The sequence below is a fragment of the Paenibacillus sp. 453mf genome (genome assembly GCF_900116105.1).
Lineage (GTDB): Bacteria > Bacillota > Bacilli > Paenibacillales > Paenibacillaceae > Paenibacillus > Paenibacillus provencensis.
Genome location: NZ_FPAC01000001.1, coordinates 463,440 through 924,812 on the forward strand (window position 1 = coordinate 463,440; position 461,373 = coordinate 924,812).

Below are 461,373 nucleotides of genomic sequence, written 5' to 3' on the forward strand. Positions count from 1 at the left end.
TCTTAATCACAGGCCAATTTGCTGTAAGATAATATATAACAATAAGAACCAAGGCACAGAACAGCTTTGGTTCTTTATAGAATATTAAAAGTGATATCTACTACTTCCAATTTTCCGCGATAAACTCATCGCGTCCTGATTTCTCACGGTCTTCCTTGTAATGCTTTTGATTCTTCTTATGGTAGTCCTGATGATATTCTTCAGCAGGATAGAAAGTTGCGGCTGGCAGGATCTCGGTGACAATCGGTTTATCAAAACGTCCGCTTTCTACCACCTCTTTTTTGGAAGCCAGAGCAAGCTCCTTCTGATGCTCATTATGATAAAAAACAGCTGTCTTATACTGACTGCCGCGATCATGGAATTGCCCGCCTTCGTCAGTCGGATCAATTTGTGGCCAATATAACTCCAATAGCTTCTCGTATGGAAATAGCTCTGGATCGAACGTAATTTCAACGACTTCATAGTGACCTGTCGTTCCGGTTTTGACCTGTTCATATGTAGGATTCTCTACAGAGCCCCCTGTGTAACCTGATACGATACCGTGGATGCCGGGCAGCTCCTCAAATGGAGTCACCATGCACCAGAAGCATCCGCCTGCAAATGTTGCTTTTTCCATGTGTCCAACCTCTTTCAGTAAGTCTAATAATGTATAGTTGTCATTCAGTATACCAAACTTCATCCCTCTAAGGACAGATGGAATTGATATACCGTGCTATTACTCCTGGGATTTCTTGAATAGAAAATATTTAAATATTGAACTAAAGGGGATGTTTGTTTCATGAAACCCGTTGTTGGAATTCTGGGAACGATTCATAATGAGAGCTTAAGAGAGCAGTATCATTGTTCGCTTGATCTGTACCGAGAAGTGATCCATCGCTTTAAGCCTGACTTGATATGTGGTGAAGTTCATCCTAACGGCTGGCAGAAGTACTTGAATAACAAGCAGGATAGGGGCTATTGGGGCGAGCCTGCGAGCGAATACTGGGAGCTGATCTTTCCATATTGTGAGGAGCAGGGCGTCGAGTTCGTCCCCATCGACTGGTTTGAGCTGGATGTATGGAATGATTTCGATCCTTTTATGCCTTTTCCGGAAGATAATCGGCGAGAGCTGGAGAAGCAGGATGATGAATGGTTTAAGAGGCAAATGGATACTTGGTCATACGGCCATATTCCATTTAACTCCGCTGAATTTGATCAAATAACGAAGCAGAAATATGAATGGATGTATGAAATTAATCCGACAGCAATGAATTTTAGATGGATCGTAAGGAATCAGATTATGATTCAGCGAGCTAAGAATGCGATCAAGGCGAACCCACACCAAAAAATACTATGTGTCATTGGCGCAGACCATAATTATCTTTTTCATGAAGAGCTGAAGAGCGAGCAAATCCTTCTTCAATATCCACTATAGGAGAAATGGTCGATCCCTGGCTGAATACATACGTACGATGAAAGGAACAGGAACCACTCATGGAACAAGTCATTATTACTCCATACAACGCGGAGTGGAAGCAGGATTACGAGCATGAACAGAAGGAAATACTAGATAGCTTTGGAGGTCTTCCAGTCTTTATTGAACATATTGGCAGCACCGCTGTTCCTGGTCTGGATTCAAAACCCACCATTGATATGATGGCCGGAGTGGAGGAGCTTTGTCTGGTGAACGAGGCGGTTATTGAGCATTTGGCTGAGATCGGATATGAATATGTGCATAAGCCCGAATTTCCAGAGAGGCTCTTTTTTCGAAAAGGGAAATGGAGAGCTGGGACCCATCATTTGCACGTGTACAAGTTCAAGGGTCCGCATTGGAGCAACCAGCTGCTGTTTCGCGAGTATCTGAAATCCCATGAAGAAGTCAAGCAGGAATATGATCGGCTCAAGAAGAAGCTGCAAGCAGTGCATACATATAACCGTGTGGCCTATACCGAAGGGAAATCGGATTTTATTACTCATACGATCCAGCAGGCGAGAGAAGATAAGGGATTAACCACAAGGCTTCATAGCAAGGGCTTGATGTAGTGATCTAGTCCATATTAAAAGGGGATGCGTAAATGGAACAGCTTAAGTGGCTCGCATGGGCACAGCAGATTCAGGCCATTAGTCAAACGGGTCTTGCCTATTCGAAGGACGTATATGATTTGGAACGTTTTGAGCAGCTCAGAGCACTCAGCATTGAAATCATGAGAGAATATGTGGATGTGGAAGTCGATCAAATCCGGGATCTATTCGCGAGCGAGACAGGATATGCAACTCCGAAGGTGGACATTCGAGCGGTTGTTTTTCAGGACAACAAGATTCTAATGGTGAAAGAAAAGATCGATGGTGCATGGGCGCTCCCTGGCGGCTGGGCGGATATCGGTCTGTCTCCCAAAGAGGTCGTTGTTAAGGAAGTACGAGAAGAATCCGGATATGAAGTAAAGGCTGTCCGCCTGCTTGGCGTATATGATAAGAAGTTTCACGATCATCCGCCGTCCCCTTTTTATATCTACAAGTTCTTTATTCTATGTGAGCTCATTGGCGGCAAACCGCAGGAAGGTGTGGAAACGTCGGAGGTTGGATTCTTTGATGAGGATCATTTGCCGGGGCTCTCGATCGACAGAAACACCGAGAAGCAGATTAAGGAATTGTTCAATTTCTTGAGGGATCCTTCAAGGGACGTATTTTGTGATTAGGGTGGAAATGTAGCATAAGCTAGAAGGGTAAATCAACAATGAAGAAATTAATTATTATTAACGGAACGATGGGTGTCGGCAAAACAACGATAAGCAAAGAGGTCCATAAATCGCTGGACAAATCCGTCTGGCTCGATGGAGACTGGTGCTGGATGATGAATCCTTGGGTGTTCAGTGAGGAGAACATTCGAATGGTCATGGACAACGTTACCTATCTGCTTCGTAATTATCTTACGAATTCCACATTTGACTACGTCATTTTGAGCTGGGTACTGCATAACGATGGAGCAGGTCGTAGAGCAGGTACGACATATCATCACTTCATGTTGAGACAAGAAGGACCGCGTTTAGCCTGAAGAATGTACTATGTAAAATAGCTATAGAAGTTTACTACCAAGACGAAATAACCCTGATGAAGTATAGTAAATTACATGGATTGAAAATGAATGGGGGATACAATTTGAAGATTGCTTTACTTATCGTGGATATGCAGGAGTTATTACTGAAGAACCAGGTTAAACCGCAGGATAAGGACAATGCCTGCGAATATATCAATTACGTAGCCGATCGGCTTCGCGTGAATGATCAGGTTGTCGTACATATCAAGGATATAGAAGGTGCAGATCATCCAGACGATGCAGCTTATGATTTTATATCAGACATACATATAGAAGCTGGAGATATCACCGTTAACAAGGTCAATTCCAACGCCTTTTGGCAGACAGAGCTTGAATCGATCCTTAAAGAGAAAGGTGTAGAGCTTGTCATCGTTTCCGGTTTTGCGGCGGAGCACTGTGTCCTCTTCACATATAACGGAGCAATTGAAAGAGGCTTCAACACCGCGATGCTGCAAGGAGGTATTCTAAGCTCGAGAGAAGATGCGGTTTTAACTACATATCGTGACAGGCAGATTATATCTTATTCTGTCATTGAGCTATTTGCAGCCAGCCTGACCCACCCGAAGAGTTAACACACGGTGGGCTTTTTTATGCGGATGAAAATGAGATTGGGGGAAAACGATGAGCTATATCATTCGTAAAATCAGGACTCCAGACGATTATGCTTCGATCGCGGAGATTCTGGGCTATGTCTTCTCTGAACCAACAACTGCAGAGAATCTGGCTGATGAGGATGCTAAGATTCCTGATACCGGATCACTATGGATCAATGAGGACGGGCTGCTTGCCGGATTCGACCGGTATCGCCTGGTAGCAGTGAATGAGAAGGGCGAGATTGTAGGCTATGGTATATCCTGGAGAGCACCTTGGACCGAGGCAGGAGAGCTGAATCATCTTCTGGCCGTTCATCCGGATTACCGCAAGCAAGGCATTGGCCGAGCACTGTACAAAGAGCTTGAGAATTGGGCTGTCCTGAATGGAGCAAGCAAGCTGAATTATGAAGTGAACGATAATGATGCTTCCTCCATTGTATTTGCCGAACATCGTGGATTTGAACAAGAAAGACATCTGTTTGAATCTGTCTTGGAGCTGCCGAATGATAGCTTGGGATCGATGTATTCACCACCCCAGTCCTCTATTGTTATCAAACCTTTATCCGAGATGGAAGAGTCCGATGCGGAACGGAAGCTGTATGAGCTGTATAAAGTAACGAGCAGAGATATTCCGGGAATTAGCGGAGATTATTTTGATTTTAGTGAATGGAAGAAGTGGACTTTGGAGCTGCCCGGCGCAAGGCCCGAGTATGTTCTGATCGCCCTGGATGAAGATCGATTCGTTGGAGTAGCGCATATACTGCATCAGTCTTCCACGCAGAGCATGTACCACGAATATACAGGAGTAGATAAAGCGTACCGAGGCAGAGGGATTGGATTCGCATTAAAAATGAGTGCTGTAAAGCTTGCGGAGCAGTTGAACATCAAGTACTTGCGAACGAATAATGACTCTCTGAACCATCCCATGCTTCACATCAATCGAGACCTGCTGGGATATAAGCCGGTGCCTGGAAGATATAAGATGGTAAAGGCACTGCCTAAACAGATTGATAATCTATTGAACAAAGCAGCTAGACCCGAAACAAATGTGAAAGTAGAAGTATTACAGGCACTGACGGCAGATAAACCAGTAATAAAGAATTTAGTGCAGTTCTATATATATGATTTTACTGAGTTTACAAACGAGCAAATTAGTGAACAAGGTACTTATCCCATATTATCGGATCTCAATAAATATTGGGAGAATCATGAGGACTATAATGCTTATCTGATCAAGGCCAATGGAGAGATTGCAGGCTTTGTACTTGTAAAGCAATTGGAGGATGATCGGAGCTATAAACTTGCTCACTTTTTTATCCTTCGTAAATTTAGAAGATCCGGAATCGGAACTCAGGCAGCCAGAGCTGTCCTCTTTTCAGCTAAAGGGAAATGGGAATTGAATCAATTACAAAATAACTTTCCAGCTATACTGTTCTGGAATCGGGTACTACTCTCTGAGGCAGTAAGCGAGAGTATTACGGTCAGATACGAACAAGGCAAGAGAATTCAGAGCTTTATTATTAACTAATGCAGAAAGTGAGGATAGGGCAAATGCTTGAAGTGTTCCCTGCAAGATTATCGGACAATTCAGAAATATTGGATCTGTGGAAAGGAGCTGCCAGCTGGATCCAGGCCAAAGGAATCAACCAGTGGCATCCTGATGAATTTAACCTCGCGATGACCGAACAATTGATTATGGATCGTGAATTAGAACTATTTGTGGCAAAAAGGGAAGGTATCATCGTAGGAACACTGTACATTTGCTGGTCTGACCCAGTTGTCTGGGGAGAGCTAGATGATTCAGAATCGTCTGGATACATCCACAAGTTTGCTGTCAGCAGATCACATGCGGGTCAAGGAATAGGCAGAGAGCTGCTGTTGTGGGCCGAGGATTACATACGGAGTAAAGGAATGAAACAGATTAGGCTGGACTGCATGGCAGAGAATGACAGGCTGAATCAGTACTATGCAGCGGCCGGATATTCACATAAGAAGCTGCTCCACTGGGACAATGGCTGGAAGATTAACTTGTATGAGAAGGAGTAACTCCTCTTTCGCTAAAGTGAAATAAGCGGACAATCTATATGCATGAGTATGATTGTAAATAGCAATCTATTAATCAGGACCCCATCCGTTTAACTAAACATGATTCGACAATCATTTATAATTTTTATCGAGATTTCAAGTGAAATATAGTCTTATAGTATTAAAAAAACAGTGAAAAAAACCGATTAGAAAAAGTGAACACTAGTTTACTTTTAGTTGTGGTAAGCTTAGGTAGTTCTTAAGTACTATCTGTAAATTGAATACGTGGCAAAGCTGTTGAAAAGCAGTGACGCAAAGCTAGAGGGACTACTTCCGTAAGGAAATGTCAGCCAGTTGCTTGAATGAGCCATGGCCTTATTTTGTCCATAGGTTCATTTTTTTGTTTACTAAGCGATCCGTGCAAGAAAGGAGGAAGAATGAGCCAAGAATCAAGGATGGAAGGTTTAACATGCGATTCAAGATGAAGTAGAAACTACATATGGATGAGTAGGGAGAGAGATGTCAGACATGAGTAAGTTAAAAAAGTGGAGCTTCAAAAACCTGAGCATTGTTACTAGAAATATGATATTAACAAGCTTCTATATCATTATTACAGGTGCTGTCGTCATTGGCTGTAGTCAATTTATTCAAGGCAATGTATTAACCAAACAGCTTCAATCGGATTCCGGAAAATTAATGGAGGCTCTGGGAAGCCAGATATCTGTGGAAGATGCGGAAGCAGCGAAAAATAATCCGGATCCGAATTCTCCAATCCAACAGCAAATCACAAGTGTATTCGATGAGTTATCCAAGACACATCCAAACGTAGCACAAGGATATATCTTTGGACCGGAGCTGGAAGGCGGCACGCAAACATCAATTATCGCCTTGCCAACCGCTGTTCTGGAGATTTTTGCTGCAGAAGATATGAACCTGGGTGATATGTATGCTCAGCCTCAAATTCATGCAGACGGCGTGAAGGAGATGCTCGAAACCAAGGAAATAGCCTACACCGCAGCTTACAACGATGATTACGGTACATGGATTACGGTACTGTATCCATTTGTGAATGGAGCTGGCGAAGTGTTTGCATATATGGGAATTGATGTGGACGCAAGTCTGATTGCAACGGGCAAGCAGGAGCTGCTGACTTATACACTTCTTGCACTGCTTATTACCTTAGTTGTCGTTCTGGCACTGCAATACATCACAATTAGACAGACCTTCAAGCCAATCAAAGAGCTGATGGGAGCACTAGATAAGCTGAGTAAGGGCGACTTTACCGTACAGCTGAGAACTAGTGATGATGAGCTTGGACAAGTCAACGAGAAATTCAACACTACGGCTAGTAACATCAATAGTCTGGTTACTACAATTAAGAAAGTATCTGAGCAATCAGCGGAGCAATCCAAATTCTTGTTCAATGCCGTTGAAGTTAACAATGAAAATACCGTAGATATTACGAAAAATATTGAAGAAATGTCCGATAGTGTCGCGAAGCAAAGTGTGTCGATATCGGAGAGTGTCATTTCGCTCGAAGAGATCTCATCGGGTGTAACTACAATTGCAGGGAATACTTCCGAGCTGTCCGAGATCTCCTTGCAGATGAAGGAGCAATCCGAGGTTGGACATCAGAATGTGGATCAGGTCATTGAGCAGATGAACTCAATTAATCGTTCGGTTAAGAACTCGGTCGATATTATTGAGAAGCTGCAGATGCGTTCCGGCGAAATTGGCCAGATCGTTCAAGTGATTACAGAGCTTGCTTCTCAGACGAACCTGTTGTCTCTGAATGCAAGTATTGAAGCGGCAAGAGCCGGTGAAGAGGGACGTGGATTTGCAGTTGTAGCGGATGAAGTGAAGAAGCTGTCCGAAGCATCCAAGAAATCAGCAGATCAGATTGCCGAATTGATTGGATACATTCAGGATGAGACGGCACTCGCTGTAGAGGCGATTGGTGATGGAGAACAAAATGTAGCCAGAGGAATTGAAATCGTCAAAGAAACAGGCTCGATCTTCAAAGGCATCCTGGTTTCAACCGATTCGGTCACAAGCCAAATTCAAGAAGTGTCTGCAGCTACACAGCAGATGGTAGCGGAGACCGAGCAAATTACGGCTGCGATTAAATCACTTGCAGATATGGCTGAGAAAAATTCGGCAGTCTCCGGTCAAATTGAGCGAAGTGCTCAAGAGCAGCAGGCTGCTTTTGCCAAGATTTTTGATTCTGCGGAACAAATGAACGAGGTCGCAAGCGAATTAGAAACACTAGTAGACAAACTTAGAGTGCAATAAATAAAGGGAGCTGATATCTGTTGAATACCACCATGTTGTTAGAACAAAGCAAGCAGTATTGGTCTGACGAGCTGCAGCTGCCTTTGCCCGGATTTCATTTGTATACAGATGGGTCATTGAACTATGCAAAGCAGGCAGCAGCTCAGACAGAGCATGTACTGAACCTCGAGCCCGTAATGCTGAAGCGTTACAGTGAACTATATGATATGAAGGCATGGATGCTTGCCGGATACGCGGTATTCCTGCACCGAATGACTCAGGACAATGATATGCTGATTGGTGTGCAAAACAGAAGAGAACAGCTTCTTCCCCTGCGTATCTCCATAAGTGGAGCAGATTCGTTTAGACGTGTTTACGAGCTGGTGCGGGATAAGCTTGAACATATGGAGTCGACAGAGCTGAGCCATGCGGACATGGAGCATATAGCAGGATATACGGTTAATTATCAAACGACATACGGTATCAATCCACGTCATGGAGCCAGCAGACTAGATTGGGATGTGCAGGAGGGACCAGATTCCTGGCTCCTTCATGTATCGTATGATTCGCGGCTGTTCAAGCAAGATACAATTCATCGATACATTCAGCACTTTGAGCGGCTAATGAGCGGAGTGCTTGAAGATATGGATACTTCCATTTCCAGTCTGCCTATTCTGACTGATGATGACTGGAATGCCTACGATGATTTGAATGACACGAAGATGGATCTCCCTGAGCAAGCGACGATCGTGTCCATGTTTTCTTCAATAGCAGCGCAGTTTCCAGACCGGACAGCCTTGTCCGCGAATGCAGATCAGCTTACGTATCAAGAGCTTGATCTGTTGTCTAGCAAAATTTCAAACATGCTCTTGGAGAAGGGAATACGTAAAGGAGAATTTGTATCCCTCTTTATGGAGCGAAGCTTAGAGACCATTATAAGCCTGCTAGGTGTAATGAAAGCTGGAGGAGCTTATATTCCGCTTGATCCGACCCATCCGGAGGAGCGAAATGCATATATCATTGAAGATACGAAATCGAAGGTGATTCTAACAGAGAGCAGCTATATTCAGAAGCTGGACTCACTGCTTGCCGGATTTGAGCATAGACCAGAGATCGTCTGCCTGGATCAGCTTGACGAGTCATACTCTGAGAAAGCTCCAGCGATCCGCATCGAAGAGGATGATCTGGCCTATGTCATTTACACTTCGGGATCAACAGGCAAGCCGAAGGGAGCACTTATTGCACATAAAGGTGTTGTCAATTTGGCGATGGCTACCAAGCAGGATCTTGGCTTGACGGAAGAGGACGTAATACTGCAATACTCTACCTTCAGCTTCGATGCCTCCGTGTATGATATATTCGGTTCAATCGGGAGCGGTGCCAGGCTGCATTTGTTATCCGATGAAGAGCGATTCTCTATCGATGCTTTTACAGAAGCCGTCGAGCAGTTAGAAGCGACCCGTATTGCCATTTTGCCAACCGTATTCTTTAACCGGCTTGCCGCTTATCTGCCCGAAGATGCGGGAATGAAGTTTCAGAAGATTAAGAGTATTACCGTCGGTGGAGAAGCACTGACGGGTGAAACGGTAAGAATGTTCCAGAAGAAGCTGCAGATCCCTGTAACGAATCTATATGGTCCAACTGAAATTACTGTGGTTGCTACAGGACATAAGGTGGACTACCAAGTGTCTGAGGATGTCTCTACCATTGTGATCGGAACTCCGCTTGCCAACTACGAGCTGTATATTGTGGACGGCAATAATGAACTATGTCCGATTGGAGTTACAGGAGAGCTGCTCATCAGCTCGGTTGGTGTAGCTAAAGGTTACTTGAACCAGCCGGAGAAGACGAAGGAAGCATTCATCTCAGATCCGATCAGACCGGGTTCAGGGAAGAAATTTTATCGCTCCGGAGATTTGGTGAGGCTGCTGCCGAATGGACAGGTTGAATATAGAGGAAGACGAGATTCGCAGATTAAGATCAGAGGATTCCGAATCGAGATTGGCGAGATTGAAGATAGTTTTGCCAAGCACGAGAATATAAAGGACATTGCTGTGATTCCTGTTACGGAGGACGGTTCGAAGATATTAGCTGCATTTTATACAACGAACGATGGTGCTGTCATACCTAAAAAGGATCTTGTTCAATATCTTAGCAAGAAGGTTCCAGGGTATATGGTTCCTACGTATATGCAGCATGTAGTGGACATGCCGTTGTCTCCTACAGGCAAGATCGACCGTAAACAACTCGCAGCCTATGAACTCATGGCAGATGAGGATGCTGCAGTATATGTGGCACCGGAGAATGAGACTCAGCAAGCCGTTGCGGCGGCCTGGGAACAGGTGCTGGATCAGCAGAGAATCAGCATTCATGATGATTTCTTTGAAATTGGCGGGTATTCCCTCAAGATTCTTGAGATTTTGGTTCTGCTGAAGCCAAGCTATCCATTGCTCAAGATCAATGACTTCTTCCAGTATCCAACCATTGCGAAAATGGCCGAGCGGATTGAGGAGCTTGGCAAGGTGATTGAGAAGGAAGACAAGGATGCGGCTATCGTCAATCGCCCGGTTGAGGATTTAGCGGAACATCCGGCGGTCATTGGTACTGCAGATCACTTCAGTACGAAGAGCTATGCACAGAAAAACATTCTGCTGACAGGAGCAACCGGATATTTGGGTTCTCATTTACTGGCAGAGCTGCTTCATCGTTCAGATGCCATCGTGTATTGTCTGGTTCGTTCTTCTTCGGGGGTGGATCCATATTCACGTTTGGTTCAAATCATGCAGGGCTACTTTGGCAGTGAATCTGCGGAATGGATCGAGAACCGGGTTGTCGTATTGGAAGGTGATCTGGAGAAGGAGAACCTGGGAATGAATGAGGCAGACCAAATGCTTGTGGCTAAGCAGATTGATTCTATCATCCACTGCGGTGCCGATGTGAGACACTTTGGAGATGCCGAGCATTTCGCCAATGTGAATGTAGAGAGCACCAATCGTCTGCTGTCTCTGGCAAGAGAAGGAAGCGGCATCCGGTTCCACTTTATTTCTACACTTGGTATTCCGGAAGAGCTCGCTGAGAATGGACAATGGGCTGACATTGTTCAAGGCACAGGCTACATGACTTCATCTGTCGAGAATGTATATACGAACAGCAAGCTTGAAGCGGAGAAGCTGGTCATTCAGGCGGGCGAAGAAGGGATACCGGTGAATGTTTATCGGGTAGGCAATTTATCCTGTCGATCGGATAATGGAGTATTCCAGAACAATATTGATAACAACGCTTTTTACCGAATGCTGAAGGCGATGCTTCTGCTCAGAAGAGCACCTCGGGTCAGATGGGAAGTGGATATGACTCCGATCGACTACGCAGGACAAGCCGTTACGGCGCTTGCGCTTCAGGATGGGACCGTAGGAAGAGTCTTTCACATATGTAATCCGGTTACGATTCCATACGAGCGCATGGTTGAGTACTTTACGGACGCTGGCTATGACATCACGCTAATGGACTTGAAAGAGTTTGAAGGCTGGCTGCTTAATCCAAACGAACCGAAGGATTCGGCAGGAGTTGAACTCGCGATAGCTCAGCTGGAAGGGGATGGGGCGAAGAATTCCATGTTCCGGTACACTTGTCCGCAGACGATGGAGTTCCTTGAAGGCACCGGGGTGCAGTGTGCAGAGCCAGACGCGGCGTACTTTAATAAGCTGATAGATCATGCGGTTGAGATTGGATATTTTATTAAACCTACCATTTGATAAGTTGTGAAATTGATTGAACTCAAAGAAATAATAGGGATATCCTGACGAGTTTAGGTTTCCAAGCCGTATTCAATAATTGTATAATAATGGAACGATGGGCTTTCAGTGAGCTCGTAATGACTTCCGAGGCCCGGCCCAAGATAGAAGCTATCTGAAGGCCGGGTCTTTTTTTACCCATTGGAATAAAGAAGGTGAGGGATCTATGTGCCGGTAAGAGCACTGAATTTTGACCTGGACGATACATTATCCGATCGACAAGCTTCCATTGAGGACTATATCTCGAAGTTCCTTACGATGTATTTTCCCGAGGCCGATGCTAACATATCGAACATAAGCCTTACAAATCTATCAGGAACCTACTAGAGTTAGTGCAGATATACGAGAACGCATTAGGACTAAATGAAACAGCGAACGATGAATATGAACGATGAATATATAGTATAGAAGTGAGGTTATCATCACGGAGAACTATTCGAAAATTATGGGCATTCCGGTTCCAAAGATCACGATGACAGAAACGGTTCAAATCTTGAGCGAAGTCATAGAGAAGCAGAAAGAAGAGCTTTTTCACGTCGTTACCTTGAATCCGGAGATCGCAATGTCCTGTCAGCATCAGGCTGGGCTTCGTCAAATTGTAGATCGGGCAGGGCTGCTAACTGCGGATGGTGCAGGAATCGTTATGGTATCCCGGGTAAAAAGAGATCCGCTACCTGAGCGGGTAACGGGCTGTGATCTTCTCTATCATCTTCTTGCTGCGGGGGATCAGAAGAAGTGGTCCTTCTATCTCCTAGGTGCGGATGAAGAGACCAGCCGAGCAGCGGAAACGAACATACGAACAGCCTATCCCGGTGCCATTATCAAAGGGAGACATCATGGTTTCTTCCATCCTTCTGAGGAAGGCCGTATCTTAGAGGAGATCAGCAGCGCAAGCCCTGATGTGCTTGTTGTCGCTCTCGGAGCGCCCTATGCCGAAGAGTGGATCGATAAGCACAGAGATCAACTGAATGCACGGATCGCGATCGGCGTTGGAGGCACGCTTGATATTATTGCCGGAAAAGTAAAAAGAGCGCCGCGCATCTGGCAGAAGCTGAATCTGGAGTGGATGTACAGACTCATGAACCAGCCTTCAAGATGGAAACGGCAGCTGATCTTGCCAAGATTTGCAGTGAAGGCTATTCTTTACAAAGATTCGAATTAAGACATGTGATCAGACAACAAGATAACGAATAGGAGAACAACAATGTCCGAACCTGAATATCAAACGATCGACAGAATGCCGAGCGTGAAGGAGTATATAGAGCTATGCAGTTCAGTGGGCTGGGAAGAGGTGATGAATTTTGATGCAGCTGAACAATCATTGGAACATTCCTGCTATGGCGTTGTTATTGAATATAGAGGAGAGGCCGTAGGCATGGGGAGAATCGTGGGCGATGGTATTATGTATTTCTACATACAGGATATTGTCGTGAAGCCTGAGCATCAGAGCAAGGGGCTGGGCCAGCTGATCATGAGGGCGATTCAGCAATATTTAAGTGCCCATGCGGCTGAGAAGGCATTTGTAGGTCTATTTTCAGCTCAGGGCAAAGAAAGCTTTTATCAGAAATATGGATTAAATGTGCATCAAGGCATGACCGGCATGTTCGGCGTCATTCATGACCGAGAGATAAAGTAATGTAGGAGGCAGGCGGATATGGAAAAGCTAGTACATTCCAGCAGTGAGAAGCTAAGGGGAAACGGGGACTTGCTCACCGTACTTTATGTGCTGCTTCAGTGTATTCATTTCGTTAGCTTTCGCCGGATTCAAGTGCTGGATTCGTACATTAATCAAATCAAATTAAAGCTGGAGGAACAGCGAAGAATTCACATGCAAGTGAAGAGCAAGGGGGATAAATGAGACAGAGAGGAATAATATTTGCTCTAATTTTGTTACTACTTGGTTCAATCATTACCGGCTGTTCCTTTGCAAGTGAACAAGAGAAGGAAGGTCTTGAAGTCAGATCCTTCCTTCTTATGTTCGGCGGAGGAGCTGACGAAACCGTCGTATCCTATAATTTTCATTTATGGAACTGGAGCGAGGAGCCCGTCAATGTTTCATCTATTGAACCGGTACTGTCGAAAGCGGCAATGGATTTATTAGAAGGTCAAGGCATCCGTGTTGAGCTGAATGAAACGATAGAGTCGGAAGCTTCCGTGTATATTGAAGGTCAGTTTAATGTAAACACGGAAGGGATGAACAAGCATCAAATCATTGATGCGGACCTCGACTTTGAAAATTTTAAAATTACAACCGAGCAGGTATTACCAGTTCATTGGAAAGATGTCCCTTGAAAAGTAATTTCTGTGAAGGATGGTGAGATCTCACGATGTATATCCATTTCCGATTATTGAATCGATCTGCCTGGCTGACCGTGTTATTGGTATTATTCATTCCGGGAAGACAGGCATTTGACGGTAACCAAAGAATAGAAATTGCTGCAATTTATAGCTTACTGCTAGTAATAAAGTCGATTAGGCAAAAATATAAATCCAAGATTCAGAACCGGATCAATTCATAAACTTAAAGAGTAAAGATGATCTTGAGTTCGATAACCGATTTTGTTGAATGGTGAGATCGCTGTTATTTCAAATGCTTCAAACATATGATTATTGACTTGTCTGCTCCATGCTTCGACTACAATACCTTCTTGTATTACATTAAAATCGGATTCTGTTCGTTTGACATCACTTATTTGTTCAAAGAACATAGTATTTTTGGTTACTGTTAGCACATCTCCGGTGTCGAGCTTTATAGAATGAAGTACTTTATCACCATCAATTATAGAATTTTCCTTAACTATTTCAACAATAGTACCTGTGTAATATTCCTGTTGCTTAGATGGAGATGACCATCCTAGCAAAATATGAGAACTTAACACGTACCAAATACCAAGCGCCAGCACCAGAACAAGACTACTCGACAGTACAAACCACTTCTTGTTTGTCTTCAACTTATATTTCATCCTTTCCTAAAGGTACTTACAGTATATAGACACATGACTTCGAAGAAAAGTTAGGAAAAGGAGTACAGGGAGGATGCAGTAATGGACTCTATTCTTGAGAAGCTTACCTTAAACATGACAATGACAGGAGATTTAAGATCAGATGTATATCAATTCCTGCTCTCCAATCATTGCCCGAAGACAGCGGAGCATTGTATGGAAGTTGGAGCAGAGTCACACCGAGTAGCCGGAATAGTTGGCGCTAACCAAGACCAGGCGGAGATTGCAGGCTGGCTGCATGACATCAGTGCGGTTTTTCCAAATAACCAAAGAATAAATGCAGCTAGAGAGCTAGATATTAAGATTTTGTCCGAGGAAGAAGCTTTCCCGATGATTATTCATCAGAAGCTCTCTAGGTTGATGGCGGAACGTATTTTTCAAATTAATGATTTAGAAATACTGGAGGCAGTGGGTTGTCATACGACCTTGAGATCCCATTCTACACAGCTGGATCAGGTATTGTTTGTAGCAGATAAAATAGTCTGGGATCAGGTGGGCGAACCTCCATCCCTGAAGCAATTGAAGGAGGCATTGGAGATTTCTCTGCCTCAAGCGGCATTTTGCTATATTCAATATTTGTGGGAAAGAAAAGACTCACTTAAGGTCATTCATCCTTGGCTTCGGGAAGCCTACGAGGAACTGAATGCCTGGAATATAGCGATTCTCAGTTTTTAGAAGTTGTTTTACTTAAAGAGAAGCACGTAGAAACAAGTCATACAAATCTATGAGCTAGCTTTCATTTTCAAATGAGTATTCTCCTGTTACATTAGATACAAGGTACATATGAAAAAATTGTCGGTGGACGATCATTCAGAAGAAACAAAAGACCAAGACATAAGGGTTGTCGGAATAAGAGGTGGTAGATTGTATTCTCAAACGAAAGAGCCGCAGCAGCGATTAGCAGACAATGCGGTCAAAATATGGTGGATTAGTGCAGTGATCAGTAATGTTATAGGCTTTGTTATATTCGGGGTGTTGTTATTTCTGAATTTTTATTTCTCCTGGTATGCCTGGATCGGCTGGGTTCTCATTGGACTCACAATAATCTTAGTATTGTTCGCCGTCTGGGATATCTTGATCCGTCCGAAGCTGCTATACGCCCACTGGCGCTATGATGTGTCGGAGCAGTTTCTACAGATGAAGTTTGGTACACTGACCGAGGTGCATCAGCTGATTCCCATGACCAAGATTCAATCGGTTGCTACCCGACAGGGACCGCTGCTTCGCAAATACAAGTTGTATGCATTATCGGTGGATACGATGGGATCTTCACACAGCATTCCCATACTACCTGAGCAGGTTGCACTGGACCTGAGAGATCAAATCGCTTATTACGCCAAAATAAAAGAGGTGGATGAATGACCGAAGATCAACGCTATCATCCACTGTTAATTTTGTTTGAAGTATGGAAGCTGATCAAAAATACGTTCTCGGTCATTATCCTGTTATTCGTTATCCAAATGGGTTCCGAAGCCAAGTGGGTAATCTACGGAAGATGGATATTTTATCTTGTTATCGTTGTCTCGCTTATTACCATCGTGTGGCGATGGATCACGGAGCGTTATCGCCTCGATGATACCTCCTTTTATCTTGAACAAGGGGTATTCGTTAAATCCAAGCGAACGATTCCATTTAGAAAGATCCAGAATGTGAATCGGCATGCAACTTTGTTTCATCGGATCTTTAAGGTGACCTCCATCAGGTTCGAGACAGGGATGACGGGTGACGAAGCGGCTGTAGAGTTTCATGTGATTTCTCGTGCTGAAGCAGATCGCTTGGAGAAGTACATCGCTGACCAAGTAAATAAAGAACGTGTTGCTTCTGCTATGAACTCCAAGAACACGATGAACGAAACGGAGACTGTCCCAAGCGATGCAAGCGAGATAGATTTGGAAGCAGATCAGGCAGCAGAAGCCTCATTTGATAAGGTCGAAGACACTGCCTTTAATGGTACCTCTGAACAAACTCCTGAAGTACAGCAGCGCACGCTTCATTTCAAGCCGACCAAGAAGGAGGTATTAAAAGCTTCCTTTACCTCACTTAGCTTCCTGGTGCTTATTCCCATTGTGGGGACGCTGTATTCTAATGTGCAGGAATTTATCGATATCGAGGAGCAGGCCGAGGGTATACTGTCTACGGTGTTGTCCTCTTGGTGGATGACCACATTAGTGATCGCCGGAATCATCGTGCTGGCTGTCATGCTTGGGATCGTGACTACATTCCTCAAGTATGGAAATTTTGAGATTTCTTCAGATGAAGAGCGGATATATATTGCCAAAGGGATTATGGAGCAAACGGCGTTTTCCATCGCAAAAGAAAAGGTACAGGCGATTGAAATCACGCAGTCCTTTATCAAGAGGCTGCTCGGACTTGCAGAGGTCAAGCTGGTCACGGCAGGCAGTGTCGGGGAAGCGGAGCATGAAGTAAACAGCCTGTATCCTTTTTTACCGGTAAGTAAAGTTCACTCCATTATCCCAGAGATGCTGCCGGCCTACGAAGTAACGCTCGAAATGCAGCGTTTGCCTCGTACATCATTAGGGCTGCGTCTTGTGAGGCCAAGCTGGATCTGGATCATTGCTACGGCGCTGCTTGTTTATTTTAGGCCGAATCTATTTGGCTGGAATGAAGCTTGGTGGGTACTATCCGCTAGCTTGCTTGTCTGTGTAGTGGTATGGAGAGTGCTGGATTATCTCAACTGCAGATACAGCATTGGAGAGCATTTCGTTCAATTCAAGAGCGGAGGATTTTCTACAAGTTTGTTTATCTCCAAAAGAGCCAAGATCATAGAAGTAAAAGTAACACAAGGCATTCTCCAGCGGCGTCTCGATCTGGCTTCGATCCAAACAACCAATCGAGCTAAGCCTGTCCTTCATCACAAAGCTCAAGATGTGCCTGTGGAAGCCGCAGATCACTTTTACATGTGGTATATGGAACGGACCCAGGATATTTCAACACTTCATGAGCGTTGAATAACAAGTACAATAACAATAGCGGATATTTTTAAAAAATAGCTCAGCCTATATTCCACGTGGTTTACGGCTGGGTTATTTTTATTTATTGAAGGGAGCTGGTGCTTTCATGGATTCACTATGTTATCCTATAGGTCAATTTGTACCCACTGGGCCTGAATGCCTATATTCGTTTTAAACGCGCACTTACCGAGGATGTGCCGATCGCAAGCTCTTACAAGGAAGACCGATGGGCGGATCTTGAAGATTATAGGGGAATTGCGGTTGATGAGTCCATAACTTTGCTTGCCATCTTACACAAGCGATTCTATGTTCTCGTAAGCAGCCTGTCAGATGAAGATTTTTGCCGGAAGCTCCGAACCGAAGTGCTGGGAACGATCACACTATACACGGCACTGCAAAGATTCATTTGGCATAATAAACATCACTCCGCTCAAATTGAAGCATTATTATCTCGCAAAGGGTGGCTGTGATTGTTAACTGGCTTAATACTGGGTAAACACTTGCTATGAGGACAATTCAATCTCGATCAATTCAACGCCTGCAGGAAAGGTAGACTTGATCTTCGATATATTAGAGAAGCATGGATCATTAGATAGGACAGAGAGAAAATCACCGTCGTATCCCGGCCAGAAGATCGTTTTGGCTTTCGCCATATCAATGACAATCGTATCCTGGCTCAGATTACCCCTCCGATTTGCCACAGATTTTGCCTCAATGGTAAAGGGAAACTCGTTCGTGCCAATCGACCAGACTACCAGTTCATTGCAGCTTGCCATATGTAGAAGTAGCGGCAGTGCGCTGGCAAGCTGTCCCTTGTTTGTAATATGCAATAAAGAAAACCTTGTATTAAGCACCACGTGTTCTAACGAATGCTGCGTACACAGCTGTGTGAGATCCTCCTGCCAGATAGATGAGACATTCAGACAGAAGCAGATCGGATAAGTATTCAGGTTGTTCATCCATTCCAATAATAGCGGAGCACTGGATTCATAGAAGTAGACAGAGTCCGTACTTATGAAATCCATAATATACGGAGCATGCTCCTGATTAAATGTAAACGGGAAATAACCGTCCGGATTAGGCAGATCAGCATAATATGTTGGGGGTAAATAAGCAAATTCAAGCTGCATGGAGACACCTTCTTCTATATCGTGAGTTCTAAATGTACAAGTGTAGCAAAGATGGCTGAGAAAAGAACTTTTTTTCTTACTAAACTTGAGGTGAAATGTTATACTTATTCAGTCGATGAACCAATGCAAGTATGCAATCATGAAGATTCATGCAAGCCAAGCTAAATGAGCAGACTGTGTAAGCTCTTAACTTGTTAATACAATAAACTTCAATGAGTTGAACAGCCATTTCCTTGTGGGACCTGGCTGTTTTTTTATCCTGCCATTTGCAATGTGCAGGATGTTGGACGAGTGATGTTCATGTTTATTTTTTGAAGGAGGCTTCTACGATGATTAAGGATGAATGGTTTACGGTACAGGGAATCGACAATCGCACCTACGCAATCAGTGAATATGGACATTGGGAGAAGGTGCATTCATTCCTATTGCTGGGGGATGAGCGGGCTGCACTAATTGATACAGGTCTCGGCATTGATAATATAAGAAGAGTGACAGACCAACTTACAGCCTTGCCTGTGGATGTCATCACGACACATGTCCATACAGATCATATTGGAAGTCATGGGGAATTTGAACGGATCTACGTCCATCCCGCAGATGAAGATTGGTTAGTCAACGGAATTCAAGGCTTAACCATCGAGCAGATCAGAAAGGATATGAGCAGAGATATTACATTGCCTACACCACAAACCTTTAGTCCGGATACATATAAACCATTTCAGGGGCGGCCGACAGGTCTGATAGAGGATGGTGATCTCATCGAACTAGGTAACAGAAGGATTGTCATATATCATACGCCTGGGCATTCGCCAGGTCACATCTCTATATTTGACGAAAATAGCGGTTATTTGTTTACTGGTGATCTGCTCTATGATGAAACCCCGGTATATGCTTTTTATCCTTCTACGAGCCCGGTTGATCTAGTTCATTCCTTAGAGAGAATTGCGGAGATCCCTGGCGTCAAGATGGTGTATGGTTCTCATAATACATTAGGACTTGACCCTAGTATTTTAGAGGAAGTAAAAAAAGCAGCAACGTATATGAAAGAGAATGATCTCGTTAAATTCGGAACCGGAGTACATCAGTTTGGCAGGTTTAGTGTGCAATTTTAAAAAAAGGAGGTGAAACCATTTCTATTGTAAATAAAGTCAAGCAATATAAAAAATATTTTATCTCTGCCTGCCTTGCCTTCGTTATCCTTGGTCTTGTTTGGTATCATCTCGGTACTCCGTTCGAACGAACATTTAATAGCGTAATTTATTCCACAGAAGATTCATATGAGCAGAAGACGACGATACATATAGTAGGTGAGAGGTATAAACGGCTCTCGGGCAAACATCGAATTGTAGGCAATGTAACGGTAGATCAGGAGTTGACTTATCGCATTGCGGCTGACTTAAATGCTCGGGAATATGTTCATCATATTGTTCGATGGGGCGAAGATAAAGTGCAACAGACGGCAGGTTCTATTCACATTTCAAAGGATTTCAGTTCAATATGGATAAAATCCGATGATTTTGATACCAGATACAGTATAATGGATGGATATGCATTGGGGCCAACTGAAGCGTGGAAGAGGTTCGAAAGTACAATACTAAGTGATTAAGAATAACAACAGGCACCATGAGTAGGGGGATAGACATGAATATTATAATTACAATAATTGGGCTCTTGATTATGTACTTTATGATTAAGCTCGCAATTGATGATTCCAAGAACACCCGATATAATAAGCTGATCTTAAGAGAACTAAGAGAGATGAATGAATATCTGAGAAAAAGGGATGAAGAACTGCGTACACCGCGCCAAGACTCAATAGATCAATGATAACAAATGCCGGGCAGATTTGTTTCGCGGCAGCTTTCTATTAAAAGCTGGTGCAAATCAGAGATAATGGAGTATCATAATAGGGATTGCCGAAGACAAGCTGTCATCGGACCGAATACTGAATAGGCAAGAGGAGTATTAGATGAAAATTAATATAGACTTTACAAAAGACGATTATTGGAAGCTCAACAAATATGTGATGTTTCATATGCCTCAGTTCAAGAATATGATCCTTCTGGTTATGATCCTATTGCCAATCCTGATGTGTACTGCACTAAAGGTGCTCGGCAGGTCTTGGGAGGTATCAATTATACTTGGACTGCTAATTGGCATACTTGCAGATTTATATCTCGTCTTTTCTGTGAAGTTTAAAGTACAGCGACATGTAAAGACAAACAAAGGCCTTATCGGTGAGCATACGATTGAAATAAATGAGCAGGGCTTTACGGAGACAACATCAATTAACCAAACGAATTACCCATGGAGCAAGGTAGCGCATCTTCGTGAAGATACTCAATACTTTTATGTTTTTGTGAATGACACACAGGGCATTGGTGTTCCGAAACGGGGATTTGCTAACACTGCGCAGCAAACTGAATTTAGACAATTCGTGGAGAAGTACGCCAATCGTCGTTGGGGATAACGGCTATGGGTTTATAATTTGAGAAAAGCTCCTCTGAATTCGGATGAAGCTTTTTTAATTCCAACGAAACTTATTCCCCTTCGTTTCGTTATATAAATATTAATCATTCTGAATACAATCTAGAAGATACACACGAAATGGAGTGAATGTCATGGTAAATGAACCGGCTGGGTTTTGGATTCGTTTTGGTGCTACTTTGCTGGATGCGATTATAATCGGTATCCCTTTGGCAATTGTGACCTCTTTCATAGTTGGGAACGTAGAGGAGAATTGGCTGAATAATACGCTTAGCTTTTTGTACACCTTGCTTATGCCTGTATTCTGGGGCGGACGTACAGTAGGCAAATACATTTGCGGTATTAAAATTCGTAAGGTATCTAACGAAGGGCCTCCCGGAATTGGCACCATGCTGCTGCGCGACGTCGTTGCCGGTCTGGTTTATGCGATCACGTTTGGAATTGGAATAATTATCAGTGCACTAATGATAGCGATCAGGGAGGATAAACGCTCAATCCATGATTTTATCGCAGGTACGGAAGTCGTACGAACATAAAAAAATGGTATGGCTGCTCAATACGCTAAGAGTATCGTATTAAGAACTCTACAGGCGGGTTGGGCTTTTTTTTCACAACTCTTTGTATATAACAAGCGTCCATCTTTATATCATCATTTGGAGGACAGAATACTGCTTACGAAATTCCGGAAGATATTTATGCAGAATTAATAGCTTCATGCTGGAGCACTATCTCACCTGTCCTTCCACTCAGCACATCATGGTTGGGACGATCACCCTAAATATGCTGGGAAAACCGTTGATGCAATGGTCAGAGCTGAAGGACCCGGTCATTTTTTAGGCTAAGCGAGGAAGGAGGAAACAGCTGTGAGTTCTGTAATTCCGATTCTGATCAATGATTTGATTCAAGCTCATGAGGTGCCTGATTTACGGCAGTCTGTCGGATGGGACAGGAGAGAGCAGGACTATCCGATCTTATTTGAGAGATGTTTGTTATGGGGAAGCGCACGAGATAAGAATGGTAGACTTATCGCATTTGGTTATATTGCCGGCACAGGACTTGAGCATGGCTATATGGAGGATATTATAATCCATCCGGATTTCCAGAGACAGGGCCTGGGTAAGCAGTTAGTTCGGGCGTTGCTGAATGCGGCAGATACTGCACGAATACCCATTGTTACTGTCACTTTTGCGGATCAGCATGAATCGTTTTACATAGAGAGCGGATTTAATAGATGTAGAGGAGGCGTATGGAGATCAAGGGGAGAGGAGCATTAACTTGATGAAAAACAGAGCGATATTAGATGGAAGGAAGAAAAAATATAAAATTGTATTGATCATAGGTTTACTGATTTTTCTAGGATATGTGCTTGCTGTCCTTGCGGGGATCTTCTCATTTCAGTCACAGACCCATGAAAGTATGGGTGAAACGACACCGAATGAAGACGTAAAAATGTATATTCTAAGCGGCAGCGGAGATCTGTGGGATGTTAAGGACTATACAATTCTGATTGGAGCAGGCCAGATTATGAGAGGGAAAGCACAGCTGTCCTACATGGGGGATTCCGAGGATCTTCAAAAAATTCGCCACTTTGATGTGAGCTTCTACGAACAGCTGGACACGGGCAGCAGAGAAAATGTATTTGGCTGGTCAGCGAAGGCTGTAGATGAGGCTTCAATGGAAAGTATTGATATCGAAGATAATGTGAAGCAGCTTGGCACCAATACCGGGAGTTATGCGTATGATGAGCTGAAGAAGAATGCAGATACCTATGAGTCTACAGCTGTATTAATTACATGGGAAGATATTGAAGGCCGATCATATTCAGATACAGTGGAGCTATCGATTTCCCATTCTGCTGAATTATTGGACAAGCCATAGACATTAAATGAATGAGGGGTTGAAGGTTTGAAATATGTAATTTCAACATCGCATCCACATGGGGAAGCCCTATCTGCTGGTGGATATTGGTCATTAGAAGGGAAAACTCTAGAAGAGGTTCAAGCTGTATCTTATGTAGAGTGGTCAAAGGACTGGATTCACAAATATAAAAATATGAAAAGATGAGCGTAGAAGTTTACGATCATCTTTTCATATTTTTCAATAACCGTATTGGTTGTAATGAAAAATGAATTCTCTATACCGCCTTCACATTGATCATGACTATACGACTGTGCGGCAGAGAGGGCATCTTATGGAAGCTGAAGCTCAGATCCTGCTGTGGGATGTCATACTCCATTTTGTTCGCGAGATAATCGAGACTTTCCTTCATGATTTCGATTGTGATCCATTCTCCGGCACAGCGGTGTCCGGTGTAGTGATCTCCGCCGCCTTGCGGAATGAAATTGAACGGACTTCCGTTCCAATCCCGGAAGCGATCCGGTCTGAACTTCTCAGGATAATCCCACAGATCCGGGTGATGGTTCGTACCGTACAGATCAAGCAGAGTTAGAACACCCTTCTCAAATCTATATCCTTGCCAAGTAAAATCCTTGGTCGGACGTGCAGGCAGGAACGGGAAAAAGGGATAGAATCGGCGTACCTCCTGCACAAAATTCTGGAGAGCGCCTTCCTCGGCCTTCGTGAGCTTTTTGCGTTCCTCAGGCTGCTGAATAACCGCGAGTGCCGTGAAGCAGATATAAATGGCTATCGCGACGATCGGGCGCAGGATGTTAATGATTTCTACGGCAGCAGTTTGTGAATCGAGAAGTTCTCCCTGCAGATCACGGTGCATGGCGAACGTGTGCAGTGTGCTCTGTTCGGGTGCTTCTATTTCACCTGCGCGAACTTGCTCAACCAAGCCGCTGATCCATTTTTCCGCCTTAGTGCGGGTGTTCTTGCCCTTCATGTGCTTCATACCTATCGCAGCGGTTGCTTCAATCATAGCACCAAACCAAGCTGCCTTTTCCTGTGCTTCATCTTCTCGCAAAGGCACACCTGCCCACTCGCAGGCAGCCCGGCACAGAAGCTCCTGTGCCTCTTCGTAGAGCTGCACCTTCGGCATGGACTCCCACCGCTGAGCTGCGAGAGCCCAGTGCTTGCGAGTGATTGTCCGCATTTGGGCAAGGGCTTCCTTTGACATGACGGACATGAACATGTTTTTGCGATGATGATGTTCTTCTCCGTCCAAGGTTTGAACGCCGCCTTTACCAAATAGAGTGTTGATGACCCGCTTCGGCGCTGCGCCAATTCTTTCAAATTTATCGTTGTCATAGAACAGCTTGGCGGCTTCCTCTCCCCGCAGACAAATCGCGCGTTCACCAAGAAGCCTTGTTTCAAAAATATCTGACTGAAAACCAATCGTCCGATTTGTTATGTATAGATAGCCTTCACGCAGTACACTTAGACTGTGGTCCAGGCCTTCTTCTTTAGGTATGAGCTTCTCTTCAGCCAATGTTTACGCCTCCTTAGTAAGGGGAATGACAAGATACATCAATAAGTACCCTTCTCCAGTAGAATTAAACAAGACAGAGAGCTTTATGTATTATGTATACAAAATAGTTATATATAGCTACGAACTTAGAGCTTAGAGAGAACGAATCTATTATGTGCAGCGAAGCGGCTATTGAGGCAGCTTAGCCCCTTTGAACACTGAATAGGTCTGATATGTGCCATCCTCCGCAATTTCGAGACAGTTCAGCTGTTTACCATAAGCACATGCACCGTCAATCCCAATCTTATCTTCCTGAAACCAAATGCTGGCCGTTTCGTGCAGATGCACAGTCGGTGTATGACCAAAAATGACCGGTTTATCCAGATTCGTTGGATGATGATGAAAAAGCTCACGTATCCATATAAAATCCTCCTCCGGCTGTTCTTTGAAATCCGCATAGAATGGATTAATGCCTGCGTGGACGAACAGATGGGTGTCGGTTTCATAGTAGTAAGGCAAGCTTTGAAGAAATTCCAGATGTTGAGGATAATGCTCCATAATATAGGCTTTGGCTTCTTTATAGGCATTTTTATTAAAATGGTGATCCTCGAAGTAGGAAACTCCCATATAGCTCTCGATCGTTTGGTAGCCGCCGTTTTTTAGCCAGCGATCATCCTCCTGCAGCAGCATCGCATCCAGGAACAGCTGATCGTGATTTCCCTTTAGTGTAACGACACCATATTCCTGATGAAGCTGTATAATTTGGTTGAGTACTTCCTTACTGTTCGGTCCGCGATCTACATAATCACCGAGGAGTATGAGCTTGTCCTGCTCTGATATGTAATTTGCTGTATGCAGCAATGCGTTAAATTCATCGTAGCAGCCATGAATATCACTGATGACCAAGGTTCGAATAGCAAGCTCTCCTTTCCAGATATATCTTGTTACAGCAGCCTACATTATAGCTAAAAGAAATTATATATCAAATAGTGGAAAATGACGTTGTTTTCTGTAATTTAAGATAAATATACTCGGATGGCAACAGGGAGAGGAAGCTATTATCGCTGGACAGATGCTGTACCTCGCCAAAATGCTCAAGGATCAGGATTTCATTACGGCATCCATACCAAAAAGAAAGTAGTAAGGAATGAATTCTGCCTTGCCTGTCGTTTATAACTCTCTTTAAACGTTTATATAAGTATCAAGATAACAATTAAGGGAGAGACTTCATATGGCAGGAAATAGAGAACATCTTACCAAACGCAAGAAGAAGATCACTGTCGGAATTATTGTTGCTGTTCTATTGTTAGCTGCATTTATGCTATATTACTTTGGTAATTTTACAGCTGTAGATGTTTAGGATCGTAAATAGGATATAAGATTCAGCTTGAATCCCCTCGCATGTGAATGCGGGGGTTTTTGAGTTGAATACATTAGTGTAGAATAATAGAAAAACCAATATTTTCAACATAATCTAAAGGTTAGAAATTATCGAGTTCGCGTCGAAAGTATAGTCCGCAGATTCAAACAAGAGCTCAGGGAGTCGTTATGGTCTGGTCGTGTTTCGGAAGCGGAATTCTACGTGTGGGTAAGAAGGCAGAGCAAACAATTAAACCAAAGTGATGAGTTAATGAGGAGGATAGTACAAGCGCATTTGAGGCTTTTGCCTGCTGCGGAATGGGTAGCGAAATGGTCTGAAAAAGCTAACATACATATATTAAGTAATCACAGACATGAATGGTTAACTCCAGTATTGGCACCGCTTATGCCCTATATTACATCCTGTACCATTTCGAGCGAGGTTGGCATGTGCAAACCGGATGCTTCTATATACAACAATTTGCACGACAGGCTGGAACAATTTGTAGAGATCTATTTTGTTGATGATCAAGAGCGTAATTTGATTCCTGCAAGAGAGAAGGGATGGGAGACTATATTGGCAGATTCGGACGGACAGTGGATTGAGACAATTAATGAGCTATTAAAGTGCTGAGCCAGGAATCTTCCGCCTTCGATATGAATACGGTAGTATGTGTACTTGATCAGATCATGATGTTGATTGCCTCGCTGGTGACGCTTCTGTCCGGCATTCATTATATCGTGAATAATCTGAAGTTATTGAACCGGGATTAAAGTTACTATTCTCGATACTTGAGGAAATAAGAAAACTAAAGGGGGCACTTTATTTGGATATTCAAGTAAGCGAGCTGCACGAACGATTTAAGGCATCCAATTTACCATCCAGATACACCATTCATGAAGCGGACACACGATTGAAAACCAAATTTGGTGTTGTTGTAGTGAATCCACTAGAAAAGACGGATTTAAAAAATGACCCTCTAATCCAGTACGATCATATCGTAAAAATCTATCATGTGAATAACAGTCAGATGCTTTCATCCATATTTACTTCTCAGGAGCAAGAGATGATAAAGGAAATGCAGATCGCACATAAAATGGATTCATCCGATGAGGATTCCCTAACAGGTGCAGAACGGCTGTGGAGAAAGATAAGGCAGGGCAGACTGCTACGGATCATTATAGAAAGTGAAGATAGACAGTACATTTCTGGGTTTACACTTCAGGGGATGAGCCAGCAGCTGCAGCAGGAATTATACATACTAAGAGGTGTCCATAAAGCAGAATGCCATTTAGGTAACGACAATTACGAAGCCTATCTTAAGCTCCTTCATCAACGTGACTATATCTAGCGAGAGTCCATGGATGAAGGACGGCTTTTGACGAAGTCAAAGGAGAGTGCTGATATTGAAAAGGTTTATATTCATTCCGGTGTTAATGGTGATTTTATCCACCTTAGCAGGTTGTAATTTGATTTCATCTAATGAAAAAACATCGCTCGAAATGGTGGCATACAGCAGCCTTACAGATGAAGAGCAAGATTTAATACCTGTCAGTCCAAAGGATTCCATTGTAGAGAAAGTAAGCGTTAACGAGGAGAACGAGTCCTATATGTATAGTAACGCAGGCCATGACCACGTGTATGCTGTAACTTTTAATCATACCGGCACGGATACTATGGGAGATCTCGTAGTTTATGTTGACTTGGATAATGAAACCGTTGTTGGCAAAGGATTTACACGCAGATAGCTTCATCAGATCTGTGTAGAATTCCTCACTAAATAAGGTAAGCGCGGATAAGTTTGAGATACATAAGCTTCTTTTTTCATATATAATCCTTCCTTACTATGCAACATATGCAACTCTAGCAAATAAGGAATGTGTAATATCATTAGAATGCATAGATTGATAGAATTAACATATAGAAGGGGCAGTTCCATCCACGATTAGTAGCTGAAATGAATAGATAGCCATAAAAAAGAAGCACTCTATTACCCCGAAAGGTAATTGTGTGCTTCTCTTCAAATTAATTACTCGCTTTGAAATTGTACAGCGGCTTAATAATCTCTACAATCTCCAATGCATCTGCTGTATTCTCTAGAATCTCTTCCATAGGCTTGTAGGCCATGGGCGCTTCATCGAGAGTTGCGGTGCTTACGGATGAGGTCCATACCCCGCGCATGGTGTCCTTGAAATCGTTCATATGCAAAATATCCTTGGCTCTGGAACGGCTCATCAGTCGTCCTGCTCCATGCGGGGCTGAATGATTCCAGTCTGGATTGCCTTTGCCAATAGCGATAATGGAGCCGTCACGCATATTAATAGGGATGATGACCTTCTCACCTGCTTTGGCAGAGATAGCCCCTTTGCGAATAATTTTGTCCTCTGGATTAATATAGTTATGGATAGTCGTAAATTTCTCTAGTTTACTATAGTTCAAATTCAAGAACTCCGAGATGGCTCTGGACATCCCTTGCCGGTTTAAGAGGGCGAATTCCTGCGCTGCATACATGTCTGCTAAATACTCATCGGCCCCGGCTCCTTCTAGAAACATGAGCGGTTTGGGAACCTGGTACACTTCCATCAGCGCTTTATATTGATCAATAACGGCAGGGATCGCCTCGAGATTGCCTGATTTTCTGAGTAGACCGATCTCCTCGTTTTGCAGATGTGTCAGGTCCTTGATGCGGTCTGTGCAGTAGAGCTCGGCTTTTTTCTGATGATATTTGGCTACCTGAAGTCCAAGATTGCGGCTTCCGGAATGGATTACCAAGATTTTGTTGCCTGCCGAATCCTCATTAATTTCGATAAAATGATTCCCCCCACCAAGACTTCCCACACTTCGCAGATGCTTCTCGTAAATCGTACCTGTTTTACTTGCGATGTTCTCGATTTTTTGCTCCAGCACGGGCTTATGAATAGGGTGGGCGACTTTTTGGTGAATGGAATGGCCATGCGGCACTTGATGACGTATAAAGTGATCCAGCTCTTCAAAATGAATATCGATCGGTCCGAGATATGTCACTTCCATTCCGCAGCCGATATCCACACCGATGAGGTTGGGGACGACGCGGCCCGCAAGCTCTGCGGTATATCCGATCACGCAGCCTTTTCCTGCATGGGTATCGGGCATGATGCGGATCTGGACACCTTCAAATGCCTTCTGATTGCACAGCTCAAGCACTTGAGCATATGCCGTTTCATCGATCGTATCCGTAAAAATTTTGGCCGTGTTGTATTTTCCAATTGCTTCAATCATATTGATAACTCCTTTTACTTTGCAAACGCGAAAAACCATGATTGTAATAATATAACATTGATCTATTTCTGACAGGAATAAAAAACCGTTTAAATTATTTTTTCTGTGTGATGAATTACTCCTTGATGACCAGACCAAATATTTTGGAGAACAGAAGTGCCTGTGCCGGTGCAATAATGCAGCCCTGCAAATCCTCCATCGTCACACCGAGGTTGAAAAATTCAGTTTGGCTAAGATCGATGCCTTTTAGCTTCGCACCGGTGAACTGTGTACCGTCAATCATGCAGCCGATCAGCTCAATGCTGGCAAATTCCGAATGATAAAAATCCGACTTGATGAGCGAGCATTCCTGAAAAGAGATATTTTTCATGTTGGCAAAACGAAACGTTGCATAATCTCCGGCACACGCTTGAAAAGACACATTCCGCATCGTTGCAGCGGTAAGGTCGATCCCGATAATTTTGCAATGCGTAAACTGAACCCGATGCAGGACGGAATCACTGAAGTTGACATTGGATAAATCACAGTTCTTGAAGACGACATCTGTTAATTCTGCATGCAGAAGAGAGGTACTGCTGAAGGTGATGTTCTCAAATACCATCTGATCAAAGGTTACTTTCTCGGCTATGACATCCATGATCTCTTCATCCTGACACAAGGCCTGGCCATATTCAGCGCGGTCCAGAATCGTCGAATTAGCCAGTTTAACGGATGAGAGCTGCTTGGGAAGCTTGGGTTTGGCGATTTTGACAGGTTTAGTTTCGGAATGGGACATGATACTCCTCCGTTCATTTCAAATAACTCACATACACATTGATTTTCATTGTATCAGAAATAGCAGCTTTAGCTGACGGTTGACTGGCATATAAGCTGAGATATGGGGTGAAGATTTAATTCAATCAAGTTATAATATGGGAATCCAATCGAACGAAAGAAGCAGTCTAAGAAGCATCTATCTTATCGAGGGCTGGTTGTCTATATGTCAAAACAACAAACTACGGAGGAGCGTTTGCGAGAACTCGGGATAAAGCTTCCTGCGGCGAGCAATCCGGCATAAGAAAAAGTTCGAAATTCCTCGTTAATTGTGATGGTTTTTTGTCTAATAGATATACAAGCTTCATCTTCATGCCCAAACATTCGAAGATTAGGTATGAGCTTGTTATAATAGAGGATAATATCACCCAAGCATATAAATGAGGGAGTTATGAACGATGAAACAACAATTACTGACAGAATCATGGAAAACAGCATATAAGATGGCGGCTTCCTTCTTTAAGTCAAATTGGTCTCTTCGTGACTATCCGATTGAAATTATAAATCAAGAAATTCAACCTGAGTCAGACTCCTATTCTAAAAAGTATCCTTGGGAGGCCAGAGTACTCAATTGGTACTGGATGCGAGGCGAAGGAGACACGAGGGAGGAGGCCTGCTCAAATCTGCAGAGAAATTTTGAAGCCTATTTGGAGCGGGGCGGAGAGCTTCCTCGGCCGGGAAGCAAGGCGGGCATCGTATATGCAAGCGTAGATCAGATTAATGAGCTGGAGCCCGAAGGGATTATCTTTTTCAAAGAAATCTTTGGGCTGGAGTATTACGGCATGTTCATTTCAGACGATGCATCCCTGTTTGATTTTTGTGACTCAAAATTTTCGCTTCTCAAAAAGATTACCCGGATTCAGGAGAAGTATGGAATTACGGTCAGTGATGTGGAAGGACTTCGCATTGTTGGAATTCTCCAGCGGATGAAGGAAGCGGGTATCTAAACCTTATTTAGGCAGATTGCCATCCATTACGTTAACATTCACATAAACCTTCCTAACATCTAATTAGACACAGTAAACAGTGACCCTCGAACATTAGCCCTACAGAAATACATCTTTCTTTAAACAGTTCCTTCGGAACTGAGGGAGAGGTGCTTTGCCTTCTGAAAATATATCACTTTGGTCCTGAGCAGGGTGAGATGCATGAAACAAGAAGTCAAACAGGTCTAACCGCATTCGTATTAGAAGGAGATCTATCAGACCTCAAAATGAAGGAAGTTGAATGGAATAATACCTAGACCGCAGAACTAAGGAATACATAGAGAAAGAGATCTACAGGGAAGAAAACTGGTTGACTGGTACTGATAAGAATATACTCATAGGAGAATGATCAAAGCGGAGCGCAGAGCTCCGTTTTTCTTTTGTAATTAAAACGAAGTAGTATTGTGCAAATGCACAATAAAAATCGTCCGTTTATCAATATCTCTTAACTTAAATTCATCTTATACTGAAAGCGTATTCAAAAAGAAAGCGAATTCATAAATAAACATAAGGGGGCATACAAAGATGGACGGATTAACCATCAGTTGGATCGGGGCGCTCGTCGGGCTTGCCATTGCGATCATCCTCATCTTGAGAAAGCTGAATCCGGTGTATGCATTATTTCTAGGCGCGATAATCGGGGCGTTGATTGGCGGAGCCAATCTGCAGGAGACCATAGATGTACTGGTCAGTGGAACACAAAGTGTCATGGGTACGGTTCTGAGAGTGCTCGCCGCAGGGGTTCTGGCCGGCGTAATGATGGAGTCAGGTGCAGCCGAAACAATTGCTCAGGCGATTGTGAAGAAATTTGGCGGCGGCAAAGCGATTCTCGCCCTTGCCCTTGCCACGATGATTATTACTGCCGTAGGTGTATTTATTCCCGTCGCAGTACTGATCGTCGCACCGATTGCTTTGTCCGTGGGTAACAAAATGGGCATTTCGAAGATTGCTCTATTGCTTGCCCTCTCGGGCGGGGGTAAGGCAGGGAATATTATTTCACCTAACCCGAATACGATTGCAGCGGCAAACGGATTTAATCTCGATTTGAGTCAAGTAATGATCGCAGGCTTCATTCCTGCTCTGTTCGGACTCGCTGTAACGGTAATTGTAGCATCCATGCTCAAAAATAAAGGTGTGATGGTATCGGCTGAAGAAGCGGTAAATGATGAGGAAGTCGATACTTCCAAATACCCGCCGCTCAAAACAGCCATTGTGGCACCGCTCGTCGCTGTCGTGTTGCTCATGATCAACCCAATTGGTTCTATCCTGGGCATCGATTTGCTTGCCAGCTTTAAAGTAGACGCAATGTATATCCTGCCGATCGCAGGGATTATCGGGATGCTGGCGATGGGAAAAGCAAACAAAATCCTGGACTACTCCGCTTCCGGACTTAATAAAATGACCGCAACGGTTCTCATCCTGCTCGGTGCAGGTGGAATTGCAGGACTTATCTCAAATTCGGATCTATCCACACAGGTCGTAGGTATTATCGAAGCTTCCGGTATTTCAGGTACTTTCCTTGCACCGATCGCAGGTATTTTGATGGCCGCAGCAACCGCTTCAACTTCAACAGGTGTTATCCTGGCAACCGGATCATTTGGTGAAGCCATCCTGAATATGGGTACTGCACCTCTTGCAGCGGCGGCAATGGTTCACACAGGTGCGACTGTTATTGACTCCTTGCCGCAAGGTAACTATTTCCACGTGACCGCAGGAAGTATGAACATGACGATTAAGCAGCGTATGGGACTTGTGCCATATGAAGCGATTGTCGGCGGTACGATGGCAATTGTAGCTACATTGCTCTACGGATTTTTATTATAAGAGCAGCTAAGAAATTAAATTCACTTTTATGAGAATAAAAAATATGAACTTATGAGGTGAGAGAATGCAACAACCGACATTTTTGCTGGCACCCGATTCTTTCAAAGAAAGCATGACGGCAAAGGAAGTCTGTGTAGCAATGGAGGCAGGCTTGCGCAAAGCATTTCCAGAAGCGAATTATGTACATGTTCCTATGGCAGATGGCGGAGAAGGAACCGTTCAATCTCTCGTTGACGCAACAGGCGGTAGAATGGTGGAAAAAAAGGTCGCAGGACCGTTAGGTGAGACCGTTACCGCAAAGTACGGAATTATGGGAGATGGCGTGACGGCTGCGATTGAGATGGCCTCCGCAAGCGGGATTCATCTGGTAACGAAGGAAACGAAAAATCCTCTGATTACAACTACCTATGGCACAGGTGAACTGATTAAGGAATGTCTTGATCAAGGTATCAAGAAGATCATTATTGGTATTGGCGGCAGTGCAACAAACGATGGCGGTGCGGGTATGGCAGAAGCGCTTGGTGTGAAGTTTCTGGATGAGGAAGGACACACGCTGCCGCGCGGCGGCGGGAGTCTCGGTAAACTTGCCACGATCGATACAAGTGAACTGGATGCACGCCTTGCAGATGTAGAAATCATCGTTGCTTGTGATGTTACGAATCCACTGTGTGGAGAAACGGGAGCCTCGCATGTCTTTGGACCGCAAAAAGGAGCAACTCCAGAGATGGTGCTCACGCTGGATGCTAATCTTGCAAATTATGCAGCGGTAGTTAAGGAACAGCTTGGCAAAGAAGTGCGTGACATTCCTGGAGCAGGTGCTGCAGGAGGACTTGGCGCAGGCTTGCTTATCTTTACACAGGCGACGCTGCAGCGTGGAATCGACATCGTCATTGAGTACACCGGACTTCGCAGCAAGCTGGCATCTGCGGATTATTGTCTCACCGGGGAAGGCGGTATGGACTTCCAGACCCAATTTGGCAAGACGCCTTATGGTGTTGCGAAAGCAGCCAAGCTGGAGGGCAAGAAAGTTATTGCACTGGCTGGATATATTGGTGAAGGTGTTGAAGTGTTATACGAAGAAGGAATTGATGCGATCTTTGGCATCGTGCCAGGTGCTTCAGATATCGAGAAGCTGTTAGCTGATGGACCCAAGAACGTGGAGAGAACCTGTGAGAACATTGGCCGGATCTTGAAGCTGGCTTAGCACCAAGCCAGAGTGATATGCAGAGTAAGGATAGGATAGATAAACAGAGTAAAGTAGAGAGAGATTAATTAGGAGCAGTTAGAGAGTACGAGAAGGAAAATAGAGAATAAAGAGAAGCACACACAGTGTAAAAAAACGCGGTGTGTGCTTTTTTTGATATGTTAGCTGGGGGAATGCCTTGTTTATTTATACAGCGCGAGCAGTCCATGAGTCAGCTCAAACAAATCAAGCGTATTTCTCGGGTCCTTGCCCGTAAGATCGTGGATTCTCTTCAGTCGGTATTGCAGCGTGTTTCGGTGAATCGTAAGCTCTGCGGAAGTGTCGGATACACTGCAGTTGTTATTGATATATACTCTTAGGGTATCGAGCAGATCTACGGATTCCTTGTCCTCCAATTTGGTTATGAGATGCTCGGAGCCGTTAAGCTCAGTCTCGCTTAATTTCACCAAGAACTCGATCTGATCATATAGAATGATCCGTTCGGGAAGATGCAGGGCATGGGCTGCCTTCATTGCGGATTTGGCTTGATGATAACTGTCTGCTATATGGGCTTCATGCCGTGAGACACTGATCTTAAGCATAGGCTGGCTTTGCAGCAGCTGCTTGATTACTTTCTTAATCTCTTTCACATCCTGAACAAGAATGATGCATATATCTTCCTCAATGATAAAGGAAGGATACATAAGAAGAATATTGGAAATATCAGCATTCATCCCCGCATGATCAATATATAGGATGGTTGTCGGCAGCAGCAGGTCAATGTTGTAGGCGAGCGCTTTTTTCTGCAGCTTCTGCGAGTAGATTCCTTGATGGTGCAGCAGTACCTCTAGAAATGCCTTTTTTCGATTAGCTTCATTTTGCATCGATTCTAGTGCCATCCCTTGCTCAATCAGCAGCACGACGGTTGTTCTTACAATGCTGCAGAAGGGGCGTACTTCCTCCGGGCTGCCCGAGATGCCGATAACGCCTACGCGGACTTGATTAATAACGATGGGCTCATTCGTTCCCTTTTTTTCATAACGCTGATCCTCCCATACCTCCACCATTTCCCCGCTTTCAAGCGCTTTGATGGCTCCGCGATGCTCTGTGCCAATTCGGCTGGGATGGCCGCTGCCAATAATAATGCCTTTGTCATTCATAATATTGATATTATACGGAATGTCCTTCATCATGCGGTCTACAATATCTTGTGCTAATGCCTCGGATAATTGATACATTTTCTTCCCTTTCTAGTGTATAGCTTCTCAGCTTCATGCCTATCTAGTCTATCTAATCAGAAGTATAGCTTATTTTGTGCAGTTGAACGAAGGGTTGTGAGAAGAACATGTGAATAGAGAGTGGAGGGAGCCTATCCTTTTTTGAATAAAATATGGTAATCATATCTTGGTCGATGTTAACATATTGGAAGCTGCTGAAACTTTATCATGTAAAGGAGCTGTTCCTAATGCTGAAATCTTCCTCAGAGGACTTATGTGCAGACTCGCTTCATCACATCATGAAACAGCTTCATCCGATGATAGAACAAGCCCATCAAGGTGGCATACGTGTGACGGTCAGTGTGGTTGATCTAAGCGTTAATGCAGGAAATGTAGGCTTCTTGATCGGATCAGAAGAGCAGTACAAATCAGCAAGCACGATCAAGCTGGCAATTGCCTGTGCGCTATTGCAAATGGTTGATCGGGGTGAGATATGTCTTGAAGATCAGACTGTCGTGAGAAATGAGGATGTAGTGGGAGGCTCGGGCTCGCTTCAGCAGGAAGTTATGCCTTTGAGAGCTACCATAGGAAGGCTGGCAAGACTCATGATCGCACAGTCAGATAATACGGCAACGAATGTCCTAATTGATGTCGTTGGTTTTGAGCGGGTAAGAGCTTTGCTAGAAGGACTTGGGATACACCGGACGCAGCTGGGACGCAAAATGTTTGCACCTGTTCATTCTCCTGAATTGGACAATTATGCAGATGCTCAAGAGCTCACGCGTCTTCTTAAACTTGTATATCAAGGGGAGCTTCTCTCGGAATATTCTCGCCGGCTGCTGCTTATATGGATGTCCAAACAAGAGGTGAATACGAAATTTGGTGCTGTGCTTGGTGACATGCTGATCGCACATAAGACAGGAGAAGCGGGCAATGTTACACATGATACAGGGTACTTCTTGATACCAGGCAGAGAGCTTGCCGTGGCGGTGATGACAGAGGTTATGACAACGGAAATATATGAGGAAGCTCAGCGTATCGGTAATCCCGTGGTTCAAAGAATCGGCAAGGTCATTTATGATCAGCTGCTGAGCGACCGTCAAGAATTGGATGATTGAGATAGATTCCGTGAACAGGAGTGATCTCACATGGAGCTCGTGTTTATTAGGCATGCTGAAGGGGAACATACCTCGGATTGGCCCAACCAGCTGCATATGATGCAGCCTGCTTTGACAGAGAGCGGGATTCAGCAGGCAGAACAAATGGGCACTCTGTACCCGCTTAGTTCCGAAGATGTCGTCGTAGCAAGTCCTACAAGAAGAACCATAGAAACGGTAAATATATGGAGTAAGGACATCTCTATACAGAAATATGTTACGCCGCTTCTCGGGCCAAGAATGTTTCCGCAAAATCCAGAGTGGGAGCCCCTTGGCTGCGATAAGATATACACTTTGGATGAGCTATCCACTTACTATCCTGAGTTTACAGTTTTGTCGTCCGAGCAGGCGCTCTGGAAGGAAGGAATTAATACCATCTCCACTGAGCAATTTGAATATCAGGCAGACAAGTTTATAAGGTGGATCAGCAGCTTTAAGAGAACAGTATATTGTGTCAGCCATGATGGGACCATTAATAGCTATCGGCAATTTATTGGGGAGCCAGACGTCACGAGAAATGATTTTTTAAGGGAAATCGGCATCTTCAGAATTAGGATCTGAGCACCCATAGACAAACAAAATGAATGAAAGTGAGATGATATCGAATGCAAACAGCAGCCTCAGCGTTTGGATTTTTTGGTTTGTTAATATACTTAGGTACACTTGCACTTGGAATATACTGTCTCATATTATTTATCAAGCTTGCTCGCCGTGGAATCAAAGCATTAGATATCTATCTGAATAAACACAATGATCGTGGGGATTATGGAGACAGAAGTAATAATTAAATTCTAATGAAATCAAACTCTTGTTTACTCAAAAAAAAGCGATCCTGATCAGTTAGCCTGAAAGGATCGCTTTTCATATAAGCTTTAGCTTATTTCTTCTTCACAGTGATGGTCCAAGAGGCATCGTCCAGCTGCTCGTAGTTGGAGATGGTGTGTCCATCTTCAGCAGCCCAGCGCGGAATGCTCTCTGTCGCTTGTGTACAATCAAAATCAATGACGAGCTCGTCGCCGCTATTTAATGTTTTGATCGCTTCTTTTGCTTCAATTAGTGGAAATGGGCATACCATTCCGAGAACTTGTAGTTTCTGTTGCATGTTAAATTCCTCCTAAGCAGTTGCAGTTGTTGAAGCGGCGGCACCAGCGCTCGCTTTTTTGCGTGGACGTATGAATACAAAATAAGATGCAGTCCATGTACCCAGAATCATAAAGACCAGAGAAATCCAGCCCTGCCATGTCATCATTGCCGTCATCACGAGACCGTTACCGATGGAACAGCCTCCGGCCCAGCTTGCGCCAAAGCCCATAAGCAGTCCGCCGCCGAAGCTGGTTACGGCTGTCTTCGCATCCGGAGCGCGGAAGCGGAATTCCTTGCTTGCCTTCGCAGCAGCAAAGGATCCAAGGAAAATACCAAGAACGAGGAAGACTCCCCAGTTGATAAACCCGTCATCGCCGGTTACGAGATACTGCAAGATATTTGCGGAAGGTGTAGTTACACCCAAGCCGAAGTTTCTTCCTGTATCTGCGCTGAGCGGCCATGCAAGCAGGGCAATAAGTCCGATCAGAATAGCAGTGACAAACGGATGCCAGCGTTTCTCGAACAAGAGGTGGGCAATACCCTTGCGTTTAGGCTTCAGTGTTGGAATGAACACTTTCGGCTTGCGCAAATGTCTCACTACCAAGAATACCGTAACGGCTACCAGTAATACAATAAACGGCCATACCGACAGACCAAACGTTGCGGGAATGGAGTTCGTGGTCGTGGCAACCTCATTTAAGCTGGAGTTAACCGGAGACAGGGGACCGGACTTCATAATCGCGGCCATAGCCATGTAACCGAAGAGCGCAATCCAGCTGCCGATCAGACCTTCACCTGCACGGTACCAAGTGCCTGTCGCACAACCTCCTGCAAGAATAATGCCGATACCAAAAATAAACGAGCCAAGAATGGTGGCTACCCATGAAAATTCCCCAGCATCATATTGAAGGACACCTGTCTGAATTAATGCGAATACCCCGATACTTTGTACAGAAATTGCAATAAGCAGCGCATAGAACATGCGATTGTCTTTGGCAATGTACATATCTCTGAATCCGCCTGTCAGACAGAACCGGCCGCGCTGCATGACGAACCCCAGCAGGGCGCCGCACAAAAGTCCTGTAATGACCATTTGTAACAACTTGCTCACTCTCCTTATTCTCATAGCATTCATTATTAAATACTAGTAAACTACTATGCTTTCTTTGTATTCTGATTCTAACATATAAAAGTGCAACGTCAACAGTGTATCTTCAACCATAAAATCCATAGATTAGAAGATATTCCACATATAAGTATGATATATTTTGAATAGGTCCGATTTCCGTAAGGAGAGTGCTATTTTGATCTAATGTAAAGTGTATTTAGTAAAACCCAGAGTACGGATCGAACATGACAATGGGAATGGCGATAAGATCGAAGTGTTATTAAAAGAACCATCCAAAGGTTACAAGACCTTGATAATGATAAGGATATGAAGCGATTGATCGAAAGCGGCAGGTTTGATCCATCTTCGATGCAAATGACATTTACAATTACTGATGATGAGAAAACGATTATCCGGTTGATTTTCGAAGTGGATATAATATTTTGGAAGAGTTATTTAGCAGCAATAGAACAAGTAGGAAGGAAACAAATGCTTAACCAAAGACGTCTAACAAGTAAGAGTTATCACATGCAGCGTATTATTGCTTGGCGGAGGAGAGAGTCCCTGGATGTACGCTTACGGCAAGATTATAGTTTTGTTGTTATACAATTTCATCCTCTCATTACTTACGTATTATTGGCTCCGTTTGCTTTATTGGTTAAGTGAAGGAAATGTCCCGCTATTTCTCGTGATTGCTTCCCTGGTTCTTATGCTGCTGGCGTGGATACCAGGCAATCTGTTGTTCATCAAAAGGATGAAGATCCGTGTATCCCACGCTCTTCTGTGGATCGGATTGGTTATCCTTATTGTCCTGTATGAACCGATTGTTATGCCTCTGTACAAACATGCGGTTAATCATCAAGCGATGCTTCAGTCATTTGATATTTTGTTATATTTCAGGAAATGAAGGAGCTGAATCGGTATGGTTTCACTGGAAACGAGCATCATCATCCAGGCACCAATAGAACATTGTTTTGATGCTGCCAGAAATATCAGTCTTCATCCCAGAACGGTATGGAAGCATACCAGAGAGCAGGCTGTGGCAGGAGTGACTAATGGCTTCATTGAATCTGGACAGACAGTAACCTTTGAGGCCACTCATTTTGGCGTCAGACAAAGATTGACCTCCGAAGTGACAGCTTACAAGCGTCCGCTATATTTTACTGACGAGATGCAATCAGGTGCTTTCCGCAGCATGACACATCAGCATTATTTCTCATCCATAGATCACGAGTATACCCAAATGAAGGATGTACTTATATTTGAAGCCCCTTTTGGCGTGTTGGGAAAAATGGCGGAACGATGGGTACTTGAGTCGTATATGAAGCGATTCCTAGAGCATCGGAATGAACAGTTAAAACAATGGCTTGAGAGTGGAGAGTTCAGCAAAATTCGAAGTATGGATAATAATTACATTGACACAGGACTGATTATCTAAAATAATAGAACGTAATTAAATACTGGTACCTTTAAATCAGTCCAGAGAGGCTGGCAAGGACAGCGGATTTTCGTAATCGGCGTGAAGTAGGGCATATTCTATCTAGAGATGCTCTGTATATTCGCGCGGATTATGATGTATAAATGAGGCTAATTGTCAGTGAAACGACGGCAATTAGCCTCTTTTTTCTGCTCTTTTTGGTATCAGGAAACTTTTATTTGGGGGTATTCTGATGAGTAAGAACGATCAAGAGTTTTCGTTGCAGGCGGTACCGAGAACGCAGAGAAATCATTTTTGGAAGACACTATCTGTTATGCTGGGCTTTACTTTCTTCTCAGCAAGCATGCTGGCGGGCGGAGAGCTGGGCATTGGCCTCAGCTTCACGGAGTTCATGCTGATCGTGCTGGCAGGAAATCTGGTGCTCGGTATTTACACGGGCGCACTCGCACATATCGCAGCCAAGACAGGGCTCTCAACCCACTTGCTGGCTAAATATTCTTTTGGTGAAAAAGGCTCCTATCTGCCTTCCTTCCTGCTTGGCTTTACACAGGTCGGCTGGTTCGGCGTAGGCGTGGCAATGTTTGCTGTTCCTGTAGCGAAGGCAATGAACTGGGATGTAAATTTACTCATCTTCATCTTCGGTCTGGCGATGACGGCGACGGCGATCTTTGGTATGAAATCTTTAGTTATTCTGGGCTACATTGCAGTTCCGGCTATTGCTATCCTCGGCAGTTACTCGATGTTAAAGGGCGTTGATACACTTGGCGGGCTGCAAGGCTTGCTTGAGTACACACCAACACAAACCTTGTCCGTGGCCGCGGCTATGACGATCTGTATCGGATCATTTATAAGCGGGGGGACACTGACTCCGGACTTTACCAGATTTGCCAAAACGTCTAAGCAAGCCGTCATTGCAACGGTGATTGCATTTTTTCTAGGGAATTCATTGATGTTCCTGTTCGGCGCTGTGGGAGCGATGGCATATAACCTGGCCGATATTTCAGAAGTCATGTTCCTGCAGGGTCTGCTCATTCCGGCGATTATCGTACTGGGCTTGAATATTTGGACGACCAATGACAATGCTTTGTATGCATCGGGTTTAGGCTTTGCGAACATTACGAAGATTTCCAAGAAGTTCTTTGTTATTATAAACGGGATTGTCGGCACGGTGTTTGCAATGTGGATGTACAACAATTTCGTCGGCTTTCTAAATGTACTGGGTGCGGCTGTTCCATCCATCGGTGCCATCATTATTGCAGATTATTTCTTCGTCAAACGCAGAACGTACAAGGAATATGCCACCATGAACTTTAAAAAGGTAAACTGGCTGGCGATGCTCGCTTGGGCAATCGGGGTTGCTTTTGCACAGCTCGCTCCAGGTATTACACCGCTTAATGCGCTGATTGGTACAGCAGTCGTGTACATTGTACTCATGTCCGTATTCTCTACAAAAGTATCTAAAGAAAAGGTGATGACAAATGATCATACAGAACGCGAAATTGCGGGGTAAAGAGGGCCTGTGGCATATCCTTGTGAAAGACGGTAAGTTTGAACAAATTACACAGGAGCCGGTAACTGGCACTAACGATGAGGTGCTGGACGTCAGCGGTTCACTTGTACTGCCTCCATTCATCGAGCCGCATATTCACCTCGACACGACCTTGACAGCAGGTGAGCCGGAGTGGAACCTGAGCGGAACGCTCTTTGAAGGAATTCAGCGCTGGTCGGAGCGCAAGGCATCGTTGACGCATGAGGATGTGAAGACACGCTCCAAGACAGCGCTCAAATGGCAGATCGCTCAAGGCATTCAGCATGTCCGTACTCATGTCGATGTAACTGATCCAAGCCTGACCGCAGTCAAAGCGATGCTGGAAGTGAAGGAAGAGATGGCACCTTATGTGGATATCCAGCTGGTGGCTTTCCCTCAGGAAGGGATTCTCTCGTATCCGAATGGGGCCGAGCTGATGGAGGAAGCACTGAAGATGGGCGTTGATGTGGTCGGCGGAATTCCGCATTTCGAATTTACGAGAGAATATGGCGTAGAGTCGATGAAGATTGCGTTTGATCTTGCCGAGAAATACGACCGGCTCGTAGATATCCACTGTGATGAGATCGATGATGAGCAGTCCCGGTTCGTAGAGGTTGTGGCAAAGGAAGCCTATGAGCGCGGATACGGTGCACGCACGACTGCAAGTCATACGACAGCAATGGGTTCCTACAATGATGCCTATACGTATAAGCTGTTCAGATTGTTAAAAATGGCCGGACTGAACTTTGTCTCCAATCCACTGGTGAACATCCATCTTCAGGGACGTTTTGATACGTATCCGAAGAGAAGAGGACTGACGCGTGTCAAAGAGCTTCAGGAGGCGGGTCTTAATATTTGCTTTGGGCATGATGATATTTTTGATCCATGGTATCCACTCGGAACAGGCAATATGCTGCAAGTGCTGCACATGGGAATCCATGCATCACAGCTCCTTGGCTACGATCAGATCGTCAATTCGATCGACCTTATTACTACAAACAGTGCAAAAACACTGCACATCGAAGATAAATACGGAATCGAAGCCGGGAAGCCGGCAAGCTTCATCGTTTTATCTGCAGAGAATGAATACGAGGCTGTCCGCAAACAGGCTGCAGTTCTGTATTCCTTCAAAGAAGGCCGTAAAATTGCGGAAACGAAACCGCAGGAAACTTCAATTGTATTAAATGAAGGTCCAGAGAAAGTAAACTTTAATCGATAAATGATTTTGAATCATATACATTAACCTGTTAGAAAACCTGTATGGAGCGCTCCATGCAGGTTTTTTCCTTATTCCTGAGCTCCGCACACAGGGCCACTCCATGATTGATCTTAATGGAAAAGAAAGGCATTGAATTGTATACTCTAAATATACAACGATAACTTACCTCATATGCTGCTGGCTTTGCTGTGTAGATCGTGTGGTACGGTTTGTGTACAGATAAATTGAAGGGGTTAACCACCATGGAAAACAAACATTTATATAAAGACATACGTTATTTAATAGATGGGAATGAGGCGCAGCAGGATGCATTCCGAGTTCTTAAACAATTCAAAGTCATGGAAATATTGCAAGTCTACAACCCCATTCTTACAGGAACTGTCCCCATTGCACTCAACATTGAGGGAAGCGATTTGGATATCATTTGCGAGGTTTACGATTTTGCTGAGTTTAGAGAGCGGCTGACAGATCAGTTTGGAGAATGCGAAGGCTTTGAAATATCCGAGAAAATCGTAAGCGGTATTAGACGGATGAAAGCCGGTTTTAGATTAGAGGGCTGGGATATTGAAGTTTTTGGTCAGCCGATTCCTACCTCTGAACAGAATGCTTACAGGCATATGCTCATTGAAGACCGGGTATTGAAGCTTGCTGGCGAAGACTTTCGAAGCTTAGTTGTATCCATGAAGAGAGGAGGAACGAAGACAGAACCGGCATTTTCGAGTCTTCTTGGACTTGAAGAGAAAGGAGATGCTTACGAGGCCATTTTAGAATTGGAGAACTGGACAGACGAGGAGATCAAGCAGGCATGTGGTGTATATGAAAGCAGTTCTAATCATATCAGAAGTATAAGTGAGCTTGTGAAAAAGAGTAAGTATTCTTATAAACCATCAACGGCTGACATTGACCCTGATTTTGGACCTAATCGAGAGTACAGTTTTCAGCGTTACATAGAGAATCATGCCATTCATGTCTCTCAAGGAGTTAATGAGAACTATGCACATCTGACCATTTATGGGAAAGATGAATTTACCTTCAAATGTACCTTGGTCGATGTAAAAAAAGAAACCCCCTCGCTCATTCCAGCCTTGGAAGCAAGTGTGATCGAGGATGATCATGAAGATTATGAATTCTATGATGCTATGCCTCACATTGGTGCTGTTGAAGTTCGAGATGTGGAATGGATATGCCTTCTACCCGAAGAACCTAAGGAGCTGGGAGAGAAATTTTTCACTTTTGTCAGCTCTTTTCTAAATCATCATTTTTATAATCGATCATCTGATATCAAAGAATTGGAACCTGTGAAGGAATATATCGAGAAGGATCATTGGTTTATGATGAAGTTCCCATTTGAAGGGAAGACCTATATCCGAACAAGACAGCTATGGTAAGACACATTTAGGCAGAAGATTACGGGATATCCTGTTAAGGAATAAGGAGGGGAGCAGCTTGAAGCATATACTTGGCATTTCCATTTGGGTCACCGGTGTACTGATTCTTGTTGTTTATTTGATATACCCTCTATTCCCTAAGAAGATTCATGTGGATGTACAAGGAGTGAAGTATCGTCTAGGCAGCCCTTCCATTGAGAAGCCAGTACAGGTTCAGGTAAATGGAGAGATCGATACGACCTTCCTTGGTAAAAGAACCTTTGAAGGAGAGATTGAGATTGAGGGCGAGGTCAACCCGATTTCAAAAGAATCAAAGTATACGCTGCAATTATCAGAATTGGATTACTCCGGGATGATTATGTATCACTATCCGTATAGGGATGAGGCTGGCGATCAACACGCGGGATCATTCATGTACGGCTTGCTAAATCAGCAAAATGATTTCCAGCAGGGGGCGATCCAGGTATTTCAACAGAAGGAAGAAGGGGCTAGTGCATGGAGCGGTGAGAATGGATACGTTATTGCTTATCCCGCGAATGACAGGGCTGAGGCGCTTGCACTTACGAATGAGATTTTACTTCCCCAATATCGGGAATACGATAGTTCGTTTCCTGCATTGCAATGATTCGATGGAATATGAGGAGGAAATATGAAGATGAATGCACCGAAGCAGATTCTTGAAGTATGGCATAAATTCGATGCTTTCCCCATGGAAACGCTGACCAAGGCATGGTATTATGATCAGTCCTCCGACCGTCAACGCAGTGTAGCACTTATGAAGGAGCATCGTGAGAGATACGGCACCTCGGGTAATTGCTTTGACCTGGCGATCTGGCTCATTGATGAGTTCAAACAGGCAGGGATTGAGGCTTATGCCATAGGAGAAGGCTTCGGTACAGAGGAGGCTCATGCAGCGGTATGTGCGCTGGACGAGCAAGGCCGGAGGTATTTTTGTGATTTGGGGGATCAATGGATTGAACCGATTCTTATGGACTTTATGCCTGACGAGTACAGAGGAGAGGCGCTCAGCGGATTTATTACAGGTGGCAGAATAAAGCTTAATAATCAGGGAAGCAATCACTTATCCTTCACCTGGGTCAGACCGAATGGCAAGACGAGCAGCCAGGTCTTTGATCTCACGCCGGTTGTGCTTCAGGATTTGATTGCTGCAGGAGAGCATTCCCAGTCCTTGCTGCGTAATGCACTTGTAGAGATGAGAGTCCCGATGGAGAATGCGGTCCATTGGGAGTACGACGGGGGAAGGAGCTTTATTAGCAGCAACCAAGAGCTCATCACGGAATCTCCCCTTCATCACATAGAGGATTGGGCTCAGCGAATATATAAAATGACCGGAATTCAGCCCGATGTGTCTGTAGCCGCTCTTAAGAAGTATAGACAAATTGCAACAGCTAAACCATGAAAAGAGCCGCTCCTATTAATGAAGTGCTTCCTGTCGAGTAAACAGGGAGCACTTCACTAAGGAAGCGGCTCTTATTACATATCAATGTTAAACTTTATTCGTATGACTGGACTTCAGTAAATCCAATGAAAGCTCTGATGTGGAGGATACTATGAGGTCAGCCTTCTGCATCTGAGCAGGTGTACCCACACCAACGGCATACATACCAGCGGAGAGAATAGACTCGATGCCAGCTTCTGCATCCTCAACGCCTACACAATCGGAAGGCAGGACGCCCAGCTCGGCTGCGCCAGTCAAGAAAATTTCTGGGTCAGGCTTGCCATTCTTAATCTGTGTTACGTCCACGACATGATCGAAGTAATGCGTCACTTCAAGCCGATCCAGAATAAACGGAGCGTTCTTGCTCGCAGATGCGAGTGCTATAAGGATACCTGCTTCTTTTAATTCCTTGAGCAGGCTCTCAATGCCGGGGAGAAGATCTGCCGGTGTTACTTTCTTGATCATTTCCTTGTACAGCTCATTCTTCTGATCGGCAAGCTGATATTTCTGCTCATCTGTGTACTCAGCATCTCCAAGTGCAAGGATCAGCTCAAGAGACTCCATCCGGCTTACGCCTTTGAGCTTCTCGTTATATTCTTTATCGAAAGGAAGTCCAAGCTCATCCGCAAGGCTCTTCCAGGCAAGGTAGTGGTACTCCGCTGTATCGGTTATCACGCCATCTAGATCAAAAATAACTGCTTTCACGTTAACATTCACCCGTTTCTTCGCTTAAGATGCGATTGTTGTTACTAACGCAGACTCATTCGTAATCTCGACTTCTTCTCCATACAATTCCATCGTGAGTGGTTCACCGGATACCAGTGTAATCTTCACTTCATCCTGTTCTACACTGATATTCAGCAGACGATCCCGGTAGTTAATATGGAACTTGTATTTCGTCCAGCCTTTAGGCAGGAACGGAGAGAAGCTGAGTGTTTCGTTATAGGTGCGCATCCCGGCAAATCCTTGGACGATCGCAAGCCAGCTGCCTGTCATGGATGTAATATGCAGACCGTCTTCAGTATCGTTATTGTAGTTATCCAGATCAAGACGCGCTGTGCGTTTGTACATTTCCACTGCTTTTTCTTCCATCTTCAGTTCGGCAGCAAGCACAGCATGAATGGAAGGAGACAGAGAAGATTCGTGTACCGTCATCGGCTCATAGAAGCTGAAGTTGCGTTCTTTTTCCTCGATCGTGAACTGATCCCCGAAGAAGTAAATGCCTTGGAGTACATCTGCCTGCTTAATGAACGGTGAACGCAGGATTTTATCCCAAGACCATTTCTGGTTTAGCGGCAGCTCTTCCTTCGCAAGCGACGATACCGGACGCAGATCCTTATCCAGGAAAGTGTCATGCTGTACAAATACACCCAGCTCTTCATCATACGGGAAGTACATATGCTCTACGATATCCGACCATTTCGCCAGTTCGCTCTCGGTTAAGCCAAGCTCTTGTGTTCTTGCTTCGGCTACTTTAGACAAGCTGTCCATTGTATATTTCAAGACCCAAGCTGCGATCTTGTTCGTGTACCAGTTATTGTTTACGTTGTTCTCATATTCATTAGGTCCGGTTACACCGTGAATCATATATTTGCCAGCACGCTTGGAGTAGTGAACCCGATCTGCCCAGAAACGGCTGATTTCAACGAGGACTTCGATGCCTTCATTCACAAGATAGCTGGTGTCTCCGGTATAGTTCGTATAATTATAGATTGCATAAGCAATAGCTCCGTTACGATGAATTTCTTCAAACGTAATTTCCCACTCGTTATGACACTCTACCCCTGTGAAAGTGACCATTGGATACAGCGCGCCCTTCAGTCCTTGCTGACGTGCATTATGATGAGCACCTGCAAGCTGATTATGACGATAACGAAGCAGGTTCTCGGTTACGCGCTTATCTGCAAGCGCCAAGTACATAGGTACTGCATAAGCTTCTGTATCCCAGTACGTTGCACCGCCGTATTTCTCACCCGTGAAGCCTTTAGGACCGATATTCAGACGCTCATCATGACCATAATAGGTGGAGAAGAGCTGGAAGATGTTGAAGCGAATTCCTTGCTGAGCTTCGATATCACCAGAGATTTCGATGTCCGCTTTGTCCCAGCGCTCAGCCCAAGCATTGATATGCTCCTCTTTCAACATGTCATATCCTTTATTCATGGCTTCCATCATCATGCTCTCAGCATTAGGAATCAGCTGGTCTGTAGCCATATCACGGGAAGTAGTGACAACGACAAATTTCTGAACCGCTGCTGCTGCCTTTGGAGCAACGTCATAGACATAATGAACTGCGGCGAATAGGCCGGCTTCTTCTGTCTTCTTGGAAGTTACGTTCTCTGTGACAACGCCCATTGTTGAATTGACGGTGAAGCGTTCCACACCAAATGGATTTTCTTTCGTTGTGGCTGCAAGGCTAACATAAGGCTCGCCGACTTTGCGGTCCGCTTCAACCCAGAACGTTTCCTCGTAGTTCGCGTCCTCATTCTTTGTATCTGCATCCAGATAAGGGATCAGCTCAACATTCATGTTTTGATCCGTCAGGTTGGTCACACGATAATCGATCAGGCACAGCTCCAGCTTCGATATGCTGAGGAAGCGCTCCGTTTCAATTCGAACCTGTCCATTGACCGTAAATGAACGACGAAGAATGCCTTCCTTCATGTCGAGCTCTTGATAGAAATCAGTCACTGTATCTTTATACAGATCGACTTCAGCACCGTTGATAAGGACACGGATTCCGATAAAATTCATGGCATTGATTACTTTGCCGAAATAATGCGGATAGCCATTTTTCCACCAGCCGACCTTCGTCTTATCCGGAAACCATACGCCGGAAATATAAGTACCTTGATGATGATCACCAGAATATGTTTCTTCAAAATTCCCTCGCATTCCCATATAGCCGTTACCTATGGAGGTCATGCTCTCCTGCAAGCGCAGGTCCTCTTTATGAAGCTCCGTTGTGGAAATCTTCCAGGCATCGATATCAAAAATACGTTTATATGACATTTGAATCCTCCTTGGGCAGCGTATAAGCACGCCATACCTATTTGGTTGGTTTTTAGCAGTGAAGTGGGCGAATCTTAAGTAGTGGTTATGAACATTGAACTCTTCTCTGTCAGCATATGTCATAAGTCTGCATTTTACTTCAGAGTTCGTGAGCTTAAACCCAAAATGTAAGTGTTATCATTTGATTGCGATTACAGTATATAGTGCAACCGGTTGCCCTGTCAATTAAAAAAACAGCCTGCATGAAAAAAAGCTGTCTGCATTCATGAATGCAAACAGCTTGCTCGGGTATCTTCAGACTATGATGGATCTTCATTTATCCTCGTACATGAGGCACGTTCCACGATTCGGTGGGGCACAATAATGTGCTTGGTCATTTCTTTCGGATCCTGAATTTTCTCAATCAGGCTCTTGGCAGCCTGGTAACCCAGCTTGAAAATATCGATATCGACAGATGTGAGTGGCGGGTTCATCATATCAGCAAGTGTTAAGTTGTTGTAGCTGATCAGCGAGCATTGTTCCGGAAGTCGAATCCCGATTTGCTGCAGCGCTCTTTGCAAAGGCAGCGCAATAATGTCGTCACCGACGATCATGGCCGTAGGGGGCGTGTCCAATTGGAACAGGGCGGCAATATCTTCATTGGTGTACGATGTCCCGAGCAAGTAACGGGAATCCCACTCCAGATTCAGTTCGGCAAGTGCAGCTTGATATCCACGTACCCGTTCCTTGTGCACCGTTCTTGCTGTATCTGCTCCAACATAAGCAATTCGGCGATGACCGAGCTCATAGAGGTATGTAACAACATCTTTCCCTGCCTGGAAATTGTCATTGTCTACATGGGTTGTTTCACTAACATATTGCTGAGGCTTACCAATAACGGTATAGGGGATTTTTTCATTGTGAAAAAAATCAACAACCGGGTCTTCGGGCTTGGAGTACAGGACGATAAAACCGTCTACACGGTTGGCCCTCGTCATCATTCTTACACGAGACAAGAGCTCTGTATCATCTCTGCCGGTCACAATGGCCATTGTAAAGTTTTTTTCATTGGATAGTTCACTGATGCCCCGAATGCTCTCCAGAAAAAACGGATTCTGGAATATAGTTACATCCGCTTCAGGCATAATAATGCCAAGGGACTGAGTCATCCGGTTAGCCAAACTTTGCGCCGAATAATTGGGTTCATATCCAAGCGCTTTCATCTCTTTGCGAACCCGTGCCTTGGTGGCTTCACTAATCTTGGGGCTGTCCTGAATGACACGGGATACGGTGGAAGTAGCAACATTGGCTCGTTTAGCAATATCTTTAATTGTTACTGCCATCGCTGAATCTCCTTTAATTTGCGTTATTCTGATGTATTTATCATACACACACATAGACATATAAAACAATGCAGGACAAATAAAAAAATTAGGAACTTTAAAAAATGGGTTGCAAAATGAAAGCGAATAATTTTATAATAGCACTGCAACCGATTGCACTAAAGTTGCACGATCTTGCAATAACTCCTTTTCTTAAGCCATGGCACATTTTTAAGGAAGATGAAATCGCTTTTTTATCAATCTCAGTGTCACCGGCTTTATAAACATAGGATTTTGTAAGGGATTTCTGAATGCGATATCAACAGGGCATTCAGACCAAGCTGCACAATAAAAAACACAAGAGGTAACGCATATGAAAAAACTTCTGTCTTTTGAGTTTTGGCAAAAATTCGGTAAAGCCTTGCTAGTCGTCGTTGCCGTTATGCCGGCTGCAGGAATCATGATCTCTCTTGGTAAAGTGATCGCGATGTTTGCAGAGAATATTGCCTTCCTTGTCACCGTAGGTAGTGTCATGGAAAACCTGGGTTGGGGTATTATTAACAACCTTCATATCTTGTTTGCCGTCGCGATTGGTGGATCGTGGGCTAAAGAAAGAGCAGGAGGGGCATTTGCAGCACTCATCGCCTTCATTCTGATTAATATTACAACAGGTACCATTCTGGGTGTATCAAATGATATGCTTAACCAGGAAGGTGCAACCACAACGACGCTGTTTGGGCAAATGATCACCGTAGATGGTTACTTCACCTCCGTACTTGGTGCTCCTGCACTGAATATGGGTGTGTTCGTCGGTATTATTTCTGGTTTCCTTGGAGCCGTTGTATTCAATAAATACTACAACTATCGTAAGCTTCCAGAAGCTCTGGCATTTTTCAACGGTAAGCGATTCGTTCCGTTCGTTGTTATTCTGTGGTCTGTTATTGTTGCGGTAATCATGTCCGCTTTCTGGCCGTTTATCCAAACGGGAATTAACAGCTTCGGTAAATGGCTTGCGACTTCAGGTGAATCTGCACCATTCATTGCACCATTTCTGTACGGAACGCTGGAGCGTGTGCTGCTGCCATTCGGGCTTCACCACATGCTGACCATTCCAATTAACTACACAGAGCTTGGCGGTATTTATACAGTACTGACTGGCGGTAATGCTGGCGGCACGGTTGCTGGACAAGATCCGCTCTGGCTTGCTTGGGCAAGTGACCTTGCCAATCTGCATGGTACGGATCCAATGGCGTATCAGCAGCTTATGGACTCCGTAACTCCAGCACGTTTCAAAGTAGGGCAAATGATTGCAGGCGCTGGTATTCTGATGGGTATTGCACTTGCGATGTATCGCAGAGTGGATAAGGACAAGCGTTCTAAATACAAATCCATGTTCTTGTCAGCTGGTCTTGCGGTATTCCTGACAGGAGTTACTGAGCCGCTTGAGTTTATGTTTATGTTTGCTGCTCCTGTACTTTACGGTGTATATGCGGTCATTACTGGCCTTGCCTTCGGTATCGCTGATATTATTGATCTGAGACTTCATTCGTTCGGTATGATCGAGCTGCTGACTAGAATTCCGCTGTCGATCAATGCAGGCCTTGTTGCCGATATTATTAACTTTGTCATTACTACCGTTGTATTCTTTGCAGGCTCCTACTTTATCGCTTACTTCATGATTGGGAAATTTAAGATGGCTACACCAGGACGTCTTGGGAATTATACGGATGAAGAGTCCGATAAGACAGCGTCTACTGCAGAAGCTGCGGGAGAGAACATTCCTGCTGCTGCAACCGCTGGAGATGATCTCCCTGCCCAAATCATTGCCACGCTCGGCGGCCCATCCAATATTGTCGATGTGGATGCCTGCATGACTCGCTTGCGGATTACTGTGAATGATGTGAATGCGGTGGGTAATGAAGAGGAATGGAAGAAGCTCGGAGCTCTTGGACTGATCAAGAAAGATAACGGAATTCAAGCCATCTATGGTCCAAAAGCCGACGTTCTGAAGTCCGACATTCAAGACAGACTAGGGTGATTACAATTTGAAGATTCTAACATTGAACACGCATGCCTGGATGGAGGAGGATCAGCTGACCAAGATTGATCAGCTGGCCGAGTTCATTCGCACACAGGATTTTGATATCATTGCGCTGCAGGAAGTGAATCAGTCACAGCGTGAGGTACCATTGTCCGATGACGATCTGAAACACTTCTACGTTACAGATGATCAAGCGGTAGTGAAGGCAGATAATTATGCTCATGTATTGCGCGCTCAAATCGGTATGGATTATTACTGGACTTATATCCCGATCCATGTGGGATTTGAGAAGTATGATGAAGGACTTGCTTTCTTATCGAAAACTCCGATCCTTGATGCCTTTGAAGCCTATGTTTCCGAAATGAGGGACTATGACAATTACCGTACCCGCAAAATATTAGGGATCAAAACGGTCATCTCAGGAGAAGAAACCTGGTTTGTGAATGGTCATTATGGCTGGTGGCATGATGAGGAATCCTTCAGAGGACAATGGGATAACTCACTGGCTGTACTAGAGAAGGTGAAGGGTCAGCCGGCCTTCATTATGGGTGATTTTAATAATGCAGCTCATCTTGAAGGTGAAGGCTACGACTATGTTACACAGAGCGGATGGTATGACTGTTACGAGATGGCAGAAGAGAAGGATGAGGGTTATACCGTCGTGAAAGCCATCGCCGGCTGGGAGAATAATAAGCAGAAGCTGCGGATTGATTATGTATTCAGTAACCGTAAGCTTGCTGTTAAGTCCTCCAAGGTCGTACTGGATGGCAAACTCAGCCCGATTGTCTCTGATCACTCCGGTGTGGCTGTAACGATATAAGTGTATTCGCAATAAAATAGACCGGATCAATAAAAAGCACACGTTTCTGCAGGAAAGTTCTGCAGAGCGTGTGCTTTTTATTTTCGCAGGATTTTGCATAATTCGAATTTATTCTTTTTCGGACTATGCAAGTTCCGCTCAGATTGCTTGATGAAATTGACTGGTAAACAGCTTGTAATATCGGCCTTCCGGTCCGATGGCAAGCAGCTCCTCATGCGTCCCTTGCTCAACAAGGCACCCCTGCTCCATATACAGAATGCGGTCCGCATCTTGAATAGTACTGAGCCGATGGGCAATTACAAAGCTGGTTCTGCCATGCATCAACGTCTTCATCGCTTCTTGAATATACATCTCGGTTCGGGTATCTACACTGCTGGTAGCTTCATCTAATATGAGGATGGCTGGATCTGCAAGTATTGCCCTTGCAATCGTGAGCAGCTGACGCTGACCATGGCTTAGATTGCTGCCTTCTGCACTGAGCTTCGTATCGTAGCCGTCCGGTAATCTACGAATAAATCGATCGGCATTGGCCATTTCAGCAGCCTGTTTAATCTCTTCATCTGTTGCATCCAATCTTCCAAAGGCGATGTTGTCTCTGATGGTTCCAGAAAAAACATGTGCATCCTGCAGCACCATACCGAGCTGCTTGCGTAAACTCTTCTTATCCAGTGTACGAATGGATTCGCCATCCACTAAGATATCCCCGCTCGCTGTATCGTAAAAGCGGGTAAGCAAATTGACGATTGTCGTCTTGCCTGCTCCAGTCGGCCCAACAAGGGCGATCTTCTCACCGGGATGAGCTTCAAAGCTAATATCCGTCAGAATCGGATTCTCCGGCTTATAATGAAAGCAGACCTGATCAAACTGAACAGAACCTTTGATATTCATAATCGTCTTGCCGCTATTGTGATCTTCCTTATCGTCCTCATACTCCGACTTCATATCCATAATCTCAAATACTCGCTCAGCACCGGCTACAGCAGATTGTATCAGATTGTACTGATTGGCAAGCTCCGAGATAGGACGACCGAACTGCTTGGAGTAGTTCAGGAAGCTGACGACAATCCCGACAGATACCATCTCATTCTGAAACACCATCCATCCGCCTACAGCAGCAATAAGCGCAAAGCTTAAGTTGTTGATGACGTTCATGAAGGGACCCATCATACCCGATACGATTTGAGCCTTGATTCCGACCTTGTTAAGCTGTTCGCTAATGTCCTTGAATCTTACGATTTCCTGCTCCTCCCGCCGGTACAGCTTGACGACCTTTTGGCCGCTGATTGTTTCTTCGATCATGCCATTCAATTGGCCGAGCTGCTGCTGTTGTCCTTTAAAATAAATACGTGTGAGCTTGACAATCTGACGGGTCGAGATCAGGACGAGCGGAATGCTGATCAGTGCGACCAGTGTAAGCGGCACATTCAGGCTGAGCATGATCAGGAAGGATCCGACAAGGGTAACAAGACTATTCAGCAGCTGGGTAACGCTTTGGTTGAGTGTATTTGATACGTTCTCAATATCATTCGTCGCCCGGCTCATCAGCTCACCATTGTTCCGCGTGTCAAAAAATTGAACCGGGAGGTCCTGATATTTGGCGAATAAATCGCTTCTGAGATGGAGTACCGTTTTTTGTGAGACACTGGTCATTACATAAGATTGAATCCAGGTAACGATACTGCCTAACAGATATATTGCAAGCATGATTAAGCATAAACGAATCAGTCCTGTGTAATCTCCAGGAACAATATAATCATCGATTGCTACCCCGATTAGATAAGGTCCAGCCAAAGCGATCACTGCGCTTAGTATGGTGAACAGGTAGACGATAAGCAGGGCAGAACGCTGCTTGTTCAGATAATTCCATATTCGCTTGATGGTCGCCGCTGTATTCCTGGGTCTTACTTTAATTGAACCGGCGGGCTGTCCGCCAGCAGGTCCTCGCGGCCCAGGCCCTGGCATTGCAAAAGCGGGTTTGTTCATCTCCTGCTTATCAGACATAAGATGATTCCTCCTTACGCTGAGAGCGATAAATATCCTGATAGACCTGGCTCGTCAGCATCAGCTCGTCATGGGTGCCCATGGCAGCGATTGATCCTTGCTCCAGCACAATAATCTGATCCGCCCGCATGACTGACGAAATCCGCTGAGCGATAATCAGCCTTGTCGTATCTTTCATTTTCATCTCCAGAGCCTGCTGAATTCGAGATTCTGTCTTCAAATCGACCGCGCTGGTGCTGTCATCCAGAATTAATATGGATGGTTTCGTGAGTAGTGCTCTGGCTATAGATATCCGCTGCTTCTGTCCGCCGGACAAATTGATGCCTCTTTGTCCAAGCAGCGTATCATATCCATGCTCCAGCTGTCGGATAAATGGGTCAGCTTCTGCGGCCGCTGCTGCACGAAGGATCTCTTCATCGGTTGCATCCGGGTTCCCATAGCGGATATTATCTCGAATGGTACCGCTGAACAGAAGAGCCTGCTGCATGACCATGGCCACTTCCTGTCTGAGGTAGTTAAGATCGAGATGCTGGACATTCACACCGTTCACGACAATTTCTCCACTGCTTGCTTCATATAATCGCGGAATCAGACTAACGAGCGAGGACTTGCCTGACCCTGTAGCACCGAGTATGGCCAAAGTCTCCCCTGGCTGAACAGTGAAGCTGATATCTCTTAATGTAAGGTCACCGCCATTAGAGCTGTACGCAAAAGATACATTTTTAAATTCAACACTGCCGCGCTTATCACCATCCGGATAAACAGGAGAGGAAGGATTAGCGATTTCGGATTTGGTCTCCAGCACTTCATTTACGCGATCAGCCGATACCTTGGCACGCGATACAAAAGCCAGCATGTTGCTCAGCATCAGCATGGACATGAGCAGCTGGGTCACGTAGTTGATAAACGCGATCAGCTTACCGATCTCAAGCCCCCCGCCCCAGTGCTGCAAGCCCCCAAACCATAACACGGCGACAATACTGAAGTTAAGAATCAGCGTCATCAGCGGCATGTTCAGAGCCATCAGTCGATTGGCGCGAATTGCAGCGTCGGTATATTCCTCGTTTGCTGTACCAAATCTTTGCTGCTCATGACCTTTCCGAACGAAAGCCTTAATCACGCGAATGCCGGATAGATTCTCTTGAAGCACTGTATTGACGCTGTCCAGTTTGGACTGCATTTTGGTAAAGAGCGGAAATGAACGCTTCATTAATATAAAGAGGATAAGGAAGAGTGCAGGTACGGATACGAACAAGATGGTGGTCAAGCTTGGGCTGAGCAGTATTGCCATTACAAGGCTGCCAATTAGCAGCAAAGGCGTCCGGACAAAGGTTCGAAGGATCATCTGCACAAAAGTCTGGAGCTGGACAACATCGTTGGTGAGACGGGTAATGAGTGAGCCTGTCTTCATCACATCCAGATTAAGAAACGAGAAGGATTGGATACGTTCAAACAGTTTAATTCGCAGATCCTTGCCAAAGCTTTGGGAAGCGATACTGGAAAATATGCTGCACCCTGCACCGCCGATCAGTCCGATGAGTGCTACTCCAATCATCAGCAGTCCCGTATCCCTGATATGGGCAAGATCATTTTTCATGATGCCTTCATCTACGATGCTCGCCATAAGTCTCGGCTGGAGAAGATCCATGTACACTTCTAGCAGCATAAGCAGCGGAGCGAGGATGCTGGCCGCAAGATAAGGCTTCAAAAATGGAAGCAGTCTGGACATAAAGTTCACCTTTCAATATGGTTTAATAGTTATTTTTTTCTACTACAACGATATGCTGTTAACTTATACGATATATCGTTTAATGTCAATTGACTCATTCCTGTTTTTTATATAGCCAGGTCATATAGTTTGGATTCAGATTTGAGACAGGGATATGCCACATTGAATTAACAAAAATATAATTTCTGCAAATATATAAATAAGCGTTTACACAGTAGTTATATTAGGTTTATTATGGATACATAGTTGGATGAATTACTTTAATGGATTTATTATTTTATTAATTCAATTGGAGGTAATATCATGGTTAAAGTTGTTGTACATACGGATGTTCGAAAAAGTCAGATTAACAAAAATATCTATGGTCAATTCTCAGAGCATTTGGGACGCTGTGTATATGAGGGCATCTGGGTCGGTTACGATTCACCGATACCGAATACGGATGGGATTCGTAATGATGTAATTGGAGCACTGAAGGAATTGCAGGTTCCTGTACTTCGCTGGCCGGGCGGCTGCTTTGCTGACGAATATCACTGGCAGGATGGAATCGGTCCATATGAGAATCGTCCGCGTATGCTGAATACACACTGGGGCGGTGTAGAAGAGAACAATCACTTTGGTACACATGAGTTCATGCGTTTGTGCGAGCTGATCGGAGCCGAGCCTTATATTTGCGGTAATGTGGGCAGCGGGACCGTCTATGAAATGCAGCAATGGGTTGAATATATGAACAACGGCGGTCAATCTCCAATGGCGAGTCTGCGGGCACAGAACGGAAGAGAAGAGCCTTGGAATGTTAAATATTTTGGTGTCGGTAATGAAAGCTGGGGCTGCGGCGGTAATATGAGACCTGAATATTACGCGGATCTGTATCGTCGTTATGCAACATACGTACGTAACTACACTTCCGAGTCTGTCTACAAAATCGCTTGCGGGCCGAATACAGCCGATTATCATTGGACAGAAGTGCTCATGCGTGAAGCGGGTAAATTTATGAATGGGCTGAGCCTTCATTATTACACAACAGGCACAGGCATCTGGGAGAAGAAGGGTAGTGCGACCGGCTTTACTGCGGAGGATTGGTTTACGACATTAAAAGCTACATTATATATGGAAGAATTAATTGTTAAGCACTCTGCCATCATGGATAAATATGATCCTGAGAAAAAGGTAGGTCTCATCATCGATGAGTGGGGCACATGGTTTGAGGTTGAACCGGGGACGAACCCGGGCTTCCTGTATCAGCAAAACACACTGCGCGATGCGCTCGTTGCAGGTATTAATCTTAACCTGTTCCATGAGTATTCAGATCGTGTCCAAATGTCGAACATCGCTCAGATCGTTAACGTGCTTCAGGCAATGATCCTGACAGAAGGTGCAAATATGGTTCTTACACCGACGTATCATGTATTTAACATGTTTAAGGTGCATCAGGATGCACATCTGCTGCAAACGCATTATGTGAGCCCTTCCTATTCCAATGGAACAGATGAGATACCGCAGCTGAGCATCTCTTCTTCGGTGGATGCGAACGGACATATTCATGTCTCTGCTTGTAATCTCAGCCATCAGGATTCCCTTACCGTAGATTTGGATTTGGTAGGCTTAAGCGGAGCCGAGATTAGTGGTCAAGTGCTTACGGCTAGCGAGCTTGATGCTCACAACTCCCTTGGCAACCCAGAGCAAGTGGCGCCAAAAGCATTGGAAGGAATCACTGTAGAACAGAACGCTGTACGGTTCTCACTTCCAGCGGCTTCCGTTGCGGTGATCAAAATCGTCTCTTAAGAAAGGGTGACTTCCAAGATGACGACAAGATCTGAAACAGAGCTCTGCAAGGGCTGTACCGCAAGCGTCCATGTCAGTGAATCTGAGTTGGAGCAGCTGGAGGAAGCTTATACAGAGAGCAATACAGGCAAGGAGGAAGCCAGCCGTGAGCTATACAGAGAGCGCCTTGCCGCATGCAGAAGCTGTGATGGATTCATATATGGGACGACCTGCCGATATTGTGGCTGTCTCATTCCGCTGAAGGCTAAGGTGCTGGAGGCGACATGTCCTTATCCTTTTGAGCCTAAGTGGGAGAGGTAAAAACAGACCAAAGGAAGCGTCAAGGGCCGGCTCTTGGGTGCTTCGTCAACGAATGCTCAAGTACGATCGTTCTTGGCCTGGAATGATAGGATTGAATTTTAAGTTGTAATCATTTCAGGCCAAATACGAACGCTGGCGCTTCTCCCTCTGAGCATTTCGTTTCCTTCGCATATGAGCCGGCAAAGAAGGAAGCCCCCACCTATCCTAGGTAGTGGGGAGGGTAAATAGGTCCGACACTGCACTTCTTGGTAGAAGCAGAGGTCGGACCTTTTTATTTTGTGGGAGCCGGCTTGTGGGGTGCTGCGTCAACGAATGCTCGGGTCCAATCGTTCTTGGCCTTGGTGATTCTTGCTCCTCATCATTGGTGAATGTACATTGATGAGGTATAAAATGTATGGTGAAAAGCAATTTCATAATATTAATGAGTTATGAAATTGATGCAAATAATACAAATTAACCTATAATAAGGGTGTAGTGCCTTTTCAAGATCATTTTTCGAGAGAGGTGTTCGATGTGAAGATAGCTATGGTAGTATTCAACGGCATGACTTTTTTGGATTTTATCGGTTTTTATGATGTAATTGCCAGATTGAAATCTTGTACAGAAACAAATAACACCACATGGGACATATGCGGGATTCAGGAGGAAGTTAGTGACGAGCATGGGATGACGGTGAAGGTCACGAAAGTAAAGCCCGATTTAAAGGATTATGATATGGTATTTGTCCCCGGAGGATCAGGAACACGAACCCTTCAATCCGATGATGAGTTTATGAGCTGGTTTAAAGGAGCGGCTGATACGAAATTCAAGGTGTCCGCATGTACAGGCTCTTTGCTGCTCGGCGCCGCTGGGTTTCTGACGGATAAGAGAGCGACAACGCATCCATTTCAATATGATCTGCTTGCTCCTCATTGCAAGGAAGTCGTTAAATGCCGGCTGGTACGGGATGGGCATGTTATTACCGGCGGAGGTGTAGCCGCTTCGATTGATCTCGGACTGTATGTGCTCGGTCTATTTGTTCCAGATGAACAAGTTCAACAGATTAGAAAGCAAATGGATTACCCATATAGACAACGCGATATTGTAACTGCTTAGCATTTCAATAGATGGAGTTGATTGATTTTGAAAATGCTGTTTGAATATAATTGGCAGGTTCGTGAAGAGTGGTTCGACTGGTGCAGCCAAGTCCCTGAAGAGGAGCTGGTTAGGGAGCGTGAAGGAGGCTTGGGCAGCATTTTAAGAACCCTATTTCATATCGTAGATATTGAACAAGCGTGGATAAATGGACTCCAAGGGGTTCCGGAGTTTCATTATACTTACGAGGATTATTCTTCGTTAGAGGAGATAAAAGCGTTATCACAGCGCTGCCGTCCTCAGGTTGAAACGATCATAAGACAGTGGTCTGATGAGATGGATCGTAAGATGTTCTATTCATTCTCATATGCCGAAGTCATTCGCCATGTGGCAGTTCATGAAATTCATCATGTAGGGCAATTGTCGGTATGGTCTCGCCAGATTGGCCTTCCTCCGATAACTGCAAATTTAATACTGAGAGGCCTAAGCTTGGATGGTTCATACAACGAGAAACTACTTTGACAGCCTGCCATCTGGGAATGATCTGAAAATTGGAGAAGCTCAGGAAACATAAGGTATGTAATAAATGCTCAGGCTCATATGCTCGGATGTTACACCTCTTTTGTACAAGCAAAAGAGGTGTTTTCTATTCAAAAGTTAGCTGGAACCACACTGGAAAATCCAGTAAAATAGTGAGAGCACATTAGAGAAAGAAGGAATATCCATGTCATTTGAACAAGTGCTCGACAAAGGCTATGTCAGGCTGGTGAATCATATGGGCTCTGACCTGACCATTGTCAACGCGGCTAGAGTATCCTATGCGAAGGAGTCCACGTCATTATCGGATCGAGATGTCCGTCTTATTCAGTTTCTGGCAAGAGAGGGACATACCTCTCCATTTCGGCACGTGATGCTTCAGTTTGAGGTTTATGCCCCGCTCATGGTAGCCAGACAGTGGTGGAAGTATGTCATCGGGTCTGGTCATATGGAGGGAACAGGGGATAGTATGGAGGCCTGGAATGAATCCAGCCGCAGATACATAACGGAAGAGCCGGAATTCTACATTCCACATCATCATGAATGGAGAAGTACTCCGGAGAATTCAAAGCAAGGCAGCGGGGATCCACTATCCATAGAAGAGGGAACGAAGCTGACTCAGGAGTTACTGGAATACATAGAGCTGGGTGTACAAAAGTATGAGGAGGCTCTTAAGAGAGGGGCATGTGCCGAGCAGGCCAGATTGTTCCTGCCTTCTTACGGCATGTATATCCGCTGGTATTGGACGGCATCTCTTCAGTCCGTGTGTCATTTCCTGAACCAGCGTCTTATGCATGATGCTCAGAAAGAAATACAGTTGTATGCCAAAGCCATATTAAACTTATGTGAACCGCTTTTTCCGCATGCCCTTAGAGAGATGGTCGACCTAGATAGCATAACAGTGGAGGAAGCCTAACATGGTTGAATTTCGTGAGATGAGAATAGAAGACTATGAGGACAGCATTGCTCTCTGGAAAAGGACAGAAGGGATGGGGCTCAGCAGTGCAGATTCCAGAGAGTCCATACAGCTGTATCTGGAGCGGAATCAAGGGTTCAGCCAGGTAGCGGTGAACAATGGAGGCGTAATAGGAACACTGCTCTCAGGTCATGACGGAAGAAGAGGATATTTGTATCATTTAGCAGTGGAGCCTGAATTTCGGGGACAGTCCATTGCCAGCAAATTAGTCAACCAAGCTTTAGCATCACTGCGGGATGCAGGCATACAGCGTGCACACATAATGGTGCTTGACACGAATGATACGGGGAAGGCTTTCTGGTCTCGTATGGGCTGGACTAGTCGTAACGATGTTCTCCTTCGTTCATCTGACACGGATGTAGAATGATGATATCCGATATAACAAGCGCTCGTAATGAATACCAGAGGTTCTGGTAATAGAAACATCATGCTAAAATGAATGTAACGCCTTGGTTGTTATCAGCTGAGCGGACGGGAACGACAGCAAAGAGCTCCTCTAACTTAAGCTGTGAAAGGGAGGGTGCCTATGGATATGGAGAATCTTGTGGTGTTCAGCTTTGTTGGGGTTGTTTTTATCATTCTAGGACTATTCATGAGAATTAAACCCCCAAAACGAGTGAACCACATTTATGGTTATCGGACGAATCGTTCCATGAAGAGTGAACGCATGTGGAAGGAAGCCAATCGTTATAGTGCAGCCTGGATGATTGGAATAGGTATCTTCTATATTATTATCGGTTTGTTCGTATCGAGGTTTGTCAGCGGAATGGAGGGCTTTGGCATTCTGGTCGGACTTATGCTGATGTTCAATCTGCTCCTGTTTGTGGTCGTCGAGCGCAGACTGAAGGAACTCGAAGACAGAAGCTTTTAATGGGAGGAACTCAATTGACACATTTGACGACGATTTACATCGTGAGGCACGGACAGACGGAATGGAACGTGCTTGGCAAAATGCAGGGGCATCAAGACTCACCGCTAACAGAGCTGGGAACTTGTCAAGCGCGCTGGCTCGGTGAAGCGCTCGCTGAGGAGCCTATTGATGTGATCTATTCAAGCTCAAGCGGCAGAGCAGTTCTTACTGCAGAGGTAATCCGTGGCAGCCGCGAGATACCTGTGACTCTAACGGATAACTTAAGGGAAATGAATCTGGGTCTATGGGAGGGCCGGACCGGAGACGAGCTGAAATTGGAGGAACCGGTGAAGTACCAGCAATTTTGGGAGGAACCTGAATTGTTCGCTGCAGACGGTGGAGAAACTTACATCGAAACGATGGACAGGGCGCAGCAGGAACTGAAACATATCCTCAAAGTAAACCAGGGAAAGACGGTTCTTATCGTAACTCATACGGTAGTGGTTAAACTGCTGATGACGTGGATAGAACAGCGCTCACTTGAAACCTTATGGGATTTGCCTTATATCCATCCCGCTTCCTTGTGCAAGATTGTATTTAATGAAGAGAACAAGCCTAAAGTTGTGCTTCATGCGGATATTTCACATTATCCTGAGACAGCCGGAATGAATGGAACTTAAATAAAGGAGCAGATGCAATGGTGCACTGCTTCTTTTTAGCTTTACCAAACTGGAACAGGTGAGACAAAGCATATTAATATGCATACCTTATGTTTGACCCAGCTTGTTAAGATGATTGAGGACGAATTAGTTGCGACACACCAAACAGGAATGATCATTCCTGATGAGGGTAAGGATCAAGAGGCTGAATTGCTGCTGAGAACAGTAAAACAAGCCTCGACGAGCGGCCGTATCTTTTACGATACATTTATCAAACAGTCCCACTGTTGCAACCTAATTCAGCTTGCAGACATATGTGTATTTCTAACAACGATATTCCATAGAGATAAATACGGATCAGTCCGTAAAAACTTTAATACAGAACTAGTACAACTTTATAAAGATCATCTTTCCCCTATCGCAACTGTTTGGGAATACACCATACCATAACAAGAAGAGGAGCGTACCAATGTACGCTCCTCTTCTTTGTGGTCGAACCAATGTGCGACCCACTCATATTTACCCGTATCGTAACGTAGTAACACTCACTAGAAAGGACGCAAGAAGGTAAAGCAATAGCGCGTCAAAAAGAGGGGTATTCCGAAGGACGTCCAAGGTCTTACACAAAAAAGCAGATCGATCATGCAATATCCTTGCTGGATGGAAACACATACAGTGAAGTAGTTGCAATGACTGGAATCAGCAAGTCTACACTCATCAGAGAGAAGAGACGCCGGAAAGAAATGTTTTGAGCTACTGCAACAAATCAAGACCGAAAAAGAGATGGTTATATTGTCTTCTATAACGCCGATAAATCGAGCCGTAACGATTTCAGTTCCCTAAAAATAAGGTGAAGCCCCTAGGAAAGCTCTTAGGGGCGTTTTTGTCCGCCTGATTTTCTACAATGGCTCCTTCTTGCCTTCTTGTTTTACTTAATTATTGATTGATCCATATCCACTAGCAGTTGTAGTAGTTCTGTAGTTCCAATATTGTTTATTTGCAAAGCATAAGTACCCGCTTGAACACCGGAAAATGTTATTGTTTTAGTAGCACTTGAATAGTTACCAGCGACTGGTATGCTATCTATTTCAGAAGCTCTCAAAATATACTCAACAGATACAGTCCCGCTACCATTAGTGAGATACTGGGCAAGCTTTAAGTAATGGTTGAACCATTCTTTAGTTGTATAGTCATCAGATGAAAGAGACGTAGGCTTACATAGATGAATACAAACAAAAAGAACCGCGTTACATCGGTTCTTTTTGTTTGTTTAAGAGCGCTTATCAAATTTTCAAGAAACATTATTCGCCCTTTTTAGAAACCAAATAAAAACTAGTTGATAGATGAAAAAAATGATGGCTAATAAAACACCGTAAAAGATCGGTCCGAGAGGTGTAGTGCTCGGAATAAATAGAGAGTATATTACTCCACTAAATATACCTATTGAAATGTGAGAAATAACATTAACTAAATTTGGATTTTGTTTTCTGACAATTGATCCTTCTACCCAAATAGACAAGGGGAGAATAATGAAACAAACAAGTGTTAGGTTGATAATCATTGTTATAGTAAATTCATATCCAAAATTAGATAAGAAAGTACTTTTCTCACTCAAAGAGATATACTCAAATATTCCAGAAAATATAGGTAAGGTAAAAGCTGTCGCAAATGCTGAAATAAACTTTACAGCTGGTTTATGAAACGACAACTCGGTTTTTTTATTCATTTTGTATACCCCGTTTCATATGTAAGTTTAAATCTGAGATGGAATATTTACCAACAATTTCATTGTAGCATACTATATCATAGGCGGGAATTGGTAACTTATAGGATCTTCAGGAAATATATGGTTTGTCATGAAAGATTATGATATAAATAATTCGGTAATGGATTTGAGGAATAACATCTAAAGGAGACTAACTATGAAAAAAAGATCAATCATTACTCTTATTTTATCTGTAGTAGTATTACTAAGCTGTACGAATTATTCCGAGGTAAAAGCAGCAGAAGAGACAGTTTCACCAATCATAGTAAAGCGAAATTTGACTTCTCTAGAATTAAATTGGAATGTAGATGGTGATATATTTGAAATTATTGACAGTGAAGGAAATACTTTATATCACGGAGATCAAAAGAACTATACGATAAATAATTTAGAGCCAAACAGTATAATAAGTTTTGATTTAGTTGTTTACGATGAAGGAAATATCGTTAGTAGTCAACAAATTATCACATCGACACTTGAAAATAGTGTAAATCTAAGATCTATGCAATCTTCTACAGACATTGATACCTCTCTTACAAGTATATCGTCAAATTCAGGTGTTAATTTAACGTGGAATGAAATTCCTGGTGTTGAAGAATATCGTGTGTACAGAGATCAAAAATTATTAGCAACCACAAACGAAAACTTCTACACTGATGAAACAATATCCAGTAATTCTTTATACACATATGAAATTGAATTCTCTGCACCCCTTTCTGAAATTGAGAAACAGGAAGTAGAGAAATTTTTCTCGGAAAATGAGGATCTAAATCTAAGCGAGGCAGAAATAGATCAGATGAGTTCAAGTCGCCCAGTAAGCATTATTAGGGTTGTGGATACAACTACTTCAAATCCGATTCAATCCCGAGCTGCATCAACGACTAGTTTTTCCTGGATCTACAAAACTTTTCTTCCAATGGACTATATTGAAGACCCTATACCTGGGAATGGCATAGCTTTCTTTGGTGGGGATAACAGAACTTTCAGTTTTGACTCTGAAAAATACCGTACAAAAATGTGGGGTAAAACGATTTTTGAACCGTATAATTCTGAACATAACTTTTCTAAAAACGTCCATGCAACAACTGCTTACGATGATAATAAAAATTACATTTCCTCAAAGACCGCATCGGATGAACTTATGTATGGGGTAAAGAACACACATACTTATACAAAAGCCGACTATACTTATTACCATAAGGTAGGAAATCCTTATATCCCTGTTTCCGGTCAAGAGATAGATATCCAGATGAGAGTTATTACAAATAGTAATGGTACTTATAGTTTCGAAGGAGTACATGACAGGGCTCCATCTCATGAGCTTTATCTAACCCTAAATAACGGAGCAAGTAATCGAATGATTTTTGCTCACCCTAACGAGGGACTTAGTTATTTAGGTGCACCGAGTACTTTAGCTAGATGGTTTACAATCACTGGGAGCTTGTAGGATCCAGTCAATGAATAATAAATCGACTCTTCAAGCAGGATAAATTTTTCTTATGTTTTACCAATGATTCTCATCCATTACTTTAGGTCGGTAAGAGGGTGTCCCAAAAGTCATCATAGATGACTGAGGGGCACCCTCTATTCTAGTGAATCTATTCCTTTATCGCCGACACATGTACGTTCTGATCTGTTCACGAATCGTATTCATGTTTTCGTTCACTACATCACGATTCTTTTCCCGATAGATCTCACTTCGAGATCTACTTTTTTAGTCTCTAGCTCTAACTAAACAGCTTTTTTTGTCGGAGTAGCCTTTTTTCTTTCATTCATCTGCAGAATGAGCTCAATCAGCTTCTCCCGATTAATTAAACGAACCTGATTTGAATTAGCAAGTGTATAGGCGGCTTCAGTAAAATCACTGTTGGTGACGACCCAAGCTTAGTTTGCTTTATAGTGTGCAATCGAAGCCTGAGCTTCTTGAACTGCTTTAATACCGACATTTTTACTATAACGTTTAGCTTGAACAACAATTCTTTGATCAGCTTTCTTCAGAATCAGATCCGCGCCGAAATCTCCGGAACCTTGAGTTACCTTCGCTTCATATCCAAGGTTTCTGAAAAGCTCACCTAAATAGCTCTCGAACTTAAAGCCATCCATCTTATCGATGTCAGCAATGCCCGATTTCCTCAGTTTCTCCCGTTGTGCCATTCCTCGAGCAATGAGAACAGCGATAAAGGCTCCTAGTGCTAATGCTGCAATAAAGACGGCAGTTTCAAAAGAACCAGTGAGCTGAAGAGCTACAAAAAAGGATCCAAAGGTAATTAATCCGGTAAGTGCTTTTAAAGCTTCTTCTTTCTGCTTTTTCTTGCTTTTACGTCGTGCCATTTTGAAGTGTACCCCTTTTTATTTTATTTACGGCTTTCTATGTATCTAACTTGAAATTGCGATAGATGCACTAATCAACAAGCCAAAAATTCGACCTCGAATTCGAAGGGAAAATAAAATGCATGCGATGACTTTTCTATAAAGAAAATCAGGCATTATACATTTGATTCTGTCTTAGAAAAAAATAAAAATAAATTATGAAAAAATCAAACTATTCCCTTACCAGGCTTGTTATTATATTTACGAATGTCTTTATAACTAGGCATGGATAGGACGGATTTGAGAGAAGCTATGTATATTGTGGGACGAATAGACTACCGATCTTCATTCAGTCGCTTTGTATCTAAGGAGGAATAGTGATGATGATATCCTATGAACATGAATCAATTCAATATCACACAACAACAGGAGGAATAATCATTCACGAAGGCAAAGTATTGCTGCAAAGAGAACGAAACCAGCCTTATTGGTTTTTGCCTGGAGGCAGTGTAGAGGCTGAGGATTCTCCGGAGTACACTATTGGAAAGATGATTTATGAGTGGCTTGGTGTGCCTGTAATCAGCGAACAGCAGGTATGGCTGATCGAGAATGTGATTGATTTGCCAATTTCACCGACAACACAGATACATGAGTCAGGAATGTTTTTCCTTCTTGAGCTTCCCTTTCAGCATCCGATCTTTAAGAAGACATGCGAGTTTGAAGGAACAAATAAAGATTACGTGTATAAATGGATTCCGCTAGATGAATTAGAGCGGCATATGGTTGTACCTGCATTTGTCATTTCTGAGTTGAAGGACATTGATACCGCCAAAGGCATCAAGCATATCGTGAGTTGATCACCATCTGCTCTCTTTCAAGTAACGCCCCTAGCCCTTTCTGTGTATAGAAAGGGTTGTTTGATTATATAACGAGGTGTGGAATAAATATTATTTCCTGATAGAGGAGGATATATGGTAATAAGTTAGAACACATAATATGAACTCATCCATATTATTCATAGAAAGAGGAGAGCTGAGGAGTTACTTCAAAATGAGAAGAGAGTGAGCTGAGCGAAGTATGCAAAGTGGCAGTAGAATGGACTTGGATCGCATCGTTTTTATTGGGCGTTCCTATGAAGAGTATGAGTATATGTTTCACCTTTCTAAAGAAGACATCGTAACAAAGAGCATTTTGGATTGTCCTGGTGGAGCTTGCTCCTTTACGGCTGTTGCTAATAAGCATGGGGGTCATGTGAAATCTGCGGATATTGCCTATGTTTATCCATGGGATACACTGTATGAGAAAGGCAAAGAGGACATTAAGCATGCGATGGAGCAAATGTCTAAGGCTAAGGATCAATATGAATGGACGTACTTCTCCGAAATGAAGGAACTCCTGGACCATCGTACTCAAGCTCTTGAAACCAGTATAATAGATATGAAAGCCAATCCAGAGAATTATATCGAGACGGAACTTCCGCAGCTGCCATTTCAAGATAAGCAGTTTGATCTGATCTTATCCGCACATTTTTTGTTCATGTACGGTGAGCGTTTATCTATGCAATTTCATCTCGATACCCTGCAGGAGATGATGAGAGTTGCCGGAGAAGAAATTCGGGTGTATCCCATTGTTCAGTTGGATGGTAGGAGGTACCCGTTTCTAGAAGACATCCATTCATATGTGAGAAGAGAGGGCTGGACAAGCGAATTGGTAAATGTAAATTACGAATTTCAGCGCGGGGCGAACCAAATGTTGAGATTACGTAAAATGTAATACATTAAGGACACCTGAGTTCTATGAACCCTGAACTTAGGCGTTCTTTTGTTTTTTTGCATCTTAGGCTGTGAGAAGGTATTGTAGATATTAGCGCGTTAGGGATTCATATGGAGGGAAATATGGCGAAGCAAAAGTACTATGTGGTATGGGAAGGAAAAACACCGGGCGTCTATACTAGCTGGACAGCGTGCCAGCAGCAGGTGAAGGGAGTGACTGGGGCAAAATATAAAGCTTTTGAATCCAAAGCAGAGGCTGAAAAAGCTTATGCAAGTGGATGGAAAGGCATATGGGGAAACAGCGCGGGCAAATCTCAAGGCAGTGGCAGCAGCAAGGGAGCATCAGCTGCAGCATCTGTCTCTGAAGTAGACTACAATAGTATTTCTGTGGACGTAGGAACAAGAGGCAATCCTGGACCGATGGAGTATAAGGGTGTGGATACCCGAACGGGAGATGTCTTGTTTAGTGTGGGTCCCATTCCGAATGGAACGAATAACATTGGAGAGTTCCTTGCCATTGTACATGCTCTGGCCTATTTGCAGCAGCAGGGCAGTGGCAAGACCATTTACAGTGATTCAGTTAATGCAATGAAGTGGGTTAGACAGAAGAAGGCGGCTACGACATTGAAGCGGGATGCTTCAACCCAGCAGGTTTGGGATATGATTGATCGGGCAGAGAAATGGCTTGCAAACCATACTTACAACAATAAAATACTAAAATGGGAAACCAAAGTATGGGGAGAAATCAAGGCAGATTACGGTAGAAAATAAGTGCGCCATGCGCCTGCAATAAACAAGCGAAATTGTACTTAGTACAGCGACTGGAGGATTTTACAACATGACATATAAAGCCGTATTCTTTGATATCGATGGAACACTAGTCAATGATGAGAAGGTGATCCCTCAAGATACGATCGAAGCGATCAACGAATTGAAGGCCAATGGGACGGACGTCTTTATTGCTACTGGAAGAGCACCCTATTATTTTACGAAATACATGTCCCAGCTGGGTATTGATTCTTTCATTAGTCTTAACGGTTCTTATGTTGTCTATAAAGGCGAGATGATTTATTCGCATCCAATTCATACGAATACACTTGAGAAGCTGGAGAACAGCGCCCTGTCTTACAATCATCCCATTGTCATGCAGGGAGCAGAGGCAGGATTCTCCAATATGGAGCTCCACGAGTTCATAGCCGCTTCCTTCCAAACGCTTCAAGTTGAAGTACCGGGGTATAAGACAGGTTACTGGAAGGAGGCTCCAATCTACCAAGCACTCCTGTACTGTCAGGAGCATGAAGAGCATCATTATACGGCAAAGGAAGCAGGTTATGACGATCTTCATTTTGTCAGATGGCACAAATATGCAATGGATGTCATTCCAGCGGGCGGTTCAAAGGCTAAGGGAATTGAGGCAGTTCTTAAGCATATCGGACTATCCAAGGATGAGGTTGTTGCTTTTGGTGATGGCTTGAATGATGTAGAAATGCTGTCTTATGTTGGACTGGGGATTGCCATGGGGAATGCAAATGATGAGGTTAAATCCTATGCCAGCCATGTGACAAGCTCGGTGGACGAGCATGGAATTCGCAAAGGCCTGGAGCATGCAGGCTTGCTGTAATCTAATCTATATATGTTGAAGTGAGCAGAAGATGGATCCATATAAGGATCCATCTTTTTTCTGTCCCGTGAAAACCATTAATGCTATTTATTTCACTTTAAGAAAGTCTTATGAGTAACCCATTTCATATTTCATATCACAATAGGACAAAAGGGGTTACTTCGCTTTTTTACTAAAAAATTTACATATAAGGGGTGAACCATTGCATGAAAAAGTGGATATATATGTTATTATTATTGGTAGCCTTATTTATGCTCCTATGGGATTGGATTGATCGTCCACGCCCATACGACGACGCTGAAATGGTGAGCAGGCTTACAGAAGCTCAAGCAGGAGAGCGCATCAAATTTGCTGAACTGACCCCATTTGCATGGGAAGAGCTGTACATATTCGGTCCTTATCTTGATCCTTCGTCTATCGACGTTCGAAATATGGATGAAGTACCTGACTCTATTCGACATCTGGACTCCATCACGTTACTTGTCTTTGTCCAGAATAACACAGCAATACGTTATATCGAGCTGTCACGTTCAGCCTGGGACTTTGAGATGGGCTTGTACGAGCGAGCAATCAAGCAGAAGAACGCTGTATTTATACAAAATAAAGATTCTAAGTTGTGGAAGCTGGATGATTAGAGTATATCTCGAGAAGGAGGATGATTATGTTCTACGTTAACGCAAGAGCCTTTGTTGAGCGGGACAGCAAGCAAGGGACCGAGCTTGTTATCCAGAGCCGGAACAAAACCGGGCAGGAATGTCTTGAACTCCCTGGAGGCAGAATTGAGCTGTATGAACCGATTCATCAAGCGTTAATCAGAGAAGTGGAAGAGGAGACAGGGCTTAAGGTGACTCGCATTGAGGGCGCTTCCAAGAGAGTCGATACAACTGGCATTAATCCAAACTTTGAAGTCGAGGTCGTTGAGCCCTTCTGTGCACATCAAACAACGAAGGGCCCCATTGACTCGATAGGGATGTATTTTATATGCAAAGCAGAAGGAAAGCTCCTCGAAGCAGGAGATGAATCGCTGAACCCGGCCTGGGTAAACGTGAAGACTATAGCCTCCATGATGGAACAGAATCCACTTCAATTTTCAGATATCGACCGGGCAGCATTGATGTTCTATCTGAAGCATAGAGTCGTTCGCGATTAGTAGATCAAGGTTTCGCTTTTCTGACACGAGAATGGAAGCGATGACGATCTTTCTTTAGCTGTTCAATGAGATGTTTATCGGTCTTGTGTTTTTGATCTTTTTTTCCTTTTTTACTCCAGATCTTGCTGTGCATAAACCAGGTTATCACTCCAATACAGGCGATGAACAAGAAGCTGATCCAGAAACCTGGCCGACTCGTGCTATGGAACAGTGTTCCTGTTATCGCTAGCAGGATGAGAAGGATGCCCCCGTATCTTTTGATCTGTCCAAAAGTGGTCAGCTTCAGGAGTTTGCCTGCGGTGATTAGGATAAAAGTCCAGTTGAATAGAAGCATCAGGCCAGCAGCCGTAGTGACATATTCGTACAGGGTACCTGGGAGCAGTAGTGCCAGAATGATGGATGCACACAGTGCTGCTGCAGTCATTCCAAAAGAAAAAACCGGAAAACGCTTCTTCACCTTTTTGGCAAAAAGAGGAGGGGCGTCTTTATCTTGTGCAAGTGTGATTAGCATTGTCGTTACCGCATACAAGGATGCAACCATCGTAGAGAACCCAGCAACGATAAGGACACCATTCATAATATGCGGTATAAAAGGGAGATTATAGGTGTCCAAAGCCTGGATAAAAGGACTTTCCTTCGTACCAAATCCACGCCAAGGCGCGATGGAAACGACCAGAAACAACGAGATAACGTATATGACCGCCAGCAGAAGTATCATCGTTCTGCCGGCTTTTGGCGCTTCCTTGGGCTCCTTTAATCTGAGTGCCATGAGCCCCATGACCTCAATTCCCCCAAAAGCATAAAAAGAAAATAGAAGTGCTGCCCATGCTCCCGTCAATCCATTAGGGAATAATGAGCCGGGAGATAACGGCATTTGGGGTTGGATGCCCCCCGAGAGCCACCCGAATAACGCTGCTGATCCGAGTACGATGAACATGAGAATTGCTGCGATCTTAATAACTGCTGCTACACTTTCCAGTGGATCAAACAGCTTGTTTCCGATGATAACGACAATGAGTCCCAATATTGCAAATCCAGTGGCAAACACCCACACAGGAATTTGGGGAAACCAGAAACGAGAGAACAGTGAAAGTGCTGTCAGCTGACTTCCCATAATAAGCAGCTCGGAGCACCAATAAACCCATCCACTGCTGAATCCAGCCCAGCGCCCATAAGCCTTTTTGGCATAAGATCGGAAAGAGCCCTGTTCTGGTGACTTGGCTGTCATTTGTGCGAGAACATCAAATACACAATATGTACCTGCAGCGGCCAGCAGAAAAGTTAGGAGAACGGAAGGACCACCTATTTCAATGGCTAGAGCAGAACCGAGAAAATACCCTGTACCAATTGTACAAGCCACTCCAAGCAGAGACAGCTGCCACCATTTTAAGCTTTGTCCACTCTTGGCTTGATCGTTTGCACTTTCTTTGCAGCTGCTCATCTAAGAAGCTTCCTCCTCTCGTGACATATCTCTTTTGCAATCGTGTCTTAATATGGAGCTGATGACGACAAATGATACATGTATTTGTTTCATGTCTAATTTTCTCGAAAATGCATAAAAAAATAGTCTGAACCAATTGGCAAAATATTGTAATTCGTCTATGATAGATCATATGCAGGAAAATTCAGTCGTTTCGGGAAAGTTGTCAGATTGTGTTCCAGATCATACTCCAATCTATTATTGCTAGAGGTGTAGCACAGTAATGCAACGGACAACAATGATACGCATTCTTCTTATAACATACAGTTTGCTGCTCCTATACTTCATGTTTGCAGGCTTTAATCGCTCGGTCCAGCTTGATTACCGCTATAATACGGTTCCTTTTCACACCATATCTAAATATTTAACGAATGTTTCAGCCAGTAATCTGATAGAAACGAATCAATTTCATATTTAATGAGTTATTAATTTAATCGGCAATGTCGCAGTGTATCTTGCTGGAGACCACCCAAATGCTGTTTAGAGTGGAACGGGGGACATTGATGATCTGTTCTTGAACGTCATAGGCCGATCGATCGGATACGGAATCTACCGTTTCTTCACAAATAACGATAACTAACCGATAAATGTAGTATTTACTTCGTCTTCCTAAACTTCGAAAAATAAAGAACGGATCATGCAACAATTCATGCTAAATCGCGTTTTTAATAGTAGATGATGTAAAAGGATGCAGGATGCTGGTGATTTTACAAGACGACCAAAAGGATGTGTTAGAGTTTGAAGAGGATTTTGCTGTTTATGTTGTTTTTTGTAGGGTTGTGGGTGCTTCCTGGTATGAGTCATGCGGAGGATGGACAAGCGAGTATATATCTGAATGACAATAAGCTCGGCGGTTCAGACAGTTCCAAGGTTGAGATCATCAATAAATCAGTAATGATTCCAATCCGTATGGTCGCTGAAGAAATGGGATACACTGTCGGTTGGGAGCAGAAGACAGGAACGGTCACAATACAGCAAAATGGCACCGTCATCAAGATGGTCATTAATGACAATAACGCACTAGTGGACAACCAGTCGGTTGTTCTTGATAATGCACCTGTCATCAAGAGTAAGACAACACTTGTACCGCTGCGCTTCGTTGGTGAACAGTTTGGCCTACAGGTAAGCTGGGATAACAAAACGAAGACAGCAAGCTTGAAGCAGCTAAGCGGATCAGGGGGAGAGAGTCAGCCTCCAACAGGATCGGGCAATGCGGGACAAGGCGAAGAAGGGACGATTGATCAGGGGCTTGCTCAGATATCTGGTATTAGTTTTAGCGAGAACAGGCTGCTCGTAGCAACTAGCAGCAGCGTCACCCCGCGTGTATTTACCATGAGTGGACCGGATCGCATTGTCGTCGATCTTCCGAATACGGAATTCGCTGCAAACTTTGGTAAAGACCTTAATGTACAAGCCTCGGGTTCACTGCAAGTCACAGATTATCCGCTGGTATCACAGATTCGATATGCTCTATTCAGCACAGATCCTTCAACCGTTCGAATCGTCATTGATATGAACGAGGTTACCGGATACAAGGTGACACAAGAGGGGACAAGCCTTCTGATCGTAGATTTGAATCACGACACAAATGATCTTGATCCTGAAATACCGGAGGCACCATTGCCTGAAACACCAGATGCGGGAACAGGTACAGGCTCTGGCTCTGGCAAGAAAATCGTCGTTCTGGATGCGGGACATGGAGCTCATGATGGAGGAGCTGTGGGAGTAACGGGGAAACTCGAAAAAGATTTTACCTTGTCACTCACCTTAAAAATTGAAGCTCTGCTCCAAAATAATTCGAATATCGAAGTGATTATGACTAGAGACGGTGATACGTACCCGGAGCTTGTGGAGCGTGCAAAGATTGCAAATAATGCGAATGCAGATATTTTCATTTCCGTTCATGCGAATTCCGTAGCTGGAGCCCCATCAGCAAGCGGCACCGAGACTTATTATAAGAAAAGTGAAGATAAAGCACTCGCCGATATTATTCATAAGCATATGGTCAAAGCAACAGGGCTAAAGGATCGAAAAGTGAAATCAGCCAATTTGTCGGTACTGCGAAATACGGATATGCCTGCAGCTCTTCTCGAGGTCGGCTTCTTATCCAATAAAGCAGAGGAAGCCATCTTGTTCGATCAGGATTTTCAGGACAGAGTTGCTCAAAGCATTGCTGACGGAATTAAAGAGTATTTGAAATTATAAATAATAACTCTCTACGTAATAGAAGGTATCTGCTCACGAAGCAGATGCCTCTTTGCTTTTCATTTGTATTTAAAAAGCCATTAGCTGATTTGTTCATAAAATGGATTCTTTTATTTTCCATATTACGATATAATGGGTTGTAATATTGCGGAAAGCGAGGTGTAGTTCGTGGAACATCATACTTTTTATGAAGAATCATATTGGGGTACAGATGTACGAATCAGACAAACAACACAAGGCTCAGACACACTTGTTATATTTCTCCCTGGACAGAACTACTCCTGTGAACTGCCCGTTCTGCATTATGCTGCTCAGAGCGCGATTGAGCAAGGTTTGGACGTATTGCTAATGGAATACGGATTTCAAAGCGCGCGTGTTGCTCTGGAGCGTGAACAGCGATCTATTCTTGAGGAAGAAATATTAGAGACAGTACAGGACTACAGTGAAGGCTACGATCAGCTGGTATTTGTAAGTAAGAGCTTGGGAACACTTCTGGCTGGCTATGCCTCACAGCATATTGAAGCTCGGCGCATTTCGCATCTATATCTTACCCCGCTTGACGGTACACTGGACTACATTCTGCGTTCTTCCGGACTCGTTATTTATGGAACGAAAGATTCGTTGTTCAGTGAGGAGAGTAGAGGGAAGCTGGAAGCACACGCTGCCGATAAATTGGAAATTATTAAGATTCCAGATGCTGGCCATGGCTTGGAGGTAATGGACGTCAGAAAATCTGTAGAACATTTAAGTCAGCTGGTCGGAGCATATACGAATTTTTTTGACATGATTAAGAAGGAAGCTTATTTATAAATAGAAGGTAACAACAAAAGAGCGAGTGCAGGGGTTTCCCGCTACTCGCTCTTTCTAATTAAGTCATTTCCTTCTTAACGTGCTTGATAGCGTTCATATGCATCCTGGTTGATCTTGATTACTTCCTCAATTCCCATGCCCTTAATCGTTTCCACATACTGATCAAAGTTCGTAAGCGGTTCGTCGCCCAAGATGAACTTGGTCATCATTTCATCCAAATAAGTGGTTATCTGTCCCATAATCTGTGCCTCTTTTCGAGCCTCCTCCTCCGTTTTGCGCAAAGTTGGCAGTGCCAGGGAATAATCGGCTTCCATCCAGACCTTATTCGCTTCCTGCTGCTGCACAAATGCCATCAGACCATCCAAATAGCGTGTGTCTTGGTTCATCGGTCCATCCATAATGGACAACGCGTATCCGGCCAGTGCTTGGTCATAAGTCAATCCATCCGGATTTTTAAGGATCGTGTCAGTAAATTTAATGCTGTCTCCTTCGACAGTGTAGCTTTCACCTTCAATACCGAAGTTAAACAGATCGTGACCTTCAGGACTATAATTGTAATCCATCCACTGAACGATGGCTTTAATCTTGTCTTCATCGGCTGAAGTGGTAATGGCTTCTCCATACGTGAGGACTTTGGTATCGAAACGGAAGGTGCTGCGAGAGATTCCTTCTGAATCCTTCGGCCAAGGAGCTCCAACGAGATCAAATTCCGGATCATCTGCCATTAGGTTGAGATACTTGGCCATACCGCTGAATACCCCACCGTAATATGCGCCTGCTTGATGGTTGGTTATTTTATAGTCAAATGCTTTACCGTCATTCGTCATAATTTCAGGATCAATTAATCCTTCGGCATACCATTTCTGCATGGTCTCAAGGAAATCTTTGAACCCTGGCTGAATTGGACCGTATTCTACTGTATCTCCATTGAGCTGAAATCCGCCTATGACTCCGAAGGAAGGTGCAAAATCATACAATTTGCTCATATTACCGGGACCCCAGTTCGCAGTGAAGGGAAGCTCATCCTTCTTGCCGTTACCATTTGGATCTTCTTCCCGGAAAGCTTTGAGCACCGTATACCATTCATCAATGGTTGTAGGCGTATTTAAATTCAGCTTCTCAAGCCAGTCCTTACGAAGTACAATACCTGTCGTGGCATTCAGCTTCACTGCATCCGTGCGAAGATAGGGGAACATGAAGATTGTTCCATCATCCAGTGAGATTTGTTTACGGACAACCTCATCTTCTTCAATAATCTTCTTCAAGTTAGGAGCATAGAGATCAATGTATTCATTCAGTTTAATAATTCTGCCGTCTGCGAGAAGCTTCTCAGGTCCTCCTGATACGTCAGCCCAGTTGTAATAGATTACATCAGGCAGCTCATTCCCTGTAACGAGCAGGTTGAACTGGTCCTTCTGCTGTCCGAGGGGAGGATGCGTGAAGTTGACTTTGATGCCGGTTCTTTTTTCTTTTTCCTGATAAGCCTTCACATCCGAGAATCCGTTGCCAGAAGCAATCTTGGCATCATTTGCACGCCAATAGTTAATAGTCATCGGCTCATCTACAATCGGAAGCGGTATTTCCGTAATCGCCTGCTCGCCTTCTTCTGGCGCTGGACCGTCTGCACTCTCGGACCCTCCGCAGCCGGCTAACAGTCCCGTAGTCATCACTGCAATTAACATTAAGGACAAGAACTTTTTCATATGAACCCTCCTTGATTATCTATAGATTAAAGCGGGCGGCAACAAGTCTACATGTTATGCTCCAGCTTTATTCTTTAATGGCTCCGATGAGTGCTCCTTGAACAAAATATTTCTGGATGAAAGGATAGATCATCAGAATAGGAAGCGTAGAAATAATAATTGTGGCATATTTAATATTCTCGCCGATTGCAAATCCGGTATCGTTCGCAGAACCCATCGCTTCCGTACTGTTACTGAGCAAAATATCCCTCAGCACAATTTGAATCGGATACAGTTCCTGTGATCTCAGATAGAGAAGCGGACCCATAAAATCATTCCAGTGGTCTACCGCATAGTATAGTGTCATTACAGCAAGTATCGGTTTAGATAGTGGAACGACAATCCGCAGCAGAATTTTGAAATCATTGGCCCCGTCAATTTTGGCGGATTCAATAAGTCCAAGCGGGATATTCATAAAATTCGTACGCATGATGATAAAGTTGAACGTATTAATGGCTGCGGGAAGGATCATCGCCCATCTTGTATCCAGCAGACCTAAATTTTGAACGAGCAGGAAGGTAGGAATCATACCGCCGCTGAAGAACATGGTGAATGTAATGAGCTTCATGAAAAAGCTGCGTCCGTATAAGTCAGGCCTCGACAGTGCATAAGCTGCGAGAGTTGTCATCACCAGGTTAAGGGCAGTACCGACAATCACATAGAACAATGTATTTAAGTAACCGCTGTAGATCTTTGGATTCTGAAATACCTTTGAGTAGGCTTCAAAAGATAGACCTTCAGGAATCAGCATAAGTGAGCGGCTGGCCAGCAGCTGTTCTGGATCACTAATAGAAGAATTGAAGATATAGAGCATCGGATAAGCGCACAGTACCATAATCAGAATGAGCAAGATATAGTTGATGCTGTCAAAGATATGTTCTCCAAATGATTTTTTCATCGTATACACACCTCTCTACCACAGACTGGTTTCATTAGCTTTGCGGCTGATATAGTTCGCGCCGAGTAAGAGGGCAAAGTTAATGACCGAATTAAACAAACCTATAGCAGTGGAGTAGGCTTGATCCCCTAGCAGCATCCCTTGTCTGTAAACAAAAGTCGAAATGACATCAGAGGTTTCATAAGTGGCTGCAGTCTGCATTAATAGGATCTTCTGAAAATCAGCATTCATAATGCTGCCCATACGCAGGATGAGGAGCACGATAATCGTTGGCATAATACCTGGCAACGTGATGTGCAGGAGCTGTCTCCAGCGGTTGGCACCGTCCATCTTGGCTGCTTCATACAGCTGAGAATTGATTCCGGCTAGTGCTGCAAGGAAGAGTATTGATGCCCATCCTGCGCCCTGCCATACATTGGACAGAATGTACAATGGCCGGAACATATCTTTATCTGTGAAGAACATAATAGGCTCAAAACCAAAGAAGCCGCGAATGATATTAAACAAGCCGCCGTCCAAAGAAGAGAAGGTCTTAAGCATACCAACGACAACAACAACGGATATGAAGTGAGGTAAATAACTGACGGTTTGGACTGCACTCTTGAAGTAGCGATTACGTACCTCATTGAGTAATAGTGCAAGAATTATCGGAGCAGGGAAACCAATCACCAGACTAAGCAAGCTAAGGATCAAGGTATTGCCCATGAGCCTCCAGAAGTTATAGCTCTCAAAAAACATCGTGAAATTCTCAAATCCAATCCAATTACCGCCCATAATCCCTTTAGCAGGACTGTAGCTGCTCTGGAAGGACAGCAGTATTCCGTACATCGGTCCATAACAGAAAATAATATAGAACAAGAGAACGGGAACTAGCATCAGATACACATATTTGTTACGTATGATCTCTCTTTTTAGAAAGTGAAACTTGCTCTTGGTTTGTACGGTTTGTTTCACCGCCAAGGGATTGTTCATTCCCATGGTTCAATTCCTCCCCCAGTAATGTACGACATCAAACTCAAATGAACCTTAATGAACAGACTCGATGTAAATAAATACTAATTTCAAGCGCTTACATTGTCAATATTTTGTTTTAAATATACTTAATGTAAATATTTGCGAAGATGCTTAAGAAGAGCGTAATATTCTACTGTTCTGAGCATAGAGGTGTTTTTTAGAAGGATATAGGCTGCAAAAAAGTGATATAAGAGCAAAATTGTGTTATTCATGAATCAATTTTCATAACTCATAAATGATGAATTTGATTCGATTTATGCTTGTTTAAAATAAATGCTTCCGTGAAGCGCAATAACAACTGATCTTGTGGTTCTGAAGAGGAGGTGTAGTGAGTTTATGTATAAAACAAAAGAGCGTCGATGACCCGTGTCGGTCATGACGCTCTCTATTGCTTGACTAGCTGATTATCGGTTAATCATCGCCTCGTGCAGCTGCTGCATAGCCTCTTCCAGCATACTTCGAGGACAAGCCACATTCATTCGCATAAAGCCTTCGCCTTCCTTGCCAAAATCTGTCCCGCTGCTGAACACGAGCCCCGCCTTGGTCACGAGAAAATCAAACAATTCCTTATGCTCCATTCCTAAATTGCGGAAGTCAATCCAGAGCAGATAAGTCGCTTCAGGCATGGTCACCTGGCATTCTGGAATGTAGGTCTTGAAGTAGTTAACCACGTACTCGAGGTTTCCATGAATATATTCGAGTGTGCTCTCAAGCCAAGGCTCGCCTTCCCGGTAAGCTGCCTCTGTAGCGGCAAGTCCGAAGAGATTCATTGAACCCATTGAACGCTTATCGATCATATTTTTGAATTTCAAACGCAGTTCTTTATTGGCGATAACGACACTGGACGTATGCAGTCCTGCAATATTGAAGGTCTTGCTGGCAGCCGTGCAGATGATGGAGTGCATCTTGGCTTCTTCAGAGAGTACAGCATAAGGGATATGCTTCCCTGATTCAAATACGAGATCGGAATGGATCTCATCCGAGATCACGATAATATCGTGCTTCACAGCAATCTCCATCACGGCATTCAATTCTTCACGACTCCATACGCGGCCTACGGGGTTATGCGGGCTGCACAGAACGATCAGCTTCACTCCATCCTGTGAGGCGGCCTGTTCTAGATGCGTAAGATCCATTCTATATTCACCCTGCTCGTGAATAAGCGGATTCTCTACCAGCACTCTGCCATGTGTTTTGGCAAGTTTGTGGAAAGGACCGTATACTGGAGGCTGGATAATAATTTTGTCACCTGGTTCAGTGAAGGCTTCAACGGCTATATTCAGGGCTGGGACGATACCGGGGGTATATACAAGCCATTCCGGCTCTACTTTCCAGCCGTGACGCTTGGCCATCCAGGCAGCGATAGCCTCATTAAATGATGGAGCAGGCATAGCATATCCAAGAATGCCATGATCTACGATATCACGAAGCGCCTTGAGCACGGGTTCAGGTGCAGTAAAGTCCATATCGGCAACCCATAGCGGGATTGCATCAGGTGCACTAAATAAAGGCTGAAGTCCGTTCCATTTGACAGAGCTTGAATTCTTGCGATCTATTCTTTGATCGAGCGGATGATTCGTATCCTTGTTTTGCATGTTGATGTACCTGCTTTCTCCAAAACGGTTTGATTGTATATGTAACGATGAAGGATATGGGTGTCCGGTTGTGAATATTATCTAATAAACAGCGGGCTAACGCAATGTGACAGGAGTGTTGTGCATGAAGTCTAGAAAAATTGTATTTACCGGCGGGGGTTCTGCGGGTCATGTCACGGTAAATCTGGCGCTGATTCCTTATTACCAGGAACTAGGCTACAGTGTTCATTATATTGGGTCAAGACAAGGGATTGAAGCCGAACTGATTAGTAAGATTGAAGGTGTGAAGTACAAGGGAATTGCGACGGGGAAGCTTCGCCGATATTTCAGCATCGAGAATGCAAAAGATTCCTTGCGTGTACTCAAGGGTGTAAGAGAAGCCTATCAGTATTTGAAAAAAATCAAGCCTGGCGTCGTATTCTCCAAAGGGGGATTCGTATCCGTACCTGTGGTACTTGCAGCTAGAATACTGCGCATTCCGATTGTCATTCACGAATCGGATCTTACTCCGGGGCTGGCCAACCGAATTGCACTTCCCTGGGCGGATTATGTATGCACTACTTTTCAAGAAGCAGCAGCACAGCTGAGAAGACCAAATGTGGTTCATGTAGGGGCAATGGTGCGGCAGGAGCTGAGAGAAGGCGATCGTCAGCGTGGCAGAAGCCGGCTCGGTTTATGCGATGATAAGCCGGTACTGTTCTTTATGGGGGGAAGCCTAGGCGCCAAGAACTTGAATGATGCACTGTATCGAATTATTCCTGACCTGATTCATGATTATCAAATTATTCATATTTGTGGTAAAGGACAGCACAGGGAAGCTCCTGTAGCAGATGGTTATCATGTATTCGAATATGTACATGATGAGCTGCCTGATCTAATGGCCGCATCCGATTTGGTCATCTCCAGAGCCGGTTCAAATTCCATCTTTGAATTCCTGGCACTTCATAAGCCGATGCTGCTTATCCCACTTTCGGATAAAGTCAGCCGTGGTGATCAGATTATTAACGCCCGGTCATTTGAGGCCTCAGGTTATGCCAGTGTCTTACTTGCTGAGGATTTGAATGCGCCCAATCTGCTGAATGCCATACATGAACTTGATAGAAATAAAGAGAAATACATTCAGAATATGCTTACTTACCAGCAACCAGATGCGATGAAGAATATCATTAAAGTGATTAAGCAGGCAGAAGTGAAATAAAAGCAGGAACCCCACTTTTTTTGACGAATATCCACTCTAACATGATTAATTTTTGACTGATTTCTCTAGAAGAGGGGATGAAAGCCGTGAATAGAGTGCAGAAGAATTCTTTGATTGCTTCATTTCATGAATGGCATGACTGGATTCGCAGATGGAGTATGCAGCAGAATGCGCCTTGGGATCAGCCTATTGCAGAAGGCAAGTGGACTGCGCGTGAAATGGTGTGCCACATGATGAGATGGGACCGGTATTTTTGGGAAGGTGCTATATCGCTGATTGCGTCGGGGGAGAAAGAACAGATTCAGATTCAGCATCTGGACTATGATTTATTTAATGAAGCTGCTCGAGAGTATGCCCGTAAGATATCAATTGAAGAGCTTATGCAGGAAACGCTGAAATATAGAGAGCTGATCATTAGAAACTTATACGGTCTTGTTGATGAGGATTGGGCTTATCAATATCAAGGGCTGGACGGCAACCCTTTTACAATTCAGAGTTATGTTGAAGATTTTATATGGCATGATAGGCATCATATGAAGCAGCTTGAAGCTATTGCAGCGGCTTGAGGCATAACATGGTTTGACCACATCGGAGGGATATAAGATTATGATTCTCGAAAGCGCCATGCTATATATTAAAGCAGGATTAGAGAGTGATTTTGAACAGGACTTTGCCAAGGCGTCTACTATTATTTCCAGTATGCCGGGTTATCTCGGTCACGAATTATATAAGTGTATGGAGTCAGATCATCAATATCTCTTGCATGTCAGATGGAACACTTTGGAGGATCATACGATCGGATTCAGGGGGTCGGCTGAATATTTAGATTGGAAGCAGCTGCTTCATCATTATTACGAGCCGTTTCCAGTGGTTGAGCACTTTCAGAGAGTTAATCTTAGCCCAGCATAATATAGTGGATAGGGATAGAGTTGTGTAGATATGATCCGGCTGGCGATGGAACTGTAGTCAGGTAGCCGTCCAGTAGCTGCTGATCGTGAATAATGGACAACGAGCCATTCCAGCATAAGGGATGGCTCGTTTTTTTGTGGAAATAATAAGGATTAATTAAATCCTACTGCAAGAATGTCCTCAGTCTTGATCAATTGAACAAAACGTCCGCCCAGCATTTGATTATGGTGCTTGATTATATCTGCTGCTGGAAGTACTTTACTATCAAATGTACTATGAGCATCGGAGACCAGCACATTATGATGATAGCCAAGACTATATGCGCACCGTGATGTGGTATCTAGACAGAATTCGGTCTGCATACCGCAAATAACCAGCTTTTGAATATTCAGCTTTTGGAGCTTGGCTAACAACTCCGTTTGATAGAAGGCATCCCAGCTCGATTTTCTGACCACCCATTCATTCGGCTGAGGGGCAATGCTTGGATGGATGTACCAGGTTGGTGTGCCTTCGCTATATTCGTCGTCAGTTTGGCTGGTATGCTGGATGTAGATGACAGGCAGGCCGTCCTCACGGGCTTTCTGTAGAAGACGCTGGATATTGCTCAGTACTTGTTCTCCATTATGCAGTGATAGATCGGGATAGGAGAACATGGCATTTTGGACATCAATGATCATTAAAGCAGTAGACGAAGTCATGTTTTACTCGCTCCTTTGTTATCAATGGATAATCATCCTCCAAGAATATAACAAAGCGAATGGTATGGGAAGAAAAAAAGCCTTCTTCTCTTAATGAGAACAAGGCTCTGTGCACTAGAAATCCGGAATGATGATTTCAACTTCTTTTTTGGCAGCTGAAGAACGCAGCACTCCGTCAATAATCGCCTGATTATATAAGATTTGCTCACCTGGAATGGGGGCGGGCAGCCGTTTCTGGATGGCCTCAGCATAATCAAATACTTTGGCATGGAATAGATTGATCTGGTGATGCTGTATTGGAATCGGGCTCTCTGTGTGATGACCGGCGATATCGTGGTACAAGGTCATGCTGCCTACCCGTCCTTCCCAGCCTCCGCTCCAAGGTCCGCTTCCAGCAGGAGTCACTTTAAGCCCGGCGTCCGTCCCGAGGAACATCGTGGGACCTAGTGTGTCCATGTGCATGGCCCAGGAAATTTTGTAGCTGAGAAGAATATCGCCTTCAAGTCTGACCATTGCTGCTCCAAAATCTTCAACGTTAAAGATGTGGGATTCCGGATGATATTTTGGGTTCGTGCCAAAATAATTGGAGGTATAAGCAGAAACGGTCAGCGGTTTGGGATACCCGAGCGCATGAAGGACCATATCAAGCGAATAGCAGCCAATATCAGCCATAGCTCCTGCTCCGGCCAGATCCTTACGAATGAAGGTACCGCCGGGCATTCCGCGTCTTCTGCCGCCGCCTGCTTCTGCATAATACACTTTACCGAGCTGGCCGTCCTGAATCAGGCTGCGGATGGCTTGCATATTAGGATCATAACGAGGCTGGAACCCTACGGATAGCATTTTTCCAGTACGCTGTGCGGTCTCTACCATTTCAATGCCTTGATCTAGTGTGACTGACATTGGTTTCTCTACCATCACATGCTTGCCTGCATTCAAAGCATCAATGGTGATGCTATGATGCGAGAAATTAGGTGTGCATATGCTGACTCCGTCAAGATCCAGCTCCAACAGATGCTGATGATTGTCGAAAGCCTTTGCCGTCGGAAGGTTGGTCTGTTCAATGAACAGTGCGGCTTTTCCTGGGATAATGTCTGCCACGGCTACAACTTCAACATAATCAAGCTGTTTATAGGCCTCTGCGTGAGCTCTGGCAATTCCGCCGCTCCCGATAATGCCTATTTTAATTGTACGATTCAAGCATCATTCCTCCTTTAGGCTCCGTGATACGTATATAGGGGCAAAGAATCTGTTGTTAACGTCTAAATGACAATCAATATAGGTTACCACCACGAAACGAATTGAAACCTAATCCTGGATGTTTACGGTAAATTGGTTTTATTATTCTCTGCTTACCTATTTAAAATATTCAGTCAGAACCAAACCTGTATAGCAATTTTTACATATTCTCTTTAATCAAACGGATAGCTATAGTAAAATTTGAACTATTCTTTACAAAAAAATACCGAAAAGAGTGATGGGTTTGCTTCGCAGATTTTTCTCCTACTACAGGCCGTACCGACTTCTGTTTACGATTGATTTTATGTGCGCAGTCATCGCTGGACTAATGGAGCTTGGATTTCCTCTCGCCGTGAATTATGTAGTGGACGAGCTGCTTCCTTCAGGTGATTTTGAGAGTATTATTATTGCCTGTACAGGCTTGCTTGCAATCTATGTGATTACTGCATTTCTTCATTTTGTAGTTACCTATTGGGGTCACATGCTGGGCATTAATATCGAGACAGATATGAGAAGCCGGATGTTTGATCATCTTCAGAAGCTTGGTTTCAGGTTCTTCGACAACAACAAGACAGGGCACCTTATGTCACGCATAACCAATGATTTGATGGATATCGGAGAGATGGCTCATCATGGACCAGAGGATTTATTTATCGCGGTCATGACCTTAATTGGAGCATTTCTGCTCATGCTCGGCATCAATTGGAAGCTTGCAGTGCTCACCTTTATTATAGTACCGATCGTCATTTTGCTTGCACTGTACTTTAATACCAAGATGACTAAGGCGTTCCGTAAACTGTATGGCAACATTGCCAATTTCAATTCCCGTGTAGAGAATACGATTGGCGGAATTCGTGTTGTACAAGCATTTGCCAATGAAGGATTTGAGAAGCAGCGGTTTGAACTGGATAATCGTGAGTTCAGGCTGACCAAGCTGTTCAGCTACAAGATTATGGCCCAGAATATTACGATCAGTTACATGCTGACTAGAAGCATCAATTTGTTTGTACTGATCTGTGGAACGTGGTTTATTTTACAAGGGGAATTAACTTATGGACAGTTTGCGGCCTTCTTATTGCTGACGAATGTGTTCTTCCGTCCAATCGACAAGATTAATGCGATTATTGAGAGCTATCCTAAAGGCATCGCCGGATTCCAGAGATACATTGAACTGCTGGACACAGAGCCGGATGTTAAGGACAGCAAGGATGCGAGAGAAGCACCGAATTTTGAAGGCAATATCCACTATGAGCAGGTTTCATTTGGCTACGATGACGGCTCCAAGGTGCTCAATAAGATCAATCTTAATATTAAAGCAGGAGAGACCGTGGCTTTTGTAGGTCCATCCGGTGCGGGCAAGACAACAATCTGCAGTCTGCTTCCGAGATTCTATGAGGCAACTGAAGGCAGGATCACCATTGATGGTGTGGATACTTCGAAGGTCACTCTCACTTCTCTGCGCAGACAGATTGGTATCGTTCAACAGGATGTGTTTCTGTTCGCAGGTACGGTCCGGGAGAATATCGCCTATGGCAAGCTCGATGCAAGTGATGAGGAAATATGGAGAGCGGCGAGACTTGCTCAGCTTGCACCAACAATTGAAGTGATGCCGGAAGGAATGGACACCGTGATCGGTGAGAGAGGTGTGAAGTTATCCGGAGGACAGAAACAGCGGATTGCGATTGCACGAATGTTCTTGAAAAATCCGAAGATCCTCATTCTCGACGAAGCAACCTCTGCACTTGATACGGAAACAGAAGCGGCGATACAGCAGTCCCTTGCTGAGCTGTCACAGGGAAGAACAACACTTGTCATTGCCCATCGACTGGCTACGATTAAGAATGCAGACCGAATTATCGTGGTTACGTCGAATGGAATTGAAGAGGAAGGTAGTCACGAGGAGCTGGTAGCGAGAAGAGGTGTATACAGCCGGCTGCACACGGCACAATTCAGTGAGCTTAGCTAGTCAGGATTTTGCATAATTCGGTTTTAGTTAGATGAAGAGGTATAAATCTAGTTGAATCAAACCCTTTCATCTAGCTATTATCGATGGTTTGTTGTTTGGGATTTCTGCAACATGCACAAGTATAAAACGAATTGAGTTAGTTAAAATTGAAGAGAAGACGAACAATTTTATAAAAACAAATCAGTTACATAACTCATTAAGAAGGTGAATTTGAAACTGTATACTCTTGATCAAAGCAGCTAAAGGTATTATGAAATTGACTCAATAAAGCCCACTTTTCAAAACAAATGTCTTTATTAATTGAAAGGGCTTTATTTTTTTGTCATCTTCATCACATTTTGATAGAATCAATATTTGCTGATATAGCAGGGGTTTGCAGTGATTCATCTAAAAAATGCATTAATTACCTTTAAAATTGGAAATGCTCTCAGCAGCAATAGTTTATAAAATAAGAGTAGAAAATTACAGCTTAGAAGCATTATTCACAAATTCATCCAGCTGCCTTTCTTGCGGTGGGATCTCTGGAGGAAACAGCGATAGATGTTTTCTTCGGAAAATTGATTTATAATTAGAGATTGAGTTTATTTTTATGAAATTTAAGAAATGATTTTCCGTCCTGGCACAAACCAAATATTTTGACGGAGGGAACGTTAAATGGCTAACGAAGATGGCAATATGCAAAGCCCATGGAAAACATACTACGGACCAAACTTCGGTTACGTACAAGAACAGTTTGAGATTTATAGTGCTGACCCAGGAGCAGTTGATGCTGAGTTCCGCACGCTTTTTAAAGAATGGGGACCGCCCCCGGTGGATATTGGCCCCGTTAACAATCACGGACTTGCTTCACCAGGTACAGGGAGTAGTGCAAGTTCGGGAGTTGCAGATCTACAGCTGTTACAGAAAGCGGTTACAGCGGGCAAATTAGTTCAAAATATCCGAAGATTCGGACATTTGGTTGCTGATATTGATCCGCTCCAGCTGGATGCCAAGACAGAAGAGAGCCTACTTACTCCATCCAAACTGGGGCTTAGCGAGCAAGATCTACGAGCTATTCCTGCTTCAATCATTTGGGAGAATGCAGATTCACAGACCATGACTGGATTAGACGCAATCCAGCGGTTGCGTGATATATATACAGGGCCTCTGGCTTATGAGTTCAACCATATTCAGGATGAAGAAGAGCGTAATTGGCTGTATCAGAGTATTGAGTCAGGTACATCGGTTGCTAAGCTGACTTCGGATGAGCGTAAGTCACTCCTAGCCAGACTTGTGGAAGTAGAGCAGTTTGAACAGTTCCTCCACAAGAACTTTGTAGGGCAGAAGTGGTTCTCCATTGAAGGGAACGATATGCTCGTTCCTATGCTTGATGAGATAATAGAGATTATGGCCGAAGCAGGATCAAGTCATATTCTCATGGGTATGGCCCACCGGGGACGTCTGAATGTACTTGCACACGTACTTGGTAAACCATATAGCAAGATCTTCTCGAAATTCCACCAGGCAAACAATAAAGATCTGGTTCCTTCCGAGAGCTCATCTGGCGTTAATTACGGCTGGACGGGAGACGTGAAGTACCATCTTGGTGCCACACGTTATGTGAAGAAGGGTGAGGTCGTTCAAGCCAAGATTACGATGGCTAATAACCCGAGCCATCTTGAATATGTGAATCCTGTGGTGCAAGGCTTTGCGCGTGCAGCTCAGGATGACCGAGGACAGGCGGGTTATCCGAAGCAGGATGTTACTAAGGCAGCTACGATTCTAATGCACGGGGATGCTGCATTCCCGGGAGAAGGGATCGTTGCCGAATCCCTGAACTTGAAATCTCTGAAGGGTTACCAGAATGGCGGTACGATTCATATTATCGTAAATAATCGAATCGGCTTCACGACAAACAGTGATGCATCACGGTCAACGATGTACTCCAGTGACTTGGCCAAAGGATATGAAATTCCGATCATTCATGTAAATGCCGATAACCCTGATGCTTGTATGGCAGCTATACGCCTAGCGAGCGAATATCGCAACAAGTTTAACAAAGACTTCCTAATCGACTTAATCGGATATCGCCGTTATGGGCATAACGAGACAGACGATCCAGAAACAACTCAACCACTCGTGTACAGCAAAGTAAAGAACCATCCAACGGTATGTGAGTTATATGCAGATGTTCTGATTCAGTCGGGAGCTGGGGAGAAGGAGCTTCTGACGAATCTGAGAAATGCGGCTCAGAACCAGTTGAAGCAGGCGTACGATGAAGTGAAGCAAGGAACTGTGAGCCATGAGGAAGTGCATGACAAGGTCGATGCCGGCAGCACTGAGCTGCAAAGACCGGAACGGCTGACGAATGCGCAAACAGCGGTCCCGATCGAGAAGCTGCGCGAGATTAATGCAGAGCTGCTCAAATGGCCGGAAGGCTTCAAGGTATATCCTAAGCTCCAGCGTATTCTGCAGCGACGCCAGAATGCCCTGAACGAAGGTGAGAAAGTGGATTGGAGCTTGGCGGAAACACTCGCTTTTGCTACGATCCTGGCTGATGGCAAGCCAATTCGTATGACGGGGCAGGATTCCCAGCGAGCTACGTTTGCTCATCGAAACCTGGTGCTGCATGATTCCGAGACTGGAGATTCCTATAATGTGCTTCATCGTTTGCCGCAAGCCAAGGCCTCCTTTGCTCTATATAACAGTCCTCTGTCAGAGGAATCTGTAGTAGGCTTTGAGTATGGCTACAACGTTTATGCACCAGAGACGCTGGTGATATGGGAAGCACAATTCGGTGATTTTGCTAACTGTGCCCAAGTATTGTTCGACCAATTCGTATCGTCAGGACGTGCAAAATGGTCTCAGAACTCAAGCCTGGTGATGCTCTTGCCTCACGCAAGTGAAGGCCAGGGACCTGAGCATACGAGCGCAAGACTGGAACGCTTCCTGCAAATGTGCGCAGATGATAACTGGATCGTAGCAAATCTGTCCAGCAGCGCGCAGTACTTCCACCTGCTTCGCCGTCAGGCTGCACTGACGGAGACAGATGATGCGAGACCACTTGTACTTATGTCGCCGAAGAGTTTGATCCGTAACCCGCGCGTAGCTTCTCCAGCTAAAGAGTTTAGCGAAGGCAGCTTCCAAACGGTGCTCCAAGAGCCGATTCTTGGAGCAGCTCCTGACAAGGTAGAGCGTATCATTCTTTGCAGCGGCAAGATCGCGATCGATCTTGAAGAGGCGATTGACAAGGAAAAAGGTGAGGATTGGTCCTGGCTGCATATCTTGCGTGTGGAACAATTATATCCTTTCCCTGAGCAAGAAATCCGTCGCTTCCTCGCCAGATTCCGTAATGTGAGGGAAATCGTGTGGACGCAGGAAGAACCTAAGAATATGGGAGCTTGGACGTATATGGAACCAAGACTCCGTGAGCTATTGCCTGCAGGTGTTAAGCTTGATTATGCAGGCCGGCCTGAGCGTTCCAGTCCAGCAACCGGCTTCCAACATGTACATGTCGTGGAGCAACAGCAGATTTTGTCCAAAGTATTGAAGCAAAGTTCAAAGAAAAACATTCCACTGGGGAGGTAGCTTGCTGTGAGTGAAATTAAAGTACCGGCTATGGGAGAATCCATCACGGAGGGGACAATATCCAGATGGATCGTTAAAGAAGGGGATACCGTCAATCAAGGAGATGTACTGCTAGAAGTGGAGACGGATAAAGTCAACATTGAAATCAGTGCGGAAGAGAGCGGAGTAATTACAAGCATCCTTCATCAAGAAGGGGATACGGTTCAGATTGGTGAGACAATTGCACAGTTAGAAGCAGGAGCAGGAGCCAAAGAATCAGCTGCGGCTTCTGCACCACCGGCACCAGCACCACAAGCTTCAGAAGCAGCGCCGGCTTCGGCACCAGTGAAGAATGAGCCGGCTCCCAAAGCGGAAGATGAAGGTGCGAATGGCTATACAGCTACACCTTCTGCTCGTAAATTAGCTCGTGAACGCGGAATTGATCTTGACCAAGTGCAAGCTCGCGATCCGATCGGACGCATTCATTCCGATGACGTGAAATCTCATGGTTCTGTACCTGCAGCTCCTGCAGCTCCAAGCAAGCCTGCTATTGCTCCTGCTCCAGCAGCAGAAGCAAGCCCTGGGAAACCGGTTGAACGTTCCAAGATGTCCCGTCGACGTGCAACGATCGCCAAACGCCTGGTTGCAGCTCAACAAACAGCGGCGATGCTTACTACATTTAACGAAGTGGATATGACAGCTATCTTGGATGTTCGTAAACGCCGTAAAGACAAATTTAAAGAAAAGCATGATGTCGGCCTCGGCTTTATGTCTTTCTTTACCAAAGCGGTTGTAGGTGCACTCAAACAATTCCCGCTAGTTAATGCTGAGATAGACGGCGATGACATTGTAGTGAAGAAGTTCTATGATATCGGTATTGCAGTATCCGCGAAGGAAGGGCTTGTCGTTCCGGTGGTACGTGATGCAGATCGTCTCAGCTTTGCTGAGATTGAACGGAATATCGGAGAACTGGCTTCCAAAGCACGTAATAACTCGTTGTCTCTCAATGAGCTGCAGGGTGGAACATTTACGATTACGAATGGTGGAATCTTCGGATCATTACTCTCTACACCGATATTGAATTCACCACAGGTTGGTATTCTCGGTATGCACAAAATCCAAGTACGCCCGGTAGCGATTGATGATGAGCGTATGGAAAACAGACCTATGATGTATATCGCGCTGTCTTATGATCATCGAATCATTGATGGAAGTGATGCGGTTCGATTCCTGGTTACGGTCAAAGAATTGCTTGAGGATCCAGAATCCCTTCTGCTAGAAGGATAATGCTAAGTATCTCTTGAATAATTAAGGACAGGCTGCAACATTTGCTGCGCCTGTCTTTTTTATTCTGTGTCGTAATCTAATGAAGTACATATAAGGGGAGGATGGAAATGAACAATGATCTGAGGTATCCTATCGGTTTGGAAGTTGAAGATACACCTAATAACGATAACCGCAAGATTTGGATGGACAATATTAAGAAGCTTCCAGCGAGACTTCAAGATGCGGTTGCAGATTTATCTAATGAACAGCTCGCTACCCCATATCGACCTGAAGGTTGGACGATTAACCAAGTTGTTCATCATGTTGCTGACAGTCATATGAACAGCTTTATTCGTTTCAAGCTTGCGCTTACCGAGAATGAGCCCGCTATTAGACCCTATGAAGAGACCTTATGGGCAGAGACAACAGATGTGTCGGATGTGCCTATAAGCGCTTCATTATCGATTATAGAGGGTCTCCATTCGCGTTGGACCGCTCTGCTTGAGTCCATGAGTCCGGAACAATACGATCGCACCTTCTATCATCCTGGATTACAGAAGTCGCTGACCCTTGGGGAATGTTTGAGACTGTACTCATGGCACAGCCTTCATCATACGGCACATATTACATCGCTGCGAGAACGTATGAATTGGTAACGAAGAATAGCCTTTCTTGTCCAATGCAACAGTTCGATGGCATTGAACAAGAAAGGCTTTTTTAATACACGAGATTACTCGGGCTTTTAGTTCCATAGATGAATCGGCTTCAGTTGTGGTATATCTTCAGCCAGGATGATTATCCGTTTCCAAGGATACAGGAGTTCTGACTCACTGCTACACATGCTGTTCCAACCAATCCACAATATGATGCTCCACTTCCTTACGATTCACTTCGTGGAGCATCTCGTGTCTTCCGTCAGGATAGAGCCGATATTGTAGATCGGCAAATTGCAATTTCCGATAAGTCTTAACCAGACTCATGACCCCTTTACCATACATGCCCACCGGATCCCGCTGACCCGAGAAGATATAGACAGGCTTATCCTTGGGGATCTTGCTCATATGTTTGGGCAGATGGATCTCCATTAACAGATCAAAGAAGCACCGGAAAAAACGGGTGGTGCATATGGCCCCGCACATCGGATCCTCAACGAACTTTCTAACTTCGTCTTTATCATTAGACAACCAGTCAAAGGGGGTGGCGGCAGGGCGAAAGGCACGATTGTATCCGCCGAAGATAATTGCATTCAAGAGGAGGCTGCGATGCTCTTGTCCCTGTAAGCCTGCTTGCAGTGCAGCCAGCCTTTGACCGAATTTGAGAAGTCTTCTTTTGCCATTCGTTCCGGAGAGGATATAGCCATCAAACAGATCAGGATGTGCATACATCAACTTCTGAGTAATAAAGGAACCCATGCTGTGTCCTAACAGAAATAACGGTAATTCAGAATGTTCTTTGCGTATATGTTCTCCGAGCTCGGCTACATCCTTCACCATCCAATTGCACACATCCGGACCACCGTCGCCCAGCATGCCTTGTGCCATGCCGGTTAGACCGTGGCCGCGATGATCGTTACCATAAACGATAAATCCATGGTCCGTCAATGTACTGGCCAGCTCTTCATAACGCTTCGCTGTTTCACACATACCGTGAGCAATTTGTACGATCCCTTTGACCGGTATATGATCTTCCGGAGTCCAGCGATATACAAAGATATTGACTTCGTCACTATCCTGTAATTGAAACATGTACTCCTGCATGACCGAGTCGCCCTCCTTGATGTCTGGCTTGTGCTAGCCATAATTTACGGGAGATAAGAGCGAAGCACCGTAGCTTCACCAGACAATTGGTAGCTCCCAAGGCTGGATGGAATCAGGTAACATTGACCCGCTGTAAGGGCAAGGCTTGCTCCACCATCCCATGCAAGACGGCCTGTTCCGTCACATACGACGAGTATAGTAAAGCTGTCCTCGGTCGTATTCAGCTCCCATGTACCGGAGACAATGCCTTTCTCAACCACAAAATAAGGACATGTTGCTAGAGTGAGCCACTCTCCTGGAACGGCGTGATCCGTCTTCATGGATGTTGCACCTGTAGATTCAAACTTCGTTACATTCAGTGAATCTTCAATATGTAGTTCCCGTGCTTTGCCGTCGAGTCCTGGTCGATTGTAATCAAATATACGGTACGTTGTGTCCGAATTCTGCTGAATTTCTGCGACAACAACTCCAGCGCATAGAGCATGGACTGTACCTGCAGGTATAAAGAAGGAATCTCCCGCCTCGACAGATACTTCTTGCAAGGTATCCATTACCGTACCGTTATTCAGGGCAGTGCGTAGCTGCTCGTAGGTTACTTGTTCTTTGAGCCCGTAAATGATCTTGGCACCAGGTTTAGCATCAAGTACGTACCACATTTCCGTCTTTCCAAGCTCTCCCTCCGGCAGTCCTTTATAATCATCAGTTGGATGCACTTGTACGGACAGATCATCATTACAGTCGAGCAGTTTAATGAGCAGCGGGAATCGGCCGCCTTTTTCGGAAACACCTTTTGTACCTAACCATGATTCACCATATTGCACTCGAATCTCATCAAGTCCTGTTCCAGCAAGCTCGCCATTCATGACTTTGGTTGTTCCATTCGGATGGTCGGCGATCATCCAGCCTTCGCCAATATGACCCTCGGGAAGAGACAAACCGAATTGCTCAAGAGCGCGTCCTCCCCAGACTCTCTCTTTAAATTCAGGTTCAAATTGCAATGGATATGGTGCTGTCATACTGTCCTCTCCTTAACATATGAAGTTTATAGTGATTTTACCCGGCAACCTTGAGATTACTTTTTCTCAATGGCAATAAGATAAGGAGATGTTTCTCGCTGCAGCTGTCTATAAATGACCGCCTGTCCAACGTCTGTAGGCAATTGAGCAGCCCACTTAGAGACACTGGACGCTTCTTCATCTCCACCTTTGTGTCCTGGGTAAAGAACTACTGTGAGTATACCTTTGGGTCTGAGAAGTTCCAGAGCAGCTGTCAAAGCCGTGATTGTGCTTGATGTTTCAGTTATTACGCTATGATCGGCATGTTCTACAGGAAGATAGCCCAAATTGAACATCACGGCACCAATCTGACCATGCTTATCTGTCGGGATCATCTCTTTCATATCGGCATGGCTGCGACAGAAGAGGGAGACGGCAGCGAGTTTATCCTTGTTCGCTGCACTGTTCAGCTTGCTAGAAGACAAGCGGATTGCCTCATCTTGAATATCGAATCCATAGACATGGCCTTTTGCGCCCACTGTCTGAGCCAGGAACAGCGTATCTGATCCTGTCCCTAATGTTGCATCTATTGCATAATCCCCGGAACGCAGTCTTGCAGCGATCCACTGATGGGCACAGCTTAGTACCGAAATAAAACCCATATTAAGCTTTCCTCCAATATTTACCCTGCCATGTATCACGTGCGCGGAGCTCGGCATCGATTCCGTTTAATACTTCCCATTTCTTCATCGACCACTGGGGTCCAATCAGCAGATTTCTAGGGGCATCACCGGTTAACCGGTGTACAATCATTTCCGGCGGTAAAATCTCTAGGGAATCCACGATCAGCTTAATGTACTCATCCTGTCCCAGGAACCGAAGCAGACCCGCCTCGTACTGCTTAACCATAGGTGTCTTCTTCATGAGATGAAGCAGATGGATCTTGATGCCCTGAACGTCCATACGGGCCACAGCGCGTGTCGTCTCAAGCATCATTTCATGTGTCTCTTGAGGGAGTCCGTGAATGATATGGGTGCATACCCGAATGTTTCGTTTTCTCAGCTTCTCCACCGCATCCTCATAACACTTCGTATCATGAGCACGGTTAATGAGCCGAGATGTGGATTCATGAATGGTTTGAAGTCCCATCTCAACCCACAAATAAGTGCGCTCATTAAGCTCAGCCAGATAGTCCACAACATCGTCCGGCAGACAATCCGGTCGTGTCGCAATGGATAACCCAACGACTCCGGGCTGCTGGAGAATCACTTCATAATATTCGCGAAGCTGCTCAACCGGCGCATAAGTATTGGTATAAGCTTGGAAATATCCGATATACTGGGCGTTTGGCCATTTTTGATGCTGACGGTCTCTAATCGTATTGAATTGGGTAATTAAATCATCGCGTCTCGCACCGGCAAAGTCACCTGAACCGCGCGCGCTGCAGAAGGTACAACCGCCTTTGGCAATGGAGCCGTCCCGATTGGGACAGGTAAATCCAGCATCCAGCATGACTTTAAATACTTTATTATCAAACTGCTTATGCATCTCATGATTCCAAGTGTGAAATCGCTTCTCTCCCCATAGCAGCGGAGGAGTTGAAACAGGCATATTCATAAGGAAACTCCTTTGTTGATTCATTAAACTAAATAAAGGTGAATGAAAAGAAAGGGATATTCAAATCCCTTTTTTCACATTTTCTATTGTAACAAAAAGCGCCGATAAATGGGAATTCTCCTTTAGAGAAACCAGAAATACTTCAATAAAAAGGGCATAAAAAGATAGCGCTTACCTCTTGCAAAACATTACACAGTTATGTTATATTTTAGCTGAGGTCAGACCTTGAAAAACACACTATTTTTTCGCAGAATTCATACATTTTTTTCGTCTCGGCCATACTATTCGTGAGGTGATTAACATGAATTCAAGTCTAAAATCAGGTGGGCATAAAATCTCTGTTGAGCTTACTGCAGATGAAGCATTGGCACTAACTGGCGTTAAATTTAATGGAAATCCTCAGGTAGAAGCTATTGCTAAGAAAAAAATAAGAAAGGCTTTTGAAAAGACATTTGATTTTTCCACCCAAGATAAGGTAGACTATGAACTGTTAAAGTAGTTGGACCCCAATTCCAAATATATTTGAAGAAGGGATCGTGCTGTACACTCTAAGTGCAGCGAACGATTCCTTTTTCTTTTGAATTGGTCCTCATTTCGATCGTATTTAAAGACTTTACATTTGAACGATAATTAGGCACAATTAATGCCGGAACATTTTACTGAAAAATCGGAGGAGAGACATGCGTTTACGCGGCAGAAAAGGGATTCGCGAAAATCTGGAAAGTCAAACGGATCTGGTTATATTAAATCCAGAAGAATATAAAGGCAAATGGGCTGACTTGTTTGGTAACGGGAAGCCGATTCATGTAGAGTTCGGCATGGGAAAAGGTCAGTTCATCAGCCAGATGAGTTACCGCAATCAAGATGTAAATTATATCGGTATTGATATGTATGATGAGCTCGTTCGTCGTGCCAGCGATAAGGCAAGAATAGCTTGGGCAGAGGAAGAGCTTGAGACGCCGCCTAATTTGAAGCTGGCTCTTGCCAACATTGAGAACATCCTGGATGTGTTTGAGCAGGGGGAAGTGGAGAGAATCTATCTTAACTTCAGCGACCCATGGCCAAAATCCAAGCATGCTCGGAGACGTCTGACGCATCCTCGCTTCTTGGACAAGTATAAGGAAGTACTGAACAGCCGGGGTCAAATCCATTTCAAAACAGACTCAGAGACCTTGTTCGAGTTCTCGATCAATTCGTTTGCGGATTATGGTCTGCAAATGACGAACATCTCTTTGAACTTGCATCGGGATGGTCTAAATGAGGAGCATGTAATGACGGAGTATGAGCAGAAGTTCATGGGTAAAGGCATGAATATTCACCGTGTCGAGGTCTTGATTGGTGAGGATGCTCTTAAGAAATATAATGAGATTCGTCTTAAAAAATATCGTTATCAGGAATCCACTTCATAAATTATGAAGTTGAACCACTCCTTAACACCTTTTCTTCAATTAAGAGAAGGTGTTTTTTGTATCAGCTGAGGTATACGGACTGGAAAATGAAAGCCTGACGGTATGATTTCCGGCTTGTCCTCATAAATATAAAAAAGGGTGCCTCATGTAGGCACCCTTTCTGATTCAACCAGTTCAATAATGCTTCTAGCACTCTGCATGGGATGGAACTTTTCGATCTCTCGGATATGTTTTCTTCGCTTTTGAACGATATCAGCATAATTATTCAGAAGCTTGTTCATCCATTTTTCAACCACGTTAAGCGAACTTATGGGTTCTCCAAGTCCTAGACCCGTGAAATATTGACAATTTTCTTGTTCTTGGCCTGGAAGGGGATTATGAAACAGCATCGGGATACCTTTGGCCAGACCCTCTGAGCAGGTCATACCTCCCGGTTTGGTCACAAGAAGGTCCGATACTTCCATTAGTTTGTCAACCTCTCGTGTGAAGCCCATCACGTGAATATTTGGCTGCTGATAAATGGGGTTGCGTTCCATGGCAATTCGGGATTTTTCATTGTTTCCCAGAACATAAATAAATTGAATATCTTTATGCCACTTGGCTAAGTATTCGTTGACAATTTCATCCGTCATCAGCCCCCAGCCCCCGCCCATAACGAGGACGGTTGGCATGGGTTTCAGATTGAACTTCATTCTAATCTCATCATGGCTAGGATGTTCCCAGAAATTAGGGTGAACCGGAATCCCAGTTACTTGAATCTTCTCGATGGCAACACCCCGCTGGGTTAGCTTATCCAACACATCAGAAGTTGAGACCAAATAACGATTCACCTCGGGACTGATCCAGGTTCCGTGAACATCATAATCTGTAATGACCGTACATAATGGAACCTGTAATCCCAGTCTCTTCAATCTGGCAATGACCGCACTCGGAATGGGATGAGTACAAACGATGATATCCGGTTTTAACTGTCTTATGATGCTTCGAGTATGTGTATAGAACAGCCTGTGCAGAGCAAGAGTCGTGAAGCGGTTGATCGGTTTCTTGTACTGACTCTTATACATTAGTGCTACTAGTCTGGGTTGATTGGTTACGGTTTTTTTGTATGCATTTATGATCAGTGGAGCAACATGGGGATTAAGAAAACTCCCAAGTTCAAGCACTTTCGTCTGCACATCAGATGAGAGTTTCCTTAAACTGCTCGAGAGTGCGTATGCGGCTTGAGTATGTCCAGCTCCGAATCCTTCAGATAATAACAACACTCTTTTTTTGCTCACTCTCTGTTCACCTGTTCCTTGCTCTGATTTCTGTCATTCAAAGATACTCTAGGTTAGGGCCACAATGCAACCGTGCCGAATGCGACTGAAGTACCAATAAGTGCCCCGGCTAGGACATCAGAAGGATAATGGAGCCCCAAGTAAATTCGGGAAAAACCGACGATGCAAGCGACAGGAAGCAACAATATGGTCACTTCAGGAAACGTAAACATAAAAGGCATCGTTACTGAAAAAATTGCGGTAGTATGACCTGATGGAAATGAATGATCGGATAACGGATTGCGGAACGTATTGGTTTCTGGTATGGCTAAATAGGGTCTGATTCTCGGATACAGCTTCTTCGCTGCTGCAACTGGAATATGACTTATAGCCAGTGCGGTGAAGGCCATGTAACCGGCTTGTCCCAAGGGTTCCGGTGCGATAAAGCCAACCAATAGAGAAGCAGTGATCGTAAAGGTGGCTCCACCGAGATGAGTTAGATAATAAAGCCAGAAATTGAGAAATCGATTATGAAGGCGTCCGTTAATCCATATGAAAATTTTTTGCTCCATCGCCTGAAGTCGTACGAAAAGACGGTCCATTATAAGTCCCCCTGCTTGATGTACTGTCCACATAGGAGTCAGCAGGTTGTTGGTGATTTACCGACATGCCCCGTGTAAACCTAAGTTTATCATATTTTTTAATCATGTCCTTATCAAGAATAACCCATGTGTATTATACAAAAAAACGGGAGTTTTGACTTTGAGGTTCAAAAAAATATAAAATGATTCAAGCTGCTTGAGATGGTTTAAAAAAAATTGAGTTATAAAAACTCAAACTTTTTTGTTCTTTGATCCGTTTAAGATTTAGAAGATTGTCCTCTTTATGGAATTTCAATGTGTGCTTCATAAAAACAGAAGAAATAAAGAGAGCATCCAAATAAAAAACGTGAAAATGGATGAAAATAAGAACAAACCGCTGTGAAAGAAAGACCTACCGTAGTTTCTGTCAGGTTTCAGTCCAAAAGAACGTTTTCTTCGCTCGAAGATGACTTATGGCGATTTTGACAAAATCAAAGAAAGCATACAAAATCGAGTAGGCAGTAAAGAATAAGTGGCAAAGATAAAAAACGAAACAAAAAAGGGTCATGAAATTAAAAAAAGATGTGTGTTAAAAAAAGAGATGCTCACATTTAAAGAGGGGGTAGCAGAGAACAAATGTTTAATGCGATATTTGTAACGTTTCAAGTGATCTTGGCGTTCCTAGCTGTGTATCAGTTTGGTTTTTCTCTGTTCGGCTTGATTAAAAAGAAAAAGAAACAACAGTTTCCGCCGAACAAGTCTTTTGCTGTATTGGTTGCTGCTCACAATGAGGCAGAAGTCATTGGAGCATTGCTGGAAAATTTGAAGAAACTGGATTATCCCAAAGAACTGTACGACGTGTTCGTTATTTGTGATAATTGTACAGATAATACGGCCGAGATCGTTCGGGCACACGGTATGAATGCATGTATCAGAACGAATGCCGATCAGCGCGGTAAAGGTTATGCTATTGAATGGATGCTTAAAGAGCTCTGGAGCATGCCTAAGCAGTATGATGCGGTGGTCATGTTTGATGCCGACAATTTGGCTGCGAAGAACTTCCTTCAGGAAATGAACAATGACCTGAACAGAGGAGCTAGGGTTATTCAAGGCTATATCGATACTAAGAATCCTGAAGATTCCTGGATCACAGCAGCTTACGGAATTTCCTATTGGTATATTAACCGTTTGTGGCAGCTGTCCCGTCATAATCTCAATATGGCGAATTTCCTTGGCGGTACAGGGATGTGTTTTGAGAGCAAGCTGCTTAGAGATATGGGCTGGGGAGCCACGTCTCTAGTTGAGGATCTGGAGTTTACAATGCGTGCTGTAGATCGTGATGTATATCCTGTATTCAACTATGATGCTAAGGTATTCGATGAGAAGCCTTTATCATTTAAAGCTTCGGCAAGACAACGTCTTCGCTGGATGCAGGGGCACTTTACGGTAGCCAGAAGATACTTCTTCCCATTGATCTGGAAAAGTATCAAGCAAGGCAGCTTGGTCAAATTTGACCTCGCGGTATACAGTGCTAACGTGTATGTAGTTCTGCTGACCTTTATCATGACAGCAATCAGCTTCGTGGATATTATCTTGTTCAATGGACCGAACATTACTAATATTTATGGTTATCTGCCGATATGGGTTGGATTCCTTGCTATTGCGGCGAACGTAGTTACGTTTCTGTTGTCTCTGGCTCTGGAGAAGGTGCGCTTCAAGAAAGTGTACATTTCACTTATCTTGTTCCCGATCTATTTGTTATCGTGGTATCCGATTACGCTGTATGCCTTCTTCACGCAAAACAACAAGCAATGGAGCCACACGAAGCATACCCGTGTCGTTCGATTGGAAGAGGTTCAAAGCAAGCAAGGATAAATATTTAATTAAGTGTTGACAAAGCTATTGTGAACATGTATTATTATTTAGGTGATTGTTTTGGAATATGGATTCAAAAGTAGAAGGTCCGACTTCTCACCTGATCGGCATTAAGCTGACTGGTAACGATCCAATGATTTATGAATGAATTTCATGAAGAATTGTTGATTGTTCAGGGATGTCGGTAGATTGCCGGCATCCCTTTATTTTTTATCTGTATAGGGATTATCGATAACGATCTGGAGGTGGACAGTTATTAGTAAAGAACACATGATTAATGATGAAATTCGGGTGAAGGAAGTTCGTTTGGTCGGAGCTGAAGGAGAGCAGATCGGCATTAAGCCTATTCGCGAAGCATTGCAGATGGCTGCAGATCTTAATCTGGACCTGGTTAATGTGGCGCCGCAGGCTAAACCGCCAGTGTGCCGTATCATGGATTACGGTAAGTTCCGTTACGAACAGCAGAAGAAAGAAAAAGAAGCACGTAAGAATCAAAAGATTGTGGACATCAAGGAAGTTTGGTTCCGTTCCAACATCGAGGAACATGATTACCAAACAAAACTTCGCAATGTCGTCAAGTTCCTGAAGGAAGGCGACAAAGTGAAGTGTTCCGTCCGCTTCCGCGGACGCGAGATCGCCCATGCGGATATCGGTCAAAAGATTTTGGAACGCGTGAAAGTGGAAGTTGCTGAACTCAGCACTATCGAACGTCAACCTAAACTTGAGGGCCGGAGCATGATTATGATTTTGGCTCCTAAAGCCTGAGCCAGATAAACTTGGAGGAGGAAATACACAATGCCTAAAATGAAAACTCACAGCAGCCTGAAGGGTCGTTTCAAAGTTACTGGTACTGGTAAAGTGAAACGTTACAAAGCATACAGAAACCACTTGCTTTCCCACAAATCGAAGCGCGCGAAGCGCGTTCTTGCAGGCAGCCCGGTTATGGCACCTGGTGACGTTAAGCGTCTGAAACAAGGTTTGGCTAACCTGAAATAGTCCACTGATTACTAACATATATTTTCTGGGAGGTCTTTGATATGGCAAGAGTAAAAGGCGGATTCGTTGTTCGTCGTCGTCATAAAAAAGTATTGAAACTTGCTAAAGGTTATTTCGGTTCTAAACACCGTATTTTTAAAACAGCTAACGAACAAGTTATGAAATCCATGGTATATGCATACCGTGATCGTCGTCAGACAAAACGTAACTTCCGCAAATTGTGGATCGTTCGTATTAACGCAGCAGCTCGCATGAACGGATTGTCTTACAACAAATTCATGCACGGATTGAAACTCGCTGGAGTTGACATGAACCGTAAAATGCTTGCTGATCTTGCAGTAAACGATATTAATGCATTCAACTCTTTGGCAGTTGTAGCTAAGGAAAAAATTAATGCTTAATTTCTTCAAGTGATAAGAGCCGCCGCATAGGCGGCTTTTTTATGGGGACTAAGTAAAAGTGCATGTCTTGGTGGGTCTCTAGGCTTAATTAAGGATAGTCGAATTAGAGTTACATATTACAAATAATACAAATGAAAAGTTTTAAATACTCTATAAATGTCACGTTTAAGGCAGATTATATTACACATAATAAACCTAATTGTGTTAATTATAACTTATAAAGCGCTTACAATTATGAACATTCTTAAAAAAACTCATAAATAAGTCATGAAACTGCTGGATTTTAACATGGGTTGATTGTATAATCACCTCTAGTAGGACAGTCCTATTGAATTGTACTTATAAATAATGATTGCCCGGACCAGCTTATAATCCGTAAATCTGAAGATTAAAGTATGATATCAATTAGGGAATATATTAAGGGGGAACAATTCCAAGATGAAGAAAGTACTAAGTTTGTCTTTAAGCATGATTCTAGCAGCTTCCGTTGCACTCGCTGGTTGCGGCAATGACAACGACAGCAGCTCGCAAGGCAGCGGTGAAGGAGGAGGTAGCGCAGCTGAATCTTCTGCAAAAATCGGAATGGTTACTGACGTCGGCGGTGTAAACGATAAATCCTTTAACCAATCTGCTTGGGAAGCGCTTGAAGCAGTTAATGCAGAAACAGGTGCAGAAGTTAAATATCTTCAAAGTAAATCCGATGCGGACTACAACACAAACTTGAATACATTCGTCAAGGACGAGTACTCTTTGACTTGGGGAATTGGATACCAGCTGGCTGAAGCAATCAAGACAGTTGCTGAACAGAACCCTGAAGCTAAGCTTGCGATTATCGACAGTGAAGTGGATGCTCCAAACGTCAAATCTGTAATGTTCGCTGAAGATCAAGGTTCCTTCCTTGTCGGTGTCATTGCAGGTAAAATGACAAAAACAAATAAAGTTGGATTTGTCGGCGGAATGGATAGCCCGCTGATCAAGAAGTTCGAAATTGGATTTAGAGAAGGCGTGAAGGCTGTAAATCCAGATGCTGAGTTTATCCCTAACTACACTGGCGCATTTGACAAGCCTGACCTGGGTAAAACAGCTGCTGCTACAATGTACAATGAAGGTGTGGATATTATCTTCCATGCTTCAGGTGCAACGGGAACAGGCGTATTTAACGAAGCGAAGTCACGCAAAGATTCTGGACAAGATGTGTGGGTTATCGGTGTAGACAAAGACCAATCACTAGAGTTTGGTGATGAGATTACCCTGACTTCTATGATCAAGAAAGTAGACGAAGCAGTTAAGAAAGTATCCCTTGATGTTGTCAACGGAACTTTTGAACCAGGATTAGAAGTGCTGGATTTGGCTGCTAACGGTGTTGGCGTAGCTGAGACTTCTACAGCAAACGTACCGGCAGACGTACTTGAGCTGGTCGAGGAATACAAAGAAAAAATTATTAGCGGTGAAATCACAATTCCTGCAGAGTAATTACGGCGATTGATTGATTCGTGTGAGAATAATATTGAATTTTACATGTAACGGATGTAAAACAAGGCTGGTTTATATAACTAGCCTTGTTCTTACGTCTAGGGTTAATACCATCAAATCAAATTTATAAGGGTGATCTCATGGGTGCAGCAACTCCTGTCGTTGAGTTGAAGCAAATTACTAAACGCTTCCCGGGCATTGTCGCTAATGACTCTATAAGCTTGCAGCTGCATAAGGGAGAGATTCATGCACTGCTAGGCGAGAACGGCGCCGGAAAATCGACGCTGATGAATATTGTATTTGGTCTATATCAGCCTGATGAAGGTGGAATTGAAGTTGGAGGACAGCCTGTAATTATTGATAGTCCTAATAAAGCCATCGAGCTAGGTATTGGAATGGTGCATCAGCATTTTAAATTGGTGCAGCCATTTACAGTAGCAGAGAATATTATATTGGGTTCCGAGCCTAAGAAATTGCTGGGCCTCAATATTAACTATAAAAAGGCAGTGGCAGAAGTTAAACGGTTGTCTGAGCTATATGGACTTAAGGTCGACCCTAATGCAAAAATTGAAGAGATCTCTGTAGGAATGCAGCAGCGTGTCGAAATTTTGAAAACCCTTTACAGAGGCGCGGAAATTTTGATTTTTGATGAACCGACAGCGGTATTGACCCCTCAAGAAATTTCGGAATTGATGGTGATCATGAAGAAGCTGGTCGCAGAAGGAAAATCCATCATTCTTATTACTCATAAACTGAAAGAAATCATGGAAGTATCAGATACAGTTACGATCATCCGCCGAGGAAAAGTAATTGATACGGTAAAAACGTCAGAGACGACTCCTAACGAGCTGGCAGAGAAGATGGTTGGCCGTAACGTTACTTTCAAGGTAGATAAAAAGCCCGCTGTTCCTAAGGAAACGGTGCTCGATATCCATGAATTAACCGCAAAAAATAAAGAAGGTATGGCCGTACTGGACAAGCTGAATCTGCAGGTTCGAGCAGGAGAGATTGTCGGAATAGCCGGAGTTGACGGTAACGGACAAAGTGAGCTGATTGAAGCGATTACTGGCTTGCGTAAAGTGAATTCAGGCAAAATTACGCTGAATAACAAAGAAATTACGAATGAGCCGCCCCGTAAAGTATCGGAAGCAGGTATCGGACATATTCCCGAGGACCGTCATAAGCATGGTCTTGTGCTGGACTTCTCTGTCAGCGAGAACATGGTGCTGGAATCCTACTACAAGGAGCCATATTCAAAGAAAGGGTTCCTGAATTTCAAAGCGATACAGGAGCACACGAAGAAGCTGGTCCAGGCCTTTGATGTAAGAACACCAAGCATTGATACCTTATCACGCGCATTATCCGGAGGTAACCAACAGAAGGCGATCATCGCCAGAGAAGTGAACAAGAATCCGGATTTGCTTATTGCTGCCCAACCTACACGTGGTCTTGATGTAGGGGCTATTGAGTTCGTTCAGAAGCAATTGATTGCTCAGCGTGACCAAGGTAAGGCAGTGCTGTTGATTTCTTTTGAACTCGATGAAATTATGAATGTCTCGGATCGGATTGCGGTTATTTACGAGGGACATATTGTAGGTGAAGTGCTTCCAGAAGAGACCAATGATCAAGAGCTGGGTCTAATGATGGCAGGTAGCACCGTGAAGAGAGGTGCATCTAGTGAGTAGCATATTAAAATGGTTCACTAAGGATTCAATTATATATCCACTCGTTGCTATTATTATGGGTCTTCTATTGGGTGCAGTCGTTATGCTTATTGGCGGTTATAATCCTATAACGGCTTACGGAGCATTAGTCGAGAAAGTATTTGGAAGCACGTATAACATTGGGGAAACATTGCGTGAGATGACCCCGCTCATTATGACGGGCTTGGCGTTTGCCTTTGCTTCCCGTGCAGGACTCTTTAATATCGGTGCTGAAGGACAGTTTATCGTAGGTATGACCGCATCCGCATTTGTCGGTATTAAGCTTACAGGGTTACCACTGATTATCCATGCGCCGCTTGCATTAATTGTAGGGGCTTTGGCTGGCGGTCTGTGGGCAGCTATTGCGGGCTATCTCAAGGCAACACGAGGAGTCAATGAAGTCATTACCAGCATTATGATGAACTGGGTTGCACTTTATCTGGGAAATCTCGTCGTAAGACAATTTATGCTTATGCCGGGTGAGAATCGCTCTGAAGAGATTCAACCATCTGCCTCCATTGCGATCGGTTGGTTGTCCGAGCTAATGAGTAATTCCCGTGTTCATTGGGGAACGCTGATTGCGATTCTCGCAGCGGTGGTATTCTATGTATTCATGTGGAAAACAAAGCAGGGCTTCGAGCTTCGTGCTGTAGGCCATAACCACCATGCAGCAGAGTATGCGGGTATGAAGGTGAATCGTAACATTGTCAAAGCCATGTTTATTAGTGGTATTTTGGCAGGGCTTGGCGGTGCCTTTCAAATTCTTGGTGTGTTCGGCTATCAAACGATTCTCCAAGGCTCTCCGGGTACGGGATTCGACGGTATTGCGGTAGCTCTTATCGGTATGAATCATCCATTTGGTGTAATCTTGGGAGCCTTCCTATTCGGAGGATTGACATACGGATCTGCTGGAATGAGCTTCGCAGCAGATGTTCCACCGGAACTGATTCGTATTGTGATTGGCTCTATCATATTCTTCATTGCTGCACAAGGTATCGTGCGCTGGGTGCTTAAGCCCTTCTATGCGAAGCGCAAGAAAGAGAAGGTGTTGTAATTATGGATTTCATAACGCTCTCCGGACAGCTGATTAATACGACACTTGTCTTTGCAACAGCTCTTGTATTTGCTGCACTTGGTGGTATATTCTCGGAGCGTTCCGGTGTAACGAATCTGGGGATTGAAGGATTTATGATCTTCGGTGCTTTTGCTGCGGGTGTATCCGCCCATTATGCTCAAGAAGCAGGGATGACAGGTGGACAAGCGGCTTGGGTTGGTCTGATTACAGCAGCTGTATTGGGATTGGTTGTATCTCTGATCCATGCTGTAGCCTCTATCACTTTTAAGGCAGACCAGATTATAAGTGGTATCGTCATTAACTTCTTGGCAGCAGGAAGTACATTGTATATGGTTAAGCTGCTGTTTGATGGGTCAGGGGAAACTCCGCTTATTGATGGGTTCAAAAAATGGAATCCAGTAATATTCGATGTGAAGCTGGCAGAAATTCCGTTCTTCGGTAATGTTTTTATTCATCATTATCCATCGACTTTCTTAGCTGTACTTTTTGTTATATTCACATTCTTGTTCCTGTACAAAACGCCATTCGGGCTGCGTCTCCGTTCCGTAGGGGAGCATCCAAGTGCTGCCGATACGATGGGGATTAACGTAACAAAATACAGATACCTTGCTGTTATGGCCAGTGGTGCGCTTGCCGGAATTGGAGGAGCTGTTCTTACACTCACGACAACAAATGTGTTTGCACACAATACAATTTCCGGACAAGGATATATTGCGATTGCTGCCATGATCTTTGGTAAATGGAATCCGATTGGGGCCTTCGGTGCAGCTCTCTTCTTCGGGTTGTCCCAAGCAGTCCGCAACTATATTCAAATGTTTGAATGGGCTCAGGCTATTCCCCAGGAAATTATTTTTATGCTGCCGTATCTGCTTACAGTCATCGTACTCGTAGCTGCGGTCGGACGTTCAGCGGCACCTGCTGCACTGGGACAGCCATACGATCCAGGCAAACGATAACTTCATATTTAATCATCTATATCAGGTGATGCTTGCTCTAAGATGCAAGCATCACCTTTTTTTTGTACATGCAGGACATTGAAACATACATTCAAGACGATTTACGAATATGATGATTCTGAATCCTACGAGAAGAAGGAGGGTAAAAGATGAATAATTCTGTTAGTCTTAAGGACGCAAAGCGACTGATCGGACAGAATATCGTAGCCGTTCGCAAAGATGGTACAAAAGTGACGGGCAAGCTCGTTAGCGTAACAGGAAATAAAATTATGCTTCAGCCGACGGAAGAAAAAGATGCAGGTACACGGGCGATTCTTCCGCTTGTCCTATTTGATTTATTGGCAGTTGGAACTTTGCCATTCGCAGGTGGATTTGGCGGGGGCTTCGGAGGCGGATATGGTCCGGGAGGATTTCATGGCGGATCTGGATACGGAGGCAAAGGTCCAGGTGGCGGATATGGTGGCTTCCCTGGTTATGGACCTGGACCAGGATATGGACCGGGGCCAGGTTACGGACCAGGGCAAGGCTATGGAGGATTTGGGTTTAAAAATAAATTTTTCTATTAAATATTTCTATAGTAATGATAATATATTGTGTTCATTGTTTTCGATATTCTAGCATTCTTCTAATACTTTCTCGAACTCGTAGCAACGACCGATATCAACATATCGAAGCAACTTATATCCCATCTTCTGATAAAAATTAATTCCCTTCTTGTTTCCTTCATCCACCATAACTTTTGACTTCTTGCAGCCACGGGAAACCGCAAATTGTTCGGCTTTATTCAGTAATTCTTTGCCATGCTGCTTGCGCTGCTCTTTGGGATAAACTGCCATCATGTCAATGTATAGTAAAGAACCATGCATCATGAAATGTACAAAACCAACAATATTGGATTCATAAGTAGCAGATGATACCAAGGTAATCCCTCGGGACAATCGGCTTGGAATATCCTGAATGATCAAGTTGAGCTCATGCTTGCTCATATGTGAAATGGGCACAAGCTGGCTATGAATTAATTCCATGATAGCTGCATCATCTTGCTTAGGTCTGCGATTACGAATCATGGATAACCCTCCTTTGTTGGGGCATACGGTATGGATGGGGCATTATATGCCTAAGGAGCTTGGTCATGTTCGGTTTTTCGTACAAAAATAGCTGATACAGTAAGGTTTGTACATGGATTGACTATATTTTGAAAAATAAAGTGTTGACTATTTCTACAAATGAATCTTATAATGTTCCTAACATTTAACCGCTATAGTTTATCGGCAATGATGAGGACGAAGTTTTAAGGGCACTTATGTGCAGAGAGTGGACAGTTTTGGCTGAAAGTACCACCATAATCCCTTAAATACGAGCTCACCTCGGAGCTGTTTTCCTGAAAAGCAAGCGAAGTCCTTGCCTAATAGGGAAAATCGTAAGTCTACGTTACAGACGACAGGTATGAAGAATGGGTAGGTCTGTTGACCAACATTTCTTATTACTTGCTAAGGTCAGGTTCCGTGAGGAATTTGACAAACCTGGGTGGTACCACGGAAGTAACAACCTTTCGTCCCTCGCGAGGCATATATTATGTCCGCAGGGATGGAAGGTTTTTTTGTTGTCTAACATGTCAGATTAATGTAATCCTTAAGAAGGGGGAGATCTTCATGAATGCGCATAATCCTGAAATGCGATCAACTGATCAACTACGTGAGAAATGGATGAAACCGGAAGTCATTACAGGCTCGGAAATTCTGCTTCGAAGCTTGCTATTAGAAGGTGTTGAATGCGTCTTTGGCTACCCGGGGGGCGCGGTCCTATACATCTACGATGCAATGTACGGATTTGAAGATTTCAAGCATTTGCTTACCCGCCATGAACAAGGCGCAATTCACGCAGCCGACGGATATGCTCGGGCAAGCGGCAAAGTAGGCGTATGTATCGCAACCTCCGGTCCGGGAGCAACTAACCTGGTTACAGGGATTGCAACAGCCTACATGGACTCGGTTCCACTCGTTGTCATTACCGGAAATGTCGTTTCGAGCTTGATCGGTACGGATGCATTCCAAGAAGCCGATATTACAGGGATTACGATGCCAATCACGAAACACAGCTATCTGGTTCGTTCAGTTGAGGATTTGCCGAGAGTGATTCATGAGGCATTTCATATTGCGAACACAGGACGCAAAGGTCCGGTACTCATCGATATTCCTAAGGATGTATCAGCTAACAAAACGCTGTTTATTCCGCAGACAGAACCTGTGAATATGCGAGGTTACAATCCAACAGTTACGCCTAACAAGCTTCAGCTTGATAAGCTGCATCAAGCGATTAAACAAGCAGAGCGACCAGTAATTCTGGCCGGCGGCGGCATTGTATACGCTGGAGCACATGAAGCATTGTTCGAATTTGTGAAGAAGACAGAGATTCCAATAACGACAACATTACTTGGGCTTGGCGGATTCCCAAGCGGTCATGAGCTGTGGATGGGAATGCCAGGGATGCACGGCACGTATACAGCGAATCAAGCCATCCAGCAAGCAGACTTGTTGATTAACTTTGGTGCCAGATTTGATGATCGGGTAACCGGTAAGCTGGACGGTTTTGCCCCTCGAGCAAAGATTGTGCATATTGATATTGATCCTGCGGAGATTGGCAAAAATGTACCTACAGACATCCCGATTGTAGGAGATGTTAAGACGGTCCTTGAACTGCTCAATCATGAAGCAGCTCGTGCAGAACAAGCAGATGAGTGGCGGAACCAGATACGGGAGTGGAAAGGCGACCGTTTGTACAACTATAAAGATTCAGATGAAGTACTCAAACCACAATGGGTTATTGAGATGTTGAATGACACGACGGAAGGCAGTGCAATTGTAACTACTGACGTAGGTCAGCATCAGATGTGGGCAGCTCAGTATTATAAGTTTAATCAACCGCGTTCATGGGTTACTTCCGGGGGACTTGGTACGATGGGCTTCGGATTCCCTTCGGCAATTGGTGCTCAAATGGCACATCCGGATCGCCTGGTTATCTCTATTAACGGAGACGGTGGTATGCAGATGTGTTCTCAGGAGCTAGCGATCTGTGCAATCAACAAGATTCCGGTTAAGATTGTGGTTATCAACAATCAGGTGCTCGGAATGGTAAGACAATGGCAAGAGCTGATCTATGACAACAGATATAGCCATATTGATCTAGCTGGAAGTCCTGACTTTGTCAAACTGGCAGAGGCTTACGGTGTCAAAGGTCTTCGTGCCACGAATAAGGAAGAAGCGCAGAAGATTTGGTCAGAAGCACTCGAAACGGAAGGTCCGGTTCTTGTAGAGTTTGTAGTTAACAAGGAAGAAAACGTATATCCGATGGTAATGCAGGGATCGACCATTGATCAAATGCTGATGGGGGATGCATAAATCATGAATAGACATACGATTGCCGTACTGGTAAATGATCAGCCAGGAGTACTTCAACGGGTATCAGGTCTGTTCGGTCGCCGCGGCTTTAATATTGAAAGCATCACGGTCGGTCAGTCTGAGGAAGCTGGATTATCCCGAATGGTTATCGTGACACTCGGCGATGAACATTTACTTGAGCAGATTGAGAAGCAGTTATACAAATTAATTGATGTGATCAAGGTGGTTAATTTGAGCTCCAATCCGATGGTTGCGCGTGAACTTGCACTGATCAAGATAAAAGCCGAGCCTTCGGTTCGTCCGGAAATTATGGGTCTTGTCGAAACCTTCCGTGCTTCGGTTGTGGATATTGGCAACTCCAGCTTAATGGTGCAGGTCGTAGGAGATACAGATAAGATTGACGCGATGATCGAGCTTATCAAACCTTATGGTATCAGGGAATTATCCAGAACAGGTGTAACGGCAATGATCCGAGGAAACGTATAAATATACTATTTTCGTATTCATTAGCCAGCCTGTTTTAACATCACATTTTAGTCATTTACCGCGACAGGAATTTGCAGTCCTGAAGAATGGGCGGGGGTTTGAGGGGACCACAGGCATAGACTGCGGACAGTTCTATAGTCCCTTGAAACACCCGCTCATTCATGCAGGGTTTTCTTTACAATACAAAGGAGGGCTTTAACAATGGCAGTTACAACTTATTATGAACAGGATGCAGATCTTAGCGTATTGAAAGGTAAAACGATCGCCGTTATCGGTTATGGAAGTCAAGGACATGCTCAGGCACAAAACTTGCGTGACAGTGGTCTAAACGTAGTTGTCGGTTTACGCGAAGGTAAATCATTTGAAACAGCTAAAAATGACGGCTTCGAAGTATTGTCGGTTGCAGAAGCAACTCGCCGTGCAGATGTTGTGCAAATCTTGATGCCGGATGAAACACAAGCTTCCGTTTACAAAAATGAAATTGAACCAAACCTTAAAAAAGGAGCAACTCTAATGTTCTCCCACGGTTTCAATGTTCATTTCGGTCAAATTGTTGCTCCTAAAGAAAGTGATGTAATGCTGGTTGCTCCTAAATCCCCTGGACATATGGTTCGCCGTACATATGTTGAAGGCTTTGGTGTGCCTGGTCTAATTGCTATTGAGCAAGATGCTACAGGTCAAGCAAAAGAAATTGGATTGGCTTATGCAAAAGGGATCGGTTGTACACGTGCTGGTGTTATTGAAACTTCTTTCCGTGAAGAAACAGAAACAGATCTGTTTGGTGAACAAGCTGTGCTGTGCGGAGGTGTAAGTGCTCTTGTAAAAGCAGGTTTTGAAACTTTGACTGAAGCTGGTTATGCTCCAGAAATGGCTTACTTCGAATGCTTGCATGAGCTAAAATTGATCGTTGACTTGATGTATGAAGGCGGTCTTGCCAGCATGCGTGATTCCATCAGTAATACAGCGGAATACGGTGACTATGTTACTGGACCACGCGTTGTAACTGAGGACACCAAAGCAGCAATGAAAGCAGTCCTCAGCGATATCCAGCAAGGTAAATTCGCTCGCGACTTTATCCTGGAGAATCAATCCGGACGTGCATTCCTGACAGCGACTCGTCGTAACGAAGCGAATCATCCAATCGAAGTTGTCGGCGCACAATTACGTGAAATGATGCATTGGACTCATAAATAAGATTATAGTTGTCTATTCCTTATGAATCGTCGTACCAACAACAAGAAAAGCGGCCGTGCTGTTATAGCATAGGCCGCTTTTTTGCTGCTGTATTTGAATGCTGTAAATAAATTGCAAATTCATTACCACGCGTAAGCGTTCGGTGCCTGACCGCCTGGACCTGGGAATATTTCATCCAGTCGTTTGAGAACAGACTCGTCCAGCTTGACCTCTAGTGCATCCAGCGTGCTTTCGAATTGCTCGAGTGTGCGAGGTCCAATGATTGGCGCGGTAACCGCGGGATTTGCGAGAAGCCAAGCCAAAGCCACATTATCCTGCGGTTCTCCAAGCTCACGGCACAGTATGCTAAACTCTTCCAATTGGGTACGATGCTGCTCCACACGTTCAGCAATACCTCCACTGCGGGTTCCTTCGATCTTCTTGAGTGCATTTCGTCCGAGCAAACCGCCATCAAGCGGACTCCAAGGAATGATGCCAAGTCCAAGTTTTTGTGCTGCAGGAAGTACTTCGAGCTCAGGGAGTCGGCAATTCAGGCTGAATTTATGCTGTTCTGACACAAGACCCAAGAAGTTTCGATTTTTGGCTTCCATTTGAGCGACTGCAATCTGCCAACCTGCAAAATTGCTTGAACCGACATAGCCGATTTTCCCCTGATGAATTCCAACTTCGAATGCTCCCCATAATTCTTCCCAAGAGACATTAGGATCGACATGGTGCATTTGATAGAGCTCAATATGATCGGTTTGAAGACGTTGAAGCGAGCCTTCGAGATGTCGACGGATTTTGTATGCTGACAAGCCTGCTTCATCATTAGGTCCATCTGCTCTGTCATGCATGGAGCCGTATACTTTGGTGGCAAGTACGACTTTTTCTCTGCGTCCGCCGCCTTGCTTAAACCATTTACCGATAATCGTTTCTGTCAGCCCTGCATTTTCACCCCATCCATAGATGTTAGCCGTGTCAAAAAAATTGAGGCCTGCGTCAACAGCAGCATCCATAATACGAAACGCTTCCTTCTCATCCGTTGCTGGTCCAAAATTCATCGTGCCCAGACATAGACGGCTTACCTTGAGCCCTGATCTTCCCAAATACGTATACTGCATCCACCCTCATCCTCTCATTTAGGGAAATTAAACCATCATAACAAGTCTATTGTAATCGGATTCTTTGGTCTCTTTCAACTGTGTTACATTGAATTTTTAACGATTGATAGAATGGAATAGCGTCTTATAGCCTTTACCTATAAAAGCGATAGCTTCTATATCTTGGTCAAATCTACCCTGATTATGTTACAAAGATATATAGCAGATATTATTTAGAATGGAGCGTGCAGTCATGTCAGAAGTTAAAAAAATCGCCGTCATTGCAGGAGATGGTATCGGACCAGAGGTTGTTGCAGAAGCAGAGAGAGTGTTGAAACGAACGGAAGAAGTATTCGGATACACTTTTGAAACGAATCACGCTTTATTTGGCGGAATCGCGATTGATGAGACAGGAACCCCGTTGCCGCAAGAAACACTGGAAGTTTGTCAAAGTGCTGATGCGGTTCTGCTCGGAGCGGTGGGTGGTCCTAAATGGGACAACAATTCCAAAGAGCTTCGTCCAGAAACAGGATTGCTGGGTATCCGCAAAGCGCTCGGATTATTTTCTAACCTAAGACCTGCTGTCGTGTTTGATTGCCTTAAAGATGCTTCTACATTAAAGCCGGAAGTGCTTGAAGGTACAGATCTGATGGTCGTTAGAGAGCTGACAGGCGGAATCTATTTTGGAGAGAAGTTCCGCAGACAGGGAGATCATGGAGAAGAAGCGGTAGATACTTGTGTTTATAATGTAACTGAAGTAGAGCGGATCGTTCGTCTAGCTTTTGAAATAGCACAAAAACGCAGAAAGAAATTGGCATCGGTCGATAAAGCAAATGTGCTCGAGACCTCCCGCTTGTGGCGTGAAGTTGTAAACCGGGTTGCTCCAGAATATCCAGACGTTGAAGTTGAGCATGTACTCGTAGATAACTGTGCAATGCAGCTATTACGCCGCCCATCAAGCTTTGATGTCATTGTAACGGAAAATATGTTTGGCGACATTTTAAGTGACGAAGCGGCTATGCTCACAGGCTCCATCGGTATGCTGGCATCCGCGTCTATGGGTGAGGGAAGCTTTGGTCTATATGAACCGGTACACGGATCGGCTCCTGATATTGCAGGTCAAGGATTAGCGAATCCGATTGCGACTATTCTGTCTGTTGCCTTGATGTTCCGTTTGACATTTGGATACAGCGATGCAGCAGATGCGATTGAGAGAGCAGTAGCGCAGGTGCTGGATGCAGGACATCGGACAAGTGATATTGCAGTAGACAAGAGCACGGCGATCAGTACCTCTGAAATGGGAGATCTGATTGTAGCGGCGATTGTAAAATAAGAGTTTCATAGAGGCCTTATTAATGAAGAGATTTTAAAATTAATATGATAATACAGGAGTACAGTAGGGAGGATAGAGGCCTTACTGTGCTTCTTTTTTTCTTAATTATAATAATTATCAACAAATAAGATTTATAATATTGACTTTGAAACTCGGCGATGATAGGATTTTAAATGTGCTCTTTTGAGAGTTTCATAAACTCTTCATTTATATTAAGAGTTTCACGGACTCTTCATAATTTAGAGAGAAAACGATTTTTGGTTACATAGGAGAAGGAGGACTTTAATCATGGCAGAACGTTTAGTTGGAAAAACAGCTCCTGATTTCGTAATGGAGACCGTAACTGGTGATGGTAAAGATTTTGGTAAGGTTCAATTGTCTGACTATCGCGGTAAATGGCTGGTATTTTTCTTCTACCCGCTAGACTTCACATTTGTATGCCCAACTGAGATCACAGCACTCAGCGATGCTTATAATGATTTTAAATTCTTGGATACAGAGATTCTTGGTGTGAGTGTAGACTCTATCCATAGCCACAAAGCTTGGATCAACACTCCAAAAGACAGCGGCGGCCTGGGTCAGATCAACTTCCCGCTCGCTTCCGACATCACTAAGCAAGTTGCTCGTGACTACGGCGTATTGATCGAAGAAGAAGGCGTTGCATTGCGCGGTCTCTTTATCATTGATCCTGAAGGCGAGTTGAAATATCAAGTTGTTAACCACAACGATGTGGGTCGTTCAGTAGAAGAAACACTACGTGTGCTTCAAGCTCTTCAATCCGGCGGATTGTGCGCAATGAACTGGAAGCCAGGCGACAACAACCTGTAAATCGTTATATCGCTTCTAAGCTAAGTGAGCCCTCAAGGCGGTTATTTCCGCTGAGAGGGCTTTTTTCACCGTATAAACCTATATTGTCCCGATTTCTTATTAGAATACGGATTAATGTGGGTTATTATCGTGTTATAACGAGTATAGCCTTTTTTTATGGAGATTCGATTAAGAAAGAGGAATTAGGATTGTCATAACGAATAGGGTAAAAGAATACGCTATTGAACATAATGTATACAATGCTTCCGGTTTTGTGTCTACAAGGAGGGTGAACAAAATGAGTTTTTGTTGTGGAGCAAGTATGATCGGAACAAAGGGAACATTAAAACATTACCGAACGCAGGTCCACAATGTTCCCCTGCTCTTTTGTCCGGTATGTAATCGGGTGGAAGTTCACTATAAGGTTGAGAATGAGTATGAAATACTCGCTGAATATGCACATGGTGATGGTGCATCGGAGATTGATTTTCAGGATTATGTTATGGAAGATGAAGATACGATTTACGAAAACTGCGTAAACCGGGAGAACGAAGATCCTCTAGAAATTATACAGCGTCAGATCGATACTTCATTGGATTTGCTATCCATTGCTAAGGTCATAGAAGATCATAAATGGGAGAGTGAGCTTAAACGAAGGCTTGCTGTCATGAGTAAGAGACGATCCAAGATCAAGCCAAATCAAACAGGCCGATAACCTGGTAATACCTATGCATGAAGATGAAGCCTCCGTTAATAACGGGGGCTTTAGATTTAGGATGAAATACATTTTAATTTCTACAGAAAAGGTTATATCTGCTTAATATCCAATGATTCGACAGTATCTTCGGTTGACTCTAATTGGTAAACTTGTCTATGATTAAATAGACATCCCCAAAAAACTCTGCATGACGGTAGATCACGGTAAACATAGCTTAACAACGAGTAAGCATATGACCAGCACCGAAGTCGAACCTCATAGACCTCCATACTGCAGTGATTCATACTTTATTCCAGTTCTTATGTTAATGGTGCCTTATCTGAAGCGTATCGTAAGTAGCATGACACGAAAGACCCCTATTGTCTGTATGGTCGACGCTGGTTTAGTTCTATAGCCGGAAGCCTCGTCATCATCTATGTGACGATTAGTAGTCCGATCGGCAAGTTCCATTTACATGTAAAGGGGGAGCCTGAGTATGATCAGTGAGTTTCAGAACACATTGATTTCTGCAAACGACGTATTTCCACTCCAGCATCTAGATAACAGCAATTATGAGAATATTCTAGAACATTTGGATAGCGGAATCATGTTATTTGATAGGGATGGGGTTCTTACTTTCATTAATCTGCAGATGGCCAGATTGCTAGAGCTGCCGCGCCATCAACTGCTCGGCTGTGATGTAGTTCAGCTCGTACGTCATCCATACATTAGCCGATTCAAAAAGAAAAAGATTATGAGGATATTTAGGGAAACGATTTTTCACCGTAAGCGCTATCATGAGGTACTTGATGAATATGGGAAGCACTGGCTCATCACAATGACTTACGGAGATCAGATGGACGGCAACTTTCTGCTGAGTGTAAAGGATGTCTCTGATTTCAAACAAATCGAGCAAACTGCATATCAGAACGATAAACTGGCCATGCTGGGGCAAATTTCAGCCTCCATCGCTCATGAAATTCGCAATCCTCTAACCGCCATTCGAGGATTTATCCAATTGTTAAGACCTCACCTTATTCAGTTAGGCAAGGATGAATATGCGAGAATTATACTTACAGAAATTGATCGAGCGAATGATATTATTTATGAATTCCTCAATTCATCTAAGCCTTCGGCCCCGCAAAAAACCGTAATCCCGGTTCAATCTTTACTTAAAGAAGTGGTGCTGCTTACAGAAAGCGAAGGCTTGATGAAAGGATGTCAAATAGAGCTGTACAATGCTGATCATCCACTGTATGTGTCTATTGACGTGAAACAAATTAAGCAGGTCATGCTGAATATGGTCAAGAATGCAATGGATGCCATTGAGAATGTAGGTGAAGACCATTCAGGACTTATCCAGATTGAGACTCAGCAGGAAGGCCAATATGTTATGGTCTCCATTAGAGACAATGGGCAGGGAATGGATCACAATACACTAGTGAGGCTGTTTGATCCTTTCTTTACGACCAAGGAAGCCGGCACGGGGCTCGGACTGTCCGTCAGCTATCGAATTATCAAAAACCATGGAGGTACCATATCGGTGGACAGTAAATCTGGGAAAGGAACGGAATTCAAGATTTCTTTGCCTATAGTTTAAATCGGTGTAGGTACTTCAAGAAGATCAGAAGCTTAAATTGCTTCTGGTCTTTTTTTTCTTTCTGGCAGCAAATTTTGCCTATAAATGAATAACACTAGTACCTATTTTTTAATTTGTCATGGCGGGTATATTAAAGGAGTAGTATGAAAATATAGCGGTATACGATGAGATCATATTTTAATTAGATAGCTGAAGGATGGATATTATGATGAATGCGAAATTTGAAGCAATATGGAGATCAGACCTTCCGATCGAATTGATTGAAGCGCAAGCAGTCATCTGTTTGGTAAGCGAGGCGGAGTGGATTACGGGACATTTTCCTGAGGCATGGAAGGAAGCGATTGCCTCTGTAAAGGAACGAGGCTTGTTCAAAGGCTCTGAGAGTCAATTATTTACAATACCGGTCATGCAGTCAGATATGCCAATAACCCTAATATTAGTAGGAACTGGACAGTATCCTTTGAATCCTGAAGGTCTTCGCCTTGCTGCAGTGCGTGCTGCAAAAATGACAGTGAAGATCAATGCAGATCAAGTCGTTTTTGCATTACCTTCCTCCTTACTCACTTATTCGCTGTCCCAAGATATTGCTGCCGTGGCTCATGCTCTCACCGAGGGATTTATATTGGGAACTTATCGCCGCAAAACTTACAAGCGTAATCAACAGGCCTATATAGGTCCCGAGCGGCTTATTTTCCACCAGGATAAAGTGTTTCAGGACGAATATGAGCAGCAGTGGTATATAGGTATGGAGAGGGGCAAGGCTTTCGCAGAAGGAACGATATTAGCTAGAGATTTGACAAATCTTCCTGGTAATATGCTTGTTCCCCGTGATCTCGCAAGTGCGGCCGAAAGGCTCGCTGAGCAGCATGGGCTTGAATATGAAGTGCTGGATGAGCAGGAAATGGTTAAGAAGGGGATGGGAGGGCTCCTGTCGGTAGGGTCCGGGAGCGTGAACCCTCCTCGAATGATTGTCCTGAAGTATCAAGGGAAGTCCGCCTGGGAAGGAGAGATTATCGGTTTAGTCGGAAAAGGCATTACGTTTGACACAGGTGGAATATCTCTAAAGCCCCGTCTTGGGATGGAGGAGATGATAAGTGATATGGGCGGAGCGGCCGCGGTTCTTGGTGCGCTTCATACCCTATGCCTGATACGTCCAGAGCAGAATGTGGTTGTTGTCATTCCCTCAGCCGAAAATATGCCGTCCGGCAGTGCCTTCAAACCGGGAGATATTATCACTACACTCAGCGGAAGGACCGTTGAGATTCTAAATACGGATGCAGAAGGAAGGCTCGTGTTAGCTGATGGATTAACGTATGCGAAGGAGCTGGGAGCCACACGGATCATTGATGTAGCTACGCTGACTGGAGCGGTTGTATCAGCCCTCGGCGACGTCGCTACAGGAGCAGTATCTAACGACGACCCGTTCTTGAATGAATTCATATTAGCCTCCAAACGAACAGGTGAGAAGGTATGGCCGCTGCCTGCCTATACGGAATTCGAGGAGATGCTGCGAAGCGAGGTCGCCGATCTGCGGAACAGTACGGGAAGATACGGAGCTTCCATTACTGCAGGTCTATTTATAGGTACATTTGCAGAAGGAATGCCGTGGATCCATCTGGATATTGCCGGGACTGCCTATGTATCGAAAGAGAGAGGCATTCATCCCAAAGGAGCTACAGGAGCGATGGTGAGAACCATTGCAGATTATGTAATAAATCAATAAGTAATGCTGGCCTTGTGACTCACAAGGTCTTTTTCATTTGGAAAAACATGCATGGATTATAGGGTTATGGTAAAATCACTGTATCTATATGGAAACGCTTACGAATAAGGGGAGGTCATGACATCGTTATGGATATTCAAGAGATCGCACAGGTGGCGGCCAAGCTAAGATCAAATATGGCAAAAGTCATTGTAGGCAAAGAAGACACGGTAGATCTGATGCTGATTGCTTTGATTGCCTCCGGGCATATTCTGCTTGAAGATGTACCGGGTACCGGGAAGACTTTGCTGGCCAAAACGATGGCAGCTTCGTTAGATTGTATATTTAGACGAGTTCAGTTTACTCCTGATCTACTGCCCTCCGACCTGACGGGGATTCATTTCTATAATCAAAAAGAAGGAGAGTTTGAATTCCGAGAAGGCCCTCTGTTTGCTAACTTGATTTTAGCTGATGAAATTAACCGGGCCACACCGAGAACACAGTCGAGCTTGCTGGAATGCATGGAGGAGAGGCAAATTAGTGTCGATGGGCATACACATGAACTCAAAAAGCCTTTTATTGTCATTGCCACGCAAAATCCTGTAGATAATCAAGGTACATTTCCGCTGCCTGAGGCACAAATGGACCGCTTTATGCTCAAGATGAGTATGGGTTATCCTACTCAGGAGGAAAGTGTGGAAATTTTGCGGCGTACGGTAAGCGGGGATTTCAAGACAGGTGTATCTGCGGTTGTAGCCCAGCGTGATATCGTCGCTGCACAATCGGTGTATACAGCTGTTCGCGTACAGGAGGATCTGATGCGCTATATTATAGCTATTGCTGACGCAACAAGACATCATCCAGATATTGCGCTAGGCGTAAGCCCGCGAGGGACACAAGCGCTGCTTAAGGCCGCACAGGCCCGGGCTGCAATACAAGGCAGGGAATACGTGCTGCCCGATGATATAAAGGCTTTGGCGCTGCCGGTACTGTCGCATCGGCTCGTATTCAAGCATCGATCCAAGCAGCAGGAGGGTAAGTCAGAAGCGCTGCTCAGCGGTATAATCTCACAAATTCCTGTGCCGAGTGACAGAATGAGTGTAGAAAGCAGTGTGCAATAAACGATGGAGCTTCTATGGTTTCTTGTTGTAGGACTCCTGCTTATTCTCGCTCAAGGCATTGTTCTTGGCGTACCCGCATTGAAGAGAATTTCTTATCAGCGCGAGTTTGCAAAGAAACAGTGTTATGCCGGGGATGAGCTCGAGATGGTCGAGAAGATTTCGAATGAGAAGAGACTTCCTGTTCCCTGGCTTCGCTTAGAGGCAATGATGCCGGCATCATTTATATTTCATACCGGTGCTGAGCTCGGAATCAGCAGAGGAGATATTTATCAGAATCATCAAAGTCTGTTCTCGCTTAAACCCTATACTCGAATTACGCGCAAGCATTTCTTTACTTGTCAGCACCGCGGTGTGTATCCGTTGGAAACGGTGACGATGACAGGTGGTGACCTTCTGGGTGTCTATTCCAGTGCGAGGAAGCAGCCTGTATCCGAACAGATTACCGTATTCCCTGCACTACTTGCTGATCACGAAATGCCGACGAGCTATGAAGTTTGGCAAGGCGAGCTTGAGGTCTCCCGCTGGATTGTGGAGGATCCGTTTCTGATTCTGGGTGTGAGGGAATATGGAGCGAGTGATCCTATGAATCGGATTCACTGGACAGCAAGCGCAAGAACGGGTCAACTGCAGGTATATAAACAAGGCTACAGCTCGGATCCGCAAACGCTCATTATATTAAATATTCAGGAATCCAGTGACATGTGGAGTGTCGTAACCAAGCCGGGTATGGCGGAGAGAGGCTTATCATATGCTGCAACCGCGGTGAATGATGCAGTGAGCAGAGGACTGAAAACAGGATTCATGCACAATGCGTACACATTAGGATCGAATTCATTGGTTCGGATTGATGCTGACTATGGAGTTCTTCACGCAGAATACATAATGCAGGCCATGGCGGAAGTACAATTGAAGTGCTTGATGCCGATGGAGCAGGTGCTTATGGATGAGGCGGACAGGCAACTTCATTCAGGAGAGCATCAGGATTATTTATTAATCACTCCTTTCGTATCTCCTGGCATGGAGGAACAGCTAAGCCGTCTGAGAATCGGTGGAAACAAAGTCAGCATTGTATACGTTGATTCGGCTCAAGAGTACATGGAGGCGGGGAGATGAGAAATGATCGTAAATCGTAATCAAGCGGTACGTATTCAAGTTTATATGCAGGGCTTGATGGAGCTTATCTATCTCTATCCACTGATTGTACTGCTCTCTGTTTTTGCGCTGCAGGTGAGCCCTGTTTATACGTTCTTCATGCTCCTGCTAGGTCTTCTTGCAGCGATATGGCTTAGCTCACCAATCAATAACAAGTTTATGGCCGGATGTGTAGCAATGATTGCTGGAATGTTAATCTCCGGTGGCGGAACGCTCCTATCCCAAGCAGACCAACGTATAATGATGCTCTCTGTTCTTCTGGCAGCTGCGGCAGGAGGCGGAGCGGCATATCGCGTATTCGTTCTGGTCAATCGAAGAATAAGATTTGCTCTTGCGGATCGTCTACAATATATGGGACTTATTTCGTTGCTTGCGCTGAGCTTGATTGCCACGAGAGTGCCTAGAATAGACGATTATGCGATGAGTATTTATGCAGCTGGTATAGTCGGATTTTTAGTCTACGTTTGGACAAGGCATTCACGTGAGATGCGGAGGGCAACGTTAGACGCTGAAGGCAAGAGACCACAAATAAAAAGCTTCTCCCAGCTGAACCGGACACGAATGGTACTCTTCCTGGTTATAGTTATCATCCTGGGGACATTTAATTATCTATCGGAAATGTTTAGTTACTTATGGAACGGATTTACGAGCTGGTTTCGTTCTTTGTTTGATGGGGAGCCTTCTAAGGAAATACCTGAGACTATACCCCAGCTTCCTTCAGAAGGACTTCTATTCCCGCCAGCTGAAGCAGAACCTTCGAGTGAATCATCACCCGTATGGGATTGGCTGCTGAACGCGCTGGTTATGCTCGCTGTTCTTGCCTTCTTTGTATTCATTGGTTATGGACTGTGGAGATTGCTCAAGAAGGTGAACCGATATTTGCGATCTAGAAGCCAAACCAAACAGGAGGCTGCACTGCCAGAAAAAATAGCTTATATCGATATAACCGAGACCATCCAGAATAGACCGAAGAAAGACATATTTCGCATGTTCCGTAAGCAACGAGTCCCGGTGGAACCAGAACAAAGAATTCGTTATTATTATAAGTCTGTTGTAGAGCAGGCTGGTAAGGAAGCGGGACCACTGCCTTCATCACTCACGCCTAATGAGTTTGGCCAATGGCTTAAAGAACATGAGACGAATTATAAGCATTTTCCGTACAGAGGAGATCGGATACACCAGTTGATTGCTTTGTATAATAAAGTTAGATATGGAGAACAGCAAGTATCTCCCGAGGAGATTCAACCGCTTGATCAGGCACATAAGTAAGCTTAATGTCAGATTAGGCCAAGCTTCACTTTACTTTTCATTCCACGTTCAAGTATCATGATAGAAATAAAAGTAGGCATACAAAGGAGCTTAGCAATGAAGACGATGACTAATCATAGCAAGATTGTAGACTGCACGATTCGAGACGGCGGCCTCGTGAACAATTGGGATTTCAGCGTGGATTTTGTACAGAAGCTGTATGAGAGCTTAAATGAAGCAGGCGTTGAATATATGGAAATCGGATATAAAAACTCCCCTAAGCTGCTGAAGGGTGCCGATAAAGCTGGGCCTTGGCGCTTTCTGAATGACGATTTCTTAAGAAAGGTCATCCCGCAAAAAGGCAACACGAAGCTGTCCGCACTGGTAGACATCGGAAGAGTAGACGAAAACGACATTCTTCCTCGGAGCGAGAGTATGCTGGATTTGATCCGTGTCGCTTGCTACATCAAGGATGTGGACAAAGGTCTAGAGCTAGTGCGCATCTTCCATGAACGCGGCTACGAAACGACACTAAACATTATGGCATTATCTAATGTAATGGAGAACGAGCTTCTTGAAGCTTTCGAGATGATCAATGAGAGCGTGGTTGATGTCGTATATATCGTTGATTCCTATGGAAGCCTGGATCACAGTGACATTAAATATCTTGTTGAGAAGTTCAAGCTTCATTTGCCTAATAAACGGCTTGGGGTTCATACCCATAACAACATGCAGCTGGCATTCTCCAATACGCTGATCGCTTCTGAACTTGGGGTTGAGCTGCTGGATGCTTCCGTATACGGAATGGGCCGTGCTGCCGGAAATTGTCCGACTGAACTATTGATAGCTCATCTGAAAGGAACTAAATATAAGCTCCGTCCTGTACTTGATGCTCTGGAGCAGCTGCTTGTACCTTTGCGTGAGAAAGAAGAGTGGGGCTATATCCTTCCGTATATGATAACAGGTCATCTTGACGAGCATCCACGCTCTGCCATGGCGCTTCGCAGTTCAGATGACAAAGATCGGGTTGTCGATTTCTTTGACACGCTAACAACACCCGAAGTGAACTTTGATAAGTGATTGTATATATCTGATTAGGAACAATTTAATCGACTAAATCCTGAAGTGAGCACTGGGTATTTTGCTTCCTCATTCCATGACTAGGCACTCTCTACTGAATTGTAGAGAGTGCTTTTTATTTTTAATGACCTTTGGCCTATTATTTTCGTATTTACGTATAGATAAAACAAAAAAATAGTACAAAGTTTGCTGATAAAATGGTATTATAGTCCAGTGGATATTGAAGAAAATGTTGGATTATGTCAGATCTAATCGGTGAATTATAGAATTACCATTGATATAAATGTACTTTATGGACAATATTTAGGAGGCATCAATAAATGCTATGAGCATTAAATTGAGACATCCCAAGTTCCTATGGACTGCGGGTGCTGGTCTTATATTATGTATCTTGAATCCATGGATAATGCCTTCCTTATCTTCAGAGCTTAGTCAGGAAATTATTAATTTATTCGGAATGGGCATCTCTCTATGTTCGTTGATTATCTGCTTCTCGGCATTTAACCAGGCAAGGCTGCTTGAACAGGGGCAGAGGACACATAATGGGCAATATATCGCTTCTGTTTTTTTTGCTGCAGGTTTTTTGGAATTGCTATTATTCATTCATTACAGCGGAATCACCTTCAGAAACGGCTTGCTGGTGGATTCATCCGATGTCATTCTTATCGTATTTTTGACGCGTTTGCTCTGTGTAATGGGGATGCTTTATCTCGGGTTTTCTTCTCCAAAATCCCAGGAGCGTCCCATCCATAAATCTATAGGATTATGCGCTGCCCTGTTATATATGGCAGTCCTGCTTCTCCTTCTACAAAACAACGACAATCTTGATTACATCTTTAGCATTTATGACCCCTTGAACGAGATTGTAAATCCAATTCATTATGTAATACATATTGCTCTTTTATCTTTTCTAATGCTGGCTCTTTTGGGGCTGCTATTTTCAAGAGTAAAACGAGTAATGAATGTGAACAAGAACCTCAGACTTGGTATGATATTTTGCATTGTTAGTCAAGGCTTTATATTGCAGGTTCAAGAGGTAACTGATCTCTCTTTTACGCTGTCCATGATCTTTCAACTGCTGGCCTATTTTATTTTTCAAGAGGTATATTTCAACGTATATGTCACGATCCCGCTTGAGCGGCAAACCGTCACCCGAGAGCAGTTGAACTACATGGCTCATTATAATGAAGTAACCGGATTGCCGAATCGGAGGTCTTTGCTCTTACATTTGAGTGATTGTATGCATTATGCATATTCTGAGAATCGGACGGTGGGTCTGCTTGTCATCAACATTAACCGATTTAAGATCATAAATGACTCGTTAGGTTATCAGTTCGGCGATCAATTGCTTAAAAAAACAGGGGAACGCCTAAAGCAATACAGAGGCGGTAAAATAGAGGTGTTCTCACTGGACAGTGATCGATACGCTGTTGTCTTAAGCGAATTTGTAGAAACGAAATTATTAAACAGGCAAGTAAGTGAAATCCTACAGCAATTCAAAGAGCCATTACTATTGAGAGACCGTGAGCTGTATCTTACCCCTTCTGCCGGCATTAGCTTGTTTCCATTTGACGGAAGCTCACCTGAAGAATTACTTCGAAATGCGAATACAGCACTTCATTTTGCGAAGGATCATGGAATGGACTTGAACCGATATGCAGCCTCGATGAAGCGGGAAGCGCAGAAAAGCCTGCAAATGGAGCATGATATCAGAAAGGGCCTGGAGCGAGGAGAGTTTTACTTAGAATATCAGCCGCAAGTCGATCTAAGAACGAACGAGGTCGTTGGTGTTGAGGCGCTGGTTCGCTGGCAGCACCCGGTAAAAGGGACGATTTCGCCGGCAGATTTTATTCCCATTGCTGAAGAGAGTGGGCTTATTGTTCCGCTGGGGGAATGGGTGCTCGAGGCGGCATGTGCACAAAATCGAAAATGGCAGCAGCAATACAAATCTTTATCTATCTCTGTGAATCTGTCCATCCGGCAATTTCAGGATGTGCATCTGATCGATCGGATTCAGCGTGTTCTGCTCGAAACGGGGCTTGATCCGACATGTCTGGAGCTGGAAATCACAGAAAGCACGATGCTGGACTATGATCAAGGAATTGATGTTCTCGATCGGATCAAGAAGCTAGGTGTACAGATCAGCATTGACGATTTCGGCACCGGCTACAGCTCATTGCATTATCTTAAGAAGCTTCCGATCGATCGCTTAAAGATTGATCAGTCCTTCGTACGTGAGCTCATGGAGGATCGGAGCAACAAGGCGATCGTGTCCACCATTACTTCTATGGCTAAGCATTTACAGCTAAAGGTGACGGCTGAAGGTGTAGAGAATGAAGAACAGCTGCAGTTTCTGCAGGAGCAGCATTGTCATGAAGGTCAGGGGTACTTTTTCAGCAAACCTCTAAAGTCTGAAGATTTTGAAGCCCGATTCTTAAAGGCGGTAGTATGTATTTAGAATTTACTAGATAGAATGAACGTGATACGTACATAATTATATTAGTTAGGATCAGCATTATTGCTCTAATGATTTGAGAAATGGATTCGCAGCATTGTGTTTAATTTAGCACCGAAAGGGTACAAATTTCATCTTTTTAATCTGTGAGTTCATTCTATCTAGAAAGCTTCTAATGCTTCTCTTCATCAAAAAAGTATTGCAAGGAATACCTTATAGTGATATATTAATATTTGTCACCAAATAATCAATTTAGTACATAACGATGACGGGATGTAGCTCAGCTTGGTAGAGCACCTGGTTTGGGACCAGGGGGTCGCATGTTCAAATCGTGTCATCCCGATTGTATATATGCGGGTGTAGTTCAATGGTAGAACTCCAGCCTTCCAAGCTGGTAGCGTGGGTTCGATTCCCATCACCCGCTTCACATTTATAAAGACTTTAAACCCTTGCCCTGCAGGGGTTTTTTGTTTGCTTATAATTCGATGTATTCTTTCAGTATGCATTATTCGAAGTAATAGAGCGATTGCCTATAATTTCAGACGTTCATTTTTTTGATAGGTTGTAAGCTATTAGATTATTATATTTATCTGCGTGTTTTTGTTCATCAAGAATGATTCCCCAAACCGTATCTTTGTATATACTTTGTGGAAGGCCAAACCAAATTTTTCTGTATTTCTCAACCGCTTCTAATTCTCCCTGAAAAGCTTTTTGCAATTCACTAAGATAAGATTCGACTTGTTCGGGCTGCTCATTACTCACTCCCGTAATTTCTTGTCCCGTTAGATCTGTATACATTTGTCGAAACATTCTGTTGTGTTCACGTTCATCATTTCTTATTCCAGTGATTATTGTGGCTTGATATGGATCAGGAGCAAGATTAATTAGACTGTTATAGAACAATTCATCGTTTCTTTCGCCTTGTACAGCCTCTTTGATTAATTCGATGGCTTCAGTAGTGGAGATTGACCATATTGGTGTGAAGGCAGATCTATAGCAATAAGGGTATGGTAAGTACATATGAATATCCTCCAAGTTTTATAATGGTCAATATATGCACTATTGCCTAAAAAGGTAACTGAATCATCTTCTTATGCATAATAATCAATGTACCCTGAGCTATACCATATATGACCAAATAAAACTCGCGGCAATTCTGGGCTTCAGATCAGTAAATATACTCAAATCCTCTTTCATTTCATTCATCAGATCTCTTCACTGGCTGCAATCACTATGAGAACATAATTATGTGCAGGGTGTTTAAGCCAGTAATTTGCATTAAGCATACAAAAACCTCCTTTTACTTAGAACAGCGTTCCCTATACAGTAAAAATATATGTAAATACAGCTAATATCCGGTCATTTTACATATGGTTCGTCGTGAGGCTTTTTACCCATGTGGAGTAGCAAAGTTTTTTGAGGCTGGAGTATAATGGTGAAGATTAGTTAAACTTGACCCAATATCATCATGAATAAAAGGATGGATCGAAATGCTAGGGGAATACGTATCTGCAACTGCCGTGTCAACGGCAACGAATTTTATAATGATTCAGGAAACCGCATTCACACGTACATATCGAACGTACATCAGGCTTAGAGAGAACGGTCCGCTGGAAATGAAATTTTGGCATAGCAATGCGGTGGATTCCACCTGGGATGTTGGTGCTATAGCAAGAGGGAGCATGGCTGGCGGAGAATGGAAGATCGAGTCCGCCTATGTGGCTGTCAGTCAGGAAAATCGAGATGGGAGTGTTGTTCCAGGCTCGGGCACCCCGATCACATTTGAAGGGGAATATACCAAGCAAGTACAGCCTGGAGAACAGTTTTGGAGTGATGCTGTCACGATCGATGTGCTGCCGGGGCGTGATCTGGTATTTACCTGGACTATTACGACGGAGGCGGCAGGGAAGTCTTTTCCATACAACACAGAAGGGCTGCTTGTCTCTTCCTATGCTGCAGAAGGGATCCATGCTTCCGAGGACACGGGCACATCCTTTACACCGCTGGAGAACCAGCTGGTCTTGCCGGCATTCATAGGATACAAACGAGATGTGAAGCATCGAATGATCTTCTTGGGAGACTCTATTACCCAGGGAGTAAGAACTTTAAAAGATGGCTATGAATACTGGGTAGCACGTATAGCAGCTGGATTAAATGCAGAAAACAGTGTTTGGAACATCGGTTCAGGCTGGGCAAGGGCCTATGATGCGGCTGCAGATGGTTCGTGGCTTCAGAAAGCACGGCAAGGAGATATTGTAGCTTTGGTGCTGGGTGTCAATGATATTGATATTGGCGCACGCACCAGCGAGGAGCTGCTAGAAGATCTGACATCCATTGTCCAGAAGCTGAAGCAGAAGCCGGGGGCGGAGCCTCAAATTATTCTTTTCACCGTACCTCCGTTTAATTTTGCAGAGCACAGGGAAGAAAACTGGCGTACGGTAAATGAGACGATTCGCACGAGACCGCCTGAAGGCGTGGATTATGTATTTGATATTGCGGAGTTATTGTCCTGCACAGCGCCAGAGGAGTACCGTATTCAGCAAAAGTATATGAGTAATGAATTTGATCCACACCCGAATGGGGAAGCAGGTAAACAGGTAGCTGACGCTTTCCTGAAATGGTTTCAGGAGAAGTCGTTGTAGTCTTAAATAGGCATTTGCATATTTGCCTTTCTAAAAGTTCATGCTATACTAAGAACAATGATGATGAATGAGAGGTAACCACACGTATCATGGAGTAAAACACACGAAATCCTGAAGATAACTGTAAACCGATGGTGAAGCAGGTTAGCTGTATGCGGCTGACGTATCTAGGGGCAAGTGTGCTTAATTCTACTGATGGAATGCGTGTGGTTATTTGTGCTGTCCGTTCATGGCTTGGCTGTATACTTGGACCGGTCAGCTCTACTGTGCTCACGTTAAGACAGGTGTACTTACCTGTACTCCCATCCTCTAAAGTACGCTTTTTCTATAGACGAACGTCTAAGCCGCAGGCTCCTTGCCTGCGGTGTTTTAGCTTTGTACAGAAAGAGGGAGATACGGTATGACAACACTTATTCATATGCGTGAGATTAGTAAGGATTGGAACGGTAAGACATTGTTCGGACATGTCAATATGGAGGTTAACGAGTCTGAGCGTATTGCACTGTTTGGGCGTAATGGCTGTGGTAAGACTACGCTGCTAAACATTCTGACGGGTAGTGAGCAGCCAACGGCAGGTACTCTGACCGTCCATCTTGAGTCTGAGGAAATCGGATTCATGCGTCAGGACTTTAAACCCGAGGAGCATTGGAGTGTTAAACAGATTGCCTTTGTAGAGAGTGGAACTTGGGGAGCATTAAAAATGGAGCTTCAGGAGGCCGAGGAACAGCTCGCTTCTGAGCCTGATTCTTCCCCGGCTTCGCTTGAGCGCTACGGAGAGATACTCGAGCAATACGAAGCCTTCGGTGGTTATGCTAGAGAAGCAGAGCTTGAGCGAATGATGACACATCTCAGTATTGGCGAAGTGCTGTGGGATCGCCCCTTCTCTTCACTTAGTGGAGGTCAGAAGACCAGGCTGCGCCTGGCCGCGCTGTTAACCAGAAAACCGAGACTGCTTATTCTGGATGAACCGACCAATCATCTCGATCATGAGAGTATGACCTGGCTGGAAGAGTGGATGCTGTCCTATTCAGGCACGCTCGTCTTTGTATCGCATGACCGGACCTTCTTGGATCGGGTAGCCACGAGTATTTGTGAGCTTACTTATGAGGGAACCCGTAAATATCCGGGGGGCTATGAGGAATACAAAGAGCAGAAGGAGCGCGAGAAGAGAGAGCAGGCTGCTAAATATCGTCAACAGGAGCTTGCCAAAAAAGCACTGGAGGAGTCCATTCGGAAATATCAGGAATGGTTTAAGATATCACACCGAAATGCAGGTAATGTCACAGAATCAAGAATAGCAGCGAGCTATTACAAGGCAAGAGCCAATAAAAATATATCAAGATATCATGCGAAGCAGAAGCAGCTTGAAAGGCTCGAGGGAGAACGAGTTGAAAGGCCGCGAGAGGGACCTAAAGTCAGTGTGGAATTAAAGGAAGGGGAATTTGGAGCAAGGAACTTTGTACAGCTAAGAGACGTAGAGTACACTTATCTTGGTAGTCAGACACCTGTATTCTCCGGTGTAGACCTGGCCGTTGAACGGGGAAAGAGGATTGCACTCCAAGGAATGAATGGTGCCGGAAAAACAACCCTGTTAAAGCTTATCACGGGAGAGCTGTCTCCGCAAAAGGGAGAGGTAAACCTTCATGCCAGAACCAAAATAGGTTATTTTTCGCAGGAGCTTGAAGGACTTCAGCCCGAGATGACCTTGCTGGACAGCTTGCTCATTAATCCATTCATGACACAAACGGAAGCACGGACCATGCTGGGCAATTTCTTATTTTCACGGGATGATGTGTTTAAGAAGATTGGCGATTTGAGCATGGGCGAGAAATGCAGAGCAGCGTTTATAAGGCTGTACTTCAGCGGCTCTAACCTGCTCGTCCTCGATGAACCAACCAATTATTTAGACATTGATACTAGAGAAGTGATGGAGGAAGCGCTGCTCAGCTACGAAGGCTCTTTAGTATTTGTGTCTCACGATCGAACGCTTGTTCGAAAGCTGGCCAATCAGCTGCTTCAAATGGGTAAGCATGAGCCCTTGCGCATATTTGATGGAACGGTAGAGGAATATGAAGAACATTTGGTTAGGAAAAGTGAAACGCCTGAGGAGCGTGAGGAGGAAGACCTGCGCATTCAGCTGCAGCATCGTTTGAATGAATTGCTGACAGGGTCTAGTTATGATCAAGCAAATCCTGGGCAACCCGCTGATGTAGAATCTTATTATATGGACAGTGCAACGCTGCAGGAGATTCGGGAGCTTCGCTCCAAACTGGCTGCGCTGCAGAAGAAGGATAAGGGTTCGTTCAAATAGAGGAGACAGCCTATTTTGCCTGCAGGGCTTGCGAGAGAAGACACATTTGCGTATAATAATGTAGCAAACTAGGCAAGACTTAAATGAACAAAATGCTAAGATGGAGAAGAGTACACAGTGCTTTTGTACAGGGAGGAAGCGCCAGAGATTGAGAGCGTTTCTACGAAATCAGGCTGTCGAAGTTCGCTCCGGAGCAGTTCCTTGAACATCGAACAGGGTATAACGGTATGTGCCGTATACTGTGTTTGTCAGTAGAGGATACCGGTTCACGTCCCGTTATGAACGTGCTAAAGTGAGATTGAAATCGTATAGCGGATATGGCTGAACATGGTCATGTGAACAGCTGTACATGAATCTAACAAGGGTGGTACCACGGTCTTTTCGTCCCTTCATCGGGAGAGAAGGCCTTTTTTTGTTGATCAAAATCTTAGGGCTATGAAGGAGGCTATTTGAACGCCATGAAAGAAAGATTAGAAGCTTTAAAGAGCGATGCGCTTGCTGAGCTCGCAGGCGTAAATGATGCACAAGCACTTGGCGATATCCGAGTGAAATATCTAGGAAAAAAAGGTGCGCTTACTGAAATTTTGCGCGGTATGGGTGCCCTGAGTGCAGAAGAACGTCCGGTAATTGGACAGGTGGCAAACGACGTTCGTGGTGCCATTGAAGCAGTGATTGAGGAGAAGCAAGAAGCATTCCAAAGAGCAGAAACGGAGAAACGTCTAGCGAAGGAAACCATTGATGTTACGCTGCCGGGACGCCGTCTGCCAGAAGGCGGGCTCCATCCACTAACGAAGGTTATTCAGGATCTTGAGGATATATTTGTAGGTATGGGATATCAAGTGGCTGAAGGTCCAGAAGTTGAAATGGACTATTACAATTTTGAAGCGCTCAACCTGCCGAAGAATCACCCGGCCCGTGATATGCAGGATTCCTTCTACATCACAGAAGATATTCTGATGCGCACACATACATCTCCTGTACAGGTTCGAACGATGCAAGCGATGCAAGGCGAATCCCCTGTAAAGGTCATCGTTCCAGGTAAAGTGTACCGGCGAGATGACGATGATGCTACGCATTCCTTCCAGTTCCATCAGGTAGAGGGAATTGTCGTTGGCAAAAACATCCGGATGAGTGACCTCAAGGGTACTTTGCTCCAGTTCGTGCGTGAAATGTTCGGTGCACATACCGAAATTCGTCTTCGTCCCAGCTTCTTCCCATTCACGGAGCCTAGTGTTGAAGTCGATGTTACCTGCATTAAGTGTGGCGGAGCTGGCTGCCGTTTGTGTAAACAAACCGGCTGGATTGAAATTCTAGGAGCGGGTATGGTTCATCCTAACGTACTTGAGATGGGCGGCTACGATCCTAAGGAATACAGCGGCTTTGCATTTGGTATGGGTGTAGAACGGATTGCGATGCTGAAATATGGTGTTGACGATATTCGCCATTTCTATAACAGTGACCTCTCATTCCTGAAGCAATTTGCCAGACTATAATTACATTTAACCAGGCTGGATTAGAAGCCTATATAAATAGAAGGAAGTGATCGTAACGTGAGAGTATCAACAGAATGGTTATCTGATTATATTTCTCTAGAGGGTGTTGCACCGCAGGATTTGGCTGAACGCATCACACGTGCGGGAATTGAAATTGATATTGTAGAAAATCGGAATCAAGGTGTGACCAAAGTTGTCGTGGGTTACGTAACCAGCAAGGAGAAGCATCCAGATGCGGATAAGCTGAACATTTGTAAAGTCGATGCAGGACTTACGGAAGAGCTTCAGATCGTATGCGGAGCGAAAAATGTAGATGCAGGTCAGAAGGTTCCTGTAGCTCTTGTCGGAGCAAAGCTGCCAGGCGGTCTTGAAATTAAAAAAGCCAAGCTTCGCGGTGCCCTGTCACAAGGAATGATTTGTTCTGCCAAAGAGCTCGGTCTAAATGACAAGCTCTTGCCTAAAGAGCTTCAGGAAGGGATTCTCGTTCTTCCAGCTGAGCTTGAAGTAGGAACACCGATCGAGCAGGTGCTGGGTCTTAATGATCATGTGCTTGAGCTTGATCTTACGCCAAACCGTTCGGATGCATTGTCCATGATTGGAGCTGCTTACGAAGTTAGTGCCATTTTGAGCAGAGATGTTACTTTGCCGGTACCTGAAGCAGATATCAATGAGTCTGGCTCAGCGGCAGCGGATCATATCTCGGTACAAGTCGATGCGCCTGAGCTGTGTACTCATTACTCGGCTAGATATATTAGTGGAGTTACGATTAAACCATCCCCACAGTGGATGCAAAACCGCCTGATAGCAGCTGGTATTCGTCCAATTAATAACATTGTGGACATTACCAACTACGTGATGCTGGAATATGGTCAGCCGCTGCATGCCTTTGATGCGGATCAGCTGTCGGGGGGCAATATCGTCGTTCGTCAAGCCACAGATGGTGAAACATTTGTAACGCTCGACGATCAGGAACGCAAGCTGAAAGACTCAATGCTGCTGATTACGGATGGTGTTAAACCGGTGGCGATTGCCGGTGTAATGGGCGGACAGAATTCTGAAGTTACGGGCGATACAGCCAATATCTTGTTGGAATCGGCTAAGTTTGACGGTACGACCGTACGTAAGACATCCCGCGAACTCGGACTGCGCTCCGAATCCAGTCTTCGTTTTGAGAAGAATGTAGATCCTGGCTCTGTTATTCCTGCACTGAACCGTGCTGCATCCCTGATCAGTGCGTATGCTGGAGGAAACGTACATCCTGGAATCGTGGAGTCCACAGCAGGATCAAATGAAGAACGAGTTATTGCCCTGTCTGTTTCCAAAGTGAATAACTATCTAGGTACATCGCTATCTGCTGAGGCAATTCAAGCCATTTTTGATCGTCTGCATTTCACATATGAAGCTGCTCCTCAGAATGAGCTTCATGTCACTGTACCTACACGCCGGGGAGATATTACTCGAGATGTGGATCTTATTGAGGAAGTTGCCCGTCTATACGGCTACGATGATATCCCAACAACGGTTATCGAAGGACCTACTACACCAGGATCACTCACCAAGCCTCAGGTGATTCGCAGAGCACTGCGTGGTCTCTTGTCTAATGGAGGATATCAGGAGATGATTAGTTATTCCTTCGTTAATCCTGAGCGGGCGACACAATTTTCAGCATTGACAGCAGGCAGCCACTCTGTGAAGCTCGCAATGCCGATGAGTGAAGAACAGAGCGTGCTCAGAACAAGCGCACTTCCTCAAATGCTGGAAGCAGCGCAGTACAATCGCAATCGCAAGCAGGAGAGCCTCGCCCTGTATGAGATCGGCAGCGTTTTTTATACAGAAGAAGAGACGCTGACGAAGCAACCTAAGGAAATTCCAGTGCTGTCACTGCTCTTGTCCGGCAATCGAATTGAGAAGCAGTGGAATATTACAGCTGAGAAGGTCGATTTCTTTGATCTTAAGGGTGCTGTGGAATCCATATTTGCATACCTCGGACTCGAAGGACAGATCAGCTACGCTGCGAATCAGCCGAAGGACTATCACCCTGGACGCTCGGCTTCCATTTATCTGAATGTTTCCGGGGAGGATCAGGTTCTCGTAGGAACACTTGGTCAAGTCCATCCTGAGCTTCAGCTGGCCTATGATCTGGGAGATACGTATATCGCCGAATTGTCACTTGAAGCCTTGTATGATCAAGCTCTTCCTCCACTTGTCTATCGTGAACTGCCACGCTTCCCTGCAGTTTCCCGTGATATTGCAGTGGTTGTAGAGCAGTCGGTAGAAGCTGGCGTCTTGATGTCTTCGATCCGGGAATCTGCCGGTGAATTGCTTCAGTCTGTTCAAGTATTCGATATTTATACAGGGGAGAAAGTGGGAGAAGGCAAGAAGAGTATAGCCCTTGCACTAACATACCGTCACAAGGATCACACACTAACCGAAGAAGAAATTACAGCGGTTCATACAAAAGTGCTGACAGATCTGTCCGATAAAACAGGAGCGGAACTTCGCAAATAAGCTTTTTTCCTGATTTACCCTTTATTTTTTGAGAAAAAAATTGCAGGAATTGCCCTAAGTCACATCGAATCCTTAAACATCAAGGTTCGATGTGATTTTTTTTCAACTTAGAATCAACAAGACAGACATGAAGGAGGGCACAACTGTGACTACACCTAATCGTACTCGCGTCACCGTAGACATCTACGGGACTTCTTATAAATTGGTCGGCAGCAGTGCCGAATATATGAAACAGGTTGCAAGCCTGGTTGACGAAAGAATGAACGCCATATCAAAGACCCATTCCAGACTGGATACGCCGAGACTTGCCGTTTTGACTGCAGTACATATGGCAGAGGAATCTTTGCAGGTTCAACAGGTTAAGAATGAGCTGAAGATGGTAACTGGCGAGAAGACACAGCTGGGAAGCGAGTTGGCTAAGCTTCAGGATACTTATGAACAGCAGATGGAGAAATTAAAGCAACTCGAACAAGCAAGAGCTGCTCTGGATAAAGAGAAGCAAAATGCCCAGCAGGCACTCGCCCAGCTTGAGAAGGTGCGTAATGAAGAGCAGCGTGCATTAAAATCTCAATTGGAAGAGGCGCTGTCGAAGACACTCCTTCGAGAGGAGGAGCTGAAGAAAGCGGAACACAGCTATAACGAGCTCCTCAATCGTTCGCAGCAGAATGAGAAGAAGTGGCAACAGCAGACACAGCAGAAGCAGAAAGAGCTGACAGAGCAGTTAGAAGCAAGGCGCAAGAATGAAATTGCAGAGCAGGAAGCGAGGCATAACAAGCTTATCGAAGAAGCTGCTGCCAAGGAGCGGGAGCTTCGGAAGCTCCTTGAGCAGAAGACCGCACAAGCGGACAAAGTTCTGGAGGAGCGGAATCAGTTAGAGTCAAGACTGCAATCGGAGAAGGCAGCACTTCAGAAACAGCATGAAGCCAAGCTGAAGGAACTAACAGATCAAGCAGCAGCTAAGTATGCCAAGCTGGAGCAGCAGCTGAATCTGAAGGAACAAGAATGGCAGAAGATGCTCAGTTCCAAGGAGCAGGAATGGAAGAATGCACTGAAGGCGAGCGAAGATAAGCTTGGTCAGTTAAATATCAAAATTCAAGAAGTACGGACATCGGCGGATGCGCGTATCCTCCAAGCAGAGGAGGATGCTGCAGCGAAGTTAAATGCGTTCAAGGAAGAACAGCTTCAAGAAGTCGAGTCCATCAAGGCTCAGGCAGCAGCCGAAGCGCAGCAGCAGGTTGATGAAATAACACAGATGCTGCTGGATGAAGAGGCTAAGGGTGCCGATCTCCTCAAAATCAAGGCTCAAGCTGAGGAGCAGATCAAGGTGCTGGAGAAATCCGTTAAAGAATTGAATAGTCAGCTTCTGCAAGCAGACAGCGATCTTGCCGAAGTCAAGGAAGCTTATGAGGAGCGACTGAGCGAATCGAAGAGCGAGATGGAGGAACGGCTTAAGGAAGCGGAGAGCTTGGCTGTTCAAGAAGCGGAGCGAGCGGAAGCAGCAGCTTATGAGCAATATCGAGAAGAGCTGAACTCCGTTAAGGAAGAGCTTATGCGTTCGCATAATGAGCGAGAACATAAGCTTAAGCAAGATATTGAACTGCTTCAGAAGCAGCTTGAGGAAGAACGGGCTGAAGCGGAGAATCAGCTTGAGGAAGCTCTTGCCCAGCTTGCTGAGGAAGAAGATAAGCTGAAGGGGCTTACCGGAAGATTGGAACAGGAGCAGGCTCGCGCTACCGAGCTTGAATCCATTGCTTCACAAGGGCAGGATACGATCCTTAAGCATACTCGCCGTATCCAGGAGCTTGAACAGCAGATATCCGATGTGAAGAATAACAGCTCCTCCCTTCAAGCTAAACTCCGCACAGCGGAGCAGGAGGCAGCCAAGGCACAGGAGACGGCTGAGCAGCTCAAGCTCAAAATACAGGATGCAATAGATAAAGAAGCTGCAAGCGCTGCTCAGCTTCGCAAGGTCCAGGAACAGCATACCGTCAGTCAGCGCGAGATTTCCAGTCTTAAACAGGCAGGTGAGAAGGCTGAGCAGGAACAGCGGCGACTACAGAAAGTGCTGGAACAGGCTCATGCGGCAACCCGGCAATTGCAGAACGAGGTAGCCTCCCTATCGGGCAGCGAGAAGAGCTGGAGAATGGCAGCCGAGCAGCATAAACAAGAGATCAGTGAGCTGGAGACAGAGCTTCTTGAAGCGACCGAACGTTTGGAGAAGACGCAAGCAGAGCTGCAAACTGTACGCAGCGAGCTGGAGCAAGCAGCTGTAGAGATGGAGCGTGTACAATCAGAACGAGAAGCACTGTCCAAACAGCTCCCGGATCTGCAGAAGCAATATGAAGCGCTGCAGGCTGATTATGAGCAATCGGTTAGTCAGGAACAAAAGTACAAGCAGCTCATTTCAGAATACGAACAAGAGCAGGCTAATATTCGCAAACAATGGCTTGCTATTGAATCCGAGCATGTCAAAGTCAAGGATCAATTGTCGAAACGTCAATCTTTGCTGAATGAAGCTGAGGAAGAGGCGATTGAATGGCAGCTCAAATACGAGGAGCTTGAGGAAGCCGTATCCTCACTGCGTGCGGAGCAGAACCAATGGAATGAACATGAGAAGAGCTTAAGGTCTGAGCTCGAAGAGTGGTCTCATAAGGAGCAGCATTGGATGCTTCTTCAGGAAGAAGCACTGCGTCAGAAGCAGGAATTCCAGTCCAAATATGAGAAACTGGCTGCACAGCAGCAGGAATGGGAAGAAGACCGCAGCAAGTTAGCTGATGAGGTCAGCAGCTGGCAGAAGCAAGTTGCCGCAGGTGATGATCGGCTGGCTGAGCTGGAACGACAGAAGGATACAGCCCTATCGAGCTTGAATTCCTTACAAGGGGAGAAGAAGGCCCTTGAGTCCGAATTGCAGGATGTCGTTGAACGTTACGAGGTAACGGCTCATCAGCTGCGGCTTCTTGAAGTGGAGCGTGAGATGCAGCAGGACAAGTCGGAGAATCTGGCTCATGAATATCGTCAGCTGCAAGATGAATACACGAAGCTTCAGACAGAGTATAACGAATGGATCGAGCTGATTGAGCAAGATCAGAGCTGATTCATTCTCTATAGAAAAAGCCTGTCTTAAACATCTAATCCGATGCTGGACAGGCTTTTTACCCATTATTCTTCTACTATGATTTTAGATATCATTGTGGAATGACCCGTGCCGCAAAATACGGAACATGCGATTTCAAATTCACCCGTTTCTTCCGGTGTGATGACTTTTGATGTTGTATTCCGATCAAGCTGAAGGCTTAGACCGGGTACAATGATTCCGTGGTTTCCTTCCACATTCTCATATACGACACGAACAGGAACTCCTTTTTTGATGCGATACTCTGGTTGATCAAATTCGTAATTCGTCGCTTTAATGACGATTTCGTCACTTGCAGCAACTTCAGGCTCAGTGATACCGCCGCCTTGATCCTCCGCAGAATTTTGACCGCACGCAGCGAGCACGAAGAGCAACATCAGGGTGAACAGCAGAAAGCTGGCTTTTTTCATAACGCAGTGCCTCCCAAGTAATGGATAAAATAATTATGCATTACAATGATACCTCAGAAGGATGGGGGCTGTACATTTCCTTATGTGAGAATTTTGCAAACAAATCGCAAACAGGGTGATGTTCATCCATGTTACGAAAGAAGCAGTAAAGCATGAAAAGAGTCTCCTTACATTAATAAGGAGACTCTTTAAAACGAGTGCGCAGATGATGATACATCTGCTTAATTATTTGCGATTTCCTTTTGCTGCATCAAACGGGGTTGGTACAAAAATGTCAATGATCCCGATGACTAGTGCAGCAAGGATGGCTCCAAGGATACTGGCGGAAACGTCGCTAACGATATATTGAGACAGCCATATAACGAGCGCACTCACCAAGAATCCGACGATCCCGCGGCCAAACGGCGTAACTCTTTTACCGAAGATGCTCTCGATGACCCAGCCTAACAAAGCGATCACAACGGCCAAGATCAGTGCACTGCCAAATCCACCTACTGAGAATCCCGGAACGATCCAGCCAACAAGTAACAATACGATTGCGGCTACAATAAACCGGACTATAGCTCCTAAAATGTTCATGATTTTGTCCTCCTTTTTTAATGAACAGACTCCGTATGCAATATTATTATGTAACAATACCGCATTTCTTATGTGCGGCATCATTCTCAAATGGCACAAGTCCTGCTCTTTCGCTATAATACAAATAGAGCCCGAGAGGAGTTGTCACATTGGATTCAAAAATTTTGCATACGTTAGAATATCGTAAAATTTTAAATACATTATCTCTATACACGCAAACAGAGATGGGTAAACACAATGCTGAAAATTTAGTTCCGATCAGCGATCTTGACGAAGTTAAAAATTTGCTATCTGCAACTGATCAGGCCGTTAACGTGGATCGATTAAAAGGGATACCATCCTTTACCGGAATTGTGGACATCGGTTCTGCGGTGAAGAGAGCTCGAATCGGTGGAACGCTAAGTCCTCATGAACTGCTGTCCATCCATAATACGGTTCACACCGCACGAAGACTTAAACGCCTGCTTGATGGAATGCAGGAAGAAATTCAGATGGACAAGTTAATCTTTCTGAGTGAACAATTGTCAGAACAAAAACCACTCGAGGATGCGATCAAATCATGTATTGATGATTCGGCAGAAGTATTGGATTCGGCGAGCGCTAATTTGTCGCAAATCCGTCGTGAACTGCGAACGGGTGAAGCAAGAATTAGAGAGAAGCTCGATTCCATGATCCGCTCATCTTCGGTGTCCAAGATGCTTCAAGATCAGCTTGTCACCATTCGTGGGGATAGGTTCGTCATTCCGGTTAAGGCGGAATATCGTGCCCATTTTGGGGGGATTGTTCATGATCAATCCGGATCAGGTGCAACGCTCTTTATTGAGCCTGAATCCATTGTTGCTATGAATAACAAGCTTCGTGAAACCAGAATGCGAGAAGAGCGAGAGATTGAAGTGATTTTGCAGAAATTGACGGCTCTTGTTGGAGAACAAGCGGACTTGCTTGTCATGGATGTCGATTTGCTGGGAGCATTGGACTTTATTTTTGCAAAAGCACGTCTTGCCAGGGAAATGAAAGCAACCCTGCCTATCATGAATGACCGTGGCTTCATGAAGATCAAAAAAGGACGTCATCCGCTTATATCCATTGATAAGGTTGTTCCAACGGATGTCGAATTAGGCAATTCATATACATCCATCATTGTTACCGGTCCGAATACCGGTGGTAAGACAGTCACGCTCAAGACGGTAGGTTTGCTTAGTCTGATGGCCATGTCCGGCTTGTTCGTATCTGCAGAGGATGGAAGCCAGTTATGTGTATTTGATGCCATATATGCCGATATTGGCGACGAGCAGAGTATTGAGCAGAGCCTTAGTACTTTTTCAAGTCACATGACGAACATCATTCGAATATTGTCGGAAATGACACCGAAGAGCCTTGTGCTTTTTGATGAGCTTGGGGCAGGTACCGATCCTTCAGAAGGCTCGGCACTCGCTATCGCTATCCTTGAACATATTCATTCAACCGGATGCCGTCTGATTGCGACGACACACTACAGCGAATTGAAGGCTTATGCATATGAACGCAAAGGCGTAATTAATGCGAGTATGGAATTCGATGTGAATACATTGAGTCCGACCTACAGACTATTGCTTGGCGTTCCGGGACGCAGCAACGCATTTGCCATTGCAGAACGTTTGGGACTTCCGGCTGATATTCTTGAATATGCCCGCGGAGAAGTAACAGAGGATGATCAAAGGGTCGAGAATATGATTGCTTCGCTTGAGCAGAACCGACTGACAGCAGAGCAGGAGAAGGAACGTGCGGAGAAGCTGAGAAAGGATCTGGAGCAGCTTCGGGATCATCATGAACGAGAGATCATGAAGCTCGAAGAACAGCGGGACAGACGGATCGAGAAGGCGGAGCAGGAGGCCCGGGAGATCATTGCCAAAGCTCGCCAGGAGTCAGAGCAAATTATTAGTGATCTACGCAAGCTGGCGCTTCAAGAAGGAGCTTCTGTTAAGGAGCATAAGCTCATAGCTGCACGCAAAGCATTAAGTGATGCCGAACCCGCCGAGCGCAAGAAGAAAATTAAAAAAGTGGCTCAAGCTCGGAGAATCGAACCTGGTGACGAGGTTAAGGTTGCTAGTTTGAATCAGAAAGGTCATGTCGTTGAGTTAGCGGGCAAAGAAGCCTTGGTTCAGCTTGGCATTATGAAAATGAAAGTAGCACTTACCGATTTGGAGCTGATCGATACACCGCAGGCTCAGAAGCAAGGCGCGGGCGCAACAAGACATGTAACAGGTGTCAAGCGAACACGTGATGAGCATGTCAGATCTGAGCTCGATCTCAGAGGTGCCAATCTCGAAGAAGCCTTGGTTGAGGCAGACCGGTTTATAGATGAAGCCTTCATGGCTAATTTGGGTCAGGTTTACCTAATTCATGGCAAGGGAACCGGCGTTCTCCGTTCCGGAATTCAGGAATATCTTCGCAAACACAAGAACGTTAAGAGCTACCGTCTAGGTAACTACGGAGAAGGCGGTACAGGAGTTACCGTTGCTGAACTGAAATAAATACCTTATTACAGGAGGCACCCATGAAAAATTTAATCAGGGCCCTGTTTGCTGCGGCTGTTATTTTTTTCGTAGCAGGGATCGTGTATATGATGAATGGGTAATAGGCGAAGATGAAAATGGGATAAGAAGAAAGGATTGAAATAGAGTGGAAACTACTGTATGTCCATGGTGTCAAACTGAAATTGTATGGGATGAGGAATTAGGACCTGAAGAGGAATGCCCGTATTGTAACAATCCCCTCCCATTAGAGGGAACGGTTGAAGTGGAAGAGGATACATTGAAGGAAGAAGCCAAGGCTTCTGATAAGAGCGACTCCAAAACCGAGCCACTCGAAGGATATCGGACTCTAAATGTGACTATTACTGAAGATGAAGAGGAACTGCTTCACACGGAGTCTGATCAGACAAACGAATCGGACGAAGATTACAGTAACCTGTGGGAGGATGAGACAGATACGATTCTTCCAAGTGTAAGAGCATTGGATGCTTATGAAGATTCTGGTCTGAACATGGCGAAGTATGGAGAGAGTGTTCAATCCTTATTGGATCATCAAGAGGAAGTCCCTGAATGTCCAAACTGCCGTGAGTTCATGCTCCATACCGGAGTACTGACGGTGAAGACAGATCAGTTTGTTCCTGTCCAATCCGTGCTTCAACCATTAGAAGCACCATTTGGCATCCAGATGTATGTATGTCCTGCTTGCTTTACGACCACACATAGTCTGGCCACCGAAGATCGCCTGCGTATGGTGAAGCGGCTTAGCTCAAAATAACAAGTAAATTAATTTTTCGTTTGACGTACAAAAAGCACATGTCTGCTTCATAGCAGCATGTGCTTTTTTAACGCTCGCCATATCAAAATCCAATTTACGGTAAATAATTGAACGAAACAATTTTTTATACTTGAAGGGACATATTAAGGGTTGATTGTTTCTGGGGGAGACACGCTTGTGCCCCCAAGCAATAAACATAATTTGTGGAGGTGGATTAGCATATGATTAAAACTCCTCTCGACAAACAATCGCGGCTTCTCCTATTTATTAATGGGCTGTTTGTTCTTGCTGGTGCTCTGTCTGGTACTTTTCTTAATGTTTTTCTATGGAAAAGCAAACAAGATTTTGCCATGATCGGCTGGTTCACCATCAGTCAACAAATTGGGCTGGTATTCACGTTTTGGCTTGCTGGGAAATGGGTGAAGGAACACAACAAAATGAATGCGCTTCGGTTGGGCATTTTGTTATCGGGCATGTTCTATCTGCTTGTCCTTGGTTTGGATAAGCATGCAGTGGATTATATCTGGCCGCTAGGCTTACTGCTTGGAGCGTCCCTTGGATTGTTTTGGCTTGCCTTCAATGTCGTTTACTTCGAGGTCACTGATCGTGATAATCGTGATGTCTTCAACGGCTGGGTAGGCTTGATTGGATCATTTGTCGGGATTATTGGCCCATGGATTTCAGGGATGATCATCTCCTTGTCCTATGCAAACCAAGGGTATCGGTATATCTTCATGATTTCTCTGCTCGTATTTGGAATAGGTGTTTTGTTCAGTTTTTTCTTAAAGAAAAGGAAAACGGAAGGCACGTACAGCTGGAAAGAGCCTATCAAGCAATTAAGCGAAAAGGGGAACCCTTGGAGATGGGCAGCTCCTGCACTTGCTGCTCAAGGGATTCGAGAGGGGGTATTCTCATTCTTGGTGAACCTGCTCGTGTACATTGCGACAACGCAAGAAGCAAAGCTGGGACAGTTTTACCTGATCACCTCCTTCGTAGCGTTAATTAGTTACCATGTGGTTGGGAAATGGTACAAGCCGGGTTATCGCTATTACGGGACTCTGGTTGGTGCGGCTTTACTGTTCTTCTTCACAATTCCACTATTATGGACTGTAAATTACGGAACGCTACTTCTGCAAGGGGTAGGCTCAGCTATTTTCATGCCATTTTATATTCTGCCCATGATTTCATCGGTGTTTGATTTGATGGGAACGAGCGGTGAGAATGTGTCCAAGAGGGTTGAGCTTGTCGTATTGCGAGAAATTTGTCTAACGCTCGGGAGAGTAGTCGGCATTGTTATCTTTATTGTTGTTCTTGAGATTAATCAATCAACTCAGACAATCACCTGGCTTATGATTATTCTGGGTCTGTCTCCTGTACTAAGCTGGTTTATAATCCGAAGGCTGTTACAGGTTCAGCCGGTCAACAAATCAGCAGCAAAGTGAGCTCATGTGCATAGCACATAATCATTTGTTCGACAGGACAAGCTACGTTAGGCGCTATGTAAAGATCCCCTTGAATGGATAAGTGCTATTCAGGAGGTCAATAAACTGTACTTTCTTAAGGAGGATATTATGCAATCACAACAGATGCAGGCCATTACCGGTAAAGAACTCAGTTATATAAGCGATTCATTGTCCAATGAAAATTTGCTGATTAAACAGTGTGCTGCCACAGCAGCAAGTATTCAGAACCATGCGATTATACAAGTCCTCGAGCAGCATATCATGGCGCACAAACAGCATGCAGATACGCTGATTCAGTCACTGGAGCAGCATCAACCATTGGCACCGACGCAACCTATGAGCTAACGAAGGAGGAATACACATGAACAATCAGCAAAATAATCAATTTATGCCCGAAACCGATCTGATGCAATCCATTCTAGATAACCTCAAGAGAACGGTAAGAGAATATACGACAGCTACTACAGAAGCCGCTTGCCCTGAAGTTAGACAGATGTTCACCAATCTCACGATGGACACGCTCAAGCTGCAAGGTCAAATATTTAACGCAATGCAGCAGCATAATATGTATCAGACACCGGGCAACGCACTTCAAATGGATCTGAACAAGGAGATCCAAACGCAAATGCAGACGAAGCAGGAACTTGCGCAGTTTATTCAATCTAAAAATGTTGCAGCAGGCAATGCTCCCTATGTACAAAAGCCCAACGTCGATTTACACACGCCGAATTACATGTAAGGCCGATGGTGGCTGCTTGAAGTTGACACTTCTTTTAAATACGCAGCAACGAAATTTGTCCAATTCACTCGAAAGCCGTTATCTTCTGTTGATTAAAGGGAGATACGGTTTTTTTATTTGCAGTAATAATAAATTCATGTAATATTATACTTAATCTTCGATAAGAAGTGTTGCATGGCCCGTTAGAGCGGACCCGTATAACCACTGGAGGGAAATGCATGACAGAACTCAATGATTTGAAATTGAAAGTACTTGATTTGCTCAAAGAAGATGCAAGAAGAAGCCCTGCACTGATCGCGACGCTCCTTGGAGCCTCGGAGGAAGATGTGAAGAGTGCGGTAGCGGAACTTGAAGAAGACAATGTTATCGTTAAATACGCAACGGTTGTAAACTGGGACAAAGTGGATGATGAGAAGGTAACCGCCCTAATTGAAGTACAGATTACACCGGAGCGCGGCAGAGGATTTGAAGGGATTGCGGAACGTATTTACTTGTATCCACAAGTCAAATCGGTGTATCTCATGTCCGGCGCGTATGATCTTCTTGTCGAAATTGAAGGACGCAATCTGCGTGAAGTGGCTAACTTTGTATCCGAGAAATTATCACCGATCGATTCGGTGCTATCGACAAAGACGAACTTTATTCTGAAGAAGTACAAACAAGACGGCATTATTTTTGAACCGCATCAAGAAGATAAGCGGCTCTTGATTTCGCCATAAAAGGAAGTATGAGATATGTTAATTAACCAAGATCAGCAGAAGGATGCACAACCTAGGTCGATGAGTTCTTATCTCGCTCCTCGTGTTCAGCAAATCCCGCCCTCGGGGATCCGGAAGTTTTTTGATCTCGTAGGTGATAACAAAGGAATCATATCACTTGGTGTGGGTGAGCCGGATTTCATTACCCCTTGGCATATGCGCGAGGCCTCAGTATATTCACTCGAGCGCGGATTTACAAGCTATACTTCAAACGCTGGAATGCCAGAGCTAAGAGAAGCGATCAGCGAATATCTGGATAAGAACTTCCATACGCCTTATGACCCTAAGGATGAGATCGTTGTTACCGTAGGAGGCAGTGAAGCCATTGACCTTGCTTTGCGAGCATTGATTGTTCCGGGAGATGAAATCCTCGTACCTGAACCATGTTATGTAGCTTATTCACCTATCGTATCCATTGGCGGGGGTGTTCCAGTAGGCGTCGAGACCAAGGCAGAGAATGATTTTAAGCTGACGGCGGAGGCACTCGAAGCCAAGATTACCCCCAAATCAAAAGTTCTTATATTGTGTTATCCAAGTAACCCGACAGGGGCAACGATGACATATGAGGACTGGCTGCCCATTGCAGAAGTTGTGCAAAAGCATGATCTAATCGTCATATCCGATGAAATTTATGCGGAGCTTACTTATAATCAAAAGCATGTCAGTTTTCCTTCAATTCCAGGAATGCGTGATCGTACGATTCTGGTGAGTGGATTCTCCAAGGCTTTTGCAATGACCGGATGGCGGATTGGTTATATGTGCGGACATGCTGAACTGATTTCGGCAATGCTCAAGATTCACCAATATACGGTAATGTGCGCGCCATCCATGGGACAAATTGCAGCGCTTGAAGCATTAACAAACGGCTTGGAAGAGAAGGACCGGATGATTGAATCTTACAATCAGCGCAGACGGTTGATCGTTCAGGGTTTTAGAGATATCGGACTGGATTGCCATGAACCGCAAGGAGCATTCTATGCGTTTCCGAGCATCCAACAGACTGGTTTATCGTCGGACGATTTTGCTCAGCGACTGCTTACGGAAGGAAAAGTAGCTGCAGTTCCTGGAGGTGTTTTTGGAGCTGGAGGAGAAGGCTTCATACGCTGCTCTTACGCTACATCTTTAGCTCAGCTTAATGAGGCTTTGGAAAGAATCGGAAATTTTGTTTACAAACATGAGAATCAGGTTTAATAAATATGTAAGCATAACAAATATTTTCCGAAAAATGTCACTTTTATCACTGTTATATGTTAAGTTGTATGTTATAATCCATTAGGATATAGATTCTGGGGAGGGGTTACCTTGTTTTGTGCTGAATATGATTTGCCGACATATCGTGGTCAATATGCTGTTGATAATGAAAGCAGCGGAACTTGGCTCACCAACTCGGAGAAAGCATCTTCTCGTAGTCTTTCTTTGGAAGATGAAATTCATATCCTGCGCAGCAAGATGGAACGAATCTTTCTGGAAGAGAAGTCATTTACTTCGGACGTTGTGATCGAAATCAGCAGTTTGCTGGATTTGAAAATCAATGAATATATGAAAGCCTATCCTAAAAAAGCTTAGCTTATATGATGTATAGAGAAGACCCAGCCAAGGGTCTTCTTTTTTTGTCTATCTCAGTTGTGATATGATGTGAAATAAGGGAAAAAAGGAGGAGTCATATACATGCGAGGCAGATGGAGTATGGCAGCTATATTGGCATTATGTGTCGGAATTTTATCTGGCTGCGGCAGTGAAGATAAGTTCTCCATATTTATGATTGACAACCAAGGTAATATGTCTGTTATTGCCGAAGAACTTGAGACAAAACTGCAGGAGAAGATCGGAGAAACTCCTGTAATAGAAATCTCTGCCAGCCCGATGTATTCCAAGGAAAAAATATTGGTGGAGTATGCAGCAAGGGAACATGATCTCATTATTTTGCCGGAAGAGGATATGAAGATGTATGGCAGAGACGGTTCCAATATTCCCCTCGAAAATGATTTCGATCAGGAAACATATAGCCGCGGCGTCTTCGAAGGAGGGACGTACACCCGAGATGAGAACGGCGATCTGTCTAGTGACCCTGTCGTAGGGGAGCACTTATTCGGAATTCCGCTCGAAGAAATGTCGATGTTCATAGATTTGCAGTATGCAGCGAAGAATCTGTTTGCGACGATTCCAATCTCGACTCAGGATGAGCAAATGTCTATCGAAGTTTTAAAGGCGCTTACAGAATAGGACGAAGGAACTGCTCAGCAGGGCTGTAATTTATTTTTGAGGTAGGTGGTTTTATAAAATGCTGATTATGGTAACAGGTGGATTAAGCAGCGGTAAAACCCGATTTGCCCTTTCCTACGCCTCAAGACTAGCCCGTGAAGGGATCTATGTTGCAGCAACTGACAATCATGACAGGCTCGATGAGCTGAGAGCACCTGCCAGACTTCGTACATTACATATAAATGCTGGACACTCACTGCCGGACGTGCTGGATCATATTAATCGTGAATCCAACTTGTTTGCAGCGGAGAGACGAATCGTCGTTGTTGATAGCTTGACGGCTTGGCTCGCAGGTGAAATGAAATTATGCTGGAATACAGCAGATCGAATGAAAATCAAGGATAAAGTGGAATTGTTAAAAGACGTTATTGTATCCTATCAGGGATTGCTTCTCATCGTGACAAATGAAATGCATGGAAGCCTCCACCCTTCCGAGGAAGAGAAATGCTTTGTCAGCTGGATGGCTGACGTAAATCATCTGATTGCTTCAAGAAGTGACCAGGTATTTGTACTGAACTCAGGGATTGCGGCGGAAGTCAGCAAGGGTCAGATACGCTATTAATTGGAGGGAAATAATGAAAATATATACCAAGTCGGGAGATAAGGGCAAAACATCGGTTATTGGTGCAAGAGTGTCCAAGGATGATGATCGAATTGAGGCTTATGGAACGATCGATGAGCTCAACTGCTTTGTAGGTCAGGCAATCAGCCTTGCCGAAACCGATTCGAAGTACGATGATCTGTGTAGAGAGTTAAGTCAAATCCAGCAGGAGCTGTTCGATTGCGGATCAGACCTTGCTTTTGTAAAGATTGAAGAAGGGAATTACAAAGTATCTGCTGAGCTCGCTGGCCAGCTTGAAGAGTGGATCGATCTCCATCAGGAAGAGAATCCTCAAATTGAGAGGTTTATTATTCCAGGTGGGAGCCCATTTTCTTCAGCCTTGCATGTGTGCAGGACGGTATGCCGGAGAGCAGAACGTCGCGTGGTAACACTGGGTTCACATACGGATATTAATCCAGCTGTAAGGCTGTATATGAACCGCTTGTCGGACTATTTCTTTGTGATCGCCCGTACAGCTAACGTTCGTGCAGGCATTTCTGACGTTGAATATATTCGAAGTAAAAAGGTGTTCCGCAGTAAATGAAAACGTATTATGAACCTATTATCTATACCGTACAACCAGAAGATGAAGGGATGCTGCTGAAGACGATCCTGCAGCGCAGACTAGGAGTTTCACGTAAGCTGATGTCGAAGCTTAAGCTGACAGAACAGGGGATACAGTTAAACGGTGAAAGGGTATATATTAGTGTCAAAGTTCGTAACGGAGATCTTGTAGAGCTGCGTATGGAGAAGGAAACATCGACAGATATATTGCCCGAGAATATTCCCTTCGACATATTGTATGAGGATGAGCATCTGCTCGTCGTGAACAAGCAGGCCGGGATTATTGTTCATCCGACGCATGGACATTATACGGGAACGCTTGCGAATGGAGTTGTCCACTATTGGGAACAAAAAGGGGAACAGGTTCGCTTTAGACCTGTGCACCGGCTGGACCAAGAAACTTCAGGCGTGCTATGTATCGCCAAGAACCCCTATATTCATCAGCATATTTCAGAACAAATGATTGCGGGCACTGTTGATAAATACTATACGGCCATTGTGTTTGGTAATCCTGTGCCTTCTGAGGGAGTCGTGGATGGACCGATTGATCGCGATCCGAATGAGCCTCATCGCCGGATCGTAACGGCGGATGGTTATCCTGCTAGGACTTTATATCAAGTAGAAACAGTATATAAATGGGCCAGTAAAGTACGCATCAAGCTTGAGAGTGGACGCACGCATCAAATAAGAGTCCACATGAAGCATGTGGGCTGCCCGTTAATCGGTGATTCGTTCTATGGACAAGCTGAACCGGATTGGTCTGACTCGTCCAAGGCGCTGCTTGCACTGGGTCACACTTGGATTGATCGTCAGGCGCTTCACGCGAGCGAGCTAACAATCGTTCATCCAATTACAGGCCATAGAGTACGGTTTATCGCTCCACTGCCTGAAGATATACAGGCATTGGATCAGAAGCTAAAGACAACAATTGATAGTTATTAATGAGGAGAAATTAACGACATGAGTAAACTGACAGTATATCAATATGCAAAATGCGGCACCTGCCGCAAAGCTGTTAAATGGCTGGAAGAGCGTGGGCATGAGCTTACGCTGATTCCTATTTTTGAAGAGCCTCCAGCCCCAGACAAATTAACAGAGCTGGTTAATAACAGTGGGCTGGATCTCAAAAAGTTCTTTAACACCAGCGGCGAAGTATATAAAGAAATGAACCTGAAGGACAAGCTGAAAGAGATGTCCAGCAAGGAGCAAATCGAGCTGCTGGCCGCAAACGGCAGATTAATCAAGCGTCCGATTGTTACTGACGGCAATAAAGTATCTGTAGGCTTCAAGGAGGAGCAGTACCAGGATATGTGGAGCTGATTGCCAATTTTAGCATAAGGAAGCAGCGTTCTTTCTAAGCGATTAACCCCCAACAGTGGATGTAGCTGTGCTATAATACGGGGAGTAAAGATTAGGATGGAATAGAACAGGAGCGTTAACAATCGTGAGTATAGAAACAAAAGATCAATCGGTATTATTAGTCGATGGTATGGCAGTGTTGTTTCGGGCGTATTATGCTACAGCTTCAGGCGGTTATATTAGACGGACCAAGGACGGTATTGCAACCAATGCGGTATATGGATTCATCCGTTATTTCTGGGATGCAGTACAGACCTTTAATCCGACACATGTGGTATGCTGCTGGGATCTTGGCGGCGGAACGTTCCGCGGCGAACATTACGCTGAATACAAAGGAAACAGACCAGAAGCTCCGGAAGATCTTGTACCACAGTTTACTATGATTCAAGAAGTAATGGATAGCTTGGGTGTTCCAAATATTAGTGCTGCTGGTTATGAGGCGGATGATTGTCTAGGTACACTCAGCCGTTCATACAATGAAGAGCTGGATATGAATGTGATGATCCTGTCTGGCGATCATGATTTGCTTCAGCTTGTAAACGAACGAACCAAGGTTATTATTATGAAAAAAGGTCACGGCAATTATAAGGTATATACTCCGGAATCGTTGTATGAAGAGAAGCAGCTGCATCCTCGGCAAATCATTGATATGAAGGGCTTGATGGGAGATGCAAGCGATAACTATCCGGGCGTGAGAGGAATCGGAGAGAAGACTGCGATGAAGCTGGTCCAAGAGTACGATTCCATTGAAGGAATTCTTGAGCATATGGATGATCTATCTCCCTCAATTCGCAACAAAATTGAAGCAGATATGGATATGCTCCATTTATCACGCAAGCTTGCGAGAATCCATTGTGAGGTTCCTGTTGCTTGTTCGCTTGAGAACAGTCTGCTTGTTCTGGATCATGCGCAGATCATCAGCAAATTTGAAGAGCTGGAGATGAAGAGTCTCTGCTCATTGATGGGAGTAGCGATCGGCTGAGTAAGCTTCTTCTTGCTGATCAGGATTTACTAGTCAATATGGAAGTGGAGTGCTGGCTGTTAATGGCCGGCACTCTTTTACATAAAAAATAGCATATTACCGATTGACCTAAAATCGATTTCGGGAGATGATAGTATTTGAGTTACATATCCTGAAGGTCCAAACATGTCGGTAAGCGATTACATAAAAGTGAAAGCAAATGATAGACGGAGGCGTTTAAATTGACGAGCGATGTTGCATCTTCCCGTGTGGTTTCGTTAAATGTAGGAAGTAAAGTAAAGATGATGAATGGCAGCAAGGAGATATATTCAGCGATATTCAAATCCCCTACAGCGGAGCAGCTGTTCTTATCCAGAACAGGATTTCATGGTGATGAACAAGCAGATCTAGTCAATCATGGTGGTGCAGACAAGGCGGTATGTGTCTTTAACCATCAAGCATACGCTGTGTATGAAGATTTGCTGGGACGTGCTCTAGATCCTGGAGCGTTCGGCGAGAATGTTACGGTATCGGGATTTGGTGAGACCGATGTATATATCGGGGATACTTTTCAGCTGGGTGAAGCGGTCGTACAGATCAGCCAGCCCCGGGTGCCATGCTTTAAGCTTGGACTGAAACATCAGCACAAAGAGCTTCCGCTTCATTTTCAGACGACGGGATTGACAGGCTACTATTATCGCGTATTGACAGAGGGCAATGTGTCTTCAGAGGATTCCTTGACGCTGCGAGCAAGAGAACAGGATTCCTTAAGTGTAATGGAGGCTAATGTTATAATGCATCACCGGAAGTCTGATATTAGCTCTATTAAGAAATTGCTATCGCTCTCCGCTCTTGCAGCAAGCTGGAAAGAAACACTCAGCAAACGGCTGGCAAAGCTGGAGACAACCTAGAACGATAACGGAGGGGTAATCATGGGAGTACTTGGTGCAATAGAAGCTGGAGGAACCAAATTTGTATGTGGTGTAGGCAATGAGCAGGGTGAGGTATTTGAAAGAGTCAGTTTTCCGACAACTACGCCGGAAGAGACGATGGCTCAAGTCATTTCTTTTTTTGAACAGCATGAGATTGAGGCGCTTGGTGTAGGCTCTTTTGGACCCATTGATCCCATCAAATCGAGTCCTACATATGGTCACATTACGACAACACCAAAGCCCTTTTGGGGCGGTTATAATATAATCGGGAAATTGAAAGCGCATTTTCAGGTTCCGATGAATTTTGATACAGACGTTAATGGAGCAGCTTTAGGGGAATATACCTGGGGAGCGGCAAAAGGACTGGACAGCTGTATTTACATCACGGTAGGTACCGGCATTGGGGCAGGAGCCGTAGTGTCCGGGCAATTGATCCACGGCTTGTCACATCCTGAAATGGGGCATATTAGTGTAAGACGTCATCCCGATGATACCTACGAAGGATTTTGTCCATATCATGGCGACTGCCTGGAGGGGATCGCTGCAGGTCCTGCTATTTCTAAACGTTGGGGCAAACAAGGGATAGAGCTTCCTGCAGATCATCCGGCATGGGAGATGGAGGCTTATTATCTGGCTCAAGCTTTGGTAAATTACGTTCTGATTCTCTCTCCGCAGAAGATTATTATGGGCGGCGGTGTCATGAAGCAGGAGCAGCTCTTCCCTCAAGTGAGAGCACAGCTGAAGAAGCTGCTCGGAGGATATGTACAGCATCCAAGCATTATGGAGCGAATCGATGAATACGTCGTTTATCCTGAACTTGGTGATAATGCAGGGATCTGCGGAGCGCTAGCGCTGGCCAAGCTGGCCAAAGAAGAAGACGTAAAAATTGAATTGGGCTTGAACTAGAACAATTAGAATTTTGACCGCATAGCATTTATGTTCTTGAAATATTTATTAATTATGGTATGATGTTGACTAACAGAACAGTACGGAATCCAAGAGGAAGCACCTCTCTCGCATTTATATGTGGGAGGGGTGCTTTTTTTGTTGTTTTATCGTACGTGCTGGGCTGACTTAAGGAGGAGGGCAAAAGGCTATGAAGATTGTATTTATGAATCAGCTTTCAAATACGGCTCCTGGAGTGGAAGTGAATTATGCACAGTTGTGGATTGGAGAAGAAGAAGGATTGTGGAAGCTGGGCTGGAACAAGAACAGTTTGGATGAAGATGTGTCAGACATCTGGTATGAAGGTACCTCATGGAATGAGATGATGCATATTTATCGCTTGCAGCTGGCAGTCAAAATGAGTGAGGGATATAGACCCCTCATTGAAGGTGTGTTTCATGAAGCAGGTGACACAAGGACGAGAAATCAAGGAGCGACCAAGCTGCAATGCTATAGTGAACTCTACGGACGTGAAGAGTTATACCAGGAATTGTGTGTATGGCGGAGAAGGAAGGCTCAGACAGAGCGTAAAGCCCCTTATTTTATTGCCAGCAATCGGTTGCTTCGAATGATCAGTGCCTATGTTCCGCATACGCTGGAGGAGCTGCGCGAGCTGCCTGGTGTCGGTGATAATAAGGCGGCTGAGTATGGGGAAGAGATACTAGCTATTACTGTAAATGAAGCAAGAGAGCATGCATTTCCGCTAGATTGGGTAAATGAAGTGCTGAATGAAGAGGAGTATGAAACCTGGGTATTCAAGCAAAAGGAGCAGAAGTATAAGCAAGAGCTGGAACGTTTTACTCTGAAGAAGACTGTACTAACAGGTATTGCAAGCAGTCTTTCCTTGGATGAGATCAGTACAAGCTCTGGATTGACACGAAGAGAATTGGTCGATTTTCTTGAGGAGCTGGAGAAGGGCGGATATGATACAGAAGCGCTGATTGCCAAGGAGCTAGTATGGATGACCGATGAAGAGCAAGAGCTGATATGGAATGCATATGACGAGCTGGGCACGGGCTTCTTGAAGCCGGTGCTGCAGCGTGTATATGGCGAAGATCCTACTTCTGTCGGGCCGCTTGATCAGCTGTACGAGCGTCTGCGTATGGTTCGCATTCGGTTTAGAAGACAGACAGAAGCAGATCGACAGGTCGGATAGATTATCAAAATAAAGGGTCCGAACTCTGTCTAGGACAGCTCCGGACCCTTACGTATCCATATGATAATGACGAAGATTTCATATCCAGTCTTTCTTGCGGAAGATCCAGTACATGGATAGACCGAGTACGACGATCACTCCAATGACGATAAAATAAGCATATTTATAATTTAATTCCGGCATGTTGTTGAAGTTCATCCCATAGATTCCTGTGATCAAAGTTAATGGCATGAACACCGTAGTGATCGCGGTGAACACACGCATAATTTCATTGGCACGGTTTGAAATACTAGATTGATAAGCCTCCCGCAAGTTACCCATCAGATCACGGAGCGTATCGAACGTTTCAGATATTTTCACCGCATTTTCATAAATGTCGCTGAAATATTTCTGTAACTGGTCATCAATAAGCCGCAGATCTTTTTTGTTGAGCGTATTGATGACTTCTTTTTGTGGCGACAATGCCTTTCTTAACCACAGAATTTCGCCTCGAAGTCCAATAATTTCGTTCAGATGCGACTTCTTGGTATGCATCAGAATGTCTTCTTCCAGCTCATCAATCCGTGCTTCAAGCCGGTCACCGACTGTAAAATAATTGTCGACGATCGAATCGACGAGGTAATACAGGAAACGGTCAGGTGTGCTGACTTCTTCTTCCCACAGTATAGGCTTGAGTGTGCGCAGCTCATTGACCTTCTGCTTCGTAACGGTAATGATGTAATGTCGTCCAAGAAAAAGGTTTACGGCACGCAAAAATATTTCTTCATCATCAAACCGGATGCTGTTAACGACGATAAAATAATGGCTTTCATATATTTCAAGCTTTGGACGCTGTTCTTCCTCACTGAGACAGTCTTCAACGGCCAGATCATGCATGGAGAAGAGCGGCTGCAGCACAGCCAGATCATCGACATCTGCATCAATCCAGTAGAATCCTTCAGCGGGAGGAGTAATGGTATCTTCAATGTTGTCAAACGGAGTAAAAACCCCTTCATTCACCAGTCTTATTTTCATGTGTATCCACTCCTTATTAATCTCCCGTAAACAGCTGAATAGCGAAGGAAAGTGAACGCATCAGTGCTGGACAGGTGAAGGGCCACACAAATTAAGCAGGTATAGAGAAGAGGATTCGCTCGTAAAATATGCGCTCCCGTCCATCCGGCAAGCTGATGGTACATCCTATATGGTTATCTTTATTCGGCTGCCAGTTAGGCCTCGGGTCGCCTTCCATTTTACGTCACCCCATCATTTTTTATATTTAACACTTGACTAGTATAACGCTCTCGAATTAAGCAATCAAGAATGAAAATATTACACTATTTTATATAGGCAGTCTATGTATATTAAGCGAAACGGGTGCCTCATCTTCCTGGGCTGTCGTCTGATCCAATTTTTGAAATTCCAGTTCTTGACGAATATCGCACTAATCATTATAGTAATGATTATATGACAACAAAATATAGCGAAATCTTATCAAGAGTAGGTGGAGGGACTAGCCCGATGATACCCGGCAACCGGCAAATATGCACGGTGCTAATTCTTGCAGTCGTCTGATCTTATTATTAAGGCTACAGACGAATTGAGAGATGAGAGAGGCGCATTTTCGAATACGAACAGATGACCTTTCTCGATTACCGAGTAAGGTCTTTTTGTGTTAGGACGAAATATTCTCGCTCCCCCATGCTCTCATGATATTCGCTCTTCAAACACCACTAAAGGAGGAGTATTAATGCCAATTAAAATTCCAGACGCTTTACCAGCCAAGGAAGTGCTTGCAGGAGAAAACATCTTCGTCATGGACGAAAGCCATGCGTACAAGCAGGATATCCGGCCCCTTCGTATTGGGATACTGAATCTCATGCCTACGAAGGAAACGACCGAAACACAGCTGCTCCGCCTGATTGGTAATACACCAATTCAAGTCGATGTTGTGCTCATTCATCCCAAGTCTCATGTATCCAAGAACACGTCTCAAGAGTATCTGGATATGTTCTACAAGACATTTGACGAGATTAAGCATCTTCGCTTTGACGGCATGATTATTACTGGAGCGCCCGTTGAGCAAATGGATTTTGAGGAAGTCACCTATTGGGAAGAGATCCAGCGGATTTTTGAATGGACCAAAACGAATGTAACCTCTACAATGCATATATGTTGGGCCTCACAAGCCGGTCTATACCATCACTTTAATGTGCCGAAGGTGGGCCTTCCTGAAAAATGCTTTGGCGTGTTCCATCATACGATCAACAAATCTCATGTGAAGCTGCTCCGAGGCTTTGATGAAGTGTTCCTCGCACCGCATTCACGGCATACGGAAGTGACAAGAGAGGATATTGAGCAGGTCCCTGGTCTTGAGATCCTGTCCGAATCAGAGGAAGCTGGGGTTTATATCGTAGCTACTGAGGATGGGAAGCAGATTTTTGTAACAGGCCATTCCGAATATGATCCATTATCTTTGAAATGGGAGTATGATCGGGATAAGGACAAAGGGCTTGATGTGAAGCTACCGTATAACTATTTTCCAAATAATGATCCTTCAAAGGTCCCGCCATCGACCTGGAGAGCCCACGCCAATCTGCTCTTCTCTAACTGGCTCAACTATTATGTATACCAAGAGACGCCGTATGATATTGGACCACAAATTTAAGTTGAATTCTACCTAACTTAGAGGAGGATGTTACGAATGGGAGACAATAAACTAAACATTGAAAGCCGATTAGCACAGATTGGGTCAGTGAAAGAGCCGGTGACGGGGGCAGTTAATTTCCCGATCTACCAATCTACTGCCTTCAGACATCCAAAGCTTGGTCAAAGTACTGGATTTGATTATATTCGTACGACGAACCCAACCAGAAAGGTTCTGGAAGAAGCAGCAGCCGAGCTGGAATCTGGTGATGCAGGGTTCGCATGCAGCTCGGGTATGGCGGCAATTATGACGATCTTTGCCAAATTCGGGCAAGGAGACCATCTGATTATTTCGCTTGATCTCTATGGCGGTACGTATCGTTTGGTGGAGCGGATCTTGTCCAAGAACGGCATTACCGCAAGCTACGTGGACACGAATGATATTGACGCACTCGAAAGTGTAAGAAATGAAAATACCAAAGCCATTTTTATTGAGACACCGACCAATCCTCTCATGATGATTACAGATATTGAGAAAGTCTGTGGCTGGGCAAGAAAGCATGGACTATTGTCTATTGTGGATAATACACTGCTTACACCGTATTTCCAGCGTCCCATTGAGCTTGGCGCAGATATTGTTATGCACAGTGCTACCAAATATCTGGGCGGTCATAACGATGTACTCTGTGGCCTCATTGTAACGAAGGGTAAAGAACTGTCGGAAGAGATGGCTTTTCTACATAATTCAATTGGAGCTGTACTCTCTCCAAGTGACAGCTATCAGCTGATGCGCGGTATGAAGACACTCGCGCTGCGTATGGAGCGGCATGAATACAACGCGACCAAAGTGGCAGAATTTCTACTCGAGCATTCACTAATTACGGATGTCTATTATCCTGCACTTACGGATCATGCAGGGCATGATATTCAAAATAAACAATCCAGCGGCAACACAGGCATTCTGTCCTTCAAAGTGAAGGATGCAAGATATGTGGAGCCGATCCTGAGACATATCAAGCTGGTCGCTTTTGCGGAGAGCTTGGGTGGAGTAGAGTCGCTTATGACCTATCCGGCTGTACAGACCCATGCGGATATTCCGGTGGAAATTCGCGATGCGATCGGTGTTGATGCGAGACTGCTTCGTTTCTCGGTTGGAATCGAGCATATTGATGATATCGTTGCTGATTTAAGTCAGGCGTTTGATAAGGCTCATCAAGAGATTGAGGGAGGCGCAGCACATGAGTAAGACAGACCGCGGCGACTCCTATAAATTTGATACGAAGCTCCTGCATTTCGGGGCAGAGATTGATGAAGGCACAGGGGCTTCAAGTGTGCCGATCTACCAGGCTTCCACTTTTCATCATCATGATATATTCTCTCCACCGGTTCATGATTACAGCCGTTCAGGGAATCCGACACGCCAGGCGCTCGAGGACTATATTGCTCTACTGGAAGGAGGCGTTCGAGGATTTGCTTACTCCTCTGGAATGGCCGCCATCTCCAGTGCACTAATGATCTTCTCTGCGGGAGATCATATTATCGCTACGGAAGATGTATATGGCGGCTCCTACCGTTTGCTCAGCACGATTTTGACCCGGATGAATATTGAAACCACATTTGTCGATATGACGGATCTGGACAAGGTCAAAGCCGCATATCGTTCGAATACCAAAGCTGTATTTATGGAAACACCGTCGAACCCAACGCTTCGTATTACTGATGTAGCAGGAGTGACAGCTTGGGCTCAGGAGAAAGGTCTGATTACACTCCTTGATAATACGTTCATGACTCCTTATTATCAGCGGCCGATCGAACAAGGTGTAGATATTGTTCTGCATAGTGCAACCAAATTCCTCGGTGGACATAGTGATGTGCTTGCCGGTCTTGCTGTAGCCCGTACAGAGGCCATTGGCAACGAGCTGAAGAAGCTGCAGAATGGTCTTGGCACGGTTCTTGGTGCTCAGGAATCCTGGCTGCTCATGCGCGGGATGAAGACACTGGGTGCAAGAATGGCACATTCAGAGCAAAGTGCCGCCAAGCTTGCCGCATGGCTGACGAATCGTTCTGACATTGATGCCGTGTACTATCCTGGCCTGATAAATCATCCTGGAAGAGAGATACATGAGAGTCAATCGACTGGATATGGGGCAGTTGTCTCCTTTGATGTAGGGTCGGGGGATCGTGCTAAGCAGGTGCTGAATGCAGTGAAGCTTCCGCTGGTTGCGGTAAGTCTTGGTGCGGTGGAGAGCATACTCTCTTACCCGGCGATGATGTCACATGCAGCAATGCCGCAGGATTTCAGGATTGACAGAGGGATTACAGACGGACTATTACGGTTCTCTGTAGGACTTGAAGATATCGATGATCTGATTGCGGATCTGGATCAGGCCTTGGGAGCCAATTAATAATGGCAACGGATAAACACGTATCGGTAATCTAAAGTTTATTGTGGAAAGAGAATTCAGTAGTTCAATGTGAACATTGTGATAATCTGAACAAATCTAACTACGGTAGAAGAAGCATGCTTGTAATAGGTGCTTCTTTTCACATTTAACCTATGTTACGATAGACAAGACAATATTTCTATTTATTGTTACATATTAACGATAAGGGAGGCTGCCGTATGAGCGGAGTAAACCATATCTTAGATAAAGCTTTGAATGGTGAGCGTCTGACTGTGGAGGACGCAACTCTTTTGTTTGAATCGGATGAAGTCGAAAAAATTGGTGAGGCTGCGCATGTCATCATGAAGCGGATGCATCCCGAACCGATCACGACGTTTGTCATCGGCCGGAACATCAACTACACGAATATATGTGATGTGTACTGCCGTTTTTGTGCTTTTTATCGCAGACCAGGCTCAGATGAAGGCTATGTGCTGCCGGACGAAGTGATTTTCCAAAAAATTCAGGAAACCCAGGACGTGGGCGGAACAGAAATACTAATGCAGGGAGGAACGAACCCTAACCTGTCATTCAGCTATTATACGGATCTGCTGCGCGGGATTAAAGAACGGTTCCCTGATATTACGATGCACTCTTTCTCTCCAGCTGAAATTATGAAAATGCGCGAAGTGTCCGATGGTTTATCCCTTGAAGAAGTAGTTAGGCAGATTCATGAAGCGGGACTTGATTCTCTTCCAGGCGGAGGGGCCGAGATTCTTGATGACCGCACACGCCGCAAGATCAGCCGGCTCAAGGGCTCATGGCGTGACTGGATGGATGTTATGCAGACCGCGCACAGAATCGGCATGAATACGACAGCAACGATGGTTATTGGTTTTGGCGAGACGATGGAGGAGCGGGCGCTTCATCTTCAGCGTGTTCGTGACGCCCAGGATGAATGCATCCAGAATGGGTATGATTCGGAAGGGTTCCTTGCGTTCATTCCTTGGACCTTCCAGCCGGATAACACCAATTTGAAAAAAGAGCGCCAAACTCCGGAAGCATATCTGAAGACAGTAGCGATCAGCCGCTTGTTCCTGGATAACATTAAGAATATTCAGTCTTCTTGGGTAACGATGGGACCGGAAGTCGGCAAGCTTTCCCTTCGTTACGGCTGCAATGACTTCGGAAGTACAATGATTGAGGAGAATGTGGTTTCTGCAGCGGGTGCTACACACAAAGTGAATATTAACTCTATTCTTGAACTGATTCGGGAGACAGGCAATACCCCGGCACAGCGGAATACGAAATACGAAATTTTACGAGTATTCGACAGCCCTGGCAGCAAGATTGAGAATGATTTTGTGATGCAGAATTAGATCAACCCATAAATAGCGCAGCAGGTACAGTGACCTGCTGCGCTTTTTTCATAACTTGTTATGATTTTTTGGCTCATCCATATTAAAGATCACACTAGCATGTGGGTCGACCGAACGAACGATGGATTTAAATGCTCTTGTTTCGAACACATGAATGGTGTAATAGAGAACCGGTATTCGATTCCAATCCGGTTCATCAGCCCGATTGGCTGTTGCATAGGGTTCAGGTACTCTATTAATCCTTGTTCTAATTGCCTGCTCCAGCTTATCTGTTTGCATACTGGCAATACAAACTTGACGGTTGAAGGTGAAGCCCCGCATTGCAAAATGGACGGCTTCAACAGCAATTAAGTAAGCAAGTATGGAGTACATGGCCTGCTGTGCGCCAAACTTAATGCCTGCTCCGGTAAGAATGAGAAGATTCATCACCATAATGATGCTTTCAAGCTTAATCTTCAATCTCTTCCCAGCCAGATTAGAGTTGGTATGGCTTACAGCCAGTGTATCCAGTGTACCGCCATTATTGAGCACGAGCCCAATGCCAAGTCCTAGAAACAAGCCGCCTAATATTGCAGCTGCCAGCGGATGAGTCAGGACTGCAGGCAAAGAATGGAGCATTAATGCACTTAGCGAGAATACTGTTAATCCAAGCACAGTGACAATGGCAAATTGCTTATGAACTTTCCTGTAAGAGAACAGTATGAATGGCAGGTTGAACAAGAATAAAAATAATCCAATCCGCATTTCCATTTGATATGCGATCATGGCAGATATGCCGGTGACACCACCCACGATGAGCTGATTGGGGTGCAGGAAAAGCTCCAGCCCGATCGATGCCAGAATGCTGCCCAAGGTCACGAGCAACAGCTTCTTCAACCAAACACGATGTGGCTTAGATACCTTGGATACTGCATCGATGGGACGAGTAGAATGTGGAGGCTGTTTCATTCTATTCCTCCTTTATTCATTCATCCTTGCTTTATCACATTACTCGATCGTTTTTTCTTGAAGCATTTCAGACTTCTGCTGCTTCTTCGTGTTCTTAAACTTGAAGACTTTATCCAGTAAACGATAAACTTGCTTGGACTCTTTGGTTAGAAGAGGTCCGAGTATGGCTAGAATAAGCACATAGATCGCAGCAAAAGGCTGAATGATTGCCATCAGTCCACCCGTTGCAGCCATGTTTGCCAGCAAGATAGAGAATTCTCCGCGGGAGACGATGGTCAGACCAATATTGGAGGAAGCCTTTGGAGACAACCCCGCACTCTTTCCGGCAAGCATACCAGCTGTAAAGTTACCTATTAAGGTAATAATTACGGCAATGAGAGCCAGCCATACGGCTTCTCCTCCAAGAGACAATGGATCGATAGATAGCCCAAAGCTAAAGAAGAAGATCGCACCGAAGAAATCCTTAAATGGCATGATCAGATGCTCGATCCGTTTCGCATGCGTAGTTTCTGCCAGAACAAGTCCGACAAGCAGGGCTCCGATGGCTTCAGCGACATGAATTGTTTCTGAGAAGCCGGCTACCAGGAATAAGGATCCGAAGATTACGAGTGAGAATAGCTCATTGTTTCGGATATTAAGCAGTTTATTCAAGAGAGGTACCAGCTTGCGTCCCAGGATAATAACAATCAGCATGTAGCCGAGAGCAATGAGTGCTGACATAATGACGCCGCCAATGGATGACGAGTCACTGAGAACCAGACCGGACAGAATAGAAATATAAACGGCGAGGAAGACGTCCTCAAACATGATAATACCCAGAATCATTTCCGTTTCCGGATTGGCTGTACGTTTTAGATCGACAAGCACTTTGGCAACGATGGCACTTGAAGATATGGTTGTAATACCTGCAATGATAAGTGCTTCTGCGACGGGAAAGCCGCCAGCAAAACCGAGAACGAGTCCCAGCGTGAAGTTAATACCTATATAAATACTGCCGCCAACGACGATGGACTTGCCTGACTTCAGCAATCTGCCGACTGAGAATTCAAGTCCCAGATAGAAGAGCAGAAACAAGACGCCGATACGGCCAAGGAAATCAATAAGATCGGCGCTCTCTATAAAACGAAAGTCGAGATGCCATATTTTAGCTGCATGAGGTCCTACCGCCATACCAATCAAAATGTAGAATGGAATAACGGAGAACCGGAGTTTAGACGAGATCAGTCCGGCAGCTGCGATTAGAGCGATCGCCAGACCGACTTCTAGTACCAAATGATCCACGTTCTCACCATCTTCCATCCTTTAAAATTTGTTTTAGTTTTTGCTGTTGATGTCTTTCACCTACTGCAATCAGAGTAGAATCGGCCGCAATCTTCAGATCCGGACCGGGGCTGATATGCTTCTTGTTATTCTTCTCCATAACGGCAATAATAGTCGCACCGGAATTCTGACGAATATCCAGTTCCCCGATAGTTTTGCCGACACAGTTATAGTTTCCATCAATCTTGTACCATTCAATAATTAAATCGTCCAGCGTCATCTCTACACGTTCAAGCTGCTTGGGCTTGTAAGTCATTCCACCAACAATCGCCGCCAGCTGACGTGCTTCATAATCCTCAAGTGAGATCATGGAGATGCTTTGGTCTGGATCCTCATATTCAAAGTGATACATTTCACGACGACCGTCGTCATGAATAACGACAACAATTTTATCTCCACTGCTGGTTGTAGCTTGAAATTTTCGGCCGATACCCGGCAGATCAGTTTCACGAATTTCCATGGTTGTTAATGCCTCCTATAAATCATGTTTTAGTTCTAATAGTATAGGCTGGGGCGTGTCTTAAAACTCACATATAGGCAGATCTCAATACCTATTCATCCACTGCTAAGCCTGCTAAAAGCTGAAAAGGCACCTTGCTTAGAATAAAATGGATTCAAATCTGTTTTCTTTTAAAGTCTTAAGACACGACCTAGTTAGACACCAACAAAAATAGAAGTGAATTTTATAGGCTCTAGGTAAAGCTTTCGCTTTATAAGGCCGTAATACGCCTTGAAGGGCGGATTAATAATGAGGTATTCGAACAGCAAGAATACCGCCAGCATCACGAACAGGTAATTCGCCTCGTTCAGTGCTTTAGGCTGGAATCCTGGTGACTTGATCATCGACTTAGGATGATTGCTCATTGTATTATCCATCGGTTCTTCATAGATCGGATCGCTTTTGCCTTTCATCTTAAGAAGATGCGTAGTGTCAACGTCTCCTTCAATCACCGGATACTGGAATGAGATGATCGGGATAATACAAATAAATACAATAAATATGAATTTATATACTGCTCTGTTGTATTTCATCTCTTATCCCTCCTAGCATGATACTGTTATAAAAATAATAACACAAATTTGTGTCGACTCCAAATAGGTATTTATTTTCTTTTATATTGAGAAAACATGACATACTTTCCAAAAAGCCGCTTCGTATATCCCCTTCTTGCTGACCATATAATAATTCTAAGAAAGAGAAGGGAGTGAGCCTTGTGGAATTGTTCGTGGTATGGACGGAGGCCCAGGATCAAGATACAGCGGAACACTTTTACCGATTCATTAAAGATAAGACCAAGGGGTTACATATAAGTAAACAAGGGTTCCGTTTCTCATATCGTCAGCATGAGGGCAAGGCAGCCTGGATCTGCAAAGGATATGAGAACCACCCGGGATTCGAAGAAGGATTGCCGCGTATGTATGAAATTATGGCTTCAGGTCTAGCTGATTATGTCATTGAATGCAAAGAAGAGCAGCAGCTGAAGCGAATGATTGAAAGGGAATGCATCAATATGGACCCGGATGAGATGGATCGGGTGAAGCTTATATGTGCACCTCTGTTGAAATCAAGATTGGAGACACAGCAGGGTACACGCGAGCTAAGACATGGCAAGCTCACAAGAGGCATTCTGGATACACTTCAGGACGTACCCGTTGTTCACTTGGAAGGAGCTATCCAATTTCGTCTTCAGGAATACAAGAATGAACTGCATGAGATTGTGGAGTATGCGTTAGACGAGTTTTATATGGATCGTCAATATGAAGAATTCATGAGCTTATTGAAATACTTTGTTTATTTTCAGGATCCCAAGGTCCCTTTAATCCATGTGGTTCATAAGGGCAAGCATGATTTTATTTTGCTTGACGAAGCTTATAAGCCGATGCCAATGCCTCAAGAAGATAGTGTAATTATGGAAATACCGGGTATGGAGCTGGAGATGGAAGTTGAGGATATGATTATAAGCAGATTAATCTCAATTTCTCCTAAAAAAATGAAGCTGCATACAGCAACTCCGGAATTTCCGCTCATCCATGCCATAACTCAAATATTTGAAGATAAGGTGGAAATCTGCCGAAGCTGTGTTCATTGCCGGAGCTTAACGGATTCTGGTTCATTGTCACTTGACGAAGAGGAAACTTTGGAATTATAATACTGTTTATTAAAAGCGATGACAAAGACAAGGGTCTTAGAGAAGGACAGTACAGAGAGAGGGAACATCAGGCTGCAATTTCCTCCGGTTACCTGCTACAGACTTACCCCTTTGTAGCTGCCGTTCAGAACGTTTATCCTTACGAGGAAGCTAGTAAGAACCGCCGGAATCATGTCCGTTATCATGCATGCTTAAATGAGGGCTGATTAGTGCAATTTATGGCTGAAGCAGCTGAATTAGGGTGGAACCACGAGTATAAACACTCGTCCCTTGCCGGGACGGGTGTTTTTTGCGTTCGCGTAATATACACTCTTTCGTCACCGGCTTATACAAGCGATGAGGAGGAAGTAGACATGTCAGTTAGTATCAAATTGCCAGACGGATCTGTCAGAGAGTATGAGAATGGAGCCAGCATTCTTGATGTTGCAGCTTCCATTAGCAGCGGACTGAAAAAGAATGCTCTAGCAGGTAAGATGGATGGAATTGTGGTGGATCTGTCCACTCCGCTTCGGGAGGGAGCTGTAGTCGAGATCGTAACAGGCGATTCTTCAGATGGACTTGAAGTGCTTCGTCACAGTTCCGCTCATTTGCTGGCCCAAGCGGTTAAACGTCTATTTGGAAACAAAGAGGTTCACCTCGGTGTAGGTCCCGTCATTGAAGATGGATTCTATTACGATATGGATCTTGAGCATGGGCTTAACCCCGAAGATTTGCTCAAGATCGAGAAAGAAATGGAACGAATCGTGAATGAGAATCTTCCGATCGTTCGCAAAGAAGTGAGCAGAGAAGAAGCGCTTCGCATTTTTGATGAAGTAGGCGATCCTTACAAACTGGAGCTGATCCGCGATCTCCCGGAGGACAGTATCATTTCTATTTATGAGCAAGGTGAATTCTTCGATTTATGCCGCGGACCACACGTTCCTTCAACTGGCAAAATCAAGGTGTTCAAGCTGATGAACGTGGCCGGAGCATACTGGCGCGGTGACAGCAAGAATAAAATGCTGCAGCGTGTATACGGTACTGCGTTTGCCAAGAAAGCTCAGCTTGATGAGCATTTGCATTACCTCGAAGAGGCAAAGAAGCGTGACCATCGTAAGCTGGGTAAAGAGCTGGGCATGTTCACTTTCTCTCAATTAGTAGGTCAAGGGCTGCCGATCTGGCTGCCGAATGGTGCCAAGCTGCGCCGTACACTGGAGCGCTACATTGTAGATTTGGAAGAAAGTCTTGGATATCAGCACGTGTATACTCCAGTACTCGGTAATGTCGAGCTCTACAAAACTTCGGGTCACTGGGAGCACTATCAGGAGGATATGTTCCCGACAATGGAGCTGGATAACGAGGCGCTTGTCCTTCGTCCGATGAACTGTCCGCACCATATGATGGTATATAAAAATGAAATGCACAGCTATCGTGATCTGCCTGTCCGTATTGCGGAGCTTGGTATGATGCATCGTTATGAAATGTCAGGAGCGCTGACTGGGTTGCACCGCGTACGTGCGATGACACTGAACGATTCCCATATTTTCTGCCGTCCGGATCAGATCAAGGAAGAATTCGCACGTGTTATTGAGCTGATTAAGATTGCTTACAAAGATTTCGGAATTCAGGACTATCGTTTCCGTCTGTCGTATCGTGATCCTCAGGATACAGAGAAGTACTTCCAAAACGACGAGATGTGGGAAATGTCGCAGCGCATGCTCAAAGAGGTTGTAGAAGGTCTCGATATGCCGTTCTATGAAGCTGAAGGAGAAGCGGCATTCTATGGTCCGAAATTGGATGTCCAAATTAAAACAGCACTTGGTAAGGAAGAGACATTATCGACTGTACAGCTTGACTTCCTGCTGCCAGAGCGTTTCGAACTCGAATACGTTGGGGAAGACGGCCAGAAGCATCGTCCAGTTGTGATCCATCGCGGAATTCTGTCTACAATGGAACGCTTCACTGCGTTCTTGCTTGAGAACTTTGCCGGCAGTCTTCCGCTGTGGCTATCTCCGGTTCAAGCCAAAGTCATCCCGGTATCCATTCACTTTGAAGAGTATGCTCGTCAGGTTGAAGACCAGCTTAAGCGTGCCGGAATTTCCGTAGAAGCCGATCTGCGGAATGAGAAATTGGGCTACAAAATTCGTGAAGCTCAGCTGGAGAAGACTCCTTATATGTTCATTGTCGGAGAAAATGAAATGAATGAAGGCAGTGTATCTGTCCGCAAACGCGGTGAGGGAGATCTCGGAGCGAAGCCGCTGCAAGAGGTTGTGGTGATGCTCAAAGAGGAAATTAATTCACGTACAGTGTAGAAAAAATCAGCTAAGAATCAATTTCATATTTCACTATGAAATTGATTCTTTTTGCATAATATTTATTTGATATGGGGAACCTCTGCTAATGAAAGGGAGGTTCTTTCTTATGGGATATCGCATGATTCGGCGACGTATGATGTTACTTCAATTTCTGCTCATCTGTTACTCCTTATGGTGCTGTAATCCGCAGGCTATGGCTCGGGACACTCAGAATTCAGAGGCTGTTCTCGCTCCCAAAAGCGAGCAGGTGCTGCACACGATACATGTAACAGCTACTGGTTATACGGCAGGATATGAATCAACAGGAAAACGACCGAATCATCCTGAGTATGGAATTACTTACTCCGGCGTCAAAGTGCACCGTAATAAAGAAGGAGTTTCGACCATTGCTGCTGATCCCAAGGTGTTTCCGCTTGGCACCGTCCTGTATATTCCTGGTTATGGATATGGCATTGTAGCGGATACAGGTTCTGCCATCAAAGGCTCCAAGATCGACTTGTATTTTCCCACGACAAGGGATGTGTATAGTGAATGGGGAAAGCGGGATGTGCAGGTGCAAGTCGTGAAACAAGGGAATGGAAAATGTACAGAGCAAATGATCAAGCAGCTAGGAGAGGCGTTAACGGTTAATAAATTTATCCCGGATGCACTGCTTGACAAGGAAATCTAATAGCTGCTATATCAGGCGAGTCCGAGGAAATCGACAGCATTTTCTGTGCATTTCTTCGGGCTTTTTTTGTGTTGTTATTATTTTTAGCGAGCTGAATAAGATCGCATATATCGTCACATAATATTTTTCGGGGATTGAAAGACACCCCGCCCAGATATCAGCATGCAGATCATTCACTTGCGTGAAAAGGGAGGTGAACCAAGTGAAAAAAGCAAATTCTCAAAACGCTCAAGGTTACCAAACACCAAATGAGAAGTATGATGCGGAATTTGGAGCAGAGCAAAATGATGTTGCACAAAAAGTTCAACAAGCAAAAACGAACAAAGTGCAAGAGAACTTCCAAACACCGAATGAGAAGTTTGATGCAGAATTTGGCACAGAGCCAAACGCTGCTGCACAAAAAGTTCAACAGTCTAAAATGAACAAAAAACAATAATGCATAGAGGACAGGCCCTTCGGGGCCTGTTTTTTACATTAAAAGGAAATTTATCGGTCTAGAGACTGAAATGAATTTCATTCCAGCGCCGCTCCTTCATTTCATTTCGTTGACATATAATGAATACATACAAGCAGTGTATATGAATAAGCAATTCGTAAGGGAAAGTCAAAAATGAATTGAGGAGATCAAAGCTATGTTTAACAGGATTGTAGGCGCGGCCCTTCTTATTGGTGTCGGGATTATTGTGTTTCTTCGGCTTAGGGATACAGGAGATATCAACTTGGGGTATATTATTTCGACATTCTGGCCGGTTATCTTATTGTATCTCGGTTTTATCAATTTAAAGGAAAGGAATAATGTTGGCGGTCTGGTGCTGCTCACGCTAGGTATTTATTTTATGGGCAAAAATCTAGGGTTTGTGTCGCTCTCGTTCGGTGACTTATTCCGGTATGCAATTCCTGCTGCCCTTGTGGGAGGCGGCTTGTATGTCCTTCTTAGCCCGCGAAGAAGAGATCGCAAAAAACATAAAGAGCACTCGGAGTCTCATCATTCCGCACCTTTCCCGAATCATATCCCGGTTGAGCCTGAGCCCCCGATGTATAGTGATCTAGACCAACAGTTCGAGCAGAAATTTGGAAAGACTTACGATCATGACGACAGCAGTGAAGGTAAAAAATCTCCAGGGGAAGAAGATTACCATTTTGAACACAATCAGAAGCATCAACATAAGAATAAGCATCATAAGAATAATCATCATAAGAAAAAGCATGAGTACAACTACAGCTATGAATGGGACAACAGCGAGAAGAACACTGGTTACACGTATAATGACGGCTCGAAGTTAAACAAATCTACATTTATAGGTGAAATTAAGCTGGGTGACGAATATTATGAACTCAAGCCTACCAACATATCTCAGTTTATCGGTGACACCGTCATTGATTTAACCAAAGCACAAATTCCTTATGGAGAAACAAGAATTAATATTTCTGCGTTTATTGGTGACATCAAAGTATTTACACCTAGAGATATGGACCTCGGCATTATCGTCAACTCCAATTCTTTTATTGGAGATATGACCGTGCTGAGTGAAACCAAGAGCGGGTTTATGGGGAATGTCAGTGCACAGACACCGAATTATAAAGAAGCAGAGAAGAAAGTTCGTATCGTCGTCAGTGTGTTCATCGGTGACGTTAAAGTAAACTCGGTAGGTTAACATGATGAAGATGATATTCCGTACAGCCAAATGGGAGCTCTTGTTGTTCTTTGCCATAAACAGTCTGATTACGATCGGAATTATCTACACAGCGCTCAGGAGGGGATTTGTAGACTTTACGCAGTCTCCATCCTGGATCTATTCAGTGATTACGATTGTGATTACAACCATCATTATCGGATATATTGCAGGGCTGCGCATTCAGCGCAAAATTGATATGCTGGATTTAAGCATGCTGCAGGTTACAAAAGGGAATCTTTCCACTCGAATGAGTGAAACGGAGGATTCCTCTTTTTCCAGTATATATCGCCAGTTTAACACGATGATGGATGCCGTCGAGCACAAGGTAAAATGGGTGCAGAAATGGGGAGAACAGGAGGTAGTGGAGAAGGAGAAGGCTGCTGAAACCGCAGTGCTCGAGGAGAGACGGCGAATGGCCAGAGATTTGCACGATACGGTTAGTCAGCAGCTATTTGCCATTCATATGTCTGCTTCTGCTTTGCCAGCATTGCTTCAAAATGGAAATGAAGAGCAAGGTAAGAGGGTCCTAGATCAGCTTATTACGATGTCTCAGACGGCCCAGAAGCAGATGAGAGCACTCATTGCACAGTTGCGGCCGGTTGAGCTTGAGAATCGAAGTCTTGCTGAGGCGCTTGAAATCTGGTTCCCGGATTATTGTAGGCAAAATGGGCTGAAGGGTGTTAAAGAGCTGGAGATCATAGGTGATATTTCTGAAGCAATCGAGCATCAAATGTTTCTGATTATACAAGAAGCGATGGCGAACATTGTTAAGCACTCGGAGGCCAGCTTTGTAAGCCTGTCGCTTAGAGAAGAGCTCAGACAAATCGCGTTTAGTGTAAGTGACAACGGCAAGGGATTCAAGGCAGATGCGTCAGGAAGACAGGGGTCATACGGACTGATGACGATGAAGGAAAGAGCGGAAAAGCTCGGAGGTCATGTAGATATCATTACACTGCCAGGAGCAGGTACAACAATAAGAGTTCATATACCCAAATTCCCAGACGAAACCTAACCCAGGTATTTACTACCTTTAATAAGGAGAAGGAACGGATGAACGTACAGAAGACAAAGATTATGATCGTTGACGATCATGATATGGTAAGGATGGGTTTAAAAACGTATCTTAGTTTGGATCCTTCATTTGAAGTCGTTCTCGAAGGAACAGATGGACAACACGCCATCGAGCTTCTTCGAAGCTGTGCTGCAGACGACTTGCCAGAACTGATTCTAATGGATTTGATGATGCCGCGGCTGAATGGAGCTGAGGCGACCAGAGCAATTCTGCCTGAATTTCCGAATGTAAAAATCATTATTTTGACCAGTTTTCTGGAAGATCATCTCGTGCTCGAAGCTATTGAATCTGGAGCGGTCAGCTATGTATTAAAAACCGTCTCTGCGGAAGAGTTGATCTATGCTCTTCAAGGAGCAAAGAGAGGCATGCCTGTCATGACCAATGATATATCCAGAGCGCTGACAAGAGGACTGCGTCAAAAAACCGTGAAGGAAGATGATTCAGGGATGACGGAGCGGGAAAAGGAAGTGCTGCTGCTCATTGCTGAAGGAAAGAGCAATAAGGATATTTCTGAAGAGCTTCATATTAGTATTAAGACCGTGAAGACGCATGTCAGCAACCTGCTAATGAAATTTGAAATGGAAGATCGAACACAACTTGCTATCTATGCCCATCGAAAAGGCTGGGTAAATACATAAGCGATATTTACTATCTTTATAACGTCATTTTTATAATACGTTCTATGAATTTATGCGGTTTTATCTCCTTTTTAATTGTTTTTAATGTGTACTTAAGGTTTAAAGTACAAAATAAAGACAGTTAATAGAACATCTCTTCTGTATGAGATTAGGAGGTCAAACGACATGAGCGACAGTAACAACAATAACAGATTCGGTCGTGAAGATGATGAGCGTGAACAATCATTTAATGAATCCCGCAAATCCGAAAACAGCGGCTCTTACTATTATTCCTACGGACCATTTCAATCTATGAATACCGATAAGGAGAATCCGGCTCCTGAGGCAAACGATGTAGAGGTCACACCTCCTGAGCCGATTAAGCCTATACCTACCATGGTCGAAAGAAGCTCAAGCAATTTTACTCGTTCAGGCGGTTCTTACATCCGTCCCGATAACGAATCTCAAGGTTCGAGCGGAGGCGGCGGAGATCAGCGGAACTGGAATTATAACCGCAAGCCCAAATCGAGATCAAACTTCAAGACAGGTGTATTTTCCTTTATTGCAGGCATGTTAGTTATTGCTGTCCTGATGTTTACATCAGATCGTATGAATCTATTTACCCCGGAAGCAGCGTTTTCGAACAACACAACTTCTGCAGGCGAAACGGCCAGCAGTGAACCAGCCACCTCAAGCGGCTCAGGTATAACGACTTCATTGCCTGTGGGTTCACAAGACATATCTGGTGTCGTTAGCAAAGTAAGTCCCGCTGTCGTAGAAATTGAGACCTTCTCAAACTCAGCATCAAGTAATTCAAGACAAAGTCCATACTATAACGATCCACTATATCAATACTTCTTCGGTGGTAATGGTGGTGGAAGCAGCTCGAACAACGGTAACGGAAACGGAAGCAGCGGACAATCCAATCAGCTGACTCCTTTGGGAGTAGGATCAGGATTTATCTTTGAAAAAGACGGTTACATTCTCACCAATGAGCATGTTGTCTCTGGTGCTGATGTTATCCAGGTTACACTTGAGGACAACAATAAACCGTACGAGGCGAAGCTGCTCGGTAGCAGTCCGGATCTGGATCTGGCCGTGCTCAAAATCGAAGGAGATGATTTTCCAGTTGCAGCTATGGGTAATTCAGATGAGGTAGAGGTAGGAGAATGGCTCGTTGCTATCGGTAATCCAGGCGGATTTGAGCATACGGTAACAGCAGGAGTGCTGTCCGCGAAGGATCGTACGATTACCATTAATGATGAAACAACAGGAGCAGCGAATGAGTACAAAAACCTGCTGCAAACGGATGCTTCAATTAACCCAGGGAACTCGGGAGGTCCGCTTCTCAACCTGCAAGGTGAAGTTATCGGTATGAACGTGGCTGTAAGTGCAGATGCGCAGGGTATTGGATTTGCCATTCCTTCCAGCGTAATTCTGAATGTCGTTGATAAGCTTAAAAATAATGAAGAAATTCCGAAAGAGCCAGAACCCTTCATCGGTGCGTCTCTGATGGATTTGACTCCGGAAGTAGCTAAACAAATGGGAACTGATCTTACAGAAGGTTCTGTTGTCATGAACCTGGTTTACCAATCTCCGGCTTATACTGCAGATCTTCGTCCGTATGATATTATTACAGGGATCAACGGAGAGAACTATGCAACAACAACCGATCTCATCGAACAGATTCAAACTCATAAAGTCGGGGATGAAATTACGCTGAATGTAAACAGAGACGGTAATACGATGGATGTCAAAGTAAAGATCGGCGACCGGAATGACTTTGACACCACTGAACAGCAAAATTCGCAGAGCATAGCGCCGTAAGTGAAAGAACGTCAGTATTAATGTCTGATAAGCTGAAAGCGAAGGGGAGGCGCCCTTTCGCTTTTTTGCCTTCTTCTATGAGATAGAAAGCAATCGCGATGCCTGATACAATATAAGGTAGAAAGAGAACCATTCAAATGAATGGGATAAAGAAGGAGATGCTGGGGTGCGTTCGAAGATCTTGATTATTGATGACGACGATAAAATTATATCCATGCTTAGAAGAGGTCTTGCCTTTGAAGGTTATGATGTGCTTACGGCATCAAATGGGGCCGAGGGTTTACAAAAAATGCTAGAGGTCGAACCTGATGTTGTGGTCCTTGATGTAATGATGCCCAAGGTGGATGGATTTGAAGTATGCAGACGGCTTAGGGAAGGGGGAAGTAGTGTCCCTATTCTGATGCTGACCGCAAAAGACGAAATTGAGCAGCGTGTCAAGGGTCTTGACCTTGGTGCAGATGATTATCTTGTTAAGCCGTTTGCACTGGAGGAGCTGCTTGCCAGGGTTAGGGCGCTGTTAAGACGTAAAACGGAAACAAATGAGAGCAGCAATAATCGACTGACATTCGAAGATGTGATCTTGGATTATGATGCGCGTGAGGTGCATCGTGCAGGACAGCGCCTAGATTTGACGGCAAAAGAGTTCGAGCTTCTGTATTTGTTCATGCAGAATCCAAAACGCGTGCTGTCCAGAGATTTGATTATGGATAAAATATGGGGATTTGATTACAGCGGAGAATCAAACGTACTTGAGGTATATATTGCTATGCTTCGGCAAAAAACAGAAGAACACGGAGGTAAACGTATTATTCAGACCATTCGTGGCGCGGGTTATATTCTGAGAGGAGACAACTAGTATGTCCATCCGGTTACGGCTGACTTTATGGTATTCAGGCTTGCTTGCTGCCGTACTGCTTCTATTTGGTTCTGTAATATACGCCCTTGTGCATTATTACGCATATGAAGATGTAGAATCCGAGATCCTCACCCAGACCAAGAGCATCAGTCAGCGAATTAGTGCTGTGCTCGTTCGAAATCCGGATTTTACTGAAGAGCTGAACTTGATTCTTCCAGAGAAGGCTAATCAGCTTGCAGATTTGCAGATTTACGTTCAGTTATATAACTATACAAGCGACAGAGCGGTGGCTTCTGATAATTTGCGTGATTACCGGTTTAGCGTACCTGATTTTAGTAAAGCGGGAACGAGCGAAGGTTGGGCAAGAATGACTGTGGACAATTCGCCTTTTCTCGTATATCAGTTTCCATTGGTATTACAATCGACCGATCAGGTTATTGGCATGCTGCAAGTTGGTACGATTACGGCATCAGAAGATCGTTTAATGGACAGACTGTTGCTTATTCTGATCTATGTATCCATTATTACTCTTGTTCTGGCGATGAGTGTCGGATTGTTTCTTGCCCGCAAGTCCATGCGTCCGCTTATCCATATTATTGATGCGGCAGATGGTATTCAGTCCGGAAATGATCTGAGCATACGAATTGAGTATAACGGACCAAATGATGAGATTGGCAAACTGATCACTACGGTTAATAACATGCTTGAACGTACAGAGGGATTCTTCAAAGAGCTGGAGGATGCTTATGCAGCTCAAAGACGGTTCGTCTCTGACGCTTCTCATGAATTAAGAACTCCACTGACAACCATCAGGGGAAATACGGATTTCTTAAAGAAGCTATGGGACCCCGATCCGGAGGATCGCAAAGCGCTGACAAATGAAATGAAGGAACAAATAACCCTTGAAGCAATTGAGGATATTGCAGATGAGGGCAGACGTATGAGCAGGCTCGTTAATGATATGCTGTCTCTGGCTCGTGCGGATACGGGGCAGACAATTGATCTGAATCCGACTCCGCTGTCGATCCTGGTGAAGGATGTAGCGCGCAGAGCTCAGCATCTTCCTCGTACGGCTGAATGGAAATACAGCGATTTTGAAGTCCTGAATGGCACCTATGTTCTAGGCAATAAGGATTATTTGCAGCAAATGCTGTTTATCTTTATAGAGAATGCCTTTAAGTATACCCCTGAGGGGATAGTGACCTTGGATGCTGTAGTGTATAACGGACAAGTTGGTCTACGCATTAGTGACACGGGCATTGGGATGGACAAGAATGAAGTGCCTTATATCTTTGACCGCTTCTATAGAGCAGATGAGTCAAGGGGGATAACAAAGGGCACTGGACTTGGATTATCCATCGCAAAATGGATTATTGATGAGCATAACGGCTCAGTGGAGGTTGTGACTAAGCTGGGAGAAGGGACGACATTTATTGTATGGCTCCCGCTCGAGTTGGCTCCCCCTTTAGAATAAGGTATAATACGAAATGCGGAGCTTTTTTCTAAGTTGATGATTTAAGGCTCCATTATGTGTAAAGAAAGCAGGTGGCAACATGGAAGTACTACGAATTTCTCCTCGCGGTTACTGCTATGGTGTGGTAGATGCTATGGTGCTCGCAAGACAGGCGGCGAACAATTTGGATTTACCGCGGCCCATTTATATACTTGGTATGATTGTTCATAACAGTCATGTGACGAATTCCTTTGAAGACGAAGGCATTATTACGCTCGATGGCCCGAATCGGATGGAGATCTTGAAGCAGGTTGATAAAGGTACGGTTATTTTTACAGCTCATGGGGTTTCTCCTGAAGTCCGCAAGCTGGCAAGAGACAAAGGTCTTACGACCGTTGATGCAACATGTCCGGATGTAACTAAGACTCACGACCTGATTAAAGAAAAGTCTACAGAAGGCTATCAAATTATTTATATCGGCAAAAAGGGGCATCCTGAACCGGAGGGAGCCATTGGTATTGCTCCGGATTGTGTTCATCTTATTGAACGTGAGGACGAGATTGATACTCTAGATGTTCCAAACGGCAAAATCATCATCACAAACCAGACGACGATGAGTCAATGGGATATTAAACACATTATGAAGAAGCTGCTGGACAAATACCCGGGGGCAGAAGTGCATAATGAGATATGTTTGGCCACGCAGGTTCGTCAGGAAGCTGTTGCAGAGCAGGCAGGTCAAGCAGATCTGGTGATCGTTGTCGGTGATCCGCGCAGCAATAACTCAAATCGTTTGGCTCAAGTATCGGAAGAGATCGCAGGAACTACAGCATACAGGGTATCTGATGTAACTGAGATTAAACAGGAGTGGCTCCATGGCATTAAGAAAGTTGCCGTGACTTCGGGAGCATCCACGCCTACTCCGATTACAAAGGAAGTCATTACCTATCTAGAGCAGTATGATCAAGAGAACCCGGAGACTTGGGAAATTCGACGGACCATCAACATGAAGAAGCTGCTCCCGCAAGTTCGGGTAAAAACAAATTCATAAAACCATCATGAGGAAGGTCGGCATCTCGCTGATCTTCCTCTTTCATTAAGAATTAATTAATCAGAGAAGTGTCAAAATGATAAGGAAATACATACACTAATCTAATTATTGACGAAGGAGACATAATGATGTATAGTTGCTTTAACGTATAAAAGCTTAAAAGCGAACAAGCGTTTAAGTGTGAATAAGTTCTACAGAATATGAGGTCATTCATAATAAAATAGACTTTAATTTCTTATTGAGAGGCAGGTATCGATTATATATGATCGTTATAACTGGAAACACTACGCCTGAGGAGCAGCTTCAGGATATTATTGCCGTCATAGAGAAGGAAGGACTCCAGGTTCATCTCTCCAGAGGGAAGGATCGGACCGTAATCGGACTCATTGGTTCCGTTGAGCCTAAACTTGCAGAACATTTACGACAAATGAAAGGTGTAGAGAACGTGGTCAAAATTTCGAAATCATACAAACTAGCAAGCAGAGACTTTCATCCTGAGGATACAGTCATTTCAATAAAAGGCGTAAATATTGGCGGCGGCGAGCTGGTCGTCATGGGTGGTCCATGTGCGGTTGAATCCGCTGAGCAGATCGATGAGATTGCGGGGCTCGTTAAAGCAGCAGGAGGTCAAATACTTCGCGGAGGAGCATTTAAACCACGGACGGGACCTTACAGCTTCCAAGGGGTTGGTGTGGAAGGACTTATCATGATGGCGGAAGCGGGGAAGAAACATGACCTTCTAACCATTACTGAGGTCATGACCCCTGAATATGTAGACATTTGCGCTGAGTATGCAGATATCCTCCAAGTCGGAACACGTAACATGCAAAATTTTGATTTGCTTCGCAAGCTTGGAACTTGCGGTAAGCCTGTGCTTCTTAAACGCGGCTTCAGTGCTACTTATGATGAATTCTTGAATGCGGCCGAGTACATCCTGGCTGGAGGGAATCCGAATGTCATGCTCTGTGAACGCGGAATCCGCACATTTGAGACCTACACTCGGAATACACTGGATTTGTCAGCAATTCCTGTGCTTCAGCAGCTCAGCCATTTGCCGGTCATTTCGGACCCGAGTCATGGAACGGGACGCAGAGAGCTTGTTGAACCGATGACGAAGGCTTCTGTAGCGGCAGGTGCAGATGGTTTGATTATTGAAATGCATACGGACCCTGACAATTCGATGACTGGCGATGGCGTTCAATCATTGTTCCCGGATCAGTTTGCTCATTTGCTTCAGGATTTGGAGAAGCTTGCTCCAATTGTAGGTAAGTCATTTAATACAAAGAAATCACCTATAACTGCAAGTCTTTAATAATGACAAAGACGAAATTTTAATTATAATAGGTAAAATATTAATAAAATGTAAAATTAAATGTATCATTCTCATGTGATAAATTGCCTATCTTTCCGGCTTCTAAACCGGAGATTTAGGCTATTTGTCTATATTCGTATTTTTTCATTAAAGTGTGAGTATATCTTACACTAGTATAAAAAATACCTGACATAAGTATTGACGATGTAAGATTTGGGATTTATACTTACCTCAGTTAAAAATTCGATTTAATGAACATTCACAAGGCTTAGCTCGTCAAATGTTCGGAAAATTTGGGAGGAAGAACACATGTCTGTTGAAAATGTATTGAAATCAATTCAGGAAAACAACATTGAATGGGTAGATTTTCGTTTTGTAGATCTATCTGGCCGCGCTCACCATATCTCACTGCCAGCATCTGAAGTTGAAGCAGAAACCTTTGTTAACGGGGTAGCATTTGATGGATCTTCTATTCCAGGTTTCCGTGGTATCGAAGAATCCGATATGGTAATGATGCCGGATCCAGAATCCACTTTTATTGACCCATTCACAGCACATCCTACACTAAACGTAATGTGTGATATTTTCACTCCAGACGGAGAGCGTTATGAGCGTGACCCGCGCGGCATCGCTGTTAAAGCCGAAGAATATCTGCAAAAAGCAGGTATCGGTACACGTGCAAACTTTGCTCCGGAATCCGAATTCTTTATCTTTGACGACGTTCGCTACGAAAGTGGAACGAACAGCTCATCTTACTATGTTGATTCCGAAGAAGCAGCTTGGAATACAAACCGCAAAGAAGAAGGCGGTAACCTTGGTTTCAAGATCCGCACTAAAGGCGGATACGTTCCTGTAGCTCCAATGGATACTCAACAAGATATCCGCAGCGAAATGTCCCGTCTTCTTGATGAAGTAGGGATTCGCGTAGAGCGTCACCATCATGAAGTTGCGACTGCGGGTCAAGCAGAAATCAACTTCCGTTTTGATACATTGAAGAAAACAGCAGATAACCTGCTCGTTTATAAATACATCGTTCATAATACAGCTCGTCAATACGGCAAAGTGGCGACCTTCATGCCTAAACCGCTCTTCGGCGATAACGGCAGTGGAATGCACGTTCACCAATCCATCTTTGACGGCGATACTCCTTTGTTCTACGAAAAAGGCGCATATGCTAACCTAAGTGAAATGGCGCTTCACTACATTGGCGGTATTCTGTACCATGCTCCAGCGCTTATTGCACTTACTAACCCTAGTACAAACTCGTTTAAGCGTCTTGTACCTGGTTATGAAGCGCCAGTTAACCTTGTGTACTCCAAAGGTAACCGTTCTGCAGCGGTACGTATTCCAGTTGCAGCTGTAACACCTAAAGGATGCCGTATCGAGTTCCGTACTCCGGACTCTACTGCTAACCCTTATCTTGCTTTTGCAGCTATGCTTATGGCGGGTCTTGATGGTATCAAACGGAAGATCAACCCTACGGAGCTTGGATATGGTCCAATCGACAAGAACATCTATGAACTGTCTGATGCAGACAAAGAGAACATCCGCAGCGTGCCGGCTTCCCTCGATGAGGCGCTTGACGCTCTTGCATCTGACTTTGAGTTCTTGACAGAAGGCGGCGTATTCACTAAAGAATTCATTGATAACTACATTGAATTCAAACGTGGCGAAGCTAAAGCTGTATCTATCCGTGTTCATCCGCATGAATACAGCCTGTACTTCGACTGCTAATCAGCACTCATATCACATAATGATTAATCATAAGCCCTCGGGAAATTTCAATTTCCCGGGGGTTTCCCTTATTCGTAACGATACTGCCTTATATTCGTGCGAAAAGCACTTGAAGACACGAACGATAACTGCTATCATACCAATAATCATACGTATCATAAGATGTTATATATGGATAGTCTAACTTGGAGAGAAGGGCGGTTTTTATATTGAGTAAGAGAGCATTTAACTTCAATGCGGGACCTGCGGCACTGCCATTAGAGGTGCTCAATCGGGCACAAGCTGAATTTGTCGATTATAAGAACACAGGCATGTCGATTATGGAGATGTCCCATCGCGGGGCAGTTTATGAAGCTGTGCATAACGAAGCCCAGGAACGCCTTCTTGCGCTTCTCGGTAACCCGACGGGTTATAAAGTGTTATTCCTGCAAGGCGGTGCAAGCACACAATTTGCTATGATACCGATGAATTTCCTGTCTGCTGGCCAAACAGCTCATTATGTACATACAGGGAGCTGGGCGAAGAAGGCGCTGTCTGAGGCAAAACTGATCGGCGAGACGAGCATTATTGCTTCAGGTGAGTCCTCGAAGTTCATGAAGCTACCAGAGCTCTCTGATATTGAACTGAATAGCAATGCCGCTTACCTGCATATGACTTCAAACGAAACGATAGAGGGAACACAGTTTAGAGACTTCCCGGATACAGGAACGACTCCTTTAATTGTAGATATGTCCAGTGATATTCTAAGCAGATCGCTTGATATGACGAAATTCGATATGATCTACGCAGGGGCTCAAAAAAATCTTGGACCATCCGGGGTTACCGTCGTCGTAGCTAAAGAGGAGCTTGTTAACGAATCGCCTAAACATCTCCCTTCCATGCTCCGTTATGATACATTTGTAAGCAACAATTCTCTCTATAATACACCGCCATCCTTTGGTATTTATATGGTTAACGAAGTTCTGAAATGGATAGAAGAACAAGGAGGTCTTGCCGGCGTTGAAGCGAAGAATGAAGAGAAGGCAGGCATCCTCTATAATACAATAGACGAGAGCAATGGCTTCTTCCGAGGCTGCGCCCATTCTGGAGATCGTTCAAGAATGAACGTTACATTCCGGATTGCGGATGAGGGACTGGAGAAGGCATTTATCAAGCAATCTGAGCAAGAAGGATTTATCGGCTTGAAGGGACATCGCAGCGTAGGCGGCCTGCGTGCTTCTATTTACAATGCAGTTCCAATGGAGAGTGTAAAAGCGCTGACTGATTTTATGAAACAATTCCAGCAGACACATGGCTAAGATTCAATAAAGGCATCGGAAATACGGGGCACTTCCTGCAAATATTGTGGGAGGTGCTTTTTTATATTATAATTTTATTTTATACGATTCGAATTTTCATCATTATTCAGGTTTTGCTGCATGATATGGCAAAATTCTGCAGTCCATTATAAGAGGGGATTAGAGTCAAATGGCATTACATATCGTACTTGTGGAACCAGAGATTCCAGCAAACACAGGAAATATTGCAAGAACCTGCGCAGCAACAGGAACACATTTGCATTTGGTGCATCCGCTCGGATTTAACACGGATGATCGCACCTTGAAACGGGCGGGATTGGATTATTGGCATTCGGTAAATATCGAATACCATAATTCGTTTGATGAAGTTAGACAGAAATATGCAGATAGCCGATTTTTCTATGCAACCACCAAAGCGAAAAATCGTTTCAGTGATTTCGAGTTTAAAGATGGTGACTTTCTAGTATTTGGAAAGGAAACAAAAGGTCTCCCGCCTGAACTTATTAATGCAAATCCAGATACCTGTATGCGAATGCCTATGACGGATGCAGTCAGATCGCTAAATCTGTCGAATTCAGCAGCGATTATCGTTTATGAAGCGCTTAGGCAGCTGGATTATCCTGGCATGAATTAAATCCCAACTTTTGGTATCTTACTTTCAAAAAATGGGTACCTAAAATAAAGTTAATATTTTTATTAATTCTTGCAGGATTCGACAAAAAAAGAGCGAATGTATAGACATAGTACAATTGTACCTACAAAGAAAGAAAAATGAACAGGAGTGTGTACCGTTAATGAAACCTGCTGGAGTCGTACGTAAGGTTGACCAGCTCGGAAGAATCGTGCTGCCGAAATCTTTGCGTAAAAGATATCAAATGAATGAAGGAGATCCCGTTGAAATTTTAGTGCAAGGAGATCATATTATTTTGGAGCGTTATCGTCCAAAATGCATTTTCTGCGGATCGATGGAAGAAGTAAGCGAGTTCAAAGATCGTTACATTTGTGGTGTGTGTCTTACAGAGATGACAGGTCTTCAAGAGAACGCCTAAACTTAAAACCAAGCCAAGCCCAAGCACAGCATAGGCTTATAAAGAAAGAAGCTCTCCTCAGCAGAGGGGAGCTTCTTTGGTGCATTTTATAGACCCTTCGTCTTGTCATCATTGTAAGAAGAAGTCAGTATGCCTCCCAAATACAATACAAGCACCAGGGTGACGATCCAGAAAGTCAACGAAAATGACATGTCATCCACCTCCTGTTACCTTGTGAATTCTATTATACTGATACTTGTCTCAAAAAGGAATCTTTTTCCTGATTCGTAAATGTTTATTCGAAGAAAAGAAAATGTGTTGGCAGCTTTCGTAGGACACCGTCCGAAGGCTTATTCACGACACGTCCATTCAGAATCAGTGAAGAGGAGCCGCCGCCATCCAGGTTATAGCCATTTTGCACTCCAAGCTTGTACATTTTATTCTGAAGCTCTTGGAGTGTTGCTCCCGAACTTCCTTTTTCATCGTATCCATCCACGACCAGGATGAGCAGCTGGTCATCCTTATAGTTGCCAATGACCGTTCTTGGTGCACGCTTCGGCGTTGTTTTCCATTTGGATGGGATGATCAGCTTCTTGCCGTCTTTAAGCAGCATGGGGACGAAGGTGGCGCCAAATGAAGGCTCTAGCTTGTCTAGATCGGCTTGTTTGGTAAATCTTCCTCCAATCAGCTCGCCTTTCTTGTTCAAGCCGACAAAGGAGAGATCCTTCGTGCTGGGATGAAAGCCAGTCAAGTATTTGCCGTTAGCTACCGTTGTGCTAAGTGGATACCGGCTGCCGCCTGCGTCAGCATATCCCCCGGCATTAATGCCTGCAACCGCACCACTGCGTGCGACAGCCTGCATCGTCGTTTGGGATTTGCCGACACCTTCACCGATCGACATCTTCATGGCACTCGGATCCTTAAGCTTGATCTTCATGGCATAGCCTTGATATGGTCCTGGGTTCATTTGGTATAGTTCTATCCGAATCCTGTCGCTGTTGACTTGTTCAATCGGTGTGCCAAGCTTTGCAGATATCCGCTTGTCATAGATCGCTTCAGGTTTTCTTGCTTGTGCTGCGGTCATGTTCGCAATGCTTTCCATCGTTTTAGTCGTATTCTCATACAACTCGGTTGTTTTTTGAATATAAGAAGAGGTTGTTTCGGCCAGCACTTTCGCTTCCGCCAGACCTTGGCTAATATTCTCTGTTTGGGAGATGATCGTGTTTTGCGGAATAAGCTCGTCCTTTGGCGAAAGCGAACTTAAATCGAGCGGCGGCTGCAATAAGAGCAGGTATACAAGCAGTCCGATAAAGGGAGCTGTAATCAGCATGAAAAAGCGATTTACTTTTTGCAGTGAAGTCATCATTTTAACAGATCCATCTTCTTCTGCAGCGTATCCAGCTGCTGCTTCACTTCTCTAAGCTCAGAATATAGCTGATTACTGTTATCGGTAGTATTGCCGGCATTGTCCTTTGTGAAGGTCAGCAGTTCATTGAAGGTCTGAACTTGCTCCTGCAAGCTGACCAGCTCACTTGAGATTTCATCCAGCTGTGTCTGATACTCCTGCTTGACGACCAGCAACTGCTGATCATTATAGGTCTGAATTTCTAGTATCATTTGTTCTCTTAAATGATTGCTGTATAAGTAGGCTGCGGCAGCTCCTAAGGCAATAATAATAATCCATAATACTAGAAACAGACGGACAGATCGCTTGCTTCTCCTTGCAGCTTGCCGGGTGTGATGGCTTGTGTTCTCTTCTGTTGATGGATTCATTTCATCACTCCTCGTGTTGTTCCTACAAAATTCTATAAATTTTCCAGTCCTCATTCTATCATGCGGCCGCCCTCTTACGCAAAAAAGAACTTCTTTAGCGGAAAAAGGAAAAAGAGATTGCATCGGAAGGAAGTCCTAGGATACAATTTCATATATAATCCAAATTAAGGACTTAAGAGGGATGTCTTTTCTGGTGAAATGTGATTTGTTTTTATCCTTTTGGGCTGTGCTTCCTCTAAACTATGATTGACGCACGTTCTATCAATTTTCATAAATTATATCTATTAACGAACTAGGAGGAGCTTATATGAGAAAGGTATGGCAGGTGGTCTTGATTGATATTCATCCGACCAGCATGCTAGGAACAAAATTAATATTGGAAGAACATCAGGACCTATTAGTCCGGGCGATGGTTTCCACTGGGGTGGATGGATTGGCAGAAGTAAGCAGCTTGAAGCCGGACCTCGTTCTAATCGACTATAAATTGCCTGACGGAAATGCGGACCAATTTATCGTAGAGATGAAGCAGGTCTCTCCAAACACTCATATTGTCGTGATGACGGATGAGGATAATTTGAACCTGTATAAGAGAAATATCAGTCTAGGCGCAAGCGGAATGCTGTCTAAGCAATCTTCGCCCATGAAGCTTATTCATATGATTTCCGGTCTGCGTGAGGGGCTGGCCTCTATTCCTTTGCATTGGTTGACTAATGACGAGTGGTCGAACACGGTGGACCAAGAACTAGATATTCATCTTCAGCTTACAGATATGGAAATCTTCATTATGGAACGAATCGTTCAAGGTGTGACATACGATAAGATCGCTAATGAAATAGATGTCAGCAGAAGATCAGTAGACAACTATCTCCGCAAAATATACACAAAACTGGGCGTATCTAGCCGGGCTCAAGCTATTGAACAGTTCACCTTGTATTCCAAAATACATAAGAAGCAGTATGTGTAACAAGGCATAATAGATGTGTACGGCGAATAGTCTTTATACGTCCCGATAGAGAGAGGAATCATGAGATGGGACGATTACCCGGATAGGGGGGAAATACATGGAGTTCTCCTTTGCTTCCCATTCCTCCAGGTTATTATCTTCACATGCGAACAGGACGAACAATGTCAAAAGACAAAATTCGTTTATCTCGCTGGCTGAAGAGCTTCCTGCGGAGGAGTTTTTCCCGATCAAACGATTGGGTGAAGCGGCACATGCTGTCTTCTCGTCTGATCCTTCAGTTCTACAATATGGTGAGCCAGAAGGGTTCTTGCCGCTTAGAGGCTGGATTCGTAAGGATTGGGAGTTACGAAAAGGAATTCGTACTACAGAGGAACAAATACTGCTGACGACAGGTACACAGCAGACGATTGATCTGGTCACAAGACTTCTGGTCGATTCTGGTGATACGGTTGTCGTGGAGAGTCCGACATCACCAGGATGTCTGCAGGTGCTGCAGATGCAAGGTGCGGTCATATTACCTGTTTTTACCGATACGGAAGGTATTGTCCCGGAACATCTTGAAGAGCAGTTTCAGAAGCATCGTCCGAAGCTGCTTTTTGCTGCACCCAGTTTTTCAAATCCAACGGGAATTTTATGGAGTCTTCCCAGACGTAAAGCCGTACTGGATCTATGTCGAAAATACAGTGTGCTGATTATCGAGGATGATTCCTATGGAGAATTGCATTTTGGAGCAGACGATCCGGCAAATCCCTTCTCAGAGAGCTATCCTGCTCTGTATGCGATGGATCAAGCAGACAATGGGAATCATGTGCTGTATATAGGTTCTTTCAGTAAAACTATTGCTCCTGCTCTGCGTACGGGATGGGCAACCGGTGATAAACGGTTGATTCAAGGCATGTCTTCTTTGAAGCAGATGGCTGATTGGCAATCCAGTCCGATCAATCAACAAATATTGTACCAATTGCTGGGCTCCACTTCCTTCAAATGGAATGAACATCTTGCTCTGCTCAACAGAGAGTATGAGGTAAGACTAAAGCTGATGCTTGAGCTGTTAAAAAGACCGGGGTTCAAGAATGTGAAATATCATCCGCCAACCGGGGGAATGTACCTCTGGATTGAGCTTCCTCCGGGACTAAGCAGCGAAGCTCTGCTCAAAGCTGTGCTGCACAAAGGTGTATCGTTCCTGCCTGGCTCCAGGTGTTCTCCTGGCAAACAGACAGAGCACTATATTAGGCTCAATTTTAGCAGACCTGGAAGGGAAGAGCTGTTACTCGGGATGAATTTGATCAGCGAAGCGATATCCGAGTTTACGGCTCGAAGTTAGAGAGACATATTGTTGACATAAGGAGAGGGGCTTCCTCTCTTTTTTTTTCGTTTTGATTTATGTATACTTTTGATTAATGCAACTAAAGATATTGTGAAAAATAATTCAAAATATAATTTATTTATTGAACTTACTAACATTTTTATATATTATGTTTATAAGTCAGTTGCAATCACTTTATTAGTTGGTTTCAAATGACATATAGAGATAACTACACTTATTTAGGGAGAGAATTTACTATTATGGCAAACGTATTATTTATCAAAGCGAATGACCGTCCTGCGGATCAAGCGATCAGCGTACAAATGTACGACACATTCTATAATGCATACAAGGAAGCAAATCCTACAGACAGCATCATTGAATTGGATCTGTTTGCAGCTAACCTTCCGGCTTACGGAAACAATGCCGCAACAGGCACGTTCAAAGTAGCTAAAGGCATCGAAACGACTCCAGCTGAGCAAGAAGCTGCTGATCTGGCTGCATTTTATCAAAAACAATTCTTGGAAGCTGACAAAGTCGTTGTGGCATTCCCGCTCTGGAACTTCACTGTTCCTGCACCGCTTGTTAACTACATTTCTTACCTGAGCCAAGCAGGTGTGACTTTCCAATACACTGCTGAAGGCCCAGCGGGTCTTGTAGGCGACAAGAAAGTGGTACTTCTGAACGCTCGCGGCGGCGTATACTCTGAAGGACCTCTGGCAGCTGTTGAAATGGCTGTTAAATACGTAGCTTCTGCATTTGGCTTCTGGGGTATTCAAAACCCTGAGGTTCTGGTTATTGAAGGACATAATGCCTTCCCTGACCGCTCTGCAGAAATTGTACAAGAAGGACTTAGAAAAGTTGCAGAAACGGCTTCCCGTTTCTAATCGATACTTTTAAATTTAAGGCTGGATGCGAGAATATTGCATCCAGCCTTTTTGCAGCTCAAGGTAGTGGATGTTGCTGAAGTACCGCATAATACTTGTCCAAATCCTCTCTTCCCTGCTCACTCAGTGTATACCGGCCGCGCTCAATTCTGGTAAACCAGCCATAATAATTTTTTTGCAGGATGGAAGCTGTATTCGTTATCCCTGTCCGTCTGGCAAGCTCGGCAGGAGAGGCGGACGGAATGGGTGCAAGTGCCTGCGCAACTCGAAGTGCACGTTCCCGGTAGGCAGTGACTAGCTTGGCTTTATGGCTGCCGCCCAGGTTGTAATCTCCGCTGCGTCCATCAAATTCCTTAAGCAGGAGGTCTTTGCGTCTTTTGATTGTTTTGGAGGAAGTAAGGGCAGCCTCGGGAACACATAAACAATCGACAAGAGCAGGTTTTGTTTTGTATCGTATTACGGTGATGAGTCCCAAACCGAGCTTTCTGCATAGGTCTGTAATCTCTCCAAACCGCTGATTAGCAGCCCCGCGCTTCACCCGGTTTCGTTCAACGGCAAGATAAACATTGCTGCTCGTTTTTAATCTTTGCATTCCTTGCAGAAGAAGCGATAGATTAAAGGTCTTCTTGATTTCCACAATTAACGGGTCAGGCATATCCTCTCTTACACCCACCAAATCACAATAATTCACTTCAGATTTAATATGGTATCCTTGCTTCTCAAAATAGGATTTTATCGGCTCGTATAATTCTGTTTCATATTGAACGGCCATTCTTGATCAAACTCCTTTATTGCTGTGCAACCCTTCCACCGTATGAATTGCATCCATGTACGCTTAATCCTTTATCAAGTTCATGTCTAATTTAATGGAGGAGTACATAAACGTATTAGTTAAGCTCTTTCATAAACATCCATATTTCATCAAGTATAGCATATGACTTGGAAGGGTTCATTTTAAGATCCATATGTTTTTCAGTCTCGAAAAGAGAACCTGTCACAAAAAAAGAGGCAACTTATCCGAATTAACGCATAGGTATGTAATACACTTTTTTTAGATCAAATCGTCAAGCTTCAGGGTAGGCGAGATAATTGCATATTTTAACGCTAATGGGAAGATTTGAAGCAGGGGAGCTTATGAATTGACCTTATCCTTATTCGGAGTGGATGCTGAATCATTATGGAGCCATGGGAGGTACGAAGGAGCATGAACATATTTGAACGCGTTGCTGAATTTCGGGCTGAGAGTAATCGTTTATCTTGGTCGGGTACATTCAAAGAGTATATTGAAATTCTAAAAAAGGATCCAACACCTGCAATGACGGCTCACGCAAGAGTGTATGAGATGATCAAATCGTACGGTGTGGAAGAAATCGGAGGGCATAAGCGTTACAAGTTTTTTGAGCAGGAGATTTTTGGACTAGACCGAAGCGTGGAGAAGCTTGTTGAGGAATACTTCCATTCAGCAGCTCGGAGACTGGATGTCCGTAAGCGGATTTTACTCTTGATGGGTCCTGTCAGCGGAGGAAAATCGACGCTCGTGACTCTGCTTAAACGCGGATTGGAGCAATTCTCCCGCACAGATAAAGGTGCAGTTTACGCGATAGAAGGCTGCCCAATGCATGAGGACCCGCTTCATTTAATCCCGCTGGAGCTAAGACCTGAGGTAGAGAAAGAGCTGGGTGTAAGAATTGAAGGGAATTTGTGTCCTTCCTGCCAAATGCGACTGAAAACAGAGTATGACGGTGACATAGAAAAGGTACGTGTAGAGCGGGTATTTATATCGGAAGACAATCGAATCGGGATCGGTACCTTTAGTCCTTCTGATCCGAAATCTCAGGATATTGCTGACCTAACAGGAAGCATTGATTTCTCAACCATTACGGAGTATGGTTCTGAATCCGATCCACGGGCCTATCGTTTTGATGGGGAGCTGAACAAAGCAAACCGCGGATTAATGGAATTCCAAGAGATGCTCAAGTGTGATGAGAAATTTCTATGGAATTTGCTCTCGCTTACTCAGGAAGGAAACTTCAAGGCAGGCCGATTTGCACTGATCAGTGCCGATGAGATGATTGTGGCTCATACGAATGAATCGGAGTACAAGGCATTTATATCCAACAAGAAAAATGAGGCCCTTCAGTCACGGATGATCATTATGCCGATTCCTTACAATTTGAAGGTGTCAGAGGAAGAGAAAATATATAAAAAGCTGATTGAACAAAGTGATATGCGCCATATTCATATTGCGCCTCATGCTTTGAAGACGGCTGCAATCTTCTCTATTCTCACTCGGTTAAAGGAATCCAAAAAACAAGGCATGGATCTCGTTAAAAAAATGAGAATGTATGACGGGGAAGAGGTCGAGGGCTACAAAGAAGCAGACCTCAAAGAAATGCAGAATGAATATCTGGAAGAGGGCATGACCGGTATTGATCCCCGTTATGTTATCAACCGCATTTCGAGTGCGTTGATTAAGCAGGACTTGGAGTGCATCAATGCACTGGATATATTAAGAGCCATCAAAGACGGATTGGATCAGCATGCCTCCATCACGAAGGAAGAACGTGAGCGGTATTTGAACTTTATCGCGGTAGCACGCAAAGAATACGATGAGCTTGCCAAAAAAGAAGTGCAGAAGGCTTTTGTTTACTCCTTTGAGGAGTCGGCCAAAACGTTGTTTGAGAATTACCTGGACAATATTGAAGCCTTCTGCAATTGGAGTAAAATTCGTGATCCTCTGACCGATGAGGAGATGGATCCAGATGAGCGCCTCATGCGTTCCATTGAGGAGCAAATCGGTGTATCTGAAAATGCAAAAAAGGCCTTCCGTGAAGAAATTCTAATTCGGATTTCAGCCTATTCCCGCAAAGGCAAAAAATTTGAATACAGCAGTCATGATCGACTTCGTGAAGCGATTGAGAAGAAGCTGTTCGCTGATCTGAAGGATATCGTGAAGATTACAACTTCAACCAAAACACCAGATGCAAATCAGCTGAAACGCATTAATGAGGTCAGCTCCAGACTGATTGACGAGCACGGTTATTGCCCGGTCTGCGCAAATGAGCTGTTGCGTTATGTGGGCAGCTTGTTGAACCGCTAACTTATTTTTTTTACACCTATCCCCTTGCAAACATCTTAACCCCATTTCATAATGCGCTGTCTGATTATTGCAAATTGTGCAACTCAGATAGCGTGTTTTTACTTTTTTCCTGTAATGAGAATAGGAAGATAAATGAAAAATAGGACTTTAGGATTATGATATTGTGGTATTAAAGGTCTATAATGATTTTTCGAAGCAAAAAAAATACTAATATAAGGAAAAAAAGTTGCAAGGAGGGAGAATTTTCGAAATGATTGAGGTTTCCGAAGATCGAGAACGACAGCTGGCCTACATAGGTATTACCAATCTGGAGCTGAAATTGCTTCAAAACCACCGTCCTATTTTTGAAAAAATAGTAGATGAGGTTGTTGACCGGTTATATGACCGAATAGAACAAGTGGAAGAACTTAGAGGCATCATTACCAAATACTCCACGATAGAACGTTTAAAGCAGACACAACGGTGGTATTTTATGTCCCTGACCGATGGGCGTATAAATGAAGATTTTATTGAGAAGCGTATACAAATCGGGCTTATCCATTCCAAAATTGGACTTAAATCCGATTTTTACTTGGGCAGTTATATGGTGTATCTGGATGTGGCCACCAGCATCGTACAGCAAATCATGCCAAATGGATGGTATCCTGTTATACATGCTCTTAGCAAGATGTTTAATTTTGATTCCCAGCTTGTGCTCGAAGCTTACGAAGGAAAGGAAAAGCAGAAGATAACCGATATTGCTGATGAGCAGGAGCGTCTGCTGCAGGCTATTACAGAGGTGTCTCAGAGACTGACCGGTATGATTGATGAGCTGCATAACAATACAGAGCTGATCGCCGAAACAGCAAGACAGACGGCAGCTTCCCAGGAATCTGCCCATAAGCTGATCGATGACCTGAATCAAGAGGTAAAGGAAATTCAAAAGATGGGTAGTCTCATCCGTGAAATTTCAGACCAAAGCCATCTGCTGGGACTAAATGCAGCCATTGAGGCTGCTCATGCGGGAGATAGCGGGAGGGGCTTTGAGATCGTGGCAGGAGAGATCCGCAAGCTGGCTACGGGTTCCAAGAAGGCAATGGAGCAAATCCAGAGTGTGCTGAACAGTATTAGAACGAAGCTGGATCAAGTACAGAGTGAGTCCGATAATACGAAGGACAACGCAAGTAAGCAAGTATTCAGCTCCAGTGAGCTTATGGCATTCGTTCAGATAATGGAATCCGTATCAGGTGACCCCAAAGAGCTTCAAGCCTCTCATTCGTAGCTTCTAAGAACGGTTCAAATCAACTAGATATATACCTCTTCACTTCGCTAAATCGAATTATGCAAAATCCTGAAATAAGAGCAAAAGGCATTGTAATGTCTTTTGTCTCTTCTAAATTCCTTTTAATTGTAAATAGTAAGCGCATACAATTTAATTCTATGAGGATGACACCTTTTAGGCTATAATGAATTCATTCATACAAAACCAAGTTAACCAGCATGCAAATGCATTTAGGATAATGAGAACGTAGAGGTGATCAAATGGCATCGATCCATGATGTGGCTAAAGAAGCCGGGGTCTCAGTTGCTACCGTTTCAAAGGTGCTGAATGATTATCCCGATGTAAGTGACAAGACACGTAAGAGAGTAAACCTGGCTATTGAGCAGCTGCACTATCAACCGAATGTGGTGGCTAGGGGATTAGTAAAAAGAAGATCATGGACTGTAGGTGTGTTGTTGACCGTCCCCTTTACGAATCCATTTGTAGCCGAACTGTTAGAAGGTATTAAGACAGCGCTTGAGAACAGCGGATATGATCTGGTTCGTTTATCCACTCGTTTTGATGATCCGCATTATTCATTTATTAAGCATTGCCGAAGCCGTAATGTGGATGGAGTTGTCGTATTTGGAGTGGAGCGCGATAATCGCAGCATCGATGAATTGATTCATTCGGATATTCCAACCATGTTTGTCGATATGGATATCGTTGGTAAGCGGGCAGGATATATTACAACAGATAACCAAAATGCAATTCATAAGGGTGTAAAACATCTTTACGAGCTCGGTCATCGTAAAATAGCCTACATATCGGGCACCTTGGGGCCTTCTATTGCTAATATGCGGCTTGAGGGATACAGACAAGGCTTAATAAGCTGCGGATTATCTTATCTGACCAGCTACCTTGAGGTATGTGATTATACATTTGACGGCGGAGCGGCTGCGATGCGCAGACTGCTTGCACTCAAAGACACGCCGACAGGCATTGTATGCGCTTCTGATCTCTCCGCTTTTGGGGCAATTCACGAAATTGAGAAGCATGGACTGTCCGTTCCTCAAGATATCTCTGTTGTAGGCTTTGATAATACTTATCATGCACAAGTATTCAAGCCGAATTTGACGACAGTGAATCAAAATATTTACTCCATCGGCATCAAATCCATTGAATGCTTGATTGCCCTCATAGAGAATCGGGACTATTCTCCACCTGTGATTATGGAGCCTTCTGAACTGATCGTTAGGCAAACAACAGGGAAGGCTAAGCTTGCCTGAAGCAATGCTGTTGTGTACATTTTTTTATAGAAACAAGGAAACACCTTCTAAACCCAATCTCATGAAGTTTTTTCATGCAGATCGGTCAGAAGGTGTTTTTTTATTTCGATGTGATCTTTGATCTATATATACCCTTGATGTAAGCAGCTAAAGGTATTATGAAAATTGATTCATCCAATTAAAAATAAACCTTTCAAGAAATTTACCCATTTATTACGAGAATGACTATCTTATAAGTACAGAGGAGCTATATAATGGGACAAGGACAAGTTTAAATTTTGCACATTCGAATTAATTTCATAAAGGAGTTAAATTTTCATTGAATAGATTAATAAAAGCAGTCATTTTACTGACTTGTGTCATGTTTGTGGGAAGTGCGCTTGTGTTTGCAGAGTATAAGGGGAATTCCCTTTCAAATATAGAGAATACAGATGAAGTTAGAATCGAGCCTGCAATGGATGCAGTAGCCGTTGTGCCTGGCACCGATAATGCGTTGTATCCGGTACAAGAAACAGATGGAATTTATGAGGGAATGATATTGGCATGGGGAGGGAAATATCTTAACTTTCCTTGGAGAAGCGTGGCCTCGGAGACAGCATCTGCACAATTAATGGCAATGGATGTTACGCAGGATGGGGTAGAAGATGCGATTATATCCTTAACGTCTGCTGATGGAACAGGTGTTTATGTAGAACAGCTCCATATCGTCGATGGAATGAAGATGATTGAGATCATGATGAAGGATCCCGTAGATGCTGCAGAAGAATACATACAGATGAGTGCAGAATTTGATGATGTTGGTCCTGTATCTGTAGGCAATTATGTCGATTATGAAGTGAAGGGGAGCACAGTGACGGCAACGCTCGGTGTTGCCCAATCCATTACTCAATATATTGGCGACCTTGTAATTACCTATCAATATAATTCTGAGCTGGAAGAGTTTGAACCGCATTCAGTAATGTATACAGCATTTTAAATAAAATAAATCCGAAAGGACCTGCTCAAACAGGTCACTTTCGGACTCTTCGATTCTAGACACTTTGGCTTGCAAAGGAAGTTTTTTCTACGAATTCAGACAGCTGTCCAATGCTCTTGGAGAGGGTTGTAGCAGATACTTCGTGTTTAGCAGCAAGCTCGGATTGACTAATGGTGTTACCTTGTTTCGTTGCAGTGACATATTCTAATGCACCAGCAAAACCTCCTGGCTTACGATAGCGGGGAGCTTCACTATTGCTGTAGCTGTTCCATAGCAAGACAAGTCCACTTGTCTCTTCCTCGTTCAGCTTGTACTCTTCTGCGATTGCAGGAATAGCAGATTCAGCAAGTTCAAGGTGCATATCGTGTTCCCAAGTCATCTCTGTAAAGTTCAGGACAGAATCCTGAAGGTTCTTATCAGCTACCAGAGGAGCAGGGGGTGCAGATACAGCTGCTGAGGATGTTACAGGGCGGCGATTGGTAATGACTTCGACTGAAGTGGCTACCCTTACATTACGCTGCTTTTGTCTATCTTTCTCGAGGCAACATTTTTTATATTTCTTGCCACTGCCGCAGTGGCACGGTTCGTTTCTACCTAGGTTGATCAAGTTCGTTCGCTCCTTTAATTCTATCAAAGAGATTCTAATGATGAGCGCAATAATGTAAGGCGCTAACAAAAGTAGATTATATCATATTTTAATGGGTTTAGATGTAATACCCCCTATATTTCAATGTACTCCATGAAAAAGCCTGTTTCAACCCAAAAATGGGCTAAAACAGGCTTAAAACGGGGCAATCGTGTTAATTTAACAGTTTGCGGTAGATCTTTTTTCCATCAAATGTAAATTGCACCGGTTTATCTTCGATAATGGTTTCAAGATGCACCGTTCGACCCCATAATCTATATACGTAAGGAAGCGTACGTTCCATATATTTCAAGTCAAGTTCGATGCCTTCGTACTGATGTTTAAGCATGAGTTCTCCAGTACGAAGATAATCTCCGTCTTGCACGACAAGGTACGGTGAGCCGCCATTGACTCTGGCATAGATCAGTTGATCACGAATATTTTCCCAAGACTTGTCGGTAATTTTCCATTCGGGTCCTTTTTTCTCAAACACATACAGGTCGAGATCTTCGACTAAATCCTTTGTCATATAGTTGCGGATGAAGGAGGTGTCTGAATCGTACTCGCGAACCTCAAACATTTTGGACCTTCCTTCCCCCGGCTTGCGTCCAAAGCGCTCCTGCACCTCAAGGGTCGGGTGATCCCAGCGGCGTTCGATATCCTCGAAGATTTTGACTCCGAGATAATAAGGGTTCAGGCTTTGCTTCGATGGCTGCACAACAGAGGCATTAAGCATGGCATATTCCACGGTTTCTTCACTTGTCAGGTCAAGCTCGCGTATAATACGTTGATGCCAGTAGGAAGCCCAGCCTTCGTTCATGATCTTGGTCTCCATTTGGGGCCAAAAATAGAGCATCTCTTCACGAAGCATGCTCATGATGTCTCTCTGCCAATCGGTTAGTGTTTCGGAAAATTCCTGTATGAACCACATGATGTCCTTCTCCGGTTCGGGAGGAAAGTGGTGAACCTTATGCTGTGATTGCTCTACTGTTGATTCAGCAGGTTCGCCGATGGCCCATATATCGTCATATCGTCCGGGAGGGCGAATGACCTTGGTTTCTTTTTGCTGCTTCATTTTCATTTCCATGTACCGCTGCTTGTCGAGATGCTGAGGCTTGATCAGCTGCGGATCTACATGCTCCTGAATAGCGAGTACAGCATCAATAAAGGATTCGACGGCTTCCGTACCGTATTCAAGCTCATACTGGCTGATTCGGTCTGCAGTCGCTGACATGCTCTCAACCATATTGCGGTTGGAGGCTGAGAAGCGGGCATTGTTTTTGAAAAAATCACAGTGTGCAAGCACATGGGCTACAATGAGCTTGTTCTGAATCAGAGAGTTCCCATCCAGCAGGAAGGCATAGCATGGATTGGAGTTGATCACAAGCTCGTATATTTTGCTCAAGCCAAAGTCATACTGCATCTTCATCTTTTGAAACGTCTTGCCGAAGCTCCAATGGCTGAATCGAGTCGGCATACCGTAGGCTCCGAAAGTATATATGATGTCGGCAGGGCAGATCTCATAACGCATCGGATAATAATCAAGCCCAAATCCGTCAGCAATTTCCATGATTTCTGCAATAGCATATTCCAGTTCTGTAATTTCATTGCTCATGAAGCACTGCCTCCTTCCTTCTTATGGAAAAAGTTTCGCAGCGCATTGTAGACTTCGCCCTTCTCCTTGATCACGTAGTACATAAATTGATCCATTTTAATATTACGATAGGCGGACATCAGCGTACTGCTGCGGTTATATTGGTTCACTTCTCCATAGCCAAACATATTGCTTCGCTTCAACAGTTCTCCGATGAGCTTCACACAGCGTTCGTTGTCAGAGGTGAGGTTATCTCCATCCGAGAAGTGAAAGGGATAAATGTTATAGCTTGAAGGAGGATAGCGACGGTCAATAATTTCAAGAGCCTTCATATAAGCAGAGGAGCAGATGGTACCGCCGCTTTCTCCCCGGGTGAAAAATTCTTCCTCGGTCACTTCTTTGGCTTCGGTATGATGGGCAACAAACACGATTTCTACCTTTTCATACTGCTTTCGAAGAAAGCGGGTCATCCAGAAGAAGAAGCTGCGCGCACAGTATTTTTCAAAGGACCCCATAGAGCCGGAGGTATCCATCATTGCGATGATGACAGCATTAGAGTGCGGGATTACAGTATCATCCCAGGTTTTGTAGCGCAGATCATCCGGACTGATGTGGTGTATGCCTGGATTTCCACTAGTGGCGTTCCGTCTCAGGTTCTCAAGAATGGTCCGTTTCTTATCAATATTGGATTGCATTCCTTTTTTGCGAATATCGTTAAACACGATGTTATGCGTTTCAATTTGTTCCTTATCCTTTTGCTTTAAATGCGGCAGTTCCAATTCGGAGAACAGCATGTTCTCTAGTTCCTCAATACTGACCTCAGCTTCAACGATATCGTGACCAGGCTGATCTCCTGCCTTTTCACCCTTGCCGGACTTTTGACTAGCAGGATCGCGGCCGATTACATCACCGACCTGGCTGTCCCCGTCACCCTGGCCGACATGCTTCTGCTTCTGATAGTTGTACACAAAGTGATATTCGTCCAGACTCCGGATTGGAACCTTGATGATTTGCTTGCCATCGGACATAATTATGTTTTCTTCTGTAATGAGATCGGGCAGGTTTTGCTTAATGATTTCTTTCACCTTCTGCTGATGGCGCTGCTGGTCTTGGTACCCTTTACGGTGAAGCGACCAATCTTCTTTGGAGACGACAAACGAGTAAGGATGGCGAGAATCTGGCATGTTAGGCACCCCCCTTGGATTACGCGGCACAGTTTGGCCTGCTGTAAATTATGTATATTCACGGGCAGGGACGTTATGTGATGACATATATAATAAATAAAGAATATATCGAAACTTTTTTTTCAAGATGCCATGGTATTGACGATTTTTGTTAGAAAAAGATTCGCTTTTATCCAAGATAGTAGTATTATGGTTAAAAAGAAAAAGTAGAGGTCCAGTGAAACGAGAATTGGGTCCATAATGCAGGAGGGAAATAGATGCAATATCATAGTACTCGAGGACATGTAAACGGGGTTGGCTTCATTGATGCATTTCTAATGGGGCTGGCTACGGACGGAGGTCTGCTTGTACCAAGCACGATACCTTCGTTATCGACAGAACAGCTGGAGGCATGGCGGAATCTATCCTTTCAAGATCTCATGCTCGAAATTTTCTCCTACTATACGAATGAAGAAATTCCGGAAGCCGAACTGAAAGAAATGGTGTATGCGAGCTACAGCACATTCCGTGATGAAGCTGTTACACCTGTTCGTAAGCTGACGGATCAAATATATTTGCTTGAGTTGTTCCATGGGCCTACCTTTGCGTTCAAAGATGTTGCTCTGCAGCTGATGGGCAATCTATATACTTATGTCGCACGCAAATACAATAAACAGATTAATATTCTCGGAGCAACCTCAGGGGACACCGGTGCATCAGCGATTGAAGGGGTTCGAGGAAAAGAAGGCATCAATATCTGCATTCTGCATCCAAATGGTAAGGTCAGCAGGGTTCAAGAGCTGCAGATGACGACAGTGCAGGACGACAATGTATTGAACCTTTCCGTCGAAGGGAATTTTGACGACTGCCAGCGTATGATTAAGCAGCTGTTTGCGGATGTAGAATTCAAGCAGGAGCATCATCTCTGTGCAATTAATTCTATAAATATTGTGCGAATTCTCGCTCAGACGGTTTACTACTTCTATGCCTATTTCCGGGTGACAGACGAGCGTCCGGAACTAAAGGGTTCACCGCTTCATTTCAGTGTTCCGACAGGAAACTTTGGTGACATTTTTGCAGGGTATCTCGCATCCCGGATGGGTCTTCCCGTGGGCAAGCTCATATTGGCGACGAATGAGAATAACATTCTTGAGCAGTTTGTTAACAAAGGGCTGTATAAGCCGGATCAATTCCATACGACCTACAGTCCATCTATGGATATTCAGGTCGCTAGCAACTTTGAGCGTTATTTGTATTACGTTCTGGGAGAGGATGCTGCTCAGACGGAAGAATATATGAAGTCTTTCCAAGAGAAGGGTCAAATTCAAATTCCGGAAGATGTGCTGGCGAAAGTACAGCAGGAATTTGCAGCCTATGGAGTGCTTGGTGAAGAATGTCTGGATACGATCAAGAAATATCATGAGCAAACGACCTATCTGCTAGATCCTCATTCGGCTTGCGGTGTAAGGGCAGCTGAGCAAACGACAAAAGAGCAGGAAGTGGTAGTGTCGCTAGCTACAGCACATCCAGCCAAGTTTAATGAAGCCATTGAGCTGTGCGGTATTGAGCAGAACTTCCCCGAGCAGATCGCGAAACTTTCGGATCTGCCTACACGGAAGAAGCTTGTGGATGGAAAGCTTGATGCTGTTGTGGCAGAGCTTGTTCCTTTCTATAACAAATAATCGTTGAAATACATTATTTTTTCATAATTATGAAGAGAAGCATAAGCATAAAAGTCTGTTTCCGAAGATAATATCTTGGGAGCAGACTTTTTTTGTTTGTGAAACGAGATATGAAAATACAACTGTGAAAAAGGATGAAAAATAAAGCATTGACATGATACAAATTGTATCATAAAGTAGGTTTAATAATACATAAAGTATCATTATTTTAAGATAGATGCACACATCAACAAATAATCTACAGTTATTTGTCGGAAAGGAGACGCAGCATTTGAAGCATTTCCGTGATGATCAACTCGTATTTTTGCTGTGTACGCCCAGAAGCGGAAGCTCACTCACGACAGTGATGCTGCAGAACCATGAGGAAGTCTACGCCGCACAGGAGATGTGGTATTTGCTCTCACTTGCGGATTTGCAATTAGCGCCTGTACGCCCCTACGGAGGTACAGGAATTATTCGTCAATTCTATAATGGAATTGTTTCAGAAGAGCTATTTCATAGAGCAGCCCGCAGCTTCGGAATTGAAATATATGAAGGATTATTAAATCTGAATGGCGCCAGCAAAATCATAGATAAGTCGCCAAGATATTATATATTGCTAGAGTTTCTGGATGCCGTATTTCCTGAATCGAAAAGAATCGGATTATTTCGCAACCCGTTGTCTGTAGCTGCCTCCTACAAGAAAGTCAATGCATTCAGCGGAGAAGCATTTTCACTGATCGAAGATCTCAAGCAGCCCGTTCCTGGAATGAAGATCGTAGACCTTACAGCCGGGCTGTTCCGCTACGCAACGTATTTCAAGGGTGAAACCGCATATTCTTATAAGATCAAATATGAGGAGCTCGTACGCCAGCCTGAACAACAATTAAGCATGCTGTGCGAGTTCATCGGCATTCCTTATCGAGAAGGAATGGAAAAGTACGGCAATCCGGTAAGCGAAGAAAAAGCAGATCTTTTTTACAGCATGGGAGCAGGAGATCCCTTCTTGTTGAATCATACACATGCACATGTGCAGTCCATTGACGCATGGAAAGATCAGCTTCGCCCTGATGAGGTTGATGCCTATTGCCGAGTGCTGGGAGCACAAATATTTCATGATCTTGGGTACTCGGAAGAACTGGAAGAGGCACAGCGGATGACGGGCGTGAGGTATGAGCTCTCGCCTGATGAAGCGACCATTGAGCGGATTGAAGAACAATTTCTGAAGTCGAGCGGTTATACATGGAAGCCGGATTATGAATTAAGCACAAGCACTTCCGATACGGGGTCGCCGCTAATTGAAGCAGTCGATGGTCTGGAATTAGAGGCTATGCAGATAAACCAGATAAGTGACCACAGGCAGGCTTCCATCCAGATCGCTCAGCTTGAAACGAGAGTCAGGCTGCTGGAGAACAGATTAACGAAGAGCTATATGGAGAAGAACCATATTGAAAAGCAGCTGATCCAGCTAAGAAGCAAGCTGGATCGAATTAAATCCATACTTCCGTTTGGGAACCGGCTATCAACTTGGGCTCAGGGGTACTTGTCTGGAAGGGAGGGGAAATCATGAGCGCCATCATGGGATGCTTTTCCCGAAGAGAACCGATCTTGCCTGAAGATATGGACCCCGCAGGAGCATATTTAACAAAATATAAGTGGGATCGTATTCATTCGTGGAGTGATGCTCATGTGTTTTTTAGCTGCCATATGCAGTGGGTGACCCCAGAGTCCGTCCATGAAGTGCTGCCTCTATATGATGAAAGGCGTGATATAAGCATCACTGCGGATGCGATTATCGATAATCGCAGTGAGCTGTTTGACAAGCTGCTGATTCCTCACAAAGAGCGAATGACCATTTCGGACAGCCAATTAATACTCGAAGCCTATGTGAAGTGGGGAGAGGAAGCTCCGAAGCATTTATTGGGTGATTATGTATTTATGATTTGGGATCCAAAGAAGGATCAATTGTTCGGCGCACGTGATGAGTCGGGACGCAGGTCCTTCTACTATATTGATGATGCTGTACATTTTGCGTTCTGCAGCTCTATGACCCCACTATTCAAGATGCCGTATTTCAACAAAGAGTTAAACGAGCAATGGCTGGCGGAATTTCTTACGATCCGAGGAATGTATGAATCGTATGACGTTCATGCCACTGCGTATCGCAATGTAAGGCAAATTCCGGCTGCACATTGGATCAAGGTAAGCAGGCATGGAGTAGAATTACGGCAATATAGTAATTTTGAAGAAGTAGAGCCGCTGTATTTGAAGACGGATGGAGAATATGAAGAGGCCTTTCGAGAAGTGTTTGACCAGGCTGTCCGAGCAAGAATAAGAACGTATAAGCAAGTGGGTACTGCCCTCAGCGGTGGACTCGATTCAGGAACGGTTGCGAGCTTTGCCTCACCGATGCTGAAAGCCGGCGGCAAGGAGCTTCATGCATACAGCTATGTACCCGTATCTGGGTTTGAAGATTGGACATCCAGCCGTTTAATTGCAGATGAAACGCCTTACATTCAATCCACAGTGAATTTTGTAGGGAATATTCGAGAGAACTATATGAATTTTGCAGGCAAAAGTCCGTTGACGGAAGTGAATGACTGGCTGGACATTATGGAGACCCCCTACAAATTTTTTGAAAATTCATTCTGGATTCGCGGATTTTATGAACGTGCACAGGAGCAGGGAGTAGGCGTAATGCTTACTGGGGCTATGGGGAACTTTACGATTTCGTGGGGACCGGCCTTGGACTACTACGCTCATTTATTGAGGAGAGGCAAGCTGGTTCACCTTGCGAGGGAAGTTCAGCAATATAGCCGTCTGGCAGAGGTGCCGCACGGGAAGCTGCTGCCTATTATCGGGAGGAAGGCATTTCCAATGCTTCGCAGGCAGCGTGCGGTAGCAGGGGAAACAGTCAAGATGCCTGAATTGATCCATCCGGAATTTGCCAGAAAGATGGAAATGCATCGTCAAATGAAGCCATACGTTGTAAATAAAGAAACTATGTATATTAACGCATTAGCTGCACGAAAAGAAAATATAAATAACTTGGCCGTTGCCAACAAGAATGGGGCGATGGCTACTAAATTGTCTATGCGTTATGGACTTATTGAGCGGGATCCAACCAACGATCCGAGAGTTGTTCGTTACTGTCTATCCGTTCCACTCGAGCAATATGTTCAAAAGGGGCGAGATCGCGCTCTGCTGCGTCGCTCCACTGTGAATTACTTGCCGGATAACGTGAGACTCAATCAGACGATAAGAGGAGTTCAGCCTGCGGATTGGATTTATCGAATTATGCCGGAATGGGACATATGGGTATCAGAGCTAAAAAGGATGACTAATGACAATTCCATCTCAGGTTACTTAAATATAGACCAGATTCTCAAAGGTATTACTAAGCTGAATAATCCTCGTCTAGAACTTGCATGGGATCCTGAGGTTCGAATGCTGATGCACAGCCTGATTGTTTATCGTTTTTTACAGCAATTCTAACCTCTTGTAAATTGAGCTGTGTATCCGAAATTATTGAAAGGAGGTGAGAGGAATGCATACCAATAAAATGGAATGGCAAGTACCTAGCCTAGAAGTTCTTGATATGAGTGAAACTAAGCAAGGAACTGGATTCAGACAAATTGACTGGATTTCCGAGCATGATGCAGATTTGTACGATCCTAGCTAATATGAATTAATGGAGTCATTTTTACTTATGCATACTGACAGCTTACAGCTATCAGCGAGAACGATAGACCTGCTTTCGTTGATAGCTGTAAACCGATTTAGAATAGCTTATTAAATAGATGAATTAGGAGGATTACATGTTACAAGATAAACCAGCTGTATCCGCCTATTTAGCTTTTGGATTAACCATTCAAAGTGAATTGCCGCTTCCTGAACTGACTCCTTCCGTAGTTTCGGGAGAGGAAAACATTGATGTGACTATTCAGTTTGGAGACTTGTCCTCTGTATGCATTGACTGGAGATTGGCTGAACAGAACTTTCAAAGCAGGGATGATCAATTTTTATTTCAAATTCCTGAAGTAGGAGCGTTTCAGGTAGTACAAGGCAGAGCTGTGACGGTGATGCCGCATAAAGACAGTGATCTATCCAGAGTCAGGTTATATTTGTTAGGAACTTGTATGGGCGTATTGTTACTCCAGCGTAATATATTACCTCTACATGGCAGCGCAGTAGCTGTGGAAGGATATGCATTTGCTTTTGTCGGAGAATCGGGTGCAGGCAAATCAACGTTATCTGCGGCTTTTGTAAATAGAGGTTATAGACTTATTAGTGACGATGTCATTGCTGTATGTACGGATCAATCTATACTTAAGGTTTCTCCAGCATATCCCCAGCAAAAACTTAATGCATTGAGTCTTGACCTGCTAACCATGAATTCCGATGGACTCAGCGTAATTAAGGACGAATGGAAGTATGCAGTTCCAAGGAAAAAGGACTTTAGCCAAGTTAAACTGCCATTAGCAGGTGTATATGAGCTTATTGCTTCAGAGCAGCCAGATGTACAGTTGCATCCTGTATCTTCCCTCGAGGGCATTCAGTTGCTCCAAGCGCATACTTATCGGTTGCCTCTTGTCAAGAGAATACAAAGTATGCAGTGGCATTTTAACAAGGTGACAGAGATTGCAAGTCAAGTAGAATTGTGTCGACTGCATCGTCCAAAGAATTCCATAACAATTGAGCAACTCGTCAATACTGTGCTGCAGACCATTGAAAGAGGAGTGAGGATGATCAGATGAAATTAGAAACGATATTACAAGATGTCTACTATATTCATAAAGAAGGACATGTTGTCAGTGATATGAATGGTGATAAAGTGATGATGTCCATTCAGTCAGGAAAGTATTTTAATTTGGGCCGTACAGGTGGACGTATTTGGGAATTGCTTGCTGAAGGCAATACGATTTCAGGAATTGTTAAGACCTTATCCACTGAATATTCGGTAGATCAATCTACATGTAGTCAACAGGTAGAGCTATTCATGAATTCCCTCCTAAAGGAAGGACTTATTAAACAAAAAGAGGTTTAATATGATGCGGAGCAAAACTTTATTACTTCGCTCTTTCACCAAGCAAAAGCCTGCCATGAGAAAACTGATCATAGAGGCTTTCTTTTATTTGGCCTATGCGAGAGTGATTAACCTGCGGCCCTTCTCAAAAGCTGCTCAGATGTTAGGTTGTGAAAATGAAGAAACATCATATGATCAAAGCTCCGTTTTGGATCCGGTACGGCTGAGGGTTGCCAAGGCCATTGATATGACGGCTAAACATACGCCTTGGAGGAGTGAGTGTCTCGTAACCAGTATTGCTGGGATGAGGATGCTGAAAAGGCGCAACATTGAAAGTACGCTTTATCTTGGTGTTGCACGTAACGAAAGCGGGGGAATGAATGCGCATGCTTGGCTTCGGAGTGGCCCGATGTATGTAGCCGGAGCAGACGGAATCGAAAAATATACGGTCGTAGGGATGTTCTCTAATAAAAAGCTGAACGAGAGTGAAGTCAGAGGGTGATGAAATTCATGAAAGATCTAAACAATAGTATTTTTGCCGGAGCAGCAATGGAATTTCAATTTATGTGTGAGTTACTTGCAGAGGATCGTATAACAGATCAGGAAATCCGGGAAAGATATGAGGTCGGAACAATAGATTGGAACGAATTTAGTAGATTAATTTACCATCACCGCATATACCCGCTTATTTATACACGTTTGCATTCACTGCGCGATGTAGTCCCGTTGGGCGTAATGGATCAACTTCAGAAGGCAGTGAGACATAACACATTTTATATGATGAGGCTGACGGCCGAGATGGAGCGAGTGACAGCAGCCTTGGAACAACAAAATATTAAGGTGATGTTGTTAAAAGGGCCGGTTCTATCCTATGAACTATATGGCGACCTAGCGCATCGAACCTCCAAGGATCTTGACTTACTGGTCAACATTGGTGATGTTGATGCATCCCTGATCGCTTTAGAAGAAGCAGGTTATACCAAAAAGTATGACACCCCCTTTATTATGGAAGGCTGGAAGTGGAAGGACCATCATATTTCAATGTTTCATCCGGAGCATAGAACCCAGATCGAGGTGCATTGGAAGCTTAATCCATCCGGGGCGAAGGACATTACATTTCAAGAATTGTGGAATAGAAGACAAACGATAACTTTAGTTGGACATGAGGTATCTTATCTGGGCAAAGAAGATCTATTCATGTATCTTGTCAGTCATGGGGCAAGACATGGATGGTTTAGACTTCGTTGGCTGATGGATATCGATCTCATAATACGTAAGGACAATACCTTTGATAATTTTGAGTATTATGCAGAACTGCATGAAAGCAAATTCTATACGGGGCAAGCTTACTTGTTGTGTTCAAAATTACTGAAAACGCCGCTTACACTTAAAATGAGAGAGCTTGCGGAGCATGCCCATTCAATAAAATTAGCGGAATATGCATTGAATTTGATCCTTGAAGAGCCTGATAAAGAAACAGGAATGAATTATCTGAAGCAGATCAAATCTCCTAAACGTCGAATGATCATGCTGCTAGGGAGGCTGTATCCGGGTCCGATGGATGCTCAAATGCTGCCGTTACCCCGGAAGCTGCATTTTCTATATATACCTTTGCGCCCGTTTCTATGGATGTGGCGCCGAATCAGGCAGCGTGTGGTTCTCAAAGGGAGACATGAATATGATTGAACTTCGAACCTATCTAAAGAAGCTGTACTCCATTACAGGTCCCAAGCTGATCGCCAGCATCTTGTTCATGGTCATTATCAGTATATTGGAAGGGTTCGGAATCTATATGCTGGTTCCCATGCTATCTGCAATTAATATATTGGATTCCGGTTTGAATGATTCGGTCCCGCTGGAATGGGTCACCGGTCTGCTTGGCTTCGTACCGCAGCAATCACAGCTTCTGCTTGTACTACTTATTTTTGTAGTCATATTGACAATTCAGGCTTTGATGCAGCGTAATCAGAACATTCTCAGCTCTCAAATCCAGCAAAATTTTATACATACATTGCGTTATGAAACGTATAGACTATTAATTTATTCCAAATGGGAGCTTTTTTTGACGAAGAAAAAATCGGACTTTAACCATATCCTCACATCTGAGCTGGCGCGTGTGAGCCAAGGAACGAACGTCTTAATTCAGCTTACGGCGTCGGTCATATTTACGGTCATTCAGATTGGGTTTGCCTTTTGGCTATCCGTTGAATTAACTCTGATGATATTAGGTTTTGGAGTCGTTCTGTTTATGGTCCTCCGGCCGTTTATACGCAAAGCCAAAGCATTGGGGGATCGCACTTCCGATCTGTCTCAACAGTACATGTCTGAGATCGTAGAGCATTTTAACGGGATGAAAGATATTAAGAGCAACAATTTGGAGCAGCAGCATGAAACAGGCTTTAGAGCCTTATGCAAGCGAATGGAGCATAACATGGTGTCTTACATTCGTCTTAATTCTGCGACACAATTGATTTATAGAATCGCTGCGGCGGTCATTATTGCTTTGTTTGTGTATGCATCCCTTAACCTGTTTTCTTATCGTGCTGAGCATTTGTTATTGATGATTGTCATATTCTCCAGATTATGGCCCCGGTTCTCCATGATCCAAACCAGTCTGGAGTATATCGGTTCGTTGATTCCTGCCTTCCGGAGCTTGTTGCAGCTTCAAAACGAATGTGAGCAGGCTTTGGAAACAAGCAGCATGGAGACTTCGATGAGCGGTACTGATATCAAGCCGATTGCTTTGAAGACAGGAATTCGCTGTGATGATGTATTCTATCGATATCCAGGACAAACGCAAGATGCGCTGCAGCACGTAGATACTGTTATTCCGGTAAACGGTATGACCGCTATTGTGGGACGTTCAGGTGCAGGGAAAAGTACATTTATTGATCTGCTCATGGGGTTGATTCAGCCGACAAAAGGAACAATTCGCCTGGATGAAGCTCCTTTGGAGGAATCGAGGCTGCGAGCTTGGCGACAGTCAATCAGTTATGTTTCGCAAGAGCCTTTCTTGTTTCATACATCGATTCGGGAGAATCTTCTTCTGGTCAAGCGGGATGCAACGGAGGAGGAGCTGTGGGAATCGCTGCGATTTGCCGCCGCTGATTTTGTTATAGATTTGCCTCAAGGGCTGGATACCATCATCGGAGATCGGGGAGTCAGATTATCTGGAGGAGAGAGGCAGAGGATTGTGCTCGCAAGAGCGATTTTGCGTAAGCCGGCCATTCTTATATTAGATGAAGCAACTAGCGCACTGGATGGAGAGAATGAATTAACCATACAAGAAGCGCTTAAGGCGCTGCAGGGACGGATGACAATCGTCGTCATTGCACACCGTTTGACTACGATCCAAGGCGCAGATCAGGTCATCGTGCTTGAAGGCGGCAGAGTGATGCAGCAAGGAGCATATGATGGGCTATCTACAGATGCAGAAGGTGCTTTCGGTCAATTGCTGTCTTATCAGACGAGAGCATCTTTGTAATCAAGATGCTCCAGTCATAAGTTGAAATATGAGAAGTAATTAGGCAAGTGCATGTCTTTGTAACGCGGCTACTAGTAATGAAATGGACAGCTCTACATCTTGAAGCTCGGTATCAATGATGATATCGGGCTTGTTTGGTATGTCGTATCCGGCGGATATGCCGGTGAAATTCGGAATTTCGCCGCGGTTTGCTTTTTGGTATAATCCCTTAGGATCTCGCTGTTCACAGACTTCAACAGAACATTTCACATACACTTCCACAAATTCCCCAGGGCCAAACATGGATTTCACCATTTCCCGATCTTGTTCATGTGGAGAGATAAACGCTGCAATGATATGGGTACCCGAATCTAGAAATAGCTTAGACACCTCTGCGATTCTTCTTAAATTCTCCCTGCGGTCTTCTGGGCTGAATCCCAAGTCGCGGTTCAAGCCGCGGCGTACTTGATCTCCGTCCAGCACGTAGCAGGGAATCCCTTCTCTCTTCCAAACTGATTCCAGATGGGAAGCAAGTGTCGTTTTGCCAGATCCAGATAGGCCTGTAAGCCAAATTACTCGCGGATTCCTATTAATAGACAAGGCCCTTCTCTCCTTAGAAAATATGTATTTTTGAAGCAATATAGTTTTCTTCAATTTGATTATAACGGATGAAAGGAATTAGCAAAATACTACATAAAAATATAAATATCTGCTTATATTACTTAAAGTAACAGCAAGCGAATGAAGTATGCCTGCTGTGTTCGTACGATATCACTCAAGTGAATTGGGCTAGATCAATTTGAAAAAAAGGGGCAGATAACAAATGAAGAAGTTGCTCATCTTGGGCACGATAATCGCAATCCTCATTTCGGGGACACAGATGGTACACGCTTCCTCAGTGAAGGATGCATTTCATTTTGGGTTTAAGAAGAGTAAGGACGGACAATCGGCTTCCATTAACGAGGAAGGCTTTAAACATATTTTAGAGAAGCACGGCGCTATTTTTATGGGAGATACGAAGCAAAAAGAATTGTATCTCACCTTCGATAATGGGTACGAGAATGGCTATACGCCTGCAATCCTGGATGTGTTAAAAGAGAAGAAGGTGCCTGCCGCCTTTTTTGTAACAGGTCATTATCTGAAAGACAAGCCAGACCTTGTTCGGAGGATGAGTCAAGAAGGACACATTGTTGGGAATCATTCCTGGAGCCATCCCGACCTCACGGTAACTTCGAACGAGAAGATTAAGATCGAGCTGGATCAAGTAAAGGAAGAAACGAAGAGGCTTACAGGCAAAGAGTATCCATATCTCCGCCCGCCTCGGGGAATATTTAGCGACCGGACGCTTGAAGTAAGCCGTGGTCTCGGATACACGGATGTATTTTGGTCCATAGCATATAAGGATTGGGATACGAATGTTCAGAAAGGCTCGCAGTATGCTTATGATCAAGTCATAAAGCAGCTGCATCCTGGTGCTGTTATTCTGCTGCACTCTGTTTCAAAGGACAATACAGAGGCACTTGGCTCCATCATTGATGCTGCGAGAGCTCAAGGGTATACGTTCAAAAGCTTGGATGAATTAAAAACCAAGACATACTGAAGCCAAAGGCGAATCTCATCCAAACTGACAATCTCAACCTATTTAGAGGGCTTCATTCACCGCTGATCAGCATAAATAAGGTCAGCGGTTTTTTATGCGATTGTAGAGCGGGATCATGCTTTTGCATATTTAACCTTGTATACGCTTTATTCCCATTATATAGTTAAAAAGTAAAATTCAATGCTTGAACTCATCCAGTCGAAGATGAATCATGAATAAAAATCATGGGAGGGAAACCGTTTGGATATCATTTGGTCTACTCGGATATTGGATTCATTCATGAACCGTAACAAGCAATTGCCATGGGGAGATTTTCATTCAAGACTACACTGGAATTATGAAAATGGCTGCATTATGACGGCTGTTGAACGAGTATGGCGGGCTACGAACGATCCAATCTATTTTGATTACCTCAAAACAAACATGGACCTATTCATTCAGGATAATGGCCATATTCTTACATATCGAATGAATGAATACAATGTCGATCAGTTAAATCAAGGGAAGACGCTGTTTACGCTGTATGAAGAAACAGGTGAAGAGAAATACCGAATCGCGATTGAGCACCTTATGACACAGCTTAGAAGCCATCCACGTACGGCTGAAGGAGGATTATGGCATAAGAAGATCTATCCATTTCAAATGTGGCTGGACGGCGTTTATATGACTTGTCCGTTGATGACGGCTTATGCAGATCTAAATGGTGCAAATGAATGGTTTGACGAGGCTGTGCATGAAATTTTGTTGATGGAAAGAGTATCACGTGATCCTGACACTGGATTACTATATCATGCTTATGATGAAAGCAGGGAACAGGCTTGGGCCGATGATGCTACAGGCTGCTCACCGCACTTTTGGGGGAGGGCTCTCGGGTGGTATGTAATGGCGATAACCGATGTACTGGATACACTGCCCTTAGATCATCCTAAACGCGGCGAAGTCATCGGAATATTCTATCGGGTATGCGAGGCGATCATGAAGGTGCAGGATACAACGACTGGCTTATGGTACCAAGTGCTGAATCTACCTGAACAGGAAGGCAACTACTTGGAGGCGTCGGCATCTTCAATGTTTGTATGTGCACTATCAAAAGGGGCTCGTCTCGGTTATTTGGGCAATCATGCACTGGAAGCTGCTCGAAAGGGACATGAAGGAATAGTCCGCCAGTTTGTTAAAGCACGTGAGGATGGTTCATACGCATTGGAAGGCATATGCAAGGTAGCCGGTCTTGGTGGACAGCCGTATAGGGATGGATCATTCGAATACTATATTGGAGAACCGCTGCGTACGGATGATCCGAAGGGATTAGCGCCCTTTGTAATGGCATGTCTGGAGATTGAGGCGCAAATGACCGAAGTCACAGTATAGAACAAAAGAAAGAGAAGACCCTGCAAAAGATGCAGGGCCTTCTCTTTCTCTTAGTATGATTTTGTATAGATAATTCCAATGGTTTTGGGTCCGCAATGACTGGAAATAACACAACCTGCAGTAGCCAGCACAACCTCTTTGGCATTCGTTTTTTCCTGCAATACCTTTTGCAAATAAAGCGCATCATCCTCACACATGGAGTGAACAACGACAATAATATCATTGTCCATTTCATCTGTTTTACTCAGCGCATTTGACAGCATCTGATCCATCGCTTTTTCACGCTTGCCTCTGACTTTGTAAGCAGGTGTCATTTTTCCATCCGTTACTTTGATGACCGGTCTAATCTTGAGCAAGCTACCGATCAAATTTTGCATTCCCGAGCAGCGGCCACCCATATATAGATAATCTAATGTATCAATTACAAATTCAGTATCAACCTGTGGTCTGATTTGGGTAAGGCGGTCAACAATTTCCGGAACGGAAAGCCCTTCTTCCACTGCACGTACAGCCTTGAACACCTGAAGACCGATCCCTGTGGATAAATTTAATGAGTCAAATACGGTAACTCTGCCATCAGGGTATTCAGAAGCAGCTAACAGTGCGTTTTGATAGGTGGACGACAACTCTGAAGAGAGGCTGATAAATAGAATATCGCAGCCTTCTTCTATGTATGGGCCAAAACAGGCCATAAAATCGGCCGGTGATGGAGCTGCAGTCTTCGGAAGTCGTCCTTCCGTTTTGACACGCTCGTACAGCTCTTCAGGAACGATATCTACACCATCCTTCAATGACTCGTCTCCGAATACGGCATAGAGAGGGACAATGCCAATGTCATGCTGATCGACCCATTCTTTTGGCAAATCACTAGTACTGTCCGCAAAAATTTTAATTCGCGACATCTCAATCCCCTTTATACAAGTTAATTTCTTCTTCACGAAATCACGTCATAAAAACAAATATGAAATGGATTCATTTCAAACATTATAATGCATATCTAGCATGAGTAGCAAAAATGGTAGTGAAATTGCTAGAGATGTAGAGATTTTTTCTACAACACAACTGTCATGCTAAAAAAACCAATAACGATAAGCAGAATCAGTCCATTTAAGATAAGGCCAACCAGTGGAAATGCTTTTTTCCGATTCTTTAATGCCAATCCTATAATAGAAAGAATGACACCAATGATATTTAATCCAAGGCTGGCAAGAATTAATAGTCCGATAACGATCACATATAAGTTGTTCAGCATTGCTTCAGGATCGGGGTTCTCAAGTATTTCAGCTGCTGCAGCTGGTGATAGGGCGAGAACAACGATGTAAAGCACTAAGGAGAGGATGCCAACAATTAGAGATGCAATACCAGGACCCGAATGCTTGACCTTGGCGGGAGGCGGCTGAAAAGTGCCATAGGGATTGTTTACTTCTTGAAGTTGTTCGTTATCTGGTGCTGGGTTCTTATCCATGTAGTCGCTCCTTTATAGATATACAGTTAACTTTTCCATAATTCAAATTAAAATGCAAGCTGCATTCTCTTACCGATCTGTCACATTGTTAAAGGGATGTTCACTAGTAAACGGCGTGCAGATTAGGTTAAGATGATTTAGAATACATTTCATTTGAGGAGTGAACATATCAAGTGGCAAAAAAATGGATTGCCATAGGTTCCATTCTAGCGATGCTATCTGTCCTGATTGGTGCCTTTGGTGCACATATTATTGAACCGATTATTGGTGAAGAGCGGCTTACTACGTATGAAACCGGTGTGCAATATCATATGATGCATGCGCTTGGAATTTTGCTTATTGCACTAATGGCAAACAGCTTTGGTCCAAAGAAGGCACTGGAATGGGCGGCAAGACTGCTGTTTATCGGCATTATATTATTCTCAGGAAGCTTATATGTACTTAGCATGACGGGAATCGGCATTTTTGGGGCAATTACACCATTAGGGGGAATTTGCTTCATTACTGGCTGGATTCTTGTCATAATCTCTGTATTAAAAAAATAAATGGTTAGGAACGGTCATTCTCAGTAGATGAGAGTGGCCGTTCTTGATTACTGTTAGATGTATTTCTCGATCTCGGACGTGTGAATGGAGTACACCTGCTTCTCATCCACATGATAAATGCTGACCAGCTTGGATATCGCATCAAAATTGAGAACACGGCACGGAAGGCTTTTGCCTTTTCCAGTCTTATCTCGTATATCGAGCCTGATCAGTCGCCCTTCCTTCATGGCTGTGACAAACCATTTCTCAGAAGGACTGCGGTCCACTTCTTCTTTATATGTCGATTCGGATGAAGAGTCAGGAGCAGATTTATGAATCGGTTTTAAGTTTAGATCGGATACAGCTGATTGTTTCAAAGCTTGCTCAATTCTTGTGCCCAGTTTAATGCCGGACTGAATTCTGAAATCTGCAATTTGATCTTGTGCATTGAGCATTTCGAGAAGGGATTGCAGTGCAAGGGCATTTGACTTGCTGTGGATCATAATGTCAACGTTAAAAAGAAATTCGCCCTCGTTATTGGTGTCTGCTGACGTCATATTTTTCATAATATTATTTACCTCACACTGCTCTTATTATGGAATATTTATGTACATTGATTCTATAACTATATCATCAAAACGCAATCATGAATACTACCTTAGACGCATTTTTATACGAATACATCGTTTTTTTTATGAGAAGAGGATTGTAATGATAGGTTTTAAGACATAGTTCTTTGCGCATGGAGACTATCCGCTACTGTCCACACCATATAGAAGAACCAGGAATAAACTGTCGGGACGGATGAAGTGAAGGGGGTGTTACACTAATGGTAACATTGGAGCCGGTTCAAGTTGGAGACCATACCCTTGTGGCAGTTGAAGTAAAGCTGCCTAAGACTACACTGATTACAGTCTCGACTTCAAAAGGATACATTATGTGCGGAGCGCTTGATGTAAGTCTGCTGAACGAGCGTTTGGCAGCACGTAACATTATTGCAGCCCGGGCAGTTGGCGTGAAAACCATTGCTGAACTGCTTGCTGCACCGATGGAATCTGTGACAATCGAAGCAGAGAAATTAGGAATTGTTCCTGGAATGAGTGGGGTAGAGGCGCTGGAAAGAATGCTGTGATCTGTATACTAGAGTAAGATGAGGAGCAAGTGACCATAACATTTGATAGCAGTCCTCTATGGGGCGATGCGATGCCAATGATGCCGTAGTTTTTACTGATGAGTCGTATCTGTCGATAGGAGACTGCTTTTTATGATGAGTTTCTACATAAGATAAGACCAGCCTTCAATAAGATCGCCAAAGATTTCTTTTCGCAATTATTGCATAATGGGGAGTCTGATGGATCATGATATTTTTGTCGGAGTTTGCTTTGTCAGATTGGGCAGCTTTTGTTTCATTTAAAGTGTACGAGGGTAACTTAGGACTAGTGGCGAAAGATAATGAGATCATAAAATATACGATAAAGGATGGGATCATTATGGCAAAATCAACAAATAAAACGAAAACAGAAACCAAATCAACGATTGAGCAATTGCTTAATCGTGAAGTAGCGAATCTTAACGTATTGTATGTTAAGCTTCACAATTATCACTGGTATGTTAAGGGATCTAATTTCTTTACCCTTCATAATAAATTTGAAGAGCTGTATAATACAGTTTCTCTTCAAATGGATGAAGTGGCCGAACGTCTTCTTACTATTAAAGGAAGTCCGGCAGCAACGATGAAGGAATACCTGGATTTGGCTTCCATTCAAGAGGCATCCGGTGGCGAAGACCCTAAGACCATGGTTCAGAATCTGATTGAGGATTTCGCGACACTATCCGAAGAATATGTAGAAGGCATTGAAGCTGCGGAGGAAGCGGGCGATGGACCGACAGCAGATATGCTTACCGGCTTCCAGGCCGATCTGGAGAAACATATCTGGATGCTTCGCTCTTACCTGGCATAAAATAGATAACTTCGTTAGTTTAAAGTCTGGTCGACAAGACCAGACTTTTTCATTATATGAAGGAACAATAAAGGTCTGGTAATTTCTTAGTGAAAGGGGGAAGGATCATTTGATTTGCCTCCTTATTTATTATAGAATTCATAAATATTGGACCACTTAGGAAGCACCTCGGGAAGCTGTGTCTATTTAGTTTGTGTGGACAAGGGTATGTTGTTTACGGCGTCTGTAAACTTTCCCACATAAATGACTTGAGAATCAATGAGAATCAGTTTAGAATTATTATAAAGTGACACTTATCGAGTGAAGCTGGAAATCAAGGGGATACCCTATTAAATATACTTCATGATTTCAAGTGGGAAATTCATTTCTATTGGAGGTAAAGGCACATATGGCTACAAATTTCGTCATTCAAGGACTTAAAGCAGAAATAGAAGGAAAAGAAATTTTGAAGGGCATTAACCTCAACATGAACGGTGGAGAAATTCATGCGATCATGGGCCCGAATGGTACGGGTAAAAGTACGCTTGCTTCAGCACTGATGGGTCACCCTAAGTATGAAGTAACAGGCGGCTCTGTTACATTGAACGGCGAAGACGTTCTGGAAATGGAAGTTGATGAGCGCGCTCGTGCAGGTATGTTCCTAGCGATGCAATATCCAAGTGAGATTGCGGGAGTAACAAATTCTGACTTCTTGCGCAGTGCAATCAATGCACGCCGTGAGGAAGGTAACGAGATTTCTCTGATCAAGTTCATCCGCCAAATGGAAGGCAAAATGAAAGAGCTTGAGATGAACCCTGAGTTTGCTCATCGTTATCTTAACGAAGGTTTCTCTGGCGGTGAGAAGAAGCGTAATGAAATTTTGCAAATGATGATGCTGGATCCGAAGCTCGTTATTTTGGATGAGATCGACTCTGGTCTCGATATTGATGCACTTCGTATCGTTGCGAATGGTGTAAATGAAATGAAGAGCGAAGACCGCGGCTTCTTGATCATCACTCACTATCAGCGTCTGCTTAACTACATCAAACCTGATTATGTACACGTTATGATGCAAGGACGCATCGTTAAATCCGGCGGTCCTGAGCTGGCAGAACGTCTTGAAGCAGAAGGTTATGACTGGATCAAAGCAGAACTGGGAATCGAAGACGAAACTGTTGGCCAAGAAGCGTAAAGAATAAACGGAGGAGGATATCTTAAATGACGACACAAACCATTCTTCCGGTTGATTCCGAAGCGCTTCGCGCGTTATCCGAAGGCAGAAATGAGCCGGCATGGCTTTCTGAAGGGCGCCAAGCAGCACTTGAACTTGCGGGTAGCCTTGCGCTTCCAAAACTGGAAAAAACAAGAATTGAACGCTGGAATCTCTCCGCGTATGGACAATATAAAACAAGCAATGCGATTTCGTTGAATGAAGCACCCGAAGAAATTGCGAGCCTCATTAAAGATGAGCAAGATGGAACTTTGTTGATTCAACGTGGCTCCAGCGTCGTGTATAGCAATCTTTCCAAAGAGCTTGCTGATCAAGGTGTAATTTTCACAGACCTCGAAACGGCAGTTCGTGAACATGAAGACCTTGTTAAGAGTCATCTTCACACAGCAGTTAAATCTGACGAACATCAGCTTGCTGCACTGCATTCAGCGATCTGGAACGGAGGCGTATTCCTGTATGTGCCTCGTAATGTCGTGATTGATAAGCCTGTTCAAGCTATTTTGCTTGCTGAAGATGGAACGGCAACATTTGCACCTCATGTGCTCATTATTGCGGATACAAACAGCTCGGTCGTATACGTTGATAACTATGTATCCGGTAATCTTGAAGCACCCGTCTTCCATAATGGTGCAGCTGAAGTCTTTGTTAAACCAGGTGCGAAAGTTCGATTTGCTACCGTTCACCAATTCGGAGATCAAGTAACAGATATTACTTATCGCCGCGCTGTAGTTGAGAACGATGGTACGATCGAATGGATCGTTGGTGAAATGAACACGGGCAATACAGCAAGTGATACACTTTCTATCCTTAAAGGAAATGGATCGAATTCGGATCAGAAGACGATTGCGGTAGGTGCAGGTTCTCAGAAACTGAACTATACTACGCAAGCGAAGCATTTTGGTAAGAGCTCTGCAAGCCAGATGATTACTCGTGCGGTTATGCGCGAAGAAGCGTCTGCGATCATTAACGGAATTACCAAAATTGAGCATGGCGCAACAAAAGCTGATGGTCAGCAAACGGAACGTGTTCTGATGCTGAGTCCTAAAGCACGCGGAGACGCGAACCCGATTCTTCTGATTGATGAGGATGATGTAACAGCAGGTCATGCTGCGTCTGTAGGTCAAGTAAACCAAGAGCAAATCTACTATCTGATGTCACGCGGTATTTCTCGTGAGGATGCAGAGAGATTGATTATTTATGGCTTCCTTGCTCCAGTCGTATCCGACATTCCGCTTGAAGAATTGCGGGTGCAGCTGCAGTCCCTTGTTGAAAGGAAGCTGGGACAATGAACGCTGAGGCGATTCGTGAACAGTTCCCCATCCTCCATCAGGAAATTAACGGACACCCATTAGTTTATTTAGATAATGCGGCTACTTCCCACAAACCTCGTGTAGTGCTTGATGCGATCAAGCGCTACTACGAGTGGGAGAATTCCAATGTTCATCGTGGAGTTCACACACTTGGAAGTCGTGCTACGGATGCATATGAAGGTGCTCGTGAGAAGGTAGCCAAATTCATCAATGCTAAACGAACGCAAGAGATTATTTTTACTAGAGGTACAACGACGGCGCTTAACATTGTTGCTTCCTCATATGGTCCTTCTGTACTGAACGAAGGCGACGAAATTGTGATTACTCCTATGGAGCATCACAGCAACTTGATACCTTGGCAGCAACTTGCCATAAGAACAGGTGCTGTGCTGAAATATATTCCCCTTCAGCCGGATGGCAATATCGAGCTGGCAGATGTGGAAAAAACGATCACTCCAAACACGAAAATTGTCTCTATGGCATATGTTTCGAATGTTCTTGGGGTCATTAATCCAATTAAGGAAGTTGCTGAAATTGCTCATCGCAATGGTGCAGTTATGGTTGTTGATGGCGCACAAAGTACGCCTCATATGAAGGTTGATGTACAAGATCTTGACTGTGATTTCTATGCCTTATCCGGACATAAAATGTGCGGACCGACCGGTATCGGTGCACTGTATGGCAAGAAGGCGCTGCTTGAGTCCATGGAGCCGGTCGAATTTGGCGGCGAGATGATCGATGATGTTGGTTTGTATGAGTCTACATGGAAGGAGCTTCCTTGGAAGTTTGAAGGAGGAACTCCAATCATTGCAGGTGCGGTTGGTCTTGGAGCAGCGATTGATTTTCTATCGGAGATAGGGATGGATGAAATCGCACAGCATGAGAGCAAGTTGTCCCATTATGCAATGAGCCGTATATCTGAGGTCGAAGGCATTGAGGTCTATGGACCTAAGAAACGTCATGTAGGGCTCGTAACCTTTAATCTTGACGGTGTACACCCGCACGATGTAGCAACCGTGCTTGATGCAAGCGGGGTTGCTATACGAGCAGGCCACCATTGCTGTCAGCCGCTGATGCGCTGGCTTGAGGTAGGATCTACAGCAAGAGCGAGCTTTTATCTATATAATACAGAGCAGGACGTAGACCGTCTTGTGAGCGCCTTAATCCAGACAAAGGAGTATTTTGGTGATGCAACTTGATGATCTGTATCGGCGCGTAATTATGGACCACTATAAAAATCCGCGAAATCGGGGAAGCTTTGACGGTGAATCGGTGACGATTGATTTGAACAACCCGACCTGCGGTGACCGGATATCCTTGCAGCTAAAAGTTAAAGATGGAATTGTCGAGGATGCAAAGTATACTGGAGACGGCTGCTCGATCAGCATGTCCTCCGCATCCATGATGACAGAAGCTATCAAAGGGAAGTCTATGGATGAAGCTTTGAACCTGGCAGATCGTTTCTCCTCCCTGATGCAGGGAGAGGAACAGGAATTTGACGAATATGAAGATATAGAAGCCCTATCCGGTGTAAATAAGTTCCCTGCACGCATTAAATGCGCAACACTTGCATGGAATGCGCTGCGCAAAGGGATAGATGAAGATCACAAATCACAATAACGATAGGGAGGTAGACCCACATGGCTAAAAAAGCGCCAGAAATGGAAGAATATAAATATGGTTTCCGGGATGAGCACAAGTCCATTTTCCAAACAGGTAAAGGTCTGACGGAAGAGGTTGTAAGAGAAATTTCCCGTATTAAGGAAGAGCCTGAATGGATGCTCGAATTCCGTCTGAAATCCTTGAAGCAATTTGAGAAAATGCCTATGCCTCGTTGGGGCGGCGATCTCGACGAGCTTGATTTTAACGATATTCAGTACTATGTAAGACCTTCGGAGAAGCAAGGTAAGACATGGGAAGAGGTTCCTGCAGAAATCAAGGAAACCTTCGACAAACTGGGTATTCCAGAAGCAGAACAAAAATTCTTGGCAGGGGTATCTGCTCAGTATGAATCTGAGGTTGTATACCACAACATGCAGAAGGATCTTGAGGATCAAGGCGTAATCTTCATGGATACCGATACAGCTCTGAAAGAGCATCCAGAGATTCTTAAGGAGTACTTTTCAACCGTTATTCCTCCGGCTGATAATAAGTTCGCAGCTCTGAACAGTGCCGTATGGTCAGGCGGAAGCTTCATCTACGTGCCAAAAGGCGTGAAATGTGAAATTCCGCTGCAGGCTTACTTCCGGATCAACTCTGAGAATATGGGTCAGTTTGAGCGTACGCTGATTATTGCTGACGAAGACAGCTTCGTACACTACGTAGAAGGATGTACTGCTCCAATTTACAGCACAAATTCTCTGCATAGTGCGGTTGTTGAGATTATCGCGAAGAAAAATGCACGTGTTCGTTATACTACGATTCAGAACTGGGCTCCGAACATCTACAATCTCGTTACAAAACGTGCAGTTGCAGAAGAAAATGCAACGATGGAATGGGTTGATGGCAATATCGGATCCAAGCTGACGATGAAATATCCTTCCGTTGTTCTTAAAGGTCGCGGAGCGAAAGGCTCTGTACTCTCGATCGCTGTCGCTGGTAAAGGTCAGCATCAGGATGCGGGTGCGAAAATGCATCACTTGGCGCCAGATACGACGTCTACGATTGTGTCCAAATCCATCAGTAAGCATGGTGGTAAAGTAACTTACCGGGGTCTCGCTTCCTTCGGACGCAATGCGGATGGTGCTAAATCGAACATCAAGTGTGACACTCTGATTTTGGATAATGAGTCCACTTCGGATACGATTCCTTACAATGAGATCATGAACGATAACATTACACTTGAGCATGAAGCTACCGTGTCTAAGGTATCTGAGGATCAGCTATTCTACTTGATGAGCCGCGGTCTCTCTGAAGCGGAAGCAACACAAATGATCGTTATGGGCTTCATTGAGCCGTTTACGAAAGAACTTCCAATGGAATATGCGGTTGAGATGAATCGTCTCATCAAATTCGAGATGGAAGGCTCTATCGGTTAAGCAGAGCTATATCAACATTTGGATTATAAAAAATACGTGTCCTGGCCACTTATGGTTGGGCACGTTTTTTTTTATATGATGATACTAGCCTTTAGACCAATAGGGGAATCAGAGAAATTAAAATAGAGGCCATCCGTAATGGAGGACCTCTACTTCGATTGATGTTCTAAGGAAAGTATGTTCTACACTGCTCTTTCTAAACAGCTCTAGTTGTTAAATGCTGAAGGGTTATGTAAGGTATGTTCTAGATATAGATTTCTACAATAGCGATATCTCGTTGTTTAGCTAAATCCACAAAGCCTTGTCCACAACGGACGAGTGGGCGGAAATAATCATTGGGATTATTCATGACAATCGTACCTGTATCTCCTGAAGTCAGTAATACCTGCTTGCCAATAAAATTAGGCAGGAGATGCTTGATAAAGCTCTGAGTCACTTTTGCGTTAAGCTGCCCGAAGCTTAATCCATAAAGTTCACATAATACGGATATATACTCTTGCTTGGATTGGTACACGCGATGAGTCGTCATTGCACTATAGACATCAGCCACTGCTGCGATCCGGGAATAAGGATGAATATCATCCTTACGCAATCCGTAAGGGTACCCGCTGCCATCTTCTCGTTCATGATGCTGCAAGGCAGGAATCGCGAGTGTCTCATTACCCGTAGACTCCAATATAATATCATAACCTTGTTTAGCGTGTTTTTTCATAACCCGGAATTCCTCTGTACTTAACTTGCCGGGCTTGTGAAGCAGCTTCTCAGGCACCATTGATTTCCCTATATCAATGAGGTAACCAGCTTTGGAGATGGTGTAGCTATCTTCCGGAGAATAACCGAGCCATGAAGCCATATAGTATGTAAGGATGCCTACTTGGACTGAATGGTTGTAAGTATACTCATCATCGCGATCAAGCAGCAGGAGAAGTGACACGACGTCCTTCTGCTCAACCAGCTGTTCAGCCATTGGATTAAGCAGTTCATCTACCTGGGATATCGAGAAGCGTCCTGATGTGGTAGCTTCCTTGAAGATCGAGGCTGTTCCCATCATGGTTTCATCGAACATAGGAACAAGCTTAAGCAGTGATTCTCCTGGGGATGATTTGAAGACAGGTGCAGGCTGGGTGGCTGGCTCTGTGATGTCTACATAATCAATACCGTGCATGATCAGTTTGTCGATGTCCGAATCATCAAGTAAAGATCCTGCTGACATCAGCTGCACTCCAGAAGGATTAAAAGTATCCGATTGAAGCAGTAAACCAGGCTTTAAGTCGGTGACATGTAATCTCAAGACAATTAACCACCTTTAAGTGTAAAGTTTTAAATTTATCATATCAAGAAAAAAATGGACAGACAACGACTAGTTTTAATTATTAGTCATTTTTCTGGGTCCCAGGGCCCTGTCTGATGTCCTTTCCATTCTGATCCATCCTCCCAGATTTCCTTCTTCCAAATCGGGACAATCTGTTTCAGCCGCTCAATTGCGTACCGGCTCGCTTCATAGGCATCGTTACGATGGGGGGAAGATACCGCAATCACAACACTTGTCTCGGCAATATCCACTTTGCCCAATCGATGAGATATCGCACATCGCGTGCCAGGCCATTTTTCTATAATTTCATCACCAATTTTCTTCATTGTCGATAATGCCATGGGTATGTAAGCTTCATATTCAAGGTGGACAGTGCGTCGATCGCCGGTCATTTCTCTTGTTGTTCCTATAAAGGTTAAGGTTGCACCATGATTGGCTGTTATGACTTTGGCCGAAGTCTCTTCTATAGATAGTGGGGCATACCCAATAGAATATAGTCCATCATCAGAGCTGTGGGTTTGCTGAATGGAATCCGATGAATGCGTGTGATCTTCACCGCCGGAAACGGGGGGAATAAGAGCCACTTCGTCTCCTTCGTTAATCACCACATGTCCTGGTGCATAGTCCATATTTATAGCGATTAAGGAGGAACGGATGAGTGTGGAAGCTTCAGGATAAGCCTCTGCGAGATACTCCTTCAATTCGTTTACTGTTGCTGCATGATCTATATTCAATTCAATGTTGGATTGCCCAATTCTCTCTGCGACACCAGCAAATAATAGCACGGACAGTTTCAAATGATTTCACCTCGAACGATTTATTGATAAACCCTTTAAATATATCATATCCTTTCTGAAAATGTTATTCTTATCTTTTAGATAGACCATATGGACCAGCACGAGCAAATGACCTGACTTTAGTTTATATAGCGCATCAATCTATGGCTAATAAGTATCCGGAGGAGGAATACAGAGATGACGAACCAAATGCATAAACAAACCTTGACTATTCTTCACACGAATGATATTCACAGCCACTTTGAAAAAATGGGTTCCATCGCTGCAATGATCCAAAGGGAGAGGGAGCAGGCTGTACCTGGTGAAGAGATTTTGGTATTGGATATTGGAGATCACATGGACCGGATGGCAGTCGAGACCGAGGGTTCCATGGGCGGAGCAAATATAGATGTCCTAAATATAACAGGCTATGATGCAGTTACGATTGGTAATAATGAAGGATTAACATTTACACCAGACATTCTTGATCAGGCTTATGCAGGTCTGTTATGCAAGGTCGTATGTGGTAATCTCATTGAAGAACGTTCAGGACAGCCTCCGGTCTGGATGGAGCCATCGGCTATTTTGACAAAGGGTGACATACGAATAGGAATATTGGGTTCAACCGCACCGTTTAGAGCGTTCTATGAACTGCTTGGGATGAAGGTGCTTAATCCAATCGATACGTTAAAGCTTCAGGCAGCTGGATTAAGAGAGCAGGCAGATATCGTTATTCTGTTATCTCATTTGGGAATTACAACCGATCAGAGAATCGCTGAAGAGATAGATGGAATTGATATTATATTGGGAGGTCACACGCATCACGTATTAGAGAAACCACTAGAAATAAACAAGACACTCATATGCGGTGCGGGGAAATATGGTCAATACCTAGGAAAAATAACAGTTGAACGATCTAGTGAGGAAGATCATTTTAAACTGGTTTCAGGTGGATGCATGCCTGTGGATGATCATCTTCTGCATGAAAATGTGGCGGCAGCTATTATTACACATCGGGAACAGGCCGAAAATAAATTAGGTAGAACCATTGCTGTGACGGACCGCCCCCTCACTATTCATTGGGACAGAGAATCGTCATTTGGTAATTTGTTAGCTCAGGCAGTGAGGCAATTTACGGGTACAGATCTGGCGGTTGTCAATGCAGGTCAGCTGCTCGGTGATCTGGAGGAAGGTAATATAACGGAGGGGATGCTGCATGCTTTGTGCCCTTCACCGATTAATGCATGCACCATTCTATTAAAGGGAGCTGACCTTCGTACAGCTATGGAGGAGAGCTTGATTCCGGAATATAGAGACCTCGTGTTTAAAGGCTTTGGATTTCGAGGATACCAGCTGGGAGTGCTGTGCATTGATGGTGCAGAGGTACATTATGATCCAACAAAACCTCCTTATGAGCGAATTACCGAGCTGAATATACAAGGTATTCCGCTGAATGATAACCAGTTATATCGAGTGGGGACACTGGATATGTTTACATTCAATGTAGGTTACCACAGCCTATCGCTGGGTTCAGAGCCCGCTTATCATTTACCTGAGTTTATCCGTGATTTGATTGCCATGGAGCTCAAAAGACCAAATTCGCTTGATGAATGTCTGAGGCAGAGATGGATTCTTGAATAAGAAAAAAAATGAAATCCGCTAATAGCATCTGATTTAGGCAGGAGAGATTACTTTGCGTTTAATACCCATCCATATGCTGCAGCCCGGAATGAAGCTGGGCAAAAGAATATATAATGACGAAGGAATGATATTATTAGGCGAGCAGGTTGAATTGACCACCAATTTGATTAATCGTCTAGGTCAATTAGGTTTAAGCTATGTGTATATTCATGATCCGAATACGGTTGATATTGAATTTCCGGAATTATTGCGAGAAGAAACCCGTATACAGGCCATGAAGGAGATCAAAACTCAGTTTTCCATACTATCTTCCAGTGGAACGATGCGGGGCTATTATCCTCATCTGGGCAAAGTATTTGTAGGACTCATGGAAAAGATTCTTGAAGATATCAGCTCTCGTCAAGATGTGATGATTATGCTCACCGGGATGCAATCAATGGACCATGCTTTATACGAGCATTCATTAAATGTATGTATTTATTCGTTAGTGTTAGGCAAGGCACTTGGTTATGACAACAAGAGATTGATGGAGTTAGGGCTCGGAGCCTTGCTCCATGATATCGGAAAAACCCAGATCCCTCCCCACATTCTGCAGAAGCCGGGTAAGCTTACCAAAGAGGAATATGATATTGTGAAGAATCATACCGTTTATGGATTTAAGCTTCTCAAAGACGAACCCGGCATCCCGCTTATTTCGGCCCATTGTGCATTACAGCATCATGAACGAATGGATGGAAGAGGATATCCTCAGGGCTTAGTGGGACCCGATATTCATGATTACGGCAAACTAATCGCATTAACCGATTCTTATGATGCGATGACGACAAACCGAATTTATCAGAACGCTCTTCTTCCTCATCAAGCGGTCGAAATGCTTTTTGCAGGATCGGGTACGCAGTATGATCAAAAAATGTTAGAATTGTTTCGGGACTATGCAGCTATATATCCCGTAGGTCTGACCGTTGAGTTATCTACAGGGGAAACGGCTGTCATTGTACGATTGCATTCGGAAGCACCGCAGAGGCCGGTGGTTCGAATCATCATGGATCAGGAAGGCAACACGCTTAATGTCCCTTACGAACTGGATCTGTTTCATCGACTATCGGTGATGATTACAGGAGTTATGGGGGAGTCTTCCTCGGTGTTATCCATAGCTGAACAGCCACAGTTTACATAAAGTTGTGTGGTCAGTAGGACAGCATAGTCCAAATTAGAAAATAAGGTGAAATAAATGACTTTAATGAATCATGAAATGAAGAATATTCGTGCGCTTTCTCCGGCATATGATCCTTGGGATCCAATTATGTCGTTAAGAAAATATGGGAAACATGTGCTCACAAGCGTGGAAATGACCGTCACTCATCTATGCAATATGCGCTGCGAGCATTGTGCTGTCGGTGAGATGCTCGTTATGAGAGAGGCGCCCTCTATTCCTGTGTCTCAAATGATTGAGGCTTTAGACCAGGTGGAACATCTTGAAACGATTAGCCTGACGGGTGGGGAACCGAGTTTCTTGGAGAAAACGGTGGATGAAATGATTCTTCCTCTGCTTAAGTATGCCAAGGAGCGTGGTATTCGCTCTCAGATCAACTCTAATTTGACGATGGATATCAGTCGATATGAGAAGCTGCTGCCTTATCTGGATGTTATGCATATTTCATTTAATTATTTGAATGCCTCTGACTTTCATGAGGTTGGATTTGCCAATAGCAATCGCCCGGTCAGCTATAATACGGCGGCCAAAATGTACGACCGTATGATGGAAAATTCTTTAAAGCTAAGCGAGCAGGGAATGTTTATTTCCGCAGAATCAATGATCAATTATCGTACACACCAAAAACTGGGTGAAATACACAAGCTAATAGGACAAATGGGAGCAAGAAGACATGAAGTTCATCCCATGTATGCTTCAAACTTTGCTGCGGCACTGCCTGTCTTATCGCTGGATGATATGCGTAATGCGATTCATGGACTGCTGGACGTGAGAGATCAGGAGATGTGGATGCTCTTCGGAACACTACCGTTCTATGCGTGCAATGGGGGAGATGAGGATCGCAGGCTTATTTCCCGCTTATATAAAGAGCCAAATGTAACGGTAAGAAATGACCCTGACGGTCGAAATCGAGTCAATGTGAACATGTTTACCGGCAATGTCTATGTAACGGATTTTGCGGATATTCCAGAGTTCGGAAACATCAAGAATGAACGATTGGATGACATTTTTGAGGAATGGACTTCAAATCATCCGTTAAATCAGACCGTTAATTGTTTCTGCGATGCGGCGAAATGCTGTGGACCGAACTTGCTCGTAAGAGATATGTATTACAAGGATATTGACTTCAAGACCCGCACGGCCTTTCCTAATCTAATCGGATAGTATGTATAAAAAGGGCTGCCACACCGTGAGGTGAGGCAGCCCTTAATTTGTTATTTACGCTTTGCTGCCGTATTGCGAATAAGTTTTATAATCTCCATCAGTATGACAGCACCCAGCGATAAGCCAGCGGCGATGAAGAACTCATTCCAGCCAAATGCATCAGGAATAGAGAAGATACCTCGCACCCCTGGAATCAAGGTGATACCGTACAGCACGAAGCATACAGCTACAGCTCCGATGACGTATTTGTTCGAGAACAGCCCCAATTGAAAGATCGTCTGCTGCGTTGAGCGCGCCGCGAATGTTTGCAGGGTGCGGGCCAAGATTAAGGTTGTAAAGGCCATTGCAACGCTCATTTCAGGTGAATGGGATAGTCCGATATATTGTGAGGTGATAACGGCAATCCCGATAAGAATTCCGCGTGTGAGTACGGCACTAAGCGTACCTCCAGCAAAAATTCCTTCGTTGATGTCCCTTGGCTTACGAGACATGACGTTCGGCTCCGGCTTTTCCATACCAAGCGCAATGGCAGGGAGCGAGTCATTGGCTAGGTTAATGAATAGAAGCTGTATCGCTGTAAAAGGATTGATCCAGTCAACGATGAGCGCGAACAGGATGGCAATGATTGCACCTAAGTTTCCTGCAAATAAATACGCGATCGCTTTTTTAATATTATCAAACACGGTTCTGCCGACACCGACGGCCTTTACAATCGACACAAAGTTGTCGTCAGTAAGAATCATCGCAGCGGAATCCTTGGCTACATCCGTTCCGCTGCCCATTGCAACACCGATATCAGCTTGCTTCAGGGCAGGGGCGTCGTTAACGCCATCCCCGGTCATGGCAGCAATGTTTCCTTTTTTCTGCCAAGCTCGTACAATTCTTATCTTGTTCTCGGGCGAAACACGGGCATAGACGGATATACTCTCAAGCTTCTGATCCAGCTCCTCCTCAGACATGGCGTCTAGCTCTTGTCCTGTCACGGCGATATCATGTGCATCCATAAGTCCAATATCACGCCCAATGGCCTGAGCAGTCGTCTTGTGGTCGCCTGTAATCATAACCGTACGTATACCGGCCTTCTTCGATTCAATGATCGAATCGAACACTTCCTCGCGTGGCGGGTCAATCATGGCGGTCAGACCTACAAGGGTAAGGTCGTACTCATCCTCGACACCGAGCTCATTTTTATCACTCGGTATTGTTTTATAAGCATAGGCTAACACTCGAAATGCTCTTTCAGAGAAATTCTCATTAGCTTCTTGGAACTGGGTGAGCAGCTCGTCAGTGAGCGGCTTTTGCTCCCCATTCATAAATACATGCTTACAACGGCTGAATAACACATCAGGTCCGCCTTTGGTTAATATTGCTTTCTGACCGGCAAAAGTGTGAATAGTGGACATCAGCTTTCGATCGGAATCGAATGGAATCTCAGCTTCTCTTGGAAACTGATCGCGAATTTCACGATAATGCTTGTTCTTACTGTTACTGAATGCAATCAGTGCAATCTCGGTCGGATCCCCAAGCTCCTTACCTTCCTCATTAATATGAGAATCGTTACATAACACCGCAATATGAAGGAGTCGACGTTCTGCATCGTTCCATTCCTGCGGATTATCAGGAAATTCTTCCTTCGCTCCTTCAGGCAGGAAGTAATCAACAACGGTCATTCGATTCTGAGTCAGTGTACCGGTCTTATCTGTACATATGACACTTGCGGAACCGAGCGATTCTACCGCAGGCAACTTGCGGATAATGGCGTGCTGCTTAGCCATTTTGTTGGTTCCCACCGAGAGTACAATCGTCACAATGGAAGAGAGAGCTTCCGGTATGGCTGCAACCGCTACGGCAACAGCAAACATTAGCGCATTAAGGATGGAACTCGTTACATCTCCTGTATCATTCGACAGCCAGATACGACCAGCTTCTACACCGAATATAATGATGGAGAGTATTAATATGAACACGCCGAGTTTTTTACTGAATTTATCAAGCTTGCGCTGAAGGGGCGTTTGTTTCATCTCTGCTGTTTCAATTAGCCCGGCGATCTTACCGATCTCCGTATTGCCAGCGGTTGCCGTAACGACGACCGTTCCACGCCCATACACTGTCAGTGCACCGCTGAATACCATATTACGCCGATCACCGAGAGCTGCATCTCCTTCGATCGGGTCCGTATGCTTCTCCACGGCTTCAGATTCACCTGTCAACATGCCCTCATTTACTTTAAGACTTCCGGATTCGATAATGCGTCCATCTGCAGGCACATAGTCTCCTGCCTCTAGCAAGACGATATCGCCTGGGACGAGCTCCCTTGCTGGAATGGTAACCCTGGAACCTCCCCGAATGACCTTGGCTTCAGGAGCAGATAAATTACGAAGCGCATCAAGAGAGCTCTCGGCCTTTCGAGTTTGAACAACACTGACTATTGCATTTAGAATAAGTACAAGAAATATAATTAGTGATTCAATGAATTGTCCAAGGATCAACTGTACAATCGCAGCTATCAGCAGGACGATAACCATAGGGTCTTTGAAGTTTTCTACAAACAACTTCCAGATAGGGTCTCGATCCTTTGCCTTCAGTTCGTTGTATCCTGTTGTTTCAATCCGCTTCTGTGCTTCATTCTTCGACAGGCCCTCCAGGCTGCTGTTCACTTCTCTAAGTACTTCCTCTTTGTCTATCTGGTAGTATTTCAAGCGGTTAAACTCCTTTCTGTTCTCTATTTAAGTATGTGCTCCTGCTCCTAAAGCCCGCATATGTATGTGGAATCTAGAACTATAAGAGAGCTTGACAAGTATAATTTCTCCCGTTTCTCCTTTCCTTATCCTTTGCCATCCTTCGCCAATATATATACCCTTTTTTCTTTAAGTTGAAAGATCAAACTGAGGTATAATACGAGCATTCGGCACACAGAATAGTCGGAAGTATGCCTGAAATTTTACATTGAAAGGTTTACATGTATGAGTTGGAATGCTTATCATAGACAGGAGACTAACGACTTAACTGTTCGTTAATAGTGAAACTTATACACAATAGAATAGGGGATGCGGACTAGTGGAAAAAAATATCATACTTAATAAACCTGAGGCAATGATTTTTGATATGGATGGCACACTGTTTCAAACGGAATCGCTGCTTGTTCCTGTGTACCATAAAATGTTTGATGTTTTAAGAGAAGAGGGACATCATCAAGGAGAGACACCGCCTGAAGAGATTATTCTCGGCAGTCTGGGCATGCTGCTGCCTGATATATGGAAGCGGGTAATACCCAATGCGACAGAGGCAGCGAAGCTGCGAGCCGATGAACTATTGCTGCAGTTGGAGCTGGAGGGATTAGAACAGGGAATAGGGGTGTTATATCCTGGAGTTGTTGATACGCTCAAGGCTTTGCACGATTACGGCGTTAAATTGTATGTTGCGAGCAACGGACTGGAGCATTATGTAAAGGGTGTAGCCAAAGCTTATGGTATTGCGCATCTGTTCGATGATCTGTATAGTGCGGGAGAGTATTCGACGGCATCAAAAGTTGACTTGGTCAAGCTATTGCTAGATAAGCATCAAATTCGTTCGGCTTGGATGGTAGGAGACCGATCCTCTGATGTTGAGGCAGGTGTGGAGAATGGACAGACGGTGATCGGCTGTGCATATGCGGGGTTCGGACGCGAGGATGAGCTGAAGGGCTCCAGCGCGCTTCTGAATGATTTTACGGAATTATTGACCTTGTATAAACAAGCTGAATAATAAGGGCTCGCTTCTTATAGAACTGAGTAAACCGCATATGAAATTCCCTTGGAAGATGTCATTTGCTTTCAAGCTTTCGAAGGGGATTTCTCATATGCGGTATTATGCAAAATCCTGAATCAATGATGAACTCACGTCAATTATAAGATAAGCTTCTCTGATTATACAGCCAAAGGGAGTACTCCAGTGGTTTCACAATCGCTTGCTTGTAAACCTCGTTCTGGCCTATTTGAGCAAATACTTCCCTGGCCGGCTTGGGATTTACCTCAATCAGATAAATATCGCCGTTTTTGTCGATGGCAATGTCAAGCGCCAACTCGCATAGCGCACCATAAGTGGCTTCTAAATATTTGGCAACATCTACCCCAAACTGTTCAACAGCAGAACGAACCTCAGCTCTCTTATCCGAATCGGTAAGCCACTGCGACAAGAGTTCGTTCATTTCAATAGCCGTTCCCCCGCCATGAAGATTGGAGGTAACGCTCTTGTGACCTCCGATTCGGCCCGCGCACCCAGTGAATTCCCATATCCCATCCTGATTCTTCTGAACCAGCATCCTATAATCATGTACCCGGCCATTAGATAGCTGGAGCTGAACCCCTTCCTGGATAATATAGCGGCTCTTTACTCCCCAGTTCTTCAGCAGCTTCGGGAGGAGCGAATAGTGCATCTGTCTCGGCTCTAGAATCTGTCGATTATGATCTCTACCTTGGACGAGCAGCAGACCGCCTCTGGTCAATCGTTCAATTCTGAGAATTCCGCGGCCTCCCGTACCATTAATCGGTTTAACATATAGCAGGCTGTGCTTCTTGAGCATGCTCTTCAGATCTGTATTACTGCTGTATAATTTGGTGTCCAGCAGATAGGGTTTGAATCGCTGCTTCTTATGCAGCACCTGATGTATAGTCCATTTATTGCGTAACGGCCGATTCAAGAAGAGGAGATGGGCATATTTTACTCTGAAATGTTTCAGCTCTTGGAAACGGGCACTTCGCTGGATTCTGCACCGGTCAAATATCATATCAGGGAACTTTCTCCATTTTCGAGCCCATCGTTTATGCTCTGTCTCATAAATCAGGGCATGAATCATTTCTTTGGACGGATGGACATCGGATGGAGTGAATACATAAACATCAAGCCCGAGTCGTTCGCCTTCCGAAATCATTCGTTCGTATATTTTCTTTTCTTCGAGTTGTTTTTTGTCATTGAGGTACAGGGTCAGTATGCCTAAGACAGGTGACGGCATAGAATGATCACCTTCTTTGATAGTAAAATTTGGATGGTTTATCCATTTTGTTTCGCCAGGTGCGTACAGTATTGGATTAACCGTTCTAGCGATCTTTTGCGAATGGCAGGCTCATCGAATTTCATTGGTTTGGAGTTGGCTTCAAAGAACCATATGCCCCCGTCCTGGTCAATGCCAAGATCCATCGACATTTCACCCAAGGCGTGACCCGATGATTTTTCAATTTGTCTGGCTATCTCCAACGCGGTGCTTTTTACATCGTTGAGAATATTGCTGGCCTGCTGTGTATCAAATACGCTGCTGAGAAGCAGGATTGGATCTTCTATAGTACCTCCGCGTGGAACGTGAGTCGTGATGCTTCTGCGTCCGGCAAGGCGAGCTCCTACACCCGTCATGCGCCACTGACCATTTGAATTTTTTTGCACGAGAACCCGGAGATCAAAGGGGCGTCCTTCAAAAGCTGCCAGCTGAATTCCTTGTTGGATAATATATTCGTTTTGTTTTATATTTCGTTTAATTCTCTTCCATAACGACTCCAGATTTGAGGATTTGTAGGTCGTGCTCTTGGTATGATCCTGAATCTTGAGTTTATAAGGAAGCTTATCTTCCTCGCGATATTGAAGCATCATAATCCCTTTGCCGGCCTTGCCGCTTTCTGGCTTGAGATAAACCGTAGGGTGTGATTTAAGAATATTGCTGATGACTGTGCTGGATTGCAGCTTCCGGGTGTGTGGGATATATGATTTCGTTGACTTTGCTTTGCTCAGCCATTCAAACAGATCCCATTTGTTGAAAAAGTAAGGGTTATACAGCTTGATCTTGGGATGGGCGATGCATTCTTTGATTTTTTTTTGCACAAGCGGACGGCGCTCATCTTCACGAAGCGGAATCCGATTGTAAACAATGTTGGGAGGAGGGTATTTGCCTTGGAGCCAATCCTTCCGCTCTGTACTATATTTGTATCCCTTAATGAAGTTTGCAGACAGGTTAAGATCACGAACAGTAACGACGTAGACCTGACACCCCAGTTGTTCGCCTGTTTTGATAATGTCTTTAAAATTTTTATGATTCCCTCGGAATTTTCTTTTTCTATCATAAACTGTTAAAATCGCGATTGTTGGCTTTGCGTTTTTTTTGCCTCCAATTATGAACTTTCCTTCTTCTGGAATTTGCTCAGATACATGCAGTGCGCCAGGATATGCTCCACCGATGCTTTCCCTTCTGTCCGAAGGGATGGGTGACGAAAAATGGATCTGCCCGGTTTGGCGTTCGCTTCGAACATCCATACTTGTGCCTCCTGATCAATACCGAGATCAAAACCGATTTCACCGAGAAGATGTTTATGATGAAACTCGATAGCCTCAGCTAATTTAATCGCTGTGTTTTTAGATTTTTGCAGGATTTCTTGCGCCCGGTCTCCAAAGGTTTTACTAAGAGCGTGTTCTGGTGTCATAAGGGAACCACCGTTTTTAATGTGAGTGGTGATTGAGCCCTTGCCGGCTTTCTTGGCACCAACCCCGACAACAACCCACTCGTTATTCCCGTTCTTATGCATGTGGAAACGAAAATCTATAGGGCAGCCATCAATTTCAATCAACCGAATCCCTTGCTGAACTACATAATCCTTCGTTCTGGACCCGAGCCTGGCTTGGAGCATCGTAGCAAGCTTCTTGAACGAAGTGAACCGGAGAAGGACATTGCCGCCTGGCTTTCTAAACCTGGCATAATAACCTCTCTTAGGCAAGTAAGTCAGGCGAAAAATACCTTGACCGAGACTTCCTGCGGAAGGCTTATAATATACAAATTGATGACGGTCCAGCATTTCCTTGATCTTATCCATGCTTGGATTCATATGCGACTCCGGTACATAGATGTTGACAGTCTGATCATTTTCCAGCAATCGATAGATATCGGATTTGTTAAAGAAGCTCCAATTGAAAAAAGGGATGTTCTTCCGTTCAAAACGATCGCGAAGCTGATTGGTCGATTGGGAGAAGTCGGATCTTCTGCTGGGCAGCCTGTTATAAACGACGTCAGGAAGCGGCACATATTTTCTGGAGAATCCACCGCTGCTGTTCAGGAAATAACCATATACTCTCTCATTTGCCCAATCGATATCTCTCGGTGTAAATCCGAAGGTATATGAATTCTGATTACCATGCTTAAGCAATTGCTTCACAAATCCTGTTCGTGAGCCGAACGGTTGTGATGCAGAGGTTGGTCCGTCGGACAGGATGCCGATGAGCGGACCAAGCTGAACTTCATCCCCCTCGACTCCTTTGATAAGAATATTGCCTGAATTCGGAATATGAATTGCGTGGCGGACGCTGTTTGATAGATAGATGTGTTTTCCGGATTTCTTAAGTGGTTTGAGATGGACAGGGATACGCTGTTTGCCAAGCCGGACATGAACTGTTTTTTTACCGGATAGTTGGAAGTTGTTGATTAACGTATTGGATATATAGATGACCTTCTCCGGCCGTTTAGTAAAGTGCACATTACACAAAGTCAGACTCATTGATTTTATCCTCCTATCCTGAAACGCTGCTGATCTTAAGCATAGCCATTTCGTCTCAGGCCAGCTGTGCTGGATGTATTCGGCTATTTTAGTGTGCTTATTCGTTTTGCTTATTGTTATTGTTATTGGGTACGAAGCAGTAAATAACGGGCGTATTCGAGAGGCCGGTTGTAAGCAAGACTCGCGCTATCCACATCACCGGCAAGTAGAAAGGAAGAGCGCCCCGGCTTGGAATTAACTTCTATAATCCACAGCTTCCCATCTCGGTCTATCCCATAATCGATACCAAGTTCGCTTAAACGCCCAAACCTGCCTTCTAATACCACTGGTATGACGGCGGAGAGCTCAGCCGCTTTGTTAATAATGAGTTCAGCTTTATCCTTGCCGTATTCCGTTTCCAGAAAGGAGCGGCAGTTCAAAGCCTTTCCGCCTCCGTGAAGATTGGAAGTAAGGCTTCCATGACCGCCTTTACGAATCGCTTGACCGCTTAAGCTCCATTTTCCCCTGCCATTTTTCTGAACGAGAACACGTAGATCAAATGGTTTATCTTCCTGATTCATGAGTGAGAGATACGGCTGAATGATAAACGTTCGGGTGGAAAGGATACGGTGGAGCTGGCTCAGTCCAAGCTCAGGATTGGTAAAACGTTTATTGAACATGTGGTTGGAGCGATTCCGTCCCTGGATTAAGAGTTTGCCATTCTCAGGTTGTTTACTAACGAGAACCGTCCTTTTGCCGTGTGTTCCTGCATGCGGCTTCAAGAATACACCTTGAGGATACCGGAGCAGCCATTTTTTTAGCTGTTCTACATTCGTGTAGATGGCAGTTTCGGGCAAATGCTCTTTGAGTAGACCGTTTAAACGAAGGGAGTTATAAACATGCCATTTACCCGGAAGACTCCGGGACAGATATCTGACCTTGTGTGAAGCGGATTTCGAAGCCTTGTTTAGTCTTCGTCTGAATATGCCGGGCACAGGAGACAGGCATCGATCATAGATGAGATCGGGCTGTTCCACCGGAAGCTCGAACCAGCTGCCTTTGATATATTGATAACCTAGATAATTGCCGTTTGGCTCCGAGCTTCTGGGGGTTAACACAACCACATTCACACCAAAGTTGACTCCTTCTTGACAGAGCTGTCTGCAGAAGGCTTCATCTGCAAATGGAGGTGTTCCATTTCGTTCATTCACGAGTACACCGAGCGTACCAAGCGGCTTTTTCATGGATCTGATTCCTCCTTTCTAGTTATTAGAATCCGGCAAGGTAAGCGGAATAATCGAGCATGGTAATGACCGATGGCCGAATCTTATTGTCATTAAGCGGCGTGTTGTCATTCTTGGAAGGCTTAGAATTGACTTCAATGAGCCAGACCTTTCCCGAGTAATCCATCGCAAGATCGATTCCTAGCTCCCCAAAATGCGCTGGAATGGTCGCGTCAATTCCCTCCGCGATACTAAGCGCAGCCTTATGCAAAGACACGTAAGCATTTTTTTTGGCATCACCAGGTAATAAGCTCTTGTTCACGGCCTCTCTTACAGTGCTGAGCGAGCCTCCTCTGGCGAGGTTTGATACAAAATGGCTTCCGCCGGCAATGCGGGCGACAATGGAGGTCACCTTCCATTTACCTGCACGGTTTTTTTGAACCAATGCTCTGAAATCGACCGGTTTTTTGCCAATATCAATGAGGTGTAGTCCTTGTTGGATCTGGTATTTGGTTGTCTTCATCTTTCCGGACAATCCTGCAAATAATTTGCTCAGGCTGGGGTATGCCTGCTTTTGAACACCGCCAAGCTTAGTGGAAAGGGTCATGTACGTTCCGTCCGATTGTCTGGATATGCGTATGATGCCTTTGCCTAGGCTTCCTCGAACAGGCTTTAGAAATATAACCGGATACGTTTGGCACATATTTTTGAGCACTGCAAAAGATTTGAGGGAGTGTGATTCTGGTAAGTATCTTTTTAGACTGCTCTCCGATTTCAACGCCTCGAACACTTCATTCTTGTCGAGAAACTTCTCATTATACGTTACAGTTCCGTAGCGGGATTTTACTTCCTTTACAAAATGCTGTACGCTAGGTTTGTTCTCAAGCTTGCGTGAAGTCAGTCGATTGTTGACGACATCTGCAATGGGCATCACCCTTTTTTTCCAGCCTTCGTCATATACCCAACCTTCGATTTGACCGGTAACGGAGTCGATATGGTCTGGTGTAATAAAGTACACGTATGCTCCCCGTTTCTGACAGGCTCTCACCAGTTCACTGCAGAACATCGTGATGGAGCCGAAAGGTCGATCAGGCTTATCAGGATGATCGCGACTGATCAGGACACTGATGAGGGGACCGATACGCAATGTCTGGCTGCTATCGAAATATCGGATCTTCAGAACAGCACGAGAAGTGAGACCGCATCGCTCGGCTAATATGGGACTCACTCGCATACCTTCAAACTTGGGTACGGAAATAATGGTAACTTCTTGTTTAAAGCTTCCGAATGCAAGCTGGAGCGGACGTCCGGCAGGAATTTTCCAATGCTTTAGAAATTTCTCACCGATCATCACGACGTCATCCTGCAGGATGCCCGATCCGCTGATGTGGATCGCTACTTTTTTTTGGGACATCGTGGATCTCCTTCCAGGGGGCAAACATGATGTCAGTCGTTTTTGGATGTAAGCTGAGTATGAGAAAGTGCATGTGCTTCATCATATGAGGACATATATCCCTTGGTGATTGACCATTTTTTGCAAAAATTGATTTAATTTTGGGTTGTTGTACGAAAATATGGGGATGGATGCAACATGTACAGCACTACTTTATCGACAGAGAGGAAAATGAATAATGAACGTTTATGACAAAGCACACGATTTGGCAGCTGCACTTAAAGACAGCGAAGAAGTGAAGGAAATCTCACAAGCGATGAAGCTTGTTGCTGCAGATCCGGATTCTCAGCGCATGCTTGACGAATTTCGCGTTCGTCAGAATGAACTCCAGCAGCGGATGATGACAGGCGACATGCCTTCACAAGAAGAAATGGAGACGATGGAAAAATCCTTCGAGGTATTAAGCCTGAATCTGAATATTCGCAGACTGTTTGAAGCAGAACGTCGCCTTAGCGTGATTATTGAAGATGTCAACAAAATCATCATGGAAAGTCTGCAGCATTTGTACGGTGGAGAGCTGAAATAATTACTTCTATACTCTTTCTCTAATTGAACTCACATGAATCAATTTCCAGCTAAAGGTATTATGAAATTGATTCACATAATCTCATTTTTTCGTTCATAGAATAGATATATAGATTCTAAGGAGATATGAGGAGCTGAATGAAATGAGAGGAAAGAGAATGAATTTTGTGAAGTGGAAGCACACGCTATATATGCTCGTTGCGGGTGGCATGCTGGTGTTTGCATTACCAAAGCTTTCATTTACAGGTTGGAGCGCAGGCTTTAGCATAGCCTGGTTGTTTTTTACACTGCTTGTCATCGGTGCAAACCTGCACTTTATATTGGGGGTTGACGAAGAGAAGAAGCAGGCGCTTGACCGTGTTCGCAAAGCCAAGCTGCGTCAGTGGGAGCTTAGATGGACTGACAATGCGGAGCAGGGCAACAAAGTTAAAATTGTACCAGCGCAGGCCAAAGAGCATTCACAGTGATGCTAATAAGGGTTGTCTCTACAGTGTTCCTGCTGTTATGGAGACAACCCTTTTTTATTTGCTGATGCACCTCGAGTTATTACGGGCTCTATTTTTAACAGACCTAAGGTGAGTTATCTCTCTCTTTAATGCTATAATCGGATGTAACTATACTCTTGATAAACGCAGCCAAGGTTAATATAAAATTGATTTTAATGTAGTATATTTGATTAAACTAATCTTAAAATGTTTTTTCGTCCGAGGGGTGTCTAAGTTTGGAAGGATATGAAGAAGAAACCGTAACAAAGCATGTGCAGCTTCTGCAATACATAGAGCAGTTAAAGATCGGCTCAAAGATATCGGTTCGAGGCCTTGCCAGAGAAATGGGAGTGAGTGAAGGGACGGCCTACCGTGCTGTTAAAGAAGCGGAGAACGCAGGGCTTGTCGTAACCAAAGAACGGATCGGTACGGTACGTGTGGAGAAAAGGCTGCGCGGAGCCTCTGAGCAGCTGACTTTCGGGGATGTCGTAGAGATTGTTGGCGGACATGTTCTGGGCGGTAATGAAGGGCTTGGTAAACCTTTGTATAAATATGTCATTGGGGCTATGAAAGAAGAAGCCATGGCAAAGTACATCGATGCGGGCAGCCTGCTCATCGTCGGGAATAGAGATAATGCGCACAGTCTTGCGTTAAATCAAGGTGCAGGGGTGCTTATCACCGGCGGCTTCGGTACAGATTCAGAAGTGATGAGTCTTGCTGACAAGCTGAGTTTACCCATTATCTCTTCTAAGCACGACACATTTACAGTGGCGTCGATGATCAACAGAGCGATCTTTGACCGGTTGATCAAGAAGAAGATTATGCTGGTTGAAGATATTGTCGGCGGAAAGCCCAAAACCTACTATTTGAAATTGAGCAGTACGGTGGCAGATTTCAGTCGTCTGGTACTTGAAACGGGGGAGCTGCGCTTTCCGGTAATTGATGAATGGAATCGGGTCATCGGGATTATTAGCCGCAAGGATGTCGTAGACCTGGATGAACACCAAAGTATTGATAAAAGCGTTGTGCGCAAGCCTGTCACGGCAACACTCAAGACCTCACTCGCATCTGCTGCCCAGATCATGGCCTGGGAAGGTATTGATTATTTACCGATCGTTGACCGGAACCGTAAGCTGATTACTTCAGTCAAGCGTACAGAAGTTTTGAATGCAATGCGGGACACCCAGAAGCAGCCTCAGCTTGGAGAAACCTTTGATCACTTGATATGGAATGGGTTTGTTGAAGAGAGAGGAGAGCAGGGAGAGATCAAGTACAACGGCGTGATCATTCCTCAGATGGCGACAGATTTAGGCACCATTTCTGAAGGGGTCCTCATTCATTTAATGACACAGGCCGGACATCGGATTGCACGTGAGGTTACCGGGAATGACCATATGCTGGAGAATATTTCTACCTATTTTGTGAGACCTCTTCAAATTGAAGATAAAGTAACGATATCTCCAAGCGTAATGGAGCTCAGCAGACGCAATTGCAAGCTGGATATTGATTTGATTCGAGATGGTCAGCTGATATGCAAAGCGATTATGACGCTGCAATCCATCGATCTGTCTTAGATCCCTGATCTTAAGAAAAGTCTCCTATATAGGAGACTTTTCGTTCTTCATCTGAGAGTAATGAATGCGATTGCGAATACCTGCAAACAGATTAAAGGCACCCAGCACAAGGAACATTCCCTCAACAATGACGGCAACCGTAGAACCGCTGAACATAAACATCTGTATAAGGGCCAGAACAATCAGCATGATTCCCATCCATATGTTTGTCATTGCCTGGTAGAGGCCTCTCTTCAGAAAATCACTGGCTCTGCGCCCACGAATACTTGTGAAGCCTGCACAGATGGTAGAGAGGATAAACAGGGCAAACAGCAAATAACGAACGACATCCAGCATAGGAAGAAGGACAACTCCTTTATGTTACATAAATATGGAATTCTCACTTATTGTAACATGATTAGATCATTCTGGTGCAGGTGAAATATCAACCCATACCTGAAGAACGCCTTCCATTACAAGCACAGTAGTAATCTTGACGGAGTAAGAGTGTCCTCTGACGTTATATGTTTTCTTGTTCAGCATAATGCGCGTCATTTTGCTGTATTCATCAATGTTATAAACATCTCTTCCCCGGAGCACCTCAAGCTCATCACTAAGCAGCTGAATGATTTCTTTGACATATACGGAATCTGGAGCCTTATCGGACTCCTCGGCACGGATATTGATTTCCTTGATCACCGTCTGTCTTTTGCTATATTTCTTCAAGGAATTAATAGTCTCAATATATTGCTCTTCCTGAATCTTGAGATCTTTATTCTCAAGCCACAATTTATTGTAACTGGCATGAAAAATCGCGTTGTAGACGATGCTCCCCACAATCATTCCGAGAACGAATACGCCAGAGAGCTGTATGAAGGGCCGGAAGCGACGATACTCGGGTACACGCATAGGCTGACATCCTCCTTACTTAATTCCGGATGGTACACACCCATTTAACCAGCTCAGTTCCCATATGTGCTCCGAGAAAAGCGAATATGAGGTAGAGGATCTGCTTGATGGCAGGTGACAGATTTCCATCGAGCATATTGCTTTCAATGACTCGCATCGGGTCAATCGTACCCCCTACAGCTGCAGCTAGAGCCCAGATCTTTATGCGGCCGGCAACATCCAGCATCGTTTGTGTAGGCGGCTGCATGGATATTACGGCTCCAATGCCGCCGAGCATGGATCCACCTAGAACGATGCCGAAGGCGATAAAGAAATCGAGAATTACTTTTGACATGAAACTCATTATTCGCTACACACCTTTCTTAAATAGCACTTAAGCAAGCTGTTCTTCTAATTGGTATCTACAGAGTCTGCCGGCTTGTACTCTATTCTATGGGCGGAGCCTTGCCTGATATGATAAAATAGTAAAGATAAAATGCGTAAAGTTGATTTAAGAATTACAGTGTAGAGAGGAAGAATTGAATCATGAGTTCATTTGTGCATCTGCATGTTCACAGTGAATACAGCCTGCTAGATGGTGCGGCGCGGATTGCAGAGCTCGTGGACACAGCAGCAGGATACGGGATGGAGGCTCTGGCGCTGACGGATCACGGGGTAATGTATGGAGCCATCCCTTTTTATAAAGCATGTGCAGCTAGAGGAATTAAGCCGATTATTGGCTGTGAAGTGTATATTACAGCGGGTTCAAGGCATGAGCGGGGCAGCCGCAAGGATCAGCCGATCTATCATCTGATATTGCTGGCGCAGAACATGACAGGCTATCAAAATCTGATGAGGCTGTGCTCAATCGGCCATTTAGAGGGCTTTCACTATAAGCCGCGCATCGATATGGAGAGCCTGGCGAAGTATAACGAAGGATTAATATGCCTGAGCGCTTGCCTCGGGGGAGAAATTCCACAGCATCTTCTAATGGGACGATATGAGGAAGCCAAAAGTGCAGCCATGAGGCATAAACAGATATTTGGTGACCGTTACTATCTTGAGCTTCAAGACCATGGGCTGGCAGAACAGAAGCGAGTGAATCCTCAGCTAATGGAGCTTGCCAAAGAACTGTCCATACCCCTAGTAGCAACGAATGATGTGCACTATATATCACAAGAGGATGCCGAAGTACAGGATGTCCTTATATGCATTGGTACGGGGAAAACGGTGGAAGATGAGGAACGGCTTCGCATTCCCTCAAGCCAGCTATATTTGAAGAACGGTGACGAGATGGCTCGTCTTTTTCCTCATGTGAGAGAGGCGGTAGAGAATACGCGTAAAATTGCCGACAGTATCCAGCTTGATCTGGAATTTGGGCATTCCATTCTGCCAGCGTACCGGCCGATTCCGGAGCATTTGACACCTGGACAGTATTTGCGTGAGCTCTGCCTTAAGGGGCTGGAGGAACGCTACAAGGCTATGGATAGCTGGCATCAGGAAGAACAGAAATCGGAGCTGTATAAACGGCTGGATTACGAGCTGTCTGTCATTGATAAGATGGGCTTCTCTGATTATTTTCTCATCGTATGGGACTTTATTGCCTATGCCCATAGAGAGGGAATAGCAACCGGTCCGGGGCGGGGCTCCTCAGCAGGAAGTCTCGTTGCGTACGTGCTGAATATTACGAATGTGGATCCGATCAAATACAAGCTTCTGTTTGAACGGTTTCTCAATCCTGAGCGAGTGACCATGCCAGATATTGATATTGATTTCAGTGATGAACGCCGGGAAGAGGTTATTGAATATGTAGCGTCAAAATACGGTCGCGAGCATGTTGCACAGATTATTACTTTCGGTACGCTTGCTGCGCGTGCAGCAGTTCGAGATGTAGGAAGAGTGCTTAATATTCCGTATGGAGAAGTCGATAAAGCTGCCAAGCTCATTCCCGGACAAGTCGGGATGAATATTACAAAAGCTCTGGAGATGAGCGATGAGCTTAGATTATTGCATGATACAAAAGCAAAAACAAAAGAGCTGCTCGCGATGGCCAAAAAAGTCGAGGGGATGCCCAGGCATGCTTCAACTCATGCGGCGGGTGTGGTTATATCCAAAGACCCGCTGACAGATGTAGTGCCGCTCCAGGAGGGCAGTGAAGGCACCGCGCTTACTCAGTATTCCATGGAGAATCTTGAAGCCATTGGACTGCTCAAGATGGATTTCCTCGGTTTAAGGACGCTCTCCATCATTGAACGCTGTATGAGATGGATTCAGGATCAGCAGAAACAAGTTCCTGATTTCAAATCGGTACCTGATGATGATCCTTTAACCTATGAAATGCTCGGTTCCGGAGATACGACAGGTATATTCCAGCTGGAGTCAGCAGGAATCAGAAGAGTGCTGAAGGATTTGAAGCCGTCCGTGTTCGAAGATATTATCTCTGTAGTTGCTTTATATCGTCCGGGTCCTATGGATTTCATTCCTAAGTATATCCAGGGGAAGCATGGGGAGATCAAGGTAGAGTACCCACATGCTGATCTTGCTCCCATACTGGAGGACACGTACGGTATCATCGTGTATCAGGAGCAGATTATGCAGATTGCTTCTCAAATGGCGGGCTTTTCTCTTGGAGAAGCCGATTTGCTGCGCAGGGCGGTATCCAAGAAGAAGAGGGAAGTGCTTGATAAAGAGAGAGAGCATTTTGTAAAGGGGAGCCTAAATCAGGGTTATAGCAGCGAGGATGCTGAAGCTGTATACGATATGATTGTAAGGTTCGCCAATTACGGTTTTCCTCGGGCTCATGCTGCTGCGTATGGGGTTCTAGCCTTTCAGACAGCGTATCTGAAGACACATTATCCTGTCGAATTTATGGCTTCGATGCTGACAGCGGTCATGGGAAATCATCGAAAAGTGGCGGAGTATGTTGTTGAATGCAGACGAATGAATATTCCTGTGCTGCCTCCCGATGTGAATGAGAGCAGTGTACTGTTTACTCCGGGCGGTGGTGAGACTGGCATTCGATTTGGTCTGGCTGCAATTAAAAATGTAGGTACACAGGCCGTAGACAGCATTATTGCGGAGCGGACTAAGGGACCTTTCGAGAGCCTGCTCGATTTCTGCAGAAGAGTAGACTTAAGGGTGTGTAACAAGCGGGTCATCGAGTCTCTTATTCAGGCTGGGGCATTTGATACGCTTCCTGGTCACCGTGCACAGCTGTTCGCCATGCTCGATGAAGTGGTAGAAGCGGCTACGAAATGGCGCAAAGAGAGAGAGGATCTGCAGATCCAGCTGTTTGATTTTGTGGAGACGCCGAATTGGGAAATCGAATATCCTGATATTCCTAAGTATACAATTACACAGCAGCTGGAATTAGAGCGTGAACTGCTTGGATTATACTTATCCGGACACCCGCTTGATGATTTCACGGAAATTTTGGAGGAGCTCGAAGCGGACAAGCTTATGGAGCTTCACGATGCGGAGGATCATGCGCAGATTGTTACAGCTGGAATGGTGGTTTCTGTAAAGTCGATTACAACGAAGCAAGGCAAAGCGATGGCCTTCATGGAACTGGAGGATCAGATTGAACGAACCGAAGTTGTATTGTTTCCGGAAGTATGGAGAAGAAGCCAGAATTGGGCTGCAAAAGGTCAACTGGTTGCTCTCCGGGCTAAAGTTCAGCTTCAGGATGAGGGCTTCAAGCTGCTTGCTGATGAGGTGGATGAGCTTACTTTAGATCATTTGCAGCGAATGATGTATCAGCGCAGCAAAGGGAGCGGAGGTAAGGAGCGGAGCGGTTCGGGAGAGGCTTCACAATCTGGATCCAGCAGAGATAGTCGTTCTCCTTCAAGTCCATCAAGCAACAGCTTGGTGCAAAATAAGTCAGAGAGACTGCCCTCTGAACCGGATAAGAGGCCTGCCAGAACGGAGCAGCGAGTATTCATCAAGATCAAACCTGACATAGAGAAGTCGGGTATGCTAACCAAGCTTAAAGTCTTGCTACAGGAACATCCGGGAGATGTAGCTACGATCCTTTTTTATGAAGAAACTAGGGCATATCGGGCATTAAGTGACAGCTATCGAATCAAACCGTCTCCTGAATTGATCCACCGCATGGAACAAATGCTTGGGGAAGATACGGTTATCGTGAAATAATGAACACAATTTATATGGCATCCTGTATATACATGAGCACATTTTACGAACTATTTTTGAAACTATCGCATACACTTAGGAACACCATATAAGTACCGATTGTAGCGATGAAATGGTGCAGTCGAAGGTATAATGGCGGGCTTTGAAGTCTTGAAGCGAATACCTAAGTTAATGTGGAATTCCTAGTTTCAAAGGATGGGGGAATCAAACGGATGTCATATGAAATTGCGGAAGCGATGCTGAAACGCAGAGGTGTAAGCGTTGAATCCATCGCCAAAATAGTCTATGATCTTCAAAAAAAGTTTCATCCGGAGTTAAAGGAAGAAGAGTGTATCACAAGCGTACGGGCTGTTCTTGCCAAGCGGGAGGTACAGTATACGCTATATACGGGTGTGGCACTCGATGAGCTGGCGGAACAAAATCTGCTGCCTCAGCCACTTCAGGCTTTGATGGAAGCGGATGAGCCGCTGTATGGTGTGGACGAGACTCTTGCACTTGGAATTACCAGTGTATATGGTATGATAGGGCTTACAAGCTTTGGATATTTAGACAAGGAGAAGACCGGAATCATTAAGTCCCTGAATGACAAAACTGCCGGGATTCATGTATTTCTAGATGACCTGGTAGCGGGAGTTGCAGCGGCTGCATCGGCCAGAATTGCACATCAGAATACGAATGCGAAGATTTATCCACTGTAACAAGAAGGTTTATATTCTACTAATATGGAGATAACGAATGTTACAGTAAGATGTAATGAAGGAATATTATGGTTATAATCGTCCCATGCCTTCCTTTCCTTCCTTGCGGAAAAAAAGTCAGTTATGTTATCATTAATCCATTATACGGGCTTTGAACATGAGGCTTAGGGGGCGTACAGCATGTGGACGGTGATATATATTGCACCGACGGCAAAGATTGCTGACAGAATTACAACTCGGCTTGCGGATGAAGGATTTTTGGTACAAGCCCGTCCCATCAGCTTATCCAAGCAACAGTACGAAATTCTTGTACCGTCCGGAGAATTGGAAGAGGTTCAGGAGGTATTGAATTCCATTCTGCATTCATAATACTGAAGGCGGTGGAATTCTATTCATTATTTTTAGGACCTGCTTCTAATTGGACAAGGGCTACGGATGCAAAGGTGAAGCGACTCCCCACATGTGTCATTCTTCTCTTTTTTTGCTTATAGGGCACATTTTATAGCTGCTCATGTTAACTTTATTTATGCGATGTCGATCATACGAATTGACTGCATGGGCCACAAATTTACGGCTGAAGAGGTGTAGTTGTGTTCAAAGATATTTTCCAGAAAAAACGGAAGTACGCGACCATTCCTTCAGATCGTGCACAGCGCACAGATAATCCTGAAGGTGAAGAGCGACCGCGTCGTGAGATTCCAGAGGGACTCATGAATAAGTGCAGCAAATGCGGTACGATACAATACAGCAAGGAACTTGAAAAGAATTTGAAAGTTTGTCCGTCATGCGGTTATCATATGCGTTTGAACGCAAGAGAGCGTATTGAGATGACGCTTGATGAAGGATTCGTCGAGTATGACAAGGATATGGTGTCTGTGGATCCCCTGGATTTTCCAGGATACAGATCAAAGCTGGAGCAGCAAACGATGAAATCAGGCCTGAAGGATGCCGTTGTTACAGGCGAAGGTACAATTGATGGTCATCCTGTGGTCGTTGCTGTCATGAGCTTTGATTTCTTTACAGGCAGCATGGGTTCGGTTGTTGGAGAGAAGATTACGCGTGCCATAGAGAAGGCAACCGAGAAGAAGATTCCAATTCTTATTTTTTCTACGTCAGGCGGAGCCCGTATGCAGGAGAGCATCCTGAGTCTGATGCAAATGGCGAAGACGAGCAGTGCTCTGTCAAGACATGATGAACAAGGTGGATTGTTCATATCTGTTATAACCGATCCGACGACAGGCGGCGTTTCCGCCAGCTTTGCTATGCTCGGAGATATTAATATTGCGGAACCGGGAGCGATTTTTGGGTTTGCGGGCCGAATTGTTATTGAACAAACGATTCGCCAGAAGCTTCCTGAGGACTTTCAGACGGCTGAATTCAATTTGCAGCATGGACAGCTGGACATGGTCGTAAACCGTAAGGAATTACGGAACACGCTGGCTAAACTGCTGGACATGCACAGCGCGAAAGGAGAGGTCTAAATTGGCGGGAGAGTTGCCATATGAAGCGCCTCTTATTGAGATGCGCAAAAAAATTGAAGAGCTTCAGCAATTCGGTATCGAAAAAGGCATTGATTTTGCTGAAGAAGTGGCTCGTCTGGAAGAGCGGTATACTAAATTGGAAGAGGAGATCTATTCATCGATTACGGCTCCTCAGAAAATGCATCTGGCAAGACATCAGCAACGTCCAACTTCGCTGGACCTGATATCGCTCATATTTACGGACTTTATGGAGCTTCATGGAGATCGTCAGTTTGGTGATGATCTGGCCGTGGTTGGAGGACTTGCCAAGCTTAACGGACGTCCTGTTACGATCATCGGGCAGCAGCGAGGCAAAGATACGAAAGATAATATTGCTCGTTTTTTTGGGAGCCCGCACCCGGAAGGGTTTCGTAAAGCGCTCCGTTTAATGCATCAGGCCAACAAGTTTGGCAGGCCTATTATTACTTTCATAGATACAAAAGGTGCATATCCGGGCAAAACTGCGGAGGAACGTGGTCAGTCCGAAGCTATTGCCCGTAATCTCCTTGAAATGGCCAAGCTCTCCGTGCCTGTGCTATGCGTCATCATTGGAGAAGGAGGAAGCGGCGGTGCTCTTGCGATGGCGGTCGGCAATCGGGTGTTAATGCTTGAGCATGCGATTTACTCTGTTATATCTCCGAATGGCGCAGCTTCGATTCTGTGGAAGGATGCCTCCAAAGCGGATCAGGCTGCTGAAGCGATGAAAATTACAGCACAGGATCTAAAAGAGATGGAAGTCATCGAGGAGATTGTTCCCGAACCGCGTGGCGGTTCTCATCGGGATTACGAGGCGACAGCAGCATCGATTAAGGAAGCTCTTGAGAAACACCTTAGCGAGCTGCTGCAGATGGATGGAGAGGCCCTTCGTCAGGATCGCTATGAGAAATTCCGTAAAATAGGTAAATTCCAAGAAAATACAGCTAAGGAAACTGTGCTCGAAGATTCTTCGTTAATAAAAGATTAAATATGACAAAATTCCTATACAAAAGGCGAATTTTGTAGTAGATTTAATTGTTGGAAAAGATATATAAAGAGAGATTTTGAAAACGGAGGAAACTAGAAAAATGCGCAAAACTAAAATTGTATGTACTATTGGTCCTTCCAGTGAGTCGTTGGAAAACACAAAAAAATTGATTATGGCGGGTATGAACGTAGCACGCTTGAACTTCTCCCATGGTGACTTTGAGGAGCATGGCGGACGTATCAAAACCATTCGTACAGCTTGTGACGAGTTGAATAAGTCAGTTGCTATTCTGCTGGATACGAAAGGTCCCGAAATCCGTACAGGCAAACTCGAGGTTGAGCCTATCGAACTGGTTCAAGATGAGTGCATTACCCTGACAACGGAAGAGATCCTTGGCAATAAAGACCGTTTGTCTATCACATACAAAGACTTGCCAAGTGATGTATCCCCAGGATCAACGATTTTGATTGACGATGGTCTGATCGGACTTACGGTTGAGCAAGTAAACGAAACGGATATTAAATGCCGTATCGTAAACGGCGGCACCATCAAGAGCAAGAAAGGTGTTAACGTTCCTGGTGTTGCAATCTCTCTCCCTGGTATTACCGAAAAAGACGCTAACGATATCATTTTTGGAATCGAACAAGGCATCGATTTTATTGCGGCTTCCTTCGTTCGTAAAGCAAGTGACGTATTAGAAATTCGTGAACTGCTTGACAAACACAACGCAGGGCACATTCAAATTATTTCTAAAATCGAAAACCAAGAAGGCGTAGATAACTTGGATGAGATCCTGGAAGTATCTGACGGCCTGATGGTTGCACGCGGTGACCTTGGTGTTGAAATTCCAGCAGAAGATGTACCGGTTGTACAAAAACGAATGATCGAAAAATGTAATATTGCCGGCAAGCCGGTTATTACAGCGACTCAAATGCTGGATTCTATGCAGCGCAACCCGCGTCCTACACGTGCGGAAGCAAGTGACGTTGCGAATGCCATTTTCGATGGAACTGATGCAATTATGCTGTCCGGAGAAACAGCTGCAGGTAAATACCCTGTAGAATCTGTACTGACAATGGCTCGTATCGCTGAAAAAGCAGAGTCTGCACTAAACTACCGTGAACTTTACAAGAAACAGCGGATTGCTCAAGAAACAACGGTAACTGAAGCAATCAGTCAATCCGTTGCAATCAGCGCATTTGAACTGCATGCAAAAGCAATTCTTACTTCTACGGAATCCGGATATACAGCTCGAATGGTTTCCAAATATCGTCCAGAAGCTCCGATCGTTGCTGTAACGAACGAAGACCGTACAATGCGTAGACTCGCATTGACTTGGGGCGTAACACCTGTCAAAGGCGTACCATGTGAAACGACTGACGGACTGTTTGAAAACGCAGTAGTTGGCGGCAAAAAATCAGGTATCGTACAAGATGGAGATCTGGTAGTTATCACAGCGGGTGTTCCTCTTGGACGCTCGGGATCTACGAACCTTATCAAAATCGATAACATTCACTAAGGTTTCCTGAAGAATTAAGCATATAGATTTGTAAAAAAGCAATGGGACAATATTGTCCCATTGCTTTTTTCACAGTGATTCCTGCAAGGAAGGTGAGAAGTTTGAAAGCTGAACAGACAGAACCAACAGCCTGGTATGGAACAAGGTTTAGAGTGCGTTATCAAGAAAGTGACCAAATGGGTGTCGTCTATCATGCGAATTATGTGAACTGGTTTGAGATCGGCAGAACCGAAATGATCCGAAGTCTGGGATTTAGTTACCGGAGCATGGAGGAGCAGGGGGTTCTGCTGCCTGTAATTGGACTTGATCTGAAGTATAAGCTGCCTGCGAAGTATGATGACTATATTACAGTATGGACGCGTATAAATAATTTTAGCAGTGTCCGACTTCATTACGAATATGAAGTACGAAGAGAAGACATTGCAGCAGACAAGATACAGATGGATAATAAAGAGGTTGTATGGATGACTGAAGAATTGCCAGGTGAACTGCTTGTCACAGGATCGACGCAGCATGTGTGGGTAAATGCGGACTTCAAGCCCGTCAGGCTTGATAAAAGCGTTCCAAACCTGTACGATGCTTTAAAGAGAGCTGTGTCAATTGGAAGGGAGTAACCGTACATGCGAAACTGGAAGTGGGCGCTTCTGCTGCTCATTCCTGCAGTGGAACTGTTCGGGTTCATATGGGTAAGCGAACAAATAGGGGCAGGTTATACTTTACTACTCATTTTGGTCACCTCAATTATCGGGATGGCGATGATGCAATTCGAGGGGCGCAAGGTTCTTCAGGATACACGTAATGAAATGCAAAATGGTCTGGTACCAGGTCGAAAGATGCTGGATGGATTATGTGTATTTTTGGGTGGCAGCCTGTTGATTATACCTGGATTTGTAACCGATATTGTTGGATTCACCCTTGTATTTCCGCTAACAAGACCCATATACCGTTTGTTCCTGCTGAAATGGATCGAGAAAAAGATGAAAGACGGAAAAATCACGTTTTATAAACGTTTTTAAGGAAGGACAGAGAGAAGTTATAACTTCTTTCTGTCCTTTTTTAGGTCTTTTTGTCGTTAATTCTGAATTCAAGCTTATGATCACAACATTCCTGTATTGTCAATGAAAGTGATTACAAAAAATGCTTTATGGTATTGAAAAAAAACTTTGATATCCAAATCCACCTCCAAATTGTTCACAGGAGCGACAAAATCCAGTATGATGATTCAAGAAAGTAGTTTACACAGCGTGTCTGATTCCAGTAACGTTTCGTGGATTTACCGTAATGTGAAATTGTAATCTATAATATTGTAAATGTTTTCATTGAGAATGTTGTAAATTTTTGATAAAAGGAGAGATGTTAAAGATGACAGCTACCAAAGGCCTTGAAGGTATCGTTGCAGCAACTTCCTCAATTAGTTCTATCGTTGACGGCGTTCTTACATATCGCGGTTATGATATCGATGACCTCGCTGCGAACGCTTGCTTTGAAGAAGTTGCTTACTTGCTGTGGTTCGGCAAGCTCCCTAACAAAACTGAGCTTGATCAATTGAATAAGAGCTTTAGTGAATTTGCACCAATTCCTGATGAACTGATTGCTCAGATCAAACTCTATCCTCGAGACCTGAACACGATGGCGGCTTTGCGTTCTGCGGTATCAGCACTTGGGCTGTACGATACGCAGGCAGAAGACGTCTCTCAGGAAGCGAATGAGAATAAGGCAGTGAAGCTGCAAGCTCAGCTTCCGACGATCGTAGCAGCCATTTCTCGTATTCGCGAAGGCAAGGAGCCGATAGCACCTAAACAAGGGGTATCCATAGCCGAGAATTTCCTTTACATGCTTACAGGGGATGAGCCGAGTGAAACAGCAGTCAAAGCGCTTGATCAGGCACTTGTTCTTCATGCAGATCATGAGCTGAACGCGTCCACTTTTGCTGCCCGTGTAACCGTAGCTACCCTTTCTGACATGTACTCCGGTGTTACTTCTGCGATCGGTGCGCTTAAGGGTCCTTTGCATGGCGGTGCGAATGAAGCTGTTATGAAGATGCTGAATGAAATCGGTTCCAAGGATAAGCTCGAAGCCTACATCCAGCAGAAGCTGGATAATCGTGAGAAGATTATGGGCTTTGGACACCGTGTGTACAAGAATGGAGATCCTCGTGCGAAGCATCTGCAGAAGATGTCTCGTGAACTGGGTGAACAGAATGAAAACACAGAGCTGTATGAAATGTCAGTTCGGATTGAAGAATTGATTACTGGCCAAAAAGGTCTCAGACCCAATGTAGATTTCTATTCCGCTTCGGTTTATACACAGCTGGGCATCCAAAGAGATCTGTTTACTCCGATCTTCGCAATCAGCCGTGTATCGGGATGGACAGCGCATATTCTGGAACAGCTGGCAGATAACCGTATTATTCGTCCACGGGCAGAATATACAGGACCAACAACCCAAAAGTACATTTCTATTGAAAATCGATAATTTTGATAGACTCTCTAGGGTTTTTGATGAAGAAATATGTATAATAGAGTCATAGCATCCTTGGGTAGCAGGAGAGTCCCTCTTGATTACCCAGGGCACTGCCATGCTTGTTAGCCTATCTAATACAACCCGCTAAATAATAAGGAGGATATTAACAATGCCGAACTTTGAAAAATTCGCACTACCTACTGAGGGCGAAAAAATTACAATCGACAACGGTTCACTTCAAGTACCTAACAATCCAATCATTCCTTTCATTGAGGGTGACGGGACAGGCCGTGACATCTGGAAGGCATCGAAGCGTGTTCTGGACGCGGCAGTAGAAAAGGCGTACAACGGTGAGAAACAAATCGCCTGGTATGAAGTGTTTGCTGGTGAAAAAGCATTCAATACATACGGAGAATGGCTGCCTGCTGATACACTGGAAGCCATCCGTGAATATATCGTAGCTATTAAAGGACCACTGACTACTCCAATCGGCGGTGGAATTCGTTCCCTGAACGTTGCTCTTCGTCAAGAGCTGGATTTATATGTATGCTTACGTCCTGTACGTTATTTCGACGGCGTTCCTTCTCCAGTGAAGCGTCCTGACTTGGTAGACATGGTGATCTTCCGTGAGAATACAGAAGATATCTATGCAGGAATCGAGTACAAAGAAGGATCTGAGGAAGTGAAGAAAGTCATTCAGTTCCTTCAGCAAGAGATGGGCGCGAACAAGATCCGTTTCCCTGAAACATCTGGTATCGGTATTAAGCCTGTATCCTCTGAAGGATCCAAGCGTCTTGTACGTGCTGCAGTTGAATATGCAATCACTCATGGACGCAAGAGCGTAACTTTGGTTCATAAAGGCAACATTATGAAATTTACTGAAGGTGCCTTCAAGAACTGGGGTTATGAAGTAGCGGAAGCTGAGTTCGGCGATAAAGTGTTCACTTGGGCACAATACGATGAAATTAAAGAAAAAGAAGGTACGGATGCAGCGAATGCCGCTCAAAAAGCTGCAGAAGAAGCAGGCAAAATCATTGTTAAGGATGCAATTGCCGACATCGCTCTTCAGCAAGTACTGACTCGTCCTGCAGAGTTTGATGTCATCGCAACACTGAATCTGAACGGTGACTACCTGTCAGATGCTCTGGCTGCACAAGTTGGCGGAATTGGTATCGCTCCAGGCGCGAATATCAACTATGTAACAGGTCATGCGATCTTCGAAGCGACTCATGGTACAGCTCCGAAATATGCAGATAAAGATGTAGTTAACCCGGGTTCCGTTATTTTGTCCGGTGTCATGTTGCTTGAGCATTTGGGCTGGCAAGAAGCGGCTGATCTAATCTACAAAGGCATGGAAACATCCATTAACAACAAGACCGTAACTTATGACTTTGCTCGCTTAATGGAAGGCGCTACAGAAGTGAAATGCTCTGAGTTCGCAGACGAGATTATCAAAAACCTGTAGAGGAGAGCGGATACTGTGACCATTCAGCGTAAAAAGATCGCCGTAGTCGGCGCCGGTTTTACTGGCGCGACAACGGCACTTATGTTGGCTCAAAAAGAACTCGGCGACGTCGTGCTTATAGATATTCCACAGCTTGAGAATCCAACTAAGGGTAAAGCGCTTGATATGCTGGAAGCAAGTCCTGTTCAAGGATTTGACAGTAATATAACCGGTACATCCAACTACGAGGATGCCCAAGGTTCAGATATCGTCATCATTACGGCGGGAATCGCCCGTAAACCGGGAATGAGCCGTGATGATCTCGTGAATACAAATGCAGGCATCGTCAAATCTGTTTGTGAAAATATAAAAAAATATTGTCCTGATTCCATCGTGATCATCTTGAGTAATCCAGTGGATGCAATGACCCATGCGGCGTATCAGACACTGGGCTTCCCGAAGAACCGTGTCATCGGCCAGTCAGGTGTTCTGGACACCGCTCGTTATTGTACGTTCATTGCTCAGGAACTGAATGTTTCTGTTGAAGATGTCCGTGGTTTTGTACTTGGCGGTCATGGTGATGATATGGTTCCACTCGTGCGTTACTCCAGTGTGGGTGGTATTCCAATTGATACGCTAATTCCTCAGGACCGAATTGAAGCTATCGTTAAGCGGACTCGTGTCGGCGGCGGCGAAATTGTGAACCTCCTGGGAAACGGGAGCGCGTACTATGCGCCAGCCGCATCACTTGTCCAGATGACGGAAGCGATCTTGAAGGACAAGAAACGGATTATCCCTGTGATTGCATACCTGGAGGGAGAGTACGGATACAATGATTTGTTCCTTGGCGTACCAACAATTCTTGGCGGTAATGGGATCGAGAAGATATTCGAACTTGAGCTCACGGAAGATGAGAAGGTAGCTCTGGATCAATCGGCAGACTCCGTACGCAATGTAATTTCTGTGATGCATATCTGATTTCAGATGTTGATTATGATAAATCCGTGAATTATGATAGGAAACCCTTTAATTATTTGAGGGTTTCCTTTTCTTTATCCTTGCCTATCAAGTATAATTTGGAAGAGTATTACCTGAACATATTCCTTATGGGAATAGACTGATTACAGTATTATTCTAATGGGTAATATGATGATATTGTTTTCAATTTTTATGGAAAGGAGAGGTCTGCGAATATGGGCGTTATCATGTATTTTGTACACATTCTTGGAGCCGTTTCAGTCGGCTTTTACCTGTTGCTTCCTTTCGTGGTTGCAGCAATCAGCAAGCTGTCTGTACCTGCTCAAGAAGGCAGTATTGCAGCTGTAAGAACGTTTAATCGTATTGCTCAATACGGCTTGATCATTCAATTGCTGTCTGGCGGATATATTATGTCTCAAGGAGAGTATGGCGTTTCTTGGATGATTCTTGTTGTTGTTATTTTCCTTGCTATGCTAGCGATTGCAGGTATTATGGGGAAATCTCTTCGCCTTGGTATTGCAGGTATCCAAGAGAAGAAAGACATCAGCAGTGAAAAAGGAAAACTACGCACATTTAGCATCATTCTGGCTGTACTGCTATTGGTAATGCTGTGGATTATGGTTAATCCTTGGTAAGTTGAAAAGATACATAATAAATGTATTAACAAGGACAATGGTTATTTGCTTATAAGCAAATAACCATTGTCTTTTTTGTGTAGATATTCTTTTTTGAATCGATAGATTTAAGATTTGGAATTTGAGAATTAATCATTCAAATTGTTTGATCCTATGAAGAGAGGGTAAAACCATATTGAGTAGGATGAAATAATACGTTGCTGTATCGATCTGTAGGAATAATGATGAGAGGAACAGCCATCCTAAACCTGTTAATGAAGTGAATAATTGAGGATTGAAAGGAGAAATCAAAGATGGGACAGAATCAAGCGAATCAAACTTTGCCTCCACAGCATCAGAATCAGCAGCCGGGAATTGAATCTGAAATGTATCCTAGGCCTGAATTCGAATCTGAGCAGTATAAGGCAGCAGGCAAGCTTACAGGAAAGACAGCGCTTATCACAGGTGGTGACAGCGGTATAGGCCGAGCTGTAGCGGTCACTTTTGCCAAAGAAGGTGCCGATGTAGCCATCGTGTACTTGAATGAACATGGTGATGCAGAGGAAACGAAGCGCCAGGTTGAGCAGGAAGGAAGAAAGTGTATTCTGATAGCAGGGGATGTAGGTGATTCAGCCTTCTGCCAGCAAGCGGTGAAGCAAACGGTAGATGAATTGGGACAACTGAATGTATTAGTCAATAATGCAGCAGAACAGCATCCTCAGCAAAGCTTCGAGGATATTACCGATGAGCAGCTTGAGAAGACATTTCGTACCAATATCTTCAGTATGTTCTACTTGACTAGGGCTGCAATGCCTCATTTAAAGGGTGGAAGCTCCATCATCAATACGACCTCAATTACGGCATATCGCGGCAATCCGACTCTCATAGACTATTCCTCTACGAAGGGCGCCATCACCTCCTTTACACGTTCCTTATCCATGCATTTGGCAGAGAAAGGGATTCGAGTGAATGCAGTCGCTCCAGGACCGATCTGGACCCCGCTTATTCCTGCTACCTTCGATGAGCAAAAGGTAAGTGAGTTTGGAGCAACCCAGCCGATGAAGCGCCCAGGTCAGCCGGAAGAATTGGCACCCGCTTATGTTTATCTGGCAACAAGTGACTCTTCCTATGTGACGGGTCAAGTTATTCATGTAAACGGCGGCGAAGTTGTTAACGGTTAACTAGTATATAAAGCTCAGTACAGTATAAACGAACTGTACTGAGCTTTTTTTGAGTTCTCGATTCGATCTAGACTTGGAACGCAGGAATTTTTCAGATAGAGATGTAAGCATAAATGGACCGTTGAATCGTTTTCAATTTAGATTTTACATAATGAACGAAAATGAGCTAGTAATCTATGATATGATCAATTAAAACTGAGCATGAATTTACATAAGTAACATAGAGAGGATCTGTTGCAGCATGAGATTAATGTCACTACGCTTTACTGCCGGATTTGAAAAATATATGTTTATCATTATGCCACTTACATTATTGCTAGGCGTTATGCTGTCAGACCAGCTGATATCATATGTGTCATGGGCTCCATATCTGTTTGGCTACGTTACTTTTGTAATGGCGATCGGATGTGGAGTACGTCATTTGAAGAAGGTTGTTCAGCGTCCGGCCGTCATGGTTGTTACTCTGGTTCTGTCACATGTGCTGGCTCCTTTGATTGCCTATTTTATGGGTACGATGTTGTTCGGCGCTTCTTCGGGATATACGATTGGTCTGGTTCTATTTACGATCATACCTCTGGGTGTATCCTCGGTACTATGGGTGTCAATGTCTTATGGCAGTGTACCTCTGATGCTTGCGATGGTCGTGTTGGATTCAGCTCTAAGTCCGCTGGTCGTTCCGGGTCTAATCGAATTATTTTTTGGAGCAGAGGTTCAATTCGATACGCCCAGTCTAATCAAGGATCTAATGCTCATTATTGTTGTACCGACGATTCTGGGCGTAATTGTGTATGAACTATCTAAAGGGAAATTCAAAGAATGGTCTGCCCCAGTTACTGCACCAATATCTAAACTATGCTTTATGGCCGTAGTTCTGCTCAATGCGGCAGCTATTGCACCTCATGTAAGTAATTTAGATTCAAGTGTGATCATGGCGATCATTTCGATTACCTTTGTCGTTGCTTTGTGTTACATCATCGGTTTTGCTGGCTCGTTCTTATTGCCATATGTTTCCCGGGAAATAAGCGTAACCATGTCTTATGCCTCCGGTATGCGGAATATATCACTCGGTCTTGTACTAGCCATGGGGTATTTTTCACCGGAAGCAGCCATACCAGTTGTACTCGGGATATTGATTCAACAGCCCTTAGCCACGGTGCAGCATGCTGTACTCAAGCGTTTTGCTCCGGTAAAAGACCAGAGTCTTGCTGCAAGGTGACATATGTTCGATTATTGGAAAGTGGATATTTATCCGGAAATAAATTAGAGGGAAAGCGCAATGCAATTGTAGTCAGTCGCAACTGATTTAGCCAATGGATGAATAGCCATAGGTTTTGTGCACATGATTAATTACTACTATACAAAGGATGATTACTAGCATTTATGAAAAATTTTCGATTCCGACTCACAATGATCATGATGGTGCTGATTGGACTTTCTGTACTGACCTCTGGATTGGCTTTGGGTCAAGTATTTAAAGATCTTCATATCAAAAATCAGGAAGAGAATATGGTGAGAGAGATCAATCTGCTTCATTCAACATTCGATTTTAAAGACACTTCACTCAACAAGGAGGAAGTCGTTGCATACTATACGCAGCAGGCCGAGTTACTGGAGCGCTTAACCGACTCGCGGACGACGTTCATCTTGAAGGATGGAACGGTTATTGGAGATTCCGAGTATGCTGCTGAGCAGATGGACAATCATCTTAATCGTGAAGAGATACAAACAGCGAATGATCATGATTCACCTTACGGTCGTTCCATTAGGACGAGTGATACGTTGTCACAAAAAATGCTGTATGTAGCACTGCCGGTTACATCTCCCGACCAACACTTTGATGGATACATTCGACTTTCCCTAAGCTTGGACTCGGTTGATGAAGGACTTGAAAGAGGCTGGTACTTAATTGGGTTAACGCTTCTTGCCCTCTATATCATTGCGGCTATTGTCTGCTATAGAGTAGCCAGAGGCTTGACCCAGCCTATTGAGCATATCACGAAAGTAGCGAATCAGATTTCGAATCTTGATTATGATGCCAGAGTCAAATTTGCCCGAAATGATGAGATAGGACAGCTAGGGAATGCCATTAATGGAATGGCTGACAGCCTGCAGGCTCAGCTGAAGCTAATTCGTGATAATGAGGATTTGGTGCAAAGTGTCATGACTAACATGGCAGGTGGTATATTGATGATTGATGCGAATCAGAATATAGCGGTGTTGAACAGAGAGAGCCATCGTATGCTGGGGCTGCATCCCGATCGTGTGACCGGAAAGCCGTATCATGAATTAAAACGTCACTATGAACTGACAAAGATCGTTGAGACAAGCATTTTGCAGCGAAGTAAAGTGCATGACGAAGTGCGAATCTACAGCCCGGAAGAAACTATTGTTCGAATTGACGGTGTACCGATGTATGAGAATGATGGAAGTTACCGGGGAATGCTCTTCCTGCTGCAGGATATTACAGCCATCCGCAGGCTGGAGAACATGCGAAGTGAATTCGTAGCGAATGTATCTCATGAGCTGAAGACGCCGGTTGCAGCTGTTAAGGGATTTGCTGAGACTCTGCTTAGCGGGGGGGTTAGGGATGAAGAAACAACGAGATCCTTCCTGCAGATTATTTATGACGAAGGGGACAGACTTAATCGCTTGATTAGTGACATATTGGATCTGTCCAAGATTGAATCGAAGCGAGCGACACTGGATTGTTCACCTGTACATCTCATGCCTTTCTTTGAAATGATAACGGGAACACTTGGCAATGCCGCAGAGAAAAAACAGATTCGCTTGATTCTGGATGTACCGGAAGAGCTGTTCATTGAAGCAGATGAAGACAAACTGAAGCAGATCTTCTTGAACCTGGTTAGCAACGGGATCAACTACACCCTTGATGGTGGTCGTGTTAAGATTACGGCACAGATCAGCAAGGATGAGGAGAATATTGTATTCCAGGTAAGTGATACAGGCATTGGCATTCCAAAAAGCGATCTGCCTCGCGTATTTGAACGTTTTTATCGAGTGGACAAAGGGAGGTCCCGCAATTCCGGAGGAACAGGGCTTGGTCTCTCCATTGTGAAGCACCTCGTGGAGCTGCATCATGGACAACTGGCGGTCGAGAGTGAGCTTGGAACGGGGACTACATTCACAGTGATTCTGCCCATGCTGCAGGATTCTGTCGAAGAAGCAGAGGAAGATTAAGCACTGGGCTTTCTTTTTACACAACGATAACAAAAGAGTGCTATGATATGAGCAGATTTAACATAAAGAAAGCAGGGGATATACGATGGCACAAAGATTGCTTGTTATAGAAGATGAACCTACACTTGCTAGATTGCTTTCCTACAATCTTACCCAAGAGGGCCATGACGTGACCGTAGAGGATCATGGTTCCTCTGGTTACAATAGAGCTTCTTCTCAAGAATTTGATCTTATACTGCTTGATTTAATGCTACCAGGAATGAACGGATTAGAAATACTCAGTAAATTGCGGGCATCGGGTGTGAAGACACCGGTTATCATTCTGACTGCCAAGAACGGAGAGAACGAGGTGGTTCAGGGTCTTAAGCTCGGAGCCGATGATTATATAACGAAGCCATTTGGGGTGTCCGAATTATTAGCTCGTGTAGATGCGGTGCTTAGAAGAGTAACTGGCGTTGAAGAGACACGCAGCGTCGAGAAGGACGATGAATCCCGTATTGTTCTTGGAGAGCTGGAGATCTATCCAGAGAAATATGAAGTGCTGCTGAGCGGGCAATCCATTAATTTGCGGCCCAAAGAGTTTGAGGTGCTGTTATATCTGGCCAAAAAGCCGGGAGTGGTCCTAACTCGGGATGATTTGATGAATGCAGTATGGGGATTTGACTATATCGGTGGTCAGCGTACTGTTGATGTCCATGTTAGCTCTCTTCGCAAGAAGCTTGAGCTGGACCCGGAGACGGTGCATATCGATTCGATTCGCGGTGTAGGGTACAAGCTTGTTGCAGGGAAGAAAAAAGTACATCAATAATGTAAATCACACGAATCAATTTCATATTATGAAAGAAATTGATTCACATTTTAATTTTATTCTCCCTTTACAAAATACAAGATCATACTTCATCACATTTATATAAAATGAGCCTTTAGAACTAATTCTAAAGGGGTGTTTACGATGAGAAAAGATCTGGAAGTAGCGGCCTATTGCCGCCAAATGCCGATGGTTCCGCAAGATATGGCAGGTAAGTCATTGTTTACGATGATGAAGCAGGATGAAACACTCTCCTGCGTTGTCATTGGAGATCAGAATGATTCGATCGTAGGGCTGATTATGCGAGATACGGTGTTTCAAAAGTATGCGAACCGATTTGCTGCTGAACTGTATGATCACAGATCCGTTGTATCCTTTATGACAGAGCACCCATTAATATTAAGCACCGAGCTGTCTGCTGAAGAGATCGTAGATCGGGCAGTAGATCGGGAGGACGAATCTTTTTATCATTGTGTCATTATGCATGAAGAAGGGCGTTATGCGGGTGTGCTTACGGTTCGCGACTTAATGAACATGTCAAGAGATATTCAAAAGATGGCAAGAAAGTCCCGAACAGAGGTTATCGTGCACAGTCAATCCAAATTGCATGAGGTGGATACTGCCGTTCAGAAAGTAAGACAGGCTGTACTGAAAAATACAGAAGGTATTGCACAATTGACCCAGCTAACGGAGAAGGGCAGTGTTTCACTTGGACACATCCAGGAATCCTATCGTTCTGTTCTGGATCAGACGAAGGCTCAGCGCTCACAAGCAGAAGAACAGATGGTTAAGGTCAGCGATATATCTGCTCTTACTTCTTCCATTCGTGAGCTCGCAGAGAGCAGTCATTTGCTGGCGATTAATGCATCCATTGAGGCAGCACATGCCAAGGAATATGGCAGATCTTTTCGCGTCATTGCAGATGAGGTCCGGAAGTTGTCGGGTCAGACAGGAACTCTTGCCGATCAAATTACTGAATTATTAAACGTCATCAGAGACAAAATACATCTGACTGCGCTTCTTGCAAAAGAAAGTGCAGATGAGATAGCTTCCAGCGCTGAAGATATTGCTCTTGGTAATAAGGCTTATGATTCTGTTCAATCTACGACGAGGGAAATGTCCCGTACGAGCGAGCAGATTCTGGCTTCGATATCCGATGCTGCTCATGTGACAGATATGGTCCACAAGACGCTCACATCCCTCGCGACTGATTGAGACAGGCACTGAAGGGATAGAGATCTGTGAGACCATATTTTACATAGCGTTAACAATTGTTTATACAGCCTTGACAATAATTTGATACAATTAAGCAGTTTCTGACGACTAAATTAATGGATTTTTGTATTTCTTATTTTGTTAGGCAGTAAAGGAGATAGCATACGGATGAACACTACTATGATTGATATAAAGAATTTAAACTTATATTACGAATCCTTCCATGCTTTAAAAAATGTGAATTTGGATATCCCTAAGAACACGGTTACCGCTTTTATTGGACCATCCGGATGTGGTAAATCGACACTTCTGCGTACGTTAAACCGGATGAATGATATGATTACAGGAACCCGTATAGAAGGAATCGTTGAACTCGATGGCAAAAATATATACGGTGAGGACATGCCTGTAGAGAACCTTCGCAAACAGGTAGGGATGGTATTCCAGCAGCCCAACCCGTTTCCTAAATCGATCTATGACAACATCGCTTACGGTCCTCGTCTTCACGGAACGACGGATAAGAAAGTTCTTGATGAATTGGTTGAACAGAGCTTACGACAAGCGGCCTTATGGGAGGAAGTAAAGGACTATCTTAAACGATCAGCACTCTCTCTCTCAGGAGGCCAGCAGCAGCGTCTCTGTATTGCAAGAGCGATCGCCGTTCAGCCTGAAGTTCTCTTGATGGATGAAGCGACTTCCGCGCTTGACCCGATCTCTACACTCAAGATTGAAGAGCTGGTGCAGGAGCTTCAAGAAAAATACACAATTGTGATGGTAACACACAATATGCACCAGGCGGCACGTGTGTCTGGAAAGACTGTCTTCTTCCTCAATGGGGAAGTAATTGAAGCGCAAGATACGAATGAAATCTTCTCTAACCCGCAAGATTCTAGAACGGAAGATTACGTATCCGGGCGATTTGGTTAAGTAATGTTTGTACCAGCTTAGCTTGACTCATCCAAGGGAGGAACTGCAATATGATTCGTAGAAAAAGTTTTGATCGTGAGCTAAATGAGCTCCGTGATTTGCTGCTCCAAATGGCAGAGCACGTGAATAAGGCACTAGTTGATTCTATTACAAGCTTGAAAACCTCGGATCAAGGGCTGGCACAAAAGGTAGTAAGTGAAGACGTGGAGCTAAATGCCATGGAAGAACGCATCATGGATATCGGCACCAAATTGATTATTACACAGCAGCCTGTAGCGAAAGACCTTCGTAGAATTATCGTTGCCTTCAAAATTTCCAGTGATCTTGAAAGAATGGGAGATTTGGCACTGGATGTTGCGAAGGTGACCATGCGTTTAGATGGTCAGAAGCTCATCAAACCGCTCGTTGATATTCCTCAAATGGCGGATATCGTGAAAGTGATGATTGACGAGTCCATTCAGTCTTATCTTGAAGAGAATTCAGATCTGGCGTATCAAATGGCAAAAAGAGATGATGGCGTAGACCAATTGTACAGCCGGATCATTACCGATTTGTACAGCTACATGGCAGGTCATCCTCAAGATGCATCCCAAGTAATGCTGCTCATGCTTGTAGGCAGATATATCGAACGAATTGGTGATCACGCAACCAATATCGGCGAGAGCACCGTATACTTGGTTACCGGCAAGCGTCCGGACCTAAATCAATAAGCACGAAAGAACAGATTTATACCGAAAAAAAAGTTTTTTCAACTTTTTCGGATAAATCTGTTTTTTTATGCTCAAAATTGGGTAATAATACTTTGTCGGTTAAGCAACTCACCAAGCAAATGGATATGGCGGTTTGATTTGAGTCCGTTATACAACGGCTCTTTTTGTTATTTACGTGACATTGAATATGGTGAGTAATTCTGAATAGGGGGAACGTATTTGTGATTGAATTCAAAGGTGTTAAGAAAGTGTACGATGATGGTTTCGAGGCATTAAAGGGGATAAACCTTGAAATCAAGCAAGGCGAAATTACAGTATTTATCGGACCCTCGGGATGTGGGAAAACGACGACAATGAGAATGATTAATAGATTGAATGTACCTTCACATGGACAGATCCTAATTAATGGTGATGATATTTCTAAGATGGATGCTGTTGAACTTAGACGGAAGATTGGATATGTCATTCAAAGTGTAGGTCTATTCCCAAATATGACAATAGCCAAAAATGTAGGAGTTGTACCGCGCCTGCAGAAATGGGATAAGGAAAAAATTGATAACCGAGTGAACGAGCTGATGAACCAGGTTAGGCTGAGTCCTGAAACTTTTGGGAACCGGTATCCTTCTGAGCTTAGCGGCGGTCAACAGCAGCGAATTGGAGTTATTCGTGCCCTTGCTGCAGACCCGGATATTATCCTCCTGGACGAACCGTTTAGCGCCTTGGATCCGATCAGCAGAGAAGAACTGCAGGATGAACTGATCAGACTGCAGACAGAGGTCAAGAAGACCATTGTGTTCGTAACGCATGACATGGACGAGGCGATTAAGCTTGCAGATACGATCGTGCTTATGAAAGATGGTCAGATAGAACAGGTTGGGACACCTGACCAAATTTTGCGTCACCCAGCAAGTCCTTTTGTCGAGAGCTTCATTGGCAAGAATCGTATGATCTCGAATAACGACAGTGATTTTCCGAATGTTGAGGAGGTTATGATTGATAATCCTGCCACCGCTTTCCCAACCCGGGGAATTGCTGAATCCGTAACGATTCTTCAGAGACGGAAGGTTGACTCCCTCGTTATTGTCGACAAATCCAAGCAACTCCTTGGTACCGTTACGATTTATCAGTTAATCAAGCATTATCGCGAAGAAGATAAGAAAATTGCGGATATTATGACTCCGGTAGAGCATGTCGTGCTGCGTGGTACTTCGGTTACGACCGCACTGGCGATTCTGAATGAGCATCATTTATCCAATCTCCCTGTCGTGGATGAGCATGGGAAATTCCATGGTCTCATAACAAGGGGAAGCGTGGTGAGACTTCTGGCGGATGTATACACTCCGGATACAGAGGAGGCAGATGCCAGTGCAAATCTTTGATGCTATAGCCAATTTCTTTGTATTTGTAGGTGAGCGTTATCCAGATATCCTCAGTGCTGCAGGACAGCATGCACTCATTGCGTTGATTGCAACACTACTTGGGATCGTAGTCGCTATTCCCGTGGCAATCATGATCTCAAGAAGCGAGATCAAATGGGTTAACTCGATTGTGTTTAGCGTTGCTAACTTGTTTCAGACCATACCGAGTCTGGCGCTGCTCGCACTGATGATTCCGCTCTTCGGAATTGGAATGACGCCAGCGGTCATTGCATTGTTTCTATACTCATTGCTGCCTTTGCTGCGGAATACCTACGCTGGCCTGCAATCCGTAGACCCCGCACTCCGGGACGCATCTAAAGGTATGGGGTATAGCAGACTTCAAAGCTTATTCCAGATTGAGCTTCCTTTAGCAATTCCATATATCATGTCAGGCATCCGAATTACGACCGTATATATTATCAGTTGGACCACCCTTGCAGGCCTTGTTGGAGCCGGTGGCCTTGGCCAATTAATTGTGTCAGGTCTAGGCGTGAATAAGACAGAGCTGATTGTAGCAGGTGCCATTTCGGCTATTCTTTTTGCATTGCTGGCTGACCTGGTGTTAAGCCTTGTCGAGAAATCATTCACACCCAAAAAGAATAGTGCGAAAGCAAATGCATCATAACGCTGCATCAACAGAATGTTCGCACTTCAAAGCCATGGAGAAAGAGGGAGATATAGAAATATGAAAGTACTAAATCAAAAATGGTCTAAAGCTATACGTTCGTTGTTCACCCTGGTCTTGGTACTTACAATATTTTCAGTAAGCGTCCCAAGTAAGGCTGCGGCAGCAGATGTAACCATCGGAACCCAGACATTTACGGAAACGAAGATACTTGCCGAAATGTATAAGGCCTTGATTGAAGATCGAACCGATCTGAGTGTAGATATTAAGACGGACCTGGCTGCCTCCAGCGTCGTTCTCCGTTCCATAGCCCAGGGCGAAGTGGACATGGGTACGCTGTACTCAGGAGAAATATTTAATGGATATTTTGAAATCGAAGACACCAAGGATCGAGCAGCGGTGCTGAGACAGGCACAAGAAGGGTTTGACAAACTGTACAACCTAAAATGGTATGATCCGCTTGGATTTGAAAATACGTATACCTTGGCTGTAAGACCAGAGGTAGCTGAACAATATGGTTTAGGTACAATGTCCGATCTCGAAGAGCATGCAGGGAATATGAGTATCGGTGTGGATACAACCTGGCTGGAACGTCCTGCTGATGGTTATCCTGCCTTTACGAAGGAATACGGCTATACATTTGAATCTACCTCACCAATGGAAATTTCACTCGTATATCAAGCTGTGGCGGATAAGATGGTAGATGTCGTACTGGCTTATACAACAGACCCTGGACTCAAGGAGTTTAATCTCGTAACACTTGAGGACGATAGGCAGTTCTTCCCGCCCTTTGATGCATCGACTGTCGTGAAAAAAGAGCTGCTCGCTAAATACCCTGAGCTCGATGAAACACTATCTTTATTGATTGGCACCATTGATGCCGATACCATGACGGATCTCAATTATCAGGTTGATGTTAACAAAATGGAGCCGAAAAACGTTGCTCTGATGTATTTAGTGGACCAAGGACTGCTTGATGAATCCAAGCTTCCTGCGTCCGTTATGAACCCGGATGCATCTCCATTGCAGAAATTCGGATATTATATAACAGAGAATGCTTCCTATCTATGGAATATGACATGGGTTCACATTGTCATGGTACTATGCGGTCTGGGGCTTGCCCTTGTTATTGGTATACCGCTGGGGATTATAAGTGCGCGTTATCAAAGAACGGGACGTGTAATCATGTTCATTACCAACATTATTCAGGTACTGCCTAGCTTGGCATTACTTGCGCTTCTCATGGTGCTTGTTGGATTAGGTAATGCAACGGTGGTTGTTGGTTTGTTCCTATACAGCTTGAATCCGGTTGTTCGAAATACCTACGTAGGCCTTTCAGAAGTCAATGCAGGCATTAAGGACGCGGGGAAAGGGATGGGCATGAGTCCACTTCAGTTACTATGGAAGGTAGAAATGCCATTATCTCTGCCATTCCTGATGGCTGGTTTACGTGTAGCAGCCGTCATTGCGATTGGAGTCGCTACCCTTGCACCGCTCATTGGCGGGGATGGACTGGGACGTGAAATTTATGCAGGGCTGAACCAGCGCCACAATATAAAAATCCTGGCAGGGGCCATACCAGCCGCATTGCTGGCGATTCTTGCCGACATCATTCTTGGAAGATTGTCGAATCGATTTAAAATTGCGAAGTGATAAGATATCCGAAGTCTGAAATACAGGTCCGTCACCATACTCTGTTGGCGGACTTTTTCGTGTGATAAACAAAATTGACGCTTTAATCCTGAGTTGATATAGTTGGTATATTATAAATTTGGAAGGAAATGTGTATGAGCCAACCTTTATATCAGCAAATTATTACATCACTTCTAAATGAAATCGACACAGGTCGACTGCAGCCTGGCGATCAGGTTCCCTCAGAAAAAGAACTAACAGATCAATTTCAGGTCAGTCGAATTACTGCCAAAAAAGCACTGGACCTGCTCGCTGAAGAAGGAGTCATTGTAAGAATCCGCGGCAAAGGATCGTATGTCAACGTCTCTGGAGTTCCAAATGATGAAGAGGTTGAAGGTAGAAATGGGAAGGAGACAGGAAGAAGTGACCGTTTGATTGGAGCGATCTTTCCGAGCTATACAGATGGTTATGGATTATTGCTGCAATACGCAGTTGAGAAGACCGTGGCTGAGCTTGGCGGTTCTTTAATTATCAAGCGAAGCAATCACTCTGTAGGAGAGGAAGAAGCAGCGATTGACACTCTATTGGGTCTTCAGGTGGATGGCATTATTGTATTCCCTACAGACAGCAGAGAGTATAATCAGAGGCTACTGAAGATGATCCTGGATGAATTCCCTGTCGTAGTGGTGGACCGAAATTTGAAGGGGATACAGGCGTGTACAGTACATACGGATAACAAAACCGCGGCCTATAAGCTCGCTGCTTATTTACTGGAAACGGGACATAAGCATATCGCATTTATATCGCCGGATCCTAATCGAACTTCAACGCTTGAAGATCGGCTGGCCGGTTTCCAGCAAGCCTTCTTAGCTAGTGGGACAAGGCTTTGTTCCGATTATTTGATAACAGACTTTCCGAGCGGCTACTCATGCAGATCGAGTGATAATAATTCAGCAGAATATACGCTGATCAAAAAGCTGCTTGAGGAGCACCCTCAAATTACTGCTTTTGTATGTGCTGAGTATGAAATTGCAATTTTCCTCTACAAGCTGCTGGAATCCATTGGCTTACGTGTGCCGGAGGACTGCTCCATTGTCTGCTTCGATTGCCCGGATGATCCGTATGATCATTTGAACCGACCGAGATTTACGCATATCAGACAGTATGAAGAGAAGATGGGCAGAAGAGCAGTTGAATTACTGTATTCACAAATTGATAATAGGGAAGTTCCGAAGCTTACCTTGCTCGGATTTGAATTTAAGGAAGGGCGCTCAACATAAGAGCGGCTCTTTCTTTTTTTGTTGGCTCCATTTTGGAATAAAAATATATTTATTCTTAATATTGCAAAATGAAGTAAGGTCTGATATTGTACTGTTTACAGATGACTTAAGTTGATATATACATTACATACTAACTCAGTGAACTTATTTTTTTTCGCACATTAGTAAGCGCTTACAGTTATCTGAACTAATCATGGTAAAGGCGGTGTCAGAAGAATGGCTGTACAGAAAGGATTCTGGAACTTTAGCTTGCTTATTCTGTTACTCAGCACAGTATTGTCAGGATGTACGGGCGGGGATGCAAACGGGGGTTCAGCAGACAATGAGGGAAAGACAACAATTACTTTTTGGCATTCTATGACGGAATTAACGGGGGACGCCATAGCAGAGGTGATTAAGGCGTTTGAAGCTGAACATACGGACATCAAGGTGAATTCTGTCTATATCGCCCAGCAGGGTGAAGGGAAGAACGAGAAGCTGCTTGCGGCTGTCGCCGGGGGAAATGCACCGGATGTGGCCTACTTTGACCGATTTGAAGTAGCTACATGGGCGAATCAAGGCTCATTGACGGATTTAACCGAATTTGCGGCAAGGGATCAAATAACTGAAGATGGCTTCTACCCTTTCGCCTGGGAAGAAGCAAGCTATGATGGCAAGCTATATGCGATGCCGACTTCCACGGATGCACGTCTTGTGTTCTATAACAAAGAGCATTTCGAACAGGCGGGCCTAGATCCGGAAGTGACGCCTAAGACCATAGAAGAGCTGGAGGCCATTGCTGAGAAGCTGACGATCAAAGAAGGCAACCGGTTCAAACAGATTGGTTTTATCCCTTGGTTTGGGCAGGGATGGTTCTATGGCTGGGGATGGGCCTTCGGAGGTGATTTCCTTGATGAGAACGGAAATGTGACCGCAGACCATCCGAAGAACATTGAAGCTCTTGCCTGGATGGTGGATTACGCCCAGAAATATAACATTGAAGATATCGCGTCTTTTACAAGTTCTCAGGGAACTTCAACAATGGACCCTTTCTTCACCGGTCAATTGAGTATGCAGGTGTCAGGGCCATGGACCGTATCTCAGGCCAAGAAATTTAATCCTGATTTGAAGTATGGCGTGTTTCCGATGCCGACCCCTACAGGTGAGAATCACACAACCTGGTCCGGAGGATGGGCGACCGTGATGCCGAAGGGCTCGAAAAATCAGGATGCAGCCTGGGAATTCATGAAATTTTTATCGGGTGAGAAAGGCCAAGAAATTTTCAGCAGAATCAGTGGTGATTTTTCTATCAAGGACAAAGTGAATGAACAGCTTGGGTATAAGGAGGATCCGATCTTCAAGGAATTCATTGATGTGCTTCCTGTCTCACATGCAAGGCCGGTCATGACTCAAGGGTCTTTGTACTGGAACGAGCTGGCATCCGCAGTAGACCTGGCTACGCGTGGCAAAGGAACACCGGAAGAACTGCTGAAGAAGGTAAGCGACAATGTATCCAAAGCATTAACCGAATAATGTATGCTTGCGCGAAGCTGCACATCTATCATTCCTCACTTCACTCAAGTTGAAACGGAGGCGTAAACTTGATTAAATCGGAACCGATTAACACAGAACATGTGAAGATGAAAATGAGACAAAAGGGCCGCAGACTCCATAGAGACAATATGTATGGCTGGCTGTTCGCTTCCCCGTGGATTATCGGACTTGTGGTGTTCTTTGGAGCCCCGCTTATCTCATCCCTGTATTTCAGCTTAACCACATACAGTATTCTGCAGCCGGGAGAATTTGTAGGCTTTCAAAATTATGCAGGTCTCATGAAGGACGCTGTATTCTGGACATCCATCAACAATACCATTTACTTTGTCGTGTTTTTTGTTCCGCTAAGCATTTTCTTTGGAGTGGCTTTAGCGATGCTGCTTAATATGAAGATCAGAGGAATGGCTGTTTACCGCACAATCTTCTTCCTCCCAACGCTAGTTCCGGCTGTTGCTATGGCTGTGCTCTGGATGTGGCTGCTCAATCCTGGCTTCGGACTTGTGAACGGAATTCTAGACGGGATGGGCATTCAGGGGCCGGCTTGGCTTGGATCGGAGACCTGGTCCAAGCCGTCGCTGATCCTGATGTCTCTATGGGGGATCGGTCAATCTGTTGTAATCTACTTGGCTGGTCTTAACGATATTTCAAGTGACTATTATGAAGCTGCCGAGATTGATGGGGCAGGATGGTTTAGCAAAGTGAAGAGTGTGACGCTGCCACTGCTTACCCCCGTTATTTTCTATAATCTAGTCATGGGTGTTATCAATGCCTTTCAGCAGTTCACGCTGCCCTACACTCTAACGAATGGTCAGGGAACGCCAGCTGACTCAATGAAATTTTATGTCATGTACCTGTATGATAATGGTTTTAAGTTCTTCAAGATGGGATACGCATCGGCTATGGCCTGGATCTTGTTTATTATAGTGATGGTACTTACAGCCGTGATCTTTGGTTCGTCAAAAAAATGGGTTCACTATCAAGGAGAGTAGGGGGATGGATATGACAGCCAAAACTGCACGCAACGTAAAACGAATCAGTGCACACCTCTTTTTGCTTATTGCAGCTGCATTCTTTCTGTCTCCGTTTATCTGGATGGTATCCACTTCACTGAAGCCGCTTGAGCAGGTGTTCACTTTCCCGCCCGAATGGATTCCGAGACCCTTCATGTGGAGCAATTATGTGGATGCTATGACCTACATTCCATTCTTCACTTATTTGAAAAATACATTGATCATTACCGGCTTCAGCACGCTGGGTGTTGTACTAACTTCACCGCTGGTCGCTTACAGCTTCGCTAAACTGCAGTGGAGAGGCAGCAAGACTTTATTTCTCATCACTATAGCCGTAATGATGATTCCAGGCCAGGTTACTATGATTCCGTTGTTCCTCTTGTTCGATAAGCTGAACTGGATTGGTACGGTACTCCCTTTAATCGTCCCTGCTTTTTTTGGGGTACCGTTCTATATTTTTTTGCTGCGGCAATTTTTTATGGGATTACCCAACGAGCTGAAGGATGCTGCGAGAATCGATGGTGCCGGAGAGTTTCGGATTTACTGGCAGATCATGCTGCCCTTGGCCAAGTCTGCTGTGCTCGCTGTAGGCTTGTTTCAGTTCATGGCGAGCTGGACGGATTTCATGGGACCGCTGCTCTATCTAACGAATCCTGAGTCTTATACTTTATCGCTTGGCCTGCAGCAATTAAAGTCAGAAAGGGACGGAATGGGGACTGATGATGGCGGTATCTACCATTATGACAGCACCAATTATTATTTTGTTTTTCCTCTTGCAGAAGACATTTATTCAAGGGATTACCTTCAGCGGGATTAAAGGATAGGGGGAATATAGCACATGGACAAAATTCGTTTCTTAATGATCGGAGTCGGAGGGATGGGGAGAGAGCATATACGCCGAATTCTTCAGCTCCCCGAAGCAGAAATTGCAGCACTAGCAGATCCCAGTACGGCTGCACTAGATCAGGCTAAGGCTGATTTTCCCGAATTAGAGAAGGCGGGCGTTTATATGGACTACAGAGATGCACTCACAAATGAGATGCTGGATGCGGCAGTCATCGTATCTCCCCATCGGATGCATTATGAACAAGGAATGGAATGCCTTGCAGCAGGATTACATGTACTGATGGAAAAGCCTTTTGTAGATGGCGCACAGAATGCAGAAGCGATTATTTCCCGGGCGGCAGCCAGTGGCAGGCATCTTGCGGTTGCTTATCAGCGTCATTTATTAGGTCCGTATATGTATATGAAGCAATCCGTTTCGGACGGAAAATTGGGTCGTATTCAATTTGTGAGTGCATATCAGGCCCAGAGCTGGCTGGTAGATCAGAGAGGAACCTGGAGACAGAGCCTTGCTTTATCCTGTGGTGGACAGCTGAATGACTCCGGCAGTCACTTGCTTGATGCTGTATTGTGGATTACCGGATTATTGCCTCAGCAGGTCTCTGCGGTTATCGACACAAGGCAAACCGAAGTCGACATTGATTCAGCAGTCACGATTCAGTTTGAAGGAGGAGCCATTGGTTCGTTTCATGTTGTAGGAAGTGCAAGCATTAAGTGGCAGGAGGACTTGTCTATACATGGAGATCAAGGTACATTGCTCTTTCGGAACGGCAGGCTGTATGAGGCCTTAGAAGGCGAACCGGAAGTTCGAGAGGTGCCTCCAGAACGATGGCCAGAGTCCAGTAATCCGAATCATGATTTTGTTGAACTACTGCTTGGAAGAAGAGAGAATGCTTCTGCACCCGCTGAGAGTGGTCTTTACATTGCAAAGGTAACGGAGGCTGCCATGATCAGCAGCGCAGGGAAAGGAATTCTGACACCTATATCCATCGAATAAACGCACCTTAATAAAAAAACAAGTAATCAGAGACATTATTACGTGGTCTGGTTGCTTGTTTTTTTTTGGAACAGAAGTTCCCTTGTGTTATCATATAAACAGCAAAAACACAGTGTGAGGTGTCTAATGGAAAAGTTTATTTTAATAGATGGAAACAGCATTATTTATCGGGCGTTTTTTGCAATGCCGCCGCTGACGAATTCAAGCGGACTACATACGAATGCGGTATATGGTTTTACGACGATGCTGCTAAGACTGCTTGAGGAGCATAAGCCGACACATATGATGGTTGCTTTTGATGCAGGCAAGGTCACGTTCCGTCATGAAGGGTATGAGGAGTATAAGGGCGGTCGTCAAAAGACCCCTCCAGAGCTGTCCGAACAATTCCCTGTGCTCAAGGACTTACTGAAGGCTTTCGGTATCGCTCAGTTTGAACTGGAAGGATACGAGGCAGATGATATTATCGGTACGCTGACCAAGCGGGCGGATGAGGCAGGACGAGAAGTGCTGGTCGTTACCGGAGACAAGGATATGCTGCAGCTTGCTTCAGAGCATGTCAATATTGCACTTACTCGAAAAGGCGTTTCGGAGATCGAAGCCTATGGTCCCAAAGAAATTGAAGAGAAATATGGACTTACTCCATTGCAAATTATTGATCTAAAAGGTCTAATGGGCGATGCATCAGATAATATACCGGGGATTCCTGGCGTAGGAGAGAAGACTGCGCTTAAGCTCCTGCACCAATTCGGGTCGGTTGAAGCTGTTCTTGAGCATACGAGTGAGCTGAAAGGGAAAATGAAGGAGAAGATCGAAACCCACGCGGACGATGCTCGTCTCAGCAAGAAGCTAGCTACGATTTATCGCGAAGTTCCATTGGATCAATCATGGGATGACATGGCATTCGGTGGACTAAAAGAAGAATCAGCAGCCCCAGCTCTGGGTAAGCTTGAATTCAAATCACTTCTGGAGCGTTTATCCTTTACTGCAAAGCGGGTGGATGAGGATTCAGAAGCCTCACAGGAGGCTGTTCCGCTAGATATTGTAATTGTTAATGAAGATAATGCCCTTGAGCTCGCTTCGGTGCTTACAGAAGTGAAGGTTGTACATGTAGAAGCACATGGCGACAATCCCCATCACGCAGAAATTACAGGCATCGTGATCTTCGCACAGGAGCGTTATTACTTCCTGTCTCCAGAAATACTGAAATCAGATGCTTGTGTCAAAATAAGAGAATGGTTTGCGGATACCCATCAGCCGAAGCATGGCTATGATCTGCACCGGGTTGATCTGGCCCTTCATGCGATTGGCATCGAATTTGCGGGTGCTGCCTTTGATGCTCATTTGGCAGGATATCTGCTTGATCCCACGGACAGCGATCAGACCCTGGCAGGGCTTGCTGCCAAATATGCAATGCCGCGGCTTGCTTCAGATGATGAAGTGCTGGGCAAGGGAGCGAAGTATAAGGTTCCTGAGACCGAGGTCCTGGCCGATCACTTGTCCCGCAAGACGGCCTCACTGCTAGCGATCATCCCGCTTCAACAGAAGGATCTGGAGGAGACAGGGATGCATGAGCTGTTCTACGATTTGGAAATGCCGCTATCCAGAATACTGGCTGATATGGAGAAGCAGGGTATCAAGGCGAACATCAACGATCTGAAGGAGCTTGGCGCAGAGTTCGAGAAGACGATCCGCGGCTTGGTGGAGAAGATCTATGAAATCGCAGGTACGGAATTTAATCTGAATTCTCCGAAGCAACTGGGTGAGATTTTATTTGATAAGCTTGGACTGCCTGTAATCAAGAAGACAAAGACAGGTTACTCGACAGGTGCAGACGTGCTGGAGAAGCTGGCTCCATATCACGATATTGTGCAGTATATATTGGAATACCGCACCATTGCCAAATTGCAGTCGACATATATAGAGGGACTCTTGAAAGAAATTTCTCCAGAGACCAGCAAAGTGCATACCTATTATCGTCAGACGATCGCGGCTACAGGAAGACTGAGCAGTCAGTACCCGAATCTGCAGAACATTCCGATTCGTCTTGAAGAGGGACGGAAGATACGTAAAGTATTTGCACCTTCGGAGGAGAACTGGTACATTCTGGCTGCCGATTACTCTCAGATTGAACTGCGGGTTCTGGCTCATATTTCAGACGATGAACGTCTGAAGGAAGCTTTTGTACATGACATGGATATTCATACGAAAACGGCCATGGATGTGTTCGGAGTGGACAAGGATGCCGTAGACAGCAATATGAGACGTTCTGCCAAAGCCGTCAATTTCGGTATTGTGTACGGAATCAGTGATTATGGCTTGTCGCAAAATTTAAATATTACACGCAAAGAAGCGGCTCAGTTTATCGAACAATATTTTGCAGTATTCCAGGGTGTACGTAAGTTCATGGATGATATTGTGAAAGAAGCCAGAAAAGATGGTTATGTAACGACTCTGATGGGTCGACGCCGATATCTGCCTGAGATTAATGCAAGCAACTTTAACCTGCGCTCCTTTGCAGAACGGACTGCAATGAATACACCAATTCAGGGTACAGCTGCAGACATCATCAAGCTTGCCATGGTTCAGATGGATGCTGCTCTTGCTAAGCTTGGACTGAAGAGCCGGATGCTGCTTCAGGTGCATGACGAACTTGTATTTGAAGTCCCTGAAGATGAATTAGAAGTGATGAAGAAGCTCGTTCCAGAAGTGATGGAGCAGGCGCTCGAGCTGTCTGTTCCGCTCAAGGCGGAGGTCAGTTACGGAAGAAACTGGTACGAAGCGAAGTAATCTAATTTTAGGTTACAAGTCAGCACAAACTTCCGGTATAATGGTACGTGAGGTGAAGACATCATGCCGGAACTTCCGGAAGTAGAAACTGTCAGAAGAACGTTAAATACACTCATTGTCGGAAAGTATATAGATCGCGTTACCGTACATCTGCCGCGAATTATTCAGCGGCCGGATGACATTGAAGCTTTTGCAATGGAGCTTGCTGGCCACACCATTCAAGGTGTTGAGCGAAGAGGGAAATTTTTGCGTATCATGCTTGATGGACTAGTTCTTGTCTCTCACTTGCGAATGGAGGGCCGTTATGGGATGTATCAGGAGGAGGCTCCGCTTGAGAAGCATACCCATGTTGTGTTCCACTTCTCGGATGGGACTGAGCTGCGTTACAAGGATGTACGACAATTTGGTACCATGCATCTGTTCAAGATCGGTGAAGATCTGGCGAATAAACCACTTATGAAGCTTGGACTTGAGCCGCTTGATGAGGCCTTCACGCTTGAATCCTTCATCAAGGTGATCGGAGCAAGAACAACGAAGATCAAGATAGCTTTACTTAACCAAGAATATGTGGTGGGGATTGGCAACATCTATGTAGATGAGGCATTGTTCAGGGCAGGAATACATCCTGAGCAGCCGGCCAATACGATTAGTGATGAGAAGCTTGCTCTACTGCATCAGTCCATTATTGATACCCTTCTTGAAGCTGTACAAGCCGGCGGCTCATCCATCAAGTCTTATGTGAACGGACAGGGTGAGATGGGAATGTTCCAGCATCAGCTCAAGATATATGGAAGAAAAGACGAGCCTTGTACGGAGTGTGGTACGATGATTGTCAAGAGTGTCGTCGGAGGACGAGGTACGCATACTTGTCCTAAGTGTCAGGTTCTTGTTTAGCATGTCATAGAGAGCAAAATGCATTAATAGGCACCCTTTAGACCAGGTTCCCATATACTGCTAGGGCAACGCAGTTTTAAGGCAAACATTCGCTACCTTTAGATATACAAAAGGGTAGTGTAACTTGAGCCGGACGGGAGGAATGGAGGGTGCCTCATTTATTAACACTGCTAATGCTCGCTTTTGCATTAAGCCTTGATGGATTTGGTATAGGTGTTACATATGGTCTTCGAAAAATGAAAATACCTTGGCTGTCCATCGTCATCATATCGGTATGCTCAGGTCTAGTTATTGGAATGTCCATGCAGCTTGGCGTGCTGCTGTCTCATTTAGTTTCAGCTAATGTTGCCTCTTATGTAGGAGCCATTATTCTTATTTGTATGGGCGCGTGGTCGCTTATTCAATCGCTCAGGGCTTCAGAGCAACCGGTGCAGGAGGAGGCCTTAATAGGCGGACCTTTATCTGAGCAGCAAGAATGGGATGAAGACGAGCAGCATATAATGAAGGAATCGAAGAAGACGGTGTTCTTTTTGGAAATCCAGAAGTGGGGCATTGTCATTCAAATATTAAAAAAACCTTCGGCTGCAGATATGGATGACTCTGGCAGTATTTCGGGATATGAAGCGATGTGGCTAGGTATTGCTTTGTCACTTGATGCATTTGGAGCAGGACTTGGAGCAGCATTGCTTGGACTGCCTCCACTGTTAACATCTGTGATGATTGCACTTTTCAGCGGTACATTTCTTGTGTTAGGGTTAAGAGTAGGATTTCGGTTTGCAAGTGCAGGCTGGATTCGGTCTTTCACTGCTCTCCCGGCTGTGATGTTAATTATTATGGGTCTATTGAAGTTGATTTGAGGTGAACACATGAATATAGGACTTACAGGCGGGATTGCTACGGGGAAGAGCAGTGTTTCCAGGTATCTTGTGAGCCTCGGAGCCATTCTTATTGATGCCGATCAAATTGCTCGGGAAGTGATGCTTCCCGGGCACCCCGTGCTCGCTGCTGTTATTGAAAGATTTGGACAAGCTGTTCTGAATGAGGATGGAACGCTGCATCGAAAGAAACTAGGAGAGATCGTATTTGGAAACTCTGCTGAATTAAAGGCACTAAATGACATCACTCATCCTGCCATTCGTCAAGAGATGCGGGAACGTATGCGAATGTTTGAGCAGGAACAGCCTGATAAGCTGGTTGTATCCGATATTCCATTACTCTACGAATCTGGGCTGTCAGAGCAGTTTGAGCAGGTGATGGTGGTCTATGTGCCAGCCGAAGTTCAGCTGAAGCGACTGATGGAAAGGGATGGAATCAGCAAAGAGGATGCTCTTAGCCGATTGAATGCACAAATGGATATCGAGGAGAAGAAGCGAAGAGCGGATATTGTTATCGACAACAGCGGAAGCATGGAAGAAACGAAGGCGCAAATATTAAAGTTTTGGCATGACAAAGGCTTATCATGAAGTTATTACGTAAAAAAAGAAGTCTGCTTGTCCTATTTATTGCCTTTGTACTCTTGTTATTTTTAAATACAAACTGGATGTCATGGTTTTATCCTATCCATTATAAAGAACAAATTCGCACCCATTCCGAGAATTACGAGGTGGATCCTTTTTTGGTCGCCTCCATTATTCGAGTAGAGTCCAATTACAAGCTGAGCAGGGAGTCTAAGAAAGGCGCGATCGGATTAATGCAGCTCATGCCCGATACAGCCAATTGGATCCTTGAAACAGCAAAACTAGACAATGTCACACTCGAAGAGCTGAAGCATGAGCCGGACGCCAACATTCAGATGGGAACCTGGTATCTAGACTATCTGTCAGATCATTTTGAAGGCAATCCCATAGCAGCTATTGCAGCCTATAATGCAGGACAAGGGAATGTAGGGAGCTGGATCAAGGAAGGTAAATGGGACGGTCATCTGGATACCATTGGGGAAATTCCCATCGGTGAGACGAGACATTATGTCCAGCGCGTCATTTACTATTATAATCAGTATAAGGACATTTATAAGGAATTTTAATTATAGCGTGAATAATAAAAGAAGCACTGGACAGGCTTAACAGGTCAAGCCATGCCCAATACTTCTTATGAAATCTTATTATTGAAATTGTCCAGCTAGTTGTTGTTCAGCGATTGTTACAAGACGTTTAGTGATGTAACCACCGATCGAACCGTTCTCATAAGATGTCATGTTACCTTGGTAACCATCTTGTGGAATACTGATTCCAAGCTCTTGAGCAACCTCATATTTCATTTGTTCGAGAGCGCCATGTGCTTTAGCGACTACCAATTGGTTGGAGTTACCGCTGCTACCTTGTGCCATTGCTTTCACCTCCTTGCAGGTTGGTAAAAGTATTATGTCTCGCATCTCGATTTTTCATGACTTTTTTATTTAAAAAGTGATTGGTAACTATATGCAATTAAGGAGGTGAGTGAGCTTGAAGTGTCCGTACTGTACTTATAGCGGTACCAAAGTGCTTGATTCTCGCCCAGCCAATGAAAACAAATCCATACGCCGCCGCAGAGAATGTGAAAAGTGTAATCGAAGGTTTACTACCTTTGAAACGATAGAAGAGACGCCTCTGATTGTAATCAAGAAGGATGGAAGCAGAGAGGAATTCAGCAGAGAGAAATTGCTGCGAGGACTGATTCGTGCCTGTGAGAAGAGGCCTGTATCCGTGGAGCAGCTCGATTCCATTGTGTCAGAAGTAGAGAAATCTCTGCGTAATACGGCGATTGCCGAGGTTGAGAGTCGGGAGATTGGAGAGCTCGTCATGGAGCAGCTATACCCTGTGGATGAGGTCGCCTATGTTCGTTTTGCTTCGGTCTACAGACAATTCAAAGACATCAACATGTTTATGAAGGAATTGAAGACGCTGTTGTCTAAAGGTGTAGATGAAGACTAGATCTTAAAGCTTTGGTTGGTCAGGTATAAATTCAAGCAACTAAAATGAAAGCAACTAAAATGAAAGCCTTCAGGCTCATTACTTTGAGCTCCGAAGGCTTCTATTTTAAAGTGATTGATGTAAGTCTAATACAATGCATTTTCAAATTACTTTTTAGTCATTGTTACGTTGTCCATTTCCGATGATTTGACGGGAGTAGCCTTCTTTTTTCAACTGGCCTGAATAGCTTTGAACTCCTTGCATACTATGAGGACCCTGTATCATATTTCCTTGATATCCCTGCGGTGCCATCATGGGATTGTTGTAGGATGTTCCCTGAACTCCGGTTTGCGGCTGATGGTATTTGTTACAGTCTGCAGGAGGGCCAATGACCGTCGTATCTTTGATTGGAGCAAGCGTTTCTTTCAACATGGCTTCATCCAGACAATAAGTATGGGCGATGGTATTCGTTGGTGCCAGGCGCAGGAAATCAGATATTCCGATAAATTCAGGCTGCCGGGCATCAAAGATGGCGATGATCTTTGTATTGTCCTTATTCGCAACCTCCCAATGAATCCACCCTTGGGGAACAAGTACGGATTGACCAGGACCTGCAGTAAAGTTAAGTACCTCTTTGGTAAAAGGATTAATAAAGGATACCACCGCTTCCCCAGTCACAACATAGACAAGCTCGGATGCATTTTGATGCACATGGGGTTCCACTACATTACCTCTTGTTAAATTGATATCTAGAAGAGAGGCTTCTCGATTGTATTCATCTGTTGTCTGCCAAGAACGTTGATATAGTTACCACTGTCTTTGGTAAAGAACCGATTCTTATTTACATCATCAAAAAACTGCACATTTGGTGAAGTGTAGTCCATATAAGTCACTACCATTGTTGTCACTCCTCTGCTTCGGTTTCTGTTTTACTGGTAAATGTATTCAATTGGGCGTAGGATGGTGCCTAGAGATTCAACACTTATGACAAGGGGAGGAAATTAGTAATGAAACCGTATATAACCGTCCTTACACTCGGGGTAAATGATCTGGAGAGATCGCTTGAATTCTATAGAGATGGACTGGGATTTCCTACTGAGGGAATTATCGGTAAGGAATTTGAGCATGGAGCGGTTGCTTTTTTTGAATTGCAGGCTGGTGTAAAGCTCGCGATTTGGGATCGAAGAGACCTTGCCTATGAAGCTAAAGTACCGCTGACTTCTCCGAGCTCAGCTGAAATGACGATTGGACATAATGTGGGCAGCAAGGAAGAGGTGGATTCCGTGATGGAGCAGGCACGTAAAGCCGGGGCCGCGATCTGTGATCCTGCACATGAAACGTTCTGGGGAGGATATTCCGGGCACTTTATGGATCCCGACGGACATTTGTGGGAAGTGGTGTGGAACCCTGTTTGGGATATAAGTGAGGAATGACAATGATGAAAAAATGCAAATGGGCCAAGGTATTCAATATAAGTGTAATTAATTAGCTTAAAATAGCAGGGTGACATATTGCCTAATTATACCGAGTTATGTTACACTAATTTTTGCGTACAAGACGAATGATTTTAAAGTGAGTCTTGTAATTATAACTTGATATGATGGGGCCTTAGCTCAGCTGGGAGAGCGCATCGCTGGCAGCGATGAGGTCAGGGGTTCGATCCCCCTAGGCTCCACCATAAAAAAACCTTGCAGCACCGGGATTTCCCGGTGCTTTTTGATTGTCTTGAGGACGTTGATCGGCTAAGAATTCCACCGTGGTCACACGTTTGGTCACAGTGCCGATTTTTTCAGGCCAATTTGGAGAAAATTTTTCAGGAACAGTTATTCGAACGTTCAGGAAAATTCTGCTTCTTTTTTAAATCCCTCAGTGAAGGACAAATGATTATCCGAACAACATTTCCCCATATTGTGTAGCGGTCTGCTTATGAACAGAAGGCAAAACATGAGAGTACGTATAAAGAGTTACTCTAATGTCGGAATGGCCAAGAATTTCTTTTACCACTTTGGGATTAATGTTTTGGGCTAACATGAGTGTGGCGACAGTATGTCTGAGATCGTGGAAGCGGATGCGTGGGATATCTGCTGCTTTCTTGATCAATCTATAGAAGTTACGAAGTAAATTTCGAGGGTTAAGGGGCTTGCCTGATCTGGTGCAGATGACCAAATCATTGTCCTCATAATATGATCCAGCAGCAAGTTTCTGCTTCTTTATTTCTTGTGCTGTTTTTTTAAATCATCCAGCGTCCGTGCGATTAATGTAATCGTTCTTGCGCTTGATTTGGTTTTGGTGTCCTGAATTAATTCTTTGCCATCATGACTCAAGGTTTGACGAACTCGCAAAATTCCTTCATCAAAGTCGATATCCTTCCAACGTAGCCCCAGAATTTCCGACTGACGCATTCCTGTAGTTAAAGCAAGCAAGAATGCAATATGGAGGTCATCTTCTTCAGCAAGCTTGAGGAATCGAACCGCTTCATCCAGATTCCATACTGCCATTTCCTTATGAGGAACTTTTGGAGCTTCGGCATCGGCAGCGGGATTGTAAGCAATGTATTTACGTTTGTGTGCTGTTTTGAATGAACTTTTTACGATTTTCTGGATGTCCTGAATCGAACGCTCAGATAGTCCCGTTTCTTTAAGTAGGAATGCATAAAACTTTTCAATCATAACGGTTGTAATCTTACCCATTTCCTGTCGATTGGTTGGCACGAGCATAACAATAAATGGTTTTATCTACACGGCGGTGGAGCTATAGGCGAAGCCGATGTTAATGTCAGAACTAGTAATTCTAAATATACTTTAAAGACTGATGGAAAGTTGTCGGAGAAAGACGCATTCCTTGGTACTTTGGATATGCTTGAAATATGTGATCGGAAATTGACCTATTCTTTGTTGAGTTACGTCTTAACTTCCATCATTACAACGCCATTGATTCATTCAAAGGACTTATCCCCAAATTTTGTTTTATGGATCATGGGCGGGACTGGATTTGGTAAAACTACATTTTCAACATTCTTCACGAATATTTTTGAGACAGGGAACTTAGTGAGACCTGAATCGCATAAAACGGCAGTGATACTGCCGGGGGTGCGTGAGCATAAGGACTGCGTGTTTGTTATTGATGACTTTGGAACGTCTAAAACAAAGCAAAGTGAGTATGCCGTTATCAACAAGATTGAAGATTTGATTAGAAAGTTAACAGACCGACAGTATACAACAGATAAGGCAGGTATCTCTGATGGTATGCTGCTCATTACTGGTGAAAAATTCATGGAACAAAACGAGATCAATAAGTCATCAATCAAACGAGCAGTTCGCGTCAAAATGGATAACATTTTTAACGCGCAAGATAAACAAACATTTGATGCTCAAAAACTAAAAATTCAAGTATCATAAAGACAAATTATATTTTTCATCAAGTATTGGCTTCTATCTGGAATGGTTATGTGAAATGCTAAATTCTAATTTCATCAACGATTATAGACGGGATTTCGAAACTTTGCGGGATGAACTGAAAGAACTTGAGGAGCATGGCCGACATGTGGATGGGTTTGCACACCTAATCATTGCTTTCAATTTCTATATGGCATATGGCAAAGAACGTGGGTTCATTACGCCAGAGCAGTGTATTAGTAACTGTAATTCAGCAAAAGAGATATTTTTGGAGCTATTGAATGAGCAGTCTGACACGATATTTGATCAAAATGTTGAAATGTTTATGGATGGTTTAGAACAACTGATTGCAGCGGGGGATATTGTCGTTCAGGATAACTGTCAAACGTTAGACTTTGATCGCCGCGTGTATGGTACGATCAGAGTTGAAAAGGGACAAGAGGTTTTGAAGCTGGATTGGGACGTCGTATATAGGTTAGTCGCAAAACATATCATGGATTCCCAGAAACACCGAAATCCGTTTATTGGGAGTAAGAAGTTAGCTAAGCTACTTGATGAATATAATCTTATCTGTTTTAACGAAAACGGTACAACAGTGCCTTTTAAAGCATTGCATAAGGGTCAAACTGAACGTTGTAGAGTAATTAATTTTAGAACAGACATGATTCCTGAAATTGTTTCTTTAATCCGAGGAAAGGAAGAAGAGCGTTCTCGATTAATAAATGATATTGCGAAATCTTATGTTCAGAGGTCATCGTACCCTGATTACTGGGGTGCTAGCAAAAATGATAGAGAGAATGACGGTAGCTATGGTAGATATAATTCTCATGATGATTACATGGATTATGACGATGATGAGGATGAATATTATGATGAGGATAGTGAAGAACTTAAACCAAATGAATACGATGATTCGGATGATGATAGAATGCAAGAAAAGAATAAGAAGACTTCGAACCCCAAATCAGGTATTCTTCGCATAGAAATTAATAAATAACAAATAGCTAATATATAAGTATATTACATATATCAGTTTTGTATATATTCCTCATCTCTATATACGACAATTCTATTATTTTGGGTTGTTTTGTGAAAAATCAAAAGTGCGCAAACACATTCATAAAAGGATGTGTTTGCTAATGAAAATTGGATACCATACCGTACTATTATCAATACCAATTGACTTTTATACAGCTGGAGCATTGTTTGAGGCATTAGAAGCATACTCAAAGGAAATGAACACAAAATTTTACCCTAAAAAATGGGGAAACGTTTCTTGGACTGAATTTTGGCTCTTTAAAGATATTGGGCTTTTAGTGTACTTGAAGGACTCTCATTATTCGAGAGATAATCAAAAATACGTTTATAAAGTGATTGAGGTAAGACTAAATCCAAAGCGACTGTGCAAAAGAAATGAATATGTACAAGTTAGCGCTTATGAGGATTATCCAGTGATCGCAAAAATGTTTAAAAAATTACTTGCCCCACTGAAACGTATTTATAAAAAGATACGTGATGCTAAAGGAATGAGCTTGAAGGCATTAGAATAATAAGTCCGTTCATATTTGATGACATATCACGATATAAGGTAGACCGGATTGACTACTGTTTTAATATTCGAACACCATACATGAATTGGTATATGGAACTAATCCGTCGCTCTGACATACCGAAATCTTTTGAATTGGTTCAGAAGAATAATCCGATTACTAAACGAAAAGAGCCGTATAAGAATTCTCTCCGTCTTGAAAATAAATCGATAACAATCAATTTTTATAATAAGAGTTTTCAGATAGCTGAGGTCTTTGGTGATGACTTTCCTGAAGGACAAGAAGCTGAGGATATTATCCGTCTCGAAGTGCAGTGTAAAAAAAGGAAATTGAATAACTTAAAGGGTTATTATAGTATCGAAGGTAGATCGCTTTTGGAATTTTCTAGTGAAGAACTATCGGTAAAGGTATTACTCTCGTACTATGAGAAAACGGTGGGATACGAGGATTACTATACATTGCAAGAAGCAAGATTTATTATCGGCGAATCCGATTACAAATGGAAGGTTCGACAGCGTATGATTGAGGTTCTTGAATTAATCAATCAAAAAAGGTCTATTTGGAAAGCTAGAGATGAGTATGAAGATGGAAAAAAGCGGTTCAATGAGGCTCTAAAACAAATAAAAAAAACGGGCATAAACCCTGTCACGATTCCTGCTGGTTGGAAGTTTCCACAGCTTCCAAACCTTCTAATGGAAATCGACAGTAGCTTATTACCCAATTAGCGATTAATTTACTGTTGAAGCAATTACGCTATAATACAAGGATTTAACTATACTTTGTTAGGTTGAAGTGTTTTTTTGGGGGCAGATGATGAAACTACGTAAGGTCTTTTTTTTTTAAAAGTATCCTTTGAACGATCTTCATGATGTAATAAACTAGGTAAAACGGTGTCACTGCCCAACCTATAAACGTAGAGATAATAATTTTGTAGACGATATAATTCGATATGGAAGTAAAAACTGTCACATTCCGTTGCAATCTGCTTATGAACGCCCAACCAAATGGGATGCTCAAGAGTACGTAAGTTGCAATCAATTATTGCCCCTCCACTCTTGCTTCTGTAGTGATAGCAGCATCTATCATTTGTTTAATGTACGGTAAAGCGGTATAAGCATGTTTATACTCCGTAACTCCGGGATTATGGCGTTTTTTGACTAAGTTCTTTCTTGTTAACTTCGAAATGATCGAATAGACTTGCTTTTCCTTGTCGATACGAATTCTATGCATTTGCCGTATTTTTGAACGTAAAATATACGCCCCATGCTCCTTTTTCAACTTTAAAATCGGGATGTTGATTTATAGATGATAATTGCGTAAATAATTGATCGTCCGTTAAAGGTCTTGCCAGTGAATAATCCTTAAAATTTAATTTGAACAGCTTGATTCCTGAGACTTCTTGCATAAAGAGATAGGACGCTGTCCATCCGATGACTGCTCCAAATAGAGCACCTATGGCACCTCCCATTGCAGCAAGAGCAATCGTTCCTGCGGGAATGAGGATGAAGTATGCTTTTTTATAAGCTTTCATTGGGTCTTCAAGCTGGATTGGCTCTATATCCACTTTGGGAATAACAACGTTTTTATCGATTTCGATTGACATAGCGATGCTCCTTTGTTTAAATATGATCTACTACTTGACCTTGCTACACAACGCGGCACTCAAATTTGAATCTATGAATGCATCCTTTCATCCAGAATAATTGTCATGGTAGGCTCATTCCATTTTTAGCAGATTCATTGCTTTTGCATTCCGTTCGTTGACCTGACACACTACTGTTTATGGTATCAACGATAAGCTTCTTTAAATCCTCAGTAGTAAGTACAGTCAGAACGGCATTTTTATTATTTGTCCGGTTGTTTAGCGGTGATTTACCACCAAACAAGGTTTCCAAAGAGCACCCCAGACCAGTTGCTATCTTTTCGAGTGTATTAATCGTGCAATTGTTTTTTTCTCCCCGCTCAATCTGTCCAAGGTAACTTATGTTTATAGATGAGTGAAGCGCCAGTTGTTCCTGGCTCATTCCTTTCTGTAGTCGCAAGAGTCGTATTCGCTCACCGATATGTTGTCTTGAATTCATAATTCACACCCCCATAAAAATGATAGGTTTTTCCTGTTTTTGCTTCAATATGATACAGCCACTAAAAAAGTATCTGGAGATACGATATCGTGAATAATCATCCGTATTTTATGGCTACATATATGAATTCCCGCCTTTGGGCAACAAAAAAGACGCATACAACGAAGGCAACTTTAAAGATTTCACGAGAAATAGTCTTCATCTCATGAATCTTGGAAGTTGTCCTGTGTCTGCGTCAAAATGTTTGTTATTATTGGCAGCTAGTGCAAAGTTATTATACTTTGCGGCTATGGAACCCTTTGCTGAAATCGCGAGTTCCATATCGAAAGTGGAAAAACCGTTTATGAGAATAATATACATATACTTACCAATAGTTTCAAGGGTTATTTTGTTTTTCACATTAAGCCTTTTTCTTTTAGACTGACGAAGGTGTTTCCTCCAATTATGAGGTGATCTAGCACTTCTATGCCCACAATTTTCTCCTGCTCTCGCCAGCCGTTTGATTAATTCAACGTCTTCTGGAGAGGGATTAGGGTCACCACTCGGATGATTATGAGCACAGATGAGAGAGGCGCTACAACGTTTAATCGCTGCGCGGAATACTTCCCTTGGATGAACGATTGCAGCATTGAGAGAGCCAATCGAGATGATTTCTTTAAAGATCACTCTGTTCTTTGTATTCAAAAATAAGCAAATGAAATGTTCTTTGGTTACATACCTGAGTTCAGGTTCAAGTAAGTCAAATGCGTCTTTAGGACTGCGTATTGTTGTTTGCTCATAAGTTGGAATGGTCAAGTTCTTTGCAAGCTTTAACAGGGCTGTTAACTGACGAGCTTTACCCATGCCGATTCCTTTTATGCTCATGAGTTGCTGCTCGGTTACGTCCATTAGCTCTGCTGTGGCCGGAAACTGGTTGAGTAGTTGTTGTATGGGATAGCTGTCGGCACGTTCACGTAAACATTCTGAAATCAGCTTTTTCAATTCTTCATTGCGATTGTTCATAAAAATCTACCTCCTGATTATATTAATGGGTACAAAAGGGCTGGACACGTATAGATGTGTCCAGCCCTTTTGTTGCCTCTCGCGAGGACTACCTATCTGTATAGGTATCAGGAGTATAATATGGAAACCTCTTTCTTGATTATTCGAATTTCAATAGTGTAATAGGCTTATTTTATTGGTTCCAAAAAAGGGAAATGGCGGAAGATGTCGAAAATGTAGTTAATATAGTATATTAGTGTGCTTAGATAAAATTCCGCAATCTTCTCAAAAGGAGTTGGAAAATTTGATAGAACTTACATTACCTGCTCTAGAGCGAGTTATTCTGAAGGAGAAAGGGAAAAAGAATATCATTAAACAAATTCTTGTTTCGCCAAAGAAAATACAACCGAGATTATTTTCTATTGATTCAAATATGATTGTACTTGAAGACTCAGAACATAGGTATTGTATTACTAACAAATCCTCAAATAACATCACTCCTTATGATTACGTCATCTTATCAAAGCAGCTACCTACTGAAACTAATATAAATGATGGATCATTAAAATTAGATAAATGGTTAAAACATCCGCGAAGTTCAGAGGCATATGAGACAACTGAAATTATAGAATCGTGGAACGATCAATTTGATTATAAATTAGAAGATAACAGTAAAAACATATATGGTTTAAGAAAACCGCAACTAGGTGCCTTGCATATGATTATGGGACATTTTCAACTTCCGTTGAATATTGCAACGGTTGTAATGCCTACTGGGACTGGAAAAACAGAAACAATGCTCTCAGCTCTAGTCGCTTATAGGTGTAGCAAATTACTAATTACTGTACCTAGTGATTCGTTACGTGAGCAAATATCAGAGAAATTTCTATCCTTAGGGTTGTTGAAAAGATTTGGAGTAGTAGGTGAGTCTGCTCTCTTCCCAATTGTTGGGGTTGTTAAAGAGCATTTTAAAACAGTTGAAGAGTTGCGTTATTTTTTTGAGAAATGCAATGTGGTTGTATCCACAATGCCTTTATTAGCTGACAGTTCTAAAGAACAGCAAGCAGAAATGTCTAAACTAATTTCACATGTATTTATAGATGAGGCGCACCATGTAAAAGCGCAATCGTGGGAAAAATTCCGTTTAAGCTTTAATAATGAAAAGATAGTTTTTTTCACAGCTACCCCATTTAGGAATGATGGGAAAAGATTGGACGGAAAGATTATCTTTAACTTTCCACTTTTAAAAGCCCAAGAAGACGGATATTTTAAAGAGATTGAGTTTATACCCGTAAGAGACTATGACTCAACTAGAGCTGACTTAACAATTGCACAAGCAGCCGTTCAAAGATTAGAGGAGGATCATGAAAGGGGTCTTCCACACATATTAATGGCTAGATGTGCGACTAAAGAGAAAGCGAGTTTAATTTTTGAAATATATAAAAACTTCACGAAGCATAATCCAGTTCTTATTCATTCTACGATTCCGAATAAAAGAGAAATCTATCAGTCCATCATCAATAGAGAACATAAAATTATTGTTTGTGTAGATATGTTGGGAGAAGGCTTTGATTTGCCTGAACTCAAAATAGCTGCTTTTCATGATATTAGAAAAAGTCTTCCAGTAACGTTGCAGTTTACTGGTAGGTTTACAAGAACTAAATATGATGAACAGTTAGGGATGGCCTCATTTATTGCAAATATCGCTGACTTAAATGTTACAGAAGAACTTGAGGAGTTATATGCTAGGGATGCCGATTGGAATAAGATTTTGTCTGATATAAGTCATTTGAAAATAGATAATGAAATTAAATATAGGGAGCTAATGGATGGATTTACTAAGTTGAATAGTTCAAAGATCCCTTTTCAAAACATACGTCCTAAGCTCAGTACAGTGGTTTATAAAAGTCACAGGCACACATGGGACCCAAATAATTTCCACAAAGGAATTCAAGCATATAATCAAATTGAGTATAAATTTTTTGACGTTAATAGGAATGAAAATATTGCTATCTTTGTATTTGCAAAGAGCCTATATCCTGATTGGATTAATCATAAAGATATCTACAATTTAAATTGGGATATCATTGTAATGTTTTGGGATAAAAAGAATAGTCTTTTATTTATTAACAGTTCTGATAACGGCAGTTTGTACAAAGACCTGGCAAAAGCAGTAATTGGGAAAGAAGCACAACTGATTAACCACATGAATGTATTTAAAGCTTTACATGGGATTAATCGGATTAGACTTCAAAACGTTGGTCTAAAACTTTTTCTAGGCAGGGATATCAGATTTAGAATGAGTGTAGGCAGCGATGTTGGCGAGGCACTTTCGTTAGCTGAAAGACAAAATGGCCAAAAGGCATTTGTTGTAGGTGCTGGATACGAAAATGGCAATAAGACTAATATCGGATGCTCATATAAGGGAAGAATATGGACGAAGAAAGAAGGAGACTTGTTAGAATTTAAAGAATGGTGCATGAATGTTGGGGAGAAATTGGTAAATAACGAGCTTGATCCGAATATTATTTTGAAGGAAACATTGGTCCCTGAAAAAATAATAGATAGACCATATTTATTTCCAGTCTGGATTGAATTAGATTCGGATATATTGCAATACAATGAAATTAAATATGCTTTTATAATCAACGGTACTGAATATAATTTATCAACCTGTGAGATTAGTTTGTTTTCACCAACACTAGAAGGAGATTTACATTTTTCTTTAAATACTGAGGATGGCAATGTGATTTTTAAACTTCATTTATTCGAAGATATTTTGGATAAAACTGATGTCAAATTTCCTAACTATAAAATACATCAAGTTAGCAAGGAAAAAGTGGAAGTGGTTTATGGGACACAGAGAAGAAGCGCAGTTGATTTTTTTGATGAGTACCCTCCAACGATCTGGTTCGCAGACGGATCATCACTTACTGGAAATGACTATATAAAATTAAAGAAAAGAATAGGATTGTACCCATCTGAGAAAATTATTACTTTTGATTGGTCAAGGGCCGATTTAAGCAAAGAGTCACAAGGAGTAACTCCTAAAATAATGGACTCTATTCAGTATCAGATGATAGATTACTTGAAAAATAAGGACTATGAAATCATATATGATGACGATTATAGCGGGGAAATTGCAGACATTATTACAATTAAAGTTCAAGACGATGTGATTTATGTTGAACTTTATCACTTGAAATTCGCTAAAGGAGGAGTAGTCAGTAATCGCATTGATAATTTTTATGAAGTATGTGGACAGGCTCAGAAGTCGTGCGTGTGGAAGCAAAAAGAATCGCAGGAGTTTATGACTCATTTGTTAAGACGCGAACCAAAAAAGAAAAGTGGAGTCGAAAGCTCAAGACTTGAAAAAGGTACTATGGATGATTTGGAGAGAGTATTAGGCTTTGCAAAGAAGAAAATGCCTATGCAATTTATGATATATATAGTTCAACCAAGTTTATCCAAAGCTAATCCGTCTGAAGATATATTGCAATTACTGGGCGTTACTGAGAATTTTCTTAAAGAAACCTCTGGGATTGAGTTTGGGGTTATTTCAAATAAATAATGATACGTTTTGTGAAATCAAATTAAAGCAATTATTTAGGTCTGTAGGGGGCTAATAAATGTCGATCATTCAAGAAGAACATGATATTCTTCATCAAGTGATTTTTAAATTAGAAAATATGAATATGGAAGTGAAGTTTCCTATTAATAGGATATCAGATTATCTCGGACAACAGGGTTACACACGAGATTACCAAAGTACAAATCAAATAGTCGTCATGTACAAGGACGGAAAGAAGGTGGCAATAACAACCTCTGCCATCTGCTTTGAAGTATTAGATTCTAGTGTGAAAGAAAAATATAAGCAAAAATTTTACTCATATATTATTTCTAGATCAAAAATTTTTTTTGAATCAGCTCTCCAAAATAATAAAGCCTCTAAAATTAATTTAATTCAGAACCAATTGAGAACATGTGTATCAAATATGTACTATACATTGCACAATAGTTTTGCATCAATGGTTGAATTTTATAAAACCGAGCATTTAATAAATGAAGATATAAAAGAAAATTGGGGAAATAACGAAGATGAAGAAACAATGTTAGGGCATTTTATCCCTGATGCACTTAAGGTCTTTCTTCAAAATCTTGATTTATTATTAGTTCAGAGAGGGAAGAATGTCTACAAAATGACATAATGAAATGTGGCAAACTAAAAAGTTATCAAAATCCCTTTTCATGGATATTCCCAATATTTTGTGATTCATTTGAACAGCCTGATTTCAAGGCAATAATTGACTCAATGGCAGAGATTTTGAAGAAAGTATCGATGGAGAACATAGGTGTTGATGATTCACAAAGAAGATCGACATTTGAAAAACAACTTAAAGCTTCTTTAGAAGAAGTTCAAAGATATTTAATTGAAGATACCGAACCTAAAGAGAAATACTATTTACTTGCTTTTTCTGGATTTCTAGGTTATGGGTATATGTTAAGACAATTGGGTGATTATGATTCATTATTTGACATGAAGACAAGCAAGAAAGATATTATTAATTGGACAATTGTTACTTCCAATTTTTTTGGTTTCGTAGTGAATTATTTGAATGAAAGTACCAATGAATCTAGCAATAAAATTCAAAAGTTAGATGCTATTAGTTCTCCGGAAATAATAAGCTTAGGTCATTTAGATACTGATACAATGGCAATGACTTTGACTGGTATTATTATTGATTATGCTTTCAATTTTGTAAATGTAATAAAGAATCTTTACTTGAGACAGGGATACAGTATGTTAAACCACAAGGGAATCGTATCAAGCTTTACTAGCGATTCTACTGAAATTACAATTTACAAGATGATATCTGTAACTCCTCTTGAATGTTATATTACAATATCAAATCAAGGAATCTTCAGAATAGATGTACGAATTACTGGCACACGAAATCAAGAGAGTTTTAAAGAAGCAATAAATCATTATTATTTAGAGAAGTATATTGAGTATGATATTCTAGAAAAAGATTTGATGGTTTCAGTTTCGGAGAGAGCGCTTTTGGTACGAGGAATTCCTACAACATATGGCGAACATATGAGCTTTAATTATATAGAGCTCCTTAGCGGTATTCATCCGTCTGTTGATCATCAAATACATATGAGAATTAGAAGAGCACTAAGTGATCTTGACGAAGCGTCTCAAGTTGAAGATGTACTGACCCGCAGCTTTTTTTCATCGAATTTAAGTGAAGACTCTTTGAGCATGAGAATAAGAACTATCTTGAGGAGAAGAGAGGAATATATAGGTAAAAGCAGAATCGTATTAATCATATTCAGCTCTACGAATATAATAAGTAATTTGGAAGAATCATTAGCACGAATGAAAAACAAATTTAATGAACAAATTACAGGTATTCAGATACACATTGAACAAGTTTATCTTTCAGAATCCGATGTGCGGCAAATATTAGTGAAAAAGGATTATAGTAAATTAGAGTTTAGTATTAACGAGTTAAAAAAGATGTATTTAAATCAGATGGCTAACGTTCCAGCACAGGTTCAGGATATAATACAAGAGAATCCACATAGAGAAGAGCTATTTTTAGAAGAAGAAGTTAACTGAAATATTGCTGGTGGCGTTTTTTTGAATAGCGTAGCTAATTACAAAATTCTTAAACACACACTGTTTGAACATATATTTATTCTACCTGCCACTGGAGACGCAGGAACAGCTATAGGCAGCATTATATAAATATCATAGCAGTTTTTCAAAATCTGCATATACGTATGGTTCAATATTTTCACTATATAACGGCAAGGAATATGATGAATCAAGCATAACGAATCAGATCAGAGGAGAGGAGTTTGGATCAAATGGCAAGGAAAGTGAGTGGTTATGGCTGATTGACCCGCTTGATGGGACGAACAATTTTGCAATCGGTATTCCCATGTATGGCGTCTCTATTACGGTGATGCATCGAAAGAATGTTGTACTCGGAGTTATTTATGATTCACATCTGGATCAGCTATATATTGCGGAGGCTGGTGGAGGCTCATTCAGAAACACAAAAGCTATAAAAGTAAGAGAAGCATTACCATTAAAAAAGATGTCTGTTGGTTGGATTCAGGGGCACGTTGTACAGAAAAATATCGAGGCGGCAGCAATAAAGTCACGATTAGAGTTTGAAGTTAAACGGGTTATTAGCCTTTGGGCTCCATCTTTGTTATGGTGTATGCTTGCTAGGGGAGATAGACAAGGAATTGTTCTTTATAATTCTGAAGGGGAGGATTTATACTCTGGGGTTCTTATGGCTAGAGAAGCCGGAGCATGTATCGTAGACTTTCAAGGTCGTAACTTTCATGGAATAAATCCAAGCCTTATCTTATTGCTTGTCATCCAGACATGAAGAATGAATTAGTTAGACTTGTGCAAATAGCACGTTCATCCGACTGAGCAATGGTAAAGTTGAGTATACGATTATCTCAAATTTTCCTATATGTACAAAGCACTCACTACTATAGCGAATCAAGAAAAGCACGTGCATGTAAATTTTCTCGAGGGCATTGTTATGGGGAAAATAGATCTATTAGAAGTCGGCTAAATGAACTGCACCCAAATTGTTAGATACAATATACAATCTATCAATTTGGAGATGCAGTTTTATTATGGTTTAACATTCAAGTGATCTAAAAATAAAGATTTTTCAGAGGTTCAACTCAAAAGTAATCTCCTAATCAATTTTGCAAAGCAAGTAAGCGTTAACTAAGGGGCACTTTTTAAGTATCCGCTCTACCTATGGCAGCTATGCTTCGGTTTCTTTCATTTTTTTATTCATAATCACTCATAAAGGAGACGTTTAATAAGTAAACAAGCCTAATGGACAAATGGTGAACCATGAACGCACTGCGATAGTTAAGAATAATCACTTAATTTTTTGTTTGAGTATTATTTTTAAGTGATAATATTAATTTATGCCTTTGTACGCGAGGTTGAAGCTGAATATATTGGTAGCGGAACTAATGCATATCGTATAAAGAGAGCTGATTAGGATATGACAATTTGCAACTTGATAAACTTTCACTTTTACATACAATATCATATATAAAACTGTTATCATCATTACCCTCGAACAAGTAACTGCAGCGCTTATTAACTTTTATTGGATAATTCGCGGTAATTTTCTAACAAGGAGCCATAATATTGAAAACGAAAATCCTATTGTTTAGTTTGATTTTACTAATCCTTTCAGGATGCTCTGATAAAACAGCTCATGTGAGTCTTCAAGATGAACTAGATAATGTGCTTAAAGAAGCAGATATACATGCTGAGCGAATACTACATTATGAAATAAAAGGGAATGGAGTGGTCGCTTTTTATGTAAAGGATAACGGCATTGATTCGAGTTATGTGGAGTATAATTCTGGAAAGTGGCAACTTGTAGATAGTTCTGGCAGCGCGTCTTTAGTGGAAACAGATCTGCCGATTTCTTATGTTTGGGAGTATACAAATGATAAGCCGTTTAGGGCTGTTTTTGGCTCAGTAAATCAAGAAAGAATAACCCAGGTGAAGGTAAATGGGGAGCCTGCAAAAATAATAAAGTTTGGAGATGGGACCACATTATGGTACGCAATTCTAGAAGAACCTTACTCTAACGAAGATAAACTAGAGGCATTCTCCGATAGTGGGGAAATGGTCTATAAGAAAGAGTAGTAGTTTTATTTGTGTCTGATTCGGATTAGGGGGTTCGATCCCCCTAGGCTCCATAACTAACAAACCCATTAAACACTGGTAATTCTGAGTGTTTAATGGGTTTTTTTATGTCCAGATCGTGAAGAAACAAGAGTGAAGTCAAACGTTTGACGACCTCGAGAATTTTTCCTTACCTCCATAACAAATATAATTGCTGGATGTGACTGAACCCGTCTTTGGTCTAATTCAAGCGCAGTCTGCGGGCGGAGGTTTTGGCTCATCTAAATTTATATAATCAACTTGATTATATAACTCATCGGATCCAAAGTTGGCGAAAGATCAGCACAATCCAGGATGCCGGGAAGGAGACAGATGAAGTTAAAACGCTAATTGAATTTAGAAATGTAGCGAAAGAATGGGGAGGCAAGCAGCAAAGAGTTGCCATCGCGAGAGCTGTGGCGAAGAATCCCTTGCTTTTACTTTGTGATGAGCCCACCGGAGCGTTGGATTACGTAACAGGCAAAGCTGTTTTGAAGCTGCTTCAAGATTTAAATAGAAATATGAAAAAGTGTGTAGTCTTGGTCACACATAATTCCGCTATTGCTCCTATGGCCGATAAAATTATTAAGGTTAAGAGCGGAAGGATTGAGAGCATCACGCTAAATAACGCGAAGCAAAGCGTTGAAGGGATTAAGTGGTGAGTATGAAATTATATCTAAAGCTAGTTAGAGATATTAAAGAGCAGTTTCCGGATAAATCATTATTAATTAATGTCAAAAGCAGTGATCCTGCAGAAGGAGAGCTTCTGGCCGCATATTTATCCAAGCTTCCTACGAAGCAACAGAATTTACTGTCGAAGGACACGATGAAGAGTTGTTTGCTTCCTTATCTGTCTGTTGGCTGGACCGGTTATATGCCTGCTGCATGCGAGCATACTCAGCTCCATAATCCGGATAAGATTGCACCTCGGCTATGGGGCTGGCCTGATAAGCCGGATGGATCAAGCTGATTCTCGTGTTATTGACGTCGTAGGCGATGGAAGTGACTTTTCGGGAGGATTTGATACGCCAGAGGATATCAAGAAACTTCCTGATCATTATTCTGGTGGTATATGGACGAACCCGTATTAATCAGATTTCTTCTCCTATATCAATAAAATGCTTGATTTATTATTTTAATCTGTTATAATAGATTTTACTGAGTTGTTAACATTAATTTATGTAACAACTGCCTTTAGCGGCATGAGCTTACGGACTCTTAGCTCAGTTGGTAGAGCAGTTGACTCTTAATCAATTGGTCCAGGGTTCGAGTCCCTGAGAGTCCATATATTTAACTAAGACCCTTACGTAGTAAGGGTTTTTTTATGTTTTTCAAACTCAAAAGGATATTGTTTTTCGAACATAGAAAGATTCGTGTCCCTCCGCTCTTGCGGCTGAGAATACATAACATAATGGGATATTCAGGGCATATATATTGCTTAGCAGTTATGGCTCAAGGGTAAAATAAAGCAATCTTACCATACATAATGTATGATATTGTGAATTCATTACTCTTCCTTATTTCTAGGATGAAGTACAGGAGGAATCAGACAAATGAACCCTCAAGTATTGATTGTCGGCGCCGGTCCAACGGGCTTAGTGCTGGCTTTGGCATTGCAGAAGCAGGGAATCCCGTTTCGTATCATTGACAAAAACAGCGGAACAGGAGAAGCCTCTCGAGCGATTGTCGTTCATGCGCGAACACTGGAGTACTACCAGCAGCTTGGACTTGCAGATGAATTGGCTCAGCGGGGAATTCCCATCCAGGAACTACAAATTCGTAAAGACGGGGAGCTTAAAGCGCGCATGAAGATGGGGGATATTGGACTTGGGATAAGTCCCTATCCTTATGTGCTTAGCCTTCCTCAGGATGAGCATGAGGAGGTTCTTGAAAATACGCTGAAGGAGAGAGGGGACCGTGTGGAGTGGAACACGGAGCTTGTTTCTTTCAGTGAAGAAGGAAATGCGGTTCATGCAGTACTTTCGAAGGACGGAGTGTACGAGGAGGCCCTATTCCAGTATATGTGCGGCTGTGACGGCGCTCATAGTACGGTGCGCAAAGGACTGGAGCTCTCGTTCTCCGGCGGAACCTATGAGCAGATATTTTATGTGGCTGACGTGAAGAGTGCCGTCCCCATTCATGGCCTGCATGTAAACTTTAACAATGACGGATTCTGTCTCACAGCACCGGTGCGCACGACAGGATATGTCAGATTGATCGGAATTATTCCGAAATCGGTGCTGGAGCAGGGACTTCCGGAGGATTTTTCCCCTATTGCTCCCTATGCGTCTCATAATACAGAGGCGGAGATTCAAGATGTAAACTGGTTCTCTACCTTTAACGTTCATCACCGAGTCAGCGAGCATTTCCGTAAGGGACGAATCTTTATTGCAGGAGATGCAGGGCATGTCCATAGTCCCGCAGGAGGACAAGGGATGAACACAGGTATTGGGGATGCGATGAACCTAGCCTGGAAGCTTGCCGCTGTTCTTCAGGGAGAAGCAGACGAGCAAATTCTGGATTCCTATGAAACGGAAAGAATTGGATTCGCAAGAACCCTTGTAGCAACGACAGACCGAGCATTTCAGATTATGGTGGGCAAGGGAATCAATACCAAATTAGCGATGGAGGTGGTCATTCCGTTTTTTGTACCTGTCCTGTTCCATCTCCCGCCAGCCCGGAGAAAAGCTTTTGAAATGCTGTCCCAAACACGGATTCATTATCCTGACAGCCTGCTAAGTGAAGGCAAAGCCGGCCATCTGCACGCAGGCGACCGTTTGCCATGGGTAGAGATGTCAGAAGACAATTACAAGCCGCTGCAATCCATGAAATGGCAGATACATGTCTATGGTCAAGCAGTTCCGGAATTGGCTCAGTTTGCTGTCGATAATTCCATCCCAATCTATGAGTTCAACGACCGAGCAGCGATGAAAAAAGCAGGCATTCCACTCAGCTCCCTATTTCTTGTCCGGCCGGATGGATATATCGGCTTTGCTCAAGCGGTGCAGAATGTGGAACAGCTTGTCACCTATCTGAACAAGATAAAAATTAAGATGTCGAACTAATTGAATACGGTCAAACTTATCATAAAATCCTTACACTCAGCGGATAGACGTACGGCTGATCGGGGGCTGTTGATTTCTTCCATTCCATGATGCGAATAATAGGCAGTTTGGTTCCGTTATGCGTCGTCGTATCGATTACACCGGTAGCTTCAATCCATGTATCCTCCTCAAGCGGAGCTGCTTGCGGAAATTCAGCCAGAAAACCGATCAGTGCGGCATCTGCGATACAATGGGTAATTAAAAACCTCGATATAACGAGTTGGTTTTCCGAGAGTTCTTCATCCCGAAATACAAAACCGGACAGCTGAATGGATCTGCCAGTGTAAGCATCCGGCGTGTTAGCAATACGTTCATAATAGGAAGCAAAAAGATGCTCCTGCATCACAATGGAGCGTTTCTCCTCCAGGTCCGCCATGATTTGCTCGAATTCATCCCTCGATACCGTGTTCTCCATAACGCCTTCATCCTCTGCATGTTCATCAATGATGGCTCCTTCAGATGAAGGGGCTTCCGCAAGCTCTGTATGCTGGTTAGCCAAATCAGGCTCTTCATTTAATTCTTCGGATCTGGATGTTTCTGTCGCTGCTGATTCTTGCTGTGAGCCGGTTAACAGCAGCATACCTCCTTTTTTATCTGCGATGGAAGCGTTCAGAACCTGAGGAGGTACAAGGAATCCAGCAGCCAGCGGGAATATAATAATTGCATAACCGATGAGTTTCTTATAATTTATCTTGCCATCTCCGTGATCATGATGACAGTGCTCCTCTCCGCAATGGTGAGATTCATGCGGCTGGATTAAATTGCCCTGTTTTTCCTTAGAAGGAGGATGATGAATGTGTTCATGACGGGTATAGTTATGCTTCATTATTTCCCAGCCTCTACTGAGCTGAATCAGAAACAGGCACGCAAATAGGATAGCGGCGCTTAGACTGAGCAGCTCATATTTTGGATTAACGAACTTTAAGATTTCACCGGTGAAATGCAGCCGGAACAGCATGATGGAAAATAGCAGCAGGATGCCAGCTCGAAGGAGCTGTTGTCCATTCCATTTGATGTTCATGAGCGGAACGAAGCCTCCTTATATATAGGGGTTAAGCAGCATAAGTGATGTAAATATGGTAAGTATGACGAGAGCGAGAAGGCACACAACAAATCGGGTACGAAATACACTAAGCATCATAATTGTGTTCTTAAGATCCAGCATGGGTCCGAAGATAAGGAATGCGAGTATTGGTGTTGTACCGAATAAATGGCTAAAGGAAGAACCGATAAACGCGTCTGCTTCCGAGCATAAAGACAGAACAAAGGCGAGTCCCATCATGACAAGGGTAGATGAAGCCATATCTGTACCCATACCGAGCAGAGTTTTGGCAGAGACGAAGGTTTGAACTGCTGCTGCGATAAAGGCTCCGATAATGAGAAACTTCCCCATGTCAAAAAATTCGTCAATGGAATGATGCAGCATATGCTTGATGCGTACAGCAATAGAAGACGTTTTTTGCTGACTACCGTGTGAATGATGCTGAGCATTGGACACGGATTGGGCCGAGGTAAATCTGAATTGATTCCCATCAAATGACATGCTCACCGCAAAGGTAATCAGCAGAGCAATCAAGAACCCGATGCCCATACGAAGCGCAGCCATTTGCAAATCGTTGCCAAAAGCCATGTAGGTGGAAGCAATGACAATCGGGTTAATGAGTGGACCGGTAAGCATAAAACCGACACCCGCGTAGAGCGGAACTCCTTTTTGAACGAGCCGTCTTACGATGGGTACAATACCGCATTCACAGGCGGGAAACAGCGCACCGATAACACAGCTCATGACTATAATGGCAGGCTTGCTTGTGGGGAGCCATCTCCGAATATGATCTTCTGTCACAAAAATTTGAATAACGCCGGCGATCAGTACACCAATCAGTACGAACGGAAGTGCTTCGATGAGTATGCTTAAGAAGATGGTGTTCAGCTGAAGAAGACTGGATGGAATATGAAGTGCTCCTTGCCACATGGAAATGAAGAGAACCAGCATTAATGAGAACCCTAGCAGGAGGAATCCGCTGATTCCTACATATGAAGCACGTGATAAACGGTACATAATGACCTCCCCTATCTGGAATGGAGTTATGATTCTATCATTTTGCTCTATTATTCTTACTATATGAAAGCCGATGAAGAATAAGAACTTCATAGATTGATAATCGTAACATTTCCGAATTGAGATCTGAAACTGATTCTCTTAAGAAAGATTTAAGAATTTATTCCCTTGATCTTAAAAAGAATCAGATACTCTGTACTCATTAGGAATTTATGTACAACGAGGGAGTAATGATTATGAAACAAAAAATTCATCTGTATCCTGTGCTCATACTAGGTTTGCTGCTGCTATATTCCTATGTAGTGATCAAGGTCATTTTGTTTAAGTTCGGAACTGTTGATCTTGATATACTCGGCGAGCTGTTATACAGGGTCATAGAGAATCCAGCATCTCTGAGTCAAACGATGAGCTATAGATCCAATCTGATATTGCTGCATACGATAAAAGACAGTTTGGTGCATCCAACAACACATAATTTAATCAATCTGTTTGGTAATGTAGCCATTTTTATCCCGTTTGGATTTTTGGCAGGAACGATGATCAAGCAGCTGAGCTTTGTCGTTGTCATGCTGCTGTCCTTCAGCTTTAGTCTGCTGCTCGAATGCGCACAGATTGTTTTTAGTATGGGGACCTTTGACGTTGATGATCTGCTGCTGAATACATCGGGAGCATTTATTGGATATTTACTATGGAAGCTGTGCAAGGTGCTTATCAAGAGAGAGGAACCATCAGCATCTCCAAATAAAGAAGTAGATGGATAAGTGTAAGTAGAATAAGATCTGTCGCTAGTGGACAGGCTGTTTTCAAACTTAATTACAACTGGGACTTGGATTATAACCCTGTATTCTACTCTATTGATAAATTTGCAGTAGCATGGGATGGAGGATATTCTATAAGACCTGGATCGCTAGGGTGGGGCGGAGTAAAGCTTGATATTGGACACGATCATAGTGGAAATCTATCTAGTAGTTAACAATGCAATTGGTGAGTATTGGCTTAAAAGATGCAAGTTGGCACCCCTTCAGTCACTTTTAGCGTGAAGGATGTACCATCTTTAGGTCTTTCTGTATTATGGGTATGAGGGAACAAATACTGCATTCACTCAAATAAAGTGGCATCAGTATGATTACTTAATTCAATAATGAAAGTAGGTATGACACCATATGGACGGCTCCGATTTTCTAACACTACTTAATGTGGTAGTCGTTTCCTTTGGTTTTATATGTAGTTTAATTGATTCTATACGTGAAAATAAAAAAACAACAAAGTTAATCTCATGCATTTTATTTACTTTGTTAACTCTCATTTTCGTCTTATCAAATTAAAAGCGGCTGTCCCAAAAGTAAAACTTTTGAACAGCCTCAGTTTCAAAATAGTATAGAGTGTAAAAGGCAAGGAGCTAAGCGGTATATTATCGCTTAGCTCCTTGGATTTTTGGCGTTCACTACTATCCTTTTCAAGGGCGAGGGAAAACCACCCACCCTCGGGCACTGTAATTATCTTCTAACATCTATTGCAGCTGTTTTCGTTTCGTTATCCACATTAATGTAAGCGCCAAGGCTTCACCAACTGCACGCAGAGGTACATAGGTACGACCATTAATCAGAACTCCGTTATTGATTCTTTTTTTCGGATGTCTCTATGATTAATGTTGTTTGTTGTGTGGAACGAAAATAGTGATCCACCAAAATAATATATACACGTATCCAAGAGAGACATAGATAGACCATAGTGATCCTTCGCTCAGTTTGTGGAATAGATGCTCAAATTCGTTATATCCTGCGGATCTCCCAATGCTGTTATATATACTGACTAAGGGTATAGTAAGAGTCATTATTATCGCGATGATCGCGAAGGGGACTCTCTTCTTTCGAAACAAGCTAATAACAGCCGTCACAAGAGTAGCAAGCAGTAATAGATATAAGAGAATCCAGAACCAGTCAGGCAGCGTTTCCCATTCCATTATATACCCTCCATACCGTTCAATGATCAAAGCTTATTATAACCCTCTCAATTATATACAAAATAAACAAAATGATATTCTTTATTTAGTTGATTATTGTCCGACACTAACCGTCGGCTCAATGACAGTGAGTGTATTCTCATAGGTGTTCAAATTTACCGTCGCCCCGATCGGTATTGCGGCTTTGTATATTCCGTGAGCGGTGGTCACATTGGTCATAAGCGGCTTGCCTAGCGGTACGATGACTTCTTCAATTAACTGCTGGTAGGAAACTCCATAGGCCTCTAGACATCCCGTGCATTCTCCCATCACAATACCCGCACATTCCTGCAATTTATTCGCCAGCAAGAGATGGTTCAAATAACGGTAAATCGTATTCGTTGGTTCATGCGTTTCTTCAAGCAACAATATTTTGTCCCGTACATCGATCTCATAGGGAGTTCCAATTGAATCTATGAAGGAAGCTAAATTCCCTCCAATGATAGGACCGGTTACATTGCCTTGAATCCTGCTGATTTGAGGAATGCCGGGAGGGTTCGTAATCTGTCTTTCAAGCTGAATAGTAGAGGTGGCGTTAAAAAATTGGTCGAAGTTATATGCAGGTGTTTGCGGTGCGAAGTCAATAAGCATGAGGCTCTGCAGTGTAATAAGGTCCGCGTATTGATAGAGGACATTCAGCAGAATTGTAATATCACTATAGCCAGATACAATTTTGGGATTATTGCGAACCACATTATAGTCAAGGTAGGGAAGAATGCCGGCAACACCCGTGCCGCCGCGCGTAGCCAGAATTAATCTGACCTCTTCATTCTCAAACATGCTCATAAGGTCTGATGCCCGCTCCTCATTGGTGCCTGCGAGGAACCCATTCGAATCATATACATGGTTGCCAATAACCACATTAAGTCCTGCTGTCCGAAGGATCTCTATGCGGGCATCAATGGTGGCGGCGCTTAATGGGCTTCCTAATGTAACTAGACCCACGGTATCTCCTGCTTGTAAAATAGGGGGAGCAACAGCCATATTTCGACCCTCCTTATATGAATCCCGATTCCAAGTGTGCATTTAATGATGTGTATGGAGATTTACGATGAATTATGTTCTTCGGTCTTCTGTAAATGAGTATTAGTTTAATTTACAACCATTAGAATGATAAAATAGAGCAAGGCATATGTGAGCACTAGCGAAGAAAGTAGGAGAGTTATGACGACACTACAGCAGTTAAAATATGTTATTGAAGTCGCGAACCGCGGTTCCATGAATGAGGCGGCCAAGCGGCTGTTTATATCTCAGCCGAGCTTGTCCAAGGCGATAAAAGAGCTGGAGGAAGAGATTGGTATCACCATATTTGAGCGGACAAATAAAGGAATCACCCTGTCAATGGAGGGCGCTGAATTTATGGGGTACGCCAGACAGGTGACAGAACAAGCAGAGCTGCTAGAGAGCAGATACCGTAACGCGAAGCCGTCCCCGCAGCACTTTTCCGTCTCTACCCAGCATTACGCCTTTGCCGTCAATGCTTTTGTTAAGCTGGTGAATGAGCACGGATTAGATGAATATGAGCTGGCGCTTCGGGAAACCAAGACTTATGAAATTATTGAAGATGTCAAAACACTGCGCAGCGAGATTGGAATCTTGTATTTGAATGAGTTTAATGCCAAGGTAATCAATCGACTCCTGGATTCTGCCAATTTGCAGTTTCACAGTTTGTTTGTCGCGAAGCCGCATATCTTCATTAGTGTCCATAACCCGCTGGCGAAGAAGCCTATTGTTACCATTGAGGAGCTAGAGGAATATCCTTATTTGTCCTTTGACCAAGGCGAATATAATTCTTTTCATTTCTCTGAAGAGATCTTAAGCACGCTTTCACATAAGAAGAGCATTCGTGTCAATGACAGAGCAACGCTGTTCAATTTGCTGATCGGTCTGAATGGGTATACAATTTCAACCGGCGTCCTCAGTGCAGACTTGAACGGAAATGATATTATTCCCGTACCGCTGGATTGTAAGGAAACGATTAACGTGGGGTGGATCGCTCATAAGAATGCAATGATGTCCAAGCTGGCGGCGGCTTATGTGGAGGCACTGCATGAAGCGATTTTATAAAGAACTTTCTTCGTCCGGAAGCCTTGAAGAAAGCAAGAGCGCAATTTCAAAATGGAGAAATCTCTCAAGAACAGCTGACACATCCTTGCACACTATAAATTCTTGAGAGACGTTGCAGGTGATGATGTTGTAGCGCGTCAAGCCATTCCAGCTCCTGCTCAGTTCTTGTTTGAGCTGCAGCGCGGAGAGTATCGTGAGCTTACAGCCAAGATATCCTAATAACGATGATCTTGTCAGAGACACGGCAGATGCATATCGCCAAACGATTCTGGCATTCTACGAGCTCGGCTGCCGTAGTATTCAGCTGGATGATTGCACATGGGGCGCACTCTGCGACCAGGGCTTCATTGGTATGTTTACGAACAATGGAGGAGATATCAAAGCTCTTGCTGAAACTCTTGCCCGTGTCAACAGTGAAGCGATTGCTGACCTCCCACAGGATCTTGTGGTCACGACGCATGTTTGCCGCGGTAACTACAACTCCACATGGGCTTCCTCCGGGGGATATGAGCCGATTGCTGAAACATTGCTTGGCATCAATAACTACGATGCGTTCTATCTTGAATTCGATACGGATCGAGTATGTGGATATTAATCGGATTTGCCTTAGCCCGCAATGCGGATTTGCTTCAACAGAAGAGGGCAACTTGCTTACAGAAGAACAGCAGTGGAATAAGCTTGTCTTCATTAAAGAAATAGCAGACGAGATTTGGAAATAATAGATTTATAGCTGATTCATCAAAACGCAGGAGACAAGGAGCAGCCTTTGTAAGGTCTTCTCCTTGAATGAGTTGTGAAACGGATTCATCTATTGAAATTTGCTATATAACTTGCAATGTATAGAACGAATCGCTATAATATGAGAGTGGTCTATTAAATATGCGGTCGTGGCGGAATTGGCAGACGCGCACGGTTCAGGTCCGTGTGGGCTAACCCCCGTGGAGGTTCGAGTCCTCTCGACCGCATCACTTCATCAATGACAGGTTTCTGAACTGCTTTTTCTAGCAGTGAAGGAACCTTTTTGTTATTCGATATCTTGAAGCTGGTGCTCATTACCTGGGCAGAAGAAATCGTTGAACGGTAATCCAAATGAGCGTAAATATTAGCTGTAGTGGAAAAATGACTCTGACCGATCCATTCCTGAAATTCCTTCATACTTACGCCATTTGCCATTGAAGAGTAGAAGGCCGAGTTTCAGTCGGAACTCTCAGGTGAATTCAACTACAGGTAGCTTTGAGCATAAACTGCAACAGCGGCCAGGCTAGGTCTTTCGCATCCTAGTCCGCCGCTGTTGCTTTTTTTGGATCGGTTTTTTACTTTTCGGCAGTGCTCACGGAAATAGCAGCTGGTTGTTTTTCTTCAGACGCTTTTGGACTCGTATTAAAGTCGACCGGCGTAATGCCTTCCGCTTTCCACACCGTGCCTCTTTTCTCGTACTCAAATAACTTTTCTACGGAATTCGCGACTTGGGGCCCTAATTCACGATCGACCAAATACAAGGCCACGTCAAGTCCCGAAGTCACACCTCCCCCGCTCACGAAACGAGGACTATCTTCAACGACTCTTGCTTCAATCGGAATTGCACCGAAAGCTCCTAACGCAGCCATGCCGATATGATTGGTTACCGCATGTCTATCTTTCAACAAACCTGCCATTGCAGGTATCAATGTACCTCCACATACGGTAGCCACAGTGATTTCTTTATTGTTAAAAGCTTGTTTCAACATACCCGGTAAGTCTGTCTTCATGGCCTGCGCTAATATATTCGGAACAGCATCTTCCGAATTTCCCGCCGGCTTCCCTGCAGCTCCGGGCACCAAAATAATTCCCGGACGGTTTGGGTCTAATGCGGCTTGCGCTTCGAGAGCGGGTCCATTCAGACCGCTCGGGACAGAACGCTTGCCTTCTGCAGAAACCAATTCTACAGTAACTGCTCCTTTTGAGTACATTCCCGCGGCAGCGAATACTTCATATGGCGCTAATGCGTCCAGCAGATCGAAACCATCGAATAATACGACTTGAACATGCGTAGTTTTCTTGTCCTTGGATGCATCCTTGTTATCTTTTGTATTCGCACTTGCTGCAGAGGCAACTAGACTTAGAACCAGTGCAAACGACATGAGCAATCCCAATATTTTGTTCATCCTTATACCTATTCCTTTCGTTTAGCTCAAGGCATACAACGGAACGTAATCCCTTACCCTTAAGCGATGTTTTGGTGTTGTTAATAAAACCAGTACACTACTCAAATCATGCGGATGTGAGTGGGCCACCTCATTTAAGGGGTAACCACTGCCTCTCTGGATCGGCCGATCATTCTGATTATAATGTTAGGAATGACCAGCAGCAGCACAATGGAGCCGTAAACACCAATGATATAGCTGGTAGCGTAAACAAGACCGAATCCCTCATGAAAAAGAGAAGTGATGAGATGAATCAACATGTTCGTAAAACAAAAGGCGTAACTTCGGATCATCCAGTTCCGGTGCCGGATGATGCGTTTCTTTTTGATTTGTACGAGCGCCATACTGGTTATGAGCAGCCATATCATGTTTAGCGCATTGAACCCCATGCTTGTTATTTTTCCTCCGGTAGCGTAAGGCGCCATGTACCCGGAAGTCAGCACGACAAGAAGTACGGACACCAAATAAATGTAGCCGTTTATGCGATGGAATTTGCGGCTTTTTTCAAAGATTCGATTGGAAAAGTTGAGCAGCCCCGCCGCCATGGCGATGCAGGCAAACGCAACATGAACGCGCATAACGTTTAACCAGACCGGGAGATTAAGCTCGCGCTTCAGTCCGGTTTTATGGCTTAAAAAATCCCCGGCTCCGGGATCGATCATATAATTCTGCGTCAAGGCGTACATGATGTATACAATGCTGACACAGGCCAATATTCCGTATAATGTTTTCCGCTTCTTCATGCAATCCAATACCCCCGCGGCTTCACTTTTATTGCTTATACACATTTCCGGGTTAGGATACCCGTTTGCCTGTTAATTTGGATGCCGGCAGTATGCCGGCCCTGGCGAATCCGGTCATGTGATCTCCGCCCACGGCAGCTTCGAATTTCAGATTTAAGCGCATGGGTTTCGTGATTCGCAGCGACCAGGTAAGCTTATTGTCCTGTAGTAAAGGGTTTAAAAACTCGACGGTCTCATCCCCTTGTGTTGCCTTGCCTTGGATCGTCCCATTCCTTATGGAGATGGAGAGCTTGACCTCCAGTTTCCCAACAGGCGTAGCGATTGTCGTATCCCAATCCCCGTCGAAGTCAGATTCCCTGGATGATTTTATATCCAGGGTATCGTAAGTCATCCCCGCTTTGTTCATCGCAATGTTCGTTTCTTCGTCGGTCACTGCCATTTGAGAGCTAGGCGCAATGCCTTCTTCTCGCCAAACCGTTCCTCTCCGTTCATATTCGAACAGTTGCTCTACCGCGTGTGCGATGCGCGGTCCAAGCTCGCGTTCCACGAGATACAGCGCTACATCGAGTCCCGAAGTAACACCGCCGCCGGACACCAGGTTGCCGTTGTCCACTACACGTGCTGAGACGGGAATGGCGCCGGTTGCTCCAAGTACATCCATGCCCAGATGATGCGTTACCGCCGGTCTGCCCTCCAAGAGCCCTCCCATGGCCAGCAGCAGGGAACCGCCGCAAACCGTGGCGACGATGAGGTCTTTTTGCCCGATTGCCTGCCCAATCATTCCAGTCAATTCTGTATTCATTGCCCGCGACAAAATAGCCGGGGGCGAATCGGGGCCATCTCCTTCAACGTCGCCCGACGCACCAGGTACGAGAATGATGCCCGCACGTTTCGGGTTCAGTCTGCCGCTTGCTTCAATTTTTAACCCGTTGATGCCGCTAGTAACTGATCTCGGCCCTTCAGCGGTGACGAGTTCTACGCTTAACGCGTTATCAGCATATATTGCAGCGGCGCAAAAAACCTCGTAAGGCGCAATGGCATCCAGAAGGTCAAAGCCATCAAAAAGCACGATTTGAACCGTTAACATCCATAAACCTCCTCGTATTCAAAGTCAGTACGTTGATCCTCGAACCTGCGGGTCGATCAGGGGAAAGTTATTTTGTCAGAAGATCCTTCAGCGTGTGATATTCCTTCTCGTCGATTTCACCCCTAGCCATCCGGCCTTTTAGAATCAATGCGATGTCACGGTCTTTTTGATTGGATTCTTTGTAGCGATGACGAATCGCATAGATTCGAACTGCCACCAAAGAAAAAAGCGTGAGACAAAATAGAGCACCGAATGGAAAAAACGAGAAACTGCCGTGTTCCAAGCCCATGTCATCCTCCTTCATCCGTTTTGTATAGAACGAGCCCTCAGTTTCGATATTTGCTTTCCGTGCCCGCAAGAAGAAGCATAACAAACGAGTCTCTCAAACGAAGTTGCAAAAAGGTCACAAAACAATAAACAATTCATCACAAATCAGGTGGTTCCGTTAGTTTCTTGGGGAAAAATGATAAACTAGTATTCAAAGGTGGGATATTCATGAGCGAAGTAAGTACGATACTGGTTGTAGACGATGATCAAAGCATTGTCGAACTATTGAGGGACTTTTTAGAATACGAAAACTTTCGCGTTATAACCGCTTGCGATACCGTTCAAGCGTGGGCTTTATTTAAGCAAAGTTCCATTCATTGTATAGTTCTTGACATCATGATGCCGGGACAAAACGGGTTTGAGCTATGTCGCAATATTCGGGCGGAGAGTAACGTTCCGATCCTTTTCTTGAGCGCACGCAGCGACGATGTGGACAAGATTCGAGGGCTGACTCTCGGCGGCGATGATTATATCGTCAAAACCGCTTCACCCGGCGAGATCGTAGCCAGGATAAAAGCTGTATTGCGGCGTTCCGTTTCCCAGCTGCAAATGGATGAAAGGATCTTGGATTTTGGCCGCATCAAGCTAAATCTATCCACAAGAGAAGTGATCGTGGATGGGAAGAGTGTAGTGCTCACGCCGAGGGAATATGAGTTGTTGCGATTATTTGTCGAACACCCCAGGCATGTTTTTTCATATGAACAGATACTTTCAAAATTTTGGGATGGGGTGGGCGACAGGCATACGATTCGGGTGCACCTCGGTCGACTTCGCGAAAAAATCGAATCCGATCCGAACCATCCTCAATACCTGGTCAACGTATGGGGAATAGGGTATCGCTTTGAGGGAGGATAAAATGAGAACACTTCGCATTCGTTCGTTTACTATACTGCTTTTCTTCTTCATACTGCTAGTGCCGTGGATCTTCTATGTGACAGCACATTTCATGGAGACAAAAACGCTCAGCTTTGCAAAAAACGGGCTGCAAGACGAGATTCTGCAAAGACAACTGTTCGAGACCGTACACCTGATCGAAACCAATTCAGACAAATGGAGGGATCCGAATTGGCAAAACCAATTGCATAATGAGTTGCGGCAAGCGAAGATGGAAGCGGCTATTCTATCCGCGTCAGATCAGGAAATTTATCGGTCTAATCCGCAGAGCCATGGCAAATTGTCTTCTACCGAACGGTTCACCATCATAAAGGACGGTCATTTACTTGGAAAGGTCGTTATTTATCTGCCGAAGTCAAATGCGGTTCAGATAATTTCGATATTTGCCGGACTATTGTTAGCTTTCTTTATTATCGGTGTTGAAATGCGAAGGTTTCTTCTTAAGCCTCTCGAAAGGATGAGCTTTGCAGCTAGAAAAATCGCCGCAGGAGATTGGGAGGTGGAGTTGCCTGGATCCAGGATCACAGAAATTTCTGAAGTGCGCGATGCATTCGCAGTGATGGTGAATGGAATTCAAAAAGCTTTTCAAAAACAAGCGGAATTGGAAGAAGAACGTCGATTCGTGATCGCAGCTGTCGCGCATGATTTACGGACCCCTCTCTTCGCATTACGAGGTTATTTGGAGGGTCTGGAGCAGGGCATTGCCCAATCTCCGGATAAAATAACCAAATATTTGACGGTTTGTAAGGAAAAATCGGCGCAATTGGACCGGTTGGTAGAGGACCTTTTCACATTTACAAAGATGGAGCATCTGGAGATGAATCTTCATTATCAGAGGATTGATTTTAAACTTATCATCTTGAAATCAATTGAAAGTTTAAGTCCGCAAGCTCGGCAAAAGAACATCTCGATCTTGAACCATACTGTAGACGACTGCTTCGTTAACGGTGACATGCACTTATTGGAACGTGCGATGAACAATTTTTTGGATAATGCCGTCAGACACACACCCTCCTATGGTGAAATTGTTGTTCAATGTTATAAAGAGGGTAACAAAATAAAGTTTGCGATACGTGATACAGGTCCGGGCTTCTCCCCGGAAGAACTACATCGAGTTTTTGAACCTCTATATCGTGGTGAAGTATCTAGAAATCGTTCAACTGGAGGTAGCGGATTAGGGTTGACCATTTCACAAAGAATTGTAAGGCGACACGGAGGTGAACTTTGCGCAGGTAACCATTCGGAAGGTGGAGCACTGCTTACAGGCTGGATACCTGCAGCTGGGCCGGATTAAAAATTGACCTCTTGCGTCAGCCGCTCTTGTTCAGCAAGCCCTAGCTCGAAATTATGCTAACTGTCTTAGGCACGTGGTCATGACTCCCGTCAATTCTGGAGGGGGTTTATTTGTTGGCCACTTCCGCCAAAACGGAGGAGGAATTTGCTTTCCTCAAGAGGAAGTCCCCCTCTAGACAGCAGCTTGCTGTCTTTTATTTTTGTTTGACAATTTGTACGTACATATTAGAAACTGAGAATATAAACGATCATACAGGAGGTAAGGATAATGAGTATGAGTATGAATGATTGTATTGCCGAGTGGAATGAAGAAGCGAGTCAGTGTACATGCGGTAATCCACACCGTACGGTAGAAATGCATATTTGCTTGGAGGATGGAGCACTTGCGCAAATGGCTCCTTATCTGATCAAGCAGGATTATAAAAAAGTAACGGTCGTATTTGATGAGCATACCAAACAAGCAGCAGGCGATGAAGTCATCTCTTATCTAAAAACGGCGGGAGTCATTACTGACGAGCTCTTTCTGCCTGGAAACACCGGAGGTGAGGTTGTTGCGGATGAAGCATTTATCGTTAAGGTTCTGTTAGGCATCTCCAAGGATACAGAGGTGATCATCGCAGTTGGCTCTGGCACCATACATGATCTTGTCCGTTTTGTTTGCTTCAAGATGAATAAGCCTTTTGTATCCGTTCCGACAGCAGCATCTGTTGACGGTTTCACTTCTGCAGGCGCCCCTCTTATCGTGGATGGCACGAAGCAGACGTTTCAGGCGATTCCACCGGAAGCGATCTTTGCAGATTTGAGTGTTCTTGCGAAAGCTCCGCAAGTCATGACGGCTGCTGGCTTCGGAGATATGCTTGGTAAATTCACATCTCTTGCTGATTGGCAAATATCACGGGACCTTGGAGGCGAACCTTATTGTCCGCTTGCCTACCGCATGACGGAAGAAGCGCTGATGGATTGTGTTCATCATGTGAATGAGATCGCTGAGGGCAGCATACAAGGAGTTAAAATTTTGATGGAAGCATTGATTGCTTCCGGCATCTCGATGCTGATCATTGATCATTCTCGGCCAGCTTCCGGTGGTGAGCATCATATATCCCATCGTCTGGAGATGGAATTTCTTCAGCAGGGTAAAAAAGCGATTTTGCATGGGGCGAAAGTGGGCGTTGCATCCGCACTGCTCTCAGATGTATATCGTGGGCTCTATAAGAGCGGGCAGGAAGAAGCTTTTGATGCTTATAAGGATCTGCCTAAGAAGGAGCAAATGCAGGATTGGCTCAGCCGCACCGGAGGTCCATCAACTATACAAGAGCTCGGTGTAACCGATGAACAGCTGGAGCGTGCGATGAGGACCGCACATACCTTAAGAGCGAGATACACAGGACTCAAATATATAAATGAGACAAAGACAGAACAGAAGGCTTAGCTGGCAAAAATACAGGATAAAAATATCTGACTTGTACGTACAAATTTATAATAGATTATGGTACCGAATCTGGACGTGCTGTGCTTGTGAAGCTGTCTGAAGCACCACGCGGCTCAAGAGGAGCTGACCGAATCAATGAGATCGCCGCCGCACGCGGGGAAGCCTTTCTCAAGCGGTAAGGCGGTAAATCCTCATCGGAGATGAAATAGTAAAAGAAGAGCATTCCTTGCAAGAGCAGATAGCTCATGCAGGGAATGCTCTGTTACCCAAAAGGGGGATATTATGAATTCTGTTTCAAAATAATGTCTGCAAAAAGTATCGACTTTGGAACTTTGAAAAATTGCTCTGCCTGATCCTGGAACGCAGAAGAGGGCATGGTTCCTTGATGGAGCCATTTACGGAATGTTCCCGGATGAACCCCGATCCAGTGACTCACATCCGTAACGGACAAGTCATGGACCATGCATAATCCAGTCAATATCCGATTACTTACTGGCGAGCGAGTAACCGTTCGCTTCATGAATCGGGAGGATTCCGGCTGACAAATGACAGGACTGTTTCTAATGACATCTTCGTTAAACAAAATATGGCGCGGATAACCGAGTAAGTGACATACTTTATCCAGATTAGTGCTTCCTGGGATTCGACCTTCATACACCCATGCGCTGACACTTCTTGATGAAATCGACAGATCTTCAGCTAACTGTGATAATTTGATGTCGTTTGCCATGAGAACGGCAAGCAATATACGGTTGCGAACCTGACAGCGTGTCGGCCTGCGAAATCGCTTTACGCGTACGCCTTTTCCCAGATATTTGCGGTTGATCAGAGACCACGCCTGGATCGAATGTTGTTCTTGTTGTTTAGGCATATTTCCTCCGATTTTTTAAACAAATACTACAACAAAATAAGCGGTCGTTTCAAGTGTCGACATGACCACCTTTGAAAGCATATTCATATGCGAGGAGCCTTGTTAAGGGAAAATCGGACTATGGATGACCCCATTTTTCTCCTATTAAATGTATGTGGAGTTAGTATAGACCAATGAAATCAGGGTAAAACCGTTTAAAAATAGGCCTTAAGACTCAAAAATGGACAAACATTTGATTTCATAAAAATCAAAATAAATTCGTGTCACTTTTCCATTATTTTCATAGATTAATAGAGAGAAAAGGAAGAGGAGGGGGCATGAATGAATCCGGCATTAATCAATATGATCCTCGGATTTGTATGGGCTTTCTTCACATTTGCGTTTGGGGGATGGACGCAGCTGCTTATCTTGCTATGTATTGCGATGGCCATTGATTATATCACCGGAGTTGCGGCTGCAATCCGTACAGGCAGTAGGTTGAACAGCAAGATTGGCTTCTGGGGACTGACACGCAAAGGTCTGATGCTGCTTGTTATTTTACTTGCACACCAGATCGACCAGTTAATCGGGACAGATGTAATTAAAGGCGGGGCGATGTACTTTTACCTGGCCAATGAATTGATCTCCATTACAGAGAATTACAACCGCATCGGACTTCCTCTTCCTGCAAAATTAAGAGAGATCATAGAGCTCGTTAAGAAGCAGGCGGATGATGACGAAGAGGAGGTCTTGCGCAGACGTGCAGGGGATGATGAAGGGACTGAATTGAGACGAGCAGTAGAGAACGGCAGCGAATCAAACACTATCCAATCAGACACTGAAGATGAGGAGCTTGAAGCGATCAAACACTCTGTAGACGAAGATATATTAAGTCAATTTGGACCGCGGAAGGATAGAAGAGAGAAGCATGATGCAGATTCACAAGGGCCTGAGTAATAGAGGCCTTTTTTGCTAGAAACTAAATATAGACAAACAATACCGTTTTTGATCTATATACTCTTGATTAAAGCAGCTTAGGGTAATATATAAAATTGATTCGTTTACCACTTTATTCGTGTTTATGATATATTTTTTGTAAACGGAATCAAATTCATAAAATGATGACATGGGATAAGGAGCTATTATAATGATTAAACATATCGTGTTCTTTAAATTAAAGGATCGCTCAGACGCAAGCATTCAGGAGACAGCTCGTATTTTGCGCAGCATGGATGGCAGAATTGAGATGCTGAAATCACTGGAGATCGGAGTGGATGTCTTGAAATCGGAGCGCTCTTTCGATATTTCTCTGACAGCAGTTGTTGATTCCCTGGAGGCATTGGAGGCCTATCAGGTCCATCCCGTTCATCAAGAGATTATTAAGCATATGAGCGTTGTGAAAGATTCTTCTGTTGCAGTAGATTACGAAATCTAACTTACAAAGGGGAGTAGCAGGTGGGCGATTTAAAAGATGTAATGGAAACGATGTTTTTGCTGATCGTCATTTTAATTGCATGCCCGGTAATGTTCTTTTGGCTGAAACGAAAAAATAGACGTAACTGATTACCGACGAAACGGATGTGAACGTATTGTACTATGTAAATACAGATCAAATTGAATTGCGCTTGTCAGCTATTCCCGAAATCACGGCTGGGCTCCGCCATGCTCAGGCAAACTGGGATGGAGGAATTATCCTTGGCTTAGTTCAGGAACGTTCTCTGCATTTGGCTATAGAGATTGTTACAGACGTAGGCAGTTACCTGATCGATGGTTTTATTCTCCGGGATGCGAGCAGCTATGAAGACATCATTGAAATCGTTTATGAAGCAGGGGCATTTGATGAAGAGAGCTATAATCTGTTTATGGAGCTCGTGCCGCTGCGGAAGCCACTGGTACAGGATTATTACGCATGGGAGCGGACAAGCCTGCATAAGGTAACGCGGACTCTTCCTGATGTGCTGGATCGGTTCGCAGAACAAATTCGCTTATACCTCGAAAAAGAACTGGGGCCGTTTCAACAATCGCGGAGCCAGAAGTAATCGATATTCAAAAGTTCAGTTGAATCAAATTCATTGGTAAACGAATCATGTAATAGATTCACCTATTTTGTTTGGAGGAAATATCATGTCAGATCGCAAGAAAGAAAACTCCGGATTCCATCCGGTATATATGGCCGAGCTTCTGTTTAAGGATCTCCCTCAGCTGAAGGAAGAGAGGCTGATGGAGGTCATGAAGCGTTTGACCGGGAAAGCAAGAGTGATGAAACGACCTGTCAACAAGGACGCAGCGAATAAGGTTCAAAATCAGGCTGAGGTAACAGACAAAGAGCAGGAACTGCTTGTCATTATGCATATGGAGCATATGGTTAATTTTGAAGATGGGACTGTGCCTGCGCAGACCTGCATTCTGCCTGTCCACAAGATTCAGGACAAGAACCGCTTCAAAGGTGCTGTGGAACAGTCCTGGCATTGGAAAGAAGCAAATGATGTTACGGGCACATGCCAGTATCAGATTCGAATACATGATATGTTTACGGCGGCCCTGCCGCATAAAGAGCGACTGAAGCTGTTCCAGCAGGCATTGCTCGCTATTTTAGAAGTGACGCCTTGTGAAGCTATTTACTTCTACGGCAGCGACAAACTGGTGAAGCCCTCTGCCTATATCAAAGCTATCGAAGATGGCGATCATCTGTATGGTGCGATGAATGTAAGGCTGTATCAAGCAGGAGGCAGTGCAGCTAGACGTGAGCTTGTGATGGATACAGTAGGATTATCCTCACTTGGGGTGCCGGATTTCCAATGCCACTTTGCTGGTATGGACCCGGATGTTGTAGCTCGTACCTTATACGGTGCTGCCTATTATATATTTGATCAGGGTGATGTGATACAGGACGGTCAGCTGCTTGGTTCATCAGGGGAACATCGCTGGCGCTGTGAGCATCAGGAATCACTGGTTTCACCTCAAAGATATGTAATTGATCTGGATCCAGGAGCACCCTATTACGCTGGAAACATCTTGTCTTAATCGGGCCTTTTTGTAATCCATAGAATTTTGTTGTGTCAAGTCAGGCTCCTCCTGCTTATAATGCATTAACTAAAAAATGGGCGTTCGCCCGGTTAGCAGGAGGGTTGGAACATGGTCGAATGGAGTGTAGCGCTGATGGCAGGGGCATTTGTTATCCTGGCAGCTGCTGGTGTATTGATGCTTATTGAAGCAAGAAGCTTGATGAAGCAGGCTAAACGCAGTATAAGTCAGCTTGAAGAGAAAACCAATATGCTCGCTGTAGATACCTCAGCGATGATTCAAGGTACGAATAAAGCAATATCGGATATGCAGGGGCATCTGGAGAAGTCAGCGCCTCTCTTTGAATCTATCGCTTCACTTGGAACGGTGCTGCAGCAAGTTAACCGCACGATGGATGAGATCAGCGTCAAACTGTCTCGTTCAGCACACAAGCATGTGGATGGCGCACACCAGGACAATGAACAGCGTCTGGGTCAAATGTTCCGATACGTTGATGCAGCTATGACGGTATGGCACTCATGGCAGCGCAACTCTCCTGCTCCGGGTAATACTAGCCCGCGTGAGAAGGAGTGAACAGGCATGAAAGATACGAATAAAAGCTTGTTATGGGGTACTTTGCTTGGAACGATTGCCGGATCTATTACAGCGCTGCTATTTGCCCCAAAATCAGGTGCAGAGCTACGCGAGGATATTGCGGAGAATGCTAAGCTTGTTACAGAGAAGGGGCAGAATCTGATTGAGAAAGTCAGCGAGCAAAGTGTGAAGATCGCTTCCAAAGTAAAAGAATCAACCGAAGGCTTATTGCAAGAAATTCGGGGCAACAGTTCAGAAATTGAGATCGCTACAGTATCTGGGATAAGTAAACCTGCAAAGGCTGAGCAGGCTGCTGAGGATATAGCAGAGAACGATACAATATAGGCGAAAAGATGCGTAACAAAGGCCTGACTGCCGCTCCCCTGTAGATAAAGGGATGAGGCAAAAGGCCTTTTTGCGCTGAGCTTGGTTGAACGTCTATATTAAATCGGGTAAGATGTAGGTACCTTTTTGCTGTCCAAAACATAGGGTAGGATTGAAAAGGGATGGAAATATGTAAAGAAGGAAGCGGTGTGTTCGTGCAACAAGCTATCGCAATATTAGATTCCGGTGTTGGGGGGCTGACTGTAGCCAAGGAAGTGATGCGCCAGCTTCCGCGGGAAAAAGTCATTTATTTTGGAGATACGGCCCGCACACCATACGGACCCCGTTCGTCCGAGGAAGTAAAACAATTTACAGAACAAATCGTAGATTTTCTTATTCAATTTGATCCAAAAGTCATCGTTATTGCCTGCAATACGGCCACAGCAGCTGCACTGGACCATATATCGCAGAAAGTGGATATTCCGGTGATCGGTGTCATTCATCCCGGTGCCAGAGCGGCGATTACAGCTACCAAGACAGGCAATATTGGAGTCATCGGTACCATTGGTACGATCAATAGCGGGGCGTATACAGCAGCACTTAAGCAGCTGTCTCCATATATCAATGTTATGAGTCAGGCTTGTCCCGCTCTTGTCCCACTGGTAGAACAAGGGGACTTCAGGTCTGAGCATACGAGATCCACTGTTAGTGAGTCCTTGAATGGTATGAAAGATAAACCAATCGATACCCTTATACTAGGCTGTACTCATTATCCCTTCTTAATGGAGCCGATTGGTCAGGTTATGGGTCCTCATGTCAAATTAATCAGTTCGGCGGATGAGACCGCTAGAGAAACGAGCACCATCTTATATGATAAAGGAAAGCTTGCCATTGGGGATGAAACGCCGGTGCATCAGTTTTTTTGCTCGGGAGATCCAGTCATGTTTCAAAGTATTGCGAGATCCTGGCTTGGAGAGCAGATTCGTAACACACCAGTCGTATGGCATGTATCTAAACTGTAGCAGGATCATTTTCATTATTAAAAAATAAGACAGCCAAGGAATTGAACAGTAAAGTTCAAGGATATGGCTGTCTTTTATACATAGCTAATTCCATAGGGATCTATCACGAATATGATGATCAGCAGCATATAATGCACGTAATATGGTTCTTGACCTTCACTTTGTTCATAGGAGGAGATAAGGGATGAATCTATACGGGTATCAGGAGCTGGAACAAGACCTGGATCGCTTAAGAAACCGAAGGCTGTCGATGTGTGAGCTGGGAGCTATAGGGCACAGTGTGCTTGGAAGAAAGATACCTTACATCCAAATAGGAAAGGGTCCGATTCAGCTCCATGTCAATGCAGGTATGCATGCGAATGAGTGGCTGAACGTTCCTTGTCTGATGCATTTTGTCAAATGCTACGTGACAGCGCTCGAAGAACAACAGGACTGGCATGGCTGCTTATCAGATGGATGGCCTGAACAGGTGACCTTATGGGTTGTTCCGATGCTCAATCCTGATGGCATAGAATTGGTACAGAACGGAGCAGAACACCACCCCTTTTGCAAGGAGCTCCTAGAAATGAATGGTGGCGATCCTGACTTCTCAGGCTGGAAGGCGAACATTCGGGGCATCGATCTGAATGATCAATTTCCTGCTCATTTTTACGAGGAGGCCAGACGCCGTTCAGTGACTTGTCCAGGACCAAGAGATTACGGAGGAGAACATCCCCTGACTGAACCGGAGTCCAGCGCACTGGCAGAATGGACGATGGACAAGAAATTTGACGCGGTCATAGCTCTGCACAGTCAAGGTGAGGAGATATACTGGAATTATCGTGATTACGAGCCTGAGTTCAGTGAGGCTTGGGCACAGCATCTTGCTAACGCAACGGGGTATGTTCTGGTTAAATTGACGGAAAGTGATGCAGGATATAAAGATTGGTTTATTCAGAAGTATGGTAAACCTGGATTTACAGTTGAAACAGGATTCGGTACCAATCCGCTTCCGGTTAATCAATATACTCAGATTGCTGCTGAGGTCGAGCGTCTTATGGTGTCCACCATGCGATTGCTGCTTCGCTGACATTTGACGGTAAGCTATACACTCTGGAGCTTGAGCAGTGGGAGGTATGGAAACCTCCCCTGCATATTAAACGTATGTTATGATAGTAATATCCCGTTGTAACGGGGGAAGGAGTATGATCATCATGAAATGGAAGAAGCTATTATCGCTAAAGTCTTGGGCTCATGTGTTTAAAAGGCTGCCTGCTCTTCTGATGTCTTCAGAGGTTCAATTGCAGGACAAGCTTCTTTTCTTGGTTCCTGCCGCGGTATATTGGGTTATGCCAGATGTGCTGCCGCTCCTCCCGATTGATGATATCGGAGTCACGATGTTTCTCATGAACTGGTTTGTTCAGAGGGCAGAACGCAAATACCCTCATGTTGCGGGGCGAAAATAGGTTTATATAGAATAGACAAATCAAATCATTTTGACCTATATATCCCCTTGATTTAAACAGCTATAGGTATTATGAAATTGATTCAATCCGCAGATATTGCTAAATACACTCATCTTGATTAAAATAAATGGTATTGAATTTTTGTTAACTGAAATCATTTCATAATACCATTTTGATACGTTATGAAATTGATTCAACTATAGATGGTTAACCATTTCTAGAAATAGATCACACTAGGAGATGAATTTACAATGAATGCAAAAATAACTCGTAATGCGGCTAAAGTACTTAAACGTGAACTGGCACTCCCTGAAAACGAAGGTAAATATGTACGCGTTCTGATCACGCTCGATCATGGAGATCATGTTCACTATGGGATTGACTTTGATACACCTAAAGAGAATGATGAGGTTGTATCTACAGACAAAGAAATCGACTTGGTGCTTGAAACAGGCAAGCCGATGCTTGATGGCATCAAAGTGGATTATCTGTATTTCCCTAAGGAAGGTTTCGTCATTACACACCCTTCGCAAGGAAATCACTTCCATAACTAATTGTTAAGAAGCCATTAACGATGTTTTTCTGGTGAGAAGGGAAGTACATGGCTAACGATATTCGAGTTTGTGATAAATGAAAGCATGTTAAATTAAAGTCTATGGTGCCTAAGCTTCAGAAGATGGCTCCGGATGCCGAGATCAAGGCAGGCTGCAAATCGTATTGTGGACCTTGTGGTAAAAGAGCCTTTGTCTTTATTAATGGACGATACATCAGTGCGCTGACAGAGGAAGAAGTAATTGCCAAAGCAGCTCCATTTATTAAAAATTAAGTTCTGTGCATAACGACCTTTCTTAATATCCATGCTAACAGGTGTAGCAGGGACTTTGAGAGAGGAGTGTGCTTCTATCTATGAAACACGATCATTCCAGTCTGCAATCCTATACGACGGTGGCGCAAGCCTCCAACTCAGTAAAAAAACTGCATCATGCGGTATCGCAAGCGATGTCACATCCTACACCAGAAATGATCGAGCAAGCGAATAAGCGATTGCTGCGTGCAGAGAATGCGGTAGCGGTAGCCCGGCAGCAGCTGAACTTCAGCGGAACTGAGTTTGCAGAGGAAATTCTCTCAGAAGAAAAGGAACGTCTTTCATCACTTCATGCCAGCATGGCATCGACTGAAGACAACTGACCTGCATACCAATGAACCCCCGTTCTCATAAGAGACGGGGGTTTTGTTGATGGACTGGTTGGTATTTAATTCATTTGATCCTTATTTGGATGAAGAACGAAGCTTGGCGATGAGGTCGTAAGTAATCACTCGATCGGATATAGACAGCTGTTTTTTTGCTTCGTCAAATGTAGCTTCGCATGCGTTTACGTTTGTCTTTTCTCCTGACTCAACATCATAGCAGCTGCTATGTTCAAAGCGGTAGTCGTCAGAAGGAATGTAATAGTGCTCTCTTGTAGCGAAAGCGCCTGTACGAAGTACAACCGTCCGATTACGGCTATTCAACAGGTCGTTGCCCATGAAATACATTGAATCTGACTCAATGCCGAGCAAATGTAGAATTGTCGGTGCAATATCCATTTGCCCGGCAGGCTCCAGATATACTCCGGAACGTTCTCCATCAGGTAAATGGAGGAGAAAAGGTACCTGGTTCATGATTTGATGCATTTGGAGCTCATTCATATTCTTGCCGAGGAAGGCTTCATAGGTGGTCTGCTCTTTAAGAGAATTGTCGTGATCGCCATAGACCATAAAGATGGTATTTTCCCACAGCCCCTCCTCCTTCAGTCGCTCCACCAGTTCTCCGATTGCCGCATCTGAATAGTGCACGGCCTGCAGATAGTCGCCAAACAGAGTTCCATTAAACTGGCCCACATCCAGCTCTTGAATGGAATCGGGGAGAGTATATGGATGATGATTCGTGAGTGTAATCATAAAGGAGTAGAAGGGCTCCTGTTTGATGCCCGTCAGTTGATCAAGCGATTGCCGGAAAAATGACTTGTCTCCAAGCGACCAGCCGATCGGCTCATCCATTGTGTAATCATTTTTACTCATGAATTCGTCATATCCCATATTGTTATACATGGTGTACCGGTTCCAGAAGCTGCTCTCGTAAGCATGATAAGCAGCGGTATAATATCCCTGCTCTCCTAGAACTGACGGGAGAGAATCATACGTATGATCCGGATAGCGGGTGAATACAGACCCTTTCGGCAGGGGGTGTAACGATATGTTGGCAGATAAGTCAGCATCGGAGGTGCGTCCCTGTCCGGTCTGGTGGTAGAAATTTTTATAATATAAGCTGTCCCTCATTAACGCATTGAGATGCGGGGTGATTTCCTGTCCGTTTATGTTTTTGTTAATAACAAAATTCATCAAAGCTTCAACCTGTACGAGCATGACATTTTTACCCTTATATTGGCCAAAAGTATCCGATGAGACAGCTGTTAGTGCCTGCTGCTGCTTATGATCAAAAAATTGTTTGACCTCGTTCATTTCCTCATCCGTCAGGTCTGCTTGGCTGTTCTGCTGCTCCTTGTTATACCGGTATAGATCGTAACCATGGAATCCGAGCAAGCCAGTCACATTATATAAGCTGAGGTTCCACCAATTGCCGTTAAACAGACCGACGGCCCATGTACGGTTGTAAAATTCAATGGGACCGAATGTAAGAACCGCACCGATGACAAGAGCGAGGGTGCCGCTGATGAATCGCTTCCACTTCGAGGTATGATACATAGGTAAATGATGTTTATCTGCGCTTCGCACTCCACCTGTACGTTTAGTGAGGACCACCAGACACAAGAAATAAACGGCTAGCAGCAGTAGATCTGCAAAAAACCAAAGATCGGCGAATCTCATAAGTGAGAAAATACTGTCATCCAGCGAGCTTAGTTGACCGGCCTGCAGCAGTACAGGAATCGTGATGAAATCTTGAAAGTACCGATAATAGACGAGGTCAGCATAGATGAGTGAGCTGAGCAGCACATTCAGTACAATCAGGGCGATGAATCTTGCACGCTGCGGCAGCCACAGCACCCAGAAGGAGACGAGCAGCAAAGATCCGAAAGTAATGACATAATCGAGAAAATTCATATCTATATTTCTGGCATTGAGCTGGCTGTGGAAGTATCCCAGCTTGAGAATCATCAAGATCACAAATACGAGGTAATACCAATATCGTGAACCCTGCCACTTCTTAGACAAGCATTATTCCTCCTTTGAACGTACATGCTACAAGGTGCATTATATCCTCCGTCCTGTTATTTATTATTGGACTAAAAAAAGAGTAAACGGCATAAGGTTTACTCTTTTGTGTTCATGATGCTCTAGTTACGATCTGGTTTTGGAGGCAGAGGACCTAGAAATTGATAATACTGAGTCTCAATTCGTCCGTTGAACAGCTTTCTGCGCTTATCCGCCTTCTGATTGAAGTATCGTTCAAACGATTTGGTCGACGTAATGGCAAAGAAGGACCATGTTGGTACCTCGGCTGCCACTCTGCCAAGCTGACGAATGAGCTTCTCAACCTCGGCTTGTTCTCCAAGTCGTTCGCCGTATGGAGGGTTGGTAATAAGACATCCGTAATCTCCGGATAAGCGAACTTTTGCTACAGGCAGAACATCAAGCTTAATTTCCTTGGCGAATCCGGCACTCTTGACTGCAGCTTGAGCAACCTCGATCACGCCCGGGTCCATATCGCTGCCGGCAATTTGCAGAGGTATATCATCTTTCACAGAGTCAAACGCTTCCTCACGGGCTTCATCCCACAATTCTTTGGATACGAGCGGCCAATGCTCGCTATTAAACGAACGGCGAAGTCCAGGGGCGATATTCCAGCCGATCATTGCCGCTTCAACGAGAAGTGTTCCCGACCCGCAGAATGGATCGTAGAAGGGACGATGCGGGCCCCAGCGGCTGAGCTGAATGAGAGCAGCTGCCAAGGTCTCTTTGAGTGGAGCTTCTGTAACCAGCTTGCGATAGCCCCGCTTGTGAAGGCCTGCTCCGCTTGTATCCAGGGTCAGAAGTGCGATATCGTTATGAAGGTTAACCTCAATGACAAAGCGGGCTCCGTTCTCCGGAAACCATTCCGTATGATAGGTTTGCTTCAGCTTCTCAACGATTGCTTTTTTGACAATACCTTGTGATGCAGGCACGCTGCTCAGCTGAGATTTATGGGATCTTCCTTCTACTGGGAACTCACCATTCTGAGGTATCCATTCCTGCCAGGGAAGGGCCTTGGTTCCTTCGAACAATTCGTCAAAGGTTGTAGCCTTGAACTCACCCATCTTGACAAGAATTCGATCGGCGCTTCGCAGCCATAAGTTACACCGGGCAATATCGATAAAATCGGCTGCAAAAGTAACTCTTCCGTTCTCTACAGTTATATCCTCATAACCGAGCAGCTTTAATTCTCTGGATACGACGGATTCAAGTCCCATTGGTGTCGTTGCGATTAATTGCAAAGGTTGCATTGAATTGCTTCAGCTCCATCCTGGTGACATTCTATTTTTAGATCTGATACGAATAGGATGCCCCAATATATTTTCAGCAAGCCTTGCTTGCCAAGGCTTGTACCAGTACAATAAGGTACGCGCCTATCTCGGCTTATTTAAACAAACATTTATTATAAATTAATTGAATGAAGAAGGAAAGTTATTTAAGGAGGATTCCATATCCGATGATGATTACACCCGATGATTATGTTTCTAAATTATATGAAGAAGATGAAATGCTGAAGGAAGTGCTAGAAACGATTAAAGAGCGCAGCATGCCTGAAGTATCGGTCGCAGCGGCATACGGGCGGCTGCTCACGATGCTTGTGCGAACCTCGCGTGCAGAACAGATTCTTGAGATTGGTGCACTGGGAGGATACAGCGGAATTTGTCTGAGCCGAGGACTAGGGGAGACAGGTAAATTGACCTCTCTTGAAATTAAAGAAGAATACGCTGCGCTTGCTTACGAGCATCTGAGCAAAGCGGGCTTCGGCGATCGAGTGGAGTATCGTATAGGGCCTGCAGCAGACAGCTTGAGAAGCATGAAAGAGGAAGGAAAGAAATTTGACTTCTTTTTTATAGATGCTGATAAACTGAATTATCCTGTATACTTGGAATTTGCGATTGAATTGTCGAATCCAGGTGCTCTCATTGTTGGTGATAATTGCTTCTTGCGTGGGAGGACTTTGAATCATGAGAAGAATGGTCCTTCTGTCCAGGCAGTTAGAAGGTTTAATGAGCTGATGGCTTCCGATGACCGGTTAATTAGTACATTGATTCCGGCTTATGACGGACTTGCTATTGCATATGTAAAATAAACAACGAACCCCCTCGATTGCTTTATAACCGAGGAGGTTCGTTCATGTATGAGGGATTTGAACAATATAATTCCGTTTATACTTCGGATTTCCCGTATGTTTCAAACCAGCCTTTGATTGTATCGAAGTCATCTGTGAATGCTAAGGAGAGAAGAAGCAGAATCCGAGCATGCTGCGGGCTGAGATTATCCCCAGATATGATTCCCTCACCGCCGCTATAGACACTTCCCGAACCTGTGCGTGTCGTAGTTACGAAGACTACACCTTCCTCAATCGCCGTTCTTCTTTCGGCACTCATCGCACTGGAGATTCCGCCAGCACCTGTTCCGGAGGTGACAATACCCTTTGCTCCGTTCGCCACAAATCCGCTGATGGCGCCTCCGCCTGCTTGTTGATAAGAGATGGCAATTTCAACTTTGGTATCAGCCAGTTTTTCTTTCGTAATTTTGGAGAGATCGAAGACAGGCTTAGCTGTACCTTCCGGCTTCATTGCCCGTGCAGGAGCACGATAAATACGGATATTATCTCCATCTATGTATCCGAGAGCGCCGAGTACAGGGGTCTCAAAAGTGTCCGTGCGATAAGCGTTCGTTTTGGTTACACCGCGTGCGGAATGAAGCGTATCGTTAAGCATCAATACAGTGCCGAACGATGTTGTGCGTCCGCTTGCAGCCAGCTTTATCGCATTAAACAGATTGGCTTGTGCATCAGAGCCTATAACCGTCCAAGGACGCATGGAACCTGTAATAATAACGGGCTTATCGCTTTGGACTGTGAGGTCAAGGAAGTAAGCAATCTCTTCCATGGTATCCGTACCTGTTGTTACTACGACACTGTCATAAGTTTCAAGCGCTTTATCAACCGACATCGACAGATCGTATAGGTCGGGTATGGTGTAAGCGGAAGAACCCGAATTGCCAAATTGCAGTGTGTTCACTTCAGCAAGCTTGTCCAGGTTAGGAAGGGAGCCCACCATATCACCTATGGCAAGAGAGCCTGCTCTGTAATTGGTGAAGCTGGTCTCATCTGTGGATTGTCCGGCAATCGTACCGCCTGTGCCAATGACAAGAACATTGGGCAACTCAGAGGTTTTGGCAGACTCAGTGAGAGGAGGGATCGTCGTATTGCGGATAGGTGCTGTGGACTGAACAGGAGAGGAAGTTCCCTGCACGACAATGGTAGCCGCGCTTGCAGTAGAAGCGATGGGGGATAGAGAGAGGGTTAGTGCGGTTAGTGCGGCTGTGCTCCAAAGGACAAAGTGTTTGCTGATTCTGTTGTTAGGTTTCATTCCGTGTCACTCCTCTTATGCAAATGTTGGAAGGTATTCTTGAGGAGTATTCTATATTAATGTTATATAAAATGACAATCTATAGAAATGAGAGTAAATATAAGTAATTAATCGTAAATAAGAGATAATGCTATAATTATTAAGATAATTGAATAAATATAAGTGTATTTTAAATGGATATGAGTTTAATTTGAAAGTAATCCGCGAATATTAGTGTTATATATACTTACATATGAATTGTGTCTGAGTACCATTCATATATCAAAAAGACATTCTAACCTGCTCAACTAGAGGTAGAATGTCTTTTTTTTGATAACTCAGTATGGTCTGCTATACAGATGACTTTTTCCGCGAATATAGCTTCATACGCACCCATATCACATTGATCAACAGAAGCGAGCCCGAGATAATGAACAAGCCTTCAATACCTATAAAGCCTGATAGGAAGCCGCCTGCTACAGCACCAATCATATTTCCTAGTGCCAGAGTGCTGCTGTTGAATCCAAAGGCACGACTCTCCATGCCGTCTGGTGTATAGGATCGAATCAAGGAATTGACACTTGGTAGAAGACCACCCATAAATATACCCATTAGGAACCGAATCAGGATCAGCTGACCTACATTTTGTACAAAAGCTTGAGGTATCAAGGTCACTGCTGCTCCAATAAGGGCAAAGGTGAGTATACGATGCGAACCGATCTTATCACTTAGCTTCCCGAGTAGCGGTGAAGCAACCATATTTGATATTCCTGCAACAGCGCTGACCATACCGGCAAAAAAAGCGAGATTCTCTACCGTACCATTCAGTTGAAGCACATACAGCGGAAGCAGAGACATGGGACTGATCATGGCAAACTGCAGTAAGAAGGTGACGGCGAACAGCGCAGGCAGCTGTGGTGTTTTGGTTAGCTCATGCAGCCCTCCGAGCACCGACTGCGCTTGCAATTGTGCTGCTTCTTCACGGTCGAAGTTCTCTCTGACAAGGAATAGCGCCAGTAGTGATGCAGAGAAGATCAGAATGCCAGTGATATAGAAAATAGGTCTAAAGCCGACGAGGTCAGCTAATATGCCTCCGATTAAAGGACCGAGAATGGTTCCGGCAACCTGACCCGATTGGACAGTTCCCATGGCAAATCCCATTCGGTCCTTGGGTGTTGTCCCAGAAATGAGCGCAACCGAAGCAGGATTAAAGCCTGAAATTGTACCATTCAGCAGTCTTAGAAACAGCAAATGCCATGGGTTTTGCGCAAATCCCATGAGGGTAATAACAATCGCCATGCCGAAGCCTGAGCGTAGCAGCATAATTTTGCGGCCGTATTTGTCAGCAAGCTTACCCCACAGAGGTTGAAATACAAAGGAGGTTACGAAATTAGCTGCAAAGATAAAGCCTGCCCATAGTCCGATCTCACGTTCTCCAGTCACTCCCAAATCCTGGGCAAGGTATAAAGATAGAAAGGGAGTAACCATTGTCATGCCGGCATTTACTAGAAATTGTCCGAACCATAGCACGATAAGGTTAATTTTCCATGATTTCAATAGATGAGGGTCACTTCCTTTCTGCCGTTCCTTACGGTTCAATTGTTGCCATTATTTTAGTATAACACACTACCGGGAGAACCGTTTCTCGAACGGAGCTTCATGAATAATTGCTTTATCGGTTCTTCAGATGGCATTCATATGCTTTAGAGAACCTTCATCCAATTGTCAATGGATGTTCGATTTCGCTTACTTGTTAGTGAGTTTTAAAAAGGGCATAATGGAAATTATAGAAACGACATTATTGGAGGCCAAGAAATGGCATATAACGATAGGTTCATCAGAGCAGGGTATAAACAACCTGTAGATCAACTTCCAGTATGGTATATGAGACAAGCTGGGCGTTACGATCCCGAATATCGCAAGGTCAAAGAGAAGTACACTTTGCTTGAGATTTGCAAGCAGCCGGAGCTTGCTGCCGAAGTAACCCTGATGCCAGTACGTAAATTGGGTGTAGACGCGGCAATTCTATATTCAGATATTATGAATCCGGTAGCCTCGATCGGAATTGATTTTGATATTGTGAAGGATGTAGGTCCTGTTATTCACAACCCTATACGGTCTTCAGCGGATGTGGAGAAGCTTCGTCCAATTAACGTTGAGCAGGATTTGTCGCATATTATGGAGACGATACGTATTCTGGATAATGAGCTTACCGTTCCTCTCATCACTTTTGCCGGCGCTCCGTTTACTATTGCGAGCTATCTGATCGAAGGACGTCCTTCAAAGGGTTACATTCGAACCAAAGAAATGATGTACAGTGAACCGGCAGTCTGGTTTCAATTGATGGATAAGCTCGGCGATATGGTTATTACTTATGTAAGACATCAGATTCAGAATGGCGGTAAAGCATTTCAGGTATTCGACAGCTGGGTTGGGGCGTTATCTCCTGCAGATTTCAAGGTTTATGTGCTGCCGACCATTACGCGCATTTTTGACGAGTTATCTGATCTTGATGTTCCAAAAATTTATTTTCCAGGCGTCAGCTCGGGTGAGCTGCTTCCCACACTTTCAGACATCAAGGCGAATGTAGTCGGCTTGGATTGGAGAGTATCCATTAATGAAGGTCGAAGAAGACTGGGGAATAAGTTCGCGGTTCAGGGGAATCTCGATCCTTACGTGCTTACAGCACCTATTGAGGTTATTAAGAAGTATGCGAAAAGTATTATTGATGAAGGAATTCAGCAGCCTGGATACATATTTAATCTGGGACATGGCTTGTTTCCCGAGGCTTCCATTGACAAGCTCAAGGAGCTGACAGATTATGTGCATGAATACTCAGCCGAAGCGCTGAAAGTACAGAATGTACACATATAAACAATAGAGACAAGGTGGGAATTACTATGAGCAACCAAGTAGGCGTGCTTGTCTTGTCATACGGCACACCCCAAAGCATGGAAGACATAGAGGCGTATTATACACATATTAGAAGAGGGAATAAGCCATCTGAGGAGCAGCTTCGCGAGCTCACTGAGCGATATGAAGCCATTGTCGGCGGGGTCTTCCCTCTCCGTGAGCATACGAACAGTCAGGTTGAATCGCTTGAGAAGACGTTAGCTCAGGATGAGAGAACTTCCGGGATTCAATTCCGTTGTTACCAAGGATTAAAGCATGCGAGTCCGTTCATTGAGGACGGAGTGGATGCCATGGCTAAGGATGGTATTAAGAGAGCGGTTGGTATTGTTCTTGCCCCTCACTATTCCATGATGAGCATTGGGTCATATATCAAAAGAGCACAAGCGAAGGCTGAAGAGCATGGGATTGAAATGAGCTTTGTTGAGTCCTATCATCTGCATCCGAAGCTGATTGAAGCATTGTCTGTACGCGTGAGTGCCAAGCTCGATCAATTTGAAGAAGCGGGAGCGAAGCGGGATTCGGTTCGAGTTCTGTTCAGCGCGCACAGCTTGCCTGAGAAAATCGTAGAGATGGGAGATCCCTACCCGGATCAGCTGCTTGAAACCTCCAAGGCAGTTGCGAAGCAGGCGGGTATAGAGAACTGGCAGTTTACTTGGCAAAGTGCCGGTCAGACGGCCACCCCTTGGCTTGGACCTGACATACTCGATACTCTGCAGGTGCTGAGTAAAGAACAGGTTGAGGATGTCTTGGTGGCACCGGTAGGTTTCGTATCCGATCACCTTGAAGTGCTGTATGATCTGGATATTGAAGCGAAAGCAATCGCAAAGGAGCTCGATATGCGTCTAATGCGGATCGATTCACTCAACAATGATCCATTGTATATGGAAACACTGAGTGACTGCGTAATTAAGTCATGGCAAGGCAGAAACTGAGCTTATTGTTACAGCTATAGGGGAATATAAATAAGAGATATGCTAAATTAGAGGGCTTGCATCCATTACGGATGCAGGCTTTTTTTATTCTCAATCTATAGGCAGCCTGAGTATAAAGCCGGATTCAAGAAATATCCTTTAACTGGTATAATAGATTTGGATTTTAGTAGAGTCCATTTCATAACAATTTCATAACTCAATGAAAAGGGGAACAAAAGGAGAGAATATGCTGCCGTCAAGATCAGAGAGGCATTCGGCTGCGAAAAAAGAGAAACAGCGCAGAAGAAGCAAAATGTGGGTTACATTGAACGTTGTCCTTATTTTATGCATCGCAGGTATTATCATATACTTCAATTTAGTAGGGGGTCTAACAGGTCCTGTTGAAGATGCGGACGTATACTCATCTAGCAGTGAGGAGAGCCGCGATGAGCAGGAGTCGAATAAGACCGGGAATACAGCGGAGGAGGATAACAGAGAGAGCTCCTCATCAGAAGATGACCATCCGAACCATTCATTATCAGAAGATAAGGAGCTGAACGAAGCTTCACAGGATGAGACTCCACCCGCCTCCGAGCAAGCGGAAGAGAATCCAGACCCGAAGTCTGGTGAGGTCGAACCCGCCGATAATTCCGGTGAGCCTGCGGATGGAGAATTGGTTGTTATGAGCTTTGCGGGTGATGTACAGTTCTCGGGCAAAGTCGAGGAATTGCTTGAGAGGGAGGGCTTTGATTATCCTTATCAACATCTGGGAAGTCTCTTTCAGACCGATGATCTAACCTTCATCAATCTGGAAACACCGGTGACAACAGGAGGAGAGGCCGCGCTTGGCAAATCCTACGTGTACAAATCATCGCCGAAGGCCCTTGAAGCGATGACGGAAGCTGGTGTGGACATCGTCAATCTAGCAAATAATCATATATTGGATCAAGGGCAGGCTGGTCTTGCGGATACACTTAATTATCTGAAGGATTATCAGATTAAATATGTTGGCGCTGGTATGGATCGAAAGAATGCCTATGCCCCCGTTTATTATGAGATCAAGGGAATGCGAATTGCACTGCTCGGCTTCACAAGAGTAATACCTGAAGCGGGCTGGCGAGCTGAATCAGGAAAACCCGGCGTTGCCGATGCATATGATAGTACAGATGCTGTTAAGGCGATTGAGCAAGCGAGAAACGATGCGGACCTCGTCGTTGTCATGTCTCATTGGGGCGAGGAGCGTCAAACGATGCCGAATGATATCCAAACATCGCTTGGACGTGAATTTGTTGATGCAGGAGCAGATCTGGTGATTGGCGGACACCCTCACGTATTGCAGGGACTGGAATCCTACAAAGGAAAATGGATTGCTTATAGCACAGGCAATTTCATTTTCTCAAGATCTACAAATGAGGAAACTTGGAGAACCGCTGTATTCCAGGCGAGCTGCCAGAAGAATGGAGCTTGCACGATGAAGGCCATTCCTTATCATGCCAAGCTGGGACAGCCGGTCCCTATGGAGAATGAGGAAGGAACTGCTCTTCTGAAAGAGCTGGAGCTTAGATCGTTTGATGTGAAGGTAGGAGCAGATGGTTCCATTTCGACAGCAGATTAAATTACAGGTGTAAGGAGATGGAGATGAACAATCCTTGTGTAGCACACCGTGGTTATTCCTCACTTGCTCCGGAGAATACAATAGCTGCCTTCGGGCTTGCAATGGAGCAGGCACAGGTAAAATGGATTGAACTGGATGTTCAGCTATCCCGAGATGGTTATCCTGTTGTCATCCATGATTATCGGCTTGAGCGAACGACAGACGGCAAGGGGTTTGTGAAGGATAAGACCCTGCACGAGCTTAAACAGCTTGATGCTGGTAGCTGGAAGTCGAAGAAATATGCGGGCGAACGAATTCCAACCTTGGCTGAAGTACTGGAGCTGGCAAGAGGTAAGATCAAGCTGAACATTGAGCTCAAAACGACAGGGGATATGTATCCTCACATGCCAGCAGCAGTGCTCAGAGAACTGTTCGGCAGATGGAATGAAGAGGATTATGTGATTACTTCATTTGACCGCAGATCACTTGTTAAAGTAAAGTTAATTCACCGGTTTGCTCGAACAGGACTCATCATCAATTCATATCCGCCGGATTTGGCACGTCAGCTTAGTGAGCTTAGATGCGATCTGCTGTCTATAGGATATCCGCATGTGAATAAGCAGCTCATAAGTGACATGAAGAAAGAAGGAATCGATGTTATGGCGTGGACTGTGGATTCGTCCAGAATTATGCGCAATTTGGCAGCAATAGATCAGGACATTATGATGTGTACGAACAATCCGGATTTATGGCAAAAGGCTTTTGCGAAAAAAGCGATGAAATGGTTTAAATCTTAAAAAATTAGACGATAAGGCGAAAGGATGAAGATGAAGATGAACTCACAGATCAGAAATGTCTATTGTGTTGGCCGCAATTATCGCCTGCACGCAGAAGAACTAGGAAATGCAGTACCTGATGAACCCATGATATTCATGAAGCCCTCCCATGCGGTAGTGCTGATGGAAGATCAAGAGCTCATGCTTCCGGGGGGCCGGGGAGACATCCATTATGAGGCAGAGCTGGTCGTTAGAATTGGAGCAGAGCATACACCCGGAATGAATGTAGATGTAGTCATCGATGCGTATGCTATGGGTATCGACTTTACACTCCGTGATGTACAGACCGTGATCAAACAAAAAGGGCACCCTTGGACAGCGGCAAAGGGATTCAAAAATTCCGCGCCAATATCCAGATTTAAGCCTGTTCAATCTGTTCAGTCTTTGGCCGATTTCGAGTTTACACTGAATAAGAATGGGGTAGAAGTGCAGCGTGGGAACATTCGCGACATGATTTTTACCATTCAAAACATAGCGGATTATGTTTCGGAACACTATGGACTAGGTCCGGGAGATATTATATTTACAGGAACTCCGGCGGGTGTTGGTCCTGTAGAGTCAGGTGATCGACTGGAGTTAACCTGGGCAAATGAAGCTATAGGTAGTGTTACCGTCCGTTATTAATGAACTTATAGATTGAACAAAAAATTCTTAGTTCTATACTTTAAGATGATCGGCTCATAACCGAGTATTTACTGCAGTTTGTTTTGTTCAATCTACATCATTCTTGTTTAAAGTTATGGACACGCTTATTTGATCCTTCTTCGGATTGAATAAGGCGTGTCTTTTTATCTATATCTCCCTAAATCAGGCTTTGTCATGGCTGCACATGTTATACTATATTTAAAATAACTATAGAATCAGGAGACGGCAGATGGATTGGATCATTGGAACGCTGTGTGCATTCCTTGTCGCTGGGGCTGCATATTACAAGAAGTCGCTCACATTATCTGGCGGCATAGCTGCAGTTATAATGGGGGCCGTGTATTATGGTGCAGGCGATCTAGTGTGGTTTGGAACGCTGCTTCTCTTCTTCATAACGTCAACCGTATTATCCAAATACAAGAAGCGGGAGAAGCAGGAACTTGAACAATCGTATGCAAAAACAGGAAATCGGGATGCAGGTCAAGTGCTTGCGAACGGCGGGCTTGGTATGGTGCTTGTCCTTCTGCATGCCATATTTCCCCATCCTGTTTGGATATTTGCCTTCATCGGCATTATGGCGACCGTTACTGCAGATACCTGGGCAACAGAAATTGGAAGCTTAAGCTCTAAGCCCCCTCGTTCAGTAAGAACATGGAAGGTCATTCCTCCGGGCTCATCGGGTGGTGTCACTGTAACGGGGAATGTGGCTGCAGCAGCTGGAGCCCTGATGATCGGTGGATGTGCGTATCTGTTTCTAATATTAAGCTCTGAAGCGGATGGATCGATGACTGCGCTTATCGCATTTGCGGTCATCGGAGCGGTATCCGGTTTTATTGGAGCGTATGCCGATTCTCTAATGGGGGCGACCATTCAGCGGATGTATCACTGCACCGTCTGCGGCAAGGACGTAGAGGTTCATCATCATTGCGGGCAGAGCACGGTGCGGGGTAAGGGACTAAACTGGATGAGCAATGACCTGGTCAATCTGTTTAGTTCACTCATCGGAGGCGGTATCGCCATCCTGCTGGGATTATTATTAATTTAGACCTCAGGTACATGGTGTAATCTGTTTATAATCAATAGAGAAGAGTAGGGACATATCAAATGAATATAATGACAGTTGAAAATATATCTAAAAGCTACGGAGAAAAGATTCTCTTCAAAGATGCATCCTTCGGAATGAGCGATCAGGATAAGATCGGGATTGTCGGAGTCAATGGCACAGGCAAATCGACCTTTCTTCGCGTCATTGCGGGTCTTGAACAGCCGGACGAAGGTAATATTGCGATCGGTAATCAAGTAAGAGTTCAAATGCTTGCCCAAAATCCTGAGTTTGATCCGGACATGACGGTGCTGCAGCAAGTGTTTCAAGGTGATACACCTCAAATGCGAGCCGTTCGTAATTATATGGAAACGATGGAGCTGCTCGCGCTCAAACCGAGCGATGAAGCTCTTCTAGAGCGTCTAACGAAGTTGAGTGAACATATGGAAGCCTATGATGCCTGGCAGCTTGAGAGTGAGGCGAAGACCATTCTGTCCAAGCTGGGTATAACGCAGTATGATGCACCAATGGGATCACTATCAGGTGGACAGCGCAAGAGGGTGGCGCTAGCGGCGGCACTTATCCATCCGTCGGATCTGCTGATTCTGGATGAGCCAACGAACCATATTGATAATGATTCAGTTGAATGGCTTGAGCAATATTTGCAGAAGCGCCGCGGTGCACTGCTCATGATCACGCATGACCGTTACTTCCTGGACCGTGTTGCCAATGTCATGCTGGAGCTGGATCATGGCCGGTTATTTCGTTATGAAGCGAACTACACCAAGTTTCTTGAGCTAAAAGCAGATCGTGAAGAAAGAGAAGCGGCTTCTGAGCAGAAACGCCAAAATTTACTGCGAAATGAGCTGGCATGGATTCGCAGAGGAGCTAAGGCAAGAACGACGAAGCAGAAGGCGAGAATTGACCGCTTCGAACAGTTAAAAGATCAGGAGGGCGTCCAGCGTTCAGGCAATCTGGAGATGTCTGTTGCTTCAGCCCGACTCGGGAAGAAAATACTCGAAATCGAAGGCTTAACCAAGAGTACAGAGCACAAAAAGCTGGTAGATAATCTTAGCTATATCGCTGTGCCAGGAGATCGTGTAGGTATTGTGGGACCGAATGGAACCGGTAAATCCACACTACTGAATATGATTGCAGGTGGGATTCAGCCGGATGCCGGTGAGATCATCGTTGGACCTACCGTTAAGCTGGGGTATTTTACGCAAGAACATCAGGAGATGGACGAGAACCTGAGAGTTATTGAATACATCAAGGAAGAGGCAGAGGTCATCCGAACCGGGGAAGGGGAGACGATTACAGCCGCACAGATGCTGGAACGGTTTCTATTCCCGCCTGCAGCTCAGTGGACCTATATTTCAAGATTATCCGGAGGGGAGAAGCGACGGCTGTATCTGCTCCGTGTGCTGATGTCCGCGCCTAATGTTCTGCTCTTGGATGAACCGACGAATGATTTGGATATCCAAACCCTGAGCGTGCTTGAGGCGTATTTGGATGATTTTCCAGGAGTTGTGTTCGTTGTATCCCATGACCGTTATTTCCTCGATCGGACGGTTGACAAAGTCCTTGCTTTTGAAGGAGAGGGCCAGGTACGGGTGCATGTAGGGAACTATTCAGAATATGCAGAATGGCTGTCAAAAAACGTACAAAATCAGCAAAAGCCGATCAGCAAAAAAGAAGAGCCTGTTAAGCCTGAATCGTCTTCAGCAGCTGCATCAGAGCCACCTAAGGTGAAGCTGAAATTCAGTTTCAAGGAACAGCGTGAATATGAACTCATTGACAGCCAGATTGAGGAGACTGAACGTAAGCTTGAGTTGATTGCGACTCAGATGGAGGAAGCCTTCAGTGATGCAGCGAGGCTTCAGGAGCTGATGAAGGAGCAGGCGGAAACCGAGAAGCATCTGGAGCATTTAATGGAACGCTGGACTTATCTGAATGAGCTTGCGGAGCAAATTGAGCTTAGCAAGAAGTGAACTACGGATATGAAACAGGAGGCGAGAGGAGACTATGTATCAGGAAGTGAATGAACGACTGGCATTGCTGAAGGAAAAGGGAAGGCTGCTGTCTAAATGGAATTCTCGGCTTGATCATCTAAGGGAGCTTGAGCAGCAAAAAGAAGAGCTGGTAGCCGTACGCAAGGAACGGCTGGCAGCAGAACAAAAAGATGTTGACACCCTCACTCGCACTTCAATTGCTTCTGTATTCTACAGCATTATGGGTAAAAAAGAGCAAAAGCTGGAAAAGGAAGAGGCTGAGCTCATCGAGAGCAAAGGACTGTATGATGAAGCAGTTCGTGCCTTAAATGACATCCGTGAGCAAATGAAAGGCGCAAGAGAAGAGATTGCTGCACTGTCAGAATGGCAGAACTGGGAGCGGAAATATGATCAGCTGATGAATGAGAAGCAGGATACCCTGTTGGATTCCTCTCCATTCATTCTAACCTCGCTTGAGCACGAGGCTAAGCTGAAGGGCCAGATCAATGAGGTTGGTGAAGCAGAGAGGGCAGGACATAAAGTGCTGGATAGCCTTCATGAGGCTGAGGAAGCGCTCCGTTCCGCTGGGAATTGGGGAACCTATGATATGCTCGGCGGGGGAGTGATTTCAACCTATATTAAGCATAGTCGTGTAGATGAAGCAGAATCTCACGTTCATGCTGCACAATATCATCTGCGTGAGTTTCAGGAAGAGCTTAGAGACGTAGATCTCTCCATTCAAGGTCATCTAAAGATTGATGGTATGCTGAGCTTTGCTGATTATTTTCTGGATGGGTTCTTCACGGATTGGCTGGTACAGAACAAAATTAATGAAGGTAAAGAGGAAGTTGGCCGGGGGGTAACGGAGGTTAATCGTGTCCTGTCGTCCCTATCGTCAACAAAAGACAGCCTTATGCTTGAACTTGATAAGTTACAGCAGGAGCGAAGAAGCTTTGTAGAAGAGGCTGAATAGCCAGTAGTAGCTGCTGGTGATGACCATTTATCTCATAGCATATAAGAAGGACTCGCCGTAAATAGACCAGGGATTGGTCTGCGGTGAGTCCTTTTATTTTGATGAATGAATTCGTTATGTTCTAACAACCTAGCTGTTAATGTATGCTCCAAGCAATCGAGCCGTGTTGAGAACGGCCTGTTTATGTGTTCTCTCCATTGCATGGGAAGCATGTACACCTGGACCAATCAGAGCTGCTCGAATATTGCTGCCTCCGCGCAGTGCAGCTGACGCGTCAGAACCATAATGAGGGTAAATATCCACTGCATAAGGAATGTCAGCGCTCTTAGCCAGCTCGATCAGACGAGTCGTCATTTCATAATCATAAGGACCGGAGGAATCCTTCGCACAGATGGATACATCGGTCTCCTTACAGCTTAGATCGTCACCCATGGCACCCATGTCAACCGCGATCATTTCGTCTATATCCGAAGGGATATAAGCCGTTCCGTGTCCGACTTCTTCGTAGTTGCTGATCAGCAGTTTAACCTGATGCCTTGGCTTCCAGCCTTCACGCTTTGCGGATTCAAGCAGGGCGAACAAGGCAGCGATACTTGCTTTATCGTCGAGATGCCTTGATTTGATATATCCGCTAGATGTGAATTCTACGCGGGGATTAAAGGAGATGAAATCACCTGCCGCTATCCCGAGATTAAGGACATCCTGTTTGTTCTCAACCCGCTCATCGATCCGAACCTCCATTACACTTTCTTCACGTTTGAAATCTCTTGCTCCACTGTAGACGTGAACGGAAGGCTGAGTAGACATAATAGTGCCGGTATATACCTTGCCACTGCGAGTATGAATCTGACAGTACTCATTCTCAATGGATTGCATCATGAAGCCTCCGATTGAGGTGAGCTTCAGTGTACCGTGAGCCGTAATCGAGCGGACCATTGCGCCTAGAGTGTCTACATGTGCACTTAGCGCGATAGTACGACTGTTGTCTTCGCCAGGCATCGTAATAATGAGTCCGCCCTTGGCATTACGTTCATAAGCGGTACCATGGCTTTTGGCTTCTGCCTCAATCAGCTCCATTATGTGGTGAGTATAGCCGCTTGGACTAGGTGTCTCCAGCAGCTTCTTTAACAAGTCCAGTGAATATTGCTCATTAATTTGAATCGTCATCGTCCGAGATCTCTCCTTCATGTTTACATAATCAAATCCCTTGCCGATGTAGGCAAGGGATCATGGGGAATGAAGCTTTACTTAGTAAGCTGCTCCATTTGCGATATAACATCTTCGAACACAGCCATAGCTTCACGAATCGGCTCAGGAGAGGACATATCCACGCCTGCTTTCTCCAGAATATTGATCGAATAGTCGCTGCCTCCGCTTTTCAGGAAGCCGAGATAACGCTCAACGGCTGGTTCGCCTTCTTCCAGTATTTGCTTCGCAAAGCTGGTCGCTGCCGAGAAGCCGGTTGCATATTTATAAACATAGAAGCTGGTATAGAAGTGGGGAATACGTGCCCATTCCATCTCAATATCCTGATCCACGACCATTCCTTCACCATGGTACTTTTTGTTCAGATCATAGTATATTTCAGACAGCAATTGAGGAGTCAGTGATTCCCCTTGTTCTGCCCGCTCATGAATAATCTTCTCAAATTCCGCAAACATCGTTTGACGGAAGACCGTAGTGCGGAATTGATCCGCATAATAGGTCAGCAGATAAAGCTTCTCTTTAGGATCTGTGGATTTGTTAAGCAGATAATCCATAAGCAATGCCTCGTTTGTTGTGGAAGCGACTTCTGCAAGGAAGATGGTGTATTGTGCATCTCTGTATTTCAGTGCTTTGTCTGAGAAATACGAGTGCAGCGCATGACCCATCTCATGCGTCAGAGTGAACATGCTGTTCAGATTATCCTTATGGTTCAACAGCACGTAAGGGTGAGTGCCGTAAGCACCCCAGCTGTATGCACCTGTACGCTTGTTCTCATTCTCGTATACGTCGATCCAGCGGTCATCATAGCCTTCCTGCAGTGCAGCCAAATACTCTTCTCCGAGCGGCTTCAAGCTTTCTTTTACTGTCGTCTTCGCTTCATCGTAAGTGATGTCCATCTTGTATTCCTCGACCAGTGGCGCGAACAAATCATACATATGGAGATCGTCAGTACCCAGCAGCTTTTTGCGCAAATTCATGTATCGATGCAGCAGCGGCAGACTCTCGTGAATGGTGTCAATCAAGTTCGTATACACTTCCTTCGGAATGTTGTCCCCATAGAGAGACATTTCCATAACAGAAGGATATTTACGTACCGTCGAATAGAAAATATTTTTGTTTACATTCGCATTCAGTGTAGCTGCAATCGTATTTTTGTTCTTGGCATAGGTGCTGTACACAGCCTTGAATGCGCGTTTCCGGACTTCACGATTCGGGCTCTCTAGAAACTGGATGTAGCTGCCGTGAGTGAGATCCACTTCATTTCCGTTCTCATCCTTGATCTTAGGGAATTTCATATCCGCATTGTTTAGCATACCAAAGATCGTTTGCGGTGCTTGAGACAGATTGCCAACTTGGGCAAGCAGTGCTTCTTCTGTCTTGGAGAGAACATGCGCCTTCTCACGTTTCATCTCCACGAGCGTGAATTTGAATGGTTTGAGCGTAGGGCTTGCGATTAGGGCGTCTAGCTTATCCTCCGGTAATGCCAGAATTTCTGGCACGACAAACGACAGGGACTCGCTGACCTGAACGCTTAATTTTTTCGCTTTTTGCAGAAGTGATTGATATGTAGGATCGGCTGTATCTTCATCATGATGCATATGAGCGTATACGTACAAGCGCTCGGTCTTAAGTGAAATGTCATCCTCCAGCTCAAAGCAGGACTTTATGCTGTTCTCGTTGTCCAGCTTCCCTTGATATTCCCCAGCCTGCTGAGCCAGCTTCTTGACTTCTTCATATTCCTTGTCCCAGGCAGCTTGGTTCACAAAAATATCACTTAGTTTCCACTGGTTCTCTTCAGGTACTTCACTGCGTTTTAACACTTTACTCATATTCATCCTCCTTTGATGATTATACGATAAAGACAGTTCAGGTCGGTCAGGCTGCGCATATGCTGAAGCGGTCTGAGACAGAATACATGCAGCTATGATTACAATTGAGATTGTTTTTCTCGCATTCACTAGAGCGTATCCTCCTTATAATAAGGCACTAACGCTTAGTATGACCGACATTATACTGAAATATTTGAAAGGGAGCATTTGTATATGAACAATCTGAAATTTTGAGGTTCAGAGGTTAGCTCCCGAGTGATACCATGCTGTATACAATCAGGATAAAAGCGAGCACAACCATTAACAGCGCGGCGATGGCAAGCGGTCGTCGCAGCTTATCCGGTATGCTGTCTCTCTTGGCGATAATGACAAAGCCGAGCAAGAAGGCGGCAACGATAAAGATGACATAGTTCATGCCAACATCCATTATAGTTACACCTCTTTGAAGGCTTTCATAATCTCGATCCATTCTTCTTCATTATCTTTGTAGTTCTCCTTCGGGAAACGGTTCTCAGCCCATTGCATAAGTGCGGGTCTGCTCATAAAGGTGTGGGTTTCCTCACCCCATTGATCTGAGATTTCACGAAGCACGAGATAGCGCCCTTGAACCTCTACGGTCATCATATTCCACTTGTCTTTTTTGTAAATTTGATGTTTTTTAATCATGTGCATTTCTCCAATTTGCGGTTTTGGTAAAATGATACCTTACCCTTGATGCCAAAGCAAATTATTTTACAAAAACAAAAAAAGTTTAATTGCAAAGTAAAAATCAATAAAGTATAATGTAGATATTCGCCATAGATGGCGGCATTTTTAGGAGGTTGTTCATTTGAAAGGTACAGTTAAATGGTTTAACGCAGAAAAAGGTTATGGCTTCATTCAAGTAGAAGGCGGAGACGATGTATTCGTTCACTTCTCAGCAATCCAAGGTGATGGCTTCAAAACTTTGGAAGAAGGTCAAGCAGTAGAATTCGAAATTACTGAAGGCAACCGTGGTCCTCAAGCAGCTAACGTAATCAAACTGTAAGAATTGTTCCGGTTACCGGATTTCTTATACAAGTTTGTATGAAAGCGAAAAATTGAGAGCACAGTTCCCCCTCTTGGGGGACTGTGCTTTTTTGGTCTTTTCTGTGATTTTATTCACACAAGCTTCACATATATTTATGGATTAAGTATCTACGGATGTGTTCGGTGACGATTTTGATTGTAAGCTTGGCTCGCGATTTGTTCTGCGAATGACCATCCATACGATCAGCAGCTCTGCCAGCAGTCCGATAGATTGAGCCACTGCGCCTATAACTCCGTTCAGTCCTGGGGCGGCAAAGACGAGGATAACGAGTACGATAGTTGTGCATACAGCATTTGCTGTCTGCGAGCGGAACATGGTCTTGGTTTGTCCCCGTAGGAGGATGAGTCCATTACTGTAATCCAGAAACGGTGTAATGAGTGTGAACAAAATAAAGGCCCTCAAAGTGCGCAAGCTCTCCTCAAGCAGTTCTCCACGAACATTCATTGTATGTTCAAGAAACCAAGGACCCAGAGGTGTATAAGCTACGGTCAAAGTTAGTATAAATGGAATGAACCCCATTGTTAGTGCAAACTGATTTACTTTCTTAGGATATTCATTGTAGAAATTCAGTACGATTTGATGAATGTAGGTGAAGAAGCTCAGCATGAGCTGCATGATGCTCCCTGCAATAGCGAATGAAGAGATCGCCAGGGCAATTCCTTCTGTTTTTCCAAGCATGATATTGATGATCGGACCTATAAACATGGCGACAAGGCTCGATAAGAGCAGCGGCTTATAGAAGTAAAATACTTGTCCCTTCATCTTGATGTGGTGCCCTTCTTTATGTGCAGGCATTTGCTGTACAATTTTACGTCCTTCCAGATAGCTGACTGCAGCTTCGATCAGCATTCCCGCAGCGAAGATAATCGCACCGACCGTACCGCTTGTTACTGCGTCAGTCCATATAAAGTACAGGGATAACGAATACATGCCCGCAAGCCGAATGATCATTCCAATTGTTAACCATTTGGTCTTGTTGTTTGTAATAATGACCCCCTGATAGATATTGCGTATGACAGAGAAGATGCTGACAAACATGAGGATTTGATAAACCTGGATAACCGGTTCGAGAAGAGTTTCATCCACACCAAACAGGTACTTGAAGATCGAGGTTCCAAGAGGTGTGTATACAATAGCACCGCCGAGCAGCAGCACAGCCGCAAGAAATACTTTGGTGACATAAATGAGTGCATGAAAAGAAAGCCGATCCCTGACCAGAGCAGAGCATGTTTGGCGCAATAGGGTAGAGGGCCGTTCAGTAACAGCAAGCAGGCTTCCTGCCAGCGCATAACTTGCGATGACGACCTCGGCATGGTCGGATCTGGCCAGTGTGCTGTTGATAATGACATGAGAGATGGTCACTAGAGAGGCGGATATGCCCAGAGGGATAAAGAAAGTAAGTAGTCTTCTCCACGACAGGGGTTCATCGGATGACATGTTGTGTAATCTCCTTTTTAGATTGAAATATGGAAATTATATCATAAATAGTTAGAGGGACAACCTAATTTTGAATTATGATTCCTGAATTCCTGTGAATAAGTTATGCGCTTCCATATATAGATTAAGAAGTGGCATGGATTTTGAGAACTATTGTTTCTAAAAAATGTATCCGCTTTAAATGGTAATATGGACTTTTACCTATCGTTTATTTGTACAAATTCACATGTCATATTATAATGATAATGGTTTGAACAGGTATGAATATGTAGATAACATAGTGGAGGCACCGTTATTTGATTAAACAAAAACAACATAATCGCAATGTTCCACGGGGGCCCATCGGATTGATGAATCGGGTGTATAAATATATACTGCCTGAAGCAAGAAAAGAGCTTAGACTAATAAAGACGAGAGCAGAACAAATTTCTGACCAGGAGCTTAGAACCCAGGCGCTTGCAAGCATAGCAAGCAAACAGTTCCACTGTGAGGGTGGCTCAATTTATGCAGCTGTTAACTTGCCGATGCGGAATGTGCTCATTCCTCTTATCGTTTCTTATCAGACGATTAGTGACTACCTGGACAACTTATGTGATCGGAGCACTTCCATGGATGAAGGAGACTTCAGGCTGTTACATAAATCAATGCTTGATGCAGTTAATCCTGAAGCGGAGCTGTCGAACTATTACGCTCTACGTGAAGAACAGGAAGATGAAGGATATTTACATAGCCTGGTACTTACGTGCCAATCCTGCATAAAGAAGCTGCCGGGTTACGTTCAAGCACAATCTTATGTAACGGATCTAGCTAGTCTGTATGTAGATCTGCAGGTGTACAAGCACATTCATCCCGAGCTTCGCGAGAAAGCCTTGCTTGAATGGTGGGAGCTTCACAAGCACCGCACGCCGAAGCTGAACTGGAATGAATTCGCAGCAGCCACGGGTTCCACACTGGGAGTATTCATGCTATTCCTTGCTGCTTCAGACCCGCATCTTGATGATGATGGAGCTTCCTCCATACATGCTTCTTATTTTCCGCATGTGACGGGACTGCACATCATGCTGGATTATTTGATTGATCAGGAAGAAGACAGGCAGGGCGGTGATTTGAACTTTTGTAATTATTACAAAAGTGAGAATGAGATGATTGAGCGTATTGCCTACATTGTTGACAAGGCACAGGAGGATGTTTCAGTTATCCCTGCAAGCTCATTTCATCGTATGATCATTGAAGGGTTGCTTGCCCTGTATTTATCTGATCCTAAAGTCAGTGAGCAGCAGGAAGTTCGTTCCGTATCCAAAAGGTTGCTGAAGAACAGCCCTGTCACAAGGCGCTTTTTTCTAGCAAATTCCAAATGGATTCGTAAACATATGTATTGAGAATTAAGAGGAGGAAGTCATTCATGACAGCAGTCAAAAGAATCGCAGTATTGACGAGTGGAGGAGATTCGCAAGGGATGAACGCGGCTGTTCGTGCCGTAGTTCGTAGCGGTCTGTATTTTGGTTTGGAGGTTTATGGTATTCAGCGTGGATATCAGGGCCTTCTGAACAATGATATTTTTCCGATGGATCTGCGCAGTGTAGGGGATATCATTCAGCGTGGAGGAACGGTTCTTCAATCTGCCCGCTGTAAAGAGTTTATGACGCTTGAAGGACAGCAGAAGGGTGCAGATGTGTTGCGCTCGCGTGGTATTGACGGTCTCGTAGTTATCGGTGGTGACGGGTCTTATCAAGGCGCTAACAAGTTGAGTAAGCTGGGCATCAAAACAATGGGGCTTCCAGGAACGATCGACAATGACATTTCTTTTACAGACTATACGATTGGTTTCGATACAGCGGTCAGCGTTGTAGTGGATGCAGTGAACAAGCTGCGCGATACGATGTCTTCTCATGAACGCTCCTCCATTGTTGAGGTTATGGGACGTCATTGCGGTGATATCGCGCTGCATGCAGGACTTGCTTCCGGTGCGGAAACAATCCTTGTACCTGAAGTACCGTTCGATATGGATGAAGTAGCTCAGCGTATGCAATCGAATTTTGAGCATGGCAAGCGCCATAGTATTATTATCGTTGCTGAGGGCGTTGGTAAAGGTGAGGATGTAGCCAAAGAGATTATGGCTCGCTGCCCATCATATGAGCCGCGTGTTACGGTGCTTGGACACATCCAGCGCGGTGGTACTCCGACTCCGTTTGACCGCAACCTTGCAAGCAAATTAGGTGATTTTGCTGTACGCAAGCTGATTGAGGGCGAATCAGACAAGGCTTGTGGGATCATTAATAATCAATTGACACTTACTGATATTGATCTTGTTGTGAATACGAAGAGTTCCATTGATATGGATATGTATGAGCTAGCGATTCGTCTTTCTCAATAACACAAAAAAAGCTGATTCGAACTACCTCTCACGGGTAATAACGAGTCAGCTTTTTTGATTTAACCTACGAATTCACGATTTGTCTTTGCGTTGAATTTACGCTGAACCGCGATCAGTCTCCACATTAGAGCCACAGCGCCGACCGCGAGACCTACGATAAATCCGATCCAATATCCGTAAGGACCAAGTTCTGTAAAGGTAGCTGTTAAATATCCGACAGGCAAACCGATCAGCCAATATGCGACTAAGGTAATGAAAAATGCAGGGTTCACGTCCTTATATCCACGTAAAGCGCCTTGAACCGGTGTTGCAACAGCATCAGAAATTTGGAAGAAGATAGCATAAACGAGAAAATGCTGTATTAGTGCAATGACGGTTCGGTCCGAAGAATAAATTCCAGCCACTTGTTCACCATACACCATTAGTATTATCGCGGTTACAAGTGAAAGTATCACTGCAGAACCGATACCGATATTGCTGTATGTTCTCGCATCTTTTGCCCGTTTTGCTCCAGCTTCGTATCCAACAAGGATCGTTAAAGCCATGCTAATGCTTAGCGGGAGCATATACAGAGTTGAGGCGAAATTCATGGCGGCCTGATGCGCTGCTATGGTGTTGGTGTCAAACTTGCTCATAAGCAGCGTAACGGCAGAGAAGATCGAAGTTTCAAAAAAGATGGCAAACCCGATGGGTACTCCAATCTGCATCAATTCTTTCCATTTGCCGATCGAAATTTTATGTCGTTCACGAAATAGGCCATACTGAGCAAACGGTTCGATCCGATGAACAAAACATATAGAGATGATAAAAATAAACCAATAGGTCACTGCCGAGGCAAGGCCGGCACCAATGCCCCCAAACTGAGGAACACCTAAATTTCCAAAGATGAGCAAATAGTTCAGCAGAATATTGACTGGCAATGAGATCAGGGTAATCATCATCGTAATTCGGGTTTGTCCCAGAGCATCCATGTAATTCCGGAGTACGGTGTATCCGAACAAGGGAACGATTCCAAAGGCCATGGCAGACAGATAGTAGAGGGCTACCTCCTCGACCCTTTGATCCAGCTTCATATACTGAAGAATAGGATTTAGTATTATAATGCCGGCAGCAATAATCAGTATGCCAAGAGCTCCAGCAAGATACAGAGCCTGTACTACATTATACTGGACTTTATTTTTCTGTCCGCTTCCCACAAGCTGTGAGACAATGGGGGTGATTCCCATTAAAATTCCGCTTAGTCCAGTTTGAATAGGTATCCACAGACTGCTTCCAATGGCTACCCCGGCAAGATCCACCGGACTAAAATGTCCAGACATGTTCGTGTCAAAGAAAGTCATGGCCGATAACGAAATTTGTGTGATGAGTATTGGAAGCAATATAACGAAGAATTGTTTCCATTTTTGAACGGTGGTTAGTGTCTGATTCATATGTTGATCTCCAGGGGATATATTATAGTTCACGTATTGAACGCACGCCCAAAAAAATATTTTAAAACATAACGTTTGATTTGAACAGATTAATTTAATAAGGGTGGAGGAGAGGGATCGGATAAGCATTAAAAAAACCGCTCCCCCGGCAGCAATGCGACCGAAAAAGCGGTGGTTAAACTTATAAAGATTATTGAAGATAAGAGTCGTCTTGATGCTCGCAGATGCTGTATTGAATAATTTCCATTGCATCTTCTGCTTCGAGTAATCCGAAACCATCCCTCAGCACAATGAATGAGTTCAGTTCGTTCTGCCGCAGGGTCGGAAGCATTTCAGGATACCACTTCATGACGATTTCTGACAGTTTTACCCTTTCCATTTCCACATTAATCACCCTTTCCTAACTAAGAATCATTCGAGAAGAATCATTCATTGCCTCGGAAAAGCCAGTTGCCTGTGAAATACCCGGATAAAAAAGGTCTCATGAGAAGTTTTGCGCTTAATAGGAACGACGCACCATTATTATATCACAAAAATAATTAAAATTATACTTGACAGATTATCTAGTTTCTTCTGAATGAGCCCATTATTCCTACCGTTTCCACGATGTTGACAAAAGCGTTGGGATCGGTAGTTCTAATGATCTGCTTCAATTCATCGAGCTCGTATTTGGTGGTAACCGTCATAAGCATGTCTTTTTCATGATCAGTAAAAGCACCCTGGGTCTTGATTTTGGTTACACCTCTTTGTCTTGGTAACAATTGTTCAAGCATTTTATCTGTCTCATTGGTAACGATAAATAGCGTAACCTTCACATGCCCAATATGAATCAAATCAAGCACTTTACCAGTAATGTAGATGGAGAGTACCGAGATTAGCGCGATATTCCAGTCATTGTTCAAATAACCGGCGAGCAAAATAATAATCCCGTTCATGACGGCAATGACGGCTCCTACTGGAAAATCACGAAACCTTGTAATAATGGACGCGACAATATCAAGACCGCCGGAGGAGCCGCCGGCACGAAATGCAAGCCCTGTTCCAGCTCCAATAAGCACACCACCGAATACAGCAGAAGTTAACTGATCATGAGCAATTGCAGTAACGGGCAGCATATTTAACATCCAGGTCGTTGCAATAACGTTTATGATGCTGAAGCTGATAAATCTGCGGCCCAGCAAGAACCACCCTGCAATGAGCAGTGGAATGTTAAATACGAAATACATGACATTAAAGTTAAGTGGAGTAAAATATCCGATGAGCATAGATATACCAGATATTCCTCCGCTAAGCAGCTCATGAGGCAGCAGAAATAGGTTGAATCCTGCTGCAATAATAGCACCGCCTAGAAATACGATTAGCGATTTTGTAGTTAATTTAAGCACCAATTTCACCTCAGAAGTATCATACTATATTGATTACTGGTAATTGTAAATTGTTTTGTGATATAATATTTTGTGGATGTTCTTGAGTAGATCGCCTTTTTTCGCAAAAAAGCATGTTTTGTTTCAGTAAGTTTCAATAAACATCATATGTAGTTTAGACGATTCGGGAGAGAATCTATTCTCTCTATAGTGAAATTGTGAGATCATGCAATCCCATATCAATCGTGCATGATGGGACAGCCTATATATTAACGCTACTTAAGAATACAGAGAAATGAAGTGGATTACTGTCCACCATAATAGAAGGAGTTTGAATAAATTTGACAACTTTCTCAGAATTTAATTTGGAACCTAAGGTTCTGCAGGCAATTACCGAACTTGGATTTGAAGAAGCAACACCGATTCAAGCAAAATCCATCCCTGTTGCTCTCGCTGGCAGCGACTTGATTGGTCAAGCTCAAACAGGTACAGGTAAAACCGCAGCCTTTGGTATCCCTCTTATCAGCAAAATTTCCAAAACAGATGAGAAGATCCGTGCGCTGATCATGGCACCAACTCGTGAGCTTGCCATCCAAGTGGCAGAAGAGATTGAGAAGCTATCCCGCTTCAAAGGTATCCGTACACTTCCTATATACGGCGGTCAAGATATCGTTCGCCAAATTCGTGCATTGAAGAAGAAGCCTCAAGTTATTATCGGTACACCTGGTCGACTTCTTGACCATATCAACCGTAAAACCATCAAACTTGAAGATGTACAAACTGTCGTGCTGGATGAAGCAGATGAAATGCTGGATATGGGCTTCATGGAAGACATTCAGTCTATCTTGAAGCAAGTTCCGGATGACCGTCAGACAATGCTGTTCTCTGCAACGATGCCTCCTAACATCCAGAAGCTCGCTCAGCAATTTTTGCAAAATCCAGAACACGTATCTGTTATTCCAAAGCAAGTAAGTGCACCACTCATTGATCAAGCTTATATTGAGGTGCCTGAACGTCAGAAATTTGATGCGCTCAGCCGTTTGCTGGATATGGAATCTCCTGAGCTTGCGATCGTATTCGGTCGTACTAAACGCCGTGTGGATGAATTGTCTGAAGCGCTGCAAAAACGTGGTTACTCTGCAGATGGGCTTCATGGAGACCTGTCTCAGAATCAGCGTGATAACGTAATGCGCAAATTCCGTGATGGAAGCATTGATGTGCTTGTTGCAACGGATGTTGCAGCACGTGGTCTAGACGTGTCTGGCGTGACTCATGTTGTTAACTTCGATCTTCCTCAAGATCCGGAAAGTTATGTACACCGTATCGGCCGTACAGGTCGTGCGGGTAAAGAAGGATCTGCATGGTCATTTGTTACTCCTCGTGAGATTGACCACCTGCATTTCATTGAGCGTGTAACACGTCATCGTATCCCGCGTAAACCGCTTCCTACACTTGCTGAAGCGATTGAAGGCAAACAACGTGTTACAGCTGAACGCCTTCTGGAAATTGTACAAGGCGGAGAGCTTAACGAATACAAAGGTATTGCTATTCAACTATTGGAACAATATGATTCCGTACAGCTCTTGTCTGCATCGCTTAAACTGCTTACAGGTGACAAGAAGGATGCCGCAGTTGAATTGACTCCTGAGGATCCAATCCGTGCTAAACGCCGCAAACCAGATGTTCGTTCTAGCGGACGTAAGCCTTCGGGCGGTTATGGTAACCGTACTGGCGGTGGATATAACAGAGGCGGCAGCGGAAATAAAGGTGGATACGGTAATCGTAAAGATGGCGGAAAAGAAGGTGGAAGCGGTGGTTACAATCGTGACCGCGACCGCGATCGCAAATCCCGTCCATTCAGTAACAATAACGAAAATCGCAGACCAAGCCGTCGTGACGACAGCTCGTTTCAATAAACAATAACAGACAAGACGAAGCGTTTAATGCTTCGTCTTTTTTTGATTAGAGCTCGGATGGGACTCTTCTCCAGGTGCTGAACTACATGTGATTATTAATAGAAGAAAGTTCTGGAAATGATGACAAGCAGAATGAACAATACGAGAATTGTTCCAATAGAAAACCATCCATCGGTTCCACAGCCAGTGGAAACACCACCAACCTGACCTCCGCATCCGTATCCATAGGACATTGCATTCCCTCCTTTACAAAGTGAAGTGGTTCATCGACTACGTAATATCCTATGGTAGAACTTTACCCCTTGATTAGACGCCAGCCCATGAACCATGAAATCAAATCGATATCTTGATCATCCCTTCTAAAGGGTGTATTTAAGTGGAGATTTCAGCGTTGGTCTAGCTTTTGCGTGTGGTTATGCTGTATAGTTATAGTTAGGTTATGTTAATTTGAATTAGCGAGGGATTATCACCTAAGATGATGCATGCAGACGAGAGAACGAGCTTCGTGCATGTGTTAAGGAGGAGGCGTGTTTTGGAGTTTAAGGGAGCTATGGGTGGTATATATCGCCTGACGGAGTGGATTACAAGATTCGCGGCATCGAACCTATTGTGGGTACTGTGTGCCTCGCCATTTTTCTTCTTTTTGGTGCTCAAGGTTCTTGTTATGGGACAAGGAATGACGAACGAATCCATTCAAATGAACTGGGCATTGGGTATTGTGGCACCGTTTACATTTTTCCCTGCGACATCTGCTTTGTTTAATGTAGTTCGCAAATGGGTCATGGGTGATACAGATGTACCAATTATGAGAACATTTTTTACAGGATATAAGGAAAACTATAAGCAAAGCATGATCGGTGGTGTTTTCTATACGCTGCTGGTAGTCATTATGTATTTGGATTATACGGTTTATATGACTCAGTTTCAGAACCTTCAGTTAATTGGAATTATCATGTTGATTCTGCTGCTGCTGCTATGTGTGTCGATGTTTAACTTCTTCTCGATGGTTGTCCATTATCATATGTCCATTGGTATGATCATTAAAAATGCTGTACTGATTACTTTGATACGTCCGTTTCGTGTGTTTTCATCGTTGCTTGGCGCCGGCTTATTGTGCTACATCGGCATGCAATACCCTGCACTATTCTTTTTCTTTATTGGAAGTCTGATTGCATGGTTCGCCTTCTTTAACTTCTATGCCACTTTCACTAAGATGCAGGAGCAGGCAGAGAAGCTGCAGGCCAGTCGTGAAGAAGAAGGAAAGACACAGGAGAGCGATTCAACTGAGGCGGACTCCAAGGCACAGGACATTACAAAATAACGGCAGTACAATGGGAATCGGTATCATAACTGTTTGGAACGTTGAAATTGATGCCTAGCAAGAATTTTAGCAATTGCTGATCATACATTTACTTTTTTGTAGAATAGCGATATAATGTTTCTACATCCTGCGATGTTCGTTTCGGTTATTCGTTGTTTTGAACCAATGACTATGTCTCGGGAGATCAACACGAAATGCGGCTGACATGCCCTGTCTATATGACATGGGGACTTCATAAACATTTCTGCGGTCACCCACCTGCTACAGCAGGTTCAGAAGACAATATAATCGGACGGCATTAGCGGGTTTCCTTTTTGGATGACATTTAGAGACATCTCACACGTACTCTACATAAGGGTGCATTTGGGGATGTCTTTTTTGTTGTTGTCAGCATAATCAGCGAATATGTGTTTCCTTACTGAGGAGTACATTATCTCTTTAGTTAAGGAGTTAACAATGATACACTAAAGAGAGAATAACGGTACGGCTACATACAAAGGAGGAAGGGTCTTGTCACTCAAAAGAACACTTGTCGGCATTGTTCGCAGTATGGAGGGAACAAGTGACCGAGCTAAGGATCCAAAGCTGAAGACGCGCTATTATAACTTGTCCAAGGATAAGGCATGGGAAGAAATTTCATCGCTTATGAAGAAGGTCCCTGGATTCAAAGTTCTTCATGAAGTACCGTCAGTCGGGGAAATTACGATGGAGAAGCGCACATCTTTTGGACGTACGCTAGATATTACCGTGTCAATCATTCAGGTCACACCTGTTCGAAGCGCCATTGATATTTATTCTGCTTCAAGAGGTTCGCTTGGTGATCTGGGGTCCAACTATCGTATTATTCTTCAGTTGTTCGATATCATAGACAAGAAGATCGGCAAACACAAGGTTGTAGGCGAGTAAGACCAAAAAAGCGAGATAAAGGTAGGTCCTTTTCTCGCTTTTTGCATGTGATGTGTTGCTATCGTATCCTCTGCGTTAATTAGAGCAGTTCTTTAACAGCTGCAATTGCTGCTTCGTAATTTGGATGCTCTGACATTTCAGGCAGGTATTCCACATAAGTTATTTTGTCTTTAGCATCAATGACAAATATCGAGCGCATGTTGAGCTGGAATTCTTTGATCAGTACGCCATAAGCCAGACCAAAGGACTTGGACTTATAGTCAGATAAGGTAATTACCTTATCTACTCCTGCTGCACCACACCAGCGTGCTTGAGCAAATGGAAGGTCGACACTAACGGTGAGGACTACGACATTGTCGCCCAAACCAGCGGCTTCTTCATTGAAACGACGAGTCTGTGTATCGCAGACCCCTGTATCCAGAGAAGGAACCACACTAATCAGTTTGATTTTGCCCGCATAGTCGGACAACTGCACTTCTTCGAGCAGATTCTTATTCAGAGTAAAATCCGGTGCTTGATCACCAGCCTTAAGTTCCGGGCCGATCAGCGTAATAGGATTTCCTTTAAAAGCTGCTACACCTGTACGTTCTTGAGTCATCTATTATGTACCTCCTTGAGATTGGTGATCTTTGACACTATCTATTATAATCTTTATAGGAAGCTTGTGTCCAACACAGGACAATGGAAGGATGAGGCCATGATTTTTTTACGTTATGAGAACTGGAAAGGGTATTTGCGATATTACCCAATAACTTCAATATTGCTTGCGGCGAATATTATTATGTATGTGGTGCTGTTAATAGACGGCGGGCCGAATACTGCGCTTACTCTTATGAAGTATGGTGCGCTCACCAATATTCCACCATGGAATGAAGAGGTATGGCGGTTGTTTGCTTCTATGTTCCTTCATTCTGGTTTTTCCCATCTCTTATTTAACTGCTTTGCTCTATTGGTATTTGCGCCACCGCTTGAACGGCTCCTTGGGTTCTGGCGGTATGCGATACTTTATATTGGAAGTGGTTTGGTAGGGAATATCATTTCACAGGCTTACTATAACAATTTAACGAATCCAACCCTGTCCATTGGGGCATCAGGAGCGATCTATGGAGTATACGGGGCATTTCTCTATATCGTTCTGTTTCAACGCCATCTAATGGATGATGCATCGAGAAAAACCATTTATACGATTCTCGGGTTTGGTATTATTTTTTCACTGGGTGTGGCGAATATCAATATGGCTGCACATCTAGGTGGACTGATCGGCGGTTTTTTCCTTTATGGTTTGATAATCAGACTGTTAAAGCGCCGTTGATTCATACTGGAGGTCATGATACATTAAAGACATGAACTTTTTCTATGGAATTATTTGGGATTGTTTTAGCAGATTGGAGCGATTGAACGAGTGGAACTTAGACAGTTGCAATACTTTTTAAAAGTTGCACAGAAAGAGCATGTAACGCAGGCTGCGGAGGAATTGCATGTGGCACAATCCGCAGTAAGCAGGCAAATTCATCATCTAGAGGAAGAGCTCGGAATCGACTTGTTCATGCAGAAAGGGCGTAATCTTCAGCTGACCCCTGTCGGGCAATTGTTTTGTAAAAGAGTTGAGGGTATTCTGAAAGATCTGGATCGAGCTGTTGGAGAGGTTCATGAATTTCTTGATCCGGAAAAAGGAGAGATTCGAATTGGCTTCCCACACAGTTTGGGTATTCATTTGATTCCTACAATCGTTTCAGAATTTCGCAAGCGCTATCCTAACGTTAAATTTAAATTCAAGCAAGGGATGTTCCCGACTTTAATTAGAGATGTATTATCTGCCGAGGTTGATCTCGCTTTTGTGTCCCCGTTCCCAGAGAAGCATGATCAAATTGCAGGGGATATTGTATTGACAGAAGAATTATTTGCCATATTACCTCAGAACCATCCGCTTGCTATGGAAGAATCGATCACTTTAGATCAACTGAGAGAGGATAAATTTATATTGTTCAGTAAAGGGTACTCTCTTAGACCCATTGTGTGGCACGCGTGTCTGGAGGCAGGATTTACACCTCGAATCGCTTTTGAGGGTGAAGAGACAGATACCATTCGAGGTCTGGTTGCGGCTGGAATGGGGGTAAGTGTATTGCCAGAGATGGCTTTATTTCAGACGAATCCGCTTCAGCCCGCAAGAGTACGCATTAAGAGCCCGACGGTAACAAGAACGATAGGGCTCATCCACCGTAGCGATGAGAAGCTGCCGCTAGTGGCACAGTCATTTCGATCCTTCTTACTCGACTATTTTGGACTAGATAATAGCAAAACCCCGGTCAAATAATTGACCGGGGTTCTTTATGCTGGTTCTATTCGCGGTTGCTAGTAAAAATACCGATGTAGCGAATAAGTTCAAGTAACGAAATCAGTGCAGCTGCTACATAAGTAAGAGCTGCGGAGTTAAGCACTTTGCCTACGCCACGTTCTTCTTCACTTCGTACATACCCTTCTTCGACGATAATACGTCGAGCCCGGTTACTGGCATTAAATTCGACTGGTAGTGTGATTAGCTGGAAAGCTACTGTTACTGAGAAGAAAATAATACCAAGACCAATCAAGTTAAATGCATTGAAGATAAAGCCTGCAAGAAGAAGGAAAGGAGCAATTCCTGATGCAAAGTTAACGATTGGGAAAATCCGGTGACGAAGGGCCAGCATAGGATAATGCTCTTTGTGCTGAATCGCGTGACCGACCTCGTGAGATGCAACGGCTACAGCGGATATGCTTCTTTCATAATACACTGGCTCTGATAACCGAACAACACGATGGATCGGATCATAGTGATCTGATAAGGCGCCTCTTACAGGTTCAATCGGAATGTCATGCAAACCGTTCGTGTCCAGCATATGTCTAGCTACATCATAACCGGTTAATCCGGTTGAGTTATCTACTTTAGCCCATTTCTTAAATGTCCCTTGAACGCGGAATTGCGCCCAAACCGACAGTATGATGGCTAAGATCAGCAATACAAACATCATTTACACCATACCCCCATACTTCTATTATGATGAAATTACATCATGGAGCTCTCGAGCATAATTTTTAAAGCTTCCATGCAAGCAGCACTCTTGGTAAGAAGAGCAGTTACTACCTTACGTTGTTGAGCTGGCTTCATTTCCTGAAGAAGAGGCTTGAGCTCATTCATTTCACGTTCAAGCTGCTCTACATGAATTTCTAAGCTGGTAAGCTTGCTCGTTACTTGTTCATTAGCCGATACATTGCTCCACTTATCTAAAGAAGTCTTAATCTCTTCGAGACTATATTTCTCTAGTTTCATCTGGATAATACGTTCAATTCGGTTTAAGGTTTCACTATTATATAATCTATAATTTTTTTGAGTACGCTGCTCTGGAGTAATCAATCCGAGCTTCGTATAGTAGTCAATTGTACGTTCGCTGACACCGGCAGCCTTTGACAATTCACCGATTCGATACAGCTTCATATCCCCATCCCAAAACACTCACCTTTCCATATAACTCTACATAAACATGATACATGATCTGGAACCATACAGTCAAACGTGACGCTTTTCCGGTAAGCAAGAGTAATAACGTTGAATTTCATATCCTCAAGAGGGAGACATCCTATTAAAAAACTCGTTTAAAAATATCCTTGTCAATATATTGACGTTCTTTTATAATTGCTATGGAAATAAATTTTTCATTATATGTTACTTAATATAACATACATCTATACATAAACAAGAGTACTTTTATTTTATATGTCAAATACTGCTAAATTTTGGTGCCAAGCGCAAGCTTAACTCAGTTTGTCGAGTCATCTTACACAATAAATAGAACGACACCTTTTCGGCCTATCATGGTATGATGAAGAGGAACACGTCTAGGGGGACAGATCTATGGAACCTCTGAAATCTACGGGCAAAGTTTCATTCTTATTGGATGATTTGAAGAAAGTGCAATCCGTACCCGCACTGAAACAAGCTCGAATGCAGAAGCAAGAGGAATTGCAAGACCTAGCAGCAAACGTATCTTTGATTGAATGGTACCAGATGGTAAATGATTTGCATGATTATATTGCTAGACAAGTCATTGAAATATGTGAAAACGAGATGGAAGCGGAAGGTTATGGGCGTCGGCCTGTCCCTTATGCCTTTGTTGTATTTGGGAGCTCTGGCAGAGGCGAGGCTACACTGTGGAGTGATCAGGACAACGGTATGATTATTAGTGACTTGCCTCATCCAGATAAGGAGGCTTACTTCCAGGAGCTGGGCATTCGGATATCCAATTCACTGGAGGCGGTAGGTTATGCCAAGTGTGAAGGAAAGGTAATGTGCTCTGAGCCTTTATGGAGACGTACGCTTGACTCATGGAAGCACCAGCTTGCGGATTGGACGGATGATTTGAAGTGGGAGCCTGTTCGATACTTGATCATTGCTGCGGATCTAAGACATGTAGGGGGTGACCATACATTATCAGAGGATTTCCGCAGTCACTTTGGCCAATTGTTCCAATCAACGCCAGATCTTGCCTCGGCAGTGTTGCGAAATACGGTAAAGCATAAAGCAACCTTGAATATCCTTGGGCGGGTCGTAACCGAAAGATTTGGGGAGCATGCGGGCGGATTTGATATTAAATACGGCATGTATATTCCACTCGTTAACAGTGCCCGCTATATGGCCTTACTTAATGGCTTAAAGGATACGAATACGATTAAACGTCTTACCAAGCTCGCCAGGCTTGAAGCGGTTCCTCTTCATTTTGTGGATGCATGTGAGGATGCCTTTAAGATTGCTTTAAAGCTTAGGAGAATTACTGAAGTTGAAGATGAGAATGGTATTATTTCGAGCAGTGGCTATATAGGAGAAGAACAATTAAAACAAAGAACGATTCTGTACGAGCTTAGGGAAGGTTTGAGTACAGTGAAGAAAGTGCATCGAAACCTACAGCGACAGCTTCGATTTGTGGAGAGGAGACGCTCATGAAAGACCCGGTAAGGGGCAATAACGGTTTTTGGAACTCGTTTAGGCAGGGAGGGGTGCCCTCGGCAATCGCTTCTATGCTCGGCGCCCCTACCGCACAGCAGATGGCCTTTTTACGTTCATTGATGCGAGAGAATCGTAAGCCTGAAGCGCTTAGAACACCTTTATCCGAGCTGGATGCTGTTGTATTCGATCTGGAGACGACAGGCTTTGCGCCACAACACGGAGACGAAATCTTATCCTTCGGTGCAGTTCGGGTAGTAGGCGGTGAGATCATAGAAGATGAGCAATTCTATACGCTGGTCAAACCAAAAGTCCCTATACCAGAACATATCACCGAACTGACGGGCATTACACCTGATATGACTCATGATGCTCCGCCTATATTGGAGGGACTGCATGACTTTATGTCTTTTGTCGGTGGACGTGTTCTGGTAGCTCATGCAAGCGCGCATGATAAATCCTTTTTGAATGCGGCACTATGGAAGACTTCTAGAGTTAGACTTAGTCATCGGGTTATTGATACGATGATGCTGGCCAGATGGCTGGAGCCTCAGCGGAATGGATATGGACTTGATGAATGTCTTGAATCTCGAGGGATTCCCATTCACGGAAGACACCATGCGCTTAAGGATGCAATGATGACAGCCCGCTTATGGGGTTGTTATTTGGATGATATCGCTGAGATGGAGGTTCATACCTTATCCGATTTGTATGATCATTTAAGTCATGCTTAGGGAAGATTCGGTAAGAGTCAGCTTCTCTTCATCTTTCTGGATAGTGTAACCTCTGAGCTCCATATGCTTCTTATCGTACGTTAGTGAGCCAATGAGGTATACTTGGAGTAATGCGCCATATTGCTGGAGTGATTCCAGATCATATGGCGAAGGACAAGGTGCTGAATTAGGATGGCTATGAAACAGGCCTATTAGATTGGGAGTCCCAAGTACATGGTTAATCCAGATTCCCGGATCCAGCTCAAAGTGGTGTAATGGGTTAGGTGCGGTGTTGGGGACCGGAATATATTGAAGCAGGCGGATGACTTGATGCTGATCCATATCACCGAGAAGTATGCCGCATGCTTCATAAGGATACTTATCAAGCAGGTGCCTCTCCAGAGCCGTAAATAATTCTTGTGTAATAATCATCTAGATTCTCCTCATTATTCGATCAATCTCAAGAAATTCACTGAGAACGATTCATTCGCTGCAATTTTATACTTTTTTGAGAAGGCTCCCTTCGCAGGAGCTTTTTTTATTTTACTTAGGCCGTTCTTTTATGATTGGATTGATACAATCTTCGGAAAAAGGGTAGAATGATAAAAAATACTCTATATACTCCTGATTGTGCAGCTCAGGGTATTATGAAATTGATTCCATTACTTTATAATAACTGAAAAGGGACGGACAAATGAAACGTAACCGATACATTATAGTCGGAGTATTGCTGCTCTTTGGCATTGCTATATGGCAATCCGGTGGAGGAGCAGGCCTAATTCAGCTTCAATCCGTATTTCAGACAGAAGAACCAATGCCAACAGAAGTAGGAGCAAAGGCCGGGATGCTTGCACCTTCTTTTCAACTGAATGGAATGGAAGAAGGCACATATGAAGTAGGGGGTAAGCGTGAAAAACCATTGATGCTGAACTTCTGGGCTTCATGGTGTGAGCCTTGCAAGATGGAGGCGCCCACGCTGAATCATATATCTGCAGCTTACAAAGATGAGCTTGATATTTACGGGATTAATGTTACCAAATATGACAATGAAAAAGATGCTGCTGAGTTTGTTGATACCTTTCATGTCAATTTCCCAATCCTGATGGATACGGACGGCGCAATCTATGATTTGTACAAAGGTATGGCATTTCCTACCAATGTATTGATTGATGAGAATGGAGTAATTCAAGAAGTTATTCTCGGTATCCTGTCAGAAGAAGAGCTCGAAAATAAAATCAAGGATCTGCTGAAGTAATCCATATAGACCATATAACATAAACAGGCTGCTGACGATCTCAGCAGCCTGTTTATGTAGATCCTAATGATTGACCATTCCTTGTGCCAATGTATCCGGCTCTATAATCTCTAAGGGTACTTCGTTCAGCAGAGCATATCTAAAGCTGTCGACGAGTGCTTCCCAGCTGGCTTCAATGACATTCTCCGATACACCGATCGTATTCCAGCCATTGCTGAAGTTCTTTGATTCAATAAGTACTCTTACTTTTGCAGCCGTCGTATCCTTATCATCAAGCACCCGAACTTTGTAGTCAGACAAATGCATTTCCTGTAAAGAAGGATAGTACGTGACAAGGGCTTTGCGAAGCGCATTATCCAGTGCGTTTACAGGCCCGTTGCCTTCGGCTGCTGTATAGTGGCTTCGACCGCCGACACTCAATTTAACAAAAGCTTCAGATACGACGGGTTTGCCTGCGGTTTTCTCAACAAGCATTTTGAAGGATTCGAAGGTAAACAGTTCCTTGACTTCTCCATTGGCCTCCCGGATCAGAAGCTCAAGTGAACCGTCAGCCCCTTCAAATTGATAGCCCTGATGCTCCATATCCTTAATTCTGTCAATCACTTGGCGTGAGTGGGAGCTGAAGGGATCAAGTTCAATGCCCAGCTCCTGGGCTTTGGATATAATATTACTCTGACCGGCCAGTTCGGATACAAGAATCCGCTGCTTGTTCCCGACTTGCTCTGGAGCAATGTGCTCATAAGTGCGAGAATCCCGCAAAATGGCCGATACGTGTATGCCTCCTTTGTGAGCGAACGCTGCACTGCCTACATAAGGCTGATTCACCGGCATATTAACATTGGCGATTTCACTGACATAACGTGAGACATTCGTAAGCTGTGCCAGCTTGTCTTCCGCAATACAATGGTAACCTAATTTAAGCTGCAGGTTCGGGATCACAGAGCATAAATTGGCATTACCGCAGCGTTCTCCATAACCATTCATCGTTCCCTGAACATGTCTGGCCCCGGCAGAGATGGCGGCTAGTGTGTTGGCAACTGCTAATTCGCAATCGTTATGGGTGTGAATGCCAAATTTTGCTTCCGGAAGATGAGAAACAACGGCTCGAACGATTTCCTGAATTTCATGAGGCATCGTTCCTCCGTTCGTATCGCACATCACGAGCCAATCCGCACCAGCTTCATAGGCTCTTGTCATTACGGATAGAGTATACTCTGGGTTGTTCTTGTAACCGTCAAAAAAATGCTCGGCGTCAAAAATGACTTCTATACCGTTTCGTTTCAAGTAATGTATCGAATCATAAATCATGTTGAGATTCTCTTCCAAAGTCGTCTGCAGCGCCGTATGAACATGAAAATCCCATGACTTGCCGACCAGCGTAGCTGCCTTAGCACCGGATTCAATAATTCGGTTCAAGTTAGCATCGGTCTCGGCGTTTCCGCCCTTCCGGCGAGTACTGCCAAAAGCAACAATCTTCGATGTTAATCCCAATTCTTGAACACGCTTAAAAAATTCAATATCTTTCGAATTGCTTCCTGGAATTCCGCCTTCAATGTACTCAACGCCCAGAAAATCGAGCTTTTTGGCAATGTTCAGCTTATCATCAACCGATAGACTAATTCCCTCCCCTTGCGTACCGTCACGAAGTGTCGTATCGAAGATTGAGATGTTCTTAGACATGTTGATCCCCCTTTGGAAGTCCTCTAAAACCGTTTTTAATTGTTTATTATAGCAGTTCTCACCTGGAATGTAAGATGGAAATTTGATAATTTATAATTATAAATCATAGGATACAGAATAGTTGTATTATTTGAGGACTTTGCATAATCCCAAAACCTTAATAAATTTATAAATTTGAATCAAGCAAATCCTGTTATTATATAGAATGAGCTAAATTCTTTCATTATTCTATAGGGTTTCGGAAAATTCAATCTAATAGTCAATGTGGCTTTTTATGTTACTGATGATCAATGATCCAAAATAAACAATATTCAGAATAAAAAAGAGGGTACGTGATGTGAGCAACGTTAAAGATTACTATCCTGCGAATGGACGTGTTATTTTGCATGTGGATATGAATGCTTTTTATTGTTCGGTCCATGCCGCAGAAGAACCTCATTTATATGCAGGCAAACCAACGGCTGTCGCAGGAAGCAGTGAGCAGCGTAAGGGTGTAATTGTCACATGTTCATACGAGGCACGGGGTCGTGGAATCAGCACGGGAATGGTAGTTAATCAAGGACTCCGCCAGTGTCCTGAGCTAATTGTCATTAAACCTGATTTCAATTTGTATCGAAAATACTCTAAGGCCTTCATGAGCATTGCTTATGAGTATACTCCTCAGCTTGAGGCCACCTCGATTGATGAATGTTATCTTGATATTACCGGCTCCAAGCAATTTGGAACACCGGTGGATATTGCAGAGACGATTCAAAACAGGATTAACGAGGAGCTGGGTATCCCATGTTCGATTGGAATCGCCCCCAATAAATTGCTGGCCAAAATGGCATCAGATATGAAAAAACCGAATGGGATCACGGTGCTGCGTCTGCGGGATGTCCAGAATAAATTGTGGCACAGACCGTGTGGAGAGTTATTTGGCATTGGCCGCAAAACAGCAGAGAAGTTGCGCAAGATCAATATCCATACCATTGGAGAGCTCGCAAACGCAGAAGAGAGCTTGCTGCGGGATTACTTTGGAGTGCTCGGATCGTGGATGAAACAGGCGGCTCATGGAATCAGTGATTCTCAGGTGAGTCCGGTGAGAGAACCGAACAAGTCCATTGGTCACACCACAACGCTTCCGGAAGACATCTCTAGCGAAGAGGACATCAATCGTGTGCTTCTTAATATAAGCGATCAGGTTACACGTAGACTTCGCAGGCATGCCATGATGGCAGAAGGGATTCAAATTACGATCCGCACGCCTGATATGAAGACGATTACTCGCTCTCAAATGCTGCAAACGCCGACCGATCATGAGCAGGATATTTATAAAGGAGTGACAGCACTCTTCTATCGGCAGTTTGGAGCAGGCAAGCCGCTTCGACTGCTCGGGATTACACTGCACAGCTTGATTCCAAAGAGTGAATCCGCAATACAATTGGACCTGTTCGACTATGAGCAGCAGTTCAAGCGAGAGTCCTTAACCCATGTCATGGACGAACTTCGAAATAAGTACGGAGAGAATGCAGTGCTGACAGCGGGCATGCTTGGAGATGACCCTTCGGTACTGATCAGAAACTACAAAGAACGTGGTACTTCCTTGCAAAAAGACAATCTTCCTAGACCTGAATAGGGCGGATTATAAAAGGTATAATAACCCAAAATGGATTTGTATTTGTTTTCACTTTGTATTAATATGATTGTTAGCATAGTTGAACCTACTGTTTGTGTGTTAATTAATAGGAGGCAGAGAAGAAATGGCTAAATATACTTGGGTAGAGAAAGATACATGTATCGCTTGCGGAGCTTGTGGAGCGACTGCACCTGATATCTACGACTACGATGACGAGGGTTTGGCGGAAGTCATTTTTAATGGTGATTCTAACCGTGGTGTTATAGAGATTCCTGAAGATCTTCATGATGATATGCAAGATGCTTGTGATGGTTGTCCTACAGACTCCATCAAAATTGCGGACGATCCTTTTAACAAAGAAGGTTAATGTCTTGCTTTCATTTGAGGCCTGATACCAATATGGTATCAGGTTTTTTTTGTATTATCCGATATATCATTCATAACCTATATCAAGGGGAGATAAGTCATGCGCATGCCGCACGATCTGAAATCCTACGTTCAGAAGCATCCCGATAATCAAATGGCCTGGTATCTACTGGGGAAGGATTATGAACGATCCGGTCAGACAGCGAAGGCCAACTATTGCTTCGAACGTTCAGGAGGTATATATGAAGCATTTGAGCACAGCAAAGCTCCTGCCCAGGTGTGGATGGAATATCAGCATAAGCTCATGCAGTTGGAACAGCAGCGAAGTAAACAACAGATCAAGCGCAAATCTGCTGCCATTCTGTTATGGCTATTGATTCTTGGCATTGTTCCTTCAGCGATGGCACCTGATGCAATGGATGTTGACGTTGTTACAGAGCTTGCAGAAGAATCATCATCAGAACAAGGGCTTGATAGAATAGTGTACTCTGAAGAACAGGATGCACCAGATGGATCAGAAGCAGATGAGATAGATCCAGGACCGCCGATGTTTACCGGAATTCCCCTGATCAACGGAGAGGCTACGGATGAAGACACTGGCAGAATGATGAATCAGCTGCGCCGGACTGACGCGACGATTATAACGCTGGGGCTGGAGCGGGAGAATGAATTTCTCTTATGGGGGACTTCAGCTGCAAGGCAGCCGGTGTACCAATTCCATAGTAATGGGGAGGGTACAGTGATGAGCAAATCCTTGCTGCCTGAGTGGTGTAAATGCACGCCTGAGGATCATAAAGATTTGTCTGCAAGTGCCGTAAGGTGGGGACAAAAAGAGGAGCAGGCGATAGCTCTACTGAGTGCAATAACAGCTTATCAACAGCAGAATGGTGTTTATCCAGAGCGCATAGAGCAATTAATGAAGCCTTTCCCTAACAATCGTATTGGCGGTGTAAGCTCTTCCATGCGGGAGCTGTATCCTGAGATGCTTGATTATATCAAATCTGTAGCAGGAGATGACAGAGATTCTGGGCCTGATTCGATCGATGTAGAGCAATCCAGCGAAGATGGGGCGGCCCTCCCTGGCTTTGAAGATACATATGGCGGCGAACCTTATATGAAGGAATCCCTCTCCATCGTTATTAATAAGGAGACACATCGATTGACGCTGCTCAGTGGAAACATGGTATTGCGGAATTATGAAGTAGGTCTAGGAGGCGAGAGAACACCTGAAGGGGATTTCGTCATATCAGACAAGGTAGTGAACCCCAATGGACGTACGGACGGCGAGTTCGGTACCAGAGGCATGCAGTTGTCAGATACGGATTACGCGATTCATGGCACGAACGATCCGGGAAGTATTGGGCTTGATGAATCCCTGGGCTGTATTCGCATGCATCAAGAGGATGTAGAGGAATTGTTTGCACTTGTACCACCGGGTACTCAGGTTACGATCAAGAACAGTGCCAATACCCCTGCAGGGATTATTGCTCCGGAACAGGCCGGGGACAGATTTCAGCCGGAGCTTGTCCCCGGACAGACGAATCCGGACAAAATATATCACTGGCTCAATTAAGTGATTGTCATTTCTCCAATAATAACGAGTACAACAATGAGGATGATGAGCAGCAATACACTTAGTGCGGTCCAAAATATAGCCTTGCGGTTCACTTCTTCTTTTTTTTGCTGCAATGAGGGCTTCTGACGTTTGGTTGCCATGTAAGGTGAATCTCCTTTCTCGTATTGGAAGAATATAAACGGACGTTAAAATATATAAGTTTCTAAGTTGAAGCTTGACAGTTTACTTCATTGTAGTCAATTTGCAGTTTATTTTCAAAGTTGCGTATTCACTTGGTTCCCTCTCCCTTTTCTTTTAGAGCGAAAACAGCTAAACTGAAATTTAGAAGGAATGCTGCTCGTTTATGAACAGGACTTTTTATTTGTATCCATTTCATTGATACATTTGGTGAATGTTTCCTTTTCATGAGTGCAGTTTATCCATAAGAATATGTAAACGGAGTGGATCATTTGCTGTATCGTAATATTGGTAAACCTCTATTCTTCAAAATGGATCCGGAAAAAGCACACCATCTCGTTATTGGAGGAATGAACCAAGCAGGCTCATTTCCCGGAGGCACGAGCCTTCTCAAAACCATGTACGGTGTTGAGGAAACGCCGGATCTCGCAACCGATGTGTTCGGACTACATTTCCCATCACCTGTAGGTCTTGCAGCCGGCCTTGACAAGAATGGGGAAGCGGTGCCTGGGTTTTCTTCCATCGGATTTGGATTCATGGAAGTGGGAACGGTAACACCAAAGGCACAGCCGGGAAATGACCAGCCCAGGCTGTTTAGACTTCCACCGGATGAAGCACTTGTGAACCGTATGGGCTTCAATAATCATGGAGCTGAAGCAATGGCGGGAGTCTTATCCAAGCTCAAAGATATTGCCATCCCGGTTGCTATCAACATTGGTAAAAATAAAGCTACCTCTAATGAGGATGCTCCAGGTGACTATCGCAAATGCATCCAAATTTTGTATCCATATGCAGACTTTTTTGTAGTGAATATTAGTTCTCCGAATACACCGGATTTGAGAAGCCTGCAGCATGGCAGTGAGCTGACGGAATTGTTATCCGCGGTTATGGATGAAATGGAACAGCAGTCACGCTCTTTTGGGCGTTCCAAATCGGTACTGGTTAAGATTGCGCCAGATGTGACGGAAGCTGAGCTCGAATATATGGTCGATACCATTTCAAATAGCGGTGTTTCGGGCATCATAGCTACCAATACGACCATTAGCCGAGAAGGTTTAACCCATGCGAATGCCAGGGAAACAGGCGGGCTCAGCGGCAAGCCATTGCGCGAGCGGTCTACTGAGATTATTAGCCGCGTATATCGTCAGACTGGGGGAAGTCTGCCCATTATTGGGTCCGGAGGAATCTTCACGAGTGAGGATGCCTATGAGAAGATCAAAGCCGGAGCCAGTCTGGTGGAAATTTATACAGCCTTAATTTATGAAGGACCCGAAATTAATCAAAAGCTTCATGCTGGATTACGTGAACTGCTGCGCAGGGACGGATACCGTCATATATCGGAAGCCGTTGGTGCTCTGCATAGATCGTGATACCGGATAGATATGAAGGATTGAAGCAGACGACAGGAGGCATACTTATGGACGGTAGAGATTGGGGGACATTTTTGCTTCCTTACGAACAGGCCGTAGAGGAACTTAAAGTTAAATTTAAGACGATGCGGGCAGAACTCAAAAAACGTGAAGAATATGCCCCTATAGAATTTGTGACGGGAAGAGTCAAGAAAATATCGAGCATCCTGGATAAAGCCAAACGTCTCGATGTGCCAATGAACCAGATCGAAACTGGCATTGAGGATATTGCAGGTATTCGAATCATGTGCCAATTCGTTGAAGATATCAGAAGGGTCGCCGAATATATCCGGGAGCGTAAAGATCTGAAGGTGCTTTATGAGAAGGATTATATTACGAACTTCAAGGAGAGCGGCTATCGCAGCTTCCATATGATTGTGGAGTATCCTGTGCAGACTGCCCTTGGTCAAAAGCATGTACTGGCCGAGATTCAAATACGGACGCTGGCGATGAATTTTTGGGCTACGATTGAGCACTCCTTAAATTACAAGTTTAGAGATTCTTTGCCGGAGGATGTAAGAGGCCGGCTGAAAAAAACAGCAGAGGCTGCCTTTATTCTGGATAATGAGATGTCAGCCATCCGTCTTGAAATTCTCGATGCGCAGAAAACATTCGAAGATGAGTCCAATATCATTACCAAAACGCTTGCCATCATTCATCAGCTCTATTTCTATCATCTTATTGATGAAGCAATTGATGCCCAGGCTAAATTCAATGAATATTGGCAGCAGCACGATATGGAAGCCATCAAGCAATTGTCTGGCGAAGTTAAGGAACTGCTGAGCCAAGCTAGGAAAGGCAGCGACAACAGTGATGTCTAAATATGAAGCACTCTATTTAGAATATCTGGTGTATTTTAATCGCGACAGGGATTATTTCGAATGTCATGAAGTGCTTGAGGAGCTATGGCTCGAACAGAATAAAGAGCCGGTCTATAAAGGCTTGCTGCAAGTCGCCGTTGGCATGTATCATTTTAGAAATCAAAATATACGCGGCGGCTACATGATGCTTGAGAGTGCCGTGGAGATTCTGGAGAAGTATCCGGCACAAACACTTGGTATTGAGCTGGAGCTGCTTGTCAATACAAGCCGTAGTCTTGCGGAGAAGCTTCGGAATTATGATAGCCAGCCTACCCCTTATCACGATTTCACGATTGTCATCTGTGATGAAGAGCTGGAAGAAGCGGTCCGTATAAAGGCCCAAGAAATCAAGCCAAATGTTCCCCAAAGGCGCAGTCCAACACGTGGACGAATATATGAAGAACGAATGAAGGCTTTAGGTCAGAACTTATAACGCTTATTTAAAATATTATTTACGTAAAAAAGTAATCCCCCGGTGAGTGGACATTGTGTCCAGCCAATCACCGGGGGATTACTTACTTATATGACGGGATGCACTTCACTAGATGCTGGTGCCCCATCCGGGGCATACTTATCATCAATAAACTTCTGGATTTCTTCTAAGGATTTGCCTTCAGCCTTCAGACGAGCGGCATCCTTAACCTCTTCCAGGCAGATGCCGCATTGTGCACCATGATCGGTCCATGTTACTTCAGTCGATGTTGTCGATGAAATGAAGCAGCGATAGAGTGAATCATGCGCTGCTTCATAGTCCATACAGCCACAGTAGCAGTTCAGCATTTTAAGTTCTTCCTGCACTTCGGATACAAGCGCATAGGTTGCTTGAGTATTATCCGTGTATTTGGCAAGGAAGGCCGGCATTTCTGTTATAGATGCACTTGCCTCATATTGCTCGTTATCCTTGCCATGCATACTGTGATCGTGAGAAGCTTCCTTCTCACCGCATGCAGCAAGCACCAAACTGCCTACCATCAGACCTGTAAACAGAATTCCATAAGTTTTTGGCTTCATTCCGCAGCAGTCCCTTTATATTTGGTAAAGAATTCTTCAATTTGTTCGGCCGTATATCCTGCACTTGCACCTTCGGCCTGCATTCCGCCTTCCAGGCGTTCCTTCTCTACGCCATTTTCAAAATAAACGAGAGTTGGTGTAAACTCGATATTGTAATCTCTCCAGCCATCCTCGAATTCTTTAAGGTTAAATTGAGGAAGATCAACACCTGCTTCATCAGCAATCGGCATCAGCTGCGGTGTTGTTGCCCGGCAGTGAGGGCAGTCAGAGGCGAAAAAGTAAGTAAAGAAGCTTTCTTTATTTGAAATTTTAGTATCGAGCTCCTCAGGTAATATGATATTCTGATAATTTGGATCCTCCAAAATTTCAAGCGTCGCAGGAGCAAGATCTGACTCTGGAAGACCATATACTTCATTAATGTTATTTTTATTCAGCTCATTCATGGTAATCAGTGCACCAATCAGGATGACAAATACGGCAATAAAGGCGATAATGGCCTTGTTTGGCTTTTTGTTAGCCTTGGTATTCGATTTCACTTTAGAATTTGCGGTGTTTTTCGTTTTTGAACTCATATTCATCCCCCGTCATTTTTAATACTAAGGACAAACCTTAGATGCCATTCATTATACAACATTACACTGTGTAGTGAAACAGGGGGAAGCGAGTTATAATTGTGAACTGAAGTGATGTAATTAAAAAAATGATGATTAAGTCAGAACAGGATGATGAGTAAATGGCGATACGCCTGCCTATACAGTTTGCTGAACGAATGAAGAAGATGCTTGGCGATGAATATGAACTTTTTGTGAAGTCATATGATAGTGCACCTCATGCAGGCATTCGTGTTAATACGTTAAAAATTGATCCTGCATCTTTTGCCGAGATCTCTCCGTTCCCTTTGAAACCAATCCCATGGTGTGAAACAGGATATTATATCCCTGCCGGCAGTAAGCCAGGTCTCACTCCATATTATCATGCGGGTCTCTATTACGTTCAAGAACCAAGTGCAATGGCTCCGGTAGAGCTGCTGAAAGCACAGCCTGGTGATCATGTGCTTGATCTATGTGCTGCGCCAGGCGGGAAATCAACTCAGATCGCAGCAGATCTGAAGGGCAGGGGCATACTGGTAACAAATGATATCAGTACAGACCGGACCAAGGCTCTTGCCAAAAATATAGAAATGTATGGCGTTCGAAATGCAGTTGTTCTAAATGAAAGCCCAGAACGCATTGCCGATGCTTTTCCTCATTATTTTGATAAAATATTGATTGATGCCCCCTGCTCAGGTGAAGGAATGTTCCGTAAGGATGAGGACATGATACGCCAATGGGACCACCACTCCATTGAGCGCTGTGTGCTGATGCAGCGTGATATATTGGATACCGCAGCGAGGCTGCTTGCTCCAGGGGGAAGATTAGTATATTCAACTTGTACATTTGCTCCTGAGGAGAACGAGGCAATGATCGGAGAGTTTCTATTGAAGAATTCATCGTTCCGAGTGGTTCCTATTCAGCATGTGAGCGGAATATCCGGCGGTCATCCTGAATGGATCGAGCAAGCTGCGGCTGTACATGAATTTGAGGGACTTCAGGTCGAGCCTGTATTGCAGGAAGAACATCCTGATCTATATGCGCAGCTTCAAGGCACAGGCAGATTATGGCCGCACTTAGTAGAAGGAGAAGGTCATTTTGTTGCGGTGCTTCAGCATGACGGCACTCCTCTTAATGAACCAGCCGATCAGCCATTATATGTGCACAATACAGCTGAGAAGGAAGCTTCTCATGGGAGAAACGCCCTGAAGAAGAAACAGAAGCATAACGTGAAGCATGGGGGAGCAAAGCAGAGAAATCGGTCTGATCAAATGCCGGTGGATGCTGAGACTGTCTTTCGAGAATTTGTTACTGAACAGCTGAATGTACAGCTTCCAGGACAAACGGTATTGTATGGAGAGAAGGTATACCAAACTCCCGTGGAACCTGAACGGCTTGCAGGTCTTCGGGTCATCCGCGCAGGATGGTTTATGGGATCAGTCAAAAATGGGCGATTCATGCCTTCCCAGGCATTAGCATCGGCCTTGAATGCAGAGGAAGCGATAAGAAGTGTACAGCTTACCGTAGAGAGAGGCGAGGCAATCAAATATTTAAAGGGCGAAACACTGGAAATCGGTGAGGACCGGTTGGTTAGATCAGGTACAGCTTCCTCAAAAGGATATACACTCGTGACTGTTAATGGGTATTCCGTTGGATGGGCGAAATGGCAGGAAGGCAGACTCAAAAATGAATATCCGGCAGGATGGAGGTGGACCTCGGTATGAGTGAGAATACGATGAAAAAAACTGGCAAAAAGCTGCGGATTGATAAAATACTGAGCCATATGGGTTACGGAACTCGATCCGAAATTAAGAAAGCCGTCAAGAACGGCTATGTTACGGTGGATGGCAAAACCATTAAAAACAGCGGTATGCAGGTCGACCCAGACCGTGATATTGTAGAAATTGATGGTGAAGTAGTGAAATATAGAGAGTATATCTATTTGATGCTGCATAAGCCTCCAGGAGTTATTTCGGCTACAGAAGATTTAAGAGAAGAGACGGTTATTGATCTGTTGGATGAAGAATACGTCATTTTTCAGCCCTTTCCCGTTGGAAGGCTGGACAAGGATACAGAAGGTCTGCTGCTGCTCACCAATGACGGACAGCTTGCACACAATCTGTTGTCTCCGCGTAAGCATGTTCCAAAGACGTATGAGGCTAAGGTCCTCGGAAGGATTGGAGATAAAGAAATTACAGTCTTTCAGCAGGGGGTTACTCTTGATGACGGTTATGTCACCAAGCCAGCAGAACTGATTGTTATCTCGGAAGAACAGACAGATATGGGCATTATCTCGAATGTTCAGGTTACGATTCATGAGGGCAAATTCCATCAGGTCAAGCGGATGTTTGAAGCCGTGGGATCTAAAGTGCTGTATTTAAAACGGATCTCAATGGGAAGTCTTGCTCTCGATCCGGAGCTTCCGATGGGATCCTATCGCGAGTTGACAGAAGAAGAACTAAACAGCCTTATCAATTGATCCTTGATGAGATGATACAAACAAATAGAGAATAAGGATGGATAGGATATGACATATCGATTAATCGCACTTGATGTGGACGGAACACTGTTAAATGACCATCATGAATTGTCAGCGGCAAACAAAGAGAGTATTCAGCAGGCTGCAAAAAATGGAGCGGAATTTGTATTATGTACGGGAAGAGGTCCTGTCAATACAATTCCAATCATGGAGGACATGGGACTTAACGGGTACGTAATTACTCATAATGGTGCAGCAACGGTGGACATTAAGACGCGTAAAGTGGTTGATCAGTTTCCAATACAAGCTGAAGAGCTGGTGCCATATATAGATTACTGCCGTCAGCACGACATTCATTTTGATGTGAATACTGCGTTTGGGCTATATGTTGACCGTGCAGACGAAATGACGCTTGAAGTTCGCAGCATGTATGAGGCTGTATTCCTTACGCCGATGGACCTTCCTTTATGGGCTGATCTGAGGGAGCCTGTCGTGAAATTCTCGGCATTTGGAAGCTTAGAGGCCATGAATGCACTGGAGAAAGAGTGGAGTACGTGGAACAGTCCATTCTATATGGTTCGCAGTGGTGATTTTTTTCTCGATCTGATGCATAAGGATGCATCCAAAGGGGCGGCTTTGCAGCGGTTGGCTGAGAAAAGAGGATATCGCCCAGAAGAAGTACTGGCGATGGGAAATTATTATAATGACATTACAATGCTTACATTTGCGGGTAAAGGTATTGCAATGGATAATTCTCCTGTCGAAGTGAAGGCTGCAGCCGATGAAATTACATTGTCTAACAATGATAGTGGGGTTCATCATGCGTTAGTTAAGCATGTGGTCAACGTATAAGTAATATTCTTCCTCTCATTAGGGCATTCTAGATACATAGCCAGCTTAACATGGTTACAGTAATAATTTCCGGCATAATTAGGAGGTAGTAATAACGTGAGCTATCATATTCGGCTAAGACCTGATCTAAGAACATCGAATGGTGAAGTCCATGACATTATGGTAGAACATAAATATGCAGGCTCACTTATCCTTGTATTCCGGGAAGGTCAAAGACTGGCAGGCAGTGTCCAGCTGGATGCAGAAAGTATTCCAAGGGATGCCAAAGATGAGATTATTGCTTATGTGCAAGAATATGTGCTTCAATTCCGTGATGCGGTGTCAGCTGAGCACTTTGATATTATGTTATCCTGGGGCAGGGTTGAGAGCGTACTGGGAGATGAAGAGGTATATGATGAGTATACTTTTGAGGATGGGTTTGATGAGAGATCTGAAGAAGGCCTGATTGAGTATGGGGCTTTTCATACGGAGGAGCAATCGGTTTTTCGGTATGAGGATGAGACGGGTGAAATGCAGATTGAACTGATCAGTGCGGGCCGGAATGTGTCTTCATACGAGCTGCAAACAGGAAATGGCCACAAGATTGCTGAAGCTGTACTTAAGCAGTATGGGGCGGATATTAAGGGAGTAGTGGACTGGCTCGTAGTTCCTGACGAAGAGGATCTTGAAACAGCTGAAGAGCTGCTCGTATCCGAGGTTAATGATGAAGAGATTGATACAATAACGATAGATATGCAATTTGAAGGCTATCGTGTTGCGCTGTTAGAGCTGGAGCATCGAGATTTCACAGAGATGGATGATGAGGAGACCCGTGAGGGATTAGATTGGGATGAGGATGGCATGGAGCCGAAAATGACGAGTCATGGACCTGTCAATCAGGACTATTATGCCTCTCTAATTCGTCATGACCGCGATATCCTGACATACGAGCTGTTCTTTAAGGAAAGTGGCGGATACCCGGCAGCAACAGCGACGGTTGATATTAGTGATGCTGAAATTTCAGGATACATCGACTATTATATCCATCCAAGTGAAGAGCAGCGTGAACAGCTGTTTCTGCTCATGGCTCGGGAGCTTGACAAAGAAACGGATGTGAATAAGCTTCATTTGACGATGCTGTACCGCAATGCCGTAATCGATGAGATTGAGCTTGCTGAGTTGGATTAGAACTTGATTTCTAAGTACAGCATAATATGCAGTATTGTCAACTTGAAATAAAACAGCACTCGCCATAATTTATGGCTGGGACTCCCCTTAGGGGCAAAGTCCCGTTCGAGTGCTGTTTTTGTATTTGATATGGATTAACCATGTGTCTGAGCTGTTTATCGGATCTGCTTATACGTTAATACGCAGCCCTTTAGGGCGTTTATTCTTAAGCTGACCATTGCTTGCTTTGGCCCAGCCCACAGGGTAACCTCTCGTTGTCACCATTACCCAGCCTTGAAGCAGGGGATCGAGAGTAAGGGTCTCGCCGCGAAGATAAGCCTGCAGCTCCGTGGAATCAGGCGGAAGATCATAGGATAGCAATGCCTGTTCTGGAGCAGCTGACATCGCCAGTGCATGCGCTGGCTCGAACCGCCCCTTCTTCCAATCTCCGAGATGAAGTCCGGGGCGGGGAGTTTTTAATCCCTTCAGTTGTTCGTCTGAGATTTTCAGTTCGCTCGTTTCGGGCAAGTAGTACAGTGCTTCTCCATACAACAGAGGTCTTCCTGGCTGAAGTGAAAAACCTGGGAGATTCGTGCCCGCCCATTCTTGATATCCCGCCCAGGCTGCAGTAACACCGGCATCGGCGATCTTTTCCCCTCTTTTTCGCGGCTTAGATGTAGGCTGCTCTCCAAAGGTTCGTTCGGCTCTCCCACCTGTGGCTTTTTTCTTGAGCAGAGCGACAAAGTGTCCCTCTCCCTCACTCTGATGCGGCCAGATTCGTTCGGTCCGAACCCATTCCATATCCTTATATTCGTTTATGAAACGCTCAACAGTATCTTCATTTTCCTGTCGGTTAAATGTGCAGGTGGAATAGGCGAGATGTCCCCCGGGCTTCAGCATTTTGTAAGCTTCCTGCAGAATGTCCCACTGGCGGGCGGCGCATATTTGAACAGATGATGGAGACCATTCGTTAATAGCTTCAAGGTCTTTACGAAACATTCCCTCACCAGAGCAAGGGGCATCAAGCATAATTCGATCAAACACCTCTGGGAACCGAGCGGACAGCTCATCAGGTGTCGCATTAACGACAACCGTCCGGGTAAGGCCGATTCTCTCTACGTTTTCAGCTAATATTCGAGCCCGTCCGTTATGAATTTCGTTAGAGACGAGCAGCCCCGTATCCTTCATCTTTACAGCCATATGCGTCGTCTTGCCGCCAGGTGCTGCAGCAAGGTCTAAGACGGTCTCGTATGGCTGAGGATCTAGCAGCTCGATGGCGGACATTGCAGAAGGCTCTTGAATATAATATAGTCCGGCTGTGTGATAAGGGTGTTTGCCAGGTCTGACTTGACTATTGTAATAATATCCTGTGTTGCACCAAGGGACCTTCTTAAGCTGGAACTGCTGGGCAATGGGCTCTATGTGTTCTTCCTTGAGCTTCAAGCTATTGAGCCGGAGAGCTTGTGTACGCGGCTTGTCGTAGCTATCAAGAAATGCAGTAGTCTCCTGCCCGAGCATGGATTTCATCTGTTCGATAAAGTCCTGGGGCAGTGTTTCCTTACTCATGTTTTTTCAAATCTCCTTCGTATCTTCTTTACTGGAACATATGAGCTAATATATCATGATTAAAGACTTGCTTTCAAAAGAATCCAAGAAAGGGGCACTAAATGATGCGACTGCTCCAAGCTTTATTTTTCCCTCCTGAGCAGCCAGGGGGAGTATCATCTATGATTCCTTACCTTCAGGAACGCTTCAACAGCCCAAGATGGGAGATGGAGCTGTTCTCGCTTCCGAAACGAATCCGTAACAAGGGGAGCGAAGAGATTCGCTTTGATACTTTTGACTGGACAACGTACGGTGAAAGCCCAATTGTTCAGAAATATATCCAAACCTTCCGCGATTATTTATGGTGGATCAAGCTTCGCATACATAAGCCCTATGATTTGATCCATGCACACCATCCGATAGCAGGACTGGCGATGAAGAAGGCTTTTCCATCAACGCCTTTGATTCAAACGATTCACTCCAGCTATGAGCGGGAACTGATTCTGAATGGAAAAATCGAAGAGAACGGGTTAGAGCATCGCTTCCTGACCTCTCTCTATGGTGAGCTGGAACATGCGGCCGATTGCATGTTAACCGTATCTCAATCGTTCCGCAGCTATATGTCGCCGTATGTTAAATTTCCCGAAAACATCGAAATTGTACCGAATGGCTTCGATGAGAAAAGATTTAAACCGATTCCTCATGAGAATGAGGTGCCTCAGCTGGTAACGGTGTGCCGTCTCGTTCCGGCAAAAGGGATTGATGTGTTGTTTGAAGCCTGCTGCGAACTGAAAAAACGGGGTCATGATTATGTACTTCATATCATTGGAGATGGTCCTATCCGTTCCGAGCTGGAGGAATTGGCCCAGAAACTCGGCATCTACAATGAAACGATATTTTATGGCTACACACTGCATCCTGAAGAGTTCGTCCCGTTCTTTGACATCTTTGTCCTCCCATCAAGAGCAGAGGCGTTTGGTTCCGTATTTGCTGAGGCAGCACTGAGTTCACTGGCTTTAGTCGGAACCAATGTTGGAGGAATAGGTGAACAAATCGAGGATGGCGTTAACGGGCTGCTCGTTCCCAAAGACAATGCTTTGGCACTTGCTGATGCATTGGAGAAGGTAATCCAGGATCCGTCATACCGCTATGAGCTTGCCAGATCAGCGAGCGAAAAGGCGAAGACAGAGTATTCTCTAAGGCGCTCCGTTCATATGCTGAAGAAGCTGTATTTGAAGTTTGAGCGTTCCAATTGACCTCAGCTGTTATTCATTTTTCCTCTTATCTCTGAAGGAACCGAGCGGGCTCTTGATCAAGTGAGCTACCCATATAACGGCCAGCATCCCATAGATCGGGTACAAAATGGACAGAAGCGAACTGAAGCCAAACTGGCTAAGCAAGAAGCAGGACAGCATAATAAACAGCGTGATGAGCTTAGGCGATACTTTGAGATGCTCCCGTACCTGTAAGGTTATCCCATAAATATCGGCGACAAAAGTGCTGAAGATTTCCATAAATATCAGAAAGATATACATGAGCTGGATGGCTGCGCCCAGAGCAAATGCAATACTTCCCATCGGAACTTCAAACTGCACAATGCCAGGCATATAAGCCGACATGGCAAAGTGGGCTGTCATGAGCATGAATCCAATCCCGATTCCCCCGAGTATTCCGCCGTATTTAATGACTCGTCTGTCAGTGATCTGACTGCCGAGCGGCACGAGAATGGCCTGAGCCATGGCAAGATTGAATGAGCTGTACAATATGGGTGACAGCCAAGTCGCGAACATGCTGTGGTCGGTCTCCAGCCGCACAAAATTGGCTGCGCCCGGATGACCGGCGGTATGGAAAAGTATAAATAGAGACAGAGTCATCATGAGCGGAACGACAATGCTGTTCATCTGCAATATGGCATGGATACCTCGTCCAAGAAGAAGATATGTGCCGACCAGTGTAATTAAAAGTCCGGTTTGATAGGACAGATGCAAATGCTCCATAAACACCGATCCTGCTCCTGCAAGAATGACACTGTTAACACCAATCAGCACGAACAAGGTGAAGAAGCTGATCCACTTTCCCGCTTTTTTCCCGAACAAGTGGCTGTTCAGATCTTCGTATGAATTGGCTCCAGTATCATGTGCCACCAGCATCATTTTAGTACCCAGCCAAACAAAGAGCAGGCAGGACAGCAATATCGTAAGAGTTGCCCATTTTCCATATTCCGTAAAAAACTGCAATATTTCTTGACCGGTGGCAAATCCTGCACCAACAATAGTTCCAACATAAGTGAATGCGACTTGCAGCACCTTGGTACTCTGTCTCATGCTTATCCTCCTTGTTAACTACATATACAGAGCAGCACCTTCATGGGTGTAAGAAAGCCCTCTTACAAGGTATGCACTTGTCCACTTGGACATGACCCGGCTGCGGTATGAAGATAAACTTCTTGAAAGAAGCTGGTGAGGTATGATACTTTTACGTCATAGGATAGGCTGGGAGGTCATATGCATGGAAATATTAAAACAAAAAATTGTAGAGCAAGGTGTGGTCATATCAGATCAGGTGCTTAAGCTGGATGCGATACTCAATCATCAGATTGATCCTGAACTGACGATGCAGATGGGACGAGAGTTCTCTAGGCGTTTCGAAGCCGAAGGCATTACACGAATTGTAACTGTTGAGTCTTCGGGAATTCCGGTTGCCTTTGCAACAGCGGTTCATATGGGAGTGCCCCTTGTGTTTGCACGGAGAAAGAAGACGCTGCTGGCCGATCCTGACGCCTATTGTGAACGGGTGCCGTCTTTTACGAAAGGTATTGTGACAGATATTATGGTTTCACGGGAATTTATAGATCCGAATGATCGAATATTATTTATAGATGACATTATTGCAAACGGAGATGCTGCAAAGGGGATCATCAAAATCGTTGAACGTTCGGGTGCCTCACTTGCTGGATTTGGTGTCGTTGTTGAGAAATGCTTCCAGTCCGGAGCGAGTACAATACGTGAACAAGGGATTCGGGTTGAATCACTGGTAAAAATTGAATCTCTCAAAGATGGGTTTGTAAGGTTTGCTTAAGTTCTTTTTTCAGGATTTTGCATAATTCGGTTTATGACTATTCCTTACATGGGTAATTTTCCATTAATACGGCCTAATTTTGCTCATTATCTTTGCACGGGGCAGGATAATGGCTTATAATGAAATAAGATTAGGGAGAGGAGGCAACAACAATGGGGAAAGAAGCAAACGAACAGTTTTTCCTTGACAAGTTAGTCAAATCCAAAGTTCATTTTGAACGGGCCCTTGATTGTAAGCACACGGAGTTTGATGACCTTTATCCCTATATGCTTGAACATCCTCAGTTCTTCTGGTATAAACGTTACGTCGCATGGTCGGAGCTTCTAACAGTAGTGAACCTGTGCGAAGAGTTATCCTTCTCATGGAGAGAACAGTTTACACCTCATCAGGTAGAGTATGTTGAGCAACGGGTAATGTCGGCGAAGGTGCTTGATTTCTGGTTTGAGAAAAATGACAGTAAAGAGCACGCTTCACGTTAAGCTATATAAGGTTTTATCACGTAAATAACACGTAAGACCTAAATGCTCGCATTTAGGTCTTTTTTTGTACAATATTATGATGTACTGGAGGGAACAATTCATGATTAGTGATGAGGAATTAAACAATCTGCGAGAATCAGGTGAGCGAATTCGTGTGGTGCGAGACGATCTGGAGAGCAACGATGTAATCGGTATTATTGTTGCTTGGAGCAGCGACCAGATTCTTGTTCGCCGGCGCAACCGAAGAGTCGTCAAGCTGGATCGGAAGTACAGCATCCAGCTCTTTTCAGAGCCCAGACAAAAACCGACGGAGCTGTAAGGATAAACACTCCAGATATTACCTCGTCAGGGATTAGCATAGATATGGATCAAGTGGAGAAAGTACCAATGATACGTCTATATAATTCTTTCGACGAAGGATGTGCTTATGTGACATTAATCAATAATAAGGTTCATGCTTATAAGGATCAGATTGGGCACTTGTCAGAGACGCTGCCTGATGTCCTTAAGTCCTATCATGATTTTACAGGGGAATGCTTTAAGGAAGGCGAGCTCGATCTGAAGACGAAGCAGCTCGTTGCTCTTGGAATCGGATTATTCGCTAATAATGAAGTATGCACCTTATATCATGTGCAAGAAGCGCTCTCCAAAGGGGCCAGCAAGCAAGAAATTATGGAGACGGTGGCTGTTGCTGCTGCCATTGGCGGGGGACATGCTTTATCTCAAGGCGTCATGCGTGTCCAAGCTGCATTGAACAACTAACCGCTGTTATTTAGTGAATCGGTTACAAACACCACCGAATCTGTGCTGCTCTCAGATCTAACTTGAGATGCAGGCATCGATTGCGGTGGTGTTTATTATAAAGTCAAGGAAGTGCCTCCTAAATAAATTTGCATCCGTTTGTACAGCTCATCTTTATATTTTGTCCCAGGGATGTGAATATGAACGAGATGTCCTCGTATAGAAGCCATTGCCTGAATCTCACCGTCATATAGATTTACACTGTTCAGGTGTATATCCATACGTCTGAATTCTTCCTGTACCTCATCAAGCAGAACAGCTACACGCGCAATTCCCGCTCGAATAATCTCCATATACAGCTCAGGGGTCTTCAGCTCGGCATGATTACTCATGACTTGAAGATCGCGATTAAAAATTTTGATGACCATCAAGAGCTGAAGATAGCTCTTAATTAGTGTATGTTCTTCCGTTAGCATTTTCGCTGTCATCGGGATCCCTCCTTGTTGTAAGAGCGAACTCATGTTCTTATTCTATGCTAAGGAGCTTCACTTTATCAACTTATTGATTGTATTTTTATTAGAACCTTACATAATTCGTCCCGTTTATTCAAATAATGTATATATCTTCAAGAATTCACGAGGAGGACTGTTAAAGCGATGACGATACGAAAGCAAAGAAGAAGAAAACTGAAAAAGAAAGTGCTCTCTTCCTTTAGATGGGGGAGTTTGCGAATGTTCGTTATGATGCTGGCTGTGAGTATGGGATGGATGAATGCGGCCGGATCTATGGTACATGCTGAGCCTCTGAAGAAGGTCGCGATTATCATTGATGATTTGGGAAATGGGATGAAGGGGACAGAAGAAATCATGAGTTTACCGACAAAGGTAAATGTTGCGATAATGCCGTTTCTGCCTACAACCAAAAAAGATGCTGAACTTGCGCACCAAAAGGGGATCGATGTGCTTATACACATGCCGATGGAGCCGCACAAAGGAAGAAGGGACTGGTTGGGGCCAGGAGCAATTACTTCGGATCTGTCCGATGGAGAGGTACGGAAAAGAGTAGAGGCTGCTATTGATAATGTTCCCTATGCCATCGGTATGAACAATCATATGGGTTCTAAAATTACGACAGATCGGCGTATTATGTCCATCGTGCTTGATGTATGTAAAGAAAGAGGTCTATTCTTTGTCGACAGCAAAACAGATTATAAATCTGTCGTGGCAGAGCTGGCTGAACAGAAGGGGCTGCCGCCAGTAGTTAATCATATCTTCCTGGATGATCATCACTCGATTTCTCATATTACGGGACAGATGAAGCTCGCAGAAAAAAAGCTGGAGACTCAGGACACCTGTGTCATGATCGGTCACGTAGGAACGCAGGGACATATGACTGCAGGTGTGATCCGAGACTCCATATCTCGCTGGTCAGGCAAGATTGAAACAATCAGTATTAGTGAGATGGTGAAGCAGGTCTGGAATTGGACCCCGGATTCTACATTACCGACAAATAATAAATAATGCCTGAGCTAATGGCTTGAGCAATTTTCTTTTGTCCCGCGATACTGCTAAGGAGAGCACGGTCTTCAGGATTGCTGATGAATCCGGCCTCTACAATAACAGACGGCTTATTAACATGATTAAGCAGATAAAAGGGCTTACCCCATTCTACTTGTCGATTGGTATCATACATTTCATTGAGCGATTGCTGGATGGAATCCGCAAGCATATAGCTTCTTGCTTCTTGTTGATGCAGCACAATGGGTCCATGTGTGCGTGACTTCTTGCTCCAGTTAACATGGATACTGACAACCGGATCGGAGGGCACATGATCACTAAGGCCCTTGCGCTGTGCCAGATCTCTCATATGGCGTGAGTGACTCCGCAGCCAATGATTATCGTCACTCAGCGCGTAATCATCGTCTCGATTAAGAACGACAGGATAGCCTTTACTTTTAAGGATCATAAATATTTTTTGCGAAATGGCAAGGTTGATATCCTTCTCCAGCAAATCATCTGCAGAGGTTCCTCCGTCAATGCCGCCGTGACCGGCATCGATAATAATGACAGGGTGGCGAAATAAATAATTGGATATTTCAGGCTCCTTGTTATGTTTAGGTTCTGCAGCCGTAGAGGGTGTCTCCTGAAGCAGCAATATACATAAGATGGCAAGGACAATGGACGATTTTTTATAATTAAGCACGCGGCTTCTCTCCTTTCTGGCATATGAAAAGACTCTTCCTATAGACTGCGCAGATTTAATGGTTTCATTCAGGTATGTCTGAATTTCACAATAATAGTGATTCATTAAACAGGAAGGTTTATTTCGCGTTGCTCCTGTACAAACTAATAAGAGAAGCTTCAAATACACAATCATGGGGAAGGGAGAACAGGTCGATGGCCAAGGGAGATGAGCTGGTGAGATACATTACAGAACAGGTTATCGGATATATAGGAACGCCAAAGGAAGAGCGGAAATATAAACGGAACAAAGTGAAAGAACCGTGGCACATGAAATGGTTTGGAATGATGCCTATGGGCGTTTCTATGTGGGTGAAGGACATCAAAAAACCAATTAAGCGGAAAAAGATGGACATGGACTCCAAATTATAAAAGAAACAGCGCCTTTATTCGGCGCTGTTTTTGATTTCGTTAGATGAGGGTACATAAAATGAACCACTTCCAAGGAGCTTATCCATCGGAATATAACGAATCTGTGCAGAGGAAGTTCCCGTCCGAGCAAAGGTTACAGCATGTTCAGATTGCTTGCTCTTCCAGGAGTGATACCCGATAATCGCCAGCGGTCCACTATACCACACATTATCCTTCCGTGCAGTAAATATAAGCCGCTTATGTTGATCGATCTGATTCATGAGCCCGGCACTATTTCGTACCTTCAGCGCATCTGAGAGCAGCCACTGCAAGTTGGATGATGGGTTAAAAGGAATTGAGGCAAGCTTCAGGCGGCCAGGCTGTTCTTCGATCTGAATGCCAGCAAGGCTCTTGCTGCGAGTAATCGGGGAGGATTGATATGAAATAAAGTCAGGAAGCTGATCTCCATTAGAAGCATCAATATGGATTGAATTACCATCACGGTCTGTTAATTCCCAGTAAGCCAGCAATCCCTTGTATTTCATGAACTTGGGATCGTACATGTCAATTGAAAATGCCATATCTTCCGGATACAGGAGAGAGCTGAACAATGGATTGCTGCCTGTACCATATTCCGTAACGGCATAACCACTGGATTCTGTTGCTGTAATCATGAGATAACCAACCGGCTCAGCCGCTTGAAGAATATGAACAATATAGCTGTGCGTTCCTGGACCCAAGGGCATAATCAGCAGTTTTGCATTGGTAAATTGGCTGAACTCTTGTTCCAACGAGAGCTTGGACAGTGTATCGTGTGCCAGTTGTTCGACTGCAGCCGGTGTTAGACTCTGATGAGCTGTGAATTGGGCTGAAGCATAGACGGAAGGAACATTTGTCAGAGAACATGAGATGACTAAGCTGGACATCACCAGAGCTATACGTTGTAATAGACGTTTCATAAACGTTTCAATACCCTCATTTCTTCGGGGAACTGTTAGATGAATAAATACTGCACCCGTTGTTCATAACCCAATTGTAATAATAAGGAAATGAAAAGGATGCTGTATGGTGTTATGAATTTGGGCGGACAAGCACTATTTTTGACGAAAATAACCTATTGGCTCGACAAGACACCTACTTTAGATGAAAAATACCGCAGCTGATCGTATTTACATTGATCTTGGGTTCATATTGCCATATCATCTCACTGCGCCTGGTATTATACTGATCCTGTACAGCCTGTTTCTTTTCTTCTTCCTGTTCCTCTTTCAGCAGATCCTCATAATAAATATCAACGACAGCCAGTTCTTCCTCGAGTCTTTGCTTCGCTGCATCTGCCCAGCTGTAATCGACAAGTTTTAATCTTGCATAGATGTGTTGTTCCAGCATTTCTCCTGCTGTTGTCAGTGGGATTTTGGCGGCCTGCGCATGCATATTCTCAGGAAGGCGAGGACTGAGCTCCTTCTTATTCAGCACTTGTCCAAAATTCTCGACAATCCTTCCAGTTAGCAGGGATACACCAAGAAAATGAAGCTCTTCCTTACGCATGTCACAGGAAAATTCAATCTTGAAGCACACTCCAAGCCAGGGCTCATAGGATTTGGGAGTGGAAGCACTGATTTGGCGCTTGGAAGATTGTTCAAACAGGTTAACGTAAGCACCGCCTTCACGCGAAGCAGAAAATATCTGTTTTAGCCTCGAGCTTCCATAGACGATATTCTCGCGCAGCACTCTCCCTGGACCAATCTGGGGAAGAGAAGGCGTATGACCAAAGTAGCGACCCAAGATGCTGTCTTTACCTTCATTAGCTGCATTCTCAGATGCTTTTGCAGTCTCGGCTTCAGCCTTCTTCTTCGCTGATTCTTCTGCCTGATGATGAGCTTCTGCATCAAATATAAACGTAAAGGACATCGTTTCTGCAGGGGCACCGGTTCTGTCAACAAAGCCCCAATAATACGGACGGTTAGTCAGCGCTTTATCTGCTTCAATGGACAGTTTCACGGTAACATGAGCAGGGGACTTTTCTAATATTTGGCATTCCATCGCTTCCAGATAAGTTATAACGTAGGAGTGAACTTCCTCTTTCGACATGGTCACTTCAATAATCCCCCTTTTCCCACGGCTTTCTTGACGGGGGACGCTTCCTCCAGATGCTTAACTTCCTGTTTGATCGTGTTTAAGTTTTGCGACAGGGACTGCATTTTACGATTAATCTCTTCATCACTGCTGGATTCCAGCATGATCTTGGTCAGACTCTTCTCAAAAGATTCCTGCTTTTCATAACGTTCGAGAATGACATCCAGTCCGCCAATGACCATTTCAAACATGTTGATTTTTTCATGAAGCAGATTAAGGATATGCTCCTCAATCGTTCCTCTCGTTGCAAGATTATAAATTTTGACATCATTTTGCTGTCCTAATCGGTGTACACGGCCGATTCGCTGCTCTACACGCATGGGGTTCCATGGCAAATCAAAATTGATCATATTGTGACAGAATTGAAGATTAATGCCTTCTCCGCCAGCTTCTGTCGCAATCATAACCTGAACCCGTCCGCGGAATAGATCCATCATCCAGTCTTTTTTGCCTCGATTCATTCCGCCTCGATAAGGTACGGCTGTCAAATCGCGCTCGCGGAAATAATTGAGCAAATATTCCTGTGTAGCCCGGTACTCGGTAAATACAATGACCTTCTCATTCATTTCTCTAATGAGCTCCATTGTTTTTTCCGCTTTTGTGTTAGACTTGATTGCTTTAATATTGGCAACCAAATCCCATATGCGATCTCTCCAGGGAGAGTCCAGCGGCAGTTTCTTAGATAAATTGACAAGGGTAACGAATACGGCATCCCGGCTGCTGCACACCTCTCTTTGGAGGGTGACCATAGAGAACATACTGCTCAGATTTCCGCCGGCGGAATGGAACTGGTCTTTGACGAAGGACGTTACACCGTCATATAGAGCCTGTTCCTCGGGTGAAAGTGTCAGATTAATATTCGTCACCTTGCGCTTCGTAAATTGAACAGGGCCTTCACCCCGCCGGTTCCGAATCATAACCTTGGCGAGCTCATCCTTCAATTGATCCTCGTTCTTGGCAAGCCGCTTATCCACTACAAAGTTAGCTGCAAAGTCGCCTTGTCTTCCAAGCTGCCCAGGCTTAAGCAGTGTAATTAGATTAAACAGCTCGCTGAGGTCATTTTGGACCGGTGTTGCGGTTAAGAGCAGGCAGTATTTCTTACGCAATTTCAGCATGAACTGATAGTTGGACGTTTTTTTGTTTTTTAGCTTATGAGCTTCGTCAATAATGATCATGTCGTAGTCATTGCTTAGCAAGATTTCCTGATGAGGATCTCGTTTGGCCGTGTCAATAGACGCAACCACAACGTCGTTATGCCACGAATAAGCTTTTTTTTGGGCAACCGCTGGTATTCCGAATTTGGAATTCAATTCCCTTACCCATTGCAGTACGAGTGATGCCGGAACTAAAATAAGAACTTTGGAGACAAGTCCCCGAATCATATATTCTTTTAAGATCAGACCTGCTTCAATGGTCTTTCCGAGTCCTACTTCGTCCGCCAATATCGCTCTTCCTGACATTTCAAAGAGCACTCTGCGCGCTGTATCGATTTGGTGGGGAAGAGGTGTCAGATCATGCAGATGCTTTAAGCATTGTATATCATCGAAACTGGGAACCAGAGATGCTTCTTCGGCTTTTACAGCAAGCTCGAACAGGCGATAATCTCCCCAGGGTCCTCCTTTGTTAAGGCGTGTGTTGAGTTCTGAAAGCCAATTTTGATTAAAGTGAACAGGAACTGGCAGTGAATGTGTTGCTTGTTCTGATGGAATTGGAGTTTGTTTTCTATTCATTTAAACGAAGCTAGCCTCCCCCGTTTTATGTTTAGCTGATTTGCATTTTTCATAGTATGGACGAAAGAGAGGATATTCATAACTGAGATGAAGGCAGCGCCAGAATTCATGCTGTGGATTCGCTAAAGAGGCAATGCTTATATTTGTGATATCGATGTGAAAGGGAGTGGGATTTTCATTGCATATTTTCATTATGTAATCTTATAATGTTATGAAATGATATTTCCCATGGAATGAAAATGTGTAAAAGGAGTTATGCTTAACTTGGAAAAAGTAGTTATAAATCAGATTGTTTCTGAACTATTGTTTCGTTCAGGCAGCAGCGCTGCCGTTACTATAGAGCCTTACTTTCCCGGTGGACGCCTGATCGGTGGAAAATATACCTTGAATTCTCATTGCATTACGATGTACACCGAAGTTATTAAACAGCAATGCCAGCAGTTGTTTGGTTCGAATGAACGCGTATATGATTATTTTAAGGTTGTTCTAGCTCACGAACTAGGTCATGCGGCAGATGTTTATTTGGCTTCACTGAGCGATGAATTAGATGATGCTGACGATGAGAGAGGCAGACAGATTGCTCTCCGAATCGAGGAGAATGCATGGGAGAACGGGATGAAGTGGATTGACGATATTGAACCTGGCTTTATCAACATCATATTGGATCAATCTTTGTCCGCATATCGTCAGGTTGTTCATTATGAGAGTGCTTAGTCAAAAAATCCAAACAATGCGAAAGCCGACTTTTGTACAGAAGCCGGCTTTCGCTATATGAATAAGTTAAACGAATGTTTTACAAATCCGATGCTTAAACGCTCCAATTAACGTGATTCCCCACCTTTTTTGCCGATTTCTTGATAAAAGTCTTTGTCATGGTTTTTAGAAGTAGCCTCTCCGCCTTTTTCACCGATTTCCTGATAAAATTCCTTATCATGATTTTTTGCCGTTGCTTCTCCACCCATACGACCTGCTTCTTCGCGACTCATTTTGTTTCGGTTGTTGTTGTTTGCCATTGTAATCACTCCTAAATTTTATTTTTTATGACATGCTTGAGATCCATTTCATATCCTATTAAAAAGGCGGATTCGAAACTATATATACTCTTGATTAAAGCAGCTTAAAGTATTATGAAATTGATCGCTTGTCATAGTTTTTATATAACCTCACATCAAAATATCAAACATCGCAGCTCTAAAATTTTCTGAAGATCAAGTCGTGAGCTGAATTAAATTTGACTTCGGGCAGGCGCGTATACATAATGACTTCATACTATATAATTGTATATAATGATTAGGCATCATGAAGGATTTGTTCGTGCAGCAAGTAGGAGGGAAACACGTGAATACACACAAACAGGAATCATTAATTCAACACCATGTGAATTTATCATCTTATTCAACTTATGAGATTGGTGGGAAGGCAAAGTACTTGGCCGCCCCTGAAACCATTGAGGAGTTAAAGACCGTTCTGGAATATGCAAGACAAGAGAAGCTGACTCCCTTCTTGTTCGGAATGGGCTCAAACATTTTATTCCCGGATGAACCGAAGGATCAAATGTTATTTATCAGCCTGAAAGAGCTGAAAGAAATGAAGATTGACGATAAAGGCTGGTTTGTCTCTGCAGGCATACCGATGTCGCACCTTGCCCTGATCGGTCTATCGTCAGGCACTTCAGATTATGATTTCTGTTTCTTGCTGCCTGGTACGCTGGGCGCGGGAATTTATATGAATGCCAAATATTATAACCGGCAAATTTGCGATATTCTGGACACCGCATTATATATTGATCTGAACGATCCAGAGTTCAAGGTTCAATCAATCCATGTGGATACCTGTGATTACAGCTATAAGAATTCGATCTTTATGAAAAATGACTGGATCATCGTCGGCGGTTATTTAAAACATCCTGACTATGAGGCCCTGGCCAAAGGTATGAAAGAGATATCCAGACTTGAGAAGATCGTTGAATATAAAAATCCTTCACAGCTGCCGAATTTCTTCAAGTATTACACAACGCTTGCGAAGACTTGGGCTGAGGAGAATAACGGAGAAGTGCCAGAATCATTTGATAATGTCGTAAAGGACCGGGGAAGTAAATTCCACTTTGACTATCCTTCCTGCGGTTCGGTGTTCAAGAACAACTATGATTTTGGTGAGCCAATGGGCAAGGTTGTGGATCGATTGAACATGAGAGGGACCGTGTACGGCGGTGCATCCATATCCGCTTGGCATGGAAACATGATCGTGAACCAAGGTAAGGCTAAGGCGAAGGATATCGTTTACTTGGTTGAACAGGTTAAACAGTCTGTTAACGAAGCCTTTGGCTTTGTTCCAGAAGAAGAGCTTATTATAGTGGACAGCAAATCATAAGCAGATGTACAGCTTGCATGGATACTCAATCTGATTGAGGACATGCAAGCTTTCTTTTTTATTGTAAAGATGCATTTCATAACTCACAAATAGATTCACATGAACGACTTAATTCTACCTGGAAATTCAGTTTCCATCTGGAGCTGTTGTTGTAGCTGCCTAATGACTTTACTCACACGCCTCGCCTGCAAGTCCTTTAATTTCTCTCTTGTGGAGTATTGCGAAGAAGCTAGCTCTTGTAGCAGCAAAGACAATTGATAGGCATCTTCAAGTGCTGCATTGACTCCGAATGCACCGGTTGGAGTCATCGTGTGCGCAGCATCCCCGATAAGCACAACGTTATGCTTGGTCCAGGTTTCGCTTAAACTGCTGAACACCGGTAGTAGTACGAAATCATTTTCCGAACGGAAAACCCACCACGATGCGGCAGCCCCCTGTTGGGGTGGGATGAGAGTAAGTTCAGATACGGAATACAACTATAACTGTAAGGTTATGAGGTGCTTCAAGTATCTGAAAATTCAACTCTATACTGATTGGGGATTAATTTCTATTTCTGCTCAGATAGGATATGATAAGCATAGAACTAAAGGGGAAAAGGAAGTGAGTAGTCATCATGTCACTTGAGCAAGAACTTCAAGCACAAGAATTGGAAGCATTTGATCATTTTCTGACGACGTTTGTACGTTATAAGAATAAAGTGTATGCCCAGCATCAAAAAGACCTAAATCACAAGCTTAACGCTACGAAAATACAAATCATTTATATGCTGTCTCGTGAGCGGTTGATGGCTGTCGATATTGCCAAGAGACTTCAGCTTTCATCGGGAGCGACGACCATCGTGCTTAATCAATTGGAAACTGACGGATACATTGTGCGAGAACGAAGTGCTGAGGACAGAAGGATTGTGTGGTTGTCTTTAACGGAAGAGGGAGCATCAACAGCGAATACGCTGCGTGCCAACCGGAGACATTTCAATGAGGAGCTGCTTGGCTTGTTAACACAAGAGGAGCGGAATCAATTCCTGGATATTGTCAAGAAAATTGAGATCAGGATGATGGATGTCTTGAAATAATGATGTGGCTGAACTCTTGGGGCGTCATAAGCCTCAAGAGTTCTTTGCCATTACTGGTATCTATAGCCGGAATCTTTCGATATGCTCATCGAGCTGTTCTTTTTGGAGAATTTCCTTCTGCTTTGGACCTAAGAGATCGAAATGTGGAAAAGGATTGCGATGGTGAATGTATTTTGGATTGAGTCCGTTTTCGATACACCAGCTCCGTAATCGTTCCAGATCTGCACAGCCCACCTTAGTGACCGTAGTGATTCCTGGAAAGCGCGGGTCAATCCAATAGTGAGTTAAATAGGCCAGCTTCCCGGATTTCACCTCATGCTTCCAATTCTCCAGCTCCTGCCGTGATATGCCAAACGCCATTTTTAGCTTCATCCTTATCTGTGAGTGATTACGAACTGTATTTTACTCTAAAAAAGAAATGACGTGAATGCCCAATCCCCATAATACGAACAATAGGCTTTTGAGAGAAGAGAAGGGAAGGATGATTGCCGGATACGGCATACATATGCTGATACCAAGTATCCCGTTACCAGCAGCCTTTGCTCTTGCGGATTCGAAAGTCCAGCCGAATCAAAGCACAGCTGCTTCGTGAAGAGTAAACTCAATATGGATTCATCCCCAATGTCTCCTTTAGCGCTGATACCTGGTTATATATTTCTTGAGCAGAAGAGATACTAAGACAAAACTTCGATTACGAAAACGAGGAAGAGGAATAGGATGAATCTTATCAGATTAAAAATAGCCATCGCAGCAGCGACCTTCATGCAGCTGGTTCATCCCATGATGGATCATAGCTTAGCTCCTGTTGTCAAAGACCGTGCTTATTATGAAGCAAGAGGAGAAATTGTCTGGGAGGCCCCAATCAAGGAGAAACTGATTGCCTTAACCTTCGATGATGGACCGGATCGGAATGAAACTGCTCAAATACTTGATATTCTAAAGAAACATGAAGCAAAGGCCACTTTCTTTGTGCTGGGAAAATGGGCGAAAGAAAGACCAGAGCTGATTGCCAGAGAGATAGCCGAAGGACATGAAGTAGGAAATCACACTTTTTATCACACATTTGGAGACCAAATTAAGAATAAGGATTCGTATCTTAAGGAACTTGCAGACGCGGATCAAGCAATTGCGGATGCAGGCGGCGTAAGACCTACGCTTTTTCGGCCTCCGGGAGGAGTATATAATGATGTTGTGGTAAGAAGCGCTCAGGAGAGAGGCTACTCGATCGTTCTATGGTCTTGGCATCAGGATACGGAAGATTGGAACCGACCGGGAAAACAGCGTATTATTAACAAGGTGCTGCGAAATGCTCAAAATGGAGACATTGTGCTCTTTCATGATAATGTACACGGGAAGAGTCAGACGATTGAGGCATTAGAGCATATTTTGCCTGAGCTTGCGAAGCAGGGATTCAGATGTGTTACGGTCACCGAGCTGCTAGAGGCCAAGCAAAGAGAAGAGATGGAACTTCCTTAAAGCTGTCAATGATTACTTAAGGGAGAGGAAAGGGGAGGTGTCTTTGAATGAATGGTAATCATCGTGCCGACATCAAGCCCGGTCTTGAAGTCGATATTGTGTTAAAACAGGATCAGAGAACAGGCAAGCTGACCAGGGGGATTGTGAAGGATATTTTAACGAATTCACCAAATCATCCACATGGCATCAAGGTCAGACTACAAAGTGGAGACGTAGGCAGAGTTAAACATATCATTCAGCCGTAATACTGGAGCCTGCAGATGTATACGTGAATGCATCACCGGATTGTCCAGACCTGATAGAGTCTTTATGCATAAGCTACTATATGTCTTTCTAACTGATGATATTAGAGACATATGAGGAGGAATGCGGCTCTTGAGCATAGACGGACCGTCTAATAACGCTGAAATCCAGGTATATGATGCCGTGTTTAGTCTTGGATCCAACTGCCAGACAGCGTATCAGCTGAGAAGAATATCTCTTCGTCAGGAAGCGGGTCCACTCGACTGGTTTGTATCCAAGAACATAGATCAGCTCATCAGATTAATAGAGGCCAGATTTGCAGGACTTATGGACAGAGATAATCTGGAGAGGATAAGTGCTTTTAGGACTTGCTACTGTGTGCGAGACACAAGGTATGGAATTTTATCCTATCATGATTTCCCGATTACGGAGAGAGCTGCAGATTGGGCACTGGCATATCCTGAATTCAAGTCTAAGTTATGCCGTAGGATGGATCGAATGCTGCATGCTTGGGAGACAGGGGAGAAGATACTGTTTGTTCGTGTCAATGGTGGACATGACGATTGTGATCGGCTGTACTATAGTTTAAAAAAACAGGTCAAGCACTCCTTTGATCTGATCGTTATTGATACGCTTGCCGATGAGGATGCACCTGTGACCAGATGGGTTGAAGCTTCGGGATGCATCAGGTATTCCATCTCAAAGGGTAAGGACTGGCGCGGATCCGATGAGGCATGGAACAAGCTTCTCGAGTCCGTCAGATTAAGACAGCGACTCAGCGATTAAATCAATTAATAGAAAGAAGAGCCGTTACGTGCGCAGTTGAAGTACTCACTGTCAATTAGACAGGAAGTACTTCATTGCACAGCAATGACTCTTTTTTTTGTTATATAAGGATAACTGCACTTAAATTACTACATGAGCAGAATCGCAACAATGGTTGTAACCGTGAGTCCGCTAATGACAGGAATCAAATTGCGTCTTGCAAGCTCAAAGGGACTGACGTTGCAGATCGCAGCAGCGGGAATAAGTGCCCATGGAATCAGAGTACCTCCGCCAATCCATATGGCTGCAATTTGGCCAAGTGCAGTAAGCATAGGGGTTGAACCGATGGACGCAGAGAACATCTGAGCAATCGAACCTACAAGTGATATTCCGGAGAATCCAGATCCATCCATCCCCGTAATAGCTCCAACGATAGTCATGCTGATCGCCCCGACAGTTTCATTCAATGGGACCACATGTGCGAGTGCCAGGCCAAGGTCATTCACGATGCCATGCGAACCTTCAGGCAGAGGGTTAGTGAATATCGCCGTGAGAGCCGCGTCTCCCAGATAAAAGAATGCAGCAATGGGAATGACAGGACCAAACACCTTAAAGCCGAACTGAAAGCCTTTGATCAGATAATCCGTTGTCTCCTCCAGACCTTTATTTCGGTGGGCGATCATGGTAACCAGGATCAGTATTACAATGGCCGTACCACCAATGAGGGCTGTTGCATCCCCACCTTGCAGATTCAGCAGGTACATGGCTGCCAGATCAAGTACAAAGAGCAATGGAATGGCATAAGCGATAATCCGTTTGGTTCGAAGCGGAATATGGATGTCATTAGATGGGGACAGGTCAGAAGGGGATTCCTCTTGAGGGGTCGTTGAATTCTTCGCAATTACACCGCGGCGCATATCTCTGCGGAGCAAGATGTAGGCAGTGAGGGTGGCGACGAGCCCTGTCGTAATGACCAGCGGTATACTCGCGGTTACTACTTCAGAGACCGGGATACCCGCTGCGTCTGCTGTTAATTTGGGTGCGCCTTGGATTACATAATCACCTGATAAGGCAATACCGTGTCCAAATAAATTCATGGCCATGGCTGTGCCCACCGCTGGAAGGCCGACTCTTCCAGCTACGGGGAGCATGACTGCACCGATCAGAGCGACTCCGGGAGAAGGCCAGAAGAAGAAGGAAACGATCATCATAATAATCCCGATCCCCCAAAATGCGAGAGCTGGCGTCCTCAGCAGTTTTGTTAAAGGGGCCACCATAATTTCATTGATCCCAGTCCGGATGAGTACACGGCTCATGGCAACAACAATTGAAATAATGAATATTGTGCTAATCAGTTCTTTCGCTGCATAGATGAAGCTTCCGAAGATCCCGGAGACGGAGGTTACGATGCTGTCCGAGGCTAGGAAACCTAAGGCAATAATACCCAAAATGCAGATGACACTTGTATCCCGTCTGCGTATCAATAGGATCATAATAAAGATAATGAACGACAAATATACGTAATGGAGCGGCAATAGATGAATGTCCACAATGTTTCACCCTCTCGTGCTATAGCGAGTATGCTTGTGCTGTATCGTATGCTGCTGCCAATGTGGGTGTTCTCCTACTTTTTCTAATAAACGAATCGTAATTTCACTACTGAACGGCATAGAATGTAGCGTACAAACAAATGAGTACACACATGGAAACGAGGGGTTCGTCTAATGAATTTTTTTTCAAAAGAAATTATGAATAAGACCGAACGTTTTGGAGCCCACAACTACCATCCTTTGCCTATAGTAATTCAACAAGCAGAGGGTGTGTGGGTTACAGATCCGGATGGGCATCGCTATATGGATATGCTGAGCGGATATTCGGCGCTGAACCAGGGCCACCGTCATCCTCGCATTATAGATGCTCTGAAACAGCAAGCCGATGAAGTCACTCTGACATCTCGGGCATTCTATAATGCACCCTTGGCAGAGCTGATGGAGTTATTAAGCGGACTCACCGGCAAGCAGATGATCTTGCCGATGAATACGGGAGCGGAAGCGGTCGAAACCGCCATTAAAGCGGCAAGACGCTGGGGGTATGAAGCAAAGGGAATTCCTTATGATCAGGCTGAAATTATCGTCTGTGAAGGGAATTTTCACGGAAGAACAACAACGATTACTTCCTTTTCCTCGGATCCTTATTACCAGAAGGGGTTTGGTCCGTTTACTCCGGGATTCCGCCTCATACCTTATGGTGACATTGCTGCATTAGAGTCTGCGATAAACCAGAATACGGCTGCATTCTTGGTCGAACCGATTCAAGGGGAAGCAGGAATCAATATTCCTCCAGAAGGATATTTGACAGAGGTTCGCAGGCTGTGCAGCGAACACAATGTCCTTCTCTTGGCAGATGAAATACAGACCGGATTCGGAAGAACAGGACGAAGATTCGCCTGTGACTGGGAGAAGGTAGTCCCGGACATCTACATTATGGGGAAGGCACTTGGCGGAGGTGTGCTGCCTGTCTCGGCAGTGGCGGCGGATGAACCGATTCTTGGCTTATTTGAACCTGGGTCGCATGGTTCAACCTTCGGAGGGAATCCGCTTGCCAGCCGGGTTGCCATTGCAGCACTTAAGGTAACAGAAGAAGAGAAGCTCGCAGACCGTTCTCTTGTAATTGGAAACAGAATGCTTCAAAGACTGAAGCAAATAACCTCCCAAGATATTAAAGAGGTAAGGGGAAGAGGGTTGTTCATTGGAATCGAAACAAGAACGCCGGCGCGGCCTTATTGTGAGCGGTTAATGAAACAAGGGCTGCTATGCAAGGAAACCCACGATACGGTCATACGATTTGCTCCACCACTGATCATTACGGATCAAGAACTGGAATGGGCGACCCAGCGAATAGAACAAGTGTTTACGTAATATTTGTGATGGTTAACTGACAGGATATGACCCATAATGACAGCATGGAGAATAGTGCAGAATAGAGGCGATTCGCTGTTCATATTCAGCGGAATGGTTCGACAATCACATTCGGGTATTCCGGAGAATTTGTATATCTTTCGACTTATTTAACCTTTTTCTGTGGAGGTCTGCTCATATCCTCCTTTGAATTAAATTCAACAATGACCTCATCGTAGCTGCTGAGCAGATGATCAAATATCGGAACCCAGGAACGCTCCAAGCTGTACTTCCTTCCTGCTTCAGCCAAGCTTTTACTCAATTCAGGATGATCATAGAGGCGGATAATGGAGTTCACAATTGAAGAATGATCTTCGGGCGGGCACAATATGCCCGTCTTTTCATGCTCAATGATGTCAAGTACGCCGCCTGCACTGGCTGCAATAACCGGGAGACCGCTGGCCATCGCTTCAAGAATGACATTGCCGAACGTTTCCGTAGACGAAGGAAATACGAACAAATCAGATAGAGCATAGATGTCCCGAAGCTCATTTCCTCGTAAATATCCCAGCCACTTGATATGCTCCTCTGTAAGGCTGTGGGATATTGAGGGAGAGAGACCATATAGGGGACCATCTCCTGCAATTAGGAGCCGGGACTTATCCAGGATGCGGGAGGGCAGAGAAGCAAAGCTGTTGATCAGATGTTCGATATTTTTCTCTGGAGCCAGTCTGCCGACGTACAGCATATAAGTCAGCTCTGGATCCAATCCTCGGTTACGAAGAAGACTTGCTCTTTCCTCAGCGGACACCACTGGACGAAACTGCTGTGCATCAATTCCTCTGCTCCAAATTTCTACTTGCTTCATTCCTTTTTCCTCTAGTTTGAGCTTCGTTGACTCCGAAGGCGCATAGATTCGTTCACAGTTTCGATGGAACCACTGCATGTATTTCCACAATGCTTGTTCCATCCATGCTAATTTGTAATGCTTCAAATATTGATCAAAGTGGGTATGGTAGGATGCCACAAGTGGTACACCGTGCTTAGCAGCGTATCCTGCTCCGAGCAGACCTAAAGCGGCAGGAGTGGCGACATGAATCAGCGTAGGCTGAAAATTGTGGAGGATCCGCTCTGTTCTCATACGGCCCGGCAGCGCCAGCTTGCATTCTGGATAGAAGATCAGAGGAAGACTGAAGAATCGCTCGACATGTCCGCCTTCTGTATTCAGGAGGCTTCCATGCTGTGGAGCGAACACAAGAACAGGGATCGAGCGTGCACGTAAATATTCCACCCATTTGCCAAGTGTATTCGCGACCCCGTTGACCTCTGGTAAAAATGTGTCCGTAAATATAGCAATTCGCATCTCGATCCGCCTCCCAATAAATATTTCTATATATCGTACAGCGGGATCCAGCGGGATATGTCTGTTCGTGGCCGTTTTAACACAAATCACGATAAAGCAGAGTCAAGTTAATTTTGATTTAATTTTTTATATAAAACGCTTACAATAGTCACATCGACATCATTCTACGAGGTGTATATTCTACTATGATCAGATATTCTTTGTTTACGAAGATTGTGCTGCTAATTATTATCATGCTCATTCCCGTTGTGTTTTTGTACAGCTATTCCAACAAAATGGCAACCGATACCGTGGTTAGTGAGCTGAACAAATCCAGCAGTAATCAGCTTGCTTTTTTCCAAAGCCAGGTTAATACGAGTATTGACGAGTTATCTTCCTGGACGAATCTGCTGATTCATGATCCCGATATCGAGAGCTTCAAAGATATTTACTTGGACAGCGATTATTTGAATCTGGACCTCATTAATCAGGTCAAGCGGGTACAGAACAAGCTGAGTATTCAGGAGAGCTCATCCAATTGGCGGAGCAGCCTTACCTTTTATTCTCCCTCAATGGAGAGGATGATTACAGAAGGCAATGCAAAGCGGTATGACTCGGACGAGCTGAGAGAAGAGATCAAGCCGGGGTGGCAGGTAGAGAAGGTGCAGCGCCTCAACAGTGAGCAGTATCTATTTTCTTGGTATACGGTTTCTCCTTATTCGGTTCAGGATCCTGCGGAGGATGCAAACAGCATCGTTAAGATCGAATTTGACAGTACGAATATACAGGATATGCTGGACAGGTTTAAGAGTAATGGAAGAAGAGACCCTTTCTATTACAAACCAGGTACCGGTGTTATCTATAATCGCACGCAGGATATTGCACAAAGCGCCAAACTTCTCACACAGCTTAAATTTCCCGAAATGAATAATGTCGATTATCGGACGGTAGAGCTGGACGGTCATATATATAGCGTGCACACGGTTCTATCCCAAGCTACAGGATGGTACTTAGTGGATTATATCCCTCTAACGGATGTGCTTGCGCCGATTGAGAAGTCCAATCAGCTATTCTATGGGGCAGTAGGGACTTTACTGCTCATGAGCTTCTTGGCTGCTTACTTACTGTATGTACAAGTCCAAATCCCTGTCAAAAGTCTGATTCGAGGTTTTCAGCGACTTAAGATGGGGGACTATTCTGTTAGAGTGGTACCCAAGGGAAGGAATGAATTCAGCTTCCTGTCGGAACGCTTCAATTCCATGGTGGAGCAGATCCAGGAACTTTTTGAGAATGTATATCTTGAGCAAATTCAAGTAAAAGAAGCCAGGCTGAAGCAGCTGCAGTCTCAGATTAACCCCCATTTTTTTTATAACTGCTTCTCCTTCATCACGAGTATGGCAAAGCTCGGTAAGATGGACGCGGTTGTGGCCATGTCACATAATTTATCCCGTTACTACCGGTATACCACTCGGCAGGAGAAGGAGCTGGTTTCCCTCCGCGAGGAGCTGGAATTTGTAGTGGCTTACCTAAAAATTCAGAAAATGCGTATGAACCGCCTTGATTATGTGATCGAGATTCCAGAGGAGATGCTGGACCAGTCAATTCCACCACTAGTTATTCAGCCGCTTGTTGAGAATGCCGTCATTCACGGAATTGAACAGTCCCAGGATGCCGGATTCATACGAATAGAGGCTTGCCAGGATCCAAACGGGATGATGCGGATTGTAGTTGAAGACGACGGACTCGGTATTACCGAGAGCAGACTTCAGGAATTGAGGAGCTGCCTTACGAAGGCCATGGATGAGAACTCAGGCTGCGGCTTGTGGAATGTGAATCAAAGAATGCAGTTAAGGTACGGAGATAGCAGTTATTTGTCTATCGATACATCGACGATGGGTGGGTTCAGGGCTAGCATTCAATGGGAGAATACGAGTAGAAATGAAAGGAACGATCATAATCATGGACATCTTGTTGGTTGATGATGAAAGCTATGTAACAGAAAGTCTGGAGGCTACCATTCCATGGGAGAAGTTAGGCATAAGGCATGTGTACAGAACAGATTCGGCTGCAGCAGCGCTTCAGCTGCTTCAAAGCCATCCTGTAGATATATTGGTGACCGACATTCGAATGCCTGGAATGGATGGTCTTGAGCTGATCGAGAAGGCTGGTGAAAAATGGCCAGAAATCCGATCTATTCTTCTAACAGGATATAGTGACTTTCAATATGCCAAAAAAGCAATTCAATTACAGGCTCAAGATTACATACTCAAGCCCGTAGACGATAAAGAATTTATCAAAAGTGTGAACCAAACGATTGAAGCCATCAAAGAAAGAGAAAAGGAAACAGATAAATACCATCAGCTCATGTATCAACGCAAATCCGATTATGTTCTGCTTCGAGAGAATATGCTGCAGGGACTGCTGCTTGGCACACCACATACCATGTCGCGAGTCAAGCAGCAGCTTCAGGATTATGAAATTCCTCTGCAGACAGATTTTGAATCCATCATGATATTGGTTCAGCTGAATCAAGGATTTATGGATTTGGATTCCAAATCCCGGGTGCTCATTGAATATGCTATCGGTAATATTTCAGAAGAGATACTTGGCGCTAATTATAAAGTATGGCAAGGAAGAACACCCCATCACTGCCTGGCGGTACTGATCCAGACGGACAATGCTGCCGGCACAGAAATGAAAGATAGAGACAGGGGACAGCTTCACTCGCTCTTACGGACTTTTCAGGAGAATGTCAGACAGTATTTACACGGAGATATATCCGTTATTATAAGCTCTGGCTTTCAGTTTCCGAATGACGCCAGCTCGGTCTATCACCAAATGCTAAATTCGATGTATCTGGCAAGCACGGATGAAGGAGCAGCGGTTCTGTATTCTCCCGATGATCAGCATAGGGCTCTTTCAGGTACTACAAAAGAAGTGTTCAATTTGCTGTACAAGCCACCGGTCCTTCAGCAGCTGCTTGAGCTCGGGCAATGGGGATCAGTCCGGGAGAGACTGTCCGAAGTATTTGATGTCATGGATCGACATCCGGTTTCCAGAGAGCATATGTATGAAATTTATCTGGCGATTATAAACGCCTGTTTGTATATCACACACCGGACGGATATCCGGATCAGCGAGCTGGATGTGCATGGCATGGAGCCCCATCACGTGGAGAGACTGATTCAGTACCCGGCAGAGCTTCGAAATTATACATTTCGGATTCTTGACAAGCTGGAAGAGGATCAGCAGGATAAGCCCCCGTCCAAGGGGCATATTGTCAAGCAGGTCAAGGATATGGTCGCATCAGAGTATGGTTACGAACTGACAGTGAAGATGATTGCAGACCGGGTCTTCCTGCATCCCGTATATTTGTCCAAGGTATTTAAGGCAGAGACGGGAGAGGGGTTAAGTGAATATCTCATCCGAATCCGGCTTGAGAAGGCACTATACCTGCTCAAACATACCAATAAGAAAATTTACGAGATTACATCAGAACTGGGATACCAGAATCCGCAGTACTTTAGCAAGCTGTTTAAGAAGCATTTTGGAATGTCACCGAATGAATTTCGAGAGCAATAAGTGTCGCCGAATGAATTTCAAGAGCAATAAGTTGAAAAAGGTGCAGAAACCTTAATTTAGTATCATAGGAAAAAAGACCGACACCTCTCATAATAAAAGTGTAAGGATCAAGTTCTTTAAGGGGGAACTCAAATGGGGTTTAGATGGAAAAGATCATCACTTTCAGTTCTTGCAGTAACCATGGTAGCTAGTGTCGGTCTCATGGGCTGTTCCGGGCGGGGAGCGGAGAGCGCAAACGAAAGCGCAACAGCGCCGGTCACTACTGAAAACGTATACAAAGAAAAGTATGATCCGGAAGTAACGATATCCACCGTGTGGGGAATTGATCCGGCCGTGACGTTCAAGAATGGTGAAACCATTGAGAACAGCGTAGCAACCCAATGGGCAAAAGAAAAATTCGGCATCAATATTAATTCACTCTGGTCCGTAACTGATACGAATGGGGCATTCGCCACAAAAGTAAGATTGTCGATGTCTTCAAGACAAGACATGCCGGATATATTAACGATTGGCGCTGACCAGACGCAGCTGGTTCAAGACTTAATTGAATCTGGAATCTATGGTGAGGTTGGCGAGTTGTTCGATAAGTATGCTTCAGATACATGGAAGGAAGCAATGAATATTGATCCTACCGTTTGGAATGCCTATACGCGTGACGGCAAGAAGATGGGGATCCCGGTCCTCGATTATGCATACAACAATGACTATCTCCTGTGGATTAGACAGGATTGGCTCGATAAGCTGAATCTGCAGGCACCGAGCACAATGAATGAGCTGGAAACGGTTATGGAAGCTTTCAAGAATAACAATCCTAGCGGGCTGTCTCCGGATAAAGTAACGCCGCTTAGTATTGGAATCAAGAATTCAATGAACACATGGATGGCTGATCCATCCTGGATCTTCGGTGCCTATGGCACGATTCCACAGCAGTGGAACATTGGCGAGGAGGGTAAGCTGGAATACGGCTCTGTTCATCCAGGTATGAAGCAAGGACTTAAGAAGCTGAGTGAATGGTTTGACAAAGGCTACATTCCTCAGGAGGTCGCTCTGTGGGATGAGAACAAGACCGCTGAGCCAGCAGTTGCAGGAACCGCCGGAATCATTCCAGGTCCATACTGGATGAGTGGATGGCCGCTTGTTGATACCGTCAAGAACGATCCTGAGGCCGTGTGGAAGCCGTACCCGATCCCTACTGGTGAAGATGGAACCGCGATGCGTCATGGAACTCATTTCTCTAACGGAGTAACGCTGATTAAGAAAGACATGGAGCATCCTGAGGCATTCTTTACTTATCAGAATTATTTGTTTGACAACTTTGCAGATCCTGCTGCTGGAAGTGAGCATGATTTTGGCTTGTTTGATGGCTATGACTATCAGCTGGACGCAGACGGCAACCAAGTGAGGTACGATGAGATTGAAGGCGGATATGTAAATGTGCTTCGCTATCTCCTGGTCAGAGACGGAGCCAGAATACCAGATGCACAGATGAAGGCGCTGCTTAATTTGGCCGATGGCAAAGAAGCCGAGACAAGACTTGAGCGTGAGGTACAAGCGAACTACGGACTGGAAACTCCGCAAGCAGCTAAGGTCCTTATGTCGCAGGAGGATATTTCCTTTAAGGATATGTTCACGGGCCCTCCGACAGAAACGATGAAATCGAAGCTCGATTATCTGAACAAAATAGAAAACCAAACGTTTAACGAAATCATTTATGGTAATAAGCTAGTTGATTCATTTGATACGTTTGTTGAAACGTGGAAATCCGGTGGTGGAGATCAAATCACCCAAGAAGTGAATGAATGGTATGACAGCGTAAAATAAGGCATGGCAACGAAAAAGCAGCATGCAATCATGTATGCTGCTTTTCTATACCTTATTTCTAGAGAAAGAATCCATTGTGATTGAAAATAGGAGGTACTAGGATGAGAACACTCAAAAAGACATGGCCATTCCATATCATGCTGCTGCCTGCAATGGTATTTCTATTCCTGTTCAGTTATTTGCCCATGGCCGGAATTGTCATGGCATTTCAGGATTATAAACCGTGGCTCGGAATTGCTGGCTCCGAATGGGTTGGACTGGATAATTTCCGCTACCTTTTTGAGCGGGAAGACAGTATGCAGGTCATTTGGAACACTGTAATTATTGCGGTAGCCAAGATGATCTTCAATCTGCTTGTTCCGTTTGTATTTGCCATACTGCTTAACGAAGTACGAAAAGTAGGGCTTCAGCGCTCAATTCAGACATTGGTGTACTTGCCTCACTTCTTATCATGGGTAATTCTTGGCGGCATCTTGGTGGATCTGCTCGCTCCCGCAGGGCTGTTCAATCGCGCGCTTGGAGCCTTCGGCATCGATCCGATCCTGTTCCTTGGAGACAACAACTGGTTCCGATTGACGGTTATCATATCCGACGTATGGAAAGAGTTCGGATATAATACGATTATTTTCCTGGCGGCACTAGCCGGGATTAATCCCGCACTTTATGAAGCTGCAGAGATGGACGGTGCAAGCCGATTTAAGCAGACGATGCATATTACGGTGCCTTCACTTATTCCAATCACGGTTGTTGTCGGGACACTTGCGCTCGGGAATGTTCTGAATGCAGGCTTCGACCAGATCTTTAACTTATACAATCCCCTCGTATATGAAACGGGAGATATTATCGACACCTTTGTCTATAGAACAGCGATACTTAATGGAGAGATGGGCTTTGGTACTGCGATTGGACTGTTCAAATCGGTCATCAGTATGGTGCTGATTCTCATATCCTATCGACTTGCTTACAAGTGGGCCGGTTATCGTATCTTCTAGAGGATTATATTAACCTGAGAGTGGGGGAGAAACCATGTATCACAAAACAAGATCATACCGCATATTCACTGCGTTCAATAACCTGTTTCTGATATTGCTTGCCATACTTTGCATCATACCACTGATCCATGTCCTTGCCGTATCGTTTAGCAGCAAAGCAGCGGCTGATGCCAATCTGGTCTCACTGATTCCGATCGATTTTTCACTAGAGGCTTACAAAAAAACGATTAACAATCCGGCCTTCCTACATTCGATCTGGGTATCCGTGCTGAGAACCGTCATTGGTACGGCGATCACATTAATTGTGACTTTTCTCGCTGCCTATCCGTTGTCCAAAGAAAACTCGGCATTTAAAGGCAGAACGCTGTACTCCTGGATCTTTGTGTTCAGCATGATCTTTAATGGAGGGCTTGTTCCTTTCTATGAAGTCATTCAAACGCTTCGTCTTATTGATACGTTCTGGGTACTGGTGCTTCCTTCGGCAGTGAACACATTTCTGGTCATCTTGATGCTGAATTTCTTCAGAGGGATCCCGAAGGAGCTGGAAGAAGCATCACTGATTGACGGAGCGGGCCATTTCAGAACCTTATTTTCGATTTACCTGCCGATATCGCTGCCATCGATAGCTACGATCAGCTTGTTCAGTATGGTATTTCATTGGAATTCATGGTTTGACGGTTTGCTGTATTTGAATGATTCCGGCGACTTTCCGCTTGCAACCTTTCTCCAAACTGTCATTATTCAGCGGGATATGAGCACGATGAGCATGAATCCGCAGGAGATGGAATTGATCAGCCAAACGACGGTGAAATCTGCACAGATCTTTATAGGTGCGGCTCCAATTCTGCTTGTGTATCCTTTCCTGCAAAAATATTTCGTTAAAGGCATGACCGTTGGTTCTGTAAAAGGTTAGGTTTATAGATAGTGGATCGACCTCTATCAGCTAGTAAATGAGGTCTAGCGGCCAAAGTTCACTAAGAAACTCGCACTGAACGAAAGTTGTTTGTACCTGCTTCAAAGTGTAAGATTAAGTACAAGGATGTAATCGTTTCCAAATGAGAGGGAAAACCGATTCGATAGAGAGGGAGTGGGCTTGTATGAATTTGAAATATTCACCGTTATTTGCGAAAGCACCTGTAATGCTGCATGGTGCGGACTACAACCCGGAGCAGTGGCTTCGATATCCGGAAGTGTTGAAAGAAGATATCCGGCTGATGAAGCTTGCCAAATGTAATGTGATGTCTGTAGGTATCTTCTCCTGGGTAGCTCTGGAGCCGGAAGAAGGCGTATTTACCTTTGAATGGCTTGACCTGATTTTGGACACCTTTGCCGAGAACGGTATATATGCACTGCTGGCTACGCCAAGTGGTGCAAGACCAGCCTGGATGTCACAGCAATATCCGGAAGTGCTGAGGGTCGGAAGGAATCGAGTGCGTAATCTTCACGGCTTCCGTCATAATCACTGTTATTCCTCTCCGGTATACAGAGAAAAGGTACATACGATGAACAGCAAGCTTGCTGAGCGTTATGCTCATCATCCTGCAATCATCGGCTGGCATATTTCGAACGAGCTTGGCGGAGACTGCCATTGTGAATATTGTCAGGCAGGATTTCGGGAATGGGTCAAAGCGAAGTACGGAACTCTAGACGAGCTGAACCATGCCTGGTGGACAACCTTTTGGAGCCATACGTATACGAGCTGGGATCAGATTGAATCACCGGCACCGCATGGTGAGACTCAAGTACATGCGATGAATCTCGATTGGAAACGATATGTTACCGACCGGACGCTTGATTTCCTGCAGCACGAGCTGGCGCCACTCAAAGAAGCGAATCCCGAGCTTCCAGCAACGACCAATTTCATGAGCTACTTTGATGGTCTTGACTACTGGAAATTTGCTGATGTGCTGGATGTATTATCATGGGATAGTTATCCAACCTGGCATGATGCCCAGGATGACAGCCATCAGGCAATGACCGTTGCACTTATGCATGATATTGTTCGCTCCATTAAAGGCGGTAAACCTTTTATGCTGATGGAAAGCACGCCAAGCATGACGAACTGGCAGGAGGTCAGCAAGCTGAAGAAGCCGGGAATGCACCTTCTGTCTTCCCTTCAGGCAGTGGCGCACGGTTCAGATACGGTTCAGTATTTTCAGTGGCGCAAGAGCCGGGGCTCCAGTGAGAAGCTGCATGGAGCTGTCGTCGATCATGTAGGCAGTGAACATACTCGTGTATTCAAGGAAGTAACAGAGGTCGGGGAGGCATTAACCGGTCTCGAAGAGGTTATAGGTACAAGTGTTCCTGCGGAAGTGGGGATCATCTTTGACTGGGAGAATAGGTGGGCAATCCATGATTCGCAAGGACCTCGTAATGTAGGAATGAAATACGATGAGACGGTTCAGTCTCACTACAAGACATTTTGGGAAAAGGGAATCTCAGTAGATATGATCAACATGGATGCTGACTTTGCCAAATACAAACTGCTCATAGCTCCTATGCTGTATATGGTAAGACCTGGTGTTGGTGAACGTATTGAGGCGTTCGTTCGGAACGGCGGAACCTTCGTTGCCACCTACTGGTCGGGAATTGTAGACGAGAATGATCTCTGTTTCCTTGGGGGCTTCCCTGGACCGCTGCGCAAGACGCTCGGCATCTGGTCAGAGGAAATTGACGGTCTGCATGACGGGCAGATGAACAAGGTCGCAGCCCTTGAGGACAATGCACTCGGTTTAACCGGAGCCTATGAGGCGATAGAGTTGTGCGATCTCATTCATCTGGAGACAGCGACCGCAATTGCGGCATATGACAGTGATTTTTATCAGGGACGTGCTGCTCTTACCGTAAATGCACTCGGATCAGGCAAAGCTTATTATATTGCTTCACGTAATACTTCTCCATTCCATCAGGATTTCTACAATCAAGTGATTACAGAGCTTGGCATCACCCAGGCGATCAGTGGGGATTACCCTCAAGGCGTAACAGCGCATGTTAGAACAGATGGTCAGACGGACTATGTCTTCCTGCAGAACTACACCGATGAGATACAGTTTATGCCTTTGGATGATCGTTCCTATACGGAGATCGGCACTTCATTGACCGGAACAGAAGGAGAGGACACTTTTACAGAAGGGATCAAATTAGCCCCTTATGGGATTCGTATTCTGAAACGCCCTTCACGGTAAATAGATTAAATTGATTGTTTAATGGTAATAAGGCTCTTCTAACGTATGGTACTTACTTCATCTTGTAAGCTGCTGTCGAAGGAGAGTCTTTTTTATGTAAGGATAGAAGGAAAAGCAGGGGTGTGTCTCGAAATCACAGTTTATAAATGCTTTGACTACATCTCACGGGAGGGACCCGCATGATACAGCGCAATCTTGACGGAAACAGCATCATTATTCGACTTGAAATGAAGACAAAGACCATTAATTTTGGAGAAGTGGCATCTGCAATCTCTCAGGCTGGAGGAGATATTGTTGCCATTGACGTAATCTCAACAAACCAGGATATCACCGTTCGAGATTTGACAGTTGCGGCTGCTCATGCAGATGATAACAAAAAGATTGTAGAGGCGGTCCGAAATCTTAATGGAGTATCCATTATCAACGTATCTGACCGTACCTTCCTGCTGCATTTGGGCGGAAAAATTGAAATCGCTCCCAAAACACCGATTAACAATCGGGAGGATTTGTCCAGAGTGTACACGCCGGACGTGGCCAGAGTATGTAACGCGATTGCAGAGGAGCCGCAGAAGGCTTATTCATTAACGATTAAACGAAATACGGTAGCTGTTGTATCTGATGGAAGTGCTGTGCTCGGTCTTGGTAATATTGGCCCAAGAGCTGCCATGCCTGTAATGGAAGGTAAAGCGATGCTGTTTAAACAGCTTGCGGGTGTAGATGCTTTTCCAATCTGCCTTGAAACCCAGGATACAGAAGAGATTATTCGTACAATCAAAGCGATATCGCCAGCTTTTGGCGGTATTAATCTTGAAGATATCTCCTCACCTCGGTGCTTCGAGATTGAACGAAGACTGAATGAGGAGCTTGACATTCCTGTATTTCATGATGATCAGCATGGTACAGCGGTCGTATTATATGCCGGGCTGATTAACGCACTGAAGCTGGTTGGCAAGTCGATAGAGAACACAAAGATTGTCGTATGCGGTATTGGAGCCGCAGGGGTTGCCTGCAGTAATATTCTGTTGTCTGCGGGCGCTCGGAATCTGATCGGAGTGGATCGAGAGGGAGCTCTCGTGAAGACGGAAACGTATGATAATCCGATCTGGCAGGATTATGCCGGGCGAACGAATCCACATCTTCAGACAGGCTCACTTCATGAGGTTATTAAGGACGCGGACATTTTCATTGGTCTCTCCAGAGGGAATCTGCTTACTAGAGAGCATATCAAGACGATGGCGAAGGACCCAATTGTATTTGCTATGGCCAATCCGGTACCCGAAATTATGCCGAGTGAAGTAGAAGATATTGTGGCGGTCATGGCTACAGGAAGATCCGATTATCCGAACCAAATTAATAATGTCTTATGCTTTCCAGGGATGTTCCGTGCTGCACTGGACTGCAGAGCTATTGAGATTAATGAAGCGATGAAACTTGCTGCTGCTACAGCCATTGCTTCATCCATATCGGATGAGGAGCGGACAAAGTATTATATTATTCCCAGTGTCTTTAATGATCGAGTCGTCAAATCCATTCGTGAGAAGGTCGTTGAGGCAGCGCTGCAAACCGGAGTAGCAAGAAGAGTGCCGAGGAAGAGCAGCGACATTTCCGGGTAATCGATCCGTTTGCGCCAGTTATCAACACTGAACATATAAGTAAGAGCCCGGGCTCCCTTGCAAGTGCATGCGGTGGAACCCGGGCCTTTTCGTATTATTAGGTCAGCCAGAAAGTTCTGGTTGGCTTTTTTAGCGGTGTTTCTTATCTGATTTATGTGCCTGCGGGCTGTCCATCAGAGACATAACACTGTATTCTTCTTCTGGATAAAGAGAGAATGCATCGGCGATGAGCCAGCTTCCATCTTCTGTTTTTACCATGTAGTACATGCCTGTCAGATCACCTTCAATATCCGATTCCTCAGCATGAACAATCGCAGTATTCGCATCATATTGAACAATATTAATTGAAGAAGCCGAGAGATTATAGTCTACCTCATTCAAAAAGCCGGAATCGAACAATTCTTTAAGACTGCGATAAATCCATGTGGATTGATCGTGGGTTGACAATACAAGGTCTGCATCCTTGTTATTGTAACCTTCGTATTGAGCCCTAAGTGTTTCTTCAATACTTGTTTGATCCTCAGCAGGAACGGCCGGTGTATGGCCAATCAAGTCCAGCGCATGATAATATCCATAGCCACTGAGTTCATCATTCAGCTTCAAGCTTCCATCTGGCGATTCTGTCAGGAACAGCCACACATCATCTTCAGTGAGGTCAAAGAAGAATGGACCTCCCGTCCAAATTTCCGTACGGGTAACCGAGGCTAGGATCATGCCTTCATCTGCATCAATAATCTCAATGTTCGAGTACGTTGTCGTTCCCTGGGATTTGAAGAACTCTTCGTAATACTCCACAATGAAATCGTAGTTGAGTGATTCCGGGTCGAGCATTGACTTAACCTTATTAAGATCACGTTCACTCTCAGCAGTACCAAACTGTTTAAGGAAGGCATCTACCTTTTGCTGAGTCTCTTCATCTCCTGCTGAGGTGGAAATATGAATCGTTTTATTACTTTGATCCCAGGACACAGTGTAGCCTGTAGCTTCAGCAACAAAGCGGAGCGGAATCAGCGTGCTTCCTTTTTCTATGTAAGGTGCCGCAGGAAGGCTGGTTCTTTGACCATCAATATGGGCTGTTGTTTTTCCAGCGTAGAGCTGGAGCTTCACATCGCCGTTATCTGCGTTGATGCGTTTCTCTGCATTGTTCCATTTCACCGAGTAATCAAATGCTTCGAATAAAGCACGGAAGGGAACAAACGTTACCCCTTTCTTGATGGCTGGTGTCACTGGAAATGTCATTAATTCGTCGTCCAGGTATACCTTGATTTTTTGCGGCGCGGCTGCTGCCGATGCGACTCCACCCATAATAGTAAATACCATGATGAATGCGAGTGTAAGCAGGCCTAGCTTCTTTCTGAACATGTTGTCAACCCCTCTAAGCTGTACAGTATTTTTACTATAGGAACAGCAGTCTGCCTGTCCAAAAAATATTGGAAATGTTCCCATGTGAAACCATAATACTCGGCTTGGAAAAGTTAAGCAATCGAGGTGGAAGGATTTTACCAAGGTAATTATATACAATATTCGACTTACCTTATTAAGCGAAGTGTACGCTGCTTTCATTGTTCATTGATTTGTTACAAATGTGCTCGAAAGTTCAGGAAAGTCATGGTACAATAAATCGTTCATTTGAGAAGAACAGGTTTACGTAATTTGTGGTTTTGGGGTAATAATACAAAAATATCTAATCTTGATTCCTAGAAGGAGGGCTTTATAGGGATGTCTTTCGGCGCTCGGGTGTTGAAGACCGGGATTGCAGTCACACTGGCTTTGTATATAAGCATGCTGCTGAACATTCCCCAGTCGCCTGTGGGTGCGGCAATTGCAGCCATTTTTGCAATGCAGCCCTCTATATACCGATCCTGGCGATACTTTCTTGATCAAGTCCAATCTACGACCCTTGGCGCAATCGTTGCACTGATCGGAGGGATGGTGTTCTCTAATGAACCCATTGCAGTCGGATTGGCTTGTATACTGGTTATTAGTATTTGTCTCAAATTAAAGATGGGCGATACAATCGGTCTTACTCTTGTCACGGTTGTATCTATTATGGAGGCCTCTGGGGACTGGCATTACGCAGTAGACAGATTCATTCTGACCCTAATCGGTATCGTGTCTGCATCGGTAATTAACGTCACTGTATCTCCGCCAAAGCCCAAGCTGCAATTTGTAATGCAGATCAGAAGTGTCTTTGACCGCATGTCATTGCTGCTCAGAACGTCTATATCGGATGAAATTAAAGAATCGGTGTTTCGGGATGAGAAGAATGATCTCGAAGGTCAGATCAAATCACTTGTGGATAAGTATCATCTGTTTGAAGAAGAACAGCAGAAGCTGAAGCGGGCCAAGTTCAGCTCAACGAGGCAGATGGTCGTCTACAAGCTGATGTTATCCAGTCTTCAAAAGGGCTTTGCCGTACTTGATGCGGTGGATCGTCACTATTTCCAGGCGGAACGCTCGGACAGAACAGATCAGTATTTCGATGAGCATCTGGAGAAGCTGATTAAATTCCATGAGCATGTTCTGCTCAAGTTCGAAGATAAGCTTAAGCCCAATGAACAGGAAGGCGAAGAGCTGGTGCGCACGAATGTGGAGTTCATGGAATCTGCGATCGAGGGCATTGATTTTGAGCGGGAGGGAATGCTTCGGCTGTCCATCGTTGCAGCAGCAATGTATGATTACGGATATCAGCTAGAACGTCTAAACCGCTTGGCTGACCATATTCTAGACTCTGAAGAAACGAAGGATAGCTCTGAAGGGTTATCGGCATGGCTGAAAAAATAAGAATATGGTGTAAAATGTATACTTGCGTGGACGAAGTAAATTCGTTTATGATCTTTACAATATCTAATTCGGGGTAATTCAGTAGACTTTTCGCTAGATAATAATCCTGAATACTCATAAAGAAGGTGTGTTCCGTGGAGAATAAAGTGGATGTCATTATTATTGGCGCAGGAACCATGGGACTTAGCAGCGGCTATTACCTTGCTAAGTCAGGCAAATCTGTATTGATGCTCGATGCCTATGAACCGCCTCATACGCAAGGGAGCCATCATGGGGATACCCGATTGTTTCGTTATGCATACACTGGAGACCTCGTATACAACGCAATGGCAGTAAGAGCACATGAACTGTGGAATCAGCTAGAACGAGAAAGCAGCAGTACGCTGTTGATCCCTTCAGGTGTGCTGAACATAGCCCCAGATCATGATCCGTTAGCAGAAGAGAAGTGGAATAATGCCCTTGCATTTAATCTTTCGGTAGAACGAATGAGCACCATGGAAATCAAACACAGATGGCCAGGGTTTCATTTGCCGAAAGGATATGCAGGTATACTGGAGCGCAGGGCAGGGTATCTGCTGACGGAGCCTGTACTCCATGCCTATAAGGTGCTTGCCGGGCAGCATGGCGCAAGACTAGTTACTGGTGCCAAGGTCAAGCACTGGGAAGCATCTGGCTCCGGATTTATCGTACATACGGCTACAGAGAAGTATGAAACAGATCAGCTTGTAATTACGACGGGAGCCTGGGCTAATAAAACTGCAGGATCTATTCAGCCGCCTGTTGCTGCGGTAAGACAGGTCATCGGATGGTTTGAGGCGCCTGATCTGTTTGATGTATCCCAATTTCCCGGTTTTACGCTCGATACAGAGAATGGACTATATTACGGGTTCCCCAGCAAGGATGGATCTGGATTAAAGATCGGTCGCCATGATTGGGGGACATTAATAGATCCGGATGCTCCACTGCTTCCGTTTCAGGCAGGCGGGACAGATGAAGAGATTCTTCGTCAAGCGCTCCAGCAATATCTTCCGGAAGCGAGTGGCAGGCTGATTCGGGGAGCAGCTTGCAAATATGAGAATACGCCTGATGAGGATTTTATCATCGACTATCACCCTGAGTATAAGGGAGTGGTTCTTGCCTGCGGGTTCTCTGGACATGGATTCAAGTTTGCCAGTGCGGTAGGTGAACTCATCTCCAAGCTTGTGAACGGTGATTCCATTCGTTATAATTTATCCGCATTTCGATTGGACCGATTCCAGCACTCGTAAGATTATGAAGCAACAACTTGAACTTATCCTTGTTTATTTGCATGATATCCATTCATTGGCTACAATAATAGAACAGCCCGGGCTACTGAGAAAGTCGCCCGGGTTTGTTCTTGTTGTTTGTTTTTCTGTTAAAGAGTGTGTGGATACTTTGCTTAACATCGGGAGATTGAGAAGAGCAACATGGGGGAAAAATATGAATAAATATATATCGATTCCTGAACCCTTGATGAAACTGTTGGACGGAGATCGCCTTCCGTCTAAACAGAACGAAGCATTCATGCTGCAGACGGTAACGGAGGAAGGCTGGCCGCATACAGCAATGATCAGTGTCGGTGAGATTGTAGCAATGGATGATTATACATTAAGGCTGGCATTATGGCGCGGTACGATAACTTCTCACAATATGCAACGCAGCGGCAAAGCTGAGCTGGTTATTGTGTACGCAGAACGCGTCTATTATCTCAAAGTAGCTGTTAAGCCGCTTGCTCCATTAATGTCTGCCAAACATGAAAGAGACAGGTTCAGCGCGCATATTCATGCGTTAAAGATAGATCAAGCGAAATACGCTCATATTGAAGCTGGTATTCGGGTTCAGCTGATTGATCCAGATTCAGTGATTACACGATGGACGGAAACGGTGGAAGAGCTGAGGATGGACTAATGTTTGGTTTATGAGTTTACAGCTATGGTATGAAAATTAAAATTACAGTTAGAAAATGATCAAAAAGGAGCGGATCACTTGAGTACGGACAAGGAATGGCGACTAGAACAGTCTAGAGTGGACGAAGTTACCGAACAAATTCGGCAATCCATTAACAAGCTTGAGAGTGAAGTAGGTTCTGTTCGCGGAGAAGTGGTTGAAATGCGAAAAGAATTTTGGGATGAGGTCACCATTAACTTTAGTGAAGCAGATGATGTTGGTGAGACTTCTACAAACTTAAGGCAGCAATCCGAGGTACTGTCTGAACGGGAACGAAGCCACAAAAACGCATTTAATGCACTCAAAAAACTCAATAAGCTGGAAGGAAATCCATATTTCGGACGTATTGATTTTGTGGAGAAGGGTTCTGATACAGCAGAACCCATATATTTGGGGATTGCCTCCTTTTTGTCAGAGCAGGAGAACGATTTTCTTGTCTATGACTGGCGCGCTCCGATATCGAATCTGTACTATGACGGGGCTCCGGGGCCATCATCCTATCGAACACCTTCTGGCCTGATTGAAGGTGAAATTACGTTAAAACGGCAGTTTACCATTCGTGATGGGGATATCAAGTTCATGTTTGATACCGGAGTTACGATTGGCGATGAGTTATTGCAGGCCGTGCTCAGCCAAAGCTCTGATGCGTCCATGAAAAGTATTGTGGCGACCATTCAAAAAGAGCAGAACCAGATTATTCGAAATGATTCAAGCCGTTTGTTAATCGTTCAGGGTGCAGCTGGAAGTGGAAAAACATCGGCAGCTTTGCAGCGCGTCGCCTATTTACTATACAAAGATCGGGAATTTCTTAAGGCTGACCAAATGATTCTGTTCTCACCGAATCCGATGTTTAACAGCTATGTATCTACCGTCTTGCCTGAGCTTGGCGAAGAGAACATGCTGCAGACTACATTTCAGGAGTATTTGGAACGAAGAATCGGCAAAGAATATCAGCTTGAGGATCCCTTTGTTCAGCTGGAATATGTCTTATCTCAATCTGATGATCCTGGTTATGAAGCTCGAATTCAAGGGATTCAGTTCAAGTCCTCACCCGAGTTTCTTGATTTGATATTAAGCTATAAAGATCGACTTGCACATGCGGGAATGATGTTCAAACCGCTTCGTTTTCTCGGAAGAGAGGTCATTTCCACACAGCAGATCACGCAGAAATTTTACGAATTTGACAAGGGCATTCGAATCGCGAGCCGGCTTGAACTGCTCAAAGAATGGATGCTCAAGGAGCTTGCTGCTTTTGGCAAAGGCGAACTTACAGCAGCTTGGGTAGATGAACAAATTCAGCTGCTTGGCACAGAAGACTATCACCGGGCCTATCAGAGATTACGACGGAAGCAGCGCGGCAAGCAGGATACATTTAATGATTTTGACGTGGAAAGGGATATATTGGCCAAAATGGTAGTATCAGATCGACTTAAGCCCCTTCGAAAATGGGTGAAAGCAACTCGATTTGTCGACATGAAAGGCCTCTACCAAGCTATATTCAAGGATGCCCAGTCATCTTGTGGGGTTGATCATTCACGCCTTCCGGCGGCTTGGAATGATATTTGCAAATTTACGATAGATAAAATGAATAACCAGGAGCTTGCATACGAAGATACGACTCCGTTCCTGTACCTAAAGGATTCATTATTAGGGTTTCGCGTGTTTACGAATATCCGCCATGTGATCGTTGATGAAGCCCAGGATTATTCTCCATTCCAGCTCGCATTCTTCAGACAAATGTTTCCCCGTGCGAAGATGACAGCGTTAGGAGATTTTAATCAGGCGATTTATGCCCATTCATCTGTACTTAGTGGGACAAGTGAGCTAAGGGATATATACAGTACAGATAAGGCGGAAGTGATAAGGCTAACGCGCAGCTACCGTTCAACGAGGGAAATCGTAGAATTTACAAAGTCATTGCTGCCTAATGGTGAGGCCATCGTTCCATTCAATCGTGAGGGAGAGAAGCCATATGTATATGAATATGGGAAGAGAGATGAGATGGAGGAAGCAATGGTATTGAAGCTTGAGGAGCTTCAGTCACAAGGGCACGAGTCCATCGCTGTCATCTGTAAGTCCGCAGGTCAAAGTCTTAAGGTGCACGAGCGACTTCTGGGCAAGCTGAGCACAGCGCCCAAGCTTATTAAAAAAACGACGCTTGGTTTCGAAAAAGGAATACAGGTCATTCCAGCATACCTGGCTAAGGGTGTAGAATTTGATGCAGTCATGATTTATGATGGATCGGCCAAAGCGTACTCAAGAGAAAGTGAACGCAAACTGTTCTATACAGCGTGCACGCGTGCGATGCATTTGCTGTACATTTACTCCAAAGGTGCAGTCAGTCCATTTGTATCAATGGTTGATTCTCAGCTGTATCAGCATGAACTTGAATATTCGAAATAACCGTACCAAAAACCATCATCTAAGCATGGTCAACTGGAATAGTCCAGCAGCACATTCTCTTTATGGGAATCGTGCTGCTGTTTTTTGCAACAAGGATCTAATTGAATATTATTACATATAATGAAAGATTATAGAGAGGGTGATGTAAGGAAATGGAGGTTGTTCTCATCATTTCCTGACGAATTATAAACTCTTAAGTCAATTATGTTTACATGTAACCTTCAGACTACTATAATCATTAACAATCTACTTTTTTACGGTGAATGGGGGAAATTCAAATGATGAAAAAACAATTTGCAAGGCCAGCATTGGCTGATTGCGTGAAAGAGCTCGTTGCTACGGCTAGAGGAGATCAAAAGGCTTCTTTAGTTATTCAGAACGGGTCCTTGGTCAATGTCGTGTCAGGCGAAATATTGCAGGGCATGTCTGTTGCTGTGCAAGGCTCTCGCATTGCATATGTAGGCAAGGATGCTTCACATACGATTGGACCGGACACAGAAATTATTGACGCGAGCGGGCAGTATATTGCACCTGGGCTGCTTGATGGTCATTGTCATATTGAGAGCACCCAATTAACCGTAGCGGAATTTGCAAGAGCTGTGCTCCCATTAGGGACGACAGGCGGATTTTTTGATGCGCATGAAATTTCCAACGTACTTGGTCTGAACGGTCTTAAATATATGCTCGAAGAGGCAAGAACTACACCGCTCGCTGCTTATATGCAGGCGCCTTCCTGTGTACCGTCTACAAGTCCTGAGCTGGAAACGACGGGAGCATATATCGGTCCTGATGAGGTAGCTGAAGCATTAAGCTGGGGTAATGACATGATTGGTTTAGGGGAAGTAATGAACTTTCCGGGTGTCGTGTACGGGGAAGAGAAGATGATTGGAGAAATAGAAGCTACGCTGCGTGCGGGTAAAGCGGTTGACGGTCACTTTACTTGGGCAGCTGATGATTGGAGACTGCCTGTATATGCTGCGGCCGGTGTAACAGGAGATCATGAATGTGTGACCAAAGAGGATGTACAGGAAAGAATCCGTCTAGGAATGTACGCCAAGATGAGGCAAGGTTCAGCCTGGCATGACGTAGCAGAAACGATTAAGGCGTCGACTGAGCTGGGACTAGATACAAGACGGATGATGCTTGTTACTGATGATCGCAGTTCAGAATCTCTGCTGAATGAAGGGCATATGAATTACGTTGTACGTCTGGCCATTTCACAGGGAGTCAAACCGGTAACGGCTTTTCAGATGGCAACGATCAATACGGCAGAACGGTTTGGCGTCCAGAGAGATGTCGGTTCAATTATACCAGGTTCAATTGCAGATATTATTCTGCTGGATGGAAGACTCGCTGATGTGAATGTACACACGACTATTGCGGCTGGTCAAGTGGTTGCCCGGGAAGGAAAAATGGTGGCTTCCTGGGATAAGTATCACTATCCTCAAAATGCACTGGGTACTGTTCAATTAAAGGCCGACATTCAAGCGGATCATTTTGTGATCAAGACTCCTGTTCAGGAGGGTGAGCTAAACGCGCGCATTATTCAAGTGACAGAGAACCATGTGGAGACGAAGGAAGTCTTCAAGACAGTCCGAGCAGAATCAGGCCAACTCATCCTTAGTATGGATCAGGATGTATGCAAGATTGCTGTTATTGAACGACATCATAGAACAGGAAACAGGGCAGTAGCTCTTGTTAGTGGAGTAGGCTTTAACCGACCTGCCGCGATTGCCATGACGGTCGCTCATGACAGCCATAATCTGATGGTGATCGGAACAGATGACAATCTAATGGCTGAAGCGGCTAACCGGGTAGTGAGTATGCAAGGCGGAGTGGCCGTCGTAACCGATGAGGGAACGACAGAATTTCCGCTGCCGATTGCAGGCCTTATGTCACCGGAGCCTTTTGAAATCGTAGCTTCGCAGTCTGAAGCCATTAGCGAGGCGCTTCAAGCCTCTGGATGCTGCTTGAATAATGCGTTTATGACGTTGTCATTATTGGCCTTGGTTGTTATACCAGAGCTGCGGCTGTCCGATAAGGGGCTTGTTCGTATTTCTGCAAACGGAATTGAGATCGTTTCTTTGTTTGAGCACTAACAGAAATAACCTATATATTTACTCGTCTAAAATAGGTAAGTAGACATCTGTCTGCTTGCCTATTTTTTCGTTCGAGTGAAATTTAAATAGGTCGGAATCATTAAATAAGCAAAAAGTCCTATAAAATGCTTTCGTATTTCTCCGAAGAATATAAAGTAATACTTTCGTCCTTTGAAAATTGTCGAAGCGTAAGACTAAGGTAATTACCTCATGAGACAAAGGGACGTCATTGTATACGAATTGGAGGCAAATTTGCTGAAAAGCAAAGACGCAAAGCCATGGGTCTAAGGTGAGTCTAATGACTTATGATGACAGCCGGTTGCCGATTTATTAATAGAGAACGGGCATGATATAAGGCATCGTTCCTAAAATCGAAGGAGTGTACGTAAGAGATGTGGAAGAAGACAGGTAAAAAAGCGGCGGTACTGTTGGCTGCAGTCATTATGGCAGGATCAATTACAGGGGGAGCAATGGATGTAGAAGCTACAGCCTACTCCAGTAAACAAACAGGAACATGGTTATGGGATACAACACAAATCAAAAGTGAGCCCGACAAAATATTGGATTTTGCAGAAACACAGGGGATCAATGCAATCTATTTGCAAATAAATAGAGATGTGGCTATACCGTATTATAAAGATTTTATCAGCAAGGCTACTGCTGAAGGGATTGAGGTTCAAATTTTGGACGGCAGACCTGCATGGGGTCTATCATCGGGGCGTGAAGGATTAATGAGCTTTGTAGAATGGATAGAAGCGTATCAGAGCGGGGCTGAAGAGAACGAGCGTTTTTCGGGAATACATGTGGATATTGAGCCCCATGTGCTTGCAGAATGGAAGTCAGATCGAGACAGTGTTGTCGCTCAGTGGCAGTCTAATGTATCGTATCTAACGAATGAAGCAAAACGCATGGAGTTGAAGATTACTGCGGATATTCCTTTTTGGCTTGATAATTATACTGTACCTGGTGGGGATATGAAGATCAGCAGCTGGATGATTCGCCAATTTGATGCAGTCGCTGTCATGGCGTATCGGGATACGGCAAATGCCATCTACAATGCAGCAGCCAGCGAACTGAAGGAAGCCTCCGAGCTTGGTAAGAAAGTATCCATCGCCGTTGAAACGAATCGAAGCAATGAAGGGAATTTTATTACCTTCTATGAAGAAGACTGTGATTACATGCGTGCAGAATTGCAAGAGCTTGAGCAAATGGCAAATAAGCATGATTCCTATATCGGAATTTCGGTTCATGATTATGGTAACTGGTCTAAACTAGCGAGCCGTTAATTGTAACAAGGGTGAGTTGGTAAGAACTGTGTGTTCTTACCAACTCACCCTTGTTTTCTTCAATTAGGTTACCGAAATGGGATCCAAAGAGATTTGTTCAATGAACAGCTTGCGATATTGTGAAGGAGTCATCTTTTTTTGTTTCTTGAACAAAGTAATAAAGTAGCTGAGATTGTCGTAACCAACCTCCATCGCAATATCTACAACCTTATAATTTGTATTTTCCAGCAGCTTGCATGCTCTTTGGATTCTGTAATTGTTAATGTAATCGATCGGGCTCTTCTGGACCATTTGTTTGAAGAAACGGCAGAAGTGCCCCTCACTCATATTAATATGTTCCGACAAGTCCTTGAGCTTGATAGGCTCACTATAGTGATCATGAATATAGCCGAGAGCGGTCTTTAGACGTTCAATCTTGTCCGGACTGCCGGCGGCAATGTTATTTCCTAAATCCGCTGCCTGCTGCATATAAGTGTACATCTCTGCAAGAATCAGATACAGGTGTGCCTTGGTCGAGAGTTCCATCGTCGGCTTCATTAGCTCATGCTCCAGCAGAATCCGATCAATGTGTGAGAGGACAGATCTGCCCCATTCCGTATGACGTGAAATATGGCGAGGAGGGAGTAATTTCCTCTTCAATATGGGATCCATCATTTTCTCCTGCAGTGAATCAAACGAAGCACTGGACAGCCAGGCTGGATCGAATACGATGGCTGAAAAGACGCAGCGCTCCTCTCCTTGTAAATAGCCGGCATGAATTTCGCCGCTGCCTACAAAGATGGCATCGCCTGCTTGTGCTTCGTAAATATTCATATCAATATGGAAGACAGCAGAACCACGCTCAATAAGAATAAACTCCATCTCATCATGCCAATGGCAGTCAAGAATGCTGTCTCCATTCAGCTGATCTACTGACGGATAGACACTAACAGGATACATTGGGTTGCCATGCACGCGATTCTCTTTTAACAATTCTTTATTCATATCACCAAGCTCCTTGTTTCTCTTCTACTTATATAGTAGAAATCCTATATATAGCAGATAATAGCTTCTTATGTTGAAATCGCTTCCATAATATGTGCGTTATGTTAATATAAAGTGGCAATCCGGATGAAAATATATCAAAATATTGATACTATTCATCAAAATAACGTAAGAAAAACGATAATAATATCAATATTATTATAGTATAACCGAAGGGGGAAAGAAAACATGAAATTTACTGATGGATTCTGGTTGACTCGTGAAGGGTACCATATTCAAAACCCGACTGATATTCGTGATATTATACAAAAAGATAATTCTCTAACCGTTCATGCGGCTACTAAATATATTCGCACCAAAGGCGACACATTGAACGGTACATTGCTCAAAGCAACTTACAGCTCTCCTATGCCGAACGTTATTCGTGTAACGCTTAACCACCATAAGGGCAGAGTGAAGAAAGGTCCTGAGTTCGAGCTGATCAGTCAGGATGCTAACGTTGAGATCTCGGCAAACGAACAAGGCGCTGTACTTAAGAGTGGCGAGCTTGAAGTTCAAATCGACAAAACAAACGGCTGGGACGTAAGCTTCCTATACGGAGGCAAACGTATCACTGGCAGTGGTCTCAGAGCAGCTGGCTACATCACAGGACCGAATAAGGAAGCTTACTTCCGTGAACAGCTTGACCTGGGTGTAGGTGAATACGTTTACGGTTTGGGTGAACGGTTTACTCCATTCGTGAAGAATGGTCAAGTGGTTGATACTTGGAATGAAGATGGCGGTACAAGCAGTGAGCAATCCTACAAGAACATTCCATTCTATCTATCCAACAAAGGCTATGGTGTATTTGTAAACCATCCTGAACGTGTATCCTATGAGATTGCGTCCGAGAACGTCTCCAAGGTTCAATTCAGTGTTGAGGGAGAAACTTTGGAATACTTCATCATCGGCGGTGACAATCCGAAGGATGTGCTTGACAACTATACGAGGTTGACTGGAAAACCGGCACTTCCTCCAGCATGGACATTTGGTCTGTGGCTGACGACTTCCTTCACTACAGATTATGATGAAGGAACAGTAAATCACTTTGTGGACGGCATGGCTGAGCGAGATCTTCCTCTCTCCGTATTCCACTTTGACTGCTTCTGGATGAAGGAGTATCAATGGTCTGATTTCGTATGGGACGAAGCAATGTTCCCAGATCCGGAAGGCATGATTCAGCGTCTGAAAGACAAAGGACTTAAAATCTGTGCTTGGATTAATCCATATATTGCAGAAAAATCCTACTTGTTCGATGAAGGTATGGAGAACGGATATTTGGTCAAAACAGCGGACGGAAGCGTATGGCAATGGGATATGTGGCAAGCCGGAATGGCTCTTGTCGACTTCACGAATCCAGATGCTGTTAAATGGTATAAGAGCAAGCTGGAAGTGCTGCTTGATCAAGGTGTGGACTCCTTCAAAACAGACTTCGGTGAAAGAATTCCTACAGATGTCGTTTACTTTGACGGTTCTGATCCGGTTAAAATGCACAACTATTATACTCAGCTGTATAACAAAGCCGTATTTGAACTGCTTGAAGAGAAGCTTGGCAAGAATGAAGCTGCATTATTTGCTCGTTCTGCAACAGCAGGCGGTCAACAGTTCCCTGTTCATTGGGGCGGTGATTGCTCTTCGACTTATGAATCCATGGCTGAATCGCTTCGCGGTGGATTGTCACTTGGACTGTCCGGCTTCGGCTTCTGGAGCCATGACATCAGTGGCTTCGAGAATACAGCAACGCCAGATGTGTACAAGCGCTGGGTTCAATTTGGACTACTGTCTTCCCACAGCCGTTTGCACGGCAGCACATCCTATCGTGTGCCTTGGCTCTTTGACGAAGAATCCGTGGATGTCGTACGCGACTTTACTAAGCTTAAGATCAGCCTGATGCCTTATCTGTACAATTCTGCACAAGAATCGTCTGCACGAGGCATTCCAATGATGCGTGCGATGATGCTTGAGTTCCCAGAGGACCCTGCAACATATAGCTTGGACACTCAATATATGTTTGGTGACTCCGTTCTTGTTGCGCCGATCTTCAACAAAGAAGGCGATGTTACTTACTATCTGCCCGAAGGCACTTGGACCAACTTCCTTACAGGAGAGAAAATTCAAGGCGGACGCTTCGTTCGTGAGAATCATAGCTTCCGCACATTGCCGATGATGATCAAGCCGAACAGCTTGATTGCAGTGGGTGCGGTTAATGATGTGATTGAATATGACTATGCTGAGAATGTGTCGTTGCATTTGTTCGAGCTTGGTGAAGGTAACCAGGCAGAAGCGAATGTGGTGAGCACTCGTTCTGAACAAGAGCTGAATGTGAAGGCCGTTCATTCTGGAGCTGGCATCGAAGTAACGGCTGAAGGAACAGGTAAAGCCTGGACGCTCGTTCTTCGCGGTATTCATGAAGTATCTGCTGTACAAGGCGGAACGGCTGCGAATGGAGAGCATGGTATTGTTGTCACTCCTGACGCATTTACTGGCAAGATTTCAATATCACTTTAAAATCATTTGATTTGACACTGCGGTGCCTTTGGCACCGCCTTTTTTTGTTCACTTCGCATATTCCTCCAATACTCTTCCAATTTAGTAGTTCCTGATCAAGCGCGTATAATTTAAACAGGAAATAGCCACATTAATATAGTCGCAAGCAGAGAATACTCACATGATGTGCTGATTGGCAGGCACTTATTGCATTTTCCAACTTTATAAAGGTGGGTAAACATCCAATGGAAAACAAGAAGCTCGATCTGGCAGCACTTTCATCCATTCCTCTAATTATGACTTTGGGCAACTCAGCGTTGATCCCGATCATGCCGCAAATATCAAGAGAGCTAAAAGTCTCGACCTTTATGGTTAGTATGCTCATCACCGTCTATGCAGTCGTTGCCATTATACTTATTCCGATTGCGGGGTATTTGTCGGATCGATTTGGGCGGAAGGCCGTAATCATTCCGAGCCTTATCATTGCAGCTGTCGGAGGAGCTGTATCGGCAGGTGCTGCCTGGTGGCTGACGAATGGCGCAGCGTATTGGGTCATCCTTGGCGGCAGGCTCTTGCAAGGCATTGGAGCAGCCGGAGCTTTTCCCATCGTCATTCCGCTGGTCGGAGACATGTTTGAAGATGAAGAGCAGGTAAGCAAGAGCCTGGGTATTATTGAAACTTCAAATACTCTAGGGAAAGTGCTAAGTCCCATCATTGGCGCCGCACTTGCCGTATGGCTATGGTATGCTCCATTCTTGATGATTCCGGTTCTATGCCTAATCTCTGTTCTCCTCGTCATCTTCTTGGTTAAAAGTCCGAGTACCAAAAAGGAAGCGCCTTCTTTCCGGGAGTTTATCGGATCTATAAAAGACATTCTTGCCGAGAAAGGGCGCTGGCTTTATGCGATTTTTGCAGTAGGCTGTATTTGTATGTTTGTTATATTCGGAGTGCTGTTTTATTTATCCGAGGTTCTCGAATCCCGATACGACATTCATGGAGTGACCAAAGGTTTTATCCTTGCGATTCCTCTTGCTGCTCTATGCCTGTCTTCTTTTTGGAGTGGCAAGATCATTGGCAAACATAAAAAGCGAATGAAATGGATTGGCTGCTTCGGACTTATCTTAATGACGGCATCGCTGGTTGTCATGGGCTTCTCAAGCCAGATTTACTACGTCATTGGTGTATTTACCGCCGGTGGAATCGGCATTGGCGCTGCGCTGCCTTGTTTGGATGCACTGATCACGGAAGGGATTGAGGAGGAGCAGCGGGGAACGATTACGGCATTATTCAGCAGCATGCGGTTTATCGGGGTATCCTTAGGTCCGCCAGTTATCTCAATTCTGCTGGGTACATCGCATTTAATCCTATTTATCACGCTTGCCGCTGTGGGAGCAGCAGGCATTCTGCTTACCTTGTTTGCAATCCGGCCCTCAGAGGATGGGGACGATAAGAATGGAGATAACAAAAAAACAAAAAATGTGCATTACCGTTTAGGTGGAAAGAGCATGGTCAGAGTTAAAAAGAAAGTTTAAAAAGATAAGCCTGCATTTCGTTTAGAAATGCAGGCTCTTTGGTCAACTCTAGCCTTCTTGTGTGGCTGCACGCTGTTTGGCCAAGCGCGCATAAATCACATAAATCACAAGCAACAGAACGATGAATAGTGCTGAGTAACGGTACATATCTGCATAGCTGGTAACAGAGGCGATAATGCCTAGCAAGAGAGCGCCGATGGCAATTCCGAAATCAAGGGTGTTCAAAAACATACCATTGGCCAAGCCACGCTGAGAAGGGTGAACGACTTGAATCATCCATGTCTGGAAGGTTGGCTGAAGTGAGCCATAGCCTAATCCAAACAAAAAAGCAGCAAAGAATAGACTGAGCGTAGAACTGGTGAATGATAAAATGACGAGTCCGATAATAATAAATATGGAGCCGGGAAGTATCAGTGCACCATGTCCTTTTGAATCATAAATACGTCCTGCAATTGGTCGAATCATTAAGATCGCAATGGCGTTAAACAAGAAGAAGAGCGCTGGATTTGCAATCCCTTGTTCTGCACCGAAGATAGCGATGAAGCTGACCAGGCCTCCATAGGATACGGCCATGAGTCCGTTAAGAAAGGATGGAATAACAAGCGCAGTATTGAAGCCTTTTTTCTCAGGCACTGCAAAAGGATTGTTCACTTCCTGTGGTTTATTTACTTTTTTGGAAGTGAGCATATAACTAAGCGGAACGATGACAATAATAATGATGGCAGTTGACCAGGTCAGCAGTCCAAAGCCGTTAGAGTTAAGCAGTGATAATCCGACTATGGGTCCTATAGACATCGCGAGGCTCGTGGACAGACCGAAGTAACCCATTCCTTCTCCCATCCGTTTTACAGGAATAATATCGGAGGCCATCGTAGGGAAGGCGGTGCTGCTCATGCCGAAGCCTACGCCGAACACCATGCGCAAGACCAGGAGAGTACCCATTATGGCTGCAAAATGATAGCCGAGCGTAGCGAGCAGGGCAACGAGAATACCAAAGTAGATCATGAAATTGCGCTTTCCTTTTTCTAACTGCTTAGCAGCGAAGATTCTGGCAATAATGGCGCTAAGTGCAAACAGGGTAGTGAACAGGCTGACTTGTAAGGAATTGGCGCTGAATTCGCCCTGCACATATGCTGGCAGCGTAGAAACGATCATATGTAGCTGTAGAAACAGCAAAAAATTACATAGTGTTAAAATAACGAATTCCTTCGTCCATAATTTCGTTTGTTCATGCTGCATGTGTTTTGTTAAACTCCTTCTGTGTGTGAGATGTTACTGTGTACATATTTAAACCTGTATTACTTCGCTTGGGGTTCCTTCTCTAGAAGTGTATCAAGATAAGATCCCATCTCCGAAAGTACATTCCAAAAAACCTCCATATCCTCCTTCGGAATGATTTGAGCAATTTCTTCATTAAAGCTGTTTTCTAACGGCAATAATGTACCGGAGAGTTCTCTGCCGAGGTCAGTAAGAAAGAGCTCGAAGGCACGGCGGTCCTTTTGACTGGGCTTGCGTATAATCAGGTTCTTCTTCTCCAGCATATCAAGTATTCTTGTTGTGGTGGGTTGATCTTTATAGGCTTTAACGGCGATTTCACGCTGATTCAGGCCTTCGTTCAAGTAAATTTGCAGCATGACAGACCACTGCTCTGTCGTGATGTCATAGGCTTTGAGCCGCTGGGTCATTACACTAACTGCACGTCTATGAATAACACCGAGCATGAAGCCGATGGAGCGATCTGATATGGATGTGTTCAAATGGAATAGAACTCCTTTCAATGTAAACCTTTTTGATCATTTTACTTGTCATGCTAATATTATTGAATGTGATAATATCTGTCAATCGGTATTCCAAGCTTTTAACTAAAATGGATCCTATATATGTCAGCATGATGAAGAAATGATATATTTAAAATGGTGTATACGAAGGAATCAGAGGAGGTGCGGTTATGGAATTATCGAGCAGACAACAGGAAATTATCGACCTGGTCTCACGTTACGCCCCGATCACAGGAGACCATATTGCAGAGCAGCTCGGTTTAAGCCGTCCTACCATCAGGTCTGACTTGTCTATACTGGTGATGCTCGGATTGCTGGATGCGAAGCCTAAGGTTGGATATACTCTTGGAACGGCAATAAGTGAGCTCAGTCAGATGAATGAGCAAATATCCAGGCTGACGATTAACGATGTGCTGACACCACCCATTCTGATCCAGGAGCATCGAAGTGCATATGATGCAGTCGCTTTGTTATTTCAGGAGAATACAGGAACACTTTTTGTGGAAAATGAAAGCCTTGATTTTGTAGGTATTGTTTCTCGAAAGGATCTGCTCAAAATCACACTCGGACATGCAGATTTAAAAACCATTCCAGTTAGCCTCACCATGACCAGACGAGCGCAAACCGTTGCCCTTGCGCCGAGTGATCCGGTCGGGCTCGCTGCCCAAATGCTGATTCGCTATCAAGTCAATTGTCTCCCTGTAATACGTGGTGAAGGAGAAGCAAGAGAAGCAGGTGAGCATGAAGTGATTGGGAGAGTGTCGAAGACGACTTTGCTTCAGTTATTCATTGAGCTGGCAGGAGTCTAGCGAGGGGAACTTATACATTACCGATCTCCCGGGAGGGAAATGAATTTTATCTTTATCGGTATTGTTTTAATTATTGGATTCTTTGGAATCATTGGAAATCAGAATTTGATGTTTACTCTGCTTATCCTTAATTGTAGAATTTCCTCTTCAGTGGGATAATAGATGATTATGTACAGGAAGGGGACGGATTAAGTGCACTGGATTGCTATGATCACCATGCTGATTGACCACATAGGGGCGGTGTTTTTTCCAGAACATAGCGTTCTTCGCATTATAGGAAGAATTGCTTTTCCCATATATGCGTTTTCTATATTTCTTGGGTATAAACATACACGTAATGTAAAGCGTTATTCCTTCCGTTTGTTTATTATTGCCGTTGTATCTCAGATCCCGTTTATGGCTGCATTTAACCAATCAACACTAAATGTCGTGTGGACCTTGCTGGCTTCGCTTCTTGTACTACAGGCGCTGGACAAAGTAAAGAATAAGGTTGCAGCCGTCTTCATAGTTTTCTCAGCTGGGTTTATTATGGAAATATCAACAATGGATTACGGAATGTATGGTTTGTTACTCGTGCTTATCTATAGATATACCGAAGGCTTCGTGATGGTGTTCGCACATCTGTTCTTGAATATAATAGATATGCTGCAGTCACAAATTCAGATATGGAGCACGATATCTTCGTTATTTATTGCCTTTGCCATTTATAAGGGAGCTTTACTCAGATCTTCCGTTCCACGCTGGTTGTGGACAAGCTTCTATCCTCTGCATCTCGCCATCATAGGCATTGTCCGGATCTATCTAAGATAAGGGATTACATGCTGGTAAACAGATGGAACAAACCGAGTTATTCCTGTATAATAATTCAAAATGTCAAAGTCTGATGGCTTATAGAATACGTAAGAACATATATTTCATACGTAACATGAATCGGTTACAATAGTATATAAATGCGAACAAGATTGGGAGTTGAACTCAGGGTGGATTTAAAACGTTTAGCTGCTGAGAGAGCAGTAGAGTATGTTAAAGACGGGATGAAGGTTGGACTAGGCACAGGCTCAACGGCTTATTGGGCAATTCAGCGCCTTGGTGAGCGGGTAAAGAATGAAGGACTGCAAATTGAAACGGTGGCTACTTCACAAGCTTCGGAGGATCAAGCAAGAGAATTAGGAATTCCATTGGTCCCTTTCTCAGAAATTGGACGGCTTGATATTACCATTGATGGAGCGGATGAAGTAGATGGTCGTCTGAATCTGATTAAAGGCGGCGGCGGAGCACTATTGCGTGAAAAGATTGTTGCGATGAACAGCCGGCGTCTCGTTATTGTCGTTGACGAAAGCAAAGTAGTACATACATTAGGGAAATTTCCACTGCCTGTAGAGATCGTTCCATTTGCTTGTGAATGGACTTACCATGCGCTGGATCAAATGGGCTGCCATCCTGCATGGCGAATGAACGGGTCGGAAAAATACAAGACAGACAACGGGAATTACATTGCAGACTGCAAGCTGGGCCGCATCTCTGATGCAGAGTCGTTGAATCAGAAGCTCAACATGATTCCTGGTGTCGTTGACAACGGTTTATTTGTAGATATGGCAGATACGATTGTTGTTGCACATGCAAATGGAACAATAGAAATTAAACGCAAGTGAGGAAAGAAATCCATAGACAGGGGGTGATAACTTCATTTTAGCTATGGAGTTTATCAAACTTCATGTGGATTATAGTTACTGGAGGCAAGGTTATGTCTAATATTAGCGATGACAAGGATTTATCGCTTCAGCTGTTTGTGGTGCTTGCAAGAGCATATAATTCAGTAACCGCACGATCAAACCGTGATATTCAAAGCCATGGCTTGAATACGACTGAATTTGGTGTTCTTGATCTCTTGTATCATAAAGGCCCTCAGCCGCTTCAAAAAATTGGAGAGAAGGTCTTAATGTCCAGCGGCAATATTACTTATGTAGTGGACAAGCTTCAGAATAAGAAGCTTCTTATACGCAGAGCTTCTCTGGAGGATCGAAGAGTGATTTATGCTGAGCTTACGGAGGAGGGAACTGCGTTCTTTGAGCAAATCTTCCCTCAACATCACGAAGTAATCATTAGAGCCGAGCAAGGGCTCTCGGAGGATGAAAAAAGAGAAGCCATTCGTCTTCTCAAGAAGCTCGGTTTATCAGCAAGCGGCAAGCTGTCAGAAGTGAACGAAAGCACATAATAGGATGGACCCTGCTCATAGGGTCCATCCCTTTTTGCTGTACCTTACGATGCTTGCATGTATAATCATCTTATGGGACAATCGAGTCATCATAAGGTAGAAGAATAAGAATCCATTTTATAAGCACGGAAGGAGCTGCATGATTTGTTCAACTCATTGCAATATGCAGCTGGTAAGGTTTTCGGCTGCTTACGGATCAAGCAAACAAGCTTTATATCTGCCAAGTAATATAAGAACCCTTCGTGTCACTAAAATGGATAAAGGAGGGATATTATGAATTCTTATCATGGTATAGAGATGAATAGACTGCGGCACCTCATTGAGGATCTGAATAAAGAAATCATCCGCAGCAAGGAACAGGAACACCGATTGCTCGAAGAATTTACGAGCATGAATAATGAGCTGATTACCCTTCGGCGTGAGCTGAACAAGACCAATATGAAATTAACGGAGGCAAGAGAGAATGCCGTACATGCAAATGAGGTAAAGACCGAATTTCTTGCTCTCCTGAGTCATGAGTTCAGAACCCCTTTAAACGGAATTTTAGGCATGGCTGAAGTACTTTCCTTATCCAATTTATCGGAGGAGCAAAGACAGTCCGTGTCGGTAATTCAGGAATCTTCTCATATACTACTCCATCTTATCAATGACCTGCTAGATCTATCCAAATTAGAGGCTGGCGAAATGAAGATTAACCCTTCTTCCATGGATCTAAGAGCCATCGTTAAGCATGTAACCCTTCTACTATTCCAAAAAGCATCAAGCAAAGGGAATCGGATTGTTGCCGATATTGACAGATCTTTATTCGAACGGTTTGCTGGTGATTCAGCGCGAATGACTCAAATACTTACGAATCTCGCGAGCAATGCGAACAAATTTACTAAAAATGGTTTGATTCGAATCCGCATCATCGTATTGTCTCAGACGGAACAAGAGCAAAGCTTGCGTATCGAGGTAACGGATAACGGTATAGGGATATCACAAGCGGAGCAGGACAAGCTGTTTAAGCCTTACTCGCAAACAAGAGAAGGGCAGAAGTCAGAACATGGTGGAACAGGACTTGCGCTATCCAATTGCAAATCCTTTGTTGAGCTTATGGGCGGTAAGATCGGTGTCTTCAGTAAACCGGATTCAGGTTCAACATTTTGGATTGAAGTCAGTCTTCCATCTGCAATGGAAACAGCAGAGTCTAGTGATGCTACGACATACAGTAATCGTCGAACGAATTCATTGCACGGAACGGATCAGCCTAAAATACAACATCCGATTCTTCTGGCAGAGGTTAATGGAATTACCCGCAAAGTCGTGCTGGTGCAGCTAAGAAAGCTGGGCATTACAAATGTTGAGACTGTAGAGAACGGAGAAGCAGCCGTATCTGCATATTTGAGCAAGCCTTACTCTCTTATCTTGATCGATAACCTGATGCCGAAACTTGGTGGAATAGAGGCGACAGAGAAAATACGGCAAATTGAGCGTGATGAGATGAAGCGTCATACGCCGATCATCGCACTTACGGGCAATATGTTTCAGGGAGAGTGGGATAAGTGCATACAGGCAGGAATGGACGATTACATCGCTAATCCGATCTCTCTGGATGCACTGAAGGAAATTATACAGCGATGGGTCACAGGCAGGGATGAACAAATTTTAAATCAAGAAACGATGGCTGAGCTGATGGATCTGGGGGAGGATCAAGATAGTGAGCTCTTATCGACACTCCTCGAAATGTATCGAAATGATACTCCTGACAAAATTAATCGATTGATCCAATATGTGAGGGAAAGAAATTACAGCGGTGCAATTGAAGCTTCACACGATTTGAAATCCAGCAGTTTATGTCTTGGCATCCATTATTTATCTACCTTGTTTGGTGCAATAGAGGAGGCGGCTAAATCAGGCCACCTGGATACGATAGATGGCTTGCTTGAGGCACTTATGCCTGCTTATATGGAAGCTTGCACAGCAATGGAGCAGCACTTGTGATGGAGGTTCCATAGCTGAATCAAATGGTGAGGTATTCTTTAGCAGAATGCCTCTTTTTTGTACGCGATAGCCAGCACAGCTGGACACCACTATACTTTATATATCACAATACAGAAAGATAGAATGTTTGGATAAAAGGGGAGAGTTTGAATGTGGTGGATTGTTATCATTGCTCTAGTCATCATTGCTATCATGTCGGTCGTCGTATCACACTTTTATAAAATGGCTGTAAAACGTGCCCCCAAAGCTTTCTTGGCGGGAAATGCAGATCAGGCAGCCGGTGATCAAGTCGTTTCCTCGGGTCCCGATTATGCCTGGATTCGTTCACAGAAACGGGAGGAGCTTGAGCTGACCTCCTTTGACGGCCTGAAACTTAAAGCCACATGGATTGAAGCAGGAACCAAGACTAAGAGAACTGTAATATTGGCACACGGCTATACAGGGAGAGGTTATGACATGTCTGCCTTTGCCAAGTTCTATGTGGAAGAGATCGGATATAATGTGCTGATGCCGGATGACCGTGGACATGGAGCGAGTGAGGGAAACTATATTAGCTTTGGATGGCATGACCGACTGGACTATATCGACTGGATGCAGGTCGTCATTATGCGGACAGGTGCGGACAGTGAGATTATACTGCACGGTATATCCATGGGTGCGGCAACCGTTCTTATGGCCAGCGGGGAGAAGCTGCCTCCACAAATTAAGGCCATCATAGCAGATTGTGGATATACCTCAGTCGATGCGGAATTAACTTATCAATTGAAGCAAATGTTTAAGCTGCCCCCTTTTCCATTTATCCCGCTTACAAGCTTATACACAAAGCTAAAATCAGGCTACAGCTTCAAAGAGGCGTCTGCTCTGGAACAAGTGAAAAGAACTCAGCTGCCCATTCTATATATACATGGGGAAGAGGATGACTTCGTACCTACATCCATGGTGTATGAACTCTATGAACACAGCGGAGGGGACAAGTATTTGTTCACCGTTCCTCATGCCGCACATGGAACAGCATTTCTTATTGATCCGGATGGTTACAAGCAGGCCGTACGAGAGTTCTTGGGCAGGTATTTAGAGATAAATGTAAGGCCGGCTAATGAGAGAGGAAGGGTATTATGAATCTGAACCGGAGTTGTCCGGGATGCGGGGAACCACTTGACGAACATGTCTTTAAATGCAGGAATTGTGGTGAGCTTGCCGTCAAGAAACAGCAGTCGCTGGACATGAATGAGTTGCCAGGAGAGGAGCTGTTCTATCTAGATAAGTATTCGGTTGTTCTGCTGGTCATACTGACGATTGTATTGTCGCCTATTGCCATCTTAACGGGCACGCTTCTCTTGTTCCACGACGATGAATATCGCCGGGACGTTGGCAAGATGATGGTAACCGGAGGTCTGATCGTTACCTTTATTCTGGCCATTATTATTTTTGGTTTAATATAAGTTATGAAATTGATTGTTTTATAGATATTTTTCCATACTGAATTAGAGGCCTTTGAATGGGTTAAAGAGTAAATACATCCTACAATGAACTTATGACGGAGGTGTCTGCTCTATGGGCAAACAATTTCAAGAAGCTCGTAAAATGGAAGAGAATTACCATAAACAGTTTTATCAAGAGCATGATATTTATGAAGAGGGAACTTGGATGGCCGGTCCTATGCCGATTGTGATGGAAAGTCTTGCGCGCTTAATGCGTTTGAAGCGGGATCTGACCATACTTGATCTGGGAGCTGGTGCGGGAAGAAATACGATTGCAATGGCAGATCAACTGAAAGGAACGAATAGTGAGCTGATCGCTGTTGATTTGCTGGAAGAGGCTGTTCAAAGTCTAGTTGATCATGCGAAGAATTATAAGGTAGATCATATGATATCAGCTGAGCGGGCAGATATTGAGCATTATGATATTGCAAAGGATCGGTATGATTATATTGCAGCTTGCTCCTGTTTGGAGCATGTGTCCTCCGAGGTGGCGCTACAGTCAGTGATTCAGAGAATGAAGGAGGGTACCAAGCTCGGCGGGATTAATCTAATCACGATGAGCACGAATGTAGAAGAGGTCACATTGCAAGATAACAAGCCAAGAGAACCCTTGATTGAGCTAAATCTGCCTACCCTGGATGCGGAAGAAATGCTTGCAGATCAATACAAGGATTGGGAGATATTGTTCACTGAACGCGTAACACAAGCCATACCTGAACAGAAATATGATGAGCCCACTGAATTTCGCTGCCAGCTGATTCGTTTTGCAGCCCAGAAGCGGTCAGCGTAAAGTATGAGGCAGATCGCTTGAATCTGCCTGGATCGTTAGAATGCAAGAAGGCAACTAACTTTTGCAGGTACAGTTCATGAGCCGGTCTGCTTCTTTTTGCTAGGTCAAATACGATCTCCTCCTTTGTAAAAAAGTGCAAACTATTCATTGAATGCCTATGAACATATAGACTATAATTTATAGAGCAAGGAGGGACTTATGAATTTAAGCTATGAAGAGCAGCTATATCATATCATGAAGGATGTCCAGGTGTTGGACGACTTGAAGCGTGTTCGAGAACTAAGGCTTCCTGAAGGCTGTATCGCTGCAGGATATGTCCGCAACCGTGTTTGGGATGTGCTGCATGAATATAAACAACACACACCGCTTCATGATATTGACGTCATCTATTACAACTCTGTCGAGACAGAAGAATGGGTAGACAAGCAGTATGAGAAGCAGCTTGAATCTGGTCAGATCAGGCGCAATTGGCAGGTCAAGAACCAGGCCCGAATGCATGAATACAACAACCGTACGACTCCATACCAATCAGTAGAAGATGCAATGAGGTATTGGCCTGAAACGGCAACCGCAGTGGCGATCAGACTGAATGATCAGGATGAGATGGAGATTGTCAGCCCATTTGGTCTTGCAGACCTGTTTGAAATGAATGTCAGGCAAAGTCCCTATTTCCTCCATACCGGGCTTTTTAAGCAGCGTGTGTTTGAGAAAGAGTGGCTGGATCACTGGCCTTTGTTAATTTTGCACGGCTGAATCGATGCATTATAGCAAAACCCACCTATTAGAAAGACAAGAGAGAGCGCAATTTATAAAAAAGGGGAAAAGTGGGGAATTATTATGCCTTGGCCAATGGTTCATTTAACGATTGCCCATCTGGTAAAGCAAGGACGGCCTTCACCGTCTTTTGTACTTGGCAGTATCGCACCCAACGCTTTTCGAGTTCGGCAGGGCGCGAATGAACAGATGAAATGGGCGAGTCATTACTGTCCGTCTGAAGGTGTGCTGCCCAGGGTGAGGGATATTCAGCTGTTTCATGCGGCTCATGCGGACCGAAGCCTGGGAGAAGAATACAGCGAATATTTATTGGGATATGCTGCGCACTTGTATGCAGATGTAAGGTGGGCAGAAACAGTATATAAAGGGATAGAGAATTATGTTCAGCGATTCATTGTTTACCGCTGGTACAGTCAGATCAGATCGTTTCAGAACTTATACCAGCGCGATGTGCTGCAGCTGGAATACATACTAATGGATATACATCCGGAAACCAAGGATTTACTAGAGGCACTGGAGTGCGCTCCGGCGCTGTCCATGGGTGCTCTCGTTACAATGGACGAAGTCGATGATTATAGGTTTGAGATATTAAGGAAGCTGGAAGAACCCGTTAAGCCCCGCTCCCTTCGGTTCATGGATGTAGAACGAGTGGAGCAGTTCATTCAGGATACGGCTGAGGAACTGAACTGGCTGCTCCCCTCCTGGCAAGCTCAAAGTGAGAATGATCGATATGTTTATCAGGAGGTTATTCATGAATAATAGGGCTGACATCGTAATAGGGATCGACGGAGGGGGAAGTTATACACGAGTCACTGTGGCCGATTTTACAGGACAAATTCTGGCACAAGTGCGCAAAGGCGGTACGAATCGTCTGCACAATGTACAGGCGGAAGAGCATCTTCGAACCGGTATTCTAGATGTCTTAGATGCAGCAGGGAGACAGCTGGACCATGTGGCTTCGATTACGGCAGCGCTGGCAGGGATCGATAAGCCTGGAGATGAGAACTGGGCATTGGAGGTGCTTCATGATCTGGGTATCTCCACCAATGGTCAGGTGGTTAATGATACACTGGCTGCCCATCGTTCCATTTTTTTAGGACGTCCGGGAATTGTAGCAATTGGTGGAACTGGCTCACTTATTTTTGGTATTAATGAAGAAGGCAGAATGGTGCGAAATGATGAATTTGCTCACTATGCCCGTGTAGCTGCCCGATTCATATCCTATGAGACGATTTATGCAATCATCTCAGGCTGTTATGATGAGGGCGACCGGCCCTTAATCGGCCAAGTGCTGCAGCATTTAGGCTGCTCATCAACACGTGAGCTGGCTGAGCTTGCTCTCCGTGGATATGGAGTGGACAAACGCAGCCAGAATCGTCTGCTTGGAGATATGGCACATATCATCACAGAAGCAGCTGATACGGGGAACCCTCTGGCCGTCAGAATATGCAACGAGGCGGCAAGACAAACAGCCATCGGCATCCGACTTATCGCTGCTACGTTTCAATCTTCTGAGGTTCTCGTGTCATTCAGCGGGAGCTGCATTACTTCACCATATTTAAAGAAGGCCGTGTTTTCGCAATTGAAGAGCAGTATAAAGAATGAGAGTAATTCTTCCTTCGTATTATGTAGAACAGAAGCTCCCGAGTGATATTGGTGCTGTAATGATGGCCTATGAAGCAGCAGGTTTAGTAATAACAGAGGGACTGATGAAGAAGCTTGTACAGCAATATCCTATCAAAGAACTTGAAATCTGACGCCAAAAGTCCTAAAGTACGTATAGTTAAGGATATTAGGACAGGAGGATTTTCATTTTGCTAGTTTCTATTAAAGATCGTATAAATGATGTCATCGTTCAGGAGCTGATCGGGTATTCGACGCTTCCTGAAGAATCTCATATTCAAGCAGCTCTTGCGATGTATAAAAATAATGATTCCACGGAGTTACTCGGTTTCGAAGATGAAGGGCAGCTTGTTGCACTCATCGGAATTGAGCAGGATGGGAACAAAGTGATGATTAAGCATTTGGCTGTACTTCCAGAGAACCGGGAAAAAGGATACGGCCGCGGGATCATCTCAGAAATGATCAGCAGTGTTCAGCCTGAGACGGTTATTGCGGAAACCGACGAAGAAGCGGTTGATTTTTATCGCAATGTGGGTTTTGTTGTATACAGCTTGGGTGAGAAGTATCCTGGAGTTGAACGCTTCCGCTGTGTCTTTGAAACTGAAGAAGAGGAATAAGTCTGCTTGCTGATCAGAAGCATTAGCAGTGTTAGAAGGATAACTTAGGAGCGAGGAGCAGAGTATATTGTCAACCGCAGTGTACAGAATCATAGGTTTATTGCTTGGTATAGCCGTTCCATTCTTAGTTTTGTGGCTGAAGCTGATCATGTTCGTACTCTTTCTTGCAGTTATGTATGCTGAATTGCGCAAAGTAAAATTTCCCCTAAGCGGCGTCTATTTTATCGGAGGCATGCTGGTCGGAAGTATTGCTGCTTACTTCATTTAAGTTAATGTATCTCAAGTTTCATATTCTTCTTTTTAATGAGTTATGAAATGGATTCATAAGAGAACACATACTGAACGTTTCGGAACCTCTATTCGAATCGTCAGTATGTGTTCTTTTTGTGAGAAGTGAGCTTCTCAAGGACAACTTGCCGTGCCAAAAGCCTGAATTCCTCCATAAGCTAAAATAGATCGGCAGCAAAATAAAAGGAGGGAGTCATATGGTGTACCGATATTTAGCCCTAGGAGATTCACTCACCGTTGGAATCGGTGCATTGTTTGGCAGCGGATTTGTACCTCTCTACCGAAAAAGACTAGAAAACCACTTAGGCAGCATGGTGCTTGTAAGCAATAGAGGAGTGAACGGATTAACCTCACAGGGACTATTGTCCATGGTAAAATATAATGAGCACCTGCGCCATCTAATTAAAGAGGCAGATGTTATTACAATTTCGATAGGCGGGAACGATCTGATTAGGGCTGCACGTTCGGCCAAGGGGAATTTGCTCTCCCCTGTGCTGATTGAAACGCTTGAGTCCTGTGAGAAGCATGTGTCAGAAATTATTTCTCAGATTCGACAGCTCAAAAAGAAATCACGCCCTTACTTTATTCGTCTGGTCGGACTTTACAATCCTTTGCCGCAAAGTGAAGCAGCTTATCTATTTGTGAAGCAGTATAATGAATTTTTGATGGGCTTTACGAGCAAGAATATTGCCGCAGCCCCATTATTGCATGCTTTTCAGGGAAGAGAGCGTGAGCAGCTGTTTATCGATCATGTGCATCCGAGCAGCAAGGGCTACCGTGTAATTGTTGACCAGCTTACTAGACTGGGCTTTGAACCCTTAATATCTATAGGGAATGTAAATGTTCGAAGAAAATAATAAGAGCAGAGGGGAATGCAGGACTTGCTGCTTGTGTTCCTCCCTTCATAAAGTGGCTGAACATAAGGAGAGATTGGTGAATGAGTGTTGACGAGAAAAAACAGGATGATGAGCTGTGCATCCTTCGGACATTTGGAACAGCTATTTTGCAGGACCATACCATGAAGCGGCAGCAGAGCTAAGTATTTAACCGACTTCGTGGTGGAATGAATAATTCATCGTATCAATTACGGATCAGGAATCGAATGTGTGTACTCAGCTGTATGAATCACATCAGGATCAGGATAGATGTCGTGATGCACTTCATTTCAAGGTGGAGAAAGGGCATAGACTCCTATTCTGTAGTAGAGCAGCAATTGGAAGAGTTGTATGCACGTTTGAAATGGATGGACAAGCATAAGGATCGGCTGGAAAGTGTTTTTTTATATGACTAGACAAGAAAGCAGCTGTATTTATGGAATCCAGCTGCTTGTGTATGGTATAAAATGATTCGATAAATGTTAAGAGCTACAATAACCTAATTCGTCAGCCTACGAAATAAGCTGCGAACCGCCCAGCGCCGTTCTTGGCGCTTCTTGTACTTCGGCAAAGAACGATAGACCAGAATCGACTGACTGAACGCCTCCTTGGCTTCAGACGACTGTCCCAGTGCACGATAGACCAGACCGAGGTAGTAATACGATTCGCTGGAAGAAGAAGAGATTTCCTGAAATTGTTCGACATAGCGAAGAGCCTTGCTATGATCCTTGTCTCTATAAGCAGAGGCAAGCCGCAAATAAGGCTGCCCATATTTTACTCTTGGGTTGATATCAAGCGCTTTGAGAATATTTCGTTCTCCAGATTCAAGCTGCCCGAGACTAATCTCTGTCGTACCAAGGGCATCCCAATATTCAGCCGAATGCTCATAGGCATCTTCTATGGATCGAAGCAGCTCATGCGCCTCCTTAAACTTTTTGCGTTCAATGAGCAGTCTCGCAAGATCAAGCTTAGCCGTCACATCATTCGGGTTCATCGCGATTTGCTGACGATTTTTTGATATATTCCGCATCCGTTTAAATGGCTTGGTGAGGCTTGGGAACACACCGACAAATCTGCGGTCAAGTAAATAAACAATGAGTAGTAGTACGATTATGGCAACAAAAGGATTGCCGAAAATGTAAAGTAGAAGTCCAAACCCTAAAATTTTGCTCATAAATTTCCTCCGTAAATGTTCTATCTTATCTATAGTTATGACGAACTGATGGCATTGCGAACAGCAAGGATGTAACGGGACTGATCCCGTGGATCTACTCCCCGTCTTTTACGAGTTGCCAAGATGCCTTCAGGGCATGCCTGATAGCCCGCATAGCTCGTCGTCATCATTCCGCTGCCTTTCGTCTCTGAACGAAGCTGAACCGGATAATTCAGGGAGGTGGCTGCAGGTATAGTACCTTCAACGGTACATCGTCCATGTGCAATATAAGGAGCTTCAAATACTGCGCGCATATGAACGAGATCACTAAGCACCTTTCCACCGTACTCCTCAGGCACCGTTATACGAAAATGCTGCATCGGCTCAAGCAGAGTGGTTCTTACTTGATTAAGTCCATCCATAATGCCCATGGGAGTTGCCACCACAAAATCGAGTGGATGTGTGTGCCACACATGATGTTCTCCATAAGTCAGCACGACTTCAAGATCCGTGACCTCCCATCCATACAACCCTTGCTCAAGCGCTTCTGGCACACGACGTGCCACTTCATTCTGATAGCGTTCCAAGAGATGGTCGTAACGAACCTCTGAGCGATATACAAGACCGCTGCCTCGTGGAAGAGGCCGAATGGCAAATCGGAGTATAGCCCAGCAAGGCTTAGGCATGGTATAGGCAATGAAGCCCTCTCCGTCAGCTGCTGGTGTTTCTTTATAGATAACAGATGGTGGATCAAAAGTGACAGCTAACCCGAATCTGCTGAGCAAGATACTCTCCAGTATCTCAAGCTGAATCGCTCCCATTACTTTAAGATGAAGCTCCCGTTCATCCTTGAGCCATGTAAGGCCGAGCAAGGGGTCTTCATCCGTCAATTCCTGAAGGGCTGCAACAAGAGAAGGATACTGTGCAATATCCTTGCAGTGCACCTGAACAGTTAGAAGCGGGACTGCCATACCTGGCAGCGGAGGAACTGATGTCTCTGTCCCAATGATATCTCCGATCTGAGCTTCATGAAGACCGTAGACAGCAGCGATATCACCAGCTTCAAAATGGGTAAGATCGACTGCTCTTCGTCCTTCGATTTTGCGGATTTGAGATACTTTCTCCTTCAGTCCCCGGTTCATAATGGTGACGGTATCCCGGGTATGCAGTTTACCATTATAGAGTCTGATATAGACAGCTCTTCCCATCGTTTTATCTCTTTCTACTTTGTAGACGACACCCGAGAGAGGACCATCAGCATCTCCCGCTGGTGCAGGAAGATAATCGATGATGGCTTCCATTAATTCCCGAATACCGATTCCTTTTTGAGACGAGCCAAAACAGACAGGAAATACGTTTCCATGTCTTGCTTCCTCTGCAATCCGGTCACGAAGCTCATGAGCGGGAAATTCTTCACCTTCAATGAATCGTTCCAAGAAGATCTCATCCTGATCAGCCAGCCATTCGGCAATCGTGCTATGTTCCTCACGAGCGTTACTTCCATCCTCGGCGAAGATAGATACTGTCTTACATAACGCCTCTTGGTCAAATTGTACCTGTTGAACAGGCAGGGCAGCTGGAGACAGAAGTGAAGTCATATTGTCCATGATTTCAGTGAGAGAGATACCCGGCCGATCCATCTTATTCACATAAATTATAGTGGGTATATGTAGTTTGCGAAGTGCTTTCCAAATGGTTTCAGTCTGTGCTTGAACCCCGTCAGCAGCGGATACGATCAAGATGGCTCCATCCATAACTCGGAGACTGCGCTCCACCTCAGATATAAAATCAATATGCCCAGGCGTATCTACTAGATTTACCGTGCAATCCTTCCATACGAAGGAGGTAGCTGCAGCTTTGACGGATATCCCTCTTTGTTTTTCGATTTCCAGCGAATCTGTGAATGCGGTTCCTTCATTTACACTGCCTAGAGCGCGGATGACGCCACTTAGATACAATATTTGCTCGGTCGTCGTCGTTTTGCCAGCGTCGACGTGCGCGAAAATACCAACGTTACGATGATGATGTTTAGCCACGATCAAACCCCTCAGTATTTCAGCCCTAATGCATCAGCCAATTTTTTAGATTAATTATACCACAGCGGTTTGATAATGAGAGGCTCTAATCTAGGAGACAGCTTCCATGTTCTTCAGGACTTGGCTTCAATAATCCCAGAGTGGTATGCTTAACAGCAGGTTTAGATGAAATACGAAAGATAAGCAGGACAAGGAGAATGTAACAATGAGTATGGAACGAGTTGCCCAACAGATTGAATTTATTCGCGAGATTGATGAGCTTAAGCATGTACTCCGCCAATCGTATCTGATGAACGGGTCACGGCGGGAGAATGATGCGGAGCATACCTGGCATATCGCAGTCATGGCTCTTCTCTTGAAGGAGCATGCGATAGATGATCAATTGAATCTGAAGAAAGTAGTTCATATGCTGCTTATTCATGATCTGGTTGAGATTGATGCAGGAGATACATTCGCTTATGATGTCAAAGGCTATGAGGATAAATGGGATAGAGAAGTAGCGGCTGCCAAACGGATCTTTGGTCTTCTTCCGGACGAACAAGCAAGCGAGTGGATGAATCTGTGGCTTGAATTTGAAGAAGGGCTGACGAATGAGGCCAAGTATGCTGCGGCTATGGATCGTCTTCATCCGGTACTGCATAACTTTTACACAGAAGGGAAAGCATGGAGAGCACATCAGGTGTCTGTCAGCGCAGTTAAGGTGCGTGTTGCCGTCATAGCAGAAGCATCCCCTGTACTGGCTGAATATGCAGCGAGCCTGCTCGAGCAGGCAGTTGAAAAAGGATATTTACTGCCCTAAATATGCTGCGCAGCTATGAGATAGTTCTATTTTAGTATAACCTGGAGTTATTCAAGTGGATGCTAGGTCTAATAAATAGTCTCGGAGAAGCGAACTTTGCTTCCTCCGGGACTTTTTTATTATCAGATGCTGACTATTCTCTCAATAACGTATGTTCAGACAGCATCTGTCTCTACATCCGGATGCTGCGACGATAGCTCGCGGGCGTCATTCCGGTATGCTTCTTAAACATGCGGTAAAAGTGAGGAAGACTGTCAAATCCGCAGCTCTCAGCAATGACGGCCATCGTCTGCTCGCTATGCATCAGAATTTCCTTGGACAGGATAATCCGTCTTGCACAGATGTAGTCTGTCGGCGTCATTCCGGTATACTGCTTGAACACGCGGCTGAAATGGGCGGGGGACACGGATGCATCCTTAGCCAAGTGCGCAAGCGAGACCTTATCACACAGCTTGTGCTCTATAATGGACAAAGCTTGGGTAAGCCATTCAGGACCTGACATCACCGCTGGTGCTTGATCCGTGACAGAGCTGAGCCGGGTTAAGTATATGAGCAGAAGCTGCAAGTGAAGAAGTGTGGAGTAAGATCGCATCGGTTTTCGGCTGTTCATTTCGTTATAAATGTGATCAATTATTTGGCCAACATCGTCTAACTCCAGCATACTGAATTGCCGCTTATAAATTTTGGATTGGCGGTGTCTCTCAAATAGCAGCAAGGTGGAAGCAGCTTCACTTCCCATACCCTGAAACAAGGCAGGGCTGATGTAGAAGGCGGTGGAAGTCAGGAGATTATCCGGATCGGGAAAGATTCGATGAATCGTATTGCCTGGAATAATAATCAGATTACCAGGCTCCATATCCAAACTCATATGATCGATAAATATTTTGCCCCGTCCTTGATGAACGCAGATCAATTCGTGCCAATCATGGAGATGATCGGGGAGCTCGTGCTCATATGGCTTGGTCTCATGATAGAGCATCCGGAAAGGAAGCTCGATATCAGCAGGAATCCGGGTATCAACAGGTGCGTGCAGCGTGTTTCGCATAGGGGATCGCCTCTTTTTCATCAATATCAAAATAGAGTATATATTTGTCAAAATCGGCAATTTTACTTCTTTATATTGATGATACAATGAACAGTATCAGGAAACAATATGTCATTTATTAGAGGAGAATGAAGCATGGCCGTAAGCAATGATCTCCCTAGACTGGGACGGAAGCTTGAAGGTGTGACAGATAGCGCGAAGCTGGCTAGGTTTCAAGATATGCCGGTGAAGGTGCTTCAGATCGGAGAAGGGAATTTTTTAAGGGGATTTTTCGACTGGATGATTTATGAAAGCGCTGCACGAGGGCTCTTTGAAGGAAGTGTTGCCGTAACACAGCCGAGAAGATCGGGGCGTCACAAGCTGCTGAATATTAGAGAACAGGATGGTTTATATACGCTTCTTACTCGAGGTATTGAGAATGGGGCAGCGGTAGAGCGGGAAGTTATTATTCCTGTGCTGTCACATATGATTGATCCTTATGAAGAATGGACCGAGTTCTTGGCTTTGGCTGAAGTACCAGAGCTTGACATCGTCGTGTCCAATACGACAGAGGCCGGACTTGCTTATGAGAAGACAGAGTACCATGAAGGGACCCCAGTAGATTCATTTCCCGGGAAACTAACGGTATTCCTGCATCATCGCTTTCTTCATTTTCAAGGAGATCCTGCGAAAGGATTCATTCATCTTCCTTGCGAGCTGGTTGAAGGCAACGGTGATTTATTGAGATCCTATGTGCTTATGCATAGTGAAGACTTTGGATATTCGGATGAATTTCGCCATTGGGTCATTAACAGCAATCATTTTCTAAATAATTTGGTTGACCGTATCGTCACAGGTACACCCTCGAAGTCCGAAATCGCGGATATCGAAGAGAGGTTAGGGTATAAGGATTCACTGATTAATTGTGCGGAGCCCTATCATTTGTGGGCAATCCAGGGAGACAGCGTACTTGCCGACAAGCTGCCGCTGGCACAGGCAGGACTGAATGTGCACTTCACCGATGATTTGAGGCCATTTCAGCTGAGAAAAGTCCGTATTCTTAACGGTGCTCATACGCTCATGACACCGCTCGGTATTTTGCAGGGCAAGCGCTTCGTTCGGGAAACGATGGAGGACAGCCAGCTTGGCGAATGGGTGAGGACAGCTGTGTACGAGGAGATTACCCAAGCGCTGGATCTTCCACAGGATCAACTGCATGTTTATGCGGGTGAAGTGTTCGATCGGTTTATGAATCCTTATATTGATCATAGGCTTCAGGATATTATGCTGGGTTCCTTAAGTAAGTTTAAAGTTCGTTTACTGCCAACCATGCTAGAGTACTACCGTAAGAACGATGTGCTTCCAAAAAGTATTGTAACAGGATTTGCAGCTTTGCTGCGCCTGTACCGGGCAGTGAAGACAGAGGAAGGATTCAAGACAGTGACTTACAGTGGTGAGTCTATACTGCTTAAGGATAATGAAGCACATCTTGAACTTCTGGAGAAACATTGGTCAGAGCTCGGTCAGGGTCAATCTCTTGATTGCGTAATTGCTCAGATCTTAGCAGAGGAAGTCATCTGGGGACAGGATTTATCCTTGCTGCCTGGACTTACCGAGATAATATGCGAATCGATTAGAGAATGGGAAGGGGAACAGGTATGAGCACCATTCATCGAACACAGGACTTCACCATGATTCGGGAGAAAGATGATGTCATTATTGCTCTTCGCGATTATAAAAAGGGAGAGGTTATTGAACTGAGCCAGAGTCCTTTATCCGGTATCACTCTGAATGAAGACATTCCGAAGGGACACAAAATCGCTGTTAGACAGATTACAGCAGGAGAGAATGTACTCAAATATGGCTATTCCATTGGAATTGCCACAGAAGATATCTTGCCGGGCAGCTGGATTCATACGCATAATCTTGCGACAGGCCTGTCTGGACTCCTTGAATATGAATATGCCAAAACAGAACCAGAGGCGCTTCCTGCTCCGCCAGCTCATCTTCTGACATTCGATGGCTATCTGCGTGCGAACGGGGAGGCGGGAATCCGTAATGAGATCTGGATCATTAATACGGTCGGCTGTATTAACAAGGTGTGTGAAGCATTGGCCCGGATGGGAGAAGGTGAATTCAAAGGGCGTGTGGACGGTGTATACCACTTTCCTCATCCCTTTGGCTGTTCTCAGCTTGGCGATGACTTGAAGTATACACAGCAGCTCCTTGCTTCTCTCGTTGTACACCCGAATGCTGGAGGGGTGCTCGTCATTGGACTAGGCTGTGAGAACAATCAAGTCGATGATTTCAAGACGTTTATCCCTGCTGAATATCAGAATAAAGTACGTTTCCTCAAAGCACAAGAAACAGATGATGAGCTAAGCGAAGGAATGAGATTGATCGAAGAGCTGGTCGAGCAGGCCGAGCGCGCACATCGTGAGCCGCTTCCTTTATCCAAGCTGAAGATCGGACTTAAATGCGGTGGATCAGATGGCTTCTCCGGCATTACGGCCAATCCACTCGTTGGTGTCGTGTCCGATCTGCTAATAGCAGCGGGAGGTACAGCCATTCTAACAGAGGTCCCTGAGATGTTCGGAGCTGAGACCATCCTGATGAACCGTGCAGCAAACCAGGGGGTATATGATGAACTGGTTAAGCTGATTAATGGGTTCAAGCAGTATTTTGTAAACCACGGTCAGAACATTTATGAGAATCCATCTCCAGGCAATAAAGCTGGAGGCATTACTACCCTGGAGGAGAAGTCGCTTGGATGTACTCAAAAAGGCGGGCGCTCAGAAGTCGTTGATATTCTATCGTATGGAAACAGGACGACAAAGCCTGGACTTAATATTGTTGAAGCTCCCGGTAACGATCTAGTCTCTGTCACGGCACTGTCCGCAGCGGGCGCGCACATCGTTTTGTTTACGACAGGCAGAGGGACACCGTTTGGCGGGCCCGTTCCTACGGTGAAGATCGCGACCAACTCCGACCTGGCTCGCAGGAAGAAGCACTGGATTGATTATAATGCAGGGCAGCTGCTCGAAGGAAAAAGTATGGACGATGCGGCCGCCCAGCTGTTAAGTCAGCTCGTGGATATTGCATCAGGTCGTGCAGTGACAAACAGCGAGCAGCACGGATTCCGGGAAATTGCCATATTTAAGGATGGAGTAATCTTATAGTATAAGGGGTGTTGCATTTCCCAATAAAACAATCCATCGACTATCCAGAATCCTGAGTAATGGTTTCATAAATGACGAAATAAGCTTCCGGCTGTTTCTTTGCAGCGGAAGCTTATTTTGCCGTTATATTCGGCCGTAGCTTGAGAGCGTCTTCAGCCGCTGAATCGTGAGATGCCCCCGCCATTCGTTCTCGGCAGCTGAGCTCAGTGGCTCCCATGAGATCGGCCACCCGCCATCATCCTTTTGTTCTGAGATCAAATGATCGAGATGGAGAGAGATAATATGCTCAGGGACGAACTGGACGGCATAACTGGTTGAATCCGGTGCCCAGTCGAGTACTTTATGCACATACCCTTCAGCCTTAGGATCAAGTTCGATGACACCCGGCTTGGATAAGTACTGATCTACCCGAGCCTTCACGACGGTAGCACGAGGTTCATCTGTCTGTTGTTCGAGAAAATGGACAGCTTGGATGCGGTTGTGGAATCCGGTTAGATCGGCACTCTCTACAGTGTCCCACACATATTGAATAGCTCTGTTCAACCATTTTTCTTTGAGAAAGGGATGCCAGTTTCTTGATTTCAGCAGGAGGGCTACGATCGAGCCGGAAGGATTAATGGAAGCCGTATCATCTGATTCCGTAGTCCACCAAGGAGCATGAGGATGCTCGTTTACGCTGCGGAAAGAGTACGGCCATCCCCCTGTAACAGGATTAGATTGTCGTTCAAGAAATTGCCCTAGTCCTGTCATTATACTCTCAGGATAAATTCCAACTTCGTCCATCAAATGCAGTGCAAATTCTGCCCCCTGGGGCTGGCTGTATGGACTGCGAATGTCAGGTTCAAGGGCATGACCAAAGCCGCCATCCTTGTTCTGATATGCAGCTAGTGCCTGCAAGACCGCTTCAGGCGATCCTTGTCCACTGAGATGTGCGAATCTTAGACGATCCAAGAGGCGCGCGTTCTTAAAGATAAAGTCACTTGCTTGTTGTACGGTGGGGTGAGACATATCCAGCAGGGGATACTTTTTCATCACAGAATCATCTCCTTAGGGAATCTGAATCAAGAGATTATTTGACTTCCAGAATTTGAACGTCACGGCCTTCAATGGATACTGTACCGCTCAGCTGATGGCCACTAATTAAATCTTCAGCTTCTAATTGGCCCAAATCATAGGATACGATCTCCGTATTGTGATTAAGCACAAACAGATAGGAGATGCCATCTTTGACACGACGGCTGACCTCGACACCCGATGGAGCTGAGAGGTTAGGCTGTATTCCCTTATCCGTTGTAATCTTCTCGATCAATTCATCCAGGAAGCACTGTTCTGGATCGGTTGCTACGTAATACGCTTCACCTTTGCCGAATGTATGGCGAGTTACCGCAGGCATCCCCTTGTAGAAATCTTCGCCGTATTCTGCGATAACCTCAGCACCTTCTGTATGCAGGAGATCACATAGCATTCCGCATTCGTAGCTTCCCTGAAGCTTGCCGAACTTGTCTTTCAGAACGACCTTGTTCTTCTGATCCGGGAACAGGGCATCGATCTCCTCGACCCATATGCCGAGCATTTTCCGAAGCTCTCCAGGATATCCTCCTACCGTTACCAGATCATTTTCGTTTACAATACCGCTGAAGAATGTCGTCAGGAACGTTCCGCCATTCTCCACAAAGGCTTCCAGTTTCTCAGCGAATCCAGGCTTAACCATGTACAGAACCGGAGCAACAACAAGGTCGTATGCACTGAGATCTGTATCTACACTTACCATGTCGACCTGGACATTGCGATTGTAGAAGGCAGCATAATATTTGTGAATCTGCTGAACGTAATTCAAGGCGATGGTTGGACCGCTTGATTTCTCAATAGCCCACCAGTTATCCCAATCAAACACAATCGCGGCTTTGGCGTCGGCACGCGAGTCCAGCAGACGGTCTCCAATACGCTGCAGCTCCTCACCAAGCTGAGCTACTTCGCGGAATACACGTGTATTCTCATGTCCGACATGTTCAATAACCGCACCGTGGTATTTCTCACAGGCACCGATGGATCTGCGCAGCTGGAAGAACATGACCGTATCTGCTCCATGCGCTACAGTCTGGTAGCTCTGCAGACGCATAACACCAGGACGCTTAAGCGAATTGTATGGCTGCCAGTTCTGCTGGCTTGGTGTTTGCTCCATCAGCATGAACGGCATCCCGTCCTTAAGTCCGCGCATGAGATCATTCGCCATGGCTGTTTCGCTTGGCGGTGTCGTCAGACTCGGATAGCTGTCCCATGAGATAATGTCCATATACTTGGCCCATTTGAAGTAATCCAGCTGCTTGAAGAAGCCCATCAGATTGGTAGTCACGACAGATTCGGGTACATGCTTTTTGATCGCATTGTACTCCAGCTTGTAGCAGTTCAGCATGCTGTCAGAATTGAATCTGGAGTAATCCAGAGAGATTCCCTGGAAGTTCGTATAACGGTCTCCCCATTCCTCACTCAAGTTGCTTGGCAGCACAATTTCATCCCAATCATAGAACGTATGACCCCAAAATGCCGTATTCCAGGCTCTGTTCAGCTGATCAAGTGTCTGATATTTCTCCTTCAGCCATACACGGAATGCACGTTCACAGTTGTCACAGTAACAGTCGCCTCCGTATTCGTTCGATACATGCCAGACAAGGACCGCAGGGTGATCCTTATAACGTTCTGCCAGCTTGTCCGCAATGCGCTCTGAATAGAGCCTGTAAGTCGGACTGTTCGGGCAGGAGTTATGGCGTCCCCCGAATTTGCGTTTGCGTCCATCCTTATCCACACGCAGTACGTCGGGATATTTGGTTGCCATCCATGCTGGATGAGCGCCTGTGCTTGTTGCAAGGCATACATAGACACCGCTTTCATAAAGACTGTCAATCAGCTCATCGAGCCATCCAAAATTATATGTGATCTCGTCGGGTTGATTCTTGGCCCAGGAAAAAACGTTAATCGTCGCAATATCGATACCTGCGAGCTTGAACATGCGCAGATCTTCTTGATGTGTAGCCTGATCCCATTGCTCAGGATTGTAGTCACCGCCGTAGAACATTTTAGGAAGCTTCGTACTAATCAAGTGAATTCACCTCTTGTATAAGAATAATTCAATCATATAATATGAATTATATTTTTAAAATATAAGAATTGTTAAGGACTATATAATAATATGGAAGTAGAGGATTGAAGGTTATGTGGCTGAGCAAAGACCATCAGCGATTTTTTATGACAGGGAAGGAGCATCCGCTGCCTCTGTTTATAGAGAGCATAGGAGAGAACAACAATCAGGAGCCGATTGAGAGAGCTGCAGGCTATCCCTGTTATCACTGGCTGCAAACGGTAGACGGCGAGGGAGCATTCTCATTTGAGGGCAGAACCTATCCACTTCCTAAGGGGTCGGGAATCCTGCTTGCCCCTAATGTGCCGCACAAATATAGCGGAAGAGGCGAAGGCTGGTCTACGATATATATTACATTTAGCGGTCCCCAGGCGGCAGCGATCTTATCCTCACTGGATTTGCATGAATCAGCTTATTATCAGTGGAAAGTGAGCTCTGCGCTCCAGACTTATGGCAAAAGAGTTCTCGATTCCATTGGCAGCGATTTTGATCTAACGGGGCTCGATGCTTCAGGAGATATTTATCGATTCTTATTGCTTCTCAAGAAGCATGGAACGACAGGTAATACCCTCTCCTTGTCTCATGCTATGGATCGATTGGCCCCTTTGCTGTCATTTATGGAAGAGAAAATAAGTGATCCTGGTGTAGGACTTATGGAAATGGCAGAAGTGCTCTCGGTATCTCCAAGATATCTGAATATGATGTTCAAGCAGTCATTTGGTATTACAGCGTACAGTTATTTTATTCTGAAACGGATACGTAAATCTAAGGAGATCATGACTTCAGAGCCTCACCTCACCGTGAAGGAGACGGCGGGCAGAGTAGGCTTCCGTGACGCGAGTCATTTTGTAGCTACTTTTCGGAGAATAGAAGGAATTACCCCGGAGCATTTCCGAACGCTCTACTAAATAAGGGATTGATGAAAACGATTTAATATAGGATGATGAATACAAATCAATCTATTTCTAGCTTGGGAGGGATAGCTGTGCAATCGATAAATATATGGTCCGGAGAGCCGCCGTATGCAGCCGCTGGACTGGAACAAGATTCTCCCGCATTAACGCCTTATTTGGCCGAAGGAGCTGACAGCTGCGTTATTGTGTGTCCTGGCGGCGGTTATTGTCATTTAGCCGATCATGAAGGCGGACCTGTTGCGGAGTGGCTCAATCAAGCAGGTATTTCGGCCTTCGTCCTTAAATACCGAATTAATCCTCATCGTCAGCCAGCAGCATTGTCTGATGCAAGGAGAGCTGTTCAGTATGTGAGAGCAAACAGCGACAAGTACGGGATTAACCCGAACAAGATCGCGATGCTCGGTTTTTCTGCTGGAGGTCATTTGACTGCAAGTGCAGGAACGATGTGGGTGGAGGGAGATCCTGAGAGCAGCGATCCGCTCGAGCGGGTCAGCTCAAGGCCGGATCGCATTGTGCTGTGTTATCCTGTCATTACAATGGAGGAATACGGTCATCAAGGTTCAAAAGATGCACTCCTTGGCGACAATCCTGATGAGGAATTGGTCAGACAATACAGTGCTGAACGTCAGGTGACGAGCGTGACACCCCCCGCTTTCATATGGCATACCCATGAGGATGCGGCCGTACCGCTGCAGAATAGTCTGGAAATGTCGCTGTCCTTGACCAAAGCAGGTGTGCCCCATGAGCTTCATGTATTTGAAGCAGGACGTCATGGCCTCGGGCTGGCAGAGGAGCTGGCAGAAACGACAGGCCGATGGAAAGGCTTGTGTATATCCTGGCTTAAACAGCAGGGCTGGTAATTTCATCACATTGAATATCTGGATAGGGAGATGGAGATATGAAGCTGGGTCAGGATGATAAGTTAGTCTTTATTGGGGATTCGGTAACGGATTGCGGAAGAGCACGTCCAGTTGGTGAAGGAAGCATGGGTCTTGGCAATGGATATGTACATAATGTGGATGCTTTGCTTCAAAGTGTATATCCGGAATTAAATATTCGTGTACTTAATGTAGGAATAAGCGGGAACAATGTCAGAGATTTGAAAAATCGCTGGCAGGAAGATGTGCTTGATCTACAGCCAGATTGGCTGTCTGTAATGATCGGTATCAACGACGTATGGCGTCAGTTTGATAGTCCACAGCGCAGAGAGCTTCATGTGTTTCTGGATGAGTATGAAGCTACTCTGCGTGAGCTGGTTGCTTCGGTGCGCCCTCAGGTGAAGGGCCTCATCCTGATGACACCTTATTATCTGGAGCCAAGTGTAGAGGACCCAATGCGCTCGACCATGGATCTGTACGGAGCTGCTGTTAAGCGTGTTGCTGAAGAATATGATGCCGTATTTGTAGACACACAGGCTGCATATGCACCCATCTGGGATCAGCTGTACCCAGGGGCAATTGCCTGGGACCGGGTACATCCTAACCACACGGGTCATATGGTTCTGGCACGCGCCTTCTTGAACGGCATCGGTTTTGATTGGAATAAATAAAGGAGGGATTGGATGACAGAAGTAGAACTGGTCATTGACGCTAAGGCGAGACTTGCGGAGGGGCCCAGCTGGGATGCAGAAGAGAAGCGCTTGTATTGGGTTGATATCGAAGGCTTCAAGCTTCACATTTATGAACCGGATTCAGGAAGAGATACGGTGCATGAGATGGGACAGCATATTGGAGCCGTTGTCCCCTACGATAGACATCACGTAATGGTTGCCTTGAAAAATGGATTTCATCTGTATGATCTAGCTGCGGGGAAACTTACCCTGCTTCACAATCCGGAAAGCCATAGGGACGATAACCGATTTAATGATGGAAAATGTGATGCCAATGGCCGGTTTTGGGCAGGGACGATGAGTCTTACTGACAAGAAGAATCAGGGTGCATTGTACTGTCTATTGAATGATGGGCATGTTAGAACTGTGCTTACGGAAGTATCTCTCTCTAATGGCATTGGATTCAGCCCAGATCATAAGAAGATGTACTATATTGATACACCGACAGGCCGCATTGATCAGTTTGATTTTGATCTGGATTCGGGTGAAATTTCTAATCGAAAATCCTTGTTCTCTCTACCGGAAGGAACCGGCTTTCCTGATGGTATGACGGTAGATGCAGAAGGTATGATATGGGTGGCCCACTATGGCGGTTCACAGGTATCTCGCTGGAATCCGGACACAGGCAGCCTGATTCAGCATATTGAAGTGCCTGCTTCACAAGTTACCTCCTGCTGTTTTGGAGGAGAAGACCTTGATGAACTGTACATCACGACCGCTCGTAATGGACTTAGTGAAGACAAGCTGGTCGAGACCCCGCATGCGGGCGGCGTATTTCGAGTTAGACCCGGCGTGAAAGGTCAGCCCACTTATCGTTATAAAGATATTAAGTCGAGCGGTATCTAATAAAAGCTGATCCACTTGGCAGTCATTGGTGCCATCCTTTTGTTAAGCCGTAATCTTTAATATTCGTATAACCCGATTGGGACGAGGATCAAGTCTTATCCGATTCATTCTTAATCAAATATGAACAAAAGCCTGCCAGGAAATCCTGACAGGCTTTTATTCGGGCGCCTCTTTCGAGACGCCCTATCATGGGAGAGGAGAAACCGGACGAAGAGCTTATGGGGAAACGTAAGTCTTCTCCGCGGTTGTCTACGGCACTTTTGATGCCGATAACTACATCATGACCGCCAGCCCTCCAGTTTATACATCGCATGGTTAATATTTTTTACTCTGTGTTTTTTAAGCTTTCGTTATTTTCACATCTTACTTAGATTGTGGTACGATATCGGTGTATAAGGCACTTACAAAGAATGAAACAGGGTGAAATCAACGTGAGAGTAATATCAGGCACTGCAAAAGGTAGACCGCTTAAGGCTGTTCCCGGAACCGGAACCCGTCCAACAACCGATAAGGTTAAGGAAGCGGTCTTTAGTATGATTGGACCTTATTTTGATGGAGGCGTCGTGCTGGATCTGTTTGCAGGAAGCGGGGGCCTCGGCATAGAGTCGCTCAGCAGAGGTTTGGACAAGGCTGTATTTATCGATCTTGAACCGAAGAGTATTGAGGTCATCCGGGCGAATCTGAAGGCAACAGGTCTCGACGGCAAGGCTGAAGTGTTTCGAAATGAAGCAGGCAGGGCACTGAAGCTTCTGTCCAAACGAAATTATAAATTCGATTTGGTCTTTCTAGATCCCCCTTATCGAATGAAAAATGTGGAAGAGTATCTATCCTGGCTTGAAGAACACAATATGGTCAACGATGATGCCATCGTTGTTGTAGAACACGATGCCGATCATGAATACGGAGAGAGAATTGGCTCCTTTGAGCAAACACGCAAATCTACATATGGAGATACGGCAATTACGATATATGAGTATTTTTCGGCCATAGATGTGCATGATGACACGAACACGATATTGAACATTGACGACAACATTCAGGAGGACTAGGGCAATGAATGAAGCAGGACATAAGACGGAGAGAGTAGCCGTATACCCCGGGAGCTTCGACCCTGTTACATTGGGCCACCTGGATATTATTACGCGAGCCTCCAAACAATTTGATCGGCTAGTTGTGGCTGTGCTTAATAATAAGAGCAAGAATCCGCTGTTCACTGTGGAGGAACGTGTTGAGCTGCTGCAGATGGTTACAGCGGACCTGCCGAATGTTGAAGTGGACAGCTTCCGTGATCTAACTGCCAATTATGTAAGGGTCAAGGGCGCACAGGTCATTATGCGTGGAATTCGTTCGGTTACTGATTTTGAATACGAGCTGCAGCTGGCATCACTTAACAAAAAGCTGAACAAGGATGCAGAAACGATCTTTATGATGACCGATCCCAAATATTCGTATCTGAGCTCCAGTGTAGTGAAGGAGATTGCGAGCTTCGAAGGAGATGTCTCCGAGCTGGTACCTGCCGAGGTAGAGGATGCGCTCAAACGTAAGGTTATCGAGAAGAAGAATGGCGGGTAGACTGCCATTTGCCGATACACAAAGAGATGACGATTAGGGTTGCTAACAGTAACACATGGAACAGCCCTAAGGTACCTGCTGCTTGAAGACCTCCTGGAGAGAAATGGGCTTGCGTTAAAGGGTTTTGTTCGGTATTAAGAAAGACAGCTTTTGAATGATCGAGCCAGCTCTGTATTGGGGGCCACAGCAGCAGGACAAGTCCATAGGAAATACCTGCATGCAATATACGCCCTATTGTAAAAATATGCGTGTTTATTCCGTATGGAGCAAGCAGTGCAGTTGCCTGTAAATGTGAGCTGAGCCCTCCCCAGCCGATTGCGGCTGCAAGAAGTGCAAATCCGACCGCATGTGCGGTAATATCGAGTGAACGCATCGAATAAGCTCCAAGGTGAAGCTCAAAAAAAGAGGACCAGATCCATTCAGGAAGAAATGGCGTTACATATTTGCCCAGCAGCCGGATGAACACAGAGAAGATGATCATGTAGCCGCCGGTCATCATTAATACTTGAACCGCATGACTTACCGTATCTCCCAGTAATCTGCCAAAGCTTCTGCCATCCTTTTCTTTAGCCTTCATCATAGCTTCGAGTGCAGACACGGGTTCGGGCTGCTCTTTTAGCTCGCTTATTTTTGTTGTTTTTTTTGAGAAAAGGGTAACTCGTCCGAGCAAAATTCCTGCAATTATACCACTAATCCAGTGAATACATGCTAAAATATACCCGATGGCAGGCGCTTCATAGAAGGCTGCCCCAATAACAACAAACAACGTCATGGGACTTGCAAAATGGGTAATGGAGGCAAGAATGGCAGCGTCTCTTCCCGTGACAAGCTTCTGCTGATACAGCCTGGCAGCTGTGTCTGCGCCTGATGGGAAGCCGCCGGTCATCCCTACAGCCAGACCAAGCCCTGTTACACCGGGTAGATTGAAGCCTTTACGCATTAAAGGTTCTAACAGCACACCGAGTCCATGGGTGAACCCGAAGGCAGTCAGCATTTGCGACAGCATAATAAAGGGCAGGAGAGCGGGAAAGACCATCTTCCACCATATTTGAAGACCTTGCATCGAGGCGTCAAATGCTTCACTTGGAGAAGTGACAACCGCAGCCACGACCAGCAGGGCACTGATACCGAGAATCATCGTTTTTACATAAGAAGGAATGTCTTTTTTACTAGTCATTTCCGAATTCAATGGATCTTCACCCCGATCAATAACTTAGATGGCTGACGAAATGGTAAACAAATTGCTGGTATAGAAGAAAGATAGAATGATATCAGAATCAGCCTGTACATATGCATTTATATGTGATCAGAAGGGAAAGAAGAACAAGCAGTCAAGTAGGGGAGGAGGGCAGCGATTGAGTAATATCACCAAGAGAAGCGGGTTTCGCACCGCAGTATATATTTTAAGTTTGGCTGTCGTTGTGTATGTGCTCGTGTATATGCCGACACCTTATATTGTCACTCAGCCGGGAACGGCGGAATCGGTTAAACCGATGGTAGCTGTGAAGAACGGTGATGAAGAGGAAGAGGGCAAGTTTCTGATGACCACCGTATCGGCCAGCTATGCGAACCTCTCGCTGCTGTTTATTTCAGCATTTAATGAACATGCACAGATCGGCAAGAAGGAAGAGCGACTTGCTGGCAGAACACAGGAGGAATATTCGGCAGAGCAAGTGTGGTTTATGAGTGATTCGCAGTCAGCTGCGATGGAAGCCGCTTATGAACAGGCTGGCATCGCATATGATATTGTCCCGGAATATATCTTTGTACTTGGTCTATCGAAGGATTCGCTTCCCGAAGGAGATATTAAGCCCCAGGATAAAATTTTGTCGATTAACGGAGTTCCTACTCCCGACAATACGGTACTGGCCCAGCAGCTTGAGAACAAGCAGGTAGGGGATAAGGTTGAGGTTCAGCTGGACCGTAAGGGAGAGACCATTACAAGAGAACTGCAGCTTGTTGCCATCAAGGACACTGAAACGGGTGAGACAAGGGCCGGACTCGGCGTAATGATCGGCACCCTACAAACGGTGAAGCCCAAGGACTCTGCACATCAAATTACATTTACCAATACGGAAATCGGCGGACCTTCAGCAGGCCTGATGTTCACGCTGGAAATATACAATCAGCTGACCCCTGGAGATTTGACTAAAGGCCATATTATCGCAGGTACAGGAACCATTGATAAAGAAGGAACTGTCGGGCCGATCGGTGGGGTCGTACACAAGATCGTCGCTGCAGATCGGGAGGAGGCCGAGGTCTTCTTCGTTCCAGAGGCGAATTATGATGAAGCGAAGAAGAAGGCCGAATCCATCAAGACGGACATGGAGCTTGTCCCAGTGAAAACTGCCGACGATGCGCTGGATTACATCGAGAAGCTAAGGGTGAAAACCGAGGTTTAGTGAATATTTAATGTAACGAATATAGATGAGTGCTGCAAATGAATAAAGCCAATCGAACCCGCCTGATTAACGTCAAGCGGGTTCGATTGGTTGTGGCGGCGAATTGTACTGGATGAAAGGCTGAGACCTGACGAAGACTAGATCCGAACAGGGGATTGATAGTAGTCTCTATACATGAATTGCGTGTCAGCAGCAGCACCCATCCCGAGGGCATATAGAGCAGACGCCTGAATATCTCTGGTCAGCTGAGGGTGGCTGAAGGATGAAGGCTTGATAATGACCGGCAGAGTTGCTTTTTTCTTCATTTCCTTGAGCAGGGCTTGTCCTCTGTTATTGAAACCAAGAACTCGAATATAATGCGGTCCCTCGGCCAGTACAGAGGGCATCAATTCCTCTTTGTTATGATGAAGCAGAATATGAATCAGCATTCGTTGGAGCTTGGTCCGTGTATAACGTTTTGTTTTTAACGCTTCAAGGAGAGAATCGACTGACAGCTCCGTGAGCTTGGGAAGCTGATTTAATATGCGGTGCTCAAGCCCTTCGGTCACCTCGGCATATTGGGCCAGCTCTGCTGCGTCTGTGGTCACCAGCTGGGCAAGCAAGATGTCTCTGAAGCGCTCCAGGTGAACCGGAGCGCGTCCTTCCTGCCATTCGCGCTGCAGAATGGCAAGTGTAGCTGCCGGCACATAAGGCGCCGCAGCCTCGGGTCCTGCGCCGAGGAGCAGCCGGCGGATGGCCGTTGCGCTCGCGATGCTGCCGGGACCTGGCAGCATATCGTGATATCCGGCGCCGGTCCGCTGCGCCGTGAAGGGCAGGATCGCGCTGCCCAGCCGTTTCAGCGCGATCATATAATGCAGCCCAAGTGTATTGTTGGGCTGCTTGAGCAGTGCCAGGGCCCCGGCTACGTCTCCGCCGGGGGCCAGCTCAGCCGCAGCTGCTGCGTAGGCTGCGGGGTAGCTTGCGCCTTGTTGCAGCTGCTGCTGGATGCCCGCAGAGAGCGCCTTCGGCTCGCTCGCTAGGAGATCTGCCAACGCAGCAAGCGGCGCAAGCTCTCCGGATTCGCTGCCGAAGCACAGCGAATCGACAATCCCTGTATGGTGCAGTGTTGCCACAGCACCATGGGCAAACCACTCTGCCGGTCCTACTGCATAAGAGACCGGCAGCTCAAGCACGAGATCGACGCCCATGGCGAGCGCCATCTCGGCCCGGGCCCATTTGCTCAGCATCGCAGGCTCGCCTCGCTGCAGAAAATGACCGCTCATCACAGCGACGCTGGTATCTGCCTCTGTAATTATTTTAGAAGCTTCAAGATGATATACATGTCCGTTATGCATCGGATTATATTCAACGATCAGGCCCACGGTTCTACTCATAATATAATTCACACTCCCTGTTGCATTCAGTAAGGCATATCTGATAGGTTTATAGAGTCCATTATATCCAAGTTGCAGCAGGTCTGATGAATGAATTACACAATTTGTTCCTGATGATGTGCATGTTGCCTGGATAACTGGATATACAGGGTGTAAAGTTTAAAGTGTTGACAAACCTCTTTCAAAATCGGTATAATGATTTTTGTTTGTTAGACTGTTTTTCAACATAACTAGCGCTGTATTTGAAGCATACTACAAATGTTGTTAAAATGGTTTATCGTCTGGAGTGATGAACGTGGAAATGTCATTTCGCAAGATGGCCTCGGCTGCTGGACCGATGAAGCTTACAGAGTCGCTGGATATCAGCCATCTAATTCGAAACAACAATGAAATCACAGCCGTATCCCCGATGCAGGTGGATCTCACAATTACTGCATTGCCGGAAGGCGTGGTAGATGTTCAAGGAACGTTATCAGCCGAAGCAGATATGCTCTGCTCTCGTTGTCTAGGAAATGTCCATGAGCATTTAAATATGAAATTCGCCGAGCAGTTCAAGCAAGGAACAGAGCCGGAGGAAGTTGAAGAAGAGGACGATACCTTGTACATGGAAGAGGATACCGTGAATCTGGTTCCTTTTCTGGAGGAGTACTTCCTGCTTCATCTTCCGTTTGCCCCGCTGTGCAAATCGGATTGCAAAGGGCTGTGCCCAAGCTGTGGAACCGACTTGAACGAGAGCAGCTGCGATTGTGACAATACGCCAATCGATCCGCGGCTTGCTGGGCTTAAGGATTTCTTTAAATAAGAACAAGATTATTTCTTTTTCTTAAGGTTTGACTTTGATAAGGAGGTGGGAATTGTGGCAGTACCTCAACGGAGAACATCCAAAACTCGTCGTGACAAACGTCGTACTCACTTTAAATTGGCTGTGCCAGGCATGGTGAAATGTGAACAATGCGGAGAATTGAAGCTTGCTCATCACGTATGCAAAGTGTGCGGAACGTACAAATCTAGAGAGATCATCTCTCAATAATATTTTTGCTCAAAAGTAGCGCTTCATCTATAGCGGATGAAGTGCTATTTTTTTTGCGAAAAAGTAGCGGCCCCTTTCTTTTTGGTTCTACATGTTTTATACTAAGCATTAGTACCTGGTTCTAACCGGTGTTTCTTTTTTTATTTAATCCATATTTGAATCAATTTCATAAATCATTAAACAGGTAAATTTGGAACTATATATACCCTTGATATAAGCAGCTAAAGGTATTATGAAATTGATTCATTTTTATAAAGTTTGCGTACATACGAACACAGATGGGTGATGAACAATTCAGTCGCTCAATGACTACCTGAGATAGTTATATTAAGAATTGTCCACCTCACGAGGTAAAGAGCTGTACGCTGGTGTCATATAGATTGGACTTGAATCTTGAATATAAATTAATGGGTCTTTGAAGTCACATAAGCGGGGGGTGCTTGATCATAGAACGAATACCGAAGCGACAACGACAGCAGCAGTTAACTCAAATGATTGAGGATAACCCTTTTATCACCGACCAAGAGCTGACAAGATTACTTAAGGTGAGCATTCAGACGATTCGACTGGATCGGATGGAGCTCGGCATACCTGAACTTCGTGAGCGGATGAAGCTGATGGCTGAGAGATCGTATGATCAAGTGCGCTCATTGCCTTTGCATGAAATCATCGGGGATATTGTTGACCTTCAGCTGGATAAGAGCGGTATTTCCATTTTTGAGATTAGAGAAGAGCATGTATTTTCAAGAACAGGAATAGCACGTGGACATTATGTATTTGCACAAGCCAATTCACTTGCTGTTGCTGTCATTAACGATGAGATTGCGCTGACCGCTTCTGCGGACATCCGGTTTGTAAGACCGGTGCATCTAGGAGAGAAGTGCATTGCGAAGGCATATGTGCGTTCCACTCCCGAGCAGAAGGGCAAAGCCAAGGTAGAAGTGTTTGCATATGTCGGTGAGGAAATGGTGTTTCAAGGAAACTTCGTCATTTACCGATCCGCCGGGCAAGATAGTGACGAAGGGGGAGTTCATCATGAAGATCGTCATTGATGCAATGGGAGGCGATCATGCACCGGAAGCGACGGTCCAAGGTGCAGTGCTTGCTGCAAAAGAATGGAACGATACGGAGATCGTACTTGTCGGCGATGAAGCCAAGATTAATCCTTTGCTGGGCGCAGATCGTCCATCGGGTATAACCGTAATTCATGCTTCAGAGGTCATTGGTTCAAATGATGAGCCGGTGAAGGCGGTTCGGCGGAAGAAGGATGCATCTATGGTTGTTGCGGGGCGTATGCTTCGCGAAGGACAAGCGGATGCCATGATCTCTGCCGGCAATACGGGAGCGCTCATGACGACAGGACTCCTTGTCGTTGGCAGAATGGAAGGCATCGAGCGTCCGGCTCTGGCCCCGATGATTCCTACGATCGATGATCGTGGAATGCTTGCTCTGGATCTCGGCGCCAACATGGATGCCAAGCCTGAGCATCTGGCTCAGTATGCACTTATGGGAAGCTTGTATCGGCAGAAGGTGCATGGAATTGATAAGCCAAGAGTAGGACTCTTAAATGTAGGTACTGAAGAAGGCAAAGGAAATGAGCTCACCAAGCATACTTTTCCGCTACTGAAAGAGCTGCCTATTCATTTTGTTGGCAATGTTGAATCAAGAGAAGTGCTGATGGGCGGATGTGATGTACTGGTATGTGACGGATTTGCCGGCAATATCATGCTGAAGACGCTTGAAGGCACGGCTGCGGGCATTTTTTCTTTGTTAAAAGAGCAGTTCTCCTCGTCGCTTAAGAGCAAGCTGGCAGCTGCAATGCTGATGCCGGAGCTGCGTGCGCTCAAGGGCAAGCTTGATTATAAGGAGCATGGAGGTGCACCGCTGCTTGGCCTTAGTCGTCTAGTCGTGAAGAGCCATGGCTCTGCCGATGCGAATGCAATTAAAAATGCGGTGCGTCAGGCAAGGCTTGCCATCTCCAACCAGTTGGTTGAAAGTATATCTAAGGAAATTAGCGGGAGAGTTGAGTGACATGAAGAATACACATTTGCGTCCAGTCGGTGTCATTGGGACAGGGAAATACGTACCGGAACAGATTCTGACGAATCATGATATGGAAAAAATGATGGAAACCAGTGACGAGTGGATTGTCTCCCGTACGGGTATTCGCGAACGTCATATTGCGGCCCCTGAAGAAGCGACCTCGGATCTTGCATACGAAGCTGCCAAAGCGGCTGCTGCATCTGCAGGAATTTCACCAAGCGATATTGAGTTGATCATTGTTGCTACTATAACTCCGGATAGTGCGTTTCCATCAACGGCATGCATTTTACAGGATAAGCTGGGAGCCAAGGGTGCTGCTGCGTTCGATTTGTCTGCAGCCTGCTCCGGCTTTGTATACGGTCTGGCTACGGCAACAAGCTTTATTCAAACAGGAATGTATAATAACGCGCTTGTGATTGGTGTAGACTGCTTGTCTCGCATTACGGATTATACAGATCGAAATACGGCTGTTCTGTTTGGAGACGGAGCAGGCGCCGTCATCTTGGGAGAGGTTCCTGAAGGTCGTGGATTCAAATCCTTTGATCTGGGTGCAGAAGGTGCCGGCGGGCCGCTTCTTAACATCCAAGCAGGAGGTTCGAGACTGCCTGCATCTGAGACTACACTAGCTAACAAACAGCACTACATTTATATGAACGGTCGAGAAGTATTTAAATTTGCAGTGCGAGTAATGGGAACCGCAACGATTGATGTTCTGGAAAAAGCAGGTTTAACCAAAGAAGATGTCGACTTGTTCATTCCGCATCAAGCCAATATTCGTATTATTCAGTCTGCTATGCAGCGTCTTGAGCTTCCTGAAGATAAAGTCGTCATTAATGTTGATAAATACGCGAATACTTCCGCCGCCTCGATTCCATTAGCATTGGTGGAAGCTGCTGAAGAGGGCCGGATGAAGGCAGGAGACACCATTCTAATGGTCGGATTCGGCGGCGGACTCACTTGGGGAGCCTCTGTGCTGGTGTGGTAATAGCTTGCCATGCACACATTTCGTGGTGCCTCACTGCAAGTTTTTCACTTTAGATCGTAAAAAGGAGCAATGAATAGATGGGGAAAATCGCTTTTGTATTTCCGGGTCAAGGCTCACAGACCGTTGGGATGGCGAAAGACGTATATGAGAATGTAACGTCCTCCCGCAATGTCTTTGAGACTGCGGACAAGAAGCTTGGTTTTTCGCTGAGCTCGCTGATCTTTGAAGGTCCGGATACCGAACTCAAGCAAACGAAGAACACACAGCCAGCGCTCTTGACAGCGAGTATTGCTTTATATGAGGCACTTCGTGAGAAAGGAATTACCGCTGATTACACAGCAGGCCACAGCTTGGGTGAATACAGTGCGCTGGTCGCAGCTGGTGTAATGTCCTTTGAGGATGCGGTTGCTGTTGTTAGGGCGAGAGGGACCTACATGGAAGAAGCCGTTCCGGGTGGACGTGGAGCTATGGCTGCCGTGCTCGGGGCCGATCGTGATCAGCTAGCTCTGCTATGCGAGAAAATTTCGGCTCAAGGGAAGGACTATCTCGTTGAGTTGGCGAACCTTAATTCACCGGGACAGATTGTGGTATCCGGTCTTAAGGACGGAGTGGCACAGCTGATAGATCGTGTCAAGGAAGCCGGAGCTAAACGGGCAATTCCTCTTGAAGTCAGCGGCCCTTTTCATACTTCACTGATGAAAGAGGCATCTGCTAGGCTTGCTGACCAGCTCTCCTCTGTTGAGCTTCGTAATGCAAGCATACCTGTGGTGGCGAATGTGAACGCTGAGCCCGTAACTGAGGGTGAAGTTATCCGTGATCTTTTGGCGCAGCAGGTATATTCTTCGGTCAAATGGGAAGATACCGTGATATGGCTGATGGATCAGGGGGTAGACACTTTTGTGGAGATCGGCCCTGGCAGCGTACTCAGTGGACTCATCAAGAAGGTAAGCAGAACGGTTAAAGTATACAACGTAAACAGCTTGGATAGCTTGAATGCTCTTGCTGCTGAGCTGTAGAGATTGAATCATTTCCACAGGTATATTTGGGGAAAGGAGGAACAACAAGATGACCACAACACTTAAAGGCCAGGTTGCTCTTGTAACAGGTGCATCACGCGGAATCGGTCGCAGTATCGCATTGGCTCTAGCCGATGCAGGCGCTGATGTTGCTGTGAACTATGCGGGCAACGAAGCAGCTGCGGCCGAAGTTGTACAGCTCATTGAAGCCAAAGGAGCCAGAGCCATCGCGATCAAAGCCAATGTAGGCGTTACAGCTGAAGCGGACCAATTGGTGAAAGAAACGGTGGACCAGCTGGGCAGAATTGATATTCTGGTGAATAATGCAGGTATTACTAGAGATAATTTAATCATGCGTATGAAAGAAGAGGAATTCGATCAAGTAATCGAAACCAATTTGAAAGGCGTCTTTAATTGCCTCAAAGCGGTGACTCGACCGATGATGAAACAACGCTATGGACGAATTATCAATATTTCATCTGTAGTCGGTGTGCTGGGTAATCCAGGTCAAGCCAACTATGTAGCTGCTAAAGCAGGAGTCATTGGTCTTACTAAATCCTCAAGCCGGGAGCTTGCATCCCGCGGAATTACGGTGAACTGCATCGCTCCTGGATTTATTGAAACCGAAATGACACAGGGCTTGTCATCCGAACTCGTAGAAGGTATGTTGTCTGGGATACCGCTCTCAAGGCTTGGACGTCCGGAAGAAGTGGCAGGGGTTGCTCTATTCCTTGCTTCCGAGTCTGCATCCTACATGACAGGTCAAACGCTGCATGTGGATGGCGGCATGTACATGTAATTTTACCCGTAATGGATGACCAGCCGGAGTACTTGTTCGCCCCTTGATATGAAGGTGATGTAGGTTCTATGGCATTTTACGATTGATTCTCGTATAATACGGAAAGGGAGGTGAACCGGATGTCCGACGTATTGGAACGCGTAAAACGTATCGTTGTAGATCGTTTAGGCGCTGACGAAGCTGAAGTAACATTGGAAGCATCATTCAAAGATGATTTGGGTGCTGACTCTCTAGATGTTGTTGAATTGGTAATGGAACTCGAAGACGAGTTTGATATGGAGATCTCTGATGAAGATGCAGAGAAAATCACGACCGTAGGTGAAGTTGTAAACTACATACAATCTCATACCTAAGTCATATGAGGAAGCTCCGTGAGTTAAGCAGGTCTTATCTCATACGGAGCTTCCCCTCCAATTTTGCAAGCTAAAGGCATAGAGCCCTTATGAAGGCCCATTTTATAGGTGTTTGTTATCATAACGACATGTATAGAATGGGTTTCATTACATTAAAATCTGTTAATTGCATAGAAATATGCAGTCAATATAGAGGTGAAATGGATTTGAAACGAAGAGTTGTTATTACAGGCATGGGTGTCATGACCCCGATTGGTAAAGACCTGGATACGCTATGGAACAGTCTGATGGAAGGTAAATCTGGAGTATCGCTTGTCGAAGCCTTTGATGTGAGCGACTACAACTCCAAGATTGCAGCGTCGATTAAGGATTTCAATCCTGAAGATTATATGGACCGTAAGGATGCACGCAAGATGGACCGCTTTGTTCAATTTGCCGTTGCCGCTGGAGGCCAGGCGATCAATGACAGTGGGCTGCAAATTGGTGAGAATATCGAAGCCGAGCGCATCGGTGTATCCGTAGGTTCTGGTATCGGGGGTCTCGGTACTTGGGAAGACCAGCACAATATTCTTTTGGAAAAAGGTCCGAAGCGGGTAAGCCCGT

The 461,373-nt window shown here is 44.4% G+C and carries 443 protein-coding genes, 5 tRNA genes, 1 other RNA gene, 7 pseudogenes, 3 riboswitches and 1 other annotated feature (1 of these 460 cut by a window edge); of the genes and pseudogenes, 333 read left to right on the forward strand and 123 right to left on the reverse strand.

Annotation, left to right across the window (positions count from 1 at the left end; genetic code table 11):
- Positions 1-100: 100 nt before the first annotated feature.
- Entirely contained in the window at positions 101-616 is a 516-nt protein-coding gene (gene msrA, locus BM415_RS02205; RefSeq protein ID WP_091154100.1) for a peptide-methionine (S)-S-oxide reductase MsrA, read from the reverse strand.
- Positions 617-778: 162 nt separating this feature from the next.
- Between msrA and BM415_RS02210 the strand changes: the two genes are divergently transcribed.
- The 13 genes from BM415_RS02210 to BM415_RS02270 all read left to right on the forward strand — a co-directional run bounded on the left by BM415_RS02210 (position 779) and on the right by BM415_RS02270 (position 14,045).
- Positions 779-1,414, forward strand: coding sequence for a hypothetical protein (locus BM415_RS02210; protein WP_091154103.1), 636 nt, complete (start codon positions 779-781; stop codon positions 1,412-1,414).
- A 59-nt stretch (positions 1,415-1,473) separates the two neighbouring features.
- Positions 1,474-2,022 carry a GrpB family protein gene (locus tag BM415_RS02215; protein WP_091154104.1) on the forward strand — a complete coding sequence of 183 codons (549 nt, stop codon included), beginning with the start codon at positions 1,474-1,476 and terminating at the stop codon, positions 2,020-2,022.
- Positions 2,023-2,054: 32 nt separating this feature from the next.
- A complete protein-coding gene (locus tag BM415_RS02220; RefSeq protein WP_091154106.1) occupies positions 2,055-2,675 on the forward strand; it encodes an NUDIX hydrolase in 621 nt (206 codons plus the stop codon).
- A gap of 38 nt (positions 2,676-2,713) precedes the next feature.
- Complete coding sequence (locus tag BM415_RS02225; protein ID WP_091154109.1) at positions 2,714-3,031, forward strand: AAA family ATPase; 318 nt, start codon at positions 2,714-2,716, stop codon at positions 3,029-3,031.
- Between the two features lie 104 nt (positions 3,032-3,135).
- Positions 3,136-3,645, forward strand: a complete 510-nt coding sequence (locus BM415_RS02230) for a cysteine hydrolase family protein (RefSeq protein WP_091154111.1) — start codon at positions 3,136-3,138, stop codon at positions 3,643-3,645.
- Between the two features lie 49 nt (positions 3,646-3,694).
- Positions 3,695-5,194: a GNAT family N-acetyltransferase gene (locus BM415_RS02235; RefSeq protein ID WP_170862341.1), complete on the forward strand. Its 1,500-nt coding sequence runs from the start codon at positions 3,695-3,697 to the stop codon at positions 5,192-5,194.
- A gap of 23 nt (positions 5,195-5,217) precedes the next feature.
- On the forward strand, positions 5,218-5,712 hold the full coding sequence (locus BM415_RS02240; RefSeq protein ID WP_244533117.1) for a GNAT family N-acetyltransferase: 495 nt from the start codon (positions 5,218-5,220) through the stop codon (positions 5,710-5,712).
- 256 nt (positions 5,713-5,968) lie between these two features.
- A riboswitch (cyclic di-GMP riboswitch) is annotated at positions 5,969-6,053 on the forward strand.
- 166 nt (positions 6,054-6,219) lie between these two features.
- The gene (locus BM415_RS02245; protein ID WP_091154116.1) at positions 6,220-7,983 is read left to right on the forward strand and encodes a methyl-accepting chemotaxis protein; all 1,764 of its coding nucleotides are present in this window, start codon (positions 6,220-6,222) and stop codon (positions 7,981-7,983) included.
- A gap of 20 nt (positions 7,984-8,003) precedes the next feature.
- Positions 8,004-11,714, forward strand: a complete 3,711-nt coding sequence (locus BM415_RS02250; protein WP_244533118.1) for a non-ribosomal peptide synthetase family protein — start codon at positions 8,004-8,006, stop codon at positions 11,712-11,714.
- A 484-nt stretch (positions 11,715-12,198) separates the two neighbouring features.
- Entirely contained in the window at positions 12,199-12,915 is a 717-nt protein-coding gene (locus BM415_RS02255; RefSeq protein WP_091154118.1) for a WecB/TagA/CpsF family glycosyltransferase, read from the forward strand.
- A gap of 42 nt (positions 12,916-12,957) precedes the next feature.
- A complete protein-coding gene (locus tag BM415_RS02260) occupies positions 12,958-13,389 on the forward strand; it encodes a GNAT family N-acetyltransferase (protein WP_091154120.1) in 432 nt (143 codons plus the stop codon).
- 18 nt (positions 13,390-13,407) lie between these two features.
- Positions 13,408-13,611 carry a hypothetical protein gene (locus BM415_RS02265; protein ID WP_091154122.1) on the forward strand — a complete coding sequence of 68 codons (204 nt, stop codon included), beginning with the start codon at positions 13,408-13,410 and terminating at the stop codon, positions 13,609-13,611.
- The gene (locus tag BM415_RS02270) at positions 13,608-14,045 is read left to right on the forward strand and encodes a hypothetical protein (RefSeq protein ID WP_091154125.1); all 438 of its coding nucleotides are present in this window, start codon (positions 13,608-13,610) and stop codon (positions 14,043-14,045) included. Before BM415_RS02265 ends, BM415_RS02270 begins: the two co-directional genes overlap by 4 nt.
- Before the next feature lie 221 nt (positions 14,046-14,266).
- On the opposite strand, the gene BM415_RS02280 is transcribed toward BM415_RS02270, so the two are convergent.
- Complete coding sequence (locus tag BM415_RS02280; protein WP_091154129.1) at positions 14,267-14,704, reverse strand: hypothetical protein; 438 nt, start codon at positions 14,702-14,704, stop codon at positions 14,267-14,269.
- Positions 14,705-14,797: 93 nt separating this feature from the next.
- On the opposite strand from BM415_RS02280, the gene BM415_RS02285 reads away from it, so the two are divergent.
- From BM415_RS02285 to BM415_RS02300, 4 genes are all read left to right on the forward strand, one after another.
- The gene (locus BM415_RS02285) at positions 14,798-15,430 is read left to right on the forward strand and encodes an HD domain-containing protein (RefSeq protein ID WP_091154132.1); all 633 of its coding nucleotides are present in this window, start codon (positions 14,798-14,800) and stop codon (positions 15,428-15,430) included.
- 189 nt (positions 15,431-15,619) lie between these two features.
- A complete protein-coding gene (locus BM415_RS02290) occupies positions 15,620-16,117 on the forward strand; it encodes a PH domain-containing protein (protein WP_244533119.1) in 498 nt (165 codons plus the stop codon).
- Positions 16,114-17,724 (forward strand): PH domain-containing protein, encoded by a 1,611-nt coding sequence (locus BM415_RS02295; protein ID WP_091154136.1) that lies wholly within the window; start codon positions 16,114-16,116, stop codon positions 17,722-17,724. The genes BM415_RS02290 and BM415_RS02295 overlap by 4 nt, the downstream gene beginning before the upstream one ends.
- A 140-nt stretch (positions 17,725-17,864) precedes the next feature.
- A complete protein-coding gene (locus BM415_RS02300) occupies positions 17,865-18,197 on the forward strand; it encodes a DinB family protein (RefSeq protein WP_091154138.1) in 333 nt (110 codons plus the stop codon).
- A gap of 33 nt (positions 18,198-18,230) precedes the next feature.
- Here the strand turns inward: BM415_RS02300 and BM415_RS02305 are convergent, their stop codons facing one another.
- A complete protein-coding gene (locus BM415_RS02305) occupies positions 18,231-18,857 on the reverse strand; it encodes a hypothetical protein (protein ID WP_091154141.1) in 627 nt (208 codons plus the stop codon).
- Positions 18,858-19,186: 329 nt separating this feature from the next.
- On the opposite strand from BM415_RS02305, the gene BM415_RS02310 reads away from it, so the two are divergent.
- The 7 genes from BM415_RS02310 to BM415_RS24945 all read left to right on the forward strand — a co-directional run bounded on the left by BM415_RS02310 (position 19,187) and on the right by BM415_RS24945 (position 23,408).
- Positions 19,187-19,969, forward strand: coding sequence for an MBL fold metallo-hydrolase (locus BM415_RS02310; protein WP_091154143.1), 783 nt, complete (start codon positions 19,187-19,189; stop codon positions 19,967-19,969).
- Positions 19,970-20,498: 529 nt separating this feature from the next.
- Positions 20,499-20,684 (forward strand): hypothetical protein, encoded by a 186-nt coding sequence (locus tag BM415_RS02315; RefSeq protein WP_091154145.1) that lies wholly within the window; start codon positions 20,499-20,501, stop codon positions 20,682-20,684.
- A gap of 142 nt (positions 20,685-20,826) precedes the next feature.
- Positions 20,827-21,327: a YcxB family protein gene (locus BM415_RS02320; protein ID WP_091154147.1), complete on the forward strand. Its 501-nt coding sequence runs from the start codon at positions 20,827-20,829 to the stop codon at positions 21,325-21,327.
- A gap of 151 nt (positions 21,328-21,478) precedes the next feature.
- On the forward strand, positions 21,479-21,880 hold the full coding sequence (locus BM415_RS02325) for an RDD family protein (RefSeq protein WP_091154149.1): 402 nt from the start codon (positions 21,479-21,481) through the stop codon (positions 21,878-21,880).
- Positions 21,881-22,207: 327 nt separating this feature from the next.
- Positions 22,208-22,618 (forward strand): GNAT family N-acetyltransferase, encoded by a 411-nt coding sequence (locus tag BM415_RS02330; protein ID WP_091154152.1) that lies wholly within the window; start codon positions 22,208-22,210, stop codon positions 22,616-22,618.
- Positions 22,619-22,622: 4 nt separating this feature from the next.
- Positions 22,623-23,222, forward strand: coding sequence for a hypothetical protein (locus tag BM415_RS02335; RefSeq protein WP_091154154.1), 600 nt, complete (start codon positions 22,623-22,625; stop codon positions 23,220-23,222).
- Positions 23,223-23,249: 27 nt separating this feature from the next.
- Positions 23,250-23,408: a hypothetical protein gene (locus BM415_RS24945; RefSeq protein WP_170862343.1), complete on the forward strand. Its 159-nt coding sequence runs from the start codon at positions 23,250-23,252 to the stop codon at positions 23,406-23,408.
- A 70-nt stretch (positions 23,409-23,478) separates the two neighbouring features.
- Here BM415_RS24945 and BM415_RS02340 read toward each other — a convergent pair whose 3' ends face one another.
- Both BM415_RS02340 and BM415_RS02345 read right to left on the reverse strand, forming a co-directional pair.
- Positions 23,479-24,735: a CYP152 family fatty-acid peroxygenase CypC gene (locus BM415_RS02340; RefSeq protein ID WP_091154156.1), complete on the reverse strand. Its 1,257-nt coding sequence runs from the start codon at positions 24,733-24,735 to the stop codon at positions 23,479-23,481.
- Positions 24,736-24,903: 168 nt separating this feature from the next.
- Entirely contained in the window at positions 24,904-25,620 is a 717-nt protein-coding gene (locus BM415_RS02345; RefSeq protein ID WP_285850032.1) for a metallophosphoesterase family protein, read from the reverse strand.
- A 325-nt stretch (positions 25,621-25,945) separates the two neighbouring features.
- On the opposite strand from BM415_RS02345, the gene BM415_RS25755 reads away from it, so the two are divergent.
- From BM415_RS25755 to BM415_RS02360, 5 genes are all read left to right on the forward strand, one after another.
- Entirely contained in the window at positions 25,946-26,074 is a 129-nt protein-coding gene (locus BM415_RS25755; protein ID WP_280142841.1) for a hypothetical protein, read from the forward strand.
- A 222-nt stretch (positions 26,075-26,296) separates the two neighbouring features.
- Positions 26,297-26,707, forward strand: a complete 411-nt coding sequence (locus BM415_RS02350) for an HAD family hydrolase (RefSeq protein ID WP_280142842.1) — start codon at positions 26,297-26,299, stop codon at positions 26,705-26,707.
- Positions 26,701-26,847 (forward strand): hypothetical protein, encoded by a 147-nt coding sequence (locus BM415_RS24950; protein ID WP_170862344.1) that lies wholly within the window; start codon positions 26,701-26,703, stop codon positions 26,845-26,847. The genes BM415_RS02350 and BM415_RS24950 overlap by 7 nt, the downstream gene beginning before the upstream one ends.
- A gap of 53 nt (positions 26,848-26,900) precedes the next feature.
- The gene (locus BM415_RS02355; RefSeq protein ID WP_091154164.1) at positions 26,901-27,425 is read left to right on the forward strand and encodes a hypothetical protein; all 525 of its coding nucleotides are present in this window, start codon (positions 26,901-26,903) and stop codon (positions 27,423-27,425) included.
- 118 nt (positions 27,426-27,543) lie between these two features.
- Positions 27,544-27,822, forward strand: coding sequence for a hypothetical protein (locus BM415_RS02360; RefSeq protein WP_244533120.1), 279 nt, complete (start codon positions 27,544-27,546; stop codon positions 27,820-27,822).
- A gap of 277 nt (positions 27,823-28,099) precedes the next feature.
- Here the strand turns inward: BM415_RS02360 and BM415_RS02365 are convergent, their stop codons facing one another.
- A complete protein-coding gene (locus tag BM415_RS02365; protein WP_091154168.1) occupies positions 28,100-29,332 on the reverse strand; it encodes an RtcB family protein in 1,233 nt (410 codons plus the stop codon).
- 115 nt (positions 29,333-29,447) lie between these two features.
- Positions 29,448-30,107 carry a pentapeptide repeat-containing protein gene (locus BM415_RS02370; protein WP_091154170.1) on the reverse strand — a complete coding sequence of 220 codons (660 nt, stop codon included), beginning with the start codon at positions 30,105-30,107 and terminating at the stop codon, positions 29,448-29,450.
- A gap of 436 nt (positions 30,108-30,543) precedes the next feature.
- Between BM415_RS02370 and BM415_RS02375 the strand changes: the two genes are divergently transcribed.
- The 3 genes from BM415_RS02375 (at position 30,544) to BM415_RS02385 (ending at position 34,159) form a co-directional block, all read left to right on the forward strand.
- Complete coding sequence (locus BM415_RS02375) at positions 30,544-31,092, forward strand: hypothetical protein (protein WP_091154172.1); 549 nt, start codon at positions 30,544-30,546, stop codon at positions 31,090-31,092.
- Between the two features lie 564 nt (positions 31,093-31,656).
- Positions 31,657-32,955: a GntP family permease gene (locus BM415_RS02380; RefSeq protein ID WP_091154175.1), complete on the forward strand. Its 1,299-nt coding sequence runs from the start codon at positions 31,657-31,659 to the stop codon at positions 32,953-32,955.
- Positions 32,956-33,019: 64 nt separating this feature from the next.
- Positions 33,020-34,159: a glycerate kinase family protein gene (locus BM415_RS02385; RefSeq protein WP_091154177.1), complete on the forward strand. Its 1,140-nt coding sequence runs from the start codon at positions 33,020-33,022 to the stop codon at positions 34,157-34,159.
- Between the two features lie 182 nt (positions 34,160-34,341).
- On the opposite strand, the gene BM415_RS02390 is transcribed toward BM415_RS02385, so the two are convergent.
- Complete coding sequence (locus BM415_RS02390; protein WP_091154179.1) at positions 34,342-35,376, reverse strand: CdaR family transcriptional regulator; 1,035 nt, start codon at positions 35,374-35,376, stop codon at positions 34,342-34,344.
- A gap of 227 nt (positions 35,377-35,603) precedes the next feature.
- Between BM415_RS02390 and BM415_RS02395 the strand changes: the two genes are divergently transcribed.
- On the forward strand, positions 35,604-36,473 hold the full coding sequence (locus BM415_RS02395) for a serine hydrolase (RefSeq protein ID WP_170862345.1): 870 nt from the start codon (positions 35,604-35,606) through the stop codon (positions 36,471-36,473).
- 30 nt (positions 36,474-36,503) lie between these two features.
- Complete coding sequence (locus tag BM415_RS02400; protein ID WP_091154186.1) at positions 36,504-37,073, forward strand: histidine phosphatase family protein; 570 nt, start codon at positions 36,504-36,506, stop codon at positions 37,071-37,073.
- Positions 37,074-37,389: 316 nt separating this feature from the next.
- Here the strand turns inward: BM415_RS02400 and BM415_RS02410 are convergent, their stop codons facing one another.
- Together BM415_RS02410 and BM415_RS02415 are read right to left on the reverse strand one after the other, a co-directional pair.
- Positions 37,390-37,614 (reverse strand): sulfurtransferase TusA family protein, encoded by a 225-nt coding sequence (locus tag BM415_RS02410; protein WP_091154190.1) that lies wholly within the window; start codon positions 37,612-37,614, stop codon positions 37,390-37,392.
- 12 nt (positions 37,615-37,626) lie between these two features.
- The gene (locus tag BM415_RS02415) at positions 37,627-38,688 is read right to left on the reverse strand and encodes a YeeE/YedE family protein (RefSeq protein ID WP_091159006.1); all 1,062 of its coding nucleotides are present in this window, start codon (positions 38,686-38,688) and stop codon (positions 37,627-37,629) included.
- Positions 38,689-39,039: 351 nt separating this feature from the next.
- Here BM415_RS02415 and BM415_RS24620 point away from each other — a divergent pair, with 351 nt between their 5' ends.
- Positions 39,040-39,369 (forward strand): hypothetical protein, encoded by a 330-nt coding sequence (locus tag BM415_RS24620; protein ID WP_139236939.1) that lies wholly within the window; start codon positions 39,040-39,042, stop codon positions 39,367-39,369.
- Positions 39,370-39,382: 13 nt separating this feature from the next.
- On the opposite strand, the gene BM415_RS24625 is transcribed toward BM415_RS24620, so the two are convergent.
- Entirely contained in the window at positions 39,383-39,562 is a 180-nt protein-coding gene (locus BM415_RS24625) for a hypothetical protein (protein WP_139236940.1), read from the reverse strand.
- A gap of 63 nt (positions 39,563-39,625) precedes the next feature.
- Between BM415_RS24625 and BM415_RS02425 the strand changes: the two genes are divergently transcribed.
- The 6 genes from BM415_RS02425 to BM415_RS02450 all read left to right on the forward strand — a co-directional run bounded on the left by BM415_RS02425 (position 39,626) and on the right by BM415_RS02450 (position 45,696).
- The gene (locus BM415_RS02425) at positions 39,626-40,141 is read left to right on the forward strand and encodes an SRPBCC family protein (protein WP_091154194.1); all 516 of its coding nucleotides are present in this window, start codon (positions 39,626-39,628) and stop codon (positions 40,139-40,141) included.
- Between the two features lie 232 nt (positions 40,142-40,373).
- A complete protein-coding gene (gene codB, locus BM415_RS02430) occupies positions 40,374-41,651 on the forward strand; it encodes a cytosine permease (protein WP_091154196.1) in 1,278 nt (425 codons plus the stop codon).
- On the forward strand, positions 41,620-42,888 hold the full coding sequence (locus tag BM415_RS02435; protein ID WP_091154198.1) for a cytosine deaminase: 1,269 nt from the start codon (positions 41,620-41,622) through the stop codon (positions 42,886-42,888). Before codB ends, BM415_RS02435 begins: the two co-directional genes overlap by 32 nt.
- Positions 42,889-43,130: 242 nt before the next feature.
- Positions 43,131-44,276, forward strand: a complete 1,146-nt coding sequence (locus BM415_RS02440; protein ID WP_091154201.1) for a DUF4269 domain-containing protein — start codon at positions 43,131-43,133, stop codon at positions 44,274-44,276.
- Positions 44,277-44,334: 58 nt separating this feature from the next.
- Positions 44,335-44,901, forward strand: coding sequence for a hypothetical protein (locus BM415_RS02445; protein WP_091154204.1), 567 nt, complete (start codon positions 44,335-44,337; stop codon positions 44,899-44,901).
- 30 nt (positions 44,902-44,931) lie between these two features.
- Complete coding sequence (locus tag BM415_RS02450) at positions 44,932-45,696, forward strand: hypothetical protein (protein ID WP_091154206.1); 765 nt, start codon at positions 44,932-44,934, stop codon at positions 45,694-45,696.
- A gap of 87 nt (positions 45,697-45,783) precedes the next feature.
- On the opposite strand, the gene pgmB is transcribed toward BM415_RS02450, so the two are convergent.
- From pgmB to BM415_RS02465, 3 genes are all read right to left on the reverse strand, one after another.
- Positions 45,784-46,440: a beta-phosphoglucomutase gene (gene pgmB / locus BM415_RS02455; RefSeq protein ID WP_091154209.1), complete on the reverse strand. Its 657-nt coding sequence runs from the start codon at positions 46,438-46,440 to the stop codon at positions 45,784-45,786.
- A 24-nt stretch (positions 46,441-46,464) separates the two neighbouring features.
- Complete coding sequence (locus BM415_RS02460) at positions 46,465-48,747, reverse strand: glycoside hydrolase family 65 protein (protein WP_091154210.1); 2,283 nt, start codon at positions 48,745-48,747, stop codon at positions 46,465-46,467.
- Between the two features lie 299 nt (positions 48,748-49,046).
- Positions 49,047-50,069, reverse strand: a complete 1,023-nt coding sequence (locus BM415_RS02465; RefSeq protein ID WP_091154213.1) for a LacI family DNA-binding transcriptional regulator — start codon at positions 50,067-50,069, stop codon at positions 49,047-49,049.
- A 352-nt stretch (positions 50,070-50,421) separates the two neighbouring features.
- Between BM415_RS02465 and BM415_RS02470 the strand changes: the two genes are divergently transcribed.
- Both BM415_RS02470 and BM415_RS02475 read left to right on the forward strand, forming a co-directional pair.
- Entirely contained in the window at positions 50,422-52,086 is a 1,665-nt protein-coding gene (locus BM415_RS02470; RefSeq protein WP_091154215.1) for a PTS transporter subunit IIBC, read from the forward strand.
- A 7-nt stretch (positions 52,087-52,093) separates the two neighbouring features.
- Positions 52,094-52,909 carry an endonuclease/exonuclease/phosphatase family protein gene (locus tag BM415_RS02475; protein ID WP_091154217.1) on the forward strand — a complete coding sequence of 272 codons (816 nt, stop codon included), beginning with the start codon at positions 52,094-52,096 and terminating at the stop codon, positions 52,907-52,909.
- A 138-nt stretch (positions 52,910-53,047) separates the two neighbouring features.
- Here BM415_RS02475 and BM415_RS02480 read toward each other — a convergent pair whose 3' ends face one another.
- Entirely contained in the window at positions 53,048-54,910 is a 1,863-nt protein-coding gene (locus tag BM415_RS02480) for an ABC transporter ATP-binding protein (protein ID WP_091154220.1), read from the reverse strand.
- Positions 54,903-56,639, reverse strand: a complete 1,737-nt coding sequence (locus BM415_RS02485) for an ABC transporter ATP-binding protein (RefSeq protein WP_091154222.1) — start codon at positions 56,637-56,639, stop codon at positions 54,903-54,905. The genes BM415_RS02480 and BM415_RS02485 overlap by 8 nt, the downstream gene beginning before the upstream one ends.
- A gap of 303 nt (positions 56,640-56,942) precedes the next feature.
- Between BM415_RS02485 and BM415_RS02490 the strand changes: the two genes are divergently transcribed.
- From BM415_RS02490 to BM415_RS02535, 11 genes are all read left to right on the forward strand, one after another.
- Positions 56,943-58,424: an alpha-N-arabinofuranosidase gene (locus tag BM415_RS02490; protein ID WP_091154224.1), complete on the forward strand. Its 1,482-nt coding sequence runs from the start codon at positions 56,943-56,945 to the stop codon at positions 58,422-58,424.
- An 18-nt stretch (positions 58,425-58,442) separates the two neighbouring features.
- Entirely contained in the window at positions 58,443-58,724 is a 282-nt protein-coding gene (locus BM415_RS02495) for a DUF6171 family protein (RefSeq protein WP_091154226.1), read from the forward strand.
- Between the two features lie 513 nt (positions 58,725-59,237).
- On the forward strand, positions 59,238-59,819 hold the full coding sequence (locus BM415_RS02500; RefSeq protein ID WP_091154228.1) for a DJ-1/PfpI family protein: 582 nt from the start codon (positions 59,238-59,240) through the stop codon (positions 59,817-59,819).
- A gap of 27 nt (positions 59,820-59,846) precedes the next feature.
- Entirely contained in the window at positions 59,847-60,320 is a 474-nt protein-coding gene (locus BM415_RS02505; protein ID WP_091154231.1) for a DinB family protein, read from the forward strand.
- Positions 60,321-60,522: 202 nt separating this feature from the next.
- Positions 60,523-61,251, forward strand: coding sequence for an FAD-dependent thymidylate synthase (thyX, locus tag BM415_RS02510; RefSeq protein ID WP_091154234.1), 729 nt, complete (start codon positions 60,523-60,525; stop codon positions 61,249-61,251).
- A gap of 1 nt (position 61,252) precedes the next feature.
- A complete protein-coding gene (locus BM415_RS02515; RefSeq protein ID WP_091154237.1) occupies positions 61,253-61,678 on the forward strand; it encodes a GNAT family N-acetyltransferase in 426 nt (141 codons plus the stop codon).
- A gap of 159 nt (positions 61,679-61,837) precedes the next feature.
- The gene (locus tag BM415_RS02520) at positions 61,838-62,182 is read left to right on the forward strand and encodes an SdpI family protein (protein ID WP_091154239.1); all 345 of its coding nucleotides are present in this window, start codon (positions 61,838-61,840) and stop codon (positions 62,180-62,182) included.
- A 14-nt stretch (positions 62,183-62,196) separates the two neighbouring features.
- Positions 62,197-62,841 carry a histidine phosphatase family protein gene (locus BM415_RS02525; protein WP_244533121.1) on the forward strand — a complete coding sequence of 215 codons (645 nt, stop codon included), beginning with the start codon at positions 62,197-62,199 and terminating at the stop codon, positions 62,839-62,841.
- A gap of 632 nt (positions 62,842-63,473) precedes the next feature.
- Positions 63,474-63,572: a hypothetical protein gene (locus tag BM415_RS25400; protein WP_244533122.1), complete on the forward strand. Its 99-nt coding sequence runs from the start codon at positions 63,474-63,476 to the stop codon at positions 63,570-63,572.
- A 777-nt stretch (positions 63,573-64,349) separates the two neighbouring features.
- Complete coding sequence (locus tag BM415_RS24960; protein WP_170862346.1) at positions 64,350-64,520, forward strand: hypothetical protein; 171 nt, start codon at positions 64,350-64,352, stop codon at positions 64,518-64,520.
- Positions 64,521-64,742: 222 nt separating this feature from the next.
- Positions 64,743-66,032, forward strand: coding sequence for a fibronectin type III domain-containing protein (locus tag BM415_RS02535; RefSeq protein ID WP_091154247.1), 1,290 nt, complete (start codon positions 64,743-64,745; stop codon positions 66,030-66,032).
- Between the two features lie 284 nt (positions 66,033-66,316).
- On the opposite strand, the pseudogene BM415_RS25875 reads toward BM415_RS02535, so the two are convergent.
- Positions 66,317-66,916: pseudogene (locus BM415_RS25875) on the reverse strand (restriction endonuclease).
- Between the two features lie 359 nt (positions 66,917-67,275).
- Between BM415_RS25875 and BM415_RS02545 the strand changes: the two are divergent.
- The 6 genes from BM415_RS02545 (at position 67,276) to BM415_RS02570 (ending at position 71,438) form a co-directional block, all read left to right on the forward strand.
- Positions 67,276-67,752, forward strand: a complete 477-nt coding sequence (locus BM415_RS02545) for an NUDIX domain-containing protein (RefSeq protein ID WP_091154249.1) — start codon at positions 67,276-67,278, stop codon at positions 67,750-67,752.
- Between the two features lie 238 nt (positions 67,753-67,990).
- Positions 67,991-68,668, forward strand: a complete 678-nt coding sequence (locus BM415_RS02550) for a class I SAM-dependent methyltransferase (RefSeq protein WP_244533123.1) — start codon at positions 67,991-67,993, stop codon at positions 68,666-68,668.
- 122 nt (positions 68,669-68,790) lie between these two features.
- A complete protein-coding gene (locus tag BM415_RS02555) occupies positions 68,791-69,438 on the forward strand; it encodes a ribonuclease H (protein WP_091154253.1) in 648 nt (215 codons plus the stop codon).
- Positions 69,439-69,505: 67 nt separating this feature from the next.
- The gene (locus BM415_RS02560) at positions 69,506-70,288 is read left to right on the forward strand and encodes a Cof-type HAD-IIB family hydrolase (protein ID WP_091154255.1); all 783 of its coding nucleotides are present in this window, start codon (positions 69,506-69,508) and stop codon (positions 70,286-70,288) included.
- A 206-nt stretch (positions 70,289-70,494) separates the two neighbouring features.
- On the forward strand, positions 70,495-70,923 hold the full coding sequence (locus tag BM415_RS02565) for a hypothetical protein (RefSeq protein WP_091154257.1): 429 nt from the start codon (positions 70,495-70,497) through the stop codon (positions 70,921-70,923).
- Positions 70,924-70,949: 26 nt separating this feature from the next.
- Positions 70,950-71,438: an NUDIX hydrolase gene (locus BM415_RS02570; RefSeq protein WP_091154259.1), complete on the forward strand. Its 489-nt coding sequence runs from the start codon at positions 70,950-70,952 to the stop codon at positions 71,436-71,438.
- Positions 71,439-71,442: 4 nt separating this feature from the next.
- Here BM415_RS02570 and BM415_RS02575 read toward each other — a convergent pair whose 3' ends face one another.
- Positions 71,443-72,879: an amino acid permease gene (locus tag BM415_RS02575; protein WP_091154262.1), complete on the reverse strand. Its 1,437-nt coding sequence runs from the start codon at positions 72,877-72,879 to the stop codon at positions 71,443-71,445.
- Between the two features lie 798 nt (positions 72,880-73,677).
- Here BM415_RS02575 and BM415_RS02585 point away from each other — a divergent pair.
- On the forward strand, positions 73,678-75,123 hold the full coding sequence (locus BM415_RS02585; RefSeq protein WP_091154266.1) for an N-acetylmuramoyl-L-alanine amidase family protein: 1,446 nt from the start codon (positions 73,678-73,680) through the stop codon (positions 75,121-75,123).
- A gap of 168 nt (positions 75,124-75,291) precedes the next feature.
- Positions 75,292-75,933 carry a hypothetical protein gene (locus BM415_RS02590; protein ID WP_091154267.1) on the forward strand — a complete coding sequence of 214 codons (642 nt, stop codon included), beginning with the start codon at positions 75,292-75,294 and terminating at the stop codon, positions 75,931-75,933.
- A gap of 74 nt (positions 75,934-76,007) precedes the next feature.
- Here the strand turns inward: BM415_RS02590 and BM415_RS02595 are convergent, their stop codons facing one another.
- From BM415_RS02595 to BM415_RS02610, 4 genes are all read right to left on the reverse strand, one after another.
- A complete protein-coding gene (locus BM415_RS02595) occupies positions 76,008-77,636 on the reverse strand; it encodes a type 2 periplasmic-binding domain-containing protein (protein ID WP_091154270.1) in 1,629 nt (542 codons plus the stop codon).
- Between the two features lie 67 nt (positions 77,637-77,703).
- On the reverse strand, positions 77,704-78,573 hold the full coding sequence (locus tag BM415_RS02600; protein WP_091154271.1) for a carbohydrate ABC transporter permease: 870 nt from the start codon (positions 78,571-78,573) through the stop codon (positions 77,704-77,706).
- 15 nt (positions 78,574-78,588) lie between these two features.
- A complete protein-coding gene (locus BM415_RS02605) occupies positions 78,589-79,545 on the reverse strand; it encodes an ABC transporter permease (RefSeq protein WP_244533246.1) in 957 nt (318 codons plus the stop codon).
- 446 nt (positions 79,546-79,991) lie between these two features.
- Positions 79,992-81,182 carry a MalY/PatB family protein gene (locus BM415_RS02610; protein WP_091154276.1) on the reverse strand — a complete coding sequence of 397 codons (1,191 nt, stop codon included), beginning with the start codon at positions 81,180-81,182 and terminating at the stop codon, positions 79,992-79,994.
- A 124-nt stretch (positions 81,183-81,306) separates the two neighbouring features.
- Between BM415_RS02610 and BM415_RS02615 the strand changes: the two genes are divergently transcribed.
- From BM415_RS02615 to BM415_RS02625, 3 genes are all read left to right on the forward strand, one after another.
- Positions 81,307-82,380, forward strand: a complete 1,074-nt coding sequence (locus BM415_RS02615) for an undecaprenyldiphospho-muramoylpentapeptide beta-N-acetylglucosaminyltransferase (protein WP_091154278.1) — start codon at positions 81,307-81,309, stop codon at positions 82,378-82,380.
- An 86-nt stretch (positions 82,381-82,466) separates the two neighbouring features.
- A complete protein-coding gene (locus BM415_RS02620; RefSeq protein ID WP_170862347.1) occupies positions 82,467-82,946 on the forward strand; it encodes a DinB family protein in 480 nt (159 codons plus the stop codon).
- Between the two features lie 40 nt (positions 82,947-82,986).
- Positions 82,987-83,289 carry an antibiotic biosynthesis monooxygenase family protein gene (locus BM415_RS02625; protein WP_091154283.1) on the forward strand — a complete coding sequence of 101 codons (303 nt, stop codon included), beginning with the start codon at positions 82,987-82,989 and terminating at the stop codon, positions 83,287-83,289.
- A 152-nt stretch (positions 83,290-83,441) separates the two neighbouring features.
- On the opposite strand, the gene BM415_RS02630 is transcribed toward BM415_RS02625, so the two are convergent.
- On the reverse strand, positions 83,442-83,987 hold the full coding sequence (locus BM415_RS02630) for a cysteine hydrolase family protein (RefSeq protein WP_091154285.1): 546 nt from the start codon (positions 83,985-83,987) through the stop codon (positions 83,442-83,444).
- 114 nt (positions 83,988-84,101) lie between these two features.
- Entirely contained in the window at positions 84,102-85,187 is a 1,086-nt protein-coding gene (locus BM415_RS02635; protein WP_091154287.1) for a Gfo/Idh/MocA family protein, read from the reverse strand.
- 283 nt (positions 85,188-85,470) lie between these two features.
- Between BM415_RS02635 and BM415_RS02640 the strand changes: the two genes are divergently transcribed.
- The 4 genes from BM415_RS02640 to BM415_RS02655 all read left to right on the forward strand — a co-directional run bounded on the left by BM415_RS02640 (position 85,471) and on the right by BM415_RS02655 (position 92,660).
- A complete protein-coding gene (locus BM415_RS02640) occupies positions 85,471-87,192 on the forward strand; it encodes an ABC transporter ATP-binding protein (RefSeq protein ID WP_091154290.1) in 1,722 nt (573 codons plus the stop codon).
- Between the two features lie 654 nt (positions 87,193-87,846).
- Positions 87,847-90,759, forward strand: coding sequence for a 2-oxoglutarate dehydrogenase E1 component (locus BM415_RS02645; protein ID WP_091154292.1), 2,913 nt, complete (start codon positions 87,847-87,849; stop codon positions 90,757-90,759).
- Between the two features lie 6 nt (positions 90,760-90,765).
- Positions 90,766-92,025, forward strand: coding sequence for a 2-oxoglutarate dehydrogenase complex dihydrolipoyllysine-residue succinyltransferase (odhB, locus tag BM415_RS02650; RefSeq protein ID WP_091154294.1), 1,260 nt, complete (start codon positions 90,766-90,768; stop codon positions 92,023-92,025).
- A gap of 107 nt (positions 92,026-92,132) precedes the next feature.
- Complete coding sequence (locus BM415_RS02655) at positions 92,133-92,660, forward strand: YfiT family bacillithiol transferase (protein ID WP_091154296.1); 528 nt, start codon at positions 92,133-92,135, stop codon at positions 92,658-92,660.
- A gap of 177 nt (positions 92,661-92,837) precedes the next feature.
- Here BM415_RS02655 and BM415_RS02660 read toward each other — a convergent pair whose 3' ends face one another.
- Genes BM415_RS02660 through BM415_RS02675 form a run of 4 tightly spaced genes read right to left on the reverse strand, consistent with a single transcriptional unit; the run spans position 92,838 to position 96,373 of the window.
- A complete protein-coding gene (locus BM415_RS02660; RefSeq protein WP_091154298.1) occupies positions 92,838-93,761 on the reverse strand; it encodes an alpha/beta fold hydrolase in 924 nt (307 codons plus the stop codon).
- A gap of 44 nt (positions 93,762-93,805) precedes the next feature.
- Positions 93,806-94,777: a type I phosphomannose isomerase catalytic subunit gene (locus BM415_RS02665; RefSeq protein ID WP_091154300.1), complete on the reverse strand. Its 972-nt coding sequence runs from the start codon at positions 94,775-94,777 to the stop codon at positions 93,806-93,808.
- Positions 94,778-94,833: 56 nt separating this feature from the next.
- Complete coding sequence (locus BM415_RS02670) at positions 94,834-95,418, reverse strand: tRNA 5-(aminomethyl)-2-thiouridylate-methyltransferase MnmM (protein WP_091154302.1); 585 nt, start codon at positions 95,416-95,418, stop codon at positions 94,834-94,836.
- Between the two features lies 1 nt (position 95,419).
- Positions 95,420-96,373 carry a tRNA modification radical SAM protein MnmL/YtqA gene (locus BM415_RS02675; RefSeq protein ID WP_091154304.1) on the reverse strand — a complete coding sequence of 318 codons (954 nt, stop codon included), beginning with the start codon at positions 96,371-96,373 and terminating at the stop codon, positions 95,420-95,422.
- A 301-nt stretch (positions 96,374-96,674) separates the two neighbouring features.
- Between BM415_RS02675 and BM415_RS02680 the strand changes: the two genes are divergently transcribed.
- Positions 96,675-96,872: a hypothetical protein gene (locus BM415_RS02680; RefSeq protein ID WP_091154307.1), complete on the forward strand. Its 198-nt coding sequence runs from the start codon at positions 96,675-96,677 to the stop codon at positions 96,870-96,872.
- A gap of 181 nt (positions 96,873-97,053) precedes the next feature.
- Positions 97,054-97,782: a tRNA (guanosine(46)-N7)-methyltransferase TrmB gene (gene trmB / locus BM415_RS02685; protein WP_091154309.1), complete on the forward strand. Its 729-nt coding sequence runs from the start codon at positions 97,054-97,056 to the stop codon at positions 97,780-97,782.
- Positions 97,783-97,925: 143 nt separating this feature from the next.
- Here trmB and BM415_RS02690 read toward each other — a convergent pair whose 3' ends face one another.
- Together BM415_RS02690 and BM415_RS02695 are read right to left on the reverse strand one after the other, a co-directional pair.
- Positions 97,926-99,059, reverse strand: a complete 1,134-nt coding sequence (locus BM415_RS02690; protein ID WP_091154311.1) for an MGDG synthase family glycosyltransferase — start codon at positions 99,057-99,059, stop codon at positions 97,926-97,928.
- 53 nt (positions 99,060-99,112) lie between these two features.
- Complete coding sequence (locus BM415_RS02695) at positions 99,113-99,640, reverse strand: phosphatase PAP2 family protein (protein WP_091154313.1); 528 nt, start codon at positions 99,638-99,640, stop codon at positions 99,113-99,115.
- Between the two features lie 615 nt (positions 99,641-100,255).
- On the opposite strand from BM415_RS02695, the gene BM415_RS02700 reads away from it, so the two are divergent.
- The 9 genes from BM415_RS02700 to BM415_RS02740 all read left to right on the forward strand — a co-directional run bounded on the left by BM415_RS02700 (position 100,256) and on the right by BM415_RS02740 (position 108,664).
- On the forward strand, positions 100,256-101,494 hold the full coding sequence (locus tag BM415_RS02700) for a glycosyltransferase family 2 protein (protein WP_091154315.1): 1,239 nt from the start codon (positions 100,256-100,258) through the stop codon (positions 101,492-101,494).
- A gap of 71 nt (positions 101,495-101,565) precedes the next feature.
- Positions 101,566-101,708: a sequence feature (ribosomal protein L20 leader region), on the forward strand.
- 56 nt (positions 101,709-101,764) lie between these two features.
- The gene (gene infC, locus BM415_RS02705) at positions 101,765-102,259 is read left to right on the forward strand and encodes a translation initiation factor IF-3 (protein ID WP_091154317.1); all 495 of its coding nucleotides are present in this window, start codon (positions 101,765-101,767) and stop codon (positions 102,257-102,259) included.
- Between the two features lie 30 nt (positions 102,260-102,289).
- A complete protein-coding gene (gene rpmI / locus BM415_RS02710; RefSeq protein ID WP_091154319.1) occupies positions 102,290-102,490 on the forward strand; it encodes a 50S ribosomal protein L35 in 201 nt (66 codons plus the stop codon).
- 41 nt (positions 102,491-102,531) lie between these two features.
- On the forward strand, positions 102,532-102,891 hold the full coding sequence (gene rplT, locus BM415_RS02715) for a 50S ribosomal protein L20 (protein ID WP_076311718.1): 360 nt from the start codon (positions 102,532-102,534) through the stop codon (positions 102,889-102,891).
- A gap of 438 nt (positions 102,892-103,329) precedes the next feature.
- Complete coding sequence (locus BM415_RS02720; RefSeq protein ID WP_091154321.1) at positions 103,330-104,364, forward strand: BMP family lipoprotein; 1,035 nt, start codon at positions 103,330-103,332, stop codon at positions 104,362-104,364.
- 140 nt (positions 104,365-104,504) lie between these two features.
- On the forward strand, positions 104,505-106,049 hold the full coding sequence (locus BM415_RS02725) for an ABC transporter ATP-binding protein (protein ID WP_091154323.1): 1,545 nt from the start codon (positions 104,505-104,507) through the stop codon (positions 106,047-106,049).
- Positions 106,042-107,121, forward strand: coding sequence for an ABC transporter permease (locus BM415_RS02730; protein WP_091154326.1), 1,080 nt, complete (start codon positions 106,042-106,044; stop codon positions 107,119-107,121). Before BM415_RS02725 ends, BM415_RS02730 begins: the two co-directional genes overlap by 8 nt.
- A gap of 2 nt (positions 107,122-107,123) precedes the next feature.
- On the forward strand, positions 107,124-108,098 hold the full coding sequence (locus BM415_RS02735) for an ABC transporter permease (RefSeq protein WP_091154328.1): 975 nt from the start codon (positions 107,124-107,126) through the stop codon (positions 108,096-108,098).
- Between the two features lie 149 nt (positions 108,099-108,247).
- Positions 108,248-108,664 (forward strand): hypothetical protein, encoded by a 417-nt coding sequence (locus BM415_RS02740; protein ID WP_091154330.1) that lies wholly within the window; start codon positions 108,248-108,250, stop codon positions 108,662-108,664.
- A 48-nt stretch (positions 108,665-108,712) separates the two neighbouring features.
- Here the strand turns inward: BM415_RS02740 and BM415_RS02745 are convergent, their stop codons facing one another.
- Positions 108,713-109,165, reverse strand: a complete 453-nt coding sequence (locus BM415_RS02745) for a GNAT family N-acetyltransferase (RefSeq protein WP_091154332.1) — start codon at positions 109,163-109,165, stop codon at positions 108,713-108,715.
- A gap of 585 nt (positions 109,166-109,750) precedes the next feature.
- On the opposite strand from BM415_RS02745, the gene ilvB reads away from it, so the two are divergent.
- The 3 genes from ilvB to ilvC all read left to right on the forward strand — a co-directional run bounded on the left by ilvB (position 109,751) and on the right by ilvC (position 113,176).
- The gene (ilvB, locus tag BM415_RS02750; protein ID WP_091154334.1) at positions 109,751-111,496 is read left to right on the forward strand and encodes a biosynthetic-type acetolactate synthase large subunit; all 1,746 of its coding nucleotides are present in this window, start codon (positions 109,751-109,753) and stop codon (positions 111,494-111,496) included.
- Positions 111,497-111,499: 3 nt separating this feature from the next.
- Positions 111,500-111,982: an acetolactate synthase small subunit gene (gene ilvN / locus BM415_RS02755; RefSeq protein ID WP_170862348.1), complete on the forward strand. Its 483-nt coding sequence runs from the start codon at positions 111,500-111,502 to the stop codon at positions 111,980-111,982.
- Positions 111,983-112,183: 201 nt separating this feature from the next.
- Positions 112,184-113,176 carry a ketol-acid reductoisomerase gene (ilvC, locus tag BM415_RS02760; RefSeq protein ID WP_091154339.1) on the forward strand — a complete coding sequence of 331 codons (993 nt, stop codon included), beginning with the start codon at positions 112,184-112,186 and terminating at the stop codon, positions 113,174-113,176.
- Positions 113,177-113,298: 122 nt separating this feature from the next.
- On the opposite strand, the gene BM415_RS02765 is transcribed toward ilvC, so the two are convergent.
- On the reverse strand, positions 113,299-114,279 hold the full coding sequence (locus BM415_RS02765; RefSeq protein ID WP_091154340.1) for an aldo/keto reductase: 981 nt from the start codon (positions 114,277-114,279) through the stop codon (positions 113,299-113,301).
- A gap of 232 nt (positions 114,280-114,511) precedes the next feature.
- Between BM415_RS02765 and leuB the strand changes: the two genes are divergently transcribed.
- The 12 genes from leuB to BM415_RS02825 all read left to right on the forward strand — a co-directional run bounded on the left by leuB (position 114,512) and on the right by BM415_RS02825 (position 127,877).
- Positions 114,512-115,591 (forward strand): 3-isopropylmalate dehydrogenase, encoded by a 1,080-nt coding sequence (gene leuB / locus BM415_RS02770; protein ID WP_091154343.1) that lies wholly within the window; start codon positions 114,512-114,514, stop codon positions 115,589-115,591.
- Positions 115,592-115,879: 288 nt separating this feature from the next.
- Complete coding sequence (locus BM415_RS02775; RefSeq protein WP_091154345.1) at positions 115,880-116,419, forward strand: peroxiredoxin; 540 nt, start codon at positions 115,880-115,882, stop codon at positions 116,417-116,419.
- A 277-nt stretch (positions 116,420-116,696) separates the two neighbouring features.
- A complete protein-coding gene (locus tag BM415_RS02780) occupies positions 116,697-117,113 on the forward strand; it encodes a hypothetical protein (RefSeq protein WP_091154347.1) in 417 nt (138 codons plus the stop codon).
- A gap of 478 nt (positions 117,114-117,591) precedes the next feature.
- Positions 117,592-118,695 (forward strand): ATP-binding protein, encoded by a 1,104-nt coding sequence (locus tag BM415_RS02785; protein WP_091154350.1) that lies wholly within the window; start codon positions 117,592-117,594, stop codon positions 118,693-118,695.
- A gap of 205 nt (positions 118,696-118,900) precedes the next feature.
- A complete protein-coding gene (locus BM415_RS02790; RefSeq protein ID WP_244533124.1) occupies positions 118,901-120,418 on the forward strand; it encodes a leucyl aminopeptidase in 1,518 nt (505 codons plus the stop codon).
- A 128-nt stretch (positions 120,419-120,546) separates the two neighbouring features.
- Positions 120,547-121,518, forward strand: coding sequence for an AAA family ATPase (locus BM415_RS02795; protein ID WP_170862349.1), 972 nt, complete (start codon positions 120,547-120,549; stop codon positions 121,516-121,518).
- A gap of 3 nt (positions 121,519-121,521) precedes the next feature.
- Complete coding sequence (locus BM415_RS02800) at positions 121,522-122,631, forward strand: DUF58 domain-containing protein (RefSeq protein ID WP_091154354.1); 1,110 nt, start codon at positions 121,522-121,524, stop codon at positions 122,629-122,631.
- Positions 122,632-122,634: 3 nt separating this feature from the next.
- The gene (locus BM415_RS02805; protein ID WP_091154355.1) at positions 122,635-123,939 is read left to right on the forward strand and encodes a DUF4129 domain-containing protein; all 1,305 of its coding nucleotides are present in this window, start codon (positions 122,635-122,637) and stop codon (positions 123,937-123,939) included.
- A gap of 96 nt (positions 123,940-124,035) precedes the next feature.
- Positions 124,036-124,998, forward strand: coding sequence for an aldolase catalytic domain-containing protein (locus tag BM415_RS02810; protein WP_244533125.1), 963 nt, complete (start codon positions 124,036-124,038; stop codon positions 124,996-124,998).
- A gap of 325 nt (positions 124,999-125,323) precedes the next feature.
- Positions 125,324-127,456, forward strand: coding sequence for a putative bifunctional diguanylate cyclase/phosphodiesterase (locus BM415_RS02815; protein WP_091154358.1), 2,133 nt, complete (start codon positions 125,324-125,326; stop codon positions 127,454-127,456).
- Between the two features lie 266 nt (positions 127,457-127,722).
- A tRNA-Pro gene (locus BM415_RS02820) sits at positions 127,723-127,796 on the forward strand.
- A 10-nt stretch (positions 127,797-127,806) separates the two neighbouring features.
- Positions 127,807-127,877 (forward strand) — tRNA-Gly (locus BM415_RS02825).
- Positions 127,878-127,999: 122 nt separating this feature from the next.
- On the opposite strand, the gene BM415_RS02830 is transcribed toward BM415_RS02825, so the two are convergent.
- Entirely contained in the window at positions 128,000-128,473 is a 474-nt protein-coding gene (locus BM415_RS02830; protein ID WP_091154361.1) for a ferritin family protein, read from the reverse strand.
- Between the two features lie 470 nt (positions 128,474-128,943).
- Here BM415_RS02830 and BM415_RS02835 point away from each other — a divergent pair, with 470 nt between their 5' ends.
- From BM415_RS02835 to BM415_RS02855, 6 genes are all read left to right on the forward strand, one after another.
- On the forward strand, positions 128,944-130,095 hold the full coding sequence (locus BM415_RS02835; protein WP_091154363.1) for an SGNH/GDSL hydrolase family protein: 1,152 nt from the start codon (positions 128,944-128,946) through the stop codon (positions 130,093-130,095).
- Between the two features lie 152 nt (positions 130,096-130,247).
- Complete coding sequence (locus tag BM415_RS24630) at positions 130,248-130,499, forward strand: hypothetical protein (RefSeq protein ID WP_139236941.1); 252 nt, start codon at positions 130,248-130,250, stop codon at positions 130,497-130,499.
- The gene (gene abc-f, locus BM415_RS02840; protein WP_091154365.1) at positions 130,496-132,406 is read left to right on the forward strand and encodes a ribosomal protection-like ABC-F family protein; all 1,911 of its coding nucleotides are present in this window, start codon (positions 130,496-130,498) and stop codon (positions 132,404-132,406) included. The genes BM415_RS24630 and abc-f overlap by 4 nt, the downstream gene beginning before the upstream one ends.
- Before the next feature lie 458 nt (positions 132,407-132,864).
- A complete protein-coding gene (gene pheS / locus BM415_RS02845) occupies positions 132,865-133,899 on the forward strand; it encodes a phenylalanine--tRNA ligase subunit alpha (RefSeq protein WP_091154368.1) in 1,035 nt (344 codons plus the stop codon).
- A gap of 57 nt (positions 133,900-133,956) precedes the next feature.
- A complete protein-coding gene (gene pheT, locus BM415_RS02850; protein ID WP_091154370.1) occupies positions 133,957-136,407 on the forward strand; it encodes a phenylalanine--tRNA ligase subunit beta in 2,451 nt (816 codons plus the stop codon).
- A 145-nt stretch (positions 136,408-136,552) separates the two neighbouring features.
- The gene (locus BM415_RS02855) at positions 136,553-139,501 is read left to right on the forward strand and encodes a hypothetical protein (RefSeq protein WP_091154372.1); all 2,949 of its coding nucleotides are present in this window, start codon (positions 136,553-136,555) and stop codon (positions 139,499-139,501) included.
- A 65-nt stretch (positions 139,502-139,566) separates the two neighbouring features.
- On the opposite strand, the gene BM415_RS02860 is transcribed toward BM415_RS02855, so the two are convergent.
- Together BM415_RS02860 and BM415_RS02865 are read right to left on the reverse strand one after the other, a co-directional pair.
- Positions 139,567-139,950: a cupredoxin domain-containing protein gene (locus BM415_RS02860; RefSeq protein ID WP_091154375.1), complete on the reverse strand. Its 384-nt coding sequence runs from the start codon at positions 139,948-139,950 to the stop codon at positions 139,567-139,569.
- Positions 139,951-140,175: 225 nt separating this feature from the next.
- Positions 140,176-140,529 (reverse strand): phage holin family protein, encoded by a 354-nt coding sequence (locus BM415_RS02865; protein WP_091154377.1) that lies wholly within the window; start codon positions 140,527-140,529, stop codon positions 140,176-140,178.
- A gap of 149 nt (positions 140,530-140,678) precedes the next feature.
- Between BM415_RS02865 and BM415_RS02870 the strand changes: the two genes are divergently transcribed.
- The 17 genes from BM415_RS02870 to BM415_RS02955 all read left to right on the forward strand — a co-directional run bounded on the left by BM415_RS02870 (position 140,679) and on the right by BM415_RS02955 (position 155,557).
- Positions 140,679-143,042 (forward strand): endonuclease MutS2, encoded by a 2,364-nt coding sequence (locus BM415_RS02870; protein WP_091154379.1) that lies wholly within the window; start codon positions 140,679-140,681, stop codon positions 143,040-143,042.
- Positions 143,043-143,190: 148 nt separating this feature from the next.
- Positions 143,191-143,817, forward strand: a complete 627-nt coding sequence (locus BM415_RS02875) for a hypothetical protein (protein WP_091154382.1) — start codon at positions 143,191-143,193, stop codon at positions 143,815-143,817.
- Positions 143,818-144,041: 224 nt separating this feature from the next.
- Positions 144,042-145,259 carry an MFS transporter gene (locus BM415_RS02885; RefSeq protein WP_091159011.1) on the forward strand — a complete coding sequence of 406 codons (1,218 nt, stop codon included), beginning with the start codon at positions 144,042-144,044 and terminating at the stop codon, positions 145,257-145,259.
- Between the two features lie 129 nt (positions 145,260-145,388).
- Complete coding sequence (locus BM415_RS02890; protein ID WP_091154387.1) at positions 145,389-145,625, forward strand: hypothetical protein; 237 nt, start codon at positions 145,389-145,391, stop codon at positions 145,623-145,625.
- Positions 145,626-145,641: 16 nt separating this feature from the next.
- Positions 145,642-146,019, forward strand: a complete 378-nt coding sequence (locus tag BM415_RS02895) for a spore coat protein (RefSeq protein ID WP_091154390.1) — start codon at positions 145,642-145,644, stop codon at positions 146,017-146,019.
- Positions 146,020-146,237: 218 nt separating this feature from the next.
- Positions 146,238-146,738, forward strand: a complete 501-nt coding sequence (locus BM415_RS02900) for an Lrp/AsnC family transcriptional regulator (RefSeq protein WP_091154392.1) — start codon at positions 146,238-146,240, stop codon at positions 146,736-146,738.
- A 15-nt stretch (positions 146,739-146,753) separates the two neighbouring features.
- Positions 146,754-147,968 carry an aminotransferase class I/II-fold pyridoxal phosphate-dependent enzyme gene (locus BM415_RS02905; protein ID WP_091154394.1) on the forward strand — a complete coding sequence of 405 codons (1,215 nt, stop codon included), beginning with the start codon at positions 146,754-146,756 and terminating at the stop codon, positions 147,966-147,968.
- Between the two features lie 111 nt (positions 147,969-148,079).
- Positions 148,080-148,343, forward strand: a complete 264-nt coding sequence (locus tag BM415_RS02910; protein WP_091154400.1) for an aspartyl-phosphate phosphatase Spo0E family protein — start codon at positions 148,080-148,082, stop codon at positions 148,341-148,343.
- Between the two features lie 102 nt (positions 148,344-148,445).
- Positions 148,446-149,000, forward strand: a complete 555-nt coding sequence (locus BM415_RS02915; protein ID WP_091154403.1) for a hypothetical protein — start codon at positions 148,446-148,448, stop codon at positions 148,998-149,000.
- A 58-nt stretch (positions 149,001-149,058) separates the two neighbouring features.
- Complete coding sequence (locus BM415_RS02920; protein WP_091154404.1) at positions 149,059-149,601, forward strand: bifunctional adenosylcobinamide kinase/adenosylcobinamide-phosphate guanylyltransferase; 543 nt, start codon at positions 149,059-149,061, stop codon at positions 149,599-149,601.
- Between the two features lie 13 nt (positions 149,602-149,614).
- Positions 149,615-150,184: a cob(I)yrinic acid a,c-diamide adenosyltransferase gene (locus BM415_RS02925; RefSeq protein ID WP_091154406.1), complete on the forward strand. Its 570-nt coding sequence runs from the start codon at positions 149,615-149,617 to the stop codon at positions 150,182-150,184.
- Positions 150,181-151,146: an RluA family pseudouridine synthase gene (locus BM415_RS02930; RefSeq protein ID WP_091154408.1), complete on the forward strand. Its 966-nt coding sequence runs from the start codon at positions 150,181-150,183 to the stop codon at positions 151,144-151,146. Before BM415_RS02925 ends, BM415_RS02930 begins: the two co-directional genes overlap by 4 nt.
- An 18-nt stretch (positions 151,147-151,164) precedes the next feature.
- Positions 151,165-151,524, forward strand: coding sequence for an arsenate reductase family protein (locus BM415_RS02935; protein WP_091154410.1), 360 nt, complete (start codon positions 151,165-151,167; stop codon positions 151,522-151,524).
- Between the two features lie 130 nt (positions 151,525-151,654).
- Positions 151,655-152,545, forward strand: a complete 891-nt coding sequence (locus BM415_RS02940) for a 5'-3' exonuclease (protein WP_091159013.1) — start codon at positions 151,655-151,657, stop codon at positions 152,543-152,545.
- A gap of 281 nt (positions 152,546-152,826) precedes the next feature.
- Positions 152,827-153,435, forward strand: coding sequence for an MOSC domain-containing protein (locus BM415_RS02945; protein WP_091159015.1), 609 nt, complete (start codon positions 152,827-152,829; stop codon positions 153,433-153,435).
- Between the two features lie 21 nt (positions 153,436-153,456).
- Positions 153,457-154,362, forward strand: a complete 906-nt coding sequence (locus tag BM415_RS02950) for an ROK family protein (protein ID WP_091154412.1) — start codon at positions 153,457-153,459, stop codon at positions 154,360-154,362.
- A 190-nt stretch (positions 154,363-154,552) separates the two neighbouring features.
- The gene (locus BM415_RS02955; RefSeq protein WP_091154416.1) at positions 154,553-155,557 is read left to right on the forward strand and encodes an HRDC domain-containing protein; all 1,005 of its coding nucleotides are present in this window, start codon (positions 154,553-154,555) and stop codon (positions 155,555-155,557) included.
- Between the two features lie 78 nt (positions 155,558-155,635).
- Here the strand turns inward: BM415_RS02955 and corA are convergent, their stop codons facing one another.
- Positions 155,636-156,571: a magnesium/cobalt transporter CorA gene (gene corA / locus BM415_RS02960; RefSeq protein ID WP_091154419.1), complete on the reverse strand. Its 936-nt coding sequence runs from the start codon at positions 156,569-156,571 to the stop codon at positions 155,636-155,638.
- Positions 156,572-157,024: 453 nt separating this feature from the next.
- Positions 157,025-157,150, forward strand: a riboswitch (SAM riboswitch).
- Positions 157,151-157,286: 136 nt separating this feature from the next.
- Here corA and metA point away from each other — a divergent pair.
- The 4 genes from metA (at position 157,287) to mqnC (ending at position 161,945) form a co-directional block, all read left to right on the forward strand.
- Positions 157,287-158,204, forward strand: coding sequence for a homoserine O-acetyltransferase MetA (gene metA / locus BM415_RS02965; RefSeq protein WP_091154422.1), 918 nt, complete (start codon positions 157,287-157,289; stop codon positions 158,202-158,204).
- Between the two features lie 36 nt (positions 158,205-158,240).
- Complete coding sequence (locus BM415_RS02970; RefSeq protein ID WP_091154425.1) at positions 158,241-159,428, forward strand: aminotransferase class I/II-fold pyridoxal phosphate-dependent enzyme; 1,188 nt, start codon at positions 158,241-158,243, stop codon at positions 159,426-159,428.
- The gene (locus BM415_RS02975; protein WP_091154427.1) at positions 159,421-160,587 is read left to right on the forward strand and encodes an aminotransferase class I/II-fold pyridoxal phosphate-dependent enzyme; all 1,167 of its coding nucleotides are present in this window, start codon (positions 159,421-159,423) and stop codon (positions 160,585-160,587) included. The genes BM415_RS02970 and BM415_RS02975 overlap by 8 nt, the downstream gene beginning before the upstream one ends.
- A gap of 218 nt (positions 160,588-160,805) precedes the next feature.
- Complete coding sequence (gene mqnC / locus BM415_RS02980) at positions 160,806-161,945, forward strand: cyclic dehypoxanthinyl futalosine synthase (RefSeq protein ID WP_091154429.1); 1,140 nt, start codon at positions 160,806-160,808, stop codon at positions 161,943-161,945.
- Between the two features lie 48 nt (positions 161,946-161,993).
- On the opposite strand, the gene BM415_RS02985 is transcribed toward mqnC, so the two are convergent.
- From BM415_RS02985 to BM415_RS03000, 4 genes are all read right to left on the reverse strand, one after another.
- Complete coding sequence (locus BM415_RS02985; RefSeq protein WP_091154430.1) at positions 161,994-162,893, reverse strand: YitT family protein; 900 nt, start codon at positions 162,891-162,893, stop codon at positions 161,994-161,996.
- A gap of 39 nt (positions 162,894-162,932) precedes the next feature.
- Entirely contained in the window at positions 162,933-164,174 is a 1,242-nt protein-coding gene (locus BM415_RS02990; protein ID WP_091159016.1) for a cation:proton antiporter, read from the reverse strand.
- A gap of 4 nt (positions 164,175-164,178) precedes the next feature.
- Complete coding sequence (locus BM415_RS02995) at positions 164,179-164,673, reverse strand: cation:proton antiporter regulatory subunit (protein WP_091154433.1); 495 nt, start codon at positions 164,671-164,673, stop codon at positions 164,179-164,181.
- A gap of 194 nt (positions 164,674-164,867) precedes the next feature.
- A complete protein-coding gene (locus tag BM415_RS03000) occupies positions 164,868-165,245 on the reverse strand; it encodes a hypothetical protein (RefSeq protein ID WP_091154435.1) in 378 nt (125 codons plus the stop codon).
- A gap of 182 nt (positions 165,246-165,427) precedes the next feature.
- Between BM415_RS03000 and BM415_RS03005 the strand changes: the two genes are divergently transcribed.
- The 16 genes from BM415_RS03005 (at position 165,428) to BM415_RS03080 (ending at position 183,272) form a co-directional block, all read left to right on the forward strand.
- On the forward strand, positions 165,428-166,363 hold the full coding sequence (locus BM415_RS03005; protein ID WP_091154438.1) for a putative sporulation protein YtxC: 936 nt from the start codon (positions 165,428-165,430) through the stop codon (positions 166,361-166,363).
- A gap of 353 nt (positions 166,364-166,716) precedes the next feature.
- On the forward strand, positions 166,717-168,654 hold the full coding sequence (gene thrS, locus BM415_RS03010; protein WP_091154441.1) for a threonine--tRNA ligase: 1,938 nt from the start codon (positions 166,717-166,719) through the stop codon (positions 168,652-168,654).
- Positions 168,655-168,763: 109 nt separating this feature from the next.
- On the forward strand, positions 168,764-169,327 hold the full coding sequence (locus tag BM415_RS03015; RefSeq protein ID WP_091154443.1) for a 3D domain-containing protein: 564 nt from the start codon (positions 168,764-168,766) through the stop codon (positions 169,325-169,327).
- A 202-nt stretch (positions 169,328-169,529) separates the two neighbouring features.
- Positions 169,530-169,763 (forward strand): hypothetical protein, encoded by a 234-nt coding sequence (locus BM415_RS03020; RefSeq protein WP_091154445.1) that lies wholly within the window; start codon positions 169,530-169,532, stop codon positions 169,761-169,763.
- A 196-nt stretch (positions 169,764-169,959) separates the two neighbouring features.
- Complete coding sequence (gene liaF, locus BM415_RS03025; RefSeq protein ID WP_091154448.1) at positions 169,960-170,982, forward strand: cell wall-active antibiotics response protein LiaF; 1,023 nt, start codon at positions 169,960-169,962, stop codon at positions 170,980-170,982.
- 4 nt (positions 170,983-170,986) lie between these two features.
- Positions 170,987-172,015: a sensor histidine kinase gene (locus BM415_RS03030; protein WP_091159018.1), complete on the forward strand. Its 1,029-nt coding sequence runs from the start codon at positions 170,987-170,989 to the stop codon at positions 172,013-172,015.
- Between the two features lie 38 nt (positions 172,016-172,053).
- Positions 172,054-172,713, forward strand: a complete 660-nt coding sequence (locus tag BM415_RS03035; protein ID WP_091154450.1) for a response regulator — start codon at positions 172,054-172,056, stop codon at positions 172,711-172,713.
- Positions 172,714-172,878: 165 nt separating this feature from the next.
- On the forward strand, positions 172,879-174,519 hold the full coding sequence (locus tag BM415_RS03040; protein ID WP_091154452.1) for a S1C family serine protease: 1,641 nt from the start codon (positions 172,879-172,881) through the stop codon (positions 174,517-174,519).
- 166 nt (positions 174,520-174,685) lie between these two features.
- Positions 174,686-175,375 carry a response regulator transcription factor gene (locus BM415_RS03045; protein ID WP_091154455.1) on the forward strand — a complete coding sequence of 230 codons (690 nt, stop codon included), beginning with the start codon at positions 174,686-174,688 and terminating at the stop codon, positions 175,373-175,375.
- A 1-nt stretch (position 175,376) separates the two neighbouring features.
- Positions 175,377-176,849, forward strand: a complete 1,473-nt coding sequence (locus BM415_RS03050) for a sensor histidine kinase (protein ID WP_091154456.1) — start codon at positions 175,377-175,379, stop codon at positions 176,847-176,849.
- A gap of 79 nt (positions 176,850-176,928) precedes the next feature.
- On the forward strand, positions 176,929-177,879 hold the full coding sequence (locus BM415_RS03055; protein WP_091154459.1) for a 4-hydroxy-3-methylbut-2-enyl diphosphate reductase: 951 nt from the start codon (positions 176,929-176,931) through the stop codon (positions 177,877-177,879).
- A gap of 262 nt (positions 177,880-178,141) precedes the next feature.
- Positions 178,142-179,191 carry a 3-deoxy-7-phosphoheptulonate synthase gene (aroF, locus tag BM415_RS03060; RefSeq protein ID WP_091154462.1) on the forward strand — a complete coding sequence of 350 codons (1,050 nt, stop codon included), beginning with the start codon at positions 178,142-178,144 and terminating at the stop codon, positions 179,189-179,191.
- A gap of 309 nt (positions 179,192-179,500) precedes the next feature.
- On the forward strand, positions 179,501-180,925 hold the full coding sequence (glnA, locus tag BM415_RS03065) for a type I glutamate--ammonia ligase (protein ID WP_091154464.1): 1,425 nt from the start codon (positions 179,501-179,503) through the stop codon (positions 180,923-180,925).
- A gap of 209 nt (positions 180,926-181,134) precedes the next feature.
- Entirely contained in the window at positions 181,135-182,223 is a 1,089-nt protein-coding gene (serC, locus tag BM415_RS03070) for a 3-phosphoserine/phosphohydroxythreonine transaminase (RefSeq protein WP_091154466.1), read from the forward strand.
- Positions 182,224-182,392: 169 nt separating this feature from the next.
- The gene (trmL, locus tag BM415_RS03075) at positions 182,393-182,857 is read left to right on the forward strand and encodes a tRNA (uridine(34)/cytosine(34)/5-carboxymethylaminomethyluridine(34)-2'-O)-methyltransferase TrmL (RefSeq protein ID WP_091154468.1); all 465 of its coding nucleotides are present in this window, start codon (positions 182,393-182,395) and stop codon (positions 182,855-182,857) included.
- A 160-nt stretch (positions 182,858-183,017) separates the two neighbouring features.
- Positions 183,018-183,272, forward strand: coding sequence for an AbrB/MazE/SpoVT family DNA-binding domain-containing protein (locus BM415_RS03080; protein ID WP_047909978.1), 255 nt, complete (start codon positions 183,018-183,020; stop codon positions 183,270-183,272).
- A 274-nt stretch (positions 183,273-183,546) separates the two neighbouring features.
- On the opposite strand, the gene BM415_RS03085 is transcribed toward BM415_RS03080, so the two are convergent.
- Complete coding sequence (locus tag BM415_RS03085) at positions 183,547-184,617, reverse strand: phosphodiester glycosidase family protein (protein ID WP_091154470.1); 1,071 nt, start codon at positions 184,615-184,617, stop codon at positions 183,547-183,549.
- Positions 184,614-185,024, reverse strand: a complete 411-nt coding sequence (locus BM415_RS03090; protein ID WP_091154473.1) for a hypothetical protein — start codon at positions 185,022-185,024, stop codon at positions 184,614-184,616. The genes BM415_RS03085 and BM415_RS03090 overlap by 4 nt, the downstream gene beginning before the upstream one ends.
- Positions 185,025-185,331: 307 nt before the next feature.
- On the opposite strand from BM415_RS03090, the gene BM415_RS03095 reads away from it, so the two are divergent.
- The 3 genes from BM415_RS03095 (at position 185,332) to BM415_RS03105 (ending at position 188,181) form a co-directional block, all read left to right on the forward strand.
- Positions 185,332-185,988, forward strand: a complete 657-nt coding sequence (locus BM415_RS03095; RefSeq protein WP_091154475.1) for a response regulator transcription factor — start codon at positions 185,332-185,334, stop codon at positions 185,986-185,988.
- Between the two features lie 97 nt (positions 185,989-186,085).
- Positions 186,086-187,312: an aminotransferase-like domain-containing protein gene (locus tag BM415_RS03100; protein ID WP_091154478.1), complete on the forward strand. Its 1,227-nt coding sequence runs from the start codon at positions 186,086-186,088 to the stop codon at positions 187,310-187,312.
- Between the two features lie 242 nt (positions 187,313-187,554).
- The gene (locus BM415_RS03105; RefSeq protein ID WP_091154479.1) at positions 187,555-188,181 is read left to right on the forward strand and encodes an FMN-dependent NADH-azoreductase; all 627 of its coding nucleotides are present in this window, start codon (positions 187,555-187,557) and stop codon (positions 188,179-188,181) included.
- Positions 188,182-188,239: 58 nt separating this feature from the next.
- Here the strand turns inward: BM415_RS03105 and BM415_RS03110 are convergent, their stop codons facing one another.
- On the reverse strand, positions 188,240-188,953 hold the full coding sequence (locus BM415_RS03110; RefSeq protein ID WP_091154482.1) for a DUF2161 family putative PD-(D/E)XK-type phosphodiesterase: 714 nt from the start codon (positions 188,951-188,953) through the stop codon (positions 188,240-188,242).
- A gap of 432 nt (positions 188,954-189,385) precedes the next feature.
- On the opposite strand from BM415_RS03110, the gene BM415_RS03115 reads away from it, so the two are divergent.
- From BM415_RS03115 to BM415_RS03130, 4 genes are all read left to right on the forward strand, one after another.
- Positions 189,386-191,281 (forward strand): PrkA family serine protein kinase, encoded by a 1,896-nt coding sequence (locus BM415_RS03115; protein WP_091154484.1) that lies wholly within the window; start codon positions 189,386-189,388, stop codon positions 191,279-191,281.
- A gap of 250 nt (positions 191,282-191,531) precedes the next feature.
- Positions 191,532-192,542, forward strand: a complete 1,011-nt coding sequence (locus BM415_RS03120) for a globin-coupled sensor protein (RefSeq protein ID WP_091154486.1) — start codon at positions 191,532-191,534, stop codon at positions 192,540-192,542.
- Between the two features lie 260 nt (positions 192,543-192,802).
- The gene (locus BM415_RS03125; RefSeq protein WP_091154489.1) at positions 192,803-193,810 is read left to right on the forward strand and encodes a LacI family DNA-binding transcriptional regulator; all 1,008 of its coding nucleotides are present in this window, start codon (positions 192,803-192,805) and stop codon (positions 193,808-193,810) included.
- A 319-nt stretch (positions 193,811-194,129) separates the two neighbouring features.
- Entirely contained in the window at positions 194,130-194,786 is a 657-nt protein-coding gene (locus BM415_RS03130; RefSeq protein WP_091154490.1) for a hypothetical protein, read from the forward strand.
- Between the two features lie 55 nt (positions 194,787-194,841).
- Here the strand turns inward: BM415_RS03130 and BM415_RS03135 are convergent, their stop codons facing one another.
- The 3 genes from BM415_RS03135 to yhbH form a co-directional block, all read right to left on the reverse strand.
- Positions 194,842-195,393: an SEC-C domain-containing protein gene (locus tag BM415_RS03135; RefSeq protein ID WP_091154493.1), complete on the reverse strand. Its 552-nt coding sequence runs from the start codon at positions 195,391-195,393 to the stop codon at positions 194,842-194,844.
- A gap of 193 nt (positions 195,394-195,586) precedes the next feature.
- Positions 195,587-197,026, reverse strand: coding sequence for a SpoVR family protein (locus tag BM415_RS03140; protein ID WP_091154495.1), 1,440 nt, complete (start codon positions 197,024-197,026; stop codon positions 195,587-195,589).
- Complete coding sequence (gene yhbH / locus BM415_RS03145) at positions 197,023-198,189, reverse strand: sporulation protein YhbH (protein WP_091154497.1); 1,167 nt, start codon at positions 198,187-198,189, stop codon at positions 197,023-197,025. The genes BM415_RS03140 and yhbH overlap by 4 nt, the downstream gene beginning before the upstream one ends.
- 257 nt (positions 198,190-198,446) lie before the next feature.
- Here yhbH and thrC point away from each other — a divergent pair, with 257 nt between their 5' ends.
- From thrC to BM415_RS03185, 9 genes are all read left to right on the forward strand, one after another.
- Entirely contained in the window at positions 198,447-199,850 is a 1,404-nt protein-coding gene (thrC, locus tag BM415_RS03150; RefSeq protein WP_091154499.1) for a threonine synthase, read from the forward strand.
- Positions 199,851-200,121: 271 nt separating this feature from the next.
- The gene (locus BM415_RS03155) at positions 200,122-201,399 is read left to right on the forward strand and encodes a sulfotransferase family protein (protein WP_170862350.1); all 1,278 of its coding nucleotides are present in this window, start codon (positions 200,122-200,124) and stop codon (positions 201,397-201,399) included.
- Positions 201,396-203,324 carry an asparagine synthase-related protein gene (locus BM415_RS03160; protein WP_091154503.1) on the forward strand — a complete coding sequence of 643 codons (1,929 nt, stop codon included), beginning with the start codon at positions 201,396-201,398 and terminating at the stop codon, positions 203,322-203,324. The genes BM415_RS03155 and BM415_RS03160 overlap by 4 nt, the downstream gene beginning before the upstream one ends.
- A gap of 52 nt (positions 203,325-203,376) precedes the next feature.
- The gene (locus tag BM415_RS24635; RefSeq protein WP_139236942.1) at positions 203,377-203,511 is read left to right on the forward strand and encodes a paeninodin family lasso peptide; all 135 of its coding nucleotides are present in this window, start codon (positions 203,377-203,379) and stop codon (positions 203,509-203,511) included.
- Positions 203,512-203,647: 136 nt separating this feature from the next.
- Positions 203,648-204,586: a hypothetical protein gene (locus BM415_RS03165; RefSeq protein WP_091154506.1), complete on the forward strand. Its 939-nt coding sequence runs from the start codon at positions 203,648-203,650 to the stop codon at positions 204,584-204,586.
- A complete protein-coding gene (locus BM415_RS03170; protein ID WP_091154507.1) occupies positions 204,583-204,876 on the forward strand; it encodes a lasso peptide biosynthesis PqqD family chaperone in 294 nt (97 codons plus the stop codon). The genes BM415_RS03165 and BM415_RS03170 overlap by 4 nt, the downstream gene beginning before the upstream one ends.
- 1 nt (position 204,877) lies before the next feature.
- Entirely contained in the window at positions 204,878-205,357 is a 480-nt protein-coding gene (locus tag BM415_RS03175) for a lasso peptide biosynthesis B2 protein (protein ID WP_244533126.1), read from the forward strand.
- A gap of 8 nt (positions 205,358-205,365) precedes the next feature.
- A complete protein-coding gene (locus BM415_RS03180) occupies positions 205,366-206,541 on the forward strand; it encodes a nucleotidyltransferase domain-containing protein (protein WP_170862351.1) in 1,176 nt (391 codons plus the stop codon).
- On the forward strand, positions 206,528-208,339 hold the full coding sequence (locus tag BM415_RS03185) for an ABC transporter ATP-binding protein (RefSeq protein WP_170862352.1): 1,812 nt from the start codon (positions 206,528-206,530) through the stop codon (positions 208,337-208,339). The genes BM415_RS03180 and BM415_RS03185 overlap by 14 nt, the downstream gene beginning before the upstream one ends.
- A gap of 39 nt (positions 208,340-208,378) precedes the next feature.
- On the opposite strand, the gene cysC is transcribed toward BM415_RS03185, so the two are convergent.
- Complete coding sequence (cysC, locus tag BM415_RS03190; RefSeq protein ID WP_348272300.1) at positions 208,379-208,972, reverse strand: adenylyl-sulfate kinase; 594 nt, start codon at positions 208,970-208,972, stop codon at positions 208,379-208,381.
- Positions 208,973-209,141: 169 nt separating this feature from the next.
- Between cysC and pdaA the strand changes: the two genes are divergently transcribed.
- Positions 209,142-209,918: a delta-lactam-biosynthetic de-N-acetylase gene (gene pdaA, locus BM415_RS03195; protein ID WP_091154516.1), complete on the forward strand. Its 777-nt coding sequence runs from the start codon at positions 209,142-209,144 to the stop codon at positions 209,916-209,918.
- Positions 209,919-210,158: 240 nt separating this feature from the next.
- Positions 210,159-211,286: a glycoside hydrolase family 88/105 protein gene (locus tag BM415_RS03200; RefSeq protein ID WP_091154519.1), complete on the forward strand. Its 1,128-nt coding sequence runs from the start codon at positions 210,159-210,161 to the stop codon at positions 211,284-211,286.
- A 50-nt stretch (positions 211,287-211,336) separates the two neighbouring features.
- Here BM415_RS03200 and BM415_RS03205 read toward each other — a convergent pair whose 3' ends face one another.
- Positions 211,337-212,188: a DegV family protein gene (locus BM415_RS03205; protein WP_091154521.1), complete on the reverse strand. Its 852-nt coding sequence runs from the start codon at positions 212,186-212,188 to the stop codon at positions 211,337-211,339.
- 149 nt (positions 212,189-212,337) lie between these two features.
- Positions 212,338-212,751 (reverse strand): hypothetical protein, encoded by a 414-nt coding sequence (locus tag BM415_RS03210; protein WP_091154523.1) that lies wholly within the window; start codon positions 212,749-212,751, stop codon positions 212,338-212,340.
- 173 nt (positions 212,752-212,924) lie between these two features.
- On the opposite strand from BM415_RS03210, the gene BM415_RS03215 reads away from it, so the two are divergent.
- Entirely contained in the window at positions 212,925-213,296 is a 372-nt protein-coding gene (locus BM415_RS03215) for a DUF423 domain-containing protein (RefSeq protein WP_091154526.1), read from the forward strand.
- Between the two features lie 53 nt (positions 213,297-213,349).
- Here the strand turns inward: BM415_RS03215 and BM415_RS03220 are convergent, their stop codons facing one another.
- Positions 213,350-213,841: a hypothetical protein gene (locus BM415_RS03220; protein ID WP_091154529.1), complete on the reverse strand. Its 492-nt coding sequence runs from the start codon at positions 213,839-213,841 to the stop codon at positions 213,350-213,352.
- 263 nt (positions 213,842-214,104) lie between these two features.
- Between BM415_RS03220 and BM415_RS03225 the strand changes: the two genes are divergently transcribed.
- The 7 genes from BM415_RS03225 (at position 214,105) to sufB (ending at position 220,794) form a co-directional block, all read left to right on the forward strand.
- Positions 214,105-214,407 (forward strand): YunC family protein, encoded by a 303-nt coding sequence (locus tag BM415_RS03225; RefSeq protein ID WP_091154530.1) that lies wholly within the window; start codon positions 214,105-214,107, stop codon positions 214,405-214,407.
- Between the two features lie 358 nt (positions 214,408-214,765).
- On the forward strand, positions 214,766-215,236 hold the full coding sequence (locus BM415_RS03230; protein WP_091159021.1) for a Dps family protein: 471 nt from the start codon (positions 214,766-214,768) through the stop codon (positions 215,234-215,236).
- Positions 215,237-215,624: 388 nt separating this feature from the next.
- Positions 215,625-216,407, forward strand: coding sequence for a Fe-S cluster assembly ATPase SufC (sufC, locus tag BM415_RS03235; protein ID WP_091154533.1), 783 nt, complete (start codon positions 215,625-215,627; stop codon positions 216,405-216,407).
- A 26-nt stretch (positions 216,408-216,433) separates the two neighbouring features.
- A complete protein-coding gene (sufD, locus tag BM415_RS03240) occupies positions 216,434-217,735 on the forward strand; it encodes a Fe-S cluster assembly protein SufD (RefSeq protein WP_091154536.1) in 1,302 nt (433 codons plus the stop codon).
- Positions 217,732-218,955, forward strand: coding sequence for a cysteine desulfurase (locus tag BM415_RS03245; protein ID WP_091154538.1), 1,224 nt, complete (start codon positions 217,732-217,734; stop codon positions 218,953-218,955). Before sufD ends, BM415_RS03245 begins: the two co-directional genes overlap by 4 nt.
- Positions 218,945-219,376, forward strand: coding sequence for a Fe-S cluster assembly sulfur transfer protein SufU (gene sufU, locus BM415_RS03250; protein ID WP_091154541.1), 432 nt, complete (start codon positions 218,945-218,947; stop codon positions 219,374-219,376). The genes BM415_RS03245 and sufU overlap by 11 nt, the downstream gene beginning before the upstream one ends.
- A 20-nt stretch (positions 219,377-219,396) precedes the next feature.
- Positions 219,397-220,794, forward strand: coding sequence for a Fe-S cluster assembly protein SufB (gene sufB, locus BM415_RS03255; protein WP_091154543.1), 1,398 nt, complete (start codon positions 219,397-219,399; stop codon positions 220,792-220,794).
- Between the two features lie 244 nt (positions 220,795-221,038).
- On the opposite strand, the gene BM415_RS03260 is transcribed toward sufB, so the two are convergent.
- Both BM415_RS03260 and moaD read right to left on the reverse strand, forming a co-directional pair.
- Positions 221,039-222,085, reverse strand: coding sequence for an HD-GYP domain-containing protein (locus BM415_RS03260; protein WP_091154545.1), 1,047 nt, complete (start codon positions 222,083-222,085; stop codon positions 221,039-221,041).
- A gap of 86 nt (positions 222,086-222,171) precedes the next feature.
- On the reverse strand, positions 222,172-222,903 hold the full coding sequence (gene moaD, locus BM415_RS03265) for a molybdopterin converting factor subunit 1 (protein WP_091154548.1): 732 nt from the start codon (positions 222,901-222,903) through the stop codon (positions 222,172-222,174).
- A 177-nt stretch (positions 222,904-223,080) separates the two neighbouring features.
- Here moaD and BM415_RS03270 point away from each other — a divergent pair, with 177 nt between their 5' ends.
- Genes BM415_RS03270 through yfkAB form a run of 3 tightly spaced genes read left to right on the forward strand, consistent with a single transcriptional unit; the run spans position 223,081 to position 226,900 of the window.
- Positions 223,081-224,523, forward strand: a complete 1,443-nt coding sequence (locus BM415_RS03270) for a bifunctional metallophosphatase/5'-nucleotidase (protein WP_091154550.1) — start codon at positions 223,081-223,083, stop codon at positions 224,521-224,523.
- A gap of 52 nt (positions 224,524-224,575) precedes the next feature.
- Positions 224,576-225,700: an HD-GYP domain-containing protein gene (locus BM415_RS03275; RefSeq protein WP_244533128.1), complete on the forward strand. Its 1,125-nt coding sequence runs from the start codon at positions 224,576-224,578 to the stop codon at positions 225,698-225,700.
- A 54-nt stretch (positions 225,701-225,754) separates the two neighbouring features.
- Positions 225,755-226,900, forward strand: a complete 1,146-nt coding sequence (gene yfkAB / locus BM415_RS03280; RefSeq protein ID WP_091154552.1) for a radical SAM/CxCxxxxC motif protein YfkAB — start codon at positions 225,755-225,757, stop codon at positions 226,898-226,900.
- Between the two features lie 50 nt (positions 226,901-226,950).
- Here yfkAB and BM415_RS03285 read toward each other — a convergent pair whose 3' ends face one another.
- Entirely contained in the window at positions 226,951-229,599 is a 2,649-nt protein-coding gene (locus tag BM415_RS03285) for a cation-translocating P-type ATPase (RefSeq protein ID WP_091154555.1), read from the reverse strand.
- 394 nt (positions 229,600-229,993) lie between these two features.
- Between BM415_RS03285 and BM415_RS03290 the strand changes: the two genes are divergently transcribed.
- The gene (locus tag BM415_RS03290; RefSeq protein ID WP_170862469.1) at positions 229,994-230,644 is read left to right on the forward strand and encodes an HAD family hydrolase; all 651 of its coding nucleotides are present in this window, start codon (positions 229,994-229,996) and stop codon (positions 230,642-230,644) included.
- A gap of 136 nt (positions 230,645-230,780) precedes the next feature.
- Here BM415_RS03290 and BM415_RS03295 read toward each other — a convergent pair whose 3' ends face one another.
- The 5 genes from BM415_RS03295 to BM415_RS03315 form a co-directional block, all read right to left on the reverse strand.
- Positions 230,781-231,890, reverse strand: a complete 1,110-nt coding sequence (locus BM415_RS03295; protein WP_091154559.1) for a YheC/YheD family endospore coat-associated protein — start codon at positions 231,888-231,890, stop codon at positions 230,781-230,783.
- A 38-nt stretch (positions 231,891-231,928) separates the two neighbouring features.
- Positions 231,929-233,143, reverse strand: a complete 1,215-nt coding sequence (locus BM415_RS03300) for a YheC/YheD family endospore coat-associated protein (RefSeq protein ID WP_348272320.1) — start codon at positions 233,141-233,143, stop codon at positions 231,929-231,931.
- Entirely contained in the window at positions 233,035-234,408 is a 1,374-nt protein-coding gene (locus tag BM415_RS03305) for a YheC/YheD family endospore coat-associated protein (protein ID WP_091154561.1), read from the reverse strand. The genes BM415_RS03300 and BM415_RS03305 overlap by 109 nt, the downstream gene beginning before the upstream one ends.
- A 122-nt stretch (positions 234,409-234,530) precedes the next feature.
- Entirely contained in the window at positions 234,531-235,631 is a 1,101-nt protein-coding gene (locus BM415_RS03310) for a YheC/YheD family endospore coat-associated protein (protein WP_091154564.1), read from the reverse strand.
- Positions 235,632-235,656: 25 nt separating this feature from the next.
- Positions 235,657-237,024 (reverse strand): YheC/YheD family endospore coat-associated protein, encoded by a 1,368-nt coding sequence (locus tag BM415_RS03315; protein ID WP_091154567.1) that lies wholly within the window; start codon positions 237,022-237,024, stop codon positions 235,657-235,659.
- 217 nt (positions 237,025-237,241) lie between these two features.
- Here BM415_RS03315 and BM415_RS03320 point away from each other — a divergent pair, with 217 nt between their 5' ends.
- The 3 genes from BM415_RS03320 to BM415_RS03330 all read left to right on the forward strand — a co-directional run bounded on the left by BM415_RS03320 (position 237,242) and on the right by BM415_RS03330 (position 239,647).
- The gene (locus tag BM415_RS03320; protein ID WP_047909936.1) at positions 237,242-237,589 is read left to right on the forward strand and encodes a YlbF/YmcA family competence regulator; all 348 of its coding nucleotides are present in this window, start codon (positions 237,242-237,244) and stop codon (positions 237,587-237,589) included.
- Between the two features lie 142 nt (positions 237,590-237,731).
- Positions 237,732-238,055, forward strand: a complete 324-nt coding sequence (locus BM415_RS03325) for a hypothetical protein (protein ID WP_091154569.1) — start codon at positions 237,732-237,734, stop codon at positions 238,053-238,055.
- Positions 238,056-238,309: 254 nt separating this feature from the next.
- Positions 238,310-239,647 carry a DRTGG domain-containing protein gene (locus BM415_RS03330; RefSeq protein WP_091154572.1) on the forward strand — a complete coding sequence of 446 codons (1,338 nt, stop codon included), beginning with the start codon at positions 238,310-238,312 and terminating at the stop codon, positions 239,645-239,647.
- Positions 239,648-239,671: 24 nt separating this feature from the next.
- On the opposite strand, the gene BM415_RS03335 is transcribed toward BM415_RS03330, so the two are convergent.
- From BM415_RS03335 to BM415_RS03345, 3 genes are all read right to left on the reverse strand, one after another.
- The gene (locus BM415_RS03335) at positions 239,672-239,983 is read right to left on the reverse strand and encodes a YtpI family protein (RefSeq protein WP_091154574.1); all 312 of its coding nucleotides are present in this window, start codon (positions 239,981-239,983) and stop codon (positions 239,672-239,674) included.
- Between the two features lie 66 nt (positions 239,984-240,049).
- A complete protein-coding gene (locus BM415_RS03340; protein ID WP_091154576.1) occupies positions 240,050-240,535 on the reverse strand; it encodes a sporulation membrane protein YtrI in 486 nt (161 codons plus the stop codon).
- A 19-nt stretch (positions 240,536-240,554) separates the two neighbouring features.
- Positions 240,555-240,881, reverse strand: a complete 327-nt coding sequence (locus tag BM415_RS03345; RefSeq protein ID WP_091154578.1) for a YtrH family sporulation protein — start codon at positions 240,879-240,881, stop codon at positions 240,555-240,557.
- A 179-nt stretch (positions 240,882-241,060) separates the two neighbouring features.
- Between BM415_RS03345 and BM415_RS03350 the strand changes: the two genes are divergently transcribed.
- The 33 genes and pseudogenes from BM415_RS03350 (at position 241,061) to BM415_RS03505 (ending at position 277,947) form a co-directional block, all read left to right on the forward strand.
- Positions 241,061-244,666, forward strand: coding sequence for a DNA polymerase III subunit alpha (locus BM415_RS03350; protein WP_091154581.1), 3,606 nt, complete (start codon positions 241,061-241,063; stop codon positions 244,664-244,666).
- A gap of 212 nt (positions 244,667-244,878) precedes the next feature.
- Complete coding sequence (locus BM415_RS03355; protein WP_091154583.1) at positions 244,879-245,364, forward strand: phosphatidylglycerophosphatase A family protein; 486 nt, start codon at positions 244,879-244,881, stop codon at positions 245,362-245,364.
- A gap of 180 nt (positions 245,365-245,544) precedes the next feature.
- Positions 245,545-245,733: a glutamate decarboxylase gene (locus tag BM415_RS03360; protein ID WP_091154585.1), complete on the forward strand. Its 189-nt coding sequence runs from the start codon at positions 245,545-245,547 to the stop codon at positions 245,731-245,733.
- Positions 245,734-245,954: 221 nt separating this feature from the next.
- The gene (gene accD / locus BM415_RS03365; RefSeq protein WP_091154588.1) at positions 245,955-246,845 is read left to right on the forward strand and encodes an acetyl-CoA carboxylase, carboxyltransferase subunit beta; all 891 of its coding nucleotides are present in this window, start codon (positions 245,955-245,957) and stop codon (positions 246,843-246,845) included.
- A 1-nt stretch (position 246,846) separates the two neighbouring features.
- On the forward strand, positions 246,847-247,848 hold the full coding sequence (locus tag BM415_RS03370; RefSeq protein WP_091154589.1) for an acetyl-CoA carboxylase carboxyltransferase subunit alpha: 1,002 nt from the start codon (positions 246,847-246,849) through the stop codon (positions 247,846-247,848).
- 100 nt (positions 247,849-247,948) lie between these two features.
- Positions 247,949-249,367, forward strand: coding sequence for a pyruvate kinase (gene pyk / locus BM415_RS03375; protein WP_091154592.1), 1,419 nt, complete (start codon positions 247,949-247,951; stop codon positions 249,365-249,367).
- 92 nt (positions 249,368-249,459) lie between these two features.
- Positions 249,460-249,981: an acyl-CoA thioesterase gene (locus BM415_RS03380; RefSeq protein WP_244533129.1), complete on the forward strand. Its 522-nt coding sequence runs from the start codon at positions 249,460-249,462 to the stop codon at positions 249,979-249,981.
- A gap of 6 nt (positions 249,982-249,987) precedes the next feature.
- Positions 249,988-250,383 (forward strand): FxsA family protein, encoded by a 396-nt coding sequence (locus BM415_RS03385; protein WP_091154596.1) that lies wholly within the window; start codon positions 249,988-249,990, stop codon positions 250,381-250,383.
- A gap of 346 nt (positions 250,384-250,729) precedes the next feature.
- Positions 250,730-251,842 (forward strand): citrate synthase, encoded by a 1,113-nt coding sequence (gene citZ, locus BM415_RS03390; protein WP_091154598.1) that lies wholly within the window; start codon positions 250,730-250,732, stop codon positions 251,840-251,842.
- Positions 251,843-251,999: 157 nt separating this feature from the next.
- Positions 252,000-253,295: an NADP-dependent isocitrate dehydrogenase gene (gene icd / locus BM415_RS03395; protein WP_091154601.1), complete on the forward strand. Its 1,296-nt coding sequence runs from the start codon at positions 252,000-252,002 to the stop codon at positions 253,293-253,295.
- Between the two features lie 15 nt (positions 253,296-253,310).
- On the forward strand, positions 253,311-254,252 hold the full coding sequence (mdh, locus tag BM415_RS03400) for a malate dehydrogenase (RefSeq protein WP_091154604.1): 942 nt from the start codon (positions 253,311-253,313) through the stop codon (positions 254,250-254,252).
- Positions 254,253-254,467: 215 nt separating this feature from the next.
- Entirely contained in the window at positions 254,468-254,887 is a 420-nt protein-coding gene (locus BM415_RS03405) for a hypothetical protein (RefSeq protein ID WP_091154606.1), read from the forward strand.
- Between the two features lie 293 nt (positions 254,888-255,180).
- Positions 255,181-256,047: an SDR family oxidoreductase gene (locus BM415_RS03410; protein ID WP_091154608.1), complete on the forward strand. Its 867-nt coding sequence runs from the start codon at positions 255,181-255,183 to the stop codon at positions 256,045-256,047.
- Positions 256,048-256,288: 241 nt separating this feature from the next.
- Positions 256,289-257,263, forward strand: a complete 975-nt coding sequence (locus BM415_RS03415) for a bile acid:sodium symporter family protein (protein ID WP_091154611.1) — start codon at positions 256,289-256,291, stop codon at positions 257,261-257,263.
- 164 nt (positions 257,264-257,427) lie between these two features.
- A complete protein-coding gene (locus BM415_RS03420) occupies positions 257,428-259,245 on the forward strand; it encodes a two-component system histidine kinase PnpS (protein ID WP_091154613.1) in 1,818 nt (605 codons plus the stop codon).
- 85 nt (positions 259,246-259,330) lie between these two features.
- Complete coding sequence (locus BM415_RS03425; protein WP_091154615.1) at positions 259,331-260,053, forward strand: response regulator transcription factor; 723 nt, start codon at positions 259,331-259,333, stop codon at positions 260,051-260,053.
- Positions 260,054-260,197: 144 nt separating this feature from the next.
- Positions 260,198-261,268, forward strand: coding sequence for a methyl-accepting chemotaxis protein (locus BM415_RS03430; RefSeq protein WP_091154617.1), 1,071 nt, complete (start codon positions 260,198-260,200; stop codon positions 261,266-261,268).
- 168 nt (positions 261,269-261,436) lie between these two features.
- Positions 261,437-262,195 (forward strand): phosphate ABC transporter ATP-binding protein PstB, encoded by a 759-nt coding sequence (gene pstB, locus BM415_RS03435; RefSeq protein WP_091154620.1) that lies wholly within the window; start codon positions 261,437-261,439, stop codon positions 262,193-262,195.
- A 50-nt stretch (positions 262,196-262,245) separates the two neighbouring features.
- Positions 262,246-262,905 (forward strand): phosphate signaling complex protein PhoU, encoded by a 660-nt coding sequence (gene phoU, locus BM415_RS03440; protein ID WP_091154622.1) that lies wholly within the window; start codon positions 262,246-262,248, stop codon positions 262,903-262,905.
- A gap of 221 nt (positions 262,906-263,126) precedes the next feature.
- A complete protein-coding gene (locus tag BM415_RS03445; RefSeq protein WP_091154624.1) occupies positions 263,127-264,284 on the forward strand; it encodes a betaine/proline/choline family ABC transporter ATP-binding protein in 1,158 nt (385 codons plus the stop codon).
- The gene (locus BM415_RS03450; RefSeq protein ID WP_244533130.1) at positions 264,271-264,948 is read left to right on the forward strand and encodes an ABC transporter permease; all 678 of its coding nucleotides are present in this window, start codon (positions 264,271-264,273) and stop codon (positions 264,946-264,948) included. The genes BM415_RS03445 and BM415_RS03450 overlap by 14 nt, the downstream gene beginning before the upstream one ends.
- Before the next feature lie 60 nt (positions 264,949-265,008).
- Positions 265,009-265,893 (forward strand): annotated as a pseudogene (locus BM415_RS25325) (glycine betaine ABC transporter substrate-binding protein); the annotation flags it as partial.
- Positions 265,894-266,022: 129 nt separating this feature from the next.
- Positions 266,023-266,601 (forward strand): ABC transporter permease, encoded by a 579-nt coding sequence (locus BM415_RS25330; RefSeq protein WP_244533249.1) that lies wholly within the window; start codon positions 266,023-266,025, stop codon positions 266,599-266,601.
- A gap of 134 nt (positions 266,602-266,735) precedes the next feature.
- Positions 266,736-267,860 (forward strand): GntR family transcriptional regulator, encoded by a 1,125-nt coding sequence (locus tag BM415_RS03460; RefSeq protein ID WP_170862355.1) that lies wholly within the window; start codon positions 266,736-266,738, stop codon positions 267,858-267,860.
- Between the two features lie 216 nt (positions 267,861-268,076).
- Positions 268,077-269,372, forward strand: a complete 1,296-nt coding sequence (locus BM415_RS03465; RefSeq protein WP_091154628.1) for an ABC transporter substrate-binding protein — start codon at positions 268,077-268,079, stop codon at positions 269,370-269,372.
- Between the two features lie 68 nt (positions 269,373-269,440).
- Positions 269,441-270,382 carry a carbohydrate ABC transporter permease gene (locus tag BM415_RS03470; RefSeq protein ID WP_244533131.1) on the forward strand — a complete coding sequence of 314 codons (942 nt, stop codon included), beginning with the start codon at positions 269,441-269,443 and terminating at the stop codon, positions 270,380-270,382.
- Between the two features lie 10 nt (positions 270,383-270,392).
- Complete coding sequence (locus tag BM415_RS03475) at positions 270,393-271,220, forward strand: carbohydrate ABC transporter permease (protein ID WP_244533132.1); 828 nt, start codon at positions 270,393-270,395, stop codon at positions 271,218-271,220.
- A 21-nt stretch (positions 271,221-271,241) separates the two neighbouring features.
- Positions 271,242-272,243, forward strand: a complete 1,002-nt coding sequence (locus BM415_RS03480; protein ID WP_091154631.1) for a Gfo/Idh/MocA family protein — start codon at positions 271,242-271,244, stop codon at positions 272,241-272,243.
- A 126-nt stretch (positions 272,244-272,369) separates the two neighbouring features.
- Entirely contained in the window at positions 272,370-275,030 is a 2,661-nt protein-coding gene (gene polA, locus BM415_RS03485) for a DNA polymerase I (RefSeq protein WP_091154632.1), read from the forward strand.
- Positions 275,031-275,093: 63 nt separating this feature from the next.
- On the forward strand, positions 275,094-275,924 hold the full coding sequence (gene mutM, locus BM415_RS03490; RefSeq protein ID WP_091154635.1) for a DNA-formamidopyrimidine glycosylase: 831 nt from the start codon (positions 275,094-275,096) through the stop codon (positions 275,922-275,924).
- 149 nt (positions 275,925-276,073) lie between these two features.
- Complete coding sequence (locus tag BM415_RS03495; RefSeq protein WP_280142844.1) at positions 276,074-276,781, forward strand: MntP/YtaF family protein; 708 nt, start codon at positions 276,074-276,076, stop codon at positions 276,779-276,781.
- Between the two features lie 9 nt (positions 276,782-276,790).
- On the forward strand, positions 276,791-277,387 hold the full coding sequence (gene coaE, locus BM415_RS03500; RefSeq protein ID WP_091154638.1) for a dephospho-CoA kinase: 597 nt from the start codon (positions 276,791-276,793) through the stop codon (positions 277,385-277,387).
- Positions 277,384-277,947 carry a lytic transglycosylase domain-containing protein gene (locus tag BM415_RS03505; RefSeq protein ID WP_091154640.1) on the forward strand — a complete coding sequence of 188 codons (564 nt, stop codon included), beginning with the start codon at positions 277,384-277,386 and terminating at the stop codon, positions 277,945-277,947. The genes coaE and BM415_RS03505 overlap by 4 nt, the downstream gene beginning before the upstream one ends.
- 78 nt (positions 277,948-278,025) lie before the next feature.
- Here the strand turns inward: BM415_RS03505 and BM415_RS03510 are convergent, their stop codons facing one another.
- Complete coding sequence (locus BM415_RS03510; RefSeq protein ID WP_091154643.1) at positions 278,026-278,250, reverse strand: alpha/beta-type small acid-soluble spore protein; 225 nt, start codon at positions 278,248-278,250, stop codon at positions 278,026-278,028.
- A gap of 115 nt (positions 278,251-278,365) precedes the next feature.
- Between BM415_RS03510 and nrdR the strand changes: the two genes are divergently transcribed.
- On the forward strand, positions 278,366-278,833 hold the full coding sequence (gene nrdR / locus BM415_RS03515; protein WP_091154645.1) for a transcriptional regulator NrdR: 468 nt from the start codon (positions 278,366-278,368) through the stop codon (positions 278,831-278,833).
- Between the two features lie 153 nt (positions 278,834-278,986).
- On the opposite strand, the gene BM415_RS25880 is transcribed toward nrdR, so the two are convergent.
- Together BM415_RS25880 and BM415_RS25885 are read right to left on the reverse strand one after the other, a co-directional pair.
- On the reverse strand, positions 278,987-279,535 hold the full coding sequence (locus BM415_RS25880; protein WP_348272301.1) for a cupin domain-containing protein: 549 nt from the start codon (positions 279,533-279,535) through the stop codon (positions 278,987-278,989).
- Between the two features lie 26 nt (positions 279,536-279,561).
- Positions 279,562-279,711, reverse strand: coding sequence for a hypothetical protein (locus tag BM415_RS25885; protein WP_348272302.1), 150 nt, complete (start codon positions 279,709-279,711; stop codon positions 279,562-279,564).
- Positions 279,712-279,819: 108 nt separating this feature from the next.
- Here BM415_RS25885 and BM415_RS03525 point away from each other — a divergent pair, with 108 nt between their 5' ends.
- Both BM415_RS03525 and BM415_RS03530 read left to right on the forward strand, forming a co-directional pair.
- Positions 279,820-280,245 (forward strand): VOC family protein, encoded by a 426-nt coding sequence (locus BM415_RS03525; protein ID WP_091154647.1) that lies wholly within the window; start codon positions 279,820-279,822, stop codon positions 280,243-280,245.
- A 169-nt stretch (positions 280,246-280,414) separates the two neighbouring features.
- A tRNA-Ala gene (locus BM415_RS03530) sits at positions 280,415-280,490 on the forward strand.
- Between the two features lie 532 nt (positions 280,491-281,022).
- Here the strand turns inward: BM415_RS03530 and BM415_RS25760 are convergent.
- The gene (locus tag BM415_RS25760; RefSeq protein ID WP_348272303.1) at positions 281,023-281,529 is read right to left on the reverse strand and encodes a site-specific integrase; all 507 of its coding nucleotides are present in this window, start codon (positions 281,527-281,529) and stop codon (positions 281,023-281,025) included.
- A 102-nt stretch (positions 281,530-281,631) separates the two neighbouring features.
- Here BM415_RS25760 and BM415_RS03540 point away from each other — a divergent pair, with 102 nt between their 5' ends.
- The 4 genes from BM415_RS03540 to BM415_RS03555 all read left to right on the forward strand — a co-directional run bounded on the left by BM415_RS03540 (position 281,632) and on the right by BM415_RS03555 (position 284,482).
- The gene (locus tag BM415_RS03540; protein ID WP_091154649.1) at positions 281,632-282,210 is read left to right on the forward strand and encodes a hypothetical protein; all 579 of its coding nucleotides are present in this window, start codon (positions 281,632-281,634) and stop codon (positions 282,208-282,210) included.
- 103 nt (positions 282,211-282,313) lie between these two features.
- Positions 282,314-283,204 (forward strand): hypothetical protein, encoded by an 891-nt coding sequence (locus tag BM415_RS03545; RefSeq protein WP_211753648.1) that lies wholly within the window; start codon positions 282,314-282,316, stop codon positions 283,202-283,204.
- A gap of 142 nt (positions 283,205-283,346) precedes the next feature.
- The gene (locus BM415_RS03550; RefSeq protein ID WP_091154654.1) at positions 283,347-283,757 is read left to right on the forward strand and encodes a hypothetical protein; all 411 of its coding nucleotides are present in this window, start codon (positions 283,347-283,349) and stop codon (positions 283,755-283,757) included.
- A gap of 92 nt (positions 283,758-283,849) precedes the next feature.
- Positions 283,850-284,482 carry a hypothetical protein gene (locus BM415_RS03555; protein WP_091154657.1) on the forward strand — a complete coding sequence of 211 codons (633 nt, stop codon included), beginning with the start codon at positions 283,850-283,852 and terminating at the stop codon, positions 284,480-284,482.
- 497 nt (positions 284,483-284,979) lie between these two features.
- Here the strand turns inward: BM415_RS03555 and BM415_RS03570 are convergent, their stop codons facing one another.
- The 3 genes and pseudogenes from BM415_RS03570 to radC all read right to left on the reverse strand — a co-directional run bounded on the left by BM415_RS03570 (position 284,980) and on the right by radC (position 286,840).
- The gene (locus BM415_RS03570; RefSeq protein ID WP_091154663.1) at positions 284,980-285,360 is read right to left on the reverse strand and encodes a hypothetical protein; all 381 of its coding nucleotides are present in this window, start codon (positions 285,358-285,360) and stop codon (positions 284,980-284,982) included.
- 103 nt (positions 285,361-285,463) lie between these two features.
- Positions 285,464-285,838 carry a helix-turn-helix domain-containing protein gene (locus BM415_RS03575; RefSeq protein WP_091154666.1) on the reverse strand — a complete coding sequence of 125 codons (375 nt, stop codon included), beginning with the start codon at positions 285,836-285,838 and terminating at the stop codon, positions 285,464-285,466.
- A gap of 395 nt (positions 285,839-286,233) precedes the next feature.
- Positions 286,234-286,840, reverse strand: a pseudogene (gene radC, locus BM415_RS03585) (DNA repair protein RadC).
- Between the two features lie 283 nt (positions 286,841-287,123).
- Here radC and BM415_RS03590 point away from each other — a divergent pair.
- The 10 genes and pseudogenes from BM415_RS03590 to BM415_RS03635 all read left to right on the forward strand — a co-directional run bounded on the left by BM415_RS03590 (position 287,124) and on the right by BM415_RS03635 (position 297,616).
- Positions 287,124-290,390, forward strand: coding sequence for a DEAD/DEAH box helicase (locus BM415_RS03590; protein WP_244533133.1), 3,267 nt, complete (start codon positions 287,124-287,126; stop codon positions 290,388-290,390).
- Positions 290,391-290,448: 58 nt separating this feature from the next.
- Positions 290,449-291,027, forward strand: coding sequence for a hypothetical protein (locus BM415_RS03595; protein WP_091154672.1), 579 nt, complete (start codon positions 290,449-290,451; stop codon positions 291,025-291,027).
- A gap of 131 nt (positions 291,028-291,158) precedes the next feature.
- A complete protein-coding gene (locus BM415_RS03600) occupies positions 291,159-292,445 on the forward strand; it encodes a hypothetical protein (RefSeq protein ID WP_139236944.1) in 1,287 nt (428 codons plus the stop codon).
- A 21-nt stretch (positions 292,446-292,466) separates the two neighbouring features.
- Positions 292,467-292,574, forward strand: coding sequence for a carbamoyltransferase N-terminal domain-containing protein (locus BM415_RS03605; RefSeq protein WP_244533134.1), 108 nt, complete (start codon positions 292,467-292,469; stop codon positions 292,572-292,574).
- Between the two features lie 151 nt (positions 292,575-292,725).
- A complete protein-coding gene (locus BM415_RS03610; protein ID WP_244533250.1) occupies positions 292,726-293,229 on the forward strand; it encodes an inositol monophosphatase family protein in 504 nt (167 codons plus the stop codon).
- Positions 293,230-294,023: 794 nt separating this feature from the next.
- Positions 294,024-294,533, forward strand: coding sequence for a hypothetical protein (locus tag BM415_RS03615; RefSeq protein WP_091154680.1), 510 nt, complete (start codon positions 294,024-294,026; stop codon positions 294,531-294,533).
- A 398-nt stretch (positions 294,534-294,931) separates the two neighbouring features.
- A pseudogene (locus tag BM415_RS03620) lies at positions 294,932-295,213 on the forward strand (ATP-binding cassette domain-containing protein); the annotation flags it as partial.
- Positions 295,214-295,257: 44 nt separating this feature from the next.
- Positions 295,258-295,642 (forward strand): annotated as a pseudogene (locus BM415_RS03625) (glycerophosphodiester phosphodiesterase); the annotation flags it as partial.
- A 121-nt stretch (positions 295,643-295,763) separates the two neighbouring features.
- Positions 295,764-295,836 (forward strand) — tRNA-Lys (locus BM415_RS03630).
- A 268-nt stretch (positions 295,837-296,104) separates the two neighbouring features.
- Positions 296,105-297,616, forward strand: a complete 1,512-nt coding sequence (locus tag BM415_RS03635) for an FAD-dependent monooxygenase (protein WP_091154685.1) — start codon at positions 296,105-296,107, stop codon at positions 297,614-297,616.
- A 19-nt stretch (positions 297,617-297,635) separates the two neighbouring features.
- Here BM415_RS03635 and BM415_RS03640 read toward each other — a convergent pair whose 3' ends face one another.
- Positions 297,636-298,676 (reverse strand): TIGR03943 family putative permease subunit, encoded by a 1,041-nt coding sequence (locus tag BM415_RS03640; protein ID WP_091154688.1) that lies wholly within the window; start codon positions 298,674-298,676, stop codon positions 297,636-297,638.
- 18 nt (positions 298,677-298,694) lie between these two features.
- Positions 298,695-299,714 (reverse strand): permease, encoded by a 1,020-nt coding sequence (locus tag BM415_RS03645; RefSeq protein WP_091154691.1) that lies wholly within the window; start codon positions 299,712-299,714, stop codon positions 298,695-298,697.
- Positions 299,715-299,950: 236 nt separating this feature from the next.
- Here BM415_RS03645 and BM415_RS03650 point away from each other — a divergent pair, with 236 nt between their 5' ends.
- Positions 299,951-300,475, forward strand: a complete 525-nt coding sequence (locus tag BM415_RS03650; RefSeq protein ID WP_170862356.1) for a VanZ family protein — start codon at positions 299,951-299,953, stop codon at positions 300,473-300,475.
- Positions 300,476-301,224: 749 nt separating this feature from the next.
- Here BM415_RS03650 and BM415_RS25410 read toward each other — a convergent pair.
- From BM415_RS25410 to BM415_RS03670, 3 genes are all read right to left on the reverse strand, one after another.
- Positions 301,225-301,335, reverse strand: a complete 111-nt coding sequence (locus BM415_RS25410) for a stalk domain-containing protein (protein WP_091159032.1) — start codon at positions 301,333-301,335, stop codon at positions 301,225-301,227.
- A gap of 24 nt (positions 301,336-301,359) precedes the next feature.
- Complete coding sequence (locus BM415_RS03665; RefSeq protein ID WP_091154699.1) at positions 301,360-301,677, reverse strand: hypothetical protein; 318 nt, start codon at positions 301,675-301,677, stop codon at positions 301,360-301,362.
- A 93-nt stretch (positions 301,678-301,770) separates the two neighbouring features.
- Positions 301,771-302,700: a S66 peptidase family protein gene (locus BM415_RS03670; protein WP_091154701.1), complete on the reverse strand. Its 930-nt coding sequence runs from the start codon at positions 302,698-302,700 to the stop codon at positions 301,771-301,773.
- Positions 302,701-302,880: 180 nt separating this feature from the next.
- Between BM415_RS03670 and BM415_RS03675 the strand changes: the two genes are divergently transcribed.
- From BM415_RS03675 to BM415_RS03685, 3 genes are all read left to right on the forward strand, one after another.
- A complete protein-coding gene (locus BM415_RS03675; protein ID WP_091154703.1) occupies positions 302,881-303,783 on the forward strand; it encodes a LysR family transcriptional regulator in 903 nt (300 codons plus the stop codon).
- 193 nt (positions 303,784-303,976) lie between these two features.
- On the forward strand, positions 303,977-304,378 hold the full coding sequence (locus tag BM415_RS25415) for a uroporphyrinogen decarboxylase/cobalamine-independent methonine synthase family protein (protein WP_244533135.1): 402 nt from the start codon (positions 303,977-303,979) through the stop codon (positions 304,376-304,378).
- Between the two features lie 286 nt (positions 304,379-304,664).
- Positions 304,665-304,748, forward strand: a tRNA-Leu gene (locus tag BM415_RS03685).
- Between the two features lie 348 nt (positions 304,749-305,096).
- Here BM415_RS03685 and BM415_RS03695 read toward each other — a convergent pair.
- From BM415_RS03695 to BM415_RS03710, 4 genes are all read right to left on the reverse strand, one after another.
- Positions 305,097-305,927 (reverse strand): DJ-1/PfpI family protein, encoded by an 831-nt coding sequence (locus BM415_RS03695; RefSeq protein WP_091154705.1) that lies wholly within the window; start codon positions 305,925-305,927, stop codon positions 305,097-305,099.
- Positions 305,928-306,061: 134 nt separating this feature from the next.
- Positions 306,062-306,709, reverse strand: coding sequence for a DUF2306 domain-containing protein (locus tag BM415_RS03700; protein ID WP_091154707.1), 648 nt, complete (start codon positions 306,707-306,709; stop codon positions 306,062-306,064).
- Positions 306,710-306,761: 52 nt separating this feature from the next.
- Entirely contained in the window at positions 306,762-307,796 is a 1,035-nt protein-coding gene (locus tag BM415_RS03705) for a DJ-1/PfpI family protein (RefSeq protein ID WP_091154708.1), read from the reverse strand.
- 67 nt (positions 307,797-307,863) lie between these two features.
- Positions 307,864-308,085, reverse strand: coding sequence for an SHOCT domain-containing protein (locus tag BM415_RS03710; protein ID WP_091154711.1), 222 nt, complete (start codon positions 308,083-308,085; stop codon positions 307,864-307,866).
- A 206-nt stretch (positions 308,086-308,291) separates the two neighbouring features.
- On the opposite strand from BM415_RS03710, the gene BM415_RS03715 reads away from it, so the two are divergent.
- From BM415_RS03715 to BM415_RS03725, 3 genes are all read left to right on the forward strand, one after another.
- A complete protein-coding gene (locus BM415_RS03715) occupies positions 308,292-308,978 on the forward strand; it encodes a response regulator transcription factor (protein ID WP_091159033.1) in 687 nt (228 codons plus the stop codon).
- Position 308,979: 1 nt separating this feature from the next.
- Entirely contained in the window at positions 308,980-310,311 is a 1,332-nt protein-coding gene (locus tag BM415_RS03720) for a sensor histidine kinase (protein WP_091154713.1), read from the forward strand.
- A 267-nt stretch (positions 310,312-310,578) separates the two neighbouring features.
- Positions 310,579-311,739: a sn-glycerol-1-phosphate dehydrogenase gene (locus BM415_RS03725; protein ID WP_244533136.1), complete on the forward strand. Its 1,161-nt coding sequence runs from the start codon at positions 310,579-310,581 to the stop codon at positions 311,737-311,739.
- A gap of 55 nt (positions 311,740-311,794) precedes the next feature.
- On the opposite strand, the gene BM415_RS03730 is transcribed toward BM415_RS03725, so the two are convergent.
- Positions 311,795-311,986 carry a hypothetical protein gene (locus tag BM415_RS03730; protein ID WP_091154715.1) on the reverse strand — a complete coding sequence of 64 codons (192 nt, stop codon included), beginning with the start codon at positions 311,984-311,986 and terminating at the stop codon, positions 311,795-311,797.
- A 33-nt stretch (positions 311,987-312,019) separates the two neighbouring features.
- On the reverse strand, positions 312,020-312,610 hold the full coding sequence (locus tag BM415_RS03735) for a helix-turn-helix domain-containing protein (RefSeq protein WP_091154718.1): 591 nt from the start codon (positions 312,608-312,610) through the stop codon (positions 312,020-312,022).
- 321 nt (positions 312,611-312,931) lie between these two features.
- Between BM415_RS03735 and BM415_RS25420 the strand changes: the two are divergent.
- The 12 genes and pseudogenes from BM415_RS25420 to BM415_RS03795 all read left to right on the forward strand — a co-directional run.
- Positions 312,932-313,330 (forward strand): annotated as a pseudogene (locus BM415_RS25420) (phage holin family protein); the annotation flags it as partial.
- A 406-nt stretch (positions 313,331-313,736) separates the two neighbouring features.
- Positions 313,737-314,024 (forward strand): Dabb family protein, encoded by a 288-nt coding sequence (locus BM415_RS03745; protein WP_091154723.1) that lies wholly within the window; start codon positions 313,737-313,739, stop codon positions 314,022-314,024.
- A gap of 154 nt (positions 314,025-314,178) precedes the next feature.
- Positions 314,179-314,628: a DUF86 domain-containing protein gene (locus BM415_RS03750; RefSeq protein ID WP_091154725.1), complete on the forward strand. Its 450-nt coding sequence runs from the start codon at positions 314,179-314,181 to the stop codon at positions 314,626-314,628.
- Positions 314,629-314,713: 85 nt separating this feature from the next.
- A complete protein-coding gene (locus tag BM415_RS03755; RefSeq protein WP_091154728.1) occupies positions 314,714-315,613 on the forward strand; it encodes a DUF4261 domain-containing protein in 900 nt (299 codons plus the stop codon).
- Between the two features lie 111 nt (positions 315,614-315,724).
- On the forward strand, positions 315,725-316,186 hold the full coding sequence (locus BM415_RS03760) for a DUF948 domain-containing protein (protein WP_091154731.1): 462 nt from the start codon (positions 315,725-315,727) through the stop codon (positions 316,184-316,186).
- Positions 316,187-316,192: 6 nt separating this feature from the next.
- Complete coding sequence (locus BM415_RS03765) at positions 316,193-316,531, forward strand: YtxH domain-containing protein (RefSeq protein WP_091154734.1); 339 nt, start codon at positions 316,193-316,195, stop codon at positions 316,529-316,531.
- A 194-nt stretch (positions 316,532-316,725) separates the two neighbouring features.
- Entirely contained in the window at positions 316,726-317,532 is an 807-nt protein-coding gene (gene racE, locus BM415_RS03770; protein WP_091159036.1) for a glutamate racemase, read from the forward strand.
- Between the two features lie 184 nt (positions 317,533-317,716).
- On the forward strand, positions 317,717-318,601 hold the full coding sequence (locus BM415_RS03775; protein ID WP_091154735.1) for a M14 family metallopeptidase: 885 nt from the start codon (positions 317,717-317,719) through the stop codon (positions 318,599-318,601).
- A 124-nt stretch (positions 318,602-318,725) separates the two neighbouring features.
- Positions 318,726-318,977: a hypothetical protein gene (locus tag BM415_RS03780; protein WP_091154738.1), complete on the forward strand. Its 252-nt coding sequence runs from the start codon at positions 318,726-318,728 to the stop codon at positions 318,975-318,977.
- Between the two features lie 251 nt (positions 318,978-319,228).
- Positions 319,229-319,531: a heme biosynthesis protein HemY gene (locus BM415_RS03785; RefSeq protein ID WP_091154740.1), complete on the forward strand. Its 303-nt coding sequence runs from the start codon at positions 319,229-319,231 to the stop codon at positions 319,529-319,531.
- A gap of 101 nt (positions 319,532-319,632) precedes the next feature.
- Positions 319,633-319,803, forward strand: coding sequence for a DUF1450 domain-containing protein (locus tag BM415_RS03790; RefSeq protein ID WP_244533137.1), 171 nt, complete (start codon positions 319,633-319,635; stop codon positions 319,801-319,803).
- Positions 319,804-319,883: 80 nt separating this feature from the next.
- Entirely contained in the window at positions 319,884-320,165 is a 282-nt protein-coding gene (locus BM415_RS03795) for a hypothetical protein (RefSeq protein ID WP_091154743.1), read from the forward strand.
- A gap of 81 nt (positions 320,166-320,246) precedes the next feature.
- Here BM415_RS03795 and BM415_RS03800 read toward each other — a convergent pair whose 3' ends face one another.
- Positions 320,247-322,190 (reverse strand): LTA synthase family protein, encoded by a 1,944-nt coding sequence (locus BM415_RS03800; protein WP_244533138.1) that lies wholly within the window; start codon positions 322,188-322,190, stop codon positions 320,247-320,249.
- A gap of 122 nt (positions 322,191-322,312) precedes the next feature.
- Positions 322,313-323,458 carry a THUMP domain-containing class I SAM-dependent RNA methyltransferase gene (locus BM415_RS03805; RefSeq protein WP_091154745.1) on the reverse strand — a complete coding sequence of 382 codons (1,146 nt, stop codon included), beginning with the start codon at positions 323,456-323,458 and terminating at the stop codon, positions 322,313-322,315.
- A gap of 206 nt (positions 323,459-323,664) precedes the next feature.
- Between BM415_RS03805 and BM415_RS03810 the strand changes: the two genes are divergently transcribed.
- On the forward strand, positions 323,665-324,297 hold the full coding sequence (locus BM415_RS03810) for an O-methyltransferase (protein ID WP_091154746.1): 633 nt from the start codon (positions 323,665-323,667) through the stop codon (positions 324,295-324,297).
- Positions 324,298-324,373: 76 nt separating this feature from the next.
- On the opposite strand, the gene BM415_RS03815 is transcribed toward BM415_RS03810, so the two are convergent.
- Together BM415_RS03815 and BM415_RS03820 are read right to left on the reverse strand one after the other, a co-directional pair.
- Positions 324,374-325,585, reverse strand: coding sequence for an asparaginase (locus BM415_RS03815; protein ID WP_091154749.1), 1,212 nt, complete (start codon positions 325,583-325,585; stop codon positions 324,374-324,376).
- A gap of 330 nt (positions 325,586-325,915) precedes the next feature.
- Complete coding sequence (locus BM415_RS03820) at positions 325,916-327,121, reverse strand: MFS transporter (RefSeq protein WP_091154751.1); 1,206 nt, start codon at positions 327,119-327,121, stop codon at positions 325,916-325,918.
- Between the two features lie 258 nt (positions 327,122-327,379).
- Between BM415_RS03820 and hemE the strand changes: the two genes are divergently transcribed.
- The 8 genes from hemE to BM415_RS03860 all read left to right on the forward strand — a co-directional run bounded on the left by hemE (position 327,380) and on the right by BM415_RS03860 (position 336,469).
- Positions 327,380-328,438 (forward strand): uroporphyrinogen decarboxylase, encoded by a 1,059-nt coding sequence (hemE, locus tag BM415_RS03825; RefSeq protein ID WP_091154753.1) that lies wholly within the window; start codon positions 327,380-327,382, stop codon positions 328,436-328,438.
- A gap of 26 nt (positions 328,439-328,464) precedes the next feature.
- Complete coding sequence (hemH, locus tag BM415_RS03830; protein WP_091154756.1) at positions 328,465-329,409, forward strand: ferrochelatase; 945 nt, start codon at positions 328,465-328,467, stop codon at positions 329,407-329,409.
- 226 nt (positions 329,410-329,635) lie between these two features.
- Positions 329,636-331,003, forward strand: a complete 1,368-nt coding sequence (locus BM415_RS03835; protein ID WP_091154759.1) for a CapA family protein — start codon at positions 329,636-329,638, stop codon at positions 331,001-331,003.
- A gap of 23 nt (positions 331,004-331,026) precedes the next feature.
- Positions 331,027-331,779: a glycerophosphodiester phosphodiesterase gene (locus tag BM415_RS03840; RefSeq protein ID WP_091154762.1), complete on the forward strand. Its 753-nt coding sequence runs from the start codon at positions 331,027-331,029 to the stop codon at positions 331,777-331,779.
- A 36-nt stretch (positions 331,780-331,815) separates the two neighbouring features.
- Positions 331,816-332,442: a fumarylacetoacetate hydrolase family protein gene (locus BM415_RS03845; RefSeq protein ID WP_091154763.1), complete on the forward strand. Its 627-nt coding sequence runs from the start codon at positions 331,816-331,818 to the stop codon at positions 332,440-332,442.
- A gap of 250 nt (positions 332,443-332,692) precedes the next feature.
- Complete coding sequence (locus BM415_RS03850; protein WP_091154766.1) at positions 332,693-333,508, forward strand: DUF92 domain-containing protein; 816 nt, start codon at positions 332,693-332,695, stop codon at positions 333,506-333,508.
- 59 nt (positions 333,509-333,567) lie between these two features.
- Positions 333,568-335,496 carry an ABC-F family ATP-binding cassette domain-containing protein gene (locus BM415_RS03855; protein WP_091154767.1) on the forward strand — a complete coding sequence of 643 codons (1,929 nt, stop codon included), beginning with the start codon at positions 333,568-333,570 and terminating at the stop codon, positions 335,494-335,496.
- A 34-nt stretch (positions 335,497-335,530) separates the two neighbouring features.
- Positions 335,531-336,469 carry a hypothetical protein gene (locus tag BM415_RS03860; RefSeq protein ID WP_091154770.1) on the forward strand — a complete coding sequence of 313 codons (939 nt, stop codon included), beginning with the start codon at positions 335,531-335,533 and terminating at the stop codon, positions 336,467-336,469.
- A gap of 129 nt (positions 336,470-336,598) precedes the next feature.
- Here BM415_RS03860 and BM415_RS03865 read toward each other — a convergent pair whose 3' ends face one another.
- From BM415_RS03865 to BM415_RS03880, 4 genes are all read right to left on the reverse strand, one after another.
- Positions 336,599-337,636, reverse strand: a complete 1,038-nt coding sequence (locus BM415_RS03865) for a M42 family metallopeptidase (protein ID WP_091154772.1) — start codon at positions 337,634-337,636, stop codon at positions 336,599-336,601.
- A gap of 77 nt (positions 337,637-337,713) precedes the next feature.
- Positions 337,714-339,504, reverse strand: coding sequence for an oligoendopeptidase F (gene pepF / locus BM415_RS03870; RefSeq protein ID WP_091159039.1), 1,791 nt, complete (start codon positions 339,502-339,504; stop codon positions 337,714-337,716).
- Between the two features lie 244 nt (positions 339,505-339,748).
- Positions 339,749-339,931, reverse strand: coding sequence for a hypothetical protein (locus BM415_RS03875; protein ID WP_091154775.1), 183 nt, complete (start codon positions 339,929-339,931; stop codon positions 339,749-339,751).
- A gap of 5 nt (positions 339,932-339,936) precedes the next feature.
- Positions 339,937-340,170 (reverse strand): hypothetical protein, encoded by a 234-nt coding sequence (locus BM415_RS03880; RefSeq protein ID WP_091154777.1) that lies wholly within the window; start codon positions 340,168-340,170, stop codon positions 339,937-339,939.
- A gap of 163 nt (positions 340,171-340,333) precedes the next feature.
- On the opposite strand from BM415_RS03880, the gene BM415_RS03885 reads away from it, so the two are divergent.
- Positions 340,334-340,531 (forward strand): cold shock domain-containing protein, encoded by a 198-nt coding sequence (locus BM415_RS03885; RefSeq protein WP_047909861.1) that lies wholly within the window; start codon positions 340,334-340,336, stop codon positions 340,529-340,531.
- A 141-nt stretch (positions 340,532-340,672) separates the two neighbouring features.
- Here BM415_RS03885 and BM415_RS03890 read toward each other — a convergent pair whose 3' ends face one another.
- The gene (locus tag BM415_RS03890; protein WP_091154779.1) at positions 340,673-342,010 is read right to left on the reverse strand and encodes a multi antimicrobial extrusion protein MatE; all 1,338 of its coding nucleotides are present in this window, start codon (positions 342,008-342,010) and stop codon (positions 340,673-340,675) included.
- A gap of 350 nt (positions 342,011-342,360) precedes the next feature.
- On the opposite strand from BM415_RS03890, the gene BM415_RS03895 reads away from it, so the two are divergent.
- Positions 342,361-343,389 carry a tetraprenyl-beta-curcumene synthase family protein gene (locus BM415_RS03895; protein ID WP_091159041.1) on the forward strand — a complete coding sequence of 343 codons (1,029 nt, stop codon included), beginning with the start codon at positions 342,361-342,363 and terminating at the stop codon, positions 343,387-343,389.
- Between the two features lie 23 nt (positions 343,390-343,412).
- Positions 343,413-344,384 (forward strand): 6-phosphofructokinase, encoded by a 972-nt coding sequence (gene pfkA / locus BM415_RS03900; RefSeq protein WP_091154781.1) that lies wholly within the window; start codon positions 343,413-343,415, stop codon positions 344,382-344,384.
- A gap of 59 nt (positions 344,385-344,443) precedes the next feature.
- On the opposite strand, the gene BM415_RS03905 is transcribed toward pfkA, so the two are convergent.
- From BM415_RS03905 to BM415_RS03915, 3 genes are all read right to left on the reverse strand, one after another.
- Complete coding sequence (locus tag BM415_RS03905) at positions 344,444-345,814, reverse strand: MATE family efflux transporter (protein WP_091154783.1); 1,371 nt, start codon at positions 345,812-345,814, stop codon at positions 344,444-344,446.
- Positions 345,815-346,004: 190 nt separating this feature from the next.
- Positions 346,005-346,193, reverse strand: a complete 189-nt coding sequence (locus BM415_RS03910) for a hypothetical protein (RefSeq protein ID WP_170862358.1) — start codon at positions 346,191-346,193, stop codon at positions 346,005-346,007.
- Positions 346,194-346,377: 184 nt separating this feature from the next.
- Positions 346,378-347,199 (reverse strand): YitT family protein, encoded by an 822-nt coding sequence (locus BM415_RS03915; RefSeq protein WP_170862359.1) that lies wholly within the window; start codon positions 347,197-347,199, stop codon positions 346,378-346,380.
- A 320-nt stretch (positions 347,200-347,519) separates the two neighbouring features.
- Here BM415_RS03915 and BM415_RS03920 point away from each other — a divergent pair, with 320 nt between their 5' ends.
- On the forward strand, positions 347,520-349,094 hold the full coding sequence (locus BM415_RS03920) for a degradosome RNA helicase CshA (protein ID WP_091154789.1): 1,575 nt from the start codon (positions 347,520-347,522) through the stop codon (positions 349,092-349,094).
- Between the two features lie 95 nt (positions 349,095-349,189).
- Here BM415_RS03920 and BM415_RS24975 read toward each other — a convergent pair whose 3' ends face one another.
- Positions 349,190-349,327, reverse strand: coding sequence for a hypothetical protein (locus BM415_RS24975; protein ID WP_170862360.1), 138 nt, complete (start codon positions 349,325-349,327; stop codon positions 349,190-349,192).
- 299 nt (positions 349,328-349,626) lie between these two features.
- Between BM415_RS24975 and BM415_RS03925 the strand changes: the two genes are divergently transcribed.
- From BM415_RS03925 to BM415_RS03935, 3 genes are all read left to right on the forward strand, one after another.
- Complete coding sequence (locus tag BM415_RS03925) at positions 349,627-350,415, forward strand: YesL family protein (RefSeq protein WP_091154791.1); 789 nt, start codon at positions 349,627-349,629, stop codon at positions 350,413-350,415.
- 121 nt (positions 350,416-350,536) lie between these two features.
- A non-coding RNA gene (ssrS, locus tag BM415_RS03930) (6S RNA) lies at positions 350,537-350,727 on the forward strand.
- A gap of 198 nt (positions 350,728-350,925) precedes the next feature.
- A complete protein-coding gene (locus BM415_RS03935) occupies positions 350,926-351,321 on the forward strand; it encodes a DUF1499 domain-containing protein (RefSeq protein ID WP_091154794.1) in 396 nt (131 codons plus the stop codon).
- Positions 351,322-351,400: 79 nt separating this feature from the next.
- Here BM415_RS03935 and tpx read toward each other — a convergent pair whose 3' ends face one another.
- The gene (tpx, locus tag BM415_RS03940) at positions 351,401-351,919 is read right to left on the reverse strand and encodes a thiol peroxidase (protein WP_091154795.1); all 519 of its coding nucleotides are present in this window, start codon (positions 351,917-351,919) and stop codon (positions 351,401-351,403) included.
- A gap of 99 nt (positions 351,920-352,018) precedes the next feature.
- Between tpx and BM415_RS03945 the strand changes: the two genes are divergently transcribed.
- Positions 352,019-352,633: a rhomboid family intramembrane serine protease gene (locus BM415_RS03945; RefSeq protein WP_091159043.1), complete on the forward strand. Its 615-nt coding sequence runs from the start codon at positions 352,019-352,021 to the stop codon at positions 352,631-352,633.
- 90 nt (positions 352,634-352,723) lie between these two features.
- Entirely contained in the window at positions 352,724-353,635 is a 912-nt protein-coding gene (locus BM415_RS03950) for a glutamate biosynthesis transcriptional regulator GltC (RefSeq protein WP_091154798.1), read from the forward strand.
- A gap of 25 nt (positions 353,636-353,660) precedes the next feature.
- Here BM415_RS03950 and BM415_RS03955 read toward each other — a convergent pair whose 3' ends face one another.
- Both BM415_RS03955 and BM415_RS03960 read right to left on the reverse strand, forming a co-directional pair.
- Positions 353,661-354,329: a zinc metallopeptidase gene (locus tag BM415_RS03955; RefSeq protein WP_091154800.1), complete on the reverse strand. Its 669-nt coding sequence runs from the start codon at positions 354,327-354,329 to the stop codon at positions 353,661-353,663.
- Between the two features lie 35 nt (positions 354,330-354,364).
- Positions 354,365-354,793, reverse strand: coding sequence for a MerR family transcriptional regulator (locus BM415_RS03960; RefSeq protein ID WP_091154803.1), 429 nt, complete (start codon positions 354,791-354,793; stop codon positions 354,365-354,367).
- A gap of 417 nt (positions 354,794-355,210) precedes the next feature.
- Here BM415_RS03960 and BM415_RS03965 point away from each other — a divergent pair, with 417 nt between their 5' ends.
- Complete coding sequence (locus tag BM415_RS03965; protein WP_091154805.1) at positions 355,211-356,296, forward strand: DUF294 nucleotidyltransferase-like domain-containing protein; 1,086 nt, start codon at positions 355,211-355,213, stop codon at positions 356,294-356,296.
- Positions 356,293-357,030 carry an exonuclease domain-containing protein gene (locus BM415_RS03970; protein WP_091154807.1) on the forward strand — a complete coding sequence of 246 codons (738 nt, stop codon included), beginning with the start codon at positions 356,293-356,295 and terminating at the stop codon, positions 357,028-357,030. Before BM415_RS03965 ends, BM415_RS03970 begins: the two co-directional genes overlap by 4 nt.
- On the opposite strand, the gene BM415_RS03975 is transcribed toward BM415_RS03970, so the two are convergent.
- The gene (locus BM415_RS03975) at positions 357,016-357,441 is read right to left on the reverse strand and encodes a M67 family metallopeptidase (RefSeq protein ID WP_091154809.1); all 426 of its coding nucleotides are present in this window, start codon (positions 357,439-357,441) and stop codon (positions 357,016-357,018) included. The genes BM415_RS03970 and BM415_RS03975 overlap by 15 nt on opposite strands.
- Positions 357,442-357,703: 262 nt before the next feature.
- Between BM415_RS03975 and BM415_RS03980 the strand changes: the two genes are divergently transcribed.
- Entirely contained in the window at positions 357,704-358,264 is a 561-nt protein-coding gene (locus BM415_RS03980) for a TlpA family protein disulfide reductase (protein WP_091154811.1), read from the forward strand.
- A 63-nt stretch (positions 358,265-358,327) separates the two neighbouring features.
- On the opposite strand, the gene cimA is transcribed toward BM415_RS03980, so the two are convergent.
- Positions 358,328-359,944 (reverse strand): citramalate synthase, encoded by a 1,617-nt coding sequence (gene cimA, locus BM415_RS03985; protein WP_091154813.1) that lies wholly within the window; start codon positions 359,942-359,944, stop codon positions 358,328-358,330.
- A gap of 337 nt (positions 359,945-360,281) precedes the next feature.
- On the opposite strand from cimA, the gene BM415_RS03990 reads away from it, so the two are divergent.
- The 3 genes from BM415_RS03990 to BM415_RS04000 all read left to right on the forward strand — a co-directional run bounded on the left by BM415_RS03990 (position 360,282) and on the right by BM415_RS04000 (position 363,501).
- The gene (locus BM415_RS03990; RefSeq protein ID WP_091154815.1) at positions 360,282-361,562 is read left to right on the forward strand and encodes a DNA polymerase IV; all 1,281 of its coding nucleotides are present in this window, start codon (positions 360,282-360,284) and stop codon (positions 361,560-361,562) included.
- Between the two features lie 124 nt (positions 361,563-361,686).
- A complete protein-coding gene (locus tag BM415_RS03995; protein ID WP_091154818.1) occupies positions 361,687-361,929 on the forward strand; it encodes a ferredoxin in 243 nt (80 codons plus the stop codon).
- Between the two features lie 99 nt (positions 361,930-362,028).
- Entirely contained in the window at positions 362,029-363,501 is a 1,473-nt protein-coding gene (locus BM415_RS04000) for a L,D-transpeptidase family protein (protein WP_091154821.1), read from the forward strand.
- Here BM415_RS04000 and BM415_RS24980 read toward each other — a convergent pair.
- Entirely contained in the window at positions 363,498-363,644 is a 147-nt protein-coding gene (locus BM415_RS24980) for a hypothetical protein (RefSeq protein ID WP_170862361.1), read from the reverse strand. The genes BM415_RS04000 and BM415_RS24980 overlap by 4 nt on opposite strands.
- A gap of 309 nt (positions 363,645-363,953) precedes the next feature.
- Between BM415_RS24980 and BM415_RS04005 the strand changes: the two genes are divergently transcribed.
- Genes BM415_RS04005 through BM415_RS04015 form a run of 3 tightly spaced genes read left to right on the forward strand, consistent with a single transcriptional unit; the run spans position 363,954 to position 366,383 of the window.
- Positions 363,954-365,051 carry a quinone-dependent dihydroorotate dehydrogenase gene (locus BM415_RS04005; RefSeq protein WP_091154824.1) on the forward strand — a complete coding sequence of 366 codons (1,098 nt, stop codon included), beginning with the start codon at positions 363,954-363,956 and terminating at the stop codon, positions 365,049-365,051.
- Positions 365,052-365,098: 47 nt separating this feature from the next.
- Positions 365,099-365,911 carry a GTP diphosphokinase gene (locus tag BM415_RS04010; RefSeq protein WP_091154827.1) on the forward strand — a complete coding sequence of 271 codons (813 nt, stop codon included), beginning with the start codon at positions 365,099-365,101 and terminating at the stop codon, positions 365,909-365,911.
- Positions 365,904-366,383: a DUF309 domain-containing protein gene (locus tag BM415_RS04015; protein ID WP_091154830.1), complete on the forward strand. Its 480-nt coding sequence runs from the start codon at positions 365,904-365,906 to the stop codon at positions 366,381-366,383. Before BM415_RS04010 ends, BM415_RS04015 begins: the two co-directional genes overlap by 8 nt.
- A gap of 86 nt (positions 366,384-366,469) precedes the next feature.
- Here the strand turns inward: BM415_RS04015 and BM415_RS04020 are convergent, their stop codons facing one another.
- Positions 366,470-366,961: a PCYCGC motif-containing (lipo)protein gene (locus BM415_RS04020; RefSeq protein WP_091154832.1), complete on the reverse strand. Its 492-nt coding sequence runs from the start codon at positions 366,959-366,961 to the stop codon at positions 366,470-366,472.
- Positions 366,958-367,533: a thioredoxin family protein gene (locus tag BM415_RS04025; protein WP_091154835.1), complete on the reverse strand. Its 576-nt coding sequence runs from the start codon at positions 367,531-367,533 to the stop codon at positions 366,958-366,960. Before BM415_RS04025 ends, BM415_RS04020 begins: the two co-directional genes overlap by 4 nt.
- Positions 367,534-367,694: 161 nt before the next feature.
- Here BM415_RS04025 and BM415_RS04030 point away from each other — a divergent pair, with 161 nt between their 5' ends.
- The 4 genes from BM415_RS04030 (at position 367,695) to BM415_RS04045 (ending at position 372,049) form a co-directional block, all read left to right on the forward strand.
- On the forward strand, positions 367,695-369,275 hold the full coding sequence (locus tag BM415_RS04030) for an RsmB/NOP family class I SAM-dependent RNA methyltransferase (RefSeq protein ID WP_091154837.1): 1,581 nt from the start codon (positions 367,695-367,697) through the stop codon (positions 369,273-369,275).
- A gap of 11 nt (positions 369,276-369,286) precedes the next feature.
- A complete protein-coding gene (locus BM415_RS04035) occupies positions 369,287-370,030 on the forward strand; it encodes a pseudouridine synthase (protein WP_091159045.1) in 744 nt (247 codons plus the stop codon).
- Between the two features lie 48 nt (positions 370,031-370,078).
- The gene (locus tag BM415_RS04040) at positions 370,079-370,882 is read left to right on the forward strand and encodes a Cof-type HAD-IIB family hydrolase (protein WP_091154839.1); all 804 of its coding nucleotides are present in this window, start codon (positions 370,079-370,081) and stop codon (positions 370,880-370,882) included.
- A 96-nt stretch (positions 370,883-370,978) separates the two neighbouring features.
- Complete coding sequence (locus tag BM415_RS04045) at positions 370,979-372,049, forward strand: hypothetical protein (protein ID WP_091154842.1); 1,071 nt, start codon at positions 370,979-370,981, stop codon at positions 372,047-372,049.
- Between the two features lie 168 nt (positions 372,050-372,217).
- On the opposite strand, the gene BM415_RS04050 is transcribed toward BM415_RS04045, so the two are convergent.
- Complete coding sequence (locus BM415_RS04050) at positions 372,218-373,594, reverse strand: RsmB/NOP family class I SAM-dependent RNA methyltransferase (RefSeq protein ID WP_091154844.1); 1,377 nt, start codon at positions 373,592-373,594, stop codon at positions 372,218-372,220.
- 104 nt (positions 373,595-373,698) lie between these two features.
- Here BM415_RS04050 and BM415_RS04055 point away from each other — a divergent pair, with 104 nt between their 5' ends.
- On the forward strand, positions 373,699-374,829 hold the full coding sequence (locus tag BM415_RS04055; protein ID WP_091154846.1) for a glycosyltransferase family 4 protein: 1,131 nt from the start codon (positions 373,699-373,701) through the stop codon (positions 374,827-374,829).
- Between the two features lie 9 nt (positions 374,830-374,838).
- Here BM415_RS04055 and BM415_RS04060 read toward each other — a convergent pair whose 3' ends face one another.
- A complete protein-coding gene (locus tag BM415_RS04060) occupies positions 374,839-375,897 on the reverse strand; it encodes a YkvI family membrane protein (protein WP_091154849.1) in 1,059 nt (352 codons plus the stop codon).
- 184 nt (positions 375,898-376,081) lie between these two features.
- Between BM415_RS04060 and BM415_RS04065 the strand changes: the two genes are divergently transcribed.
- From BM415_RS04065 to BM415_RS04080, 4 genes are all read left to right on the forward strand, one after another.
- The gene (locus BM415_RS04065) at positions 376,082-376,651 is read left to right on the forward strand and encodes a xanthine phosphoribosyltransferase (RefSeq protein ID WP_091154851.1); all 570 of its coding nucleotides are present in this window, start codon (positions 376,082-376,084) and stop codon (positions 376,649-376,651) included.
- A gap of 152 nt (positions 376,652-376,803) precedes the next feature.
- Positions 376,804-377,130 (forward strand): hypothetical protein, encoded by a 327-nt coding sequence (locus BM415_RS04070; protein ID WP_047909830.1) that lies wholly within the window; start codon positions 376,804-376,806, stop codon positions 377,128-377,130.
- Between the two features lie 100 nt (positions 377,131-377,230).
- On the forward strand, positions 377,231-377,449 hold the full coding sequence (locus BM415_RS04075; RefSeq protein ID WP_091154854.1) for a hypothetical protein: 219 nt from the start codon (positions 377,231-377,233) through the stop codon (positions 377,447-377,449).
- A gap of 110 nt (positions 377,450-377,559) precedes the next feature.
- Entirely contained in the window at positions 377,560-377,892 is a 333-nt protein-coding gene (locus tag BM415_RS04080) for a carboxymuconolactone decarboxylase family protein (protein ID WP_076312523.1), read from the forward strand.
- A 95-nt stretch (positions 377,893-377,987) separates the two neighbouring features.
- Here BM415_RS04080 and BM415_RS04085 read toward each other — a convergent pair whose 3' ends face one another.
- Positions 377,988-378,359: a YhjD family protein gene (locus tag BM415_RS04085; protein ID WP_091154857.1), complete on the reverse strand. Its 372-nt coding sequence runs from the start codon at positions 378,357-378,359 to the stop codon at positions 377,988-377,990.
- Between the two features lie 168 nt (positions 378,360-378,527).
- Between BM415_RS04085 and BM415_RS04090 the strand changes: the two genes are divergently transcribed.
- Entirely contained in the window at positions 378,528-379,391 is an 864-nt protein-coding gene (locus tag BM415_RS04090) for a divergent polysaccharide deacetylase family protein (protein ID WP_091154859.1), read from the forward strand.
- On the opposite strand, the gene BM415_RS04095 is transcribed toward BM415_RS04090, so the two are convergent.
- Positions 379,366-380,073 (reverse strand): N-acetylmuramoyl-L-alanine amidase family protein, encoded by a 708-nt coding sequence (locus tag BM415_RS04095; protein WP_244533139.1) that lies wholly within the window; start codon positions 380,071-380,073, stop codon positions 379,366-379,368. The two genes, BM415_RS04090 and BM415_RS04095, sit on opposite strands and share 26 nt — an antisense overlap.
- A gap of 194 nt (positions 380,074-380,267) precedes the next feature.
- On the opposite strand from BM415_RS04095, the gene BM415_RS04100 reads away from it, so the two are divergent.
- Positions 380,268-380,483 (forward strand): YqzE family protein, encoded by a 216-nt coding sequence (locus tag BM415_RS04100; RefSeq protein WP_091154866.1) that lies wholly within the window; start codon positions 380,268-380,270, stop codon positions 380,481-380,483.
- 14 nt (positions 380,484-380,497) lie between these two features.
- On the opposite strand, the gene BM415_RS04105 is transcribed toward BM415_RS04100, so the two are convergent.
- The 3 genes from BM415_RS04105 to BM415_RS04115 all read right to left on the reverse strand — a co-directional run bounded on the left by BM415_RS04105 (position 380,498) and on the right by BM415_RS04115 (position 384,328).
- A complete protein-coding gene (locus BM415_RS04105; RefSeq protein WP_091154869.1) occupies positions 380,498-381,421 on the reverse strand; it encodes a hypothetical protein in 924 nt (307 codons plus the stop codon).
- 175 nt (positions 381,422-381,596) lie between these two features.
- A complete protein-coding gene (locus tag BM415_RS04110) occupies positions 381,597-382,559 on the reverse strand; it encodes a YqhG family protein (protein ID WP_091154871.1) in 963 nt (320 codons plus the stop codon).
- The gene (locus BM415_RS04115) at positions 382,556-384,328 is read right to left on the reverse strand and encodes a DEAD/DEAH box helicase (protein WP_091154874.1); all 1,773 of its coding nucleotides are present in this window, start codon (positions 384,326-384,328) and stop codon (positions 382,556-382,558) included. Before BM415_RS04115 ends, BM415_RS04110 begins: the two co-directional genes overlap by 4 nt.
- Positions 384,329-384,592: 264 nt before the next feature.
- On the opposite strand from BM415_RS04115, the gene BM415_RS04120 reads away from it, so the two are divergent.
- Positions 384,593-385,042, forward strand: a complete 450-nt coding sequence (locus BM415_RS04120; protein WP_091154877.1) for a hypothetical protein — start codon at positions 384,593-384,595, stop codon at positions 385,040-385,042.
- Positions 385,043-385,155: 113 nt separating this feature from the next.
- On the opposite strand, the pseudogene BM415_RS04125 reads toward BM415_RS04120, so the two are convergent.
- Positions 385,156-385,341 (reverse strand): annotated as a pseudogene (locus tag BM415_RS04125) (general stress protein); the annotation flags it as partial.
- Positions 385,342-385,666: 325 nt separating this feature from the next.
- Here BM415_RS04125 and murB point away from each other — a divergent pair.
- Positions 385,667-386,698 (forward strand): UDP-N-acetylmuramate dehydrogenase, encoded by a 1,032-nt coding sequence (gene murB / locus BM415_RS04130; protein ID WP_244533140.1) that lies wholly within the window; start codon positions 385,667-385,669, stop codon positions 386,696-386,698.
- Between the two features lie 95 nt (positions 386,699-386,793).
- On the opposite strand, the gene BM415_RS25425 is transcribed toward murB, so the two are convergent.
- Positions 386,794-387,075 carry an FAD-dependent oxidoreductase gene (locus BM415_RS25425; RefSeq protein WP_280142846.1) on the reverse strand — a complete coding sequence of 94 codons (282 nt, stop codon included), beginning with the start codon at positions 387,073-387,075 and terminating at the stop codon, positions 386,794-386,796.
- Positions 387,076-387,311: 236 nt separating this feature from the next.
- Here BM415_RS25425 and BM415_RS04140 point away from each other — a divergent pair, with 236 nt between their 5' ends.
- Entirely contained in the window at positions 387,312-387,770 is a 459-nt protein-coding gene (locus BM415_RS04140) for a MarR family winged helix-turn-helix transcriptional regulator (RefSeq protein WP_091154887.1), read from the forward strand.
- Positions 387,771-387,830: 60 nt separating this feature from the next.
- On the opposite strand, the gene BM415_RS04145 is transcribed toward BM415_RS04140, so the two are convergent.
- A complete protein-coding gene (locus tag BM415_RS04145; protein ID WP_091154889.1) occupies positions 387,831-388,130 on the reverse strand; it encodes a hypothetical protein in 300 nt (99 codons plus the stop codon).
- Between the two features lie 357 nt (positions 388,131-388,487).
- Between BM415_RS04145 and BM415_RS04150 the strand changes: the two genes are divergently transcribed.
- From BM415_RS04150 to BM415_RS04160, 3 genes are all read left to right on the forward strand, one after another.
- Positions 388,488-389,246: a polysaccharide deacetylase family protein gene (locus tag BM415_RS04150; RefSeq protein WP_244533141.1), complete on the forward strand. Its 759-nt coding sequence runs from the start codon at positions 388,488-388,490 to the stop codon at positions 389,244-389,246.
- Between the two features lie 47 nt (positions 389,247-389,293).
- Positions 389,294-389,491, forward strand: a complete 198-nt coding sequence (locus tag BM415_RS04155; protein ID WP_091154891.1) for a YwbE family protein — start codon at positions 389,294-389,296, stop codon at positions 389,489-389,491.
- 130 nt (positions 389,492-389,621) lie between these two features.
- Entirely contained in the window at positions 389,622-390,275 is a 654-nt protein-coding gene (locus BM415_RS04160; RefSeq protein WP_170862363.1) for a DUF1796 family putative cysteine peptidase, read from the forward strand.
- 128 nt (positions 390,276-390,403) lie between these two features.
- On the opposite strand, the gene BM415_RS04165 is transcribed toward BM415_RS04160, so the two are convergent.
- Positions 390,404-391,804 carry a hypothetical protein gene (locus BM415_RS04165; protein ID WP_091154896.1) on the reverse strand — a complete coding sequence of 467 codons (1,401 nt, stop codon included), beginning with the start codon at positions 391,802-391,804 and terminating at the stop codon, positions 390,404-390,406.
- Between the two features lie 174 nt (positions 391,805-391,978).
- Here BM415_RS04165 and BM415_RS04170 point away from each other — a divergent pair, with 174 nt between their 5' ends.
- Positions 391,979-393,172: an ornithine--oxo-acid transaminase gene (locus tag BM415_RS04170; RefSeq protein WP_091154899.1), complete on the forward strand. Its 1,194-nt coding sequence runs from the start codon at positions 391,979-391,981 to the stop codon at positions 393,170-393,172.
- Between the two features lie 145 nt (positions 393,173-393,317).
- Here BM415_RS04170 and BM415_RS04175 read toward each other — a convergent pair whose 3' ends face one another.
- Positions 393,318-394,514, reverse strand: a complete 1,197-nt coding sequence (locus BM415_RS04175; RefSeq protein WP_091154901.1) for a glycosyltransferase family 4 protein — start codon at positions 394,512-394,514, stop codon at positions 393,318-393,320.
- 185 nt (positions 394,515-394,699) lie between these two features.
- Here BM415_RS04175 and BM415_RS04180 point away from each other — a divergent pair, with 185 nt between their 5' ends.
- The 7 genes from BM415_RS04180 to BM415_RS04210 all read left to right on the forward strand — a co-directional run bounded on the left by BM415_RS04180 (position 394,700) and on the right by BM415_RS04210 (position 405,686).
- Positions 394,700-396,472 (forward strand): sensor histidine kinase, encoded by a 1,773-nt coding sequence (locus BM415_RS04180; protein ID WP_091154903.1) that lies wholly within the window; start codon positions 394,700-394,702, stop codon positions 396,470-396,472.
- Positions 396,432-398,075 carry a response regulator gene (locus BM415_RS04185; protein ID WP_244533142.1) on the forward strand — a complete coding sequence of 548 codons (1,644 nt, stop codon included), beginning with the start codon at positions 396,432-396,434 and terminating at the stop codon, positions 398,073-398,075. The genes BM415_RS04180 and BM415_RS04185 overlap by 41 nt, the downstream gene beginning before the upstream one ends.
- Before the next feature lie 132 nt (positions 398,076-398,207).
- Positions 398,208-399,896: a type 2 periplasmic-binding domain-containing protein gene (locus BM415_RS04190; protein ID WP_091154905.1), complete on the forward strand. Its 1,689-nt coding sequence runs from the start codon at positions 398,208-398,210 to the stop codon at positions 399,894-399,896.
- 101 nt (positions 399,897-399,997) lie between these two features.
- Positions 399,998-400,888 (forward strand): ABC transporter permease, encoded by an 891-nt coding sequence (locus tag BM415_RS04195; RefSeq protein WP_091154908.1) that lies wholly within the window; start codon positions 399,998-400,000, stop codon positions 400,886-400,888.
- A 34-nt stretch (positions 400,889-400,922) separates the two neighbouring features.
- A complete protein-coding gene (locus BM415_RS04200; RefSeq protein ID WP_091154909.1) occupies positions 400,923-401,801 on the forward strand; it encodes a carbohydrate ABC transporter permease in 879 nt (292 codons plus the stop codon).
- Between the two features lie 184 nt (positions 401,802-401,985).
- The gene (locus tag BM415_RS04205; RefSeq protein WP_091154912.1) at positions 401,986-404,073 is read left to right on the forward strand and encodes a beta-galactosidase; all 2,088 of its coding nucleotides are present in this window, start codon (positions 401,986-401,988) and stop codon (positions 404,071-404,073) included.
- Between the two features lie 179 nt (positions 404,074-404,252).
- Entirely contained in the window at positions 404,253-405,686 is a 1,434-nt protein-coding gene (locus tag BM415_RS04210) for an NAD-dependent malic enzyme (protein ID WP_091154913.1), read from the forward strand.
- 129 nt (positions 405,687-405,815) lie between these two features.
- On the opposite strand, the gene BM415_RS04215 is transcribed toward BM415_RS04210, so the two are convergent.
- Positions 405,816-407,048: a copper amine oxidase N-terminal domain-containing protein gene (locus tag BM415_RS04215; RefSeq protein ID WP_170862364.1), complete on the reverse strand. Its 1,233-nt coding sequence runs from the start codon at positions 407,046-407,048 to the stop codon at positions 405,816-405,818.
- 357 nt (positions 407,049-407,405) lie between these two features.
- On the opposite strand from BM415_RS04215, the gene BM415_RS04220 reads away from it, so the two are divergent.
- The 6 genes from BM415_RS04220 (at position 407,406) to BM415_RS04245 (ending at position 416,226) form a co-directional block, all read left to right on the forward strand.
- On the forward strand, positions 407,406-408,470 hold the full coding sequence (locus BM415_RS04220; protein WP_091154916.1) for an FUSC family protein: 1,065 nt from the start codon (positions 407,406-407,408) through the stop codon (positions 408,468-408,470).
- Between the two features lie 134 nt (positions 408,471-408,604).
- Positions 408,605-409,738, forward strand: a complete 1,134-nt coding sequence (solA, locus tag BM415_RS04225) for an N-methyl-L-tryptophan oxidase (protein ID WP_091154919.1) — start codon at positions 408,605-408,607, stop codon at positions 409,736-409,738.
- A gap of 193 nt (positions 409,739-409,931) precedes the next feature.
- On the forward strand, positions 409,932-410,399 hold the full coding sequence (locus tag BM415_RS04230) for a pyridoxamine 5'-phosphate oxidase family protein (protein ID WP_170862365.1): 468 nt from the start codon (positions 409,932-409,934) through the stop codon (positions 410,397-410,399).
- 78 nt (positions 410,400-410,477) lie between these two features.
- A complete protein-coding gene (gene helD, locus BM415_RS04235; protein ID WP_091154920.1) occupies positions 410,478-412,841 on the forward strand; it encodes an RNA polymerase recycling motor HelD in 2,364 nt (787 codons plus the stop codon).
- A gap of 278 nt (positions 412,842-413,119) precedes the next feature.
- Complete coding sequence (gene ade / locus BM415_RS04240) at positions 413,120-414,940, forward strand: adenine deaminase (RefSeq protein ID WP_091154923.1); 1,821 nt, start codon at positions 413,120-413,122, stop codon at positions 414,938-414,940.
- Between the two features lie 235 nt (positions 414,941-415,175).
- Positions 415,176-415,267: riboswitch (cyclic di-GMP riboswitch) on the forward strand.
- Positions 415,268-415,332: 65 nt separating this feature from the next.
- Positions 415,333-416,226, forward strand: a complete 894-nt coding sequence (locus BM415_RS04245; RefSeq protein ID WP_091154926.1) for a hypothetical protein — start codon at positions 415,333-415,335, stop codon at positions 416,224-416,226.
- A 63-nt stretch (positions 416,227-416,289) separates the two neighbouring features.
- Here BM415_RS04245 and BM415_RS04250 read toward each other — a convergent pair whose 3' ends face one another.
- Complete coding sequence (locus BM415_RS04250) at positions 416,290-417,210, reverse strand: helix-turn-helix transcriptional regulator (protein ID WP_091154929.1); 921 nt, start codon at positions 417,208-417,210, stop codon at positions 416,290-416,292.
- Between the two features lie 228 nt (positions 417,211-417,438).
- On the opposite strand from BM415_RS04250, the gene yicI reads away from it, so the two are divergent.
- Both yicI and BM415_RS04260 read left to right on the forward strand, forming a co-directional pair.
- Positions 417,439-419,757, forward strand: coding sequence for an alpha-xylosidase (gene yicI / locus BM415_RS04255; protein ID WP_091154931.1), 2,319 nt, complete (start codon positions 417,439-417,441; stop codon positions 419,755-419,757).
- Between the two features lie 224 nt (positions 419,758-419,981).
- Entirely contained in the window at positions 419,982-421,268 is a 1,287-nt protein-coding gene (locus BM415_RS04260; RefSeq protein ID WP_091154933.1) for a bacillibactin exporter BcbE, read from the forward strand.
- A gap of 48 nt (positions 421,269-421,316) precedes the next feature.
- On the opposite strand, the gene BM415_RS04265 is transcribed toward BM415_RS04260, so the two are convergent.
- The gene (locus BM415_RS04265) at positions 421,317-422,507 is read right to left on the reverse strand and encodes an MFS transporter (protein ID WP_091154935.1); all 1,191 of its coding nucleotides are present in this window, start codon (positions 422,505-422,507) and stop codon (positions 421,317-421,319) included.
- Positions 422,508-422,566: 59 nt separating this feature from the next.
- Entirely contained in the window at positions 422,567-423,025 is a 459-nt protein-coding gene (locus tag BM415_RS04270) for a MarR family winged helix-turn-helix transcriptional regulator (RefSeq protein ID WP_091154937.1), read from the reverse strand.
- A gap of 191 nt (positions 423,026-423,216) precedes the next feature.
- Here BM415_RS04270 and BM415_RS04275 point away from each other — a divergent pair, with 191 nt between their 5' ends.
- The 14 genes from BM415_RS04275 to BM415_RS04340 all read left to right on the forward strand — a co-directional run bounded on the left by BM415_RS04275 (position 423,217) and on the right by BM415_RS04340 (position 434,483).
- Positions 423,217-423,855 carry a helix-turn-helix transcriptional regulator gene (locus BM415_RS04275; protein ID WP_091154939.1) on the forward strand — a complete coding sequence of 213 codons (639 nt, stop codon included), beginning with the start codon at positions 423,217-423,219 and terminating at the stop codon, positions 423,853-423,855.
- A gap of 192 nt (positions 423,856-424,047) precedes the next feature.
- Positions 424,048-424,665 (forward strand): TraX family protein, encoded by a 618-nt coding sequence (locus tag BM415_RS04280; RefSeq protein WP_091154941.1) that lies wholly within the window; start codon positions 424,048-424,050, stop codon positions 424,663-424,665.
- A gap of 170 nt (positions 424,666-424,835) precedes the next feature.
- Complete coding sequence (gene rpiA, locus BM415_RS04285; protein WP_091154944.1) at positions 424,836-425,507, forward strand: ribose-5-phosphate isomerase RpiA; 672 nt, start codon at positions 424,836-424,838, stop codon at positions 425,505-425,507.
- A gap of 92 nt (positions 425,508-425,599) precedes the next feature.
- On the forward strand, positions 425,600-426,070 hold the full coding sequence (locus BM415_RS04290) for a MarR family winged helix-turn-helix transcriptional regulator (protein ID WP_091154947.1): 471 nt from the start codon (positions 425,600-425,602) through the stop codon (positions 426,068-426,070).
- A gap of 273 nt (positions 426,071-426,343) precedes the next feature.
- A complete protein-coding gene (locus tag BM415_RS04295; protein WP_091154948.1) occupies positions 426,344-428,053 on the forward strand; it encodes an ATP-binding protein in 1,710 nt (569 codons plus the stop codon).
- A 150-nt stretch (positions 428,054-428,203) separates the two neighbouring features.
- On the forward strand, positions 428,204-429,172 hold the full coding sequence (locus BM415_RS04300; protein WP_091154951.1) for an alpha/beta hydrolase: 969 nt from the start codon (positions 428,204-428,206) through the stop codon (positions 429,170-429,172).
- Positions 429,169-429,495, forward strand: coding sequence for a hypothetical protein (locus BM415_RS04305; RefSeq protein ID WP_091154953.1), 327 nt, complete (start codon positions 429,169-429,171; stop codon positions 429,493-429,495). Before BM415_RS04300 ends, BM415_RS04305 begins: the two co-directional genes overlap by 4 nt.
- 112 nt (positions 429,496-429,607) lie before the next feature.
- The gene (locus BM415_RS04310; RefSeq protein ID WP_091154956.1) at positions 429,608-430,324 is read left to right on the forward strand and encodes a class I SAM-dependent methyltransferase; all 717 of its coding nucleotides are present in this window, start codon (positions 429,608-429,610) and stop codon (positions 430,322-430,324) included.
- A 198-nt stretch (positions 430,325-430,522) separates the two neighbouring features.
- Positions 430,523-431,077: a nucleotidyltransferase family protein gene (locus tag BM415_RS04315; protein WP_091154958.1), complete on the forward strand. Its 555-nt coding sequence runs from the start codon at positions 430,523-430,525 to the stop codon at positions 431,075-431,077.
- 84 nt (positions 431,078-431,161) lie between these two features.
- Complete coding sequence (locus tag BM415_RS04320; protein WP_091154961.1) at positions 431,162-431,857, forward strand: zinc dependent phospholipase C family protein; 696 nt, start codon at positions 431,162-431,164, stop codon at positions 431,855-431,857.
- On the forward strand, positions 431,850-432,749 hold the full coding sequence (locus BM415_RS04325) for a BadF/BadG/BcrA/BcrD ATPase family protein (RefSeq protein ID WP_170862366.1): 900 nt from the start codon (positions 431,850-431,852) through the stop codon (positions 432,747-432,749). Before BM415_RS04320 ends, BM415_RS04325 begins: the two co-directional genes overlap by 8 nt.
- Before the next feature lie 163 nt (positions 432,750-432,912).
- Complete coding sequence (locus BM415_RS04330; RefSeq protein WP_244533143.1) at positions 432,913-433,338, forward strand: GNAT family N-acetyltransferase; 426 nt, start codon at positions 432,913-432,915, stop codon at positions 433,336-433,338.
- Between the two features lie 67 nt (positions 433,339-433,405).
- On the forward strand, positions 433,406-433,606 hold the full coding sequence (locus tag BM415_RS04335; RefSeq protein ID WP_091154965.1) for a hypothetical protein: 201 nt from the start codon (positions 433,406-433,408) through the stop codon (positions 433,604-433,606).
- A gap of 217 nt (positions 433,607-433,823) precedes the next feature.
- On the forward strand, positions 433,824-434,483 hold the full coding sequence (locus BM415_RS04340) for a GDSL-type esterase/lipase family protein (RefSeq protein ID WP_091154968.1): 660 nt from the start codon (positions 433,824-433,826) through the stop codon (positions 434,481-434,483).
- Between the two features lie 517 nt (positions 434,484-435,000).
- Here the strand turns inward: BM415_RS04340 and BM415_RS04345 are convergent.
- Entirely contained in the window at positions 435,001-435,675 is a 675-nt protein-coding gene (locus BM415_RS04345; protein WP_091154971.1) for a tetratricopeptide repeat protein, read from the reverse strand.
- A 35-nt stretch (positions 435,676-435,710) separates the two neighbouring features.
- Positions 435,711-437,690 carry an elongation factor G gene (locus BM415_RS04350; protein ID WP_244533144.1) on the reverse strand — a complete coding sequence of 660 codons (1,980 nt, stop codon included), beginning with the start codon at positions 437,688-437,690 and terminating at the stop codon, positions 435,711-435,713.
- A gap of 205 nt (positions 437,691-437,895) precedes the next feature.
- Here BM415_RS04350 and BM415_RS04355 point away from each other — a divergent pair, with 205 nt between their 5' ends.
- Entirely contained in the window at positions 437,896-438,489 is a 594-nt protein-coding gene (locus BM415_RS04355; RefSeq protein WP_170862367.1) for an HD domain-containing protein, read from the forward strand.
- A 172-nt stretch (positions 438,490-438,661) separates the two neighbouring features.
- Here the strand turns inward: BM415_RS04355 and BM415_RS04360 are convergent, their stop codons facing one another.
- Entirely contained in the window at positions 438,662-439,534 is an 873-nt protein-coding gene (locus BM415_RS04360; RefSeq protein WP_170862368.1) for an AraC family transcriptional regulator, read from the reverse strand.
- A gap of 135 nt (positions 439,535-439,669) precedes the next feature.
- Here BM415_RS04360 and BM415_RS04365 point away from each other — a divergent pair, with 135 nt between their 5' ends.
- Both BM415_RS04365 and BM415_RS04370 read left to right on the forward strand, forming a co-directional pair.
- On the forward strand, positions 439,670-441,175 hold the full coding sequence (locus tag BM415_RS04365; RefSeq protein WP_091154978.1) for a tagaturonate reductase: 1,506 nt from the start codon (positions 439,670-439,672) through the stop codon (positions 441,173-441,175).
- Entirely contained in the window at positions 441,172-442,692 is a 1,521-nt protein-coding gene (locus BM415_RS04370; RefSeq protein ID WP_091154981.1) for a UxaA family hydrolase, read from the forward strand. Before BM415_RS04365 ends, BM415_RS04370 begins: the two co-directional genes overlap by 4 nt.
- Positions 442,693-442,815: 123 nt before the next feature.
- Here BM415_RS04370 and BM415_RS04375 read toward each other — a convergent pair whose 3' ends face one another.
- Entirely contained in the window at positions 442,816-443,724 is a 909-nt protein-coding gene (locus BM415_RS04375; RefSeq protein ID WP_244533145.1) for a hypothetical protein, read from the reverse strand.
- A 37-nt stretch (positions 443,725-443,761) separates the two neighbouring features.
- Positions 443,762-445,789 (reverse strand): beta-galactosidase, encoded by a 2,028-nt coding sequence (locus tag BM415_RS04380; RefSeq protein WP_091154983.1) that lies wholly within the window; start codon positions 445,787-445,789, stop codon positions 443,762-443,764.
- Between the two features lie 113 nt (positions 445,790-445,902).
- On the opposite strand from BM415_RS04380, the gene BM415_RS04385 reads away from it, so the two are divergent.
- The 6 genes from BM415_RS04385 (at position 445,903) to coaD (ending at position 450,769) form a co-directional block, all read left to right on the forward strand.
- Positions 445,903-446,736 (forward strand): AraC family transcriptional regulator, encoded by an 834-nt coding sequence (locus BM415_RS04385; RefSeq protein WP_091154986.1) that lies wholly within the window; start codon positions 445,903-445,905, stop codon positions 446,734-446,736.
- Positions 446,737-446,813: 77 nt separating this feature from the next.
- Complete coding sequence (locus tag BM415_RS04390; protein WP_244533146.1) at positions 446,814-447,602, forward strand: alpha/beta hydrolase; 789 nt, start codon at positions 446,814-446,816, stop codon at positions 447,600-447,602.
- Between the two features lie 38 nt (positions 447,603-447,640).
- Positions 447,641-448,291 carry an SGNH/GDSL hydrolase family protein gene (locus tag BM415_RS04395; RefSeq protein ID WP_091154991.1) on the forward strand — a complete coding sequence of 217 codons (651 nt, stop codon included), beginning with the start codon at positions 447,641-447,643 and terminating at the stop codon, positions 448,289-448,291.
- Between the two features lie 12 nt (positions 448,292-448,303).
- Positions 448,304-449,197, forward strand: a complete 894-nt coding sequence (locus BM415_RS04400; RefSeq protein ID WP_091154993.1) for an SMP-30/gluconolactonase/LRE family protein — start codon at positions 448,304-448,306, stop codon at positions 449,195-449,197.
- 431 nt (positions 449,198-449,628) lie between these two features.
- Positions 449,629-450,246 (forward strand): 16S rRNA (guanine(966)-N(2))-methyltransferase RsmD, encoded by a 618-nt coding sequence (gene rsmD, locus BM415_RS04405; RefSeq protein WP_244533147.1) that lies wholly within the window; start codon positions 449,629-449,631, stop codon positions 450,244-450,246.
- Between the two features lie 4 nt (positions 450,247-450,250).
- Positions 450,251-450,769, forward strand: a complete 519-nt coding sequence (gene coaD / locus BM415_RS04410) for a pantetheine-phosphate adenylyltransferase (protein ID WP_091154998.1) — start codon at positions 450,251-450,253, stop codon at positions 450,767-450,769.
- On the opposite strand, the gene BM415_RS04415 is transcribed toward coaD, so the two are convergent.
- Complete coding sequence (locus BM415_RS04415; protein WP_091155000.1) at positions 450,744-451,958, reverse strand: nucleoside recognition domain-containing protein; 1,215 nt, start codon at positions 451,956-451,958, stop codon at positions 450,744-450,746. The genes coaD and BM415_RS04415 overlap by 26 nt on opposite strands.
- Positions 451,959-452,124: 166 nt before the next feature.
- On the opposite strand from BM415_RS04415, the gene BM415_RS04420 reads away from it, so the two are divergent.
- Positions 452,125-453,171, forward strand: coding sequence for a SepM family pheromone-processing serine protease (locus BM415_RS04420; RefSeq protein ID WP_244533148.1), 1,047 nt, complete (start codon positions 452,125-452,127; stop codon positions 453,169-453,171).
- Positions 453,172-453,308: 137 nt separating this feature from the next.
- Here BM415_RS04420 and BM415_RS04425 read toward each other — a convergent pair whose 3' ends face one another.
- Complete coding sequence (locus BM415_RS04425) at positions 453,309-454,544, reverse strand: nucleotidyltransferase (RefSeq protein WP_091155004.1); 1,236 nt, start codon at positions 454,542-454,544, stop codon at positions 453,309-453,311.
- 301 nt (positions 454,545-454,845) lie between these two features.
- On the opposite strand from BM415_RS04425, the gene BM415_RS04430 reads away from it, so the two are divergent.
- From BM415_RS04430 to fabF, 9 genes are all read left to right on the forward strand, one after another.
- Positions 454,846-455,346, forward strand: coding sequence for a YceD family protein (locus BM415_RS04430; protein ID WP_348272321.1), 501 nt, complete (start codon positions 454,846-454,848; stop codon positions 455,344-455,346).
- 54 nt (positions 455,347-455,400) lie between these two features.
- The gene (gene rpmF, locus BM415_RS04435) at positions 455,401-455,574 is read left to right on the forward strand and encodes a 50S ribosomal protein L32 (RefSeq protein WP_036645943.1); all 174 of its coding nucleotides are present in this window, start codon (positions 455,401-455,403) and stop codon (positions 455,572-455,574) included.
- Positions 455,575-456,029: 455 nt separating this feature from the next.
- A complete protein-coding gene (gene fapR / locus BM415_RS04440) occupies positions 456,030-456,626 on the forward strand; it encodes a transcription factor FapR (protein WP_170862471.1) in 597 nt (198 codons plus the stop codon).
- On the forward strand, positions 456,610-457,605 hold the full coding sequence (plsX, locus tag BM415_RS04445) for a phosphate acyltransferase PlsX (protein ID WP_091155009.1): 996 nt from the start codon (positions 456,610-456,612) through the stop codon (positions 457,603-457,605). Before fapR ends, plsX begins: the two co-directional genes overlap by 17 nt.
- Position 457,606: 1 nt before the next feature.
- Complete coding sequence (locus BM415_RS04450; protein ID WP_091155011.1) at positions 457,607-458,602, forward strand: beta-ketoacyl-ACP synthase III; 996 nt, start codon at positions 457,607-457,609, stop codon at positions 458,600-458,602.
- Positions 458,603-458,679: 77 nt separating this feature from the next.
- Positions 458,680-459,618 carry an ACP S-malonyltransferase gene (gene fabD / locus BM415_RS04455; RefSeq protein ID WP_091155013.1) on the forward strand — a complete coding sequence of 313 codons (939 nt, stop codon included), beginning with the start codon at positions 458,680-458,682 and terminating at the stop codon, positions 459,616-459,618.
- Positions 459,619-459,667: 49 nt separating this feature from the next.
- Positions 459,668-460,417, forward strand: a complete 750-nt coding sequence (gene fabG / locus BM415_RS04460) for a 3-oxoacyl-[acyl-carrier-protein] reductase (protein WP_091155015.1) — start codon at positions 459,668-459,670, stop codon at positions 460,415-460,417.
- 119 nt (positions 460,418-460,536) lie between these two features.
- The gene (acpP, locus tag BM415_RS04465; RefSeq protein WP_025334828.1) at positions 460,537-460,770 is read left to right on the forward strand and encodes an acyl carrier protein; all 234 of its coding nucleotides are present in this window, start codon (positions 460,537-460,539) and stop codon (positions 460,768-460,770) included.
- Between the two features lie 206 nt (positions 460,771-460,976).
- A protein-coding gene (fabF, locus tag BM415_RS04470) for a beta-ketoacyl-ACP synthase II (RefSeq protein WP_091159057.1) crosses the window boundary here: on the forward strand, positions 460,977-461,373 show its 5' end (the start). It continues 842 nt past the right edge of the window; the window shows 397 of its 1,239 coding nt (coding positions 1-397); the start codon lies at positions 460,977-460,979; the stop codon falls past the right edge of the window.

Bases quoted from the DNA above. Each gene is read 5' to 3' on its own strand.
- BM415_RS03805 (WP_091154745.1), bottom strand. From the start codon at position 323,458: ATGCAACCTTTGCAATTAATCGCAACGACACCAATGGGACTTGAATCC.
- BM415_RS03675 (WP_091154703.1), top strand. From the start codon at position 302,881: ATGACGACACTACAGCAGTTAAAATATGTTATTGAAGTCGCGAACCGC.
- BM415_RS02675 (WP_091154304.1), bottom strand. From the start codon at position 96,373: ATGAATATGCCTGTTTCAACTCCTCCGCTGCTATGGGGAGAGAAGCGA.
- BM415_RS02985 (WP_091154430.1), bottom strand. From the start codon at position 162,893: ATGAAACAGCCTCCACATTCTACTCGTCCCATCGATGCAGTATCCAAG.
- aroF (WP_091154462.1), top strand. From the start codon at position 178,142: ATGATCGTTATAACTGGAAACACTACGCCTGAGGAGCAGCTTCAGGAT.
- BM415_RS02415 (WP_091159006.1), bottom strand. From the start codon at position 38,688: ATGGTCATTACAGGACTTTTGTGCGGCGCCCTGCTGGGGTTCGTCATG.
- BM415_RS02435 (WP_091154198.1), top strand. From the start codon at position 41,620: ATGATCATACAGAACGCGAAATTGCGGGGTAAAGAGGGCCTGTGGCAT.
- BM415_RS02895 (WP_091154390.1), top strand. From the start codon at position 145,642: ATGAACAATCAGCAAAATAATCAATTTATGCCCGAAACCGATCTGATG.
- BM415_RS04150 (WP_244533141.1), top strand. From the start codon at position 388,488: ATGAATCTTATCAGATTAAAAATAGCCATCGCAGCAGCGACCTTCATG.
- BM415_RS03700 (WP_091154707.1), bottom strand. From the start codon at position 306,709: ATGAAGAAGCGGAAAACATTATACGGAATATTGGCCTGTGTCAGCATT.
- BM415_RS02240 (WP_244533117.1), top strand. From the start codon at position 5,218: ATGCTTGAAGTGTTCCCTGCAAGATTATCGGACAATTCAGAAATATTG.
- BM415_RS02815 (WP_091154358.1), top strand. From the start codon at position 125,324: ATGAGCATTAAATTGAGACATCCCAAGTTCCTATGGACTGCGGGTGCT.
- BM415_RS03140 (WP_091154495.1), bottom strand. From the start codon at position 197,026: ATGAGCAATGAAATTACAGAACTGGAATATGCTATTGCAGAAATCATG.
- BM415_RS04260 (WP_091154933.1), top strand. From the start codon at position 419,982: ATGGAAAACAAGAAGCTCGATCTGGCAGCACTTTCATCCATTCCTCTA.
- BM415_RS02575 (WP_091154262.1), bottom strand. From the start codon at position 72,879: ATGAGCAGCTGCAAAGAAAGTGCAAACGATCAAGCCAAGAGTGGACAA.
- cimA (WP_091154813.1), bottom strand. From the start codon at position 359,944: ATGTCTAAGAACATCTCAATCTTCGATACGACACTTCGTGACGGTACG.
- BM415_RS02800 (WP_091154354.1), top strand. From the start codon at position 121,522: ATGGAGCTTCTATGGTTTCTTGTTGTAGGACTCCTGCTTATTCTCGCT.
- BM415_RS03405 (WP_091154606.1), top strand. From the start codon at position 254,468: ATGGGCGTTATCATGTATTTTGTACACATTCTTGGAGCCGTTTCAGTC.
- BM415_RS04190 (WP_091154905.1), top strand. From the start codon at position 398,208: ATGGGGTTTAGATGGAAAAGATCATCACTTTCAGTTCTTGCAGTAACC.
- BM415_RS02390 (WP_091154179.1), bottom strand. From the start codon at position 35,376: ATGTATCAATTATCCGAGGCATTAGCACAAGATATTGTAGACCGCATG.
- glnA (WP_091154464.1), top strand. From the start codon at position 179,501: ATGTCTGTTGAAAATGTATTGAAATCAATTCAGGAAAACAACATTGAA.
- BM415_RS04300 (WP_091154951.1), top strand. From the start codon at position 428,204: ATGTGGTGGATTGTTATCATTGCTCTAGTCATCATTGCTATCATGTCG.
- pfkA (WP_091154781.1), top strand. From the start codon at position 343,413: ATGACAGCAGTCAAAAGAATCGCAGTATTGACGAGTGGAGGAGATTCG.
- BM415_RS02695 (WP_091154313.1), bottom strand. From the start codon at position 99,640: ATGGACCGTCTTTTCGTACGACTTCAGGCGATGGAGCAAAAAATTTTC.
- BM415_RS04215 (WP_170862364.1), bottom strand. From the start codon at position 407,048: ATGTTCAGAAAGAAGCTAGGCCTGCTTACACTCGCATTCATCATGGTA.
- BM415_RS02610 (WP_091154276.1), bottom strand. From the start codon at position 81,182: ATGCAAAACAAGGATACGAATCATCCGCTCGATCAAAGAATAGATCGC.
- BM415_RS03730 (WP_091154715.1), bottom strand. From the start codon at position 311,986: ATGAGCTATCTGCTCTTGCAAGGAATGCTCTTCTTTTACTATTTCATC.
- BM415_RS04085 (WP_091154857.1), bottom strand. From the start codon at position 378,359: ATGACAGCGAAAATGCTAACGGAAGAACATACACTAATTAAGAGCTAT.
- BM415_RS03955 (WP_091154800.1), bottom strand. From the start codon at position 354,329: ATGATGTTTGTATTGCTGATCTTAGCCATCATACTGTCGGTTTGGGCG.
- BM415_RS03510 (WP_091154643.1), bottom strand. From the start codon at position 278,250: ATGGCACAAGGTAGCAGCGGTAACTCCAACCAATTGGTAGTCGCTAAA.
- sufB (WP_091154543.1), top strand. From the start codon at position 219,397: ATGGCTAAAAAAGCGCCAGAAATGGAAGAATATAAATATGGTTTCCGG.
- BM415_RS03185 (WP_170862352.1), top strand. From the start codon at position 206,528: ATGAATATGATTGAACTTCGAACCTATCTAAAGAAGCTGTACTCCATT.
- BM415_RS03090 (WP_091154473.1), bottom strand. From the start codon at position 185,024: ATGAATCCATCAACAGAAGAGAACACAAGCCATCACACCCGGCAAGCT.
- BM415_RS02450 (WP_091154206.1), top strand. From the start codon at position 44,932: ATGAATGCACCGAAGCAGATTCTTGAAGTATGGCATAAATTCGATGCT.
- BM415_RS02370 (WP_091154170.1), bottom strand. From the start codon at position 30,107: ATGTCCCATTCCGAAACTAAACCTGTCAAAATCGCCAAACCCAAGCTT.
- BM415_RS04305 (WP_091154953.1), top strand. From the start codon at position 429,169: ATGAATCTGAACCGGAGTTGTCCGGGATGCGGGGAACCACTTGACGAA.
- BM415_RS03055 (WP_091154459.1), top strand. From the start codon at position 176,929: ATGGAAGTACTACGAATTTCTCCTCGCGGTTACTGCTATGGTGTGGTA.
- BM415_RS04140 (WP_091154887.1), top strand. From the start codon at position 387,312: ATGTCACTTGAGCAAGAACTTCAAGCACAAGAATTGGAAGCATTTGAT.
- thyX (WP_091154234.1), top strand. From the start codon at position 60,523: ATGTCATTTGAACAAGTGCTCGACAAAGGCTATGTCAGGCTGGTGAAT.
- BM415_RS02605 (WP_244533246.1), bottom strand. From the start codon at position 79,545: ATGAACAATCCCTTGGCGGTGAAACAAACCGTACAAACCAAGAGCAAG.
- BM415_RS03570 (WP_091154663.1), bottom strand. From the start codon at position 285,360: ATGTCAATCGAAATCGATAAAAACGTTGTTATTCCCAAAGTGGATATA.
- BM415_RS02485 (WP_091154222.1), bottom strand. From the start codon at position 56,639: ATGTCCAGACTGCTTCCATTTTTGAAGCCTTATCTTGCGGCCAGCATC.
- BM415_RS03760 (WP_091154731.1), top strand. From the start codon at position 315,725: ATGGTCGAATGGAGTGTAGCGCTGATGGCAGGGGCATTTGTTATCCTG.
- BM415_RS04115 (WP_091154874.1), bottom strand. From the start codon at position 384,328: ATGAATAGAAAACAAACTCCAATTCCATCAGAACAAGCAACACATTCA.
- BM415_RS03335 (WP_091154574.1), bottom strand. From the start codon at position 239,983: ATGCTGGATGTCGTTCGTTATTTGCTGTTTGCCCTGTTTATCCTCTCT.
- BM415_RS02570 (WP_091154259.1), top strand. From the start codon at position 70,950: ATGTTCTACGTTAACGCAAGAGCCTTTGTTGAGCGGGACAGCAAGCAA.
- BM415_RS04385 (WP_091154986.1), top strand. From the start codon at position 445,903: ATGTGGCTGAGCAAAGACCATCAGCGATTTTTTATGACAGGGAAGGAG.
- BM415_RS03040 (WP_091154452.1), top strand. From the start codon at position 172,879: ATGAGCGACAGTAACAACAATAACAGATTCGGTCGTGAAGATGATGAG.
- BM415_RS04295 (WP_091154948.1), top strand. From the start codon at position 426,344: ATGAATTCTTATCATGGTATAGAGATGAATAGACTGCGGCACCTCATT.
- BM415_RS04310 (WP_091154956.1), top strand. From the start codon at position 429,608: ATGGGCAAACAATTTCAAGAAGCTCGTAAAATGGAAGAGAATTACCAT.
- coaD (WP_091154998.1), top strand. From the start codon at position 450,251: ATGAATGAAGCAGGACATAAGACGGAGAGAGTAGCCGTATACCCCGGG.
- BM415_RS04210 (WP_091154913.1), top strand. From the start codon at position 404,253: ATGATACAGCGCAATCTTGACGGAAACAGCATCATTATTCGACTTGAA.
- BM415_RS04365 (WP_091154978.1), top strand. From the start codon at position 439,670: ATGGCCGTAAGCAATGATCTCCCTAGACTGGGACGGAAGCTTGAAGGT.
- BM415_RS02785 (WP_091154350.1), top strand. From the start codon at position 117,592: ATGATCAGTGAGTTTCAGAACACATTGATTTCTGCAAACGACGTATTT.
- BM415_RS02480 (WP_091154220.1), bottom strand. From the start codon at position 54,910: ATGTCTGATAAGCAGGAGATGAACAAACCCGCTTTTGCAATGCCAGGG.
- BM415_RS24960 (WP_170862346.1), top strand. From the start codon at position 64,350: ATGAAACAAACAAGTGTTAGGTTGATAATCATTGTTATAGTAAATTCA.
- BM415_RS03125 (WP_091154489.1), top strand. From the start codon at position 192,803: ATGGCATCGATCCATGATGTGGCTAAAGAAGCCGGGGTCTCAGTTGCT.
- BM415_RS04425 (WP_091155004.1), bottom strand. From the start codon at position 454,544: ATGAGTAGAACCGTGGGCCTGATCGTTGAATATAATCCGATGCATAAC.
- BM415_RS03695 (WP_091154705.1), bottom strand. From the start codon at position 305,927: ATGAACAAAATATTGGGATTGCTCATGTCGTTTGCACTGGTTCTAAGT.
- BM415_RS02535 (WP_091154247.1), top strand. From the start codon at position 64,743: ATGAAAAAAAGATCAATCATTACTCTTATTTTATCTGTAGTAGTATTA.
- BM415_RS03105 (WP_091154479.1), top strand. From the start codon at position 187,555: ATGGCAAACGTATTATTTATCAAAGCGAATGACCGTCCTGCGGATCAA.
- BM415_RS02490 (WP_091154224.1), top strand. From the start codon at position 56,943: ATGGTTAAAGTTGTTGTACATACGGATGTTCGAAAAAGTCAGATTAAC.
- BM415_RS02775 (WP_091154345.1), top strand. From the start codon at position 115,880: ATGGCAGAACGTTTAGTTGGAAAAACAGCTCCTGATTTCGTAATGGAG.
- BM415_RS04205 (WP_091154912.1), top strand. From the start codon at position 401,986: ATGAATTTGAAATATTCACCGTTATTTGCGAAAGCACCTGTAATGCTG.
- BM415_RS03015 (WP_091154443.1), top strand. From the start codon at position 168,764: ATGGGATATCGCATGATTCGGCGACGTATGATGTTACTTCAATTTCTG.
- BM415_RS03310 (WP_091154564.1), bottom strand. From the start codon at position 235,631: ATGAAAAAGCCGCTTGGTACGCTCGGTGTACTCGTGAATGAACGAAAT.
- BM415_RS03355 (WP_091154583.1), top strand. From the start codon at position 244,879: ATGTCATATGAAATTGCGGAAGCGATGCTGAAACGCAGAGGTGTAAGC.
- pepF (WP_091159039.1), bottom strand. From the start codon at position 339,504: ATGAGTAAAGTGTTAAAACGCAGTGAAGTACCTGAAGAGAACCAGTGG.
- BM415_RS03350 (WP_091154581.1), top strand. From the start codon at position 241,061: ATGAGTTCATTTGTGCATCTGCATGTTCACAGTGAATACAGCCTGCTA.
- BM415_RS03480 (WP_091154631.1), top strand. From the start codon at position 271,242: ATGGACAAAATTCGTTTCTTAATGATCGGAGTCGGAGGGATGGGGAGA.
- BM415_RS02470 (WP_091154215.1), top strand. From the start codon at position 50,422: ATGAAAAAACTTCTGTCTTTTGAGTTTTGGCAAAAATTCGGTAAAGCC.
- BM415_RS02215 (WP_091154104.1), top strand. From the start codon at position 1,474: ATGGAACAAGTCATTATTACTCCATACAACGCGGAGTGGAAGCAGGAT.
- BM415_RS03775 (WP_091154735.1), top strand. From the start codon at position 317,717: ATGAATCTATACGGGTATCAGGAGCTGGAACAAGACCTGGATCGCTTA.
- sufC (WP_091154533.1), top strand. From the start codon at position 215,625: ATGGCTACAAATTTCGTCATTCAAGGACTTAAAGCAGAAATAGAAGGA.
- BM415_RS03325 (WP_091154569.1), top strand. From the start codon at position 237,732: ATGAGAGGAAAGAGAATGAATTTTGTGAAGTGGAAGCACACGCTATAT.
- BM415_RS02765 (WP_091154340.1), bottom strand. From the start codon at position 114,279: ATGCAGTATACGTATTTGGGAAGATCAGGGCTCAAGGTAAGCCGTCTA.
- fabD (WP_091155013.1), top strand. From the start codon at position 458,680: ATGGGGAAAATCGCTTTTGTATTTCCGGGTCAAGGCTCACAGACCGTT.
- BM415_RS02560 (WP_091154255.1), top strand. From the start codon at position 69,506: ATGACATATAAAGCCGTATTCTTTGATATCGATGGAACACTAGTCAAT.
- thrC (WP_091154499.1), top strand. From the start codon at position 198,447: ATGCAATATCATAGTACTCGAGGACATGTAAACGGGGTTGGCTTCATT.
- BM415_RS03315 (WP_091154567.1), bottom strand. From the start codon at position 237,024: ATGTCCCAAAAAAAAGTAGCGATCCACATCAGCGGATCGGGCATCCTG.
- BM415_RS03160 (WP_091154503.1), top strand. From the start codon at position 201,396: ATGAGCGCCATCATGGGATGCTTTTCCCGAAGAGAACCGATCTTGCCT.
- BM415_RS02375 (WP_091154172.1), top strand. From the start codon at position 30,544: ATGAAACAACAATTACTGACAGAATCATGGAAAACAGCATATAAGATG.
- BM415_RS02520 (WP_091154239.1), top strand. From the start codon at position 61,838: ATGGATATGGAGAATCTTGTGGTGTTCAGCTTTGTTGGGGTTGTTTTT.
- BM415_RS02735 (WP_091154328.1), top strand. From the start codon at position 107,124: ATGGATTTCATAACGCTCTCCGGACAGCTGATTAATACGACACTTGTC.
- infC (WP_091154317.1), top strand. From the start codon at position 101,765: ATGATTAATGATGAAATTCGGGTGAAGGAAGTTCGTTTGGTCGGAGCT.
- BM415_RS02720 (WP_091154321.1), top strand. From the start codon at position 103,330: ATGAAGAAAGTACTAAGTTTGTCTTTAAGCATGATTCTAGCAGCTTCC.
- BM415_RS02410 (WP_091154190.1), bottom strand. From the start codon at position 37,614: ATGCAACAGAAACTACAAGTTCTCGGAATGGTATGCCCATTTCCACTA.
- BM415_RS02260 (WP_091154120.1), top strand. From the start codon at position 12,958: ATGTCCGAACCTGAATATCAAACGATCGACAGAATGCCGAGCGTGAAG.
- BM415_RS02725 (WP_091154323.1), top strand. From the start codon at position 104,505: ATGGGTGCAGCAACTCCTGTCGTTGAGTTGAAGCAAATTACTAAACGC.
- BM415_RS04020 (WP_091154832.1), bottom strand. From the start codon at position 366,961: ATGAAGCCAAAAACTTATGGAATTCTGTTTACAGGTCTGATGGTAGGC.
- BM415_RS03755 (WP_091154728.1), top strand. From the start codon at position 314,714: ATGTCAGATCGCAAGAAAGAAAACTCCGGATTCCATCCGGTATATATG.
- BM415_RS04050 (WP_091154844.1), bottom strand. From the start codon at position 373,594: ATGAGTAAGGAAACACTGCCCCAGGACTTTATCGAACAGATGAAATCC.
- BM415_RS02915 (WP_091154403.1), top strand. From the start codon at position 148,446: ATGCGAGGCAGATGGAGTATGGCAGCTATATTGGCATTATGTGTCGGA.
- plsX (WP_091155009.1), top strand. From the start codon at position 456,610: ATGAAGATCGTCATTGATGCAATGGGAGGCGATCATGCACCGGAAGCG.
- BM415_RS03225 (WP_091154530.1), top strand. From the start codon at position 214,105: ATGGTAACATTGGAGCCGGTTCAAGTTGGAGACCATACCCTTGTGGCA.
- pyk (WP_091154592.1), top strand. From the start codon at position 247,949: ATGCGCAAAACTAAAATTGTATGTACTATTGGTCCTTCCAGTGAGTCG.
- BM415_RS04200 (WP_091154909.1), top strand. From the start codon at position 400,923: ATGTATCACAAAACAAGATCATACCGCATATTCACTGCGTTCAATAAC.
- BM415_RS25885 (WP_348272302.1), bottom strand. From the start codon at position 279,711: ATGGTAGTGACTTATATGGACTACACTTCACCAAATGTGCAGTTTTTT.
- BM415_RS04315 (WP_091154958.1), top strand. From the start codon at position 430,523: ATGAATTTAAGCTATGAAGAGCAGCTATATCATATCATGAAGGATGTC.
- sufU (WP_091154541.1), top strand. From the start codon at position 218,945: ATGCAACTTGATGATCTGTATCGGCGCGTAATTATGGACCACTATAAA.
- BM415_RS03875 (WP_091154775.1), bottom strand. From the start codon at position 339,931: ATGGATGTTGGCATGAACTATGTCATCTTTATCGTTGCCGCCTTCTTG.
- BM415_RS02625 (WP_091154283.1), top strand. From the start codon at position 82,987: ATGATTCTCGAAAGCGCCATGCTATATATTAAAGCAGGATTAGAGAGT.
- BM415_RS02945 (WP_091159015.1), top strand. From the start codon at position 152,827: ATGATGAATGGCAGCAAGGAGATATATTCAGCGATATTCAAATCCCCT.
- BM415_RS03710 (WP_091154711.1), bottom strand. From the start codon at position 308,085: ATGGGCTTGGAACACGGCAGTTTCTCGTTTTTTCCATTCGGTGCTCTA.
- BM415_RS02210 (WP_091154103.1), top strand. From the start codon at position 779: ATGAAACCCGTTGTTGGAATTCTGGGAACGATTCATAATGAGAGCTTA.
- BM415_RS04145 (WP_091154889.1), bottom strand. From the start codon at position 388,130: ATGGCGTTTGGCATATCACGGCAGGAGCTGGAGAATTGGAAGCATGAG.
- hemH (WP_091154756.1), top strand. From the start codon at position 328,465: ATGAGCAACCAAGTAGGCGTGCTTGTCTTGTCATACGGCACACCCCAA.
- BM415_RS02380 (WP_091154175.1), top strand. From the start codon at position 31,657: ATGGACGGATTAACCATCAGTTGGATCGGGGCGCTCGTCGGGCTTGCC.
- hemE (WP_091154753.1), top strand. From the start codon at position 327,380: ATGGCATATAACGATAGGTTCATCAGAGCAGGGTATAAACAACCTGTA.
- BM415_RS03865 (WP_091154772.1), bottom strand. From the start codon at position 337,636: ATGACGATTCAAATTAATGAGCAATATTCACTGGACTTGTTAAAGAAG.
- BM415_RS04345 (WP_091154971.1), bottom strand. From the start codon at position 435,675: ATGAGCAAAATTTTAGGGTTTGGACTTCTACTTTACATTTTCGGCAAT.
- BM415_RS03670 (WP_091154701.1), bottom strand. From the start codon at position 302,700: ATGGCTGTTGCTCCCCCTATTTTACAAGCAGGAGATACCGTGGGTCTA.
- BM415_RS03475 (WP_244533132.1), top strand. From the start codon at position 270,393: ATGACAGCCAAAACTGCACGCAACGTAAAACGAATCAGTGCACACCTC.
- BM415_RS04105 (WP_091154869.1), bottom strand. From the start codon at position 381,421: ATGAAACGTCTATTACAACGTATAGCTCTGGTGATGTCCAGCTTAGTC.
- BM415_RS02860 (WP_091154375.1), bottom strand. From the start codon at position 139,950: ATGAAAAAAGCCAGCTTTCTGCTGTTCACCCTGATGTTGCTCTTCGTG.
- BM415_RS03785 (WP_091154740.1), top strand. From the start codon at position 319,229: ATGAATGCAAAAATAACTCGTAATGCGGCTAAAGTACTTAAACGTGAA.
- BM415_RS24625 (WP_139236940.1), bottom strand. From the start codon at position 39,562: ATGATTAACCGCATGTTTGTACAGAGGCATAACAATCGGTTCATACAG.
- BM415_RS03705 (WP_091154708.1), bottom strand. From the start codon at position 307,796: ATGTTAACGGTTCAAATCGTGCTTTTTGATGGCTTTGACCTTCTGGAT.
- BM415_RS03525 (WP_091154647.1), top strand. From the start codon at position 279,820: ATGAAACCGTATATAACCGTCCTTACACTCGGGGTAAATGATCTGGAG.
- BM415_RS02440 (WP_091154201.1), top strand. From the start codon at position 43,131: ATGGAAAACAAACATTTATATAAAGACATACGTTATTTAATAGATGGG.
- BM415_RS03645 (WP_091154691.1), bottom strand. From the start codon at position 299,714: ATGTACCGTTTATCACGTGCTTCATATGTAGGAATCAGCGGATTCCTC.
- BM415_RS03835 (WP_091154759.1), top strand. From the start codon at position 329,636: ATGCTGCCGTCAAGATCAGAGAGGCATTCGGCTGCGAAAAAAGAGAAA.
- BM415_RS03780 (WP_091154738.1), top strand. From the start codon at position 318,726: ATGAAATGGAAGAAGCTATTATCGCTAAAGTCTTGGGCTCATGTGTTT.
- BM415_RS04040 (WP_091154839.1), top strand. From the start codon at position 370,079: ATGACATATCGATTAATCGCACTTGATGTGGACGGAACACTGTTAAAT.
- yhbH (WP_091154497.1), bottom strand. From the start codon at position 198,189: ATGCCAGATTCTCGCCATCCTTACTCGTTTGTCGTCTCCAAAGAAGAT.
- BM415_RS03085 (WP_091154470.1), bottom strand. From the start codon at position 184,617: ATGATGACTTCACTGCAAAAAGTAAATCGCTTTTTCATGCTGATTACA.
- BM415_RS04230 (WP_170862365.1), top strand. From the start codon at position 409,932: ATGAATAAATATATATCGATTCCTGAACCCTTGATGAAACTGTTGGAC.
- BM415_RS02285 (WP_091154132.1), top strand. From the start codon at position 14,798: ATGGACTCTATTCTTGAGAAGCTTACCTTAAACATGACAATGACAGGA.
- BM415_RS03855 (WP_091154767.1), top strand. From the start codon at position 333,568: ATGAATATAATGACAGTTGAAAATATATCTAAAAGCTACGGAGAAAAG.
- BM415_RS02495 (WP_091154226.1), top strand. From the start codon at position 58,443: ATGACGACAAGATCTGAAACAGAGCTCTGCAAGGGCTGTACCGCAAGC.
- BM415_RS04000 (WP_091154821.1), top strand. From the start codon at position 362,029: ATGCGCATGCCGCACGATCTGAAATCCTACGTTCAGAAGCATCCCGAT.
- BM415_RS02935 (WP_091154410.1), top strand. From the start codon at position 151,165: ATGAGTAAACTGACAGTATATCAATATGCAAAATGCGGCACCTGCCGC.
- BM415_RS03845 (WP_091154763.1), top strand. From the start codon at position 331,816: ATGAACTCACAGATCAGAAATGTCTATTGTGTTGGCCGCAATTATCGC.
- BM415_RS03795 (WP_091154743.1), top strand. From the start codon at position 319,884: ATGAAACACGATCATTCCAGTCTGCAATCCTATACGACGGTGGCGCAA.
- BM415_RS03555 (WP_091154657.1), top strand. From the start codon at position 283,850: ATGGAACTAATCCGTCGCTCTGACATACCGAAATCTTTTGAATTGGTT.
- BM415_RS04075 (WP_091154854.1), top strand. From the start codon at position 377,231: ATGATTAGTGATGAGGAATTAAACAATCTGCGAGAATCAGGTGAGCGA.
- abc-f (WP_091154365.1), top strand. From the start codon at position 130,496: ATGACAACACTTATTCATATGCGTGAGATTAGTAAGGATTGGAACGGT.
- sufD (WP_091154536.1), top strand. From the start codon at position 216,434: ATGACGACACAAACCATTCTTCCGGTTGATTCCGAAGCGCTTCGCGCG.
- BM415_RS02305 (WP_091154141.1), bottom strand. From the start codon at position 18,857: ATGCAGCTTGAATTTGCTTATTTACCCCCAACATATTATGCTGATCTG.
- BM415_RS04400 (WP_091154993.1), top strand. From the start codon at position 448,304: ATGACAGAAGTAGAACTGGTCATTGACGCTAAGGCGAGACTTGCGGAG.
- ilvC (WP_091154339.1), top strand. From the start codon at position 112,184: ATGGCAGTTACAACTTATTATGAACAGGATGCAGATCTTAGCGTATTG.
- BM415_RS04450 (WP_091155011.1), top strand. From the start codon at position 457,607: ATGAAGAATACACATTTGCGTCCAGTCGGTGTCATTGGGACAGGGAAA.
- BM415_RS24980 (WP_170862361.1), bottom strand. From the start codon at position 363,644: ATGGCAACCAAACGTCAGAAGCCCTCATTGCAGCAAAAAAAAGAAGAA.
- BM415_RS02950 (WP_091154412.1), top strand. From the start codon at position 153,457: ATGGGAGTACTTGGTGCAATAGAAGCTGGAGGAACCAAATTTGTATGT.
- BM415_RS03635 (WP_091154685.1), top strand. From the start codon at position 296,105: ATGAACCCTCAAGTATTGATTGTCGGCGCCGGTCCAACGGGCTTAGTG.
- msrA (WP_091154100.1), bottom strand. From the start codon at position 616: ATGGAAAAAGCAACATTTGCAGGCGGATGCTTCTGGTGCATGGTGACT.
- BM415_RS25330 (WP_244533249.1), top strand. From the start codon at position 266,023: ATGACATGGGTTCACATTGTCATGGTACTATGCGGTCTGGGGCTTGCC.
- BM415_RS03720 (WP_091154713.1), top strand. From the start codon at position 308,980: ATGAGAACACTTCGCATTCGTTCGTTTACTATACTGCTTTTCTTCTTC.
- BM415_RS03420 (WP_091154613.1), top strand. From the start codon at position 257,428: ATGAAAAATTTTCGATTCCGACTCACAATGATCATGATGGTGCTGATT.
- yfkAB (WP_091154552.1), top strand. From the start codon at position 225,755: ATGACTTTAATGAATCATGAAATGAAGAATATTCGTGCGCTTTCTCCG.
- BM415_RS04065 (WP_091154851.1), top strand. From the start codon at position 376,082: ATGGAAATATTAAAACAAAAAATTGTAGAGCAAGGTGTGGTCATATCA.
- phoU (WP_091154622.1), top strand. From the start codon at position 262,246: ATGATTCGTAGAAAAAGTTTTGATCGTGAGCTAAATGAGCTCCGTGAT.
- BM415_RS02220 (WP_091154106.1), top strand. From the start codon at position 2,055: ATGGAACAGCTTAAGTGGCTCGCATGGGCACAGCAGATTCAGGCCATT.
- BM415_RS03430 (WP_091154617.1), top strand. From the start codon at position 260,198: ATGAGAAAAGATCTGGAAGTAGCGGCCTATTGCCGCCAAATGCCGATG.
- BM415_RS03165 (WP_091154506.1), top strand. From the start codon at position 203,648: ATGTTACAAGATAAACCAGCTGTATCCGCCTATTTAGCTTTTGGATTA.
- BM415_RS04355 (WP_170862367.1), top strand. From the start codon at position 437,896: ATGAGTATGGAACGAGTTGCCCAACAGATTGAATTTATTCGCGAGATT.
- BM415_RS03460 (WP_170862355.1), top strand. From the start codon at position 266,736: ATGAGCCAACCTTTATATCAGCAAATTATTACATCACTTCTAAATGAA.
- BM415_RS04320 (WP_091154961.1), top strand. From the start codon at position 431,162: ATGCCTTGGCCAATGGTTCATTTAACGATTGCCCATCTGGTAAAGCAA.
- BM415_RS02890 (WP_091154387.1), top strand. From the start codon at position 145,389: ATGCAATCACAACAGATGCAGGCCATTACCGGTAAAGAACTCAGTTAT.
- BM415_RS02225 (WP_091154109.1), top strand. From the start codon at position 2,714: ATGAAGAAATTAATTATTATTAACGGAACGATGGGTGTCGGCAAAACA.
- BM415_RS02790 (WP_244533124.1), top strand. From the start codon at position 118,901: ATGATGAATGCGAAATTTGAAGCAATATGGAGATCAGACCTTCCGATC.
- BM415_RS03735 (WP_091154718.1), bottom strand. From the start codon at position 312,610: ATGCCTAAACAACAAGAACAACATTCGATCCAGGCGTGGTCTCTGATC.
- BM415_RS03600 (WP_139236944.1), top strand. From the start codon at position 291,159: ATGGAGAACATAGGTGTTGATGATTCACAAAGAAGATCGACATTTGAA.
- coaE (WP_091154638.1), top strand. From the start codon at position 276,791: ATGAATATAGGACTTACAGGCGGGATTGCTACGGGGAAGAGCAGTGTT.
- BM415_RS02745 (WP_091154332.1), bottom strand. From the start codon at position 109,165: ATGATTCGTAATCGCAGACCTAAGCAAGATGATGCAGCTATCATGGAA.
- BM415_RS04185 (WP_244533142.1), top strand. From the start codon at position 396,432: ATGAAAGGAACGATCATAATCATGGACATCTTGTTGGTTGATGATGAA.
- BM415_RS03035 (WP_091154450.1), top strand. From the start codon at position 172,054: ATGAACGTACAGAAGACAAAGATTATGATCGTTGACGATCATGATATG.
- BM415_RS02400 (WP_091154186.1), top strand. From the start codon at position 36,504: ATGGAGCTCGTGTTTATTAGGCATGCTGAAGGGGAACATACCTCGGAT.
- BM415_RS04170 (WP_091154899.1), top strand. From the start codon at position 391,979: ATGAATTTTTTTTCAAAAGAAATTATGAATAAGACCGAACGTTTTGGA.
- BM415_RS03180 (WP_170862351.1), top strand. From the start codon at position 205,366: ATGAAAGATCTAAACAATAGTATTTTTGCCGGAGCAGCAATGGAATTT.
- BM415_RS02515 (WP_091154237.1), top strand. From the start codon at position 61,253: ATGGTTGAATTTCGTGAGATGAGAATAGAAGACTATGAGGACAGCATT.
- BM415_RS04180 (WP_091154903.1), top strand. From the start codon at position 394,700: ATGATCAGATATTCTTTGTTTACGAAGATTGTGCTGCTAATTATTATC.
- BM415_RS02975 (WP_091154427.1), top strand. From the start codon at position 159,421: ATGAGTAAGACAGACCGCGGCGACTCCTATAAATTTGATACGAAGCTC.
- BM415_RS03665 (WP_091154699.1), bottom strand. From the start codon at position 301,677: ATGGAATGGGAAACGCTGCCTGACTGGTTCTGGATTCTCTTATATCTA.
- BM415_RS02465 (WP_091154213.1), bottom strand. From the start codon at position 50,069: ATGGCAGTAACAATTAAAGATATTGCTAAACGAGCCAATGTTGCTACT.
- BM415_RS04375 (WP_244533145.1), bottom strand. From the start codon at position 443,724: ATGAAAAAGTATCCCCTGCTGGATATGTCTCACCCCACCGTACAACAA.
- BM415_RS03995 (WP_091154818.1), top strand. From the start codon at position 361,687: ATGGCTAAATATACTTGGGTAGAGAAAGATACATGTATCGCTTGCGGA.
- BM415_RS03220 (WP_091154529.1), bottom strand. From the start codon at position 213,841: ATGAAAAATATGACGTCAGCAGACACCAATAACGAGGGCGAATTTCTT.
- BM415_RS03505 (WP_091154640.1), top strand. From the start codon at position 277,384: ATGAAGTTATTACGTAAAAAAAGAAGTCTGCTTGTCCTATTTATTGCC.
- BM415_RS25760 (WP_348272303.1), bottom strand. From the start codon at position 281,529: ATGCTCGTGCCAACCAATCGACAGGAAATGGGTAAGATTACAACCGTT.
- BM415_RS02865 (WP_091154377.1), bottom strand. From the start codon at position 140,529: ATGAACATTTTAGGAGCTATAGTCCGGTTTATTGTAGCCGCAATCGTA.
- BM415_RS04340 (WP_091154968.1), top strand. From the start codon at position 433,824: ATGGTGTACCGATATTTAGCCCTAGGAGATTCACTCACCGTTGGAATC.
- BM415_RS03960 (WP_091154803.1), bottom strand. From the start codon at position 354,793: ATGAAGCTGTATCGAATCGGTGAATTGTCAAAGGCTGCCGGTGTCAGC.
- BM415_RS02630 (WP_091154285.1), bottom strand. From the start codon at position 83,987: ATGACTTCGTCTACTGCTTTAATGATCATTGATGTCCAAAATGCCATG.
- BM415_RS02395 (WP_170862345.1), top strand. From the start codon at position 35,604: ATGCTGAAATCTTCCTCAGAGGACTTATGTGCAGACTCGCTTCATCAC.
- BM415_RS02545 (WP_091154249.1), top strand. From the start codon at position 67,276: ATGATGATATCCTATGAACATGAATCAATTCAATATCACACAACAACA.
- BM415_RS03320 (WP_047909936.1), top strand. From the start codon at position 237,242: ATGAACGTTTATGACAAAGCACACGATTTGGCAGCTGCACTTAAAGAC.
- BM415_RS02245 (WP_091154116.1), top strand. From the start codon at position 6,220: ATGAGTAAGTTAAAAAAGTGGAGCTTCAAAAACCTGAGCATTGTTACT.
- BM415_RS04025 (WP_091154835.1), bottom strand. From the start codon at position 367,533: ATGAGTTCAAAAACGAAAAACACCGCAAATTCTAAAGTGAAATCGAAT.
- BM415_RS02595 (WP_091154270.1), bottom strand. From the start codon at position 77,636: ATGAAAAAGTTCTTGTCCTTAATGTTAATTGCAGTGATGACTACGGGA.
- BM415_RS02270 (WP_091154125.1), top strand. From the start codon at position 13,608: ATGAGACAGAGAGGAATAATATTTGCTCTAATTTTGTTACTACTTGGT.
- BM415_RS02365 (WP_091154168.1), bottom strand. From the start codon at position 29,332: ATGATTGAAGCAATTGGAAAATACAACACGGCCAAAATTTTTACGGAT.
- BM415_RS04395 (WP_091154991.1), top strand. From the start codon at position 447,641: ATGAAGCTGGGTCAGGATGATAAGTTAGTCTTTATTGGGGATTCGGTA.
- ilvN (WP_170862348.1), top strand. From the start codon at position 111,500: ATGAATAGACATACGATTGCCGTACTGGTAAATGATCAGCCAGGAGTA.
- BM415_RS03550 (WP_091154654.1), top strand. From the start codon at position 283,347: ATGAAAATTGGATACCATACCGTACTATTATCAATACCAATTGACTTT.
- pdaA (WP_091154516.1), top strand. From the start codon at position 209,142: ATGAAGAAGTTGCTCATCTTGGGCACGATAATCGCAATCCTCATTTCG.
- BM415_RS02255 (WP_091154118.1), top strand. From the start codon at position 12,199: ATGGGCATTCCGGTTCCAAAGATCACGATGACAGAAACGGTTCAAATC.
- BM415_RS02970 (WP_091154425.1), top strand. From the start codon at position 158,241: ATGGGAGACAATAAACTAAACATTGAAAGCCGATTAGCACAGATTGGG.
- BM415_RS04265 (WP_091154935.1), bottom strand. From the start codon at position 422,507: ATGCAGCATGAACAAACGAAATTATGGACGAAGGAATTCGTTATTTTA.
- mutM (WP_091154635.1), top strand. From the start codon at position 275,094: ATGCCGGAACTTCCGGAAGTAGAAACTGTCAGAAGAACGTTAAATACA.
- codB (WP_091154196.1), top strand. From the start codon at position 40,374: ATGAGTAAGAACGATCAAGAGTTTTCGTTGCAGGCGGTACCGAGAACG.
- BM415_RS04275 (WP_091154939.1), top strand. From the start codon at position 423,217: ATGGAATTATCGAGCAGACAACAGGAAATTATCGACCTGGTCTCACGT.
- BM415_RS02600 (WP_091154271.1), bottom strand. From the start codon at position 78,573: ATGAAAAAATCATTTGGAGAACATATCTTTGACAGCATCAACTATATC.
- BM415_RS02835 (WP_091154363.1), top strand. From the start codon at position 128,944: ATGCTAGGGGAATACGTATCTGCAACTGCCGTGTCAACGGCAACGAAT.
- BM415_RS03120 (WP_091154486.1), top strand. From the start codon at position 191,532: ATGATTGAGGTTTCCGAAGATCGAGAACGACAGCTGGCCTACATAGGT.
- tpx (WP_091154795.1), bottom strand. From the start codon at position 351,919: ATGACTCAAGAACGTACAGGTGTAGCAGCTTTTAAAGGAAATCCTATT.
- BM415_RS04360 (WP_170862368.1), bottom strand. From the start codon at position 439,534: ATGCGAAACACGCTGCACGCACCTGTTGATACCCGGATTCCTGCTGAT.
- BM415_RS02660 (WP_091154298.1), bottom strand. From the start codon at position 93,761: ATGCAGGAGTACATGTTTCAATTACAGGATAGTGACGAAGTCAATATC.
- BM415_RS02925 (WP_091154406.1), top strand. From the start codon at position 149,615: ATGAAAATATATACCAAGTCGGGAGATAAGGGCAAAACATCGGTTATT.
- BM415_RS03270 (WP_091154550.1), top strand. From the start codon at position 223,081: ATGACGAACCAAATGCATAAACAAACCTTGACTATTCTTCACACGAAT.
- BM415_RS04220 (WP_091154916.1), top strand. From the start codon at position 407,406: ATGTCTTTCGGCGCTCGGGTGTTGAAGACCGGGATTGCAGTCACACTG.
- BM415_RS04055 (WP_091154846.1), top strand. From the start codon at position 373,699: ATGCGACTGCTCCAAGCTTTATTTTTCCCTCCTGAGCAGCCAGGGGGA.
- BM415_RS03465 (WP_091154628.1), top strand. From the start codon at position 268,077: ATGGCTGTACAGAAAGGATTCTGGAACTTTAGCTTGCTTATTCTGTTA.
- BM415_RS02425 (WP_091154194.1), top strand. From the start codon at position 39,626: ATGGTTTCACTGGAAACGAGCATCATCATCCAGGCACCAATAGAACAT.
- BM415_RS24975 (WP_170862360.1), bottom strand. From the start codon at position 349,327: ATGTCCTATGGATACGGATGCGGAGGTCAGGTTGGTGGTGTTTCCACT.
- BM415_RS03305 (WP_091154561.1), bottom strand. From the start codon at position 234,408: ATGAGTCTGACTTTGTGTAATGTGCACTTTACTAAACGGCCGGAGAAG.
- BM415_RS03095 (WP_091154475.1), top strand. From the start codon at position 185,332: ATGAGAAAGGTATGGCAGGTGGTCTTGATTGATATTCATCCGACCAGC.
- BM415_RS02665 (WP_091154300.1), bottom strand. From the start codon at position 94,777: ATGACAGCACCATATCCATTGCAATTTGAACCTGAATTTAAAGAGAGA.
- BM415_RS03080 (WP_047909978.1), top strand. From the start codon at position 183,018: ATGAAACCTGCTGGAGTCGTACGTAAGGTTGACCAGCTCGGAAGAATC.
- BM415_RS02930 (WP_091154408.1), top strand. From the start codon at position 150,181: ATGAAAACGTATTATGAACCTATTATCTATACCGTACAACCAGAAGAT.
- BM415_RS03100 (WP_091154478.1), top strand. From the start codon at position 186,086: ATGGAGTTCTCCTTTGCTTCCCATTCCTCCAGGTTATTATCTTCACAT.
- BM415_RS03715 (WP_091159033.1), top strand. From the start codon at position 308,292: ATGAGCGAAGTAAGTACGATACTGGTTGTAGACGATGATCAAAGCATT.
- BM415_RS02460 (WP_091154210.1), bottom strand. From the start codon at position 48,747: ATGTCATATAAACGTATTTTTGATATCGATGCCTGGAAGATTTCCACA.
- BM415_RS02555 (WP_091154253.1), top strand. From the start codon at position 68,791: ATGGCGAAGCAAAAGTACTATGTGGTATGGGAAGGAAAAACACCGGGC.
- corA (WP_091154419.1), bottom strand. From the start codon at position 156,571: ATGAAAATAAGACTGGTGAATGAAGGGGTTTTTACTCCGTTTGACAAC.
- BM415_RS04070 (WP_047909830.1), top strand. From the start codon at position 376,804: ATGGGGAAAGAAGCAAACGAACAGTTTTTCCTTGACAAGTTAGTCAAA.
- BM415_RS02615 (WP_091154278.1), top strand. From the start codon at position 81,307: ATGAAGTCTAGAAAAATTGTATTTACCGGCGGGGGTTCTGCGGGTCAT.
- BM415_RS03340 (WP_091154576.1), bottom strand. From the start codon at position 240,535: ATGCGTGTACCCGAGTATCGTCGCTTCCGGCCCTTCATACAGCTCTCT.
- BM415_RS03110 (WP_091154482.1), bottom strand. From the start codon at position 188,953: ATGGCCGTTCAATATGAAACAGAATTATACGAGCCGATAAAATCCTAT.
- BM415_RS04030 (WP_091154837.1), top strand. From the start codon at position 367,695: ATGGCGATACGCCTGCCTATACAGTTTGCTGAACGAATGAAGAAGATG.
- BM415_RS03815 (WP_091154749.1), bottom strand. From the start codon at position 325,585: ATGAAACCTAACAACAGAATCAGCAAACACTTTGTCCTTTGGAGCACA.
- BM415_RS03425 (WP_091154615.1), top strand. From the start codon at position 259,331: ATGGCACAAAGATTGCTTGTTATAGAAGATGAACCTACACTTGCTAGA.
- mqnC (WP_091154429.1), top strand. From the start codon at position 160,806: ATGAGCGGAGTAAACCATATCTTAGATAAAGCTTTGAATGGTGAGCGT.
- BM415_RS03595 (WP_091154672.1), top strand. From the start codon at position 290,449: ATGTCGATCATTCAAGAAGAACATGATATTCTTCATCAAGTGATTTTT.
- BM415_RS02955 (WP_091154416.1), top strand. From the start codon at position 154,553: ATGAAGATTGTATTTATGAATCAGCTTTCAAATACGGCTCCTGGAGTG.
- BM415_RS03650 (WP_170862356.1), top strand. From the start codon at position 299,951: ATGAAACAAAAAATTCATCTGTATCCTGTGCTCATACTAGGTTTGCTG.
- trmL (WP_091154468.1), top strand. From the start codon at position 182,393: ATGGCATTACATATCGTACTTGTGGAACCAGAGATTCCAGCAAACACA.
- BM415_RS02920 (WP_091154404.1), top strand. From the start codon at position 149,059: ATGCTGATTATGGTAACAGGTGGATTAAGCAGCGGTAAAACCCGATTT.
- BM415_RS03980 (WP_091154811.1), top strand. From the start codon at position 357,704: ATGAAACGTAACCGATACATTATAGTCGGAGTATTGCTGCTCTTTGGC.
- BM415_RS04090 (WP_091154859.1), top strand. From the start codon at position 378,528: ATGACGATACGAAAGCAAAGAAGAAGAAAACTGAAAAAGAAAGTGCTC.
- BM415_RS03850 (WP_091154766.1), top strand. From the start codon at position 332,693: ATGGATTGGATCATTGGAACGCTGTGTGCATTCCTTGTCGCTGGGGCT.
- BM415_RS02700 (WP_091154315.1), top strand. From the start codon at position 100,256: ATGTTTAATGCGATATTTGTAACGTTTCAAGTGATCTTGGCGTTCCTA.
- BM415_RS02265 (WP_091154122.1), top strand. From the start codon at position 13,408: ATGGAAAAGCTAGTACATTCCAGCAGTGAGAAGCTAAGGGGAAACGGG.
- BM415_RS03840 (WP_091154762.1), top strand. From the start codon at position 331,027: ATGAACAATCCTTGTGTAGCACACCGTGGTTATTCCTCACTTGCTCCG.
- BM415_RS02325 (WP_091154149.1), top strand. From the start codon at position 21,479: ATGGTAAATGAACCGGCTGGGTTTTGGATTCGTTTTGGTGCTACTTTG.
- BM415_RS25755 (WP_280142841.1), top strand. From the start codon at position 25,946: ATGGCAGGAAATAGAGAACATCTTACCAAACGCAAGAAGAAGATCACT.
- rpmI (WP_091154319.1), top strand. From the start codon at position 102,290: ATGCCTAAAATGAAAACTCACAGCAGCCTGAAGGGTCGTTTCAAAGTT.
- icd (WP_091154601.1), top strand. From the start codon at position 252,000: ATGCCGAACTTTGAAAAATTCGCACTACCTACTGAGGGCGAAAAAATT.
- BM415_RS03295 (WP_091154559.1), bottom strand. From the start codon at position 231,890: ATGCCGTCACCTGTCTTAGGCATACTGACCCTGTACCTCAATGACAAA.
- rplT (WP_076311718.1), top strand. From the start codon at position 102,532: ATGGCAAGAGTAAAAGGCGGATTCGTTGTTCGTCGTCGTCATAAAAAA.
- BM415_RS02900 (WP_091154392.1), top strand. From the start codon at position 146,238: ATGACAGAACTCAATGATTTGAAATTGAAAGTACTTGATTTGCTCAAA.
- BM415_RS03000 (WP_091154435.1), bottom strand. From the start codon at position 165,245: ATGAAATACAACAGAGCAGTATATAAATTCATATTTATTGTATTTATT.
- BM415_RS04245 (WP_091154926.1), top strand. From the start codon at position 415,333: ATGTGGAAGAAGACAGGTAAAAAAGCGGCGGTACTGTTGGCTGCAGTC.
- BM415_RS03410 (WP_091154608.1), top strand. From the start codon at position 255,181: ATGGGACAGAATCAAGCGAATCAAACTTTGCCTCCACAGCATCAGAAT.
- fabG (WP_091155015.1), top strand. From the start codon at position 459,668: ATGACCACAACACTTAAAGGCCAGGTTGCTCTTGTAACAGGTGCATCA.
- pheS (WP_091154368.1), top strand. From the start codon at position 132,865: ATGAAAGAAAGATTAGAAGCTTTAAAGAGCGATGCGCTTGCTGAGCTC.
- BM415_RS03905 (WP_091154783.1), bottom strand. From the start codon at position 345,814: ATGAATCAGACACTAACCACCGTTCAAAAATGGAAACAATTCTTCGTT.
- BM415_RS02295 (WP_091154136.1), top strand. From the start codon at position 16,114: ATGACCGAAGATCAACGCTATCATCCACTGTTAATTTTGTTTGAAGTA.
- BM415_RS03175 (WP_244533126.1), top strand. From the start codon at position 204,878: ATGATGCGGAGCAAAACTTTATTACTTCGCTCTTTCACCAAGCAAAAG.
- BM415_RS03230 (WP_091159021.1), top strand. From the start codon at position 214,766: ATGGCAAAATCAACAAATAAAACGAAAACAGAAACCAAATCAACGATT.
- BM415_RS03910 (WP_170862358.1), bottom strand. From the start codon at position 346,193: ATGGAAAGGGTAAAACTGTCAGAAATCGTCATGAAGTGGTATCCTGAA.
- BM415_RS03360 (WP_091154585.1), top strand. From the start codon at position 245,545: ATGTGGACGGTGATATATATTGCACCGACGGCAAAGATTGCTGACAGA.
- BM415_RS03210 (WP_091154523.1), bottom strand. From the start codon at position 212,751: ATGGATAAGAACCCAGCACCAGATAACGAACAACTTCAAGAAGTAAAC.
- BM415_RS02780 (WP_091154347.1), top strand. From the start codon at position 116,697: ATGAGTTTTTGTTGTGGAGCAAGTATGATCGGAACAAAGGGAACATTA.
- BM415_RS03790 (WP_244533137.1), top strand. From the start codon at position 319,633: ATGGTGCCTAAGCTTCAGAAGATGGCTCCGGATGCCGAGATCAAGGCA.
- BM415_RS03880 (WP_091154777.1), bottom strand. From the start codon at position 340,170: ATGATTAAAAAACATCAAATTTACAAAAAAGACAAGTGGAATATGATG.
- citZ (WP_091154598.1), top strand. From the start codon at position 250,730: ATGACAGCTACCAAAGGCCTTGAAGGTATCGTTGCAGCAACTTCCTCA.
- BM415_RS02385 (WP_091154177.1), top strand. From the start codon at position 33,020: ATGCAACAACCGACATTTTTGCTGGCACCCGATTCTTTCAAAGAAAGC.
- thrS (WP_091154441.1), top strand. From the start codon at position 166,717: ATGTCAGTTAGTATCAAATTGCCAGACGGATCTGTCAGAGAGTATGAG.
- ade (WP_091154923.1), top strand. From the start codon at position 413,120: ATGATGAAAAAACAATTTGCAAGGCCAGCATTGGCTGATTGCGTGAAA.
- BM415_RS02320 (WP_091154147.1), top strand. From the start codon at position 20,827: ATGAAAATTAATATAGACTTTACAAAAGACGATTATTGGAAGCTCAAC.
- BM415_RS03050 (WP_091154456.1), top strand. From the start codon at position 175,377: ATGTCCATCCGGTTACGGCTGACTTTATGGTATTCAGGCTTGCTTGCT.
- BM415_RS02830 (WP_091154361.1), bottom strand. From the start codon at position 128,473: ATGTACTTACCATACCCTTATTGCTATAGATCTGCCTTCACACCAATA.
- BM415_RS03030 (WP_091159018.1), top strand. From the start codon at position 170,987: ATGAAGATGATATTCCGTACAGCCAAATGGGAGCTCTTGTTGTTCTTT.
- BM415_RS02795 (WP_170862349.1), top strand. From the start codon at position 120,547: ATGGATATTCAAGAGATCGCACAGGTGGCGGCCAAGCTAAGATCAAAT.
- BM415_RS02995 (WP_091154433.1), bottom strand. From the start codon at position 164,673: ATGGAAATTCGTGAAACTGATCTGCCGGGTATCGGCCGAAAATTTCAA.
- BM415_RS03415 (WP_091154611.1), top strand. From the start codon at position 256,289: ATGAGATTAATGTCACTACGCTTTACTGCCGGATTTGAAAAATATATG.
- BM415_RS03765 (WP_091154734.1), top strand. From the start codon at position 316,193: ATGAAAGATACGAATAAAAGCTTGTTATGGGGTACTTTGCTTGGAACG.
- BM415_RS04060 (WP_091154849.1), bottom strand. From the start codon at position 375,897: ATGAGACAGAGTACCAAGGTGCTGCAAGTCGCATTCACTTATGTTGGA.
- BM415_RS04195 (WP_091154908.1), top strand. From the start codon at position 399,998: ATGAGAACACTCAAAAAGACATGGCCATTCCATATCATGCTGCTGCCT.
- BM415_RS03385 (WP_091154596.1), top strand. From the start codon at position 249,988: ATGCGAAACTGGAAGTGGGCGCTTCTGCTGCTCATTCCTGCAGTGGAA.
- BM415_RS03640 (WP_091154688.1), bottom strand. From the start codon at position 298,676: ATGAACATCAAATGGAATGGACAACAGCTCCTTCGAGCTGGCATCCTG.
- BM415_RS03810 (WP_091154746.1), top strand. From the start codon at position 323,665: ATGATGATTACACCCGATGATTATGTTTCTAAATTATATGAAGAAGAT.
- yicI (WP_091154931.1), top strand. From the start codon at position 417,439: ATGAAATTTACTGATGGATTCTGGTTGACTCGTGAAGGGTACCATATT.
- BM415_RS02645 (WP_091154292.1), top strand. From the start codon at position 87,847: ATGGCTAACGAAGATGGCAATATGCAAAGCCCATGGAAAACATACTAC.
- BM415_RS03245 (WP_091154538.1), top strand. From the start codon at position 217,732: ATGAACGCTGAGGCGATTCGTGAACAGTTCCCCATCCTCCATCAGGAA.
- BM415_RS04010 (WP_091154827.1), top strand. From the start codon at position 365,099: ATGGACGGTAGAGATTGGGGGACATTTTTGCTTCCTTACGAACAGGCC.
- BM415_RS03860 (WP_091154770.1), top strand. From the start codon at position 335,531: ATGTATCAGGAAGTGAATGAACGACTGGCATTGCTGAAGGAAAAGGGA.
- BM415_RS02905 (WP_091154394.1), top strand. From the start codon at position 146,754: ATGTTAATTAACCAAGATCAGCAGAAGGATGCACAACCTAGGTCGATG.
- BM415_RS03895 (WP_091159041.1), top strand. From the start codon at position 342,361: ATGAATCGGGTGTATAAATATATACTGCCTGAAGCAAGAAAAGAGCTT.
- BM415_RS03745 (WP_091154723.1), top strand. From the start codon at position 313,737: ATGATTAAACATATCGTGTTCTTTAAATTAAAGGATCGCTCAGACGCA.
- BM415_RS04015 (WP_091154830.1), top strand. From the start codon at position 365,904: ATGTCTAAATATGAAGCACTCTATTTAGAATATCTGGTGTATTTTAAT.
- BM415_RS03970 (WP_091154807.1), top strand. From the start codon at position 356,293: ATGAAAGACCCGGTAAGGGGCAATAACGGTTTTTGGAACTCGTTTAGG.
- acpP (WP_025334828.1), top strand. From the start codon at position 460,537: ATGTCCGACGTATTGGAACGCGTAAAACGTATCGTTGTAGATCGTTTA.
- BM415_RS04035 (WP_091159045.1), top strand. From the start codon at position 369,287: ATGAAAAAAACTGGCAAAAAGCTGCGGATTGATAAAATACTGAGCCAT.
- BM415_RS02670 (WP_091154302.1), bottom strand. From the start codon at position 95,418: ATGGGTTTTATTTCGGTACTAAGCTGTGCCCATCAGTGGATCGCTGCA.
- BM415_RS03170 (WP_091154507.1), top strand. From the start codon at position 204,583: ATGAAATTAGAAACGATATTACAAGATGTCTACTATATTCATAAAGAA.
- BM415_RS04100 (WP_091154866.1), top strand. From the start codon at position 380,268: ATGGCCAAGGGAGATGAGCTGGTGAGATACATTACAGAACAGGTTATC.
- BM415_RS24635 (WP_139236942.1), top strand. From the start codon at position 203,377: ATGCATACCAATAAAATGGAATGGCAAGTACCTAGCCTAGAAGTTCTT.
- BM415_RS04430 (WP_348272321.1), top strand. From the start codon at position 454,846: ATGTCATTTCGCAAGATGGCCTCGGCTGCTGGACCGATGAAGCTTACA.
- BM415_RS03575 (WP_091154666.1), bottom strand. From the start codon at position 285,838: ATGAATTCAAGACAACATATCGGTGAGCGAATACGACTCTTGCGACTA.
- BM415_RS02315 (WP_091154145.1), top strand. From the start codon at position 20,499: ATGAATATTATAATTACAATAATTGGGCTCTTGATTATGTACTTTATG.
- BM415_RS04175 (WP_091154901.1), bottom strand. From the start codon at position 394,514: ATGCGAATTGCTATATTTACGGACACATTTTTACCAGAGGTCAACGGG.
- BM415_RS02335 (WP_091154154.1), top strand. From the start codon at position 22,623: ATGAAAAACAGAGCGATATTAGATGGAAGGAAGAAAAAATATAAAATT.
- BM415_RS03205 (WP_091154521.1), bottom strand. From the start codon at position 212,188: ATGTCGCGAATTAAAATTTTTGCGGACAGTACTAGTGATTTGCCAAAA.
- BM415_RS02810 (WP_244533125.1), top strand. From the start codon at position 124,036: ATGAAGACGATGACTAATCATAGCAAGATTGTAGACTGCACGATTCGA.
- BM415_RS03290 (WP_170862469.1), top strand. From the start codon at position 229,994: ATGATTTTTGATATGGATGGCACACTGTTTCAAACGGAATCGCTGCTT.
- trmB (WP_091154309.1), top strand. From the start codon at position 97,054: ATGCGTTTACGCGGCAGAAAAGGGATTCGCGAAAATCTGGAAAGTCAA.
- BM415_RS03965 (WP_091154805.1), top strand. From the start codon at position 355,211: ATGGAACCTCTGAAATCTACGGGCAAAGTTTCATTCTTATTGGATGAT.
- leuB (WP_091154343.1), top strand. From the start codon at position 114,512: ATGTCAGAAGTTAAAAAAATCGCCGTCATTGCAGGAGATGGTATCGGA.
- BM415_RS04325 (WP_170862366.1), top strand. From the start codon at position 431,850: ATGAATAATAGGGCTGACATCGTAATAGGGATCGACGGAGGGGGAAGT.
- BM415_RS02680 (WP_091154307.1), top strand. From the start codon at position 96,675: ATGAATTCAAGTCTAAAATCAGGTGGGCATAAAATCTCTGTTGAGCTT.
- BM415_RS02235 (WP_170862341.1), top strand. From the start codon at position 3,695: ATGAGCTATATCATTCGTAAAATCAGGACTCCAGACGATTATGCTTCG.
- BM415_RS02565 (WP_091154257.1), top strand. From the start codon at position 70,495: ATGAAAAAGTGGATATATATGTTATTATTATTGGTAGCCTTATTTATG.
- BM415_RS04155 (WP_091154891.1), top strand. From the start codon at position 389,294: ATGAATGGTAATCATCGTGCCGACATCAAGCCCGGTCTTGAAGTCGAT.
- BM415_RS04250 (WP_091154929.1), bottom strand. From the start codon at position 417,210: ATGAATAAAGAATTGTTAAAAGAGAATCGCGTGCATGGCAACCCAATG.
- BM415_RS03890 (WP_091154779.1), bottom strand. From the start codon at position 342,010: ATGTCATCCGATGAACCCCTGTCGTGGAGAAGACTACTTACTTTCTTT.
- pstB (WP_091154620.1), top strand. From the start codon at position 261,437: ATGAACACTACTATGATTGATATAAAGAATTTAAACTTATATTACGAA.
- BM415_RS02550 (WP_244533123.1), top strand. From the start codon at position 67,991: ATGGACTTGGATCGCATCGTTTTTATTGGGCGTTCCTATGAAGAGTAT.
- BM415_RS02805 (WP_091154355.1), top strand. From the start codon at position 122,635: ATGATCGTAAATCGTAATCAAGCGGTACGTATTCAAGTTTATATGCAG.
- BM415_RS04370 (WP_091154981.1), top strand. From the start codon at position 441,172: ATGAGCACCATTCATCGAACACAGGACTTCACCATGATTCGGGAGAAA.
- BM415_RS03115 (WP_091154484.1), top strand. From the start codon at position 189,386: ATGAACATATTTGAACGCGTTGCTGAATTTCGGGCTGAGAGTAATCGT.
- BM415_RS04290 (WP_091154947.1), top strand. From the start codon at position 425,600: ATGTCTAATATTAGCGATGACAAGGATTTATCGCTTCAGCTGTTTGTG.
- BM415_RS02655 (WP_091154296.1), top strand. From the start codon at position 92,133: ATGAACAATGATCTGAGGTATCCTATCGGTTTGGAAGTTGAAGATACA.
- BM415_RS03945 (WP_091159043.1), top strand. From the start codon at position 352,019: ATGATTTTTTTACGTTATGAGAACTGGAAAGGGTATTTGCGATATTAC.
- BM415_RS24630 (WP_139236941.1), top strand. From the start codon at position 130,248: ATGCGGCTGACGTATCTAGGGGCAAGTGTGCTTAATTCTACTGATGGA.
- polA (WP_091154632.1), top strand. From the start codon at position 272,370: ATGGAAAAGTTTATTTTAATAGATGGAAACAGCATTATTTATCGGGCG.
- BM415_RS02740 (WP_091154330.1), top strand. From the start codon at position 108,248: ATGAATAATTCTGTTAGTCTTAAGGACGCAAAGCGACTGATCGGACAG.
- BM415_RS03725 (WP_244533136.1), top strand. From the start codon at position 310,579: ATGAGTATGAGTATGAATGATTGTATTGCCGAGTGGAATGAAGAAGCG.
- BM415_RS03975 (WP_091154809.1), bottom strand. From the start codon at position 357,441: ATGATTATTACACAAGAATTATTTACGGCTCTGGAGAGGCACCTGCTT.
- BM415_RS02585 (WP_091154266.1), top strand. From the start codon at position 73,678: ATGTTGTTTTTTGTAGGGTTGTGGGTGCTTCCTGGTATGAGTCATGCG.
- liaF (WP_091154448.1), top strand. From the start codon at position 169,960: ATGTTTAACAGGATTGTAGGCGCGGCCCTTCTTATTGGTGTCGGGATT.
- ilvB (WP_091154334.1), top strand. From the start codon at position 109,751: ATGAATGCGCATAATCCTGAAATGCGATCAACTGATCAACTACGTGAG.
- BM415_RS02310 (WP_091154143.1), top strand. From the start codon at position 19,187: ATGATTAAGGATGAATGGTTTACGGTACAGGGAATCGACAATCGCACC.
- metA (WP_091154422.1), top strand. From the start codon at position 157,287: ATGCCAATTAAAATTCCAGACGCTTTACCAGCCAAGGAAGTGCTTGCA.